The organism is Streptomyces sp. NPDC012474, assembly GCF_042955185.1.
GTDB classification, from domain to species: domain Bacteria; phylum Actinomycetota; class Actinomycetes; order Streptomycetales; family Streptomycetaceae; genus Streptomyces; species Streptomyces cahuitamycinicus.
In genome coordinates this window covers 1-454890 of the sequence record NZ_JBIBEP010000002.1, presented here as the reverse complement: position 1 = coordinate 454890, position 454890 = coordinate 1, and the positions used below count along the sequence as shown (strand labels likewise).

The window sequence follows — 454890 nt, the reverse complement described above, 5'->3', positions numbered from 1 at the left end:
CGTGTCGTGCATAGCGGCGGACTGTGGGCACAATTGGTTTCGGCTTCGGACGGCGCGCAATAGATGCCGGCCGGCGCGCAATGGATGGGGAGGCAGGAACGACGGTGGCGGAACGGAGTACGGCTGCCGTCGACGTGGCAGACAACAGCGACGACACGTCGCTGACCGCACAGGCGGACCAGTCCACGGCCGACGGGGTGGCCAAGAACCGGGAGCGGGACACGGACAGCGACGAGGCACAGGAGAGCACCCGGACCGACGGTGCCGGAACGACCTCGCCGCCCGAACTGCACAGTGGTCACAAACTCGCCAGACGCTACCGCCTCGAGGAGTGCGTCACCCGTCTGGACGGTTTCAGCAGTTGGCGTGCCGTGGACGAGAAGCTCCGCCGTGCCGTCGGCGTGCACATCCTGCCCGCCGACCACTCGCGCGCCCGCTCCGTCCTGGCGGCCGCCCGCTCCTCCGCCCTCCTGGGCGACCCCCGCTTCGTCCAGGTGCTGGACGCGGTGGAGGAGAACGACGTCGTTTACGTCGTCCACGAGTGGCTTCCCGACGCGACGGAACTGACCACGCTCCTCGCCTCCGGTCCCCTGGAGCCCTATGACGCCTACCAGATGGTCAGTCAGGTCTCCTCCGCGATGGCCGCAGCCCATCGTGAGGGCCTTGCCCACCTGCGGCTGAACCCCAACGCCGTACTGCGCGCCTCGACCGGCCAGTGGCGTATCCGCGGCCTCGCCGTGAACGCCGCCCTGCGCGGCGTCGTGTCCGACACCCCGCAGCGCACCGACACCGAGTCCATCGGCGCCCTGCTGTACGCGGCGCTCACCCAGCGCTGGCCGTACGAGAGCGACGCCTACGGTCTGTCGGGCCTGCCGAAGGACATCGGCCTGATCGCGCCCGACCAGGTGCGGGCCGGCGTGCACCGCGGTCTGTCCGAGCTCTCGATGCGCGCGCTCGCCAACGACGGTGCCACCGCCTCCCGGCACGAGTCGCCGTGCACCACGCCTGAGGAGTTGGTGAAGGCGATCGGCGAGATGCCCCGCATCCGTCCGCCGGAGCCGGCCTTCACCGCCCCGCCCGAGTACCAGCGCACGACGTACCAGCAGGGCACCTACGGCCGTCAGAGCCCGCGCCCCGGCGTCACCCAGCCGATCGCGACCCCGCCGCCCCCGCTCCAGAGCCGCACGGGCAAGGCCCTGAAATGGGCCGTCTCCGCACTGCTGATCGCTGCTCTGGGCCTCGGCAGCTGGCAGCTCGCGGACGCGCTGATGGACCAGGGCGGCAAGAACGAGGACCCGGGCCAGACGCAGACGAACGACGGGAACGACAAGAGCCCGAAGAAGCCGGCGGGCGGCAAGCCCATCACCATCAGCGGTGCCCGCGACTTCGATCCTCTCGGGGATCAGACGGAGAAGCCGTCGGCCGTAGGGAAGGTCTACGACAACAGCACGGCCACCTATTGGCAGACGGACTTCTACCTGAGCGCGGACTTCGGCCGTCTGAAGTCGGGCGTCGGCATCATCCTCGACCTCGGCAAGACCCAGCAGGTAGGGAAGGTGACCGTCACATTCGTGGGGGACACCTCGGTCGAGCTTCGGAGCGCGAGCCCCGACGCGGGCTCGGAGCCGACGTCCCTCGACTCCTACTCCGAGGTCGCCCAAGGTTCGGGAACGACCGTCCAGCTCAAGCCCGACAAGTCTCTCAAGAGCCGGTATCTCCTGGTGTGGCTGACGAAACTGCCCATACAGCCCGACGACGGCAAGTGGCGCGGCAGGGTGGCGGACATCAAGGTGACCAGCTGACGGCATCTGCCTCGAGGAAGGAGGCCGATGGCAGACGGCACCGGATGTGACGGAGTGAGCGATCAGGATTTGCTCGCCCGCCACGTCGAAGGCGACCCCGATGCCTTCGGTGAGATCGTGCGGCGGCATCGCGACCGGCTCTGGGCCGTCGCCCTGCGGACGCTCGGCGACCGCGAGGAAGCCGCTGACGCGGTACAGGACGCCCTCGTGTCCGCATACCGGGCCGCCCACACCTTCCGGGGCCAGTCGGCCGTCACAACGTGGCTGCACAGGATCACGGTGAACGCCTGTCTGGACCGCGCCCGCAAGGCGGCCTCCCGGAAGACCTCTCCCGTCGACGACACCGAGCGCCTGGAGCAGCTGCTGGAGCCGCACGAGTCGGCCTCGGCTCCTGCCGAGCGCAATGATGTCCACCGACAGCTCATCGAAGCCCTGGGAACCCTGCCGACCGACCAGCGTGCCGCGCTCGTCCTGGTGGACATGCAGGGCTACCCGGTCGCCGAGGCGGCCCGCATCCTCGACGTGCCCACCGGCACGGTGAAGAGCAGATGTGCGCGCGGAAGAGCCAGACTCCTGCCGCTGCTCACCCATCTACGGCAGGACGGCAGCGGTGAGGGCAAGAACCCGGGCGGGGAACGGAACCGGACGCAGAGCCCGGCCGTCCCACCCGCAGCGGGCCCGCCCCAAGCGGGATCCACGGACACAGGACCGAGCGACTCAGCTGCAGTGAAGGGCGGAGGTGGACGAGCGTGACGTCGACGACAGACATGGCCGGGCACCCGGACGTCGCGGAGATCTCCGACCTCGCCGAGGGACTCCTCCCGCCGGACCGGACCACCGACCTGCGCCGCCACCTTGACGAGTGCGAGCTCTGCGCGGATGTGTACGCCTCCGTGGAGGAGATCCGCGGCCTGCTCGGCACGCTGCCGGGCCCGCCCCGTATGCCCGCCGACGTCACGGGCCGCATCGACGCCGCTCTCGCCGCCGAGGCACTACTGAACGCCAGCGGTCCGGAGTCCTCGGAGAGCCCGGAGCCGGAAAGTGCTCCCGGTTCCGGCGCTGTCGGTGCCCCGTCCGATGACAACAGCGGTGTGCGTGTTTCACGTGAAACATCGACGCCTGCCGACCGACCCACCGGCCGTCCCCGCTCCTCCACCACCGGCCCAGGCCGCAAGGACCGAACGCGCATCGGGCGCCGCAGGATCGCCGTTCTGGGGACCGTCTTCACGGTGGCCGCCCTTGGACTGGGCTCCGTCCTGCTGTCATCACTCGGAGACAACAAGCCGCCCCATGACACGGCTGGCGAACGACAGACCACTGCCGCAGACACCTTCTCCGAAGGAAAGCTGCAGAAGCAGGTCACCGATCTCCTGTCCGAGAACAAGACCAAGGGTGGCGGCTCCCGCACCCCCTTCGGCGCAGCGACGGCCCCCGGCACCAACCAGCCCAGGGTCTTCAAGGAAGCCGTGGTTCCCGGCTGCGTCCGCGACGGCATCGGACGCGACGATGCGGCCCTGGCCACCGAGAACGGCACCTATCAAGGGAAGAAAGCCATGCTCGTGCTGCTTCCCGCCGCCTCTGACGCCACTCGTGTCACCGTCTACATCGTCGACGCGACCTGTGTGGACCAAGCGGCGTCCACTGCCGTCGGCAAGGTGCTCCTGGAGCGCACCTATCCATCCGCCTGAGCGAACGCTCCTTCTTCGCTCTTCGGATCGGCCGCAGCCTCACCACAGGGCCGCCACAGGGTGCCGGTTCTCCGTGTGCCCGGACACAGCGGGAATGCGCGCCCCTTAGGATCCGTTGGGTGGGGTGAGAGTTCCGAAAGAAGCTCCCACCGGTCGAACGACGCAGTCCAGAGACGAGGAATCAAGCCGTGAGCGACGTCCGAAACGTGATCATCATCGGCTCCGGGCCCGCCGGCTACACGGCGGCCCTCTACACCGCGCGCGCGTCGCTGAAGCCGCTGGTGTTCGAGGGTGCCGTCACCGCCGGTGGTGCGCTCATGAACACCACGGACGTCGAGAACTTCCCGGGCTTCCGGGACGGCATCATGGGCCCTGACCTCATGGACAACATGCGCGCCCAGGCGGAGCGCTTCGGAGCCGAACTCATCCCGGACGACATCGTGGCTGTTGATCTGAGCGGTGAGATCAAATCCGTCACGGACACGGCCGGCACCGTCCACCAGGCCAAGGCCGTCATCGTCACCACCGGCTCGCAGCACCGCAAGCTGGGTCTGCCGAACGAGGATGCCCTCTCAGGCCGTGGTGTGTCGTGGTGCGCCACCTGCGACGGGTTCTTCTTCAAGGACCAGGACATCGCCGTGATCGGCGGTGGTGACACCGCGATGGAGGAGGCCACCTTCCTCTCGCGGTTCGCCAAGTCCGTGACCGTCGTCCACCGTCGCGACACCCTGCGCGCCTCCAAGGCCATGCAGGAACGCGCCTTCGCCGACCCGAAGATCAACTTCGTGTGGGACAGCGAGGTCGCCGAGATCCAGGGCGACCCGAAGCTCTCGGGTCTGAAGCTGCGCAACCTCAAGACCGGTGAGATCTCGGACCTGCCGGTGACCGGGCTGTTCATTGCCATCGGCCACGACCCGCGCACCGAGCTCTTCAAGGGTCAGCTCGATCTGGACGAAGAGGGCTACCTGAAGGTGGAAGCGCCGTCGACGCGCACGAACCTGACCGGCGTCTTCGCCGCCGGTGATGTGGTCGACCACACCTACCGTCAGGCGATCACCGCGGCCGGGACCGGCTGCTCCGCAGCTCTCGACGCCGAGCGCTACCTCGCCGCCCTGGCGGACGAGGAGCAGCCCGAGCCCGAGAAGACCTCTGTCTGACCTCTCCCTACCCGCCCCACGCACAACCATTAAGGAGCCCTCCGTGGCCGGCACCCTGAAGAACGTGACCGACGACTCCTTCGAGCAGGACGTCCTGAAGAGCGACAAGCCTGTTCTGGTGGACTTCTGGGCCGCCTGGTGCGGTCCTTGCCGCCAGATCGCGCCGTCCCTCGAGGCGATCGCCTCCGAGTACGGTGACAAGATCGAGATCGTCAAGCTGAACATCGACGAGAACCCGGGTACGGCCGCCAAGTACGGCGTCATGTCCATCCCGACCCTGAACGTCTACCAGGGCGGCGAGGTCGCCAAGACCATCGTGGGCGCGAAGCCGAAGGCCGCGATCGTCCGCGACCTCGAAGAGTTCATCGCCGAGTGATTCAGCTGAACCGTCGCTCCGGCGGTGCATGTTTCACGTGAAACACGAATGGGCCGACCCGGAAGGGTTGGCCCATTCGTTTGGCTGCTCTACAGCGTCACAAAGAGAGGCTGCTTCTACAGAGGTCGCAAGGCCGGCTCCTTCTGCACGGCACCCAGAAGCCGGTCCAGTGCCATCTCGACGTCTTCCTTCCAGGAGAGCGTCGACCTCAGTTCCAGCCTCAGCCGGGGGTGGACGGGGTGCTGGCGGACCGTCTTGAACCCGACCGCCAGAAGGTGATCGGCGGGCAGCACACAGGCGGGTTCCTTCCAGCGCGCATCTCCGAAGGCCTCGATCGCCTTGAACCCGCGCCGCAGCAGATCCTTGGCTACCGTCTGCACCATCACCCGGCCCAGTCCCTGCCCTTGATAGCCCGGCACGATGAACGCGGTGATCAGCTGTACCGCATCAGGTGAGACAGGACTCGTGGGAAACGCCGTGGAGCGAGGCACATAGGCAGGCGGGGCGAAGAGGACGAAGCCCACCGGCACGTCGTCGACGTACACGACCCGTCCGCAGGATCCCCAGTCCAGCAGAACCGCCGAGATCCAGGCCTCCTTCTCCGGAGCCGCTGTGCCCGCCTTTACCGCGGCCTCACCGCTGACTGGGTCGAGTTCCCAGAAGACACACGAACGACAACGCTTGGGCAAGTCCTGGAGGTTGTCCAGCGTGAGCGGTACGAGCCGGCGGCCCATGAAGGCTGATCCTCGCTTCCTTCGCCCGCCGCCGCGTCGCGGGCGGCTGTCAGAGCGCTCCGTTCCCTGAGGAGACTGCCGATGAACCCACCGACCGCTCCCAGTCCCAAACCGGTGCTCACCAGTCCGGTGCGGCTCATGGTTCGCATGGCCCCTGCCTTCTCTCAGAGGTGTTGCCAAGTGGTTGCGCCGTGCTCGAACGCATCGTATCGACGTTGCGATTCCATCGATACCGCCAGAAAGGAAAGAGCGGGCCACGTTCCGGCACACACCGGACACGGCCCGCTCTCCCTCCTGCACAGCAGACGCTCCTAGCCGGAGGCTCAGGACTCACTCGCCTCGGAGTCGCCCTCCAGCAGACTCTTCTGAAGGACCGGCCCCTCGCCAGGAGCGAGTGAGCCAAGGATCCGCTCGAGATCCTCCATCGAGGCGAACTCGACGGTGATCTTGCCCTTCTTCTGCCCCAGGTCAACCTTCACGCGCGTCTCGAAGCGGTCGGACAGCCGCGTGGCGAGGTCGGACAGCGCAGGAGAGACCCGCGCACCGGCACGCGGGCCCTTGGGCTTCTGAGCCTTCTGAGGCCGCGACCCCATCAAGGTCACGATCTCCTCGACGGCTCGCACCGAAAGGCCTTCGGCCACGATGCGGTGGGCCAGCCGGTCCTGCTCCTCCGAATCCTCGACAGAGATCAGCGCCCGGGCGTGGCCTGCTGAGAGCACCCCGGCGGCCACCCGACGCTGCACGGCCGGCGAGAGCTTCAGCAGACGCAGGGTGTTGGAGACCTGCGGCCGGGACCGGCCGATACGGTCCGCCAGCTGATCATGCGTGCAGCTGAAATCCCTCAGCAACTGGTCGTAGGCGGCTGCCTCTTCCAGGGGATTCAACTGGGCGCGGTGCAGGTTCTCCAGCAGAGCGTCCAGGAGGAGCTTCTCGTCCTCCGTGGCCCGCACGATCGCCGGGATCGCCTCGAGACCCGCCTCGCGGCAGGCGCGCCAGCGACGCTCACCCATGATGAGCTCATAGCGGGCGGGACCCACCTGCCGCACGACGACCGGCTGAAGAAGCCCCACTTCCTTGATGGAGGTGATGAGCTCGTGCAGCGCGTCCTCGTCGAATACCTCACGGGGCTGACGAGGGTTCGGCGTGATGGAGTCGAGAGGGATCTCGGCAAAGTGCGCACCGACGGGCGCCGCAGGCGCGGCGGGAGCAGTCGGCTGCACCGACTCCTCTGTTTCACGTGAAACAGTCGGCAGAGTCGCCACCTTCGCCGCGGCCACCCCACGATCGTTCGGCAGGGCAGGTACTGCCGCAGGGGATGCGGAAACAGCGTTCCCCGCCGCAGCCTGAGCCACCGACTTCTCCGTCGGCGCAGCAGGGATCAGTGCGCCGAGACCACGGCCCAACCCCCTTCGTCGCTCGCTCACTGAATGCCCTCCACCATGCTCGGGTCGTTCTGCTGTACGCCGATATGAGCGTGCGTCGCGTCATAGCTGATGCCGACGCCCTTCAGCGCGATCTCTCGTGCCGCCTCAAGGTAGGAGAGGGCACCACTCGATCCAGGATCGTAAGTCAGTACCGTCTGCCCATAACTCGGCGCCTCCGAGATACGGACAGAGCGGGGGATGCTCGTGCGCAGTACCTCGTCACCGAAGTGGGTGCGCACCTCTTCCGCGACCTGGGACGCGAGCCGCGTCCGGCCGTCGTACATGGTGAGCAGGATGGTCGACACATGAAGGGCGGGGTTGAGGTGCCCCCGCACCAGGTCGACGTTGCGTAGCAGCTGCCCGAGGCCTTCCAACGCGTAGTACTCGCATTGGATGGGGATCAGTACTTCCTGTCCCGCCACCAACGCATTGACCGTCAGGAGACCGAGGGAGGGCGGGCAGTCGATGAGGATGTAGTCCAACGGCTGCTCGTACGCCTGGATCGCACGCTGCAACCTGCTCTCCCGTGCCACCAGAGACACCAGCTCGATCTCCGCACCGGCGAGATCGATCGTGGCGGGGGCACAGAAGAGGCCCTCGACGTCGGGGACCGGCTGGACCACCTCGGAGAGCGGCCTGCTGTCGACCAAGACGTCGTAGATGGACGGCACTTCGGCGTGGTGGTCGATGCCCAGCGCGGTGGACGCGTTGCCTTGAGGGTCAAGGTCGACCACCAGGACCCGGCCACCGTGCAGCGCCAGGGATGCGGCAAGGTTGACGGTTGTCGTTGTCTTGCCCACACCGCCCTTCTGATTGGCGACCACCATGATCCGGGTCTGCTCGGGCCGTGGCAGGCCCTCGCCGGCGCGGCCCAGAGCCTCCACCGCCAGTTGGGCAGCACGACCGATGGGAGTGTCGTCCATCGGAGGCGGCGTTTCACGTGAAACATCCGCCCCCATCGACTCGGTACGGGGACCGGGGACCGGATCGGTCATCGGTCCCGCGATGTTGGCGTCGGACCGCACGGATTCACTCTCCTCGACTTCAGGCTCGCAATGAACAGAGCCTCCCATGTCTTCGGGGTCGTGAACCAGTGAGGCCTGGCGTTCTGTGGAGAAATCCACCTCTGTGGATACCTCAGGTGCCTCATCGAGTGAACCTAGAGGCTTTCGGTCGCGGGGTTCGGCCGCGGCGCGGCCACGACTGATGATGCCGTGCAGCAGTGAGCGACGTTTCACGTGAAACACGATGCACAGCAGCCGAGGCCGTACAGTCGCGACACTCCGGCTTGCATAGGTTTGGCAGCTTGTGTGGAGTACGTCTCGTCGTCAGGACGGATCAGCGTCGAAGAGCGGAGAACTGCCGGAAAGGCCGGACCAGTGCCGGAAGAACGGAGAGCATCCGACAGCCCGGTCGGCTCAACGCCGTCGGCGCGTCCGCCCCGTGCGAGCCGCCTTGGCACGCTTCGCGGCGAAGCGCACACCACCGGGGCTCTCTCCAACCTCGACCCGTACGACGGTGGACATCGGATCCACCACACCCTCACCCACATGCAGGATGGATGTCTCCACCGCCCCCAGTTTGCTGAGCGCCGCCGACGCGCTCTTCAGCTCCTCTTCGGCGGCGTCGCCCTTGAGCGCGAGCATCTCCCCGTACGGCCTCAGCAGCGGGATGCCCCAGGTGGCGAGCCGGTCGAGCGGCGCGACGGCCCGAGCCGTCACCACATGGACCGGTTGGATCTTCCCCATGACCTCTTCGGCCCGGCCGCGCATGACGGTCACATGATCGAGGCCGAGCAGCTCCACGACCTCGGTGAGGAAGTTGGTGCGCCGCAGCAGCGGCTCCAAGAGCGTGATCTTCAGGTCGGTACGGACCAGCGCCAGCGGAATGCCGGGAAGACCAGCGCCGGAGCCCACATCGCACACCGTCACGCCGTCGGGCACGACCTCTGAGAGCACCGCGCAGTTCAGCAGGTGCCGCTCCCACAGGCGGGGCACCTCCCGCGGGCCGATGAGACCGCGCTTCACGCCCGCCTCGGCGAGCAGCTCGGCGTACCGCACAGCATCCGCGTAGCGATCACCGAACACCTCGCGCGCCTGCTCGGGCGCGGGGGGAAGCTCCGCTGCCTCCGTCACGGGGGACCGTCCTTCCGTACCGCGTCAGCGCACCCGGCGCCGACACCAGAACCACCAGAACTATCAGGCTGACAAAGTTCGGCCCCGCCTGCGCAACAGACGGGGCCGGAGAACGTAAGGGCCGATCAGGCAGGCAGCACGACGACGAAGCGCTCCGGCTCCTCGCCCTCGGACTCACTGCGCAGACCCGCAGCCTTGACCGCGTCGTGCACGACCTTGCGCTCGAAGGGCGTCATCGGCTTCAGCTTGACGGCCTCACCGCTGCTCTTGGCCTCCGCCGCGGCCTTGGCGCCCAGCTCGGACAGCTCCGAACGCTTCTGCGCCCGGTAGCCGGCGATGTCGAGCATCAGGCGGCTGCGGTCACCCGTCTCCCGGTGCACGGCCAGACGGGTGAGCTCCTGGATGGCCTCCAGCACCTCGCCGTCACGGCCGACCAGCTTCTGCAGCTCACGGCCGCCCGCGTCGCTGATGATCGAGACGGAGGCCCGGTCGGCCTCGACGTCCATGTCGATATCGCCGTCGAGGTCGGCGATGTCGAGCAGACCCTCCAGGTAGTCCGCCGCGATCTCGCCTTCCTGCTCCAGGCGAGTCAGGGTGTCTGCACCCTCGGCAGCAGCGGAGGTGGTGCCTTCCGTCACGGGATGGACTCCTTCTTACTTCTTGGACGGGGACTTGGGCCGCTGCGGGCCCTTGCGCTGTCCGGACTGGGCCTTGCTGCGGGTTCCACCGGCGGGCTTCGCGCCGCCCTTCTTGGCAGCGGCGGCGGGCTTGGCGTCCTCGGGCTCGTCGGACTTGGACAGCGACGTCTTCGGCTCGTCCTCACCCGCCGCCTTGGCACCGGTGGCTCCACCGTGCTGACGTTGCGACTTGCTCTGCCGCTTGGGCTGCTGGCGTTTCGCAGCACCGGCGGCGGTGGTCGGCGTACCGTCCTCGGCCTCAGCCGCCACCGCGGTGTCGCTCTTGATCACGGTGCCGTCGGCCTGGGCGGCGAGGTTGGCCTTGCTCAGGCCGTTGATGAACTTGCGCTCGAACTCGTTGCGGTCGCGGCCCTTGGCGACGATGGCCTTGACGATGGCCCGGTCGCGTCGCTTGCTGACCTTGTCGTGCTGCGTGACGTGCTTGGTCAGGCGCTCCAGGTACTCGGCCTGGGCCTTGGAACCCGGCGTCGGGTTGTTGCGGATGACGTACATCTGCTGACCCATGGTCCACACGTTGGTGGTCAGCCAGTAGACGAGGACACCGACGGGGAAGTTGATGCCGAAGACGGCGAACATGACGGGGAAGACGTACATCAGCATCTTCTGCTGCTGCATGAACGGAGTCTTCACCGTGGTGTCGACGTTCTTCGTCATCAGCTGGCGCTGGGTGAAGAACTGCGACGCCGACATCATGACGATCATGACGGCGGTGACCACGCGCACATCGGTGAGCGAGGCACCGAGCGCTTCCACCTTCGACGAGCTGTCGGTGAACTTCACCGCCAGGGGGGCGCCGACGATGTGCGCCTTCTGCGCGCTCTGCAGCAGGTTCTCGTTGATCACACCGATGGTGTCGTTCGACGCGATGCTGTTGAGCACGTGGTACAGGGCGAAGAAGAACGGGGACTGCGCCAGGATGGGAAGGCACGAGGAGAGCGGGTTGGTGCCCGTCTCCTTGTACAGCTTCATCATCTCTTCGGACTGACGCTGCTTGTCGTTCTTGTAGCGCTCCTGGATCTTCTTCATCTCGGGCTGGAGCGTCTGCATCGCCCGGGTGGCCTTGATCTGCTTCACGAAGAGCGGGATCAGGCAGATACGGATCAGGATCACCAGGGACACGATCGACAGGCCCCAGGCCCATCCGGTGTCAGGGCCGAAGAGGGCGCCGTACACCGTGTGGAACTGGACGATGACCCAGGAGACGGGTGTGGTGATGAAGCTGAAGAGGCTGGCAATCGTGTCCACTAATCATGCTCCTTGGGCATGGGACGGTGTCTCTGCGGCCGGGCTAGAGGGACTCGACGGACTTGTGGGAGAAGTCTGTCCCTCGGTGGCCGGTCGGACGGCGGAGGGCCCGCCCTTGCGTGCACGCCACGCGTTACGCAGCATTTCGTGCCACCGCGGACGCTTGCGCGGCGGGACATGGTCCACACCGCCCAGCGACCACGGATTGCACCGCAGGATGCGCCATGCCGTGAGTGCCGTTCCCTTGATGGCACCATGCCGGTCGATGGCCTTGTAGCCGTAGTGGGAGCACGACGGGTAGTACTTGCAGACCGGCCCGAGCAGCGGACTGATCGTCCACTGGTAGAGCTTGATCAGAGCCAGCAGCGGGTACTTCATCGCGCGCCCCCTCCCAGCAACCGCTGGAGAGCGGCATCCAGGTCTCGGGCCAGCTGTGCATGGTCGGCGTCGCCCGATCCGGGCAGCGCTCGTACGACTACCAGGCTACCGGGGGGCAGCTGGGCGACTCGCTCGCGCATCAGGTGGCGAAGCCTGCGCTTCACCTTGCTGCGCACGACCGCGCCACCCACTGCTTTGCTCACGACGAAACCCGCACGCGTCGGGGGAGCGCTCTCCCCAGGCGCATGCGGGTCCGTGGCACCGCTTCGAAGGTGGACGACGAGGTGCGGGCGTCCTGCCCGACGGCCTCGCCGCACCGCGGTCGCGAAGTCCTCGCGCCGCCTCAGCCGGTTCTCGGTGGGCAGCACGACGTCATGACCTGATCGGAATCAGGCGGACAGACGGGCGCGACCCTTGCTACGGCGGGTCGCGAGAATCGCGCGACCGGCGCGGGTCCGCATACGCAGCCGGAAGCCGTGGGTCTTCGCGCGACGACGGTTGTTCGGCTGGAAGGTGCGCTTGCTCACTCGGGGGCTCCAGAAAGAATCGGTGGTTGCGGGGTGCCGTCCTGGCTGTCACCGTGCGCCCACGAGTAGCTCGCAGTTACGCCCGAGTGCACCGCTGACCGATCACCCAAATGATCTGTGCCCATCGGAGGCAGGCGGCAGCAGCCATCGACAACTCGACCTGGTTACGGTACGCGCGGCTACGCCATCCGGTCAAACCAGGAGTCGCCGGGAGACACTTGTCCACAGGCTGGGGACAACAACTTGAACCCTACCGGCCGCCCTGACTACCGTGACGGAACTCCGATTCGTTCCCTTATCCCTGCCCCACCCGATTTACATCCCGAGCCGTCCCAGAACCACACGTTCGTGGGACCTGTGAGAGAGCGTGCCCTGTGGCTGACGTACCTGCCGATCTTGCCGCAGTGTGGCCACGCGTATTGGAGCAACTCCTCGGGGAGGGCCGCAGCCAAGGGGTCGAAGGGAAGGACGAGCACTGGATCCGGCGCTGCCAGCCTCTCGCGCTGGTCGCGGACACCGCCCTGCTCGCCGTACCGAACGAATTCGCCAAAGGCGTACTCGAGGGCCGGCTGGCGCCGATCGTCAGCGAGACACTGAGCCGCGAGTGCGGCCGCCCGATCCGGATCGCGATCACCGTCGACGACTCCGCGGGCGAGGCCCCTGCCACACCGGTGCCCTCTGCCCGCCCCCAGCCGCGCTACGAGGAGCCCGAACTCCCGTCGGCACGCCAGGACCGCGACGCATACGACCGTCCCGAGCGGGATGGATACGACCGCAAGGACCGCGACGGGTACGACCGTCCCGACCGTGACGGATACGACCGGCCGGAACGTGACGGATACGACCGCAAGGACCGCGACGCCTACGACCGTCCCGACCGGCCCGACCGTGACGCCTACGACCGCAAGGACCGCGACGGGTACGAGGGGTACGGCCGCCACCGCGCCGACCCACTGCCCGGGCAGGCCGGTGACCAGCTTCCGCCTACGCGCGCAGATCAACTTCCCACGGCCCGTCCCGCATACCCGTCCGAGTACCAGCGCCCCGAGCCCGGCGCCTGGCCCCGGCCGCAGCAGCAGGACGACTACGGCTGGCAGCAGCAGCGCCTCGGCTTCCCCGAACGTGACCCGTACGCGTCACCCGGGCAGGACTCCTACGGCTCCCAAAGCCCGTACAACCCGCAGGACGCCTATGGCACCTCCTCGCAGGACTACCGCCCACAGCCCATGGAGCGCCCCTCCTACGAGCAGTCGCGCTCCGACTACGACGCGCCACGCCCCGACTACGACCAGCGCGACCCGGTACGCCGTGAGCTGCCCGAGCCGCCGGCCGGTTCCGGGCACGTGCACCGGGGCGGCCCGGTCGGCCCGAACCTGCCGACGACCGGTGCGCCCGGCCCACTGGCCGCGCAGCCCGCGCCGGCGACCGGCCCCGGTGAGCCCACCGCACGCCTGAATCCGAAGTACCTCTTCGACACGTTCGTGATCGGCGCCTCCAACCGCTTCGCGCACGCGGCCGCGGTCGCTGTGGCCGAGGCGCCGGCGAAGGCGTACAACCCCTTGTTCATCTACGGGGAGTCCGGGCTCGGCAAGACGCACCTGCTGCACGCGATCGGGCACTACGCGCGCAGCCTCTACCCGGGCACGCGGGTGCGGTACGTGAGCTCGGAGGAGTTCACCAACGAGTTCATCAACTCCATCCGCGACGGCAAGGGCGACAGCTTCCGCAAGCGGTACCGCGAGATGGACATCCTGCTCGTCGACGACATCCAGTTCCTGGCGGACAAGGAGTCGACGCAGGAGGAGTTCTTCCACACCTTCAATACGCTCCACAACGCCAACAAGCAGATCGTGCTGTCCTCCGACCGGCCGCCGAAGCAGCTGGTCACGCTGGAGGACCGGCTGCGGAACCGTTTCGAGTGGGGGCTGATCACGGACGTCCAGCCGCCCGAGCTGGAGACCCGGATCGCGATCCTCCGCAAGAAGGCGGTCCAGGAGCAGCTGAACGCGCCGCCCGAGGTGCTGGAGTTCATCGCGTCCCGGATCTCGCGCAACATCCGCGAGCTGGAAGGCGCGCTGATCCGGGTCACGGCGTTCGCCTCGCTCAACCGGCAGCCGGTGGATCTGGGCCTGACGGAGATCGTCCTCAAGGACCTCATTCCCGGCGGCGACGACTCGGCGCCCGAGATCACCTCGACGGCCATCATGGGCGCGACGGCGGACTACTTCGGTCTGACAGTCGAGGACCTGTGCGGCACCTCGCGCGGCCGCGCTCTCGTCACAGCCCGGCAGATCGCCATGTACCTGTGCCGTGAGCTCACGGACCTGTCGCTGCCGAAGATCGGCGCGCTGTTCGGCGGCCGCGACCACACGACGGTGATGCACGCGGACCGCAAGATCCGCAACCTGATGGCCGAGCGCCGTTCCATCTACAACCAGGTCACCGAGCTGACCAACCGCATCAAGAACGGCTGACGGCGACGGCGGTACGCCGCTGAGGGCGCTCTTCGAGGCTTCGAAGAGCGCCCTTTTCCCTGCGCAGAAGCCGTCGGGCCGGTACGCGCCGGCGCAGCGGCACACCTCTCCAAGCCCTCTCCGAGCCCTCTCTGGCCCCTGTCCGAGCCCATCCGAGCCCGCTGAGGTGGATCTCCGGCCCTGCCCTCAGGAACTGGATCGCAACCCGCTGTTCGATTACCCGCCGGGTTACGGCCGCCCTCCACAGATTCGGGGACTTTCTGCCGTCCACATCCTGGGGACCGGGAAGTTGTCCAGATCGTTTCCACAGCAGCCCCTGGTGATAGACGATCAGACCAGCTCAGATGCTTGTGGATTCGTGGACGAAGGATCTCCACAGCCTGTGGACGACGGATTGGTCCACAGCCTGTGCACCGAGTTGTCCACCGGCCGCCCACAGGCTGGGTGGAGTTGTCCCCAGCGATCGATGGCTTCTCCACATCCCTGTCCACTGTTCGGCAACGCGACGCGCCTCCTCACTGGGTCGAGTGAAAGGCGTCACACAAAGGTGCCGGGTTGGGCTGTGGGAAACTTGGGTAAAGCTGGGGACGGCGCTGGGGAGAACTCGCCTCACCCTGTGCACGGCGTGTGCAGAACTTTCTGTTCTCCACAGATACGCCCGGTTGTCCACCGCCTCCACCCACAGGACCGGTGGACAAGATTCCTGCTCTGAGCTGGGCAAACGAGGTTATCCACGGTTTCCACAGCCCCTACTACTACTCCTAACTAGAGAGAGCTGGGAATCCGTTTCGAAGGGGGCCCTGTGCACAACTCGCTCTTCGGTGCCCGGCTGCCCCTCGTCACGACTTGACCCCGAGAGGCACCTACTGTCAGTGCGGTGCGTCAGACTGGTCCCCGGTGTCCTCCCCGTCACAGGGACCGTCGACACCGAGACAGACGACGAGGGCCAGGCAGAGCGAGAAGCGCCGGCAACAGCAGGAGGCGGCAACAGTGAAGATCCGGGTGGAACGCGACGTACTCGCGGAGGCAGTGGCCTGGGCGGCACGCAGCCTCCCGGCCCGTCCGCCGGCGCCTGTCCTCGCCGGCCTGCTGCTGAAGGCCGAGGAAGGCCAGCTGAGCCTGTCCAGCTTCGACTACGAGGTCTCCGCGCGGGTGTCGGTGGAGGCCGAGGTCGACGAGGAAGGCACGGTCCTGGTCTCCGGCCGCCTGCTCGCGGACATCTGCCGCGCGCTGCCCAACCGGCCGGTGGAGATTTCCACAGACGGTGTACGGGCGACCGTGGTCTGCGGCTCGTCCCGGTTCACACTCCACACCCTGCCTGTGGAGGAGTACCCGGCTCTGCCGCAGATGCCGAACGCGACGGGCACGGTCCCGGGTGAGGTCTTCGCCTCGGCCGCATCCCAGGTCGCCATCGCGGCCGGCCGTGACGACACGCTGCCGGTCCTCACGGGTGTCCGTATCGAGATCGAGGGCGACACCGTCACGCTGGCGTCCACCGACCGCTACCGCTTCGCGGTCCGCGAGTTCCTGTGGAAGCCGGAGAACCCGGAAGCCTCCGCGGTCGCCCTGGTGCCCGCCAAGACGCTCCTGGACACCGCCAAGGCCCTGACCAGCGGCGACCAGGTGATCCTGGCGCTGTCCGGCTCGGGCTCCGGCGAGGGCCTGATCGGCTTCGAGGGCGCCGGCCGCCGTACGACGACCCGCCTGCTGGAGGGTGACCTCCCGAAGTACCGCTCGCTGTTCCCGACGGAGTTCAACAGCGTCGCCGTCATCGAGACCGCCCCCTTCGTGGAGGCCGTCAAGCGTGTGGCCCTGGTCGCCGAGCGCAACACCCCGGTGCGGCTCAGCTTCGAGCAGGGCGTGCTGATCCTGGAGGCCGGTTCCAGCGACGACGCACAGGCTGTGGAGCGGGTCGACGCCCAGTTGGAGGGTGACGACGTCTCGATCGCCTTCAACCCGACGTTCCTGCTGGACGGCCTGAGCGCCATCGACTCCCCGGTCGCCCAGTTGTCCTTCACGACGTCCACGAAGCCCGCGCTGCTCAGCGGCAAGCCCGCGCTGGACGCCGAGGCGGACGACGCCTACAAGTACCTGATCATGCCGGTGCGCCTCAGCGGCTGAGTCTGCCCGGGCGTCGGGAATCGTCGGCGGCTGTCCACAGGCTGAGGATAAATCCGCAGGTGAGGGCGTACGACTGAGCGCGTATGCCCACAGATGTGCGCGAGCGTCCGGGTTTAGGCTCGGACGCGGGTACGAGAGTGCCTCGCGGTACGCACGTGCCGCCTCGCCACGTCGCAGAACCTAAGGAACGCAACTGATGGAGCTCGGTCTCGTCGGCCTCGGCAAGATGGGCGGCAACATGCGCGAGCGGATCCGCCGCGCAGGTCACACCGTCCTCGGATACGACCGCAACCCGGACCTCGCCGATGTCCACAGCCTGGAAGAGCTGGTGGGCAAGCTCAGCGGCCCGCGCGTGATCTGGGTGATGGTCCCGGCCGGTGAGGCCACGCAGTCCACCATCGACGAGCTCGCCGAGCTGCTGGAGCCCGGCGACGTCGTCGTGGACGGCGGCAACTCCCGCTGGACCGACGACGTGAAGCACGCCGAGGAGCTGGCGGCCAAGGGCATCGGCTTCGTCGACTGCGGTGTCTCCGGCGGCGTCTGGGGCCTGGAGAACGGCTACGCGCTGATGTACGGCGGCGACGCGGAGAACGTCGCGAAGGTGCAGCCGGTCTTCGACGCGCTCAAGCCGGAGGGCGACTACGGCTCGGTGCACGCGGGCAAGGTCGGCGCGGGTCACTTCGCGAAGATGGTCCACAACGGCATCGAGTACGCGATGATGCAGGCCTACGCCGAGGGCTGGGAGCTCCTGGAGAAGGTCGACTCGGTGACCGACGTCCGGGAGGTCTTCCGCTCGTGGCAGGAGGGCACGGTCATCCGCTCCTGGCTGCTGGACCTCGCGGTCAACGCGCTCGACGAGGACGAGCACCTGGACGAGCTCCGGGGTTATGCACAGGACTCCGGTGAGGGACGCTGGACGGTGGAAGCAGCCATCGACAATGCGGTGCCGCTGCCGGCGATCACGGCGTCGCTGTTCGCGCGGTTCGCTTCCCGCCAGGAGGACTCGCCCCAGATGAAGATGATCGCGGCGCTGCGGAACCAGTTCGGCGGCCACGCGGTCGAGACCAAGTAAGCAACACCCGAGGTTGGGGAGGTCGGCGAAACGACCATGCACGTCACGCATCTGTCGCTGGCCGACTTCCGCTCGTACTCCCGGGTCGAGGTCCCGCTCGACCCGGGGGTGACGGCCTTCGTCGGGCCGAACGGGCAGGGCAAGACCAACCTCGTGGAGGCCGTCGGCTATCTCGCCACCCTCGGCAGCCACCGGGTCTCTTCCGACGCCCCGCTGGTCCGCATGGGCGCCGAGCGCGCCATCATCAGGGCGCAGGTCCGGCAGGGCGAGCGGCAGCAGTTGGTCGAGCTGGAGCTGAACCCGGGGCGGGCCAACCGGGCCCGTATCAACAGGTCCTCGCAGGTCAGGCCGCGTGACGTGCTGGGGATCGTGCGGACCGTGCTGTTCGCGCCCGAGGATCTCGCGCTGGTGAAGGGCGACCCAGGTGAGCGGCGGCGTTTCCTCGACGAGCTGATCACCGCGCGCTCCCCGCGTATGGCCGGGGTCCGCTCCGACTACGACCGGGTCCTCAAGCAGCGCAACACCCTGCTGAAGTCGGCCGCGCTGGCCCGTCGGCACGGCGGTCGGACCATGGACATGTCCACCCTCGACGTGTGGGACCAGCATCTCGCACGCGCGGGCGCGGAGTTGCTCGCCCAGCGTCTGGATCTGATCGCCACGATCCAGCCGTTGGCCGACAAGGCATACGAGCAACTCGCCCCGGGTGGCGGTCCGGTCGCGCTGGAGTACAAGCCGTCCGCGCCGGGTGAGGCGCACACCCGTGAGGACCTCTTCGAGCAGTTGACGGACGCGCTCGCGGAGGCCCGCAAGCAGGAGATCGAGCGCGGTGTCACCCTGATCGGCCCGCACCGGGACGACTTGCAGCTCAAGCTCGGCCAGCTCCCCGCCAAGGGCTACGCCTCCCACGGCGAGTCCTGGTCCTATGCGCTGGCGCTGCGTCTGGCCTCGTACGACCTCCTGCGAGCGGAGGGCAACGAGCCGGTGCTGGTGCTCGACGACGTCTTCGCCGAGCTGGACACCCGCCGCCGTGAGCGCCTTGCCGAACTGGTCGCGCCCGGCGAGCAGGTCCTGGTGACGGCGGCGGTCGACGACGACGTACCGCATGTGCTGTCCGGGACGCGGTTCGCCGTGTCCGAGGGGGCGGTGGAGCGCGTATGACGGAGAACACATCCGGCGAGGCTCCCAAGGTCCCGAAGCCGCCCGAGCCCTCCGGCGTCGACCTCGCGCGCGTGGCGTTGCGCGCCGCGAGGGACGCCGCACGCGCGCGCGGGGACGCGGCGCAGCAGAGGAAGCAGGCGCGCCGCGGGGGGTTGCGCTCCGGAGCGCGCGCCGACGGGCGCGATCCGATGGCGCTCGGTTCCGCGATCAACCGGCTGATCACCGAACGCGGTTGGGAGGCGCCGGCCGCGGTGGGCGGTGTGATGGGCCGGTGGCCGCAGATCGTCGGCGAGGACGTGGCCAAGCACTGTGTGCCGGAGAAGTACGACGAGGGCGAGCATGTCCTGACCGTGCGCTGCGACTCGACGGCCTGGGCGACGAACCTGCGGTTGCTCGCGCCCACGCTGGTCGCGCGCCTCAACGAGGATCTGGGGCACGGCACGGTGCAGCTGATCAAGGTGCAGGGACCCGGCGGCCCGGCCCGCCGCTATGGGCCGCTGCGCGCCCCCGGCAGTACCGGTCCGGGCGATACCTACGGCTGATCGGCACCGGTTTCCCACCTGTCGACAGCACGTGACTGACTTCACATCCGGGGCTTCCGCCGGTGCTTTGGCGGGGTCGGCGGTGCTGTCGTCGTGTGCCCGCACACGGTTGCGAATCGCGACCTGACTCCGAAGTAGCCAAGGGTTGACGGCCGGAAGCGCTGAGTGGCTCCGTGAGCCTCTTGGAGCCCCCATCCGTATATCGGGAGTCGGGCGAGACCCGTCGAGGGCGGCACATGCGGACTCAGGTACCGGCAAACCCCCATCAGTGTCAGTGCTACCGGTAGACTGGAAGCAATCCCGCCCCCATCGTGGGGACCGTCCGGGAAAAGCTGAGCAACGCTGATCAAGGCTTACCAACGCAACATGCCGCAGCCGCTCCGGCAACCCGCCGACGAGCCTGGCTCGTGCTGTGCCAGAAAGGGCGCTTCGTGGCCGATTCCGGCAACCCCAACGAGAACATCCCGTCCACCGACGAAGGCGTGAGCAGCGAGGCGATCACCTCCACCAGCGAGGTCACCGCCTCGTACGATGCCAGTGCCATCACCGTCCTCGAGGGTCTGGACGCGGTCCGCAAGCGACCCGGCATGTACATCGGCTCGACCGGTGAGCGTGGTCTGCACCACCTCGTGTACGAGGTCGTCGACAACTCCGTCGACGAGGCGCTGGCCGGGCACGCGGACACGATCCAGGTGACGATCCTCGCCGACGGTGGCGTCCGCGTCGTCGACAACGGCCGTGGTATCCCGGTCGGCATCGTGCCGTCCGAGGGCAAGCCGGCCCTCGAGGTCGTGCTGACCGTGCTCCACGCGGGCGGCAAGTTCGGCGGCGGCGGCTACGCGGTCTCCGGTGGTCTGCACGGCGTCGGTGTCTCGGTCGTGAACGCCCTGTCCAGCAAGGTCTCCGTCGAGGTGAAGACCGACGGCCACCGCTGGACGCAGGACTACAAGATGGGTGTCCCGACGGCGCCGCTCGTCCAGCACGAGGCCACGGACGAGACCGGCACGTCGGTCACCTTCTGGGCCGACGGCGACATCTTCGAGACCACCGACTACTCCTTCGAGACGCTCTCGCGGCGCTTCCAGGAGATGGCGTTCCTCAACAAGGGTTTGACGATCAAACTCACTGACGAGCGCGAGTCGGCGAAGGCCGTGACCGGTGCCGACGAGGCCGGTGCGGACGAGAAGGCCGAGGTCAAGACCGTCGCGTACCACTACGAGGGCGGCATCGTCGACTTCGTGAAGTACCTCAACTCCCGCAAGGGCGAGGCGGTCCACCCGACCGTCATCGACCTGGAGGCCGAGGACAAGGACAGGCAGCTGTCCCTCGAGATCGCCATGCAGTGGAACGGCGGCTACACCGAGGGCGTGTACTCCTTCGCGAACATCATCCACACCCACGAGGGCGGTACGCACGAAGAGGGCTTCCGGGCCGCGCTGACCTCGCTGATCAACAAGTACGCGCGCGACAAGAGGCTGCTGCGCGAGAAGGACGACAACCTCACGGGTGACGACATCCGTGAGGGTCTGACGGCGATCATCTCGGTCAAGCTGAGCGAGCCGCAGTTCGAGGGCCAGACGAAGACCAAGCTGGGCAACACCGAGGCCAAGACCTTCGTCCAGAAGGTCGTCTACGAGCACCTGGCGGACTGGCTCGACCGCAACCCCAACGAGGCCGCGGACATCATCCGCAAGGGCATCCAGGCGGCCACCGCGCGCGTGGCGGCCCGCAAGGCCCGTGACCTGACCCGCCGCAAGGGCCTGCTGGAGACCGCGTCCCTGCCGGGCAAGCTCTCGGACTGCCAGTCGAACGATCCCACCAAGTGCGAGATCTTCATCGTCGAGGGTGACTCGGCAGGCGGCTCGGCCAAGTCCGGCCGCAACCCGCAGTACCAGGCGATCCTCCCGATCCGCGGCAAGATCCTGAACGTCGAGAAGGCGCGGATCGACAAGATCCTGCAGAACCAGGAGATCCAGGCGCTGATCTCGGCCTTCGGCACCGGAGTCCACGAGGACTTCGACATCGAGAAGCTCCGCTATCACAAGATCATTCTGATGGCGGACGCCGATGTCGACGGCCAGCACATCAACACCCTGCTCCTGACCTTCCTGTTCCGCTTCATGCGGCCCCTGGTCGAGGCCGGGCACGTGTACCTCTCCCGCCCGCCGCTCTACAAGATCAAGTGGGGCAAGGACGACTTCGAGTACGCGTACTCCGACCGTGAGCGCGACGCCCTGATCGAAATGGGCCGCAACGCCGGCAAGCGCATCAAGGACGACTCCGTGCAGCGCTTCAAGGGTCTCGGCGAGATGAACGCCGAGGAACTGCGCATCACGACCATGGACCAGGAGCACCGCGTCCTCGGCCAGGTCACCCTCGACGACGCCGCCCAGGCCGACGACCTGTTCTCGGTCCTCATGGGTGAGGACGTCGAGGCCCGCCGCGCGTTCATCCAGCGCAACGCCAAGGACGTCCGCTTCCTCGACATCTGAGTCGGTCTCAGCTGACCGCATCAGGAAGGATCTTCACCAGCAATGACCGACGAGAACACTCCCGTGACGACGCCCGAGGGTGACGCCCTGGCCATGCGCGTCGAGCCCGTCGGGCTCGAGACGGAGATGCAGCGCTCGTACCTCGACTACGCGATGTCCGTCATCGTGTCGCGTGCGCTGCCGGACGTCCGCGACGGCCTCAAGCCCGTTCACCGCCGTGTGCTGTACGCCATGTACGACGGCGGCTACCGGCCCGAGCGCGGCTTCTACAAGTGCGCCCGCGTCGTCGGCGACGTCATGGGCAACTACCACCCGCACGGCGACTCCTCCATCTACGACGCGCTGGTGCGCCTGGCCCAGTCGTGGTCGATGCGCATGCCGCTCGTCGACTCCAACGGCAACTTCGGTTCCCCGGGCAACGACCCGGCCGCGGCCATGCGGTACACCGAGTGCAAGATGGCGCCGCTGTCGATGGAGATGGTCCGTGACATCGACGAGGAGACCGTCGACTTCACGGACAACTACGACGGCCGCTCCCAGGAGCCGACCGTCCTGCCGGCCCGCTTCCCGAACCTGCTGATCAACGGCTCGGCCGGTATCGCGGTCGGCATGGCGACCAACATCCCGCCGCACAACCTGCGCGAGGTCGCCTCCGGTGCCCAGTGGTATCTGGAGAACCCCGAGGCCTCCCACGAGGAGCTGCTGGACGCGCTCATCGAGCGCATCAAGGGCCCGGACTTCCCGACCGGCGCGCTCGTCGTCGGCCGCCGGGGCATCGAGGAGGCGTACCGCACCGGCCGCGGCTCCATCACCATGCGTGCGGTCGTCGAGGTCGAGGAGATCCAGAACCGCCAGTGCCTGGTGGTCACGGAGCTGCCGTACCAGACCAACCCCGACAATCTCGCTCAGAAGATCGCCGACCTGGTGAAGGACGGCAAGATCGGCGGCATCGCGGACGTCCGGGACGAGAGCAGCTCCCGCACGGGCCAGCGTCTGGTCATCGTCCTGAAGCGGGACGCGGTCGCCAAGGTCGTGCTGAACAACCTCTACAAGCACACCGACCTGCAGACCAACTTCGGCGCCAACATGCTGGCGCTGGTGGACGGCGTGCCGCGCACGCTCTCGCTCGACGCCTTCATCCGCCACTGGGTGACGCACCAGATCGAGGTCATCGTCCGCCGTACGCGCTTCAGGCTGCGCAAGGCCGAGGAGCGGGCGCACATCCTGCGCGGCCTGCTGAAGGCCCTGGACGCCATCGACGAGGTCATCGCGCTGATCCGGCGCAGCGACACCGTGGAGATCGCCCGCGGCGGCCTGATGAGCCTGCTGGAGATCGACGAGATCCAGGCCAACGCCATCCTCGAGATGCAGCTGCGCCGACTGGCCGCCCTGGAGCGCCAGAAGATCGTCCAGGAGCACGACGAGCTCCAGGCGAAGATCACCGAGTACAACGAGATCCTCGCCTCACCGGTCCGTCAGCGGGGCATCGTCAGCGCCGAACTGGCAGCGATCGTCGAGAAGTTCGGCGACGACCGCAAGACGACGTTGATCCCTTACGAGGGCGACATGTCCATCGAGGACCTGATCGCCGAGGAGGACATCGTCGTCACGGTCACCCGGGGCGGCTACATCAAGCGCACCAAGACCGACGACTACCGCGCCCAGAAGCGCGGCGGCAAGGGCGTGCGCGGCACGAAGCTCAAGGAAGACGACATCGTCGACCACTTCTTCGTGTCCACGACGCACCACTGGCTGCTGTTCTTCACCAACAAGGGCCGCGTCTACCGCGTCAAGGGCTATGAACTGCCGGACGCCGGCCGGGACGCGCGCGGTCAGCACGTCGCGAACCTGCTCGCCTTCCAGCCGGACGAGGCGATCGCCGAGATCCTGGCGATCCGCGACTACGAGGCGGTCCCCTACCTCGTGCTCGCCACCAAGGCCGGACTTGTGAAGAAGACGCCTCTGAAGGATTACGATTCGCCCCGTTCCGGCGGTGTGATCGCGATCAACCTCCGGTCGATGGAGGACGGTTCGGACGACGAACTGATCGGAGCCGAACTGGTCTCGGCAGACGATGATCTGCTTCTGATCAGCAAAAAGGCGCAGTCGATCAGGTTCACCGCCTCGGACGACACCCTGCGGCCCATGGGCCGCGCCACCTCGGGTGTCAAGGGCATGAGCTTCCGCGAGGGCGACGAGCTGCTCTCGATGAATGTTGTTCGACCCGGTACGTTCGTGTTCACTGCCACAGACGGCGGGTACGCGAAGCGGACCAACGTCGACGAGTACCGCGTCCAGGGTCGCGGCGGCCTCGGCATCAAGGCCGCCAAGATCGTCGAGGACCGTGGATCCCTTGTCGGCGCGCTGGTGGTCGAGGACACCGACGAGATCCTCGCCATCACGCTGTCGGGCGGTGTGATTCGTACGCGAGTCAACGAGATCAGGGAAACCGGCCGTGACACCATGGGCGTCCAACTGATCAATCTGGGCAAGCGCGATGCCGTCGTGGGCATCGCTCGCAACGCCGAGGCGGGACGCGAGGCGGAGGAGGTCGACGGCGACGTGGTCGTCGACGAGACCGCCGAGGGTGCCGTGACCGGCATGGACGAGGGTGAGGCGCCCTCGGCCGAGTAGGCACGAGGAGTGAGTCAGCGTGAGCGGAGCCACGGGCGCCGGACCGGCCGGTACCTCAAGGGGTACGGAAGCGGACGACGGCGGCCGTGGCTCCGCCGCGCGTGCGGCGGACCCGCACACGACCAACCTGAAGGCGATCAAGTCCCCGACCAAGGACACGACCTCGCCTGACTCGCATGCATCACAGGGGGGAACTGTGACGGACACCCGAGGTCCGAAAACCAAGCAGCCCAAGGCGGGCACGGGCCCGTCCGCCTCCGGTGCGCAGCCGCAGCCGGCCGCGCAGGAGCAGGGCGCGGCCTCGCCCCTGCCCGGGGAGCGGCAGACGCAGCAGCAGGCCGGGCCGTACCACCCGCCGCAGGCCTACCCGGCGCAGCAGGCGGCGGCCGGAGCGGGCGCCGCTGCGAGCGCCGTACGGCGCCCTCGCACGGGGGCGAGCACCACGCCGCGCGTGCGCAAGGCGCGGCTGCGGGTGGCGAAGGCCGACCCGTGGTCGGTGATGAAGGTCAGCTTCCTGCTCTCCATCGCCCTGGGCATCTGCACGATCGTCGCGTCCGCCGTGCTGTGGATGGTCATGGACGCGATGGGCGTCTTCTCGTCGGTCGGCGGCACGATCTCCGAGGCCACCGGCTCGAACGAGTCCAACGGCTTCGACCTGCAGGCTTTCCTGTCGCTGCCCAACGTCCTGATGTTCGCGTCCGTCATCGCCGTCATCGACGTCGTCCTGGCGACGGCCCTCGCGACCCTCGGCGCGTTCATCTACAACCTGTCCGCCGGCTTCGTGGGCGGTGTCGAGCTGACCCTCGCCGAGGACGAGTGACGTCACCTTCACCGCTGTCCTGACGTAGCCCCGACAACCGATTTTGGGACTGCCCATGTCGTGCGCTAATCTTCAGGAGTCAGCGCGCGGGGCACACCCCCGCAGAGCGCGGCGGGGCTATAGCTCAGTTGGTTAGAGCGCATCCCTGATAAGGATGAGGCCACAGGTTCAAATCCTGTTAGCCCCACCAGCATGAAACCCCCAATCAGTCATGGTTGGGGGTTTTCGGCATCTGTGGCTGGCATCGGCTACGGCTCCGAGCTCGGCCCCCGGGAGGGCCGCATGGCCACGAGAACTGCCGCCCGGTCGAACCGGCGCGCAGCTGCGGCGGTGGCTGGGCCGGGGCAGGTGAGGATGGCTGGTGTTCATCGCCGGTCAGGCCCGGATGGAGCCGGACATGCGTAAGCCCGGCAGCTCTGCCGAGCTGCCGGGCTTTGTACGCAGGGTCGCCTGGATGTTGTTCCGCGGGTTCAGCTCTGGATGGGCGTGAGATGGTCCGCTTCCGCGTCGGGGTCCTCGTCCGTGCAGTCGGGGACGGGGGAGACCGCCGTGTCCGCGGGCGAGCGGTGTCGGCAGCGGGGGGTCTTGCCGTGCGCCTCGGCGCGGATGCGCTGCTTCATCGTGGGGGGCAGGGCCCTGGGTGAGGACCAGGGGAACGTCGCCGGTGCCGCCGTCCGCTGCTGCGGGATGCTCGCGCCGTTGCTGTTGCTCTTCTGCTCGGTCTGCGGTACGGCCGCGGCGGCGGTCGTGGTGACGAGTCCGAGCGCCGTGCACAGCGCGAGGAAGGCGGTGACGATGGCGGTCCACAGCTTCATGACCTTGTTCCGGGCCATGGCCCCTCACTTTCGGGTTGGGCGATTTGCGTACTTTCCTCATGATGTGTATGGGGGTCGGGAAGTGGTGGATCTCCGCCCGTGGCGCGTCGATGTTCTGATGAACACCACCCGGATGGGCGCAAGAGGGGCAAAATGGAGAGGAAAGTGGCGAAGGGAGGTCAAAGGAACCGTCCGTCGAGGTGTGATCACCTTCCGATCGGAGCGGTGAACTCCGCTTCTATCCCGGTTCCCCGGACGGCAGTTGAGGGCCGACTCAGGTCACCGATCGGTATCGGTCGGTGTGTATAGTCGGGCGCCAGAGGTCCCCTACGTCAACGAAAGACGAGGTCGCGCGGTGAAGAAGCTTCTCCTGGTCGCACTGGCCGCCATCGGCGGGCTCCTCGTGTACCGCCAGATCCAGGCGGATCGCGCCGAGCAGGACCTGTGGACGGAGGCGACTGACTCCGTGCCCACGGGTTCGTGAGTCACGACAACCCCTAGAACACACCCCGGCCGCCTCGCGGTCGGGGTTTTGTGTGCCGACAACCGGTCGTGAACCCGGCCGGCGCGGCAGGATGGGCCAGGGGGACACGGCTCTGGGGTCCGGCGACGGTGAGGGGTGGCGCGTGAGGAGACGGTGCCGTACGGCGTGGGGGCGGCGCGCGGGGGCGTGGCGCCACCGTCCGGCTGTGCCCGTGCGGCTGGGGGCCGTGGCCATGATCCTGGGGGCCGTGGCGGCCGCCGCGCCGGGACCGGCCGCCGCTGCCGGAAAGGCCTCCGGAACCCCGAGCCCGTACGCCTTCGCTGACGGCGCGCAGAGCGTCGAAGGAGCGAGCAGCACCGGCAACGCCGCCCCCCTGGAGCCCGGCGGAACCTACAAGAGCTCCCTGCCGGGCAGCGGCAAGGTCAGCTACCGCCTCGACCTCGACGCCGTGTCGAACGCGTACGTCTCCGTCACCGCCGTCCCCTCCCCCGACAGCACCGTCTCCGTCATCGACGGGGTCAAGGTGACCGTGCAGGACGCCGAAGGCAACACCTGCTCCGTCGACAACACGAGCTTCGGAGCCGCCCGCAGCCCCCACCCCATCGCCGCCTGGGGCATGCGCGAGATCTCTCCCGGCAAACCGCTGTGCCGGAAGGCCGGCGCGTACTACGTGTCCGTCGAACGGGTCGACCCCGACGGCGAGGGCTCCTCACCGGACGCCTGGGACCTGGAACTCCTCGCCATGACGGAACCGCACACGGCGAAGGCCGGGCCGACCAGCGCGCCCGAGGTATGGAACTCCGCCACCCCCCAGCCGCTCCCGGGACAGGCCGAGCGCCGCAAGGGTGGCGCGGGATTCACCGGGGCGACCCCCATCGGCCAAGGAGCCTGGCAGGACGACATCCGGCCCGGCCAGACACTCTTCTACGCGGTGCCGGTCGACTGGGGACAGCAGATCTCCGCCACCGCAGAACTCGGCAGCACCGACTCCGGCGGCACCGGCTACACGACCGACGCGCTGGACCTGGCCCTCTACAACCCCGCGCGCGGCGACATCGCCGACGTCGGCGTGGGCTACAACGGCGACCAGAAGGCCGGAAGCCTGCCTCCCCTGCCGCCCGTCGACCACGCCAACCGCCACGCCGCCACCGCACAGGTGAGCGCACTGCGCTTCGCCGGCTCCTACTACCTCGTCGCCCATCTCTCGAAGGGCGTCGCCGACACCTTCGGGGACGGACCCTTCCCGATGACGCTGCGCGTCCGCGTGAGCGGGCAGCCACAGGGCGGGCCCGAGTACGCGGGGGAGTCCGAGCCGAAGGGCGCCTTCGACGTCTCGGACCAGGACCTGGAGGCAGCCGCGGAGGGCGTCGCCGCGGGCGATGACACCGCCATGAGGGCGCTCGCCGTGGGCGGCATCGGCACCGGGAGCGCTCTGCTGGTGGGACTCGGCGTGTGGACCGTGGTCGCCCGGCGGGGAATCACCGCGTAGGGGCGGGCGCCAGACCCTGCGACGACCTCAGATCCGGGTCAGTGCCCAGAAGCCCACGGCGTAACAGGCGAGCGCGAGGAGCAGGACCGGAATCGCCACCTTGGCCGGCGGCCCGGGGCGGGAAGACCGTCTCGCCCGGTGCCGCGACGGCGTCTGGCCACTCGGCGGTGACTGCGGCGTCCGGGCGGTGTACGAGGCTGTCGAGGCGTCCGCGCGGTACTGCTCCGCAGGAGGCAGAGACGGGCCGGGGTACACCGGTGGGAGCGGCTGTGCGGGCGACAGCCGGTGCGTGAGGTCGTCGAGGGAGACGGGCGGCTGCCGGTGCGGTGCCGCCGCCTGCTGCCCGGAGGCGGAGGACGAGGTGACCGTGACCTGCGGAGGCGGCAGATGAAAGCTGCCGGTGTCCGACATGGAGGACGGCCGGGCGGAGCCGCCTGACGGGCCGGCGGTACGGCGCGGGTCGGTGGACGCCTCCCGTGGACGATGCCGGTAGGTCTCGGCGGACTGCCCGGAGGGCACCGACAGCGCGCCCTCACCCTCTTCCTGCCCGGACCGCTCCTCGCCCGCCCCCGAGGAGCCGGACCGTCCAGCTCCCGGGCCCAGCCCCTTCGCCCGCCCCAGCGGCCCCGCGGGGGCGAACCCCCGCGGAAGCGGGCCTAGTTGGTCGAAGATCTCGATCAGTTCATCGTCCGGCCCCGGCTCCGGGAGAAGCTCAGCGGCGGCCGCGAGCGCCTTGCGCGCCCCCGTGGCCGTACGGAACCGCGCTTCAGGATCGGGCTGCAGCAGCGTGGCCACCACCTGCCACAGCGGCTCCGGAATACCCTGAGGCGCGCCGGGCGTCCCGTGCTCGGCGAAGTACTGGATGAGCGCCTTGCTGTCCGGCTTGGCCCCCTCCAGCAAGTACAGCGCGACCAGCCCCACCGCGAACAGATCGGCGGTGAAATCCGGTTCGGCTCCCATCATCTGCTCGGGCGCGAGATAGCCGGGCGTCCCCACCACCAGGTTGGTCTCCGTCAGGCGGGGCTCACCCAGCCGCATCGCGATGCCGAAGTCGGACAACCGCAACCGCGGCCGGCCCGTGCCGGTCGCCTCCAGCAGCACATTGGCCGGTTTGACGTCACGGTGCACCACATCCTCCGCGTGCACCGCGGCCAGACCCGCCAGCAGCTGGTCGAGCAGAGTACACACGAAAGCCGGCGGCAGAGGGCCGTAGTCCCCGACGAGGTGGACGAGCGATCCGCCCGCGACCAGGTCCATGGTGAACAGGACCTGGTCGTCGTCGGCGGCCCAGCTGGTGGGGGCGAGCACATGAGGATGGTCGATTCGCAGCGCCTGTTCCCGCACGAAGCGCAACAACGAGTGCGCATCGCTCTGGAGCAGAACCTTGGCGGCCACGTAGCGACGGCGGCGATGGTCCCAGGCGCGCCACACGGCGCCGACCCCTCCGCGCCCGATCGGGTCGACCAGTTCGTACCGGCCGGCGAAGACCTCACCCATGGCTGTACGTCGCTCCTCCCCCTGCGGCTTCCCCCCTTGCTTCCCCCCGGCGAGCGCTACGACTCCCCGACGGACGAAACAGCTCCCCCGAGCCCCCGACGTCCCCCGGCTCCCCCGAGCCCCCGACGTCCCCCGATGAGTGACACGTCCCCCTCGCGTCGACCGGTCCCCCGTACGGAACACGCCCCCTCGTGCCCGCCCGAACCGTGACGCATCCCCCGTCACCTCACCTGCCGCCCGCTGCCGAACCCCCTTCGGCGACCGGGCGGCGGGATCAGTTCTGGTGGGACTGGTAGTGCGAGACCGCGTCCGAAGTGCGGCCGGCGCCGTAGACCCGGAGGAACTCTGCCAGCTCCGGATGGGTCGGGGCGAGGGTGTCGGCCGCGTCGATGATGTCGCCCGCCGCCGCCACCGACCGCAGCAGCGACTGGATCTCGCGCACGACGCGCTTGACCGTCGGCGCCCCCGAACTACTCGTCGTCTGCGTGGTGTTGCTGAGCACCGACCCTCCTTGTGACTTCTTGATCTCCTCCATGCGCTCGGTGGCCTCGGCCGCGCTCACACTGCCGTCCGCGACCTGCCCCGCCAGGTCCTGCAGCAGCTGCACCCGCTGCACCACAGCCGGGTTGCCGATCTTCGCCCGCTGACCGCTCATCAGCTGCGACAGCATCGGTGCGGACAGTCCCAGCACCCCCGCGAGACGAGCCTGGTTAAGACCAAGATCGTCGATAAGCCTACGGAAGAGCGCCCCCAACGGCTCCCCGTACCAGTTCCGCTGCAGTTCCCGCGCTCTCGCGGTCGCTTCCTGCTGTGCGGCGTCCATTGCGTCTCCCCATCGCTTCCCCATGTACGGCGGTTCGCGGTAGCGAACCACGCCGAGCATCTTACGGAGAGTGGTCGTCGACGGGGACCCCCAATCTTTTTGCGGAACCACCGGGGTGACCCGGTACTCTGGTCTCCGACGCCCGCCGGGACGCATTTCTCCGGCCGGACGTCCCCTCACGGGGCCTTAGCTCAGTTGGTAGAGCGCTGTCTTTGCATGGCAGATGTCAGGGGTTCGACTCCCCTAGGCTCCACTCAGAAAACGCCCTCCGAACTGCGAAAACGCGGTCTCGGAGGGCATTTTTACGCACCCGGGCGCACGTCGGCGGCGAGTGTTTCACGTGAAACAGCACGGCGGGGCGGGAGACCCTCAAGTCTCCCGCCCCGCCGCGCTGTTGAATCCGGTGCGCCCTCAGGAACGATCGTCGCGCCGAGCGGTCTCATCCTCAGCCTGCTTGGCCTCGACCTCCGGGTCCAGGACCGACGGGCCCGTGCCGTCCACGGACGACAGGTGCCCCGACTCGGGGACCTCCGTCGCGGCCGGCGGCTCCACCAGCCAGTCCGGGTTGGCCTGCTTGTCCCACCACTTCCACGCGGCGAAAGCCCCGCCCGCGAGGGCACCCAGAAGCACCACCGCCTTCACGGCCTTGCCGGCCTTGGCCCGCCGCTCATGCTTGCGGACCAGCCTCTGGATCTCCTTGGACGAAACCTGGCCGCGCAGCGCGGCCACGGCAGCCACACTCCGGGCCGCAGCCTCGGTCGTCACAGGCACAGCCGCGGCCATCGCCTGCTCGAACCTCGGCCTGGAGTACTCCGCCGCCTGGCGGGCAGCCTTACGCGTGCGCTCGGCGGCTTCCTGGGCGGCCTGGTCGACCTTCGGCGGCACATGCGTGCGGGCCTGCTCCAGATACGGCTGCACATGGGCGCCGTACTGGACACGCGCCTGCCCAGCGGCCTGCGTCACCTTGGGCGCTAGCCGTACGCGTGCCTCGTGTGCGTAGTGCGCGGCCCTGTCCTTGGCCGTGTCGGCGTAGGGCGCCACCACTTCCGCGGCGTGCAGCACGCTGTCCTTCGCCGAACCAGTCGCGGCGCGCACGCTGTCGATGCGGGTCACGGGTTCCTCCTCCTCGGTGGCGTACGGTATTTCGACTTTCCACCCTTTTACGGATCATGCCTCCCGGCGCACGACCAGGCATGCGCGGAGGGGCATCCGGGTCACGAGAACCGGCATCCAGCGCCGATCACGTGTGATAGCGGCTGAATAAGGGCAACAGGAGCTTGTCGTCGACAATGCCACGGATCGCCGCCGAGCGCTCCCGCCCCGGCCCTACCCGACTGGTTTTCCGCAGACACCCGCCGAGGGTTTACCCCCGCCGCACCGAGGTCGCACGACGCGAGGGCCTGTCCGTGCGAGGATCTGGGAATCACGGAAAGACAACGGAAGGCAGATCGTGGCTGAGCAGCTCTACGCCACCCTGAAGACCAATCACGGCGACATCGAAGTCCGGCTCCTGCCGAACCACGCGCCCAAGACGGTCAAGAACTTCGTCGAGCTCGCCCAGGGCGAGCGGGAGTGGACCCACCCCGAGACGGGCAAGAAGTCCACGGACAGGCTCTACGACGGCACGGTCTTCCACCGGGTGATCAGTGGCTTCATGATCCAGGGCGGCGACCCCCTGGGCAACGGCACCGGCGGCCCCGGCTACCAGTTCGAGGACGAGTTCCACCCGGACCTGCGCTTCGACAAGCCCTACCTGCTGGCGATGGCCAACGCCGGCCCGGGCACCAACGGCTCGCAGTTCTTCGTCACCGTCTCCCCGACGGCGTGGCTGAACCGCAAGCACACCATCTTCGGCGAGGTCACCGACGCGGCCAGCCAGAAGATCGTGGACACCATCGCCACGACCCAGACCAACCCGCGCACCGACCGCCCGCTGAACGACGTGATCATCGAGTCGGTCGTCATCGAGACCCGCTGAACGCGAAGGCTCCCGCAGGGAACCAATCGCCCCGCCCATCCGTAAGGATGAGCGGGGCGGGCTTTTCTCACACGACCTAGGGGAGACCATGGACGACCAGGCTGCGGGCAGCCCGCAGGACGCCCACAGCGTCCCCATGTGCTACCGCCACCCGGACCGCGAGACAGGCATCCGCTGCACACGCTGCGAGCGCCCGATCTGTCCCGAATGCATGGTCAACGCCTCCGTCGGCTTCCATTGCCCCGAATGCGTCCGAACCGGCTCCGGCACAGGCCACTCGCCCACGGCCGCCATGCCCCGGACGATCGCCGGCGGCTCCATCGCCGCCGACCCCCGGCTGCTGACCAAGATCCTCATCGGGATCAACCTGGCCGTCTTCATCGCCGTCCAAGTCCACGAGTCGCTACTGAACGACATCGTCCTGCTCGGCGCCTGGCCGCCCGCGCCCTTCACGCCCACACAGGGCGTGGCGGGAGGCGAGTGGTACCGCATGGTGACGTCGATGTTCACCCACCAGGAGATCTGGCACATCGCGTTCAACATGCTCAGCCTGTGGTGGCTCGGAGGCCCGCTCGAAGCGGCACTGGGCCGCGCCCGTTACCTCGCTCTCTACTTCATCTCCGGACTCGCGGGCAGCGCGCTGGCCTACCTGCTGGCGTCCCCCAACACGGCGACCCTCGGCGCCTCCGGCGCGATCTTCGGGCTCTTCGGCGCGACGGCCGTGCTGATGCGCCGGCTCAACTACGACATGCGGCCGATCATCGCGCTGCTGGCGATCAACCTGATCTTCACGTTCAGCCCGGGGTTCAACATCTCCTGGCAGGCGCACATCGGCGGCCTGGTCGCCGGAGTCGTCGTCGGATACGCCATGGTCCACGCCCCGCGCGAGCGCCGGACGCTGGTCCAGTACGGCGCCTGCGTCCTGGTCCTGGGAGTGGTCGTGCTCATGACCGTACTGAGGACGGCCCAGCTCACCTGAGCAGGCGTTGTCCACAGCGGGTGTCGGATCTTGTGCACACCGTGCGGGAACACATGTGCCCCCTGTTACCGACCTGCGTTTCCGCAGGTCAGGCAGGGGGCGAACAAGTTTTCGACTGCCGGTACTTCCGTCATACCGGCGTCAACACCCAACGGGTTATCCACAGATCGTCTTCATTATCCCCATGTGGAAAACTGCTGTGGATAACTCAGCGAACACCCCTGGGCAGAGCTGCGTTCACCGTGCGGTGACCGCTACTTCCATTGGGTCGAGACACCGAATCCGGCAGCGATGAAGCCGAAGCCCACCACGATGTTCCAGTTGCCCAGTGAGTCGATGGGCAGCGAGCCGTCGGTGACGTAGAAGACGACGATCCAGGCCAGGCCAATGAGGAACATGGCCAGCATGACCGGCGCGACCCAGGCACGGTTGCTCAGCTTGATGGCGGTCGTCTGCTTGGCAGGCGGCGGCGTGTAGTCGGCCTTCTTGCGGATACGTGACTTCGGCACGAGGGTCTCTCCTGTCGATGCGCTGCGTGGCCGCGCAGGTAACTGGGTCGGTCTCGGGGCAGCGTAGGGGACTCCGATTGCTCCCCCGGGCGTCCGTTAGCGTAGTGCTTCCGCCGCGCCGAAGGAGATAAGGGTACGTTGAGCAATTCTGCCGACTCCCCCGGGACGGGATCCACCCCTGAGCGCGCGCGGCGTTTCCGGCCTGTGCGCGTCCTCACGGCGGCGGTGTTCGCTCTGGCGGGTCTCATCTTCTTCACCAGCTTCGACACCGCCAAGGGCACCAACATCCGCACGGACTCCTCCCTGCTGAAGCTGTCCGACCTCATTCACGAGCGCAGCCAGGAGAACGGCGAGCTGGATGAGACCAACGGGGCCCTGCGCAAGGACATAGAGGCCCTGGCCGAGCGCGACGACGGCAGCACCAAGGCCGAGGACGACAAGCTCTCGGCTCTGGAGAAGCGGGCGGGCACGCAGAAGCTCAAGGGTGACTCGCTCACGGTCACGCTCAATGACGCCCCGCCGGACGCCACCGCCAAGCTCCCCGGCTATCCGGAGCCGCAGCCCGACTACCTGGTCATCCACCAGCAGGACCTCCAGGCCGTGGTGAACGCGCTGTGGCAGGGCGGGGCCAAGGGCATCAAGGTCATGGACCAGCGGCTGATCTCCACGAGCGCGGTGCGCTGTGTGGGCAACACCTTGATCCTGCAGGGGCGGGTCTACTCGCCGCCGTACAAGATCACGGCGGTCGGTGACCCGGGCAGGCTGCAGAAGGCGCTCGCGGCCTCGTCGGCGATCCAGAACTACATGGTCTACGTCAATGTCTACGGGCTCGGATGGAAAGTCGAGGAGAACGGCCCGGTGACTCTGCCCGGCTACTCGGGCACAGTGGATCTGCATTACGCGAAGCCTGTGGAGCAGTAGCCGGACCGGGGGAGCTGCCGGTGCGCGTGATCGTCAGGACCGCCAGCGAACTGTGCATCACCGTCGGCAGCGTGATCGTGCTGTTCGTGGTCTACGTGCTCTTCTGGACCGGTGTGCGGGCGGACGGCGTCATGGACGACCAGATCGACCTGCTCCGGAAGGAGTGGTCGAAGCCTCGTCCGCCGGCCGGCGGGCCCGCGAGTCCTGCGAAGCCGGCGCCCTATGCCAAGGGCAGGCCTTTCGCGATCATGTACATTCCGCGGCTTGGTTTCACGTGGAACAAGCCCGTGCTCGAAGGTACCGCCACCGACACGCTGAAGAAGGGCCTCGGCCACTACGCGGAGACCGCCCAGCTCGGGCAGAGGGGGAATTTCGCGGTCGCCGGTCACCGACGCACCCATGGTGACCCCTTCAAGGACTTTCCCGAGCTCAGGCGGGGTGACGCCGTGGTGCTGACCGACGGTACGACGTGGTTCACGTATCGGATCGACAAAGGCCCGCACAAAACAGTGCCGTCGGACATCGAGGTGATCGACCCTGTCCCACGTACATCCGGGTACACGCGTTCGGGCCGTTATCTGACGTTGACCACGTGCGAACCGGAGTGGGGGCACAGTCATCGGCTGATCGTCTGGGCGCACCTGGACTCCACCCAGCCTGTGGAGGCCGGGAAACCAGAGGCGCTGCGCCGTTAGTCTGGTGGCTGTACGGCGTGGGTCTGGTGCCGTGGTACGAGGGAAGGGACGGCATGTACGGCTGGATCTGGCGGCATCTGCCGGGGAACACGTGGGCGAAGGCAGTGCTCTCTCTCGTCCTGGTCGTGGCCGTGGTCTACGTCCTCTTCCAGTACGTCTTCCCGTGGGCGGAGCCGCTGCTGCCCTTCAACGATGTGACGGTGGACAACCAGTGAGCGTGCGCATTCTCGTCGTCGACAACTACGACAGCTTCGTCTTCAACCTGGTCCAGTACCTGTACCAGCTGGGTGCCGAGTGTGAGGTCCTGCGCAACGACGAGGTGTCGACGGCGCATGCCCAGGACGGTTTCGACGGGGTTCTGCTCTCCCCGGGGCCCGGTACGCCGGAGCAGGCCGGCGTCTGCGTGGACATGGTCCGGCACTGTGCCGACACGGGTGTTCCGGTTTTCGGCGTGTGCCTGGGCATGCAGTCGATGCAGGTGGCGTACGGCGGTGTGGTGGACCGTGCGCCGGAGTTGCTGCACGGCAAGACCTCTCTGGTCGAGCACGGTGGCGGCGGCGTCTTCGCCGGTCTGCCCTCCCCCTTCACGGCGACGCGTTACCACTCCCTGGCCGCGGAGCCGGCCACGGTGCCGGCGGAGCTGGAGGTGACGGCCCGTACGCACGACGGCATCGTGATGGGTCTCAGGCACCGGGAACTCCCGGTGGAGGGTGTGCAGTTCCACCCCGAGTCGGTGCTGACCGAGCACGGGCACCGGATGCTGGCCAACTGGCTGGTGGAGTGCGGCGATCAGGGTGCGGTGGCGAGGTCGGCGGGGCTCGCCCCGGTGGTGGGCAGGGCTTCGGCGTGACCGCGCTGCGCCCCGAGCGCGAGTCCGACACCTCGTACGGGCAGCAGTCGTACGGGGTGTCGGGGGCGTTCGAGGAGTGGTCGGGCGGAGAGGCGTACGGTGCGTCCCCGCAGCCGGAGCCGCACGCGTCGTACGAGCCCGTCCGGGACGAGTCCTTTCTGCCGCCCGTCGACGAGGAGACCGTGGCGCTGCGGCTACCGGATCCACCGCCGCAGACCGGCGGCTCCACAGCGGGCTCTCCGGCTTCTCACGCCGCACGGCAGGGCGGATCCGCCGAGGGTGGCCGTGCGGCCCGCAGAAAGGCCGCCAAGCGCCGTCACGGGCGTCATGGCGGCGCTTCGGACACCCCGTCGGCGGCGCACGCCGGCTCCGGCGCCGGGAGCCGGTCCGGGGCGCCGCTGTCACGGGTGGAGGCGCGGCGGCAGGCACGGGCCCGTAAGCCCGGCCCGGCGGTCGTCGCCAGCCGGGCCATAGGCGAGGTGTTCATCACCACCGGCGTGCTGATGCTGCTGTTCGTCACCTACCAGCTGTGGTGGACGAACGTCCGTGCGCATGCCCAGGCCGGCCAGGAGGCCAGCAGCCTGCAGAACGACTGGGCGAGCGGCAAGCGCAACCCGGGGGCCTTCGAGCCGGGGCAGGGCTTCGCCATCCTGCACATCCCGAAGCTGGATGTGGTGGTCCCGATCGCCGAGGGCACCAACAGCAACGGTGTGCTCGACCGCGGCATGGTCGGCCACTACTCCGAGGGTGCGCTGAAGACGGCGATGCCCGGTGACAAGACCGGGAACTTCGGGCTCGCGGGCCACCGCAACACCCACGGAGAACCGTTCCGGTACATCAACAAGCTCGCGCCGGGGGATCCGATCGTCGTGGAGACGCAGGACGAGTACTTCGTCTACAAGATGGCGTCGATCCTGCCGGTGACGCCGCCGAGCAACACGAGTGTTCTGAATCCCGTGCCCACGGGGTCCGGATTCACCGAGCCCGGCCGTTACATCACGCTGACGACGTGCACGCCGGAGTTCACCAGCAAGTACCGGATGATCGTCTGGGGCAAGATGGTCGAGGAACGGCCGCGCAGCAAGGGCAAGCCGGATGCGCTCGTCAGTTAAGGGCAGATGACCAGTGGCAGCGACCACCGACACGGATCACGAGAAGTACACCGGCGCGGCGTCGCGTCCGCCTGCGGCACGTCGCAGGCCTGGCCCGGTCGCCCTGGCGGTCAGCTTCTTCGGGGAACTCCTCATCACCGCGGGCCTGGTCCTCGGCTTGTTCGTCGTCTACTCGCTGTGGTGGACGAACGTGGTCGCCGACCGTGCGGCCGGCAAGCAGGCCGACAAGGTCCGTGAGGACTGGGCTCACGGTCGGGGCGGGCCCGGTGCGCTGGACACCAAGAACGGGATCGGTTTCCTCCACGTGCCCGCGATGAGCAGGGGCGAGGTCCTGATCGAGAAGGGCACGTCGAACAAGATCCTCAACGACGGTGTGGCCGGCTACTACACCGACCCCGTGAAGGCGACGCTGCCGATGTCGGGCAAGAAGGGCAACTTCTCCCTCGCGGCCCACCGGGACGGCCACGGCGCCAAGTTCCACAACATCGACAAGATCAAGAAGGGTGACCCGATCGTCTTCGAGACGAAGGACAAGTGGTTCGTCTACAAGGTCTACGGCATCCTTCCCGAGACCTCGAAGTTCAACGTCGAGGTCCTCTCCCGGGTCCCGAAGGAGTCCGGCAGGAAGAAGCCGGGCCACTACATCACGCTGACGACCTGCACGCCGTTGTACACGAGCACGTACCGGTACGTGGTGTGGGGGGAACTGGAGCGGGTGGAGAAGGTGGACGGCGAGCGGACGCCACCGAAGGAACTGCGCTGACGGCCTACTTGGTGGAAGGTGGGCCGCTAACATGACAGAGGCCCGAAGCCGCAACTTTCTCTTGCGGCTTCGGGCCTTTGTGGCGGTCGGCTCGCTAGTCCAGGACGCTCAACGCCGCCCCGGCGCTCCATTCCTCCACCAGCCCCCGCTGTACGGCGGTGATGCCGCTCTCGGCCGCGATGTTGAGGGCGTCGCGGGTGAAGGGGCATGTCGCCACGAACAGGGCCACCTCGGAGTCGTGCAGGACCTTGGCCGCTCCGAGGAACTTCTGGACTTCGGGGCTGGTGATGGAGAGGTGGGGCGCGAACCTCTTGCACTGGACGACGACGCGCCGCCCGTCGGCGGTGAGCGCGGTGATGTCGATGCCCCGGTCCCTTCCGCCGCCCTGCACGACGACGTTGGTGCAGCCGTCGCGGCGCAGCAGCTCGGCGACGTGTTCTTCGAACTCGCGCCCGTTCATGGCGTCCATGGCGGCCATGACTCCGGCGAGGGGGCGGTCCTCTCGGGGGGCTTCCAGCCGCTGCAGCCGGGTGTGGTGCTGCCGGAGCCGCTTCTCGATGCGCTGGACCCCCGCCCGGAGGGCGGTGAGCTCTCGCCGGTGCTCGCCCGAGGTTTCGATCAGGGCGTTGAACAGAGGGACGACGGTCCTCCCCAGGATGTGGGTGATGCGCTGGTCGATGCGGGCGTCGAGGGAGGCGGCGTCGGTCGGGGCAGGGTTTTCCACAGGCTGTGTGCGGGCGAGGTACTCCATGTCGAGGAGGTACACACGCACCTGACGTGCGACTTCGCTGTCCCGCAGCAGCATGGCGATGTTGAGGACGGCGCGTCGGGGGAAGAGGGCGAGGGACCGGGTTCGTGACTGGATTCCACTGAGTTGCTTGAAGTAACTCAGTTCCGTCCCGGTCAAGACTCGGTATCCGCTCGCTTCGAGTTCCGCACGATGGTCGTGCACGAGGGCACGGATGACTTCCACCGTCACGGAGAAGTACGACGCCACCATCGCGGTCGTCACATGCACCCCGTCCGGCAGCAGCGACAGTGCCTTGACCCTGTCGAGTACGTCCGTGCGGTCGAGCACGCTGCCGCGCAGGGTCTGTGATTCCAGCAAGACCGTTTCGTTGATCACGTTCTGCCCTTCGGCTCGTATGGCCGGGGCGGGGTTCCGATGCCCCACCCCACCCGGTGAACGAGTCGGGACATATGAAGACACGATCGATGGACGCACGCTCTTGCGGGAATGTCGTCGGCCGTGAACGCCAGAGTCCCCGGCTCTTGTGGGCCGGGGACTCTGTGGTGCGACGGTGTGGCGGGGGCGGGGGCGGGGTCAGTCGTCCTCGTTGCTGCCGTTGAGGCCGCCGAAGATGCCGCCGTTGCCGTTGCCGCCGTTGTTGTTGTTGCCGCCTCCGACGCCGACCGTCTGCAGAGTGATCGTCGTCCCTGCCGGGTCGTCGACCTCCTGGTTGGGACCAGGGTTCTGGCCGGCGACGAGGGCGTTGTCGCTCTGGTCGCTGCCGCCCGCGAACTGGATGTTGGTGAAGCCCTGCTGCGCGAGGATCTGCTTGGCCTGGCCGACCGTCTGGCCGACGACCTGCGGGACCCTGACCTTCTGCTGCTGCTTCTTCTTGCCGATCTGGATGTTGACCGATGAGTTCGGCTCGACGGACGTGCCGGCCTGCGGCGTGGTCTGGATGACCTTGCCGACCTGGTTGTCGTCGTCGGTCTCCACCTCGGTGCAGTTGCCGACCAGGTCGTTGCCCTGCATCTGCTGCTTGGCGGCGTCGCAGCTCTGGCCGAGCACGTCCGGGACGGTGGACTTCTCCGCTTCCTTGGCGACGGTCAGGGTGATGGTGGAGCCCTTCACCTGCTCCGTGTCGCCGTCGGGGTCCTGCTTGATGACCACGCCGGGGGTGCGGTCGGACTCCTCGGTCTTCTGTTCGACCTTGAAGCCCTTGCTGTCGAGTTGGGCCGCGGCCTTGTCGTAGGTCAGGCCCGTGACGTCCGGCACCGTCACCTTCGGCGCCCCCGTCGACACGACCAGGGAGATGGTGTCGCCCTTGTTGACCGGCGCCTTGGGCGCAGGGTCCTGGGAGCAGATCTTGCCCTTGGCCTGGCTGTCGCAGGGCTTGTCGGTGAAGCTCAGTTCGAGGTCGGAATTGGTGGCCAGCTGCTGGGCGCCCTTCTTCGTCTCCCCGATGAAGTTGGGTGCTTCGACCGCGTCGTTGCCCACGCCGCCGTCGCCGCTGACTGCCCACCGGCCGATCAGGATCGCCCCGACCAGGACGAGGATGCCCGCCACCACCAGCAGGATCGTGGAGGTGTTGGACTTGCGCTGCTGGCCGCGGCGCCGGTCGGGGCGGTCGTCGTAGCCGTAGCCGCCGTCGTCCGGGTTCATGGGGGGCAGCATGGACGTGGCACCCGCGCCGGAGTCGGCACGCAGGGCCGTCGTCGGCTGGTCGTCGGGGTAGCCGCCGTAACCGACCGCGCCCATCGCGGCCGTGGCGGCGACGGGCTGGCCGTCGAGGCAGGCCTCGATGTCGGCGCGCATCTCGTCGGCCGACTGGTAGCGGTAGTCCGGGTCCTTGACGAGCGCCTTCAGCACGATCGCGTCCATCTCGGGCGTGATCTCGGGATCGAAGACGCTCGGCGACTGCGGTTCCTCGCGGACGTGCTGGTAGGCCACGGCCACCGGGGAGTCGCCGACGAACGGCGGACGGACGGTCAGGAGCTCGTAGAGCAGGCAGCCGGTGGAGTACAGGTCGGACCGGGCGTCGACCTGTTCGCCCTTGGCCTGCTCCGGGGAGAGGTACTGGGCGGTGCCGATGACCGCGGAGGTCTGCGTCATCGTCATGCCGGAGTCGCCCATGGCGCGGGCGATGCCGAAGTCCATGACCTTGACCTGGCCGTTGCGCGTCAGCATGACGTTCGCCGGCTTGATGTCGCGGTGGACGATGCCGGCGCGGTGGGAGTACTCGAGGGCCTGGAGGATGCCGATGGTCATCTCCATGGACCGCTCCGGCAGCAGCTTGCGGCCGGAGTGCAGCAGTTCACGCAGGGTCGAGCCGTCCACGTACTCCATGACGATGTACGGGATCGACACGTTGTCGATGTAGTCCTCGCCCGTGTCGTAGACCGCGACGATCGCGGGATGGTTGAGCGAGGCGGCCGACTGGGCCTCCCGGCGGAACCGGGCCTGGAAGGAAGGGTCACGCGCGAGATCCGCGCGCAGCGTCTTCACCGCCACGGTGCGGCCGAGGCGGGTGTCATGCGCGAGGTAGACCTCCGCCATGCCACCACGCCCGAGCACCTGGCCCAGTTCGTACCGGCCGCCGAGGCGACGCGGCTCTTCCATAGCTACCTACCAGCCCTCTCCGTCGGTCCCGACCGGCATGCTTGTACGGTCGGAGGCTGCCGTCCGGGCCTACCGTACCCGGCTCGCTTTGTGTGACCTGGCCAAGCCCGTCAGCCGATACAGGACCGGTATCGCAACGTGCACCGATGTGAAGCAGGCGTGAGCGGGGTCACTTCTTGCTGTCGATGACCGCCTCCATCACGTTCCTCGCGATCGGGGCCGCGAGGCCGCCGCCGGAGATGTCGTCACGGACGGCGCTGTCGTCCTCGATGACGACCGCCACGGCGACCGGCGCGCTGCCGTCCTCGCCCTTGGCGTAGGAGATGAACCACGCGTAGGGGTTCTCGCTGTTGTCGACGCCGTGCTGGGCGGTACCGGTCTTGCCGCCGACCTTGACGCCGTCGATCTTGGCCTTCGAGCCGGTGCCCTTGTCGACGACCGTCTCCATCATGGACTGGAGCTTCTGGGCGTTCTCCGCCGACAGCGGCTGGCTCAGTTCTTCGGGGTCGGTCTTCTCGATCGGGTCGAGGCCGGGCGACTGGAGCTCGTCGACCATGTACGGCTTCATGAGCTTGCCGTCGTTGGCGACGGCGGAGGCGACCATGGCCATCTGCAGCGGCGTGGCGGCGGTGTTGAACTGGCCGATGGACGACAGCGCGGTCTGAGACGGGTTCATGTTGTCGGAGAAGACCGAGGCGTTGGCGCGGACCGGCGTGAACTGCTCCTCGTCGAAGCCGAACTTCTTGGCCATGTCCAGCATCTTGTCGTTGCCGAGGTCGGAGCCGATCTTGCCGAAGACGGTGTTGCAGGAGTACTGGAGGGCCACCCGCAGTGTCGCGTTCTTGCAGGGGATGTTGCCCTCGTTGGGCAGCTTGGTGGTGGTGCCCTTCATGATCCACGGGTCGGGCGAGTCGGTCTTGGCGTCCGGGTCCGTGTAGATCCCGTCCTCGAGGGCGGCGGCAGCGGTGACGACCTTGAAGGTGGAGCCGGGCGGGTAGGTCTCGCGCAGCGCCCGGTTGAGCATCGGGTCGTCCGGGTTGTTCTTCTTCTGCAGCTTCTGCCAGGCCTTGGTGTCCGTCGTCGTGGAGTTCCCGGCGAAGGACGACGGGTCGTACGACGGGAAGGAGGCGAGCGCCAGGATCTTGCCCGTGGAGGGTTCCAGGGCGACGACGGAACCCTTGCCGCCCTGCCTCTTCAGGCCGTTGTAGGCGGCCTTCTGGGCGGCGGTGTTCAGGGTGGTGACGACGTTGCCGCCCTGCTGCTTCTCGCCTGTGAGCATGTCGAGGGTGTTGCGGAAGAACAGCCGGTCGTCGTTGCCGGTGAGGATGCCGTCCTCGAGGTTCTCCAACTGCGTGGCGCCGAATGCCTGCGAGGCGTAGCCGGTGACCGGCGCCCACATGGCGCCGTCCTTGTAGGTGCGCTTGAACTTGAAGTCGCTGTCCGACGACTCGGCGGAGCCGGTGATCGGCTCCCCGTCGACGATGATGTTGCCGCGGGGCGAGGCGTAGCGCTCGATGGTGACGCGGCGGTTGTTCTTGTCGGTCCTGAGCTCGTCGGCCTGGACGTACTGGATCCAGTTGTCGCGGATCAGCAGGGTCAGGATCAGCAGGCCACAGAAGATCGCGATCCGGCGCAGGGGCTTGTTCATGACGGGCGGACCACCTGGGTCATCTCGGCGTCGGGGTTGGCGGCGGGAGCGGGGGCCGGACGGCGGGCCGTGTCGCTGATCCGCAACAGGATGCCGATCAGCGCCCAGTTGGCGATCACGGAGGAACCTCCGTACGCCAGGAACGGCATCGTCATACCCGTCAGCGGGATGAGGCCCATGACACCGCCGGCCACGACGAACACCTGAAGGGCGAAGGCGCCGGACAGGCCGATGGCGAGCAGTTTGCCGAACGGGTCGCGAGCGGCGAGGGCGGTGCGCACGCCGCGCTCCGCGATCAGCGCGTAGAGCAGCAGCAGAGCCATGACGCCGGCTAGGCCCAGTTCCTCACCGAATGTGGCGAGGACGAAGTCGGAGTTGGCGGCGAACCGGATCAGATCGGAGTGACCCTGACCCCAGCCGGTACCCAGGGTGCCGCCGGAGCCGAACGCCCACAGAGCCTGCATGGCCTGCTCGGAATGGCCAGCCTGATTGGCGCGGGAGAGCAGGTACTCGCGCATGGGGTTGAGCCATGCGTCCACACGCTGCTGGATGTGCGGCTCGAAGCTGGCCACGCCGACGGCGCCGACCGCGGACATCAGCAGACCGAAGACGATCCAGCTGGTCCGCTCGGTGGCGACGTACAGCATGATCACGAACATGCCGAAGAACAGCAGTGATGTGCCGAGGTCGGTCTCGAAGACCAGGATCAGGATCGAGATAGCCCAGACGACGAGGATCGGGCCGAGGTCACGTCCGCGCGGCAGGTACAGGCCCAGGAAGCGGCGGCTGGCGAGCGCGAGCGCGTCCCTCTTCACCATCAGATAGCCGGCGAAGAAGATCGCCAGGACGATCTTGGCGAACTCACCGGGCTGGATGGAAAAGGAGCCGATCTGGATCCAGATCTTGGCGCCGTAGATGTTCTTGCCGAGGCCGGGCACCAGTGGCAGCAGCAGGAGGATCAGCGCGCCGACCATGGAGATGTAGGTGTAGCGCTGAAGGACACGATGATCCTTGAGGAAGATCATCACAACGACGAACAGCGTCATGCCCATCGCGGTGTACAGCAGCTGACGGGGAGCGGCGGTCCCGGCCTGGCCGATGTCCTGAAGCAGCTCGGACTGGTCCAACCTCCAGATCGCAACGAGCCCCAGCCCGTTCAGCAGCGTCGCCAGCGGCAGCATCAGCGGGTCGGCGTACGGTGCGAACTTCCGCACGACGAGGTGGCCGACGCCCGCGAGCAGGCCGAGTCCGAGCCCGTAGCTCAGCAGACCCGGTGGCACCGAGTCGTCGAGGGCCAGGCCGACGTTGGCGTAGGCGAACACCGGGATGACGACGGCGAACACCAGCAGCGCGAGCTCGGTGTTGCGCCGGCTCGGCGCGCCGATGGCGCCGATCGTGGACGTGTGGTGCGTCGGCGAGTGCGACGTATTCGTACCGCTCATCGTGTGACAGGGCCTCTCACGGCTACTGCTTACCGCACAGCGAGACGACCTTCTGCTCTTCCTCCGAGAGGCTGGGGCCGGTGCTGGGAGTGGGTGCGGTCGTGGTCGGGGGCGTGGACTTCTCCGGTGCCGACGGTGAACCCGACGGGTTGGACGGGTTCGGCGTCGGTGTGGCCTTGGACGTGAAGGAGGCGGGAGTGGTTCCCGTGGTGCCCCCGGCCTCGCCTTCGCCGGTCTTGGAGTTGTTCTTGCTCTCGGCTTCGCGCCGCTGCGCTTCCTTCTTGCACGCGGAGGCCTGCACCGACAGTTCCTGGATCTTCGCCTGGGCGTCCTTCAGACCGCCCTCGGGGATGGTCGCCTCGACCAGCTTCTGCTGGTAGGGCGGCAGGTACTTGAGTTCGATCTCGGGGTGATCCTTCTCGACCTTCGAGAGCGAGACCCAGGCCAGGTCCTGGCTGATACCCCGGTACAGCGCGACGTGTTCGTCCTCGGCGCCGACGTAGTACTGGGTCTGTGTCCAGCGGTATCCGCCGTACAGGCCGCCGCCGACGAGGGCCAGCGCGAGGACGCCGTAGAAGGATCTCTTCAGCCACCGGCCCTTTTTGCGGGGCTTGGTGAAGTCGTCGTCGCCGTAGTCGAAGCCGGCTGCCGGGATGTAGCCGGTGGTGTCGCCGGAGCCGGGCGGGCCGAATTCGCCGCCGCCCTGGCCGTGTCCGTGGCGGCCGAGGCCGGAGGCGCGGCCGGCGGGGGTCTGCATGATGCCGTTGTCGTGCAGCTGGTGCTGGTTCTCGGCGACGGCGCCGACCACGACGGGGGTGTCGGACAGCTGGCCCGCGAGGGTGTCGCCGGTGTCGAGGTCGAGGACGTCGGCGATGATGACCGTGATGTTGTCCGGGCCGCCGCCGCGCAGCGCCAGCTCGATCAGGTTCTGGACGGTCTCCTGGGGGCCCTGGTAGCTGGCGAGGGTGTCTTCCATGGTCTGGTGGGACACCACGCCGGACAGGCCGTCGGAGCAGATGAGGTAGCGGTCGCCGGCGCGGACCTCGCGGATGGACAGGTCCGGCTCGACGTGGTCGCCGGATCCGAGGGCGCGCATCAGCAGCGAGCGCTGCGGGTGCGTGGTCGCCTCCTCCTCGGTGATGCGGCCCTCGTCGACCAGGCGCTGCACCCAGGTGTGGTCCTGTGTGATCTGTGTGAGGACGCCGTCGCGGAGCAGGTAGGCGCGTGAGTCGCCGACGTGGACCAGGCCGAGGCGCTGGCCCGTCCACAGCAGGGCGGTGAGGGTGGTCCCCATGCCCTCCAGCTGGGGGTCGTCCTCGACCATGGAGCGCAGTTGGTCGTTGGCGCGCTGTACGGCTGTGCCGAGAGAGGTGAGGATGTCGGAGCCGGGGACGTCGTCGTCGAGCGCGACGATGGTGGAGATGGCCTCGGAGGAGGCGACTTCACCGGCCGCCGCGCCGCCCATGCCGTCGGCGATGGCGAGCAGGCGCGGGCCTGCGTATCCGGAGTCCTCGTTGCCCTCCCGGATCATGCCCTTGTGCGATCCGGCCGCGAAGCGCAGTGACAGACTCATGCGCACCTCGCCTGTCGGCTCCGGGTACAGCCGGTCGTGTCGAGCCACACTGCCCACCCTCCGGTCGGGAGCGCGCGGGGGGCCGGGGTGGGGCCCGCCACTGCGTGCTCGCTCCGCTCGCGCCTATCCATGATGTAGCACTACTTCCGCAGCTCGATGACGGTCTTGCCGATGCGGATCGGCGCGCCCAGCGCAATCGGTGTGGGAGTCGTCAGCCGGGACCGGTCCAGGTACGTGCCGTTGGTGGAGCCGAGGTCCTCGACGATCCACTGGCCGTCGCGGTCCGGGTAGATCCTGGCATGGCGGCTGGAGGCGTAGTCGTCGTCCAGCACGATGGTCGAGTCGTGCGCGCGGCCCAGGGTGATGGTCTGGCCCTGGAGCGCGACCGTGGTGCCGGTGAGGGTGCCCTCGGTCACGACCAGCTTGGTGGGGGCGTTACGGCCGCGCCGGCCGCCGGCGGGCTGCTGGCGCTGCTGCGGTGGCGCCTGGCGGGCGGCGGCCTGCTGCTGGCGGCCCGCCTCGCGGCGCGAGCCGCGCTGGGTGACGCGCGTACCGAAGAGGTCGCTGCGGATGACCTGCACGGCCACGATCACGAACAGCCACAGTACGGCCAGGAAACCCAACCGCATGACCGTGAGGGTCAGCTCTGACATTGCCCCCGCTTCACCCTTCGGCTTGCCGGTAAATGATGGTGGTGCTGCCCACGACGATCCGCGAGCCGTCGCGGAGCGTAGCGCGGGTGGTGTGCTGCCCGTCCACCACGATGCCGTTGGTGGATCCGAGATCCTGGATCGTCGAGGGCGTTCCGGTCCGGATCTCGCAGTGCCGGCGGGAGACGCCGGGGTCGTCGATCCGCACGTCGGCGTCGGTGCTGCGGCCCAGTACGAGGGTTGCGCGGGAGATCTGATGGCGGGTGCCGTTGATCTCGATCCAATGGCGGGTGCGTCCGCCGGACGCCGGGGCGGCCGGGGCGGCCGGGGACCGCTGGCCGCTCGCGGCGGGCGGGTAGCCGTAGCCGCCGGGGCGTCCGCCGGGCGGCGGCGCGGCCGGCATGGGCGGGGCGCCGGAGGGTGCGGCGGCGGGCGGGTAGCCGTAGCCGCCGGGGCGTCCGCCCTGCGGGGCGGCGGGCGCGGCGGCGGCGCCGCCTCCCGGGCCGCCCTGCTGGCTGCTGGAGGAGGCGAGCGTACGGCTGCGCACCCGGTACAGGCCGGTGTCGAGGTCGTCCGCCTTCTCCAGGTGCACCTTGATGGGGCCCATGAAGGTGTAGCGCTGCTGCTTGGCGTAGTCGCGCACCATGCCGGCGAGCTCGTCGCCGAGCTGGCCGGAGTAGGGGCTGAGGCGCTCGAAGTCCGGTGTGCTCAGTTCGACGATGAAGTCGTTGGGCACGACCGTGCGGTCGCGGTTCCAGATGGTGGCGTTGTTGTCGCACTCACGCTGGAGCGCTCCGGCGATCTCCACGGGCTGGACCTCGGACTTGAACACCTTGGCGAAGGTGCCGTTGACCAGACCTTCGAGACGCTGCTCGAATTTCTTCAGGACTCCCATGGGGCACCTCCTCCGTCGCTGCCGTCCTGTGTACTGCCCTGCGGGCCGCTTGCCTGGTACTGCTTACTGATCGTATCCACGCGCCGCTCGATCGGCTGGTTCCCCCTGTCGGCACCGCCGACGGGTGTCGACGCAGGACGAAGTTCCCTGTGGAGCTCTCCTTCGAACTCTCCTCCGGTGCTACTGCTGCGCGTAACCGCCTCGTGTATGCCTGACAAGGATCGTAGAGGCGGTGGAAGACCAGTGTCCCGCACCTGACTGTGGACCCGGACCCCCTCCTGCGGAGACGGCCGCTACCGGTACGAGGTTGATACGTGAACCGGTACGCCTTGATACGTGGCAGGGACATCGATGGCTCGGTGAGGTCTCTGCCTGCGGGGATAAGGGATGTGAACCCACCCCTTCCAGCGTGCTAATGTTCTGGGTGTCGGAAGGCGCCGGCCCCCAAGGGAAAGACGCCCAGGACACACCCAATGCGCGGGTGGCGGAATAGGCAGACGCGCTGGATTCAGGTTCCAGTGCCCGCAAGGGCGTGGGGGTTCAACTCCCCCCTCGCGCACCATGAGGTACGGGTCTCTGTAGTGACGGAAGTCACGGCAGGGGCCCGTTTCTCGTTCCCGGACCGTTGTGAAACATCACACAGCCCGGCCAGGTCGTATGGCAGGCCCCGCCCGTGAGGTAACTCACGGGCGGGGCCTGTCGGCGTCTGCGAGGCCGTCGGCGGCGCCGTTCCTGGGGTTCAGAAGGCGTAGCGCACGCGGAGCCAGGGCGTGTGGTGGTCGATCAGGGCGCGCAGGGTGTGCACGGCCTCCGCTTTGACCTTGTTGCGGTAGCGGATGTTGAGGGCGCCGTTCTCGGAGCGCTTGGGCTGCTGGAGCTCGGGCCGCCACAGGGCTTCCTCGGCTCGGGGGTGCCAGCCGAGGTTGACCTCGTGCAGGTCCCGGTTGTGGGTGAGCATGATCACCTCTGCGGCGGCCTGCTGCTTGACCCGCGGGGGCAGGGTGTCGTCGAGGTGGGTGAGCAGCTCGGCCCAGGCGTCCTGCCAGCCGGGGCGGACGACCACGGGCGAGAGGTTGAAGTGCACTTCGTATCCCGCGTCCAGGAAGTCCGCCGCGGCACCGATGCGCTCGGCCACGGGCGAGGTGCGCACGTCGAGCAGCCGGGCGTCGTCCGGCGGCATCAGCGAGAACCGGATGCGGGTGCGGCCACGCGGGTCGAGGGCCAGCAGGCCGGGGTTGACGAACTTGGTGGCGAAGGACGCCTTGGCGGTGGGCCACTGCCGGAAGGCGTGCACCAGGTCCGCGGTGTTGTCGCTGATCAGGGCGTCCACCGAGCAGTCGCCGTTCTCACCGATGTCGTACACCCACGCCTCGGGGTCGCACTGGTTCGGCTCGGCCTTGGGCCCCTGCCGTGCGATGTGCCGCGCGAGGTGGGCGATGATCCGGTCGATGTTGGTGAAGACGGTGATGGGGTTGGCGTATCCCTTGCGCCGGGGCACGTAGCAGTAGGCGCAGGCCATGGCGCAGCCGTTGGAGGCGCCGGGAGCGATCCAGTCCGCCGACCGGCCGTTGGGGCGTGTGGTGAGGGTCTTCTTCTCGCCCAGGACCAGCGTCTCTCCCTTGACGCGCACCCAGCGCTCGACGTTGCCCTCGTTGCCGTGCAGCCCGGGGATGCGCCAGTGGGAGTCCACCGTGGTCATCCGCGCCTCGGGGAACCGGGCGCTGATCTGGCGCCCGCGCGGGGACGCGGCGGCTGCGGGCTCGGCGTAGATCTCCCGCACGCGCAGCAGCCTGCGCGCCGCGGCGGAGGTCCGGAAGGGCGAGTGCGTGCCGGGAGCGGCGGGGCCGGGGGTGAGGGCGTCGAGCCCGAACAGTGCGCCGGAGGCGTCGTCCGGGGTGCCGGACGGGTGGTGCATGAGTGCTCCCGTACGGATGCGTGCGAGGGGGGAGGGGCCGCCCGTCACCGGGAGGCCGGTGGATGAGTTGTGCCGACTGAGCCGGACACCCGTGGCGCGGGGCCGTCGGGTGGTGATGTGATCGCAGGCGCTCGCCGCGATCATCTCCGTGGCCGCCTCGGTTGCGCCTGGCGGCGATGCCCCATGGTGTGCGCGCCGCACCTGATCTCCAGTCTACCGGCGTGTCGCCTGCTGGAGCCGGGCCTGGGCCCGGGTCCCTCCCTAGGCCCTGGACCGTCGCCGCGTTGTATAAAAACCAGCGAGTTGGTTTCATTGCGTCGCCATCAGAGCCCTGCAGGGGAGCCACGGGTGACCAAACAGGACCGGGCCGTCCGGACCCGTCTCGCGCTGATCCGGTCGGCGGCCGCACAGTTCGAGGCCCATGGGTACGTCCGGGCCGGCCTGGCCCGGATCAGCGCGGGAGCCGGCGTCAGCTCCGGTGCGCTGCACTTCCACTTCGCCGACAAGGCCGCCGTCGCCGAGGCCGTCGAGGACGCTGCCGCCCGAGCTCTGCGCGAGGCCGCGGGCCGCGGTCACGGCGGCGACGGCTGCGCTCTGCAACGCCTCGTGGACGCCACGCACCACGTCGCCCGGCTGCTGTGCGCCGACATCGTGGTGCGGGCGGGTCTGCGGCTGAACGTGGAAGGGGCCGCCGGGCGGGTGCGGGACCTGCGCCGGGAATGGCGGGAGTGCGTGCAGGGGCTGCTGGCCGAGGCGGAGCGCAGGGGGGAACTCGCCGCCGGTGTGACGCCGCAGCGCACCAGCGTCGTCGTCGTCGCCGCCACGACCGGCCTCGAGGTGCTGGCGCGGGAGGACCACGACTGGCTCGCCCGGCCTTCGCTGACCGACCTGTGGCGGTTGCTGCTGCCGTGCCTGGCGGCGCCGCGGCTGGCGGGGGCGGTGGATCCGGCGGGGAGTGATCCGCCGCGGAGCGAATCGGCGGGGAGTGATCCGCCGCGGAGTGACCTGGCGGGGAGTGATCCGGCGGGGCGCGGGCCGGTCCGCCGGGGCGGGCAGGCGGAGGCGGGCAGGGCGGGGCTCGCGCTGCGGTAGCCACCCGCCCTTGGCCGACAGTGGGTGATGCTGTGGCCAAAACAAACCGGATGCCAAGTTTTTTCCCTCCGCGGATCGCACGATGGTCCCCCAGCCTCTGGACCAAGGAGCGATGAGTCATGGCACAGCAGGCCTGCCCCTTCCTGTCGATCGACCCGTCCGGTCAGGATCTCTACGGCGAGATATCCCGGATCCGTGCCCGGGGCCCGGCCGTGGAGGTCGAACTCCCCGGCGGCGTACGGGCGTGGTGGATCTCCGGCCTGGAGCTGAACAAGCGGCTCCTGGCCGGACCCGAGACGAGCAAGGACGCCTTCCAGCACTGGCCGGCCTGGATCAACGGGGACATCTCCCGCACCTGGCCGCTCGCCATCTGGGTCTCGGTACGCAACATGGTCACCGCCTACGGCTCCGACCACACCCGGTTGCGCAAGCCGATGGCCGCCGCCTTCACCAAGCGCCGCGTCGACGCTCTGCTGCCGCGTGTCCAGGAAATCGTCGACCGGGCGCTGGACGCCCTGGAGCGGATCCCGGAGGGCGAAGTCGTCGACCTGCGGGCCGCGTTCGCGGCGCCCGTTCCGCACGAGGTGGTGTGCGAGCTCTTCGGCGTACCGCCCGGCCAGGACGGCCCCCGCGCGGCCCTCTACCGCATCATCAGCCGCTTCTTCGACACGGCGATCTCCCTGGAGGACGCCCAGGCCAACGCCGTCGACCTCTACGGCACGCTGACCGCGTTCCTCCAGCACAAGCGCGAGCACCCGGCCGACGACCTGACGACGGCGCTCATCGCCGCGCGCGACGAAGGCAGCCTCAGCGAACAGGAGTTGATGGACAACCTGATCCTGCTGCTCACCGCGGGCTTCGAGACGACCGTCAACCTCATCGACAACACCGTGCACAGCCTCCTCGCCCACCCCGGCCAGCTCGACCTCGTCCGCTCCGGGCAGGCGACCTGGGAGGACGCCCTGGAGGAGTCGCTGCGCTTCGAGGCGCCGGGCGCCATGTCGGGCCTGCGCTACGCCGTCGAGGACATCGAGATCGAACCGGGCCTGACCATCCCCAAGGGCGACCCGCTCGTAGTCTCCTTCGCCGGTGCCGGGCGCGACCCCGAGCGGCACGGGCCGGACGCCGGACGCTTCGACGTCACGCGCGGCACCAGCCGGGACCACCTGTCCTTCGGCCACGGCGTGCACCACTGCCTGGGCCGGCCCCTGGCGATGGCCGAGGCGACCGCGGCCCTGACATCGCTGTTCACGCGCTTCCCCCGGCTGGAACTGGCCGATCCGGCGCATCCGCCGAAGCGGCTGCGGTCCATCATCTCCACCGGCCACGAGGAACTGCCGGTGCTGCTGCACGGCCGGGATCCGCACCGGAGCCCGGAGGAAGGTGAGGCGGAGGTCGAGGCGGAGGTCGAGGCGGAGGCGGAGGTCGAGGGGGAGGTCGAGGCGGAGGCGGAGGTCGAGGGGGAGGTCGAGGCGGAGGGGCAGGGGGAGGCGATCAGGAAACCCTCCGGCCGTCGAGGAACGCGCGGTACCAGGGCGCCGCGCGGGTGAACGCGGCCGCGAACCCCTCACCGGGCGAGCAGCCGAGGTCCTTCCAGAACGCGTCGTCCACGAACCAGTGGTCGACGGTGAGCATGCCGAGGTGGTGAAGGGCGAGCGGTGACCCGGCGGCCCGGTCGAGGGCGGTCACGACGTCCACGGCCGTACCGCCGCCGGGCTCCCCCAGCTCCCGGGAAACGGCGGCCAGCAGGTCCGCGACGGGCACCGGCTCGGGGTGGTTGACGTGGTGCGCACCACCGCCGGACGCAGGGGAGAGCGCGGCGGCCACCACCGCACGGCCCAGGGTGTCGACGTCGATCATCGACTGGAGCGCCTCGCAGCCGGTCAGGGGGGCCGACAGTTCCTTCATCAACCACACCAGCCCGGGGATCACCCAGCGGTCGCCCTCGCCGTAGACGAGGTGCGGGCGCAGCACCAGGCCGCCCGCGTCGAGGACGTACCGTTCGGCGGCGGCCCTGGTGCGGCTGGTGGGTGACGCGGGCGCGATCGGCACCTCCCCGGGGCGTACGCCCCGGAAGGGGCCCCGGCCGTGGACGGCGGCCGTACTGACGTACACGATCCGGCGCACTCCGGCGCGCACGGCCTCCTCGACCAGGGCACGGGTGCCGTGTTCGTTGACCGCCTGGACGGTTTCGGCGTCGCCGCCGACCTGTGTGGCGCAGTGCACCAGGACGTCGGTGTCCGCGCAGGCCCCGCGCAGGGAGGGCGGGGCGCAGAGGTCGCCGTGGACGTACTCGGGGCCCTGGGGCGCGTGCCGGGACAACAGGCGTACATGGACGTCCGGTTGCCGTTGTGCCGTGGCGGCGACCCGGCCGCCGACGAAGCCGCTCGCGCCCGTGACCAGAACCTTGACCGTCACGACAGGGACCGTGCCCGGGCCGGCCGGGCGGCGGTCAGGCCGGCGGTGAAGACGGACGCGCCGTCCTGCCGCCCCGAGACCCGTACGGTCACCTCCCCGGGGCGCTCGTCGAAGACCTCGGTCTCGATCCGGCACGGACTGTGCAGCTCCGCGTAGTGGGCGAACTCGGCCGTCAGCGTGCCCGGCAGGAAGGGGCGCAGGCCGGACGCGGCGGTCGCGGCCTGGCGGGCCGCCTCGAACAGGACCATGCCGGGGACGTGGTCGTTGGGCCGCGGGAAGAGGACCGGGTGTCCGGTGTCGACGCGCAGGTTCCAGACGCCGGGGCGGTCGGCGGGGGCGAGGACGACGTCCTCGGCGCGGGACCGTCCCGCGGCCTGCGGGGCTATGCCCGCCAGGACTGGAACCGGCGTGTCCAGGGCGTTCAGCCGCCCCGCCCGCAGGCGGCGATAAGCGCGCGGTGAGGTGCAGCCGGTGCTTCCCGTGCCGTGCGCGACGAACCGTCCGGCGCGGCGGAACTCCATCGTCGTCCGCATGCTGCGCAGTCCGCGGCCGCGGCGGCGGATCTCGGAGCACACGACGTCGAACTCGACCGGCTCGGCGGCCTCCGCCAGCAGCAGCGCGGTCGGGTCGACGCGGACCGTCAGGTCCCACATGACGAAGTGGGTGTCGGCCGGGGCGCCGAACTCGGCGTGCGCCAGCACCATCGAGGCCTGCCGCAACGTTTCGCCCACGATCATCGGGTCCTGGTGCCGGTCGTCGACGGGGCCGAAGAAGGGGTGGGCGGCCGGCCACTGCGCGGTGAAGCGGAAGCGGGTGTCGGAGATTCGGGTCCACCAGGCGGGGAAGACGTCCGTCTCGGTGGTGCGATGGGCCAGTTGCCGGGTGACGGTGGTGGTGTGCGAGTGGGGGGCGGGGCGGCCGGTGACGGGATACGGCGGTACGGGTTTCTCGGAGGCGGTTGCTGTGGGGGCGGGTTCCGCGGAGGCGGTTGCTGAGGGGGTGGGTTCGTCGGAGGCGGTTGCTGAGGGGGCGGGTTTCTCGGAGGCAGGCAGTGACGCGGCGGGTTCCTCGGAGGCAGGCAGTGACGCGGCGGGTTTCTCGGAGGCAGTCGGTGACGCGGCGGGTTCCTCGATGGCGGTACCCGAGGGTGCGGGGGCGTCGGTGGCGGAACTCGGTGGTGCCGTTTCTCGGGTGACGGGGTGGTGTGGCGGATTCTCGACGGTCGTAGCGGTTCCGTTTGCCGGACGGCCCCCGCGTCCGGTCTGATCCTCCGTGAGTGCGCTTAAAGGCCCTGTCTGCGGCATGAGAACCCCCAGGATCGGCTGCCTGGCCGCGATCGACGCTTGACTAAGATACGGACGAGCCGGTTTTTTTCAAAGGGTGAGCCAAGCCGCTGGGACAGGCTCTCGCGCCCTCGCCACACAGCGACTTCACAGGGATCGACCAAGCTCAGGAGGCACCGATGGCGCGACAGGAGCGCGCGATCCGCACCCGGCGGACCATCCTGGAGGCGGCCGCGGCCGTCTTCGACGAACGCGGCTACACCTCGGCGACCATCGGCGAGATCCTGGACCGGGCAGGCGTCACCAAGGGCGCGCTGTACTTCCACTTCGGCTCCAAGGAGGAGCTGGCGGTAGGAGTGTTCGAGGAGCAGCTCGCGATCGCGCTCCCGCCGCAGTCCAGCAAGCTCCAGGAACTCGTCGACTCCGGCCTGGTGATGGCACGTCGGCTGCGGTCCGAACCGCTGGTGCGGGCCAGCGTCGGGCTCGCCCTCGACCAAGGGGCCATGGACCTCGACCGCACCCCGGCCTTCCGGATGTGGATCGACCAGAACACGCAGTTGCTGACCGAGGCGAAGGCGCGGGGCGAGCTGCTGCAGCACGTCGACGTGGCGGAGACGGCGGAGCTGCTCGTCGGCAGCTTCTCCGGGGTTCAGCTGCTGTCCCAGCTGCGCTGCCAGCGGCAGGATCTGGAGCGCCGTGTCGTCGTACTGTTCGAGCACTTCCTGCCCAGCATCACCGTGCCAGCGGTGCTGGCCCGGCTCGACATCTCCGCGGACCGGGCCGATCGGTTGCTGGCGCAGGTGCGGATGGAGCAGGAAGCGGCCGTGGCCGTGGAGGCGGAGGCCTCGGTGCCTTCGGGGGCGTAGCGCGCAACCGCAGCGCGGGCCGGTGGCCGCAGCGCGGGCGGGCACGGGTTGTCCACAGCTGTGGAGTTGTCCACAGGGTCTGACGCGTTTCGGCCGCCGGTTGTACGGTCGGCACGAGTTGATGTTCGTGCGCGTGCGGGGGAGGCGGTCGGGATGACCAGGGCTGGAGCTCAGGACGAGGGCAGGGCCATGGCGAGGGACGGGGCGCAACGCCGGCTGCCCAAGGTGCGTGGCTTCGCCGAGTGGCCGGCCGAGGGCTCGCCCAAGGACGAGGGCAAGGCCCTGCGCAAGCGGATCCCGCGCAGCGCGCACGCTACGCTCGACCTGGACGCGTCCCGGCCCGACGCGGTGAGCGCCGTCGAGGAGTCCGGCCGCGGGCGGCTGCCCGACTTGGCCCCGATCCGGGTCGGCCGCATGACCGCCACCCCGTTCGCGTTCCTGCGCGGCTCGGCGGGCCTCATGGCGTACGACCTGGCGCGCACGCCCATGACCGGGATCCGGGCCCAGATCTGCGGCGACGCCCACGCGGCCAATTTCGGCCTGTACGGCGACGCGCGCGGCGGCCTGGTCATCGACCTGAACGACTTCGACGAAACGGTGCCCGGCCCCTGGGAGTGGGACCTCAAGCGTCTCGTGGCCTCCCTGGTGCTCGCGGGCCGGGTGGCGGGCGCCGACGAGGACCAGTGCCGCAAGGCGGCTTACGACGCGGCGGGCGCCTACCGCAGGACCATGCGGCTGTTGGCCAGACTCCCGGTGCTCGACGCGTGGAACGCCATCGCGGACGAGGAACTCGTCTCCCACACGGACGCCCATGATCTGCTCGGCACACTGGAGAGAGTCGCCGAGAAGGCCCGCCACAACACCAGCGGCCGCTTCGCGGCCAAATCGACCGAGACCACCGAAGACGGCGGACGCCGCTTCGTAGACGCCCCGCCGGTGCTGCGACGGGTTCCGGACGCCGAGGCCGCGGCCGTGGCGGCATCGCTGGAGGAGTACGTAGGCACCCTGCAGGAGGACCGCCTGCCGCTCCTCGCCCGGCACGCCGTGCAGGACGTGGCCTTCCGGGTCGTCGGCACGGGCAGTGTCGGTACCCGGTCCTACGTCGTGCTGCTCCTGGACCACCGGGGCGAGCCGCTGGTGCTCCAGGTGAAGGAGGCGCGGGCGTCGGCGCTGGTGCCGCATCTGGTGACCGCCGGTTTCGAGACGCCGGAGGCCGGTCATGAGGGGCGGCGGGTCGTGATGGGCCAGAAGCGGATGCAGGTCGTGAGCGACAACCTGCTGGGCTGGACGACAGTCGACGGCTTCCCCTTCCAGGTCCGCCAGTTCCGCAACCGCAAGGGCAGCGTCGATCCGGCCGCGCTGGCCGCCGACCAGATGGACGACTACGGCCGCATGACCGGTGCGCTCCTGGCCCGAGCGCACGCACACAGCGCCGATCCCCGGCTCATCGCCGGGTACTGCGGCAAGAACGAGGAGCTGGACGAGGCGATGGCGGACTTCGCCGTGACCTACGCGGACCGGACCGAGGCGGATCACGCGGAGCTGGTGGCCGGGGTGCGGGCGGGGAAGGTCGCGGCGGAGGTGGGGGTGTAGAGCCTGCGGGTTCCCTTGCGGGGTGCGGGGTGCGGGGTGCGGGGTGCGGCTGCGGGGTCCGCGTGCGGGCTGTGGGATGCCGGGTGTGGGCTGTGGGCGTGTGGCTGGGGTTGCTGTTGCGGGCGTGCGGCTGCGGGGTGCGGTGGTCGGGGGCTGTGACTGTGGGGATCACCGGCTGCCGCTGTGCGGATCGTCGGCTGTGAGTGTCTGGATCGTCGGCTGCGGCTGTGTGGGTCGCGGACCGTGGTTGTGGCTGCGGGGCGCCGGCTGTGGCGCTGCCGTCGGGTGCGACCGGTCGGGGCTGCCCTCCGCGGCGTAGGCGGGGCCGGGGCGTCACCTAGGCTGGTCGGGTGACGACCCCGGAAGCTGAGCAGGATGGCGGCGACGCCGCACGGCCCGAGGCGCGGCTGGAGCGGGCCGTGCGGGCCGCCGAGCAGGCGTTGATCGAGTACGAGATCGCGGTGGAGACCTTCCGCGTCGAGGTCGAGAACTTCTCGCGGCTTCACGAACAGAAACTCGGCCCGATCTACGCCCGGCTCGAGGAACTGGACGCCCGGATCCTGGAGGCCAGAGCCGCCCGCAGCGGCGACCCCGCGGACCGGCAGCGGGCGGAGGAGGCCAGGGCGCGGCTCGCCCCCATCCCCGGCGTCGAGGATCTCCTGCACGGCTGGATGGACGGCAGCGGTCTGTTCCCGGAGGCCTCCGCGATGCTCACGGACCAGCCGGTCCGGCCCCCGCAGCGGGTCCGCCCCAGCGAGGAGGCCCGCAAGCTCTACCGCGACCTCGCCCGCAAGGCCCACCCGGACCTGGCGCAGGAGGAGAAGGAACGCGTGCGGCGCGAGGAGTTCATCACGCGGGTCAATGCCGCCTACGCCAGGGGCGACGAGGCCGAGCTGCGTGAACTCGCCGAGGAGTGGGCCAAGGGACCCGAGCTGCAGCGGGGCCCGAGCCGCGCCGAGGAGCTCTACGCCCGGCTCGAATGGCTGGCCCAGCGCAAGGAGCTGCTCGGCCTGCTCGCCAGGGAACTGGAGGACAGCGCGATCGGCCACATGCTTCAGCTGGCCCCGGACGACCCGGACCGGCTCCTGGACGAGATCGGGCAGGGGCTGCTCGCCCAGGTCACCGAGCGCGAGACGGAGCTGGCCGCGCTGCTCGGCGAGGGAGAAGGCCAGGGCCAGGCCTGAGCCGTGCCCCGGCGTGGGCGCGGACCGGTTCGGGTAGCGTCGGAGGCATGAGTTTTGGAGCTGGTGTGCCCACGGTCGCGGTCGCGGACCTCAAGGACGGCGACTTCCTGCTGGACGTCCGGGAGGACGACGAGTGGAAGGCCGGCCACGCCGATGGGGCGCTGCACATCCCCATCAGCGAGTTCGTCGCCCGCTACGGCGAGCTGACCGAGGCCGCCCCGCAGGATGGCCGGGTCCATGTGATCTGCCGCTCCGGAGGCCGGTCCGCACAGGTCACGATGTACCTGGCCCAGCAGGGCATCGACGCCGTGAACGTCGACGGCGGCATGCAGGTGTGGGAGGCGGCGGGCCGTCCCGTCGTGACGGACGACGGGCAGCAGGGGTTCGTCCTCTAGCGCCGCGTGCCTAGGCCCGCCCGCTCGGGCTCGCCTGCCCGGATCCGCCCCGCTGGACTTGCCTGCCTGGGCTCGCCCGCTTGGGCCCGCTTGGGCCCGCCTGCCTGGATCCGTCCGCCTGGATGGGCCCCGCCCCAACCCGCCCGCGCTTGAACCCGCCCGTTCTCGTCAGGCCAGTGGGTGGGCCGCCAGAAGGTCGCCCAGGGCCTCTTCGTGTGCCGAGGCGGGGCCGAGCGACAGTTCCAGGTGCTTGGCCCAGGCGTGGTAGCGGTGCAGGGGGTAGTCGACGTCAGCGCCGAACCCGCCGTGCAGGTGCTGCGCGGTCTGCACGACCCGGCGTACGCCCTCCGCCGCCCAGATCTTCGCGACCGCCACGTCCCCGGCGGCGGGCAGCGGGCCCGGGGCCCCGGAGGCGATCCGCCACGCGGCCTGCCACAGCGTGGCCTCCATGGCGCGCAGGTCGATGTAGCGGTCGGCGGCCTGCACGGCGACGGCCTGGAAGGTCGCGATCGGGAACCCGAACTGCTCCCGCTTGCCCGTGTAGTCCGCGGTCATCCGCAGCACGCGCTCCCCGAGGCCGAGCGCCAGCGCACACGTGCCTGTGACCAGCAGATCCCGCAGCCACTCCCACGCCCCGTCGGCGTCGATCACGTCCCGGGCGGCGAGCCGTGCCGACTCCAGCCGCAGCTCGCCGAGCCGCTCGCCGCTGGTGGAGAACTGCTCGGCGAGGACGGTTCCCTCGTGACCGTGCGGCACGAGGGCCAGCACGGTCCGGCCGGTCCCGGTATGCGCGGGGACCAGCGTGATGTCCGCGTCGTGGGCCCACGGCACCGCCGTCTGGACCCCGTCCAGCACCCAGGTCCCGCCGTCCTGCCGGGCGGTCACGGCCTGCTCGGCCGGGTCGTGGCCGGTGCGGCCGTGCGCGGCGACGGTCAGCACGCTCTCGCCCCGGCCGGCCCGGGCGAGCAGGTCCGCCTTCGCCTCTTCGCCGCCGTAGGCCTGGACGGCCGCCGCTGCCGCACTGCTCTCCAGCAGGGGCACCCTGGCCAGGACCCGGGCCGACTCCCGCAGCACCAGACACAGCGCGATGGCGTCCAGGCCGGCCCCGCCGTACCGGGCGTCGAGCAGCAGGCTCAGCAGGTCCGCGTCGGCGAGTCTGGCCCACAGGGCCTGGTCGTAGGTCTCGGCGACGGCGCCGGGGGTGAGGGCCGGGCTGGGCACGGCGTCGGGCGCGACCCCGGCGAACACGCCCCTCGCCGCCTCCGCCGCCGCCTGCTGCTCCTCGGTAAAGGTGAAGTCCACGGTGCCTGTCCTTCCGGCGATCCCGTTGAGCTGACGGGGCGTCAAGATAGAACAGGTTCTAGAAGAAGGGAATGGGTGTACGGACGGGCGCCGTAGGGTGTCACTCTCGTGGACGACCGGCCCGGGCGCCCTGTGGATAACCTGCGGGGGTCCCCTGTGGACCAGGGGGACCGCGGTCCCGACCGGTCGCGCTCGCCGTACGGTCGGCCTCCGCGGTGTGGCGACGGCCACGGCGGGACCTGCGGGCAGGGGCTGTGCCCGGGTGGGCGTCCTGAGTACCGTGCCCGTGCCGACGCCGCGCAGTGCCGCGCGGGCGGTGCGACGCCCTCGCGGCCGGGCGGACGGAACGACGGACCGGGATCGTGGAACGGGGCGGAATGGACGCGTACGACGAGGGCTCGGACGCCCGGCACGGCCCGGACGTGCCGAGTCGGCCGGTCCCGCCCGGGGAGGGCGGGGAGGGTGGGGAGCGGCGCGCACCGGCGGAGTCGGCCGGTCCGGGCGCGCCTTCCGATGCCGCCGGTCCCGGTGCGCATCGCCCGGCCGCCGGTCCGGATGGGCCTTCCGAGGCATTCGGTCCCGGTGCGCCTTCCGGGGTCACAGATCCGGCCCTGCCGCCCGGGGCCCCCGATCCAACCGTGCGATCAGGGCCCGCAGAATCGGCGGGGCTCGCTGGGCTGCCTGGGCCCGCCGGACCTTCCGGGCTCGCTGGGCCGTCCGGTCCCGCCGCCGGACCGCCCGGCCCCGCCGTCCCGTACCCGTTCGGCGAGCCCGGTACCGGCGTCGCCGCGCTCTCCCTCCGCTACCGGATCGGGGTCGCCCTGGCGCTGGCGGTCGTCGCCGTCGGGGTGTGCGTGCATCTGGGGATGACGTTCCTGCACGTCGCGCCGGCGAACACGGTCACCAAGGCGCACGGCGAGGCCGTGGACGACTGGATCTACCCGGAGTTCGAGCAGAACTGGAAGCTCTTCGCGCCGAACCCGCTGCAGCAGAACATCTCGATCCAGGTCCGCGCCGGGGTCCGGGGGCCGGACGGCATGACGATGACCACCGGCTGGTACGACCTGTCCGCCGAGGACGGCAAGGCCATCGACGGCAATCTGCTGCCCAGCCACACCCAGCAGAACGAACTGCGCCGGGCCTGGGACTTCTACGTCGCGACGCATGACAGCGAGAACCGTCCGGTGGGCCTGCGCGGTTCGCTCTCGGAGTCGTATCTGCGCCGGATCATGGTGCTGCGTCTGGACCGTGACGACGCGGTACGGGCCGCGACCGGGGGCGACGGTGTCGTCGAGCGGGTGCAGGTGCGTTCCCGGACCAGCAACGTGCCGCCGCCCGGGTGGAGCCGGGAGAAGGTCTCCACGACGCCGTCCTACCGGGAGTTGCCGTGGTGGAAGGTCCCGCAGGACGAGGCCGCGGGAGGCGTGCGGTGAACCGCTTCTCGCTGGCCGTCTCGGGCGGTATCGCCCGTGTCACCGAGGCCGCCCTGGGCCCCTACCAGACGGCCGTCATCCGTATCGGCTTCAGTGCCACCTGGCTGCTGTTCCTGCTCCGCGAGCTCCCCCACCGCCACGAGCTGTACGGTCCCGACGGCCCCTGGAACTGGGATCTCGCCCAGCAGTTGATCGCGTCCAACGGCGCCTTCACCGCGCTGATGTGGTCGGACGGGCGGGTCTGGTTCGAGATCGTCTACGCGCTCGCGGTCCTCTCCGGCGTCCTGCTGATGCTGGGCTGGCGCACCCGCACCATGTCGGTGCTGTTCATGGTCGGTGTGCTGTCGCTGCAGAACCGCAGCGTCTTCATGGGCGACGGCGGCGACAATGTGCTGCACCTGATGTCGATCTACCTGGTCTTCACGAGGTGTGCCCAGGTGTGGTCGCTGGATGCCCGGCGGGCGGTGCGGGACCGGGCGGCCCGGGCGCGGGGCGAGCGGGTCACGGACCGGACCGGGCCGGTGCTGTGGGGCGTGCTCGGGTTCGTGCTGGTCGCCGTCACCCTGGCCGGCCGGATGGAGATCGACCGGCTGATACCCGCCCTGCTGTGGACGGTGTGGGTGGTGCAGGGCTTGTGGTGGCTGGTCGGGCGGCGGGCCGGGACCGGTGAGCCGCGGATCCTGCTGGACGTGATCGGCAACGTCGTGCACAACGGCGCCCTGCTGGTGATCATGGCCGAGGCGTGCCTGATCTATGCGACGGCCGGCTGGTACAAGGTCCAGGGCTCCCGCTGGCAGGACGGCACCGCGGTCTACTACCCGCTCCACCTGGAGTACTTCTCGCCCTGGCCGGGGCTCGCCGATCTGCTGTCGGCCAGCGGCACGATGGTGATGCTGGTGACCTACGGGACGGTCCTGGTACAGGTCGCCTTCCCGTTCACCCTGTTCAACCGGCGGGTGAAGAACGTCCTGCTGGCGGTGATGATGACCGAGCACGCCGTGATCGCCGTGGTCCTCGGTCTGCCGTTCTTCTCGCTGGCGATGATCGCGGCGGACGCGGTGTTCCTGCCGACGGGCTTCCTGCGCCGCCTGGGCGGCCGGGCGGCACACGCGCGTGCCCGGCTCGCGCGCCGGGGCCGGCGGGTGTCCCTGCCCGGGCAGCGGGCCCATGAGAAGCCCGACGCCGAGCACGTAGGCTCCGGGGCATGACCGACCCCGTGACCCTCTGGCACCGGCTCGCCGGCGACACCGTCCTGCTCGACGGGTTCCACGCCCTCAAGCACGCGCTGCGTTTCGGTGCCGAGGTGCCGGTGGCGGTCACCGCGGACCGGGTCGCCGCGCTGACCCTGGCCGACGAGCTGGCGCCGGACGTACGGGACGCGCTGGCCGGGCTGCTGACGGAGGTCCCGTACGCGACGTACACGTCGTTCGTGCCCCGCCCGCACCCGACGGCGGTGGCCGCCCTGGCGGTGCGGCCCTCCCGCGAGTCCAGCCTCGAGAAGCTGGCCCGGGCGCCCCGCACGGCCCCTGTCGTGGTCCTCGACAACCCGCGCAACCTGGGCAACGCGGGTGCGGTGATCCGTCTGGCCGCCGGTTTCGGGGCGACCGGTGTGGTGACGACCGGGACGGTCGACCCCTGGCATCCGACGGTCGTGCGCGGCGGGGCGGGTCTGCACTTCGCGACGGCGGTGGAGCGGCTGGCCGCCGACGAGCTGCCGCCGGGCCCGCTGTTCGCCCTGGACCCGGAGGGCGACGACATCCGGGGCGTCAAGCTCCCGGACGACGCCGTCCTCGCGTTCGGCTCCGAGCGCACCGGCCTGTCGGCCGAACTGCGCGCCCGGGCGGACCATCTGCTGTCCCTCCCGATGCGCCCCCAGGTCAGCAGCTACAACCTGGCGACGAGTGTGGCGATGACGCTCTACCACTGGAGCGCGGGCTTCGGGGCGTCCCTTCAGGGGCGCGGGGAACTGCGCGACCGACCCACCACGGTCGCTACTCGCGCGACGACGAGAACCCCCGAGCTCCTGGAGGACGACAGGCCCTCTGGGCGCCTCTAGGCGTCCCGCCGCACCTCGACCACCCGGAACCGGTTGGCGACGAACGCCCCGTCGCACAGTGCCGCACTGGCCGCCGGATTGCCGCCCGAGCCGTGGAAGTCGGAGAAGGCGGCTGTCTGGTTCACGTACACCCCGCCCGTGAGGTTCAGCGACAGCTGCGCCGCCTCCTCCAGGCAGACCTCCTGGACGGCCTGCTCGACCTCCGGGTCGGTCGTGTAGGCCCCGACGGTCATCGCGCCCTTCTCACGGACGGTCCGGCGCAGCAGCTCCGCGGCGTCCGTGGCCGAGTCGACCGCCACGGCGAAGGACACCGGTCCGAAGCACTCGCTCATGTAGGCGGCCTCGTCGTCCGGCTTGGCCCCGTCCAGCTTGACGATCACCGGCGTGCGGACGACCGCCCCCGGGAAGTCCGGGTTGGCGATCTCGCGGGAGGCCAGGGCGACCTCGCCCAGTCCCGAAGCGGCCTCAAGCCGGGCCTTCACGTCCGGGTTGACGATCGCGCCCAGCAGCGCGTTCGCCCGGGCGTCGTCGCCCAGCAGACCGTCCACGGACCTGGCGAGGTCCGCGACCACCTCGTCGTAGGACTTGGGGCCCTGGTCGGTGGCGATGCCCTCGCGGGGGACCAGCAGGTTCTGCGGGGTGGTGCACATCTGGCCGCTGTAGAGGGACAGCGAGAACGCCAGGTTGGAGAGCATGCCCTTGTAGTCGGAGGTGGAGTGGACGACGACGGTGTTGACGCCGGCCTTCTCCGTGTAGACCTGCGCCTGGCGGGCGTTGGCCTCCAGCCAGTCGCCGAACTCGGTCGAGCCCGTGTAGTCGATGATGCGGATCTCGGGGCGCAGGGCGAGGGTCTTGGCGATGCCCTCGCCGGGGCGCTCGGCGGCCAGCGCGATCAGGTTCGGGTCGAAGCCGGCCTCGGTGAGCACCTCGCGCGCGACCTGCACGGTGAGCGCGAGCGGCAGCACCGCGCGCGGGTGGGGCTTGACCAGGACGGCGTTGCCGGTGGCGAGGGAGGCGAACAGGCCCGGGTAGCCGTTCCACGTCGGGAAGGTGTTGCAGCCGATCATCAGGGCGATGCCCCGCGGGACCGGTGTGAACTGCTTGTTCATGGCCAGCGGGTCGCGCTTGCCCTGGGGCTTGGTCCACTCGGCGTTGTCGGGCGTGCGCACCTGCTCCACGTACGCGTACGCCACGGCCTCCAGGCCGCGGTCCTGGGCGTGCGGTCCGCCCGCCTGGAACGCCATCATGAACGCCTGGCCGGAGGTGTGCATGACCGCGTGGGCGAACTCGTGGGTCCGGTCGCTGATGCGCTTGAGGATCTCCAGGCAGACCACCGCGCGCTGCTCCGCGCCCGCGTCGCGCCAGGCCCGCTGTCCGGCCTTCATGGCGGGCAGCAGCACGTCGAGGTCCGCGTGCGGGTACGTCACGCCGAGGTCGACGCCGTAGGGGGACGTCTCGCCGCCCACCCAGTCGTCCGTGCCCGGCTGGCCGAGGTCGAGGCGGGAGCCGAGCAGGGCGTCGAAGGCGGCCTTGCCCGCCGCCGCGTCCAGGCTTCCGTTCTCCCCGTAGGCCTTCGGGTGCTCGGGGTGCGGGGACCAGTACGCGCGGGTGCGGATCGCTTCCAGCGCCTGGTCGAGGGTGGACCGGTGCCGGGCGATCAGCTCGTGCGCCGAGAGTGCGGCGGTCATGGGTGACCAACTCCTCGTCTCAAGAACTCCTCGTCGAGTTCATGACCTGGGCAGAAACCTGGGCAGGAACACTCGGACAGAGCTAGAGTAACCGAACGATCGGTCGGTTCAAGGGGGTCCGCCGCATCTGTGGAAAACCCCGTGCGGGAGGATCGCGCACATGACAGCACTCGACCTCAGCAGTCCCGTGGCCGTCGTCGGAACCGGCACCATGGGCCAGGGAATCGCCCAGGTCGCGCTGGTCGCGGGCCATCCCGTACGGCTGTACGACACCGTCCCCGGGCGGGCCCGGGAGGCGGCCGAGGCGATCGGCGCCCGGCTGGACCGGCTCGTCGAGAAGGACCGGCTCACCGGCCCCGACCGGGACGCCGCCCGAGCCCGGCTGCTGCCCGCCGAGGACCTGCCCGAGCTCGCCGACTGCGCCCTGGTCGTCGAGGCCGTCCTGGAACGGCTGGACGTCAAGCAGGACCTGTTCCGCGCGCTGGAGGGCATCGTCGACGACGACTGCCTGCTCGCCACCAACACCTCGTCGCTGTCCGTCACGGCCATCGGCGGAGCCCTGCGCATCCCGGGCCGGTTCGTCGGACTGCACTTCTTCAACCCCGCGCCGCTGCTGCCCCTGGTCGAGGTCGTGTCCGGGTTCGCCACCGACGTCTCGTCGGCCACGCGCGCGTACGAGACCGCCCGCGCCTGGGGCAAGACGCCGGTCGCCTGCGCGGACACCCCCGGCTTCATCGTCAACCGCATCGCCCGGCCCTTCTACGCCGAGGCCTTCGCCGTCTACGAGGCGCAGGGCGCCGACCCGGCCACCATCGACGCCGTGCTGCGCGAGTCGGGCGGCTTCCGGATGGGAGCGTTCGAGCTGACCGACCTGATCGGCCAGGACGTCAACGAGTCCGTCACGCAGTCGGTCTGGCAGTCCTTCTTCCACGATGTGCGCTTCACGCCGTCCCTCGCCCAGCGCCGCCTGGTCGAGTCGGGCCGGCTCGGCCGCAAGACCGGCCACGGCTGGTACGACCACCGCGAGGGCGCCGAGCGCCCCGAGCCGGACACCGCCGAGCGGCGGCAGCCGCCCGCGTACGTGGTCGCCGAGGGCGACCTGGGGCCGGCCGCCGAGCTGCTCGCGCTGATCCGCGAGGCGGGCATCCCGGTCCGTGACGAGAGCGACGACGACGATCAGGGAGCGTGTCTGCTGCTCCCGAGCGGCGGCCGGCTCGTCCTCGCCGACGGGCAGACCGCCGTGGAGTTCCGGGACATCGTCTACTTCGACCTCGCCCTGGACTACCGCCGGGCCACCCGGATCGCCCTGTCCGCCTCCCAGGACACCTCCCCGCAGGTCGTCTCGGAGGCCGCCGGCCTCTTCCAGGCGCTCGGCAAGCAGGTCAGCTTCATCGGCGACATGCCCGGCATGATCGTCGCCCGCACGGTCGCGCGGATCATCGACCTGGCGCACGACGCGGTCGCCAAGGGCGTCGCCACCGAGGAGGACATCGACACCGCGATGCGCCTCGGCGTCAACTACCCCCTGGGCCCCTTCGAGTGGAGCCGCCGCCTCGGCCGCACCTGGGCCTATGTGCTCCTGGACGACCTGCACCGGCGCGAACCCTCGGGCCGCTACGCGCCGTCCCTGGCGCTGTACCGCCACGCCCACGCCCCCGACCCGCGGGAAGGCACAGCCTCATGACCACCGCCAAGCGCGACACCTACACCCCGGACACGCTGCTGTCCGTCGCCGTCCGGGTGTTCAACGAGCGTGGCTACGACGGCACCTCCATGGAGCACCTCTCCAAGGCGGCCGGCATCTCCAAGTCGTCGATCTACCACCATGTGGCCGGCAAGGAGGAACTGCTGCGCCGGGCGGTGAGCCGGGCCCTGGACGGGCTCTTCGGGATCCTCGGCGAGGAGCACGCGCGCGTGGGTCGTGCCGCCGACCGCCTCGAGTACGTCGTCCGGCGCATGGTCGAGGTGCTCATCGCCGAACTGCCCTACGTGACCCTCCTGCTGCGCGTGCGGGGCAACACCGACACCGAGCGGTGGGCCCTCGACCGGCGCCGCGACTTCGACCACCGTGTCGCCGACCTGCTCAAGGCCGCCGCCGCGGACGGGGACGTGCGCGCCGACATAGAGGTCCGGCTGGTGACCCGGCTGGTCTTCGGCATGATCAACTCGATCGTCGAGTGGTACCGGCCGGATGTGCGCGGCATGAGCGAGCGCGAAGTGGCCGACGCGGTGGTGCAAGTGGCCTTCTCAGGGCTGCGCAAAGCCGCCTGAGCGGGGAGCGGACCTCACCCCTGCGGCTCCAGGTCCTCCTCCTCGAACACCAGCAGCGTGCGCGTGCTGAGCACCTGCGGGATCGCCTGGAGCCGGGTCAGCACCAGCTCGCGCAACGCCCGGTTGTCGGACACGTGCACCAGCAGCAGCACGTCGAAGTCGCCGCCCACCAGGGCGATGTGGGATGCCCCGGGCAGTTGTCTGAGCTCCTCGCGCACCGTGCGCCAGGAGTTCTGCACGATCTTCAGCGTGATGTAGGCGGACGTGCCCTGACCCGCCCGTTCGTGGTTGACGCGGGCGCCGAAGCCGCGGATCACGCCGTCCTCGACGAGCCGGTTGATGCGGGCGTAGGCGTTCGCGCGCGAGACGTGGACCCGCTCGGCGACCGAACGTATCGAGGCGCGGCCGTCCGCCTGGAGCATGCGCAGGATGTCCTGATCTATGGCGTCCAGAGGTCGCGCCGGCGGCAGCGCGCCGCCGTCGTCCTGCCGCTCGGCCATTTGTTCAGATGCCACCTGCGCCGACCTCCCTACCATGGACGTACTGCGTCCATCTCAGGCCGTGGAGAACCGTTTGTCCACAGCCTGAGGCCACCCATAGCCAAATTGTGCCGTCGACCGAACAATCGGTAGGTGAGGCGGGTCACAGCCGACGCGCCTCTTCGAGCCGCTCCCACGAGGAGGTGCCGTCATGACGGTCATGGAGCAGCGGGGCGCTTACCGGCCGACCCCGCCGCCCGCCTGGCAGCCGCGCACGGATCCCGCGCCGCTGCTGCCCGACGCGGAGCCGTACCGCGTCCTCGGCACCGAGGCGGCCGCGAAGGCCGATCCTGAGCTGCTGCGGACGCTGTACGCGCAACTGGTGAAGGGCCGCCGCTACAACGCGCAGGCCACCGCCCTCACCAAGCAGGGCCGTCTCGCGGTCTACCCCTCCACCACCGGCCAGGAGGCCTGCGAGGTCGCCGCCGCGCTCGTGCTGAAGGAGCAGGACTGGCTCTTCCCCAGCTACCGCGACACCCTCGCCGTGGTCGCCCGGGGTGTGGATCCGGTCGAGGCGCTCACCCTGCTGCGCGGCGACTGGCACACCGGCTACGACCCGTACGAGCACCGGGTGGCCCCCCTGTGCACCCCGCTCGCCACCCAGCTGCCGCACGCCGTGGGTCTCGCGCACGCCGCCCGCCTCAAGGGCGACGACGTGGTCGCGCTGGCCATGGTCGGCGACGGCGGCACCAGCGAGGGCGACTTTCACGAGGCGCTGAACTTCGCCGCCGTCTGGCAGGCCCCGGTGGTCTTCTTCGTGCAGAACAACGGCTTCGCGATCTCCGTCCCGCTCGCCAAGCAGACCGCGGCCCCGTCGCTGGCCCACAAGGCCGTCGGCTACGGCATGCCCGGCCGCCTGGTCGACGGCAACGACGCCGCCGCCGTGCACGAGGTGCTCTCCGACGCCGTACGCCACGCTCGCGCGGGCGGCGGCCCCACCCTCGTCGAGGCGATCACCTACCGCGTCGACGCCCACACCAACGCCGACGACGCGACCCGCTACCGCGTCGACGCCGAGGTCGAGACCTGGCGCGAGCACGACCCGGTCCAGTTGCTGGAGCGCGAGCTGACCGGGCGCGGCCTGCTCGACGAGGCCGGCATCGAGGCCGCCCGCCAGGACGCCGAGACCATGGCGGCGGCCCTGCGCGAGCACATGAACCAGGACCCGGTCCTCGACCCGATGGACCTGTTCACCCATGTCTACGCCGAACCCACCGGCCAACTGCGCGAGCAGCGGGACCAGCTGCGGGCCGAGCTGGAGGCCGAGGCCGACACCAAGGGGGGCACGCACCGATGACCACCGTCGCCGTCAAGCCGGCCACCATGGCGCAGGCCCTCACGCGCGCGCTGCGCGACGCCATGGCCGCCGACCCCGCCGTGCACGTGATGGGCGAGGACGTCGGCACCCTCGGCGGCGTCTTCCGCGTCACCGACGGACTCGCCGAGGAGTTCGGCGAGGACCGCTGCACGGACACCCCGCTCGCCGAGGCGGGCATCCTAGGCACCGCCGTCGGCATGGCGATGTACGGCCTGCGGCCGGTCGTGGAGATGCAGTTCGACGCGTTCGCCTACCCGGCGTTCGAGCAGCTCATCTCGCACGTGGCCCGGACCCGCAACCGCACCCGCGGCAAGATGCCCCTGCCGATCACCATCCGCGTCCCCTACGGCGGCGGCATCGGCGGCGTCGAGCACCACAGCGACTCCTCCGAGGCGTACTACATGGCGACTCCGGGGCTCCATGTCGTCACGCCCGCCACCGTCGCCGACGCCTACGGGCTGCTGCGCGCCGCCATCGCCTCCGACGACCCGGTCGTCGTCCTGGAGCCGAAGCGGCTGTACTGGTCGAAGGACGCCTGGAACCCCGAGGAGCCGGCGCCCGTCGAGCCGATAGGCCGCGCGGTGGTGCGGCGCCCGGGCCGGAGCGCCACGCTCATCACGTACGGGCCCTCCGTACCCGTCTGTATGGAGGCGGCCGAGGCGGCCCGGGCCGAGGGCTGGGACCTCGAAGTGGTCGATCTGCGCTCCCTGGTGCCGTTCGACGACGAGACGGTGTGCGCCTCGGTACGGCGGACGGGACGCGCGGTCGTGGTCCACGAGTCGGGTTCCTTCGGGGGCCCGGGCGGGGAGATCGCGGCCCGGGTCACGGAGCGCTGCTTCCACCACCTGGAGGCGCCGGTGCTGCGCGTGGCCGGGTTCGACATCCCGTACCCGCCGCCGATGCTGGAGCGTCACCACCTGCCCGGTGTGGACCGGATCCTGGACGCCGTGGGGCGTCTGCAGTGGGAGGCCGAGAGCTGATGGCACACGCTTCTGGTATGCACAGCCTGGAGTTCAAGCTGCCCGACCTCGGGGAGGGGCTCACCGAGGCGGAGATCGTGCGGTGGCTTGTCGAGGTCGGGGACCTTGTCACCATCGACCAGCCGGTCGTCGAGGTCGAGACGGCCAAGGCGATGGTCGAGGTGCCGTGCCCCTACGGCGGCGTGGTCACGGCCCGCTTCGGCGAGGAGGGCACGGAACTGCCCGTCGGGGCGCCGCTGATCACGGTGGCGGTGGGGGAGAAGCAGTCCACCGCCGACACCGGCACCGAGGGCTCGGGCAACGTCCTGGTCGGGTACGGCACCTCCGAGGCGCCCGCGCGCCGCCGGCGGGTCCGGCGGGAGCGGCCGGTGTCCGGCGCGTCCGCCACAGCCGGACAGACCGGTGCCGCCGGGGCGGCGAACGGACGGGCCGATGCCGCCGCTGCCCCGGCCGACGCGCAGGCCCCGGTCACCGCGCACGCCGCGCGTGCCGCGGCGGCGGTGGACGGGCAGGCGGGGGGCCCGGCGACCGAGGACGGACCCGTCCCCGTGATCTCGCCCCTGGTGCGCCGGCTGGCCCGGCAGAACGGCCTGGACCTGCGGGAGCTGACCGGATCCGGACCCGACGGGCTGATCCTGCGGGCGGACGTGGAGGACGCCCTGCGCACCGCGGGCCGGGGCGCCACGGCGGCGCCGGCGGGCGGGGCGCACCCGCGCGTGCCGCAGACACCGGGTCCGGCCCTCGCCGCCCAGGGGCCGACGACAGCGGCCCCCTCCGAGGTCCGCACCCCGCTCAAGGGCATCCGGGGCGCCGTCGCCGACAAGCTGGCGCGCAGTCGCCGCGAGATCCCGGACGCCACCTGCTGGGTGGACGCCGACGCCACGGAGCTGATGCGGGCGCGCACGGCCATGAACGCGGCCGGCGGACCGAAGATCTCCCTCCTGGCCCTGCTGGCCCGGATCTGCACCGCCGCCCTCGCCCGCTTCCCCGAGCTCAACTCCACGGTGGACGCGGAGGCCAGAGAGGTCGTCCGGTTCGGCCAGGTGCACCTGGGCTTCGCGGCGCAGACCGACCGGGGCCTGGTCGTCCCGGTCGTACGGGACGCGCACGCGCGCGACGCGGAGTCGCTGACCGCCGAGTTCGCCCGGCTGACCGAGGCGGGCCGGACCGGGACGCTCACACCGGGCGACCTCACCGGCGGGACGTTCACGCTGAACAACTACGGCGTCTTCGGCGTCGACGGCTCCACCCCGATCATCAACCACCCCGAGGCCGCCATGCTCGGCGTCGGCCGCATCGTCCCCAAGCCGTGGGTGCACGAGGGCGAGCTGGCGGTGCGGCAGGTCGTCCAGCTCTCGCTCACCTTCGACCACCGGGTGTGTGACGGCGGTGTCGCGGGCGGTTTCCTGCGGTACGTCGCGGACTGCGTGGAACAGCCGGCGGTGCTGCTGCGGACGCTGTGACGTCTGGTCCTCCGAGCCGGCGTTCGTGATCGCGTCGCTTCCCCCGCGTTCCGTGTGATCGCGGGGGCACGCATACTCGGAGGGTGACCGCCTACCAGCCCACCGGTGAACCCGGCGCCGCCACCGGCCCCGCACAAGGGGCCGGCCCCGCCCGGTACGACGCCGTCGTGCTCGCCGGCGGTGCCGCCCGGCGCCTCGGCGGCGCGGACAAACCCGGTGTACGGGTGGGCGGCCGGCCCCTGCTCGACCGGGTGCTCGCGGCCTGCGCCGGTGCTCGCACCACCGTCGTCGTCGCCGCGTCCCGCCCGACCGCACGGCCCGTGACCTGGGCCCGCGAGGACCCGCCCGGCGGCGGACCGCTCGCCGCGCTGGACGCCGGGCTGCGCCACACCACGGCCGAGCACGTCGTGGTGCTCTCCGCCGACCTGCCGTTCCTGCACGAGCCGACCGTGGACCGCATGCTGAGCGCGCTGTGGACGAGCGGCCGCGACGGCGTGCTGCTGACCGACCCCGGCGGCCGCGACCAGCCACTCGTGGCCGCCTACCGCGCGCCGCGGCTGCGCGAGGAACTCGCGCTCCTCGCCGGCCGGCACGGCGCCCTCGCCGGTCTGCCCCTGCGGCGTCTCACCGCCGAGCTGGATCTCACCCGCATCTCCGACCCCGTCGCGTCCTTCGACTGCGACACCTGGGGCGACATCGCCACCGCCAGGGCACGTATCAGGGAGCATGGGCACGTGTTGGATGAATGGATTTCCGCCGTCAAGGACGAACTCGGGATCGACCTCGATGTCGACACCCGCGGCCTGCTCGACCTCGCCCGCGACGCCGCCCACGGTGTGGCCCGGCCCGCGGCGCCGCTGACCACCTTCCTCGTCGGCTACGCGGCCGCGCAGGCCGGCGGCGGCCCCGAGGCTGTCGCCGAGGCCGCCCGCAAGGCCGTGGCCCTGGCCGCCCGCTGGGCGCAGGAGACCTCCGAGGACCGGCCCTCCGGCGAGCCGCAGGCCTCTGCGGGCGATGTCGCCCCCGACGCCACGCCCGACACCCGCCCGGACGCCGGATGACTCCGCACGGCGCCCGTGCCGGTGAGGACGCCGAGGACCTCGACGTCGAGGAGGTGCTCGCCCTCGTGAACAACAGCAACGGCAGCCACCTGCCCGACCCCGCAGCACCAGGCGGGGCGGACAGCGCCCCCGCCTCCCACCAGCCGGATCCCTCAGCCCGGCCCGACACCCGCCACCGCGCCACTGCCTGGCCCGAGGCCCGGGCCCTCGCGGAACGCGCCGGCCGCCACGCCGTCAGGGCCGCCCGCCGGGCCCCCGTGTCCGTGCCCCTCGACACCGCCCTCGGCCTGACCCTCGCCGACCCGCTCGACGCCCTCACCGACCTCCCCTCCTTCGACACCTCGGCGATGGACGGCTGGGCGGTCTGCGGGCCCGCCCCCTGGCACGTACGGGACGAGGGCGTCCTCGCCGGGCATGCCGCTCCCGTGTCCCTGACCGACGGCGAGGCCGTGCGGATCGCCACCGGCGCTCGCATCCCCCCGGACACCACGGCCGTCCTGCGCAGCGAGCACGGGCGCGCCGACGCCAAGGGCCGCCTGTACGCGACCAGGGACGTCGTCCCCGGCCAGGACATCCGTCCGCGTGGCCAGGAGTGCCGCACCGGCGACCAGCTCCTCGCCGTCGGCACCCTGGTCACCCCGGCCGTCCTCGGGCTTGCGGCGGCGGCCGGATACGACACCGTCACCGCCGTCCCCCGGGCCCGCGTCGAAGTCCTCGTCCTCGGCGACGAGTTGCTCACCCAGGGTCTGCCGCACGACGGTCTGATCCGGGACGCGCTCGGCCCCATGCTGCCGCCGTGGCTGCGGGCCCTCGGCGCCGAGGTCACCGCCGTCCGGCGCGTCCGCGACGACGCCGACGCCCTGCACGAGGCCGTCACCACCTGCGACGCCGATGTCATCCTCACCACCGGCGGCACCGCGGCGGGCCCCGTCGACCACGTCCACCCCACCCTGCGCAGGATCGGCGCCGAACTCCTCGTCGACGGCGTCACGGTGCGCCCGGGCCACCCCATGCTGCTGGCCCGCACCACGCAGACCCAGCACCTCGTCGGCCTGCCGGGCAATCCGCTCGCCGCCGTATCCGGCCTGCTGACGCTCGCCGAGCCGCTGCTGCGGATCCTCGCGGCCCGCCCGGCCCCGGAGCCGTACACACTGCCGCTCCGGGACGCCGTGCACGGACACCCGCACGACACCCGGCTCGTCCCCGTCGTCCTGCGCGGCGACGAGGCCGTTCCGCTGCACTACAACGGCCCCGCCATGCTGCGCGGCATCGCGGCGGCCGACGCGCTGGCCGTCGTACCGCCGGGCGGCGCACGTTCGGGACAGGAGGCGGAACTGCTCGACCTGCCCTGGGCGTCCGCAGGAATCGGGGTGTGTTTCACGTGAAACTTCCGGGCCAGGACGCGATCGCCCGCCAGGCGGACGAGCATTTGGTGACCCATCGGGTCTCACTCCCGAGGAAGGTGGTGGAGCACCCGTTCCGCCAGGTCGCCAAGCGGCTCTCCATCGCGGTGCTGGTGCTCATCGTGACCGCGCTGATCGTCTGGGCCGACCGGGACGGCTACAACGACAACGCGGGCGGTGGCGTCGACCTTCTCGACGCCTTCTACTACGCGACCGTCACGCTCTCCACCACCGGTTACGGTGACATCGCACCGGCCAGCGACGCCGCTCGGCTCACCAACATCCTCATCATCACGCCCCTGCGCGTGCTGTTCCTGATCATCCTGGTCGGCACCACCCTGGAAGCCCTCACCGAACGCACCCGGGAGGAGTGGCGGCTGACCCGCTGGAGGTCCACCTTGCGCGATCACACCGTCGTCATCGGCTTTGGCACGAAGGGCAGGTCGGCGATCCGGACCGTCTGTGCGACGGGCCTGAAGAAGGAGCAGGTCGTCGTGGTCGACCCGAGCTCCAAGGTGGTCGACGCCGCGACCGCCGAGGGCTACGCGGGCATCGTCGGGGACGCCACGCGCAGCGAGGTGCTCAAGCGCGCCGAAGTGCACAAGGCACACCAGATCATCATCGCGACCCAGCGCGACGACACGGCCGTCCTGGTGACGCTGACGGCCCGGCAGCTCAACCGCGGGGCGAAGATCGTGGCGGCGGTGCGCGAGGAGGAGAACGCGCCGCTGCTCAAGCAGTCCGGAGCCGACGCGGTGATCACCAGTGCCAGCGCCGCGGGCCGGCTGCTCGGCCTCTCCGTTCTCAGCCCCTCGGCAGGCATGGTGATGGAGGACCTCATCCAGCAGGGCACCGGCCTCGACCTCGTCGAACGGCCGGTCGTCAAGGCCGAGGTGGGCAAGAAGCCGCGCGAGGTCGCCGACCTGGTGGTGAGCGTCATACGTGGTCACCGGGTCCTCGGCTACGACGATCCGGCCGTCGGGAGACTGGAGCTGACCGACCGGCTCATCACGATCGTGCGGAAGACCCCGGCCACCCAGGTCGCGCCGGACATCCGCCCCATGCCCCCGATGCCCCGCAACAACTGAAAGCAGGGCAGAAGCACGCCGGCCGCCGCGCACCACCCGGTGCGCGGCGGCCGGCGAAACCCGGAGACCCGCTACTTCCGGTTGTACAGCCGCATCGTGACCGGCCCGAAGACCAGCACGAACAGCCCGGCCCAGCCCAGCGACCAGGCGACCTCGGCGGCCGGCCAGTCGCCGCCCATCAGACCGCGCACCGCCGACGCCAGATGGGTGATGGGGCTGTTGTTCACGAACGCCTGGAGCCAGCCCGGCATCGTCTTCGGGTCCACGAACACGTTGGACAGGAAGGTGAGCGGGAAGATCACCATCATGCTGACGCCCATCACCGACTTCTCGGTGCGCAGCATCAGCCCGAACATCGTCCAGATCCACGAGAAGGCGAACGAGAAGGCCACCAGCAGGGCGATCCCGGCGAGCACACCGGCGACCCCGCCATCCGGCCGGTAGCCGAGGATCATGCCGACGGTGAGCATCACGATCGACGCGATCGTGTACCGCAGGGCGTCACCGAGCAGATAGCCGACCATCGTCGACGGCCGCCAGATCGGCAGGCTGCGGAACCGGTCGAACACGCCCTTCTCGATGTCGGTGTTCACGGAGACACCCGTGTACATCGTGATCATCACCACCGACATCACGAGGATGCCCGGCAGCAGGAACTGGATGTACTCCTTCGGCGAGCCGGCCAGCGCCCCGCCGAACAGGTACGTGTACATCAGCACCATCATGATCGGGAACGCCGTGACGTCGAAGAGCTGCTCCGGCACGTGCTTGATCTTGAGGATCGCCCGCCAGCCGAAGGTCATCGAGGCCGACCACGCACTGGGCCGCGGCGGCCGCTCCTTGGAGACGAGCAGCGCGGCGAGGGAATCGGCGCTGACCGGGGCGAGCTCTGTGCTCTCGGTGGTCGTCGCGGTGCTCATGCCGCCACCTCGTCCTTCGGGTCGTCGGAGCGGTCGGAGGAGTCGTGCGTGTCGTGCCCGGTGAGGGCGAGGAACACCTCGTCGAGGCTGGGCTGGCCCAGCGAGAAGTTGTCCACGGTGATCCCGGCACGGGCCAGTTCGCCCAGGGCGCGGGAGGCCTGCTCGGCGGCGGAGTCGTCGCCGGCCGCCGTGGTGAGGCGGGCGGTGAGGGCCACCGGGTCGGGCTCCGGCTGCACCTGCGCGTCCAGGGCGCGTCGCAGCAGGCCGGCCGCGAGATCGCGCTGCCCGGGTTCTCGTAGGCGCAGATGGACGGATCCGGCGCCGACGGACGACTTCAGCTCGCCCTTGGTGCCCTCGGCGATCACCCGGCCGCGGTCGATGACGGCGATCCGGGAGGCCAGCTGGTCGGCCTCGTCCAGATACTGCGTGGTCAGCAGCACGGTGGTGCCCTGGGCGACCACGGCCCGCACGATGTCCCAGACCTGGTTGCGGCTGCGCGGGTCGAGACCGGTCGTCGGCTCGTCGAGGAAGAGCAGGTCGGGGGTGTTGAGGATGGACGCGGCGATGTCGATGCGGCGCCGCATGCCGCCGGAGTAGTGCTTGACCTGCTTTGCCGCCGCCTCCGAGAGCCCGAAGGCCTCCAGGAGCTGGCCGGCGCGTTCGCGGGCGGCCTTCTTGTGGTGTCCGAGGAGCCGGCCGAGCAGGACCAGGTTCTCGGTGCCGGTGAGGTCCTCGTCCACCGACGCGTACTGGCCGGTGAGGCTCACCCGGCCGCGTACCTCGTCCGCCTCGCGGACGACGTCGTGGCCGAAGACATGCGCCTCGCCGCCGTCCGGCCGCAGGAGTGTGGCGAGCATCTTCACGGTGGTGGTCTTGCCGGCGCCGTTCGGGCCGAGGACGCCGTAGACCGTGCCCGCGGGCACGGCCAGGTCGACTCCGTCGACGGCTCTCGTCTCGCCGAACGTTTTCACCAGGCCCGCTGTCTCGATCGCCAGGCCGGACGTCTGCGTGCTCATGCTTCGGGTCCTTCCGCGTGCTTGGGCTACGCATGGAAAGACCTTTACGGTCGCGCAAACTCATCGGTCCCGCACCCGGGTTTTGCGCGGACCGGACCAAAGGCGTAGCCGCGGCGGTCCCGGGGACGGAGCGGACTCGGTCCGAGGACCGACGGGTACGGTCCCTTGCATGCATGCGATCACGATTCCCGAACCTGGTGGGCCCGAGGCGCTGGTCTGGGACGAGGTCCCCGATCCCGTGCCCGGCGAGGGCGAGGTCCTGGTCGAGGTGGCGGCGGGCGCCGTCAACCGGGCCGACATCCTGCAGCGGCAGGGCTTCTACGAACCGCCGCCCGGCGCTTCCCCCTACCCGGGCCTGGAGTGTTCCGGGCGGATCGCCGGGATCGGCCCCGGCGTCTCCGGCTGGAACGTAGGCGACGAGGTGTGCGCGCTGCTCTCCGGCGGCGGCTACGCCGAGAAGGTGGCCGTCCCGGCCGGGCAGCTGCTGCCCGTGCCCGACGGGGTCGGTCTGACGCGGGCGGCGGCGCTGCCCGAGGTGGTCTGCACCGTCTGGTCGAACGTCTTCATGGTCGCCCACCTGCGGCCCGGCGAGACGCTCCTCGTGCACGGCGGGTCCAGCGGCATCGGCACGATGGCCATCCAGCTGGCCAAGGCCGTCGGTGCGCGGGTGGCCGTGACGGCCGGTACGAAGGAGAAGCTCCAGGCGTGTGCCGAGCTGGGCGCCGACATCCTGGTCAACTATCGCGAGCAGGACTTCGTCGAGGAGGTCAGGACGGCGACGGACGGCGCCGGTGCCGATGTCATCCTCGACAACATGGGCGCCAAGTACCTGGAGCGCAACGTCAAGGCCCTCGCCGTCAACGGCCGCCTCGCGATCATCGGCATGCAGGGCGGTGTCAAGGGCGAGCTGAACATCGGCGCCCTGCTGGCCAAGCGCGCCGCGATCAGCGCGACGTCCCTGCGTGCCCGGCCCCTGGAGGAGAAGACCGCCATCGTCGCGGCCGTACGCGAGCATGTCTGGCCGCTGTTCGCGGACGGCCACCTGCGCCCGGTCGTCGACCGTGAGCTCCCGATGCGGGACGCTGCCGCCGCACACCGGGTGGTCGAGGAGAGCAGCCATGTCGGCAAGGTCCTGCTGGTCACCTCGCGGGGCGCCTGACACCCGGCGCTGTGGTCATCCGTCGGACGCCCCTAGACCCTCCGCAGCCGCAGCGCGAAGAACGCCAGGCCCAGCCCCAGTCCGATCAGGACCAGGCCGCTGCCCAGGGGCAGGATCCGCAGGACCGGGCCGACGGGCCGTTCGGAGCTGGCGGCCTCCCGCACAGGCTGCTCCGCAGGGCCGGAGGCCACCGGGGCGGTCCGCCGCGGCTCCTCGGGCAGGGCCGTGGCGTCCGCGACGCCCGGCCCGTCCCCGGCCTCCTCCGGCCGTCCCGGCCGCACCCGGCCCTCTCCCGCCCGGCTTCCGGCCCGCGAGGGCTCGCCGGAGGCGGAAGGAACCGTCAGGGCTGACGGGGCCGACGAAGCCGCCCGGGGGGACGGGGCGGGTGGCGACGAGGCCGCCAGGGCCGACCGGGCCGCCAGGGGTGGGGCGGCCAGGGGTGACGGGGCGGTCCGGGTCCGGGGCCCTGCCTCCCACCCGGCCCGCCCCGCCACCGCTTCCTCGGCCTCCTCGTACGTGAGGGAAGCCCCGGAGAACGGGACGGCCGACGGGACAGCCCGGGGGTGGGGTGGGACAGCCCGGTGGGACGGGACGGCCCCGGAGGACGGAACACCCCTGGAGGACGGAACAGCCCCGTAGGACGAGGCAGCCCCGGGAACAGCCCCGTAGGACGGGACGGATCCGAAGGGTGAGACGACCGCGCCCGCCCCCAGGGCGAGCACCAGTCCCGTCGCCCGCAGTACGCGTAGCCATGGAGTCACGTGGGTGACCCCCTCCCGCCGTGCCCGGTAGGGCATAAACGGCAAGTTCGGTCATATCGAGGCACTCAGCCTCACATCGCCCCGGGCGCCCGGCACTCCGGGTTCGGCCGACGGGCGGAATCGCCACCCGCCGGAGGACGGGCGCCGAGCCCCGCCCACCCCGTTTCACCCGCGAGGAGGAACCGTGGAGGAACCGTGGAGGAACCGCCCCCGCAGGAGCAACCCGGAGCCCGGCCGGTTCGTCTCCTCAAGCACGGTGGATCAGCCTCGCGTGGGGGCACCACAGAGGTGAGGTGCAGGCGTGCGACAGAATGGCGACATGGAGATGCCGAGGAACGAAAGGTCGCCGGAGAACCCGCAGATCCTGGTCGTGGGCCAGGACGGCATGGCGCTCGGTGGCGGCAGCGCAGACGAGGACTCCCGCGAGACCCCGGTCACGGAACAGGTGGAGCAGCCCGCCAAGGTCATGCGGATCGGCAGCATGATCAAGCAGCTGCTCGAAGAAGTGCGCGTGGCGCCCCTGGACGAGGCCAGCCGGGTCCGGCTCAAGGAGATCCACGCCAGCTCGGTGAAGGAGCTGGAGGACGGTCTGGCGCCCGAGCTGGTCGAGGAGCTGGAGCGGCTCTCCCTGCCCTTCACGGACGAGGCGACCCCCAGCGACGCGGAGCTGCGCATCGCGCAGGCCCAGCTGGTCGGCTGGCTCGAGGGGCTCTTCCACGGGATCCAGACGACGCTGTTCGCCCAGCAGATGGCGGCCCGCGCCCAGCTGGAGCAGATGCGCCGCGCCCTCCCGCCGGGTGTCGGGGACGGCCTCGACGAGCAGCAGCACCCGGGCGGCCGGTCCGGCGGTCCCTACCTGTAAGACGGCGGAAGGCCGTACAGACCACAGGGCCCGGCAGCCGAAGCTGCCGGGCCCCTTCCGTGTCTGCGGTCCGGTCAGGAGGGCGGGTTGCCCGTGGAGACGCTGAGCTCGATCTCGGGCATGTCCTTGGGGTCGACGTCGGTGTCGGCGGACGGGAACTGGTTCATGACCGTGCCGTCGCCGTAGGTGTTCTCGTCGACCTTCTTCTCGTTCACTTCCCAGCCGGCCGCCTGGAGACAGGCCTTGACCGACTTGATGTTCTTGAACTTGAAGTCCGGGATCTGGATCTTGTCGGGGTCGTTGTACGACTCCCGCGGCTCCGTGCACTCCTCGGTGTCGATCGTCTTGGCGGTGTCCGGCCCGCGGTAGCCCGGCTTCTTCTCCGCCGAGGCCGACGCACTCGCGCTGCTGCCGCCGCCACCCTTGTCGTCCTCGCTGCCGCCGTTCAGCAGCAGCGCGGTGACGAGGCCGCCCACGGCGACGACGGACACGATGACCGAGCCGATGATCACCGGCTTGTTGTTCCTGCCGCCGCCGGAGGGCGTCACCGCGGTCTGCGGCGTCAGGTTGTACGGCGGCGGCGTGGACGGGCCGGGCTGGGGGGAGTACCCCGCCGGGGACGGCGTCTGGTAGCCGCCCTGCTGCGGATAGCCGTACGCCGGGGTCGGCCCCGTCGGTGCGGGCGTGCCGTAGGGGTTCGGGGGCGGGGTCGGCTGGTACGGCGTCTGCACCTGGCCCGAGGGCGCAGGGGTCGCCTGGTCGACCGGCGGGAACACGGCCGAGCCGACGCCGGCGCCGCTCGGGGCCTGCGTGCCCGGGACGATGCTCGGCGGTGCGGCCTGGAAGGACGCCGCCACGCGCAGGCACTCGTCGCGCATGGCCACGGCGCTGGGGAAGCGCTCGTTCGGGTTCTTCTTCAGCGCCCGGGCGATCAGAGCGTCCACGGCCGGGGGCAGCGCACGGTTGATCGAGGACGGAACCGGCGGCTCCTCCTGCACGTGCGCATAGGCGATGGCCAGCGGTGAGTCCGCCTCGAACGGCAGCCGCCCGGTCACCAGCTGGAACAGCATGATGCCGACCGAGTACAGGTCGGAGCGGGCGTCCACCCCGCGGCCGAGGGCCTGCTCCGGCGACAGGTACTGCGGGGTTCCGACGACCATGCCGGTCTGCGTCATCGACGTCACGCCGGACTGCATGGCGCGGGCGATGCCGAAGTCCATGACCTTGACCACGGCGCGCTTGGTCATCATCACGTTGCCCGGCTTGATGTCGCGGTGGACCAGGCCCATCTCGTGGCTGATCTCCAGGGCGGCCAGCACGTCCGCGGTGATCTTCAGCGCCTTGTCGGCGGGCATCGCGCCCTGCTGCCGCACGTCCTCGTCGAGGACCGAGCCGAGCGGGCGGCCCTCGACGTACTCCATGACGATGTACGGCGTCGTCATGTCGTCGAGGGTGTCCTCGCCGGTGTCGAAGACCGAGACGATGTTGGTGTGCGTGAGCTTGGCCACGGACTGGGCCTCGCGGCGGAACCGCTCGCGGAAGGCCTGTTCCCGACCGAGATCCGTGTGAAGTGTCTTGATCGCGACCTGCCGGTCGAGCACGCTGTCGTACGCGAGGTGCACCGAGGCCATGCCGCCCTGGCCGAGGAGGTCACGCAGCTGATAGCGGCCGTTGGCGAGCGCCCGCCCCGTGTGCTGGCCCTGTGCGCCGTCCTGGCTCATGTTCCCCGTCCCCCGTAGCCCCTGCGGACGCCGCCGACTGCCGCTGATCCGTGGTTGATCCGTGGTTGATCCGTCGTTGATCCAAACCGCCATTCCCGGCCAAGTCTGCCCCAGGGCACCGACACGTCAAGCTCGGTGCCCGTTCCGTGACCGTACGCGAAAGAAGAGTCGCGCAAGCGTTACAGGGGGCGTACGGGCGGGACACAGAATTTGCACGAGAGTACGGAGTGAAGGTTTCATGGCCGGTCCGTCTCGTGCCGGTCCCGGCATCCCTTCTCGGGCCGGAGGCTTGCGCGGAGGCTGTAGCGTGGCCGACGGAGACCGTAACAACACCGCGCGCACCGCGGGCAGAAACGACGGCGAGGACTGATGGCACAGCAGCAGGCCGCTCAGGGCCCGTCCGACCCCGAGGCGTCTGGCGGCGGCATGTCGGACGCGCCGGAGCTCTGGGGTAACGGCGGGTTGGTCGGGGACGGCCGGTACCGGCTGACCCGCAGACTCGGCCGGGGCGGCATGGCCGAGGTGTTCGCAGCCGAGGACGTCCGCCTCGGACGCACCGTCGCCGTCAAGCTGCTCCGCTCCGACCTCGCCGAGGACCCGGTGTCCAAGGCGCGCTTCACGCGCGAGGCCCAGTCGGTGGCCGGTCTCAACCACCACTCGATCGTCGCCGTGTACGACTCCGGCGAGGACTTCGTCGGCGGCCAGTCCGTGCCGTACATCGTCATGGAGATCGTCGAGGGCCGCACCATCCGCGATCTGCTGCTGAACGCGGAGGCACCCGGCCCCGAGCAGGCGCTGATCATCGTCTCGGGCGTCCTGGAGGCGCTCGCCTACTCGCACCAGCACGGCATCGTGCACCGCGACATCAAGCCCGCCAACGTCATCATCACGCACAACGGTGCCGTGAAGGTGATGGACTTCGGCATCGCCCGGGCCCTGCACGGCGCGTCCACGACGATGACGCAGACCGGCATGGTCATGGGCACCCCTCAGTACCTCTCCCCCGAGCAGGCGCTCGGCAAGGCCGTCGACCACCGTTCCGACCTGTACGCGACGGGCTGCCTGCTCTACGAACTCCTCTCGCTGCGCCCGCCGTTCACCGGCGAGACCCCGCTGTCGGTGGTCTATCAGCACGTCCAGGACATCCCGACGCCGCCGTCCGAGGCCTCCGACGTGTGCCCGCCGGAGCTGGACGGCCTGGTCATGCGCTCCCTCGCCAAGGACCCCGACGACCGTTTCCAGACGGCCGAGGAGATGCGCGGGCTGGTCCAGTACGCGCTCCAGATGCTCTACGACCAGGGCGGCCACACCGGCACCTGGAACACCGGCCCGGTCGACATGCACGAGGGCCGGCACACCCCGTCGGGCGGCTTCGCCGGCGCGACGGCCGTGATGGGCCACGCCGGGGACGCCTCCGGCACCACGCAGATCCCGGCGCCGATCCTGCCCGGCGGCTACGGCGGCGGGGACGACGGCGGCTTCGAGGGCCACGGCAACAAGGGCAACGGCCGCGGCAAGCTCTGGATCCTCGCCGTGCTCGCGGTGATCGCCATCGCCGCGGGCGTCGCCCTGGCGCTGCAGAACACCGGCGGCGACAAGGACGGCCCGAGCAAGGAACAGAAGCCGACCACCTCGCAGACGACCGAGGAGAAGACGCCCAGCGAGACGCCGAGCGACGAACCGAGCGACGAGCCGACCGACACGAACACGGACAACGGCACCGGCACCGGCTCGGGCAACGGCAACTGGACGCCGTCGTACTCGCCCTCCTACACGCCGTCGCAGAGCGCTCCCGAGTCGCCCACCGGCCAGCCGACGGACCAGCCGACCTCGCAGGAGCCGACCGACGAGCCCACGGACCCGGAGCCCTCGCCCCCGGCCACGCCGCCGGACGACACGGGCGGTGCCGACGGCGGCGGTACGACCGGTGTCGTCGGAGGTCCGGGCGGCGAGGACGGCTGACCCGGGGCAGGCTCCCTGACCGGACCGCCGCAACAAAACGGATGATCCACGCGCGCGTGGGGCCCGGAAACGGGGCCCACGCGCGCGTGCCGTTTTGGCGCGCCGACAAGAGAACTCTTCCCGTGACCTGGGTCACCGGGTTAACGTGCGGTTGCTCCGGCCTCCTGCAAGGCTGTGACCTGGGACCCTTCACCACCTTCCCGATTTACTTGGATATCCAAGCAAAATCGCAGGTCAGAAGGGGTTTCACAGAAATGTGGCGCACTGGGTAACGTGCTTTTTGCAGGGCGCTCGCCGGGGCACCTGTCACGCCTGTTCCCGGCCGAGTGGCACCCACCCCGTGCCCCGGTGGTCGAGAACAGGTGAGCCGCACTGACCTACCGGCAACCCCGGGGGTCGGACCGACGGAGGAGCACACGTGACCGTGGAGAGCACTGCCGCGCGCACACCGCGACGCAGCGCCGGAAGCAAGGCCGGCACCACCGGCACCAAGCGCACCCGCACGACCGCCAAGAAGGACGCCGGTGCCGAGCCCCAGCTCGTGCAGCTGCTGACGCCCGAGGGCAAGCGCGTCAAGAACGCCGAGTACGACAAGTACGTCGCCGGCATCACCCCGGAAGAGCTCCGCGGCCTCTACCGCGACATGGTGCTCACCCGCCGCTTCGACGCCGAGGCCACCTCGCTGCAGCGCCAGGGCGAGCTGGGCCTGTGGGCGTCGCTGCTCGGCCAGGAGGCCGCCCAGATCGGGTCCGGCCGGGCCACCCGGGAGGACGACTACGTCTTCCCGACCTACCGCGAGCACGGCGTGGCCTGGTGCCGCGGCGTCGACCCGGCCAATCTGCTCGGCATGTTCCGCGGCGTGAACAACGGCGGCTGGGACCCCAACAGCAACAACTTCCAGCTCTACACGATCGTCATCGGCTCCCAGACGCTGCACGCCACCGGCTACGCGATGGGCGTCGCCAAGGACGGCGCCGACAGCGCGGTGATCGCGTACTTCGGTGACGGCGCCTCCAGCCAGGGTGACGTGGCCGAGTCGTTCACCTTCTCCGCGGTCTACAACGCCCCGGTCGTGTTCTTCTGCCAGAACAACCAGTGGGCCATCTCCGAGCCCACCGAGAAGCAGTCCCGCGTGCCGATCTACCAGCGCGCCCAGGGCTTCGGCTTCCCGGGCGTCCGGGTGGACGGCAACGACGTGCTCGGCGTCCTCGCGGTCACCCGCTGGGCCCTGGAGCGGGCCCGCAGCGGCGAGGGCCCCACCCTCGTCGAGGCGTTCACCTACCGCATGGGCGCCCACACCACCTCCGACGACCCGACCCGCTACCGGGGCGACGAGGAGCGCCAGGCCTGGGAGGCCAAGGACCCGATCCTGCGCCTTCGCCGGTATCTGGAGGCCTCAAACCACGCGGACGAGGGATTCTTCGCGGAACTGGAGGCCGAGTCCGAGGCGTTGGGCAAACGAGTGCGCGAGGCGGTCCGTGCCATGCCTGACCCGGACCACTTCGCGATCTTCGAGAACGCCTACGCGGACGGACACGCGCTCGTCGACGAGGAGCGCGCCCAGTTCGCCGCGTACCAGGCGTCGTTCGCCGACGAGGGGGGTAACTGAGATGGCCGACAAGATGGCACTGGCCAAGGCGATCAACGAGTCGCTGCGCCGAGCCCTGGACTCCGACCCCAAGGTCCTGATCATGGGCGAGGACGTCGGCAAGCTAGGCGGCGTCTTCCGCGTGACGGACGGCCTGCAGAAGGACTTCGGCGAGAGCCGCGTCATCGACACCCCCCTCGCCGAGTCGGGCATCGTCGGCACGGCGATCGGCCTGGCCCTGCGCGGCTACCGCCCGGTGGTGGAGATCCAGTTCGACGGTTTCGTCTTCCCGGCGTACGACCAGATCGTCACGCAGCTCGCGAAGATGCACGCCCGGTCGCTGGGCAAGGTCAAGCTCCCGGTCGTCGTGCGCATCCCGTACGGCGGCGGCATCGGCGCGGTGGAGCACCACTCCGAGTCGCCCGAGGCGCTCTTCGCACATGTGGCGGGCCTGAAGATCGTCAGCCCGTCGAACGCGTCGGACGCGTACTGGATGATGCAGCAGGCCATCCAGAGCGACGACCCGGTGATCTTCTTCGAACCCAAGCGCCGCTACTGGGACAAGGGCGAGGTCAACGCGGAGGCGATCCCTGGTCCGCTGCACAAGGCCCAGGTGGTCCGCGAGGGCACCGACCTCACCCTGGCCGCCTACGGTCCGATGGTGAAGCTCTGCCAGGAGGTCGCGGACGCGGCCGCCGAGGAGGGCAAGAACCTGGAGATCGTGGACCTGCGCTCGGTCTCCCCGCTCGACTTCGACTCGATCCAGGCGTCGGTGGAGAAGACGCGCCGCCTGGTCGTCGTGCACGAGGCGCCGGTGTTCTTCGGATCGGGCGCGGAGATCGCCGCCCGGATCACGGAGCGCTGCTTCTACCACCTGGAGGCCCCGGTGCTCCGGGTCGGCGGCTACCACGCCCCGTACCCGCCGGCCCGCCTGGAGGAGGAGTACCTGCCGAACCTGGACCGGGTACTGGACGCCGTCGACCGCTCGCTGGCGTACTGAGGAGAGGGTCGTGACGACGATGACGGAAGCGTCCGTGCGCGAGTTCAAGATGCCCGACGTGGGCGAGGGGCTCACCGAGGCCGAGATCCTCAAGTGGTACGTCCAGCCCGGTGACACGGTCACCGACGGCCAGGTGGTCTGCGAGGTCGAGACGGCGAAGGCGGCCGTCGAGCTGCCCATCCCGTACGACGGCGTGGTCCGGGACCTGCACTTCCCCGAGGGCACGACGGTCGACGTGGGCACCGCGATCATCGCGGTGGACGTGGGCGGTGGCGGCGCCGCACCCGCGGCCGCCGCCGAGCGGCCCGCGGCGGCCGAGCCCGCCGAGGAGCCGAAGACGGCGGGTTTGGGACGCCAGCCGGTCCTGGTGGGTTACGGGGTCGCGACCTCGTCCACCCGCCGCCGCCCCCGCAAGGGCCCGGAGGTCCCGGTCCAGCAGGCCTCACCGGCGGTCCAGACGGAGCTGAACGGCCACGCGCCGGCGGCACCGGCACCGGCCCCCGCCGCGACCGCCCCGGCGGGCACGGACCGCCCGCTGGCCAAGCCCCCGGTCCGCAAGCTGGCCAAGGACCTGGGCGTCGACCTGACGACGGTCGTCCCGACCGGCCCGGACGGCATCATCACCCGCGAGGACGTGCACGCGGCGGTGGCCGCCGCCGTCCCGGCGGTCTCCGAGCCGTCGGCCGCGTCCGCCCCGGCAGCGGTCCAGGCTCAGGCCTCCTACGACACCACGCGCGAGACCCGCACCCCGGTCAAGGGTGTCCGCAAGGCGACGGCGGCGGCGATGGTCGGCTCGGCGTTCACGGCGCCGCATGTCACGGAGTTCGTGACGGTCGACGTGACGCGCACGATGAAGCTGGTCGAGGAGCTGAAGGCGGACAAGGAGTTCACGGGCCTGCGCGTGAACCCCCTGCTGCTGATCGCCAAGGCGCTGCTCGTCGCGATCAGGCGCAACCCGGACGTCAACGCGTCCTGGGACGAGGCCGCCCAGGAGATCGTGGTCAAGCACTACGTGAACCTGGGCATCGCGGCCGCGACCCCGCGCGGCCTGATCGTGCCGAACATCAAGGACGCCCACGCCAAGACCCTGCCGCAGCTGGCCGAGTCACTGGGCGAGCTGGTGGCCACGGCCCGGGACGGCAAGACGTCCCCGGCGGCCATGCAGGGCGGCACGGTGACGATCACCAACGTCGGGGTCTTCGGCGTCGACACGGGTACGCCGATCCTCAACCCGGGCGAGTCCGCGATCCTCGCGGTCGGCGCGATCAAGCCGCAGCCATGGGTCCACAAGGGCAAGGTGAAGCCCCGTCAGGTCACCACCCTGGCCCTGTCGTTCGACCACCGCCTGGTCGACGGCGAGCTGGGCTCGAAGGTCCTGGCCGACGTGGCGGCGATCCTGGAGCAGCCGAAGCGCCTCATCACCTGGGCGTGAGCCGACTGCGGCGGCCCTCCGACCCACCGGGCGGGGGGCCGCCGGCGTCTGCCCGGGGTGAACCTGCGGTACTCCGAGGATCACAAGAGCCTCCTCGAATCCTCCCAAGTACCACACAGTAAGCGGTTTATACGGACATACGATCAACCTCACCACGAGATCGACCATTCGCCCGGCGTCCCGGGGGGAGCCCTGTTCCGGGCTGCGGCGGGCGCGGTCACTCCCTCGAAAGTGAGTGAACCCCCCCATGCGCGACGCGATGGTGCTCAAGGCCCAGAGATTCGTGAACTCCGTCTACGGCGGCCGTACCGGCACGACCGTCGAGGAGAGCGGCGAGGCCGACTGGGCGACCATGTACGCACTGACCCGTGCCCTGCAGTACGAGCTGGGCATCGCAGCCCTCTCCGACAGCTTCGGCCCCACCACGCTCAGCACCCTGACGGCGAAGTACCCCGAGCTCGACGCGGACACCGTCCCCTCGCCGGACTTCTGCCGCATCATCCAGGCCGGCCTCTCCTGCAAGGGCTACGACGGCGGCGACCTCGACGGCACCTACGGAACCCGGGTGCAGGCGGCCGTCACCCGGCTCAAGACCGACATGGGCATCGAACAGGCCTTCCCCGGCGGCGCCGTGACGCCCAAGGTCTTCAAGGCCCTGCTGACGATGGACTCCTACGTCCCCGGCACCTCCGGCACCGGACAGGTCAGGGCCGTCCAGCAGTGGCTCAACGCCCGCTACCTGAAGCGGCAGGACTTCTTTGTCATCGCCTGCGACGGGCTCGTCAGCCGGGACACCCTCAAGGCGCTGCTCTTCGGCGTGCAGTACGAACTGGGCATGGCGGACGGCACCGCCAACGGCAACTTCGGGCCCGGTACCCAGTCGGGCCTGAAGTCACACCCCGTCAAGCAGGGCGACAAGGGCGTCTTCGTCCAGCTGTTCTCCGCCGGGATGGTCCTCAACCGGCGGCCCGCGGCTCTCACCGACACCTTCGACTCCTCCCTTGCCGCCGCCGTCCGGGCGTTCCAGACCTTCGCGGCGCTCCCGGCCACGGGCGAGGGCGACTTCGCCACCTTCGCCTCCCTGCTGGCGTCCTTCGGTGATCAGTCCCGGTCCGCCAAGGCCTGCGACACGATCGCGAAGATCACCCCGGCCCGGGCGGCGTCGCTCAAGGCGGCCGGGATCACCTACGTCGGCCGCTATCTCACCAACCCGAGCGCGACCTCCCTGCCGGAGAAGGCCATCCAGCCGGGCGAGCTCGCCACCATCGCCCAGCAGGGGCTGCGCTGCTTCCCGATCTACCAGACCGTCAACAACGACGCCTCCGACTTCGACTACGTCGCCGGGCGGACCGCCGGATACGCGGCGGTCAACGCGGCCCGCGACCACGGATTCCGGCGGGGGACGAGGATCTTCTTCGCCGTCGACTTCGACGCGATCGACGCCGAGATCACGGCGAGCGTCCTGCCCCACTTCAAGGGCATCAAGGAGGCGATGACCGACTCCGGCCACCCGTACGAGATCGGCGTCTACGGCTCCCGCAACGTGTGCGCGCAGGTCGGCGCGACCGGCTACTCGACCGCGAGCTTCGTCGCCGGCATGTCCCCCGGTTTCGAGGGCAACGCCGGGCATCCGCTGCCCGCGGACTGGGCCTACGACCAGTTCGTCATCCGCACCCTCGGCTCCGGTGACGGGCAGCTGGAGATCGACGCCGACATCGCCTCGGGGCGGGACACCGGGCAGGGCGCGTTCGACCGGCCGCGGCCTCCCGTGGCGGACGTCGCCCTCGACGCGCGCCAGGTGCCCGCGCTGCGGGCCGACCTCTCGCGCTACATGCGGTCGATCGGCCGCCCGGACACCGGCGGCATCGGCAGCGACGCACGGCTCTACACCAACGCGCAGGCCGTCGAGGCGATCCAGGACCAGGACGGGCTGATCACCGAGCTGTCGACGACGTACACGATGCGCAAGGCGCTGATCCAGACGGCCGTCTACTGGGCCATGCGCGACTACGGTCTCACCGGCCAGTCCGCCGACCAGCAGGTGGCCGACCACCACGGCGCGGGCTCCGGCTCCGTCCGGGACTCGCACACCGGCATCGGCGAGATCAGCGCGAGCGACGCCATCCAGGCCTGGAACCACTGCATCGGCTGGGGCTTCGCCACCGGCGACCGCCGCGACCCGGCCAAGGACGCCGACCTGTGGGAGGTGTGGCAGCAGCTGAGCAAGGACAACGCGTTCAGTGTGCGCACCGCGGCCCTCCTCCACCTGTGGGGCACCCGGGGCAGGCCCGGCGGCAAACTGCCCCCCGGCGACCGCGTCACGACCCCGCGGTCCATGCGCCTCGACCTCGCCGAGTTCGAGATCACCGAACTCCTGCGCCGCTACCGGGCCTGGGACCCCGACGTGGAGTCCCAGACGCACCAGAGCCTGGCCGTCTACCAGATCTTCGAGAAGTACAACAGCATCGTCCGCAACGCCTGAGTGCGTGTGCGCAGAGAACTTCAGGAAGAGACCACTCCGTTGAAGCTCAACATCCCCCGCATCCCCCGCAGATCGTCGGGTTCCGGAGCCACTCACCGCCGCGGCCTGTCTCGCCGGACGCTGCTCGTCCGTATCGCAGCCGTCGGCGGTGCCGTGGGCGTCGCCGCCCTGCCCGTCTCCCACTTCCTGTCCGAGGCGTACGCCGACGCGAACCACCCCATACCGTCGCGCGTGCGGGACGCCCTGCGCAGCGCGCAGGACCGCACCCGGCGTGTGCTGGCCGGTACGCGCTCCCACAACGGCTGGGAGATGGAGAACGTCAGTGACGACGGCGGCACCGTCTACACCCGTCCTGTCCCCGGCACTCCGCTCAAGGGCGTCGCCGTGCGCATGGGCGATGTCGAGACCGTTCTGGTCCACCTGGTGCGCCGGTTCCACTACGAGGTCGATCCCCTGCGCCGGGGCGACGTCATCGGCTGGCACGAGCCCTCCGGGCTCGGCAAGGGCCGGCCGGAGTCCAACCTGGCGTCCGGCACGGCCGTGCGGATCCGGCCGGGCTTCTACCCGCGCGGAGCCCGGGGCGGCTTCTTCCCGCAGCAGGAGGTCGTGCTCCGTGACATCCTCGCCGAGCTCGACGGCACCGTCCGCTGGGGTGGCGACGACCCCAAGCCCGACGAGTCCCTGTTCTCCATCGACGTACGGCCCGGCGACCAGCGGCTGGCACAGGTCGCGGCGCGCATCCGCGGCTGGCAACTGGAGCCGGGGGCCGGGGCGGGCTCCGCGGTGAACGTGCTGTCGGGCGGCCGGCGCAAGGCGGCCCGGGCGCTGCGGCGCCGGCAGCGCAGCATGGTGTGACGACGATCGGCTGACTAAGGGGGCCCTGCCGCGGTGTGCGGCGGGGCCCCCTCGGTCGTTCTGCGTGAGTCCTACCTGGTGAAGCCGTAGTTGAGCAGCTTGGTCGCGTCCGACTTGCGGGCGGACAGGCCGGTCGAGGCGAGGACCGTGCCGATGACCGTCTTGCCGCTGCGGGTGGCGGCGAAGACCAGGCAGTACTTGGCCTCCGGGCCGGAACCGGTCTTCACGCCGATCGCGCCGCTGTAGCTGCCGAGCAGCGGGTTGGTGTTCTCCCACGGCGCCATCGTCCGCGTGCCGCCGGTCTTGGTGGTCGTCTTCGCCGTGTACTTCTTCGTCTTGACGACCGTGCGGAACGTGGAGTTCTTCATCGCCGCGCTGGCGAGCTTGGTCAGGTCGCGCGGCGTGGAGTAGTTCTTGCCCTTGCCGATGCCGTCGAACGAGTCGAAGTTGGTGTTCTTCAGACCCAGGCTCTTGGCGGTGGTGTTCATCTTGCCGATGAACGACTTCACGCGCGCCGCGCGCGTCGAGCCCGAGCCGAACTTGTCGGCGAGCGCGTACGCGGCGTCACAGCCGGACGGCAGCATCAGCCCGTAGAGCAGCTGGCGGACGGTGACCTTGTCGCCGACGATCAGCTTCGCGTTGGACGCGTAGTTGTTGTCGACGATGTAGTCGCTGTACGCCTTCTGGATCGTGACCTTGCTGTTCATGTTGAGGTTCGACTGCTTCAGCACCACCAGCGCCGTCATGATCTTGGTGGTCGAGCCGGTCGAGCGGCGTGTGTCGGCCGCCTTGGTGTAGAGCGACTTGCCGGTCGCGTTGTTCATCGCGTAGCCGCCCTTGGCGGCGATGGAGGGCGCAGAGGCGGCCTGCGCCGGAGCGACGGTGAGGGCACCGGTCGCGAGCATGGCGCCGGTGGTGACGGCGACGGCCGCTGCTCTGCGGAGGCGGGTGCCCTGAATGCCGGTTATCAAGTGAAGTACCCCGATTGCGTCGAATGCCCCAACGATGCGGCCGAGTTGAGGACGAGGGGAAAGGGGCCGCACGTGTCTGACTTGTAACTAGCACACGTGGTTGTGCCGTTGCCGAGGGGGACCCCCGCTTTGCCACAGATGTGTGACATACAAGTCCGCATTCTGGACGTATCTCTTCATGCGTCCCTGTTGTATCTATGCTGTCGCCATGACCTTGGCCGTGAAGCAACCGCCCGCCGCCGACCGCGTCTACGCCCATGTCAAACAGGGCGTCCTGGAGCGCCGCTACGAGGGCGGCACCCTCCTCACCGAGGGCGAGCTCGCCGAGGCCGTGGGGGTCTCCCGCACACCGGTCCGCGAGGCGCTGCTCCGGCTGGAGGCCGAGGGGCTGATCCGGCTCTACCCGAAGAAGGGCGCCCTCGTCCTGCCCGTCTCCGCGCAGGAGATCGCCGACGTCGTCGAGACGCGGCTGCTCGTCGAGGAGCACGCGGCGCGCAAGGCCGTGCCCGCGCCCGCCGGACTCATCGAGCGCCTGGAGGAGCTGCTGGCCCGGCAGAAGAAGCAGGCCGCCGCCGGAGACCTCGCCGGGGCCGCCGTCACCGACCGCTGCTTCCACGCCGAGATCGTCCGCAGCGGCGGCAACGAGATCCTCTCCCGCCTCTACGACCAGCTGCGCGACCGCCAGCTGCGGATGGGCGTCGCCGTCATGCACTCCCACCCCGACCGCATCGCCAAGACCCTCGCCGAGCACGAGGAGATCCTCGAAGCCCTGCGCTCCGGTGACGCCGAGGCCGCCGTCGGCCTCGTCCACCGGCACGTCGGCTGGTTCTCGCACCTGGCCCGGGGTGAGGTCCGGTGAGCGCCACCGGGATACCGGGCGACCCTCCCCCAGAGGGGGCACCCCCAGGCGGGCGCAAAGCACTGGCCGTCTGGGGCACGGGCGTCTCGGTCTACTTCGTCGCGGTCATCTTCCGCACGTCCCTCGGCGTGGCCGGCCTCGACGCCGCCGACCGCTTCCATGTGAACGCCTCCGCCCTCTCCACCTTCTCCATCCTCCAACTGCTGGTCTACGCGGGGATGCAGATCCCCGTCGGCCTGCTGGTCGACCGGCTCGGCACCAAGAAGGTGCTGGCGCTCGGCGCGGTGCTGTTCACGGCCGGGCAGCTGGGCTTCGCCTTCTCCCCCACGTACGGCACGGCGCTCGCCTCCCGCGCGCTGCTCGGCTGCGGTGACGCGCTGACGTTCATCAGCGTGCTGCGCCTGGGCAGCCGCTGGTTCCCGGCCGGCCGCGGGCCGCTGGTCGCCCAGTTCGCGGGACTGGTCGGCATGGCCGGCAACCTGGTCTCCACGCTCGTCCTGGCCCGGCTGCTGCACGGCATCGGCTGGACGGCGGCCTTCGCGGGCAGCGCGGTCGCCGGGGCCGTGGTGCTCGTCCTGGTGCTGCTGTTCCTCAAGGACCACCCGGAGGGCCACGAGCCGGATCCGCTCCCGCACCAGGGCGCGGCCTACGTACGGCGGCAGATCGCCGCCTCCTGGCGCGAGCCGGGGACGCGGCTCGGCCTGTGGGTGCACTTCACCACCCAGTTCCCGGCGATGGTGTTCCTGCTGCTGTGGGGCCTGCCCTTCCTCGTCGAGGCGCAAGGGCTGTCCCGGGCGGTGGCCGGTGAACTGCTCACCCTCGTCGTCCTGTCGAACATGGTGGTGGGCCTGGTCTACGGCCAGATCGTCGCCCGGCACCACGGGGCGCGGCTGCCGCTCGCGCTCGGCACGGTCGGCACGACGGCGGCCCTGTGGGCGGCGACCCTCGCCTACCCGGGGCCCCACGCCCCGATGTGGCTGCTGGTCGTGCTGTGCACGGTGCTCGGGGCGTGCGGACCCGCGTCGATGATCGGCTTCGACTTCGCCCGCCCGGCCAACCCGCCCGAACGGCAGGGCACCGCCTCCGGCATCACCAACATGGGCGGCTTCGTGGCCTCCATGACCACGCTGTTCGCGATCGGTGTGCTCCTCGACGCCACCGGCGACGACTACTCCCTGGCCTTCTCAGTGGTGTTCGTGCTCCAGGCGGCCGGGGTCTCCCAGATCCTGCGGCTGCGCGGGCGGGCGGCCCGGCGGGAGCGGGAGCGGCTGGTGGCCAGCCGGGTGGAGACGGTGCACGTGCCCGTGTAGGCCCTGTCGTCCGGATCAGCGGGCCGCCACCGGTACGAGGGTGAGATACGCGAGGCCGAGGACGCCGCGGTAGGTGAGCCACCTGGCGCGGTGCCGGTCGACGCGCTCGCGGGTCTGTGCCGCCAGGCGGTCATCGGGGTGCTCGGCGAGCCACACCTCGGTGTCCGCGAGGTACCCCGACTCGAACTCCTCCCACTCGTCGAGGCTCGCGGTCTCGGTCCACTCCGGCCGGAACCCCGCGTCGATCGCCATGCTGATGAGCGTCGCGAGGTCGGGGTGGTCCGTCGCGGCGGCGTCCGGCCACATGCGGGACAGCTCGTCGGGGGTGGGGGTGCGCTGCCAGAAGCCCTCGCCGAGCAGGACACGGCCGTGGTCGTCGACCAGGCGGCGCAGTTCCCCGAGCGCGTCGGGGAGCCGGTCGCCGAGGGCCTGGCTCGACCCCACACACAGGACGAGACCGGCGGGGCCGTGGGTGGTGCCGGTGGCGGACTCCTCCAGGAACCGGGCCCGAGACGCCAGTCCGCGGTCTCCGGCGGCCTTCCGCCCCCGTGCCAGGTCGTCGGCGTCCAGGTCGAGGCCCGTGCCGGTCGCCCCCGGCGCGGCGGCCAGGACACGGAGCATCAGCTCGCCCGAGCCGCAGCCGATGTCCAGGACCGTGGTGGGGCGGTGGCGGGTGAGGCGCCGGACGAGGGCGTCCGCCCGGGTCTCGGACAGCGGGCCGTGGAAGGTGAGACGGGTGCGGTGGGGAGGGGTGCTCATGGCCCGGACGGTACGGGTGGGGGTGGGGCGGCGGCATGTGGTTTTCGGGCCCTGGGCGTTGGCGCCGGGCCGTGCCCGACCAGGGCCGTGCCCGCCGACCAGGGTCGTGCCCGACCTGGGCCGTGCCCGGCGACCAGGGGCGCATCCGCCGACCAGGGTCGCGCCCGACCTGGGCCGCGTCTCGCGATCAGGGTCGCGCCCGGCGACCAGGGCCGTGCCCGCCGATCAGAGCCGTGCCCACCGATCAGGGGCCGCTCCGGGCGGCCAGGGGCGCTGCCCGGTGGTCGGAGTCCGCTGCCCGGCGGTGCGGGGTGCCTCCCGCGCAGGGACCCCCATCGCCCACACCGGCACGCGGGCCCGCAGCCGAGTGGGACTCCTGGGCTCCTACTGCGTCACCGTGAAGTTCCGCAGGATCGCCGCCGTCAGCTCCGGGTCGCCCTCCGTCTTCAGGCGGTCGGACACCGACTCCGGGGTCACGCGGCCGCAGGCCAGGCGGACGTACGTCTCCCAGTCGAGGGTGAGGGTCGCGGCGGGGCCGAGGGCCGGGGCCGTCTCCAGCGTGCCGCGGCCCTGGATGTCGACGCGGATCGTGCGCAGGAACTCGACGGGCCCGTGCACGTCGAAGACGATCGCCGAGCTGCGCTGAGCCTGCGCGTCCTCGGCCACCACACGCGGGAGTTCGCCGAGCAGCACGTCCCGGGCGACCAGCGCGCCGGGGGAGTCGAGGTTGCCGGGCCGGCCGAGGGCCGTGCGCAGGTCCTGCTCGTGCACCCACACGTCGAACGCGTGCCGCCGCATCGACTCCTCCAGGGTCAGCTCGCTGCCGAGCGGGCCGCGCACCTTGGCGCCCGGGTCACGCGACTCGTTCCGCAGCTGCCGGTTGCGGCGGATGATCACGTACTCCAGCTCGGAGGTCATCTCCGGCGCCGTGTGGTGGCGGCGGACGTCGACCTGCATCTCCATGTAGCGCTGGTGCTCGTTGGTGACGTGGAAGAGGTCGCGCGGCAGGCTGTGGATGGGGCGCGGGTCGCCGAGCATCTCGCAGTCCAGACCGATGACATGGGAGACCACGTCCCGCACCGACCACCCGGGGCACGGCGTCCGCCGGTTCCATTCGGCCTCCGCGAGCGGCTGGAGCAGCTCGGATATCGCTTCGATGGAATGGGTCCAGGCGTCGGCGTAGGGCTGGAGGGTGGGATGCAGACTCACGGAACGGGACCCCTCGGCGGTTCGGTCACGGGCAGGTGGTGGCGGCGTTGCCAGTGGGAGGTGGCGGCTGTCGGCGGGCGTCTCGCGAGCTAAGTTACGCTGCTGTGAGGCACCCCGGCAGTGCTTTCGTGTGACGATCGTAGGCCCGTGTGAACGGCTCGAATGCCAGGACGGTGGTAGTGTGCGCGCCTCTGTGATCCAGATCGCCGTGAACGAGGACGAATCGGTCGAAGCGCGCCGCCGACGCGTGGCGGGGACGGTCCGGGAGCAGGCCGGGGCCGACCTCGTCGTCCTGCCGGAGCTGTGGACCACGGGTGCCTTCGCCTACGAGGAGTTCGGGCGCGAGGCCGAGCCGCTCGAAGGGCCGACGTACGAGGCGATGGCGAAGGCCGCGAGCGAAGCGGGTGTGTGGCTGCACGCGGGTTCCATCCCGGAGCGGGACCCCGACGGGCCGCTCTACAACACCTCCCTGGTCTTCTCGCCCTCCGGTGACCTGGCCGCCGCCTACCGCAAGATCCACCGCTTCGGCTTCGACAAGGGCGAGGCCGTGCTGATGGGCGCGGGCTCCGAGCTGGTGACGGTGCGTCTGCCCGGGACGACCCTCGGCCTGTCCACCTGCTACGACCTCCGTTTCCCCGAGCTCTACCGCGGTCTCGTCGACGCCGGTGCCGAGACGCTCGTGGTGTCGGCGGGCTGGCCGGAGCGCCGCCGCTCCCACTGGACGCTGCTGGCCCAGGCGCGGGCCGTGGAGAACCAGTCGTTCGTCCTCGCCTGCGCAACGGCCGGTACGCACGCCGGAGTTCCCCAGGCCGGTCACTCGATCGTGGTCGACCCCTGGGGCGAGGTGCTGGCGCAGGCCGGAGCCGGCGAGGAGGTCCTCACGGTGGAGTTCGACCCGGGGAAGGTCGCGGCGACCCGGGAGCAGTTCCCGGCGCTGAAGGACCGGATGCTGGGACTCCAGCCGCCGCGCAGGCCCTGACCGGCGCTCTCAGTCCTCCCGCTCCTTCTCCGCCAGGTGGATCACGCACACCGCCACCGCGATGAGCAGCGCCGGGTCCGCGTCCTCCCGCACGACGTCCACGCCGTAGGTGTCCCGTACGGTCAGCCACCGCCGGGAGATCACCGCCAGCAGCTCACCGTCGTACTCGACGGCGAACTCCCGGTCGAGGATCTTGCCGCTGACGTCGAGCTCGTTGCCGTCGGCGAGGGACACCCGGTAGTGGTTGCGCAGCAGGGACAGCCGTTTCCTGCGGATGGTCGCCAGCGGCTCCCCGCTCCGCTGGAGCACCATGGTGTCGCGCAGGGCGAGCATCTTCTGGTGGATGTCGACGAGGACGCGCCCCTGGGTGTCCTTCAGCTCCCAGGTGTCCCGCAGCCGCAGGGCCTTGCCGTCGACGAGGAAGACCTTGCTGCCGTGGTCGTCCTCGATCCAGTAGTCGTCACCGAAACCGAGGAGCCGGTCGTACACGAGGAATCTCATGACACCAGGGCTTCCCCGCCGCCGCTCCCGAAACGCCGTCTGTAGGCCGACGGGCTGAGCCCGGTCACCTGCCGCAGCCGCGCCCGCAGGTTGGTGGCCGTACCGAGCCCGCTCCTGGACGCCACCACGTCCAGCCGCTCCTCACCCCGCTCGATGAGCCGGCAGGCCAGCGCCACCCTTTCCCCCGTCAGCCAGGCGAGCGGGGTCGTCCCGAGCTGGGCGCGGAAGCGGCGGTGCAGCGTGGCGGGACTGACACGCGCGCGTGCGGCCAGATCCGCCACCGACAGGGTCTCGCCCAGCCGCTCCTGCGCCCACGCCAGCAGCGGGGCCAGAGACTCGTCCCGCACCTGAGGGACCGGCCGTTCCACGAACTGCCGCTGCCCGCCGTCGCGGTGCGCGGCGAACACCAGCCGGCGGGAGACGTGATTGGCGATCTCCACGCCGTGGTCATGCCGCCAGATGTACAGCCCGAGGTCGAGCGCGGCGGCGCTGCCGGCGGCGGTGAGGAGATCGCCCTCGTCGACGAACAGTACGTCCGGTTCCAGCAGCACCCTCGGGTGCAGCCGGCGGAAGGAGTCCGCCCAGCGCCAGTGGGTCGCCGCCCTCCGCCCGTCCAGCAGGCCGGCCTCGGCGAGGGCGAAGGTGCCGGTGCAGAAGCTCACGACCCGGGCGCCACGCGCGTGTGCCAGCCGGATGGCGTCGAGGACGTCGGGGCCGCGCGGTACGACGTTGTCAGGCCGACCCGGCACGATCAGAGTGTCCGCCTCCGCCACGGTGTCCAGGCCGCGGACGCCGGTGAGAGTGAAGAAGCCGTGGTTCATCCGGATCTCCGGCGCGGGCGCGCAGAGCGTCACCTCGTACAACGGCTCGGACAGCCCCAGTTCGGGCCGCGGCAGCCCGAACAGTTCGGTGGCCACACCGACCTCGAAGGGGTTGGTGCCCTCGTCGACGATCACGGCGACCCGGTGCGGGCGCTGCGAGGATTCTTGCGACATGTGCGATTCCTAGCACTCGCACGACGTGCACGGCACCCCGCAGGATTCCCCCATGACTCAGGAACCCGTCTCCCTCGCCCAGGCCCTGGCCTCCTTCACCGACCGCTGGAGCCCCCGCATCGTCACCGCCGTGAACGACTACGACGTCCGCGTCGCCAAGGTGGAGGGCGAACACGTCTGGCACGTCCACGACCACACCGATGAGTTCTTCCTCGTCCTCGACGGTGAACTGCGCATCGCCCTGCGCGAGCCGGCCGGCGAGCGCTCGGTGGTACTGCCCCGGGGCAGCGTCTTCACGGTGCCGCGCGGCACCGAACACAAGCCGTCCGCTTCCGTCCCCACGGCGATCCTCATGTTCGAACCCACGGGCACCCTCACGGTCGGTGACCGCCACGAGAAGGTCCCGGCCCACGTGGACGCCACGACGGGCCATGCCCTGAGCTGATTCGGGGCAGCGGATGCGACGCGGCCCGGGGCGGACCTCGCTGTCCTACACCCCGTATCCGTCGCTGTAGCCGTCGCGGCGGTGGTGGTGCACTGCCGGGTCGTCGACGACCTGTGTCGTGGGGGGCACCACCACGCGTCGGCGCCTGGCGATGCTGCTGAACGTGGTGACGCCGATCAGTCCGACGATCATCAGAATGATGCCGACGAGGTCGAGGTTGACCCCCTGCATGTCCCAGTCGGTCGCGAACGTGAGGATGGCTCCCACGGCGATGAGGATGATGCATCCGCCGAGGCCCATGTGTGTCGCCTCCCTGTACGGTCCGGTCGTTCCGGTCCCGGAACACCGGGTACCCCCGAGGGGAACACCCATGCGGTGACGGGCCGTTCTACCTCTCGAGGAACGCGGTCAGCGCGCCCGCGAGGAGGAACGGGTCGTCGGCGCCGCACAGTTCGCGCACGCTGTGCATCGACAGGATGGCCACGCCGATGTCGACCGTCCTGATGCCGTGCCGTGCGGCGGTGATCGGGCCGATCGTGGTGCCGCAGGGCATGGAGTTGTTGGAGACGAACGACTGGAAGGGCACGTCGGCCGCCTCGCAGGCCGCCGTGAACTCGGCGCGGCCCGAACCGTCCGTGGCGTAGCGGTTGTTGACGTTCACCTTGAGGATCGGGCCGCCGTTGACGCGCGGGTGGTGCGTCGGGTCGTGCCGCTCCGCGTAGTTGGGGTGCACGGCGTGGCCCGTGTCGGAGGAGAGGCAGACCGTGCCGGCGAAGGCGCGGGCCCGGTCCTCGTAGGAGCCGCCGCGGGCGAAGACCGAGCGCTCCAGCACGTTGCCGAGCAGCGGCCCGTCCGCGCCCGTGTCCGACTGGGAGCCGTTCTCCTCGTGGTCGAAGGCGGCCAGGACCGGGATGGAGGCCGGCTGCCAGGCCGACGAGGCGACGGCTGCGAGCGCTGCCGTGCCGGCGTGCACGGACAGCAGGTTGTCCATGCGCGGGCCGGCCAGCAGCTCCTGGTCGCGGCCCAGGTAGGCGGGCGGTTCCACGGAGTGTGTCATCAGGTCCCAGCCGGTGACCTCGCCCGCGGGGATGCCGGCCGTCTCCTCCAGGAAGGCGATCAGGTCGCCGTCGCGGACGTCGCGGCCGAGGCCCCAGACCGGCTGCATGTGCCGCTGCTTGTCGAGCTTGAGGCCGTCGGCCGTCACCGAGCGGTCCAGGTGGATGGCGAGCTGCGGGACGCGCAGCAGCGGGCGGTCGACGTTGACCAGGCGCGTCGAGCCGTCGCGCAGGGTGAGACGGCCCGCGAGGCCCAGGTCGCGGTCCAGCCACGAGTTGAGCAGCGGTCCGCCGTAGATCTCCACGGCCACCTGGCGCCAGCCGTGCGCCCCGCTGTCGGGCAGCGGCTTGACGCGCAGGTTGGGCGAGTCGGTGTGGGCCCCGACGATCCGGAACGGCGTGTGCGGCGCCGCGCCCTCCGGCACGTGCCAGGCAACGATCGCCCCGCCGCGCAGCACGTACTTGCCGCCGAACGTCCCGTCCCAGGCGTCCGTCTCGGCGACCTGCCTGAAGCCCGCCTTCTCCAGCCGTTCGGCGGCTGTGGCCACGGCGTGGTACGGCGTGGGGCTCGCCGCAAGGAAGGTCATGAGGTCGTCGGTGTGGCCGCGGTCGAAGCGGGCTGCTTGGGTCATGGCTTCACCTTAACGACGGACGAGGACCCGTTCCCGGCGTAGGGGAACAGGCCCTCGAACAGGGTACGTGCGGGACTAGAACGCGGCCTCGTCCAGCTCCATCAGGTCCAGCTCGACGCCCTCGGCGACCTTGCGGGCCAGGGTGACGCCCGGCAGGACGTTGGCGGCGAAGAACTTCGCGGCGGCGATCTTGCCGGTGTAGAAGGACCTGTCCTTGGCGGAGGCCGTTTCCAGCTTCTCGGCGGCGATGGCGGCGCCCTTGAGCAGCAGGTATCCGACGACGACGTCACCGGAGGCCATCAGCAGGCGGGTGGTGTTCAGGCCCACCTTGTAGATGTTCTTGACGTCCTGCTCGGTGGCGGCGAGGTCGGTGAGCATCAGGCCGACGATGGCCTCCAGCTCGACCGCGGCCTTGGCGAGGTGCTCGCGGGCCGCGCCGAGCTCCTCGCCGCCCTCACCGAGCGCCAGGAACTTCTTGATGTCCTCGGCGAGGGAGTTCAGCGCGGCGCCCTGGTTGCGGACGATCTTCCGGAAGAAGAAGTCCTGGCCCTGGATCGCCGTGGTGCCCTCGTAGAGGGTGTCGATCTTGGAGTCCCGGATGTACTGCTCGATCGGGTACTCCTGCAGGAAGCCGGAGCCGCCGAAGGTCTGGAGCGACTGGGCGAGCTGCTCGTAGCCCTTCTCGGAGCCGTAGCCCTTGACGATGGGCAGGAGCAGGTCGTTCAGGGCCTCCAGGGCGGAGACGTCCTCGCCGGCGGCCTCCTTGAACTGGATCTCGTCCTGGACGGAGGCCGTGTAGAGCACCAGGGCGCGCATGCCCTCCGCGTACGCCTTCTGCGTCATCAGCGAGCGGCGCACGTCGGGGTGGTGGGTGACGGTGACCTTGGGGGCCGTCTTGTCCATGAAGTTCGCCAGGTCGGGGCCCTGGACGCGCTCCTTGGCGTACTCCAGCGCGTTCAGGTAGCCCGTGGAGAGCGTGGAGATGGCCTTCGTGCCGACCATCATGCGGGCGAACTCGATGATGCGGAACATCTGGCGGATGCCGTCGTGCTTGTCGCCGATCAGCCAGCCCTTGGCGGGGTGCTGGTCGCCGAAGGTCATCTCGCAGGTGTTGGAGGCCTTCAGGCCCATCTTGTGCTCGACGTTCGTGGCGTAGGCGCCGTTGCGCTCGCCCAGCTCGCCGGTCTCGAAGTCGAAGAGGTACTTCGGGACGAGGAAGAGGGACAGACCCTTGGTGCCGGGGCCGGCGCCCTCGGGGCGGGCCAGCACGTAGTGGAGGATGTTCTCCGACATGTCGTGCTCACCGGACGTGATGAAGCGCTTCACGCCCTCGATGTGCCAGGAGCCGTCCTCCTGCTGCACGGCCTTGGTGCGGCCGGCGCCCACGTCGGAGCCCGCGTCGGGCTCGGTGAGCACCATCGTGGAGCCCCACTGCTTCTCCACGGCGACCTTGGCTATGTGCTTCTGGACGTCGTTGCCCTCCTCGAAGAGGATGCCGGCGAACGCCGGACCCGAGGAGTACATCCACACGGCCGGGTTGGCGCCCAGGATGAGCTCGGCGTACGCCCAGATCAGGGAGCGGGGCGAGGTGGTGCCGCCGATCTCCTCGGGCAGGCCGAGGCGCCAGTACTCGGAGTCCATGAAGGCCTGGTAGCTCTTCTTGAAGGACGCGGGGACCGGCGCGGTGTTGGTCTCCGGGTCGAAGACCGGCGGGTTGCGGTCGGCGTCGATGAAGGATTCCGCCAGCTCGTTCTCCGAGAGGCGGGTCATCTCCTCCAGGATGCTCTTCGCGGTCTCGACGTCCATCTCCTCGAACGGGCCGGTGCCGTACACCTTGTCGCGCCCGAGTACTTCGAAGAGGTTGAACTCGATGTCGCGGAGATTCGACTTGTAGTGCCCCATGGCGACGGCTCCCGGCTCCCTAGAGAGATCGGCGAGGCACTGGATCCTCGCGCTAGTTCACGTACCAACAAGTAGCTACGCATGATGCTACCCGTCAGTAATAAGACGCAACCCCATCCGGTCATCTGTGACAGGTCACACCGGAACGGTCAAGGCCGCGGTGTAACCGTCCCGCGCACTGCCGGTCGTCGTCGCCAGCTGCCGCTCGTGACCGTCGCCGAAGACGCCGTCGTCCTCCAGGGAGAGGCCGCTCAGGTTCCGTACGCTCCCGCTGTAGCCGTTCGAGGCGTACACCGCCTCGCACACGTCCTGGGGGAAGGCGAGCTGCGAGGTGCTGGTGATCGACGTGGCGGCGGTGGCGTCGGCCAGGGAGTCGTAGACCTCGAAGTGGGCGTGCGGCCAGCGGCCCGGGTAGCAGCCGGGGAAGACGCTCGTGAACGTGACCCGGCCCTTGTCGTCCGTCTCCTGGACTCCCCGCAGGTAGTTCTCCTCGGTGACGCCCTCGGAGTACAGGGAGTAGGCGCCCTCCCGGTCGCAGTGCCAGATGTAGACGGCGGCGCCCTTCTTCGGCGTCCCGCAGCCGGAGGCCGCGTCCACCACCGTGAGCGTGATCGTCAGGGGCACGCCCTCGGCCGTGCCGCCCGCGGAGTCGCCGAAGCTGCGCGTGATGTCGCTGCGGACGACCCCGCTCTCCTTCAGCACGTTTACGCCGTTGGAGCCGTCACCGGGGAAGGGGCCGGCCGTCTCCTCGGGAATCTCCGCGCACTCCGCGGACGAGGAACCCGCGGACGAGGAAGGGGACGCCGAGGGGTTCTCCTCCGACGTGCAGCCCACCAGCGGGACCAGGCTCACCCCCGCCATCAGCCGGATCATCCGGCGGCGGGCGAGGACGGGGAGGTCGTGGGAGAGGCCTCCGTCGTGCTCCGGCGGGCTCTGGTACTGGCGTCCGTTCATGACACGACGCTACGAGCGGTGGCCGCGGCGATCCACAGACCGGACGCTGTCGACTCGCTGTCGGTTTGCCGGAAGGGCCGTACCGGCCCGACGGCCGGTCCGCTCTCGGTACGCTTGCGCTCATGTACGGCTACGACCAGACAGCGGGCCCGCAAGGGCAGTACGCCCCTCCGCAGCAGCCGATGTCCGGCGGGTACGGGCAGCAGCAGCCGCTGTACCCCGAGCCGTCCCCGCCCTCCCTCACGGACGCGGTGCGCGCCTTCACCACCGGGCAGATGGCCGCCGAGGACTTCCAGCAGGTCTTCGCGACGTCGAAGGTCTACTGCCCGCGCGGCGACAACCCCGGCTTCCTCGCCCTGCACAACACCCAGCAGCCGGTGATCCCGATGTTCAGCACGCTCAAGGAGCTGCGCCGCTACGCGGGCAAGGAGTCCAAGTACTTCGTGATCACCGGCGCCGAGGTGCTGGACCTGCTGCCGACCGGCTACGGCTTCGTCCTCGACATGGAGGGCGAGCACCGCATGGTGTTCGACGCGAAGGCCGTCGAGCAGATGGTCGAGTTCGCGATGCGCCGGATGTATGGCTAGACGCCATGGCTTCGCAGGCGGCTGGACACCATGGCTTCGCAGGCGGCTGGACACCATCGCTTCGCAGACGGCTAGACGCCATCGCTGCGCGGGCGGCGGCTGAAACCCGCCCGCTCCGCTATCGCGGCAGGCGCAGCGCGAGGCCGTCCAGGACGACCTCCAAGCCGTAGGCAAACTTGTCGTCGCGGAGCTTCGCCGGGTCGCCGGCCCGGGCGGCGGTCTCGGCGTCGGCGGCCGCCAGGTGGTCGTAGCCGGCCGAGGCCTGCTGGGCCGCGGGGAGCAGGCGGGCGACGAACCCGGACTCCGTCTCGCCCGAGCGGGCGACCGTGGTGAGCCAGGCGGCCTCCGTGGTGGACATGCCGATGACGTAAGAGAAGACGGCGTCGATCGCCCGGCTCGGCTCGGGGAATCCCGCGGCCGTGAAGAGGGCCGCCAGTCGCTCCGAGAAGCTCATGTAGTTCGGCCCCAGGTAGGCGAGCCCGGCCTGGCCGAGGACGAGGGTCAGCCAGGGGTGCCGTAGCGCCGTCGTGCGGAAGGACCCGGCCGCCTCGGTAACCGCCGCGCGCCAGTCGGGACGGTCGGCCGGCGGGACGTGGATCTCGGCGGCGACCTCGTCCACCGCCAGCTCCATCAGCTCGTCCTTCGTGGCGACATGCCGGTACAGCGAGGTCGCGCCGGCGTTCAGCCGGGCACCGAGCTTGCGCATGCTGAGCGCCTCGATGCCCTCGGTGTCGAGCATCGCGATCGCCTCGCGCACGATCGCGTCCCTGCTGAGCGCGGGCTGGTCGCTCCGGCGCTGCTCACGGGTCCAGACGGACGGGATCGGGCCCTTGTCCGCCGTCCTGCTCCTGCTCATGGGCGCTCCTCCTGTATGACCCTCTGCGATGTGCCTGCGAACAGCGTGCGCAACCAGCGTACAGAACTCAAGGATTGCGCACACTGTTCTCCTGTGCGTACAGTGTGCGCATCGAAGGAACGGTGTTCGCAAGATGTTCGCAGGAGGGGAAGAGGAAATGGACGCTCGCAATCCACGGCGCTGGTGGATCCTGATCGTGCTGTGCCTCAGCACGCTGGTCCTGGTCGTCGACAACATGGCGCTCACGGTCGCGGTGCCCGCGCTGACCGAGGACCTCGGCGCGAGCGCCCAGGACATGCAGTGGATCCTCGACTCCTACACCCTGGTCTTCGCCGGGCTGCTGCTGACCTCGGGGAGCCTGGGAGACCGCTTCGGGCGCCGCAAGGTGATGCTGATCGGGCTGCTGCTGTTCGGGGCGGCCTCGCTGGGGGCGGTGTTCTGCTCCACTCCCGGCGAGCTGATCGCGCTGCGGATCACGATGGGCGTCGGAGGGGCGCTGATCATGCCCTCGACGCTGTCGATCCTGATCACGGTCTTCGACGAGGACGAACGGCCCAAGGCGATGGCCGCGTGGGGCTCGGTGTCGATGCTGGGGCTGGTCGGCAGCCCCGTGCTCGGCGGAGTGCTGATCGACCACTTCGCCTGGCAGGCCATCTTCCTGATCAACGTCCCGGTCGTCGGGCTCGCGCTGCTGGCCGGTGTCCTGCTGATGCCGGAGTCGAAGGCGCCGTGGCAGAAGCCGGACCCGCTGGGCGCGGTGCTGTCCGCGGTGGGCATGACGGCCCTGGTGTGGTGGATCATCGAGATTCCGCAGCACGGCGCGTTCGAAGGCCGCTCCCTCCTGGTCCTGACCGTCGCGGTCGCCGCCCTGGCCGGCTTCGTGACCTGGCAGAAGGTGAACCCCTCGCCGATGGTTCCGCTGGTTCTCTTCAAGCACCGCAACTTCAGCGGCGGCTCGCTCTCCCTGGCGCTCGTCCAGATCGGCAACGCCGGCCTGTTGCTGGTGCTGACCCAGTACCTCCAGTTCGTCCTCGGCTGGTCCGCGGTCGAGGCGGGCCTGGCCTTCCTGCCGCTGGCCGTGGCCGCGCTGGCCGGCAACGCGGCCGGGGCGCAGCTCGCCGTGCGGATGGGCAACCGGTTCGTCATCCTCGGCGGGATGCTGCTGATGGCCGTCTCCTTCGGGCTGCTGACCACCCTCGGCGTCGACAGCGGGTTCACGGTCCCGGCCGTGGCGCTGGGGATCCTGGGCCTGGGAGCGGGTCTGGCCATGCCGGCCGCGGTGGCCGCGCTGATGAGCACCATCCCGGAGGACAAGGCGGGCGTCGGCTCGGCCCTCAACGACACCATCCAGCAGTCCGGAACCGCCCTCGGCATCGCGATCCTCGGCTCGCTGCTCACCTCCGGCTATGCGGACGAGATGCCGGCCGGCGCCCCCGGGCAGGCCCGGGAGTCCATCGGCGGGGCGCTGGCCGTGGCCGGCGGTGACGCGGGACTGGTGCGGGCGGCCCGGGAGGCCTTCGCCGCGTCGATGTCCACGACCTTCACGATCAGCGCTGTCGGTGTTCTGGCGGCGGCGGTCGTGGCCGCGGTGGTGATGCGGGACCGCGAGCGTGAACCCGCCGGGGCGGTGAGCGAGGAGCCCGAGCTCGTCGCCTGACGCGGACGCGCGAGGGCCGGCCGTCATCCCGCAGTGGGGTGACGGCCTTTCGCCATGCCGGTCTCCCGTGGTTCGCTGCGCCGTCCCCCGGGGTGGGAATGTCCTCCCGGTTTTCTCTGTTCGGGGTGGCAGGAAGTTCAACGCTCAACTAAACTGGGCGTACACGAGGAGGAACCGACATGCCTGCAGTGACCGTCGAGAACCCGTTGACGCTGCCCCGCGTGACCACGCCGACCGACGCGGTGGCGCGTCCCGTGCTGACCGTCACGACCGCTCCGAGCGGTTTCGAGGGTGAGGGCTTCCCGGTGCGCCGGGCGTTCGCGGGGATCAACTACCGCCATCTCGACCCGTTCATCATGATGGACCAGATGGGCGAGGTGGAGTACGCGCCGGGCGAGCCCAAGGGCACGCCATGGCACCCGCACCGCGGCTTCGAGACCGTCACGTACATCATCGACGGGATCTTCGACCACCAGGACTCCAACGGCGGTGGCGGCACCATCACCAACGGCGACACCCAGTGGATGACGGCCGGCTCGGGCCTGCTGCACATCGAGGCCCCACCGGAGCATCTGGTGATGTCCGGCGGTCTCTTCCACGGTCTCCAGCTGTGGGTGAACCTGCCGGCCAAGGACAAGATGATGGCCCCGCGCTACCAGGACATCCGCGGCGGCTCGGTCCAGCTGCTCAGCACCCCCGACGGCGGCGCGCTGCTGCGCGTCATCGCCGGTGAGCTGGACGGGCACGCGGGCCCCGGCATCACGCACACCCCGATCACGATGGTCCACGCGACCGTCGCGCCGGGTGCGGAGCTCACGCTGCCGTGGCGCGAGGACTTCAACGGGCTGGCCTACGTCCTGGCCGGCCGCGGCAGCGTCGGCCCCGACCGCCGACCGGTCCACACGGGTCAGACGGCCGTCTTCGGCGCCGGCGGTTCGCTGACCGTCCGCGCGGACGAGAAGCAGGACTCCCGCACCCCGGATCTGGAGGTCGTCCTGCTCGGCGGACAGCCGATCCGCGAGCCCATGGCCCACTACGGCCCGTTCGTCATGAACACCAAGGACGAGCTCATGCAGGCCTTCGAGGACTTCCAGAAGGGCCGCCTGGGCACGGTGCCCGCGGTGCACGGCATGACCGCGAGCGGTCCGCAGGGCTGACGCGGCACGGGGCGGCTGACGCCCCGTCACCCTGGCGGGCCTTCCTGACGGGACGGCCCGCCGGGCGCGTGATCGGGTGGAGGGGTGCAGGACTCCCAGCAGGCCCCGCTCCTCCCCGGCCCCGCCCGTCGCCTCGCCGCCTGGTGTGCGCTGCTCCTGCTCGTCGCCGGCGTCGTCTACGTCGGGATCCTGCTGGTCGTGGAGATCCGCACCGCCGTGGTGCCCGTGCTGCTCGCGCTGCTGGGCACCGCCTTGCTCGGGCCGCTGCACCGGCGGCTCGTGAAGACCGGGGTGCATCGGTCGGTCGCGGCCGGGTTGACCTGTGTCGCGGTGGTCGCCGTGGTCGGCGGGGCCGTGTACATCGTGGTCGCCGCGCTCATCGACACCGGTGACGAGATCATCGCCTCGCTCAAGCAGGCCGCCCGCGGGATCTCCGACCATTTCGGCGCGGCCGGTACCTCGCTGGACGACCTCGCCTCCAACGCCCGGGAACTGTTGCGCAAGTTCGGCGGTACGGCCGCCTCCGGCGTGATCAGCGGCGTCAGCGTGGTCGGCGAGTCCATCGCCATGGCCGTCCTCGCCCTGCTGCTCGTCTTCTTCTTCCTGCGCGACTCCGACAAGGCCGCGGGAACACTGCGGGCCCTGTCGCCCCGCGGGTCGGCCGACACCCTGGAGGCCATGGCGCGGCGGGCGCTGAGGGCCGTCGAGGGGTTCATGCGCGGCACGACCCTCATCGCCCTCATCGACGCCCTCCTCATCACCGTGGGACTGCTCGTCCTTGACGTGCCCGGCGCGGCCGGACTGGGCGCGCTGGTCTTCGTCGGCGCGTACATCCCCTACCTCGGTGCCTTCATCTCGGGCGCCCTGGCCGTGCTGGTCGCGCTCGCCGACCGGGGGTTCGTCATCGCGCTGTGGGCGTTCGGCGTGGTCCTCGCGGTGCAGGTGCTCGAAGGGCACGTGCTCCAGCCGATGATCCAGAGCAGGACCGTGCAGATGCACCCGGCGGTGGTGATGGTGACGATCACGGCCGGGGCGTCCGTCGCCGGGGTGCTCGGCATGCTGCTCGCCGTGCCGCTCACCGCGGCGGCCTTCGGCATCGTGCAGGAGCTGCGCACCCGTTACGGCGACCAGGACCCGGCGCCGCCCGGGCCGTCGTCGTAGGAGGCGTGGCCGCCACGAGGGGTTGCCGCCGCGAGGGGTTGCCGCCGCGAGGGGTTGCCGCCGCGAGGGGTTGCCGCCACGAGGGGGGGTGCCGCCGCGAGGGGGGGTGCCGCCGCGAGGCTGCCGCTGCGAGAGCGGGAGTTGCCGCTGCGAGGGCCGGGGGCGCCAGAGGAGTGGCGGCCGGGAGAGCGGGGAGGCCGCGGTCGCCGGTGGCGTGGCGGTTGCGAGAGCCGGGAGCTGCCGCCGGGAGGGTGGGGAGCTGCCGCTGCGAGGGCCGGGGGTGCCGGAGGCGTGACGCTACGGTGACCAGGACCCGTCGCCCGAGCCGTTCACGGACTCGTAGAGCTCGAACCAGATGCTCTTGCCCTCGCCGCGCGGGTCCACCCCCCAGGCGTGCGCGAGCAGTTCGATCAGCACCAGGCCGCGGCCGGAGGACGCCAGCTCACCGGGCCTGCGTTTGTGCGGCAGGTCGTCGCCGCCGTCCGTGACCTCGATCCGCAGCCGTCGCCCGCCCGCCTCGCCCGTCATCTCGGCGACCAGCAGCGCGTCGGAGTCGGTGTGCACGAGGACGTTCGTCAGCAGCTCGGACAGCAGCAGCACCGCCGAGTCGATCTGGTCGGGCGAGGCCCAGTCGTGCAACAGCTCGCGCAGCTGCTGCCGGGCGACCGCGACCCGCTCGGGCTCGGCCTGCGCGACGGTCAGCACCGAGCGCCGCGTCGGCGGCCGTACGGTCATCGCGTCGCCGCAGCCGCAGCCCCCGCCCTCCCGGCTCAGCAGCAGCATCGCGATGTCGTCCTCGCGGCGGTCCGCCAGCGGGCCGGTGGTGTGGTGCGAGGACGGCCCGTGCACGGCCTGCACCAGGGTGTCGGCGAGTTCCTCCAGATCGCCCTTGTGGTCCTCCAGGATCACGCGCAGCCGCTGCCAGCCGCTGTCCAGGTCGTGACCGCCGGTCTCCAGCAGGCCGTCCGTGCAGATCAGCATGGTCTCGCCGGGTTCCAGCGTGAGCCGGGTCGTGGGGTAGTCGGCGTCCGGGTCGATGCCCAGGGGCAGACCGCCCGACGTCGGCCGCGTCAGGACCGTGCCGTCGGCCATCCGGATCGCCGGGTCCGGATGCCCGGCGCGGGCGATGTCCAGCACTCCCGTCGCCGGGTCGACCTCGACGTAGACGCAGGTCGCGAAACGCGGGTCGGCCGGGTCCTCGTCGCTGATGCCGTGCAGGAAGCGGGAGGCACGGGAAAGGACGGCGTCGGGGCGGTGGCCCTCGGAGGCGTAGGCACGCAGGGCGATGCGGAGCTGGCCCATCAGCCCCGCCGCCCGTACGTCATGGCCCTGGACGTCACCGATGACCAGCGCGAACCGCCCGCTGGGGAGCGGGATCACGTCGTACCAGTCACCGCCGACCTGGAGTCCGCCGCCGGTGGGGACGTAACGGGCGGCGACGCTCATGCCCGGGATGCGCTGCGGTCCGAGCCTCGGCAGCATCGTGCGCTGGAGCCCGTCGGTCAGGGCCCGCTCGCTCTCGGCCACGCCCGCCCGGGTCAGGGCCTGCGCCAGCATCCGCGCCACCGTCGCCAGCACGGACCGCTCGTCCGGGGTGAACGCGACCGGGTAGGTGAACGCCGCCATCCACGCGCCCATCGTGCGACCGGCCACGGTCAGCGGCAGGAACGCCCAGGAGCGGCGGCCGAAGCGCTCGGCGAGCGGCCAGGTCAGCGGGTAGCGGGCCTTGTAGTGCTCGGCGGAGGACAGGTACACGGCCCGGCCGGTCCGCACCACCTCGGCGGCCGGGTAGTCCGTGTCCAGGGGCATGTCCGAGAAGGGGCTCTCGGTGCCCCGCTGCTGTCCGTGGTGGCCGATGACCGTCAGGCGATCGCCCGAGACGCCGAACACCGCCAGACCGTCCGGCGAGAAGCCGGGCATCGACAGATTCGCCGTGACCCGCAGGACCTCCTGGGTGGAGCGCGCCTCGGCCAGCGCCCGGCCCGCGTCCAGCAGGAACGCCTCCCGCGAGCGCCGCCAGTCGCCGGTGACCGCGCTGCGCCCGGCCGGGGTGCCCGGCGTCGGCTCGGTGACCTCCTGGAGGGTGCCGATCATCCGGTACGCCTTACGGGCCCGGTCGAAGGACGGCTTGGAACGGCTGCGGACGACCCGGACGACCCGGCCCTGCTCGTCCATGATCCGGATCCGGACCTCGGCCAGGGTGCCCTCGGCCACGGCCAGCTGGATCACACCGGTGATCTCGTTCCAGTCGACCGGGTGCAGCCGGGCCCGGGCCTGGGCCTCCGTGAGGCTGACCTGCTCGGCGGGCAGCCCGAGCAACCGGGCTGCCTCGGCATCGACCGTGACCAGTCCGGTGGCGGTGTCCCAGTGCCACAGGCCGGTCGCGAGGGCGGCGAGAGCCTCCCCCACGGCGGGCAGAGGCTCGCCAGTGCGCATTGACCTACTTTAAGAAGACGCGCTCGAACACTGCCACCGATAGCGGACACCTGCCCGAACGGCGGCGCCCGCGTACGCGATCGACAACGGGGGAGAGCCGATCTTCGCCTGCCCGGTACGCTGGGGAGGCGTTTCACGTGAAACACAGACCCCGATCAGCGAAGACTGGATGAACGACGATGCATCGGTACAGGTCCCACACCTGCGGCGAGCTCCGCTCCTCTGACGTCGGCAGCGACGTCCGGCTGAGTGGCTGGCTGCACAATCGGCGCGACCTGGGCGGCATCCTCTTCATCGATCTGCGCGATCACTACGGCATCACGCAGCTCGTGGCCCGTCCCGGCACCCCCTCCTACGAGGCCCTCGACAAGCTCTCCAAGGAATCGACGGTCCGCGTCGACGGCAAGGTCGTCTCCCGGGGGACCGAGAACATCAACCCCGAGCTGCCGACCGGTGAGATCGAGGTCGAGGTCGGCGAGGTCGAACTGCTCGGCGCGGCGGCCCCGCTGCCGTTCACGATCAACACCGAGGACGGGGTCAACGAGGAGCGGCGCCTGGAGTACCGCTTCCTGGACCTGCGCCGCGAGCGTATGCACCGCAACATCCTGCTGCGCACGTCGGTCATCTCGGCGATCCGCCACAAGATGACGGCGCTGGGCTTCAACGAGATGGCGACGCCGATCCTGTCCGCGACCTCCCCCGAGGGCGCCCGCGACTTCGTCGTCCCCTCCCGCCTGAACCCGGGCAAGTTCTACGCCCTTCCCCAGGCGCCCCAGCAGTTCAAGCAGCTGCTGATGATCTCGGGCTTCGACCGCTACTTCCAGATCGCGCCCTGCTTCCGTGACGAGGACGCGCGCGCCGACCGGTCGCCGGGCGAGTTCTACCAGCTCGACGTCGAGATGAGCTTCGTCGAGCAGGAGGACGTCTTCCGTCCGATCGAGCAGCTCATGACCGAGCTGTTCGAGGAGTTCGGCGGCGGCCGCCACGTCACCTCGCCCTTCCCGCGGATCCCGTTCCGCGAGGCGATGCTGAAGTACGGCTCCGACAAGCCCGACCTGCGCGCCCAGCTCGAACTCGTCGACATCACCGACATCTTCGAGGGCTCGGAGTTCAAGGCGTTCGCCGGCAAGCACGTCCGCGCCCTGCCGGTGCCGGACGTCTCGGGCCAGCCCCGCAAGTTCTTCGACCAGCTCGGCGACTACGCCGTCTCGCAGGGCGCCAAGGGCCTGGCCTGGGTGCGGGTCGCCGAGGACGGTTCGCTGACGGGCCCGATCGCGAAGTTCCTCACCGAGGAGAACGTGGCCGAGCTGACCAAGCGTCTGTCGCTCGCGGCCGGCCACGCGGTCTTCTTCGGCGCGGGCGAGTTCGACGAGGTCTCGAAGATCATGGGCGCGGTGCGGGTCGAGGCCGCCAAGCGTGCCGGGCACTTCGAGGAGGGCGTCTTCCGGTTCTGCTGGATCGTCGACTTCCCGATGTACGAGAAGGACGAGGAGACCGGCGCGATCGACTTCTCGCACAACCCGTTCTCCATGCCGCAGGGCGGTCTTGAGGCCCTGGAGACCCAGGACCCGCTGGACATCCTCGGCTGGCAGTACGACATCGTCTGCAACGGCGTCGAGCTGTCCTCCGGCGCGATCCGGAACCACGAGCCGGAGATCATGCTCAAGGCCTTCGAGATCGCCGGGTACGACCGCGAGACCGTCGAGGAGAAGTTCGCCGGCATGCTGCGCGCGTTCCGCTTCGGCGCCCCGCCGCACGGCGGCATCGCCCCGGGCGTCGACCGCATCGTCATGCTGCTCGCCGACGAGCCCAACATCCGCGAGACCATCGCCTTCCCGCTCAACGGCAACGCCCAGGACCTGATGATGGGCGCGCCGACGGAGCTGGAGGAGACACGGCTGAAGGAGCTGCACCTGTCGGTGCGCAAGCCGCAGCCGAAGTAGGCGATCTGCGATCTCCCGTGAGTGGCTCGGAACCGGTGCCGGTTCCGGGCCGTTTGCGTACCCAGGGCTCCTGCCCGGCTCTTACGCATGCTCCGCACAGTCGCGGATGGGCGTCGATCCCGAGGCGGCTGAGGACGGCGCGACCGCGAGCTGACGCGGACGTGTGAGGCGGACGTGGGCGGGCAGGCCCTGACCGTCCGCCTCCTGTTCACATACATGGACTTCTGCTCAACCCGTTGACCCGGAACTTGTGCCTCCATAAGGTCCCTTCCAGAACGCGTACGTGATTGCTGTTCACGTATGTGCACAGCAAGGGAGACAACGATGTCAGAAGCCGCGATACCGGAGGCCGAGCAGCGTGCGGTGGGCAAGTTCCTGCGCCGCATGCTGCCGATTTTGGTCCTGATGCTGCTGGTCAACCAGATGGACCGGACGAACGTGGGATTCGTCCAGGACGAACTGCGGGCAGACGTCGGCGTCAGCGCCACGGCCTACGGGCTCGGCGCGGGCCTGTTCTTCATCGGCTACGCGCTGTTCGAGGTCCCGAGCAACATGTGGCTGGAGCGGTTCGGTGCCCGGGTCTGGCTGACCCGCATCATGATCACCTGGGGCCTGGTGATCGTGGCGATGTGTTTCATCCACAACGTGTGGATGTTCTACGGGCTGCGGTTCCTGCTCGGTGTCGCGGAGGCCGGCTTCTTCCCCGGTGTGCTGCTGTACTTCACCCAGTGGCTGCCGGACTCCAGCCGGGGCCGGGCGAGCGCGATCTTCCTGGGCGGCTCGGCGACGGCGTACATCGTGACGGGCCCGATCACGGGCGCGCTGCTGGAGCTGCACGGCGCGGGGGGCATCGCCGGCTGGCGGTGGATGTTCGCCCTGGAGGGCGCCTTCTCGATTCTGGTCGGGTTCATCGCCGGCTTCTTCCTCGTCTCGCGGATCCAGGACGCGAAGTGGCTCACGCCGGAGGAGAAGGCCGCGCTGAGCGAGGCGGTGGCGCGGGACAAGCAGGCACGGGACCGGGCGCCGTCGGTGTCCCGCATGAAGCTGATCTTCCACCCGCAGGTGGCGGTCCTGACCGCGGTCTTCTTCGCGATGGCGCTCACCGGCTACGCGATCACGTTCTGGCTGCCGAGCCTGGTGGAGGAGATCGGAGGCCTGTCGCCGTTCCAGATCGGCCTGCTGTCGGCGATCCCCTGGATCTGCGCGGTGATCGCGATGTACACGATGAGCCACTTCACGGACCGGGCCCCGGACCGGCGCCCCTACCTGGCGATCGCCCTCGTCCTGTCCGCCACCGGCACGTTCCTGGCCACACTCGGCTCCCCCTGGTTCGGCCTGGCCGCCCTGACCCTGGCCGCGGTCGGCGGCAAGTGCGCGGCCACCCTGTTCTGGCCGATGGCCCAGTCGGGCCTCGACCTGAAGATCGCGGCACCTGGTCTGGCCCTGGTCAACTCCCTGGGAAACCTGGGCGGGTTCGTCTCCCCCACGCTCTTCGGCTACCTGAAGGACACGACGGGCAGCACGAACGGGGGCCTGTACACGCTGTCGGCGGCGTCGATCCTGGCGGTGGTGGGGGTGGCGTTCGTACGGCACACGCAGCGTGGTGAGCGGACGGGTTCGGGGGGCGGGGAGATCGCGGCGGTGACGGGCAAGCCGGCAGTGGGCGAGGCCCGCTGAACCACTCCGACTCAGGCGTGAGGCCCGCTCCTTGTGAAGGGGCGGGCCCTTGCCGTTGCGGGAGATCGATAATGAGTCCCGTGACCTTGACCTCTACCGCAGTTGAGGTTGAAGGCTGTCACCATGGCCAATGATCTTGAGCTCGCCGCAGATGCTCTGCCCGATCCAACCCGTCCGGACGCGGGTCTCGTCCTCATCTCCGAATGGCACACCCAGAGCCGTGAAGAGCAGAAAAGAGTCATGAGCGGTGTCATGGACGCCTGGGAGAACACCCGGCTTCCCGCCGCCTATCTCTCGCGCTACTGCCTCGAAGGATCCGACGGCCGAACGATCCTCAACTACGCCCAGTGGACCAACAGCGACGCCCATCGGGCGTTCGCTGCCAACCCCCAGAACCAGCAGACCCTCGGCAACGCGATCCAGAGCCTGTTCACAGCCGGCCCGCCCGGCCGCTATTCGCTCCATCGCTCCATCGCGCTGCGCGAGGCCACCGTTGGATACTTCACCACGGCGTCCTACGACACCGAAGATCCCGCAACCGCCCGTGAACTCGCCGACGAGTTGGCCGCCCGGAGCACCGCCGCCGCACCATCCGAGCTGATCGCTGAGCACTTTCACATCAGCGAGGACGGGCAGCGTCTCTACGTCCTCAGCGCACACGAGGCCGAACCGGCCGAGATCACTGCGCGCTTCCGCCCTTTCCGCGGCCTGGCCCGGCGGTGGCCCGTCGCCACCTGAAAAACTCACCCCACAAAGGCTGCAGTCCCTCACGCCCGCCGGCCACCCCGGCGAACCTCGCCGGTTACAGCACTAGCCTCCGGTGGCGGGAATGATGCGTAGCCTCCTCCGCGGGAGTCGCTGGCCTTCGCCGAGCAACTGCTGGGAGAGACATGATCTGCAAGAGCACTGTCGGGGACACCTCCGAGCTGGTGTGGTTCAAGAGCAGCTACAGCAGCGGCAACGACGGCAACCTCTGCGGTGAGCTTGCCGTCACCCCCGGCACCGTGCACGTCCGCGACTCCAAGACCGTCCAAGGCCCCCGCTTGGCGATCACGCCCGGCGCGTGGGCGGACTTCGTGGCCCACGCTTCGGGGCGCTGACCGGGTGGGCCCTGGACTCCTGGGGCCCTTACTTCTCCGCGAACAGATCCTCCGCCGTGGTGGCCGTCAAGGATCGGTCGAACCAGAGGGTGAGGGTGTCGGGGTCCGGACACAGGTGGAGGGGGCGGGAGACCTCCTTGGGGACCGTGATGTCACGAGCCTCCAAGAGCCGTTGGACCGCGCCGGCCAACGCCGCCTTGTATCCGGCGGTGTACCCCTGGACCCATTCCTCGTCCTCGTGTTCGTCATCGGGCCGCTTGTCCACCCGGGCCCGGATGCGGGCCATGTACTGGAGGGAGAGGGAGCCTTGCTGTCGCAGTTCCTCCAGCCCGGAACGGAGATCGCCCATGACTCGCTCCGGCGGAATGCCCAAGCCCATGCAAGTCAGGGTGAACCGGAGCAAGTCGTGCAGTTCCGGTGTGGTGTCCAGATCGTCGAACATGATCGCCCCGTGGGTCAGGTCTCGGTCCGGTCCGCCGCGGGTGCAGCGTCCTCGGCGAAAAGTTCGTCGACGCTCTGCACGTGGGGCGTTCGGTCCAGCCAGCGGTTCAGGAGGTCAAGGTCGGTGCAGTCAGCGATGTGGTTTCGGGCCTCCTGGGGGACGGAAACGCCCCGTGCTTCGAGGAAGCGGAGGATGGCCTTGGCTTCGCCTCTGGCCTCGCCCTTGGCTTCGCCCTCGAGGTAGGCCTTCTCCATCACTGTGCCCCGGCCGGGGAAGTAGTTGACGAACGTCACGATGTCCCTCCATTTATCTCCGGCGAGGGTGTCCCCCAACGCCGAGTCGAGAAACTGAAAGAACTAGCTGGCGGCGTTCCAGTCCATCCCTGCGAGGGCTCGGCCCAGTGCGTCCAGTATGGCCTCGATGTGGGGGCTGTTGGCGTGAGCCAGAGCGGAGAACACGGCCATCGCCGGTTTCTCCGCCGTGGTTCTCGGATCGGTGATCACTGGGAGGTTGTCCGGTCCGACGACCAAGGGGTACGTCATCTGGGCGATCCAGCCACGCGTGCCCCAGGAGAAGGGGCTGGTCGCCCACTTGGTCGTTGCCCGGTCGCGACAGACGACGAGCAGGAGAACGGGCAGGCCGTACTTCGCCTGGAGGTAGGAGATGTAGTAGGGCCAGCTCGATTCCTTCTTGGTGTCCCTTCTCTCCTGCGCCTCGACCGCGAGCAGAAAGTCCTCCCCGTCGGACGGGCCGATGCGCAGCACTGTGTCGATGTGGCGCGCCAAGGGCCGGGCTTCCGTCACGTCGGTACCGATCGCGTAGACGGCCGCCTTCTCGGGGAACGCGATGCCCAGCACCCCGAAGACCGGGGAAAGGATCTCAGGCTGCTCCTGGAAGATCCGATGCATGCCTTAATGGGCTGATGTGACCATGTGGGCTATGTAAGTGGGCGGAAGACTGTATTTCCGGCGGACGGAAGGCGTTCACTCTTTCGAGCTTGGGAGAAACGTTCCCGGCTACCTCGCCACGAACTGGGTCAGGATCGCCTGGACCTCGTAGATGTCGACGCCCTTGGTGAAGGTCTTCTGGATCGGGAGCTGGGAGCCGGAGAGCCAGATCTTCAGCTCTGCGTCCAGGTCGAACGTGCCCGCCGTCTCCACCGCGAAGTGGGTGATGCTGCGGTACGGGACCGAGTGGTACTCGACCTTCTTGCCGGTGATGCCCTGCTTGTCGATCAGGATCAGGCGGCGGTCGGTGAAGAGGATCGTGTCGCGGATCAGCAGGTACGCGGCGTGGACCTGTTCGCCGTGGCCGAGGAGGCGGGCGTAGTCCTGCTGGGCCGACTGCGGGTTCACGGTGTGCGCGTTGCCGAACAGTGCCATGGAAACCCCCGTGATGCGTCGCGGCGGCCGGGTGGCCGTCCTGGTGCGATCTTCGCAAAGCTCAGGGCCCGGGAGAAGGTTCTCGTCCTCCCGGGCCCTGTGCTGTAGCCGGCGTGTTACGACCGTTACGCGGCCGACTCGCCGCCGAAGCGCTCCTTGTACGACTCCAGGTCCTCGTCCGTGAGCTTGGCGAACAGCACCGGCGGGATCGTGAAGGGGGTGCCGGCGGGGACGCCGGTGAGGGAGCGCGCCTCTTCCTGGGTGACCCAGGCCGCCGTGTCGTTCTCCAGGGAGAACGCCTCGCGCATCTTCTTCGCCGACGTCGGGATGAACGGCTCGGAGACCACGGCGTAGAGGTGGATCAGGTTCATCGCCGTCCGCAGGGTGAGCGCGGCGCCCTCCGGGTTGGTCTTGATCTCCAGCCAGGGGGCCTTCTCCTCCAGGTAGGAGTTGCCCGCCGACCACAGGGCGCGCAGCGCCGCCGCGGCCTTGCGGAACTGGATGGCCTCCATCTGGGACTCGTACTCCGCGAGCAGGCGGGTGATCTCCTCGCCCAGCTTCGTCTCCGCCTCGCCGGGCTCGGCGCCTGCCGGGACCTCCTCGCCGAAGCGCTTCTTGGAGAAGGACAGGACTCGGTTGACGAAGTTGCCGAGGGTGTCGGCCAGGTCCTTGTTCACCGTGGCGGTGAAGTGCTCCCAGGTGAAGGACGAGTCGTCCGACTCCGGGGCGTTCGCCATCATGAAGTAGCGCCAGTAGTCGGCCGGCAGGATGTCGAGGGCGTCGTGCGTGAAGACGCCTCGGCGCTGGGACGTGGAGAACTTGCCGCCGTAGTAGTTCAGCCAGTTGAAGGCCTTGATGACGTCGACCTTCTTCCACGGGGCGCGGGTGCCCAGCAGGGTCGCCGGGAACATCACGCTGTGGAAGGGGACGTTGTCCTTGCCCATGAACTGCGTGTACTGGACGTTCGCGTCCGACTTCCACCACCAGGAGCGCCAGTCGCGGTTCTCCGGGTCCTGGTCCGCCCACTCCTTCGTCGCGCCGATGTACTCGATCGGGGCGTCGAACCAGACGTAGAAGACCTTGCCCTCGGCGGCGAGGTCCGGCCAGGTGTCGGCGGGGACCGGGACGCCCCAGTCCAGGTCACGGGTGATCGCCCGGTCGTGCAGGCCCTCCGTGAGCCACTTGCGGGCGATGGAGGAGGCGAGGACGGGCCAGTTGTCGGCACGCTCGTCGACCCACGCCTCGACCTCGCCGGCCAGCGCCGACTGGAGGAGGAACAGGTGCTTGGTCTCGCGGACCTCCAGGTCGCTGCTGCCGCTGATCGCGGAGCGGGCGTCGATCAGGTCCGTCGGGTCCAGCACGCGCGTGCAGTTCTCGCACTGGTCGCCGCGGGCCTTGTCGTAGCCGCAGTGCGGGCAGGTGCCGATGATGTAGCGGTCGGGCAGGAAGCGGCCGTCGGCATTCGAGTACACCTGGCGGATCGCACGCTCCTCGATGAAGCCGTTCGCCTTCAGCTCGCGGGCGATCTCCTGCGTGATCTCGTGGTTCTGCGGGGAGGAGCTGCGGCCGAAGTAGTCGAAGGCCAGGTTGAAGCCGTCGTAGATCGCCTTCTGCTGGTGGTGCGCGTCCGTGCAGAACGCGTCCACGGGGACGCCCTGCTCCTTGGCGGCGAGCTCGGCCGGGGTGCCGTGCTCGTCCGTCGCGCAGATGTAGAGGACCTCGTGGCCCCGCTGGCGCAGGTAGCGGGAGTACACGTCCGCCGGGAGCATGGACCCCACCATGTTGCCCAGGTGCTTGATCCCGTTGATGTACGGAAGGGCGCTGGTGATGAGGTGTCGAGCCATCGCGGGCTGCTCCCAAGTCGCTACACGGGGTGACGATCTCGTGGTCCAAGTCGTCTACGAACCTTGAAATCGTAGCTGACACGGGTACGCCGCCCGCCTCCCCTTTTGCGCGGTGGGGAAGCGGGCGGCGTACGAGGGCCGGGGGCCGGAGGCCGGGCCTCGGAGGGTTATGGGCGCCAGTTCGCCAGTACGCCCTCGTAGAGCTCGCTGTCCGTGAGCTCGCGGGGGGTCTCGCCGGCGAGGAAGTGGGACGTGTTGGGGGTCTTGAGCTTGCGGAGGTAGTCGAAGGCCTTGTTCTCCGGGTCTCCGAAGGCGACGAAGGAGAAGAAGACGGCGGGGTGGGTCTTGGCGGCGTCGGTGAGGGCCTGGGTGGCGGGGGTCTTGGCGTCGGGGGCGCCGTCGGTCTGGAAGATCACCAGGGCGGGAGTGCCGGCGGTTTCTGCCTTGTCGTGCTGGGCGAGGACCGCTTCCACCGCCGCGTGGTAGCTGGTGCGGCCCATGCGGCCGAGGCTCGCGTGCAGGTCGTCGATCTTGTTCTCGTGGTCGGTGAGGGTGATCTCGCCGGTGCCGTCGAGTTCGGTGGAGAAGAAGACGACCGGGACGGTCGCCTCGGGGTCGACGTGGGCCGCGAGGGCGAGGGTCTGCTCGGCGAGGGCCTGGGCGGAGCCGTCCTTGTAGTACGGGCGCATGGAGGCGGAGCGGTCGAGGACGAGGTAGACCTTGGCGCGGGTGCCGGTGAGGTTGTTGGTGTCGAGGGTGGTGGTGGCGGCCTGGTAGGCGGTGGTGAGGCCGGGAGCGAGGGTCTTTACGCGGGTGAGGGGGACGGCGGGGGCGTCGGTCTCGGCCTCGGCTTCGCCTTCGGCCGTCTTGGTGTTCCCACCCGCACCACCCGTGCTGCTCTCGTCGCCGGGTGCGGGTGGCCCCTGAGGGGCCGGGTCGCCGTCGGCGGCCGCGGGTTCGGGCGCCGCCTCGGCTTCGGCCTTCGGCTTGGCCTGTGTGGCGGGTTCGGCCTCAGGGGCCGTCTCGGGCGTCGTCCCCGCCTTGGCCCCGGCCTTCGGCGTGGCCTTCCGCTTCGCCTTGGGCTCGGCCTGCGGCTTTGCCTCGGGCTCGAGCTCGGCTTCGGCCGTCGTCTCGGTCGCGAGCGGGGCCTCGGCCTCGGGCTTCGGCTTCCGCTTCGGCTTTGGCTTCGGTTCGGGCGTCGCCTCGGCCGCCGGCTTCCCCTCCGGCTTCGAGTCCGTCGCCGTCGTCGGAGCAAGGGCCTCTGCGGCGGCCGGTTCCGCTGCCTCCGGCTCCGGCGCGGGCTCGGGCTTCGGCTCGGGCTTCGGCGCTGTGGGCGTCTCGGCCTGCGCCTTGGGCGCGGCCTGCGGCTCGCGCTCGGCTTCCGGCTTCGCGTCCGTTTCCGCCGGTGCGTCGGCCTTGGGCGCAGCCTGCGCGTCCGCTTCGGTCTTGTCCGTTTCCGCCGGTGCGTCGGTCTCGGCTGCCGCCTTCGTGTCCGCCGTCGCCACGGGCTCCGGCTCAGCCTCGTCCGCCGGGCTGTCCTCAGGCTTCTCCGAGGTCGTCGACTCCGGGTCCTCCGTCGTCGGAGCGGCTGCGGAGGGCGTCTCCGCCTCCACCGTCTCCTCCACCGGCGCAGCCTTCTCCCCCGGCGCCGTCTCCTCCACCGGAGTCGCTTCCGAAGCCGCCTCGGTCTCCGCCACAGTCGCCTCGGCCTGCGGCTCCGCCTGCGGCTCCGCCTGCGGCTCCGCCTGCGCCTGCGGCTCCGCCTCCGGCGTCTTCTCCGCGACGGCCGGCTCCGCGGTCCGCGGTGTCTTCTCCGCAGCCTGCCGATCCCCGACGCTCGCCCGCTCCCCCTCAGCCGATCGCGTCGGCCTCGGGACCGCCACGTTGTCGAAGGCCGCCGACACCAGATCGTGATGGTCGGAGGACGACGTGCGGGGCTCGGGGACGCCGGCCGTAGGCGCGGGGTTCGGTTCCGGGGAGGGGGACGGGACCTTCGGGCCCGTGTCCGCAGACGGGGCCGCCGCCGGCGTCCGGCCGGCCGGTGCGGGCGTTTCGCCGCTGGTCTGCTCCCCGACCCCGCTGGTCTCACCGGCGGTCGTCGTCCGCGCCGCACCCTCCGCCTCGGCGGTCCGTGACTTGCGGGACCGACCGAACGCGTTCCGCAACCGAGTGAGAATGCCCATGTGCGCGCAACCCTTCGCGTGAGTTGAAGCCGTCAATCCCTGGCCAGGACGGACACGTAAGGTTAGCGGCCCTCCTGTGTGATCTTGGGCAGGGTCTGTTGTGCCAGGTCCACCCTGTCAAGAGGGCATCCGGCCGGTGCGGGTTTCGCCGGGCTGGATCGCCGCAACCCCCGTACGGAGGCCGGGGGTTCATCCGCTGTTCACCAGGGCGCCCGGCTCTCGCGCATGTGTGCCCCTACGGTCACGCTGACACCAAGGGCATCCAAGGAGAGACCAAAGTGCGCAAGCTGCTGCCGTTGATCGGAACGCCGTCCGGTTCGCACCCCGGCGGCCGGTCCGCCATGACCTGTCGTTTCCGGTGTGGTGACGCCTGCTTCCACGAGGTGCCCAACACCAGCTCCAACGAATACGTCGGTGACGTGATCGCCGGTGCGATCGGCCGCCGGTCGATGATGCGGGCCGCGGCCGTGGTGACCGTGGCCGCCGCCGGGGCGGGCGCTGCCGGCCTCGCACAGGCTCCGCGGGCCGCCGCCGCCCCGGCCGCCGGTGCCCCGTCCGCCGCTGCCGCCTCCGAGGCCGCACGGCGCAAACACAGGGGCGCGCGCGGGCTGCGCTTCGCGCCCGTCGCGCCCAACACCACCGACGCGGTGACCGTGCCGGAGGGGTACCGGCAGAACGTCGTCATCCGCTGGGGCGAGCCCATCCTGCGCGGTGCGCCCGCCTTCGACCCGGAGAAGCAGACCGCGAAGGCCCAGGCCGGTCAGTTCGGGTACAACTGCGACTTCCTCGCCCTGCTGCCGTTGCCCGGAGAGCGCAACCGGCAGCTGCTCGTCGCCAACCACGAGTACACCGACGAGATCCTGATGTTCCGCGGCTACGACGCCGACAACCCGACCCGCGAGCAGGCCGAGATCGCCTGGGCGGCGCACGGGCTGTCCGCCGTCGTGGTGGAGGGGGACCGCAAGAGCGGCAAGCTCACCGCCGTCTCCCGGCATCAGCTGAACCGGCGCGTCACCGCCACCACCGAGTTCCGGCTCACCGGGCCCGTCGCCGGGTCCGAGCTCGTGAAGACCTCCGCCGACCCGACCGGCACCAAGGTGCTCGGCACCCTCAACAACTGCTCCGGCGGCGTCACCCCCTGGGGCACGACCCTGCACGGCGAGGAGAACTTCAACCAGTACTTCGCCAACAGCGGCCGGGCGACCGACAAGCGGTACGGGATCGGGACCGGGGCCAGCGAGCGGAAGTGGGAGCGGTTCGACAAGCGGTTCGACGTCGCCCGGGAGCCGAACGAGGTGCACCGGTTCGGGTACGTGGTGGAGTTCGATCCGTACGACCCCGCCTCCACGCCTCGCAAGCACACCGCTCTCGGGCGGTTCAAGCACGAGGCCGCGACCGTGCGGCTCACGCACGACGGGCGTCCGGTCGTGTACTCCGGTGACGACGAGCGCTTCGACTACTTCTACAAGTTCGTCGGCAGCAAGCGGATGCGCCACGGTTCCTCGCGTGCCGTGCGCGAGCACAACCTCTCCCTCCTCGACGAGGGCACGCTGTACGTCGCCAAGATCACCGGTGACTCCCCCGCCATCGAGATCGACGGCACGGGCAAGCTGCCGGCGGACGGCGAGTTCGACGGGAGCGGCGAGTGGATTCCGCTGGCCACCGCCACCGCGGACGGCGCCGTCTCGCACGTGGACGGGATGAGCGCCGAGGAGGTGTTCGTCTTCACGCGGCTCGCCGGTGACAAGGTGGGCGCGACCAAGATGGACCGGCCCGAGGACATCGAGCCGAACCCGGTGACCGGCAAGGTGTACGTCGCCCTCACCAACAACACCAACCGGGGTGTCGGTTCCAACGCCAAGGCGGACGAGGCCAACCCGCGCAACGCCAACAAGCACGGGCACGTGCTGGAGCTCACCGAGCGCTGGAACCGGCCCGAGAGCACCCGGTTCGCCTGGTCGCTGTTCCTTGTCGCCGGTGACCCGGACGACCCGGCGACCTACTTCGCCGGGTTCCCGAAGGAGGGCGTCAGCCCGATCTCCTGCCCGGACAACGTCGCCTTCGACCCCTACGGCAACCTGTGGATCTCCACCGACGGCGCCCAGCTCGGCTCGCACGACGGCCTGTTCGGTGTGGCGACCCGGGGTGAGCGGCGCGGTGAGCTCAAGCAGTTCCTGACCGTGCCGAAGGGCGCCGAGACCTGCGGCCCGATCATCCAGGACCGGCGTGTCCTGGTGGCCGTGCAGCACCCGGGCGAGATCGACGGCGCGTCCGTGGAGAAGCCCGCCAGCACCTGGCCCGACGGGCCCGGGACCCACGTCCGTCCGGCCGTCGTGGCCGTGTGGCGTGCCGACGGGTGCGACATCGGCGTCTGAGCCGTCCCGCGGCAGCGGTTCGGTAGCAACGGTTCGGCGGCAGTGGTTCAGGGGAGGGCCGGCTCGGGGGTTGGAACTGCTCACCAAGGAGTGCACACAACGGCTGAGTTGGCTCGATCGTGTGATCGTCCGCTTGTGGGCTTGCGGTGTCCTGGGCTGATCGGGCTGATCGGGCTGATCGGGCTGACGTGATCGTGCGACCTGGGACACCGGGTACGGCGCCAGCGTGCGGGGCCCCTGCTCCACCAGAGGATGGTTCAGGGCCTCCCCGTCGCCTCCGGCCGTACCCAACCGGCCAGGTCGCAAGGGAACTGGCCTCCCGGGCCGGACCACGCACAGGATGCGTGTCGCCACCCGGGGTCGAGTACGCCGGGGACCGGCTCGCCCGAGACCGTTCGGGGCGCGCGGCTGAACGGACTCACTCCCTCTCCGTCCACAGGAACGGCCTGAGAGGGCCGCCGGGTGCCGGCCGTTCCCGCTCCTGCCACTCCCGGTACGCCGGTGCCTGCCGTGCCACCTCCCCGTACGCCTCCTCCAGTGCGGGGTAGACGCCGTCCAGGTCGGTCTCCGTCCGGGCGGCGGCGAACAGCCGTACGCCGAGCGGGTCGCCCTTGAGGCGGCGTACCGCCATGTCCGGGCGGGGGGAGCGGGTCGGCTGGCAGACGGTGACGACCTCGCCGGTCGCGACCAGGGCGTCCGCCGTGTGGTAGTCGCCGTGCAGGACGTGCGGGCGGACGCGGGCGGCGCGGAACATCCGCTGCACGGCGTCCCATTCGCCGTCGACCGTGGGGTCGATCATCCAGCGGTCGCCGGCCAGGTCCGCCAGTTCCACCTCCTGCTTCAGAGCCGCCGGATGGTCGACGGGCAGCGACACGCACTGCGGCTCGCGCTCGACCAGGACGCGCAGCCGGAGCTCCGCGGGGATGCGCAGCGGGCAGCCCTCCACCTCGTGCACGAAGGCGACGTCGAGCTGGCCGTCGGCGACCATGCGGAGCAGGGCGTTGGGAGAGACGTTCATATGGAGGCTGGGGTTTCGGCCGTGGGCGCGCAGCCGGCGCAGCCAGCCCGCCAGGGCCTTGCTCGCCGTCGAGCCGATGCGGAGCTCGGTGCCGCCGGACGCCGCCGCCCTCGCCTCGGTGACCAGCAGGTGCAGCTCGGCCATCAGCGGCCGGGCGCGGCTCAGCACGAGGCGGCCCAGCGGGGTGGGGCGGCAGCCGGTGTGGGAGCGCAGGAAGAGCACGCCGCCCAGCTCCTGCTCGATGCGGCGCAGTTGCGTGCTCAACGACGGCTGGGCAACGCCCAGTTGCCGGGCGGCGCGGTGCAGACTGCCGGTGTCGGCTATGGCGCACAGCGCGCGGAGGTGCCTCACCTCGAGCTCCATGTCCTGTGAGGCTAAGGCGGAATCGCGGCGTTAACCAGCCACATAATTCATCGCTAAACCAGGTTGATTGGGCAGCCGATAGGGCCGGCCTATCCCCGGTTGCCATCATCACAGGCACCGCACAGGCATCGAGACTCACCGGTGACGACTCGACCCCCACCCAAGGAGTCCTCGATGCGAAAGACCACTTCCGCCCTGGCGGTTCTCGGCCTCGGCCTCGTGACGGCCGGTCTCGGCACGGCGGTTCCCGCCACCGCGGCCCCGGTCGCGGAGCGCCACGCCGGATTCGTCGGCCAGTCCACGCAGTCCGCCCAGTCCGCCGACTCCGACGCGAGCAGAGCCTTCTTCCAGGCCGTCCTCGCGTCCGTCGCCGAGAAGCGTGCCGAGAACCCGAGCGCCGCCGCGGCCGTCACCGTCGTCTACGACGCCTCCCGCGCGCCCACGTTCAGGACGCAGATAGCGCGCAGCACCCAGATATGGAACAGCTCGGTGTCGAACGTTAAGCTCCAGTCGGGCTCCGCGTCGGCGGCCGACTTCAGCTACCGGGAGGGCAACGACTCCCGCGGCTCGTACGCCTCCACCGACGGCCGCGGCAACGGCTACATCTTCCTGGACTACCGGCAGAACCAGCAGTACGACTCCACGCGCGTCACCGCCCACGAGACGGGCCACGTCCTCGGTCTTCCCGACCACTACCAGGGCCCGTGCAGTGAGCTGATGTCCGGTGGCGGGCCCGGCCCGTCCTGCACCAACGCCGTCCCGAACGCGACCGAGCGGTCCCGTGTCAACCGCCTGTGGGCCAACGGCCTGGCGGCGGCGATGGACAAGGCACTGGAGAAGTCGGCCCGTTGACACCCCATGCGGATACGGCCGTCCCGCTGTGCGGGGCGGCCGTATCCGTGTGTGCGCAACCGGCCCGGGTCAGCGGCCCTCGTGGAGCGTGAGGTCCGTGACGACCGCGCGGTGGTCGGTGTCGGCCAGGTCCAGGATGCGGGTGCGGCTCGCGCCGAAGTCCTCCGAGACCAGGACATGGTCGATCTGCACGCCGAGCGTGGGTGCCGTCCGGGCCGGCCAGGTCGCCGTGCGGTCGGCTCCGTCCAGCCGGGAGGCGTCGCGCAGACCGGTGTCGAGGATGCGGCGGAAGGCCGCGTGGTCCTGGGAGGCGTTGAAGTCCCCGGCCAGGACGAGGGGGGTGCCCGGGTCGGCGGTGGCCGCCTCGCGCAGGGCGGCGAGCTCCCGGCGCCAGAGGTCCACCTGCCCGGGCAGCGGGGGCATCGGGTGGGCGAGCTGGAGCCGTACGGCGCGCCCGTCCACGTCGGCGACCGCCCCGGGCATGCCCATCGTGCCGGGCACGCCCTCGGTGGGCCGGAGCGGGAAGCGGCTGAGGATGACGGAGCCCTCGGAGCCGCCGCCCGCCTCGGCCCGGCGGTGCGGATAGTCCTTCGAGAGGTCCCGCTTCAGCAGCGCGTCGCACTCGTAGTCGCATTCCGCCACGAAGACGACGTCCGGTTTCTCGCGGCGGACGGCGGTGACGAAGGAGCCGGTGCCCTGGCCGAACTCGACGTTGGAGGTCAGCACGCGCAGTTCGGCGACCGGGCGGCCCACGGGGTCGCCGACCTTGCCGTACGGCTCGATGAACCAGGCCAGCAGGCCGAGCAGGACCACTCCCCAGAGCGTGCCGGGCCACCAGCGGGACAGCAGGGTGAGCAGCAGCGCCACGGCGGTGGGGACGAGCAGCCAGGGGAGGAAGGCGAGGAACTGCGGGACGGGCGTGATGCCGTCGCTGTCGGCGGCCCGGAAGCCGACGACCACGCTCACTCCGGCGAACAGCAGAACGGCACACCAGACGCCGAGCCGCCGTCCGGGCGGACGGTGCTCCCGCTCGTCGTCCCTGGCGGTCCACTCGGCTGCGGCGGTGTCCAAGGCCCGGCCTTCCGTTCGCGGGGTGGGATGCCCGAATCCTCCCTCAAGGGCGAATCCTCCCTCAAAGACGAGGTGGGGCGGGGGAAGGTTGCCGGGCGTCGACCCGGGCCAGCAACTCCTCCAGCGCCCGGTCGAACACCTCCGGGCGTTCCAGGTTGGGCAGGTGGGCCGCGCCCTCGATGATGTGCAGTTCCGCGTCCGGGAGGGCCGCGTGCAGGGCCAGGGCGTCGGAGACGGGCGTGAAGGTGTCGTCGGCTCCCACGACGACCAGGGCCGGGACGCGGACGCGGCGCAGCAGGGGGCCGTAGTCGGGGCGCCGGGCGCGGGCACGCAGGGCCGCGGCGGCGCCCTCGGGGGCGGTGGCGGTCATCATGCCGTGGACGTGTGCCTTGACCTCGGCGGACGCGTACGGGGCGACCATCCGCTCCAGGACTTCGTCGGCGTAGCCGCGCATGCCCTCGGCGAGGAGACGGTCCGCCATGGCGTCGCGGGAGCGCACGCCCTCGGGGGTCTCCGCGGACGGGAAGGTGTCGGCGAGGACCAGGCCGCGGACGCGCTCGGGGAACAGGCGGTAGCAGTCCATGACGATCTGCCCGCCCATCGACAGGCCCGCGAGGACGAACGACCGAACGTTCAGCTCGTCCAGCAGGGCCTCGATGTCCCGGGCGAACCCCGAGAAGTCCGTGACGGCCGGGGTCGTGGGGGAGGCGCCGTAGCCGCGCAGGTCGGGGGCGATGACGCGGCGGGTACCCGGGAACCCCGCGAGCTGCGGGGCCCACATCGTGCGGTCGAAGGGGTGGCCGTGGACGAGGACCAGGGGTACCCGATGCGTATCGGGCCCTTTGTCCTCGTATGCGAGGAAGGGTGCCATGGCGTCGACCCTAGGCCGCCCAACTACTCGGTGCAATAAGATCTTTGCTCTCGGTGCAATCCAAGGGGGAGACCGGCTGATGAGTGACTACCGGCGCATCGCCGACCGCATCGCCGACGACATCGCCACCGGCCGGCTGCGGCCGGGCCAACGGCTGCCGCCGCAGCGGGCGTTCGCACGGCGGCGGGGCATCGCCTCGTCCACGGCCGGGCGGGTCTACGGCGAACTCGTGCGGCGCGGGCTGGTCGTCGGGGAGGTGGGGCGCGGCACCTTCGTACGGGCCGCACCCGACGGCCCGGCGGGGCAGGCGCTCACCGAGCCCGGTCCGGCCGCCGCGCCCGTGAACCTGGAGCTCAACTACCCCGTCGCGCCCGGTCAGCCGGAGCTGCTCGCCCCCGTCCTCGCGCCGCTGCTGCGTCCCGACGTGCTGGCCGAGGCGCTGTTACCGGCCGCCGTCACCGGCACCGGGGCCGCCCGGGAGGCCGCGGCCACACTGCTCTCCACCCCGGGCTGGCGCCCGGCCCCGGAACGGCTGCTGTTCACCGGCAACGCCCGGCAGGCCATCGCCGCCGTCCTGGCCTCCCTGGTCCGGCCGGGCGGCCGGGTCGGTGTGGAGCAGCTGACGTATCCGCTGGTCAAGGAGATCGCGGCGCGGCTCGGCATCACCCTGGTGCCGCTGGCCGGGGACGCGGCCGGGCTGCTCCCGGAGGCCGTGGCCGCCGCGCACCGCACGGCACCGCTGTCCGCCCTCTACGTGCAGCCGACGCTGCACAACCCGACATCCCTGACGACGAGCCGGCCGCGGCTGCTGCAACTCGCCCAGCTGGTCCACGACCTGAACCTGCCGGTCGTGGAGGACCGCATCTGGTCCTTCCTCCTGGAGCCCGGTGATCCGCTCGCCGTGCACGCCCCGGCCCTCACCCACGTCGTCGACGGGCTCTCCAAGCGGGTCGCGCCGGGACTCACCGCCGGGTTCCTCGTCGTGCCGCCGCACCGGGTCCGTGCGGTGGGCGACGCCGTGCGGTCGGGCGGGTGGAGCGCTGGGCGGTTCGCGCTGGAGGCGGCCGTGCGGTGGACCGGGGAAGGCACGGTGGCGCGGCTGGTGGAGGCCAAGCGGGCGGACGCGGTGCGGCGGCAGCGGATCCTCGCCGAGGAACTCGCGGGCTTCGCCGTACGGTCCGACCCGGGTGCCTACTTCGCCTGGTGGGAGCTGCCCGCCCCGTGGCGCGCGGACACCTTCACGGCCGCCGCCGCCGCGCACGGCATCGCCGTCACGCCCGGCCCCGCCTTCGCCGTGGCCCCCGGGCACACGCCCGACGCCGTCAGGCTCGGGCTCGGGTCGGCGCCGGAACCGGATCTGCGACGGGCACTGCGGACCCTCGCGCACGTCGCCGCGCGGCGAGCCGGGGACCGTACCGGCCCGTGACCCAGGCGGCGCCCGCCACCGCCAGGCCCAGCGCGCACAGCAGCCAGGACACCGTGCGCAGGGTGGCCGTCAGGGCGTCGTAGACCGCGCCCGCGGCCGGGCGGTGGAGGGCGTCGGGCAGGTCGGCGAGGGTGAGACGGCGGCCGATCGCGATGGCCAGGACCAGCAGCGCGCCGCCCAGGGCCGTGCCCAGGCCGAGGGCGGTGACCGCGCGGCGGCGGCACGCGGCGACGGCGATCCCGGCGACCGCGAGGACGGCGGCGGCGAGCGGCAGCCAGAAGGCGGCGGTGTCCAGCACGTGGTACCCCTTGCGCAGTCGGTCCACGTCCTCGGCCGGGAGCACCGGGACCCGCGTGTGCGTGACCGGGATGCGGTGGGCGAACGGCACGTGGCCGTCGGAGAGTTGCTGTTTGACCCGGGCGATGACGGGGGCCGGGTCGACGGTGACCGGGGCTCCGTGCGCACTGTCGTCGCGCAGGGCGCGCAGCACCGCGTCGTGCACGGCCCGGTTCGCCGCGTCCCAGGCCGTGCGATACGCCTCGGTGCGGGTGAAGGAGCGCGTCGCGTCGTGCACGAACGGGCCGATCTCCCCGCGCAGCGGGCCGGTGGCGGCCGCGGGCCCGGCCTCCCGCAGGATGCCGTCCCCGACGGCGTCCGCGACCGAGCGCCGCACGTCCGGGTCGGCGGCGAGCGGTGCCATCGTCCGCACCCACCGGCCGGTGTCGGTGAGCCCGTGGGCCGCCCAGGACGCCAGCGCCCCGAACGGCAGGAGCAGACACGCGAGGGAGAGCAGAACGGCCGACAGGACGTTCCGTGATCGTGGGGGCGCCTTCGCGGCTACGGGCGCCCGGTCGCGCTCGGACACCCTTCCAGGCAAGTCGCCCCCGGCCCGGCCCGCGAGCGCAACGACGGCGTCCGGCCGCTCGGCGCTCGCCCCGCGGCCACTCCACCTGCGAGAAGCGGCCGTCACGGGCCCCTCGGCACACTCACCCGAACGGGTGTCCCGAGCCTCGTCAGCCGATCCGCCGGCCCGCGGCGTCCTCGTGCGTGTAGTAGCGGTAGAACACCATCGCGAGGACGCCCGCCCCCACCAGCAGCCCGAGACCGCCGGAGCTGAACACGGAGGCGCCGGTCTGGCTGTACAGGAAGCCGACCGCGCAGCCCGTGAAGACGAACCAGCACAGCGCGTGCAGTTCGCGGGGCAGCCGCGGCGCCAGCGCGCACACGGCGGCGAACAGCACGGCGAACACGAGCGCCGTGACGAAACCGAACAGCAGGTTCCAGCCGGTGATGGGCCCGCCGTGACGCTGGTTGGCCGCGGCCCAGAAGCCGTAGACCAGTCCGAGCACCACGGGCAGGCCGGCCTTCACGGCGGCGTGGATCCGCGGGCCGAACACATCGGGCCTACGGCGTTGCGTGATCATCTTGCGTGAGGCGGGTGCCGCATGAGCCATGACAGCTCTCCTCTCTGTCCCTGCCCCTGGATCCAGGGCACACCGGCGGGCACCCGGTGGCAAGTCGGCGGAGCGGCCGGAACGGGATGCGGCCGGTGCCGCCCCGTGTTTCGCTGGGGCCGTGAGCCGCCACCGCATGAGGGACGGCCCGCTCGTCCGGCGCGCGCGGGCAGGGCGCCGGGACGTCGCGCGGCGGCAGGAGCTGTTGCGGTGGCGGGGCCGCGGCGTGGCCTGGGTGCCGCCGCTGTTCCTGCTCGTCGCCATCGCGGTGGCCGACTACCACACCATCGGCGAGTTCCGAATGATCTCCTGGATCGTGCTGGTGCCGGGGATCGCGGCCGCGCTCTGCGGGGTGTGGGGCACGGCCCTGTTCGCGATCGTCTCCCTGGTGACGTACGTCGTCGCCGACAGCACCTGGCCGCACGAGTACCGGGCCGGCCGCGGCGACTTCGTCCTCGTCGCCCTGGGCGGCATCCTCGCCGTCCTGGCCTGCGCGATCCGGGTGCGCGACGAGCGCCGCGCGCTGCACATGGGCGACGTCACCGACACCATCCGCCGCACCGTCCTGCGTCCGCTGCCACCGGGCTGGGGCGGCCTCGACCACGCCGGTGTGTACCTCACCGCCGACGCCCACGCCCGCGTCGGCGGCGACTTCTACGACATCCAGCCCGGCCCGCACGGCACCCGCGTCCTGGTCGGCGACGTGCAGGGCAAGGGCCTGGGCGCGGTGGAGGCGGCGGCCGCGCTGCTCGGCACGTTCCGTGAGGCCGCGTACCACGAGCCGGACCTGGCGACCGTCGCCGAACGGCTGGAGACGCGGATGATCCGGCACCGTGGGCACACCGTCGCCCTGGGCCGCTCGGACGGCGACCGTTTCTCCACGGCCGTCCTGCTGGCCTTCCCCGACGACGAGCGGCAGGCGGTGGACGTCCTGCTGTTCGGGCACGAGCCGCCGCTCGCCGTCGGGCCGGGCGGGGTGCGCACCCTGCCGGCCGGGGCCGGACTCCCGCTGGGCTGCCGGGACCTCGCGCCCGGGCCGCTGGAGAGCCGTCGGTGGCGCGTCGCAGGCGACGAGACGCTGCTGCTGGTGACGGACGGCGTGACCGAGACCCGGGACGCCGCCGGGGCCTTCTACCCGCTCGCCGACGAGGTGTCCCGGGCCGTCGCCGAGGACCCGGGCATCGCCGAACCGGCCCGCCTGGTCGCCTTCGTACGGGACGGCACCCTGCGGCACGGCGACGGCCGCCTCGCCGACGACACGACCGTGTTCGCCGTCCGCAGGAGACCGGCCCGGCATGCCGCCGGAGGGCCGGGGGGCGAAGCCCCCGAAGGCGGACGTTTGCGGTCCTGAGACCCACGTTTGCAGCCGCAGCGGCTACGGTGCTGACGTACGTGATCGACACAGGGGGTGGGGCGATGCCCGGAACCGTGCTGCTGCTCGCGGCCTCGCCGGTGGGCAAGGGGCGCCTGGTGGACGCCGCCTCCGTGCTCCCCGTCCTCGCCGCCGTGGCGCCCGCGGTGCTGTCCGGAACCGACACCGCGAACGTCGTCGAACTGGCCGACCCGCTGGAACCGCAGGCCGTCCTCACCCGGCTGCGCGCCGCCGCCGCGGCCCCCGGGCCCCTCACCGTGTACGTGGCCGGCCAGCTCCAGCTGGACCGCCGGCAGCGCCTGCCCCACCTCGCGCTGGCCCGCACCACCGCCTCCACCGCCCGCTACACCGCTTTCCCCTGGCACTGGTTCCGGGAGGAGCTGCGGCTCAGACCCGCCGGCGCCACGACCCTCCTGCTCGACCTGCACGCCGACGCCGAGACCTGGGAGCTGTTGCGCGCCACCCCGCTGGACTCGGGTCGCGGCAACGCGGTGCACGGCCGCATCGCGCCACCGCCGTCCCGACGCACGGTCGCGCAACCGGCGTACATGAAGGCCGTCGCGACGATCCTGCGCAGCGGGTTCCGGCCGCCGGCCGAGCAGTTGCACCAGCAGGCGCTGACCCGGATCGCGCCGGAGAGCGCGGGCACGGACCTGGTGCTGAGCACGCCGGGCCCGGCGGCCGGGGATCCGCACGCCGCCATCACCGCCGCCGTCCAGTCCGGCCGGCACGCCGAAGCCGACGCGCTCGCCGCCCGGCACGAGCGGAGCGCCGTCACCGCGCACGGGCCCGCCTCCGAAGAGGCCCTGCACTGGGCCGAGGTGCGGGCCGACCTGGCGATGTTCGCCGGGGACGCCGCCCGCAGCTGCCGCGTCTGGCTGATGATCGCCACCGCCCGCCTGAACGCCGGGCAGGCCCCGGACGCCCCCGCCGTCGAGGCCGCCGTGGACCGGGCGCACCACCAGTGGGGCCAGGTCCGCGACGCCGCCCCCGCCCGCGAACTGGGCGCCGCGCTCGCCGCGTTGCGCGGACGGGTGCCCGGGCGGCGCGAAGGGGCGCTGGATCATGTGCAGCGGCAGCTGCGGCAGTTGCAGACGCCCGCCGGAGCCGGGACACGAATCTCGGACGGGGCGGCGTTCACCCGGCCTACGTGAATCGAGCTGCCCGGCGACGCCTCGCCGGCGCGAAGGCATCGATCGTTCCCGCGCCCCTGCCCGGTGCGCTGTTCCATCCCTGGATGCGGTCGGCAAGCTCCTTGAGCCGAAGATCTCCAGGCCCGACGGCGAGCTGGAAATGGGACTGCTTCACCGGCTGCAGATGCCCGCCCCAGGCAATGACGCCTGCGCAGTCCGCAAGGATGTCTGTGACGACGATCTGCTCGGCTTCGCTCATGCCGGTGTTCTTGACATCGGCTCCCAGCGGGTAGTGCGTTGGCCGGATCGCGATGGCCGTGCCCGACAGGTGGTTCGACTCGAATGCCGAGCCGATCTCACGCTGCGTCGTGTGCCCGTGGAGGTCACCGGGCAAAAGCATGTCGACTTCGTAGGCGAACCGGCGGGCAACGTAGAGAAGAACTGTGGCGACGTCTCCCCCCGCCAGGGAGACGTCGACGTTGGTGCCTTCGACCCGGAACTTCCCGGCGTGATCGAGGAGGGGCCAGCCGTTTGCCGATTCACGCTTGGTCCAGGCACGGTCGGCGGCAGGAGGGACGGCGGCCTGTGCCGGGCCGGTGGCCACGACGGCTATGGCTGCCCCGGCCCCGAGGCCGAGAACCCGTCTACGCGTCAAGCTCGTTGTCATGGGGGGCCCTTCTGCGCTGAGAGCGGTTGATGAGTATCAAGGTGAAACAGACGGTGGCGCAGGCCAGCCCCGCGAAAAGCAGAGGTGTGACCCAGAACGACACATCGTTGGTGCTGTATCCGCTGCTCCAATGGCAGGTGACGGATGGGGGGAAATGGTGGACGGTCGCTGACGTCAGGCCGTAGTCCCGCCCGGAGTCCACGTAGTCGCCACTGGCGGTCTTCGTCGCACAGAGGTCAAGTGGGTTTGTGTAGGCGAGACCGTAGAAGGTTCCGGCACCGTAGGCGGCGAGAGCCGCCGCGCTCCCGACCGCGGCCAGACGGGCCGTCCGCGAGGGCTTCTTCTTGGTCACCCACAGCGCGTACGGAAACACTCCGATGACGAAGAGGAGGAGCGTGATCGCGGGCGGGCCGAAGAGTGCGAAGAGCGTCATGCGTGCTGACGCTACTTCGCTCCAAGGAGACGCCGCTGGTTCGCCTGGTACTGCGCGCGCCGGAGCGTTTCGGTGGAGGCGTGCTGGGCGAGGTTGTTGCCGAACGCGTTGCACCACGCGTTGAGTTGGTCGGAAGGAAGGTGGTGCGGCATCAGGGTGGGTATGCCGCCGAACTTCTGGATCAGGCTTGCGCGGCCGCCCACCAGGATGACCCCGTCCCCGCTGGCGGGCTCGTCCGTGAGGATCTTCTTCGCCTGAGCGGCTGCCCCGCTGATGGTGCCGCCGAACCGTTGCTTCAGGTAGTCCCTGAATCGGGTGAGACCGCCGTTGCCCTGGTAGTGATCACGGACCGCGTCGACGATGGTCTTACCGCCACGCACGGCTTGCGCGATGAGGTATCCGTCGGCGTCTTCGACGAGGTCGGTGAAGCCGAAGCTGGACGCGACGCCGATCTTGCCCATCTTGTCGTTGATGTAGGTGGCGCCGGAGGCGTAGGAGTCGTGGTCCCGCCGCCATTCGCCGTACAGGGTCATCAGGTCGCCGCCCCAGCCGGCGACGTCACCGAGACTGATGTCCCCCGCCGGGTTGGGTTTGACGAACTGGCCGTTCGCCGTGGCCATCAAGTGCTCGATGCCCAAGTGCTGACCGGTGAACGGATCCTTGAACTCCGGCCAGATACTCAGGTTTCGGCTGTTCACATACGAGACGAAGCCGGCGTCCACTTTCCCGATCAGAGCCCGCCACTGGTTGTCGTCGTACGCGTCGCTGCGGAGGTATTCCATGACGAGCTGGTTCGGGTTGCCCTTGCCGTATGCCTTGGCCAGGTCATAGAGGGACTTGATGTAGTTGACGAACTCATCCGCGGGTGACGACGGTCTGTTGACGCTGCTCTGGCCGGGGTCGCTACCGATGCGGTGAGCGTCTCGGTCGAGCCAGAAGATGTCTGTTCCGTTGGTGACCTGGTATTCCTTGATCTGATTGAAGGACCAGTTCGCCGGCAGGGGATAGCCGAGGTTGCCTGAGAAGCCCCAGGACATGCCGGACACGAACGAGTAGCGGGCGTAGGTCTCTTTTGTGACCTCGGCGCATACGTGTCGAGAGCCGTATACGCCGTGCACGTACCGCTTCCCCTTGCTCCCGAGCCCGGACGCGACGCCTCGGAAGTACTCGAGGATGGCCGGCATATCGGCGTCGGTGGCGTCGTAGTCGACGGCGAAGTAGATGATCGTCCCTCGGTTGAAACCGAAGTGCACGGCTTGGTCGTGGGCCTTCTTCGCGTGGGCGTACCCGTTGCCCCAGTAGTACTCGGACAGCGACCTGCCGTTGTCCTGGAAGATTGGGAATATCCGAAGTCCGCCATTGAGGATGTTTGAGATTTCACCTTCCTCGATCATCTTCGAACCGCCGCCGGCAGATGCTTCATTGAGGTACCTTCCGACATATCGGTACCCGTCGCTGTACATTCTCTTGGCGCGTGACGCCGTGATCGTGTAGGCGGTATCGGAGGCGGTGACCGGCCGGTCCGGGTCTCCCATCGATACGAGGAGTTGAGCCCACGTCGCGTAGTCGCCACGGCCATTGGCGGATATCTCGGAGAACCGCTGGAAGGTGGTGACGAAGTCGGTCAGATTGCTGTCGAATGATGTCTTGAAAACCGTCTTCGTCTGAACGGTGTCGCCGTTTCCGTTCACGGTGACGATCGGCTGGTTGAAGACACACGCGGCGGAGAACAGCTGAACGAAGATTCCGGACGAGCCTTGCGAGACGCCGGCCTTGGATTTGATGCCGGCTTGCGTTCCGGCCCCGAAGTTGCCGGTAGCGTCCGCTTCGGCGATGCCGATTTCCAGCTGGAGGGCCTTCATCAGGTTCTGCTGAACATTGCGGGAGTAGTGGCCGTCGGCCGGGCCGATGTCGACCGTCTTCTTCGTCCAGTAGCGACCGTTCAGCCACTGCTGGATGGAGCGGACCTCCTCCGACCCGCCGGCGGTGAGTACGTAGGCATCCATATTGAGCAGCGCCTTGAACACCTTCGCCTGGAGGCTGCCGCTCTGCGAGAGGCCCATATTGCTCTGCATCTTCTTGACCGCAAGCTCGATGTCCGGGTCGTAAAAGCCGGTGTCGGAGTACCCGCCGGTGTAACCCTTGCAGAACAATCCGTATCGGATGATCTTCACGATGTTCTTGTTCTTTGCCCAGCCGCTTCCGAGTTCGCCGAGCGCTGCGAGTTTGGAAACGGTGCCGTCGCCGAAGTTCGCCACGACGGGGCTGATGCCCAGTTCCTTCTGCAGCCCCATGATGAAGGAATACATCGTGGGCCAGCCAACCTTGCCGTCTTCTGGGCACTTCTGGTAACCGGACACGCTCGCATAGGTCGAGTTGACCCACTTCTGCGCTTCGAGGACTTTCTCATCGGCCATGTCGGATCTCCTGGACTGCTTGACGGGTTGGGGCGCGGAGGCGGACGACGCCGGCTCATGGCACGAGACGTCCTGCCCGGCGAGCACTCGCACGCTGTGGGTGCGAGTGCCGTGAGGTGCTCAGGTGCCGAGCCGCGCGTGGCCGGCATGCGCGGTGCTGATGAAGCGCCGGCACGTCGCGCCGAGGGGCCGGTCAGGTGGCGTCCTGGGCTGTCGTTGTCATCGTCGAAGGACGTCGACGGGTGCGTGAGGGCCGCTCGCCGGCCCGGTTACACGCCGGGCGGCAACTCTCAAGGCGAGCGCCGATGCGAAGGTCGACGGGGCGAGCTCAGAGGCGCATGCGTGGTGCGCAGACCTCGTCCACGACCGCGGTGCCGAGCTACGTCCAGCTAGGGTGCGCCGCAGGGGCGCACCCGGCATCCGCTGTTACAGATGCAGCAGTCTCTGCCGGCCATGAGGTACCCGGGCACAGGCATGCGACGTTCCATGAACGCGTCTGCTGTTGCGTCGAACCCCTTGGGCCCCGTGACTCGATCGGTGAACACAGACGCCCGGAATGGTCAGTCGCAGGGGGCTACGTACCTGACTCGGTCGATGATCGCGACACCGCTCGACCACATGATCGCGGTCACCCGGGAGCAGTTGTTCCAGCCGGCGTCGTGGTTGCCCTCGCCTTTGACCGGGCCCGCGTACTGTGAGTAGGTTCCCTCGTCCACCTTGCAGGCCACGCCGGTTTTGTTCGGGCACAGTTTCAGCTTCATGTGCTTCGCCGTGCCGAGGTTGTTGTCGAACACCGCGCAGGCCCCCGACACGCTGGTCGTGGATCTCGTGTAGGTGAACAGGGTGCCGAAGCGGCGCGCGTCCGGGAGCTGCTCGGCGGCCTCGAGTTCGTACCCGGATCCGCACAGTGTCGCGGTGGCGTTGACGGCAGCAGGGTTCTCCGCCGCGATCGCACGCGTCTGGGCGTCACGGGCTCCGTTCTCGGAGAACGCGACACTGGTCCCAGGGACGCGCATGCTGCTGCCCGAGGGGGCGTGGTCAGCGGCACTGGCCTGCGGGGTGACGGCGAGAACGGAGACGAGGGCGGCCGCCGGGGCGATGAAACGTATCAATGTGCGCATAAAGTCAGGTGCTCCTGTTCGAGGAAGAGCTGGCTCAGGACCGCACGCGTCATCTTCAGACGCTCCGCCGGGAATTGGGCATGCGTGCACCGGCGAGGGACCACCACAGGTCACATCGGCGTGCACATAAGGCAGCGACAAGGCATGAGCGATGTTTCCCCCTGGTGAGGCTCCCGGCTGTCAGGCGGGCGCCTGATGGGGCAGATTGGTCGTACTGCCCCGTGTGCGTATCGCAATAGGCGTAGAACATAGCCGAAGAGCCGACATACGGGTCGGTCGGTGGAAGGATTGGCCTGAACGCTTCATGAGGGCAGAAGGCCGCTGAGGTGACGTACCCCCGGTGCGGCCCCGCAGCCGAACAGTGTGCCCCATGTGAAGCACGGGTGAAGAGTCAGGGAGTGTGTGATCACTCCGTTGGCTGATTCCCGCCCTGCGCGGCGGGCATCCAACGAGCGGGTAGGCCCTGTCCGTCGGGCACTTGCTCCAAGCAGTCCGCGACTCGAAGAACCCCGAGGCCGGCGTCCTCACCGTCTCATCGTCCGGCTACGTCGTCTTTGTCGCTCACGTCGCTGTGAAGTGCCGGCTCGGGCAGGCTCTCCCCCGCTCGTTCAGGTCGAACGGCAACCGAACGCCCCCGCCGTCGCGGCCGCCGTGGACCGGGCGCACCACCAGTGGGGCCAGGTCCGCGATGCCGTCCCCGCCCGCGAACTGGGCGCCGCGCTCGCCGCGTTGCGCGGACGGGTGCCCGGGCGGCGCGAAGGGGCGCTGGATCATGTGCGGCGGCAGCTGCGGCAGTTGCAGACCCAGGGCTGAGCCGCGTGCGCCGTGTGCGCGTGGCGTGAAGGGGGCGTGCAATCGCTTTCGCAGGTCATGTCACAGGTCTGCCGCCAAGGCCTGACCCGGTGTCATGATGTCGGTATGACAGAGGGGGACCAAGTGGCTGTCTTAGGCGTGCGCGTCCGGCTGGGCGCCGGCGCGACCGTGGATGATGTCAGAGCTCTGAGGACGTGGCTGGAGCGCGACGAGCCGTTGGAGGCGCTGCTCTCCGGGCGGCACCTGCGCATCGACGAGCAGTCCGGCACGGACGGGACCCCGGGGCGGCTCGGGCCCGATCTGGAACTCGTGCTGACCATCCTCGGCGATGTCGTCACGGTCGCGGCACTGACCGAGTACACCGCCCGCGCGGTGAAGACCTGGACGAACAACCGGAGCAGGCTGCAGGGCGGCGATCCCGAGCCGCAGATCCGCCCGCTGGACCCCCACGGGGAGTAGGCCGGTGAGCCGCTTCGACGCGCGCGGCAAGGTGAACCGGGCGCTGCTGGCCGGTGTGTCCGAGTACGACCACACGGCGTCGGACGACCCCCGGGGCGTGAGCGGCCAGCTCCCGGCCGTGCGGCACAACCGGACGGGACTCGAGGACGCGCTGCGCCGGGGCGGGGTGTTCGGCGCGGGCGAGGTGCGGGCCCTGGCCTCACCGGCCCCGGACGACTTCACGCTGGAGCTGCGCCGCGTCTGCCGAGAGGCCAGAGGGCTGCTGCTGCTCTACTTCGCCGGGCACGCCGTCACCTCCACCTCCGGCAGCGAACTGCACCTGCAGATGCGCACCGCGCGGGTGCTCCCGGGCAACGGGCTGCCCGGCTCGGTGAGTTTCACCGAGGTGCTCGGCGAGCTCACCGAGAGCAACGCCGAGCAGGTGGTGGTGATCCTCGACTGCTGCTACGCCGGCAACGCGGCGGGCATCTGGCACCGCTTCGACGATCCGAAGCGCAAGAAGCACAAGATCCTGCTGCTGATGAGCGTGCAGCCCAACCGCTGCATCCTGGGCGGGGACGCCGACGCGGCGACACCGTTCACCCGCGAACTGACGCACGTCCTCGACGAGGGCGGCGAGGTATGGCTCTCCGAGCTGTACACCAAGGTGAAGGAGCGGATGGAGGCGGCGAACTACCGGGCGGAGGACGACGACCCGCAGCGGCCGCAGGCGCTCGCTCCCCCCTGGAAGCAGGAGGCGGACGTATTGCTCGCCGCGGGGCCGGGGATCGTGGTGGAGCGGCCCGAGCCCGCGCCCGGCGGCTGGTTCCCGTGGCTCCGGCCCCTGGTCGCCCGGGCCCGGGAGACCTTCGCCCGCTCCGGCCGTACCGCGCTGGCGGCTCTGCTCGCCGTGCTCGCCACCGCCGCCGGCATCTACGGCATCCTGGTGCTGACCGGCGACTCCGGCCCCTGCGCACCGGCCCTGGAGCTGCGCGTCCTCCCCGACCCCGACCTCGAGCCGGCGGTGCGGGCGGCGGCGGACGACTACGTCACGTCGGACGCCAACACCACCGGCGAGGGCTGCCGGCGCAGCGGCGTCACCGTCTACAGCGCGGGCTCCGCGGCCGTGGTGAACGCCCTGGCCGAGCGGACCGACGCCTGGCAGCAGCCCCGGGAGGACGACAACCCGCAGCGGGACATCGGCCCGCAGCCGGACGTGTGGATCCCCGCCACCGGCGCCGACATCGACCGGGTCACCACGGCCGCGGCCGAGGAGGACCGGATCTTCGCCCGGCTGGAGCCGGAGGCCGAGCCGATCGCGTACTCGCCGGTCGTGCTGGCCGTACCGAAACAACTGCGCGCCGACCTCGAACCCACCGGGCAGTCGCTGTCCCGGCTGCTCACCGACCTCAAACGGGCCGACCGCAAAGCCGAAGTGCACCGCCCCGACCCGGAGTTCACCGACGCGGCGCTGCTGGCCACGACGAGCCTGTACGGCGACGCCGACGCGCGCGATGCCGAGCTGGACCTCGCCCGGACCGAGCGGCCCGAGCCCACGGCCGTGCGGCTGCTGTGCGCGCTGCCCGGCCGTGGCACCGCCGTGGACCACCGCGGCGCGGCGCTCGTCCCGGAGTTCCTGCTGAAGAGCGGCATCGGCTGCCACCCGGTCACCCGTGCCCCGCGCGTCGCCGCCTACCCCGACGACGTGCCCGGTCTGGAACCGGCGTTCGTACGGGTGCGCTGGGAGGACGGCGACCGGGACGCCACCGCGCGGGACGACGCGGTGGACCGCTTCCACACCTGGCTGACCGGGAAGGAGGGCCGGGCGGTGCTCGGCGAGTACGGCTTCAGGTCCGCGAAGGGTGAGCGCGGCCTGCTCGACGCGGCATCGGTACCCGAGGGCCTCACCGAGTCCCTCCGCCCGGCCAGAACCGCGGATCCCAAGACGATGAACCGGACCCTGGCGGACTACGGCAACGCCCACGGACCCGGCCGGGTGCTGTACCTCCTCGACAGCTCCGGCTCCATGGCCGGCCGGTGGGACGGCCCCAGCGGCGGTCCGGGCATCCTCAGGCAGACCCTGCCGGGGCTCGGCGGGAAGGACGAGTACGGGGTGTGGGCGGTGCACGGCATCGGCGACCGTACGCACACCGAACTGCTGCCCTTCGGCACGCACGCGCGCCGCGAGGCCGAACGCGCCCTGGGCGCCGCCGAGGTGCGGGACGCGGAGGCCGATCCGCCCGGCGCCCTGCTGGACGCCCTGGCGTTCATGCGGGAGCGGGGCGGCGGTGACGACCGGCCCCAGCTGATCGTGTACCTCACCGACGGCGAGGACGACGGCCGCCTGACCCGGAAGGCCCTCGATGAGGTCGTCGACCGGGCCGGCGGCGCGGGCGTCCCGGTGACCATGGTGTCCCTGAGCAGCTCGGGCTGCGACCAGGGCCGCCCCGCGACCCGCATCGCCGAGGCGAGCCGGGGCCGCTGTCTCGACGCGGGTGACGACCTCGTGCCCGCCCTGCACGACGAGGTCGCCCGCATCGGAACGGGGGAGGAATGATGGCCCGCCGCCTCACGGCCGCCGCACTGTCGCTGCTGTCCCTGATCGCGCTCGCCTCCTGCACCGGAAAGGACGCGCCGCAGCAGCCGCAGGGCGCCGCCGACCCGCCCCGGATCGTGGTGGCCAGTGGCCAGGACGTCACCGGCAAGAACGGCATCCGCCAGCAGCTCATCGACGCCTGGAACGCCAGGGAGGGCGAAGGCGGCTACCGCGCCCGCCTGGTGGAGCTCCCCGGCTCCGCTGACCAGCAGCGCAGCCAGCTGCTCGGCGCGCTCCAGTCGGGCGGCGCCGAGTACGACGTGGTGAACCTGGACGTGACCTGGATCCCGGAGTTCGCCGCCGCCGGCCTCATCCGCCCGCTGACCGGCGCGGCGGTGAAGTCGCCAGGCGACATCATCGAGGCCGTCGACCGGACGTCGTTCTGGGACGGCGAGCGGTACGCCGTCCCCTTCAACAGCGATGTGGGCCTGCTGTACTACCGCAAGGACCACCTGCGGGACGCCGGCGCCTCCCAGACCGACCTGGGCCGCGGAGTGACCTGGGCCGACCTGCGGAGACTGATCGACGCCGTCAACGACGACAGCACGAAGCCCGCGAACTACCAGGAGGGGTGGACCACGCAGCTCGCCGCCTACGAGGGCCGTACGGTCAACGCGATCGAGGCCTTCGCATCGGCCGTCCCGGGCTTCGCCCTCACCGACGAGGACGGCCGGTACGCCGCCGACGAGGCGCAGTTGACGGCCGGTGTGACCGAACTGCGGGAGCGTACGGCGTCGCCGTACATGCTCGAAGAGGCGACCGGGTCCCGTGAGGCCGAGTCGCTCAGCGCCTTCGCCGAGGGCCGTACGACGTTCCTGCGGCACTGGCCGTACGTCTACCCGGCCCTGTACGAGAGGTTCAAGGGGGAACTCGGTGTGACCCGGCTGCCCGGCAAGGCCGTGCTCGGCGGGCAGAACCTGGCCGTCACCTCGAACACCTCCGAGCAGCGGGCCGCCAAGGCCGCCGAGCTGATCGCGTTCCTGACCGACCCGGACAGCGAACGCTGCCTGCTGCGCGCCGGGTTCGCCGCGACCCGCACCTCCGCCTACGAGGCTCCCGGCGGCACCCCGGAGTGCCGGCACGCCTCCGCGTACTCCTCAGGCGCCTCGGCGTCCCCCACCGGCGAGAGCGCCGAGGTCAAGGCACCCGACCAGCTCGCCGACGGCGTCAGCTACTCCCGGGACATCCTGCTGCCCGCCCTGCGCGAGGCCGTGCAGCGCCCCCGCACGCCGCTGTACGGCGCCGTCACACAGACCCTCATCACCGAACTGGGCGCCCTGTACGGCCCTAGGCCGCCGGGGGACGCGCAGGTGGCGGAAAACCTCGACGAGGCCTTGAACAAGGTTCTGCCCGGCTGACTCGGATGACCCGGCTGACAGGGCCCGGGTCGACCCGGGCGACCCGGTTGAATTTCCTCCCGGTGATGTTCACGGTTTCTCCATTGCAAACGCCCGTCCCCCATCGGTAGCCTCAATTCCGCACTGACCATGCAATTCAGCAAAACCAACAGATAAACGGGGATGGACTTCGTGAGCGTACGAAGCAAGGGAATTTCTTCCGTAATCGCGTTCGCCATGACCGGCGCGCTGTGCGGTGCCGGAGCACAGGCCGCACAGGCGGCTCCGGCACAGTCGGAAGTGCGCGCCGGGGCGGACGAGATCTGCGCGGTCCTGGGGATCGGCAGCGGAGCGGCGGGCCTCACCAAGGCCCTGGCCAGGGGCGCCTCAGTGGTGGGAATCGGCGCCAGCGTCGGCTGCTACGCCTACACCAAGGCGAAGGAGGCCACGCCCGCGCAAAAGCGAGCGGCCATGATCGCCTCCTACAAGAAGTACCAGGCGATGAGTGACATCAAGAAGCTCGACGCACTCGGCTATTACTGCCGGAAGAAGGAAAGCGGCGGCGGCGGTGGAACCGATGTCGCCCCCGCCGATGTTTCGGTGATGGCCGGATGGCGTGACATCAAGATGAAGGGCGTGACATACAAGTGCACGGCCACCAGGGACTGACCGGCCGTCGCGGACCGGGCTATGGAGAACGCCTCCTGTTCTCCATAGCGCTGGTCGTGGTGAGCCTGCTGTGGATCACCGAGGACATGGCCACCTGGGCGACGGCGACCTGCGCGGTCGGCGCCGCCGGTGGAGCAGTCGGGGTGTGTTACTTCGGCTGGCGTTACATGCGCTCACGTGAGAATTCGCAGTAGCTGTGGATCGCTGATGAGGACGCGCTCCACCCCACTGACACACGCGAACCGGGATTCGAGACGCTGACCTGACCGTCTCATGAGGTGAAGGACTGGGCGACGAGAGCCGCCAAGTCGTAGTAGATCTCGCGGAGAGCGACGTCCAGTCGGCCGAGACGGGCTTCGCCCGTGTCGGCCAGGTATGAGCTGTAGGGGATCGCAACGATGCCTCGGCACAGATGGCGCAGGTCGGCGTCCCGCTCGATGATGCCGTGCGGTCCACGTGGCCCCCTTCCGGGGGGCTGTGGGGTCGAGACCACGATGACGCTGCGCGCCAGCAACTCCTTGTAGCCGAGCCCCAGCAAGCGGTTGAAGTACTCCAGGTGCGCCCCGGACAGCAGGTGCGAGAGGGAGTCCACGACGAGGACGAGTTGGTCGGACTGGCTCAGAACGACGCGCTTGCCCTCGTCGAACTCGGTGGTGTGGGAGTCGGTGATCAGGACCTTGAAGTGCCGCGCCAGGGTGTCGCAGACCCGCCTCACCTGCTGGGGTGCTGGTGGCGTGGGCAGACCGACCAGGTCGGTCAGGACGTCCGCCCCCGACTCCATGGTGGACAGGTAAGGGGCCAGGTCCCGGCGCCCGTTGACCCGGTCGAGGACTCGGACGAGTGCGGACATGCCCTTGCCCCGGTTCTGGTTCACCCTGAACCCCAGCGTGCCGCGCCCGGGGTCGGCGTCGACGACGACGGTCCGGCCCCGCCGCTCGGTGGCGAAGACCGTGGCGAGGAGCGCGGCGGTGGTGCTCTTGCCGATGGCACCCGGCATACCGAGGACGGCGATCTTGCGGCAGGAGCGGATCTGAGTACGGATCAGTTCGGCTCTCGCCGGCCCGTCCATCGCCTCCACGAGCTTTCCGTCGTCCCCCTGCATGCCCAGGCGGGCGGACAGAACCTCCCCCAGTTGCCCCGCGGTGGGCCCGCCCGGGAGTCTGGCGTCGCACTCCTCCAGCAGCACCCTGAGTTCGTCGAGGTCCGCTTCGGGGGCGAAGGCGATCAGAGCGGTGACGAGCTGCGCCAGAGCCACCATGTCCTGTGCGTGGAGGACGCGTTCCGACGCGTGTGACGACCAGAACCAATCGGTGAGGAGCACGCTTCGCCCCAGGCATCGGACAGTGCGGACGTCGATGCTCCCGTGCACCAGGTCCGCTCGGTGACTCGTCTCGACCGCCTCACAGAGGTGCCAGGCCAGCTCCAGGGCGGCGTCCGGTTCCAGGCCCTCGCGATCCAGGACCGCGGCCAGAGGCTCGGCCGGAATACCGTCCGGCGAGTGTGGCGGGACCTCGGCGACCCACGGCTGCGTCGCATCGAGGTCGCTTGCGATGAGCCGGGGCGCGTACCGGCCTGCCAGGCGTCGCAGGGCGCGCGCCTCCGTGCTCAGGAAGCCCTCGAAACGGCGCTCGGCCGTGACGACGACGACCTCGGTACCGCCCGGGTCCCGTCCGAGGAACTTCTGGCACGGCCCGTCGCCGAGGCCCCGGGCATGCACGGTGTAGGGCCCGATGCGCCACGGGTCGCCCGACCGCAGCGGCCTCCAGATGCTTCCCATGCGCCGCTCCAGGCTGCCGACGCCGAAACGGGCGGCCAGGCGGGGGCCGATGGCCGCGAAGGCCCGGGTCGAGGACGGGATGCGTTCCTTGCCCTCGGGGTGGGCGAGCCATGCAGGGAAGTCCGGGGAACGGCCCGCCAGTTGCTCCAGACGCGCGCTCACGGTCCTGCCTGTCTCCACCACGTCGGCCAGTGGTACGGCGTTGAGCAGGACGTCCCCGATGTCGCTGTCGAAGTCGAAGAGCTGGTGCTGCGGCGGCAGGCACTCGCCGGGCGGCACCGGAAGCGGGCGCAGCAGCCCGCCGAGGAACACCTCGGCCAGATGAGGGGTGTCCGCCCAGGGAATGGCCGCCTGCACCAGCCGCATCACCGGCAGGGACAGCGGAGCGACTCCGGCCAGATGGGCTGCGAGCCGGTACGCCTCCGGAGTGGCAGCGGAATGGAAGCGCCGCAGCCGGGGCAGTCCCGTGTCGACGGGCCGTGACGGTCCCGACCGGGGAGCGGCCAGCAGGGGCAGCGTCGTGGACGCGGCCGGAGCGGCCACCAGCCGCACCCAGGCGGAGAGCGCGGCCGGTGCGGGTTCCAGCACCGGCACGGGGACCCCGCGGAAGGCCATGACGTCCGGCGGCAGCACCGGATCGGTGACGGTCCACTCGGCGTTGGCCGAGCCGCGTCGTCCGCTGGTCACCTGCCAGCGCTGGGCGCGCAGCGCCGAGCCGCCCCACATGCGAGGCGGGAGCGCGTGCACGACCGCGGTCGGGCCGCACCGCGCCCAGCCGCTCAGCGTGCTGTGCATGCGGCCGTCGCGCCAGGCCCGGCCCACGCCGTCGCTCACGAGGAGGACCAATGTCCGGCCCGTCGGGTCGGCGACCAGGTGCGTGGGCATCCGGTTCGCCTCGTCGGAGAAGGGCCGTCCGCGCAGGTACACCTCGTCGCCCCGGGTGTGCAGTCCGTAGGTGCGGATCACCCGGAAGGCGCCCGCCCGGCGCAACAGGGCGTGCAGTTCGGTGGCGAGGCGCTGCCACAGCAGCATGGACATGCCGTCGTCGACGACCAGCGCCAGGTCGAGCCAGCGCTCCGGGGCCGGCCGCAACACCACGTCGGGCAGCCCGGTCTCCGCCAGGGCGTGCACGGTGGCCTCCTCGTCGAAGTGGTAGCGCGAGCTGCTGGGGCGGGACTGTTTCAACGGCCTGAGGACGCGGCCGATGGACAGTTCGTCTGTGAGGGCTTTGGCCTCGGGCACGCGCAGCGGCATCGCCCGCTTCTCCTCGGCCTGGGGCGTCACAGCCGGCTGTGCGGTTTCCGGTTCGGGGGCGGACGGGGCGGTTTCGGGTTCCGGGCGGGGTCGTGTCCTGGAGCCGCCGAAGAGACTGGCCTTGCTCCCTGGCGTCTCACGCGGCCTGCGCCTGTCAGGCACGGGCGGTGCGGGCCGGGCGCCGGCCCTGTGTGTGGCGTCCCGCTGGAGGGGCAGGGCATCGGGGGAGCCGGTCAGCCGTCGCGCCAGCCACAGGGCGTCGAGCAGTTCCTCCTGCGAGAGGCCGACCCCGCAGTCGGCGAGCACGTCCAGCGCGAACCGGAGCTCGGACCCTCCGGCGTCCCCGGGCATTTCAGATCGTCCCGCCGAGCCGGTGCAGCACGGCCTCCAACAGTCCGTCGACGTCCAGGTCGACGCCGCCGGCGCGCAGGAACACCGCGTTGAGCAGTTGGTCCGTGGCGAGTCCGCCGCGCTGCTGACGGCGCAGGAAGTCGTCGAGCAGATCCTCGACATCGGCTGCCGCCTCCTCGCCCAGGTGGGCCAGGACGATCTGCCGCAGGCGCCGGCTGTCGGGCGGCGGCAGTTCGAGCCGTACACACCTGCGCAGGAACGCGGGCGGGAAATCGCGCTCTCCATTGCTGGTGATCACCACGACGGGGAACTCGTCGCACCTGACCCGCCCCCGCGTCACTGTGACCCGTGTGTCGGGATCGGCGGACAGCACGTCGGCCACGGACTGGTCCTCGGGCAGCCGGGCCAGTTCGGGGATCTCGTACTCGCCCTCCTCGAAGACCGTGAGCAGGTCGTTGGGGAGGTCGACGTCGCCCTTGTCCAGTTCGTCGACGAGCAGGACGCGCGGCCGCGGCCGGGGCACCATCGCGGTGCCGAGCGGGCCGAGCCTGACGAAGGTGCCGATCGGCGGCTCTTCGCGTTCCTGGTCCCGGTTCAAGGCGGTCTCGCGCAGCCGGCCTACGGCGTCGTAGCGGTAGAGGGCCTCGCTGACGGTGGAGCGGCTGTTGACGGGCCAGTGCAGGACCTCTCCGAGTTGGAGTTCGTGGGCGATGGCACGGGCCAGCGAGGACTTGCCGGTGCCGGGCTGGCCGGTGACGAGCAGCGGGCGGCGCAGGTGCAGCGCGGCGTTGACGACATCGGCATGCCCGGGGGAGATGAGGTAGGGGGCCGCGCTCGTGCCCGACCGCGGGCCGTCGCCGAAGCGGCGCCAGGGCGGGGCGGGCGGCAGGTGGTCGACGCCCCGGGGGACGCCGTCCCCTCGGAAGAGCCGCCAGGGTGCGTCGGATGTCATGCGAGCTCCTCGGAGGGGTCGTCGAGGTAGAGGTCTTCGGGCAGCGGGCCGTTGTCGTCCGACCAGGCCAGTACGGGCTGTCCGACGTGCACGGCCGGTTCGTTCCAAATGCCTCTGCGGTACTGGCGCACCTCGTGGGGCAGCGCCGCGGGGGGAATGCCGGCGAGGCGGATCTCGGCGTGCGGCCAGCCGTTCTCACCCCGTCCGAACAGCACCACGGGCAGGCCCGCCGCGAGGCAGTACTGCACGACGACCTCACGGAAGGGGGGATCGACCTCTCCCACCACGGCGCCGACGGCGTCCATCTCGCCCGCAAGACGCCCGTAGACCTCGTCGAGACTGCCGACCGAGGCATCGATCCGCACCAGGTCGCCACGGTGCAGGCGCCTCTTCCGCTCCCGGAGGAATTCCGCGTCGCTGCCCTGCTCGACGAGCTCGGGGCAGGTGAACACGACGGGGAAGTCCACCCCCAGGGCCCGGCGGGTGTTCAGCGGGCCCGGGGCCTTCCACCAGTGGGGATCCAGGCCCAGATCCGTACGGTCCAGGAGCAGTTCGACGATGGGCAGGGTGCCGGTCCGCCACAGCTGGGAGGCGGCGGTGAAGATTTTCGCGGCCGTCGCCGTGAGGTCCCCGACGTGTCCCTCCTCGGTGCGGACGCGCTGCCATGTCGTCGTCTCGCGTCTCCACATGCGCACGGTGAAACGGCAGGTGTCTCCCTCACCATCGACCCGTCTCAGGCGCACCAGCAGCCGCGGAGCGTTCTGGTTCGGTGCCCGCAGCCGGCAGGTCAGCTCCCTGGCCAGCGCCAGCCGTTCCTCCAGCGCCGCCTGGTGCCCCTGGGTGCGCCGGACGACTTTGGCGCACCAGTCGACCAGCTCGGTCGCGCAGCCGTCGGGTGCCGCGGCGGCGACATGGAGGACGAAGCAGACCAGGGCGGGCAGCAGCGGGCTGCTCGGCCGTTCGGTCGCGGGAGCACGGCGGCTGCGTTCCAGCTGGTCGAGCAGCGCCTCCAGGGCGCCGGTGGCCGCGTCCGGATCCAGCCAGGCCTCATCGGTGAGCACGGCGGCGGGGAGGTCGATGTCGGGGAGTGCGTCGAGGACGAGCGCGGGAACGGAGGTGATGATCTGGTTCGGCAGCGACTCCAGCAGGGCTGTCAGACGTCTCCGCTCGTTGTGGGTGAGCAGCGTGCAGTGCGGGATGCGCGCGCCCACGTCGAGGAGTTCCGTCACGGCGCCGGGTTTGGTCGCGAACAGCACGCGGGTGAGCTCGGCCAGGGCCCGGGGATAGGTGAGCAGGACGCGTGCGAACTCCTCCACGGACGGTGCGGAACCGTCGCGGGGGTGGGTCAGGCCGCACTTCCTGGCCACCTCACGGCCGCACTTGGCGAGCGCCTTGGTGCTGTCCACCTTCCGGTTCAGGATGTCCGCGAGGTCGAAGGCCTCGCTGGAGGTTTCGGGCTCGTCCGCGTCGTGCGGGGCGTCGAGCAGGTGCGCGGCGCCCGCGGCGGCGAGTTCCTGACGGACGCGCTGGGTGGGCAGGCACCAGCTGCGGCGGCGGACCTGGTCGGGGTGGTGGGCCCGTTCCTCGTCTCCCTTGAGCTGTGCCACGACCATGCCGACGACAGCCCGGTCCTCGTCGAACCAGACCGGGCCACCGCTGTAGCCGTGCTGAATGGTCGCTCCGTTGTCGCTGCCGTCCACGACGGCGAACGCGAATTCGGGGTCGACCGCCACCACCTCGCTCCGGGCCAGGGAGAACTCGGCCCGCCCCGCCGGATGCCAGGCGCAGACAGGCAGTCCCACGGTGACCGGTCGCCACGGGGGCGGTACGAGGTTCGGTGGTAGACCGCGCGGGAGTTCGAGTACGGCCAGATCGCCCTTCCAGTACAGCTTCGTCCGCTCGCGCACCGGTATCCAGACCATGACCCGGGCCTCCTGCCAGTGGCCACCGACCCGCACGCTCAGGACGGTGTCCTTGCCGGGATGCGCCGCGTCGTACTTGTCGCTCCTGCCCAGGGCCAGGTTGACGACGTGTGCGGCAGTGAGGACGCGGCTGCCGGGCAGCAGAACGCCGGCACCGACGCTGCCCCTCTCCCCGGAACGGGGGAACACTGAAACGGTCGCCGGGCGGGACGGGCCCGGCGAGGAGAACCACAGCAAGGCGACGCCCTAGACGGCGGTGCCCTGGACGGGCCGCCAGGTCGCCGTGACCTTCAGACTGCTCGCGCTGTTGACGCCCACGATGCCGAGTTTCAGGTCCTGCCCGAGCTGCAGGCCGAACTCGACACTGAACTCCTGCGGCGGATCCTCGACCGAGGTGACGGTGGCGTGGACCTCCCGGAGCAGCGGCCCGAGGGGGCTCAGCACGCCGCGCACGGTCCCGCCGGCCAGGACCCGCCCGGCCTCACGCAGCCGGCCCACCGGCTCCGCGCCCCGTATGCCGTCCGGCACGTCCTCGAACTCCTCACGCTCTCCGTACTCCCTCGAGCCGTGCTCCTGGCCGTCGGCCTGCGGTCCCCCGACCGGCGACAGCTCGAGGCGTATCACCGTGCTGTCGTCCAGCAACAACTCCGCGTAGTGCGTCATGGCCACAGTGTGCCCACCGTGAACGTGCGAAGAAGACTGTTTCGACGATTCCGAGCCGTGCTCGACGCCCCCGGGCCCCAGGAGGAGGCGAGTGGCGGAGCCCTCAGCCGTGCCGCGAAGCCGCTGGACCGGGTGCCCCGAGTGCGGGCGTCGGCTCCGCCGCTCTCGCCGGGCCCGCGTTCGCCGCGAGCAGCAGGGTCGCCACCGCGACCAGGGCGGCGGTGAAGCCTCGGGCGTACCGCTCGGCGGTGCGTGTGCGTTCCAGCACGGCGACCTCGCAACTGGGGCGGTGACTACGGCGGCAACGGGTTAAGCGGGTTCGACACTCCGGCTTAACACTCCGTTTAACCTAGGGGCAGTTCAGGTCGAACGGCAAGAGGGCCAGGGGGAGTTGGCGTGGGGGAGCGTGACGATCCGGGGACCATCGGGCGCCGGGTGCAGCGGTTGCGTGCGGAACGCGGACTGACGCAGCGCCAGCTGGCGGAGCCCGTGTACACACCGGCCTACATCTCCACCCTGGAGTCGGGCCGGGTGCGCCCCTCCGACGACGCCCTGCGGCATCTCGCGGACCGGCTCGGTGTCGCCTTCGACGAGCTGGCCGGCGGGCATTCCGCCCGGCTCGCGACCGAGCTGCGGCTGCGGCTGACCGAGGCCCAGCGGACCCTCGCCGTCGGCGAGACGGAGGCGGCGGCCGGGCAGTACACCGGGCTGCTCGCCGAGGCCGAGACGCACGGCCTGGCCCCCGAGCGGTCCGCCGCCCTGCTCGGCCTCGGCGAGTGCGCCCTGGAGACGGGCGAGCTGGTGGCGGGCCGGCAGTACTTCGAACGGGCCGAGGAGTGTCTGGCCGGCGCGCCGCTGCCCGCCCGTGTCCCCGCCCTGCGCGGCCGGGCCGTGGCGCACTACCTCGCCGGTGAACTCCGGTACGCCGTCTACCTGCTGGAGACCGCCCTCGACGAACTGAACCGCGGCGGCCTGCACGACCCGGACGCCCTGCTGCTGCTCTACGCCAGCGCCATCGGCCCGTACATGGACATGGGCGCGCACGCCCGGGCCGCCCAGGCCGCCGAGTTCGCCCTGGCCCTCGCGCCGCAGTCCGGCGACCCCGCCCTGGTCGCCCGCATGCACCGGTCCGTCGCCCGCACCCTGGTCGCCGAGGGCCGTCTCGCCGAGGCCGACGCCTCCCTGGCCAAGGCCGCCGAGCTGTACCGGGGCCTGCAGATCCGCACCGAGCTCGCCAACTGCCACTGGATGCGCGGCTACGTCTACGCCCAGGACGGACAGCTGGAGCGGGCGGAGGCCGAGCTGCGGGAGGCCCTCGGCATGCTGTCGGCAAAGCGGGCCGCCCTCTACAGCAGCCAGGTCGCCGTCGAGCTGGCCGACGTACTGCACCGGCGCGGCAGGTCCGACGAGGCCGCGGCCCTGCTGCACGACGTCCTCGGGCACCTGTCCCCCGAGCGCGGCGCCGTCCACTCCGCCGCCGCGCACCGGCTGCTCGGCATCATCGCCGAGGACGCCCGCCGCACGGAGGAGGCCGAGGAGCACTACGTCCGCGCGCTGAGCCTGCTGGAGCGGGCCGGCGCCGCCGGTGACCTGGCCGACCTGTGCCGGCTGCTCGGGGACCTGCTGCGGCGGACCGGGCGGGTGGAGGCGGCCCTGGACGCCTACCGGACGGGCCTCGGGCACCGTACGGCGCCGGGCACCACCACCCTCGGGCCCGCGCCCGCGCAGCCTCCCCTGTGAGAGCCACGGGCGCCAAGGCCGGAGTACGCGGTGCGCAGGCTCCGACGGCCGGCACGTGGGTGACGGTCACCGGTGGGTGGCACCCCGACGGCGGGCTCGGCCCGGCCACCGGTCATCGACGCCGGCTCCGTCCGGCAGGTGCCGCAGCCGGACAGTCCCCACGAGAACCGCTGAGGCCGAGCGCCACGCCGACGGCCCCGCACAGGTGTTTTGCCCCTCTGGCTACGGGTAGTCGGGGCACCATTCCGGGAGGGCCCGGAGGCGCCATTCGGGCGGCGCGGGCACCGGGGCCGCCCGACGGTTCGGCCGTTGGACCGGCGGGACGCCCCCGGAAACGGCGGTGGCGCAAGCCGCGGTGCGAAGGAGGCGGTGGCCGTGCGGCCCAGGGACGATCCCCGAGGAGCCCCCGACGGCGACCCGGGTCCCGGCCGTACCGGAGGCGGTGACCCGGACGGAGTCCGGGCCGCCGACGTGATCGCCAGAGGCGTGCGGGGCGCCGAGCCCGGAGAGGTTCCGGGGCGGCTGTGCGAGGCGGCGGTGGAACTGCTGCCGGTGACCGGCGCGAGCGTGTCCCTGCGCAGCGACGGCATGCCCGTGCAGCTGAGCGCGAGCAGCGCACAGGCCGCGCACCTGGCGCAGATCCAGGCGACCCTGGGCGACGGTCCCTGCCAGAGCGCGCTGGAGGACGGCGCGCCGGTGCTCGCCAGCGATCTGACCTCGGGCCGGGACGCGGGACGCTGGCCGGTCTTCGCCCAGCAGGCGACGGAGGCCGGCGTGCGGGCGGTGTACGCGATGCCGCTGGGCAGCGGCGCGGTGTGCGTCGGCACGCTCGACCTGTACCGCGACCGCCCGGGCGGGCTCACCGACCGCCAGCTGCACGTGGCCCGGATCGTGGCCGGGGTGATGACCGTGGCCCTGATGGCGCTGCCGCACGATGACGAGTCCGGGACGCCGGACGGGGAGGACTGGCTGAGCGGCCTGGCCGCCGACCACGACGAGGTCTACCAGGCCGTCGGCATGATCATGGCGCAGCTCGGCGTGGTCGCGGACGACGCGCTAGCGCGGCTGCGGGCGGACGCCTTCGCGCACGGGCGTACGGCCCTGGACGTGGCGCGGGACGTGATCGCCCACCGCACCCGCTTCGACCGGTCGTGACTCCCGCGGCCCGGGGTGTCAGATCTGCGCCCTGCCCTGCTTCCTGATCTCGGCCAGGCGCTGCGCCCCGAGCCGCACGGCCTGCTGGGTGACCTCCGCGTACACCTCGTCGAGGCCGGCGTTGGTGAGGGTAATCGCCTCCTCGCCGACGCGGACGGCGGCGAGGTCCATGGTGAGGTACGTCAGCTCCCCCTCCTCCGTCTCGCCGGCCAGCGTGACCCGCAGGGCCTGCCGGGCGTCCCCCACCGGCGGCAGCGGCAGGTCGCGGACCTCCGCGCCCTGGACGACGCCACGGGTCGTCGTGACGGTGAACTGGCCGCAGCGGTCCGGCAGCGACTTCATCCAGTCCAGCGCGCGGTCCACGTCCGCCGGAGGGTGGGCGGCGACCCGGTAGCGCAGCTGGGCGTCGGTGTCGCCGTCGTCGAGCGCGGACGTCGCCTGAGGCCCCTTCGGAGAGCCGAAGGGCTCCTCCGTGTAGAGGGCGTCCAGGAGCCGCTGGCAGTCCCGGTCCTCCGTGGTCCCCTTGAGCAGCCCGTCCCGCCAGGTCCGCGCGCCCCGGGTCGGCCCCCACGGCTCACCCAGGTCGGCCTCGGTGACCAGCGCCGCCTGGGCCTGCGCCTCGGTGAGGGCGGCGCCCGAACCGGCCGGCTGCTCGACGGCGGGCGACGCGCCGGAGGCGGACGCCGAGGCCGAGAACCACCGGGGCCGCGGCTCGTCGTCGACGGCACAGCCGGCGCCGGCCAGCAGGGCGGTCACGGACAGCGCGGAGGCGAGGAGGGCGCGGGCGGCCGGAGGGTGGGTCATCGGGGTGCCTCCTGCGAGGAGCTCATGGAGGCGCCTCCGGGCGGAGCGGTCCCTCCAGGATCGGGCGGATGCTCTTACGGCACCACCGCGACCGCCCGCCCACCAGCGATACGGGCCGTCCGGGTGAGCGGACCGGGACACCCGCGGCCACCGTCCGAAAACCCGTCGCCCCGCCCCCGGCCCCCTTGTTACGGTCACGCCCATGCAGCGCGCCCAGTCGTACCCGTCCGCCACGACGACGCCGGAGAGTGTCCCGGCGCGCTGACAGCTGATGTCCGAAGCCCCGGGGCGAGTGCCCCGGGGCTTCGTCGCGTGGTGCTCGCCTTCCCCCGATCGCGAGGAGTCACCATGCACGACCACCGCCGGCTCGGCCGTGAACTGGACCTGTTCGACACCGATCCGCTGATGGGCGCCGGGCTGCCGTACTGGCTGCCCGACGGCGCGATCGTGCGGCACACCCTGGAGGAGTACATCCGCGACGCGGAACGGCGGGCCGGCTACCGGCACGTGTACTCGCCGGTCCTCGGCAAACGCGAGCTGTACGAGATCTCCGGGCACTGGGACCACTACGGCGACGACATGTTCCCGCCGATGGACGTGGGCGCCGAGCAGGTCCTGCTGCGCCCCAGCCTCTGCCCCCACCACGCCCTGATCTACCGCTCCCGCACCCACAGCTACCGCGAACTACCCCTGCGCATGGCCGAGTTGGGCGGCATGTACCGCTCGGAGCTGTCCGGTGTCCTCGGCGGCCTGACCCGGGTGCGGGCCATCACCCTCAACGACGCGCACATCTTCTGCACCCTGGAGCAGGCCGTCCGGGAGGCCCGGGCCGCGCTGGAGCTGATCGGCCGCGCCTACGCGGACCTGGGCATCCGCGCGTCCCGGTACCGGCTGTCCCTGCCCGGCGAGGGCGGCAAGTACGTGGCCGACCCGGAGCTGTGGCGGCGCGCCACCGCCCTGCTGCGAGAGGCCCTGGACGGCTCCGGCGTCCCCTACGAGGCGGCCGAGGGCGAGGCGGCCTTCTACGGCCCCAAGATCGATGTGCAGATCACCGACCCGGCGGGCCGGGAGGCCACCCTGTCCACCGTGCAGATCGACTTCCACCAGCCCGAACGCTTCGACCTGCACTACATCGGCCCCGACGGGGCGAAACACCGCCCGGTCATGGTCCACCGCAGCATCATCGGCAGCGTGGAGCGCGCGGTCGCCCACCTCGTCGAGGAGCACGGCGGCGCCTTCCCGCCATGGCTTGCCCCGCTTCAGCTGGCGGTCCTGCCGGTCGGGGAGGAGCAGGCCGAGGCCGCCGACGCGCTGGCCGGACGCGCCCGCGAACTCGGCCTGCGCGCCGAGGCCGCGGGCCCGGGGCAGGGCACCCTCGCCGCCCGGATCCGCGCGGCCCGGCTGGTGCCCTACCAGGCGGTGATCGGCGGACGGGAGGCCGCCGCCGGCCTCGTGGCACCGCGCCTGCGCGACGGCCGTCGGCCGGACGCCCTGCCCGGCGCCGAGCTGTTGCGCCGTATCGGCGACCGGGTGGCGGCCCGCGGGCCCGGCCTGTGGGATCCGTCGTAGCGCGGGATCACCCCGATCGAGCGGCATCGCCACGGGGGCGGGACGGGTTCAGAGCGGCATCGCCACGCGGCGGGACGGGTTCAGAACGTCCAGCGCGTGTGGCTGTAGACCCCGTTGTCCCGGCCGAAGCCGTACGCCGTGTCCGGGGCCACCGCGAACACCACCGCGTCGCCGCTGCGGAACTCGTCCCCGATGCCGTGGAAAGTGCCCTCGGGGGAGGTGATGTGCGGCCCGTACTGCGTCTCGAACGCCGTGATCACCTCCTCCAGCAGCGCATGGTCGGCGACCGCCTCGGCCGTGCCCTCGACCACCAGGTCGAACCCGTCGGTGAGGGAGTTCGCCCCGGTGGTCAGGGCGCAGTGCGCGTCGTGCGCGAGGTTCTTCGCCTTCTGCTCCCCGCGGCCGGTGGAGAAGTACAGCGCCCCGTCGTGCCAGGCGGCGATGCAGGGCGTGACGTGCAGCCGGCCGCCGGGCCGCACCGTGGACACCCAGAAGATCTCGGCGGCCTCCAGCCGCCGCTGGGCCTCGGCCCATTCGGTGGCCGTCACCTCCGATGCGCCGGGGCGGGGATTGAGCGCGGAGCTGTAGCGGGCGTCGAGCTCGGTCGTCGGTCGCGGTGCGGGCATGGCGGGACTCCTTCGTCGTCTCCTACCCGTAACGACCGTCCGCCGGGGCCGAAATCATCGCCGCGTCCGTTCGTGTCGCCGTTCGCGCGGGCCGGTCCGCCGTACGGCGCCGGTCGGTCCGCCGTCCAGGGCCGGACCCGCCGCCGTCGCCGGTCGCGCTCGCGCCGGGAGCCGGGGTGCGGCCGGTGACCTCGGACCTCGGGCGGGGCGCGGGCCGCCGGGCAGGCCGTAGGGTCGCCGGCAGGCAGCTTCCCGCGGAACCACTGGAAGGAGTCCGCCGTGACGGACGAACGGCGCATCCCGGTGATCATCGACTGTGACACCGGCGTCGACGACGCCCTCGCCCTGCTGTTCGCCGTACGGCACCCGGCGCTCGACGTGCGGGCGATCACCTGCGTGGCCGGGAACACGGACGTGGACGGCGTCGTCCGCAACACCCTGACCGTGCTCGAGATGGCCGGTGCCGGTGACATTCCTGTCGCCCGGGGCGCCGAGCGGCCGCTGATCGAACCCGTGCGGACGGCCCGGCATGTGCACGGGGAGGACGGGATGGCGGATCTGGGGCTGCCCGCGCCGACCCGGGTGCCGGTCGACGTCGACGCGGTGACGCTGCTGCGCCGCGAGATCCTCGCCTCGCCGCGGCCGGTCACCCTCATCCCGATCGCACCCCTGACGAACATCGCGCTGCTGCTGCGGACGCATCCCGAGGTGACCCGCAACATCGAGCGGATCGTGTTCATGGGCGGCGCGGTGGCGGCCGGGAACGCCACGCCGGTCGCGGAGTTCAACGTGTGGCACGACCCGGAGGCCGCCGCGGTCCTGCTCAGCGCGGGCGTGCCGATCACGATGTACGGCCTGGACGTGTTCAAGAGGGTCCTGGTGCCCGCCGGGGAGGTGCAGCGGCTGCGGACGAGCGCGGAACCGAGCCTGAGGATGGCCGGGGAACTGCTGGCCCACCGGGACCCGGCCACCTCCGGTGACCCCACCCCCATGGGTGGCCTCGGTGACGCGGGCGCGGTCTGCGCGGTCGTCGACCCGAAGGGCATCACCACCGAGCGCCTGCCGGTCGAGGTCGTCCTCGCCCCCGGACCCGCCCGCGGCCAGACCATCGTCGACCGCCGGCCACGTCCCGGCGAGTCCGAGATACACGAGGGCACGCGCGAACAGCCGCTGGTGGACGTGGCGTTGGACGTGAACGTGGAGCGGTACGTGAACCTGTACCTGGAGACGGTGTGATCCGCGCAGGTCGTCCGACGGACTGCCGGCCCGGAACCGCTGCGTACCTCTAGGCGCCCGGCCCTGGTGTTGCTGTCCCGGACCGGAGAGGCCCGTCGCGGGAATCTTCGCGGACCGCCCTGCCGTGGTCCCGGTGGGGTGTCGGCAGGGCGGGGCTCACGAAGGGGCGGGCTCAGGCGCCGGTGGTGCCGCGCTTGGCCGCGCGGCGGCGGGTCATCACGACGAGGGCCGCTCCGCCCGCCAGCAGGGCAGCCGCGCCGAGGGCGATCGGGCCGGTGCTGCTGTTGGCGCCGGTCTCGGCGAGGTCGCCGCCACCGCCGTTGGGCTTGGGGGCGGTGGGCGTCGACTCGGAGGCGCTCGGGGTGGGCGTGTCCGTCTCGGAGGACGGCGGCGTCGTCTCCTCGGCGGGCTCCGACGGGGACGCCGGGGGCGTCGTCTCCTCGGCCGGCTCGGACGGGCTCGCGGGCGGCGTGGAGGCGGGCGGCTCCTCCTCCGCCGGCGGCGGGGTCGTGCACTCCTTCGTGCCGCCGTTCCAGGCCGCGATCAGCTTGTCCTTGATGACCGGGCGGTCCGGGCCCTTGGGCAGCTCGCCGTGCTCGAAGCCGTCCTTCGCGTCGAGTTCGCCGTCGAACTTCACCGCGCCCCGGTAGAGGTCGATCTGCCCGAAGCAGCCCTTGTCCGGGATGGCGATGTCGAGCGATTCGGTGGCGCCCGGCTTGACCGTCACCGTGTCGAAGTCGACGAACACCTGCTCACCCGAGGTCGCGAAGGTCGCGCCGTGCGCGAGGTAGGACGCCAGGGAAGCCGTGCAGGTGGCCGCGTCACCCGCGGTGCGGACCTTGACGTGTACCTTGCCGTCTTCGCTCGGCTTCAGGTTCTGGTCGTCGACCTTGACCGAGTCGTAGAAGTTCGTGCCGTCGAGCGAGAACTGGCAGCGGTCGGTCCCGGTCTCCGTGCCCGCGCCCGTGCCCGGCTTGTAGCTGCCGCCGGACGACCAGCCGTCGCCGCCGGGCGTTCCGGTGGCGAAGGCGGTCGTGGCGGAGGCGGCGCAGAGGGCGAGGGCCGCGGCACCCGTCCCCAGCAGGCGTCGCGCGGTGACACGGCTCGCTATGGACATGCGTATCCCATTTCTTGGCGTGTGCCGACCCGGATGACGGCAGGCGGGCAGCGTGACGCACGCGGTTGCCGGGGCCGCACCGGGGGTGAGTGGTCTGAGAGAACACTGGGCTCATTGGTCACATGTGCCTCAGTGGCCCCATCGTGGCTGGGCCGCAGCACACTGTCAACCTGCGGCGATACAAAGGAAGTTGCGTCGCCATCACACTTTCATCACAGCGGGAATGGATCACTCCGATCAACGCGATGGTTCCTTTTTCCGGCATTCTGGACAGATTCAATGCTGTCGCCCGTATGCCCTGCGAAGGAGACCGCGTGACCGAGCGCTCGACCCTCGACCTGTCGTCCCGGGACCCCGACTGGTGGCGCCAGGCCGTCGTCTACCAGATCTATCCCCGCAGCTTCGCCGACGCCGACGGCGACGGACTCGGTGATCTGCGCGGCATCACCCGCCGCCTCACCCACCTCGCCGCCCTGGGCGTGGACGCCCTGTGGCTGAGCCCCTTCTACCCGTCCGAGCTCGCCGACGGCGGCTACGACGTCGCCGACCCCCGCGGCGTCGACCCCCGCCTGGGCACCCTCGACGACTTCGACGCGCTGGTCGCCGAGGCCCACCGCCTCGGCCTGAAGGTCATCGTCGACATCGTGCCCAACCACTCCTCGCACCGGCACGCGTGGTTCCAGGAAGCCCTGTACGCGGGGCCCGGCTCGGCGGCCCGCGACCGCTACGTCTTCCGCGACGGCCGCGGCGAGCACGGCGAACTCCCGCCCAGCGACTGGCAGTCCGTCTTCGGCGGCAGCGCCTGGAAGCGGGTGCCCGACGGTCAGTGGTACCTGCACCTGTTCGCCCCCGAGCAGCCCGACCTCAACTGGGAGAACCAGGAGGTCCGCGCCGACTACCGCACCACCCTGCGCTTCTGGTCGGACCGCGGGGTCGACGGCTTCCGCATCGACGTCGCCCACGCCCTCGTCAAGGACCTGAGCGAACCCCTGCGCGACCTCGGCCGGCCCGAGCTGAGCCGCGAGGAGGCGCTCACCGCGCTGCCGCCCGGCACCCACCCCTTCTACGACCGTGACGACGTGCACGAGATTTACCGCGACTGGCGCAAGATCCTCGACGCCTACCGCCCGCCCCGGATGGCCGTCGCCGAGGCGTGGGTGCCCGGCGCACGGCGTGCGCTGTACGCCCGTCCGGACGAACTCGGGCAGGCCTTCAACTTCGAGTACCTCCAGGCCGGCTGGGACGCCGGGGAGCTGCGGCAGGTCATCACCGACTCGCTCGCCACGGCCCGGGCGGCGGGCGCCTCGGCCACCTGGGTGCTGTCCAACCACGACGTCGTACGGCACGCCTCCCGGCTGACGCTGCCGCCCGGCACCGACCTCAACGCCTGGCTGCTCTCCGGCGGCCACGCCCCGGCCGTCGACGAGGCGGCCGGGCTGCGCCGGGCCCGGGCGGCCACGCTGCTGATGCTGGCGCTGCCCGGCTCGGCGTACGTCTACCAGGGTGAGGAACTCGGCCTGCCCGAGGTCGCCGACCTGCCCACCGAGGTGCTCCAGGACCCGATCTGGGAGCAGACCGGTCACGTTCGCAAGGGCCGCGACGGCTGCCGGGTGCCGCTGCCGTGGACGACGTCCGGACCGTCGTACGGCTTCGGGCCCGGCGGGGCCTGGCTCCCGCAGCCGCCCGGCTTCGCCGCCTACGCCGTCGAGGCCCAGGACGGAGTGGAGGGCTCCACCCTGGAGCTGTACCGCACGGCCCTGCGGCTGCGCCGCAAGCTCCTCGACGGTGAGGAGCTGACCTGGGCGGCGGACACCCCCGACGGCGTGCTCCGGTTCGACCGCTGCGCGGGCTGGCGCTGCGTCACCAACCTGTCCGGCGCGGCGGTCGACCTGCCGACCGGTGAGGTCCTGCTGAGCAGTGCGCCGCTGGAGGACGGCCGGGTCGGGCCGGACACGACGGTGTGGCTCGGCCGCTGAGCGCTCCGCGGGTGGTGCCGCGACAGGTTGTGGTGTGTCTGCGGGGGCGTGGTGGCTGATCGCGCAGTTCCTCGCGTCCCTAGGGGGTGTGGTCGGGGGTGGTTGTGGTGTGTCTGCGGGGGTGTGGTGGCTGGTCGCGCAGATCCCCGCGCCCCTTCGGGGGCGTGGGCCCACTCGCGTGGCGTAGTAGGGCGGGCCGGGGGTGGGGGTGGGTGGGACGGTTGGGGTACCGACCGTGTCCGGACAGGGAGTCCCGCCCGCGATGAACAGGTACAGCAGGACAGCAGCCGTGGCGGGGGCCCTGGTCGTGGGGGCGCTCGCGTTTCCCGGAACGCCCGCGGCGGCCCGGGACGGCGGCCTGTGGGGAGCCGTGACCATCGCGCCGGGCCGGGAGGGCATCGTCGAGGTCGCGGGCGTCCCGGAGACGGCCGCGGGTGCGACGCTGACCCTGACCGCGCCCCGGGGCACGCGCGTGACCGGCACGCCCCTCGACGCGTCCGGCCACCGCGGCTCGGTCGCCGCCGACGGGCGCAGCGCCACGTACACCGTCACCGGCGGCGCGGCCGGGCAGGACCGGGTGTTCCCCTTCGTGCTGGCCGTGCCCGCGCACGCCGTTCCGGGCACCCGGCTGCGGGACTGCTTCCTGCGGCTCACCGACGGGCGGGGCGTGCCGCGGGCCGTCGGCCGGTGTGCCGTGACCGTGGGCCTGGCCGGGCCGACCCTGACCCGCCCGCTGTCCGGCGTGGCGCTGGCCGCCCGGCCGGAGATCTCCGGCACCGCCCATCCGGGAGCACAGGTCACCGTGAGGGACAAGGACGATCAGGAGGCCTGCGCGACCACCGCCGCCCCCGACGGAACCTGGGCCTGCACCCCGGGGGCCGGTCTCCCGGCGGGTGCCAACCGGCTGCAGGCGGTCGCCACCCTGAACGGGGTGAGCGCGATGAGCGAGCAGGTCGACATCTCGGTCGCCCGGGACGACGAGGCTCAGTAGCGGACCGCCCGGGCCACCTCGGTGCGGACCTCACCGGACAGGTCGTGGGTGCTGCGGGCGGTGGCCGTGGCGGAGTGGCCGGCCTGCACGTGGTCCACCGTGACGATGACCGTGTCGACCAGCTGCCCCCCGGCGTCGCGGAAGTCGACCTGGACGGCGAAGGACCGGGCCGAGTCGTCGGTGTTGCGGACGGTGACGTCCGTGCGGACCCGGCCGTCGGAGCCGGTGACGGGCGTCCCGGCCGTCACGTCGCCCTTGACGTCGGCGCCGTCCTGGATGTCGTCGAGCCGCTGCTGCGCCTCGGCCGAGGCCGACTCCACCGCCTCGCCGGCCTCCGAGGCGATCGACTCCACCGCGGACTCCGCCTTGCTCGCGGCGTCCGCGGGGCTGCCGTCACCGCCGCAGCCCGCGAGCGCCGCGGACAGGGCCAGCGCCGTGGCGGCCCCTGCCGTCGCCCAGCGCGTCCGGTGGCGGGCCGTCATGTCGCCTCCCTACGGTCCACAGGCCCCGGCCTACTGCCTACGGCCTACGGCCTCATGTGCGGCCGAGCCCGCCGCCGCCGAAGGATCCACTGGATCCGGGCGACCAGCGGCGCGGTTTCTGGTCCTTTCCGGTCTTGGTGCTCGCACGGTGGAGCTCATGCGGCATGATCCGCTGACCGTCGCGCGTCACGACCGGCACGTCGTCGGGCTCGCGCATCTCACGCATCTCGCGGACCGGACCGGTGTCCGGCATGTGCGGCTGCTCCTCCGGAGAGGGGTGATGGGTGTCCTTGTCCATGACCCGCATCCCGACCAGCACGGCCCAGATCAGCGCGCAGGCCACGATCAGCCCGCCGACGAAGGCGATGGTCACGGCGACCGCGTGATCTGACGACGCCGCCAGTTCTGCATACGTTGCCGTACTCATGCCCCAAGTATCACCGACGGAATGGGATAAAGCGCCCGGAATGCCCTCCGGGTCATGGGCAGGCAACCCCGGCCGCGCCGGCGACGACCTCAGGGTGACACCTCCCCCCCCCCACGAGGAGATCACCATGCGCAGACACCTGGCGCGGCTGCTCACCGTGCTCGCCGTGCTGGCCGCGGCGTTCGCCACTCCCGGCATGGCTTCGGGCAAGGCGCAGGCCGCCGACGACTGGAAACCGCCCGCCCACCTCGCCCAGCCCCTGAACGAGGTGTGGAACCACGTCGAGTCGACCTACGGGAACCTGTACGGCTTCCGGAACTACGGCTGGGACCAGGTCATGGCCAACCGGGGCAGCGTCAACTACTGCGTGCGCTGGGAGTCCGACGCCCCGGTCAGCGCCGCCCTGCGCGACCGGATCCACGCGGCGCTGAAGAAGCAGTTCGGCAAGTGGATGTCCGCGATGGTGGTGAACGGCAAGGGCCACAACGCCTGGCCGTACACCACAGTGCCCGTCAATATCGTCGGCTGGGCCGTGAAGAACCGCTCCACCCTCCAGTGGAGCGACAACTCCGTCGACATCTACGCGGGCGTCCTCGACGACGGCGGCTCACCGCAGTGCGCCCCGGACTGCGGACGCTTCTTCCACCAGGACGGCAACTACTCCAAGTGCCCGGGCGGCGCCGCCCGCCACTACGACCAGTCGCTGTGGCTGACCAAGGGCTTCCAGGGCGGCGCGGGCGGTGACTGGGGCCAGCGCATGGGCCAGGAGTACTTCACCGGCGCGCTGAACCAGGAGAACATCCACATCTACCTGCACGAGGTCGGCCACACCTTCGGCCTCGACGACTTCTACGACTGGTCGCCGACCGGCCAGTGCTGCTTCCTGATGAAGGCGGGCAGCGCCACGCAGATCACCGAGTTCGACACGTGGATGCTGCGCGACTTCTGGCGCCATCTGAAGAGCCGCTACGGTCTGTGACCGGCAGGGGCGGTGCGGGCGGCCCCGGCTCCCGTACCGCCCCGCGGCGTACGGCGTACCGTGGATATGCCGAGGGTATGTCGCACCCGGTGGCCGAACCGGTCTCGCCGCCCCCCGCAGCAGGAGCCCCTCGATGACGTCCGCCTCTTCGCCCCAGCCGTCCGTCCCCGCCCCGTCCGAGGTCCGGCTACGGATCGCGGACCAGGCACGCCCGGCCCGCCGGATCGACGGGGCATGGTGGCCCCGCTCGTACGACCTGGCCGCCGAACTGCCCGTGCTGCTCGGCGGACTGCCGGATGCCTGGGGCCGGATCAGCAGCGTCCTGGTCAACGGGGACACTTGGCCGGACTGCCCGGAGCGGATGGTCGTCGCTGGTCAGGCGGTGCACGTGGGGCGCACCGACTCACCGACCGCCCCGCACACCGTGTGCCTGCTCGCCCCCGGCATGGGCCGCTGGGACCTGCTGGTGGTGCCGCCCGCCACCGACGAGGCGGAGGCCGGTCGGGTCATGGAACGGGCCGTCACGCGGGGCGTCTGACTCAGCGCGCGAGCAGCACCAGGGCCAGGGCGGCCAGGGCCGGGACGGTCTGGACGAAGAGGATCTTCCTGCTCGCGGTCGCGGCGCCGTAGAGCCCCGCGACCGCCACGCACACCAGGAAGAACACCGTGACCTGGAAGCCCACCGGGTCGGACGCCACCGCTCCCCACGCCAGACCGGCCGCGAGGAAGCCGTTGTAGAGGCCCTGGTTGGCCGCGAGGGCCTTCGTCGAGGCGGCGAACTCGGCGGTCGTGCCGAAGGCGGCCCGGGCCCGCGGCGTGGTCCACAGGAACATCTCCAGCACCAGGATGTAGGCGTGGAGTGCGGCGAGGGCCAGTACCGCGATGGTGGCAAGGGTCGACATGCGCACATCATCACAGACCCGCCGGCCCCTGGCCCGCCCGCCCGGTCCCGCCCGGCCGTCCCACCCCTGCCCGTCGCAACCGCCTGTCCGGACCGGTTCCGCCCGCCTGTCCGGACCGGTCGCACTCCCCTGCCCGGACCGGTCGCACCCGCCTGGCCGGACCGGTCCCGTTCCCGCCCGGCCGTCCCACCCCGTCCGTCGCCACCCCGCCCGTCCGCCGCCCCGCCCGTCCCCGTTCGGGCCCGCCCCGGAGGCGGGCGGGGCCCGCGGGTGGCAGATTGCGCCCAGAGGAAGACCGGGTCCGGCCGTCGCGTCCCCGCGTGTGCCGCTCGGGAGCCGGGCCCGGTCTTCCCGCTCCCGGTCGCCGTCGGCGGCTGCGCCCACAGCGCCAGGCGGCGCGGCCATGACACAGCACACCTAGGGCGCGATGGCCTTGCGCAGGGTGTGCAGGCACAGGGTCAGAGCCGAGTGCTTGGGGGTGCCGGTGGTGCGGGTGTGCTCCCAGGCCGTGTACAGCAGGGCCCACACCAGGTTGCGGACCCACTCCTCGTGGAGTTCGGCATCGATGCTGCCCTCCGCGTGACCGCGCCGGACCGTGTGCAGGAAGTGCCGGTCGGCGGGGGTCTCCTCGTCCCAGTCGGACCAGTTCGCCAACTGCGGCGTGTCGAACATCAGAGTGAGGCCGTCGCCGAGTTCGAAGTACTCCTGGCAGAGCCGCTCCAGCGCCTCGGCGGCCGGGCCGTCGTCGAGCCGGGCGCGCTCGGTCGCCGCCTCGACCTTGTCCAGGACGTCCGAGCTGATCGCGGCGAGCAGGTCGGACCGCTCGGGGAAGTAGCGGTGGACCGTCGTCCGCCCCACACCCGCCGCCGTCGCGACATCGCCGAGCGACGCGGTCGGGTCGCCGGCCAGCAGGGTGACGGCGGCATCCACGATGGCGCGACGCGTGCGTGCCCGGGTCCCGCTCTCGGCCGCCACGGCCCGCTCCTCACCCATGCCGCATACGGTAGCGCGCCTTCCGGGATGAAAATCGATTGACCGTTATGGAACATCAATGCTCCACTCGGCATCATGACTGTTCCGGAAAGTACGGCCCCCAAGCTGTCCGTCCCGCGGCTGCGGATCCTCTTGTCGTTCGCCCGGCCGCACCGGGGCGCGCTGGTCCTGGCCCTCGTCCTCGCCCTGGTGGGCTCCGGGATGGGACTGGCCACGCCGATGGTCACCAAGGGTGTGCTGGACGCGCTCGGCGGGTCGGACTCGCTGCGCGGGCCGATCCTGGCCCTGCTCGTCCTGCTGGTCGTCGGCAGTGCCGTCATGTACTGGCAGTGGACGCTGCTCGGCGCGCTGGGGGAGCGCGTGGTGCTCGGGGCCCGTGAGTCGATGGTGCGGCGCTTCCTGCGGGCCACGGTCCCGGCCGTCACCCGGCGCCCGCCCGGCGAGCTGGTCACCCGCGTCACCTCCGACACGGTCCTGCTGCACCAGGCCGCCACCGGCGCCCCGGTCGGCCTGATCAACGCCGTGGTCATGCTCGTCGGGACCCTGATCCTCATGGGCGTCCTCGACCTGGTGCTGCTGGGAACGGTCGCGGCGGCCGTGGCGGTGGTCGGCGTCCTGTTCGCCGTCCTGATGCCCGGGATCGCGACCGCGCAGCAGCGCGCCCAGGACCACCTCGGCCGGCTCGGCGGGAACCTGGAGGGAGCGCTGCGCGCGATCCGGACGGTGAAGGCCGGCCGGGCCGAGGACCGCACGGCCGAGCACATCGTGGCCGACGCCCGCACCTCCGCCGAGCACGGTGTCCGCGCCGTCCGCCGCGAGGCCCTGGCCTGGACGATCGCGGTCGCCGGCATCCAGCTCGCGATCATCCTCGTCCTGGGCGTGGGCGCCTGGCGGGTCTCCGAGGGTGCCCTGGAGGTCTCCAGCCTCATCGCGTTCCTGCTTTACGCGTTCGGGCTGATGGACCCGATCAGCGAACTCAGCCAGAACATCACGTCGCTCCAGTCGGGGATCGCCGCAGCGGAGCGGATCCGGGAGATCGACGCCCTGGAGTCGGAGGACACCGAGGCCGACGTACGCGGACCCGCGCCGCGGCGTGCGGCGGTTGCCGAGGACGACACCCCCGTACTGGAACTGCGGGACGTGACCGCGGCCTACGGCCCGGGCGCCGACCCGGCTGTGCGCGGTGTCTCCCTGGTGATCCCCCGGCACGGGCACACGGCGATCGTCGGGCCGTCGGGCGCGGGCAAGACGACCCTGTTCTCCCTGGTCCTGCGCTTCCTGGAGCCGACCGGCGGCGAGCTGCTCCTGGACGGCCGCCCGTATCGGGACCACTCCCACGACGAGATCCGCTCGCGCCTGGCGTACGTCGAGCAGGACACCCCGGTCGTGCCCGGGACGATCCGCGACAACCTGCTGCTGGCCCGCCCCGGTGCGACGGACGCGGAACTGCGGCGCGTTCTGCACGAGGTGCGGCTGACCGAGAAGGTCGACGCCCTGGACGAGGGACTCGACACCCCCCTGTCCGGCGCGGCGGTCTCCGGCGGTGAGCGGCAGCGCATCGCCCTGGCCCGGGCCCTGTTGCGCACTCCGGACGTACTGCTCCTGGACGAGGCGACGGCCCAGCTCGACGGGCTGACCGAGGCCGCCGTGCAGACCTGCGTGCGCGCCCGCGCGGCGACCGGCGCGGTCGTCACCATCGCCCACCGGCTGTCGACCGTGATCGACGCGGACACCATCGTGGTGATGGAAGCGGGCCGGGTCCGCGCCCGGGGCGGTCATGCGGAGCTGCTCGCGACGGACGCGCTGTACCGGGAGCTGGTGGAGGCGCTGCGCATCACGGCGGGCACACAAGCGGCCTGACGGTAACTCAGGGATTGGCGGCGGCCGGTTTTCGATCATCCCTCGGAAGGATGTAAGGACCGTCCGCCGCCCAAGACGATGATCCCGACCTGTTCGAACACGACCGAGTCGAAAACCGACACGGTCGTACATCGACGTACGCGGATATCGAAGTCACTCGGGCAACGGCGTACTTGGATATCGACGTACTCGAACACCAGGGAAGGGACAAGCAGTTGCGCATCGCACGGCTCCTCGGAACCGTCCTGGGCACCACCTTGCTGACCACCACCGCCGTACTGACCGCGCCCGCGCAGGCCGGTCCCGCCGCACCACGGGACGCCGCGTCCCTGGACGGGCCGGCCCTGCGCGACTCGCTGGACGCCGTCCACGAGGCGGGCATGTACGGCGTCTTCTCGTCCGTCCGGGACGGCGGCGAGCGGTGGACCGGCGCCTCGGGTGTGGCCGACGTGGCCACCGGACGGCCCGTCACGCCGGGCATGCGCCAGCGGGTGGGCAGCATCAGCAAGACCTTCACCGCCGTGGGTGTGATGCAGCAGGTGGAGCGCGGCCGGATCCGGCTCGACGCGCCCGTCGGCGACTACCTCCCGGAACTGATACCCGGGGAGCGCGGCCGGGAGATCACCGTCCGCATGCTCCTCAACCACACCAGCGGCATCGGCGACTTCGTCGCGGGTGCCTTCCCCTCCCTCACCCGGAACTCCCCGGCCAGCCTGGAGGAGGAGCGTTTCCGCTCCATACGCCCCGCGGAACTGGTCAGGATGGGCCTCGAGGCCCCCGCGACCGGAGGCCCCGGTTCGGTGCCCGGCTCGTACTCCAACACCAACTACGTCATCGCCGGGCTGCTCCTGGAGAAGGTCACCGGCCAGAAGGCGGACGCCTACCTCACCCGGCACGTCATCGACCGGGCCGGGCTGCGCCACACGTACCTGCCGCGCACCCCGTACATCAAGGGCCCGCACCCGCGGATGTACGAGTCGTGGTTCGGCCTGCTCGACCCGCCCCGCGACTTCAGCGTCTACGACATGTCCTGGGCGTCCACCGCGGGTTCGGTCGTCTCCACCACCGACGACCTGAACCGCTTCTACCGCGCCCTGCTCGGCGGGAAGCTGGTCGGCAGGACGTCCCTCGACCAGATGACGCGCACCGTCCCCGTCTCCGGCATGGACTACGGACTCGGCATCTACGCCCTCGACCTGCGCGGCTGCGGCCGTTTCTGGGGCCACGACGGGGCGGTGTTCGGCGCCGGCACGATCGCGCTGTCCAGCCGTGACGGCAAGCGCCAGCTCGCCCTCGCCCAGAACCTGATGAAGTACCAGGAGCTGGACGAGAACGGCCGTCCGAAGTCGCACCCGATCGACGACGCCATCGCCGCGCATGTGGTCCGTGCCCTCTGCCCCGAGGCTCCCGCGTCCGGAATCAACCATTCTCGGTTGACCAAGAGTCTCAGGTTTGATCAGCTGTCCCACTAGTCGTGTTCGATTCTGATCGAGCAATTCATGGCTCCCTGGGGGGGGAGCTTGTGACGAGTTGGGGAGTTTCCTTGATGCATCACGGTTCCGCCGTGCCACGCCGCGCCAGACTCCGGCGCGGCGCCGCGGCCCTGACCTTCGTGGCGCTGACCGCCGGCACCGCCCTGACGGGTGCGCCGGCCGCGACGGCCGCCGGCGGCGCGGCGCTCGCCGGGAAGGCGTGCACACCGACAGAGGGCTTCTCCGGCTGCCGGCTGTTCGATCCGACGACGGCGAAGCAGGAGTTCGAGGTGCCGTCCGGCGTGACGGGCCTGGACGTACGGGCCTGGGGAGAGGGCGGCGCCGGCAACTCCATGGCGAGCGGCGGTGCGGGCGGCTTCGTCGCCGGCACCGTGAAGGTCAGCCCCGGTGAGGCGCTGAGCATCGCCGTCGCGGGGCTGAACGCCGGTGACGCCCTCGGCGGCAAGGGCGGCAGCAGCGGCGCAGACCGCGGCGGCAACAGCAGCGCCATCCGCACCAGCGGCGGCTCGGCGCTGGTCGTCGCCGGCGGCGGGGGCGGCGCGGGCGGCGACATGGCCCACGGTCAGGCCGGCGCCGCCGGTGGCGAGTCCGGCCAGGACGCCTCGGAGAAGGGGCGTGGCGGCAAGGGCGCGACCGGCGCGAAGGGCGGTGCGGGCACCGGCAACGGCGCGGCGGGCGCCGACCACGCCAAGGGCGGTGCCGGCGGGGCAGGCGGCACGGGCCGCTACGGCGGTGGCGGCGGCGGTGCCGGCTACGCGGGCGGTGGCGGCGGCACGGGTGCCGAGACCGGCTCGTCCGCCGGCAACGACCCCACCACCGGCAGCGGTGGCGGCGGCTCCAGCTACGCCGAACCGGCCCGGGTGGACGACGCCCGGCTCGTCGTCGGCAGCGGCACCGAGGCACCGGAGAAGAACGACCCGTTCTGGGCCTCCTCCGACAACCCGATCGACTCGGGTGTGGCCGAGGGCGGTGCCAACGCGCCCGGCGGCCCCGGCCGGATCGTCCTGCAGTGGAAGGGTCTGCCCGTCGACCGGCTGGCCCGGGTGTCCGGCACCGACGTGACGACCCAGCCGGGTAACGACGTCAGGCCGCTGGCCGTGGTGGCCCAGGGCAAGGACGGCAAGCCGGTCGCGGACGCGTCCGTGACGTACACGATCGAGGACCCGGACGGCCTGAAGCCGCTCTTCTACCTCACCGGCGGCCCCGACGACGACGAGACCGTCGTGGCGACCGACGCGCAGGGCCGTGCGCAGACCCCGTGGATCAACGTGGGCAGCGGCAAGGAGGGCTCGTTCACCGTCCGGGCGACGACCCTGGGCGCGTCGACGGCCTTCACCGTGCGGGTCAAGGAGTCCCCGTACGTCGTGAGCGCCTCGGACGGCGACAAGCAGAAGGCCGAGCAGGGGCAGGACTTCGCCGACGCGCTGGTCGCCCGGGTGGTCAAGTCGGGCAAGACGGCACCGGCCGGCACCGAGGTGGAGTTCCGCGTCGAGGACACGGCGAAGGACGCTCCCCTCTTCGAGGGCGAGGACCGGGTGGTCCGCGTGAAGACCGACGACTCGGGCAAGGCGACGGCCCCGGCCCTGACCGCCGGTGAGGGCACGGGCACGTACACCGTGGCCGCCTCGGTCGGTGACGCCATGACCCAGTTCGCGGTCGAGGTCGTCCCCGGCGACGGCTCGCAGGAGCCCGGCCCGGGTGACGAGTCCGGCTCTCCGTCCCCGTCCCCGAGCCCCACGGCCGACTCGAGCCCCTCCGCCGAGCCGAGCCCGTCGACCAGTTCCACCAGCTCCGGCACGACCGGCGGCGACGGCACCTCGACCACGGGCGGCACGTCGACGAACCTCGACGGCAGCCTCGCCTCCACCGGCGCGGGCGGCATCGGCCTGCTCCTCGCTGCGGCCGCGGGTCTGGCGGCGGTGGGCTTCGCCGCGTTCCGCTTCGCCCCGCGCCTGAAGCTCCCCTCGCGCGACGACGCCTGACGCCCGGCCACGGGGACTGCCCGCCACCGGCTTCCGGGGGCGGGCGGTCCCCGTCTCTTTTTGCGAGGCGGTCTCCGTCTCGTTTTGCGGAACCTTTGCCCGGGGGTCGGGCGTTGGAGGGGTGTGCGCGCGTGAGCGGGTGCGCCAGGTGATGCCGACTAGTACCGAGGTGGACGCAATGGCAGTGTGGGACCGGCTCAAGGACCAGGCCAAGGCCCTCCAGCAGAATCAGGGCGGCCGGGGTGCGACGACCGGTGGGCACAGCGGCGGGGCGAGGTCCGGCGGCGGCAGCAAGGCCCAGCTGGTCGGTGTGCTGAAGACGCAGCTCGGGTCGCTGAAGAACGAGCTGAAGAGCGGTGCCTACCGGGACGCGAGCATGGCGATGTGCGCCCTGGTCGCGGCGGCCGACGGGCAGGTGGATCCGGCCGAGCGCCAGCAGGTCGAGTCGATGATCCTCAGCAACGACGTGCTGCAGAACTTCCCGCCGGAGCAGCTGCGCACGCGTTTCAACAAGCATGTGGACCAGCTGACCGCCAACTTCCAGCTCGGCAAGACCCAGGCGATGCAGGAGATCGCCAAGGCCACCAAGAAGCCCACCGAGGCCCGGGCCGTGATCCAGACGGGCATGGTCATCGCCGGTGCGGACGGCCACTTCTCCCAGGCCGAGGCGACGGTCCTGCGCGAGGCCTGTGCGGCGCTGGGGGTGTCGCCCGCCGAGTTCCAGCTCTGACCGGCGGGCCGGACCACGGGCCGCTCAGGGAGTGCGCGCGGCGCCCACGCCGGGCGGGCCGCTCAGGGAGTGCGCGGGGTGCCCACGGCCGGGCGGGCCGCCGTGCCGATGACGGCGTCGCCGCGGAGCCGGCACCGGCGGCGGCTCCGCCGGGCCGGCCGTCCGCGCTCTGCTCGCCGCCGTCCCGGGCGACCGGTATGCCGCGGCACTCCGCAGGCCCGCCGGACGCCGCACCCGGAGCTGCGCCGAGGTCCGCCCTGAAGGAGCCCGCCGTATGGCCGCCGACCGCCCCGCCCCGCCCCGCCGCGCCCTGCTGGCCGCCGCGGGACTGCTCCCCCTCGCCGCATGCGGCACGGACGACCGCCCCGCCGGCCGCCCGGACCGCACTCCCACCACCTCCGGCGCGCCGTCGCGAAGAGCCCCGGTCCACCGCCCCCGGCTGACGGACCTGGAGCGTGAGTACGGTGCCCGCGTCGGGGTCTACGCCCTCGCGACCGGCACCGGCGCCACGGTCGTCCACCGGGCCGGCGAACGCTTCGCGTTCTGCTCTACGTTCAAGGCCCTGGCCGCGGCGGCGGTCCTGCACCAGCGCACCCTGAGCGGCCTGGACCGGCGCGTCACCTACACCGAGGCCGACCTGCGCTCCACCGCGCCGGTCACCGGCAAGCACGTCGCGGCCGGGATGACCCTCCGTGAGCTCTGCGACGCCGCCGTCCGCTTCAGCGACGGCACGGCAGGCAACCTGCTGATGCGCGACATCGGCGGCCCGCCGAAGCTCACCGCCTACCTGCGCCGGCTCGGCGACGAGGTCAGCCGCATGGACCACTACGAACCCGAACTGCACGACGTACCGCCGGACGACCCCGCCGACACCACCACCCCGCAGGCGATCGCCACCGACTTCCGCAGGCTCCTCCTCGGGACCGCCCTGCCCGCCCGGGAACGCAGGCTCCTCATGCACTGGCTCTCCCGCAACGCCACCGCCGTCGGGGCCCGCCGCATCCGGGCCGGACTCCCCGGGGACTGGAAGGTGGCCGACAAGACCGGCACGGGCGACTACGGCAGAGCCAACGACATCGCCGTCGTCCACCCGCCCCGCATGGAGCCGCTCGTCCTGGCCGTCATGACCGACCGGCCCGGCCGCGACGCCGAACCCTCGGACGCCCTGGTCGCCGAGGCGACCCGGCGGACCATCGCCGCCCTGCGGCTCCCGGGGCCGCCGTCGCCGTCTATAACGGGGCCATGATCTATCACGTCGTACCGAGCACCGTCTGGGCCGGCGCCACCGGCCGGACCTACGCGCCCGACTCCCTCGCCGAGGAGGGCTTCGTGCACTGCTCCCCGGACGAGGTGACCACAGTGGCCGTCGTCAACGCCTTCTACCGGGACGCGCCCCGGCCCCTGCTGGTGCTCGCCCTCGACGAGACGCGGCTCGCCGCCAGGGTGGAGTGGGAGGCGGCGGCCCCCGCCCCGCCCCCCGGGGTCGCCGGGGACGTCCTTTTCCCGCACGTGTTCGGCCCCCTCGACCGGGACGCCGTCGACCACGTCCTGGAGGTACGGTTCGACGAGGAGGGCCGGGCCTCGGAACTGCGTACGGCAGGATGACCGGGTGATCGAACAGAACTCCACCCCGGCCGCCCCCGACCCCGCCACCGACCCCGCTCTGCGCCCCGTCCGGGGAGCGGCCCGCTGCGCCATCGCCGCCCTCGCCCTCGCCGGGACCGCCTGGGTGGCCCGGGCGGTCTGGCACATCCGGCTCGCCGTGGCCGGGCAGCCGGCGTCCGGCCCGCTCGACCAGGGCGACGGCGTGCACCGGCCCCCGAACGCCCTGGAGGACTCCTACCACCTGGTCGCCTCCGTGGGCAGCGCCGTCACGGCCGTCTGCGTGATCGTGTTCCTGCTCTGGCTGGACCGGATGCGGGACAACGCCAAGGCCCTCTCGGGCACGGACCCGCGCTACGGCTACCCCTGGCTCTGGCTGGGCTGGATCCTGCCCGTCGTGAACCTGTGGATACCCCGGGGTGTCGTCGCGGACGTCCACCGCTCGGTCTTCCCCGAGCGGCGGCTGCCGGCCGTCGTGAACTGGTGGTGGGGTCTGTGGCTGGCCGGTCTGGCCGGCGGCGTGGGGATCATCTACTCGGACGACACGGACGAGGTCATCGCCCGCGCCTACAGCGGCGTTCTGCCCCTGCTCGCCGCCGACCTGGTGATCGTCGTCGCGGCCGGGGCCGCCGCCCTCATGATCCACACGCTCACGACGGCGCAGCGGGAGCACGTCGCCGGCCGGGCCTACTGACCTGGCCGCAGCGGCCGGTGCACCGACACGGCGAACGATGCCGTCACCGGCACCGGCACCGGCGCACTCAACCGCTCGGTCCGGCCGCGCAGTTGTGCGGCGGTGAGGTGACGCGCGGTCGGGCTCATGCTCACCAGGCGGGAGATGTCCTCGGCCGTGAGCCGCATCGTGTACTCCAGCGGCTCGGTGCGATCGAGCCGGAAGTGGGCGTCCAGGGTCCGGCGCAGGCGCTCCTCCTTCCGCGGGTCGACCGCCAGCAGCCCGACCGGATCGCGCAGTTCGCGCAGGTGCCGGGCCGTGGGGGTGACGACGACCAGTACGCCGTCCGGGCCGAGGACGCGGGCGAACTCGGGCCCGTTGCGGGGCGCGAAGACGTTGAGCACGAGGCCGGCGCAGCCGGTGCGCACGGGCCACGGCCGCCACACGTCCCAGCAGGCGGCCTCCGCACGGGCATGCGCGCGGGCCGCCGCGCGCAGGGCGGGCACGGAGCTGTCCAGTCCCAGTCCCAAGGCCTCGGGGAGGGCGTCCAGGACGGCCGCGAGGTAGTGGCCGGTGCCCGCGCCGGCGTCCAGCACGGTGGCGTCGGGCGCGGCCAGCTCCCCGGCGAGGCGTGCGAGGGTGCGGGCGAGCGGGTCGTAGTGCCCGGCGCCGAGGAACGAGGCACGGCAGCGGACCATGTCGGGGGAGTCGGCGCTCGGGGCGCGCCGGTGGCCGGTCAGCAGACCGACGTAGCCGTGGCGGGCGATGTCGAAGGTGTGCCGGTTGGCGCAGCGCAGGGCACCGCGGACGGGTTCGAGACCGGCCGGGCACTGGGGGCAGGTCAGGACGGACAGGAGTCGGTCGGACGGCATGGGTGCTCCTCGGAGCGCGGCGCACCGCCGGGCAGCCGGGTGCGCCGCGGACGGCGGACGGTGGGCGTCGGCGCCCGCCGGACGGCTGCCGCGAACCGGCAGCGGAGGCGGGAACGCCGGGGAGGGCGACGTGGACAACCCACGTCGCCGTCCTCACCGCGGCGTCAGAGGAAGCAGTGGGGCAGGGCGTTGCATGCCAGAGCCATACGGCCAGGCTACCGGGCGCCGCCGCAGGTCACGACGAGCCGCCCGCCGGAGGCCGGCCACCGGCCCACCCTGCCTCCACCCCCCTCAACTTCGGCGGTTATCGTCCGCTGGTGAGCGAACTGTCGGCTGTGTACCTGCCGGAACCGACCGTCGGACGGCTGCTGGGGTCGTGGCAGCCGGACGTCCCCGCCCTCCTGCTCGTCGCCGTGCTGGGCGGGCTCTACGGCTGGGGTGTGGTCCGGGTGCGCCGGCGGGGCGGGTCCTGGCCGCCGGCGCGGCTCGCCGCCTTCGTGCTCCTGGGGCTCGGGACGATCGTCCTGGCCACGATGTCCGGCCTGGCCGTCTACGACCGTGAACTGTTCTGGCCCGCCGCCGTGCAGAACGTCGGGCTCGATCTGCTCGCTCCGCTGGGCCTCGCCCTGGGCGATCCGCTGCGGCTCGCGGTGGAGGCGCTGCCGGGCGGCGGGGCGGGCCGGGTGCGGCGGGTGCTGTCCGGCCGTACGGTCCGGCTGCTGACGTTCCCCCTCGTCAGCACGGCCCTGGTGCTGGCCACCGAACTGACCGTCTACTTCACGCCGTACTTCGCCACCGCGCTGCGGGTGGGCTGGCTGCACGAGCTGATGTACCTGCACCTGCTGGCGGCCGGCTGCCTGTTCGTGCTGCCGGTGCTCACCCGCGAGCAGGCCCTGCCCGCCTGGTGCACCCACCCGGTCCGGGCGGCCCTGGTCTTCCTGGACGGGATCGTCGACGCGCTCCCCGGGCTGGTGGTGATGACGCACGGCACCCTGATCGCGGGCGCCTGGTACCTGCACCACGCGCCGCCCTGGTCCCCCGACGTCCACCACGACCAGCAGCTCGGCGGCGGCGCCATGCTGGGCATCTCCGAACTGGTCGCGCTCCCCTTCCTGCTGGTGGTCCTCGCGCAGTGGGCGCGGGCCGAGCGGGCCCAGACGGCCGTACTGGACCGGCGTCTCGACGGCGAACTCGCTCCCGCCGCCCCCGCGCAGGGGCCCGCCGTACTGGTCCGGCCCTGGTGGGAGACGGAGGAGGGCGAGGTGGCGGAGCGGGTGCGGCGGCGGGGGCGGGGCGACTGACGCGGGCCGGTCAGCGGCTGCCGGTGGCCGACCGGTCCGTGCTCGGGCGGGCCGCCGAGGGGGCGGGGCGTATCGAGGTGGGGGTGGCCGACGGGGCGCGGGACGCCTCCGCCGGGCCGGTCGCCCGCCTCTCGGGGGTGCCGGGCTCCGTCGTACGGGGGGCGTCGGTGGCCGGGCGGCGCGGGCCCGGGGACGCGCGCGACTCGGACGGGGACGGTACCGGGGTGGGTGACACCGGGGAGGTGGGCGGCGCCGTCCGCGTGGTGGGCGGGGCCATCGGGATCGTCGGGGTCGTGGGGTGTTCGGGTGCCGTGTGGCGCAGGGGGATGCCGATGAGGACGGCCGCGACGCAGCACAGGCCCGCCCCGGTCGCGGTGCGCAGCAGACGGCGGCGGGTCGCCCGGCGGCGGATCGCCCGGTACTGGCCGGGGGGCGCGCCCAGGTGGTCGGGGGAGGAGGGGCGCAGGATCACGGCGAGCGGGTCGTCGGGGCCCGGCTCCGGGCCGTCGTCGTCAAGGCGTGTGGTCAAGGCTTCTCCTCAGGTGGACGCGGAGCAGTTCCCGGGCCGCGTGCAGGTCGGCCTTGACGGTTCCTTCCTTGCGCCCGGTCAGTGCGGACACCTCCCGGATCGGCATGTCAGCGTAGTAGTGGAGCAGGATCGGGACGCGCAGTCGCTCCGGCAGCGACTGCACGAGCATCCGCACCGACGGGTCGGCCTGTTCGGAGTGCGGGCGTACGGCGGCCTCCGAGGTGACGCGGTGCAGGGCCCGGCGCTCGCGCTCCAGCTTGCGCCAGTGGTCCCGGACCAGGTTGGCCGCGGTGACGTAGAGGAACCCGCGCGGCTCCTCCACGGTCGTCCAGCGGGCCCAGAGCCGGGTGAACGCCTCCGAGGCGATCTCGTGGGCCGTCCCGTCGTCGTCGACGAGCCGACGGCACCAGCCGGCGAGGCGCGGATAGAGGGCGGCGAACAGCTCGGACGCTGCCTTCTCGCGGGACCGTTTCAACGCTCTCCCGGGGTGGATGACGTCGCACCGCTCAGCGCCGCGAACACGATGACGTTGTCCGCGTAGCCGTCGCCGGTCCGCGCTCCGCCGCACGTGATCAGCCGTAGCTCCGGCCGGTCCACGTCGCCGTAGACGTCGTCCGTCGGGAAGTCGGTTCTGGGGACGGTCCGCACCGCCGTGACGGCGAACTCCGCCGCCGTGCCGTTCTCCAGGCGCGCCGTGATCCGCTCACCCCGGTGCAGCCGGGCTAGGTGCCGGAAGACGCCGTCGCCGTACGGGCCGACCGTGACGTGGCCGAGGAGCACCGACGGGCCCGACTCACCGGGTGTCGGCGAGTGCCGGTACCAGCCCGCCCGGTCGTGGGCCGTGACCGGCGGCACCTGCACCGTGCCGTCGGCCGCCAGCCCGAGCCGGATCACCGGGGTGTCGACGCCGATCGCCGGGATCAGCAGCCGCACCGGGGCCGAACGGGCCAGGGGGCGTGCCCTGTCGGCCGGGACCGGTGAAGCCGTGGTCCTCGGCCGCGGCGGGGTGGTCCCGTGGCCCGCGCACGCCGTCAGCAGGGACGCCAGTGCCCCGGCGGTGACGGCGCGCCTGGAGAACGAGCTCATGCCCCGGTCGCCCGGCGGCGGCGTACGACGAAGACCGTGCCGCCGCCCAGGGCGAGCACCGCGGCGGCGCCCGCGCCGATCGCCGCGCCGTCGTTCCCGGAGGCCGGGGACGACGCCACACCGGTGTCGGGCGCGCCGCTCGGCACGACGGAGACCTGCCCCTCGGCGGGCGCCCGGGTCGGTTCGGCACTGGCCGGCGCCGGTTCGGCCACCCGGGTCGGTTCGGCGCTCTCCTCCGGCTGGGTGGTGGGCGCGGCGGACGCCGGGACCGGGCTCGGGGCAGCAGCCCCGTCCGCGAACGCGGGCCCCGTGCCCATCAGTACGGCGGTGCCCGCGAGGGCCAGGGCACTGAGGACGGTTCGGCGCATGGAATCGCTCTCCTTCGTCGGTCCGCCCGACGGTCGGGCGGGGTGACACATCGTGCGGAGAGACGAGGCGGCGCCGAGACGGGTTGTAAAGAGATGGCAAAGCCGTCGCGGGGGGCCGGAACAACCTGGCCCCACATAACCTGATGCGCGCGGGAGTCGGGGCGGCTAGCATCCCTCGCGATGACGACTCACTCTGTGAACAGATTGGGGGACCCGTCCGCGCAAGGTGAGTGCTGATGCTCACCGACCTCGCGAACGGGGACTTCTCGCTTTCCTTCTGGCCGCGCGTGCGCGAGTTCGCCGTGCCGCCTTCCATGATCGAGACCGCGACCGCGCGCCGCCGTGCCGGTGACTGGGCGGGAGCCTGCGCCGCCGCGAACGTCGACGTCGACGTCCGGCCCCGTCTCGTGGCGCGGCGTTACGGCCGGGAGGCCGCCGCCCGGCTCCGCGCCGACCTCCGGCACCTCGCCCCGGACCTGCTGCGCTGGCACATGCCGAGGATCGCCCCCGACGGGCTGCTGCGGCCGGGCCTGACCATCACCCTGTCCCGCTACGGCACCACCGGCCCGGGAGCACTGCACCTCGTGGCGCGAACGCCGCCCGCCTGGGCGGACGCCGGTCAGCGGATCAGCCTCGCCCTGTGGGACGCCTCCCGCGCTCGGGAGGCCCACCGGCATCATCCGCACCCGCGCCCCAGCCGGCGCTTCCGGCTCGACCTGCACCGTCACCTGTGGGACGCGCGCCGGGCCGGTGAGCTGCGGGCGCGGTCCGGCGAGGGCGGTGCGGGCCCCGATCCCGCCGGGCCGGCGCCGTACGGACAGCGGTGCGCCGTCGACCGATGGGCGGCCGAGGCGGAGATCCTGCTGCGCGCCGGGGGACGGTCCGGCGGCAGGGTCTCCGTGCGGCTCGGGGCACGGCACCGGGTCGTCCTGGAGGTGTCCGACGGCGGTGAGCAGGCGGCGATGTCGTACGCACGCGCCCCCGACGCCTCGCTCCCCGTGCTGCCCGACGCGGCGACCTGGGTGCTGCCCGACCTGGAGCTGCTGCGGGCCGGGGCGATCGACGCCGGGCGGCTGCATCCGCTGGTCGCCTCGGCCCTGGGGGCCGAGCGGACGGGCACCCCCGGGGTGCCGGAGCGGGCGGGCGACCCCCGGGTGGTGGAGTGCCGGGGCGCCCGGCACCGGATCGGCCTGGTCGACGGCGCGCAGGCCGCCCTCGACCACGACCCGGCCGAGATCCGGCGGGAGGAACTGCTCGCCGCCTTCGGCGGGCCGCCGCTGCCCTGTCTGCGCGCCGTCGACGATGCCCACCGCCGGCCCGAATGCTTCCCCGGCGTCCGCGAACGCCTCCACCACGGCGACACCGCCGGCGCGCTCGCCGCGGTCGAGAGCCTGCTCGGCCCCGAGGCGGTGCTGCGCGACGGCCCGCTGCGGGACGCGCTGGAGACGGCCGCACGACGGCGCATCGCCCACGGGCTCTACCGCGCGGGCCTGGACGGCCCCCCGCCCGGCAGCCTGCGCCCCTGGGACCGCCGCCGCTCCCGCGACGACGGCCCGCACCCACGCCACATGTGACCCGGCACGACCCGACCGGGCGAACGCCCTGCCCCGCCCCGCCCTTCATCCCACCGAGACGGCCCACCACCGGCACACAGGTGATCACACATGCGCTCTCACACCTCGTTCCCGCCCGGCCCCGCTTCCCAGCTCGACGTGGCCGGCGACCTGCTGGCCCTGCTGCGGGACACCACCACCGAACCCCGCCCCGACACCCAGCTGGAGGCCCTCACCCTGGCCGTGGCCGCCGACCTGCCCGTGCTGCTGTGGGGCGAACCGGGCATCGGCAAGACCGCGGCCCTGACCCAGCTCGCCACGGCCCTGGACCTGCCGCTGACCACGGTGATCGCGAGCGTGCACGAGCCGTCCGACTTCTCGGGGCTGCCGATCGTCGGCGACGACCCCGCCGAGCAGGGCGTGCCGATGGCCCCGCCGGACTGGGCCGTGCGCCTGGTGCGGGCCGGGCGCGGGCTGCTGTTCCTCGACGAACTCTCCACCGCGCCGCCCGCCGTGCAGGCCGCCCTGCTCCGGCTCGTGCTGGAACGGCGGATCGGCGCGTTGCAACTGCCGCCGGGCGTGCGGATCGTGGCCGCCGCCAACCCGCGCTCCTCGGCCGCCGACGGCTGGGAACTGAGCCCGCCCCTCGCCAACCGCTTCGTCCACCTGCAGTGGACGCACGACACCGACGTCGTCGTCCGCGGCCTCGGCGGGACCTGGCCCCGGGCGACCCTGCCCCGGCTCGCCCCGGACAGGCTCCCGGAGGCCGTGGACTTCGCCCGCCGGGCCGTGTGCGGGCTGCTCGCCGCACGCCCCGGGCTCGCGCACCGGCTGCCCAGCGGCGAGACGCGCCGGGGCGGGCCGTGGCCGTCTCCGCGCAGCTGGGAGATGACGCTGCACCTGATCGCCTTCGCGACCGCGGCCGGCTCCTCCCGTGACGTCCTCTCCCTGCTGGTGAGGGGCACCGTCGGGGACGGGCCCGGTCTCGAACTGCTGGCGAGCCTGGACCGGATGGACCTCCCGGACCCCGAGACGCTGCTGGCCGACCCGGCCGGTGCGGTGCTGCCGGAGCGGGGTGATCTGCGGCAGGCCGCGCTGGACGCGGTCGTGGCCGCGGTGCGCAACCGCCCGGAGCGGCTCCGTTGGGACGCTGCCTGGGCGCTCCTGGTGAAGGCGCTGGAGACCGGCCCCCCGGACGTGGTGGTCGTCCCCGCGACCACGCTCGCCGCCCTGCGGCGCGACGACTGGGACGTCCCGGCGTCCGTCGAGCGCCTGGCCCCAGTGGTGTCCCTGTCCCGGCGGGCGGACCGGACCACGGCCGCGGTCGCGGCCGCCGCCGCGGCGAAGGCGGGCCGGTGACGGCGGACAGCCGAGGCTGCGGCCGGGGGAGGGGCCGGGGCGGGCCGACGACGACCGATGCGCCCAATGCGCCCAATGCGCCCGGGACCGCCCCCGGGGCCCTCGACCGGGACAAGCTCTTCACGGCCCGCCTGCACGCCGCCCGCGTCCGCCCCTACCTCGCCACGGCCCTCTTCGCCCTGCACGTCGTCGAGTCGCGGCGGGTGCCGACGATGGGTGTCGACCGCTACTGGCGGTGCTACGTGTCGCCGGCGTTCGTGGACCGCACGCCGGTCGAGGAACTGGCCGGTGTGTGGGTGCACGAGGTGTCGCACCTGCTGCGCGACCACCACGCCCGCAGCGACCGGGTCGCCCGCGAGCGCGGCCTGAACGGCCCGGGGGAGCGGCTGCGGATGAACATCGCAGCGGACTTCGAGATCAACGACGACGTCTACGGCGACGGCCTGGCCCGCCCGGAGGGAGTCGTGGAACCGGGCGATCTCGGCCTGGCCGAAGGCGAGTTGATGGAGGAGTACCTGCGGCAGTTCACCCTCGGCCCCCGGTCGCAGGACTTGGCCTGGCTGGACTGCGGCAGCGGCGCCGACGGCCTGGACCGGGAGTGGGAACTGGGCCCGGACGGCGCGCACGGCCTGAGCGGGCAGGAGCGGGACGCGGTCCGCTTCCGGGTCGCGCAGGGCATCTCGGGCCGCCCCGGACATGCCCCACAGGGGTGGCGGCGCTGGGCCGAGGAGGCCTTCCACCCGCCCCAGCCGTGGCGGCAGCTGCTGGGCGCGGCGGTCCGCTCGGCGGCGTCCGCCCCCGGCGCGGGCGAGGACTACACCTACGGCCGCCCCGCCCGCCGTTCGACCGCCCTGCCCGGCACGGTCCTGCCGAGCCTGCGCCGCCGCCCGCCCCGGGTTTCCGTCGTCATCGACACCTCCGGCTCGGTCAGCGACGCCGAACTGGGCAGCGCCCTCCTGGAAGTGGCCGCGATCGCCCGGGCCGTGGGCGGCCGCCGTGACCTGGTCACCGTCGTGCCCTGCGACGCCTCCGCCGGTCTCGCCCGTCGCCTGTGCCGTGCCGAGGGCATCCCCCTCACGGGCGGCGGCGGCACGGACCTGCGGGCCGGCTTCACCCGCGCCCTGCGCACCCGCCCGGCCCCCGACGTCATCGTCGCCCTCACCGACGGCCAGACCCCCTGGCCGGGCACCCGGCCCCCGTGCCGCACGGTGATCGGCCTCTTCCCGCGCCAGTACCGGAGTCACGCCTACGACGAGTCCGACCCCGAGTACGTCCCGGACACACCTCCGGCGTGGGCCCGGGTGGTGGACATCGGCTCCTGAACGCCCTACGGCCCGTGCAGCAGCCCACCCCGGGATACGCGAACACCCCGGGACGCGCAGGCACCCCGGGTGCCGGGCCGTGGAGGGCCCGGAACCCGGGGTGCCGTGGAGGCGGACGGTCAGCGCAGGACGCCGAGGCGGTCGAGCCGCTCGTTGACGCCGCTGCGGAGCTCGCCGAGCGTCGTGCCGGGCGGGGCCGTCCTGGGGGTGGAGGACGGCGGCTGGGTCTCGTCCGCGCAGGTGGTGCCGCGTGCCGGGACCTTCAGGTCCACCAGGTAGTTCGTGACGGCGTCGGTCGCGCAGGCGCTGCGCCCGAAAGCGGTGTGCCCCTCGGCCTCGAAGGTGAGCAGGCGTCCGTTGTCGAGCTCCCGGGACAGGGCCACCGCGTCCTGGTACGGGGTGTCCGGGTCGCCGGTGTTGCCGATGACGAGGATCGGCGCGGAGCCCTCCGCACGGAAGGAACCGCCGTAACGGCTGACCCGTTCGCCCTTCCACTGCGCACAGGTCGTGGCGTGCTGGTGGTCGTAGAGCGGCGGGCCGTAGGCGAGGGCCGGGCCGAGCAGCGGCGCGTCCTCCGCGAAGGAGGTCACCTTCCGCTTCAGCAGGGCCGGGTCACGCGGGTAGGCCTTGTCCGTGCACTCGACGGCGATGTTCGGGTTGAGGAAGTCGTAGCTGGCCGCGGACGGGGGCCGGAGCAGGAACGAGGTGGTGTCGCGTTGCTGGGCCTTGTGCAGGGCGTCGCCGAGCGAGGGCCAGATCACCTTGCCCTCGTTGATGTTGAACAGGATGCGGTAGACGAGGGTGTAGCCGTTCGCCTGCCCGCCGTTCGCGGTCGGTACGGGGTCGGCGTCGAGGTCGGCCTTGAGCTTCTCGAAGGCGGCCCGGGGGTCGCCGTCGCCGAACCCGCACGTGGCCTGGTCCGCCTCGCACCAGTCCAGGAAGCGGCCCATCGCGCCGTCCAGGGCCAGGTACTGGGGCCGGTCGTAGGCGTACGGCCGGTTCGCGTAGTGCTCCGGGTCGTAGGCGCCGTCGAGCGCGAGGGCACGCACCCGGCCGGGGAACATGGCGGCGTAGACCGTGCCGATGTAACTGCCGAACGAGCGGCCGTAGTAGGTCAGCCGGTCCTCACCGAGGGCCTGGCGCAGCAGGTCGATGTCACGGGCGACGTACCCGGTGCCGACGTACGGCAGCAGCTCGCCCGCGTTGTCCAGGCAGGCCTGGCCGAACTCGGCGGCCTGGCGCACGGCGGGCTCGTAGGCGTCCGGGCCCGGGGCGCCCTTGGCCGCGGTGACGGCCCGGGTGTACGTCGGGTCGTCCCAGCACTGGACCTGCGAGCTGCGCCCGACGCCGCGCACGTCGTACCCGAAGACGTCGAAGGAGTCACGCAGGGCGGCCGGCAGCTCGGCGTGGTTGCCGCGCACGAAGTCCACGCCCGAGTTGCCGGGCCCGCCGGGCTGGAGGAAGAGGGTGCCCTTCCTCGTGGCCGGGTCCGCCGCCTTCTTGCGGATGACCGCCAGGGTGATGGTTCTGCCCTGCGGGTCCCGGTAGTCCAGGGGCACGTCGGCGTCCGCGCACTCGAAGCCGTCCTGACAGTCGGACCAGGCGAGGGACGGCACGGCCGGCCGCTTGTCCGTCTCGTCCGGCTGAGCCGCCATCACCTGCGCGGCGGTCCCCGCGACGGCGAAGGAGACGGCGGCGGCGACGGCGATCCTCAGACGCGGCAGGCGTCTGCGCGCCCGGGTACCGGACCGGCTGGATCCGTGGTCTCGTGTGGTCACAGTGGCTTCCCCTCGGGTGCGTGTGCCGCGGCGCACGCCTGGGTGCGGTCAAGGCTTGTTGAAATTTCTAGCTCACGCGGGAGAGCGAAGAGGGGCGAGAACGAGCTCTCGGTCCTCCTTGTGGGTGTCTTGTCACGCGATCTCCCCACTACCCGGCGGTAGTTGCGGCGGTCGTTCACCGACGGGTCGGGCCGGGGCGGGTGCGCGGCGGTGGTGGTCGTCTTCCTTCCGGGGCGTGGCCCGGCCGGGCGCGGTCAAAGGCCGAACAGCTCCACCGCGTTGTCGTGGCACACCGCCCTCAGCCACTCGTCCCCGAGTCCCAGCCGCTCCAGGGCGTGGAGCTGGTGCAGGTACGGGTAGGGGATGTTGGGGAAGTCGGAGCCGAGCAGAATGCGGTCGCCGACGTCCGCCAGCCGGGGCAGGGCCCGGTGGGGGAACGGCGCGAGCCGCTCGGTGAAGTCGGTGAACGCCATCGTCGTGTCCAGCCGCACCTCCGCGTACCGCTCGGCCAGGTCGAGGAACTCCTCGTACTCGGGCATCCCCATGTGGGCGACGATCAGCCGGAGCCGGGGGTGCTCCGCCAGCACCCGCGCGATCGGTTCGGGGCCGGTGTGCTTGCCGGGCGCGGGACCGGAACCGCAGTGGATCACCACGGGCACGCCGGCCTCCGCCAGCACGCCCCACGCCGGCCGGAGCAGGTCGTCGGCCGGGTCGTAGGCCCCCACCTGCACATGCGCCTTGAAGACCCGCGCGCCCGCCGCGACGGCTTCCCGGACGTACGTCTCGACGTCCGGCTCGGGGAACAGGGTCGCCGTGTGCAGACAGTCGGGGGTGCGGCGCGCGAAGTCGGCCGCCCAGCCGTTCAGCCAGCGGGCCATGCCGGGCTTGTGCGGATAGAGCATCGCGGTGAAGGCGCGTACGCCGAACCCCCGGAGGATCCCGGCCCGTTCGGCCTCCGCCTCCCGGTAGGTGATGGGCCACTCCAGCCCGCCGGTGAGCGGCCCGAGCGCGTCGAAGTACTCCCAGACCTTGTCCAGGACCCGCTCGGGCATGAAGTGCGTGTGCACGTCGACGAGGCCGGGGAGCCCGAGCCGCCCCCAGAAGCGGCGGATGTCGTCGGGCTCGTCACCGTGATCGTTCATGGTGCCCACGATCGGGTGGGACGGGGCGGCGGGGCCAGTGCCGTGCGCGAGAGACCGGTGAGGGATCGGTCACGCCCGCTGCCGCCGGCGCCCTCCCGTCCCTGCCCACCGGCCTCCTCGACGCGCCGTCCGTCGATCACCCCGGCCGCAGGAGCATCGCCTGCGTACCGCCTCGTGGGTGACGCGTCAGCCGATGCGGGCGCACAGGTCGTCCGTGCTCCCGTGGACGAGGTGCACGGACTTGTATCCGGTGGCGCTGATGTCCATCGTGTAGACGCCGTCGACGATGTACAGGCCGCGCGGCAGGGTGCCACCGCCCTCCCCGACGCCGACGAAGACCGGCCCGTGCACGGCCCAGCGCTGTGAGCCGTCGCGCCGGTACTCGACGACGGCCGAGCCGCTCGCGTCGGCGTCGTGGGCGGCCCCGGTCCCGGTGTTCGTCACGCGGATGACCAGATCGCCCTGGTAGGCGACCCGCCGCGCGGAACCGTCGGGGTAGGTGCTCAGCACCCGCCGCACCACCTCGTCGACGACGGGCTCGCCGTGGACGGGGAAGTCGCACCGCACACCGGCGGCGACGTCCCACGGTGCGGAAGGCGCGGGCTCCCATCCGGGCCCGGCCGCGGCGGACGCGGGCTGCGAGCCGAGGAGCACGGCCACAAGTGCCAGTGGGACGAGGGCGGTTCGGCGCATGGTTCTCCCTGTGCGAAGGGGCGAAAGGACGGTGCGCCGAAGTCTCACCCCTGCTTCTGACCAAAGCCTCACCACTGCCCGCCCCCGGCCCGGCCGCCCGGCTACGCTGCCGGTCAGTCATGGATTTCCAGCTGCTCGGTCCGTTCGCCGCCCGTCACCAGGGGCGGTCGGTGCTGCTCGGCAGCCGCCGTCAGGAGCGGTGCCTGCTGGCGGTCCTGTTGCTGCACGCCGGCCACTCCGTCCCGACCGGCCGCCTCATCGACCTCCTCTGGGACGACGCCCCGCCCGCCTCGGCCCGCGCCACCGTCCACACCTACGTCGGCCGGCTGCGCGCCGCACTCCGGCCGTACGAGGTGTCGGTCGAGACCCGGCACGACGGCTACGCCGTGGAGCGGGGCCCGCACCGGATCGACGTACAGGAGTTCACCGGGCTCGTCGGGCAGGCGGCCGACGCCCGTGACCCGGCGGAGCGGATCGGCCACTACGAGCGTGCCCTCGCGCTCTGGCGCGGCCCGCTGCTCGCGGATGTCGCCGGCGACCGGCTGCGTTCACGGCTCGACGGCCGGCTGGGCGAACTGCGGCTGTCGGCGGTGGAACGACGGGCAGAGGCCCAGCTCGGCATGGGTCTGCCAGAGCGGGTCGTCGCGGACCTGACGCCGCTGCTCCAGGAGCATCCGACCCGCGAGCGCCTGGTCGCCGCGCAGATGACCGCCCTGCACCGCACAGGCCGCCGGGCCGAAGCGCTCCGGCTCTACGGCCGTACCCGCGCCCTCCTCGCGACCGACCTCGGCATCGAACCGGACCGCCAACTGCGCACCCTGCACGAGCGGATGCTGAGCGGCGACCCACGGCTGGACCGGCCGCCCGGGCCGGTCTACGCGGTACGGGTCGACGACCAGTGGCTCCCCTGGAGCACCAGCGGACACCCCGCGCTGGAGTTCTGCAACACCTACGCCGGGTGGGGCGGGGACCGGCTGCCCGGGTCGGAGTGGCTGCCCGGCTACGCCACGCTCGCCGTGTGGGCCGGGCACCTGGACCTGATCGAGGACCGGCAGACCGCCCTGCTGAGGCAGCAGGCCCGGCGCCGGCCGGACGAGGCCGCCGCCGCCCTAGACGAGGCCCGGCGGTTCCGAACGGACCTGTACGCCTGCCTGACCGACCCGCAGGACGGCCGGGCCTTCAAGACGGTCGCCGGGGTGGTGGAGCAGGCCGCGGGGCTCTCGGTCTTCACCCGGGGCGAGGACGGCCTGGGACGCTGGCAGCCGTCCCCTTCCGCCGGGCTGCGCCTGCCCCTGTACGCGGTGGCCCGCGCGGCGGGCGAACTGCTCGCCGAGCCCCGCCGCTTCACCGTCCGCGGCTGCCCCGGCCGGGACTGCGGCTGGCTGTTCCTCGACGAGAGCGGGCGGCGCAGGTGGTGCAGCCTGGGGACGTGCGGGGCGAAGCGGGACGCCGGTGCGCACTGAGGGCGGCTGGGGGCGGTCGGTCACCGGGCGGGGTCGTGGGCGGTCCACGTCACCGGGTCGGGCGGGGCCGGGCGGGGCTGTGGGCGGTCCCCGTCGCCGGGCGGGGCTTCGGCGGCCCGCTGACGGCGGGCGGCGGAGCTCTCACGGGCCCCGGAACCGGGGGCTGTGGGCGGTCCCCGTCGCCGGGCGGGGCTTCGGCGGCCCGCTGACGGCGGGCGGCGGAGCTCTCACCGGCCCCGGAACCGGTCCGTCGCCGCCACCACGGCCGCCGTCATGGAGGTGCCCGACAGCCCGTGGCCCTCGCCGCCGATCAGCACGAGCTCCGCGTCCGGCCACACCTGTGCCAGGTGCCACGCGATGTCCGCGGGCCCGCTGATGTCCATCCGGCCGTGGATCATCACGCCCGGGATGCCGGCCAGCCTCCCGGCGTCGCGCAGCAGCACCCCGTCCTCCAGGAAGGCGGCGTGCCGCCAGTAGTGCGTGACGAGCCGGGCGAAGCGCATCCGGAAGCGCGGGTCCTCGTAGCGCGGGTCGGGCCGGTGCCCCGGCAGGGTGGAGACGTGCACGTCCTCCCACCGGCACCACTCCCGCGCGGCCCGCTCCCGTACGGCCGGATCCGGGTCGGCGAGCATCCGGGCGTAGGCGTCCGCCAGGCTCCCCTCGCGCTCGGCCTCCGGCACGGCGTCGCGGAATCGGGCCCACTCCTCGGGGAAGATCCGCCCCATGTCCCGGGTGACCCACTCCACCTCGCGGCGCGTGGTGTTGGTGACACTGAAGAGGACCAGCTCGGACACCTGCCCGGGGTGCCGTTCGGCGTAGGCCAGGGCGAGGGTCACGCCCCAGGAGCCGCCGAGCACCAGCCACTCCTCGATGCCGAGGTGCTGCCGCAACCGCTCGATGTCGGCGATGAGATGGTGCGTGGTGTTGGCGGCGAGCGAGGTCCCCGGATCGGCCGCGTCGGGCGTGCTCCGCCCGCACCCGCGCTGGTCGAGGAGCACGATGCGGTACACCGCCGGGTCGAACAGCCGACGCCAGAAGGGCCCCGCCCCGGACCCGGGCCCGCCGTGCAGCACGAGGGCGGGCTTGCCCGCGGGGTTTCCGCAGGCCTCCCAGTACACGCGGTTGCCGTCGCCGACGTCGAGCATGCCGTGCGCGTACGGCTCGATACCGGGCGGATACAGCTCGGGCATGCGCGATGTCCTCTCCTGACACGCCACGGACGACTCGTGATGTAACAGCGCTGTTAGATTATCAAGGTGAGGAATCAACCGGATCCGGTCGCCGTGGGGACGCTGCTGCGTCACGTCCTGGAGCTGCTCGACGGCGATGTGGCCGCGGTCTACGAGGAGCAGGGCATGGCCGAGTACCGGCCCCGCTTCTCCCCGGTCGTCCGCGCGCTCGTGGCCGAAGGTCCGCTCTCCGTGCGCGACCTGGCCGGGGCCATCGGTGTCACGCACTCGGCAGCGAGCCAGACGGCGGCCCAGATGGCCCGCGCGGGCCTGGTCACCCACACCCCCGACCCGCTGGACGCCCGCCGCCGGCTGGTCGGCCTCACACCCGAGGCCCGGGCGCTGCTGCCGCGGATCGAGGCGGAGTGGGAGGCGACGGCCGCGGCGATGGCGGAGCTGGACACGGAACTGACCATGCCACTGGGGGAGGTGCTGGCCGAGGTGGCTCAGGCGGTGGGACGGCGTCCGTTCCGGGAACGGGTGGCGGCGGCTCGCCGGACCATCTGACCGGTGCCCGGCCCGCCGGGGCCGGCCGGCAAGGGCCAGAAGGTGCCCGACGCACGGGAGTACCCACCTTTTTGTGGGGACTTGGCAGTGCGCCGGTGTCGCGCGAACCTGGTGGTGGGCGGCCCGTGAGGCACAGGATCCGGAAGGGACGGAGGTGGCAGCCGCGTCAGGAGGCCGACCGGGCGGCCTGGGCCAGATTCTCCAGGTGCCGGTGGCCCCAGTCGGCCAACGGCGCCAGCGCCTCGGAGAGTTCACGGCCGAAAGCGGTCAGGGAGTAGACCGTCTTCGGCGGCAGCACGTCGTACACCTCCCGGTGCACCAGCCCGTCCGCGGCCATCTCCCGCAAGGCCTCGGTCAGCACCTTCTCGGAGAGGCCCGGCAGCTGCCGGCGCAGCTCCGCCGGGCGGTGCGGGCCCGACTCCAGCAGCCAGAGCAGGGCCGTCTTCCACTTGCCGTCGACCACCGCGATCGCGGCGGTCACTCCGCAGACGTCCGGATCCTGCCGCCGACGCGCCATGTCCGCCCCCTTTTCCCGTGCATTGCCGTGCAGATCACTCCCGTGCAGCTCAATTGTCGTGCCTACCAGAGGAGTTCACGATGCCTTCGTACAGCGCTTCCGCGGCCCCGGCGTATTCCGCCCGGGGGCCCGCCGAGCACCCGGCCACTACGGTCACCGTCCTCGGTCTCGGCCCGATGGGCCGTGCCCTGGCCGGTGCGTTCGTCGACGCGGGCCTGCGCACCACCGTCTGGAACCGCACTCCGGGCCGGGACCGGGAGCTCCTCGACCGCGGTGCGGCGGGGGCGGCGTCTGCGGCCGAAGCGGTGGCGGCGAGCGAGGTGACCGTCGTCTGCGTGGTGAACTACGACGCCGCCGACGCCGTGCTGCGCCAGGACGAGGTCGCGGCAGCCCTCAAGGGCCGTACGGTCGTGAACCTGACCGCCGACACCCCTGCCCGGGCCCGCGACACCGCCGAGTGGGCCGCCGGGCACGGCGTCCGCTACCTCGACGGCGCGATCATGACCCCGACGACCACCATCGGCACGCCCGACGCGGTGTTCCTGTACAGCGGTCCGCGGGACCTCTACGAGGAAGCCGGCGCCGTACGGCAGGCGTTGGGCGGCACCCACACCCACCTCGGTGCGGATCCGGGCCGGGCCGCGGCCTACGACATCGCCCTGCTCGACATCTTCTGGACGGCGATGGCGGGTTACGCGCATGCCTTGGCGGTGGCCCGGGCCGAGGGCGTCACCGCGACCGAGCTGGCGCCCTTCGCCCAGGGCATCGGCGCCATCCTCCCGCCGGTGTTCGCGGAGACCGCCGCGGACGCCGACGCCGGGACCTACTCCGGCGACGGCAACCCCCTCACCTCGGCCGTGTCGTCCATGTCCCACATCGTCCACGTCTCCGAGTCGCACGGCATCGACGCCGGTGTCATGCGCGCGGCCGAGGGCATGGCCCGCCGCGCCGTCGGGCTGGGCCACGGGCAGGACGGCTTCATCCGCGTCGCGGAGGTCATCGGCCGACGCTGACCGCTACGCGGCACTGCCGGGCTCGCCGAACGCCCGCCGGCTGCGGGGGCTGGACCAGCCGGAGTGCGTCCCGCCGGCCCGCTGAGAGTGACGGCAGGAGCAAAAGGGACGGCGCCCCCGCCCGCCATCGACATCCGATGGCGGGCGGGGGCGCCGGGGAAAGACCGGGCCGGACGCGAAAGCGCTAGTCGGCCGCCACCTCCGTGACCTTCCAACGCTGGTTGGACCCGGAGTTCGGCTGCCACACACCCACGGAGGCGCCGTCGTTCGTGGACTGGCCCCCGACGTCCGGGAGCTGGCCCGTCGCCGCGTTCACGAGCGTCCACGTGCCGTCGCCCGTCGTGGACGCGATCCACTGCGCGGCGGCGTCGCGGCGGCCCTCGTCGGGTTCGGCGACCAGGGCGCCGTCGCGGATGGCCAGACGCTTGTCCGCGCCGGTCTCGGTGAGGACGTAGCGCTTGCGGTTGTCCTCACCGCGGATCTGCTCCACCCGCCACTGCCGGCCGCTGGGGTCGGAGGCGTTCGGGGTCTTGATGACCAGGCCCGTGCCGTTGCCGGCGATGGTGAGGTCCTTGCCGCTCTGGACGCCGGTCAGGCGGTAGGTGTGGCCCTTGCGCAGCTCGGCCGCGTCCTTGGCGACTCCCGAGACGCCCTTGACGAGGAACGACGTCACGGACTGGGCGGGCACCGTGAGCGTGGCCTGCTTGCCGTTCACGCGGACGGGCTTCAGCTTCTCCAGCTTGCCGTCGGCGCTGGTCACCACCGGGGTGACCGAGGCCCGGGAGGAGACCCGGCCGAACTTCGACAGGTCGAGCGTGATCTCGCGCGCCTCGGTGGCGCTGTTGACGTGGACGACCGTCGCCGCGTCGCCCTTGCGGGAGACCGCCGCCGTGCTGGACGTGTCGTTCGTCTTGATCAGCCGGTCGCCGGGCTTGATGAAGTGCGTGAAGTTGCGGGCCGTGTCGAACTTGGTGTTGGTGTAGATCGGGCAGGACTTCAGGGTGTCCTTCGAGGTGCAGCTGAACGGGAGCTGGATCTCTCCCCAGTTGCCGCCCTTGGCGGACTCGCCGCCCGGCTTCATGTTGTCGTAGTCCTCGACGGGCTGCCAGAACACCCAGGCCTTGGGCTCCAGTTCACGCAGGTCGTCCACCATGCGCTGGGCGAGGCCCAGGCCGGGCCGCATGTCCGTGAAGCTCTGGCCGTCGCCCCAGTCGCCCTCGACCTCGCTCATCCACAGCGGCTTGTCGGCGGCCTTGGCCAGGTCGCGGACCGTGGTGCGCTGGCCGGTGCCGTAGGTGTGGACGTTCATCTGGTCGACGAGGTCGCGGACCTCCTGGGGGTAGGAGTTCCAGTTCGTCGCGAAGGTGCCGGGGTTGGTCTCGTCCATGGCGGATATGTCCGCGTCCGACCGGGACTTCTTCAGGACCGGGGCCAGCGCGCGGAGCACCTTCTGCTGGAGCTCGGGGCCGATGTGGGCGCCCTCCTGGCGGCCGCCGGTCGGCTCGCCGTCCGGGCCGAGCTTGGTGCCCCAGTAGTCGGTGTTCGGCTCGTTGAACGGGTCGAGCGTGTCGACCTTGATGCCGTGCGCCTTCTCCAGCCGCTCGGTCGCGCCCACCAGGTACTTGGCGAAGTCGTCGACCGACTCGGGCTTCAGCTGGTCCTTGCCCGCGTCGAAGTTGCCGGAGACGTAGCCGCTCTCGGTCATGAACCAGGGCGGGGAGTTGCTGAAGGTCTCCCAGTGGGTGATGTCCTTCTTGATGCGGTCGACCCACCAGCGCTGCGTCTTGTCGGCCTTGTTGTTCCAGTCGGCGGGGTCGTCGGCGTTCCACCAGTCGACGTCCTCGCGGGTGGTGCCCGCCGGGGCCTTCCACCAGCCCTCGACGGCGCCGCCGGCCCGCAGGTAGTCCTTGACGTCGGGGGCGTTGCCGCCGCCGATGTTGTAGCGGGCGATGTTCAGGGCGAGACCGTCGTCGCCGAAGAGGAGCTTGTAGAGCTTCTCGCGGACCGCGGGCGGGTAGTCGCCGGTGGCGTTGGCGAACCAGACCAGGCTCGTCCCCCAGCCTTCGAACCTGTCCCCGGCGTACGAGGGGTCGGGCCGGACGGTGACCCCGGCCGCGGCGGCCTCGGCGCCGGCGTTCTCGGCGTGCGCGGCGGGCAGGGCGGCGGTGGCCAGGACGGTTCCGGTCGCCAAGGTGACGCCGATGGCCCCGAGGAGCCTTCTCTTACGGGTGCGTTGTGCCATCTCGGTACTCCAGCTCTTCTGCGTGCCGCGCGTCCCGGCGGACACAGAGATCGGGGCCTACGTGGTGCGACTTGTGCGGATTCGGCGCCTTCTCGTACGATTTCGACTAGGCAATGTTTACGTAAACATCCACTGGCGGGATGTCTACACTGTCCGAATCTCAGGGGTCAAGGACTCGTTCCGGACCGAAATTTGCGCCGGGTGCGCGGCGAGGGGAACGAGGGGCAGGTGGGCACCGTGGACGGGGAGAGGGAGCCGGGGGGCGCGAGCCGTACGAGAAGGCGTGCGGTCCGGCCCCGCCAGGGTGCCTCGATGGCGGACGTCGCCCAGCTCGCCGGGGTCTCCTCCCAGACAGTCTCCCGCGTCTCGAACGGCTTCCCGGGCGTCACCGAGGACACCCGCGCGCAGGTCCTGGCCGCCATGCGGGAGCTGGGCTACCGCCCCAACAGCGCGGCCCGGGCGCTGCGCCGGGGAGAGTTCCGCACCCTCGGCGTGATCACCTTCTCCCTCTCCACCATGGGCAACATCCGCACCCTGGAGGCCATCGCCACCTCCGCCGCCGAGCACGGGTACGCCGTCACCCTGCTGCCGGTGGCCGTCCCGACCCAGGACGAGGTGAACGGTGCCTTCTCCCGGCTGGGCGAGCTCGCCGTGGACGCCGTCATCGTCATCATGGAGATCCACCTGCTGGACGCGGCGACGGTCTCCCTCCCGCCCGGCGTGCAGGTCGTGGTGGCCGATTCCGACGCCGGCGACCGCTACACCGTCGTCGACACCGACCAGGCGGGCGGCGCCCGGGACGCCGTACGGCACCTGCTGGACCTCGGCCACGAGACGGTGTGGCACCTGGCCGGCCCGGAGGGTTCCTTCGCCGCCCAGCGCCGCGCCAACGCCTGGCGCACCACCCTCACCGAGGCGGGCCGCACTCCTCCGGCCCCGGTCCGCGGCGACTGGTCGGCCGAATCCGGCTACCGGGCGGGCCTGCTCCTTGCAGACGAGCCGGAGTGCACGGCGGTCTTCGCGGCCAACGACCAGATGGCCCTGGGCCTGCTCCGGGCCCTGCACGAACGGGGCCGCCGCGTCCCCGGCGACATCAGCGTCATCGGCTTCGACGACATCCCCGAGTCCGCGTCCTTCCTCCCGCCGCTCACCACCATCCACCAGGACTTCGCCGAGGTGGGGCGGCTCTGTGTGGAGGGGGTGCTCAGCAAGATGAGGCAGGACGGGGCGGAGCACGGGACGACGCTGGTGCCCACGCGGCTGGTGCGGCGGGCGAGTACGGCGGCGCCGCGGCCCGGGCGGTGAGGCGACGCCCCGTCCTCGGCGGCTGCGGGGCCGGGGCGCCGCTCCCGCGTCTGACCTCGTCAACGGGGGTGGTCCCGGGCGTTGCTCGGTCCGGCGTCCCGGGCGGGGGTGGCACCGGGCGCTGCCCAGCATCACCGAACGAGCCGTCGTGGTCGGCGGGGTGGAGTACGACGTCGACTGCGGGGTCTTCGGCACCGGCTTCGAGGTCGGCGTCTCCGGGCTGCTGCCCGGGCGGCTCCCCGCGTACGGCAGGGACGGTGTCGCCCTGCTCGACGCCTGGCGGGCGACCGGCCCTCGGACCCTGCACGGTTTCTACAGCCGGGGCTTCCCCAACCTGTTCATGCTCGGCTCGGTACAGAGCGCGAGCTCAGTGAACTACGTGCACGTCCTGGACGAACAGGCCGGTCATGTCGCCGAGGTGATCGCGGAGGCGCACCGGCGCGGGGCCCGCTGCGTGGAACCGTCGGCCGCGGCGGAGGACGCCAGGGTGGCCACGATCGCGAGAAGTCGGCCGACCTGTACGCGTTCCAGTCCGAGTGCACCGTTCCTCATCAGTGAGCAGGAGTGAGTCTTGGACCCATGCCTGGTCACTGCGGACATCCCGAACGGCTGTGGATGTCCTGGTTGCCCGCGTACTCGCCGCGTCCGGCGGCACGGATCGTGTCCGTGGTCCGGGGATGCGGGGGCGGGGCCCCTCACGCGCCGGGGCACTCCGGTCGGCCTGGACGGTCCGATGCCCGTGCACATCGCTCTGGTGTGCACGGGACGGTGTCGTCCGTCGCCGGATCGGGTGTCCCTGGGCGCGTCGTCCGATCGCGATGCTCGCCGCATCGTGCCGGGTGGTCTTACGGGTGGGGCCGGTCATCGGCTTCTGCCAGTGCTGGGCGCCCCACTCGCTGGTGTAGGCCGGGTCCACGGCGATGATCGCGATGCCTGTGGCGTCGGCCATGGGCTCGTGGTCGCCGAGACGGGCGCCGGCCGGGTCGTCGGCGTCGACGCGGCCGACACGGTCACCGTTCTCGCCGAGGGCCTGGACCACCCCGTGGACGTGGCCTTCGACGCCGGCGGGCGCTGCTACGTCAGCGACGACCGGCTCGGCGCGGTGCTCCGTCTCGACGACGGGGAGCCGGTGGTCCTGGCGGACGGTCTGGGCGCCCCGCAGGGCCTTGCCGTACACGGCGACGACCTGTTCACCGTGGACGTGGAGCACCGCAGACTGTGGTCGGTCTCCCTGACCACGGGTGAGCGCCGCGTCGCGGCCGAGGACCTGGCGGTCGGGCTTCCCCCGGGCGTCGAGCGCCGCCCCGACCCGGCCCTCTTCGCCCACGGCGGCCCCGGCCTGGCCCCTCGCTTCGCCGGTCTGGCCGCAGCCCCGGACGGCTCCCTGCTCCTGTCGTCGAACGGGGAGGGCACGGTGCTGCGGCTGGCGCCCACGGCGTAGGGCTTCAGGCCCGGTTCAGCGGCGGCGGCCCCGGGACGGCCTGCCCCGCCGCCCGTTCGGGGCCGAACCCGTGCGCGCGGGGGGCTTCTGGGCGGCCGGCGGGGCGAGCACGACGGGCACACCCGAGGGCTCCTGCGCCCCGGTGATGCGGTTCAGTTCGGCCTCGCCCGAGCGGACCCGGGTGACCTGCGGAGTGATGCCGGCGTCGGCCATCAGCCGCGTCATCTCGCGCCGCTGGTGGGGCAGGACCAGCGTGACCACGGTGCCGGACTCGCCGGCCCGCGCGGTACGGCCGCCGCGGTGCAGGTAGTCCTTGTGGTCGCCGGGCGGGTCCACGTTGACGACGAGGTCGAGGTTGTCGACGTGGATGCCGCGGGCGGCGACGTTGGTGGCCACCAGGACCGTGACCTCGCCGTCCTTGAACCGGGCCAGGGTCCGGGTGCGCTGCGACTGGGACTTCCCGCCGTGCAGGGCGGAGGCGCGCACCCCGGAGGCCAGCAGCTTCTTGGCGAGGCGGTCGGCGGCGTGCTTGGTGTCCAGGAACATGATCACGCGCCCGTCGCGGGCGGCGATGCGGGTCGTGGTCGCGTGCTTGTCGTCGTCCTCCACGTGCAGCAGGTGGTGCTCCATCGTGGTGACCGCGCCCGCGGAGGGGTCGACGGAGTGGACCACCGGGTCGTGCAGGTAGGTGCGGACCAGCCGGTCGACGTTGCGGTCCAGGGTGGCCGAGAACAGCATCCGCTGGCCGCCGGGGCGCACCTGGTCGAGCAGGGCGGTGACCTGCGGCATGAAGCCCATGTCGGTCATCTGGTCGGCCTCGTCGAGGACGGTGATCCCGACGTGGTCCAGGCGGCAGTCACCTCGGTCTATGAGGTCCTTGAGGCGGCCGGGCGTCGCGACGACGACGTCGGCGCCGGTGCGCAGCGCGTTCGCCTGCCGGCCGATCGGCATGCCGCCGACCACCGTGGTGAGCCGCAGCCGCAGCGCGCGGGCGAAGGGGGTGAGGGCATCGGTGACCTGCTGGGCCAGCTCTCGGGTGGGCACGAGGACGAGGGCCAGGGGCTGCCGCGGCTCGGCCCGCTGCCCGTCGACGCGGGCCAGCAGGGCGAGGCCGAAGGCGAGGGTCTTGCCCGAGCCGGTGCGGCCACGGCCGAGTACGTCACGGCCGGCCAGCGAATTGGGGAGCGTCGCCGCCTGGATCGGGAACGGCGCGGTCAGGCCCTCGGCGCGCAGCGCGGCCTGCAGCCGCTCGGGCAGGTCGAGGTCGTCGAACGCCTCGACGGCGGGCAGCGCCGGGGTGATGGTGGCGGGCGGTGCGAAGTCCCGGCTGGGGGCGGTGCGGTGTCCTCCGCGTCCGCCGCCCGAGGGGCGGGCGGCGCTACCCGCGCCGCCGGACTTGCGGGGCCGGTGCCCGTTGCCGCGAGAGTGCGGGGAGCCGTTGTTCTTGCGAGCTGTGCGGTCCATGAGGAACCTTCCTCGATGCGGCACGCGTCGAGGAATGCGCGGCGGCGCCGGAGGGCCGCAGGATTCGCAAGAGTTGAGCCGGAGAAGAGCAAAACGAGCCGGGGCCCGCACCGCGAGGGTGCGGGCCCCGGTTCAGGGCGTTCGCGTACGCGTCAGGCGGGAACGATGTTCTCGGCCTGCGGGCCCTTCTGGCCCTGCGTGACGTCGAAGGTGACCTTCTGGCCTTCCTGGAGCTCACGGAAGCCGGAGGTGGCGATGTTCGAGTAGTGGGCGAACACGTCCGGACCGCCACCCTCCTGCTCGATGAAGCCGAAGCCCTTTTCCGAGTTGAACCACTTCACGGTACCGGTAGCCATATGAATCTCCCTTGAGGGCAGTACTCAGGGCCCGCACCTTGCGGACCCGTAGTCGCCGATCTGATCACCCTAAGGAGATCCGAGAATCCTCGGAAACAAAAAAGAGTGCTCGTCGACAAAAGGTCGATAGAGCACTCGAAGTCTCTGGGAACCAAAACTGCAACGCGAGCCAAGGTAGCACAGGCCGGGCCGGATGGCCCGGCAATCTCGTCGGAGGCGGAGCGGCCCGCCCGGTCGTGCGGCGTCTTGATCGACTGCGTGGCGTGGTGCTTCACGGCCTGCCGTAGGCTGCCACCCAGATGCTCTCGGCGGTCCTGTTCATGCCCCGGCCCTTGGCGTCGGTGGCGTTGACGCTGTAGACGAGGGTGCGGGCGCCGTCGCGGGTGGAGGCGATGGCGGCGTTGTACCCCCAGCGTCCGCCCGTCTTGCCCCAGACCTCGCGCCCGCCCAGCACCATCATGGACAGGCCGGCGGAGTAGGCGGCCGGTTTCCCGGTCCCGAAGTCGGTCACCTCCGGCAGGGTGAACATCTCCTCCAGCAGCGGCCCGCGCACGATCCGCCCCCGGAACAGGGCGCCCGTGAAGCGCTCCAGGTCCGCGGTGGTCGAGATGATGTCCCCGGCCGCCCAGCCGTCCGTCGCCCTCCACACGGAGACGTCCCGGAGCCCGGTCGTGCCGTCGTCGAGGCGCATGGTCTGGTAGCCGTGGTTGTGCGGCCCGACGATGCGAGGGCCGGGCCCCGGGAGGTAGGTGTCGCGCAACCCGAGCGGCCCGAGCACCCGCCGGGCGACCTGACGCTCGTACGAGTTGTGCGTGACGCGCTCGATGAGCAGGCCGGTGACGGTGTAGCCGATGTTGAGGTAGTGCTGGTGTTCGCCCGGCGCGAACTCGGGCTTCTTGGCCGTCGCCGAGCGGACCATGTCCTCGGGGTCGTGGACGTGGAAACGGTTCGCGTACCACTCCTCGACGGTGGTGCCGGGGAAGTCCGGGGCCGGGATGCCGTGCGTGTGGTTGAGGAGCTGCCGGACGGTGACGTCCTCGTACGACGCCGGGATCAGCTCCGGCAGGTACGACCGGGCGCTGCGGTCCAGGTCCAGCCGTCCCTCTTCGGCCAGTTGCAGGGCGACCGCGGCGGTGAAGACCTTGGTCACGGACCCGGCCCGGAAGCGGGCGGCCGGATCGGCGGGCCGGCCGGTCACCAGATCGTGCACGCCCGAGCTGCCCCGCCAGGTGCCCTCCTTGCCGCCCACCCGCACGAGCGCGGCGGTGGCGTCGGCACGGGGAAGGCCCGCTACGGCGGCTTCGAGGGCCGGGTCCGGGGACTGCGCGGCCGTCGGCGCGGCGGGGGCGGAGGCGGCGGCAGGGAGCGCGGACGGCCCCACGGCGATCCCCGCGACGAGCACGGCGGCGGTCAGCAGGCTGGTACGGAACTTCATGCGGACTCCGTTGAGGCGAGGCGGCGTTGGGCGATGTCCTCATCCTCCGCAGCCGCGCCGTCCCGCGGATCGCCCCCGCCGGTGGTTCCGCGGTGTCACTTCCTCGCCGGGGCGGGGGAGGACCCGGGCCCGGCCGCTCCCCCGGGCGGGGGATCCCCGGCCGCGACGAGGCCGGTCTCGTAGGCGCAGATCACGGCCTGGATGCGGTCCCTGAGGCCCAGCTTCGCGAGCACGTTGCCGACGTGGGTCTTGACGGTGTGGTCGCTGACCACCAGCTCGGCGGCGATCTCGGCGTTCGACAGACCTCGCGCGAGCAGCAGCAGCGTCTCGCGCTCCCGGGCGGTCAAGGCGTCGAGCCGGGGGTCGGGCCGGCGGGCCCGGGCGGTGGCGGGCCGCGTGTACTGCTCGACCAGACGCCGGGCCACGGACGGGGCGAGCAGCGAGTCGCCCCGGGCGACGACCCGTACGGCGTGCACGAGGTCGTCCCGGCGGACGTCCTTGAGCAGGAAGCCGCTCGCACCCGCGTGCAGCGCGTCGTACACGTACTCGTCGGAGTCGAAGGTCGTCAGCATCACCGTCCGGCAGCCGCTCGCCGCGCTGATCGCCCGGCAGGCCTCGATGCCGTCCATGTGGGGCATCCGGATGTCGAGCAGCGCGATGTCGGGCGCGTGCCTGCGCACCGCGTCGACGGCAGCGCCGCCGTCACCCGCCTCGGCGACGACCTCGATGTCCGGCTGCGCGTCCAGGATCATCGCGAAGCCGCTGCGCACGAGCTCCTGGTCGTCGGCGACCACGACACGGATCGTCACGTCTGCACCTCCGCCGCGGCCAGGGGGATCCGCACCCGCACCTCGAAGCCGCGCCCGTCCGCTCCCGGCCCGGCGACCGCACCGCCCCCGTGGGCCGCGGCCCGTTCCCGGATCCCGACGAGCCCGTGCCCGCCCCGGCGCGACACGGCCTGCGCCCCTCGCCCGTCATCGGTCACAGTGACCTCCACCTCGGTCTCCCCAACGATCAGTTCCACTGTCACGGTCTGCGCATCCGCGTGCCTGACGACATTGGTCAGGGCCTCCTGGACCACCCGGTGGACGGTCACCCCGATCCCGTCGGCCACCGGCCCGGCGTCTCCGGCGGTCCGGTACACCACGTCGAGCCCGCTCCCGCGCACCCGGTCGAGGAGACCGGGCAGTGCGGCGAGCCCGGGCTGCGGCTCGCGCGGGGCGGTGCCGTCGGCCTCGTCGGCGCCGTCCCGCAGCAACCCCAGCATGTGACGCAACTGCACCATGGCGTCCCGCCCGGTCGCGGAGATGGCGTCGAAGGCGGCCTCGGCCCGCTCGGGCGCGGCCCGTACCGCCACCGGCCCGGCCTCGGCCTGCACGATCATCAGGCTCACGGCGTGGGAGAGGATGTCGTGCATCTCCCGTGCGATCCGGGCCCGTTCGCGCGCGGCGGCCTGCTCGGCCTCGACGCGGTGGGCCCGTTGCCGGGCGTCGGTCAGCCGCCCGAAGACGTAGGCGGCGGCGAACACGAAGACGGAGAAGGTCAGTTCACGTGCCGACCGGGTGTTGAGCCACACGCCCACCGGCACGGCCACCACCAGCACCAGCCCGGCGATCAGCCGCCGCGGCGGGGCCGCCAGCGCGGCGATGCTGTAGGTGACCACCAGCCCGGTGTACGGCAGCGGCTGCCCGGGCCCGTCGACGGTCAGCCGGTACAGCAGGCTTGCGGCCAGCACCGCGAACAGCACCGCGAGCGGAGCGCGCCTGCGCCAGACCAGGGGCACGACGGTGAGCGTGCTCAGCCCGTACGCGGCCCAGCTCGCCGGGGGCAGCCCGGGCGCGCGCGGCAGGAGGAACGGCATGGTCATCGCACCCTGGACCAGCAGCGCGACGCCGATGTCGACCAGAAGCGGATGGGCCGCCGTGAGCACCCGGCCGCGCCCCCAGCCCCCGCGTAGTTTCCCGCGTATGCCCATGGCGACGTACGCCCCCCAGTCTCGTGCGACCCGACTGGCGAACCGTAACGGGGCGTCGGCACGTCCGGCGCCGGGCCGGACCCGCGCGCCCGCACGGATCAACCCCGGGGCTCCGGCCGGGTTTTCGTCCTGCCGGCGGGCATATTGCGTGGCCGCCCGGCCCCAGGCCCCGTACGGTCGGGACGGTGAGCAGGAGACGCTACGTGGCCAGGGGGGTGCCCGGCGGCTACCGCATCTGGGACAACCGGGGGCGCCGCTGGTGGGGCGACCTCTATGAGTTGTGCCCCGACGACCTCCTGGCCGAGCTCAACGGTCAGGCGGACCAGACGCGGACCACCGCGCTGATGAAGCGCTACCGGGCGCAGAAGCGATAGGCGCCCGAACCGCATCCCCGTGACATGCGGCGGGCGCGGCGTCGAGTCCGCGCGCCGTCGGCCGTCCTCACCGAGGCACGAGCTTCTCGAAGAAGAACTCGTGCTTGAGGAACGACGTCGCGTGCTCCGCGCCCGGATACGGCGGCACGAGCGGGGACGCCTGAAACAGCCGCCAGCCGTCCTCCAGGGCGCCGACCCCCGTGTCGTACGGCGGTTCGTCACTGTCGCCGGTCGTCGGGCGGGCCGAGCCCGTGCCGTCGTAGCGGGCCCACCCGACGACCCTGGAGTCGAGGGCGGAGGTGTCGAGGTACAGGACGAGGACCTGCTGCCGGGTGGCGGTCATGCCGTTCTCCTCGGTGCGGCGTGCGCGGCGGGCCGGTTGGTGATGCGGGTGGCCCAGTGGTCGATGTCGAAGCCGGGGTCGGCGGTCAGGGAGCGCCACAGCAGGATCCGGTTGTGGATCTCCAGCCGGGCGGTGGCCTGCTCGTACCAGGGGAAGGTGCGCCGCAACTCCTCGCGGACGGCGGGGGAGTCCAGGTCCCGCGTGTCCCACAGCCGCACCTGCGGCACGGTCGGATTGAAGCGGATCTTGTACATGTGGCGGACGGTGTCGCTGTCGTTGCGCCGCCCACCGTGCCAGATGCCGTGGTGCAGCAGAAGCACGGTCCCGGCCGGGCAGGTCAGCCGGGTCTGGCCGCGCAGGTTCTGGTAGCGGCCGGTGTCGGACTCGTTGGTCCGGCGCAGATGGCTGCCCGGGACGACGAGCGTGCCGCCCATGGAGGCGGTGACCTCCTGCGGGTAGTACATGAGCTGCACGTCGAACGCGTCGGCCCGCACATCGATGAGGGCGTCGGCGTGCAACGGCTGCGCGCTGCCCTCGTGAGGCAGGCGGGTGTGGACGAAATGGTGGTCGACGGTCGGGTCCGGACCCACCAGGCTCTCCAACGCACCTTCCACGGAAGGCAGTCCGAGAAGGCGGCGGGTGAGGGAGCCCTCGGGGAAGGCCGCGGGTACGGGAGTTCCGTACGGCACGGCGGGCAGCGCCCCGGCGGCGAACGCGCCGAGCGCCTCCTCGTTCACTTCCCGGGGCACGACGCCGTCGAGGCGCAGGAATCCGTGGGCCGTGAACCGCGCCACCTCGGCGGAGCCCAGCAGCTGTTTCGTGGTTGGCATGACGCAACCGTAGAAGCGCAGAAGTGGGCTGTCGTGGGGTGTAATCGGCAACCACTGGTAATTTTCCACCATGCCGACCTTCGTGGAGCTGCCCCTCGAACTGCCGCCCGAGCTGGTCCACGCGGGCGTGGGTGTGCACGGCTCCGCCGGTCCGCACGAGGTCTTCCGCCTCCCGCGCCTGTGGCAGCTCCACCTCTACGGGTACTCCGGCACCCTCGAGTTCGGCGGCGCGCGGCACCCGATCCGCCCCGGGCACCTCAGTCTCGTACCGCCCGGCACGGAGGTGCACTTCCACTACGACGCCCCGCGCTGCGAGCACCTGTACGCCCACTTCCGGCTGCCGGGTGACGGGGAGCGGCACCGGGTCCCGGCGATGCAGGACGCCGGTGCCGAGGCGGGATCGCTGAGCGCACTGCTGCGCCAGACGATCGCGGCGTGCGCGCAGTCCCCGGCCCGGGCCTCCGCGGAACTGTGGACGGCACTGTGGCGCACGACCGGTCTGGCCGAGGCCGCCGAGACACCCTCCGGGTCCCGGCACCCGGCGCTGCGGGCGGCCATGGCCCATATCGAGGAGCACCTGGCGGATGCGCTGAGCGTTCCCGGGATCGCCCGGGCCGCCGGGGTGTCGCACACGCACCTGACCCGGCTGTTCCGCGAGGAGACCGGGCGCACGGTTGTGGGCTACCTCCGGCGCCGCCGCATGGAGCGCGCCCGTCACCTGCTCATCGCCTCGACGCTGGCGATCCCGGCCGTCGCGGCGACGGTCGGGATCCCCGACCTCCAGGCGTTCAACAAGACCTGCCGCAGGGAACTCGGCGCGTCCCCGCGCGCCGTGCGGCAGGCCGCGGGCGCTTAGGGGTCTTCGGACGCTCATGTGAAAGGACCCCTAAGGGGCTTCTGTACCTTTGTGCGATCACCGAGCGTCAGCGTGCGCTAGGATTCTTTACCGAGCTCTTATGCTCGGTTGAGCGGAGCCGCGCACAGTCGCGCCGGCCGCTCGGTTCGTCGACAGTGGCCGCCCGGCTCTCCGGGCCGGTGTGTGAGGGGGCGTGACATGGGGCGAGTGGTGCCTGTCCGCGTCCACAACGCCGCCCGTGACGGCGTCCCTGATACCGACCGCTCCGCGTGAGCGGTCTCCTCTCTGAGGTGTACGCCTGACGCCCGACGCGTGACGGTCGACGCCTGACGCCTGATGTCCAGGGGCGTGGCGTATCACGCGTACGAGCGCCGCTGACGTCCGGGGCGGAGCACGCCGCCGACGCCGCAGCACCGCGTGTCCGGCCCCGCCGCCTCGACACGAGGTCGCACGCCCCGTCCCACCGCTCACCGAGCCGTACCCACGGGCAATCCGCCCACTGGCACAGACGCCGCAGACCCGATCAACGGAGGTCAGACGCCCGTGCACGACACCACCGCCATGCTCATCGAACTCGGGGCGATCATCCTCGCCCTGGGACTCCTGGGACGCTTCGCCGGACGGGTGGGCTTCTCGCCCATCCCCCTGTACCTGCTGGCCGGACTCGCCTTCGGCCAGGGCGGCATCCTGCCGCTCCAGGCCAGCGAGGAGTTCGTCGCCACCGGCGCCGAGATAGGCGTCATACTCCTGCTGCTCCTGCTCGGCCTGGAGTACAGCGCCTCCGAACTCGTCACCACACTGAAGACCCAATACCCCTCCGGGGCCGTGGACTTCGTCCTCAACGCCGTGCCGGGAGCGGCCATGGCGTTCCTGCTGGGCTGGGGGCCCGTCGCCGCCGTCGCCCTGGCCGGGGTCACCTGGATCTCGTCGTCCGGGGTCATCGCGAAGGTGCTCGGTGATCTGCGCCGGCTCGGCAACCGCGAGACGCCGGTCGTCCTCGGTGTGCTGGTCCTGGAGGACCTGGCCATGGCGGTCTACCTGCCCATCCTCACCGCCCTGCTGGCCGGGGCGGGTCTCGCGGGCGGCGCGGTCACCCTGCTGATCTCGCTGGGCACCGTGGGCGCCGTCCTGTACGTGGCGCTGCGGCACGGCCGCCTGGTCAGCCGCGCCGTGTCCTCGGACAACGCCGAGATGCTCCTGCTCGCCGTCCTCGGCCTGACCCTGCTCGTCGCCGGGCTCGCGCAGCAGCTGCACGTCTCCGCGGCCGTCGGCGCGTTCCTGGTCGGCATCGCCCTGTCCGGCGAGGTCGCCGAGGGCGCCAGCAGCCTCCTCACCCCGCTGCGGGACCTGTTCGCCGCGGTGTTCTTCGTCTTCTTCGGACTGAACACCGACCCGGCCGCCATCCCGCCCGTGCTGCTGCCCGCGCTCGCCCTGGCCGCCGTCACCACCCTGACGAAGATCGCCACCGGCTACTGGGCCTCCCGCCGGGCCGGGATCTCACCGAAGGGCCGCTGGCGCGCGGGTGGCACGCTGGTCGCACGCGGTGAGTTCTCCATCGTCATCGCCGGGCTCGCGGTCGGCGCCGAACCCCGCATCGGCCCGCTGGCCACCGCCTACGTCCTGATCCTGGTCATCCTCGGCCCTCTCGCGGCCCGTTGGACCGAACCCCTGGCCCGCCGCGCCACCCACCGCCGCCCTCGCCCCCCGGCCCCACCGACCGCCGAGGCCGCCAAGGAGACGGCTGCCGCACACGGTTGACCCCTCGGGTAACGGGTCCCGGGTGAGGGCGGTGTCCGCGACCGGTCGCGCACGGTCATCGGCTCGCCAACCGGCCCCGATCCGCGCACCGTTGAGCCTTCTCACCGCCCGGCCGACGGCCCTGACGCGCTGTGGGTTCGCTGCTCGTGCTGTCCGGATCGGCTGTTTCCCGGAAGGCGGCTCGGTGGGACCCTGGCGAGCACCCCGCGGGCCGGCAGGGAGACCGGGGGACAATCCAGGTGGACCGGAGGGAAGCGCCAGCATGATCGAGTGGAAGCCCTTGGGCACCGGAGCCAGGCCCGTTCCCCAGCCCGTGGCCACGCCGGTGGTCTGGGCGGGGGCCTGCGTCGGGGCACTGGTGCTGGTGGCGCTCGTCAACACCGTGGTGGGGCCGTACCGGCCCGAACTGGCCCTGTCCGCCCTGTCGTTGCTGGCCGCACTGCTGGGCCTGTGCGCCCGTTTCACAGCCGCCCCCGGCACGGCACTCCTGTGCTGGCTGTTCCTCAACGGCTTCGCCATACCGCCCGCGGGCGCCCTCACCTGGGCAGGCCACCGCGACACCACCTGGCTGGCCTGCCTGTTCACCGCCGCCCTCATCGGCACGGCCCTGGCCCGCCTCGTCCACGCCCGCGCCGCCTACCGCCGCCTGGCTTCCGGCCATCCCGGGTCCGAATCAGCGGCAGGCGACGGACGGTACGACTCCTGACGCGCAGCCGCCGCCCTCTCCTCGACGTCACTTGCACGAGCACCGCACCCTGCCGGGCATCGGCCACAACGTGCCCCAGGAGGCCCCGGTGCCTGCGCCCAGGCCGTCCTCGACGCCGATCACCTCTCAGGCTTGCCGAGAGTGTGGTCACCGGTCAAGATGGTGACGTGAATCCGGACCACGTCTTCGTCTGCGGAAACCCGGCGCTCGACTTCGCCGCCACGCTCCGGGCACGCCGGTCGGCGCCTTTCGAGATGTTCGTGACACCGGACCGGCTCACCGCCTGGTACGTGGAGTCCGGCCTGGTCGACGCGGTCTCGACGGGTCAGGAGGCCGACGTCGAGCGGGCGAGGGCCGTACGGGAAGCGGTCTACCGGCTGGTCACCGCCCGCCGGCTCGGGGAGGAGTACGACGGGGCCGCGCTGACCGTCGTGAACAACGCGGCCCGCACACCGCCCGCCGTGCCGCAGCTCACCCCGGCGGGGCGATGGACACAGGCGACGCCCGGCGAGGCCCTCTCCATGGTGGCGCGTCACGCCGTGGAGCTCCTGAGCGGTCCGGACGTGCCCCTGCTGAAGGAGTGCGGGAACCCGGACTGCACCCGCGTCTACATCGACCGCTCGCGGGGCCTGCGGCGGCAGTGGTGCGGGATGGACTCCTGCGGCAACAAGATCAAGGCAGCCGCGTACCGCGCACGCAGGAAGACCCCGGCGGCTCACTGACCCCGCGCCCCGCCGACCGGTCCACCCCGCACACCCCGCGTCTGCGGCCTGATCCAAACGACAGGCCCTAACCGCCCACGTACCAGCTGAATCCGCCGTTGCTCGTGGCCACGGCCAGAAGCACGAGCCACAGGACCACGTCGACGACGCCGAGGATGATGCCGGCCTTCGCCATCCCCGCGCCGTTCTTCACCGACGCCTGCCGACGGGCGACTGCGCCGAAGACGATGGCCAGCGGACCGAGCACGATGTTGAGGAAGAACAGGCCGACGATGCCGCAGCACAGGCTCGCGATCGCCAGACCATTGGTGCGCGAACCGGAGGACGCGGCAGAGGAACCGCCGTAACTCGCCATGGAAAACTCCCAGTTGTCGATGGCACGGACCGAAGGGGCCGCACTCTCCTCACTTTCGACTTGTTTTGTTCGAATGCCCCTCTGCGGCGTTCCCATGACACCCGATTCGCGAGCGGGCCCTGTCAGTTCTCCTGCACGAGCCCGGCGACGTGCGCGGTGACCGTGTCGAGGATGGCCGTCCAGACCGCGTCGTCGCCGAGCACGAGGTAGTTGAGCGTGAGACCGTCGGTCATGGCGGCCAGGTAGCGGGCCAGCACGGGAACGGGCACGCGCAGGCGCAGCCCCATGCTCTGCCGCAGCTGGTCGATGAGCTCGGTGTAGGCCTCGGCGTACAACTCGTACTGACGGCGTGCCAGGTGTTCGAAACCGGGCCGGCGCAACGCGTACTGCGTGAGCTCGTAGGTGAGCATGTGCTCGTCGGGGTGGGCGCGGACGTGGTCCCAGTAGGCCTGGAAGCCGGCCCGGACGGTCTCCTCCAGGGTGGCTCGGGGCCGTATGGCGTCCTTCACCACCGTCACGTAGTGCCCGGTGATGGTGGTGATGACGGACTCGACCAGCTGCTGCTTGGAGTCGAAGCAGTAGTGGAAGACGCTCAGCGAGACGCCCGCTTCAGCGGCGATGGACCGGGTCGTCGTCCTGGGGACGCCGTCCCGGGCCATCGCCCTGATCGCCGCTTCGGTGAGCTGTCGCCGCCGCTCGGCGGACGGCAGCCGTGCCATGGAACCCCTCTCGTGGTGTCAGCGGCTGTGGACGCCGACCTCGTGGAGGGAGTAGCCCCAGCCGGTGCCGCGTTCCAGGCCGTGGACGCGGACGTAGCGGGCGGGGGTTCCGGCGAAGCGCGCGGTGTCCAGACCGCCGTCACCGGCGGTCGTGGACCAGGCGGTCCGCCAGCTCGCGCCGTCGGCGGACAGCTCGATCCGGTACGACTTCGCGTATGCGCGTTCCCAGTCGAGGGTGACCCGCCCCACGGTCCGCGTGGAGCCGAGGTCGACCTGGTACCACTGCTCGTCGCTCCAGTCGCTGGCCCAGCGGGTACGCCGGTCGCCGTCGACGGCCCGGTGCGGCCCGTAGTCCGTGAACAGGCTCCCCTCCGAGGAACTGGCCGACGCGGCGGAGCCGGCCGCGAGGTCGACGCCGGACTCGTGGTTCTCGGAGGCCGCCCAGGTGCCGAGGTAGGACTCGGCGCCCCGGAACAGGTCGTCGACCGTGTCCTGGCCGCCGACGCGGCGGATGTCCTCGATCCAGTCCGGGACGAGGCCGTAGTGGGCGGCGCCGTCGGTGTTCAGGTCCCAGGTGCGCTCGCCGGTGGTCTGCCGGTCGATGACCGAGCCGCCGTCGACGCTCTTGAACGGGTACGTGACCTTGTTCGGCGCGTCCGCCCCGCGCGGTCCCGGCCAGCCGCCGACGCCGTTCATGTCGGTGCCGTAGCCGTACCCCACGCCGTACTTGTCGCGCAGGGCCTCCGTCCGCTTCGCCTCCGCGACGAAGCCCTCGGAGCCGTGCATGTACTGGGCGATGAAGCCGCCGAGGCCGTAGACCCGCTCGGTCCAGTCCAGGTCCATCCAGCTGTGCGAGGACAGCACGCCGGGGTAGGACTCGGCCTCGAAGATGTCGAGCACCCGGCCGGTGGCCTTGACGCTCATGTGGTCGATCTCCAGCATCATGCCGCGCTTCATCATGCCGCGCACGGCGTGTTCGCCGAGGTCGGTGAGCCCGCGCACGTTGCACTGCGCATCGGCGCTGTAGGAAGGCACCTCCTCACCCGCCGGGAGCTTCTCCTCGGCCGCGGGCGCCGCCGCGTTGCCGATCGGGTTGTCGGCCTGCGGGCCCGTGCACTTCTCCGTCTTCCAGTAGGTGCCGGTCGACAGGAACTGCCCGACGTTGATGGCCGTCCCGAGCGAGCCCGAGTCGAACCGCACCCCGCACAGGGCGTTGTCGAACTTGTGGCACAGGAACATGCTGCGCACGCCGAGCGCGTGGAGTTCGTCGAGCCCCTTGTCGATGTCGGCCTTGCTGCACTGCGCGATGTCCAGGACCTGCTTGCAGCCGAACGGTTCGGAGGTCTCGACCCCCATGACCACCGCCAGCTTGCCCTGCTCGATGACCTTGCGGGCCTGCGCGCTGTCGGTGACGACCCGGAACCAGCCCTTGCCGGGCCCGCCGTACATCTTGTCGACGAAGGCCTGCATGTCGTACGTCAGCTTGGCCTGGAGCCGGATGGACGTCATCTCGTCGCAGGAGCGGTCCTTGAAGAAGTACACCGAGCAGATGACGCCGTTGGTGACGAGGTCGTTGACGAGCACCCGCTGGCCGCCGCGCCAGGCCCGCTCGATCCAGGCGTAGTAGTTCTGCTGGTGGGTCAGCGAGTCGTGCGCGGGCCAGTCCTTGAAGGTGGGCCAGCCGTTCGGGTCGTGCTTGCCGTCGCCGCCGTTGGTGATGAAGTCGAAGACCGCGAGCGAGCCGTCCGGATAGTGCTCGGGGCAGTCCTTGAGTGCGTCGGCCACGCCCTGCTCGGAGAACGGCTTTCCGCAGATCAGACGGCCGCCGAAGGCCTCGTTGGAGAAGATGTGGTCGTGTGCGTCGACGAACCCGCGCACCTCGCCCGCGGCGTCGGTGCCGGTGAAGGGCTCACCCGTGACGTTGATCCGGGAGTCCGGCGCGGGCCGTGCGGTCGGGTCCCACCAGTCGTTCCCGGCCGCCGAACTCGGGGCGGCGCCGAGCGCGAGCGTCAGCACGAGCAGGAGGAGCGACACAACGGTGAGGTTCTTGCGTCGGCGGTACGGGCGTCCGGAACTGGTCACAGCCCACGTCCCTCGGTCGTCGGATCGCTCGGTCGCGTTGTCATGACCTCGCAAAGTGTGCGACGAGAATCGCCACTACCGCGTGATGAGTCAAGAGTCCGGGACGTTTGACCTGTTGACCGGGGCAGGACGGTTCACCCCGGCCGGGCTCCGGACCGACCCGGGGCAGCAGCAAACCCCAGGTCGCCGACCTGGGGTCACATGGCGCGGGTGACAGGGCCCGCCGGTGTTCGGCCCGATCAGCTCGGACCGTGATCGGGTACTCCGGCCGCGCCCCGCGCGGCGCGGCGGTACTCCGCGTTGATGCGCTGGGCTTCCTCCAGCTGGTCCTCGAGGATGACGATGCGGCAGGCGGCCTCGATCGGGGTTCCCCGGTCGACGAGCTCGCGGGCGCGCGCGGCGATCCGCAGCTGGTAGCGGGAGTACCTGCGGTGTCCGCCCTCCGAGCGCAGCGGAGTGATCAGACGGGCCTCCCCGATGGCACGCAGGAAGCCAGGGGTGGTGCCGAGCATCTCGGCGGCCCGGCCCATCGTGTAGGCGGGGTAGTCGTCGTCGTCCAGACGATTGCTGAGCGGGATATCAGCTGCCATGTCACCTCGTAGTGCAACGCGTCGAGGGGCCCTGGTGCCGTACGGCACCAGGGCCCCGAAGGAAATTCAACACCATCTGTCGGCCCTTGTGCTGCGCCGACCTTCTGTGTCCGCTACCCGGCCCGACTGCGGGAGGGGTGCGGGGATCGCGGCTGCGTGACCGGGGACCACCATCCAATCCGGGGTCTTGCGGTACCCGGACCGAGAACTCCCCGGCCGGGCGATCCTGATGGCGTCTGCTCCTCCGTCCTTCCTCGGTTCTGCTCTGACCATGTCTACGAGAAGAAGGCTAACCACGGTGAGGAGCAATGTCTACTCTGGCAAAGACAGATTTTGCGATCCGCCGGACAGCGACGTCCTACGGCCCCCGATGATCGACGGCAGGACTCCGGCACAGCGGTGAGGGCCCTGCCGACGCGCGTCGGCAGGGCCCTCACTGGTCTCTGGTGGCGGTCACCCGCCCGTGCTTCAGCCCTCCGGGATGTCCCGGAGGCGGACCCGGTCCGTGTAGGTGGCGGCGTCCCGGAGAACGGAGAGCCGGGCGAGGGTGACCACGCCCGTGCCCTGGTCGTCCCCGTCGCACAGGACCAGGTGATCGACCCGCGCACCGGCCATGAGGGACAGCGCCACCTCGACCGTCATGTCGTCACGGATGTGGGGCGCGTGAGCCGTGGCTCGGTGCTGCGTCAGGACCGGCGTCATGGGTGTCTCCTGCCGAGAGGGGCGGGCGGGTGGGCGCGGGACGCTACGCGGCGGAGCCGAAGCCCGTCCGCCGTTGCGCCCTCGGGCGTGCCGCCTCGCCGGCGGGACGGCCCTGGCCGGTGGGACGGCGGCCCCGCCTGCCCCGGGACGGGGCGGACGCACCGCGAGGGCGCTCCGCGCGGGGGGCGGTGACGACGACCGGGACACCGGACGGGGCCTGGGCACCCGTGATGCGGGTCAGCTCCGCCTCGCCGGACCGCACCTGGGCGATCCGGGGGGTGATGCCCGCCGACGTCATCAGCCGGCTCATGCCGCGACGCTGGCCCGGGGTCACCAGCGTGACCACGCTGCCGGACTCGCCGGCGCGGGCCGTACGGCCGCCGCGGTGCAGGTAGTCCTTGTGGTCGCTGGGCGGGTCCACGTTGACGACGAGGTCGAGGTTGTCGACGTGGATGCCGCGGGCGGCGACGTTGGTCGCCACCAGGACCGTCACGTGGCCGCTCTTGAACTGCGCCAGGGTCCGGGTCCGCTGGGGCTGGGACTTGCCGCCGTGCAGGGCCGCGGCGCGGACACCGCTCTTCAGCAGGTGCTCGGTCAGCGAGTCCACCGCGTGCTTGGTGTCGAGGAACATGATCACCCGGCCGTCCCGCGCCGCGATCTCGGTGGTCGTCCGGTGCTTGTCCGCGTCGTGCACATGGAGGACGTGGTGTTCCATCGTGGTGACCGCGCCCGCGGAGGGGTCGACGGAGTGGACCACCGGGTCGTGCAGGTAGGTGCGGACCAGCCGGTCGACGTTGCGGTCCAGGGTGGCCGAGAACAGCATCCGCTGGCCGCCGGGGCGCACCTGGTCGAGCAGGGCGGTGACCTGCGGCATGAAGCCCATGTCGGCCATCTGGTCGGCCTCGTCGAGGACCGTGATGTCGACGCCGTCCAGGCGGCAGTCGCCCCGGTCGATGAGGTCCTTGAGCCGCCCGGGCGTCGCGACGACCACCTCGGCCCCGCCGCGCAGCGCACTGGCCTGCCTGCCGATGGACATCCCGCCGACGACGGTGGCGAGCCGCAGGCTCACGGAACGGGCGTACGGCGTGAGCGCGTCGGTGACCTGCTGGGCCAGCTCACGGGTGGGCACGAGGACGAGGGCGAGCGGCTGCCGCGGCTCGGCACGCCGCCCGGCGGTCCGGGCCAGCAGGGCGAGGCCGAAGGCGAGGGTCTTGCCCGAGCCGGTGCGACCACGGCCGAGTACGTCACGGCCGGCCAGGGAGTTCGGCAGGGTGGCCGCCTGGATCGGGAACGGCGTGGTCACGCCCTCGTGGCCGAGGGTGGCCAGCAGCCGCGCGGGCATGTCGAGATCGGCGAACGACTCGACGGCCGGCAGCGGGGGCGTGATCGTCTTCGGCGGTGCGAACTCGCCCTGGGGAGCACGGCGTGTGCCGTAGCTCGTGGAGCGGCGCGGACCACCGGAGCGGCGGCCGGTGGCGTCGCCTCCTGAGAAGCGGTCGTATGCGCGGGATGTGTGGGCACGCTTCATGCGGGACCTTCCTTGAGGGCGCGTAGCAAGGAAATCCCGCAGCAGAGGAGCAGCGCAGAGAATCTCGAGACGAGCCGAAGTCGTGGGGCCGGGCCAGGCCGGCGGGAAAAAACAGCGAGCTGGGGCCCGCACCCCAGAGGTGCGGGCCCCAGCTGCGAAATCTGCGCGAGCGCGGATGTCAGGCGGGCACGATGTTCTCGGCCGTCGGGCCCTTCTGGCCCTGCGCGATGTCGAACGACACCTTCTGGCCTTCGAGCAGCTCGCGGAAGCCCTGGGTGGCGATGTTCGAGTAGTGGGCGAAGACGTCAGCGCCGCCGCCGTCCTGCTCGATGAAGCCGAAGCCCTTTTCCGCGTTGAACCACTTCACGGTGCCAGTAGCCATTTTATTTCTCCTTCGGAGGCGGTTTCGGGAATTCACTTTCTGCGAATTCCGTGTCGCCGTGATGATTACCCCGTAGGAAATGAACCTTCTGGCAACCACACCTGCAACTGAGATCGACAGTAGCACGGTGCGTTCGGCGCTGCGTGGCTCTGAAAATCCGTTTGGGCGTGCGATCGGGGAATATTCGGCGGGCCCCGCTTCTATTTCTCATTTTGCGGGCACAGATATTGCTCCCCGCAGGCGCGGCTCTTCCTGTCGCCCACCCGCGCACCGGCCCTGTGACCTCCGCCGATGCCCGGCAGGGCGGAGGTGACGCCGGAACGTCCCTGCCGCGACGAAGGTCACACCAGCCGTTCCGACCGCCCCTGGGCAGTGGTTACGTGCACATGTCACCGACCGGTTGCGGCGGTCCGGAAGTGAAGGCGGCGGGACTCCTCCGCCGATCCTGTCCGCGCCCGGTGGTGGCGGGCCGGCGCCGATCGGACGGGCGGCGATACCGCACCGGTATCGGCCTAGTTCTGAGCAGTACCATCACGGCGTGGAGACAAGGGAGTTGTGGTATTTCGTCGCCGTCGCCGAGAAGCTTCACTTCGGCGGGGGCGCCCAGCGGGGATCGCGCAGCCCTAGCTGTCGCGGGCGACTCGAAGCGGTCGAGGCCGACGAACGCCGCACCCGCCGCGCGGCGCTCGCTCCGGCCGGCTTGGACCGGCGTCCCGACCGGCGTGTCGGCCGACACGGCAGCCGAACCACAACACGCCGATAACATGTTCGAACTCGCGATGGTCCCTCCATCGCTCTCCATCTGCCCAGCCATTCGGATGAATCGGCCAAAAGATTGATAGCCAGAGCATCGCGGGTGTTTTCGCGAATAGGCGACATGAGTGCGTGGGGTGAGCGGCGCCGTTGGCGCGTGCTGCTGTGGGTCACGGCGGGCGTGGTCACGCTCGGGTTCCTCATCGCGCTGGAGGTCGCCGCACGCCGCTACGGCGAACCGGGGCCGATCACCAACCAGGTGAAGGCACTGGTCCTCGCCCCCAAGCCGGGGCCGCTGTACGGCGGTCTGGGGCTCATGATGGTCGTGCTCACCTGGCGGCAGCGGTTCATCGCGGCCGGCGCCGCGCTCGGTATCGACGGCGTCCTCCTGCTGGTGCGGTGGGCGGCGGACGCCGACATGACGGGCGGCCACGTCTTCGGCACGGGCGCGTTGTGGGTGATGCTGGGCACCGCGGCCATCGCCGTCACCCGCCGCACCGGTCCCGAACGCGTCCTGCTGCTGAAGGGCGTCGGGCTGGGCCTGCTGCTGGTCGCCGCCCGCAAGATCGGCGACACCTGGCTGCTCATCACGGCGAAGACCCGCCCGACGGTGCTCGACCAGTACGTGGCGACCGCCGACCACGCACTGGGCAACCCCTCCTGGCCGGCCGGCCGGATCGTCGAGGCCACCGACCCCTTCAGCACCCATCTCCTCCAACTGGTCTACGGCCAGCTCGCGGTGGCCGCGGTCGTCGTCGCCTTCCACCAGCTGCGCAACGTCACGGTCGAGCGCCGCTTCCCGAGCCATCACCTGGTGCGCACCTTCCTGGTGATCGGCCTTCTCGGACCGGCCATCTACATGATCTTCCCGGTGGTCGGCCCGGTCTTCGCCTACGGCCCGGGCGCCTCCGGCACCGGCGGAGTGCAGTGGGCGGCGGCCGACCTGTGGCCGCACACCCCGCTGCCGGTCACCACCCCGCAGCCGATGACGTACGACGGGATCACCCCCCGCAACTGCATGCCCAGCCTGCACACGGCATGGGCTGTCGCGATCTTCGTCCACACCCGCAGGGCGCCGCGGGCGCTGCGGCTCGCAGGTACGTTCTGGCTGGTCGTCACCCTCGCCGCGACCCTGGGGTTCGGCTACCACTACGGCGTGGACCTCATCGCCGGTGTGGTGTTCGCCCTCACCATCGAGGCGGCCCTGCGCTCACTCGACCGCGGCTGGGACCGGCCGGGAATCCTGCTGGTCACCTACGGCACCGCCGTCTTCACCGCGCTGCTGGTGTCCTACCGCTGTCTGCCGACGCAGATGGCCGCGTACCCGGAGGTGTCCGGGCCCCTGCTCATCCTGGCCATGACCTCGGTGATCTACGGCTTCGTACGCACCACCCCGAGGCCCTCCCCGCGGCTGCCGAGCCCCCGGCCCCCGGTCGAGGACGCCGCGCCAAAGGCCACGACCGGAGAGCAGGAAGGCCCCGCTGCCACGCCCAGGCGCGCCCCGGAGCCCCGCTGATCCCGCACTGAAGGAGAGCGGCTCGCCGGCGGGACCGGACTCCTCCGGCCAGGACGAACCGCACCGACGCGCGAGAACCACGGCTGCCGTGTCTGTTCTGCCCGGCGTGTCCGGGCTGTAGTTTGGTTAAGAAAGCCCCAAAAGAAGGGCGAATCGATGCCGTGGTTCCTGTGGCTGCTCGCTGCCGCGGCGCTGGGTGCCGCGGAGTTCTTCACCCTGACCCTGGTCTTCGGGCTGCTGGCGGGTGCCGCGCTGGTCGCCGCCGTGGTCGCCGGTGTCGGGGTCGGCCTGCTCGGCCAGCTCCTGGCCCTGGGGGCAGCGGCGGCGGCCGGCCTCGTCCTCGTCCGTCCGGTCGCGCTGCGGCACATGGCACAGCAGCCCCTCACCCGCGACGGCAGTGACGCGCTGATCGGGAAGCGGGCCGAGGTCGTGCAGGAGGTCACCGCGACCCACGGCCTGATCAAACTCTCCGGTGAGGAATGGTCCGCCCGAGCCCTCGACGAGAGCCATGTGATCCCGGTGGGGGCGCTGGTGGACGTCATGGAGATCGAAGGCGCCACCGCCATCGTCTACCCCCGCGAGCTCCTTCCCTGAACGGCTGAACACACAGCAACGGAGGCACTGTGGATCCAGTTGTCATCCCCATCCTCGTGGCGGCCCTCGTCATCGTCTTCCTCGTGGCCTCCACGGTGCGGATCGTCCCGCAGGCCCGCCGCTACAACATCGAGCGGTTCGGCCGGTACCGCCGGACGCTGCAGCCCGGCCTGAACCTGGTCCTGCCGGTGGCCGACCGCATCAACACCAAACTCGACGTGCGCGAGCAGGTCTATTCGTCCGACCCCCGGCCGGTGATCACCGAGGACAACCTCGTGGTGAACATCGACACCGTTCTCTACTACCAGATCACGGACCCGCGGGCGGCGGCGTACGAGGTCGCCGACTACCTCCAGGCGATCGACCAGCTCACCGTGACCACGCTGCGCAACGTCATCGGCAGCATGGACCTGGAGGAGACGCTCACCTCGCGCGAGGAGATCAACTCCCGGTTGCGCGCCGTCCTCGACGACGCCACCGGCAAGTGGGGCATCCGCGTCAACCGCGTCGAGATCAAGGCCATCGACCCACCGCACACCATCAAGGAGGCGATGGAGAAGCAGATGCGGGCCGAGCGTGACAAGCGGGCGGCCATCCTGCACGCCGAAGGAGAGCGGCAGGCCAAGATCCTCACCGCGGAAGGCACGAAGCAGAAGGACATTCTGGAGGCACAGGGCACGCAACAGGCCATGATCCTGCGGGCGGACGGCGAGGCCAAGGCGGTGGAGCTCGTCTTCCAGGCCGTCCACCGCAACAACGCCGACCCCAAGATCCTGGCCTACAAGTACCTGGAGACGCTCCCGCACCTGGCGAAGAGCGACAACAACACCTTCTGGGTGATCCCGGGCGAGCTGACCGAGGCGGTCCGGACCGTCACCCGGGCGTTCGGCGACGAGTCGACGGCAGGCCCTTCCCACCCCGCGCAACCCGAGGGAGCAGCCACCGCCGACGATGCCGCGCAAGGGGCCGGGATCCCGCAGCTCGACACGGGCTCGACGGTCGCCCTCGACGCAGCAGCGGCCGCCGACGAGGCCGGGAAGCAGGCCGCCGCAGCGGTGAGCGACGCCAAGGCGGAGGCAGAGGCCGCGAAGTCAGCGCAGGTGCCGCGCAGAGGGCGGGCGTCCGACGACTGAACCCCTGCGGGCTTGTGACGGGGAGGACCGAGTCCTGCCCCGCGCGATCCGCCACGCTTCCGGCACGCGTCATGCGTCGTCGCACCGCTCCGACACCAGCCCCGAGGGCCCGACGTCGAGAGGGTTGCGTGCGGCGGCCCGACCGCACCCCGGCCGGCGCCCCGCACCACCGGCGGCTCGCTGTGCGTGAGTCGTCAGCCGCAGCTGCACGCCGTCGCGGCGGAATCGGCTTTCGTTTCGGCGTCCTGACTGGTGCAACAGCCGTCCCGGGAGGCACTGGCGTCGGCGCTCTTGCCGAGGGAGTCGGCGTCAGCCTTCACGACGTAGACCTCCCAGGGCTCCCGGCCGGGACCGTGGACCCACACCTTGTCCTGGAGGGCGTAGCAGCATGACGTGTCGTTCTCCTCGAAGGTGGCCAGACCGGCGTCCTTGAGGCGAGAGGTGGCGGCGTTGACCTGCTCGGTGGACTCGACCTCGACGCCGAGGTGGTCCAGGCGCGTTTCCTCGCCGGGCTGCCCCTCGATCAGGACGAGCTTGAGCGGGGGCTCTGTGACGGCGAAGTTGGCGTAGCCCTCGCGCCGCTTGGCCGGTTCGGTGCCGAACAGCTTGGAGTAGAAGTTGATCGACGCTTCGAGGTCGCTGACGCGAAGGGCGAGCTGAAGGCGAGACATGGCACGACTCCCAACGGGTTGCATTGATGTCTGTCGATGCAACATTGCGCCCTGAATTGAAGGATGTCAACATAGAGAGATGTCGAATCAAGAGTTCGTCGTGCTCGGTCAGGACGCTGCGGCCGGCGGTTGTTGCCCCGCACTGCTCACGACTCCCTTGGACGAGGGGCAGGCGGTGGAGCCGGCCAAGGTGTTCAAGGCGCTGGGTGATCCGGTGCGGCTGCGTCTGCTGTCGGTGATCGCCTCACGTGCGGGTGGCGAGGTCTGCGTGTGCGACCTGACCCCGGCCTTCGACCTGTCTCAGCCGACGATCTCCCATCACCTCAAGCTGCTCCGGCGGGCGGGATTGATCGACTGCGAGCGGCGTGGCACCTGGGTCTACTACTGGCTGGTCCCGGAGATGACCGACCGGCTCGCCGCGATCCTGACCCGTCCGGCGGGAGAGGCGGTGCCTGGCCGCCCGTCGTCGGCCGTGGCCGCCTCGTGAACACTGCGGCTGCTGAGGGCCTGCCGGCCATGTCCCCGCTCCCGCCGGCCGGAGAGACCGGGGAGCCCGCCCGAGCGCCGTTGCCGCCCAAGCCTGGGCCGACTGTGGCGTCCGCTCAGCGTTTCGCGGGGTGCACCCTCCCTCTTCCGTTTCCGGCGTTCCTCGCAGCGTGAGGCCGGCTACGGTCCGTCGGGCCTGGTCGAGGAGTACGCTGGATTTACCGAGGATATGTCGGACACCGGCTTTCAGGCTCGTGTCGTTTTCGGCGATTCAATATTCCGGGCCGGCCTCGGTCGGTCCGGGGCAGGGTTCGCGTGATGATGGCGACCATTTCCCACCCGCCGACGACCGCAGCCGATGACCGGCCCTCCTCGCTCTCTCCGCGTCTGTCGCTGGCTCCCGCCGACTCCGAGCCGGCTCTGCTGGACGGCGCGTGGTGGCCCCGCTCCCGTGATCTCGGGGCGGAACTCCCGTCCTTGACCGCCGTACTGGATCCGTTGTGGGGGCGGATAACCAGGGTCACGGTGAATCCCATCCAGTGGCCGGCCATCCCGCGCAGGGTTCCCGTCGCCGGGCACGTGGTGAACGTGGGCTGGTTCCGGGACGAGCAGGATCCGCATGAACTGCTGTTGCTCTCCTACCACGTTGGCCGCTGGAACCTCTTGGTCGTCCCGCCGCAGACGGCTCCCGACTCGGCCGCATGGCTGATGGCCGCCGCGAGTGACCCGCGCGGTACGTCGACCGCGAGCCGGTTGATGGAGGAGGCGGCGCGCCTGCGGACGCTGCGCGACGCCGACCGCGTCGAGGAAGCGGTCTGGGACTCCGAAGGAGGGCACGGGTCACGCGACTCGGCCGCACCTCCACGGGTGCCGGCCATGACCGGCACGGTGCCGCAGCAGCCGATGGGAAGGTGAGGATGGTGGAAACCTTCGTTACCGTGGCCGTGATCACGGGACTGATCGTGGTCGGGGCGCTCCTCATCCGCCTGCTGAACTCGCAGCACGGCGACCGCATGGCCGCCATCCACTACGGCCGCACCGGGACGCCTGTCGCGGGACCGGCTCCGTCGGCTCGGCGCAGGGCCCGCGGCAGGGCGGCGACGAGCGGCACCGGCCGCCCCGACCGACCTCGGCCCGGCGTGAGCGGGCGACTTCGCCCGCGCGCCCGTGAAGCAGTGGGCCCCACCCTTCCGGCAGGTTCGCCCGGCCCGCCATCCGGCGGGCGGAACTGACCGCACTACCTGTCCGGTCCGTGGTGCATCCCCGGACGGCCGGTCCACCACGATGCTCGCCGACCGGGGCTCGTGGAACGGCCCTCCATCGACCACCCCGCACACCCTCGTACCCGGCACGCCGCGGGGCAGGACCCGGTTCGGCCACGACGGCTCGTCCACCACGATCCTCCGGCTGCGCCGTCCGCCGCCGATCACGGCCCGCATCATCGAGATCACCGGCTCGGCTCTCCTGGTCCACGAGTCCTCCACCGGCCGGAGGCCAACACGTCGGTCTCCCGAGGAGGCTCAGTCGAGGGCCGTGAGGTGATCGGCGTCGCCGCCTCGCCACTCGACGAGGAGGATGGTGGCGTCGTCGGTCGTGGTGCCGCCCCGTTCGTGTTTCAGGGCGTGCGAGAGCGACCGCACCACCGCCCGTACCTCGGCGCGGTCGCGCAGGATCCGGTCGGTCCACTCGATGAGCTGCTCCTCGCCGAACTGCTGCCCGCCGACCTGGTGCTCCTCGATCAGACCGTCGGTGAAGCACAGCAGCCGGTCGCCCGGTTGCAGCATCCGCTCGCTGACCACCGGCTCCTCGCCGCCGAAGCCGACGGGCAGCGTGGTGGGGCTCTCCAGCCGGTCCAACACGGCGCGGTCACGGATCAGGAACGGAGCCGGGTGGCCGGCGTTGACCCACTGCAGCCGGCCCGTGGTGACGTCCAGGATCATCATCTGCGCGGTGACGAAGTGGTCAGGGCCGAACTGGTCGTTGATGGCCCGGTCCATGAACGCGTACACCTGAGACAGATCGGTGTGGGCCCGTCGCGTGTGGCGGTAGGCGCCGACGGCCACCGTCGCCATGGTCGCCGCGTCCAGCCCGTGGCCCATCGCGTCGAGCATGGCCACGTGAAGGATGTCGCCGTTGAGGGCGTAGTCGAAGCTGTCGCCGGCCACGTCGTAGGCGGGCTCCAGGATTCCGGCCACCTCGACCTGCGGAACGGTCATCGACAGCGGGGGCAGCAACGACCACTGGATCTCCGCGGCCACGCTCATCGGGGCGCTGCGGCGGGCCTGGAAGAACAGGTCGGTGTAGGCGTCCTTGGTGACGATCATGTCCGCGACCAGACCGGCGAGTCTCCGCAGCAGCCGCCGGTCGTCGTCATCGATGCTGTCCAGGGTGACGGCCATGACCCCGATCTGGTCGCTGCCGTCCAGCAGTGGCAGATACATCCGCACGCTGCCGCGCTGCGGCACCTCCACCGTTCTGCGGCTCAGGAACGCCTGGCCCGCGGGGGAGCCCTCGACCGACTCGGGGCCGCCGACCTTCAGCCTCCGACCCGGCAGCGGCACCAACAGCACCTGTTCGTAGTCCTGCAGAAGGATGGAGACCTCCCGCCCCCCGACCCTGGCCACCTCCTCCGCGACGAGTGGGGCGATCAAGTCCGGCGGCATCTCGTGGGCACGGTCCAGCAGCACGCCCAGCAGTCGTTCGCCGAAGCCCTCCGACCGGTCCACCCCGACCTTGTCCGGCCGCCGCCCACCGTCCGTCATCGCTGCTGCTTCCCCTCGTTCCTGGGTGATGGCGAGCCGATCGCGCCATGGGTGGCATGTCGTCCCGAGCGCCCCTTGCCGAGCAGAGCTTGGGCAGAAAGGTGACCCTTCACCATCGTAGGCACCACTGCTGCATTTCATCCGTAATGCCTGCAAAGCAGACGAGTGGGAGTCAGTCCTGGTCGCCGTTGCGGGGGTGATCGGAGCCGTGTGCGGGTCAGTCATGCGGTGTGGCGTCACTTGCTCCGGGCATCAATGGAGTGTGAGTCCTTGGGTACGTCGTATCGGCTTGGCGGTCGGCTTGGTGGCAGCCGTCGTCGCCGTGCTGATCGCCGCCTTCTGGGGCATTCAAAGGCTTTGAGCTGGAGCCCGGCGGCGCAAGCCTGTCGGGCGTCGCCCGTAATCGAGTCGGCGCCGACCCCTCTCACCGGTGAAGCCCGTCGGCCAGTGGGTGATGGCTGTGCCGCCACGCGCCCCGTCGCTATCGAGCGCAGGCGTCGATCAACATGGTGATCACCGGGATTCCGTGGTGTCACTCTGTGGGTGGGGGCAGTCACACGGACACCCGGAAGTGCCGGTAGGAAAAATACTGCATTCGGCTCCGCTCGCTCGAATTCAAGCTATTTTCGTAGTGCTGTGCGCCGTTTGAATGAGTGGAGATTCTTCTGTCTTGTTCAAGTCGGTTACAACGATAGTTCTGCGTAATATGCCGTTGCGTAATAGCGGTAAGGCTTCCCGGGTGATGGGTACGGCCCGGTACGCCACGGTCCTCACAGGATTGGCATTTCGATGAAGCTGAAAATCCCTCAAGTGGCTGGCCGGCGTTCCGTGTCCGGCGTCCTGGTCTCGGCCCTCGCTGCGACGGTCGCCGCCGTGTTGGTCGCTGTGACGCCGACGACGGCGGTGGCGATCGCCACGGCTCCGGGGCTGGGCACAGCGGCCACCTATTCCGTCCTGGCGGGCCAGGGTGTGACCAACACCGGCCCGACCGTGCTCTACAACGACCTCGGGACCTCCCCGAACCCGGCTGTGACCGGATTCCCGCCCGGTGAGGTGCGCGGTGCGGTGCACCGCGGGGACGCCCAGGCCCTTCAGGCCAAGGCGGACCTCGTCACGGCGTACAACAACGCGGCCGGCCAGGCACAGGACTTCGCGCTCGATTCGGTGATCGGTGCGGGCCAGACGCTGGACCCAGGTGTCTACACCCGTGAATCCGGCGGTGTCCAGATCAACGGCACCCTGACCCTGGACGCCCACGGAGACCCCAACGCCGTCTGGGTCTTCCAGATCCCGTCGACTCTGATCACGGCAACGTCCAGCCAGATCCTCCTCACGAACGGCGCTTCGGCCTGCAACGTGTTCTGGCAGGTCGGCAGTTCGGCCACCCTCGGCACCAACTCCGTCTTCGTCGGCACGATCATGGCGCTGACCTCGATCAGCGTGACGACGGGAACGAACATCGAGGGCCGGGCGCTGGCCCGTAACGGCTCTGTGACGCTCGACAACAACCGGATCTTCCTCGGCGGATGCGCCGGCGCCACCACGGGTGGAACGACGACGGGAACCACCACCGGCACGACGACCGGAACCACCACGGGCACGACCACCGGCGGAGGGCTCCTCGGCGGCGGTCTCGTCAGCGGCGGCCTCGTCACCGGCGGTCTCCTGGGCGGACCCATCGCCTCGCCCGGCAGCACCTCGGGCAACGTCGCCGGCAGCACGTCGGGGAACACCGCCGGCAACACATCGGGGAACACCGCCGGCAACACGGCCGGCAACACCACCGGCGGGAACGGCGGAGACAACGGCGGCGGTCACGACCAGGGACCGGGCGGGCCGGGCCATGACGACAAGCCCGGAAGGCCGGGTCATGACGACAAGCCCGGAAGGCCGGGTCATGACGACAAGCCCGGAAGGCCGGGCCACGACGGCGGGCACGGACACGGCAAGCCCGGCCATGGTGACGACTCCGGCCACGGCAAGCGGCCCCACGAGGAGTACGGCTACGGCGAGCAGCCCCACGAGAAGTACGGCTTCGGCAAGCAGCCCCACGAGAGCTACGGCCACGACGGCACGCCCGAGGGTCATAAGGGCGACGACCACTCCAAGCGCCACGACGGCTAGGCAACGTACTGCGGTCAGCACGCTCACCCGGTGACGGCGCGGGGGGGGGGGGGGGCGGCCCCCCCCCCCCCCCCCCCCCCCCCCGCCGCAAGGCATGGGCAGCTGATGTGAGAAAGGCGGTAGGCGATGTCGAGCGGAATCGATGCGGCGGACGTGAAAGAAATCCAGCATTCCGGACCCGGTCCGGACGTCCAGGAATTCCATGACGCCACGGCCGCTCCGCCCAAGTTGCCGACAGGTGCGCGCTTCCTCAGGACGGGCTTGTGTACCGTGGTGGTCCTGTGCCTGGTGGCGAGTGTCGTCCACGTGCTTCTGGTGTTTCTTCATGTGGCACCGGCCAACACCGTCTCGAAGCGGTTCAGCTCGCAAATCAATGCATGGGTGTTCCCCTTTTTCGAACAGAATTGGCGGCTTTTCGCCCCGGATCCGGAATCCGTGAACCGGCAGATCCTGGCGAGAACTGCCCGCACCGATTCCGATGGTTCGTTCGAGGTGAGCCCCTGGTTCGATCTCACCGCCGTGGACGGCTCCGCGGTCGAACATCATGTGTTTCCGAGCCACACGGCTCAGAACATGTTGCGTCGTGCATGGTCCGGCTATGTCGACTCGCACGGAGGGGACGACAGTGCGCGCACGGAACGCGCCGTGATGATGCGGAAGTACCTGACCAACATCGCGGCGGACCGTCTCGCCGCCCAGCAGGGCGGCACTTTCGACTTCGTTCAGCTCCGTGCCGTCACACTGCCCGTCGCCGCGCCCGGATCATCATCAGCCGGCGACCGCCCGAAGAAGCCGGCCGAGAGCCGGCTTCTGCCCTGGTGGAAGGTGCCCCGCCATGCTGAATGAGGCGAATGAGGCGAATGTGGCCAAGGACGGGAAAGCGGAGCGGAGGACAGCGCTCCACGCCGCGGACCGGTGGCTCGCCGACCGGGTCACCGCGGGGTGGGACCTCCTGACCGGGCGTCCGGTGTCCCTGTATGCCGCGTCGGTGCTGCGCATCGGCTACGGGTTGCTCTACCTGATCTTTCTGCTGCGTGAGTTCCCGCACCGGGACGAGATCTGGGGCCCCGGATCTCCCTGGACGCCCGCCCTGGCCGGCCGGCTCTTCGAGCAGACGGGTTGGGTCAGCGTTCTGGCCCTGTCCGACAGCCGGGCCTATTTCGAGCTCTGCTACGTGCTGGCCCTCGTCACGTCCACGCTGTTCACGTTGGGTTGGCGGACCCGCATCATGTCCGTCCTCTTCGCCGGCATGGTGACCTCGTTCCATGCGCGCGCGATCTTCATGACCGACGGGGGCGACAACCTGATCCTGCTCATGGCCCTCTACCTCGTCCTCACCGCTTGCGGCCGACGCCTGTCTCTGGACGCGCGCAGGAACAGGAAGTCGGCTTCTGCCGACAGCGGGCCGCGCGCGCCGGGAAGCCCCCTCGCACGGCAACTCCGCGACAGCCGGACGACCTTGGTCACGGCGGTGCACAACTGCGGCATGTTCCTCATCGCGGCGCAGGTCTGTCTTCTGTACGGATCAGCCGGTCTGTACAAGGTACAGGGCAGTACCTGGGGCAACGGCACTGCTCTCCACTACGCCCTGAACCTCGAACTCTTCCGGCCCTGGCCCGCGCTCTCGAACTTCGTGGACGAGCACACGCTCGTGATTGCCATCGCCGGCTACCTGACCGTGCTCCTTCAGGTGGCCTTCCCGTTCGTACTCTTCGGCAGGCTCAAGTACCCGGTTCTCACCATGCTGCTGGGCATGCACCTCGGCATCGCCGTACTCATGGGGCTGCCCCTCTTCTCCGGGGCGATGATCGTCGCGGACGCGGTGTTCCTCCCCGACCGCTTCTACATCCGTCTGGCGGACCTCTACCGACGCCTGGTGCGGCGGACGAGCGGCCCGGGGCCGGTACGGGCGGCGGGTGCCGGCGCCGTCCCCGCACAAGCCGGGGCCGGCGGCGCACTCGGCTCGAAGCACCGAGCCGTACTTCCCGTCGAACGGTAAAGCCGAACCCGGTGCCGCCTGCCCTCAGATGGGCGTCGTGCCGCCGGCCGGGCCCTACTCCGACAACGAGGACTGCCTCTTCGTCAACGTCACGACCCCGCGTACAGCCTCCGCCGGGCCCCGGCCGTCATGGTGTACCTGCACGGCGGCGACCACACGGACGGCGAGGGCGCCGTGCACGGCGCACAGTGGCTCGCCGCCCAGGGCGATGTGGTCGTGGTGACGGTCTCGTGGAGCGGGTGACGAGAATCGAATTCGCGCTCACAGCTTAAGAAGCCTGGTTTTCTGGGGGCAGTTGCTGCGCTCACGTGCAGTGATGACGTTGCAGCCCTGGCCGCACCAATGGCCAGTGCCCGCTGTTCCCCGTGGCTCCCGAGCACGGTCCCCCACGCGACTGGCACGGTTCCTTCGTCCGAGCTACCTGCAGGCGAGTAGGCCCCGGCCGATATTTCCTGCGGGGACATGCGCCATGTCCCTAGCATCCTGCCTCGATGAAGAGACGCGTGCAGTTCACCGAGCAGGTTGTGCGGTTCCGTGACTACATGCCGAGTGCAGATCGGGACAAGTTCCTGCGCCTCGTCGACCGGATCGCAGCTGAGCCTGAAGGCGCCGACAGCCACCTCGCCTACACGACCGACACTGTGACGCGCGCGGCCTGGGAAGACTGCGTCATGGTCCACTACGTCGTGACGAGCTTCTTCGTGATCGTCATCGAAGCTGACATCTACGACGCATCGCGTGGCTTCAACGAGGTGTAGTCGGCTATGGGGCAGCCCCGGTCGCAGACGCACACGAATGTGAGCCTGGTGGGACGGGCCGGGGTCAGCGTGTCACGCGGCGCTGACGCCACCTCGGGCATTCTGTGGGCACTTGTGATCGCGGGGGCAGCCGACGGCAGCAAACGGTGCGACGTCCCAATCGGAGCACGTGGCCCTCGAAGGGACTCCCGCGAGCTGGGCCGAGACACGGACGGCTGCTCCCGCCCGCGCTCAGCCGGTTCGCCAGGCCGACGCGAGGGCCGTCCGGTTGGCGCGTAGGAGATCGTCCAGATCCGTCTCGTAGAGCGAGTCCGGCACGTTGTCGGAGAAGATCTCCAGGACGCAGGGGCCGCGGTAGCCGACGCTGTGGGCGGCGTGCAGCAGTTGGCCGACCGGGATGTCGCCGGTGCCGACGCCGCGCCGGTCCATCCGCGAGCGGGGTGTGCGCCAGTCGCTGACCTGGAGCAGGAAAAGGCGGTCGGGAGCGTCGGCGAGGCGGGGGACGAGATCCGGGTCCTGCCACAGGTTCCACAGGTCGAGGCAGACGCCCACGTTCTCACGGTCGACCTCCTGGACGATGTCGAGCGCCTGCCGGTAGGTCCAGATGGCGGTCTCCGCGTTGAGCAGGACGGGGTTGAGGGGTTCCAGCGCGATCCGTACGCCGTGGTCGGCGGCGATGTCCGCCAGTTCGCGGTGATGAGCGACGACCTGGCGGATCGCCTCGTGCAGGTTCCCGTCGGGCGCCGGCCCGGTGTTCGTGACGAAGGCCGCGCCCGGGGCGAACGGTGCGATCAGTTCCACGCTGCTGCGGAAGCGGTCCAGCCGGTCGTGCCGGGAGGCGGGGCCCGGCTGGGTCTCGCTGGGGAACACGGTCCGTACGACGGGCTGGACCGAGCTGATCGGCAGTCCCGCCTCGGCGACCGAGGCGAGCTGCGCCTTGGCGCGGTCCTGGTCGTTGTGGAGCTTGGTCTCACACAGTTCGATCGCTTCGACACCGAGGTCGGAGTAGTGCGTCACATCCTCCTCGAAGGACCAGGGCATGGTGGTGAACTGGTTGACGCCGTAGGGGAAGGGGAACGGAGGTGTGGGGCTGCTCATACGAGTACTTCCGTGTCGTTCCTGCTGTCGGTCAGGAAGCCGGTGACCGTGCGGTGGAACTTCTCCGGCTCGTCGAAGAACAGCGCGTGGCCGCTGTGCTCGAAGAAGACGGTCCGGGCTCCCGGGAGCGCCTCGCCGACCCAGGCGGGGCCCTGCCAGGGGAACACCTGGTCCTGACGTGCCACCAGGACCAGACTGGGCATCCGGGTCGTGGGCAGCAGGTCGCGCCAGTCGTGGCGGGTGTGGTCGGCCATCAGGGCGTTGCGTGCGTACGTGGGTGACTTGGCCATCTCGGCCAGGAGCAACTCCCTCTCCTCAGGAGTGGGTTCGGTGGCGAGGATGGTGCGGATCTGTTCCTCGTCGAAGGCCGGGGGATCGCACGTGAGCTGGGTCTGCAGAGCGGCCAGGGAGGGCTCGTCGTAGCAGGTGGCGTGTGCGTGCGGCCAGTCCGGCGCGTAGTACTGGCGGGGTGCCTGCTGGACGTACACCGCGCGGGCCAGGCGGTGGCCGCCGAACAGTTCCAGATAGCTCCAGATGACCGGGCAGCCGAGAGACCAGCCCAGGACGGTGACCTCGCGCAGGTCGAGTTCGTCGAGAAGGTCGAACAGGTCCTTGGCCAGCCTCGACACCCGGTAGCCGTGGCGGGGTTTGCCGGAGTCGCCGTGACCGCGCAGATCGACGGTGATGACGCGTGCGTGTTCGGCGAGGGCGTCCACGTTGCGGGTGAAGAAGCGGCCGCTGAAGCCCCAGCCGTGGAGCAGGACGAGGGGAGGGCCGGTGCCCTGTTCCTCGTAGTGCATCTCGACGCCGTCGCTGGTGGTGATGGTGCCCATGGATCTCCTTCTACGTGCCTTCTACGTGAGTGGGGCGGCCGAGGCCCTCACCGAGCGCGGCCACGGCGGCGGCCCCGTGCCCCGCCGCGAGCAGGGGCGTGCGGATGTCCTGCTCCGGGTCGGGCAGGTAGCCGAGGAGGACGTCGGCGGGCCCCTTGATCCGTACGCGGCCCAGCGCGGCCGGCAGCAGCAGGCTCCGGGCGCGCTTGAGCCGCTCGGACCGGCCACCGGACTCCACGGTGACCGGGGCACCGGCGTTGCTGACGACCAGCGCGGTGGAGAAGTCATGCACCAGTGGGGCCGTGGTGCCCGCCCGCCACCGCTCCAGCGCGAAGTACGGGCCGGCGCACAGCACGGTGCGCTCCACCCCGTCGTCGACCTGGACGCTCAGGCCGGAGTGGAACTCGGGGCGTGGACCGGGACGCCACTCGTCGAGCAGCCGCCCGAGGTTGGCGTGCCACTGCTCGTCGTCCAGTTCCGAATCGTCCTCCATGTGCCGGCGCATGGCGTGCTGCTGGATGTCGGAGGTCTGCTCGATCTCGTAGACGAGGATGCCGGGGCCGAAACTGTGCAGGGTGCCGCCAGGCACGTAGACGGTCTGCCCGGCCCGTACCGGAAGCCGGCGCATGACCGCGTCGAAGTCCTGTGCGAGCAGGGCCCGGTGCAGCGTGTCCCGGTCCACACCGGTCTTCACCCCCACCAGGGCGGTGGCTCCCGGAGCCGCGTCGAGGACGTGCCACGCCTCGGTCTTGCCGTTTGGCTCGCCCTCCAGCCGGCGCGCGGTGTCGTCGTCGGCGTGCAGATGGACCGGGAGGGCACCGGTGCCGTCGATGAACTTGGTCAGCACCGGGAAGCGCGGACCGCGCCACCCGCGCCCCACGAGTTCGTCGGGGTGGTCCTCGACGAGCCGGCGCAGCGGGCGGCCGGCCAGCGAGCCGTCCGCGACCCGTGCTCCCTCGCCGTCCACATCGCTGACCTCCCAGGTCTCGGCGACCGGGCCGCCGGGCAGGCCGGTACGGCCCAGCCGTTCGGTGAGGGCCCGGCCGCCGAAGACGTGCTGCTTGACCGGGGTGGTCAGCCGCAAGGGGTACCAGTCCACGGCCGCTCCTGACTCCTGACGGGAAGGCATTTCTGACTGAGCGTCAGAGAATGGGCTGGCCGCCGGTGACGGCGATGCGCGCACCCGAGACGTACGCGGCCTCGTCCGAGGCGAGCATGACGTACACGGGGGCGAGTTCGGCCGGCTGCCCGGCACGCCCCAGCGGTGTCTGGCCGCCGAAGTCCTCGACCTGCTCGGGCGGCATGGTGGCGGGGATCAGCGGAGTCCAGATGGGCCCCGGGGCGACGCTGTTGACCCGGATGCCCCGCTCGGCGAGCGACTGGGACAGGGAGCCGACCATGTTGGCGATGCCCGCCTTCGTCGCGTTGTACGCCAGCAGGCCCGGCGGCGGCGAGTCGGAGTTCACCGAGGTGGACGCGATGATCGACGCACCCGACTTCATGTGCGGCACCGCCGCCTTGCTGAGGTGGAACATGGCGCTGAGATTGGTCGCCAGCGTGTGGTCCCACTCCTCGTCGGGGATCTCCTCGATCGAGTCGCGGAACATCTGGAACGCCGCGTTGCTGACCAGGACGTCGATGCGGCCGAACGTCTCGACGGCCCGGGCCACGACCTCCCGGCAGTGGGCGGGATCGCTCAGATCACCGGGCACCAGAACCGCCTCGCGGCCGGCCTCCTCCACCCAGCGCGCCGTGTCGCGGGCGTCGTCCTCCTCCTCGTTCAGGTGCGAGAGGAGCACATCGGCGCCCTCGCGGGCGTAGGCGATCGCGACGGCCTTGCCGATACCGCTGTCACCGCCGGTGATCAGGGCTTTCTTGCCGGCCAGCCGACCTGATCCGCGGTAGCTGTGCTCACCGTGGTCGGCCTGAGGCCGCAGGTCCGCTTCGGTGCCCGGAGGCTGCTGCTGTTGGGCGGGCTTGGACATGGGGAAATCCCCCTCTTCTCTCATCGCGGGGATCGCTGCACCGGCTGGAGGCGGTAGCGCCGCCGTACCCGAACGGGCCGCGTCAAAGTACGGCAAGGGGATGGGCGCCGGTGCGCCTGTCACGCCGACCGGGGTACCCGGGGCGCCTGGCCGGAAACCAGCCCCTACGGCAGGCGTACGAAGCAAGGAGAGCCGATGGTCCCGCCCCGCAACCGTGCACGGGACGACCACCAGAGGAGGGGGCAGGGACACTCCGGGAAAGTGGGAAGAGCCGCGTCGGCAGCCGCAAACGGCGCTGGGACGCCAGCCGTGAGCCCGGCGGTGATCCGCCGGACGCCGCTGAGAACGGACGTCAGGCCATCGCGAACCTGGCAACGTACTCGTCGAAGGGCTCGATGCCGACTTCCGCGCGGAGTTCGTCCATGCGTTCGGGCTCTTCGCAGGGCCACGGAACCGGTGCCCCGTGCACTACGCCGGTGCCACCTGGTGGGACGAGCGACAGGTCCGAACCGGCCCCGACCTGGACCGCCTCCCTCCGCGCCCGGCGCGCCGGAGGGCTGCCAGGTTCCTCTGTAGCCTGGCGGCGCTGTACGTCGGGGGGAGCTGACCGTGGAGAACATCCTGTCCGTGGCCATCGGGGCCGCTATCGGCCTCATAGGGGCAGTGTTCGGTTCGTGGTTCACCGCGCGCCGACAGGACCGCATGTGGCTCCGCGAGCAGAAGCTCAAAGCCGGGATCGGCTTCAACACGGCCGTAGTTCAGCTGCTGGACCACCTGAAGGAAACACAGCTGAGTGACGACGGTCCCGGAGCCAACGAGTTGGCGAACCAGATGCAGGAAGCACGCTCAGCCCTCTACCTGCTCTGTGCCGGCGGCACCGTCGATCTCGCCGATGCTCTCGCGCGTCGGGTCTGGAGCACCCGGCCCACCGACGGCAGAGACGACCGCCGGGCCGAGTTCCGGGAGACGTTGGACCTCCTGCGTCGCTTCACCCACCAACTCCGGCAAGAAATCGCCGGATCGTAGTCCCCATCGGATCAGCGGGCGGACCAGAGGAAGATGCCTTGAGACGCTGCCACGCCTCCATCGGCTCCTCCACGGATGCACAGCGACGGCTCCTTCCCGCTGCGGGCGCAGTGGGAAGGAGCCGTCGGTCGGCCGCCGGGACCGCTCGCGTCAGCGGGTGCCGAGCAGGGCGCGCCAGGTCTCCGGGCCGATGACGCCGTCGACCTGCAAGTCGTGGTTCTGCTGGAAGGCGACCGCCGCCGACTTCGTCTTCGTCCCGAACTCGCCATCGGCCGTGAGGCCGTAGCCGTAGACGTTCAGCTGCGTCTGCGCTGCCTTCACCGCCTGGCCGGACGAGCCGTACTGCACCGTCTTGATCAGCTTTGACCAGGTGTTCGGGCCGATGACGCCGTCAGCGGCCAGGGACTGGGACTTCTGGAACTGGATCACCGCCGAGCGGGTGTTCGGGCCGAAGATGCCGTCGGCCTCGAGCGTGTAGCCCCGTGCGGTCAGCAGCTGCTGGGCGGACCGCACGTCCGCGCCCTCGGAACCGCTCTGGAGGATCGGCCAGGAGACACCCGGGGACGGGAGCTCCCCGTCGCCACCGCCATCACCCAGTTTGGCCGGGCGGAAGGGGGCGTAGTTGTCACTGCCGATCCCGTAACTGAGCTGCCGGTGGGTCGTGCCGTACGTACCGCGCTGTTCGTACGCCCAGTAGGCGCTGTGCGACGTGTTGGCCCACTTCTCGAAGATCACTACGTGACGGAAATCGCCGTCAGTGGTGCTGTAGTCGATCAGCAGGTCTCCCTTCTTGAGCTGACTCATGCTGCTGAGCCGCGTGGTGACGCCGTTTCGCGAGTCGGCCAGCCCGACGGTGTTCAGGCCCGGCTTCCCCAGTCCAAGTGCCATGGAGACATAACCGGAGCAGTCCTGGCGGTAGCCGTCCTTCCAGGTGCGCTCCATGCTGTAGGGGACCGGGGCCCCGTTGTTGGCCGTGAGCCAGGTACGGGCCCGGTCGATCATCGTGTCGGGCGAGAGCGTGGCTGTGGCTGAGGCCATGGTCGACGGCGAGCCGACCTGGGTGACGAGCTTGCTGTCGGCCTCGGGCTCGAGTCCGTAGCCGGTCTCCATCTGGGCGGCGACCGTCGCCAGCTTCGAGGAGTCGGTGTCGGCGAGCGACGGTGTGACGGCGATTGCGGCCGCGACACCTCCGGCGGCGACGCCTATGAGAGTGACCTGCACGCGGCGCGCGAGTCGACTGCGAAGAGACATGATTCCCCGTATCCCGTTTCTTTGTTGTGGCACGCCGAGCCGGGCGGGCCGACCAGGGCTCGGAATGCTTGTCGTTCACCGAATGCCGCCTGCGGCCCTTGACGGGTCATCACGACGGCAAGGATTGCTGCCCGGGCCCCTGCGTCGTCGAGAAGGACGGGACCAGCCAGGCGGTTACGTCCGGATCACCGGGTGGACCGGAGGGGACGCACGCGGCCCGTCCTCTCCCCCAGAGGAGGACGGGCCGCGGCATGTCCGTGCTGTCGGTCAGGTCAGCAAGCAGCCACCGGGGCAGACATCGGCCGCCCGCTTGAACGCGGCCTTGGTACCGGATCCGGCGACTCCGTCGATCGGACCGGTGTAGCCGTAGAACCTCTTGAGGTAGCGCTGCAACGCCTTCACCGTGTTGGGTCCGACGATTCCGTCGATGGTGTCCGTGTAGCCGTAGTGCTCCTCGAGGAAGCGCTGCATCGCCTTCCAGCTGTTGGTGCCGAGCTGCCCGTCGATCACGCCGGTGTACCTCCAGCGAGCCTTCAGCGCACGCTGGACGTCCTTGGCCTGCGCTTCGCTCAGGCCGAGATTGACCACCGCGAGCGGCGCGACGGCCTTGGCACTCACCGCCTGCTCCTTGACCTGCGCGGGAGCGGCCATGGCCGTTCCCGCGGTCGCCAGGCCGCCGGCGGCGATCCCGACCGCGGTGGTGACACTGACGAGTGCCTTGGTGAGAGCTCGCATGCTGTTTCCCTCCGTTGACGTGCGTTGGCCGGAGCCGACCGCACCGGCCGGCTCCGGCAACGAGACTGCGGGTTCGGCGCGTTGTCCGGCCACAGCCGACGCAGAAGTGACCTCATCCCGGGACGTCCCGCGCGCTGACCTGCTGAGACGCTGCCCGCTGAGTCCCTGCGGCGGGACTGCGGCGGGACTGCGGCGAGAGGGAACGGCTGATTCCGCGCCAGGACGGGGTCGCACCAGGGCGGCGTGCCCGCCCTGTGATCCCCGTGACCGCTGATGCAGAATGAGGCCGGGACACGGGGGGACCGGGTCTGCGGTCCCGAACGCGAGTGGGGGAAGCGTGTCGCGCTGGAAGGAACTGCCCGCAGAACTGCATCCACACGTCCGCCAGTTGATCGTGCGACTGCGCAGGCTGAAGGACGGCAGCGAACTGAGCACGCGGCAACTGGCCGCGAGGACCGGGTACAGCGCGAAGTCGTGGCAGCGATACCTGAACGGCAGGTCCCTGCCGCCGCGGGACGCCGTCGAGGCGATGGCCCGTATCGGCGGTGACGATCCGACCCGGCTGCTGGCACTGCACGAGATCGCCGTCCAACGCTGGGCAGAGGGGCGGGCGGTCACCACCGGCGCCCCCGAGAACCCCGCCGCGACACCGGCGGACACCCCCGCGAAGCCGCAGCCCCACGGGCGCCATCTGCGCCTCGCGGTCACGGCGGGAGCCGTGGTCACGGTGCTGTCCGTCTCCGTGGCGCTCGTGCTGGCGGTGCGGCTCACCGAGGCCCGTGCCCAGCTCGCGCGCGACCGCGACGATGCTGTCGCGACGGCCCCGGCCACCTGGTCGGAGTCCATGGTGCCGGTCATCTACACCTGTCGGCTGGAGCAGCGTGACGGCCGCTGGTACGCGGGCCTGAGCAGGACCACGGACCTCCTCCTGTCCAACACCCACGTGGGGCTCGAAGTGGCCGAGGCGCAGTGCCTGCTGCGCCGGGCGGGCGCTGCGCCAGGGGACATCGACGGCGTCTTCGGCCCGATGACGCGGCGAGCGGTCGAGCGCACGCAGAAGCGGAACGGACTGGTCGTGAACGGAGTCATCGACCCGCCCACCTGGCAGGCCCTGCGGGAGGCGGATCCGAAGTGACCGCGGAACACACCCGGCTGATCGCGGCGCTGCGGGAGCTGCGGGCCGGTGCGGGGCTGAGCCTGGCGGCGCTGGCGGAGCGGACGGCCTACAGCAAGTCCTCGTGGGAGCGCTACCTCAACGGCAAGTCCCTGCCTCCTCGCCAGGCCGTACGGGAACTGTGCCGGCTCGCGAACGAACCGGACGGGCGGCTGCTGGCCCTGTGGGAGATCGCCGAGTCGCACTGGAGCGGACGCGCAGTGGCCGCCGCACCCGCCCCTCCCACGGACGAGTCGCCACGGCCGCACCCTCAGGAGTCGCCACCACCCGCCGGGACCTGGCGGCGCAGACTTGGCGGGAGCAGGCTCCTGGTGGTGCTGGCGTCGGCGTACACAGTGATCGTCGGTGGTGTCGCGGCGCTGCTGTTCCTCCTGCTGCCGGACTCGAAGGCTCAGAAGGACGAACCGCTGCCGGCCTCCGTCCCGTTCTCCCTCGCTCCTCAGTGCCACGGAGCCGCCTGCGAAGGCCGGGACCCGATGCGCCTGATCTGCGGCATCGGCCCCGACACCCTCGCCTCGTACCGCACGGCCACCGGCGCCCACGTCGAGCTGCGCCACAGCAAGAAGTGCGGTGCGAGCTGGGCCCGGACCTGGGGAACCGAGATCGGCGACCGGCTGGACGTCACGGCGGGCGGACCGGTCCACGGCGTGCGCATCAGGACCAAGGGCGATGCGGCGACCTTCGTCTATACCGGGATGGCCGAAGTCCGTCCCGGCAGCACCGTCCGGGCCTGCTTCCGGCCCGCGTCCACCGACGGCGAACGGGAGTGCTTCGAGGCCCGCGTGGGCGGGGCCGCCACCACGACCCGGCCACCCCCATCTCCGGTGGCGTCGGACTCTCGCGAGTAGCGTCCGGCCCTCGGACGTGTCGATGCCGAAGTCGGGATTTCTCAAGGCACGCCAGGAAGCTGCGGCCGTGCCAGATGAAGACACCGGTGATCCAGACGATCAGCGTTCTGGCACGAATCTGGCACGCGACCACTGATCACGACGGACAGCGAAAGGGCCCAGGTCTCTGACCTGGGCCTTCTTCATGGAGTGGGTGACGAGAATCGAACTCGCGCTCTCAGCCTGGGAAGTGACGGCGCTTGTTCGGCCTGTATGGCTGCTGACCTGGGCGTATGTGGCGCGCCGGGATCGCCGCGCGGGTGACGGCGGCATCCGTGCGTTCCGCCACGCACCCGCGCCGACGACCCCCTACACGGAAACGCGGGTCAGCTGGACGCTCTTCACGCCCGTGATGCCGTTCACGCCGTACCGGCCCGCGGAGGGGTCGTAGTCGAACGTCGCCTCGCCAGCTGGTGCGGCTGCGCCAGGACCCGCTGGAGCGGCTGAGCGCCCGCGAGCGCGAGGTGCTCGCGCTGATCGCGGAGGGCCGCACCAACGCCAGTCTCGCCAAGCACCTGTTCATCAGCGAGGCGGCCGTGAACAAGCACATCGGCAACATCTTCAACAAGCTGGACCTGCCGGTGGACACCGAGGGGCACCGCCGGGTCCTCGCGGTCCTCGCCTTCCTGCGGGCCTGACGCCGCGGCCCCGTCCACCCCGGTGGCTGGGGAGGACGGGGCCGCGGTCGCCGCGTCGGACGGGTCAGTCGGACATGGCGACCTTCGGCCTCGGAGGCCGTCATGCGCGGCGGTCGCCGGTTCCTTTGGCGGGGCCTGTGGAACAAGGGGAAGCGTGCGGATACACCAAACCGGTACATGGACTACGCTTGGTACATGTCCATGAAGCGCACCAACGTCTACGCCGACCCCGAGGACCTGGCGATCATCAAAGAGGCCGCCAAGCGCCGGGGCATAAGCGAGGCTGAGATCATCCGTCAGGGCATCCACCTTGCAGCCATGGCGAACCGGGTCTGGGACGAGCCGCTGTTCTCACGCACCTTCGAGGGGCCGGGGCGCACACTGTCCAAGCCGGAGGTCCGCGACACGGTCGCGGAGGCCGTCCGGCGGGAGACCAGCTCGGGTTCCGGGTCCGTCGCGTGATCATTGTCATCGCCGATACGTCCGGCCTTCTGGCAGCCCTGGACTCGGCTCATCCGGAACACCGGGCGGCGAACGAGGCGATCATGGCGGCGGGCCTGCTGGTCATGTCCCCGCTCCTGCTGGCCGAACTGGATCACGTGGCGACGTGTGAGCTCGGCAGGGAGGCTGCCCTCAGCGCGGTCGACGACCTGCGGCGCTGGATGGGCCGGGGTCGTGTCGTCATGCCGGAGATCACGGAGGACCACCTGGGCGCCGCCCAGTCCGTCCGTGTCCGCTACCGCGCGCTGGACCTCGACCTCGCCGACGCGGTGAACGTGGCGCTTGCCGCCGACTACGACACGGACGCGATTCTCACCCTCGACCGACGAGACTTCCGGGCCGTACGCCCGTTGGGCCGCTACAAGGCGTTCCGGGTACTCCCCGACGACCTCCCGCTCTGACACAGGACCCTCGGCCGTCAAGTGCCGGCTTCGGCAAGGGGTTTGTGCCTCGCTGCGACGTGACACGCAGCTACAGCTCCCTAATGAAAAAGCCCCAGGCCGCTGACCTGGGGTTTCGCATGGAGCGGGTGACGAGAATCGAACTCGCGCTCTCAGCTTGGGAAGCGACGGCGCTTGGGCCGGCTCTACGGCCGTGACCTGCGTGGACTTCTACTTCTTGGACTGCTCGTGGGGGTCGGATCGCACCGCTGTTGACCGTGGTTGTCCGCTCTTACGGGCACGCTGTGGGCACGGGCGCCACCAGCGGCCGGGTCACCCGCGCGCGCGATGCCTGCGCCGAACGGAACGCGTCGTCTCTCGGCCTGATCCGGAGTGTCCGTCGCGACTGCGCATGCCGGATCCGACGCTCACACGTGGACCCCCGCGAATGTTGGTGAGGCGACCCGCCTCGGGCGTCCTCCTGGTCAGGTTTGATCGTCGGGGGTGGCCAACTGGCAACTGGCGAGAGCCATGTGCCCCCGCAGCACCTCCAGCGCGCCGGCTTCGTCGTCGCGTTCGATGGCTTCGACGATCGGCTCGTGCCGGGCGGCGGACATGGGAAGGCGGCTTTGCTCTTTGCCGGCACTTATCACGGTCACCCGGATGGGACCTTCCAGGTGGCGCCACGTCCTGACCAGCATGGAGTTGCCGGACAGCTCGCACAGCAGGAGGTGGAAGCCGAGATCGGCTTCGACCTTCGCCGCCAGGTCGGCGCCCGATTCGAAGGCGTCGTGGAGCTTTTCCAAGGCCTGGCGCAGGGCTTTGGCCGCTTCCTGCCTGCGCGGTGACGCGATGATCTGCGCCACCGCGAGCCCCTCCAGGGCCTCCCGGACCTGGAAGAGTTCCCGCACCTCGGTCGGCGTCAGCTGGGACACGCGCAGCATGCCGCGGGCTCCCGCGGTGACGAGCCCCTCCTGCTGGAGGTGGCGCAGGGCTTCCCGTACCGTGCCGCGGCTCACCGACAGGTGCTCGGCGATCTCGACTTCTCCGAGGTGGTCACCGGGGCGGTACTGGCCGGTGGTGATGGCCGTCCGCAGGGCCACGAGCGCGCGCTCCCGGAGCGTCTTCGAGCGGGTGAGACTGGACAGCGCCTGACCGGACACGGTCGAACCCTCCTTTGACTCCACGAGCGATCATATTAGCCCGAACAGGGGTCATCTGTTGACAGTCGGCAGATTCTGTACCGATCCCTCCAGTGGGGGTTGACACGTCTTGCCGGCGGGCTCAGCATCGTCTCTCGACTGTTAACAGTCAACAGCCAGGGCAGCCCGGGACGGCTGCCCCGCCTACGATCAAGGAGGATCGGCATGGCTGAGTCCAAGGCATCGCAGCAGGCGGCGCACGGGTCGCCGGAACGTCTGAGAGTCGCCGTCGGGTGCGGCGTGGGCGCGACCATCGAGACGTATGACTTCATCGGCTTCGGAACTGCCGCCGCCCTCTATTTCGGGGACGTGTTCTTCCCGGACTCCGACCCGCTGTCAGCCACCCTGCTGTCCTTCGCGACCCTGGGGATCGGCTTCGCCGCACGGCCGCTGGGCGGCATCGTCGCCGGTCACCTCGGAGACCGCGTCGGCCGCAAACCCGTACTGGTCGGATCCCTGCTGCTGATGGGCATCGCAACCGTGCTGATCGGCTGCCTGCCCACCTACCAGATGGTCGGGGTCTGGGCGCCCATCCTGCTGGTGGTCGTCCGCGTCATCCAGGGGCTCGCCTTCGGCGCCGAGTGGGGCGGCGCCATCCTGATGACCTTCGAGCACGCCCCGTGGCGACGGCGCGGCCTGTACACCGGCATCACGCAGGCCGGTTTCCCGGTGGGTCTGCTGCTCGCCAACCTCGCCTTCCTGCTCAGCGGGCACACCCTGGACGACAACTGGGCCTGGCGCGTGCCGTTCCTGCTCAGTGCGGTCCTGATCGCCGTCGGCATCTTCATCCGGTTGAAGATCGACGAGTCGCCCCAGTTCGAGGCGCTCAAGGAGTCCGGAGAGGTGGTCAAGAACCCGCTGCTGGTGGTGATCCGGGAGGACTGGCGCAACGTGTTGCGGGCCTTCTGCCTGCGGATCACGGAGACCGCGGGGTACGCCGTCTCGGTCACCTTCGTCCTGTCGTACCTGGACGACGACGAAGCGCCCGACGTCTCGGGCACCACCAGCCTCACCGCCCTGGTCACCGCCGCCGCCATCGGCATCGCCGCCACGACGCTCTGGGGCCGTCTGTCGGACCAGGTCGGCCGCCGCCCGGTCTACCTGCTGGGCTGTGCGGTGAGCGCCGCATGGGGCATCCCGCTCTTCCTGCTCGTCAACACCGAAGCCGCGGCCCTCATCCTGATCGCCTTCGTGATCAGTTATGCCGTCTGCCAGAACTCGCTGGCCGGTGTCCAGGGGGCCTGGTTCTGCGAGTTGTTCGCCACCAGGACCCGAACCGCCGGAACCTCCCTGGCCTACCAACTCTCCGCGGTGGTCTCCGGGTTCACCCCCCTGATCGCCACCGCGCTCTATTCCGCCACCGGGTGGACCGGGCCCGCGGTTCTCTTCAGTCTCTACGGGCTGCTGGGCCTCGTGGCGGCGTTGCTGACGCGTGAGACGTGGGGTGTGAAGGAGCGCCGCGAAGCCGACCTGGCCGCGACCACATCCGCCGAACCCGCCCTGCCCGCCGCCCACTGATCAAGAGATGAGGATCAACGTGATGTCCACTCAGGCGCCCGAAACAGGGATGTCGTTCACCCGGCGCGTTGCCGCCCTGAAGGACTCCGCCTACCGCATCCGTATGCACGCGCTGGACATGGGGGAGACCCAGGGCCAGGGCTACATCGGACAGGCGCTGGGCGTGGCCGACATCCTGGCCGTCGTCTACAAGGACGTCCTCAACCACCGTCCCGGCGAACCCGACTGGCCGCAGCGCGACAGGTTCCTGCTGTCGATCGGCCACTACGCCATCGCCCTCTACGCGGCGCTCGCCGAGGCCGGTGTGCTGGACGTCGCCGAACTCGCCACCTACGGAAGCGACGACTCGCGCCTGCCCATGTCGGGCATGGCTTCCTACACACCCGGCATGGAGATCTCCGGAGGTTCCCTGGGACACGGCCTGGGCGTGGCCACCGGTATGGCACTCGGCCTGCGCCACCAGGGCAGCGACGCGCACGTGTACAACCTGCTCTCCGACGGTGAACTGGACGAGGGCTCCACCTGGGAGGCGGCGCTCGCCTGCGCTCACCACGGGCTGGACAACGTCACCGCCGTCGTCGACGTCAACGCCCTCCAGGCGGACGGCCCGACCCAGGGCGTGCTGCGCACCGAGCCGGTGATGGCCAAGTGGGAGGCGTTCGGCTGGCACGCGATCCGCGTGGACGGCAACGACATCGACGCGCTCCTCGCAGCCTTCGACAGCCTGCGCGGGCACCGCGGATCACCGACCGTGCTCATCTGCGACACCCGGATCGGGTGCGGCGTACCGATGCTGGAGACGCGGGAGAAGGCGCACTTCATGCGCGTCGAAGAACACGAATGGCAACTGGCTCGCAATGAGTTGACACAGCGTCATCTAGAGGGATCCGGCTCGGACCGTGCAATCACCCAGGGAGAGGGACCCGTTCGATGAACACCTCAGCGTCGACTCAGGCCGCAGCCACGCCGCCCGAGGCCAAGCAGCGCAAGCTCACCACCTCCGCCATGATCGCCTCGATCGCGGAAGAGGGCCAGCGCACCACCAAGGCCCCCTTCGGACACGCGCTGGCCCGGCTCGCCGACGAACGCCCCGACGTGGTCGGACTCTCCGCGGACCTGGCCAAGTACACCGACATGCACATCTTCCGCGAGGCCCACCCCGACCGCTTCTTCCAGATGGGCATGGCGGAACAGGTGATGCTGGGCGCGGCCGCGGGACTGGCGGAGGTGGGCCTGACCCCGTTCGCCTCCACCTACTCCGTCTTCGCCACCCGCCGCGCCTATGACTTCCTGTGTCTCGACATCGCCGAGCCGCAGCTGGGCGTCAACGTCGTCGGCGCCCTTCCCGGCCTGACCACCGGTTACGGCCCCAGCCACCAGGCGACCGAGGACCTGGCCATCCTGCGCGGCATGCCCGGCCTGACGATCGTGGACCCCGCGGACTCGGTGGACATCGAACAGGCCGTCCCGGCACTGGCCGCCCACCCCGGCCCGACCTACATGCGGCTGCTGCGCGGAGCCGTACCCACCGTCCTGGACGAGTACGACTACCGGTTCGAGGTCGGAAAGGCGGCTCTGCTGCGCGGTGGACGTGACGTGCTGTTCATCTCCACCGGCCTGATGACGGTACGAGCCCTGACCGCGGCCCAGGAACTCGAAGGCGACCACGTGGACGTCGCCGTGCTCCACGTGCCGACGATCAAGCCGTTCGACCGCGAGACGGTGCTACGGGAGGCCGCCAGGGGACGCCTCGTGGTGACCCTTGAGAACCACAGCGTTGCCGGAGGTCTCGCCGAGTCCGTGGCTTCCTGCCTGGCCTTCGCGCAGCAGACGGCACGCATCGTCCCGATCGGACTGCCCGACGAGTTCCTCGCCGCGGGCGCGTTGCCCACCCTCCACGACCGTTACGGCCTCTCCGTCGCGGCGATCAAGGAGCGCGTCCGCCGAGAACTCTGAGCCCCAGCGCACGGCACCGGGCTCGCCCCACTTCCCACTCATCAGGAGAACTCCATGGTCACCGACCACACCCCTCGCACCGCCGTCGTCACCGGCGCAGGCTCCCTGCGAGGCATCGGACGCGCCACCGCGCACGCCCTGGCCGCCGCCGGCTATCACATAGCCGTCCTCGACCTGGACAAGGAGGCGGCCGAGGACACCGCCCGGGAGGTCACCGCCCGGCACGGGGTACAAGCCCTCGGCCTCGCGGCGGACGTCACTGACGCCGACGCGGTCGACGCCGCGATCGGGGAGACCGAAGCGGCACTCCCGCCGATCGGCGCTCTCGTCAACAACGCGGGGATCACCTCCCCGACCCGCTTCCTCGACGTCACGCCCACGGAATGGGACCGGATCTTCGAGGTCAACGTCCGCGGGAGCTTCCTGGTCACCCACCGCGTGGCTCCCGGGATGGCCGAGCGCGGCTTCGGCCGCATCGTCTTCCTGTCGTCCGTCTCGGCCGAGCGCGGGGGCGGAGTGTTCGGGGGAGTGGCCTACTCGGCGGCCAAGGCGGCCCTCCTGGGCTTCGTCCGGGCCCTCGCCCGCGAAGTCGGCCCGTCCGGGGTCACGGTCAACTCCGTCGCCCCTGGCCTGATCGACACCGACATCACGCAGGGAAAGCTGGACGAGGAGCGCAAGGCAGCCATGATCGCGGAGGTTCCGGTACGCCGCATCGGCGGTGTCGAGGACGTGGCCGACGTCATCGCCTTCCTGGCCCGTCCCGAGTCGGGCTACCTCACCGGTGCGACATACGACGTCAACGGCGGATCCCACATCCACTGAGGAAACCTCGGCGCCCTGCCGGCGTCACCCTCCATCTGCACGAACCGGTTCCGGAGGGCGCCGGCCGCCCGGCGTTTGGGCGGCTGCAGCGCTGCTGGCCTGTACGGATTCGATGTGCTGGCCCTGCTGCCCGGGCATGATCGCACCGCGATTGACCGTGGCTGTCCGCTCTCGCGGTCACGCTGTGGGCACGGCTTCGAAGAAGGGGCGGGCAGGAGGCGCGGGCGTCATCGACCCCACAGCCACGTCATAGAAGCCCACCTGGGCGCGGCCCAGTCCGTCCGCGTCCGCTACCGCGCCCTGGACCTGGACCTTGCTGACGCGGTGAAACGTGGCGCTGGCCGCGCACTATGAGATCCTCACCCTCGACCGACGCGGCTTCCGTGCCGTGCCGCCCTTGGGCCGGCACAAGGCATTCCGGGTCCTGCTCGATGACCTGCCGCTGTGACGAGGGCTGCCGGTTCGAAGTCCCCACTGCCGAAAGGGACTTCGGCAGCCGTCGCCTCCCCTGGCTACGCGACACCCCTTCGGACTTGCTGAGGGAACGACAGACTGAGATCTCTGATGCGGGGAGATCGCGAAGCGAACGATGAATCCGCAGGTCAACGCTTTGTTCTGACGCCGGAAGCGTTGTATGTGCGGCTGCCGTCCGACGTTCGTGCCTTCCGCGTGCCCAATCTTCGTGCGTTTGACGGGCTGCACTCATCATGTTCGAGGTCGACGACCAGCGGTATTCGAGGTCGAAGCCGGAGGGGGTGCGGACGTAGAAGGACAGCATCTCGTACGATCACCGACATCGCCCGCGACCTGCTCGGCGGCAGCCGAGCCTGAGGCACCTCGGCCGGCACTCGCCGCGCGCCAGGCAACGCCTCCCGGACGCCCTCTCGACGTCGCCGATTGCGTGCGCCACGACGAAGTGGCGGTGCGGACCGTGTCCGGTCGGCGGGGCGGCGCCGTCCAAGGTGGCGGTGATGCGGCCGCAACCGATGATGTTGCGGCCAAGCGTGAAGGCTGTCAGGGCCGGCCTGCCGGTGGTCGTCAGGTCTCGCGCCCACATCAGCAGGGACACGAGACGCTGTCCGGTAGGACTCCGCGGTCGGGTTAGTCCCTCAACGCGCCCATTGCCCGGTCGAGCAGCATGGCCAGCGGGACAGTACCCTCACAGGCCACCCAAGCCGTGGCGGCCACGTCGAGGCAGGCGAGTGCGGCGGCGGCCAGTGCACTCGGCCTGGTGTCCTCGGGCCGGTCCGGCTCGACCCCCAGCCGCCGGGCGATCTCGGGCACCAGCAGCTCCTGCCAGCTCAGTTGCTTCTCGTAGTGCCCGGCGCGCAGGGACGGCGTCTCCTGCAGCATGCGCAGATAGGCAAGTGTCTGCTGAGGCGCCTGCTCGTTCGCCTGCGTGAGGACGTCGAACGCCCTGCGCAGCGCCTCCCAGGGCCGCTCGTTGTCGGGACGGGCGGCCAGCGCCTCCGCGATCTGACGGCCGGAGTCCACCAGGCGTCCCAGGACGATCTCTTCTTTGGTGCCGAAATACCGGAACAGACTGGCGCGCGACAGGCCCACCTCGGCGGCGATCTGGTCGACGGTCGTCCGATCGAACCCCTGCTCGATGAAGAGGCGGTGCGCCACCTCGACCACCTCTGCCTGAACCGTCGCCCGCATGCGCTCACGCAGGCCGGGCGGCTTGCGGGCGGGGTGGTCGGTGGTACGGGCATTCTCATTCATGCCAGAATGATACAGCAATGGCTCAACTTGATACTGAGTATCAGAAATGATGCGCGGTCTCCCTGGTAGGCCTTGATCCGCCCTCGTGCTTGCGTGTGGGGCTGTACGAACGGTGCTCGGCTCGGGCTCCTGTACGCGCCGCGTCCGGGACTGAACCCACCGGGGCTGAGGGTGACTGGGGTGCCGTGCGGTGGTGAACAGCAGGCACGACAGAGCCGCTTCGTCCGCCGCTCGGCTCGACGACCCGGTCGGCCTCGGAGCGCGTTGCGCAGACCGTCGCGCGCAGCCGCCGGTCGGCCCGGCCTCCGCCGCGCGGAGTGGTCTCCCGTGACCACTGACGAGCAGTGATTCAGGACGGCCCGCTGCTTCAGAGCAGCGCTGACCGTGACGCGGCGGCGCCCATGGGAGGCCGGGCGATCGGCGCGCCACCGCACGGGCCGGGATCGTGGACGCCGCCGTGGACTCGCTGGTCGAGGTGGGCGTCACGGCGCCGGCGACCCGTCACCGGCCGCCTCAAGGACATGACCATCCGAGGACAGGTGGCTACTTCACAACCTCGGCCGGCGCGTGTGCGGTTGTTCGCTGTGGACGTGCGCACGCCCGCCGGCCGCTCCCGTGGTCGTGGGGGCCTGCGCCGGCCTTGGCCGGCGCTGCCGACACACGGGTTATGCGGCGTTGCCCTGGGCCTGGATGGATATGTCGGCCCATTCCTCCCAAGTCTTCAGGCGCTCGGCGTAGACCTGCGGGACGAGGTGGAGGGGGGCGGCGCCGAAGAAGACCCGCAGCGGCGGGTTGTCGGCATCCACGATCTTCAGCAGGGCCGGACCGGCAGCGGCCGGGTCGCCGGATTCGACATCGCCCCAGGCGGCAGCCACGGCTGCGCGCAGGCCGTCGTAGGCGGGCAGCTGCGTGGCAAAGGTGGCGGAGGAGCCGGCCCAGTCGGTTTCGAAGCCGCCGGGCTCGACGAGGGTGACCTTGATGCCGAATCCGGCGACCTCTTGAGCGAGGGCCTCGGTCAGGCCCTCCAGGGCCCACTTGGAGGCGTTGTAACCACCCAGGTTGGGGAAGGAAACGACGCCGCCGACCGTGGAGATCTGCACGATGTGGCCGCTGGCCTGGGCCCGCAGGAAGGGCAGGGCGGCCTGGGTGACCCACAGGGCGCCGTAGAAGTTGGTCTCCATCTGGCCGCGGACCTGCTGTTCCGTCAGCTCCTCGACCGCGCCGAACAGACCGTGTCCGGCGTTGTTGACGACGACGTCCAGGCGGCCGAAGTGCTCGTGCGCCCGCTTGACGGCCTCGAATGCGGCGGCTTTGTCGGTCACGTCCAGTTTCAGCGGCAGGATTGCCGCGCCGTGGGCGGTCACCAGGTCCGCCAGGGAGTCGGTGTTGCGGGCGGTGGCCGCGACCCGGTCGCCGCGCTCCAGGGCCGCTTGGACGAACTGGCGGCCGAAGCCGCGCGACGAGCCGGTGATGAACCAGATCTTGCTCATGGGAAGCACTTCCGTTCGAGGTGAAGTCTTATGAGGAGACTGTACACCTAGCTGATACTAAGTATCAAGCAGAGTCGTGGTGTCGATCGCACCGCCGACGACGGTGCTGGTCGCGATGAACGTGCGCCGCGACGACACGGACGCAGCAGCTGGGGAAGTGACGGCGCTTGTGCGGACCGCACGATTGCTGACCTGCGTGGATTCCCGGTGTCGGCGCGGCTTCGAAGCGCGAAGGGCAGCAACGAGTGCGCACGGACTCCGCGGCTTGCTCGCCCGCGCCCGATAGGCTCTCGACGCCGGCTGACCGCCAGTGCCAAGGTGAGGCGAACAGGCCGATGTGAAGCGCCCGCCGCTCTCGCTGCCGAGGTCCTGGTGGCGGTCTTCACTCTGAAACCGGCGAACGCTTCACCAACCGCCCCCTTCGCCGAGTACCTGGTCATGGATCCGGCCCGACAACTGGTTCGACCCTTCCGAACACCGATCGCCGCGAACAGGACGGCCCGACAGGCAGAGGGGTGGCAAGACCGGTTGGCTCAGCCCGACGCGTGGCGGTCTCGATGCTGACCTGCCGTTCTGCGCACGTCGGTCGGTGCCGTCAGGCCCGCGCACCGTAGAGGGCGGCGAGCTCGGTGGCCACGGCGGTGAGTTCGGCGTGGGTTTCGGACGGGTCGAGGACCTCGACAGCGGCGCCGAGGGAGAGCAGGCCGTGTGCGTCGGGGAGTTCGCGGATGGCGAGGGCGGCGCGGGCCAAGCCGTCATTCGTGGGGTGGGGGGGGGCGACCAGGTGGGAGGCGAAAAGGCCCTGAAAGATAGCCAGTTGCTTGTCATCCGCCACCTCGGCTCGCACAACTGAGCGATGGCGGCATCGTGCTCCGCCTTCTGCTGAGCCCACTCCGCCTGACGCCGCGCCCGGTCCGGTTGCGCGACAGGCGGAGCGACCGTACGAGATCGCGTCGTACGCCGCGTACTGGTGCGCCGTCGATTGCCGCCGAGGGAACTCGGCGCGTAAAAGGGGGCCGAGTCCGCTCGGCATCCTGGCGTCGCCACTGCCCCCGCTGAGCCTCGCCGCACGTGGCCCGATCGAGGTGCGCACTCCGCGAGTGGAGACCCGCACCCTCATCCCAGGCGCGCCGGCACGGAAACCGACCCCATGACGTCCCCTCTCCCCGGGGAAGGTCCGGCACCCGGACGGGGTCTTCGGGGTCGGCGTCGACGGGACATGGGGTACGCGGATACATCAATCCGGTACATGGACTACCCTTGGTACATATCCATGAAGCGCACCAACGTCTACGCCGACCCCGAAGACCTGGCCATCATCAAGGAGGCCGCCAAGCGCCGGGGTATAAGCGAGGCCGAGATCATCCGCCAGGGCATCCACCTTGCAGCCATGGCGAACCGGGTCTGGGACGAGCCGCTGTTCTCCCGCACCTTCGAAGGGCCGGGGCGCACGCTGCCCAAGCCGGAGGTCCGGGAAACGGTCGCTGAGGCAGTCCGGCGTGAAGACGGCCCGGGACCCGGATCCGCCGCGTGATCATTGTCATCGCCGATACGTCCGGCCTTCTGGCGGCCCTGGACTCGGCCCATCCGGAACACCGGGCGGCGAACGAGGCGATCATGGCGGCGGGCCTGCTGGTCATGTCCCCGCTCCTGCTGGCCGAACTGGATCACGTGGCGACGCGTGAGCTCGGCAGGGAGGCTGCCCTCAGCGCGGTCGACGACCTGCGGCGCTGGATGGGCCGGGGTCGTGTCGTCATGCCGGAGATCACGGAGGACCACCTGGGCGCCGCCCAGTCCGTCCGTGTCCGCTACCGCGCGCTGGACCTCGACCTCGCCGACGCGGTGAACGTGGCGCTTGCCGCCGACTACGACACGGACGCGATTCTCACCCTCGACCGACGAGACTTCCGGGCCGTACGCCCGTTGGGCCGCTACAAGGCGTTCCGGGTACTCCCCGAGGACCTCCCGCTCTGACACAGGACCCTCGGCCGTCAAGCGCCCGCTCCCACAAGGGGCGTGTGTGCCGCCCACGACGAATTACGTGCAGGACGGGCATCCGCCATCGCCCAAGAACAGCGGGCTGAGGGCTCGCCTCCGGCTCCTCTGCGTGAAAGTGCAGGTCAGCGCCGCGCTGCGAGGTGATTGGGGCGCCCCTCAAGGCGCGCGTGCCCTCTACGTGCCCAATCTCGGGTACAGGAGTACTCGCAAAACGCAGCGACGACTCCCAATGAAACAAGCCCCAGGCCGCTGACCTGGGGCTTCAAGAAGAGCGGGTGACGAGAATCGAACTCGCGCTCTCAGCTTGGGAAGCTGATGTTCTACCATTAAACTACACCCGCGTAAGACGCCGATCGGGGTCGGTGTCGAATGCTCGCTCACTCTACCTCATGTCAGACCTCCGGCGTTCGTGCCGCGAGGTCTGAGCGCGTTTCAGGGATGGGATGCGGCTGCGGGGGAACGGAGTTGGGGCGTACGGTGGTGGGGCGTAAGAGGGCCCGGGCGGGACCGGAGTGCCGCCTGGAGGGCCGTCCCTTTGATCCCGTACTGTGGCTTTTGTCGTCAGGCAAGCAACAGCCAGACGCGGCTCTTGGGGAAGGGACTCTTGGACTTGATGGAGCGCACCGTCGTCCGTTGTGCCGATGGGCACGTGTTCACCACCGCTTCGTTCCCGATGCAGCAGGCCGAGCGGCTCGGCCCCGGGCGGCTGCTTCGGTGCCCGCGATGTGCGCGGCTCCGGAGCGTGGTGCCCGTCAGCTATCAGAAGCGGTAGCGACAGCGGTAACGGACAAGGCACAAGGCACAAGGCAATAAGCACAAGGCAATAGGCACAAGGCGCGCGGAGACGTCCGGTTGTGGTCGCTCCGCGCGTCTTGCGTATCCTCGGGGCGTGCTTCTCTCAGACAAGGACATCCGGGCCGAGATCGATGCCGGGCGGGTACGGATCGATCCCTATGACGACACGATGGTGCAGCCGTCGAGCATCGACGTGCGCCTCGACCGCTACTTCCGGGTTTTCGAGAATCACCGGTACCCCCACATCGACCCCGCCATCGAGCAGTCCGACCTGACCCGGCTCGTGGAGCCGGAGGGGGACGAGCCGTTCATCCTGCACCCCGGGGAGTTCGTCCTCGCCAGCACGTACGAGGTCATCTCCCTGCCCGACGATCTCGCCTCCCGGCTGGAGGGCAAGAGCTCGCTGGGGCGCCTGGGACTGGTGACGCACTCCACCGCAGGGTTCATCGACCCCGGCTTCAGCGGGCACGTGACCCTGGAGCTGTCCAACCTCGCCACTCTGCCCATCAAGCTCTGGCCGGGCATGAAGATCGGGCAGCTGTGCATGTTCAAGCTGAGCTCGCCCGCCGAGTACCCGTACGGCAGCGAGCGGTACGGGTCCCGGTACCAGGGGCAGCGCGGGCCGACCGCCTCCCGGTCCTTCCTCAACTTCCACCGGACCCAGGTGTGAGCGACCCGATCGTCAGCGACCCGAAGGTCAGCGAGCCGAAGGTCAGCGAGCCGAAGGGAGCGACGCAGGTATGAGTGACGTGCGCGAGAACCTGACCTATGAGAGGTTCGGCGTCGCCGTGCGTGAGCTCGCGCAGGCCATCGTCGACGACGGCTATGAGCCTGACATAGTCCTCAGCATCGCCCGCGGCGGCGTCTTCGTGGCCGGCGGCCTCGCCTACGCCCTCGACTGCAAGAACATCCACCTGGTGAACGTCGAGTTCTACACCGGTGTGGGGACGACCCTCGAAATGCCCGTCATGCTCGCCCCCGTCCCCAACGTGATCGACTTCTCGCAGAAGAAGGTGCTGATCACCGACGACGTCGCCGACACCGGCAAGACGCTCAAGCTGGTGCGCGACTTCTGCCTCGACACCGTCGCCGAGGTGCGCAGCGCCGTGGTCTATGAGAAGTCCCACTCGCTGGTGAAGTGCGAGTACGTGTGGAAGCGCACCGACGACTGGATCAACTTCCCGTGGAGTGTCTTGCCTCCGGTACACGCCTCTGGGGAAGCGGCGAAGCCGAATACGGAAGCGGATTGATCAGGTGTAGTCGGTAGTCGACCGGTAGGTAGCCGACCTGTGGCCACCGCCAGTGGCGTGATGAGACCCGCCACCACAGCCTGGGCGATGACGTCGTCGGGTGCCCGCTCCGGCAGGGCCGGACAGAAAAAGAGGGGCTCCCGTCGGGAGCCCCTCTTTCGTGCCGTACGGCCTCAGACCGTGCCCAGCTTCACGATCGACAGCAGGGCGATCAGCTGGATCGCCGACGCGCCCAGGGCCTTCGGCCAGGGCAGGTCGTGGGAGCGGCCGACCATGAGGGTCAGCAGGACGCCGCCCGCGATCCAGGTGGCCCAGCCGAGCAGCTGGACGAACATCGCGTCGCCGCCCGCGAACATCGCGAAGACCAGGCGCGGCGCGTCCGTGAGGGACATGATCAGCATGGACAGGCCGACCGTGGGCTGCCAGGCGCCGTCGCCGCCGAGCTGGCGGGCCAGTGTGTGGGTGACCACGCCCAGGACGAAGGCGCTGAGCACCATCGCGACGGCCGTCGTCAGGACGATCGGGACGGCGTTCGACAGTGTGGCGTTTATCGCGTCCTTGCGGGCGCCGTCGAAGCCGAAGACGGCGAGCAGGCCGTAGAGGAACGTGACGATGAGGGCCGGGCCCCACATCGCGTAGTCCCGCATCTGCAGGAACGTCTGGTTGGGGGCGAGGACGATCCCCCGGAGCAGGGCCTTCCAGTGCAGGCGCGGGCCGACCGGGCCGGGCGGCGGGGCGGCCGAGCCGGCGCGGTAGGTGTCGCCCTGGGTGTAGGGGTCCTGGCCGACCGAGAAGGCCTGGGTGTGGCCCGGGTTGTTCGCCGCGTACGGGTCGGGCGGACCCTGCGGGCCTTGCGGGCCGGGCGGGTACGCGCCGTCGCCGAAGTACTCCGGCTCGCCCTGGCCGCCGTAGCCACCGCCGTGCGCGGCGTTCGGCTGCGGCCATGCCGGGCCGCCGCCGTTGCCGTACGGCGGCGGCTGCCGCGGGTACGGCTGCGGCGGCGCCGGCGGGGAGCCGTACGACGGCCCCTGCGGCGTCTGCTGCCCGTACGGGGGGTTTTGCGGTCGCGTCTGAGGAGCGCCGTTGTTCCGGCCGCGTCCGATCCTGAATCCAGCCACGTCTTCGAACGTACCTGGTCCCGCGCGGTGGCGTGCCGGGCCCGGGCTTCCGGGCCCGGCTTTGCGGCCGAGCTGTGACATCCCTTAAGGGGCAGGGGCCTTGGGCGTCCGTGGGCGGTCAGGGTTCCGCCGTACGGGCGGCGCCACGGCCCCTCGGGGCGGCGTCAGCCGAGCATGTCCTGGCCGAGCCTCAGGTAGCCGGTCGTCGACATGCCGAGCGAGCCGGGGCCGAAGCTGATCGCGTTCTTCGTCGTCACGCCCGAGGCCGAGCCGCGCAGGCCGAAGACGGCGCCGGAGGGGTGGTTCTCGCCGTCGGCACCGACGGACAGGTCCGCCTTGCCGTCGCCGGTGAGGTCGGACAGGCGTACGGACGCGCCGAAGCGGTCGGCGGACTCGGCGGTGCCGGGGACGCCGACCGTGTTCTGGGTGAACGACTGGGCGCCGGTGGCGGTCAGGCCGGCGGCCGAGCCGCGCAGGACCGTGACCATGCCGGCGATCTTCGTGGTGCCGATGGTCTCGTGGAGGGCGCCGACGGCCAGGTCGCCGTAGCCGTCGCCGTTGACGTCGGCGATGGAGAGGGCGTTGCCGAACCAGTCGCCTTCCTCGTCGGCGCCGGGGACTCCGGGGGTGTCCTGGTCGATCGTGGTCTGGGGCTGGGTGCGGACGCCGTTCGCGCTGCCGAGGTAGGCGCTGACGGAACCGCCGAGGCTCTTGCCGTCGCCGCCGTACGCCGCCGAGACGACGTCGTCGTAGCCGTCGCCGTTCAGGTCGCCGACGGTCGCCAGCTCCCAGCCGCCGCTCCTGAGGAACGTCTGGTACGTGAAGCCGGAGGCGGAGCCGAGGTAGATCATGTTGCCGTCGTCGTACGTCGACGCCTCGCTGCCCGTGACGACCAGGTCGTCGGTGCCGTCGCCGTCGAGGTCGCCGGCGGAGAGGTCCTGGGCGCCGTAGATGCTGTTGCCGGTCTGGAGGCCGGTGGCGAGTTCGTGGCGGGCCGCGGGGCCGGAGGTCTTGGTGAAGCTCTCGTGGATCCAGATGTCGCTGCCGGTGCCGCCGACGGCGAGGTCGGGGCGGCGGTCCCCGTCGAAGTCGCCGACGGTGACGGACATGCCGTACTCGTCGTGGGCCGACACGGCCGGGTCGGGGACGCCCTTGCCGCCGGACAGGCCGCTCTTGCCGCCCCAGACGACCGTGACGGAGCCGCCGTCGACGTCGGATCCGATGTCCTCGCCGACGCTGCCGATCACGAGGTCGGCGTACCCGTCGGCGTTGAGGTCGCCGGAGGTGAGGGACTTGCCGAAGCGGTCGCCCTGCTCGGCGGTGCCGGGGATGCCGGCGGTGTCCTGGGTGAGGATCGTGCGGTGGGTGGCGCTGATGCCGTTCGCGGAGCCGTAGGTGACGACGACGGCGCCCGCGTCGGTCTTGCCGCCGACGGGAGTGTAGGGCGCGGCGGTGGCGAGGTCGCGGTAGCCGTCGCCGTTGAAGTCGTCGGCGTACTCGGCGGGGGCGGCGGAGACCGGTGCCGCCAGGGCGAGCGGGGTGAGACCTGCGGTCAGCAGGGCGGCGGTGAGGGTGGCCGCAGTCTTCCTGCGCATGAGGTGTTCCTCCTGGTAGGTGGTGGGGTCATGGTCCGCGGGATCAGCCCGCGAGTACGTCTCCGAAGGCGGCGTCGGCCGCCGGGCCGCCGACCGTCGCGGCGCCGAAGGACTTGGACCCGGTGGCCGTGACGCCGGACGAGGCGGACTTCAGCAGCCAGACCGCACCGTCGCCGGTGTTCTCGCCGGAGGCGCTCGCCACCAGCCCCGCCCGGCCGTCACCGCTCGCGTCGGTGAGCCGCACGGCGTAGCCGAAGTGGTCGTACGCCTCGGCGGTGCCCGGGACGCCCGCGGTGTTCTGCGAGAAGGACTTGGCGCCGTTGCCGGTCAGACCGGACGCCGAGCCGCGCAGGACCGTGACCATGCCGGCCTGCTTCACCGAGCCGAGTGCCTCGTAGGGGGTGCCGACCGCGATGTCGGTGTAGCCGTCGCCGTTGGTGTCGCCGGCCGACAGGCTCCAGCCGAAGCGGTCGTTCCGCTCGGCGGCGCCGGGCACGCCGGCGGTGTCCTGGGTGATGCGCACGGGGGTGCGGGTGCTCAGGCCGCCGGCCGCGCCGTAGGTCACCGTGACCGCGCCCCCGGGGCCGCCGTTCGGCTCCTCCGCGGACTTCTCCATGAAGTTGCCGGTGACGATGTCGCCGTAGCCGTCCTTGTTCACGTCCGCGATGACGGCGTCGTACCCCCCGGCGGCCTTGCCGCCCGGCGTGAGGCCGGTGGCGGAGCCCTTGTACAGCACGCTGCGGGTGCGGTAGCCGTCGCCGGCCGCCTCCTGGCCCATGACCAGCAGGTCCGACCGGCCGTCGCCGGTGACGTCGCCCGCGACGACCCGGTCGGTGTTGATGCCGGTCTGGGCGGAGGTGTCGACGCCGGTGAGCTCGGCGGCCTTGCCGGTGCGGGTGATCGGGCCCTCGAAGACGTTCAGTTCGGGGTAGGCGATGTTGGCGGCGGCCAGGTCGGTGTCGCCGTCGCCGTCGAAGTCGCCGGTGGCGACGGACCAGCCCAGCTCCTTGCGGTTCTCGGGGAGCGGGGCGGACAGGTCCGTCGCGGTCTTCAGGCCGCTCGCGCCGCCCCAGACGACGGTGAGGACGCCCGAGTCGTCGGTGGAGCCGATCCGCTCGGCGTGCACGCCCACGATCAGGTCGGTGTAGCCGTCGTCGTCAAGGTCGCCGGTGGTCAGGCGGTCGCCGAAGTAGTCCTGCGACTCCGGGACGCCCGGGATGCCGTCGGTGGCCTGGCTGATGATCTGGCGCTTGGAGCTGTCGAGGCCGTTCGCGGTGCCGTAGACGACGGCGACGTAGCCCGCTGCGGTCTTGCCGGCGATCTTGCCGAGCGGCGCGGCGATCGCGAGGTCGCGGTGGCCGTCGCCGTTGAAGTCGCCGGACAGGCCGGAGGGCGCGGCGGCGGCCTGCGTGGCGGGCAGGGCGGTGAGCAGGCCGGTGGTGAGGGCCGCGGCCAGGAGGAGGGTGCGTCTGCGCATCTTCGATTCCCCGTTGTCGGTGATCAGGAGTTGAGTGCGGTGCCGTAGCCGGGCGCGCCGGCTGTCGAGACGCCCGTCGTGCCCGGGCCGAAGCTCGTCGAGCCGGTGGCCGTCGGGCCGGTCGCCGTGGCTCGCAGGGACCAGATCGCGCCGTCGCCGGCGTTCTCGCCCGGCGCGGAGACGGACAGGTCGGCGCGGCGGTCGCCGGTGTGGTCGGTGAGCGTGACGCGTTCGCCGAAGCGGTCGCCCTGCTCCGAGGCGCCGGGCACCCCGGTGGTGTTCTGGGTGTACGACGTGGCGCCCCTGGTGGTCAGGCCGGACGCCGAGCCGTACAGCACGGTGACGGCACCGGCGGAGCCGTTCTCGCCCGCGGTACCGATCGCCAGGTCGGCGTATCCGTCGCCGTTGACGTCGCCGAGACCGACGCCGCTGCCGAAGCGGTCGCCCTTCTCGGCGGCGCCGGGTACGCCGGCCGTGTCCTGGGTGAGGACGAGCGGGGCGCGGCCGTTGTCGCGGCCGTCGGGTCCGCCGTAGACGACGGTGACCTTGCCGCCGAGGGCGCCCTCGGGGTCGGCGGAGGCCTCCCGGTCGTTCCCCACCGCGATGTCGTCGTGGCCGTCGCCGTCGATGTCGCCCACGGCGGAGACGAACCCCGCGGGCAGCTTCTCCAGCCAGTCGGTGTAGTTGCCGATCTTCATGTCGGCGAGGGAGGTGGTGGCGGCGCCGTTGTGCGCGGCGCGGCCGTGCAGGACCACGCGGGGGCGGCCGTCGCCGGTGACGTCGCCGGCGGAGAGGTGGGTGATGCCGTGCGAGGACGACCACCAGTCGTTGCGCGAGCCCGAACCGCCGTTGGAGGCGCTGGTCCTGGTGATCGGGCCGTTCACGAGGGAGAGGGTGACCGGGCCGGTGGAGCCGACGGCGACGTCCACGTCGCCGTCGCCGTCGAAGTCGCCCGCGGCCAGCGTCCGGCCGTAGCGGTCGTAGTCGGTGCTGAAGAAGCTGAACAGCGAGCGGGCCCCGGACAGGCCGGACGTCGATCCCCAGACGATGGTGACCGTGCCGTCGTTGGTGTCGCTGCCGTCCTCGCCGGGTGTGCCGATCAGCAGGTCGGCATAGCCGTCGGTGTTCAGGTCGGCGGAGGCGAGGGCGGAGCCGAACGCGTCGTCGGCCTCGGCGGCACCGGGCATGCCCGCGGTGTTCTGGGTCAGCAGGGTGCGCGTGGAGCTCTTCGGCCCGCTGGTGCTGCCGTAGACCACCGACACGGCACCGGCTTTCGCCTGTCCGGCGACGGTGGCGCCCGGCGCGCCGATCGCGAGGTCGGTGCGGCCGTCGCCGTTGAAGTCGTAGGGGGCGGCGGGCGTCACGGCGTGCGCGGCGGGGGCGGAGAGGGTGAGGGCGAGCGGGGTCAGGGCCGCGGCGAGGACGGCGGCGGTGATACGGGTGCGCATGGGAGTGCGGGCCTCACAGGGGAGAAGTCGACGGGGCGTCACTGGGCGACGACGGAGCCGAAGCCGGTGCCGGGCTTCAGGGCGACGGCGGTGGCCGTGATGCCCTGGGCGCCGCTCGTGGTCAGGCCGGAGGCGGAACCGCGCAGGGTCCACAGGCCGCCGGTGGAGTTCTCGCCGTCGACGCCGACCACCAGGTCCGCCCTGCCGTCCTTCGTCACGTCGGTCAGGCCGACCGCGGAACCGAAACGGTCCCAGGACTCGGCGGAGCCGGGCACCCCGGCGGTGTTCTGGGTGTACGACTTCACGCCGCTGCTGGTCTTCAGGCCGGTGGCGGAGCCGAACAGCACGGTCACCGAGCCCGCGTCCCTCGCCGAGCCGACGTCCTCGCCCGGGGCGGAGACCACGACGTCGGCGTACCCGTCGCCGTTGATGTCGCCGGTGCTCACCGCGCTGCCGAAGCCGTCCCCGGTCTCGCCCGCGCCGGGCACGCCCGCGGTGTCCTGGTGGACGACGGACGGCTGCTGCGCCGGGTCGGGGCCGTTCGGGCCGCCGTACCAGACGGTGATCTGCCCGCCCTTGTGGCCGCCGGGCTTGAGGTCGTACGGGTCCGTGTGGTCGCCGAGGACGAGGTCGCCGTAGCCGTCGCGGTTGATGTCGCCGATGGAACCGGGGTAGCCGTCGGCGTTCGGCAGATCGGCCATCTTGTACGTCGTGCCGGTCCAGCGGAAGTAGTCGATCTGGCCGCCGGTGTCGCCGTCCACGTTGAACGGGTAGACGCGTTCGGCCGCGCCGTCGCCGGTCATGTCACCGGCGATGACCTCGAACGTCGTGCCGACCTCACCGACGACGGAGTGGGACGAGGGGCCCGCGGCCCGGGTGAAGGGGCCGCGGTAGATACGGGTGTGGCTCTGGCCGGTGAGCGTGACGTCCGTGTCGCCGTCGCCGTCGAAGTCGCCGGTCGCGATGCCCCGGGAGAAGTTGCCGTACTCGGACAGCGTCGACGGCTGCGGCAGGCCCTTGCCGCTGGTCAGACCCGACTTGCCGCCCCACAGAACCGTGCCGGAGCCGATGCCGTCCCGGTCGCCGATGCTCTCGTTGGAGGCGCCGACGACGAGGTCGGAGTAGCCGTCCCGGTCCAGGTCTCCGGTGGCCAGGGCGGAGCCGAACAGGTCGCCCGACTCGGCGGTGCCGGGCACCCCGGCGGTGTTCTGGGTGATGACGGCCTTGCGGGCGGCCGAGACCCCGGACGCCGAGCCGTACAGCACGACGACCGCGCCGGCGCAGGAGGCCGAGCCGACGTCGGTGCAGGCGGCGCCGGCCGCCAGGTCGCGGTATCCGTCGCCGTTGAAGTCCCCGGCGAGGCCGGAGGGGGCGGCGGTGGCCGGGGCGGCCAGGGTGGCGGAGAGGAGGCCGGTGGCGAGGGCGGCGGCCGGCAGGAGGGTGCGCTTGCGCAAGGTGGGGCTCCGGGTGGGAGAGGGCCGGACCTGGAAGGCCCGGCCCGGGAGATGCGGGGGCGTCTCAGTCGGCGAAGTTGGCGCCGAAGTTCGGGTAGCCCGTCGTCGAGACGCCCGAGGCGCTCGGGGAGACGGTGCGCGAACCGGTCGCGGTGATCCTCGTGCCGTCGGACGGCAGGTAGAGGACCGCGCCGGTGATGACACCGGCCTTCAGCTGCCGGGCGCCGGTGGCGGACACGTGCCGGCGCCCGCAGGGGCGCTCGTGCTGCTGCATGCGGGTCTCCTGCTGCATGCGGGGGATGCCTGGCGGACATCCACAGTCGATGGAGGGCCGGGTCGTCCGTGTTCGCCGGGAGTTGTCCGGGCGTTCACGGCTGGTCGGCGATCAAGAGACCTGCGGAGGGGCGTAAGGGTTGTACGTGAGTTCGGTTGATTTCCGGTGCTGCTCGGGGTGTGCGGTGAGGGGCCGGCGGTCGTCGGGGTGAGGGTCCGGCGGTCGTCGGCCGGTACCGCATGTCGACCGAGGTCATGCGGTCCTGCCCGGTGAGCGGCTCCAGCCGCACGGGTGCGCTCCTGGGCTCCAAGGGCCGGGGCACTGGGACTGCCTTGCGTTTGCATGACCGCTCCCGCGCCGGAAACTCATCGGACTGCGCTCATCCTCTCCGCCGACGCCGAGCGAGCCCCGAATCCGCGAGTGACCCCGAATCCGCGAGTGACCGGCTGCCGCGGACGTTCTTCCTATACTTGCGACATGGACCACGAGCTGGAGCGAGCCGCCCTCGTCGCATTGCTGCGGCGTGGCGACCGGCCCTGGCCCGAGCTGACCGACCAGATCGAGTCGGTCGGAAGCGCCCGCGACGTTCTCGAGCATGCCGTTGACGCCTCGGGGCAGAGCGCCCTGTTCGACACCGGTCCTGCCGTGGATCTGGACTCCGTCGCCGCGGAGATCTCGGCCTGGGAGCACGAGGGCATGCGGCTGGTGACGATCCTGGACGACGATTACCCGCTGTACCTGAGGCTGGTCCACCAGCGTCCGCCGTTCCTGTTCCTTCGGGGAACGCCCGTCGAGGACGACCTTCGGGTCGCGGTCGTCGGTACGCGTGCCCCCAGCCCGGAGGGCATCGCACATGCCCGTGCCATCGCGGGCGGGCTGGCCGAGCGTGGCGTCACCGTTGTCAGCGGCCTGGCCGCCGGAATCGACACCGCCGCACACGGCACGGCCCTCGCTGTCGGCGGACGCACGGTCGCCGTCATCGGCACCGGCCTCCGGCGAACCTACCCGGCGCAGAACGCCGACCTGCAGAGAGAAATCGTCGAGCGGGGGCTTGTGGTCTCCCAGTTCTGGCCTGACGCACCGCCCTCGAAAGTGTCATTCCCCATGCGTAACGCTGTGATGAGTGGATACAGCCTCGCCACCGTGGTGGTGGAGGCGGCGTACCGCAGCGGCGCTCGTATGCAGGCACGCCTGGCGCTTGAACATGGACGCCGCGTATTCCTCATGCGCTCTCTCATGACGCACGAATGGGCGCGGGAGTACGCGAGCCGGCCCAACACCACCGTCATCGACGGTCCTGATGACGTCTTCAGCCAACTCGACTCGCTCGTCCCCACCACGGGCGAGCTCACCTGGGCATAGACAGGCGTACCGCGTGGCAACCGTTTCCGAGCTGTCCGCCCGCTACGCGAACTTTCTCGTACACCCGCTGCTGCCGGGACCAGGCGTCTGTCAGGTCTGCCGCGGCACGGCAAAGCCCGGCTACCCCACCTGCTGGCAGTGCCAGGAGGCCAGGAGGATCTTAGGCTCGAGGGTCGCGGATGCCGTGGTTCCGGTGAGCCTGGCGCTGAAGAACGAGCAGTACGCCAACGAGTTGTGGCGCTACAAGAACACCAGTGGTGCGCAGCAGCACCACTTCCGCACGGGTCTGGCAGCCGTCCTGTGGCGCTTTCTCGCCCTCCATGAATCCTGCATCGCGGCCCACTGCGCCGTACCCGGCTTCAGTGTCGTGACTACGGTGCCCAGCACCTGCGGCCGGGAGTCGCACCCTCTGCGCACCATGGTCGCGGACATGGTCGGCGCGACACGCGGGCGCTATCGCGACATGCTCACTCCGACGTCAGAGGCGGCAGCCCTCGGCCGTAGGGGTTCCTCGTCGCGCTACACCTCTTCGGCGCTCTGGGGCGAGAATGTGCTGCTCGTCGACGACACCTGGACCACAGGCCACCACGCCCAGTCCGCGGCTGCGGCCCTGAAAGCGGCAGGCGCAGGCACCGTGGTCATCGTCGTTCTCGGCCGTCACCTCAACCTCAGCTACGGCGACACAGCCACCCTCGTCGAACAGGCTCGACTGCGCAGCTTCTCCTGGGCCGCCTGCGCACTACGGCCATGGGGGCACGACTGAGCCGGTGACCGGGCTCGGCGTACCGACAGGGACAATCGACGTCCCGCGCCAGTGGGCGCCTGTGGCGTGCGGCTAGGTCGACTCGGCTCTCCACCGTGGCTACTCGGGTCGAACGTGGAGGGCCGGGTCCTGGCGCAGGGCGGCGGTGACCAGGCCCTCCAAGGGCTCGCGCGGCACTTCACCGCCGCTCACCAGCCGGTCGAAGACCAGCCCGTCGATGCAGGTCAGCAGGGTGTGTGTACGGCTTTCGACATCCGTCACGCCCTGACCGGCGAGGAACAGCCGGACGGCCTCCCGGCCGGCGTTCTCGCGGGGGACGAGGATCTCGCGCAGCTCAGGGTCGCGGACGCTCTCCACGGCGCAGGCGTACCGGGCGAGTGAGCGGCGGCGGCCTGCGCCGGTAAGGCGCCGCCGAGTGAGCAACACCATGCCGTCCACCAGTTCCTCGGCCGTGCGGACGGGAGGGAGGTGCTCGGCGATTGTCTGCAGTTCATCCTGGTCGAGTTGGACCAGGTGCGTGACGAGTGCGGTGAGCAGCGCGGCCCGGGTGCGGAAGTACGCAGATGTGGTACCTGGCGGCAGGGCCGCTCTACGGTCGACTGCCCGGTGGGTCAGGCCGCGGATCCCTTCGTCGGCGAGTGCGTCGAGAGCCGCGTCCGCGAGGCGGTTGGCTGGCCCGGATGGACGGCGCGGTGCTGGAACAGGCGGTGGGCACGCCGATCATGGGCATCCCTCGCTCCACCTTGCACCGGCTGCTTCGCGAGGCCCTGCCCACCGAGGCACTGCTGATCGGCTCCGAGGCCGACTCGGTCCGGCAGATCGGCTCTGAGACGGTTCGAGTCGGCTGTGACGGCACGGTCCTTGACGCCGATCTGGTGGTGGCCGCCGACGGCATCGGCAGCAAGGTGCGCAGCCTTGTCTTCCCAGCCCACCCCGGACCGGTCTACAGCGGCTCGACGGTGCTGCGAGCCATCACCGAGCAGACGGTCGAACTGCGTAACGACTTCGAGTTGACCTGGGGGCACGGGTCGGAGTTCGGGCACATTGCCCTTCGTGACGGGAGGGCCGAATGGCACGCCGTCCTCAACATGCCCGCCGGGGTGCGGTTCGCCGACCCGCTGGCCGAGCTGCGCCGACGGTTCCGTGGCTGGCACGACCCGGTCCCGGCGTTGTTCGACGCGACCCGGCCTGCCGCCGTGTTGCACCATGACGTCAACGAAATCCGCACGCCGCTCCTCTCGTACACGGTCGGCCGGATCGCGCTGCTCGGTGACGCGGCACACGCGATGACCCCTCACCTCGGCCAGGGTGCCTGCCAGGCATTGGAGGACGCGGTCACCCTGGCCGCCGCACTCGCCGCCGAGTCCACCGTCGAATCCGCGCTCGCCCGCTACGACGCCGAGCGCCGGCCGCGCAGCCAGGCGGTCGCGCGTGCTGCTCGGCAGGCCGGGCGGATGGGCCAGCAGCTCTCCCACCCACTGGCCGTGACTCTGCGCAACACGGCGATGCGGCTGACACCCTCCCGCGTAGCAGCGCACATGATCCTTCGGCACCACGCCTGGGTCCCCCCGCGGCTGACCCGGTCCGACTCGGGCCCCGCCAACTCACCACCAGAGACGCCCAGCGGCGAAATAGACGCCTCTGAGCATGGATGATCGACCCGGCGACCCGGCGACCCGGCGACCCGGCGACCCGGCGACCCGGCGACCCGGCGACCCGGCGACCCGGCGGCCCGGCGGCCCGGCCCCCTCGCCCTGGCGCGGACACCTGCGAGCATCCAGATGAACCCAGCGACCCGTGCCGTGGGCCGGACGGGACGTGGGCGCTCATGCCCCGATCGGCTTGTCCGCAGGCGCTCGGTGCCGTCCCGCGGGCAGCGCCGTCTTCGCCGTCAGCCCCCGCGACTGCCATGCGTTGTCGCGCAGCTTGAACAGGGCCCAGTACCGCGTCGGGCACAGCAGCACGATGTTCATGAACACGGCCGCCGGGGTGCCGACGAGCCAGGAGCGCCAGCGCTGCCGGGCGGTCATGTCCGGGCGCATCAGGACGTAGAGCCCGGACTGGCCGAAGCGCACCACCAGGTACACGGCGAGATACACCAGGGCGATCCCGGGGTTGTGGTATCGCCCGCCCAGCGTCAGGAGCGTCATGACGACGATCCAGGCCAGCATCACCGGCGTGATGACAAGCTGGAGCAGCCCGAACGTCGGCGATATGAGCTGCTTCGGCGACAGCCGCGCGTACACGAACGGCAGCATCCACCACCACGAGCGGGCCCACCGCAGCCGCTGCCGGTAGGTCTTCTGCAGCGTAGTCGGCATGTCGGTGACGACCCCGGCCTCGTTCACGGCCACGACCTCACCGCGCATGAGCGCCCTGAGCGCCAGCCAGCGGTCGTCGCCCGTGCCGCACTCCACCTCATAGGCGTCGAGGTGGTCGTAGAGCAGCTCGGCCCGGTAGAGAGCCAGGGCGCCCGAGGTTGTCTCCAGGGCACCGAGCATGGAGCGCGAGGAGCGCATCATCACGCACGAGGTGCCGATGTCGATGTCCGCGGCCCGGGAGACCCAGGTCTCCTCGAAGTTGCGGACGTAGATCATGCCGGTGGTGGCCTGGATGCGCGGGTTGCTCATGGCGCGCAGCTGCTGCTCCAGCGCGTCCGGGAAGGGCTCGCCGTCGGAGTCGATGGTGAGCACGTACTCGAAGTGCTTGTGCTGCTCCTGGAGGTGCCGCAGCACGGTGACCTGGGCCCCGCGCTTGCCCTTGTTCTCCTGCCGGTGCCAGAAGACCCGGGGGTGGTCGAAGGGCTCGACGGGATGCTGCCGCGAGCCGTCGTCGATGACGTGGATCTCGTCGATCGGGTGGGTCTGAGCCAGCAGCGACCGCACCGTGCGGTGCAGGTTCTCCGTGGGTTCCTCGAAGGCCGGGATGATCGCCACGGTCCGGCCCGGGGCCACCGGGAGGTGCGTGAAGGACCGGCCCTTCAGGAACGACACGAGGCACAGCACGATCACGGCCACGCCCAGCCACCAGTAGAACGTCAGGATCGGGCTCTTCGACTGGGCGTGCACCACCACGGTGGCAGCGGCCAGAGCCGCCACCACCACAGCGGTCACCACGGTGAGCCTCACCCGCGGCGCACGGTCGTGGAACGCGCTCAAGCGGTCACTCGCTTGCCGCGGGTCGCCGTGCGGAACACCGCGACACCACCGATCACGAGGAGCATCGCCGCGAGCACGATCCATCCGAGCGCCGTTCCGCCGGTCGCCGCCAGGGCCGCTCCGCCCGTGGCGGTTCCGATCGCCGCGCCCACACCGTTCTGTCCGTACATGTTGTCCCTGCTTTCCTTCCGGGGCTCTCTAGAGCCGTTCGATGTGTGGTGCGTCGGCCATGACGCCGCGGGTGTCGAGCACGTAAGGGGCCTCGGCGGCGAGCCGGACGAGGTCGAATTCGGGGTGCGGGGTGAGCAGGACGACGGCCTCGAAGTCGGAGAGGGTCGCTGCCGTCCCTGTCGCCGACTCGAACGGAATCTCCCGGCAAGCCCCCTCCGCCTCCGGCAGATACGGATCCGCGACGGTGACCTCCGCCCCCATCTGCCGCAGCCGGTCGATGACTTCGACGGCCGGTGACTGACGGGCGTCCGAGGTGCCCGGCTTGTACGTGGCGCCGAGTGCGAGGATCCGCGCCCCGTGCACACTCCGCCGGAACCGCCGGCTGAGGGCGTCCTGCAGCCGCCGCACCACGTAGTCCGGCTGGCTCTCGTTGATGTCCTGGGCCAGCTCGATGAGCCGGAAGGTCTGCCCGTGCCGTGCCTTGACGTGGTGGCTGAGGTAGACCGGGTCGATGGGCAGGCAGTGACCGCCGACCCCGGGCCCGGGCAGGAACTTCGTGAACCCGAAGGGCTTGGTCGCGGCCAGCTCCAGGGTGTGCCAGACGTCCACGCCGAGCGTGTGGGCCATCCGCGAAAGTTCGTTGACCAGCGCGATGTTGACGTGCCGGTAAGTGTTCTCGAACACCTTGGCCAGCTCGGCCTCTTCGAGTCCGGAGGCGGGGACGGTGACGTCGGTGACGGTGTCGTAGAAGGCCTTCACGCGCTCCAGACAGCCCTCGGTCAGCCCGGCGACGATCTTCGGCGTGTTCTCCAGGCCCCAGTCGGCGTTGCCGGGGTCGATGCGCTCGGGCTGAACCCGACGTGGAAGTCCCGCCCGGCGACGAGGCCGGAGCCCTCCTCGAGCAGCGGTACGAGCACGTCACGGGTGGTGCCGGGGTGGGTCGTCGATTCGAGCACGACGGTGGCGCCCGGCTCGATCCACTCGGCGAGCACGCGGCCGGCGTCCCGTACACAACTCAGGTCCGGGGCCCGGTCGGTGAGCGGCGTGGGCACGGTGATGACCGCGACGTCGAACCCCTTGAGGTCCTGTGGATCGGAGCTCGCGTAGTACGTGTCCGAGCCGAGCACCGCCTGAAGCCGGTCGTCGCCGATGTCCTCGACGTACGACGACCCGGCGGCCAGTGCCTCGCAGCGCGCCCGGTCTGGCTCGTAGCCGGTGACGGTGTGCCCGACCTCGGCGGCCCTCACGGCCAGGGGCAGGCCGACATAGCCCTGCCCCAGCACACATATGTGCATGGTGGATTCCTCACCCCTGAAGTACGGCCGAACCTGTTCCTGAGGCAGGCGGCCGTGGCGTGGTACTGCGTGAGAAGCGGCGTGGGAACGGCACCATCACCGCGTCACCGGACGGTCGGGCCCCCTTGCCCGACCGTGCGCAAAGCGCAACCGGTGATCTTCACAAACCCCCCTCATTTGTGGACCTTCATGGTTCAACAAAAATTCGCTGAACGGAACCCTCTTTACTGTTTCGATACGTGAAGTGTGGCGAGAGCAACGCTGGTTGGCGGCTGACGCGGCCTCAACTGCGATGCCTGGCAACGTGTAGGACTTGATGATCTTCACAAACTGAGAAGGGGAGGTGGCGCTTGAATCGTCGGACCGGGTGCATTCGCGAATATCGAGCGCCCCCATCTGCGCCCCCTGTATCACCACTTCGCACCGCGACCGGTTACCCGTGGTTCGCCCAGGTCACCGTCGCTGATCCACTCGGAAACCCACACGACTGCCGCCAACGCCGTGCGATAGAAAAGGCGTTCAGCCGTGGAAGCGGCTTCGACGCATCCCTGTGGGGGGGACCTTGTTCAGAACTCGGGCGGCCTCGGCCGCCATTGGTGTCGTCGCGCTTCTGGTGACCACCGCGCCGGCGGCGAACGCCGCGGACACGCAGGCTCCTGATGTGCGGTACGCGCACAGCGCCTCGGGCGATCTCGGCACCTTGGAGGTCGGCATCAGCTCCGACAGCGCCATCACGGGCATCCGGGCCCATCTCGTCTCCGCGGCCACGGAGCAGGAGGTCGCCGTGGTGGAGACCGACGCCTTCGGTCTCGTCTCCGGCACGGCGGACAACGGAGTGTGGCGCACGGAGAAGCCCCTGGACCTTCCCGGCCTGGGCAGCTACACCGTCCGCATCGAGGCCACGGACGCCGACGGCGACCGCGGTGTCGACAACTCCGCGGGCACGCTCGCCTATTACGTCGCGGCGGTGTTCGAGGATGTGCACCCCGACCGCACGGAGATCGACACCGACCACCGCGAGGTGCGCGTCGACGGCACCCTGAAGGGACGCTGGCCGGCGACCCGCGAGCTGAAGCCCCTCGCGGACCACCGGGTGGACCTCGACGTCGACAACTGGACGGAGAACACCGTCCGCACCGACGCGCAGGGCCGCTTCTCCGGCACGGTCACCGTCAACGACGCGGTGCCGGTCCAGGCCGTCTACCGCCACGACAACGCCAACCCGTACGTCGTGTACGGCGAGTCCGCCTCGACCTCGATCGACATCCGTCAGGTGGCCACGCGCTGGACGTTCGAGACCCCGGTGGAAGCACGGACGATCGACTTCGGAGAGCAGGTCACCGTCACGGGGACGCTGGAGCGCGAGACCGCGCAGGGCTGGGTCCCCTTCGAGGGCCAGAGCGGTGGCGTCCTCTACGAGGCCTCCTCCGGCACGCACTGGGCGAGTGTCGGCTACTTCACCACCGGAGCGGACGGCAAGTCCGCCACCTTCGCCCACACCCCGGGGGAGACCGGTACCTTCCGCGTGGCCTCGCACAGCGACGACCCGTTCATCGCCCCAGCCTCCGCCAACAGCGCCGAGATCACCGTCCTGCGCGCCTCGGTGTTCACCTCGTTCTCGGCCACCCGCAGCGAGGACGGTGGCGTGCACGTCGAGGGTGCGATGGACTTCCCCGACGGCTGGACGCCCGCGGAGATCCCGGTGCGCATCCAGCACTCGCGGGACGGCAAGCGGTGGACGGACCTGGCGACGGTGCAGGCCAGCTGGTCCGGTGAGGGGCACGCCTTCTCAGCGGACGTCACCGACGGGCGGCGGGGCCACTACCGTGCGCAGTTCGACAAGACGGAGTCGTTCCGCGGCGCGACGTCGGAGGTCGTGAGGGTGGGTCGCTGACCCCGAGGCGGGCCGGCGCCCAGTGCCCCGGCCCGCCGAGCAGGGCATGATCTCCGACCGGAGCTGCACCGGGTCATAACCGTCACGCTCGACGCCATTGACGCCTTCGTCGATGAGCTTCAATCAGGGCATGGACGTCCCCAAGCTGCTGGAAGCCGCTTCCCTGCTGGCCCCTGAGAAGATCGCCACCGAGAACGACATCACGGTGAACGACATCTCGGTGAACGACGTCTGGGAGTACCTCACCCCAGACGAGTGGGAAACACCGTCGACCCCCTCACGCGATTCGACGCCCCAGGCGCCCGACCGCCACAACGCCTCCGCCTACACCCCCTCCTCGTCCGCGGGCTTCTCGGAGCGCTCCGCGACGAACGACCCCAGTCCGACCTCGGCCCGGACGAGTCCCTCCGTCTTGAGGTGAGTCAACGCCTTCTGCGCGGTCGAGGCGGCGATGCCGAACTCGGTGGACAGTTCGACGACGGACGGCACCCGACTGCCCACGGGGTACGACCCGTCAGCGATGCGATCGGCGATGACTGCGGCTACCTGCCGCCAGACCGGACGGGTGCGATCAAGCTCGGGACTCATGCAGTGGACGCTAAAACTCTGCGGTAGACCGCGCGACCGCAGTAGACTGCGGTAGACCGCGACTGCAAAACGCAGAACCCCCGCGACGGGTGGAGCCGTCCGGGGGCGTGGCCACCAGCGAAGCCGATCGGAGCTGATGACGTGCTCGACTTTATCCGCAGTCTCCTGGTGTGGGTGGGGCTCTTGGCCCCTCCTTCCCGTAGACGACGCGCCACCGCTCATCCACCGGGGACCACGCCCGCCGCACCTTTCCCCGAGTGGGCGCCGCTTCCCGCACACCGCAGTCCGTACGGGCTGAACACTCTTCTCGACGGCGCTTCCACCGTCACCGTGCGCCCCTACCTTGCCGCTCACGAGCAACGCCGAAGGCGTCATGAGCTGACCGCTGTGTCGTTGAGACCGGACCTGCCGGGATCCTGCTGGATCGAGCGGACGGAGGTCGCTTGATGAGCGCGGGTTTGGAATCGCCACAGCCCGGAGGAGGGCCGCGATTGCGCGCAGCGCGTCTCCTGCCCTGGTCCGGCCCTGAGGGCAAGGCGAGCTACCTGATCACCGACGAGCGTGGAGGACGGCTGTCCCGGCTGGCCGACGTCACCGAAACGACCCAGCTCGACATGGGCGTCCAACTCCTCGCCCACGCCGAGGACCTGCTCCCCGATGCCACCGAGGTGCAACTCCGCTTCCTGGCCGAGCGCCTCACGGAGGCCCTGCGGGACATCCTCCGCGTTGCAGAGAGCCGGGGATCCGGGATCCGGGAGCCGGGAGCCGAAGGGCGGGAGCCGGGAGCCGACGGGCAGGGTCCCGGAGCCGAAGGGCGGGATCCCGGAGCCGAGAGCCGGGAGCCCGGGCCGTAAGCCGTAGGGGGAACGCCGACGCCCCCCGCCCGATGACTCGGAACAGGGGGCGTCGCAGCAGTCGGACGAACCGCGGGGACCGCCTACTTCACCGGCTCCGGCTCCGGTGCGTTCTCCGAGTCCGACGTGCCCGCCGGCGGCTCGTCGTCGTCGTCCGAGTCGTCGTCGGCGGACTCCGCCGGGACCGGCGTCTTCACCGAGTCCAGCAGGAGCTGGGCGACGTCCACGACCGTGATGGAATCCTTCGCCTTGCCCTCGTTCTTCTTGCCGTTGACCGAGTCCGTGAGCATGACCAGGCAGAACGGGCAGGCCGTCGAGACGATGTCCGGGTTGACGGAGAGGGCCTCGTCGACGCGCTCGTTGTTGATGCGCTTGCCGATCCGCTCCTCCATCCACATCCGCGCACCACCGGCACCGCAGCAGAAGCCGCGCTCCTTGTGACGGTGCATCTCCTCGTTGCGGATGCCGGGGACGCTCGCGATGATGTCGCGCGGCGGCGTGTAGATCTTGTTGTGGCGGCCCAGGTAGCAGGGGTCGTGGTACGTGATGATGCCCTCGACCGGCGTGACCGGGATCAGCTTGCCCTCGTCGACGAGGTGCTGGAGCAGCTGCGTGTGGTGGATGACCTCGTAGTCGCCGCCGAGCTGCGGGTACTCGTTGCCGATGGTGTTGAGGCAGTGCGGGCAGGTGGCGACGATCTTCTTGGCCGACTTGGGCTTCGCCGACTCCGGCGTGACCTTGCCGTCGTCGTCCGTCTCCTCGCCGAACGCCATGTTCAGCGCCATGACGTTCTCCATGCCGAGCTCCTGGAACAGGGGCTCGTTGCCCAGACGCCGGGCGGAGTCACCGGTGCACTTCTCGTCGCCGCCCATGATCGCGAACTTGACGCCCGCGATGTGGAGGAGCTCCGCGAAGGCCTTGGTGGTCTTCTTGGCGCGGTCCTCCAGGGCGCCGGCGCAGCCGACCCAGTACAGGTACTCGACCTCGGACAGGTCCTCGATGTCCTTGCCGACGACCGGGACCTCGAAGTCGACCTCCTTGAGCCACTCCAGGCGCTGCTTCTTCGCCAGGCCCCAGGGGTTGCCCTTCTTCTCCAGGTTCTTGAGCATCGTGCCCGCCTCGGACGGGAACGACGACTCGATCATCACCTGGTAGCGGCGCATGTCGACGATGTGGTCGACGTGCTCGATGTCCACCGGGCACTGCTCGACGCAGGCGCCGCAGGTGGTGCAGGACCACAGGACGTCCGGGTCGATGACGCCGTTCTCCTCCAGCGTGCCGACCAGCGGGCGCTCGGCCTCCGCCAGCGCGGACGCCGGGACGTCCTTGAGGGCCTCGGCCGACGCCTTCTCCTCGCCCTCCATCGTCTTGCCGCCACCGGCCAGCAGGTACGGCGCCTTGGCGTGCGCGTGGTCCCGCAGGGACATGATGAGCAGCTTGGGGGAGAGGGGCTTGCCCGTGTTCCAGGCGGGGCACTGCGACTGGCAGCGGCCGCACTCGGTGCAGGTGGAGAAGTCCAGCAGGCCCTTCCAGGAGTACTGCTCGACCTGGGAGACACCGAAGACGTCGTCGTCGCCCGGGTCGGTGAAGTCGATCGGCTTGCCGCCCGAGGTCATCGGCTGGAGCGCGCCGAGGGCCGTGCCGCCGCTCGCCTCGCGCTTGAACCAGATGTTCGGGAACGCCAGGAAGCGGTGCCAGGCGACACCCATGTTGGTGTTGAGCGACACGACGATCATCCAGACGAACGAGGTGCCGATCTTGATCATCGCGACCAGGTAGACCAGGTTCTGCAGCGCCGTGACCGACAGGCCCTTGAAGGCGAGGACCAGCGGGTACGACGCGAAGTACGACGCCTCGTAGTGGTCGACGTGGTGGAGCGCGCCCTCCAGGCCCCGCAGGACGTAGATCGCCAGGCCGATGGTGAGGATGACGTACTCGACGAAGTACGCCTGGCCTGCCTTGGAGCCGGCGAAGCGGGACTTGCGGCCCGGACGGCTGGGCAGGTTCAGCAGGCGGATCGCGATGAGCACCGCGATGCCCAGGACCGTCATCACGCCGATGAACTCGATGTACATCTCGAACGGCAGGAACTCACCGATGACCGGCAGCACCCAGTCGGCCTGGAACAGCTGGCCGAAGGCCTGGGCGAGGGTCGGCGGGAGGGTCAGGAAGCCCACGGCGACGAACCAGTGGGCGACACCGACGATGCCCCAGCGGTTCATACGCGTGTGGCCGAGGAACTCCTTCACCAGCGTCACGCTGCGCTGGTAGGGGTTGTCGGTCCGGGTACCGGCCGGGACCGGCTGGCCCAGCTTGAAGTACCGGACGAACTGGCCGGTCGCGCGTGCGAGCAGCGCGACGCCGACCACGGTCAGAACCAGCGACACGATGATCGCGGCGAGTTGCATGAGGGCTCCTCGGGCCTGCGAGGGGTTTCGGCGGGGTGACCTGTCATTCTCCAGGTTCCCCGACATTACTAAGCGGTAACTTATGCAGTCCGTCTGAGACTACCCTCATCCTCCGCCGCACTGTAGCCGGGTGGGCAGTGATCTGAATCGCTGAGGGTTGCCTCAGAAACCGACCGGATCCGGCCTGGATGAGATCGCGATCCGGCCAGGGTGAGGTCGTCGATCCGGCCGGGGTGAGATCGCGATCCGGCCGGGATGAGGTCGTGCTTCTGCCGTGTTATTCATCCGTGTTATTCATACCGAAATGTCATAGTCCCGCCTAACTTATAACCGTGCTCTACGGGATCAGTGCCGCCGCCACCGCCCTTCTCCTCACCGTCCTGCTCGCGGCCGCCCTGCGGGCCCCGGCCCTGCGGCTGCGGCTGGTCGAGCGGCGGCGGCAGCGTGACGTGCCGTTGTCCGGGGGTGTCGCCGTCGTGCTCGTCACCGGGCTGGTCGTGGGGGCGGGGGAGTGGCTGGGTGTCGCACCACCGGCCGACGGCACGCGGGGGATGCTCGTCGCCGCGGGTGCCGTCGCTCTGCTCGGGCTCGTCGACGACGTGTGGCGGCTGCGGCGGCGGGTCCTGGTCGCCGGTACCGGCGTGGCGGCCGCGTGTGTCGTGCCGTACGGGGAGACGGGGGTGGGGGCCGGGCTGCTGGCCGTCGCGTGGGTCGTGGCGGTGGTGTTCGGGCTGCGGGGGCTCGATCACGCCGACGGGCTCGCCGGTACGGCCGGGGTCGTCGCCGCCTTCGGGGTGGCGGCCTGTGCGGCCGTCGAGGTGATGGACGGGGTCGCGGGGCTGATGAGCGTCCTGGCCGCCGCCCTGACCGGGTTCCTGCTGCACAACTGGCATCCCGCGCGCGTGGCGCTGGGCAGTTGCGGGTCCATGTCCGCGGGCTTCGTGATCGCCGTGGGAGCCGTGTACGCCCGGGCCGGGTTCGGGGTCGCGGAGAGTGCGGGGGTGCTGTTCGCGCTGACCGCCCTGGTGGGTGCCGACGCCGTGCTCGTGCTCGGGGCGCGGCGGCTGGGCGGGCGGGGGGTGCTCCGCAGTGGGCCCGATCATCTCGCGCACCGGCTGCGGCGGCTCGGGCTGACCGCGCCGGGGGCGTGTGTGCTGCTGGGAACCGGGGCGTTGTCGGGGATGCTCGTCGGGGTACTCGCGCATGCCGGCCGGATCGGGGCCGGTGCCCTGTGGTGGGTGGTGGGAGGGGCGCTCGTGATGGTGCTCGCCCTCTCCCGTGTCTCTGTACACGGACGTCGACGCACCGTATCTTCGCAGGTCGTCGCCCCATTGCGTGTAAGGAACGGATAAGAGTTGAGCCTGCTCGACTCAGCTCTGTTGACCGGTTGGGGGCCGTCGTGCACACTTGAGTCCGTTCCACTCAAGTCAGCTGGAGGAATCAACCATGGCACGTGCGGTCGGCATCGACCTGGGCACGACTAATTCCGTCGTCAGCGTTCTGGAGGGCGGCGAGCCCACCGTCATCACCAACGCCGAGGGCGCCAGGACCACGCCGTCCGTCGTCGCCTTCGCCAAGAACGGTGAGGTGCTCGTCGGAGAGGTGGCCAAGCGCCAGGCGGTCACGAACGTGGACCGGACCATCCGCTCCGTGAAGCGCCACATGGGCACGGACTGGAAGATCGAGCTCGACGGGAAGCCCTTCAACCCGCAGCAGATCAGCGCCTTCGTGCTCCAGAAGCTCAAGCGGGACGCCGAGTCCTACCTGGGTGAGAAGGTGACCGACGCGGTCATCACCGTCCCGGCGTACTTCAACGACTCCGAGCGCCAGGCCACGAAGGAGGCCGGTGAGATCGCCGGTCTGAACGTGCTGCGCATCGTCAACGAGCCCACCGCGGCCGCCCTGGCGTACGGCCTCGACAAGGACGACCAGACCATCCTGGTCTTCGACCTCGGTGGCGGCACCTTCGACGTCTCGCTGCTGGAGATCGGCGACGGCGTCGTCGAGGTGAAGGCCACCAACGGTGACAACCACCTCGGTGGTGACGACTGGGACCAGCGCGTCGTCGACTACCTGGTCCAGCAGTTCCAGTCCGGCCACGGCGTGGACCTGGGCAAGGACAAGATGGCCCTGCAGCGTCTGCGCGAGGCCGCCGAGAAGGCGAAGATCGAGCTGTCCTCGTCCACCGAGACGTCGATCAACCTGCCCTACATCACCGCCTCCGCCGAGGGCCCCCTGCACCTCGACGAGAAGCTCACCCGCGCCCAGTTCCAGCAGCTGACCGCGGACCTGCTGGAGCGCTGCAAGACGCCGTTCCACAACGTCATCAAGGACGCCGGCATCTCCATCAGCGAGATCGACCACGTCGTCCTGGTCGGCGGCTCGACCCGGATGCCCGCCGTCGCCGAGCTCGTCAAGGAGCTGACCGGCGGCAAGGACGCCAACAAGGGCGTCAACCCGGACGAGGTCGTCGCCATCGGCGCCGCCCTGCAGGCCGGTGTCCTCAAGGGTGAGGTCAAGGACGTCCTGCTCCTCGACGTCACCCCGCTGTCCCTCGGTATCGAGACCAAGGGCGGCATCATGACCAAGCTCATCGAGCGGAACACGACGATCCCGACCAAGCGGTCCGAGATCTTCACCACCGCCGAGGACAACCAGCCGTCCGTGCAGATCCAGGTCTACCAGGGCGAGCGCGAGATCGCGGCGTACAACAAGAAGCTCGGGATGTTCGAGCTGACCGGTCTGCCGCCGGCGCCCCGCGGCGTCCCGCAGATCGAGGTGTCCTTCGACATCGACGCCAACGGCATCATGCACGTCACGGCGAAGGACCTCGGCACCGGCAAGGAGCAGAAGATGACCGTCACCGGCGGCTCCTCGCTGCCGAAGGACGAGGTCGACCGCATGCGCCAGGAGGCCGAGCAGTACGCGGAGGAGGACCACAAGCGCCGCGAGGCCGCCGAGTCCCGCAACCAGGGCGAGCAGCTCGTCTACCAGACCGAGAAGTTCCTCAAGGACAACGAGGACAAGGTCCCGGGCGACATCAAGACCGAGGTCGAGGAGGCCGTCGCCGAGCTGAAGGAGAAGCTCAAGGGCGAGGACAGCGCCGAGATCCGCACCGCCACGGAGAAGGTCGCGGCCGTCTCCCAGAAGCTCGGCCAGGCCATGTACGCGGACGCGGGCGCGGCCCAGGCCGCCGGTGGCCCCGCCGGTGACGCGGGCGACGCCGGTGGTGCCAAGGCCGCCGACGACGACGTCGTCGACGCCGAGATCGTGGACGACGAGCGGAAGGATGGTGCCGCGTGACGGAGGAGACCCCGGGCTTCGACGAGCAGCAGCCCGACGTCCCTTCCGGCGCCACCTCCGACGACGCCGAGCCGAAGGCCGCCTCCCCCTCCGCGGAGGAGGGGGCGGCCCCGGCCGGGGACACGGGCCAGGACGCGGCCCTGGTGGCCCAGCTGGACCAGGCCCGCACGGCGCTCAGCGAGCGCACGGCGGACCTCCAGCGCCTCCAGGCCGAGTTCCAGAACTACCGCCGCCGCGTCGAGCGCGACCGGATCGCGGTCAAGGAGATCGCCATCGCGAACCTCCTGACCGAGCTTCTGCCCGTGCTCGACGACATCGGCCGCGCGCGTGAACACGGCGAACTGGTCGGCGGCTTCAAGTCCGTCGCCGAGTCGCTGGAGGGCACCGCGGCGAAGATGGGCCTGCAGCAGTTCGGCAAGGAGGGCGAGCCCTTCGACCCGACGATCCACGAAGCCCTGATGCACAGCTACGCACCGGATGTCACCGAGACGACGTGCGTCGCGATCCTGCAGCCCGGGTACCGGATCGGCGAGCGCACCATCCGCCCCGCGCGGGTGGCCGTGGCCGAACCCCAGCCGGGGGCGCAGACGGTCAAGGCGGACGAGTCCGCCGAAGCCGACGACAAGGAGAGCGGTGGCCCGGACGAGGGCTGACGTCATCAACGAAGGGAAGGAGGGGCGTCGGGGATGAGCACCAAGGACTTCATCGAGAAGGACTACTACAAGGTCCTCGGCGTCCCCAAGGACGCCACCGAGGCCGAGATCAAGAAGGCCTACCGGAAGCTCGCCCGCGAGTTCCACCCGGACGCCAACACGGGCAACGTCAAGGCGGAGGAGCGCTTCAAGGAGATCTCCGAGGCCAACGACATCCTCGGCGACCCCAAGAAGCGCAAGGAGTACGACGACGCGCGCGCCCTCTTCGGCAACGGCGGCTTCCGCCCGGGGCCGGGCGGCGCGGGCGGCTCCTTCAACTTCGACCTGGGCGACCTCTTCGGAGGCGGTGCCCCTCAGGGCGGCGGCCAGGGAGCCGGCGGCTTCGGCGGCGGACTCGGTGACGTCTTCGGGGGCCTGTTCAACCGCGGCGGCGCTGGCGGCCCGGGGACGCGTACGCACCCCCGGCGCGGCCAGGACATCGAGTCCGAGGTCACGCTCAGCTTCACGGAGGCGATCGAGGGCGCGACGGTCCCGCTGCGGATGTCGTCGCAGTCGCCCTGCAAGGCCTGTTCGGGCACCGGCGACAAGAACGGCACACCGCGCGTGTGCCCGACCTGCGTCGGCACCGGACAGGTCGCCCGGGGCAGCGGCGGCGGCTTCTCCCTCACCGACCCCTGCCCGGACTGCAAGGGCCGCGGCCTGATCGCGGAGCACGCCTGCGAGGTCTGCAAGGGCAGCGGCCGGGCCAAGTCCTCCCGGACCATGCAGGTGCGCATCCCCGCGGGCGTCAGCGACGGCCAGCGGATCCGGTTGCGCGGCAAGGGCGCGCCGGGCGAGCGCGGCGGCCCGGCGGGCGATCTGTACGTCGTCGTGCACGTCGACTCCCACGCGGTGTTCGGCCGCAAGGACGACAACCTCACCGTCACCGTCCCGGTCACCTTCACCGAGGCGGCCCTCGGCGGCGAGGTGCGGGTGCCGACGCTCGGCGGCCCGCCCGTCACGCTGAAGCTGCCCCCGGGCACGCCCAACGGGCGCACCATGCGCGCCCGGGGCAAGGGCGCGGTCCGCAAGGACGGCACCCGCGGCGACCTCCTGGTCACCGTCGAGGTGAGTGTTCCGAAGGACCTGACGGGGAAGGCTCGTGACGCGCTCGAGGCGTATCGCGAGGCCACCGCGGATGAGGACCCGCGGGCGGATCTGTTCCAGGCCGCGAAGGGAGCATGAGTCAGATGGACGGTCGTCGACGCAACCCGTATGAACTGACCGAGGAAACCCCGGTCTACGTCATCTCGGTGGCGGCCCAGCTGTCCGGCCTGCACCCGCAGACCCTGCGCCAGTACGACCGTCTGGGGCTGGTGTCTCCGGACCGCACCGCGGGCCGGGGCCGGCGCTACTCGGCCCGCGACATCGAACTGCTGCGCACCGTCCAGCAGTTGTCGCAGGACGAGGGCATCAACCTGGCCGGCATCAAGCGCATCATCGAACTGGAGAACCAGGTCGCCGCGCTCCAGGCCCGGGTGGCCGAGATGCAGGACGCGCTCGACGGCGCGGCGGCGGCGATGCGCCAGCGCGAGGCGGCGGTGCACGCGTCGTACCGCCGCGACCTGGTGCCGTACCAGGAGGTGCAGCAGACCAGCGCGCTGGTGGTGTGGCGGCCGAAGCGGCAGCAGCAGTCCGACTGACGCAGCACACACGTGAAAGGGCCGGGAGGTGACTCCCGGCCCTTTTCGTCCTTTGTGCAGGCCTTGCCCCGGTTTCGCGGGGCCTCCCGTGGATGACCAGGTGGTGCACGCCACTTGAAGCCGGTTCCGCAGAGTCTTCACAACTGCTGCGGAGCGTGGTGTTGTCATCTCGTTAAGTGGTTCCGCTTGACGCTGAGGTCCCGCCCGCGTTGGCTTTTCAGTCACATGGGCACCAAAACTGCGCCCACGTCCGAATCACACGCGAAGTGAGCCCCCGCATGCGTCGTATGGCCATATCCATGGCAGCCGCCACGATCTCCGTCACGCTCGCCGGCTGCGGCGTGCTCAACGCGACGGGAAGCAGTGACGACGCGAGCCCGGCGAAGGGCAACGACATCACCGTCGGGCTGCTGCTGCCGGAGAAGGCCAACACGCGGTACGAGAACTTCGACTACCCGATCATCAAGACGAAGGTCGAGTCGCTCACCAACGACAAGGGCCGCGTCGAGTACGCCAACGCCGAGGCGAGCGCCGAAAAGCAGGCGAGCCAGATGCAGCAGATGATCGACGACCGGGTCGACGTGATCCTGCTGGACGCCGTCGACTCGAAGGCCATCGCGAGCGGCGTGAAGAAGGCGAAGGAGGCCGGCATTCCGGTCATCGCCTACGACCGGCTGGCCGAGGGCCCGATCGACGCGTACATCTCCTTCGACAACGAACTGGTCGGCGAGGTCCAGGGCCGCACCCTGCTGGAGGCCATCGGCGAGGACGCGAGCCTCTCCGACAAGATCGTCATGATGAACGGCTCGTCGACGGACCCGAACGCCAAGCAGTTCAAGGCGGGCGCGATGTCCGAGCTGAACGGCAAGGTGACGATCGCCGAGTCCTTCGACACCAAGGACTGGAAGCCGGAGAACGCCCAGGCCAACATGGCCGACGCGATCGAGAAGATCGGCAAGGGCGACATCGCGGCGGTGTACTCCGCCAACGACGGCATGGCGGGTGGCATCGTCAAGGCGCTGGAGGCCGCCGGCGTGACCGACCTGCCGCCGATCACCGGGCAGGACGCGGAGCTGCCGGCCGTGCAGCGGATCATCAGCGGCGAGCAGTACATGAGCGTGTACAAGTCCTACCCGCAGGAGGCGGAGAACGCCGCGGAGATGGCCGTCGCCAAGGTCCAGGGCCGGGACATCCAGTTCGCCGCCCTCACCCGCGACAAGGTCGACAGCCCCACCCACAAGGGCATCCCGGCGCAGCTCGTGCCGGTGGTCGCGCTCACCAAGGAGAACATCAAGGACACGGTGGTCGCGGACGACGTCTACAAGCTGTCGGACATCTGCACGGCCGAGTACAAGGCGGCGTGCCGGGCCATCGGCCTGAAGTAGCCACGCCACCGGCCCGAGGTAGCGGTAGTCGGGCCATCGGCCTGAGGTAGCGGTAGCCGCGCCATCGGCCCGAAGTAGCCACGCCCCCGGCGCGCATCGAGCCGGTTCACCCACGTCCTGTCCGGCTGCCGCGACAGGACGGTCCGAGGCCCGGAGATACCGGTGCGCACCGGTGGTTTCCGGTGGCCGTCGCGCGGGGAGCCGTGTTGCGGAGCACGTCCCGTCCGCGCATAGTTGCGCTGCGGAAAGACGGCGAAACCGGGGGTGGGATGGGCGATGGCCGGGCACGGGGCGGATGAGCATCCCCATGGTGCCGACCGGCTGTGCGAGACCGGGGACCGCGTGTACTCCCGGGCCGTACGGCGTGGCCGGGTGCCGCGCCGGGACGCGGATCCGGTGCCCTGCCTGCTGGAACTCGCCCTGCTGCATCCGGACCCCGACGACATGGACTGGCTGGTGCCGACCTCCCCGCAGGAGGTCATGACCCGGCTGCTGCGCGGGATGTATGACGAGGTCAGCGCGAGCCAGCGGCGGCTGGGCTCGGCCGTCACGGCCGTCGAGTGGTACGCCGGGCTGGGCCACCAGGTGCGGTCGGCCGCACCGGCGGCGGAGGGCCCGGCCATTCGCGTCCTGGACGGACTCGCCCGGATCCAGGCCGCGATGGACGAGGCGACCCGGGCGTGCACGGCCGAGGTGCTCACGGTCCAGCCCGGCGGCATCCGCCGCGAGGCGGAGCTCTCCGAGGGCCTGCACCGGGCGCTGGCGTTGCGCGGCCGGGGCGTGCGGATGCGGGACCTGTACACGCATGTCGCCCGGCACGGGCAGGGGCTGCTGACCTACCTGGAGCTGATGGGCGACGCGGTGGAGGCGCGCACGCTGGACGAGGTGATCGACCGGCTGATCCTCTTCGACCGGACGGTGGCGTTCATCCCCGCCAACACCGACCGCACGATGGCCCTTGAGCTACGGCATCCGGCGATCGTCGAGTACCTCGTCACGGTCTTCGACCGGCTGTGGCGCCTGGCCATCCCCCTCAAGGCCCCGCTCCCCGACACCGGCATCGAGGGCATCTCCCACCGGGAGCAGTCGATCGCCGCGCTGCTCGCGGAAGGGCATCAGGACGCCGTCATCGCGGAACGGCTGGGCATAAGCGTCCGGACCTGCCGGGCGCACATCGCGCGCCTCTCCGAGACGCTGGGGGCGGCGAGCCGTACGCAGCTGGGGGTGCGCATCGCCCAGGCAGGCCTGGACGGCCCGCAGCACTCCACCACGCCCCTCAACGTTCCTGGTCAAGAATCCCCGAGCGTCCGATGAGAACCCCGAGCCGGGCCCGTGCGGTCAACCGGCGGTTCCTTCCTCGTCCTGCTTCAGGATGCCGGACTGGGCGATGAGGTACCCCAGTTGGGCGCGGCTGCCGCTGCCGAGGGCGGACGCGAGTTTGGCTATGTGGGCCCGGCAGGTGCGCACGTTCATGCCGAGGCGCCGGGCGATGGCCTCGTCGACGTGTCCTTCGACCAGGAGCTTCGCTATGGAGTACTGGATCTCCGAGATGCCGTCACGGGCGGTCTCGTACGGTGTGCCGGTGCTGAGGGGAACCGACCGGTCCCACAAGTACTCGAAGAGCTTGATGAGGTAGCGGACCAGACCGGGGTGGCGCAGTTCCAGGGCGACTTGCTGATCGTCGCGGGCGGGGATGAAGGCGACGGACTCGTCGCAGATGATCAGGCGCTCGACGAGTTCGTCGATGGTGCGGTACTCCGCCTTGCCGTTGGAGAGCTGGGCGGCGTAGGCCAGCTGCTCGGGGTTGTAGCGGGCGGTGTGCTGGTACAGGGTGCGGATGCGCACGCCGCGTTCGATCAGCGGCCGGTCGCGCTCCAGGCCGAGCAGGAGGCTGCGCTCGGACATCCGGTCCGTGGGCTGGACGGTGAGCATCTCCGTCTGGCATTGGAAAGTGGCCATGTTGAGCGCGGCGTTGATTCGTTCGCCGCCTTCCAGCACAGTGATGGCGTCACTGGTGGCGGCCAGCTGGGTGCCCAGGGCCATGAACGGCTCGAAGGTCTCGGCGAGGCCGGTCGCCAGGCGCCGGCGGTCGGCTATCTCCTGTTCCAGCGGGTTGAGCCGCCGGGACAGGGCGACCGCGGGGGGCACCGGCCGCAGCCAGCTCGGGTCGTCCGGGTCGGGGTGGAGCAGGGCGAACTCCATCAGGCACGGAGCGGGCGCCACGTCCTCGCGTGCGATGCGTCCGGCGCGCAGTGCGGCGGCATACAGACGGCCGCCCTCGTCGCACCACTGGGTCATCGCATGGGGATGTGTCTCCTTAGTCCGATTCGATGTCAAATCTCCACCCCCCAGGGTCCTGAACATGCAGGAACATGATGCATCGATTGTGTGGCCATGACGTGCCCGAATGAGCCATCGTCGTACTCGACGGGGGAAAAGGGGACCTTCAAGTGAGGACGAAGCCGACTATGCGTAACAGAATGCTTCGCTCGGTGCTTGTCGCCGCCTTCTCCGCCGTTGTGGCCCTCGGTGTGCTGAGTGGCTTCTCCGATGTGAAGGATGATGTTCAAGCGAACAGCAGCTGGCCGTCCGTCGCCGTGAACAGCGCTCACGGAGCGGAGAACAGCAGCTGGCCGAGCTCCGGGGCAGCCGGATCCGGGAGCTGACCGTGACCACTCCACCCGACGACCGCTCCTTCCGCCGCGAGATGGCCACCGCCTACCGCTCCGGCTGGCACTTCATCGACCTGGTCACCGCCATCCCCCACAGTGGTGACTCGTTGATGGTGACCGTGTTCGGCGAGCCGGTGGTCGTCACACGGGACGAGGACGAGGACGTACGGGCTTACCGGTGTCTGCGGCGGCCTCGGGGGGCGCCGCAGCCAGTGCGATGTGCCGTACGGTACGGAATGATCTTTGTGAACCTGGACCAAAGGGACCACCAGCAGGTGGAGGCCGACTCCCCTGCCCCGAGGACCATCTCTGCCACCCCCCGCAGTGCCTGACGCGATTCCCCCGTCGTAACAGATCGCTCAGGTGCTTCCCCCCGCAGCGGCGTCACCGTGACCTGAACACGGTGACGCCGCTGCAGTTTCCGGGGACATTTCCGGGTATCGACCTCATTCGGCGGTGGCCGGATCCAGTCGATCACCGGTGTGGATTTTCACTTCGCTCAACCTCGCCCCATCGCCCGCGTCAGGTGGACCTCGATCACCACGCGTGCCGGGTTGGGTGACGGGATCCTGCCGTAGCGCTCCGCGTAGCGCCGCTCGGCCTCGGCCACCCGGTCCGGCTCGTCGTGGACGAAGGCCCGGCCCTCCAGTGTCGCCCAGCGGCGGCCCTCCAGCTGGCAGACGGCGACGGCCGCCCCCTGGTCCCCGGCCGCCCGCACGTACCGCACCTTCGCGCTCGCCCTGTTGGTGATCACCCGAGCCAGACGCGCCTCGGGATCGTATGTGACCCCGACGGGTACCAGATGCGGAGTGCCGTCCGGGCGGGGAGTCGTCAGGGTGCACAGGTGCCGCTCCCGCCAGAAGCTGAGAAACGACGGGTCCGGAGCGCCGGGGTCGACGGAGTACTTGGTCGCCATGCCCCGGAACTTAGACCCCCGAGCCTCCCGGAACCGTCCTTGAGTGCACTAGACTCAACTTTGTGCAAGCCGTTCGGGTCAGTGCAAGGAGGAGAACGCGAACGTGGACGCCGAGCTGACCAACCGGAGCCGGGATGCGATCAACGCTGCCAGCAACCGGGCCGTGACCGAGGGGCACCCCGACCTCACCCCGGCCCATCTGCTGCTCGCGCTGCTCCAGGGACAGGACAACGAGAACATCACCGACCTGCTCGCCGCGGTCGACGCCGACCAGGCCGCAGTACGCGCCGGAGCCGAGCGCGTGCTCGCCGGGCTGCCGAGCGTCACCGGGTCGACCGTCGCACCGCCCCAGCCCAACCGAGAGATGCTGGCCGTCGTCGCCGACGCGCAGTCCCGCGCCAAGGACCTGGGGGACGAGTACCTCTCCACCGAGCACCTCCTGATCGCCCTCGCCGCGAAGGGCGGCGCGGCCGGCGAGGTGCTGTCCCAGCAGGGGGCCGACGCCAAGAAGCTCCAGGCCGCCTTCCAGAGGACGCGAGGACAGCGCCGCGTGACCACCGCCGACCCCGAGGGCCAGTACAAGGCCCTGGAGAAGTTCGGGACCGACTTCACCGCCGCCGCGCGGGAGGGCAAGCTCGACCCCGTCATCGGGCGGGACCAGGAGATCCGGCGCGTGGTGCAGGTGCTGTCGCGCCGCACCAAGAACAACCCCGTGCTGATCGGCGAGCCGGGCGTCGGCAAGACCGCCGTCGTCGAGGGGCTCGCCCAGCGGATCGTCAAGGGAGACGTGCCCGAGTCGCTGAAGGACAAGCGGCTCGTCGCGCTCGACCTCGGCGCCATGGTCGCCGGCGCCAAGTACCGGGGCGAGTTCGAGGAGCGGCTGAAGACCGTCCTCGCCGAGATCAAGGACTCCGACGGGCAGATCATCACCTTCATCGACGAGCTGCACACCGTCGTCGGGGCCGGCGCCGGCGGTGACTCCGCCATGGACGCCGGGAACATGCTGAAGCCGATGCTCGCCCGCGGTGAGCTGCGCATGGTCGGTGCCACGACCCTCGACGAGTACCGGGAGCGCATCGAGAAGGACCCGGCGCTGGAACGGCGCTTCCAGCAGGTGCTGGTCGCCGAGCCGACCGTCGAGGACTCCATCGCGATCCTGCGCGGGCTCAAGGGCCGTTACGAGGCTCACCACAAGGTGCAGATCGCCGACAGCGCGCTGGTCGCCGCCGCGTCGCTCTCCGACCGGTACATCACCTCCCGCTTCCTGCCCGACAAGGCCATCGACCTCGTCGACGAGGCGGCCTCCCGCCTTCGCATGGAGATCGACTCCTCGCCCGTCGAGATCGACGAACTCCAGCGCGCCGTCGACCGGCTGAAGATGGAGGAGCTGGCGATCGGCAAGGAGACCGACGCGGCCTCCCGCGAGCGCCTGGAGAAGCTGCGCCGCGACCTTGCCGACAAGGAGGAGGAGCTGCGGGGCCTGACCGCCCGCTGGGAGAAGGAGAAGCAGTCCCTCAACCGCGTCGGCGAGCTGAAGGAACGCCTCGACGAGATCCGCGGCCAGGCCGAACGCGCCCAGCGCGACGGCGACTTCGCCACCGCCTCCAAGCTGCTCTACGGCGAGATCCCCGCCCTGGAGAAGGAGCTGGAGGCCGCCTCCGAGGCCGAGGAGGCGGTCACCAAGGACACCATGGTCAAGGAGGAGGTCGGCGCCGACGACATCGCCGACGTCGTCGCCGCCTGGACCGGCATCCCCGCCGGGCGGCTGCTGGAGGGTGAGACCCAGAAGCTGCTGCGCATGGAGGACGAGATCGGCAGGCGGCTCATCGGCCAGACCGAGGCCGTGCGCGCGGTGTCGGACGCCGTGCGCCGCAGCCGTGCCGGGATCGCCGACCCCGACCGGCCCACCGGGTCGTTCCTCTTCCTCGGCCCGACCGGCGTCGGCAAGACCGAACTGGCCAAGGCCCTCGCCGACTTCCTCTTCGACGACGAGCGGGCGATGGTCCGCATCGACATGTCGGAGTACAGCGAGAAGCACAGCGTGGCCCGGCTGGTCGGCGCCCCGCCCGGATACGTCGGCTACGAGGAGGGCGGCCAGCTCACGGAAGCCGTCCGCCGCCGCCCCTACTCCGTCGTCCTGCTGGACGAGGTGGAGAAGGCCCACCCCGAGGTCTTCGACATCCTGCTCCAGGTGCTGGACGACGGCCGTCTGACGGACGGCCAGGGCCGTACGGTCGACTTCCGCAACACGATCCTCGTCCTGACGTCGAACCTGGGCAGCCAGTACCTGGTCGACCCGGTGACCAGCGAGCAGGAGAAGAAGGAGCAGGTCCTGGAGGTGGTGCGGAGCTCCTTCAAGCCGGAGTTCCTCAACCGCCTGGACGACCTGGTCGTCTTCGCCGCGCTGACCAAGCCCGAGCTGGAGCGCATCGCGAAGCTCCAGCTGGAGCGCCTGGCCAAGCGGCTCGCCGAGCGGCGCCTCACCCTGGACATCACGCCCGAGGCCCTGGCCTGGCTCGCGGAGGAGGGCATGGACCCGGCGTACGGTGCCCGGCCGCTGCGGCGGCTCGTCCAGTCCGCGATCGGCGACCGGCTCGCCAAGGAGATCCTGTCCGGCGAGATCAAGGACGGGGACACCGTCAGGGTGGACCGCGCCGAGGACGGCCTCCTGGTGGGCCCGGCCCCGGGCAAGACGCTGTAGAGCCTCCCCGGTCACATCGCGCCCGGCCCCGGGCAAGACGCCTGTAGAGCCGTCCCTGGGCGCAGCGCGCCCGGCCCCGGGGCCAGATGCCTGTAGGACCGTCCCCGGTCACATCGTGAACGCCGAGAAGCGCACCAGCGCGGTCTCGGCGTTCTCGTACTCGACCCTCTGACTCCACGCCCTCGATGTCGGCGGCTCCGTCACGGAATCTCTCGTCACTGCCGACCCGACTCATGGTCATGACCACGGCGAAGAAGTAAAGCTTCCGTAAAGGGTGCTCTTCGAAGGGTCGGACAGATGGGGCTAGATCGAACACTCTGTCGCTTCTTCTCCTTTACTCGGTGGTAACTTTCACCGCTGCTCTGTCCTGACCAGCAGAGCCACACAACAGAACACAAACGGGAGAAGACATGCGTAAGTTGGCAGTAGGCGCCCTCGCGGCCGGCCTCTTCGCCATGGGGGCGGGCACGGCATTCGCCGCTTCGTGGCACGACATTCCGACGCTCTCGACCGGCGGTGCGAAGTTCCACCACGGCCAGTACAAGTGGCACCCCGCGGGCCAGAATCACGGCGCCTTCGAGTGGAAGGGCAAGCTTCAGGACACCGACCACGGTGACGGCCACAACGTGTACATGCAGGTGAAGGTCGAGGGCTACGACTGGAGCCGCTACAACGGCAAGCAGAAGAAGACCGTCCCGGTGGGGGCCTCCAACTGGGCGGGCTCGCAGCGCTACACCGACGACGCGTACATCCGCGTCTGCCGTGACAAGGGTTCGTTCAACCCCGACAACTGCTCGGCCACCAAGCACTACCAGCGGTAAGCGAAAGCACACCGCCACACACCGGGCCCAGGTCGACCCCCTGGGCCCGGTCGCTTCTTTGGGGGAAGCCATCAGTACGTCAGAAGTCCTCTCGGCCCAGGGTGTCGACCTTCGTTACGGCAAGCAACTGGCTGTCAGTGACGCCCACCTCTCGATCTCCCGAGGGGAGGTCGCGGCCATCACCGGACAGAGCGGTTCGGGGAAGTCCTCGCTGCTGTACTGCCTTGCGGGAGTGCTGCCTCCTGCGCGCGGGCAGGTGCGGTTCGAAGGGACGGCCCTCGGCGATCTCAGCGACGACGAGATCAGTACGCTGCGCCGTGAACGCTTCGGTTTCGTCTTCCAGTACGGCGAACTGCTCCCCGAGTTGACCATCGAGGAGAACACCGCCCTGCCACTGCGCCTGGCCGGGCAACGCAAGCGGCCCGCGCTCGCGGCCGCCGGCGAGGTTCTCGCCCGACTGGGACTCGGCGAACTGCGGGAGCGCCGCCCGTCGCAGGTGTCGGGCGGTCAGAGCCAGCGCGTCGCCGTCGCACGGGCCCTGGTCCACAGCCCGGCCGTCGTGTTCGCAGACGAGCCGACCGGGTCCCTGGACAGTGCCAACGCATCCGCCGTACTGAAGGAGTTCCTCGGCCTGGCGCGCTCACAGGGCACCGCCGTCCTCCTGGTCACCCATGACCCCGCCGTCGCCGCGCAGGCCGACAGCCTCTACACGATGTCCGACGGAGTCCTCACGCCCCGGGAGGCGGTGTGAGGGAGTTCCTGCTCGGTCTGCGCCTGCTCCTCGGTGCCGGCCGCGGCAACCGCGTCCGCTTCTTCCTCATGGCGGCCGGCGGTTCCCTCGGGGTGTGCTGCCTCGCCCTCGTCCTCACCATCCCGCAGATTCTCGATGCTCACGACGGCCGGGCCGCCGCACGACAGCCGCAGACCACTTCAGCCCGGCCCGCGGATTCCACACTCCTCCTCCAGCGCACCGACCCGTACGGCTCCAAGGCCTTCACCCGGGTGTTCATCGCCAAGGGGACCGGGGGCGCCGACGAAGCCCCGCCTGGGCTGAGGGAACTCCCGGGCCCTGGTGAGGTGTTCGTCTCCCCCCGCGTCCGGGACCTGCTGCGTGACCAGCCCGCGGTCAAGGGGCTCCTGCCAGGTCACGAGAGGGGTCTGATCGGCGCGACGGGGCTCGCCCACCCCGACGAGTTGCTCGCCTACATCGGCACGACAGGCGACAAGATCGCCGATGAGGGACGCGTCCTGAAGGGCTGGGGGTACAGCTACGCACCCTTTCCCGCCGTCGAACCCTCGACTCTGACCTACATCCGCTTCGCCCTGGGATCTCTGGTCCTGCTCCCCCTCGGCATCTTCCTCTCCGTCTGCGCCCGGCTCTCCGCCGCCAGCCGGAACCGCCGCCTCGCCTCCCTGCGTCTGCTGGGCCTGAGCACCAAGGGCACGCAGCGGGTCAACGCCGCCGAAACCGTGGTGGCGGCCCTGTTCGGCGCGATTCTCGGTCTCGGCGAATACTGGGTCCTCAATCAGGTGATGACCCGGACCGGACTGCCCAGCCTGAGGTGGTACCCGGCCGATGGCGCGCTGTCCGCGACGACCATCGCCGTCTGCCTGATCGGCTGCCCGCTCCTCGCCTGGTTCGTCGGCCGGGCCAGCGCACGCGATGCCGCCGCCAATCCACTGGCGGTACGCCGCACCGCCGCCCCCAAGCACCCCCCCAAGTGGGGCGGCCTGCTCCTGGTGACCGGCCTCGGCATCGTGGCCGGCTACTGCGCCACCGGCTTCACCGACCACCCCGCCGACAGCCTCGGCCTCAACGCGTTGCTGATGCCGGCAGGCATTCTCCTGACGGGCCTGGGGCTGGTGCTGACGCTGCCCCTGATCTCCTACGTCCTCGCCCGCCGACTCGCGCGAACCACTCAGTCCCTCACCCTCAACCTGGCGATGCGCCGCAACGAGGTCGAGCCGGGCAGCACCATGCGGGTCGTCACCGGCCTCGTGCTGCTCGTCTTCTCCGCCTCCCTCGCCCAGGGCGTCCTCATTCAGCTGGAGCAGGTCACCCGGCCGTCCGCTCCCGTGCAGGACTACTCGATCCCCTTGTCCTCGCTCACCCTGCGACAGCAGCAGGAAGTCGCCGATGTACCGGGGGTACGGGCGCACGCCGTGACGATGGAGTCCTGGACCGACCCCGATGGTTCCGCTGACCAGCCCTGGGCCAGCGCCGTCGTCGCCACCTGCGACCAGCTGACCAGGCTGGTACGGCAGGTCGAGGGCTGCGTGGACGGCAAGGTCATGCGCCTCAGCGACCCGAACGCGGGCACGGGTCAGGGCGCGCGCCCTGGCGACACCCTCCCTTTCCGCATGCCGGAAGGCGGTCGTGGCAAGACCCTGGAGATCACACTCCCGCGTGACCAGATCGCCTACCGTGCGTACGACCCGTCGGCGGTCCACGGAGTGGATGTGCTCATCCCGCCGTCGGCACTGCCCGCCACGGCTCGGCCGGAGGGGGCGCGGTACGTCCTCACCAGCAGCTCCGACCACGACGAGGTCCGCAGGGTCCTTGACGGTATCGCCGCCGTCACCCCGACCACCGCCGTCGAACCCGTCGGTGTGAACGTCGAGGGCCTCCAGCAGATCGCCGTCCTCGAGACCCTGCTCGCCGTCGGCATGATCATGGGTCTGGTGATCGGGACCGCGGCGTTCGTCGTCTCGGCGACCGACCGGGCGGTGGAGCGGCGCCCGCAGGTCACCGCCATCACGCTGGTCGGAGCGCGGGCGCGGACGATGCGAGCCGTGCAGTGCCTACAGGTCGTGCTCCCTCTGAGTGTCGGGCTGACACTGGCGCTCCTCGCGGGCAAGCTCGCCGAGTCCTGCTATCTGATCACCGGGGGCAGCGAGATCTACTGGGACTCCGCCGGCGTCCCGGTGCTCGCGCTCGCGGCGGTGGGCGTGGCGGCCGTGTCCGCCCTCGCCGCCCTCCCGCTCGTAGGGCGGCGTATCGACCCGGAACTGATCCGCCGCGACTGATCACCCGCGCTCGACCGCCCCGGGTTCACCCGCTCGGCTCGCTCGGCAGCGGGCAAGCCGGCCGGCCCTTCTCCGCGCCGCGCGCGAGGATCCGCTGCGGTGCGGGGATGCCGAGGCCGGCAACCCGGGTCGTCTTCGGCGGTCGGGCCCGGGTGGGAGAACCCTGCGGGTTGCGGTTGACCGGATCGTGTCAGCCATGGGCTTAGCGGGGTAGTCGGGGCTTGCCACCCCCCTCCCCGCATGGGGGAGGATGGCGGAATCCGTACGAAGGGAAATTCACGGTGACCATCGACCCGTCCTCGATTCCGAACTTCGGGGGCCAGCCCGAGCCGCAGCCCGGCGGCGGCCCGGCCGGCCCCGTCGTCCCGGATCAGGACCTCGTTAAGCAGCTCCTCGACCAGATGGAGCTCAAGTACGTCGTCGACGACGAGGGAGACCTCGCGGCGCCGTGGGAGCAGTTCCGCACCTACTTCATGTTCCGGGGTGAGGGAGACCAGCAGGTCTTCTCCGTGCGGACGTTCTACGACCGGCCCCACGAGATCGAGGCCAAGCCGCAGATCCTCGAGTCGATCGACGACTGGAACCGCCGCACTCTGTGGCCCAAGGTCTACAGCCACACCCACGACGACGGCACGGTCCGCCTGATCGGCGAGGCCCAGATGCTGATCGGCATGGGTGTCAGCCTGGAGCACTTCGTCTCCTCGACGGTCAGCTGGGTGCGCGCCGCGATCGAGTTCGACAAGTGGCTCATCGAGCAGCTGGGTATCGAAGAGGAGATCAACGAGGCGGAGAAGCCCGGGGACGACGAGGAGTAGTCCCCCGCGCGGGACCCTCACGGCGCGTCGGCGCGTACGAGTAGGTACGTGCTGTACGCGCCGTTTGCCTTTTCGGGCACCGCTGCCTTCCTCCCCGGGGCGGATCAGACCTCGAGACGCAGCTCGGCCCATACCGTCTTGCCCACCGGGCTGCGGGGCGCCGACCCCCAGCGCACGGCCAGGACGTCCACCAGGAGCAGCCCTCGGCCCGACTCGTCGTCGGGGCAGGAAGAGGGCGCGGCCGTGGGCAGCCGCTTCGCGGAGGCGGCGTCCGCGACCTCCACACGCAGTACGCCCGCGGCCCGGTCCAGGGCGAGCCGCAGACCGAACTCCCGGCCGGGAACCCGACCGTGCTGTACGGCGTTCGCCGCGAGCTCCCCGACGACGAGGGCGACCGCGCACGAGACGTCCGACGCCGGCGGGTGGCCCCGTTCCTCCATCCACCGGACGGCGTGCCGCCGGGCGAGCTGCGCACCGCGCGGGGTGGAGGGGCACTGCACCGTGAGCGACCGCAGTTCACGCTGCGGCAGGTCTCCCGGGGTGGCGGTTTCTGTCAGCACGGCTGTCCGTCCCTTTCCGTCGGCTCGAGGCGCTCCGTTGCGCACACGAGTCATCACGTTCCGTGCTCAAGAGTCGGCCGATCGCCCTACGCTCGACAGGGGGCGCAGCCTTATTTGTGAGGCCGTAAGGAACGGAAGTGATGCCTTGGCCAACGGAATTGACCCCAGTACGTCGATGGCCGCGCTGTTCGGCGCGCGGGTGCGCAGGCTCCGGACGGCGGCGGGACTGACCCAGGCCGAGCTGGGCGACCGGACGCATGTGGTGAGCACGCGGATCACGCAGATCGAGCGGGCGTCCGGAGCGAAACCGACGCTGGAGCTGGCGCGTGCGCTGGATGTGGTGCTCGGGGCGGACGACATCCTGGTCGAGCTGTGGCCGTACGTGTACCGGGAGGCGTTTCCGGACTGGTCGCGGAAGTTCATGGAGTACGCGGAGCGGGCGGTGGTCGTCCGGCAGTATGCGGCTCATGTGGTGCCGGGGCTGCTGCAGACCGAGGACTACGCCCGGGCGGTACTCAGCCTGGACGCCCTGCTGGACAGTGAAGAGCAGCTGGAGGAGCGCGTCGCAGCCCGTATGGGACGGCAGGATCGGCTGAGTTCGCCCGAACGGCCAGAGCTGTGGGTGGTTCTGGATGAGGCAGTACTGAGGCGTCCGATCGGTGGCCAGGCCGTGATGCGGAAGCAGTTGGCGCGTCTGCTCGAGGCTTCGGTGGAGCGGCATATCACCGTGCAGGTACTGCCGTTCGACCAGGGCGGACACGAGGCAATGGGCGGTTCGCTGACGATCCTGACCCTGCCGGACGGCTCAGAGATGGCCTACACCGAGGGCGCGGACTATGGTCAACTCATTGAGGAACCGGTCAACGTCAGTCGCTACAAGGTGATTTACGATCGGCTGCGGGCGGCAGCCCTGCCCCCGGTCATGTCGCTCGACATGGTCCGGTCCGCGATGGAGGGCAACTACCGTGGCTCGAATGTCCCGTCCCGATCTGAACGACGCCGCCTGGCGCAAGAGCAGTTACAGCAATCAGGCGGGCGGCGACTGCGTGGAGGTGGCCGACGGGTTCCGGGCCGTCGTCCCGGTCCGTGACAGCAAGGCCCCGGCCGGTCCGATGCTGTGCTTCGAAGCCGCTGCCTGGGCCGCCTTCATAGGCGAGCTGAAGGCCGGGCCGGTGAACCGGTGAGCTGTCGCCCCTGGCGCGCAGGACGAATCCCCCTGCGTGCGGCCTGCGCAGGGGTGGTAGCTGTCCTCGTCGCGGCAGCGGGGTGCACGGAGCGTGAAGGGCGGAATCCCGGCCCGACCATGTCTGCCGAAGCCCGGGCCTATTTGTCCACGGCACTGGACCTCATGGAGAAGCGCTCACTCATGCGTGCCGAGGTCGACTGGACGCAGGTGCGCGGTGAGGTGTTCTCGCACGCGGACGGTGCGCGGAAGCCGGCGGACACGTACGGGGCGCTCCAGTCGGCGGTGAGCGCGCTGCACGACGGGCACAGTCGCTTCTTCGAGCCGGAGCAGGTCGCGGAGCTCGAGGCTCCGGTGAAGACCTTTGACGGTCTGAGGGGCCGCTCGTTGGAAGGGCGCTTCGGGTATGTGTCCCTGCCGCGCGCCCAGGCATCGAAGCAGTCGTACGACCGGTACGTGCAGCGAGGCCGAAAGGCGGTCGCGGAGGCGGACCGATCGCGGGCGTGCGGCTGGGTGGTGGATCTGCGCCGCAACCAGGGCGGGAACATGTGGCCCATGCTCGCCGTCGTCGCCCGGATCCTGGGCGACGGCAAGGTCGGCGGGTTCGTGGACGCCGAGGGCAGGACTTCGGTGTGGACGATCGAGGACGGCAGCCCTCGCATCGACGGAAGGCCCGCAGGCTGGCGGGGCGGCGAGCCGGTGAGCAACGGCGACGCACCCGTGGCCGTGCTGACGGACAGGGCGACCGCCAGTTCCGGGGAAGCGGTGGCGGTGGCCTTCCGCGGTCGGCCGCACACCCGGTCCTTCGGCGAGAGCACCTATGGCGTCCCCACCTCGAACACGTCCTACCGACTCTCCGACGGAGCGATGCTGCTTCTCACCGAGGCCAGGTTCGTGGACCGCACCGGCCGCGCGTACGACGCGCCCATTCCTCCGGACGTGGACGTCTTCACCGAACTACGCACCGTGGGAACCAGCCGGGACCGGGTCCTGGAGGCGGCGAAAGAGTGGCTGGCCGAGCAGCCCGGGTGCGAGTGACCCCGGACCGGGCGCCCGAGCTTTGTGGGGCGGGCCGACCGAGCCCTTGTCCGCGAGGGTCCGGTAGGCCACTGACCTCCTGAAAGAACCGGGGGAAAGAACTACCCGCCCACCCGCCCTCCCGCCGCCGGGAGGCGGGCGTCACCCGTCCGGGTGACCGGCTTGCAGGGGCGGGTAACGGACCGTTACGTTCGCCGCGACAACCGCAAACAGATACGGCCCCCGGCCGGGACGGCAATCCCGATCGAGGGCCTGACCGATCAGGAAGAACCCGCTTCCCGATGGATGACTCGCAGTCTAACGCGCGCCTGCGCGCCGACGCCGGAGTTCCGACCTCCGGCGTGATCCACGTACGCACCCGGCTGACGGCCGACTTCACGGTGATCTCCAACGCCCTCGCCCAGCGGCGCGGCAGCGCGGTCACGATCGGCGTCGCGGCGTACATCGCCTCCCTGCCCGACGGCTCCCCCGTGACCATCACCGCCCTGTGCGATCACTTCAGCGAGGGCGAGATCCTCATCTCGCGAGCGCTCAGGGAACTCGAATCGGCCGGATACCTGGAACGCCGCCGCGAACGGACGCCCACCGGGCAGGTGCGCACCCGGACGTACTTCTACGACGCACCGCGCGGCGAAGGCCCTGAGGACCCGCCCGAGCCGCCGAAGCCCCGGTCGCGGAAGCGGCCCACCGTCCCGGAAACCCGACGGGAGACGGCGCCCGCTCCCGATCTTGAGGAGCCCGGCAGCCCGGCGCCCGCTCCCGCTCCTGAGAAGCCCGGCAGCCCTGTACTCGTCCTCGCCGACGCCGACCCCGAGGCGATCGCCGTACTGACCGCCCTGCGCCGGGTCGACCCCCGCCTCGTCCTCTCAGTGCAGGAGGCCGCCCGCCTGGCACCGGCCGTCACCGAGTGGCTGGCGGCCGGTGTCGGGCCGCGGGAGATCACCGAGCTGCTGACCGTACGGCTCCCCGACCGCTTCCGGGCCCGCCCGGCAAGCGTCCTGGCCTTCCGCCTCCGGGAAACCCCGCTGCCGTTGCCACCCCCGGCGCCGCTCCCGCCCGACGTCGCGCGCCCGGTCGTGCTGCCCTTCCAGACCTGCGACGGCTGCGAGCGTGCCTTCCGCGCCGAGGAGCCCGGACACTGCCGGAGCTGCCGGGGCCGACGCGCCGGGGAAGGCCTGCGTGCGGCGGGCTGAGCTGGTCTGCAGGGGGGTGCCTCTATGTCTTTCGTCAAGGCGCCCAGGTTCGGTTTGGGGTGGTTTGACTTGCTGGGTCATGCGGCGAGTTCGACGTCCTTGGGGACGCGGGGTTCGTAGAAGGTGCCGTCTCGGAGCATGGCGAACAGGACGCTGATGCGTTGGCGGGCGAGGCGGAGGAGGGCCTGGGTGTGGGTTTTGCCGCGGGCGCGTTGCTTGTCGTAGTAGGTGCGGGAGGCGGGATCGGCGTTCATGCAGGCGAAGGCGGAGAGGAACATGGCGCGTTTGAGCTGGCGGTTGCCGCCTCGGGGTGCGTGTTCGCCGTGGATCGAGGTCCCCGACGACCTGGTGGTGGGGGCGAGGCCGGCGTAGGAGGCCAGGTGGGCGGCGCTGGGGAAGCTGGTGCCGTCGCCGACGGTGACCAGCAGGACGGCGGCGGTCCTGACGCCGACGCCGGGCATCGACGTCAGGACCGGGGAAAGAGGGTGGGCCTCCAGCAGGGCGTTGATCTGGGTTTCCATCGCCCGGCGTTGTTCGTGGACAGCGGCGAGCGAGCGGGCCAGGGAGGGCACGACGATGTCGAGGGTGCCGGTCCCCGGGACCACGACGGTCTGCTCGTCCAACGCCTCGAAGACATCGTCGATCAGCCGCTGGGCCATGCGCGGGGCCTTGGGCCGGATGAGTTCGACGAGCCTGCGGCGGCCGGCTTTGCGCAGGGCGGCCGGGGAGCCGTAGCGCTCCAGCAGCCAGGTGACGGCCTGGTGGTCGAGGCGCGGGCCCAGGACGCGCTCCAGCGAGGGGTGGAACTGTGTGAGCAGGCCGCGTATCCGGTCGGAGGTGCGGGTGGCCTCGGCCGCGAGGTCCTGGTCGAAGCCCACCAGCACCGTGAGTTCGGCGGTGATCTCGTCGGTGAGCTCCAGGGAGCGCAGAGTGTGCGGCATGGTCCGGGCCGCGTCCGCGATCACCGCGGCGTCCTTCGCGTCGGTCTTGGCCTCGCCGGGGTAGAGGTCGGCGATCCGGCGCATGGCCAGGCCGGGCAGGTAGGCGACACGGCAGCCCGCATCGCGGGCGACAGTCAGCGGCAGGGCGCCAATCGAGGCGGGCTGGTCCACGATCACCAGGACGGTGCCGAACTTGGCCGTAAGTTTGTCGAAGACGGCCCGCAGCTTCGGCTCGCTGTTGGGCAGCTGCTTGTCGAAGACCCTCTTCCCGGCCGGGGTGAGCCCGTGGCCGTGGTGAGCGGACTTGCCGACGTCCAGGCCGAGGAACACGCCCACGTCTTCGATCTCGAACATCGCTCCCCTTCAAAGGTGTTGACGGTGCCGGCCTCGGCTCGGGTGTCGTGCTCGCGCATCCACGTTATGCAGACCTGCCGTCCGCGAACTGTCCGGCATTGCGCCGGACCGGACGGTGGCCGGACCTCTGATCAGCGTCTCCGACGAACACCCCCGGACCCGGTGACACCACCCCCCAGGTCATCCGATCGACAGGGGGACCCAGTCATGCCGGGCCCGGAGGCCAGCGGCCCTCTTGCAGGACCGCGGAAAACATAACGGGGACAAGGTCGCTCGGTGTGACCAGAACGCCCCGGTGACGCGGCACCGTCCGTCGTATCCTGACCGCACACGGGAAGGAGCCGTTCATGAGCGTCGACGCCATCGTGCACACCGAGTTCCCCGAGGGGTACACGGTCCTGTTCGGGGCCGACGGAAAGGTGATCATGACCCCGCAGAGCGAAGAGCACTCCAGCACCATCAGGTCGATGCAGATCGACTCCGCTCTCGCCCTGGGACGCCACGCGAAGGTCACCTCCGACGTCTACATCGACTTCCCCGCCGACGAGAATTCCGCCCCCGATCTGGCGATCCTCCGCGAGGACGCCCGCCGCGAGGGCAAGCGCTACAGCTTCGAGGACGTCCTGCTGATCTCCGAGGTCGTCTCGACCTCTTCCGCACGCAAGGACTACGACGACTGCACGGCGAAGTACGGCCGCTACGGCATCCCGATCTACCTGGTCGTGGACCCCTACGCCCAGGAAGTCGTCCTTCACACCCAGCCGACCGGCACCGGCTACATCGCGGCACACACCCACATGTACGGCACGGGCAAGCTCCCCATCCCCCTGGCCGACGGCCGCACCTTCACTCTCGACCTCGACGAGCTTCCGCGCCCGGACCCCGAGGCGGACGCCCGCTGACGGACGGGGACGAGCTCACGGGAGAACCCCGGTGCACCGCCCGGAGATGGTCAGAAAGCCTCCCCGAGCCGCTTCACCGCCTCAACGAGATCACGGAAACGCTGACGTCAGCGGAGCCGGGCAAGCCGCTTCGCCGCCTCCTCCAGCACCCCCGTCCGCTTGCAGAAGGCGAACCGTACGAAGGGCGCGCCCTGTTCGCGGTGGTCGTAGAAGACCGCGTTGGGGATGGCGACGACCCCGGTGCGTTCCGGCAGGCCGCGGCAGAAGGCGAAGCCGTCCGTTTCGCCGAGGGGGCGGATGTCGGTGGTGATGAAGTACGTGCCCGAGGGGCGGAAGACGCGGAAGCCCGCCTCCGCCAGGCCCGCCGCCAGCAGGTCCCGCTTGGCCAGCATGTCGGCTCGGAAGTCGATGAAGTACGACTCGGGGAGCGAGAGCGCCTCGGCGACGGCGTACTGGAACGGGCCCGCCGAGACGTACGTCAGGTACTGCTTCGCCGAGCGCACCGCCGTGACCAGCTCCGGGGTACCCGTCAGCCAGCCGACCTTCCAACCCGTGAACGAAAATGTCTTTCCGCTGCTTGAGATGGTGACCGTGCGCTCGCGCATCCCCGGGAACGTCGCCAGCGGCACGTGCTCGGCGTCGTCGAAGACCAGGTGCTCGTACACCTCGTCCGTCACCACCAGCAGGTCGCGCTCCACGGCCAGCTCGGCGATCGCGGCCAGCTCCTCACGGGCGAGGACCGTCCCGGTCGGGTTGTGCGGGGTGTTGATCAGCAGCAGCCGGGTGCGGTCCGTGACGGCGTCGCGCAGCTCGTCGAGGTCGAGCCGGAACCGGCCCTCGTCCTCGTGCGCCCGCAGGGTGACCGGCACCCGGCGCCCGCCTGCCATCGCGATGCACGCCGCGTAGGAGTCGTAGTAGGGCTCGAAGGCGATCACCTCGTCCCCCGGTTCCAGCAGGGCCAGCAGGGCCGCGGCGATGGCCTCCGTGGCGCCGGCGGTCACCAGGACCTCCGTGTCGGGGTCGTAGGACAGCCCGTAGCAACGCTGCTGGTGGGCGGTGATCGCGGTGCGCAGCTCGGGGACGCCGGGGCCCGGCGGATACTGGTTGCCGCGGCCGTCCCGCAGGGCCCGTACGGCGGCCTCCCTGATCTCCTCGGGGCCGTCGGTGTCGGGGAAGCCCTGCCCGAGGTTGATGGCGCCGGTGCTCAGGGCCAGGGCGGACATCTCGGCGAAGATCGTCGTCCCGAACTCGGCGAGCCGGCGGTTCAGGAGGGGGCGCGCGCTGGAGGTCATGCCGGTCATCCTGCGCCGAAGCTCTGGAGTTCCTCAACTTTGTGTTGGGCTGTTCCGGGCCCGGGCATCACCGCTTCACGCAAGAGCGAGGCGCCCACGGGGGGCCGCTTCGGGGGAATGAAAGGAGGGTGACGTCATGATCGTCGGCATCATCCTGGCGGTGGTCGGAGTCGTCCTGATCGGGGCGCTGTTCTCGCAGGCACGCAGGGGAGGTACCCGGCGGACGACGCGTCGCGGGGAGTGGGCGTCCACCGGTTCGAGCAACAGTGGCAGCAGCGGCAGCGACAGCGGCAGCAGCTGGTGGGTCGGCGGGGGAGACTCCGGTTCCTCCGGGCACTCCTGCGGAGGCGGGTCGTCCTGCGGGGGTGGCGGTGGCGGTGGCGGTGGCGGTGGCTGCGGCGGCGGAGGCAGCTGACTGACGTCGGCCGTCCTCACGACGGGGGGCCGCATCCACCGAACGCGGGGTCCGCACCTGGGCGGGCCCCGCGTCGTCCTGTCCGTCGTAGCCGGAATGCCCGGAGTGCCCGGAGTGCTCGGACGGGCGATCGCTCGAACGGCTGTCGGTCGGCTTCGGGTGCCTCCGGGCGCCATTCCATGCCTGTAGGACAACCTGCGCCGTCCGACTGGGGTTCGGGCGCAGCCTCCGCAACGGCGCGGGACGGAGGGCGATTTCGGGCGGTCGCCGAAATCCCGGGCTCCCGTCCGCCCCGGCTCCGAGGCGTGAGGCAGGGCGCACCGGCGCACGCCTCCCCGGTACCGGCGCACGCCGTAGTTGAACAGTTGAGCTGGGGAGCCCTCTGAGGGATGGAAACCCTACGAACTTGGGTAAAAACACTGTGGCGACGCCGCTGTTCATGATTCCCTCTAAGTCACCGACGCAGCCCCTCGGACGTCCTGGGGACACCTTCCTGAAACCGGCCGACCGGGCTGACCGGGCCGACATGCCCCGGCGCGACCGGGGCTCAGCGGACCCCTCTCCCTCTCCTTGTGTGCTTGCGGAGCCGATCCATGCTCACGACCCTGACCACCTCCTACACCGACACGCGCGCGGCCGATCTCGCGTGGGCCCTGGGGCGCGAGCCGCTTCCCGCACTGGCCGCGCTCGATCTCGAACTGGCGGACACCAAAGTGCAGTTGCGGCTCCTCGGCGCGTCCCACCAGGTCCTGCTGGAGGAGGAGCGCGGCGTCTGCTCGGAGACGGTGGCGTGCATCGCGGGCAGCAGCACTCCGCTTCCGCTCGGCGTCGCCAAGCGCGTGGACGACTGGGAGTACGAGTTCGCGGCCCGGGTCGAGGTCCTCTCGCCCGGCTCCTTCGCGGGCCGTGCACAGGAGTTGCTGGCCCTCGTCTCCGACCATCCGCACGGCCTCGCCGGCGTCTTCCCCGGCAGCCCGTACGCCTTCACGGCCCTGCTCGCCCAGCACCACGAAGGGCAGGTGCAGTGGCGTACCTGGCACGCCTACCCACAGGACGGGCAGTTGGTGGCGACCCGCACGAAGGTGGGAGTCCGCGTTCCGGCCGCGGTTTTCGCCACATGACCCGGCCGACCGTTGCGCGGTCGACCGTTGCCCAGCCGACCGTTGCCCGGCCCGCCGAACCGCACCGCGCCGAACCGCACGCCGCGAACCGCACCCGCCGAACCGGATCGCATACCGGGATCCGGCCTCTGTAAACCAGCACCACACGTGTGGGTGACAATCCACAGTCGAGGCGTGACGTAACGTCGCAGCGTGATCGAGCCGCAAGCGCCCGCCCCGCCCGGTTGCCCGCCACCCTGGAGCGGCCCGGACGGCCCCGCCGACCCGGCGCTTCTGCCCGTCCGGCCCGGCACCGGACGGTTCCTGGTTCTCGCGGGCGTGTTCGTCTGCGCGGCCTGCGGACTGGTGTACGAGCTCGAACTCGTCGCGCTCGCCTCGTACTTGATGGGCGACTCCGTCACCCAGGCGTCCGTCGTGCTGTCCGTGATGGTCTTCGCGATGGGCATCGGCTCCCTCGCCGCGAAGCGGCTGCGCCCGCTCGCCGCGGCCGGCTTCGGCGCCGTCGAGGCCACCCTCGCGCTCGTCGGCGGGTGCAGCGCGATGGCCCTGTACGCGGTGTTCGCCTGGACCGGCGACTGGGGCGGGATGTGGGCCAACGGGCCGCGCTGCCTGCTGGTCGCCTTCTCCCTCGCCACCGGGCTGCTCATCGGCGCCGAAGTCCCGCTGCTGATGGAGCTGATCCAGCGCATCCGCCGCCAGGACGCGGGCGGCGCGGTGGCCGACCTGTCCGCCGCCGACTACGTGGGTGCTCTCGTCGGCGGCCTCGCCTTCCCCTTCCTCCTGCTGCCGTTCCTCGGGCAGTTGACCGGGGCCCTGCTCACCGGCGCGGTCAACGCGGTCGTCGGCGGCGCGCTGGTGCTCGGCCTGTTCCGCCGGGACCTGACCCGGCGCGCCAGGTGGCTGCTGCTGCTCGGCAACGTCCTCGTCCTCACGATCCTCGCCACGGCCGCCGTCCTCGTCGACGACTTCGAACGGGCCGCGCGCCAGGCGGTGTACGGCGGGGACGTCCGCGTGGCGCTCCGGACCGGAGTCCAGGAGGTCGTCCTCACCGGCGGCACGCACGGGCGGCCCCTCGCCCTGTTCCTCGACGGCCGGCTGCGGGTCAGCGAACGTGACGAACTGCGCTACCACGAGGCCCTCGTCCACCCCGCGATGAGCGGACCGCACGCACGCGTGCTGATCCTCGGCGGCGGGGACGGCCTCGCCGCACGCGAGGTGCTGCGCCACCCGGGAGTCGACCGGGTCGACGTCGTCGAACTCGACGCCGAGGTGGTCCGGCTGGCCCGCACCGACCCGGCCCTGTCCGCGCTCAACCAGCACGTGTTCGGCGACCCGCGCGTACACGTGACGACCGAGGACGCCTTCGGCCGGCTGCGCGGCGCGACCCCGGCGGCCTACGACGTGGTCGTCTCGGACCTGCCGGATCCGCGCATCACGGCCAGTACGAAGCTGTACTCGCAGGAGTTCTACGGCCTGGCCCGGCGCGTGCTCGCCCCCGGCGGCCGGCTCGTCGTGCACGCCGGCCCGGTCGCGGCCGGCCCGCGCGCCTACTGGACCGTCGAGGCGACCCTGCGCGCGGCCGGTCTCCGCACCGCCCCGTACGGCACGGGCGGCCGCGACACCGCCTCCGCCGCCGGTCCCGACCGCACCCCCGTCGGGCGCTCCCGGGCGCCCCGGGACTGGGGTTTCGTCCTGGCCGCCCGCATGGACCCACGGCTGCGGCTCGACCCGGCCGGGCCGCGGCCGAGTGTCCTGACGGAGGCGTCCCTCGCCGCGGGGGAGCGGGCGGCGCGCGGGACGCGGATCGCGGGACTCCCGGCGTCGACGCTGGTGCATCCGCGGTACTGACCGGTGCATCCGCGGTACCGACCGGTGCATCCGCGGTACTGAGGGGCCGGGACCACCGGGCGGGCCGGGAGGATACGCCTGGCGGGGGTGGGATCGGGGCTGAATCCCTCAGGCGGGGGTGCGTTTCGGGCTGTGCTGGGTAGAGTCCGTCGACATGGAGCACGAGGTGTTCGTTCCGGTTCCGGCGGAGCGTCTCAGGGAGGTGCTGGACGACCCCGCGCGGGTCGCCCGGGCTGTTCCCGGGCTCCAGCAGGACGCCGGCGCCGAGCCCGTCGCCGGGCGGCTGAAGATCCGGGTCGGCAGCCACTCCGTCACCTACCGGGGTGCCGTACGGGTCTCACGGCGGGACGACGGCACCTACGCCGTCGAGGGCGACGCGGAGGAGTCGCGCGGCAGCGGCTCGGTCGAGCTCACCCTGCGGATCGCCCTGCGCGAGGCGGAGGACGGCTGCACCGTCTCGTACGACGGCACGGCGTCCGCCGACGGACGGATCAAGGATCTCCCCGCAGAGGCGGTGGAAGGTGCCGTCACCCGGCTGCTGAACCGTTTCGCGGAACACCTGGCCACGGCGGCCACGGCCACCGCGGCCACGGTTGACCCGGCGGCCACGGATGGCACTGCGGCCACGGATGACACCGATGACACGACCGCCACCGATGACACGGCGGCCACCGATGACGCGGACCACGAGGGTGCGAGGGCCAAGGGCGAGGAGCAGACCCCTGCCGACCCCGGGCTCACCGAGGAAGCCCCGGCCCCCGAACGCCCCTCCGTCTTCGGCTCCGGCCGCCCGCCCTCCTCCTACGGACGCGCGGACGATGAGGCCGATGAGGACGAGGACGAGGAGGGCATCGCCGAGGCGGCGCACGCACGGCGGACCATGATCGGACGCAGCGCCGAGGAGGTCGACCACGCCCCTCCGCGCGGCCGCTACGCCCCGGTCCCCGCGCCGCAGACCGTGACGTCCCCGGCCCCCCTGCGCTGGGCGGCCCCCGCGGCGGCACTGGCACTGGCGTCCGCCATCGTGGCGGTACGGGCCCTGCGCAGACGCCGCTGAACCACTCGTCCGCCGCACGCCCGGGCCCGGGACCGGTCGGGCCCTCTTGATCACCCCAGTAGGGTCGTCCCGTGAGTGACGAAGACATCACGCTGACCGCGGGTGACGCGGAGGTGACCGTGCAGCCGGGCAACGGCGGCCGGGTCGGAGGGCTGCGGATCGGCGGCGTCGAACTGCTGCGCCAGGGCGAGCGCTTCGGCTGCTTCCCGATGGTGCCGTGGTGCGGCCGGATCCGCGACGGACGGTTCCTGGACGGCGCCGAGGTGCGGCAGATGCCCCTCAACGCCCCGCCGCACGCCATCCACGGCACCGTCCGTGACAGCGCCTGGCGCGTCGCCCGCACGAGTACGGACGAGGCGGTCCTCACATACGAGCTCGTCGACCCCTGGCCCCACCCGGGCCGCGTCACCCAGATCGTCGCGCTCACCGAGGACGCGCTGACGCTGAGCATGTCCGTCGAGACGTACGAGTCGTCCTTCCCGGCGCAGATCGGCTGGCACCCCTGGTTCAACCGGAACCTCGGCGGCGAGGACGTACGCCTCGACTTCGACCCCGCCTGGCAGGAGGAGCGCGGCGAGGACCACCTGCCCACCGGCAACCGCCACGACCTGGAGCCGGGCCCCTGGGACGACTGCTTCGGCATGCCCGGCGGCGTCGAGGCCACGCTCACCTGGCCCGGTCAGCTGGAGCTGAAGGTGAGCAGCCGCGAGGAGTGGGTCGTCGTCTACGACGAGCAGGAGGCGGCCGTGTGCGTGGAGCCGCAGACCGGGCCGCCCAACGGCCTCAACACCCTGCCGCGCCTGGTCACGCCCCTGGAGCCGCTGGAGGCCACCACCACCTGGAGCTGGCGCCGCCTCTAAGCTGGGCGCCATGACGGACACTCGCGGCGCGCTGCTGCAGCAGATCAAGGACAAGGCCGTGGTGCACGGCAAGGTGACCCTGTCGTCGGGTCTGGAAGCGGACTACTACGTCGACCTCCGGCGCGTCACGCTCGACGGCGAGGCCGCGCCGCTGGTCGGGCAGGTGCTGCTGGACCTGACCGCGGACTTCGACTTCGATGCCGTGGGCGGGCTCACCATGGGCGCCGACCCCGTGGCCGCCGCCATGCTGCACGCGGCCGCCGCCCGCGGGAAGCGCCTGGACGCGTTCGTCGTACGCAAGGCCGCCAAGGCGCACGGCCTGCAGCGGCGCGTCGAGGGCCCGGACATCGCGGGCCGCCGGGTGCTGGTCGTCGAGGACACGTCCACCACCGGCGGCTCCCCGCTCACCGCCGTCGAGGCCGTGCGTGAGGCCGGGGCCGAGGTCGTCGCCGTCGCGACCATCGTCGACCGGGCGACCGGTGCCGCGGAGAAGATCCAGGAGGGGGCCGGGGTGCCGTACCTCTTCGCCTACTCCAAGGACGAACTGGGCCTCGACTGACCGAGGACCGACCGAGGACTGACCAGGGCGTGGACGGTGGCCTGGACCTTCCGGCCAAGTCTGGAAAGATGGGGCCGACGATGACGTCGCACCCCAAGGTCTAGGTCAGGGCCGTTAGACACAGCAGCACGTCAACCCGCAGATACAAGGAGCGGACGCATGCCCATCGCAACTCCCGAGGTCTACAACGAGATGCTGGACCGGGCGAAGGCAGGAAAGTTCGCCTACCCGGCCATCAACGTGACCTCCACCCAGACCCTGCACGCGGCCCTGCGCGGTTTCGCTGAGGCGGAGAGCGACGGCATCGTCCAGATCTCCACGGGTGGTGCCGAGTTCCTGGGCGGTCAGTACAGCAAGGACATGGTCACCGGCTCGGTCGCGCTGGCCGAGTTCGCGCACATCGTCGCCGAGAAGTACCCGGTGAACATCGCGCTGCACACCGACCACTGCCCCAAGGACAAGCTCGACGGGTACGTACGTCCGCTGCTGGCGCTGTCCCAGAAGCGCGTCGAGGCCGGTCTCAACCCGCTGTTCCAGTCGCACATGTGGGACGGCTCGGCCGAGACCCTCGCCGACAACCTCTCCATCGCGCAGGAGCTGCTGGCGCAGGCCCGCGCCGCGAAGATCATCCTCGAGGTGGAGATCACGCCGACCGGTGGCGAGGAGGACGGCGTCACCCACGAGATCAACGACTCTCTCTACACCACGGTCGACGACGCGATCCGCACCGCCGAGGCCCTCGGCCTGGGTGAGAAGGGCCGCTACCTGCTCGCCGCGTCGTTCGGCAACGTGCACGGCGTGTACAAGCCCGGCAACGTCGTCCTGCGTCCCGAGCTGCTGAAGGAGCTGAACGAGGGCGTCGCCGCCAAGTTCGGCAAGGGCTCCCCGTTCGACTTCGTCTTCCACGGCGGCTCCGGCTCCACGGAGGCGGAGATCCGCACCGCGCTGGAGAACGGCGTCGTGAAGATGAACATCGACACGGACACCCAGTACGCCTTCACGCGCCCGGTCGCGGACCACATGTTCCGCAACTACGACGGTGTCCTGAAGGTCGACGGCGAGGTCGGCAACAAGAAGACCTACGACCCGCGTACCTGGGGCAAGCTCGCCGAGGCCTCCATGTCCGCGCGCGTCGTCGAGGCCTGCGGCAACCTGCGCTCGACCGGCACGAAGATCAAGTAACGCTTCCGGTCCGCTCGCGTACGGAAGAGCCCGGCACCTCCTGTGGTGCCGGGCTCTTCCGTATGCTCCCTGCATGCCCGATGTCCGGCTGGCCTCCCCGCAGGGCAAGTGGATCCTGCTCACCACCGTCCTCGGCTCCAGCATGGCGTTGCTGGACTCCACGGTCGTCAATGTGGCCCTGCCGCGCATCGGTCGCGACCTCGACGCGGACCTGTCCGTCCTGCAGTGGACCGCCAACGCCTACATGGTCACGCTGGCCGGGCTGATCCTGCTGGGCGGGGCGCTCGGGGACCGGTTCGGGCGGCGGAAGGTGTTCGTCGTCGGCGTGGTGTGGTTCGCGGTGGCGTCGCTGCTGTGCGGGATCGCGCCGAACGCGGGCGTGCTGATCGCCGCCCGGGCCCTGCAGGGGGTGGGCGGCGCTCTCCTGACCCCCGGGTCCCTGGCGTTGATCCAGGCGTCCTTCCACGCCGACGACCGGGGCCGGGCGGTGGGCCTGTGGTCCGGCTTCGGCGGGATCGGGGCGGCGGTCGGGCCGTTCGTCGGCGGCTGGCTGGTGGACGGGCCGGGCTGGCGATGGGTGTTCCTGCTGAACGTGCCACTGGCCCTGCTGTGCGTGCCGGTCGCCCTGCGGCACGTTCCGGAGTCGGGTGGGGAAGAGCGGGCGCACGGGCGGTTCGACGTGCTCGGGGCCGTGCTGGGGGCGCTGGCGCTCGCGCTGGTGACGTACTCGCTGATCGAGGCCGGCGGGGGCGGTGTGGTGGTCGTCGTCCCGGCGGTGGCCGGACTGGCCGCGGCCGTGGCGTTCGTGGTGGTCGAGCGGCGCCGGCCCGATCCGATGATGCCGCCGGACATCTTCGCGTCCCGGCAGTTCACAGCCGTCAACCTGGTCACGCTGTGCGTGTACGCGGCGCTCGGCGGGTTCTTCTTCCTCGCCGTGCTCCAGCTCCAGGTGGTCGTGGGCTACTCGGCCCTCGCCGCCGGTACGGCGCTGCTGCCGACGACCGTGCTGATGCTGCTGCTGTCCGCACGGTCCGGGGAACTGGCCGACCGGATCGGGCCGCGGATCCCGCTGACGGCGGGGCCGCTGCTGTGCGCGGCCGGGATGCTGCTGATGCTGCGGGTCGGGCCGGGGGCGTCCTACCTCGCCGACGTGCTGCCGGCGCTGATGGTGCTCGGGCTGGGCATGGTCACGCTGGTGGCGCCGCTGACGGCGACGGTCCTGGGCTCGGTGAGCGTGGTGCGGGCCGGTCTGGCCAGCGGCATCAACAACGCGGCGGCCCGGGCGGCGGGGCTGATCGCGGTGGCGGCGCTGCCGCTGCTGGCCGGGATGGGGGAGGAGGCGTACCGGGAGCCGGCCGCCTTCGACACGGCTTTCGGGAAGGCGATGGGGTGGTGTGCGGGGGTGCTGGTGGCGGGCGCCGTGATCGCGGCGGCGGCCGTGCGCAGACCGCCGCCGGACTGCAAGCGGCCGGAGTGCCTGCGGCAGGGCGGCGTCACGGCGCCACCGCTGGAGGGGGAGCCGGTGCGCAAGAGGCTGATGTAGCCGCCGCGCGACCGGGCCGGGGGGCGCTGCCGGGCCTGGCGTGGCGGGCGTGGCCGGCCTGGCCAGGTAATGGTCGTGGTCGGGCCTGACGTGGTGGTGGTCGTGGTCGGGCCTGACGTGGTGGTGGTCGTGGTCGGGCCTGACGTGGTGGTCGTGGTCCGGCCTGACGTGGTGGTGGGCGCCGTCCGGTCCTGCCCTGCGGTGGTCGCCGGCCCGGGCAGGTAGGTCATGGGCTGGTCGTCGTCCGGCACGGCCTGGAGTGGCCGCCGTGTGGTCCGGCTTGTGCAGGCCGTCGTCGCGTCCGCCCGGGCTCTGATGGGTGGCGCGGTCCGGCCCGGCCCTGGCGGTCTCGGACGGGCCTGCCTCGGCGGACTCGGCCGGGGCCGGCTCCGTGTGGCGGTCGCACCGGCGTGGCCGGCATGCGGCCCCACGGGGCAGTCGTCCGGTCGATGCCCCCGCCCGCTGCGCCGCAGCGGACGGCATGGCGCAGACTTGACCTCATGTCCATTCACGAGAACCTTCTCGGGGGCCCGCCCCCGACCCACCTCCCCGACGACCCCGGGCCGCGGGAAATGCTCGCGTCGGGCAAGTCGCCGGTCGACGCCGCTGCCACGCACCCCACCTCCTCGCTCGTCTGGGCGCAGCTCGCCGACGAGGCGTTCGAGCGGGGCGCGGCCGTGGAGTCCTACGCGTACGCCCGCACGGGTTACCACCGCGGCCTGGACGCGCTGCGCCGCAGCGGCTGGAAGGGCCACGGCCCCGTGCCGTGGGAGCACGAGCCCAACCGCGGCTTCCTGCGCGCCCTGCACGCCCTCGCCCGCGCCGCCCAGGCGATCGGCGAGCAGGAGGAGTACGAGCGCTGCTCCCAGTTCCTGAAGGACTCCTCGCCGACGGCGGCGCAGGTCCTGGGCTGAGACACGGTCCGTGTCCGCGAGGCCCGTCCGTGAAAGGCGGGCCTTGCGGTTTCGGGGGACGATTGCGGAAGATGCCCCTGGGGACCGGGGCCCCCGTGTCGGATTCGGCAGGGGCGGACCGCTACCCGGAGTTACACGCAGGAGACAGCGATGTCCCACGAGGCTCACGAGCCCGAGACCCCGCATCTCGACTTCCACGGCACGACGCCGTACGAGGACTACGTCAAGGCGGACGTACTCACCCACCTCCAGCACACCCTCTCCGACGACCCCGGCGAGATGGTCTTCCTGGTGACGACCCAGGTGATGGAGCTGTGGTTCACCGTCATCGTCCACGAGTGGGAGACCGCGGCAGGCGCGCTCAGGGGTGACGACATCCCCACCGCCACCGCCGCGCTCAAGAGGTCCGTCCGCGAACTGGAGGCGCTCAACCACTCCTGGAAGCCGCTCGCCCAGCTCACGCCGGCCCAGTTCAACTCGTACCGCAGCGCCCTCGGCGAGGGCTCCGGCTTCCAGTCGGCGATGTACCGACGCATGGAGTTCCTGCTCGGTGACAAGTCAGCGTCGATGCTCGTCCCGCACCGGGGCGCACCGCGCGTGCACGCCGAGCTGGAGAAGGCGCTGCACGAGCCGAGCCTGTACGACGAGGTCGTGCGGCTGCTGGCGCGGCGCGGGCACGACATCCCGGACGCCGTGCTGCGGCGCGACGTCTCCCGGCGCTATGAGCCGTCGCCGGAGGTGGAGGCGGCCTGGACCGCCGTCTACTCGGGTGACGAGAGCGACGAGGTGGCCCGGCTGGGTGAGGCGCTGAGCGATGTCGCCGAGCTGGTGTGGCGCTGGCGCAACGACCACCTGGTCGCCACCCGCCGTGCGATGGGCGCCAAGACCGGCACGGGCGGCTCCGCCGGGGTGGCCTGGCTGGAGAAGCGCGCGCAGAAGCACGTGTTCCCCGAGCTGTGGACGGCGCGGTCCTATGTCTGAGCTGGCGGAACGCGCGCAGAAGCTGGACGCCGTCGACGAACTGGGCGGCAAGCGTGCCGAGTTCGTCCTCGACGACGTGGTCTACCTCGACGGCAACTCGCTCGGTGCCCTGCCGGCCGTCGTCCCCGGGCGGGTCGAGGACGTCGTACGCCGGCAGTGGGGCGAGCTGCGCATCCGGTCCTGGGAGGAGAGCGGCTGGTGGACGGCGCCCGAGCGGATCGGTGACCGGATCGCCCCGCTGGTCGGGGCGGCGCCCGGGCAGATCGTCGTGGGCGACTCCACAAGTGTCAATGTCCTCAAGGCACTCGTGGGTGCGGTGCGGATGGCAGGGGAGGGCCGTGACGAGATCCTCGTCGACGCGACGACCTTCCCCACCGACGGGTACATCGCCGAGTCCGCCGCCCGCATGACCGGCTCCACCCTGCGGCCCGTGGCACCGGCGGACGTCCCGGGCGCACTGGGCGACCGTACCGCCGCCGTCCTCCTCAACCACGTCGACTACCGCACCGGCCGGCTGCACGACCTGCCCGGTCTGACGGCCGCCGTGCGCGAGGCGGGCGCGGTCGCCGTCTGGGACCTGTGCCACAGCGCGGGCGCGCTGCCGGTCGGGCTGGACGAGCACGGCGTGGACCTCGCGGTCGGCTGCACCTACAAGTACCTGAACGGCGGGCCGGGTTCACCGGCGTACCTGTATGTGCGGCGGGAGCTGCAGGACCGCTTCGACTCGCCGCTGCCCGGCTGGAACTCGCACGCCGAGCCGTTCGGCATGCGCAGCGGCTACGAGCCGGCCCCCGGTGCCCTGCGCGGCCGGGTCGGCACACCCGACATCCTCTCCATGCTCGCCCTGGAGGCGGCCCTGGAGGTCTGGGACGGGGTGTCGGTCGAGGCGGTGCGGGCCAAGTCCCTCGCGCTGACGGACTTCTTCCTGGAGTGCGTGGCGGAGTACGTGCCCGAGGGCCGGGTCGAGTGCGTGACGCCGGTGGCGCACGGGGAGCGGGGCAGCCAGATCGCCCTGCGCTGTTCCCCCGAGCTCTCGACTTCGTTCGAGCAGGGAGGTGCCCCCATCGCCGGTGACGTCATGAAGCGGCTGATCGAGCGGGGTGTGGTCGGCGACTTCCGGGCCCCGGACGTGCTGCGCTTCGGCTTCACACCGCTGTACGTAGGTTTCGCCGACGTGGAGCGGGCGGCGCGGGTGCTGGCACAGACGCTGGCCTGAGCGGCGGCGGGCCGGTCTGGGCGGTGGCGGGGCTGGCCCGAGCGGCGGAGGGCCGGTCTGAGCGGCGGAGGGCCGGTCCGAGCGGCGGAGCGCCTGTCCGAGCGGCGGAGGGATCGGCCTGAGCGGTGGCGGGGCAGGGATGCCCTTGCGGTGTCCCGGCCCTGAGGGCGCCCGTCCGGTCTTCACCGAGCGTGACATCCGCATGTCCGCGCATGTCACGCGCCTGGTACCGTCCCGGCCAACGGCTGACCCCTCAACTGGGCTGCCGCGTACGGTTCATCGTACGGTTCATCGCTGGAAGGTTGGAGCATGACGGACGACGTCGCAGCAGCACGGGCCGCTGCCGAGGAGAAGTCGGCCTTCTCCCACGCGCCCGTCGACCCCGACGCCACCGCGGCCTACGGTGACCACCCGGACCAGGTGATCGGCTTCTTCGCGCCGCGCCGGGCGGGTGGCCCCGGACCGGCCCCGGTCGTCGTCGTGCTGCACGGCGGCGCCTGGCGGGCGCCGTACGACCGGCGTCACATCAGCCCCTTCGCTGACTTCCTCGCCCGCCGCGGGTTCGCCGTGGCCAGTATCGAGTACCGGCGCGGCGGCGGTGACGACTCCCTCGCGGGCCGCTGGCCCGACACCTTCGACGACGTCGCCGCGGCGCTGGACGCCCTGCCGGCGCTGGTACGGGAGTTGCTGCCGCAGGCCGACCCGCGCCGTACGGTCCTCACCGGCCACTCGGCGGGCGGGCATCTCGCGCTGTGGGGTGCCGCCCGGCACGTCCTGCCGGCCGACTCGCCCTGGCGCGGCGGCAGTCCGGTGACGCTGCGCGGCGTCGTCGCCCTCGCCCCGATCGCCGATCTGGCGATCGCCGACAAGCTGGATGTGTGCGGGGGCGCAGCGCGTCAACTCCTGGGAGGGGACGAGCACTTCGCGGAGCGGCAGCCGTACGCGGACCCGGCGCTGCTGCTGCCCACGGGCATCGCCACCACCCTCGTGCAGGGCCGCACGGACCTCGATGTCCCGCAGGCGGTCGCCGAGTCGTACGCGGAGGCGGCGTCGAAGGCCGGGGAGATGGTGGGGGTGACGCTGCTGGAGGACGTCGGGCACTTCCCGCTCATCGACCCGGCAGCCGACGCCTGCGCCGTGGTCGTGGAGGAGATCGCGCAGCTGGCCTGGTGAGCGGCAGCTGATCCTTGAGAGTTGCCGCTTGGTTGCCGCTTGAGAGCTGCCGCCTGGGAGCGACGCTCTGGGAGCTGCCTCCCGAGAGCTGCCCCCATAGGTGGGGCCCCGGGGCATACCCGTAGTACCTGAGAGCTACGCCGCAGGTGAGTTCCCTGGTGGGACGCGAACGAGGCGTCCCCTTCCGTAACTTCCCTTCCATGCAGACCCGATGGCCGGGTGCGCTGGAGGGGGACGACCATGGGGTCCGCACCGCAGTACCGCCATGGCGACGGCAGGCGCCGCGCCGGCCGATGGCGCCGAGCCGCGCTCGCCGTCCTCATCACCGGTGCGGTGGTCGTCCCTCTGTCCGGAGCCGTACGACCGCAGACCCCCGCACCGGCCCCCGCGTCGCTCGCACCCCTCAACGCGTCGACGCTCGACGAGGCGTACGCGGCCAACCGGGCCAACGCCGCCGAAGCGGCCCGCACGGCCGCCGCCCACCACGACCGGGACCGTGCCGCGACGGACCGTCGTCTGGCCGCCCCGGCCCGGCACCTCCTGCGGTTCGACGGCCGCGGCCCCGGCCGGGTGACGGAGGTCCTCGGCGACCTCTCCCGGGCCGACCGCATCGCCGTCCTGGTCCCGGGGTCCGACACGAGCCTCGACACCTACGGCCGGTTCCACGCGGCGGCCGCCGCCCTGCACCGGCAGCTCGCCCGGCAGGCCCCCGCGGGCACGCGCACCGCGGTCGTGGCCTGGCTGGGCTACGAGACGCCGGGCACCGTCAGCACGACGGTCACGACGACCGGCAGGGCGGAGCAGGCGGCCCCGCACCTGCGCGCGCTCGTCGCCGACCTGCGTGCCACCGCGGGCACCGGCGCGCGCATATCGCTGCTGTGCCACTCGTACGGCTCGGTGGTCTGCGGCCGTGCCGCCGCCGGGCTCGCCGTCGACGACATCGCGCTCGTCGGCAGCCCGGGCACGGGTGCCGGCACCGTCGCCGACCTGCACACCCGCGCCCGCGTCTGGGCGGCCCGGGGCGGTGACGACTGGGTGGAGAACGTCCCGCACCTTCGCCTGGACCTGTTCGGCACCACCGTCGGCTTCGGCACCGACCCCGTCTCCCCGGCCTTCGGCGCCCGGGTCTTCACGGCGGGCGAGGGCGGCCACAGCGACTACTTCAGGCCCGGCTCGACCTCCCTGACCAACCTGGCCCGGATCGTCCTGGGCGAGACCAAGGCGGTGGCCCATGACTGACATCGGCGTACGCGCCCTGCGGCAGGGGGTGCGGCGGGGCGCCGGCCGCGTCGGCGCGGCCACCCCACCCGGCCGCGACCGGGCCGTGGACGCCCTGCGGGCCGCCGCCGTCCTCGGCGTCGTCCTCGGGCACTGGCTGGTCACCGCCCTGGTCTCCGACGGCCGCGCCCTGCGCACGGCGAGCCCGCTGCAGCACATGCCCTGGCTGACGCCCGTCTCCTGGATGTTCCAGACGCTCGCGGTGTTCTTCCTGGTCGGTGGCCATGTCGCCACCCGCGGTCATGCCTCCGCCCGGGCCCGGGGAATCCCGTACCACCGGTGGCTGACGGCCCGGCTGTCCCGGCTGTTCAAGCCGGTCGCGGCCGTCCTCACCCTGTGGACGGCCGCCGCCGTCGCGCTGCTGCTGTCGGGCACCGAGTACGGCACGGTCCGCACGATGGTGAAGCTGGCCCTGTCCCCCCTGTGGTTCCTCGTGGTGTTCGCGGGCCTGACGGCGGCGACCCCGCTGCTCGCCCGGCTCAACCCGCTCTGGCCGCTGGCCGTCGTCCTGCACGTGGACCTGCTGCGCTTCGGCCTCGGCGGCCCCGCCTGGCTGGGCTGGGTGAACGTGGCGGCCGCCTGGATGGTGCCCTACACGCTGGGCGCGGCCTGGACCCGCGGCGAACTGGAACGCCGCCGTGCGGGCTGGGTCCTGCTGGGCGCGGGGGCGGCGGCGACCGCGGCGCTCGTGGCGTTGGCGGGCTATCCGGCGTCCATGGTCGGCGTCCCGGGCGACGGCATGTCCAACCTTGACCCGCCGACGCTGGCCGTCGTCACGTTCGGCCTGGCCCAGTGCGGTCTCGCCCTGCTGCTGCGCGAGCGGCTGCGGCGGGCGATGCGCCGTCCCGTGGCGTGGGCGGCCGTGGCGCTCGTCAACCTCTCCGTGATGACCGTCTTCCTCTGGCACCAGACGGCCCTGATGGCCACGACCGCCACCGGCCTGCTCGCCGGCCGGCTCCCCGGGCTGCACACCCGGCCCGACGACCTCGGCTGGGTCGGGGCCCGGCTTCTCTGGCTGCCGGTGTTCGCGCTGGCCCTCGCGGTCTGCTGGGCCGCCTTCCGCTCCTTCGAGCGAGGCGGCGGTGGCCGGGGCCGCACGTCGCGAGTGGTGCGGGCGCACCGTCCGTCCGACCGGGGCACAGCGGCGAGGGCGCGTCATGTCTAGGCTGAGCCTGTGACGGACACGGGGGTGGGCCGCGCGCTGCGGGCGCGGGTCAGAGGCTGGCTGCGGGTCCTGCGCGAGGACCTGTGGACCGTCCGGTCGGATCCGATGCCGCCCTCCACCTGGCTGCGCTGGCTGCCGCACGGGCTGGTGTGCCTGGCCGCGTTCGGTGTCACCCTCGGCGCGGTGGGGCAGCTCGTCGACAACGGCGGCGTGGGTCCGCAGATCGCCTTCCCGCTCGGGCTGGCGCAGGGCGGTGCCATGGTGCTCGCCCTGTGGCGGCCCATCCCGGCGTGGTGGCTCTCGACGGCGGCCATGCTGCTGGGCGCCCTCGAAGTGCGCCGCCAGTTGTTGGCCGGTGGAGCCCCCGACTTCACCTGGCCCTGGACGTCGGCGGGGATCATCGGACACATGGCGGTGCTGCTGCTGCTCGCCCTGCGGGTGCGGACCCGGGTGTCCGTCGAGGCGCTCGCGCTGACCGTGCTCCTCACCTACGTCGTCCAAGGGCTGCTGGGCGCGGCCGGCTATGCGCCCACCGGGGTGCTCGCGGTCTCCCTGTTCACCGTCGTCGTGGTCCTCGGCACCGCCCTGCGCGGCCGCCGCGAGGCCCGCGCGCAACTCGTCGAGCAGACCACGCTCACCGCCGAGGAGCGCACCCGGCGCACCCTGCTGGAGGAGCGCAGCCGCATCGCGCGGGAGCTGCACGACGTGGTGGCCCACCACATGTCGGTCATCTCCATCCAGGCGCAGGTCGCCCCGCACCTCGTGGCGAACCCGCCCGACGAGCTCAGGGAGAACCTCGCGGGCATACGGCAGAACGCGCTGGAGGCACTGACCGAACTGCGCCGCGTGCTGGGCGTGCTGCGCTCGGAGCACCCCGGCCCGGGGGAGCCGTTCGGCGACGCGGGTGACGAGAGCACTCCGCACGCCCCGCAGCCCACGCTCGACCGGCTCGACGCGCTGGTGGAGAACACCCGGGCGGTCGGACGCGAGGTCGTCACCGACATCCGGGGCGAGCGGCGTCCGCTGCCGCCCGGTGTGGAGCTGTCGGCGTACCGGATCGTGCAGGAGGCGCTGAGCAACGCCCTGCGGCACGCGCCCGGCGCGCGGATCACGGTCCGTCTCACCTACGAGCCGGACGGCCTGGAGGTGGAGATCGTCAACGGCCGCCCGACCGGGCCGCCACCGCCGTCGACGGGGGCGGGCCACGGGCTGCTCGGCATGCGGGAGCGGGTCGCGATGCTCGGGGGCACCATGACGGCGCACCTGTGGCACTGGGACGGTTTCAAGGTCACCGCCTTCCTCCCGGAGACCCCGCCCGCCGACGCCCCGGGCACCGACCATCCGACGGCCCGCAGGAAAGGGACCTCATGACGAGCGGCACCGGCAGACCCATCCGGGTTCTCATCGTCGACGACCAGGCGATGGTCCGGCAGGGCTTCACCGTGCTGCTCGGCATACAGCCCGACATGGAGGTCGTCGGCGACGCGAAGAACGGTGAGGGCGGCATCGCCCTGGCCTCGGAGCTCGCCCCGGACGTCGTCCTGATGGACATCCGCATGCCCGGGATCGGCGGCATCGAGGCCACCCGGCACATCGCCGCGGCCCACCCGGACATGCGGGTGCTGGTGCTCACCACCTTCGACCTCGACGAGTACGTGTACGACGCGCTGCGCGCCGGAGCCTCCGGGTTCCTGCTGAAGGACGCGTCGTCGGAGCAGCTCGCCGAGGCGGTCCGGGTGGTCGCGGCCGGGGAAGCGCTGCTCGCCCCGGTCATCACCCGCAAGCTGATCGCCGAGTTCTCCCGGCTCGACGGCAAGCCCCGCACCCCGCTCAAGGAACGCGTCGGCGATCTGACCGAGCGGGAGACGGAGGTGCTCGCGCTGATCGCGCAGGGCCTGTCGAACGCGGAGATCGCCCGGCACCTGTTCGTGGCCGAGCAGACGGTGAAGACCCACGTCGGCAGGATCCTGGTGAAGCTGGGCCTGAGGGACCGGACGCAGGCGGCGGTGTTCGCCTACGAGTCGGGGGTCGTGCGGCCGTCGGGGTACTGAGGCCCCCGGCAATCCCCGTAGTACCTGAGAGGGACCCTCGGTGACCCCTCTCACTGGGGACGACCGGGAGGCCGGGCCCCGCTTACCGTTCTGTACGTGACCGAGACGACTCACCTTCAGACCACGCCACCGGGGGACGGGGCCAAGCAGCACAGCCCCGAATACCGGGTGGCGGTGGACTCCCTGCGCGGTCTGCGGCAGGACCTGATCCACGACGCGTTCGCCTACCGGCCGCTGCCGCCCCGGCGCACGGACGGGTGGCTCGTCCGGCGGCTGCCGGGAAGGCTGCGGGAGTACGCGGCATGGCTACCGCACGCGGTGATCACCGCCGGGGCCCTGCTCACCTTGGCCATCGCCACGGCCGACTTCGGCGGTCCGGCTCTGCTGCTCGGTCTGTTCTGCGCGGTTCCCGTGCTGCTGACCATGGTGCGGCCGGTCGGCGCGTTCTGGGCGTCCATGGTCTCGACCCCGCTCCTCGCCATGTTCGGCAGCCAGTGGGGCGAGTGGCCCTGGACGCCCGGCAGCTTCGCCTGCCATCTGATCGTGCTGACGGTCGTGGCCGTGCGCACCCGGCCGCGCACGGCCGGATGGATGTGGGTACTGACGGCGCTGTACGCCCTGGTCGCGGATGCCGGCATCGGCCCGACCAACACGTACGGCACCAACTCCGCCCCCATGCTGATCCTCTCGGCCCTGATCCTGCTCTGTGTCACCGTCCGGCACATCCGCCGCGACGCCGAGCAGGAGGTCACCGCCCAGCAGACGGTCACCGCGCACGAGCGTTCCCGCCGCACCCTGCTGGAGGAGCGCACCACGATCGCCCGCGAGCTGCACGACGTGGTCGCCCACCACATGTCGGTGGTCGCCATCCAGGCGGAGGCCGCGCCCTACCGGGTGGAGAACCCGCCGCCGGAGCTGGAGAAGGCGTTCGCCACGATCCGGGAGAACGCGGTGGCGGCGCTGACCGAACTGCGCCGGGTGCTCGGCGTCGTCCGCGCCGAGGACTACGAGGTCCCGGACGCCCCGCAGCCCACCCTCGCCGACCTGGACGGGCTGCTGGCCAACGTCCGGGAGGCCGGGCTGACCGCGGAGAAGGTGGTGACGGGCGCGGTGCGCGAGCTGCCACAGGGCGTGGAGCTGTCGGCGTACCGCATCGTGCAGGAGGCTCTGAGCAACACCTTGCGGCACGCACCGGGCGCGACCGCCCGGGTCGAGATCGGCTACGTGCTCGGCGGCCTGGGGCTGCGCATAGTCAACGGCCCGCCGCCCAACACCAGCCTCATCAAGCCCTCGCCCGGCGCCGGGCACGGCATCACGGGCATGCGGGAGCGGGTGTCGATGCTGAACGGCGAGATGACGGCCGGCGGCACGGACGACGGAGGTTACGAGGTGGCGGTGTACCTGCCGGTCGCCCTGCCGGACGAGGGTGACGCATGACCATTCGTGTCCTGATCGCGGACGACCAGATGATGGTGCGCGAGGGGTTCTCGGTCCTGCTGAACGCGATGCCCGACATCGAGGTCGTCGGCGAGGCGGTGAACGGCCGGGAGGCCGTCACCAAGGTGCGCGAGCTCGCACCGGACGTGGTGCTGATGGACATCCGCATGCCCGAGCTGAACGGCATAGAGGCGACCCGCGAGATCGTGGCCGCCGACGGCGCGGCGAAGGTGCTGGTGCTCACCACCTTCGACCTCGACGAGTACGTGTACCAGGCGCTGCGCGCGGGTGCCTCCGGCTTCCTCCTCAAGGACGCCTCGGCCCGCCAGCTGGCCGACGGTGTGCGGGTCGTGGCCTCCGGGGAGGCGCTCCTGGCCCCCTCGGTGACCAGGCGCCTGATCACCGAGTTCTCCAAGCTCTCCGAGAAGCCGCACCTCATGCCCTCCGCCCAGGCGGCCTACGGTGACCTCACCGATCGGGAGACGGAGGTGCTGGTCCTCATCGCGCAGGGCCTGTCGAACTCGGAGATCGCGCAGCGGCTGGTCGTCGCCGAGTCGACGATCAAGACGCATGTCAGCCGGATCCTGGTGAAGCTGGGCCTCAGGGACCGGACACAGGCGGCGGTCTTCGCGTACGAGGCGCGGCTGGTGACCCCGGGGTGACAGCCGGACGCCGCCCCTGGTCAGAGTGGGGGTTGCCGGGCTAGCGTCCGTTCATGGCAGCTGTTCACGACCTCGGGTTCGACCCGTGGGACCCGGCGTTCCTCACCGACCCGTACCCCGTCTACGCCGAGCTGCGTGCCCGGGGCCGCGTGCACTGGTTCGAGCCCACGAACCAGTGGCTCGTCCCGCACCACGCGGACGTCTCGGCACTGCTGCGCGACCGGCGCCTCGGCCGCACGTACCAGCACCGGTTCTCGCACCAGGAGTTCGGCCGTACGTCGCCCCCGCCGGAGCACGAGCCGTTCCACACCCTCAACGACCACGGGATGCTCGACCTGGAGCCCCCGGATCACACCCGGATCCGCCGTCTGGTGTCGAAGGCGTTCACGCCGCGCACGGTGGAGCGGCTGAAGCCGTACGTGGAGGGCCTGGCCGGCGAGCTGGTGTCCACGCTGGTCGAGGCGGGCGGCGGCGACCTGCTGAAGGACGTCGCCGAGCCCCTCCCCGTCGCGGTGATCGCCGAGATGCTCGGCATCCCGGAGTCCGACCGGGCCCCGCTGCGCCCCTGGTCGGCGGACATCTGCGGGATGTACGAGCTCAAGCCGTCCGAGGACACGGCGGCGAAGGCGGTCCGGGCGTCGGTCGAGTTCTCCGACTACCTGCGCGAGCTGATCGCGGCCCGCCGCGAGGAGCCCGGCGAGGACCTCATCTCGGGGCTCATCGCAGCCCACGACGAGGGCGACCGGCTCACCGAGCAGGAGATGATCTCCACCTGCGTCCTGCTGCTCAACGCCGGCCACGAGGCCACGGTGAACGCCACGGTCAACGGCTGGTACGCCCTGTTCCGCAACCCGTCCCAGCTGGAGGCGCTGCGCGCGGACCACACGCTCATCCCCTCCGCGATCGAGGAGCTGATGCGCTACGACACCCCGCTGCAGCTGTTCGAGCGCTGGGTCCTGGACGAGATCGAGATCGACGGCACGACGATCCCGCGCGGCGCGGAGATCGCCATGCTGTTCGGCTCCGCCAACCACGACCCGGCGGTGTTCCGGAACCCGTCCGCCCTGGACCTCACCCGCGTGGACAACCCCCACATCTCCTTCAGCGCCGGCATCCACTACTGCATCGGCGCACCCCTGGCCCGGATCGAACTGGCGGCCTCGATGGGGGCGCTGCTGGAGAGGGCCCCGAAGCTGCGACTCGCCACCGAGCCGGAGAGGAAGCCGAACTTCGTGATCAGAGGGCTGGAGGCACTGGCGGTCGAGGTCGGCTGATCGGTACTGGAGGCGCTGGCGGTCGAGGCGGGCTGATCAGCCGGCGTCCGGCTGGTCAGGTCGTCATGTCCCGCCGCCGCAACCCTGCCAGCCCCCCGGCCACCAGCACCACCGCCACCCCGGTCAGCACGGACACCGGCCCCCACTCCATGGAGCCGCCCGGCAGCTTCGGCAGATGCCCGAACGGCGAGACGTCCAGCACCGCCCGCGGCACATCCAGCGCAGGCCCGACCCACCCGATCAGCAGCACCGCCCCGGCGACACCCCAGGCCGCAACGGCCGCCCGGGGCAGGACGCCGTGCAGCAGCACCGCCACCCCGCCGATCACCCACACCGCCGGGAGCTGGACGAGGCACGCGGCCAGGAGCGGCCCGGTCTGCCTGCCGTAGCCGACGGCGAAGCCCAGTCCGGCCAGGAGCATGATCAAGGCGGCACCGCCGAAGGCGATCACCAGATGCCCGGCGGCCCAGCGCAGGCGCCCCACCGCGTTCGCCAGCACCGGTTCCGCCCGGCCCGAGGTCTCCTCGCCGTGCAGACGCAGCACCGACGCCACGATCCAGAGCGCCGCGACCAGGCCCAGCATGCCGATCATGGACGCCAGGAACGCGTCCGTGAGGCCGGACTGCCCGCCCATCCGCTCGATGATGCGCCGGGCGTCGGCGTTGTCGCCGACCAGGTCGGCCGCGCCCTCGGTCATGCCGCCGTAGACGACCCCGGCGAGGAAGAAGCCGATGCTCCAGCCCAGTACGCCGCCGCGCTGCAACCGCCAGGCCAGGGCGCCCGCGGTGCCCAGGCGGCCGGAGGCCGGGCCCGGCCGGGTCGGCAGGAAGCTCATGCCGAGGTCCCGGCGGCCGGCCAGGGCATAGGCCACCGCCCCCTGGAGAGCCACCGCCCCGGCGAACAGGGCCAGCACCCACCAGCGCTCGGAGGCGTACGGCCGCAGGTGCTCCAGCCAGCCCAGTGGCGACAGCCAGGTCAGGACCGACGAGCCGTCAGCGGTGGCCGAGTCGCCCGCCGCGCGCAGGACGAAAGCCGCCCCGAGCACCGCCGCCGTCAGGCCGCGTGCCAGCCGTGCGCTCTCCGTCAGCTGTGCGACGATCGCCGCCGCCGTGGCGAAGACCATGCCGGCCCCGGCGATTCCCAGCCCCAGGGCCAGGGCCCCGGCGGTGCCCCGTCCGGTCAGGCCCGCCGCCACCAGCAGCGCCAGCACCGTGTTGGCGACCGCCGCGGCCAGCAGGGCCGCCGTCAGAGAGGCCCGGCGGCCCACCGTCCCGGACGCGACCAGTTCCTGACGGCCGCTCTCCTCCTCGTCCCGGGTGTGCCGTACGACGACCAGCAGGCTCATCACGGCGGCCAGGGAACCGGCGTAGATGCCGACGCGCCAGGCCGTCAGGGCGCCCAGCGAGTCGCCGAAGACCGGGCCGACCATCGCGCGCAGGGAGGAGTTGCTCTCCATCTGCCGGACGAGGTCGGCGCGTTCGGCCGGGGTGCCGTAGAGGCCCTCCAGGGTGTTCGGCATGGAGAGGACCATCAGCGCGTTCACCGCGATCCAGACGGGGATCATCAGCCGGTCGCGGCGCAGGGCGAAGCGCAGCAGTGTGCTCGTACCGGCGAGTTGGCGTGAGCTGCCACGCCGTACCGCGAAGGCCGTCATCGGCCCGCCGCCTCGTCCTGGTAGTGCCGCAGGAACAGTTCCTCCAGCGTGGGCGGTGTGGACGTCAGCGACCGTACGCCCGACTCGCTCAGCGACCGCAGAACGCCGTCCAGCCGGTCGGTGTCGACCTGGAGCCGGACGCGGCGCCCCCGCACGTCGAGGTCGTGCACACCGGGCAGCGCCGACAGCCCGTCGGGCGGCCCTGCGAGTTCGGCGACGACGCTGGTGCGGGTCAGATGGCGCAGGTCGGCGAGCGAACCGCTCTCGACCGTACGGCCGTTGCGGATGATGCTCACCCGGTCGCACAGCTCCTCGACCTCGCTGAGGATGTGGGAGGAGAGCAGGACCGTGCGGCCCCGGTCGCGCTCCTCCTCGACGCAGCGCCGGAAGACCTCCTCCATCAGCGGGTCCAGCCCCGAGGTCGGCTCGTCCAGGATCAGCAGGTCGACGTCCGAGGCGAACGCGGCGACCAAGGCGACCTTCTGCCGGTTGCCCTTGGAGTACGTGCGGCCCTTTTTGGTGGGGTCGAGTTCGAAGCGCTCGACCAGTTCCGCTCGGCGCCTCGCGTCGAGCCCTCCGCGCAGCCGGCCGTAGAGGTCGATGACCTCGCCGCCGGAGAGGTTGCGCCACAGCGTCACGTCCCCGGGGACGTAGGCGATCCGGCGGTGCACCTCCACCGCGTCCGCCCAGGGGTCGCGGCCGAGCACCTGCGCGGCGCCCGAGTCGGCGCGCAGCAGACCGAGCAGGACCCGGATGGTGGTGGACTTCCCGGCGCCGTTGGGGCCGAGGAAGCCATGGACCTCACCGGCGGCGACCTCCAGGTCGAGCCCATCGAGAGCGTGCGTCCGCCCGAAGGACTTGTGCAGCCCGGAGACGGTGATGGCCTTCGTCATGCTTCAGAACGTACGCTTCCTTCAGAAATTTGTGAAGTTAAAGAAGCATGTGAACCACGGATAGGATGGGCCTCATGACCGAATCAGCCGGGACCGGCCGGGACGCGGAGGCCGTGTCGAGGTTCGTGGAGTCCTTCGCCGCGCAGCTGGTCGAGGCGGGGATGGCGCGGATGCCCGCCCGGGTCTTCGCCGCGCTGCTCTCCTGCGACGCGGGCTCGATGACCTCCGCCGAGCTGGGGGAGCAACTGCGGGTCAGCCCCGCGGCGGTGTCCGGGGCGGTGCGCTACCTGGCCCAGACGCACATGGTCTCGCGCGAGCGGGATCCGGGCTCGCGCCGGGAGCGCTACCGGGTGCACGGCGACCAGTGGTACGAAGCCCTCACCAACCGCGACGCCGTCCTCAAGCGCTGGGAGACCGCCCTGCGCGAGGGTGTCACCAGCCTCGGCCCCGACACCCCGGCCGGCCGCCGGATGTCGGAGACCCTCGCCTTCTTCGAGTTCATGGAGGGCGAACTCGCAGCCCTGATGGAGCGGTGGCGGGTGCACCGGGACAAGACGTTCGGGCCGGGGTGACCCCGTCCTGGAGAAGATCGTCGAACGGGCCGGCTCACGGCCCCGTCGGCACCATCAGCCCCCACGCCCCCTCGCGCACCACCCACGTCCGGGTCCGCACCGGCCCCGACACCACCGTGTCCGCGCGGTAGCGGAAGTGCGCCCCGGACACCGTCACCGTCCGGCCCTCCGCCAGCAGCGGCAAGGCCTCCGCGCCCACCGACACGGGTCTGACCTCCACCGACGCGACACCCGGCGCGGCCGGTGACACCGACACCGCCTCCACCGGCTGGTTCAGGTCGACGAGGGTCCGCCCGTCCACCTCGACCCGCAGCCGGGAGGGCCCCGGCTCGGGCGCCGCGGCCGGCCGGGTCGGGCGGCCCGCCGGAACCAGCGTCCGGACCAGGGACTGGCAGGTCCGCAGCCACGGGCGGCCCGGCACGTCGTCCGGATCCGGCGCGGCCTGCGGACCGGCCCCGGCGGCCGGCGAGGGCCGCAGCGGCGGTATCCGCAACGCGCCGAGCACCACCCCGTCGCTGTCGTCGACCATCAGGTCCATGCGCCGCTCGACCCCGTCGAGCACCGCCCGCGCCGCCGCCACCGGCCCCGTCGGCACCCCCAGCGACCGGGCCAGGGACAGCGCGCCCCCGACCGGCACCAGCGACAGCACACATCCGGCCAGCTCCCGGTGCCGGTGCAGCAGCGCCACCGCCCGGATCAGCGCCCGGTCGTCGCCCACCACCACCGGTCGCCGCGAGCCCCGCCGGGCCAGCGCCCGGGCGAACTCCTCCGGCCCGTCCGGCAGGCACAGCTTCAGTCCGGCACCCGCCCCGAGCACGTCTTTCGCGATCCGGACGGACTCGCCGTCCGACCTACGGGCGACCGGGTCGACCACCACCAGCAGCTGCTCGGACGTCGCGGAAGTCGCCACCTCGGCCATGCCTCGCTTCCTCGGGTAGCATCTTTGTGCAAGAGCCCCTTGCGCTATTGCGCCAGGGGCTTCGTCTATTCCGGGGCATCCGGTCCGACGGTTGGCGGCCAACGGCGGTCGCGGTGCACGCGGCTGCCTGTTCTCGCGTTCGCCCTCGACCATGGACATGCCCCGCCCGGAAGGGGTGTACGCGCGTGCCCGCACTTGTGCTGCTCGGTGCTCAGTGGGGTGACGAAGGCAAGGGAAAGGCCACCGACCTTCTCGGTGGCTCCGTGGATTATGTAGTGCGCTACCAGGGCGGCAACAACGCCGGCCACACGGTGGTCGTAGGTGACCAGAAGTACGCACTGCACCTCCTCCCTTCCGGAATCCTGTCTCCCGGCTGTACGCCGGTCATCGGTAACGGTGTCGTCGTCGACCCGTCGGTCCTGCTCTCCGAGCTGAGCGGTCTGAACGAGCGTGGCGTCGATACGTCCAAGCTCCTCCTCAGCGGAAACGCGCACATCATCACCCCGTACAACGTGACGGTGGACAAGGTGACCGAGCGCTTCCTCGGCAAGCGGAAGATCGGCACGACCGGGCGCGGTATCGGCCCGACGTACGCCGACAAGATCAACCGCGTCGGGATCCGTGTGCAGGACCTGTACGACGAGTCGATCCTCACGCAGAAGGTCGAGGCGGCCCTCGACGTCAAGAACCAGATCCTCACCAAGCTCTACAACCGGCGCGCGATCGCCGTGGACCAGGTGGTCGAGGAGCTGCTGGCCTACGCCGACAAGCTCGCGCCGTACGTCGCCGACACCGTCCTGGTCCTCAACCAGGCGCTGGAGGAGGACAAGGTCGTCCTGTTCGAGGGCGGCCAGGGCACGCTCCTCGACATCGACCACGGCACGTACCCCTTCGTCACCTCGTCGAACCCGACCGCGGGCGGCGCCTGCACCGGTGCCGGTGTCGGTCCGACGAAGATCAGCCGGGTCATCGGCATCCTCAAGGCGTACACGACCCGGGTCGGCGCCGGTCCGTTCCCGACGGAGCTGTTCGACGAGGACGGCGAGGCGCTGCGCCGCATCGGCGGGGAGCGCGGTGTCACCACCGGCCGTGACCGCCGCTGCGGCTGGTTCGACGCGGTCATCGCCCGCTACGCGACCCGCGTGAACGGCCTGACCGACTTCTTCCTCACCAAGCTCGACGTCCTCACCGGCTGGGAGCAGATCCCGGTCTGCGTGGCGTACGAGATCGACGGAAAGCGTGTCGAGGAGCTCCCGTACTCCCAGACCGACTTCCACCACGCCAAGCCGGTCTACGAGATGCTCCCCGGCTGGAACGAGGACATCTCCAAGGCCAAGTCCTTCGGTGACCTGCCGAAGAACGCCCAGGCGTACGTGAAGGCGCTGGAGGAGATGTCCGGCGCCCCGATCTCCGCGATCGGCGTGGGCCCGGGCCGGGACGAGACGATCGAGATCAACTCGTTCATCTGAGCAGTCCACCGTTCGCAGGCCGCTCCCCGTTCCCCACGGGGGGCGGCCCGCTTTCTCCCGAAGGGAGACTTGCCCGGATCGGGCATACGCTGAAGCCATACCCCCACGTGCGTCGACCAGAAGAAGGTGAGTGCGATGCGCGTACTGCTCAAGGCGTCCATGGACACGGAGAAGGCCAACGAGGCCATCCGGAACGGCACCCTGGGGAAGCTCATCCAGGAGTCGCTGGAACAGATCAAGCCCGAAGCGGCCTACTTCACCTCCGAGCACGGCAAGCGCACCGCTTTCCTGTTCTTCGACATGCAGGACAGCTCGCAGATGCCGGTGCTCAGCGAGCCCTTCTTCCTCCAGCTCAACGCGGAGGTCACCTACACGCCGGTGATGAACGTCGACGACGTGCAGAAGGGCCTGTCCCAGCTGGGGCGCTGAGCGCGCGGCTCAGCTGAAGACGATCATCGACCCCTGGGCGAGACTGCGGGTGACGGCCGCGTGCAGCCCGAGCCAGACGTGCCGCTCACGGGCGAACGGACTCGGGTCGTACGGGGCGGGAACGGCCGGTTCCTCCAACTCCGTGGGAGCGAGCGGCGGCTGGGGAGCCGCCGGCGGGTTGGCCGGGTCGATACCGATGCCCTGGGCGACCGTCTCCAGTTCCCGCAGCAGTGCGTGCGAGGAGCCCAGGGGGCCGCCGCCGGCGAGGAGATCGTCGTCGGCGAGCGGACTGGGGAAGTCGACGGGGACGTAGGCGCCCGCGTGGTCGTAGTGCCACACCAGATGGGACTGCTGGGCCGTCGACTCGAACATCTCCAGCAACTGCTCGTAGTCACCGCCGAGTTCGTCCACGGGCGTCACCGGCAGGCCGCACACCTGGAGCAGATAGGCGCGGCGCAGGAAGTGCAGCGCGTCGTAGTCGAAGCCCGCGACCGGGGCGACGTCGCCGGACAGGCCCGGCATGTACTGGTACACCGGCACCGGCGGCAGACCGGCTTCGGCGAGCACCTTGTTGTATTGCGCGAGTTCCTCGGCGAAGGGGTTGTCCGGCGTGTGGCACAACACGTCCACGAGCGGTACCAGCCACAGGTCACAGGCCAAAGAAGGCTCCTCGCTCAGCGCGGTCGGGTAGCACGGTGGTCAAGAAGGGTAGCGGTGCGGCACGGTCACGGCTTGCGCCGTGCATGTCCCATACCCATACGCGCAGCGGCGACGCGGGTCATCCGGAGGCGAGCCGCTCGATCAGGGTGAGCGAGTGCGCGTTGTACGCGGCGATGATCGCCCGGGCGGAGTCGTTGTCGCGGGCGATCAGGGCCTCCACCAGCTGCGTGTGACCGGCCCACAGCTCGCCGCGCAGATCGGTGAGCCGGCGCAGGTGCTGCACCGCGCAGACCCAGGTCTGGACGCGCAGCCGGTGCAGGAAGTCGGCGAGGTAGGGGTTGCCGAAGCAGGCGCCGAGCTCGCGCCAGAAGCGCAGGTCGTAGCCGATGAGAACGGTGAGGTCACCGGCCGCCGCGGCCCGCTGCGCCTCCTCGCCCCGCCTGCGGACCCCGGCGACGACGGCGGCGGCCCGGGGATCGTCGGGCCGCACCGCGTTCGGGCGTCCCGCGGTGAGCGCCAGGAACATCCCCTCGATGACCAGCCCGCGGGCCTCGATCATGCCGCGGAAGTCGTCGACCGAGTACTCGCGGACCCGGAAGCCGCGGTGCTGGTCGGCTTCGAGGAGCCCCTGCGCGGAGAGATCGACGAGCGCCTCGCGCACCGGTGTCGCGGACACCCCGTACTGCTCGGCGATCTCCTTGACCGTGAACTCCTGCCCCGGCTGGAGCCGCCCGGCCAGCACCTCGTCACGGAGCGCGTCGGCGATCTGCTGCCGCAGGGTGCTGCGCGTCACGGCGCCGTTGCCGGTGCTGGCGGGCATGGTCAGGGCGTCTCCCTCGTCGCGTCGGGTGGCGTGCGCATCCATGTCTACGAGCACGCCACCTTACGCGTTCGAATGAGGCCCGAGAATGTCGGTTACTGACGGGTGTACAAGTCTTTACTCGGTGTACTCGTCGGCGACCGAGAGTGCCGCGTCCAGCGCGGCGAGCCCTTCCTTGAGCTCCGCCTCGCTGACGTTGCAGGGCGGAACGACGTGCGTCCGGTTCATGTTCACGAAGGGCCACAGGCCGCCCTTCTTCGCGGCGGCGGCGAAGGCGGCCATGGGAGCGTTGGCCTCACCGGCCGCGTTGTACGGCACCAGCGGCTCCCGCGTCCCGCGGTCGCGGACCAGCTCCAGCGCCCAGAACATGCCGGTGCCGCGCACCTCGCCGACGCTCGGGTGCCGCTCGGCGAGCGCGCGCAGTTCCGGCCCGACGACGTCGGCGCCCAGCCGGGCCGCGTTCTCGACGACGCCCTCCTCGGCCATGACGTTGATCGTCGCCACCGCGGCCGCGCAGGCCAGGGGGTGCCCGGAGTACGTCAGGCCGCCGGGGTAGGGCCGCTTCCCGAACGTCTCCGCTATGGCGCCCGAGATCGCGACACCGCCCAGCGGCACGTATCCGCTGTTCACACCCTTCGCGAAGGTCAGCAGGTCGGGCGTGACGCCGAACAGGTCCGCGGCGAACCACTCACCGGTGCGCCCGAACCCGGCCATGACCTCGTCCAGGACGAAGACGATCCCGTGCTTGTCGCAGATCTCCCGCACCCCGGCGAGATAGCCGGGCGGCGGCACCATGATCCCGGCCGTGCCCGGGATCGTCTCCAGGATGATCGCCGCGACGGTCGAGGGCCCCTCGAAGGCGATCGTCGTCTCCAGGTGCTCCAGCGCCCGCGCGCACTCCTGCTCCTCGGTCTCGGCGTAGAAGCGGGAGCGGTAGAGGTAGGGCGCCCAGAAGCGCACCACCCCGGCCGTGCCGCTGTCGGACGCCCAGCGGCGCGGGTCGCCGGTGATGTTCACGGCCTGCTGGGTGCCGCCGTGGTACGAGCGGTACGCCGAGAGCACCTTCGGGCGGCCCGTGTGCAGACGGGCCATCCGGACGGCGTGCTCGACGGCGTCGGCGCCCCCGTTGGTGAAGAAGATCTTGTCCAGGTCGCCCGGGGTGCGCTCGGCGATCAGCCGGGCCGCCTCCGACCGGGCCTCGACGGCGAAGGCGGGCGCGAAGGTCGTCATCGTCGCGGCCTGCTCCTGGATCGCGGCGACGACCTTCGGGTGCTGGTAGCCGATGTTCGTGTAGACGAGCCCGCTGGAGAAGTCGAGGTAGCGCCGGCCGTCGTAGTCCCAGAAGTACGACCCCTCGGCACCGGCGACGGCGAGCGGGTCGATGAGCTCCTGGGCGGACCAGGAGTGGAACACGTGGTCACGGTCGGCGGCCTTGACGGCGGCACCGGCTTCGGGGTTCGGCTGAGGGGTCATGCGGGCGAGCGTAGGCGCGGGGGAGAGGGCGGTGAAAGCGGCGGCCTGTCGGGCGTCGGCGGCGGCCCCCCGACAGGTTGTCCAGGCGGAACCGGCGGGGGGAGGGTATTGACAGCATACTGCCTTCTCGACAGAATGCTGTCATAAACGCACGGGATCGAGGAGGAGTCATGAACACCACCACCGGCAAGCCCGTCCATCTCGCCGTCTACGACACCCTGGCCGACTGGGAGACCGGTCACGCCACGGCCCAGCTCGCCCGCACCGGCCACGAGATCCGTACCGTCGGCCCGGACACGGCCCCGGTGCGGAGCATCGGCGGACTGCGCATCCAGCCCGACCTGGCCCTGGAGGACCTGCGTCCCGAGGACAGCGCACTGCTGATCCTGCCGGGCGCCGACCTCTGGGACACCAGCGACGACCTCGCCCCCTTCGCCCGCACGGCCCGGGCCTTCCTGGACGCGGGCGTCCCGGTCGCCGCGATCTGCGGAGCCACCGCCGGACTCGCCCGGGAGGGCCTGCTCGACGACCGCGACCACACCAGCGCGGTCTCCTTCTACCTGGCCGCGACCGGCTACGCGGGCGGCGGGCGCTACATCGAGGCCGACGCCGTCACCGACGGAGCCCTGGTCACCGCGGGCCCGACCGAGCCCGTCGCCTTCGCCCGCGAGATCCTCCGGCTCCTCGGGGTCTACGAGGGTGAGGTGCTGGACGCCTGGTACCGGCTGTTCCACGACTCCGACGAGGCGGCGTACGCGGTGCTGGAGAAGGCCGGCGCGCTGTGAGCCGCGAGCACCAGGACCTCCTCAGCCGCAGCGCCCTCGGGGTGTTCGGGCTCAACGGCCGGTTCCTCGCCGTCGCGGAGGAACTGGCCCGGCCCGCCGGGCTCACCGCCGCCTGGTGGCAGGTGCTCGGCGCGGTCCTCGGGGAGCCGCTGCCCGTCTCCGGCATCGCGCGCGCCATGGGCATCACACGGCAGAGCGTGCAGCGCATCGCCGATCTGCTGGTGGAGCGGGGGCTCGCGGAGTACCGGCCGAACCCGGCGCACCGCCGCGCCAAGCTCCTCGCGCCGACCGCGCAGGGGCGCGCGGCCATCGCCCGGATCGACCCCGGGCACGCGGCGTTCGCGGACCGGCTGGCGGAGGCGTTCGGCGAAGCGGAGCTGGCCGAGGCGGTACGGCTGCTCGAACGTCTTTCGACGGTGCTGGACCAGGTGGGGCCGCCCGGAACGCAGCCTCCGCCTGTTACGGAACCGTAGACATCGCCCAGGCCACCCCGCCCCGGCCCGGCACTATTCTCGATCTGTTGCTCGCGTGTGGGGGGAAGGCGGCTGAGCGATGGAGAAGCTGGGGTCCGGGGATCCACTGGGGGTGCCCCCAGGCGTTGAGCGCTGGGGGAGCATCGGGGCCTACCGGTTGCTGGCGCGGCTCGGTGCGGGGGGCATGGGGCAGGTGTATCTGGCCCGTTCCGAGCGGGGCCGTACGGTCGCCGTGAAACTCGTGCGCGAGGAGCTGGCCGCGCAGGAGGAGTTCCGGGAGCGGTTCCGGCAGGAGGTGCAGGCCGCGCGGCGGGTCGGCGGGTACTGGACGGCGCCGGTGCTCGACGCGGACACCGAGGCCGCCGTGCCGTGGGTCGCCACCGGGTACGTCGCCGGGCCGAGCCTGCAGCAGGTGGTCGGGCACGACCACGGGGCCCTGCCCGAGCGGACGGTCCGCATCCTCGCGGCCGGGCTCGCGCACGCGCTCAAGGACATCCACGCCGCCGGCATCGTCCACCGCGACCTCAAGCCGTCCAACGTGCTGGTCACCATCGACGGCCCGCGCGTCATCGACTTCGGTATCGCACGCGCCCTGGAGACCGTCACGGACGGCGGGCTCACGCGTACCGGCGCGCTCGTCGGATCGCCCGGCTTCATGGCGCCCGAGCAGGTGCGGGGCGACCGCATCACCCCGGCGTGCGACGTCTTCTGCCTCGGCTCGGTCCTCGCCTACGCCGCGACCGGCGCCCTGCCCTTCGGCACCGCCAACAGCGGCGTGCACGCCCTGATGTTCCGCATCGCCCAGGAGGAACCGGACCTGGACGGCGTCCCCGAGGGCATCGCCGACCTGGTCCGTGACTGCCTGCGCAAGGACCCCGCCGCCCGGCCCTCCCTCGACCGCGTCCTGGAACGCACGGGCGCGGACGACACCGTCGCGGACGGCCGAGCCCTCGATCCGTGGCTGCCGAGCGCGCTGGTGGCGCAACTGGGGCGGCACGCGGTGCGGTTGCTGGAGACGGAGGATCCGGAGGGAGCCGGCCACGCCGAGGGAGCGGGTTCTTCGCAGCCGCCTGCCCCGCGGACTTCCGGCCCCGACGAAGGTGCCGGCCCCGGCCCGACCCCCGAACACGCCCCCGCCGCCGACGAGTCGTCGCCCCGTCCCGCGCTGCCCCCGGCCCCCGCGACGGCGCCCGCCGCGACAGCAGGCCCGCCCCCGCCGGGTCTGCCGGGCGAGGGTCCGCCGGTGAACCATCTGCCCACGATGGTCGCGGGGCAGAGCGCGCCCCCGGCGCCACAGCAACTCCCGGCCGCGGGTGCCCCGCCCCACCCGCAGACACCCCAGCCCCCGTACCCGGCATACGGCTACCCCCAGCAGCACCCGCAGCAGCACCCCCAGCCCGGAGCCCCGGGCGTCGCCCCGCCCCACCCCGCCTACGGCGGCCTCGGCACCACCCCGCCCTACGGCCCGCCGCCCTACGGCGCGACCCCGCCGTACGGCCCTCCGCAGCCGCAGCGCGGAAGGGACGGCCGTTCCACCGCCCTGCTCGTCGTGATCGCCCTGGTCGTAGCGCTCGCCGCGGGCGGGTCGGTGTACGCGCTGATGCAGGGCGGCGACGACCGGGGCGACGACCGCCCCGGCGGCACGCAGAGCACGGGCCCGACCCCGGACCCGTCCCCGACGACCTCGCAGCAGGACACCTCCACCTCCCCTTCCCCGGCGGACGGCACGATCCCGGCCGGCTACCTCGGCACCTGGACCACGACCATCGACAACGCCGACGGCGAGCACAGCCGTTCGCTCACCCTCCAGCAGGGCGAACCGGGCGACACGGTCCTGTCCCTCGTGGCCGACGGCCCGACCAAGGGCGGCGGCACCTACCACTGCGTGTTCGAGGGGCGGTTGACCGCGAAGCCCGGCACCGACGGCGCGCTGAGCATCGGCCCGACCACCGTGAAGGTCGGACAGCCCCGCTCCGCCTGCACCCCGGGCGCGGCCACCCAGGTGACCCTCCTCCCCGACGGCACGCTGCAGCGCGTGAACACGAGCAGCGGGGAGCGGCTGACGTACCGGAGGTGAACACTGCCGTCGGCCGTCAGGTCGTCGAACGTCGGGCGCGTTCCGGCCGGCGAGACCGGATCGGCACGCGCGCGGCTTCGAGGTCCCTCACCGCGGCTCCGGCGGGCGCTGCCGCGGCATGTTCGGCCGGGCCCCGCCGTGCGGCGGCACCGTGAACCGCCCGTTCACCCCCGCGTCGGGTCCGCGGCCGGGCCCCGGGAACACCACCGTCTGCAAGGCCACCGGCGCGGCACACCCCGACCGGAATTCGCCCATCCAGTCGGCGGTCTCCACCCGCACCAGTTCCGTCATGTCCTCGGAGAACCTGCGCAGCACCCCGAGGCACCGTTCGGCGGCCTCGCCGGCCGTGCCCTCCGCCGGCCCGAGCACCTCCCGCACGCTCTCCGCCGCCCAGTCGAACTGCAGCGCCTGCAGTCGCCGCTGCACGGCCTGCGCGGTGGCCACGTCCCGCATCCACCCGGACGTCACCCCGAAGTACCGGTCGACGGCCACGCACGCCGCCCCCGCCAGCAACGCCAGACACCCCCAGGGCGCGGTTCCGCCCGCGACCCCGGTCAGATCCAGCAGGGGCAGCGCGACCCCGGTGACCGCCCCGGCCGCGGTCCCGCAGCGCAGCACCCGCGCGCACCGCCGCTTCCACACCCGGTCCGCGAGGTACCAGGCCGCCGTCCGCAACGCCCCGCGCTCCACCCACCGGTACAGCTCGTCCAGCCGGACCGCCGGCTCGCCCCAGTCCCCGAGCGGGAAGACCCGCCCCGTCAGATCGCCCGGCCGCAGCCCGGCCGCCGCCTGCTCGCCCCGCCCGTCCTGAGGCGGCCCCTCGGGCTGCATCTCCGGCTGACCCACCCGGCACTCCTCACTGACCACGAATGACCACGTACGGTTCACTCACCGATCACGCTGCGCGATGGACGAAAGCCCGCTTCCGGAACGCGCCCGACCCTTCCTACCTCCCAATGGGTGGCGAAGACGTCGCTTTCGCCTCTTTTCCGCCCGGAAGTATTCCTTGATCAGGTATAGGGCGCGAGGGGGACTCACTCGAAAGAGTGCTGGGGCGACGGCAGCCCCGACCACGTAGGCTCGTGCCGAACGGGAAAACCCGTACCGAGCAAGGAGCTGATCGTGATCCCCGGTGGTGGCCAGCCCAATATGCAGCAGCTGCTCCAGCAGGCCCAGAAGATGCAACAGGACCTGGCACAGGCGCAGGAGGAACTGGCGCAGACGGAGGTCGACGGGCAGGCGGGCGGCGGTCTGGTGACGGCCACCGTCACCGGCGCCGGCGAGCTGCGCGCCCTGAAGATCGATCCGAAGGCGGTGGACCCGGAGGACACCGAGACCCTCGCCGACCTGGTCGTGGCGGCGGTCCAGGCGGCCAACGAGAACGCTCAGACGCTCCAGCAGCAGAAGCTGGGCCCGCTCGCGCAGGGTCTGGGCGGCGGCGGCATCCCCGGTCTGCCGTTCTGATCCGGCTCACCGCCTTCCTCGGACAGGCGGCAGACAACTACGGTACGTACGGGACGGTGCGTACCGACCCCGAAGACCCCGGAAAGGCAGTCCGTTGTACGAAGGCGTGGTCCAGGACCTGATCGACGAGCTGGGGCGGCTGCCCGGCGTCGGTCCGAAGAGCGCCCAGCGGATCGCCTTCCACATCCTGCAGGCCGAGCCGACGGACGTACGGCGCCTCGCGCAGGCCCTGATGGAGGTCAAGGCGAAGGTCCGCTTCTGCGCGACCTGCGGCAACATCGCGCAGGAGGAGCTGTGCAACATCTGCCGCGACACCCGCCGCGACCCGGCCGTCGTCTGCGTGGTCGAGGAGCCGAAGGACGTCGTGGCGATCGAGCGCACGCGTGAGTTCCGGGGCCGCTACCACGTCCTGGGGGGCGCGATCAGCCCGATCGACGGCGTCGGCCCGGACGACCTGCGCATCAGAGAGCTCCTGGCCCGACTGGCGGACGGGACGGTCACCGAACTGATCCTGGCCACGGACCCGAATCTCGAAGGCGAGGCGACGGCGACGTACCTCGCCCGCATGATCAAGCCCATGGGCCTGAAGGTCACCCGCCTGGCCAGCGGCCTCCCGGTGGGTGGGGACCTGGAATACGCGGACGAGGTCACCCTCGGACGCGCCTTCGAGGGGAGACGACTCCTAGATGTCTGACGCCACGCTGCACGCGACCGACCGGAACCCGGACGATTTCTCGGTCCAGATCGCGGACCAGATCGAGAGCTTCCTGGTCGCCGTCACGGAGGTCGCCAAGGGCGACGAGCCGGAATCGGCCGTGCCCTTCCTCCTCCTGGAGGTCTCGCAACTCCTCCTGGCCGGCGGCCGCCTCGGCGCGCACGAGGACATCGTGCCCGACGAGCGCTACGAACCCGACTCGGGCCCCGAGCCGGACGTCGACGAGCTCCGCGAGAACCTGGCCCGCCTGCTGGACCCGGTCGACGTCTACTCCGAGGTCTTCGACCCCTACGAGCCCCGCAAGGCCCCGGTCCCGGCCCGCATCTCCGACGACCTCACGGACGTCATCACCGACCTCCGCCACGGCATGGCCCACTACCGCGCCGGCCGCACCACGGAGGCCCTGTGGTGGTGGCAGTTCTCCTACTTCTCCAACTGGGGCTCCACCGCCTCGGCGAGCCTGCGGGCCCTCCAGTCGGTCCTCGCCCACGTCCGCCTCGACCAGCCCCTGGCCGAACTCGACGGCCTGGACACCGACCAGGGCATGGGTGACGACACGCTGGAGATCGAGGCGGGCCGGGTGATGGTCGAGGAGATCGCGGAGCCGCTGGGGCTGCGTCCGGCGAAGTAGCCGGTCGGATCCGAGTAGCCGGTCAGATCCGAACGGCCGTACCGGTGACGCCGATTCCGCTGTGCGGGTCCGCCGGTACCGTCACCGTGATGGTGCTCGGGCGGCCCATGTCCGCGCCCTGATGGATCGTCAGGGTCGCGGGTGTGGGCGCGAGTCCGAGTTCCCTGAGGTAGCCGCCGAAGGCGGCCGCCGCCGCTCCTGTCGCCGGGTCCTCCCTCACGCCGCCGGGCGGGAACGGGTTGCGGGCGTGGAAGACGGTGGGGGACTCGCGCCAGACCAGGTCGATCGTGGTCCAGTCCCTGGCGGCCATGAGGGCGGTGAGCGCGGCCATGTCGTAGTCCAGGTCCGCCAGCCGGTCCCGGGTCGCGGCGGCGACGACCGGGTGCCAGGCTCCGGCGAAGGCCACCCGGGGCGGCAGGGCCGGGTCCAGGTCCCCGGCGGACCAGCCGAGGATCGCCAGCAGCTCCGTGAGGTCGGCCTCATCGAGGGGGGCCGTGCGCGGGGCGACGCTCACCAGGGTCGCCACGAGAGTGCTGTCCGCCGCCCGGTCCGTGGTGACGGTGACCAGGCCCGCCGCGGTGCGCAGCAGCAGCCGCCCGGTGCCGTGCCGCTGCGCGTGGGCGACAGCGGTGGCGATCGTGGCGTGACCGCAGAACGGCACCTCGGCGAGCGGGCTGAAGTACCGGACGTTCAGGGAGCCGTCGCAGGCCTCCACCGCGAACGCCGTCTCGGAATAGCCCACTTCGGCCGCCGTCGCCAGCATCGCCGCGTCGTCGGCGCCGCTCGCGTCGAGCACCACTCCGGCGGGGTTGCCGCCCTCGGGATCCGTGCTGAACGCCACGTAGCGCGATATCTCCATGCCCCGACCGTAGCGCCCGGCCCACGGTCACGCAGCGTGTTTTGGCGGCTTCCTGTACGTGCCCTGCACGCGCGCTGTACGGCCCCTAAACGGTGAGACGCGAGGCTGGAGTCACTTCCACCGCAGAGAACGCGGAGGCAGGCCGACTCCCTCGATCACACCGGAGGTGTCATGAACCGTCGCCCCGCCCGCCGGCGCGCAGCCGTCGCCGTCACCGCCACCGCGGTCCTCGCCGCCGGCACCTTCGCCCTCGGTGCGGGGGTCGCCGGAGCCGATCCCGGGAGCAAGGGCGGCAAGCACGCCCAGCCGGTGACCAAGACGCAGGTGCTCGGGCTGTTCGACCAGTGGAACGCGGCGCTGCGGACCGGTGACCCGGAGAAGGTCGCCGACCTGTACGCGAAGGACGCGGTCCTGCTGCCGACGGTCTCCGACCAGGTCCGTACGGACAGAGCCGGGATCGTCGACTACTTCGAGCACTTCCTGCGGAACGAGCCGGTCGGCACGAAGGTCGAGTCCGTCGTCAACGTCCTCGACCGCGACACCGTCATCGACACCGGTGTGTACGAGTTCGAGCTCACCGACCACGACACGGGCGAGAAGGAGCGCCGTCAAGGCCCGCTACACCTACGCCTACGAGAAGCAGCCGAACGGCAGGTGGCTGATCGTGAACCACCACTCCTCGAAGATGCCGCAGGGCTGAGCCGGGTCAGCCGCCCCGGTGGGACGCCCGTAGCGTGATCGTCACGCACAGGCCGCGACCGGGAGCGTCCGTCAGCGCCACGGTGCCGCCGTCGTCCGTGGCCAGCTGCTTGACGACGGCGAGACCGAGGCCGGAGCCGGACTTCCCGGTCAGGCCCTGGCCGCGCCAGAAGCGGTCGAAGGCACGGGACTTCTCGGCGTCCGACATGCCCGGTCCCTCGTCCATGACGGACACTCCCACCACATCGCCCCGGGGCTCCACCCGCACGGTGATCGTCCCGCGGTCGGGCGAGACCTCCAGGGCGTTGGAGAGCACGTTGTCCAGCATCTGGTCCAGATGACCGGTACTGGCCAGCACAGACGGCCGGCCGTCGGTACTCCCCCTGAGCGCGATGGTGACTCCGCGCTCGTCGGCGGCCGGCCTCCACACGGCGAGCCGCTCCCGCACGATGTCCATCAGCGGGAGCGGCTCGGCCGCCGTCACCTTCGCCTCGGCCCGGGCCAGCACCAGCAGCCCGCTGACCAGCCGGCTCATCCGGACGACCTCCGCCGTCGCCTGCTCCACGTCCTCCCGGACGAACTCGTCGTCGACGCCGTCCGCGATGTTGTCCAGGGACAGCCGCAACGCCGTGAGCGGGGTGCGCAGCTGGTGGGAGGCGTCCGCGACGAAGATGCGCTGGGCCGCGATGAGGGTGTCCAGGCGCTCGGCGCCCTGGTTGAGGGTGCGCGCCAGGGTCTGGGTCTCGGGCGGGCCCGTCACGGGGGAGCGGGCCGTCAGATCACCGTCGCTGAACTTGCTGGCCATGTCGTTGAGCTGGCGCAGCGGCCGGGTGAGGCGACGGGCCACCACGACGCCGAGCAGGGCGGCCACCCCGAGGACGAGCACGGCGAGAACCGCCCGGAAGCCCCAGATCTGCCAGAGCCGGCTGGTCATCTCGTCGGTCGAGTACAGGATGCGCACGGCGCCGACGACCCGGTCCGTGCCGGCCGCGCGGGCCGGCACCGTGATCTCCAGTTCGGGGCCCCAGATGAAGGAGGAGCCCCAGTCGGTCGTGGATCCACCCTCCTCCAGGGCCCTGGTCAGGGCCGCGTCCGCCGTCGGCCGCGGCAGGTCCGCCGGGCACTTCGCGGTGCGGGTCACCTGGATCTCGTCGTCGTAGGCCTTGGCCATCTCCTCCAGCGCCTGGCAGGAGGCGGCGCGGCCGTCGCCCAGGAGCAGGGCCATGGCGTCGGCCTCGCGCAGGACGGCCGACCTGGTGTCGCCCCGCAGCTGGTCCGTGAGCGTGAACGCCACCGGCACGGTGAACAGTGCGATGGCGACCGCGACGAGCAGGACGTAGCTGCGGACGAGCTGGCGGATCATGAGCTGGTGCCGTCCCCGCCGGTGGCCTTCGCGATCTCCAGCCGGAAGCCGACCCCGCGCACCGCCTCGATGGTGATCACCCCCGCCAGCTTGCGCCGCAGCGCCGCCACGTGCACGTCCAGCGTCTTCGTCGGGCCGAACCAGTTCGCGTCCCAGACCGCTTCCATGATCTGCTCGCGCGACATCAGCGCCCCCGGCTCCTCGGTGAGGAAGGCCAGCAGGTCGTACTCCTTGGGCGCGAGGGCGACCTCCTCGCCGTCCAGGCGCACCCGGGCCGCCTTGCGGTCGATCGTCAGGCGGGTGCCGTAGCGGTCGGGCCCGGCCTCGGGCGTGCCCGCTGTGCGGGGCCGCGTGCGGCGCATCACCGCCCTTATCCGCGCGATGACCTCCCGCACGCCGAACGGCTTGGAGACGTAGTCGTCCGCGCCGAGCTCCAGGCCGACCACCCGGTCGGTCTCGTCGCTGCGGGCGCTGATCACGATGATCGGGACGTCGCCGCGCTCGCGCAGCGCCTTGCAGACGTCGAGGCCGTCGGTGTCGGGCAGGCCGAGATCGAGCAGGACGACGTCGTAGGGGCCCTCGTGGCTGAGGGCCGCCTCGCCCGTGGTGACCCACTCGACCTCGAAGCCGTAGCGCGTGAGGCCACGGCGCAGGGACTCGGCGACCGGTTCATCGTCTTCCACCAGGAGTACGCGCACAGCCGAACCCTAGTGCTTGAAAGTTGTCTGACCTGTACCGGACCAGGTGCGATTGTGACGCCGGGCACTTTTCCGCGTGGCGTGTGCCCAGATGGGCATGAGCGACTCTGGACGGGTCCCGAGATCTCACCATGCGATATCGCGGAGGGGTTTTTCGGACGCTCGTTAGACTGAGCCGACCGCGGTACGAATGCGTATGAGCGGACAGAGACGGATTGAGCGAGGAGCGCACGTGGGCCTTGTCGTGCAGAAGTACGGAGGCTCCTCCGTAGCCGATGCCGAGGGCATCAAGCGCGTCGCCAAGCGGATCGTGGAAGCGAAGCAGAACGGCAACCAGGTGGTTGCCGTGGTTTCCGCGATGGGCGACACGACGGACGAGCTGATCGATCTCGCCGAGCAGGTATCCCCGATGCCTGCCGGGCGCGAGCTCGACATGCTGCTGACCGCCGGAGAGCGGATCTCCATGGCCCTGCTGGCCATGGCGATCAAAAAGCTGGGCCACGAGGCCCAGTCGTTCACCGGCAGCCAGGCGGGTGTCATCACCGACTCGGTCCACAACAAGGCCCGGATCATCGACGTCACGCCGGGCCGGATCAAGACCTCGGTGGACGAGGGCAACATCGCGATCGTGGCCGGTTTCCAGGGCGTCAGCCAGGACACCAAGGACATCACCACGCTCGGCCGCGGTGGTTCCGACACCACGGCGGTGGCTCTCGCCGCCGCCCTGGACGCCGACGTCTGCGAGATCTACACCGACGTCGACGGCGTGTTCACCGCCGACCCGCGGGTGGTGAAGAAGGCCCGGAAGATCGACTGGATCTCCTTCGAGGACATGCTCGAACTGGCGGCGTCCGGGTCGAAGGTGCTGCTCCACCGCTGCGTGGAGTACGCCCGCCGGTACAACATCCCGATCCACGTCCGGTCCAGCTTCAGCGGACTGCAGGGCACGTGGGTCAGCAGCGAGCCAGTCGTTCGCACGACACAGCAAGGGGACAAGCAGGTGGAGCAGGCTCTCATCTCCGGTGTCGCGCACGACACCTCCGAGGCCAAGGTCACGGTCGTCGGCGTGCCGGACAAGCCGGGCGAGGCGGCCTCGATCTTCCGCACGATCGCCGACGCCGAGATCAACATCGACATGGTCGTGCAGAACGTGTCCGCGGCCTCCACGGGCCTGACGGACATCTCCTTCACGCTGCCGAAGACCGAGGGCCGCAAGGCCATCGACGCGCTGGAGAAGAACAAGGCCGGCATCGGCTTCGACTCGCTGCGCTACGACGACCAGATCGGCAAGATCTCCCTGGTCGGCGCCGGCATGAAGACCAACCCGGGTGTCACGGCCGACTTCTTCACGGCCCTGTCCGACGCGGGCGTGAACATCGAGCTGATCTCGACCTCCGAGATCCGCATCTCGGTCGTCACGCGTGCCGACGACGTCCCCGAGGCCGTCCGTGCCGTGCACTCCGCGTTCGGGCTCGACTCCGACAGCGACGAGGCCGTCGTCTACGGGGGCACCGGCCGCTGATGGCCGATCTCCGACAGGACGCCCGGACCGTACGGTCCGGGCGTCCGACGCTTGCCGTGGTGGGGGCGACCGGAGCCGTCGGCACGGTCATGCTCCGGATCCTGTCCCAGCGGGCGGACGTCTGGGGCGAGATCCGGCTGATCGCCTCCCAGCGCTCGGCCGGCCGCAAGCTGACCGTGCGCGGCGAGGAGACCGAGGTCCTCGCGCTCACCGAGGAGGCCTTCGACGGGGTCGACGTCGCCATGTTCGACGTCCCCGACGAGGTGGCCGGGCGGTGGGCGCCCGTCGCCGCCGCCAAGGGTGTGGTGGTGGTCGACAACTCCGGCGTGTTCCGGATGGACCCGGACGTGCCGCTCGTCGTGCCCGAGGTCAACCCGCACGCCGTGCGGATGCGCCCGCGCGGGATCATCGCCAACCCCGGCTGCACGACGCTCTCCATGATCGTGGCCCTGGGCGCGCTGCACGCCGAGTTCGGGCTGCGCGAGCTGGTCGCCTCCTCGTACCAGGCCGTCAGCGGCGCCGGGCGTGAAGGCGTGGCGACCCTGCGCCGGCAGTTGTCCCTGGTCGCCGGCACGGAGCTGGGGACCAACCCCGGCGATGTACGCCGGGCCGTCGGGGACCACACCGGGCCGTTCGCGGAGCCCGTCGCGCTGAACGTCGTGCCGTGGGCCGGTACGGCGCATGAGGACGGCTGGTCGTCGGAGGAGCTGAAGGTGCGGGACGAGTCCCGCAAGATCCTCGGGCTGCCCCGTCTTCCCGTGGCCGTCACCTGTGTCCGGGTGCCGGTGATCACCACGCACTCCCTGACCGTGCACGCCCGCTTCGAGGGCGAGGTCACCGTCGACAAGGCCCGCGAGATCCTCGCCACGGCGCCCGGTGTCGTGCTGTTCGACAACCCGGCCGCGGGGGAGTTCCCCACCCCCGCCGACGTGGTCGGCACCGACCCGACCTGGGTCGGGCGGGTCCGGCGGGCGCTGGACGACCCGACGGCTCTCGAGCTGTTCGTGTGCGGGGACAATCTGCGCAAGGGCTCCGCGCTCAACACCGCGCAGATCGCCGAGCTGGTCGCGGCCGAGCTCCCCTGACGGGGTCCGCGACCGGTTTTCGTGAAGTTTCGCTGCGTCAGAACACCCCGGCCGATGTCACAGGCGGTTTGTAGGATCTGTGCACGACATGTGAGCCGGTCGATGGTCCGGACCACTTGTCCATGGCGCTTCGGCATCAGAGGATTTACCTCCCCGTCCTCCGCAACCGCGCGGAGGGCGGGGAGCGTCTTTGCGGTCGCACTTCGGCCGTGGGAGCGCTTCATCAGGCGTGGGGACGCCTGGAACCGGGCGTGGGGACGTCCGTTCACATTTGGACATAGGGGAAGAGCGGGACGCATGAGGGCATTTGATGCACCATCGGTTGTGCTGCCTGACGCGGGTAGACCGTCGACGGCGACGGTCGGCGTGAAAGTGTTGCCCGGCACGTACAACCCTCACAGGGGTCAGCGTGTCCAACAGGCGTGGCAGAGGTACTCGACTTCAGCGCGGCACGCGGCACGGTCCTTCGACCGCCCCGTCCGGCGGCTCTACGACCCCGCATGGCCGGTACGCCCGGTGGCATGCCGGTGATCGCGCCCGTGCCCGCAGCGCGGCCGGCCCGCATACCCGACCAGCGTGACGGCGCGGAGGACGGCCTGGTGGCCGGCACCACGGTCGACCACCTCACCGAGACCTACCGCGCGCACTACCGCTCGCTGCTGGGTCTCGCCGCCCTCCTCCTCGACGACACCGCCTCCTGCGAGGACGTCGTCCAGGAGGCGTTCATCCGTGTCCACTCCGCCCGCAAGCGGGTCCGCGAACCCGAGAAGACCCTGGCCTACCTGCGCCAGACCGTCGTCAACCTCTCGCGTTCCGCGCTGCGCCGCCGCATACTCGGCCTGAAGCTGCTGTCGAAGCCGATGCCCGACATGGCCAGCGCCGAGGAAGGCGCCTACGACCAGCTGGAGCGCGACTCCCTCATCAAGGCGATGAAGGGGCTGCAGCGCCGCCAGCGCGAGGTGCTGGTGCTGCGCTACTTCGCGGACATGACCGAGGCGCAGGTCGCCGAGACCCTCGGCATATCGCTGGGCTCGGTCAAGGCGTACGGCTCGCGCGGTATCGCGGCACTCCGGCTGGCCATGGAGGCGTCGGCATGAGTGAGCGCAACGGCGCGGGCGGCAACGGGCGAGAAGGCCCCGAACCCGCCGAGCGCCTCGACGAGTGGCAGGCGCCGACAACGCTGCACGGGCAAGATCCGAAGCAATCGCACACTGGGAACGGAACTGTGAACGACGGCCCCGACGACCAGAGCCCGGACGGGCTCGGCTCGGACGAGCTGGACCTGCGCACGATGCTGCACCAGGTGGTGCAGGAGGTGGAGCCGCGCGACGGCACCCTGGAGTACCTGCGCAAGGCGGTGCCCCAGCGGCGGACCCGCAAGCGGCAGGCCGTCGTCGGCATGGCCGCCGCCGCGCTCTTCATCGGCACAGCCATCCCCGCCCTGGTGCACGTCTCCAACGCCACCGGCTCCGACGCCAACCCGTCCGCCATCGGCCACGCCTCCGAGACGCAGGGCGGCTCGGGCGAGGGGAAGGGCCCGGACGGCGGCGAGAGCACCGCGGGCGGCTCCTCCGGCAAGGCCGAGGGCAAGGAGAAGAGCGACAAGAAGGAGAAGGACGAGGACAAGGGACCCGGCGCCTCCACCGGCGCGTCCCAGGGCGGCACCGACCCTTCCTCCACCGCCGCGGCCGGCATTCAGGCGTGCACCGCGGCCCAGCTCGGACCCGCCTCCGCGAGCGCGGGCGCCCCCGACTCCACGGGCGCGGTCTCCGGCTCCTTCCGCGTCGTCAACGTCTCCGCCGCGGCCTGTACGGTCACCGGCCCCGGCTCGGTGAGCGCGCTGCCGCAGGGCGCCGCCGACATGAGCAAGGTCGGCTCGGCCCGGCACACCGCCGGTGACGCGGCGGCCGGTCTGCTGCCCGACCCGTCCCTGGAGGCCGCCCAGCTGGTGCTCCAGCCGGGCATCGGCTACGACGTGAAGTTCGCCTGGGTCCCCTCGGAGACCTGCCCCACCCCCGGCGGCAGCGTCGGCGGTCCCGACCCCAGCCCCGACCCCACCCCGTCGGAGGACCCGGCGGCCACGGCGGGCACCTCCACCGGCGGCGACACGGGCGCGGCCCCCCAGCTGGTCACCGAGGACGGCACGGTCGACGGCAGCGTGGCGGTGACGTACACCCCGGGCACGGGCTCGGGTGCCACCTCGGTGACGGTGTCCAACGCGTGCGCGGGCACGGTGTATTGGACGGGCGTGCTGGCGGGGGCGTAGGCGCGGAGCGCGGGTTGCCGATCCGGCTCAGCTACGGGCAACCGTGCCGCCAAGGACGATGGCGGTCTTCCCCGCTCGAGCGAAGCCGAGAGCTCGGGGGAGGGTGGGCGTTGGGGCCCCTGCCCGGAGAGCTCGGGGGAGGGTGGGCGCTGGGGGGCCCTGCCCGGAGAGCTCGGGGGAGGCACCCCGCTTCGCCGGGCTGCGGACCCACCCGGCCCCGGCGCAGACGCCCTTCACTGCACGGCGGCGTCCACGGCGACCGGCTCCTCATCCGGCACCAGTCCCAGCTCGGCATCCCGCGCGGACTCCACCTCACGCCGCAGCAGCCGGAACCACATGAAGATCACGAACCCCACGAAGGCGAACCACTCGGCGGTGTAGCCCAGGTTCTGGAACGCCTTCAGGTCCAGCCCCGAGTCCGGCGGCGCGGCAGCCGGCACCGCCTTCATCCCCGCGTCACCCTTCGACAGTGTGACCCACGCGTCGTACACGTCGTAGGGCACCAGGTTCACCAGGGACGCCGCGCTGATCGCCGCCGTCTGCCCGGCCGGCAGCCCGCCCTGCGCACTGACCCCGTTGTCTCCCGGCGTCTCCGACGCCTGCAGCGCCCCGGTGACCGTGACCTCACCGGCCGGCGGGGCGGGAACCCGTGCCGTGCCCGAGGCCCCGGGCAGCCAGCCGCGCACCACCGGCAGCGCCTCACCCGAGTCGGTCCGCAGCAGTGCCAGCACGTAGAAGCCCTGCCTGCCGTCGAGCTCCCGCCCGGGCACCAGCAGCTGCTTGCCGTACCGCCCGCTCGCGGTGACCAGCTTCCCGGAGGTGGCCTTGGTCACCGGCAGCATGTCCTTGAGGGGACGGGGTGCCTCGCGTCCGGCCTCGGCGACCTGCTCGGTCGCGGTGCGATGGTCCTGCACACGGTCCTCGAACCGGCTCAGCTGCCAGGACCCCATGAAGATGCAGAAGGGGATGGACAACAGCACGAAGACGTTGATCCCCCACCATCGGGGCGTCAGCAGAAACCGGTACACACCCCCACGGTACGGGGCTGTCGGGCAGGCCCTGCCCGCGGGGGTCGGCAACGGGGAGGGCACGGCGGGGGTTCCGGCCGAGGTCGGGGGTGCGGCCGAGGTGGCACCGCAGGTGCGGCAGAGAGCGGTTGCCGGGCCTCTCCGGCCCCGGCGAGATCGACGTCGCGCGAGGGTCCGGGCCGGCGCGGCAGGGGGAACCGGTGGAGGTTATCCACAGGCTGGGGACCTCGCCAGCGCATTGTCGGCCGGGGCGTGCAGTATGGGGCCATGACTGAGAGCAACGGGTCCGACGCGCGGGACCAGCGGGACCAGCACGAGCAGGCGGTACAGGCGGGACAGCAGGAGCGGATGCCGGACTGGGAAAAGCGTTTTCGGGCGCCCCGGGTCTCCCTGCCCGACTGGGCGGAGGACGCGCCGGACCGCTCCCTGTTCGTCTCGAACGCGACCGGGACGTACGAGCTGTACGCCTGGGACCGGTCGACGGGCGGGCAGCGCCAGGTGACGGACCGGCCGAACGGCACGACGGACGGTGTGCTGTCCCCGGACGGCGCGTGGATCTGGTGGTTCGACGACAAGGACGGCGACGAGTTCGGCGTGTGGCGCCGCCAGCCCTTCGCGGGCGGCGCGGACGAACCGGCCGCCGCAGGCCTGGAGGCCTCCTACCCGGCGGGTCTCGCCCTCGGACGCGACGGGCGCACGGCGGTCGTGGGCCGCTCCACGGACGAGGACGGCACGACCATCCACCTGGTGCGCACCGGCGAGGAACCGGTGGAGATCTACCGTCACCGCGAGTCGGCCGGTGTCGGCGACCTCTCCCACGACGGCTCGCTCATCGCCGTCGAGCACACCGAGCACGGCGACGCGATGCACTCCGCGCTGCGCGTCCTGCGCCCCGACGGCACGGCGGTCGCCGACCTCGACGACACCGAGGGCGGCACCCGCGAGCTGGGCCTGGAGGTCCTCGGCTTCGCCCCCGTCGACGGTGACACGCGCCTGCTCATCGGCCACCAGCGCCGCGGCCGCTGGGAGCCCCTGGTGTGGGACGTGGCCACCGGCGAGGAGGCGGACCTGGCGCTTGAACTGCCCGGCGACGTCAGCGCCGAGTGGTACCCGGACGGCAGCGGCCTGCTCATCGCGCACAGCTTCGAGGCACGCAGCGAACTGTTCCGCTACGACCTGGCCGGCCGCGCCCTCACGGAGATCCCGACCCCGCCGGGCACCGTGTCCGGTGCGACGGCCCGGCCCGACGGCAGCGTGGAGTTCCTGTGGTCCTCGGCGGCCGAGCCGTCCGCGGTCCGCTCCACGGCGGGCGGCGTCGTGCTCGACCCGCCCGGCATGAAGTCGCCCGGCTCGGTGCCGGTGGAGGACGTGTGGGTGGAGGGCCCGGGCGGCCGCATCCACGCCCTCATCCAGAAGCCCGCGGGCACCACCGGCCCGCTCCCCACGGTCTTCGACATCCACGGCGGCCCCACCTGGCACGACAGCGACTCCTTCGCGGCGGGCCCGGCGGCCTGGGTCGACCACGGCTACGCGGTGATCCGTGTCAACTACCGCGGCTCCACGGGCTACGGCCGTGCCTGGACGGACGCCCTGAAGCACCGCGTCGGCCTCATCGAACTGGAGGACATCGCCGCGGTCCGCGCATGGGCCGTCGGCTCCGGGCTCGCCGACCCCGACCGCCTCGTCCTCACCGGCGGCTCCTGGGGCGGCTACCTCACCCTCCTCGGCCTCGGCGTCCAGCCCGACGCGTGGACCCTCGGCATCGCGGCGGTGCCCGTCGCCGACTACGTCACGGCGTACCACGACGAGATGGAAGCGCTGAAGGCGATGGACCGCACGCTCCTGGGCGGCACCCCCGAGGAGGTCCCCGACCGCTTCGAGGCCTCGTCCCCCCTCACCTACGTCGACCGGGTCGAGGCCCCGGTCTACATCTCGGCCGGCGTCAACGACCCCCGCTGCCCGATCCGCCAGATCGAGAACTACGTCAAGCGCCTGGAGGCGCGAGGCGCGGTGCACGAGGTGTACCGCTACGACGCCGGTCACGGGTCGCTGGTGGTGGACGAGCGGATCAAGCAGGTGCGGCTGGAGCTGGAGTTCGCGGAGAGGCACCTCAAGGGGAAGCCGGGCGCCCAGTAGCTCGGGGGATGGAGGTGGTTTCGGCGGCTGCGGGTCGGGCTGGCCGGTCGCGCAGTGGCCGATCGCGCAGTTCCCCGCGCCCCTTGGGGCGCGACGGCGCGGCCAGCCTGCGCACCCTGGCCGCCGGGACGGCCGCCGCGCCCGCCGACCGGGGCGTGCTTCGCGCCCTTGGGGCGTTCGGGCGTCCCGTTACGCGCCCGACCGCTCCCGCCGCCTCCGCCCCAGCAGCTCCGCGAGCCCCCGTCGAGTCGCCGCCAGCACCACCCGGTCCCCGGGCCCCAGCACATACGTCGGAGGCAGATCCCACACCAGTCCCGAAGCCGGTACCCGCTCCTCGCCCGCGGGCTCGGCCTCTCCCCGCCGTCCCCCGGGAGGTGACGTGTTGAGCGCCAGTACCCGCCAGGCCCCGGCCCGGAACGCCTCCCCGACCGTCCGCCCATCCAACTGCGGATGCCCGGCCACCTCCACCTCCGCGAACAGCAGCACCCGCCGCTCCACGGGGATCGCGCCCAGGATCTGGCGCCCCATCATCGCCCCGGCGAACGCGGGCGCGGCCAGATGCGACACACTCCGGCTCCGCGTGACGGCGAACGGATGCGCGGCCCGCAGCGTGCGGTACACGGCCGTCGCGAAGTCGTCGTCGTACAGCCGCAGCACGACCCGCAGATCGGGCCGCACGGACCGGGCGTACAGCGACGCCTCCAGGTTCGTCGTGTCCGCACTGGTCAGCGCCAGCAGCGCGTGCGCGCGGTGGATCTTCGCGGCCTCCAGCACCCCCTCCTGCGTGACGTCCCCGAGCACCACCGGCACCCGCAGCCGTCGCGCCGTGGCCATCCCGCGGGCGTCCGGATCGGACTCCACGCACACCACGGGGGTCTGCAGCTCCCGCAGCCGGGTCAGCACCCGCGTCCCGATCTTGCCGAGCCCGAGCAGCACCACATGCCCGCCGAGCCCCCGCGGCGGTTTGCGCAGCGCGGACGCGCTGCGGAACGTGCCGAGTGCTTCCAGCACCGCGGCCAGCAGCACCGGCAGCAGCAGCAAACCGACCAGCCCGGACAGCAGTTGCAGCACCTGTTCCCCGGTCGACTCGTGGAACGCGGGATCGTTGATGCCGAACAGGTCGAGCAGCGTCACGTACGTCGCGTACAGCGGATGCTCATCGGTCACGACCGTCAACGCGACGGCGAGCGCCAGCACACAGCCCACCAGCCCGGCCAGCGACCACCGCAGCCGCCGCGAGAACAGCGAGGCGAACGGCGGCACGCCACCCCGCCCGGCGGGCAGGGGCGGCCCGGAGTACGACACCTGCTCCAGGACGACGGTGGCGCGCCCGGTCGCCGCCGCCACCGCCGCCTCGTCCGGCAGCAGTTGCGGCCCGAGTTCCCCGCTGCCCTCGGAACCGTCCGCGCCGGCCGGGTCGTTGCTCGTCGCCGACAGCAGCGCCAGGGTGCACAGCCCCGGGTCGGCCACCTCGCCCGGCCGCGGCGGCTGCCGTTCCACCGCACGCAGCACGAGCCCCTCCGTCTGGAGGACCTTGCTGGTGCCGACGAGGGCCGTGGCGGCCAGCGCGGGCGCGGCCGTGTCGGCGTCCGACAGCACCGTCGTCGAGGTGTCGAGGCCCGCCCCGTGCCCGTCCCCGGAGGTGACGGCGGCGGTCTGGTCCAGCAGTTCCTCGATGTGCTGCCCCAACCGCCGGTTGTACAGACGGAGGACGAGGCGGAGGCGGGGGTTGAACCGGCGGGCGGTGAGCGCGGCGCGGATGTTGGTCTCGTCGTCGTCATAGACGAGCGCCAGCGCCGCCGCCCGGTCGGCGCCCACCTCGGTGAGCACGGCCTCGGTGACCTCGGCGGCCTCGACGACCTGCTCGATCGGGGCCGGTTCGCCGCCGCCCGCCCCCGCTCGGCCGGCGGCCGCGCTCACCACCCGGTCGAGCAGCGCCGCCGACGCGGCCCGGGCCCGCCCGGCCACGGGTCGGCGCACCTGCCTTCCGGAGGGCGGTACGACGAGCGTGACCTGCTCGGCGTAGACACCGCGGAGTTCGGCGGCCAGCCGGTGCGCGAGCCCGTCGTCACCGCACACGATCATGTGCGTGGCCGGATCACTCGGCTGACCTTGGTTCGGAACGCTCCCCACGGGGAGAAGACTGCCTCACCGGGACGGCCGGTTCCAGAAGGGGGCGGTGTCGTGTGAACGCCCGGCCGTCGTCGTCCGTACGCAAGGGGAGGGAATGGGCAATGCCCTCGCGCACCACCGGAGGTACCGGGCCCGTGGCCATCACGAAGACCGCCCCGCAGGACGGCGCCGAGCCCGGTGACGCCGAGGCGGACGACGGCGGGCAGGCGGGCCACGGGGGAGAGGTCCGCGGGGAGGCGGGTCACGGAGGAGCGGTCCGTGGGAGGGCTGGCCACGGGGAAGAGGTCCGTGGAGAAGAAGGCCGCAGAGAAGAGGGCCGGCACCTCAACTCCCCCCTCCTGCTTACCCTTCTGCTGCTCACGGCGGTGATGTTCCAGGACCCGATCCGCGGGGCCCTGTCCGCTCCGGTGATGCAGAGCTGGATGACGGTGTTCGTCGCGGTCATGGTCCAGGCGCTGCCGTTCCTGGTGCTCGGTGTCCTGCTGTCGGCGGCGATCGCGGTGTTCGTGCCGCCGTCGTTCTTCGCCCGGGCCCTGCCGAAGCGCCCGGCCCTCGCGGTCCCGGTCGCGGGCGTCGCCGGCGCCGTGCTGCCCGGCTGCGAGTGCGCGTCCGTACCGGTGGCCGGAGCCCTGGTCCGCCGGGGGGTCACGCCCGCCGCGGCCCTGGCCTTCCTCCTCTCGGCACCCGCCATCAACCCGATCGTGCTGACGGCGACGGCCGTGGCGTTCCCCGGCAACCCGGAGATGGTCCTGGCCCGTTTCGTCGCGAGCCTGCTGGTGGCCTGCTCGATGGGCTGGCTCTGGCACCGCCTCGGCCGCACGGACTGGCTCCGGCCGTCCGCCCGCGCGTCGTACGAGGGCCAGGGCAGGGGAGCGGCCTTCTGGGGCTCGGTCCGCCACGACGTGACTCACGCGGGCGGCTTCCTGGTGATCGGCGCGATGGCCGCTGCGACCCTGAAGGCCGTGGTCCCGGCGCAGTGGCTGAGCCTCGCGGCGGGGAACCCCGTGCTGTCGGTCCTGGTCCTCGCGGCCCTGGCCGTCCTGCTCTCCATCTGCTCGGAGGCGGACGCGTTCGTGGCTGCGTCCCTGACCCAGTTCTCCCTGACGGCCCGTCTGACGTTCCTGGTCGTCGGCCCGATGATCGACCTGAAGCTCTTCGCCATGCAGGCGGGCACCTTCGGCCGCGCCTTCGCCCTGCGCTTCGCCCCCGCGACCTTCGCCCTGGCCGTCGTCGTATCGGCCCTGACCGGAACGGTCCTGCTGTGAACCGCCTGGCCCAGACGGCCCTCCTCTTCCTGCTCGGCGCGACCCTGCTGCACGCCGGCACGACCGATCTCTACCTGCGCTACGTCAAGGAGGGACTGCGGCCCCTGGTCCTCCTGGCGGGCGCGGTCCTCATCGCCACGGCGGCCGCGACCCTCTGGTACGACCGCCGCACCCCCGCCGACGACCACCACCGTCACCGCGAGCCCCGCGTCTCCTGGCTCCTCACCCTCCCGGTCCTCGCCCTGATCCTGGTCGCCCCGCCGGCCCTGGGCTCCTACAGCGCGGCGCACACCGGCACGGCCCTGACCAAACCCTTCGGCTTCCCGGCCCTCCCCGCCGGCGACGCACCCCTGCGCCTCGCCGTGGCCGACTACGCGGGCCGCGCGATCTACGACGACGGCCGCTCCCTCCGCGACCGCCGGCTGAAGATCACCGGCTTCGTCACCCTGGACCGGAAGGGCACGCCCTATCTGGTCCGCATGGGCCTCAACTGCTGCGCGGCCGACGCCCAGCCGGTCAAGATCGCACTGACGGGTTCCATCCCGCCGGTCCTGCGACCGGACACCTGGCTGGAGATCACGGGCACCTACACCCCCCGCCGCATGAAGGACCCGGTCAACGGCGGCCCGATCCCGTACCTGGAGGTGACGACCGCCAGACCGGTCCCCACCCCGCACGACCCGTACGACGAGACGTGGAACACCTGAACTCCGGTGTACCGCCCACCCTTTGGGGTACTCGGGGGAAACCGCTGATCAGCGAGGAGTACGCATGACCACACTCCAAGGCGAGCACACGGCGGAACTCGGCCCGCCGCGCCTGCCCGAGTCGGTCCGCGCGGAGCTGGCCAAGGCCGACCACCGAGCCGGCCTGACCCTGGCCACCCTCGGAGCGGCCCTGACCGCCCTCCTGACCGCGATCACCGCCGGCGTCATCACCCCCACCCAGTACGCCACGATCCCCCAACTCCTTCTCTGGACCGGCTGCGCGGCCTGCGCCCCGTCCCTGGTCCTGCTGAGCCTGGCGAGCCACCCCCGCCCGGCCCCGACCGCCGACCTCCCACCTCAGCTCCTGACGCGCACGACGTCCACCAGGCACCGTCGCATACGGCAGGCGATGGGATGGGGAGCGGCCTTCCTGACGCTGACGACGGCGGGAACGCTGACGGGAATGCTCTTCTGAGGGCTGTCGTTCGGATCACGCCGCATCGCCTCAGCCGCCCGAACAGCACCCGGTACCGGGCTTTCACGCCGCCAGGTCGTCGGCCGGCCGGCCGAGGAGGGTCTCACCCTGCTCGACGCCGTCCGGGACATGGATATGCGCAAGGAGACCCGGGAAGGGGACCACGACGTCAACGGATCCATGGATACTCACCTCCCGACTCCGGCTCATTCCTTGCGGCGCTTGCTCGCCCTCTTCTTCAGTGCAGCCTGGCCGAGCTTCGTTCAGCCACCTTGGTGGAAGCAGTAACGCGACCTGTCCTTCAACGCCTATCCGGTGCAGTTGACTCGGTTCGTCGGCCGACCACACCTCACTGTCGTCACCCTGCATGGACTGGACGCTGATGCCCAGGTTCCTTGGTGCTGTGCTTCCTCGTCGCGGGCAACCCCTGGTGCTCGAATCTGTAAGCCCTCACGGAGCCTGTGGATGCCACATGGTCAGGTGATAGACGACAGAACACCCGGCAGTCCTACGGCGAGTTCAATCTCAAGTAGAAAGCTGAACAAATTAAGCACTTGTTGAATAGCGTAATACGGATAGGGTGTCGGCTCGTTCATTCAACTGATCTTCTGTCCTGGCGGGCGCCATCGTAAAGGTTGCATCCCCTGGACGGGTGTGCTCTCCTGGAATTAATGGGAGGAATTGGTAGGCGCTTGGCGGTGGCAATAATATCGCTCGAAAAGTTGCACTGTGACAGGTTCAGTGAAGCCTGCTCCCGGGGGTAGAACTGCCGAATTCCTGAGTGGTGAGACTCATCAACGACTTGCAGGGTGGCTAGGCGTATTTCAGGCGTCAATCTGTCTGAGGAGCAGTACCTAGCGGAATGTGCAAGAAATGGAGAGTCGCAAAATGGATCTAATCAACCCAAGGGTCAATGTCTCACAGAACGGGGACAGTTGGACCCTGACTGTGAACGTCACCGAAGCGTTTACGCCACAAGAGATTGGTGCTGGCTTCGAGTTCGAAGACTGGGTGTCGTGGTGGGAGTGGGATGACGTGGACCACGACCACCTCGCAAACCACGGAGTTACCCGCTGGAAGCCTGCTTCTGTCCGGGAAGCGTATTCGTGGACGTGGCCCAATATCCCGGGCGACGTGCTGGACACGGAGCTTGGTGGCGAGGAAATTCGCGCACAGGTATTCCTGCGGAATTTCACAACCAGTTCGGCAACCATTCACCGGTTCTCGCCCATCGTCCAGATTTCACCAGGCTAGGGTGTTCCAGGCGTGCCGCGGGCGTCTCCCGCGGCACCGCCATCTGTTATACAAGTTTCGCTGTGCTGCTCAGTGCGGCTATCTTCGGCCAGACTCTCTGCGAGGATGCTATGTCGGTGTCCTTCTTCTTGGCAGGTCTCTTGCCCGGAATCCGGGAGTTACCGTCGTTCTCCGCTCGATCGGACACGGCTGAGGCACGGCCACCTTCTGATTCCGTAGCTCTGAGAGATCGATCATCGGAGGTCATACAGGCTGCGGGCAGGTCGTGAGGGCAGGTGGCGCGCGTCGCTGTACCGCCGCCTGAGGGCCTCCTCCTTCGGAACGCAGTGCACGAGGTGGACGCCCTGGCCCCCGCCCCTCTTCGTTGGGGGTGGTGTCAGCCGCTGATGTCGGCTCGTTGAGCCTGGTGGCGCACGCTCGCCCTGCCGACGCGCTGCGGTGGAAGTGCTCTGGCAGCAGTTCGAAGGTCAGGGCTGGGAGCGGCTTGCGCTGGAGACGCGTAGGAGGACGCGGGCTCGTCTCCCTCTCGGCCGGCGGCAAGCCGCTCGACGCTGTCAACGTCCGCCGTGCCTTCCGTCAAGCGCTCAAGGACGTCGACGGGGGAGATGCCGGCGAGTGAACACCCTGGGAACTCCGGCACAGCTTCGTGTCGCTGCTCCCCCATCGTGGCGTCCGCTGGAGGAGATCTCCCGGCTCGTCGGCCACTACGGCACGGCCGTGACCGAAGCGGTCTACCTACCGGAAGCAGATCCGTCCCGTGATCCAAATCGGGACGGTGGTCATCGACGCTCATCTTCAAGCGGGAGACAGAGCGTTGGTCACGCAGACAGACACGACGCAGACAGACACGCAGCAACGTCAGAGGGTCCTTACCGACTCGGTAAGGACCCTCTGACGTTGCTACTTAGCTGTCGGGGTGGCGGGATTTGAACCCACGACCTCTTCGTCCCGAATGAGGGTCGGGCAAGATCGACACCGGAAGGTTTGATGTTTCGCCTGGCCAGGGCGTTGGGGTGGGATGCTCTCGGGTGGTGTGGGAGGGGCTCGGGGAGCGGGTCGGCTCCCGGATGGCTCCCAGCAGGGCATCAGTCGACGGCTGCCGAGCCGAGTCCGTCTGACCGCCGTTCTGACCGGCCTACGGAGCTGCCCGAATCGTTCGGCCGCGCCGATCAGCCACAAGGCATCCAGGCCGGTGGGATCTGGAAGACCACACCGCTCGGCGGAACCATGCTGTCGTGATGAGCTGCGGTAAAGAGGACCTGTTCTCCGGTACGCCGCCTAGCACACTAGCGCAGCCAACCGGTAGTGAATCACAGGATTCTGAGGGAGTGTCACCCCTGCTGCTAGCGTTTTTCGGGCAGTCACATCAGCGGACTCAAGCTCCTCACCTTCGCCATGTTGGCGGTGGGCGGCAACGCCGGCAGCCGAAGCCGGTACGTCTCGGAAGTGCGGTCGAGCGTGCTGATGCCGTCTCGGACACATCGGGTCTTGGCCCGGGCGAGCCGAGAGGGAGAACGGGAATCAGCGTGACCGATCTCCTTGGACGACCACGGCGTCCAGGTGCGTGCCTGGATGGACACCGGGACGAAGATCGGAGGATCCGTCATCCGGCGCGGGCGAGACCGTGCTGCCCCGCCCTGTCGAGGCGCTGCCCCTGCCTGCATTGGCGGCCGCAGGACGGAAGCTTGCCGACAAACTCATCGAACACTTCGCCATGGGCGAGCCTGCTGCATTGGCCCTCGCGCAGGCTGTCGTCGACCCAAGGGGCCGCTTGGAGTGCCTAGCCCTGGCGCTGCGAGCGGAGGACCCCGAAGCTCGTCACGGTTGGTACGGCGGCTTCGGCCCCGCAGAGCGCGACCGCATCGCGGCAATGCTCTGGCTTGCCAAGAGTGCAACGCCCCTGCCGGACCGAGCTCTCACGGCCATCCGTCTGGGCAAAGACGGATGGCGGATCAACGACATCGCACAAGTGCTTGGTTGCTCCAGACGAACCGTGCAGCGCTACCTCCGTTCCGTGCGCTGATACCAAGTCCTACGTCTGGCGGGACAGGTCGTCCACCAGGAGTTCGAGGGTCGCCTCCTCGTGGAGCGCGACGCCGAGGGCGGTCATTGCGGGGGCGAGATCCGGGTCCCAGTCCGCGTTGACTGGCTGGCCGTCGAGCGCCAGTTGAGGGATGCCCTCCGCCTGGCTGCGAGCGGCCAGATGCTCGTAATCCGCAGCGCCCATCCGCCACGGTCGGGCTTCATAGCGGCGGATGACCCGGTTGGCCAGAGCGATCCCCGGCCAGTCGAAGTCGCCGTGGTAGGCGAAGCAGCAGCCCGTGGCGGCGAGGGCGTCGAGAAGCGTGAAGACTACGGTGGCGGCGCTGCCGGAGGTGCACACGAGGGGCTGGACGCAGGCCGCGTCCGCCGCAGCTTCCACCACCCGCGGATTCTCACAGATGTGGATGAGCGTTCCGGTGGGGAGCCGCAGCCGGAGATCATGCAGGTCGCGTGGGGTGACGTGAACCTCGGCGTGATGGTCGGCTCGCTCCCGCAGGGCGCGCTCGCGCCAGCTCTCGCCGTCGGGTCGCAGCCCGTAGGTGAGCACCGTGCTGGAGACCTCGTCCGGCGTGACGGACACCAGCCGCCACAGAGCGCGTCGGCCGGCCGCGTCGTCGGGGAACTCGGTGCCATGGGCGAGGGCGACCCCGCGTTGGACGAGGCGTGCGAGCCAGGTTCCGTCGTCCAGGCCGTGCGCGGAGCCGGTCGTCATGGCGGCGAGTTCTCCTCGGCCGCGTGTGCCGTTGCGTTCATGTCCTTCGGGTCCGAGAAGAGCGGTGAGGACCTGGATCGCCTGCTGGAGTGTCCATATCGCCGCTTCGGGCGTCACTCCTCTCGGAACACCGGCACGGCGCAGCAGGTCGTACCACTGCCGGGGCCATTCCTGGTCGGCGAGTGGGGAGGCGTCCAGTGACGAAGCAAGGGACGACCACACTTGTTCCCGCCGTGTGGCCACGTCCGCACGGGCGGCACGGCGGTCGGTGAGTGGCGGGCCGAGTTCCTCCAGGGTCTGTCTGAGGCCGAGTCCGGCGGCCGAAGCGCGCAGCCGTGCGTCGAGCACGTCGAGCCGTATGGTCACGGCGGCACTTGTGAGGGGTTTGCCGAGCAGGAGAGACAGGTCGTTGCGTTCCTGGGCGTTCATCGCGGTCAGCCGGAGTGAACCCGTGGCCTGTACGCCGTTGCTTTCCAGGCGTTTACGTACCCCCTGCCAGAGCCGGGTGAGTCCAGGTCCCGTCAGCCAGTCGCGCGTTGCGGCGGGCAGCCCGCTCAAACGGACACCAGACGCCGGTGCCGACCGTTCCAGGTGTAGTGCAGGGTGGCCACCCCGCGTACGTGGGGATCACGGAGGCACTCGTAGATGTGCAGGGACGGAACCTCGGGCCAGTTGCCCATGAGCCGCTCGCTGGTGAGGACGAAGTCGAGATCGAGGTCGACGAGGATACGGCCCAGCCGGCCATGGGTGGGTTCGTCGACCTTGGCGAAGGCGTCGTCCAGGAGGATCAGCCGCGGCGCGTGCGGTGCCGACTCGGCGAGGCTGGTGAAGTGGGCGGCAGCCGCGGCGAAGAGTACGAGGTAGGAGAGCACGCGTTGTTCGCCCTGGCTGAGACCGGTCCGGCCGGTCAGTTTCCTACGGCGGCCCGGGGCCGCGTCTTCGACCACGAAGGTGTGGAAGCGGAACCAGTCGCGGTAGTCCAGCGCGGTCCGCAGATGGGCGGCGTAACCGGCTGACGGGTCGGCACGGCGGGCGTCCTCGATCCGGCGTTGCAGCACCTCGCGCAGCTGCTCTGTCTGGTCGCGAGTCCTGAGGCTCGACGGACTGCGCAGCAGCTCGACGGCCGCGCGCACATCCGCGTCCACGTCCTCGTCCAGCTTCCACAGCAGCTCGACACCGAGGCCGTGGGAGGTGCGCACAGTCCGCAGGGTGTCGTTGAGAGCCGCGACCAGGTTCGCCGCGGTGATGACCTGTGCCGAGAGGTGGTCGCCGAGCTCGCCGGTCAGGAACCGCTGGAAGACCTCGCGTTCGCGCTCGGTGAGCCGTCCCCGGGCCTCCGCGGCCTGAACCGCGATCCGCTCGCCCACGGCCGCGACGTCATGGGACCCGTGGTCGTCGACCAAGCGGCACACCTTGATCCCGTCACGCTCCTCCAGCTGCGCGTCGAATCCGCCGGCCAGTTGGTCGCGCAGATCGGTGTGGCGGTTGAGCAGGGTGCTGTCCGAGACCTCGCCCTTCGGGCGGCCGAGGGCCTGCTCCACGGCTTCGGCGAGGGCCCGCAGCGCGCGCAGACGGCTGCGGACGTCCGCGCCGGGATCGTCCGACACGTACTCGGGCAGCGTGGACCGGTCGAGGCCGGCTCCGAGCACCACCTCGGGTCGGCTGAGAGCACCGCGCAGAGCGCTGCCGGTGTCGATGACCGCCGTCTCCTGGTCCGCCAGGGTCCCGCGCAGGCGTTTCTCGTCCTCTTCCGCGCGCACGCGCAGGTCGTGGAAATCGTCGCGAGCTCGTTGTGCCGCGGGGAGCGCTTGGACGGCGTTCGCGATGCGCTGCTTGGTCTCCTGCTCGCGGGTGAGGGTCTCCTCCTCGGACGACCCGATGGCCTCCTCGCGGGTGCGCAGGTCCTGCTCGGCGGTACGCAGACCGGTGAGGTGGACCCGGTAGCCCTCTTCCGCAGCCAGGCGATCCTCGCGGGCGCGTCCGTACCGGTCGGCATCGGCCTGGTTGGGACCGAGTCGCTCTCCCGTGCCGCTGACGGCCCTGCGCAAATGTCCGATACCGCTGAGCAGGCCGGCCAGTGCGGTGCGCACACGGTCCAGGGCGGCGGGGTCGCCGGGCAGATCGTGGGCAGTCGCGGTGGCATCCGCCTCGGTCCGCGCCGATACCGCCAGAGCGCGGGCCTCCTCGGCCAGCCGCGCCGCCCGGGTCGCCTTGGCGGTCAGGTCGCGCAGAGTCCGCTCGGCTGATTCAGTCCTGCTCCATGCGTCCGCGAGATTCCGTGCCCTGGGGAAATCCCGTTCCGCGATCGTGAGAGCCCGACGCATGGCATCGGCTACGGCGAGTTCCTCGCGGACATCGGCCAGCCGCTGTTTCGTATGCGCGATCCGCTCCTCCAACTCGGCGAGAATGCGTCGCCGAGTCTCGGCGCGTACGGCGGCCCCCACGTACTCGGTGTCGCCCTTGTCATGACGACCGCTGAGTACGCCCAGACGCCAACTGCCGTCGTAGAAAACCACGTTGTGCGCGGAGGTCTCCTGTGCCGATGCGAGTGCGATGGTGGCCAGGAGACTCTCCACCTGCTCGGAGGTGACGCCGCAACCCGGTTCAGGGGCCGGGCGCAGGGCCGAGGCGAGAGTCCGCCCGCCGGACAGCACGGGACCCGGCTGGAGAAGGGTGTCCCGGGTGCGCGGATCGAGAAGGACGCCGCCCGCACTCACCCACGCGTCCAGGATTCCACTCGCCTCCAGCGCCCCTTCCAGACCGGCTCGGTCGGCCGGAGCCAGGTCGTCCACGAAGTCCACGAGCCGATAGAAAGGGGCTCCACTGCCCGGCGTCCTTGCGGCGGCACGATGGTGCGGGGCCGGCGGCTCGGGGTCGGTACGTTGCTCCCAGTCCCGCTTCTGCTCCGCCAGGTGGTCGACTTCCTCGCCGAGCCGGTTGACGTCGAGTGCCAGGGCGTCCCGGCGCCCGGTGAGTTCCTCGCCGTACGGCTCCAACGTGGCCTGAGCTGTCCGCCACGCCTGGCTGTCGATGTCGGGCGGCAGTGTGCGGTCCGCGAACGGCGCGTCGGTAGAGGTCTCGTGGCCGACGGTGGCGTGGACGGCGTCGAGTGACGGGCAGTCGATACCCAGCGCAGTCCGCGTGCGTGCCGCCCAGTCGGCGACTTGGCGGGCGTAGGCGCCGCTCTCCTCGGCGACCTTCTGACGGCTGCCCTCCAGATGGCCGGCGGCCTCTTCCGCCTCGCCCTCCAGCCGTTCCCGCTCGCCATCGGCCTGAGCCGCCGCGGTCCGGACCTCGTCCGCCCGTGAGATGAGGCGGGTCACCTCCTGAACCATCCGGGCCCGGTTTCTCGCGACCGCCTCGGCGTCCTCCAACTGGTACTGCCAGGACCGCAGCCCCTCCTGCGCCGTGACCGTGTCCACGCGGGCCACCGACCGGTGCCGTACGGTACGCGACTCCCCGTCCGGAGTCGTCAGATCGGTCTCGGTGGCCTGGGCGAGAACCGTGCGCGGCAGAGCCACCGCCTCGCCGAGATGACCGGTGGGAAGCCCGGCCTTCTCCGCCTGCGTCAGCAGCTCCCGGTGTTCGGTTCCCAGCTCGGCCAGCCGGCTCCCAAGGTGTTCGACCCCTTCGGTGAGCCGCTCCGCCGTGCTCTCCTCCGCGTCGTGTGCGTTGCGCAGGGTGGTGAAGGCGGCCTCGGCGGCGGTGTGCAGCGCCTCCACCGTGCCGCGGCGCTCCGACAGTTCGCGCAGGCTGCGGTAGGCGTGACTGGCGTGCAGGGCGGCCAGGTCGGTCCGGGCGTTCTGTTCCTCGTCGCGCAGGGTCTCCAGTCGGCCCTCCGACTCCTCCTCCTGCGTCCGCAGGTCGCTCGTCCGCTGTGCGGCGTCTCCGGCCGCCCGGCGCCGGTGCGCGAGGACGCCCAGTTCGTGGCTCACTCTCTGCGCGGAGGTGCGCAGGACTCCGGCCAGGTAGCCGCGGTAACTGGTGAGGAAGGTGCGCAGTGCCGTGTCGGTGCGTTCCAGGCGGCCGAGTTCGTCCCGTACGGCGTCGAGGTCGTGCAGGTTGCGCGCCACCTTCTCGACCACGTCCTCGTCGAGCCCCGGCAGGGTCTCGCTCAGCAGGGAGACCAGGCCCCCGTGTTCGATCCGGTCGCCGACCGTCGGGCGCCGCAGCCGGTGGAGGAGCTGGGTGAGATTGCGGTAGCGCGTCGCGTCGGTGATGCCGAACAGGTCCCGGGCCACGCGCGAGCGGTGCTGGACTGCACGGTCGGTCGTGTTGTCGGAGCCGACGACCTCCTTGAGCCGGTCGACCGGCAGCGGCTTACCGGCCTCGACCAGGTGCAGGTCCTCACCGATCCGCAGCGGGGTGACGAAGAACGTCGGCAGCGCCTTCTGCGTCGACTTCGAGGCGCGGATGGCGGCACCGAGCGTCAGGTGGCGGTGACCGCCGTCGTCGGCCGTGCCCTGGAACTCCACCCACAGGTACCCGAGACGGTTGGTCTGCTCGAACCCGTCCAGCATCAGCCAGGCGAGCGTGGTGCGGCCGGTGCCTGTCGCGTCCAGTGCCCGGGAGTCGCCGTCCAGAAGATACGGGAGCAGCATCTCCAGGGCCTTGGACTTGCCCGCGCCGTTCTTGCCGCGCAGCAGCAGGCGTCCGTCGCCGAAGGAGAACTCCTGCTCGTCGTACTGCCAGACGTTCTGGATGCCCGCCCGGTGCAGCCGGAAGCGGGTGCCGGCGGTCGTCGCTGGGCCGGTGGGTGTCGCAGCGCCGGAACGCGGCAGCGGAACGAGGCCACGCCCGTCGGTGGTCATAGCGGCAACTCCTCTTGTACGTCCGTGCCTTTGCCGGCTGCGGTGGCCGGGCGCACCGTGACTTGGGTGGCGTAGCGGGCCGCTGCGGCCAGCAGCACCCAGCCGTCGCCGCCGGGCCGTGCGCCATGGACATCGGTCACCATGCGTCCTTCCGACGCCTCTTCGACGTACCCCTCCGGCAGTCCTTCGCCCTCGGCGCGCAGCCGGCCCGCGCGGGCCATCAGCCGCATGCGGACCAGCAGGTCCAGTACGGCCTCTCGCAGGGAGGGAGGGTCCTCCAGGTAGCCGCGTTGCCAGTTGCTGCGCTGCCCGTACTCGGTGATGAGCTCGGCGAGCACCTCGTCCACCAGGCCGTCTGGGACGGCCACCCCGATGACGAGCGTCCCGCCGGTCGCCGGATGCCCCGGCTCATGCGGCCGAAGGCGTTCCACCAGCCGTTCCGCCAGCAGCAGCGCGGCCTGTGCGACGGTCCCGGTGCCCGGCAGGTGCAGATCCGTCAGCTCCTCCTCGGGGTCCACCAGCGCCACGCCCTCGGCACGGATCTCCATCTCCAGACCGAGGAGTTCGGAAAATGCCTGGGCCTCCCGGCGCTGCCGGGTGCGCAGCCAGTCACGCTCGGCGTCCGTCAGCTCGTCGAGGTGGACGACGGGTGTCTCGACGAGCATCCGGCGCACGTAGGTGCGTGGTCCGCCGAAACCCGGGTCCGCTGCCCGCCGGACCAGGTCGGCGCCGTCCCGTGCCTGGGAGAGCGGGCCGGCGACGACCACGCGTGCCAGCTCCCGGTCTATCGTGATCAGCGCTTCTCCGCCCGCCTCCTGCGCAAACGCGGCCACATGACCCTCGGTCTCGATGAGCACACCCCAGTCGACGAGCTGGCGCAGAGCCGCGACCAGGGTCCGCTTCCCGGCCGCCCGGCCCGTTTCCTCCAGCTCGATCCCGGCGTCGGCTGCGGCAGCCCTGATATCGGCGACCAGGTGTGACAACAGCATCTGCCCGGGCGCGGTCACCAGCACGGACAGGGCCAGCGCGAGGCAGGCGTACGTGTGTGGGGTGAACGGGGTGCCGGTGGAGCGCTCCAGCCGATGACCCGAACCCGCCCCCAGCCCCGCCTTGAACAGCCGGGCGTAAGAGCTGTCGACCAGCAGGCGGTAGCCGAGCACCTGCTGGAACCGTTTGCCCAGCCAGTCGGCGTGCCTGCGGATCAGCGGGAAGAGGTCGGCGTGGGGGCCGTCCGACGCGATCAGCGGGTGAGCGAGCAGCAACCGGGCGGCTGTGCGGCGCTCGGCTGCCAGGGCCACGTCGTGAGTCGAGGGGAGGGTCATGACACGCTCGCCTCCGCTTCGCCGTCGACCGCGGCGGAGGTGCGACCGATGTCCAGCTCCAGGTCGTCCAGCAGCAGGTCGCCGTCGGCCGAGTACAGCACCGTTCGCGTGCCCGCCGTCCGGCGCACGGTGAGGCGGATACGCAGTTCGGCGTCTTCACTGCTGGCCGAGTCGAGGTCGAACCCCGCCGTCCTCTCCCCGTCCGTGCTGACGGGCCGGCTGAGTTGTGCGTTTCCGAGCGCTGTGGCCAGCAGCTCCAGGAGCAGGCTGAGTGCCGCTGACGTGAGGCGTACCTCGGCGAACCGGCCCGACGCGCTGCGCAGTTCGTCTGCCGCTGCTGTTCTGGCCGCTGCCCGCTGACGGGCTGCCTCCCTCAGCAGCTGCTTCTGCGCAGAGTGGTCCTCCACCGTTGAGGCCCGGCCTCGCTGGGCTCGGCTGCCTCTTTCGCGCAGGGCCACCGGCACCTCGACCACCGGGCCGGTCCACCAGCTCGTGTAGGCGGGCACCACTTCGTCGGTGGCCGGAGGTATACCCAGATGGCGGGCGCCGTACAGCCCGAAGGCGGCGACGGCGATGTCGTGTGCGTCTCGCGGCGCCGCTTCGTCGAACCAGCGGGCCAGCCGCAGCAGATCCTTGCGCCGGGACATCTCCCCGGTGGCCGACCGCAGCATCCGCTTGGCGTTGGCGAGCAGCGACTGCAACGCGCGCAGGGTGGCGTCGCGTAGCTGGTCGACCTGGCTGCCCTGGCCGTCGCTGTTGCTGAACCAGCCGCGCAGGCCCTCCCAGTCCGCGAACTCACGGCCCCGGCTGCGCTGGATCCGGACCTCCGGGCGGCTTTCGCCCTGCGCCTGCGCCGAGAGCCCGGTGAGCCCCTGGGCGTGGGAGTCCAGCCGGTCCAGCAGAGCCGGGAGGTGCGGCCACAGAATGTCCAACGCCGCCGAGATCCGGGGCGCGCGGAACGCCACGTCCTCCGTGATCGCCTCGACGTAGTCCAGGAGCAGTTCCTTGAAGCCCTGGTACTCGGCGCTGTCCAGGTCGTAGCGGGACAGCACCTGGCCGAGGTAGGCGTAGAAGTCGCGTATGGAGTCCGCGAACTCAGTGAACTGCACGAACAGCGTGCTGATCCGCTCCAGTCCGTCCTGCGGCTCGACGCCGCCCGGCGCGGTCGCGAGGTCGGCCAGCTCCCGTAGTCCGCGCTCGACCAGTGCCAGCAGTTCGTTGCTCACCTCGCGGGCGGCGTCGGCCTCGGCCAGGACCCCGTCGGCGTCCCGCTGGATACGTTCGCCCAGTTTCGACAGCTGGTAGCGCGAGCGGGAACGCTGGTACTCGCTGATGCTGGACGCGTTCACCGTGTGGCTGCTGCGGAGCAGGTTTCCCCACTGGACCAGCTGTTCCAGTCGGACCGTGAGGGTGTCGGCGTCGAGTCCTGCGGCGGAAGCACCGGCCTGGCGCAATTTCGCCATGATGTCCGGGACGGCGAGATCCGCCAGCAGCGTTCCGCAGAAGACCCGCATGATCGCGACGTGCTCCAGCCGCTCGGGCGCGCTGAGGTACGTGTACGCGTTCAGCCGCCGCCGCGCCTCCTCGTCGGCGTCCTGACCTGCACCGGATGCTGATGCGCCCATGCCCGTGAGGTTACGCGGCGCATACGGGCGCCGTCGGTGGGTGGCCGAAAATGCCACGGACGTGTGGCGGGCTGTGGCGATTCCCGTGGCAGCGGCCTGTGCGGCAAGGGGGCGTCCCCGGCTCACCCTGAAAGGGTCCTTCGGTTTCTGCGCTGAGTGGCCTCCAGGAGAATGGGGTACGTTCAGGCCGATATCGATGGGGGCGGAAGACGGAAGGAGGCACGCGGTGTCGTACGAACCCAAACTCGCCGCGGCTCTTTCCGGTGCGACGCTGCGCCAGCTGTCCCACTGGCGCCGAGCCTCCGGGCCCAAGGGCGCCGTGCTCGTGCCCGAGATCTCCAGCGAGAGGCCGATCCTCTACTCGTTCCGCGACGTTGTCGCACTCCGCATCTGTGTGCAGCTGCGCGAAGAGGCTTCGTTGCAGAAGATCCGCCGTGCGCTGAACACGCTCCGGGAGGATCTCGGCGAGTCGAAGCACCTCTCCTCGTACAAACTTGTCGCGGGTCCGGACACGATCTATCTGGCTGAACCCGACCACGCCGTAGACCTGATCAAGGGGGGCAACGTGGTCATCCACCAGATGGTGGATGTTCTCGCGCCCTTCTATAAGGACGGCCGTAGCATTCCCGCTCTGCTCACCCCCCGTGAGCACGTCGCGGTCGACGCGTCGGTCCGCGGCGGAGAACCGGTCATCCAAGGCACCAGGATCCCGGCGTCAGATGTCGCTGCCCTCGTAAGAGACGGCATCCCGCCGGACCAGATCGGTGAGTTCTACCCAGGAGTGACGGCAGAGGCCGCCCGGGACGCCGCCGACTTCAGCGAGTACGTCGACAGCTATGGCAGCAGCGAGCCCCGGCAGGTCGTCGCTTGAAACTGCTGCTCGACGAGAACGTGCCGCGCCCCATGGCCGAGATCGTGCGCATCCTGCTGAAGGCCCATGAAGTCGTCCACGTCCACGACCTCAAGGGCTGGACGGGCACGAAGGACATCGAGCTGTACGCCAAGGCCAAAGCCGACGGCTTCGAGGTCGTCATCACCAACGACACCAAGCAGCTCAGCCGGCCACTCGAAGTGGCGGCCATTGCACAGTCGGGCCTGCATCGCATCGAGTACCGCCAGAACAACAAGCACGGTGGCTTGGTGGGTCTGGGCACGGCGATCGCCACTGTCTGCGCGGCCCTTCCTCACGCCTTGTCCGAACTCGAAGCAGCTGACGGCCAGCGTCTCGTAGCCCTGACATCGATCGACCCGACCAGGCAGAACCGCCTCCAGATCACGGACCCGGCCGTCGCCCCGCCGAAGCACTGGCCGGGGCGTGATTCGGCCTCTGGGTCCTGACGCCTCGATACACGAGGGTTCCCGGCCGGTACCCCATTGGGAAGCGATGCCGGGAAATGACCTGGCATCGCCGCCTGCGCTTCGTCTCAGCAAGACTCACTGCCGAGCTCTTCCTGGAGCTCGGCGATGCGCCGTTGGGTGGCTGCCGTGTTCTTCTGCTGGCGGGTCAACTTGGCCTTGGCGGCAGCCAGTTCCCGGGCGAGCCGCTCTCGATCAGCTGCCGCCCGCTCACGGATGGTCCCGTCATCGCGGTACGCCGGCCCTACCCGCTCACTGTTCACTACGCCGCGACGCTCTCCGCACTCTGGGCAGTCGACGACGCGGGTGGAGACGTAGGTGTTCTCGCGATGCTGAATATAAGGCACCACGTGGTCGCAACGGAGAGTGAGATCCCAACTATCGAGGTCCTTCTTGCGTTCCTCCCGTGAGGGCCAGGAAGCGAACAGCCTGGCGAGCTTCTCCATCTGCTTCGGCCCCATCGGCGGTGGCGGGCAGCAGAAACAGCAGTGCGTTACCCGAGAACCGCTGACGGTCCACCGGGCGTCCCGGCAGTCGACGTGCCGCTCCCGGAACTTCTGGTTGGCTTCCTCGTATTCGAGCTTCTCCGCCTCGGACAACTTCAGTAGGGGTGGCCAGCTCCCCAGCCCATCCGTCATGGGCAGTCCGCAACCGCGGCAGGGCTCACCAGCCACGTATTCCGCCCAGCTGAGGCGTGTACCGTCTCGCTCCCACTGCTCATCCCGCTCACGGCGCCGTCGGTCATCCGCTTCGGCTTCGAGGGCCGAGTGCAGAGCACGTTTGGCAGCTCGTTGCCGCTTCTGCTCCTCCGTGAGCTTGGCCATGGGCTTCACCCTCCGCTCGCCGGGTTCCTGTGCCCGACCGCGGAATCCATGCTGGCGTGGCCGCCCCGTATGCCGACTGCCCGTGTGGTGGATGACAACTTGCGACCGGAATCGGATCGCTAGCGGCCTTCAGGCGACTGATGTCATCTGGTGCGGGCGGTCGGAGGTTGCTGATTTGATCGCCGTCAGCGAGCCCTCTACAGAGGGCATGAACAGCAGGGCATATGACGCAAGGGGCAATCTTGCCAGCCCGGCACCTGCCCTGAACGGGGATTTGCGTGATGTCTGTGACTCAGCGCTACGGCTGGTCACGCTTCTAGGTGTAGGTGTCACGGGAAGTGATGCCCCCGGCTGTTTCAGCACCTGGCTGGTCCGTGAGGCCCTGGCCGAGTCCCGCCCTACCTGGGGATCGTCCGGTCTGATGCCATGGACGAAGTGCAGGTTGGAGCACCATCGTTGGGGGCGATGTGGGGACATCCACGCGATGGAAGGGGCCGAACGGCGATCCGTGGAGCTCGGCCGGGAGGCGGCTGGCGCGCTGGCGGGATGACTCGCGCAACGCGGATCAGCGGCTGGAGGAGATTGCGGCGGACCACCTGAGCGCCCTGCACGAGACACTCCGTGCCGATCGATCGGCCTTCGGGTTGTACGACACGGCCTGTGCGGCTGGCGAACGGCTCGCTGGGGCTCTGGGATCGCTGGCTACAGAGGGTGCGGAGTCGGAGGACGCGCTTGTTGCACGTCTCGTATCGGAGGTCGGAGGGGACGGCGGCACACTCGCCGACGCCGCGGTGCGCAGGGGGATGGCCGCGGCGGTCCGCGATGTCCGGAACAGACATCCCGAGCTGGGCGACGCCATGGGCGGATGCGCCGGCGGCGGTGGTTTCACCTGGGACATCCTGTGCGACCTCTATCAGGTGTTCTTCGCCGACATGGTGGGGGAGTTCCTCAGGTCTGTTGTCGCCGAGCACGTCAAGCTGGCGGTCCCGGTGCTCATCGCGACCGATCCGGAAAGCAGGATCGCTGACTGGGTCGCGGAGAAAGTGGTGGACCTGGTGCCGAATCCCTGTGAGGAGTCCGCCGAGGCGACGGATCTTGCGCAGGCTGTGGATACCGCGGAGTCGGTGGTGGGCGCTGTGCAGGATCCGGCGGCTGCACTGCCCAAGATCGCCGAGTTGTTGGTGCCGCGGGCGGTCGGAAAGGTGCTTGGCCTGATCACTGAGGAGATCACCGGAGAGGAGGGAGCTGCGGCGTGACCGATTCCGACGACTTCTTGTGGTGGCGCGGCCCCCAGGGCGACCGACCTCGTGGCGACCGCTGGACGGAGATCGGCGAGGAAACCTTCCAGGAAAAGAAGCGCCGCATCACTGGCCGGCACTATCTGCCCGGTCCCGTCCCCGACTGGGCCGAGGATCTGTTCCGCGTCGCCAGGGCTGCGTTCATCGCCGACAAGTACGTACGTCGGACCCGGGTACGGGACCGGTGGACCCGGCGTATCAGCCTCGCCGTACCCGTAACGGATCACGAGCGATGGGGAAGCGCAGCAGTCCGTACCCACCTCACTGCGCTCCTCCAAGTCCTCACCGGGGACCTATGGAATGTGGACTTCCGGCCTCTTACCAGTTATTACGTCGAAGAGGTGCTGGTCTCTCCGGACGACTCGCGCGCCTCGGAAGTCGCCTTGTTCTCCGGTGGACTGGATTCGCTCAGCTGGGCCGCCACCCGCTCGCGCGCTGACGACTCCCGACCGCTGCTGCTCGTGATGTTCCGCGAGATCGGCCTGCTGCGTCTCCAGCAGCGGGTGTACAAGGCCGTCGAACGACTGGGCGGAACACGACCGGTGCTGTTGTTGCCGATGAGCCAGACCCCGGCGGGCGACGGCTCGGGGTTACGGCTGGAGACCTCCTCTCGCACGCGTGGCCTGCTGTACGCGGCGGGCGCGATCCGTGCCGCTACTGCGCACGGGGTGGGCACCGTCCACATCCCCGAGAACGGCCAGCTTGCCCTCAATCCGCCTCTGACACCCGCGCGTTCGGCTGCTTGCTCCACACGTTCCGTGCACCCGCGGACGCTGGCCAGTCTGAACGCCTTGGTAACTGCCGTGAGCGACACGGAGAGCACGGTGCAGGTGGTCAACCCCTTGGCACAGCTCACGAAAGGCGAGGTGTGCAAGGCCGGACGTACTGCGGGCCTCACCCCGTCCGACCTGGAGTCCACCCTGAGCTGCGGCAAGCCGCCAACCCGCCGACGCGGCGGCCCTCCCATCGCCAACTGCGGCGTCTGCTTCCCTTGCCTCGTGCGTCGCTCCGGGCTACTCCACGCCAACGGCACCGACGGCACCCAGTACGAGGCACTGCCGTGGGCGAACGGCCTACCGCTTGACCGGGGTGCCGACTGGCGCGCGCTACAGCGGTGGCTGCTCGGCCGGTACACCCTTACGGATGTCCTCACCGATACCCCGCTGCCGCCGGACACGGACCCGGCGCTGGCGTTCGATTTGATCAGGTGCGGGCGGGAAGAGTTGGCCCAGCTGCTTCAGATCGCGGATGCGACGGAGGCTGACGCGGCGTAGGCGGCAGGCGAGATCCGGTTCGCAGCAGGCCGCCTCGGTGGTCATGGGACGGCATCGTCGAGGTGCCCTGGGCGCAATCCTTGCGCAGAGCGTCCACTGATCCGGGTCAAGGCTTTTCGCCTACCCGTTCGGGCGTGAGTTGAGGGCCCAGACGCACCCTGTTGTCGACTTGCTGTCTCAAATCCCAAACGACGTGCACTCGACTGAAGTGCTTGAACTCTAGGCGCGCGCATAGAGAAATCCCAAACGGCGTGCACCCAGCGGCGCATGACCTACGTCTTCTACTGTCCTTCCTGAAGCCAGGGATCACCGGCTCACTCGTCCGCCGGGAGATCCCCCGACCTCAGGAAGGAACCACGTCGTGCAGCTGAGGCTGATGTACGTGATCATCGCGGTCCTCGTGGCGCTTGTCGCCGCTCTGGTCGGCAGCGGTGTGACCGTCGTCGAGGGAGGGCGTCCCACGGCGGCCTTCAAGACTGGAGCATTGACCTTCGCCGGCTCCCTGACGCTCCTTATGGTGGTCATGGGGGCCCTGGGGGTGGTGGGCTCGTGAGCGACATGAGTGCCCTTGGAGGACACATGCAGGCCGAGAGTGCCTCCTCGCTCGACGAGGTGCTCGCGAAGATGCGCCGACACCGCATGCATCTCTCGCGGCTGATGAACGCTCACGACGCGACCCGCCTCGTCCTCGGGCTGCTGTACCTGAGCCGGAAAGCGCACGCCGAGCCCGGCACCGGCGTACCGACATGGTCGTGGTTGATGGGGCAGCCGGCAGAGCGCGGCTCGGGAATCCGCGCTGCCGTGAGCAAGTGTCTGAGCCACTGGCTTCCCCCAACCGACGAACAGGGCGCTGACGCGGGCACGAGGAGCCTGATGCCCGTTCCGCCCTCTGGTTCCGAAGGACACCTGCACGCTCTCGTCCAGGCCATCGGTTCCATCCAGCGGGTCGGGCCCCTGCTCGACCAGTGCCTCCGTGACCTCTCGGCGGACCAGGCTGAGGGCAGCCACTACTTCACGCCGGATGACATGGCGCGTCTCATGGTCGGTGCGGCCGTTCCCCGTGACAGGCACAGAGTGCTGGACCCGGTCTGCGGTTCAGGAGGACTGCTCGTCGAGAGTCACCGCTACGTCCGCAAAAGCGTCGGGCTGGACCCGACCATGTCCTTGCAGGGAAAGGAGCAGCACGCCCACACCTCACAGGTGGCCCGCATGAACTTCGCGGTACGTGGGATCACGGCTCACGTCTTCCCGCCCGGGGACAGCCTCGCGGAGCCCGAACCCGAACCCCACGACATCATCCTGGCCAACCTTCCCTTCAACCAGCGCGACTGGGCACCGGAGGACAAGTCGGAGGAGGGCGCCCGCCGGTCGCCTCCTCCGGTCCCGGTCGATCCCCGGTGGCCGGAGGAGCCTCCGTCCCGAGGGTCCGCCAACTCCGCGTGGATTCAGCACATCGCGCACGCGCTGGCTCCCGCCGGACGTGCCGTCTTCCTGATGGCCGACAGCGTGGCCAACAGCAGACAGCCTGTCACCCGAAGGCTCCGCGAACGCCTCCTGCGTGACGATCTCGTCGAGTGCGTAATCGCTCTGCCACCTCGCGTGTTCGGTCACTCCAAAGCCCCCGCCTGTCTGTGGGTGCTCAACAAGGACAAGAGCGCGCGCCCCGGCTGGGGTGTCCAGAACCGCCGCCGGCAGGTGCTTTTCATCAACGCACGGCGAGCCTTCGAACCGGTACCGAATTCGAGAGCGCGGAGGCTGGGAGAGAAGAACACGGCATCGGTCCTGACCACCCTGGCGGCCTGGCGTGGCCTCTCCGAGAACGGTGCTGCGGCCTCGCCGTACAACGACGCAGTCGGCTGGTCCCGAAGCTGCTCCACCAAGGAGATCGCCGACCGGGAGTCCAGCCTGATGCCGACCTCGTACGCCGTGGAGCCTCTCGGCCCAGAGCGGGACACACGGAGCCGGGTCGAGCAGCTCAAGCTCGAACTGACCGATCAGTTCGAGCAGATGCGCGCCCTGGAGCTCCGACTGCTGGACGCCTTGGAGGAGATCTGATGGAAGCCAATGCCGACCAGGTCGCCTCGGGTAAAGCGGATTGGCAGACGACCTCCATCAAACACGAGCGGATCCACGGGCGCATCTACACCACTTCCGGTTTCCTCGACGACGCGGCTGCCGATCAGACTGCAGGAGTCGTCAGCTCGACGTTCGTCCAGAACGGCAGGATCCTCTCGCCCAGGGCCAATGAGTGTCGGCCCGGTGAATCCCCGCCCAGCCGGGCAACCCTCAAGGAGGGCGACCTGGCCGTCGTACTCGTCCGACGGGTGGGCGATTCCGCCCTGGTCACCGCCGAGCACGCGGGATGCACAGCGACCAGGTCAATCGGCATCATTCGCGCTGAGCCGCACATAGTGCGGTGGCTGCGTATCTGGCTACAGACACCGACGGCGAAGGCTCGCATCGACGAGGACGTGACGGCACATGTCGAGCCCACCATCAGCCTCGACACGCTCCACCGCATGCTGTTTCCGCTGCCTCCGACAGACGTCATCAACGCGTACCACCGGGCCTTCGGCCTCATCGAGGAGATGACCGCCCTCTACCAGGAGACCGCCAGCAAGGCGGTGGAACTGGCCGACGCCCTCCATGACGACTGGGCGGCGACGATTCCGCCGTGGGAGACACGACCGCTCGCGAAGGTCGCAAAGTCGAAGACGGGCAAAGGTTCCGAACGCTCGCTTCCCCCGTTGCCCTCAAAATCCACCACCGACGTCATCGATGTAGCCGCTCCTAAAGATCTCTACGACCTACCCGTGCCCCATGTCCAGAGGTTCCGTCTGAGCAGTCCAGCGAACGACGGCGAGGCACATCCTCCCGGCACCTTGCTGCTGAGCACCCGTTCCGACGGTGCACACATCGTTGTGCTGAGCCAACCAGCAACACCGCTCAGAGGCGTAGTCGCCATACGACCTGGTGAGGACGAGGACCGTTGGTGGCTGCTCCATGAACTCAGGAGCAGGAGCAGCGACATCGCGCGGCTGGCGCAGGGCCAGAACGGGCGAGAAATCTCGGCCGGCGCCCTCAAGCGCCTGGAGGTCACCTGGCCTGACCGGTTCACGCGCATCGATTTCCACGCGATGGCCGATCCCCTTCACGCCGCGGCGCGACTCCTGGTCGCCAAGATCGCGACGCTGCACACCCTGCGGGACGCGCTCCTGCACGACATCTCAGCGAAGGCCGGTGTCCTCCGGGAACCGACAGCCGAGCCGGAAGAGCAGAGCACTCCTGCTCCCGCCCATCGCGGGCCCGCACCACGGAGGCATGACCGGCGATGAGTCAGGATGGTCCCCGGAGAGTCGACAAGAACCCGCGAGAGAACGCTGAGACATGACGCCAGGCCGCTGCTGAACCGAAGGCTGGACGGACTCGGGACGACGATCTTCGCGGAAATGTCGGCGCTGGCGACCGCGACGGGCGCGATCAACCTGGGCCAGGGCTTCCCGGACACCGACGGCCCCGAGGAGATCCGCGAGGCCGCAGTCCGCGCTCTGCGGGAGGGCTAGGGCAACCAGTATCCGCCCGGCCCCGGCATCCCGGAACTGCGTGCCGCGATCTCTGACCACCAGCAGCGCTTTTACGACGTCTCCTTCGACCCCGACACCGAGGTCCTGGTCACCGCCGGCGCCACCGAGGCCATCGCCGCCACCATGCTGGCGCTGCTGGAGCCGGACGACGAGGTCATCGCCTTCGAGCCCTTCTACGACTCCTACGCGGCCTGCATCGCGATGGCCGGCGCGAAGCGCGTACCGCTCACCCTGCGTGCCCCGTCCTTCCGCCCGGACCTCGACGAGCTGCGCGCCAAGATCACCCCGCAGACCCGCCTCCTGCTCCTCAACACCCCTCACAACCCGACCGGGATGGTCCTCACCGCCGACGAACAGAGCGCCATCGCCGCACTCGCCATCGAGCACGATCTGCTCGTCGTCACCGACGAGGTGTACGAGCACCTGGTCTTCGAGGGCACGCACCGACCCATCGCGGCCCTGCCCGGCATGCGCGAACGCACGGTCACCATCGGCTCCGTCGGCAAGACCTTCTCCTTCACCGGATGGAAGGTTGGCTGGGTCACGGCGAACGGCCCGCTCGTCTCCGCCGTCCGGACTGCAAAGCAGTACCTGACGTACATCAGCGCGGGCCCGTTCCAGTACGCGATCGCCGAGGCATTGCGCCTGCCGGACTCGTACTTTGAAGACTTCCGCGCCGACCTCCGCCGCAAGCGCGACCTGCTCGGCGACGGCCTGCGCGCGGCCGGGTTCGAGGTCTACCAGCCCCAGGGCACGTACTTCATCACCACCGACATCACGCCCTTCGGGGAGAAGGACGCCTATGCCTTCTGCCGCGTGCTTCCCGAAAGGTGCGGAGTCGTCGCCATCCCCACTCCGTGTTCTACGACGACCCGGACGCCGGCCGCAGCCAGGTTCGGTTCACCTTCTGCAAGAGGGACGACGTTCTCCGCGAGGCCATCGGCCGCCTGCAACAACTGGCGTCCTGAACTCCCGGCCCCTTCGTCCCGAATCAGGTTCAATCAAGATCGGCACCAGGTGGTTTGCTGTTTTGCCTGGTCAGGGCGCGGGGTGCCGTGGTCTGGCGGGTTGGCTCCCAGGCGGCCCCCAGTATGGGACGTCGCCGGGGGCATGCCTCAGCCAACGGTTTGCCCCCTTGATCGCGACGTTCTGGCCAGAGGACATGAACTTGTCGCGGCTCTGCTGCCCCTGCACGGCACAGACGAAAAAGCCGTTACTGGTAGTCGTTTCCTCCAACGCCCAGCCCAAAGAACCGCTCGAAGAACTGTGTCAATGTTTCGATCACACGCTTCTTCTTGTCGCTGTGGCCGCCATCGCGACTGAAACGAGAGACGGGGGGCAGGATCTTCGTAATCTCCGTACCAGTCGTACGGACCTGCCCGTCACGGAACGCGGCCGTGATGAACGCCCGCGTCTGCTCGGGCTTGAGTTTTTGCTCCTCGATGATCGCCGCGAGTTCAGTATCTCGCTTCGCCTCCACGTACGCCTGCCACTGTTCATCGACAGCGCCGTTCACAGACAGCGAGTTCACGAAGTCTTCAACAAGGTCGCGACCTGATCCCCGCCCAAGGCCGAGGCGAAGGCGGATGGTGCGTCCAGCCAGCTTGCCGCAAGGCCCGTCAGGGCGGCGCCGGTGATGGTGAGAAAGCCCCGGCGATCCATGCGGCCACTCCCGACGAGTTCGGACAACGCCTCAACGGTACCGGCCTCGGTCCACGGGGCGGTGAGTCCCGTGACCTCCCAAACCGGAAGCCATCGGGGCCAACCTTCCCTCCGCGCCTGCTCGTACGGGACGCGCAGGAGGTCGGCGAGTACGTGCTGGGCGTCGGCGTCCGGCTCCTGTCCCTGTTCCCACTTCCATACGGTGGTTCGGTTGGTTGCGAGCGGGATTCCGAGTGACCTCCCGTGCGCCTGCATGAGTCGGGCGAACTCGGCCTTCCCCCACCCGCGCGTCTGGGGGAGGAAGCTCAGCGGGTGGACTGCCAACGGCTCACCAGGCATGTCATCGCTCCCGTCATCCCCTCGCGGCGTAGTGGGGAGGCTACTTCGCGTGGCCGCGTACGGGGAGGGCGTCCCCATGAGGAACCCCCTAGAAACGTTCCGCCTTGCTGGCTACGGCCGTTGACTGAGTATCAGCCGTCCACGGAGCCCGAGCAGGGCGACCACTACCGCAACGGTTCTCAGATCGGCGGCTCCGCCCCTGCTTCCCCGTCGGGGACGGAGCCGCTCTCCAACTCCTTGGAGGCGTCCGCCATGCCCACGCTCGTCCATCGGTTCGTCCTCGCGGGTGAGGAAAGGGAAGTGTCCCTCGCCCGGCGCACGGTCGTCGACAAGGTGCGTGCGTGGGGTGTGCCGTTGGACGACGAGACGGCTGACGCTATCCGTCTTGTCGCCTCTGAGCTCATCACCAACGCCGTGGTCCACGGGGGAGGGCCCGTCACCGTAGCGCTGTACCACCGCTCTGGTCGCCTGGTGATCGAGGTCCTTGACGCCAATCCCTCTGCCCCACAGGCGAGTTGTGCCCATGCCGACGCCGAGAGCGGGCGTGGCCTGGCGCTGGTCGAGGTTCTCGCTTCGCGGTGTGCCTGGGAGCCTGTCGGCCGGGGGAAGCGCGTATGGGCGGAGATCGCGCTGCCCAAGGCGGCGCCCGCCATCCGAGCAGCCGTTCTGCGCAGGTTATTCGTGCTACGGCCGAAGCAGGGCGTGGAAGCCGAGCCTGAGTCGCTCTCCCTGGCGGTCGCGTAATGGGGCGGCACGCTTTACGAGCGAATCCGCTTCCTGATCCCGATGTGGTCTTCCGGCCCACCCGCCGCGACATCGACCCCGTCACCAGAGAGCCCACTGACCACGCGCTATGGGATCGCCACGAATGGCAGGCGCGCGGCGAGTGCTGGCTGTGGTGCGGACGTGACGACGTCGAGGTGACGTGGATCGGACCCGTCCGGTCGAGCGGCATGCACGCAGCCCTCTACGCCTGTCGCGCGTGTCTGTACGAACTGGACCAGCGCGTTCTGGAGATCAATATGCGCGAGGACGCCGACGGTCTGCCGATTCACCGCTGACCTGCCCTGTCCGTGGCGCCGGACTGCAGCTCATCGCGCGCCCAATGACCGCCGCCCCACGGCACCCCCTCCTCCCACGGCCGTGGGGCGGCCATCGACCTCCCGTCGGAATCCCAGCGGGAGAACCGAAAAGGAAGGAGTACGAGGTGACAGAGCCCACGACACCGCCTCCGGCCCGGAGGAGCCTCCTGGTGGCGGTGAAGGAGCTGACCGCCGTCCACGACCGCTACGACAGCCTCCGGTCGGACAACCAGGGCAGTTCCGGCGACTCGCCGTGGCCGGGCGGCGACGGCAACCTGCACGACAGCGAGTAGGCACCAAGCGGTGAGGGCCGGCGTGGTCGGCCGCGCTGGCCCTCACTGTGTCCCGCATCAGTGCTCGAACCCATGGAGGACGCACGATGGAACACCGGTTGATCAGCGCCATCGAGGCAGCGCTCGGATGGAGTGGAGCCGAGGAACTCGGCAAGGACTTCGTACGCGGGAGCATGGACGACCCCGCACTCGTCTCCCGCATCATGACCCCGAACCGCCTGCTTGACGTAGCGATGCGCAGGAGCCTGAACCGCCCGCAGTTCCGGTGCTTCCAGAAGGGCGAGGAGGTCCATCCGGCCATCTACTACACCGACAGCGTCAGCCCCCGCGGCCAGAGCATCTCCATGGTCAACATGCGCAGCCTGGGCAGGCTCCTGGGCGAAGGCGCGACGGTGATCATGGATCAGGCCAACGTCTTCGATCCGACGATGGAGGTCGCCTGCCGGGCCCTGCAGTGGTGGTCCCGCGAGCGAGTTCAGGTCAACGCGTACCTGACGACGAACGACGCCTCCGGCTTCCCCCTGCACTGGGACGACCACGATGTCGTCATCGTCCAGCTGGCCGGTGAGAGAAGGAGTGGGAGGTCCGCGCGACCTCCCGCGCGGTACCGATGTACCGGGACGCCGACCCCAACATCACTCCGAGCGACGAGATCATCTGGTCCGGCCTGACGCGGACCGGCGACGTCATGCACATTCCGCGGGGCCACTGGCACCAGGCGACACGGACCGGTAGCGGCTCCGGCAAGAGCCTTCACGTCACGTTCGGCATCACCAAGCGCACAGGGGCGAGCTGGCTCGCGTGGCTGGCCGACTGGTGCCGTGAGCGCGAGATCTTCCGCCACGACCTCGACCGGCGGCACGGAACCGGCAGCGAAGCCCTGACCGAGGCCGCCGCCCAGCTGATCAGCGAGCGCCCGCCGGCCGACTTCTTCGACGCATACGAGCAGGCGACGAGCCTGCCCCGGCACGTGCCGTTCCTCGACATACTCGGGCCGCTCGACGCCGTGGTGTGCACCACCCATTTCCCGCCCCAGATTCAGGAGCACGGAGAGACCGTCGACATCGTGGCCTCAGGGAAGAAGTTCACCCTCGCGGCCAAGGCACTGCCCGCTCTGCGTCTGCTGCTGAGCGGCAGGCCGGTAGAGCTGGAACAGGCCGCGGCCGTCGCCGGGGCCGAAGTGACGGAGGTTGCTGAGATCCTGGTGAAGGAGGAGCTGTGCGCGGTGCTGACCCCCGAGTTGTTCTCGGGCTACACCGGTCTCGTCACGAACGCCGTCTCCTGACCGGGGCGTTGGACCTCGGCGTCACGGCGCTCGACACCAGCAGCAACTACCTCGGCTTCCGTTCGCATGAGGTCCTGGCGCGGACGGCCGGTGACCTGCTGCCGAAGTTTACGGTCTCCACCAAGATCGGCTATTTCCCGGAGCCGGACGGGGCGGAGCATTCCCTGGACCCTGTACGTCTGCACGCGGCCGTGGAACAGGCCGCCGAGGACCTCGGGCGGGAGCCGGGCCTGGTGTTCCTGCACAACCCGGAGCACTCGCTCTGCGCAGCCGCCCCTCACAACCAGGACGCGCTGGTACAGGCGTGCGCCACTCTCGACGCGGCCGTGGCCAAGGGACTCTGCGCCGCCTGGGGCGTCGCGTCCTGGGACCCGTCACCGCTGCTGAGCCTGATCGACACGACCGTACCGAGGCCGGCGGTTCTCATGGTCCGCGTCGGTTTGTTGGTCGGAGCCAGAACGCTGGACGCTGCAGATGCCCTCACCGAGGCGTGGGGCTTGGACGGCGGCAGGGTGTGGGGGATGAGCCCTTTCGGAGGCAGTACCGGAACTCCGGTGTGGGACAGGTTCGACCCACGCGTCTTCCTCCAGGACGGCAGCCGACTCTCCCGCGTACAGGCAGCGTTCAGAGCTGCCTACCACCTCCCGCGGGTCGGCACCGTCGCCGTGGGCACCGATGAGCCGGCCCATCTCGGCGAACTCGTCGGCGCCCTGGCGGGTGGGGTCGACGAGCGGACCGTCCAGGAATACCGGAGTCTCCTCCGAGACCTCTCACGCGCTCAGCCCGGCCTGAAGCTCCTCGATGACCTGCTCAGCCATGCGCCGGGCGGGTTCCAGCCGAGGGTCCTCCGGGTGCGCGTACGGCCCGAGGATCTTCGAACAGGCGAACAACGTCATCAACTTGCCGTCCCGGCTCTCGAAGTCTGACCGGCGCTCGCGCCTCACACGATCGGCCAGAGCCGGGACCGCAAGAGAACTCGCCCACAGGGAAGACGAATCCAGCCCCAGCGGCGCGCTTCCCCAGTCCTCCCAGTCGAAGAGGCTGAACGTTGGAGCCGTCATGTTGGCCCAGTTCAGGTCAGCGTGGGCCGGCACCCACCGCTCCAAGGATGTATCGAAGTCGCCGGAGAAGACCCCGCGGATGGACTCGGTGACGAGGGCCTGTGTGATGGTGTCCGGTGTGGCGATCCGCCTGGTGGCCTGTGCCGACAGAGCGTCCAACGAGGCGTTCAACGCCTCCCACCAGTCGTCCGTCAGCTCCGGGGCCTCACTCAAGATGGCGCTTCCGACGGGAGCCCCCGGCAGGAGGCCGGTTTCGTCGGCCCGCCACATCGCCGGCTCGTCCGTGTCCCGCCAGACCACACATCCGTGCCACTCAGGCTGGGCGATGCCCTCTAGACGTGCGGCACTTTCGGTGCCGTTCCATCCCTGATCGGGGATCTTCTCGAGCGAGCGCCGCTCGATCCGCACCCAGGTGTCGCGGACCGTCCTGGCTCCCACGGATCGGCGTTTGCGCACCACCGTGTCCGGGAGCAAGTGCACCTGCAGAGATCGCTCGACGCGACTAAGAACCTCGTCCACCTGCTGCACTCGTAGATCAACAGCCTGACCCGTGGAGACCGAGAGCGTCATGGGGGCGACCGTAGCAGTGGAGCGGTCGGAAGTGCCCGTCGCCGAGGCACGAGCGGTAGGGCCAGCTACTTCAGAACCGGCTGTATCTGCCCTCCGCCAAGGCCGCGGCCCCTCTCACTCTCCGTGAGAGCAGACCGCCGCGCATTAGGCTGCGGGATGTGCAGCGCCTCTTCGTTCTCTTCGACCTCGATAACACCCTCGTGGATCGACGGGGAACGCTCGTTGACTGGGCCGCCCAGTTCACCAGGCGGCTCGGTCTGGAGGATGAGGAACAGGCGCGCGTCCTGGACATGGTGGCCGATCGGGCCCATCCATCAACCTTTGACGCGATCCGTACCCGGTACCGGCTGCCCATGTCGGCTCCGGAGCTGTGGCGCGCGTACTGCACCGACATGGCGGCCATGGTGACGTGCCCGGCCGAGGTCCTCGACGGCTTGGACGAGCTGCGTGCAGCCGGCTGGCGAGTGGGGGTGGCGACCAACGGCGCGGTGGACATCCAGCGCGCCAAGCTGCGGGCTGCCGGTATCGCCGAGCGTGTGGACGGTGTCTTCGTCTCTGGGGAGGTCGATGCACGCAAGCCGCAGACCCGGCACTTCGCCCTGGCCGCGGCCCGCTGCGGCACCGAGCTGGGCGACGGCGGCTGGATGGTCGGCGACAACCCCGTCAACGACATCGGCGGCGGACGCACCGCAGGGCTGAGCACTATCTGGATCGGCAACGACCGCTCCTGGCCGCTCGCCGATGCCAGGCCGGACCACGTGGTGCCGCATGCCCGCGCCGCCATCGACCTGCTGCTTCTGCACTCCGCCGGTCACACGAGGACCACGACATGACGTACACCATCGGGCTGCTGCACCCCGGCAGCATGGGCTCCGCTTTCGGCGCCCAGCTGCGCGCCCGGGGACACATCGTGCTGTGGTGCCCCGACGGACGAAGTGACACAACCTGCCGCCGGGCTGAGCGCGCGGGCCTCGCAGCCGAGGCGCTGCCCGAGCTTGTCTCCCGCTCTGACGTGCTGCTTTCCCTGTGTCCGCCTGCCGCAGCGGAGGAAACTGCCGCTCAGGTGGCTGAGCTCGGCATCGCCGGCGCGGGCACGATCTACGTCGAAGCGAACGCCGTCGCGCCGATGCGCGTGCAGTGTATCGCTGACCGCTTGGCCCCGATGCCGGTCATCGACGCTGCTGTCGTCGGATCCCCTCCGGCGGGCGGTAAGTATCCGACGCTCTACCTGTCCGGCCCCGGCAAGCAAGCCGACCGGATCGCCGAACTCTTCGCCGGTACCGATGTGCGGCCTCACGTCCTGGGCGACAGCATCGGGAAAGCCTCCGCACTCAAGCTCGCATACTCCAGCTACCAAAAGGTCTCCCGCGTGCTGGCCGCCGTCGCGTACGGGGCGGCGGACTCGTACGGTGTCGCGGACGAGCTACTGGAGATCGCGGCCAAGCGCACCCGCAGTTACCTTGTGGAGACCGACTACATCTCCAAGACCGCTGCCCGAGCCTGGCGTTGGGGTCCAGAGCTTGAGGACGCGGCGGCACTGTTCGCTGATGCCGGGTTGCCCGACGAACTCATGCGTGCCGCTGCCGCGACCCTCGCCCGGTGGGACGGCAACAGAGACGAGCAGCTGGATATCGCCGAGGCTTTGGAAGCCCTGCGCGTCGAGGGGGGCCTGAACAACCCGAGTTGAGCGGGTGGCGTCCGGCTGGGTCGCTGACGTCTTGGCCGTCAGGAGCGAGGTGACGTGGTGCGGACTATGGCGTCGACCCCCTGTGCGGCTTCACCTGGTGCCATCGCATCCGTGTCCACGCGCAGTTCCCACTGAGCCCGCGGGTGATCCGCAAGATCGGCCCGAGTGGCATCCCAAGCGGCCAGCCGAGCCGCCGTGTCGGTGTCCCCACGCTGCGGTGAGCGTCGGGCGGTGGTCTCCTTGGAGCACCACAACAGAACGCGCACCCAATGCGCCGGGAAAAGGGCGGTCACCTGCTCCATCCCCGCCATCTGACCGAGGTGAACGACGGGCGTCCTGCCGCCCTCCATGGCCTCGTCGAGGCCGGGGCGGTCGACGACGTAGACGTTGCCGTACCGGCCGTTGCGGTAGATGACGTCGCCGCGTGCTTCCAGGTCAGCCAGCTGCTCCGGTGTGCCCATTCGGTAGCCCTGGGTCTTCCCGGTCCCGATCTTCAGACGGGTGAACGGTACGTACCGCTCGTCGAGTTTGGTCAGTGCTGCCGTGATCGTGTCCTTGCCTGCCGCCGGCGGCCCGTACAGCAGGATGCCCTGCCTCACTGGAACACCGTGCCGAAGACCTGGCGCACCTGGTCCGTGAGCGATATCGCGGCGCCGAGCCGGTTGTCGACGACCAAGTGCGGTACGACGGGCCGCAGTTCGGGGTCGACTCCGGCGGCGTACGTGTCCCAGTTCTGGAGTTTCCAGCTGTCCCGGGCGGCGGACCGGAAGGTGATGTACTCGTGCATCGTGTCCAGGTCGCACTGAATCCAGACGACGGCCACGGTGACGCCGCGCGCTTCGCAGCGGTTGATCAGGCGGCCCATCCACCGAGGGTCGGTGCTCTCGGAGATGAACGGCGCACTCAGGACCGTGCTGATTGCGCAGTCGACGTTCGCGTACGCGGTCTCCAGCAGGCACTGGTACTCCAGCGGGCGAACCTTCTCCCGGTAGAGGTCGGTGTGCCGGTCATTGGGGTCACTCCCCATCTCTATGAGGAGGCGCTCGACGAGGGGACGCGTGATCGGATCCTTGTCGAGGACGGGCCAACCGGTGAGCTGGGATATGAAGCGGGCGAACTCCGATTTCCCGCTGCCGGCGTGCCCGCCGACCATCAGCAGTGTCGGCTTGTTCGGGTCGCCGCCGGTGTGACGGCGTTTCCAGGCGTCGAGGATCCGCTGCTGTACGCCCTGCCCGTCGGCTTCCTCCGTACCCGGCGAGAGCTGGAGCAACGCGCGCTCCACGGCCAGCACGTGGGCCCCGTTGTGCGGCTCGTTCGGCGCGGTGAACTTGAGCTTTCTGGCCTCGTCGGGCAGCGCATTGCGGAAGCCGAGTTCGGGCTCGGTCGCGCGATACAAAAGGCAGTACGCGCGACGGTAGTGCGGCCCGGGATAGATCTCACCCTGCTCGTGCTGCCACAGCGTCTGGAAGTTGGCGGCTGGCACCGCGAGACCGGCGGCCCGCGCCACCTCACGCAGCTGCTCGCCCGCGCCCTCCAGCGTCAAGCCGTGGGCTTCGCGTTGCTGCCTCAACCTGTCCGGGCGCCAGCCCGGCCGACTCTTCCCCACCGTGCCTACCGCCTGCCCATCTCTGGTCATGATCCGGAGCCTAGGTCAGCCTCTCATGAGCGCGTGTGTAAGCGGATGTTGAAAAGTCAGACCAACAAACCATGAGCCGATGATGAGCAGCTCCGGCAACGGCTCGTGATACTCCGAGCGCGTCCGGACCGCTGTCATGGTCACACCGACGCGGTCGTCGAATACCCGCCTCGGTCTCCAGTATCCGTACGAGATCGAAGAGGGCTCCGCGATGGCTGTCGAAGTTGCTGTCCTGCTGATCCTCGGCATCGTGATCGTCTTCTCATGCCGTGGCGGCGGGCTCAAAGCGGGTCACGCCGTGGTGTGTACGGTCTTCGGCCTCTACCTCGCCGGCACCCACAGCGTCGGACCGTTCGTGCAGGACGTCACGGCGTCCCTCGCAAAGTTCCTGTCGGGGCTGAGGCTGTGAGCACGCTGCCTGTGTCCCTGAGGGCAGTGGCACAGGACAGGATCCTCGGGCTCGTGGCGGCCAAGCCGCCCTACGTCGTCGATCCGGACATGGAGTCATCGCCAACTCGGCAGTCGGTGCAGCCACAGGAACCCCAAGTCGTCATCCCCTGAGGAGCAGCTCCGGAGCAGCCGGGGCAGCAGGCAGAGAATTTCCAGCCGTTGAGCTCGGGCCAGTTACGCATCACGCAATTCAGCCCCTACTGGTGTGCGCCCAAAAGCGGCCACAGCATCCATCCAATTCGACCAGCAGGAAGGTGTTCCCGTGATACCCATGCATCATCTCATCGTGGTCGGTTTCGATGAGATCGTCGCCAATAAATACCTGCCGTGCATTCGCGATGCCATCAAGTCCGGCTACATCGACTCCTATTCCATCATCGACCTGGAGTCGCAGCGGACGGAAATCGACAGGCGCATACAGGCGGCGAGTGTGAAGCCGCGCGGAGTCGTCTACCTGCCGGATTCCGGCGACCGCGTACGGGAGACACCGCAAGAGCTCATTGCGGCCGCCGTTCAACGCCTGCGAGTACCCGGCGTACCGACGAAGGTGTACATCGCCACGGAGGTACGGGCTCACGAGGCATACCTCCGGTTCTGCGTGGAGAACCACATCAGTTCGCTGGTCGAGAAGCCCGTACTGGCTCCGGTCGTCGACGGCCGGTTCAAGCCGTCGTACATCACGAAGACCATGGAGGAGCTCATCGGTGTTGCTGCCGACTCCCCCGCGGAGCACTCGGTGATGACGCTGAGCCGGTACCACCAGATCTACAACGAGAAGGTCGTTGCGTCGCTTAGGGAGCGGATGGAGCGGTGGGAAGCGCCCCTGACTTCCTTTCATCTCCGGGCCGCCGGCGGTGTGTGGAACCTCCAGCGGGAGTTCGAGAGCCGCGGTGATCACCCGTACAAGTACGGCTACGGGATGATGATGCACGGCGCGTACCACTACGTGGATCTCGCGACCCAGATCCTGTCGCTCAACGCGGAAGTGTTCCCCGAACGCCAACTCAAGCTGGAAGTCAGCTCCTTCGGTGCCTTTCCGATCGACCAATACCAGCGCATCTCGCAGCCGATCGCCAGCGGGTTCCAGGACGGTGTTGCGCGGTGGTCGGCGGACTCGGATGAGGGCTTCCGATTCGGCGAGACCGATGTGACCTCCGCGTTCCGCCTCGTGGATGCGGCGACGGGGAGGACCATCTCGCTCGGGACCTTGTCCTTCGAGCAGACCACCCCCTCCATCCGGAGCTGGGGCGAACTCCCGGACAGCCTCTACAACGTCAACGGCCGCACGTCGAGCGTCGATCTGGAGGCCCAGCTCTCGACGCTGTTCTCCACTCACGTCCACTGCTACGACATCCCCCGCGGCGTCAGCGCGGACGGGATCGACGCCTTCGCCCGCGTCACCACACGCGCCAACGCCGCGCTTCTCCCCGACGAGCAGTACGTGTCGGAGGAGTCGTTCGATGGGCTGTTCCACAGCGACAGCAACCGCCAGCTGATGGAGCACTGGCTGCGCGGCTCCGAGCGGCGCAGCTCCCTTGCGAGCCATCTGCGGCCCATGCAGGTCACCGAGGCCTTCGCCTCGTCGGTGCTCACCCCGGGACGCCTGGTGGCGGTGCCCTTCTAGGCACCGGCTGCTCCAAACCAACCAGGTCACAGAGGAGTTACCCATGAATCAGCCAGTTTCGAGGGCATCCGTGCATGCCTTCTACGCGGACGCGATCCTGCGCGGCCGGAACACCGCGGAGAACCTCCAGGCCGCCACCTCGGAGCGGTTCAACACGCTCCTGGAATCCATCGGAGACGGGACCCCACGTACCGCGCTGGATCTGGGGTACGGGGCTGGCACCTACACGATCGCCTTAGCGCGCGCAGGATTCCGAGTCGTAGCCGTCGATCAGATCCCCAGCAACTCGCTTCTTCAGCGGATCGACGACGGAAGTGATTGGGCCCACCGGATCGAAGCACGGGAATGCCTCGCCGAACACTTCGCCTTCGATGAGAACTTCGGAGTCGTCGTCGCCAAGGACGTCCTGCATTACCTCGCGAGACGTGACGTCGAGTCCCTCCTCACCAGCGCGATCGCTCACGCGCGCGGGGCGAACTACCACTACCTCGAAGTCTTCACGGGGATCACCCGCAGGTCCGCGGACGGCCGACTGCTGCGTATCGAAGGGGAGGCCGACTACTCACCGGACGCCTTCCGACAGGTCATCGAGCGGATCTACGATGGCTGGGACCTCACGGTGCTGTTGTCCGAGCACGCCGAACAGGACAGCCGAACCGGACGCAACTGCTTCGAGGCGACCCGGGCCACCGTCATCGCCACCAACCGGACAGCCTGATCATGGACAGGGAGAATGCCGTGAAGTCGAGCATGCCCGAGGGGATCAGCTTCGTCATCCCCTGCTTCAACTCGGGGGGCTACCTCCTGGAGGCCGTCGAGTCCTTGATCCAGCAGCCCCACACGTTCCCGTACGAAGTCGTGATCGTTGATGACGGCTCCGACGACCAGCCCACGCTTCGTGCCGGCGCGCAGTGCGCTGAGCGCGCCGGGGTCCGTATCGTTCGCCAGGGGCACAGCGGGCACCATGCCGCCAGGAACGCCGGCATCAATGCCGCGTCCTTCGCGTACGTGATGCAGCTCGACGCCGACGACCGGCTCGCCACTGAACCCGAGCTGCTGAAGGCCGGCAGCTACCCGGACCGAGCCGTCAAGCTCCTCAAGACCCACCAACACGTGGCCTTCGTCCACACCATGTCCCGGATGATCGGCGACTTCGACGGGCTCACCATTTCCTCCTACCCGTGCCGCGAAGAACTGGTCCTGCGCAAGCACCACGTCCCCACGTCGATCCTCTACCGCCGCGACGACGCCATTCACGGCGGTCTCTACGACCCGCACGTACGGAAGTGGGGAGACTGGGCGTTCGCCGTGAACCTCCTCGCCGGACGATTCCGCAGAGGCGAGGCCAACCACATCGTGTGCATCGCCGGCCCGCTGCACGAATACCGGGTCCACTCGCGCACACGACGGGTCTCCAACGCCGAGATCTCCGAGTTCGACATGACCCTGCTGGTGGTAGAGAAGAACCTCGACCTGTTCCAGCACCACTTCAACCGCGATGACCCGGCCGAGGACCTCACGCGCCTCGTCCTCGCCTCGAAGCCGTCCCGGCTCGTCGACCTGATCCGGATGGCCGAGTTCGACCTCGAACAGGCCCTAAAGGTCGCCTGCCAGCGGCAGTTCTCGCTGTCGAGCCCCTTCGAGGGCTTGGGAATTCCGTAGCAGTGCCCAACGTATGAAGGAAGCCCCGGACGATCGTCCGGGGCTTCCTTCACTGCTCTGGCTACTACGCCGGCGGCAGGTTGCTGATCTGGTTCTGCAGCCGGACGATGTCCCCTTCGGCCTTCGCGAGACGGGTCCGAATCTTCTCGACCACGTTGTCCGGCGCCTTCGCCAAGAACGCCTCGTTGCCGAGCTTGGCCTCCGCCTGGGCCTTCTCCTTCTCCGCCGAAGCCAAGTCCTTGGCCAGCCGCTTACGCTCGGCCGCGACGTCGATCGTGCCGGACAGGTCAAGCGCGACCGTGGCGCCGGCGACCGGCAAGGTCGCCGTGGCGCTGAAACCGTCACCCTCCGGCTGGAGGCGGAGCAGCTGACGGATGGCGGCCTCGTGGGCGGCAAGCTGCGTACCCGACAGGTCCAGGCGCGCCGGGACCTTCTGGCCGGGCTGCAGCCCCTGGTCCGAGCGGAAGCGCCGCACCTCGGTGATCACCTGCTGGAGGCTCTCGATCTCAGCCTCGGCCGCGGCATCCCGGAACCCGCTGTCCGTCGGCCAGTCAGCGATCACGACAGACTCACGGCCGGTGAGCGTGGTCCACAGCGTCTCCGTCACGAACGGAACGATCGGGTGCAGCAGGCGCAGCGTCACGTCCAGGACCTCGCCCAGGACGCGTGCCGAGACCTTGGCCGCGTCGCCTCCGGCCATGAACGTCGTCTTGGACAGCTCGACATACCAGTCGAAGACCTCGTCCCACGCGAAGTGGTACAGGGCATCGGCGAGCTTCGCGAACTGGTAGTCGTCGTAGTACGCGTCCGCCTCGGCCACGACGGTGTTCAGTCGGGACAGGATCCAGCGGTCCGTGGCCGACAGCTGCTCGGCCGGGGGCAGCTCGCCCTCGACTGTGGCGCCGTTCATCAGCGCGAACCGCGTCGCGTTCCAGATCTTGTTGGCGAAGTTCCGGGACGCCTGGACCCAGTCCTCGCCGATCGGCACGTCGGTACCGGGGTTGGCGCCCCGCGCGAGCGTGAACCGCAGGGCGTCGGAGCCGTACTTGTCCATCCAGTCCAGCGGATTGACGGTGTTGCCGAACGACTTCGACATCTTCTTGCCGTGCTCGTCACGGACCATGCCGTGGAACGCGATGGTGTGGAAGGGGATCTCGCCGTCCATCGCGTACAGGCCGAACATCATCATCCGGGCGACCCAGAAGAACATCAGGTCGTAGCCGGTGACCATGGCCGAGTTCGGATAGAACTTGGCCAGGTCCGCGGTCTTCTCGGGCCAGCCCAGCGTGGAGAAGGGCCACAGGCCGGACGAGAACCAGGTGTCGAGGACGTCGGTGTCCTGCTCCCAGCCCTCGCCGCTCGGCGGCTGCTCGTCGGGGCCGACGCACACGGTCTCGCCGTTCGGACCGTGCCAGACGGGGATCCGATGGCCCCACCACAACTGCCGTGAGATGCACCAGTCGTTGAGGTTGTCGACCCAGTCGAAGTAACGCTGCGACAGGTCGGCGGGGTGGATGTCCACCCGGCCGTCGCGGACCGCGTCACCGGCGGCCTTGGCGAGCGTCTCGACCTTCACCCACCACTGCAGGGACAGGCGCGGTTCAAGGGTCGTCTTGCAGCGCGAGCAGTGGCCCACCGAGTGGACGTACGGCCGCTTCTCCGCGACGATCCGGCCGTCGGCGCGCAGCGCGGCGACGATCGCGGAACGCGCCTCGAAGCGGTCAAGCCCCTCGAAGGGCCCGTGGGCGGTGATGACACCGCGCTCGTCCATGACGGTCAGCGACTCCAGGCCGTGCCTCTGGCCGATGGCAAAGTCGTTGGGGTCATGGGCGGGCGTGACCTTGACGGCACCGGTGCCGAACTCCGGGTCGACGTGAGTGTCGGCGACGACCGGAATCGTGCGGCCTGTCAGCGGCAGCGCGATGCGCCGGCCGACAAGGTGCTTGTAGCGCTCGTCGTCCGGGTGAACGGCGACGGCGGTGTCACCGAGCATGGTCTCCGCACGCGTGGTGGCGACGACGACCGTGTCGTCCCCCTCGCCGTACTTGATGGAGACGAGCTCGCCGTCGTCGTCCTGGTAGTCGACCTCGATGTCCGAGATCGCCGTCAAGCAGCGCGGGCACCAGTTGATGATGCGCTCGGCGCGGTAGATCAGGCCGTCGTCGAACATCTTCTTGAAGACGGTCTGGACGGCACGGGACAGGCCCTCGTCCATGGTGAAGCGGTCGCGGCTCCAGGCGACGCCGTTGCCCAGGCGTCGCATCTGCCCGGCGATCTGACCGCCGGACTCGGCCTTCCACTGCCAGACCCGCTCGACGAACGCCTCACGTCCCAGGTCGTGGCGGGACTTGCCTTCCTTGGCGAGCTCCCGCTCGACGACGTTCTGCGTCGCGATTCCGGCGTGGTCCATGCCGGGCTGCCACAGCGTCTCGTAGCCCTGCATCCGCTTACGGCGGGTGAGGGCGTCGATCAGCGTGTGCTCGAAGGCGTGGCCCAGGTGGAGGGAGCCGGTGACGTTGGGCGGCGGGATGACGATGGTGTACGCGGGCTTGTCGCTCTTCGCGTCAGCCTCGAAGTAACCGCGCTCTACCCAGCGCTCGTACAGCGTCCCCTCTACCTCGGCCGGCGTGTACTGGGTCGGCAGTTCGGGGGCGCTGTTCGGCCCGCTTGCGGGGCGCTGAGTGTTGTCGGTCACGATGGCCATTCTATGGGCCCGGCGTCCCTACACTTGCCTGGCTTTTCGCCTCAAGATCGACGAAGGGCAGGGCATGTAAAAGGCCGCACGGATGCGATTCAAGTGTGACCAAGAACACTCCCGTACGGCCACTCTCAGCTTACCGCCTTCGGAGCCAGCCTTCTGCAGGGTGGTGGCGAATTGCCTAGTTGGAGGGGCTCGTCGTTGGCTCGGCTGCGGCTGCGGCTGCGGCTGCGGCTGCGTACTGGGATCCGGAGCACCGCCCGGGATGGTCGTATAGGTCGCGGCTGTCGTGCGCCCCGCCTATACAGCTTGCCGGACCAGCTCGGTGCCCAGGAACCCGGACCCACCCAAGATTCAGCAGCGTCATGAGGCGACACCCCAGACCGGTCAGGGCCCGGTGATGGCGAGAAAGTGGGCGGAGGCGTCGGTGAGGGCCGCGTGCGGTTCCGCGATGCGCGCCGCGGCGAGGGCCGCTTCGTATATGTCCGTGCCCATGAGGTTGGCGCTGGTGTACTTCTCGATGGCCTTGACCGCCACCCAGCCGGGTCCTTCGATTCCGTAGAGGATGAGATCGGTAAGACCGGCCTCCGCGACCTCCGCGCGCAGCTCGGAGGAGGTCTGGAAGTAGGTGACAGTGAAGCCGCGCTGTCCGGCGTAGCGGCCCTCGGCCAGGGTGGCACGGACCCCGTCCTGGATCGCGGACTCGGTGATACCGGTGGTCGCGAGATAGTCGAGAAGGGGTGAATAGCGGGAGATCGCCGCTGCGGCGATGAGTCCGCCAGGCCGGGCCACGCGGGCCGCCTCCGTCAGCGCGGAGATCCGGTCGGTCTTGTCGTGGAGGTGGTAGAGCGGGCCGAGAAGCAGAACGACGTCGTACGTCCGGTCCGCGGCGGTGAGGCGGCGGGCGTCGCCCACCTCGGCCGTCACGCCGTCGAGGGCGATTGCCTGGGTGACGTGCTTGGGGACGGGGGCCACGACATGCACCGTGTGGCCGTCGCCGGCCAACCACCGGGCGTGCGTTCCGGGACCACCGCCGACACCGAGCACGCGGGCCGGTGCCGGCGCGGGATCACCCCAGCCGCCCGGGGAGCGGGAGGAATCACCCGGCGGGTCATCGGCACCATCGACCGAAACGCCGCACGCCTTGGCGTCGGGGCCATGGTCCGGGACGCGTACGGCTACTGGTCGCTCTTCGGCGTCCTGCGTCCACCGTGGCCAGAGATCGCTCGTGCCATCGAAGAAGAGATGCGTCTGTAGGGCGCTCCCTGTATCAGCTCTGTCCCTGACAAGTGATCTTGACCAGTTGTCAGAGGAATCTACTCATGGCACAGCACGGTGCGTCGCGGTTCCGGTCGTCAGGGACGCGGCCCGAACAGAATCTGCGCGAGACGCTGCCGTACCTCTGGTCGAGCCAGTGCGTCGCCGGTACTGAAGAAATCGCCGAAGCCCTCGGCTGCTCCGCCTGGTGGGTCAAGGACCGGGCCCGACGCGGACTCATCCCGCACACCCGCGTCGGCCGCGCCTACCGCTTCACCGCCGCGCACCTCGCCGAGATCGTCCGCCTCCACGAAGAGCGCCCGAAGCGATCCGTCAGCAGCGCGCCGGCGAGTCGGGCAGCGACAAGTCCTCCCGCGGTACGAACTCGTGCCGCGCCGTCTCCTGAGCCGACTACGGCCTCGACGCCAGGGCGTCTGCGGGCTCGACCGCCGCGCCGCACCCTGTACGAGACGGTCGCGTAGCGCGCCCGCACCCAGTCACAAGCCGAGAGCAGGGGAGGAAGACGGAAGTTGGGTTTCGCGGAGAAGCGCGGAAGCTACTGGCGCGGCCGGTACAAGACGGCGCCCGGCATGCACCTCACGGTCGTCGATGAGAACGGCAAGGCGATCCGGTTCGCCACCAAGGGTGAGGCCCAGCGCGCCGCGAGCGAGGCCGAGAACAAGTACCGGCGCGGTGACTGGCGCGATCCGTCACTGGGCCAGGAGACCTTCGGCGAGTACGCGAACCGCTGGTACGCGGCCCAGGATCTGGCCGCCTCGACCATGCAGAACTACAAGCGTCACATCGAAGAGCACCTGCTCCCCGACTTCGAGGACAAAGCGCTCGCCGGCGTACTGCGCACGGACGTCGACCTGTGGGAGAAGAAGGAGAAGGCCGTGTACGCGGCCTCCAGCGTCAAGACCTGGCGCTCGACGCTCCACCTGATCTTCGAGGACGCGATCGACGAGGGGTTGATCACGTCCAACCCGGCGGCCAGAAGGCGCGGACGCGGCAAGCGCGCCGGCCGCTCCCGCGACCGCGGCCCGGAGAAGGTCATCACTGACCCGCTCGGCATCCTGCTGACCGCGGAGCGCGCTGCCTTGCTCTCCGGCCGTGACGACGAGTTCGTCGCCGTCGTCCTCAAGGGCTACACCGGCATGCGCTGGGGCGAAATCGTCGGCCTAGAAACGGAGTTCGTCCGCCCCGGTGCCTTCCGCGTCGAGTGGCAGCTCTATGAGCTGGACACCGGCGAACTGGTGCGCTGCCCGCCCAAGGACGACAGCTACCGCACCATCGACTCGATGGACTGGCTGTCCGCCCTGGTCTTCAACCACATCGCCCGCACGAAGCCGGCGCCCTGCTCATGCCACGGCAGGACCTACGTCTTCCGGGGGCTGGGAGCCGCTCGCACCGGTGGCCACCAGGGCGCGAAGCTCGTTGACGTCGCACGCTTCGCAGGGGTGTCCTTCTCCGAACTACCGGGGCGTCCCGTGATCCGGCGACGGGACGATCAGTCCCGAGAGGAAGGGCCGGAGAACGGCTGCGAACGGCACGGGTGTTAGTTTCCTGCCCGTGTTAAAACACCAGGATGAGACCAGGGCGGCCTACGACGGGGTCGTCGAGCTCTATGCGTCGATGTTCACTAGTCGGTTGGAGACGCAGCCGTTCGCGCGGAACATGATCGGCACCTTCGCCGAGCTCGTGCGCGATTCGGGGAACCTGCGGGTAGCCGACGTCGGGTGCGGACCCGGTCATCTGACAGCCATGCTGCACGACTTGGGGCTGGACGCCTTCGGGCTCGACCTCTCCCCGGCCATGGTCGACCACGCTCGGCGGGCCGAGCCGGCGCTGCGGTTCGACGAAGCGCGCATGGAGGCCTTGCCGGTCGAGGACGGCGCGCTCGGCGGGGTGCTGGCCCACTACTCGATGATCCATACCCCACCTGGAGAATTGCCCGCACTGCTCGCTGAGCAGGTGCGTGTCCTGGCACCAGGGGGTCTGCTCCTGGTGTCCTTCTTCGGGACGGAGGGGCCGGAACCGGTCCGCTTCGACCACAAGGTGGCGCCCGCTTATAGCTGGCCGGCGGAGCAGTTTGCCGAGTTGCTGGCCGGTGCCGGCCTTGTCACGGTGGCTCGGTTGCTCCACGACCCAGCGTCCGAGCGTGGCTTCCTCGACACCCACTTTCTGGCCCGCCGCCCGTAGAGCGTGCCCGTGGCCTGGGTCGGGGTGGTGTAGATCATCCGCGTGGATGAAGCTCGTCCGCGCCGCCGCGTTCTGTGCCGACGTCCACTGAGCATCGCCAGAGGTGACGACCGTCCTGGTCACGAAGGCTCCGGCGGTGTGGCCACGGTAGTGGTGTGAGCAACGATCTCCCGGAAGGTGGGAATTCCCAGGTCAACGGACTCCTGCTGCTGGGAGATCTGTACGTCGAGCTGGCTGAGTTTCTCCTCGGCGCCAGCCAGGCTGATCTGGAGACCTTCGACCTCGCCGAGCCAGCCTTCCGTCTCTGCTTCGGTGACTCGGGCGATCAAGTTGTCGCGGATCTCGGCAAGCCGTGCCCGTTGGGCCGGGTCAGGCCGGAGGAGTGAGCATCTGACACAAGCGTGTTCATGAATGCATGGGGTCCCGAAGGCGCGTGCGCAGGTACCGATGGACACCTTCCGTTTCTCGAAGTGGGCGAGGAAGGCGTCCCACTCCTCGTTCGTCGGGGTCCGGTATTCCTCGCTGGGACGAAGTGATCGACGGCGGGCGATGAACGCGCGGTGGGCTTCGATGGCGTCCGCCGGGTAGATGGCGTTGTAGCCCATCGTGGTGTTGATGTCGGAGTGACCTGCGAGGACCTGCGCGATGTGGGGCGGCAGGCCGCTGCGGATTGCGTCGGTGATGAAGATTCTTCGGAAGTCGTGCGGAGCGAAGTCGAGGGGCTGGCCCACGGAGTCGGTGAGCCCGGTCCGTTTCAGGACCTCGTTGAGACCGTCGCGGATCATTTGTCGGGACACTGGCGTGCGCTGGCCTCCGTATGTCCACTGGAACAGCAGCGGCATCGGCGGGTTCCAGATCTTCTCCGCGACGTCGTAGTTGGGCAGCATCGGGATCGCGCCTGTTCGAGGGTCACGGACGCGGGCGATGATCGTGCTGAGGACGTCGGCCAATTCCGGGCTGACGAGGAGAAGCCGTTCTTCGTCTGTTTTCGAGGGAGCGACCTGGAGCAGAGGCACTATGTCACCGCTGGTGGGCAGCTTGTACTGGATCAAGGCGTGATGGCTGGCCTCCAGCATCTCCTCGATCCGGACGCCGGTGTGCTGCAGGAATTCGATCGTGGCCCAGGCCCAGAAGGCCCGTTCCTCGAGCAGTCCCAGATGGATGCGTCGGCCGGACTCGTCGTAGGCCCGGAACGGAGTCGACGAGTCCTTCTTCTGGCGCGTGTAGGTTCTGCCTCTGAACGTGAACTGGCCGCCGAGTGGGGCGGCCTGCAGGGCGTCCATCCCCTCACGGGCCTCTGTCCAGTTCGTCTTAGCGGCGCGGACGACGGTGGACAGCGCGGGCAGTCGTTCGCGGGTGCGCTGGTCCATCTTGGCCTTGCGGCGTTTCTCGTGCTTGGAGGTACTGGCGTCGGCGGCGCTGACCGGGCAGGGAGCAACCCACGGGCCCCAGCGTTCTGGTTCCTCGACGGCCCAGTGGGCCAGGTCGAGGTAGAGGGCTCGAACTCCGATCATGAGGTTGCCGTAGTTGGCCCGCTCCGTCACCGCCTCATGGACTGTGCCATCCGGCAGCCGACGGCGTGTGACCTTCGTCCGGCTGACCTGCTTCCATGCGCTCACGACTTCAGGCGGCAGCCGGAGTGTGTCGATGCCGGGCTGGATGCGCTCAATCTGCAGCCAGAAGTTCCTCACAAGCGTCCGGGACGCGTCCTCCAAGGACGTGTAGTCCATGGTGGGCTGGCGTTCCTTGAGGTACTCGACCAGCAGATCCCGGATGGGCTTGGACTGCGGGCGGTAGCGGTCGACGAGTTGCTCGACCGAGACCTGGCCGGACGTTCGGTGCAGAAGCCTCAATGACACGGGCGCGTCGGGTGGGAGGTGACCCAGGTCCTTCAGCCAGGAGTAGAACAGGCTTTGCCCGCCCGATGTGGCCCGCTGAGCTCGATGCGCTTCCATGTACTCAATGGCGTCCCCGACATTGATGTCGGCCAGCCCCCCCGCCCTTGGCGATGACCAGCTTGACCAGAACGTTCTTGGCGAGGATGCCGAGGTGGGAGGACCACGATTCTGGGCCCACCAGCTCCTGAAGGCGGGCAAATCCCTCAGGGTCACGGTACTGGCAGATGATGGCACGGAGGTTGGTCGAGGTCCGGGTGAGCTGCCAGTGGAGCGACGGCCGGAGCACATCGGCGCAGACCAGGGCGAACAGGCCCGTGTTCCGAATGCCGTTCGCATTCGCCGCGTCGTAGCCGACCCAGCTGGCGTTGAGCTTGTTCCACTGTGCCCCGGTCGCGTCTGCGGCGGGGCTCGCGTTCCACCGTTGTTGCCAGGTGGAGCCCGGCTGGTCCAGGAGCCAGCGGAGAATGAGCGTTGCGCCTCGCCGCCGGTAGAAATGGGTGGACTCGCTCGCGGCCCGAAGCGGAGGCCGGTTCAGCTGAGCCACGACCTCCTCGTAGGACTGGCCGGTGGCAGGCCAAGCGTCCTCGTAGGGCCGCGGCGGGAAACGCTTCTTGGCTGCCCGGAGAGCCTCGCCGGCGAGTGGCTGTGCATCTCGGATGACGGCCGGAGCGCGCAAGGTCTCTGTGCTCGTCACCATGAGTTCCCGAAGAGAGTCTTCAGCGAGTCGGGGTTGTAGCCGGGGGCCGGTGGCGCGTGCGGCCGGTCACGCTGCTCTGCCCGGCGTGCATGATGGGCGCGGACACGTTCGATCACTTCGTCTTGGCTGGCCGGAAGGTAGAGCTGGGTGGTTGTCAGATGTGCGTGACCGAGGACCCATTGGACGTCGGTCAGGGGCATGTTGTTGGGGTCGCGGGCGAGCCGGTAGGACGCAGTGTGGCGTAGATCGTGGAGCGTCCAGTTCGCACCGAGGAGATCGTGGGCGCGGTTGAACATCGCCCGCGCCGCGTCGTAGTTCAGCGGGCGCCAGGGACGCCTCAGGGTCCACCACAACGGCAGGTTCTTGCCCCGCGGGATGCCATCTCGCCGTGTTTCCTCCTGGTAGAGGCGCAGCCAGACGAAGGCGTCGGTTGAGCAAGGAAGCTGCTGGTAGGCGCGGGTTCCCTTTCGGATCACGCCGACCAACTGCTGACCGGGTAGCGCATCGCGCTGCCGGCTGGTGAGCAGTTCTTCTGCGCGGGCCCCGTTGGAAACCCAGAAAGCCAGTAGAGCGCGATCTCGATTGTGCCGGAGGGCGGCGAACAGCGCGTTGAACATCCCGTCCGGAATACGCCGGGGCGCACGTTTCGGGATGGTCGGCCGGTAGCGGCCTGTCCGCTCTTGGGCAAAGGGCCGGTCAGGCGTGTGGTGGGCGTTCGCGCGGCTGTTGCGACGCGAGCGGTCGAGCGGAAACGGGTTGATGATTGGCCCGGTGCCCTCGTCCTGGTGGAAGTCGTAGAACGTGCGGAGCACGGTTTCGCAGTGTGCGCGTGTCCTCGCGGCGTACTGCGGGCCGGGTGAGACCTTGCCCGTGATGGCGTTCGGCGTACCGGGGATCTTCTTGCGCGTCGTCCGCGGCTTCGGCACCGTCTCCTCGGAGTAGCCTGCCTTCCGGTGTCGCCAGTGCAGGCGTTGGGGCTTGTTCGCGATCTGCATCCACCGGATGAAGTCCCGTGCATCAGTACGCGTTGCCCGGTTCCACTCGATGTTGAGAGCCCACAGAAACCGCCACCAGCGCAGCAGGTCCATGCCGTATGAGCGGACCGTGGAGGCAGGGTTTGTCCTCTGCCTGCAGCTCGGCGAAGAAGACCCGGACGGGGTCGACAACAACGCCATCCTGGTCGAGCAACTGGTACGGCGCCCACTGATCACCGGTCTCCTGCAGTCTGCCCAACTCGGGCAGGACGAACGCTGCCAAGTCCCGCTCGGGGACATCGCCTTGAAGCATCCTGAGAAGCTAGTGGAGAAGCCGTCTGACCTGCAAGAACTCACGAGTTAGTTCGGTTAACGGGCCACGGGGACGGTGTCCAACGTCCTCAACCACCCCGACCGCGTGCGGGAGGACACCCGCGTCCGCGTCGAGCAGGCGATCGCCGACCTCGGTTTCGTGCGGGGCGGCACGACCACTGAGCACGCGGCCCACTGGCGCAGGAACGGCTTCGGCACCTGGCTGTTCACCCCGGCGGTCTCCGGCTGGTACCCGAAGAAGGCACCGCAGGAGGCCCGACCGGTGCCGATCCTCGGTGAGCCGTGGCCCGGTATCCCGGCACGCGGGCGCGGCGCGAGTCAGCGGGCAGACGCCTGCTGGCTCCCGATCGCCAAGGGCCTCACACCCCACGGCCTACGCCACACTCACCGCACGATGATGGAGGACCTCGGCACTGAGAAGGTCCTCATGGACGAGCGCATGGGCCACATCGACGGCTCGGTTTCGGCGCGCTATGCCCACGTCACACTGGGCATGCGCAAGCGCCTCATGCTCGGTCTCACCGAGCAGTGGGAGATGGCACTCGACGCTCGCCTCGCGAGGCGCCCGACGTCACCGGTGCGTGTGCTGGATGATCTACTGCGCGCACGCTAGTAGGAAACGAGGGCTCGTCGCTCGGGACTCTCAATTGCCCCGAGCGACGAGAACCCGGTCAGGGAGTGCTCCGTAAGCGAAGCACTCCCTGACCGGCTTTCAGCGCAACCAGTTCGCTGCTCCCATGGCAACGGCCGTCATCGTGCTCCCTAGTGCCAGCAACTTGAGCGGTGCGCGATCAAGTGTCACGTGCAAGGGGCCGCAACGAAGCTCGAAGGCCGGCGTGCGTGAGGGCGGCTCTGACTGGTAGACCGCTTGAGCGTCAGGAACCACGTGAGAGTTGAGGTGCTTGGCCATGGCCTCTCCGATTCTTCGGGCCTACGGCGCATATCGACCGTAAGCAAGTGGGTTGCCCGGTGATTCGAGCGCGCCCACCTTCGAGCAGCTGCTACTTAGCACCGCAAGTCAATCCGCCCGCTTTCCGGCCTTGCTGTCATGGCTGGTCACTTTCTCTAGGCCAGGTCATGCGGGCGTACCTGCAGTTTTGTTCTCCTCTCTGTGGCTTCGAGTCGAGTAGCCGAGCACATCAAACTTTCGAAGTCCGCTCTGCGACGGGCCCGTTGCGACAATCACGGTTGTCCTCACCGGGCATGCTGTGACAACTACGGTTGTCCCCATGCGTTCAGTGAGCGATGACGAGTTCTGGTTCGATTCGGACGCCATGGCGGATCCGTGGCGTCCGCCTCATGTTGCCGAAGCAGCCTGGATGCAGGACCAGTTGAGGGAGCTTGCCTGCAAGATCGCGGGTCGGATCTCGGCGCGTGGTCAGGAATGCCTGGTCAACGGACACGAACCCTCTGCTATGGCGGAGTTGTTCGCAGACTGGCAGCTCGCCTACCTGCATGCCCTGCGGTGGGTGCATGAAGCCGCTGAGGCGCTTGCCGCAGAGGCTGCGCTGATGGGCGGGGGAATGGGCGCTACCTATGGCCATCTGGGATCTGCCTGGGGGATCTCCAAGCAGGCAGCGCGTAAGAAGTGGCCCGGCGCGGTCGACGACGGCTCGGGGCAACCAGAGAAGATCACGGTGGAAAGGTACGGCGGGGTTGCCGAGATCACATACCTTCCAGACCGGTGTGCTTGGGGCTGGACTGCTCACGGCGACGATGGAACACACCGGGAGGCGGAGGAGGTGTATACCGTCCGGTGGATAGCCATGAGTGCGGCCGAGGACTTCCTTCGTGATCACGCCGTGCCTTGGGGGGGCGTCGATGTTCCGCATGCGCTTGGCGATCCGAAGGATTGCTGGTGCTGGGATGACGACGCCTAGGCGCAGGAGCCGAGCAGCGACACGTGACGGCGGTTCCCTCGGTGGAGCTGTGCAGGGGGACTGATCCCTCTTTTGGGTCCGGCTCCCAAATGGCTCCCAAGAGTGCCCCAGAAACCCAGAAGGGGCCCGACCCGCAAAGCGGATCAGGCCCCTGACCTGATGTTTCAGCTGTCGGGGTGGCGGGATTTGAACCCACGACCTCTTCGTCCCGAACGAAGATCACGCACGGTTCTTAAGCTGCGCAATCGACGTTTGCGCAGGTCAGGACGTTGGTTTCCCTTGGTCCGGGATGGCTTCCGTGGGTCTCTGGGAGAAGATCTTCTCCCAGATTTCTCCCAGGGACGTCGGGGTGCCTGACGTTGTTGCCTGGCACTCGCATTGCATCGGCGAATTTGCTCCTGTCGCCGTTCTTCTATCCGGCTGCTGTTTGCCTCGTTGGGCGCAGGCGCAGGCGCGGCACAGCAACTCAGCGCCGCAGCTTCACCTTGCTGACCGCCGCGACGCCGAGGGCGGCGAGGGCGATCTGGAACAGCCACTCGACCCAGTCGACACCGTCGGTGTCGGCGACGCCGAAGCCGGAGGCTATGGCCGTGCCGATGAACGCGGCGACGATGCCGATCAGGATCGTCCAGAGGATGCCGATGCGCTGGCGTCCGGGGACGATCAGTCGGCCGAGGGCCCCGATCACGATGCCGATGACGATCGCGCTGATGATGCCTGAGATCTCCATGACCGGTTTGCCACCCCTCAGTCGTTGGTGACATGCGAGTGCCCGTTCGAAAGTAACTAAGTCCGGGGTGCGCAGGCCCTACGGCCTGCTGTCCCGCGGGGGCGTACCGCTCGCGCGCTCGGTCCGCTCGGGTGTGGGGGCTGACGGCCGCTCCGTGCCGGGGGCGGTCGCGCCGGTGCCCGGTACGGCGGTCTCACCCTGGATGACCCGGGGCGGCGTATCTGCCGCAGCCTCGTTCTCCTCCCCCTCCTCCTTCTTCATGGCGCGGGCCTCGGCCTTGAGGATGCGGGCCGACTTGCCCGCGGAGCGGGCCAGCTCGGGGCCCTTCTTGGCGAGGATGACGGCTATGACCACGATGAGGATGACGGCGAGTTCGCTCAGTCCGAACATGGTGTCCTGCTCTCTCTTCTCCGGGACCGGGGCCTGGACGGCGCGAGCGTAGCGGCGGCGGCGTTCACAGGTGAGGCGTGATAGCCGGAAGCAGGTCCTGGAAGGTGCGGCCGGTGGCGGGTGCGCCTATGGCCTTCATCTGCCAGCCACCGCCGGAGCGGTGGACCTTCGCCATGATTTGGGCGGTGTGATCACCGCCCCCGGTGAGCGTGTAGCGGGCCAGTTCGGCTCCAGTCGTCTCGTCGACCAGGCGGCAGAAGGCGTTCTGCACCTCGGCGAAGGTCTGGCCGGTGAAGGAGTTGACGGTGAAGACGATCTGGTCGATGTGGGAGGGCACGCGGGCCAGGTCGACCAGGACCGCCTCGTCGTCGCCTCCCGTACCCGCGCCACCGGTGAGGTTGTCGCCGGTGTGCCGGACCGAGCCGTCGTCGCTGACCAGGTGCTGGAAGAAGACGACGTCGGCGATCTGCCCGGCGGCGAAGAGGACGGCGGAGGCGTCCAGATCGATCTCCCGCGCCCTGGTGAGCTTGGCGAGGAAGCCCTTGCGGGGTGCGGCCTGCCAGCCGAGGCCCATGCGCACGGACGTCAGGGTGGTGCCGTCGGACTTACTGAGGCTGATCTGCTGGCCCTTGTTCAGACTGACCGACATGGGAGGGGGGCTCCTTCGAGGTGGCGGCGGTAAGAGAGTCGTAGGAGTGGGCGGTGCGGACGCCCAGGGGTGGGGTGGGGCGGAGGGCCGGACCCTCGCGGAGGCACCGCCGCAGGTGGGGCAGTAGGCCCCGGTCCAGCAGGGCCCGCTGCCAGTTCTGCCGTGACTGCTGCAGGCGCGCCGAGTGTGCGGCTCCGTCACCGCCGCGTATCGCCGTCCTCAGCATCGCGGCGAAGGCGATGAGGGCGCTGGTGCCCGCGATCAACGTCAGGACCCATCCGGCGGTGACCAGGGAGCCGGGGAGCGAACCTTTCGCGTCGGTCAGTCGGAGCAGGTAGCCGAGGACGAGCAGGACGGCGGCGGATGTGGCGGCGATGAGCGGGGTGAGTACCGCCAGGGCGGGCAGCACACTACCGGTGGCGGGACGTGGCGGCGGGTCGGGCTCCGCCGACGTACGCAAGGTGAGGTACGTGCCGTATTCCGCACGTGCCGCGGCGGCTATCTCGTCGGCGTCCCCGAGCGCGCGGAGGCGCAGGCGCGCGGTGGCCTGACCGGTGGGATCGGCGCTCAGTACCGCCTGGATGTCCGTGGTGGCGAGTGCCAGGTGCAGTACCGCTTCGAAGTCCGGCCTGTCCTCCGGGCGAAGGCGCAGTGGGTCGGCCACATGGTCTCCTGAGGGGGAAGGCTTCGGCGTCGGTCTCGGAGCAGTACGGAGGCGGCGCCGGACTGCCTCAGGGGAGTCAGCCCGGCGTCGCCTCCGCCGGGTGTCAGACGCCCACGCCGAAGTCGGAGGCAATCCCGGCCAGTCCGGAGGCGTAGCCCTGGCCGACCGCGCGGAACTTCCACTCGGCGCCGTTGCGGTACAGCTCTCCGAAGACCATCGCGGTCTCGGTGGAGGCGTCCTCGGACAGGTCGTAGCGGGCGATCTCGGCGCCGCCGGCCTGGTTCACGATACGGATGAAGGCGTTGCGGACCTGGCCGAAGCTCTGGCCCCGGTTCTCGGCGTCGTGGATGGACACCGGGAACACGATCCTGTCCACCTCGGCGGGTACGGCCGCGAGGTTCACCTTGACGACCTCGTCGTCCCCCTCGCCTTCGCCGGTGAGGTTGTCGCCGGTGTGCTCCACCGAACCGTCGGGGCTCTTGAGGTTGTTGTAGAAGACGAAGTGCTGATCGGACAGGACCTTGCCGGACGTGTCGAGGAGCAGCGCGGAGGCGTCGAGGTCGTAGTCGGTGCCGGTGGTCGTACGGACGTCCCAGCCCAGACCGACCAGGACGGCGGTCAGGCCCGGTGCCTCCTTGCTGAGCGAGACGTTGCCGCCCTTGGACAGGGAAACTCCCACTGCGTACTCCTTCTCGGCAGGTGCGGTCGAGGCCCGCGGCACGGGCCCAGGCTCAAGAATCTACATCACTGTAGAGAAAGTGGAAGGGTGGCGCGATCGCTCCTTGGGGTCGGCGCGGTCGGGCATGCCCCTTGTCAGTCTTGTGAGTTGCCGAACAGCGGGCGATAGGCGATGAGCGGCACGAGTGCACCCCCGATGGTCGAGCCCCAGGTCGCAGCGTCGAAGAACGCGCGCTGGACCGGTCGGCCGAGGAACTCGGCCGACAACCAGCCGCCCAGGAAGGCGCCGGCGATGTCGATGAACGTCGTGCCGATGCAGCCGCCTGGATCGCGACCGGGCAGGATGGCTTTGGCGATCGCTCCGGCGAGGAGTTCCAGTGCCAGCCATGCGATGACACTCATTTCCCCGACGTTCCTTTCGGTGGTCCTGCTTGCGTGCATGGGCATGCCCTGGGGGCAGCGTAGATTCTACAATTCTGTAGAGGGTATGGCGGGAAGTGCAGCGGCGCGATGGTCTTGGGGGCGTCTATACGATGTCCGCGCGGGAAACGGACGGCGGCGGAAGGGAGACGGGCGTGGCTGAGCAGCGGCAGCGTCCCCGGCGGCGGGGGCAGGGTGAGCTGGAGGCGCTGGTCCTGTCGGCGCTCAGGGAGGCGGACGGACCGGCGACGGCCGGCTGGGTGCAGGAGCGCCTGGGCGGAGACCTCGCTTATACAACCGTCATCACCATCCTGACCCGGCTGCTGGCCAAAGGGGCAGTCACGCGGGAGCGCGCGGGTCGGTCGTTCGCCTGGACGTCCGCGTCGGACCAGGCGGGGCTGGCCGCCCACAGGATGCGCAAGGTGCTGGACTCCGAAAGCGACCGGGAGGCGGTGCTGGCCAGCTTCGTGACCGGTCTGGGCCCGGACGACGAGCGGATGTTGCGGGAGCTGCTGGGTCAGTCGAGGAACGAAGGGGAAGACTGAAGCCTCATGGGGGTGTTCGTCTTTCTGCCGCTGGTGCTGCCGTTGACCGCGTGGCCGATCGCGCGTCTGGCCGAGCAGCATCTGCACCCACGGACCGCGACCCGGCTGCTGACCGGGGTGGCCGCGGTGATGGCGGCCTGCAGCACGCTGTGCCTCGGCCTGGTGATGGTGGTCGGCACCGCCCAACTCCCCGGAAACCCGCTCCCCGACGGCTGGTCGGACCCCGAGGTGCGCGCGGCGGTCCCGTACGACGAGGTCGTCGGCAAGGCGGCGATCCCCGCGCTCATCGTGGTGCTGGTGGCTTGCGGTCGGACAATGTGGCGGCACGGCCGGGTGCGCCGTCGGGCCCACCGGGCGCTGGCCGGGCTGCGGGAGACGGAGGTGGCCGTCCTTCCGGACGGCGTCCCCTACGCCTACGCGCTGCCGGGCGGTCGGCGGGATCGTGTGGTCGTGACCACGGCCATGCTGGACTGCCTCGAACCCGCCGAGCGCCGGGCGCTGTTCGCTCATGAGCGGGCCCACCTGGCCGCCCGCCATCACCGCTTTCTTCTCGCGGTCCAGTTGGCCGCGCGGGCTAATCCCTTCCTGCGTCCGCTGCGGACGGCGGTGTCGTACACGGCGGAGCGGTGGGCTGACGAGGAGGCGGCCCAGGTGGTCGGCAGCCGCCGGGCCGTGGCGTGCGCGATCGGCAAGGCGGCCCTGGTGTCCAGGGGCACTCCGGTGGCGACCCTGGCCGGCTTGGCTGCGGCTGGACCGGTGCCACGCCGGGTGGCAGCCCTGCTCGGACCCGCTCCGACAGTGCGTAACTGGCCTTCGCTGTTCACGTCGGTGGGTGTCGCGACGTGGGGCGCGGCGGTGGGAGCTGCCCTGTCGGCGATGTCGTCGGCGAATTCCGCCGTGACGATGGTCCTCATCCTGCATGCGGCCACGCCCCTTTGACCCGGGCGGGGCGGGGTGTCAGGCGTGCTCGGTGAGCACGGCGAGTCCGGTGACGAGTCCCGCGAAGGCCGGCAGCGCGCTGCCGGCCGAGCGTCGTCGCTCCTGCTTAAGGCCCGATCCTCCACAACGGCCGTGTCCTGCATGCGTGCCGGTCAAGGGGTGTCACCGCTACGCGGGCGCCCCCACAGGGTGAGACTCCTGCCCCTTCGGCCCGTATCTCTACATGAATGTAGAGTTCAGTCGTTCGGCAGACACGAGGCTGGAAGCCCGAGCATCGGACGACGGACCCAGGCGGAGGAGTGGACGTCAGTGAGCAGTACGGGAAGGCGGCGCGCTCCTGCCGGATCAGGGAGGACCCGGCTGACGGGGCGGGGGCGGTTGCTGATGTGGAGCGCGGGCGTGTGCTCGGCCCTCGTCCTCGGCGTCGCGGGCGTCGGTGCCTGGCTCTACCAGGACCTGAACGGCAACATCCAGGGCACCGACCTCGACAACAAGCTCGGCGGCAACCGGCCGGTCAACCTCAGTCCTGGCTCCAAGAACATCCTGGTCGTCGGCTCCGACAGTCGCGACGGCGACAACGCGGAGTACGGCAAGGGCCTGTCCACCATGCAGTCGGACACGCTGATGATGCTGCACATCCCGGCGAACCGGGAGTGGGCCACCGTCGTGTCCTTCCCCCGCGACTCGTGGGTGGAGATACCGGCCTGCGACAAGGGCGACGGTACCAAGTCCGTACCTCACCACTTCAAGATCAACGAGGCGTTCGCGATCGGCGGCACCAGCGGCAAAGTCGCTGAGGCCGCCGCCTGCACCATCAGGACCGTCGAGGCCGCCACTGGCCTGCGTATCGACCACTTCACGTCCGTCGACTTCCAGGGCTTCAAGGGCATGGTCAACGCCCTTGGCGGCATAGAGGTTTGCCCAGAGCAAGCAATCCACGACGAGAAGGCCCACCTGGACCTGGAGGCGGGCTGCCAGACCGTCAGGGACGAGGAGGCCCTCGGCTACGTCCGGGCCCGCTACAGCATCGGCGACGGCTCCGATACCGGCCGCATCGGCCGCCAGCAGGAGTTCATGCAGGCTCTGGCCGAAAAGGCACAGTCCAAGCTGGCCAGCCCGAACGCGCTGTACGGCTTTCTGCAGTCCGCCACCGAGTCCCTCACCACGGATGAGGACCTGGCGGGCGTCAAGCCGCTGTACGGCCTCGCCTCTGAACTCAAGGGCATCCCGGGTGACCGCCTGACGTTCCTCACCGTGCCCAACTATCCGCGCGAGGCCGACGTGCCCACCGACAAGGCCAACGTCGTGTGGCAGTACCCCCAGGCCGCCGACCTGTTCGCGGCCCTGGCCCAGGACGAGGAGGTCGACAAAAAGCAGCTCCAAGCGGATTCCGAGGACCTCGTCCACGCCTCCTCCGTACGCGTGCAGGTCCTCAACGCCACTGGCATCTCCGGCCGTGCCGCCGCCGTCGCCGAGAAACTACGCCAGGCCGGCTTCACCGTCGTCGGCACGGGCAACGCCCCGGAGGCCACACGCACCACCACGGTCGGCCATCCGCAGGGCCTGGACGCACAAGCGGAGGTGCTCGCCTCCCGGTTGCCCGATGTGCGGGCCGGGCAGGATACGGCTGCTGTCGCCGACACGGTGACCCTGAGGGTCGGAACCGACCTCGAACCCGAGGACATCCGGTGAACGAGGGTCCATCAGGCCGCCGCCGTGTTCCTTTCGGGGGCCGGTCGGACGACTTCCGCGGCGTCGAGGGGAGCGGCATAGGCGTCGGCCGCGCTCTCGGTCAGGTACGGGGACAGGCGTAGCAGGATCCGCCCCTTGAGGTAGGCGCGCTCGGCGTGGGCCGGTGATCGGGCCGCGGAGGTCTGCAGGTGCTCGGCGCGCGTGCGGGCGGCATCGGCGCCGGGGAACACCTCGATCGCACCGCCGAGCTGGACGCTACCGGGATCGGGTGCGGTGACCGCGCCGGCGTCGATCCGTCGGTCCTCGAAGGTCAGCTTGCTGCGGTAGCTGTCCGGGGCCCCCAAGAGTCCGTCGGGGTCCTCGTCCGGGTGGGTGTAGAGGACCGAGTTCTCGGCGGGGAGTCCCGCCCTCTCCACGAGGCGGAAGACAGTTTCGGCCTCGTCTGTCACGGTCGCGGTGACCGTGCGCCGGTCCTGGTGATGTCCGGCGCTGAACGGCAGCGGGATCCTTTCCTGGGGCAGGGCCGAGAGCACGATGCTGACCAGCATCCCGGCGCTGGCCAGGACCGCAGCCGTGCGCAGATGCCGCAGGGAGCCCCGCCTCGCGGGTCGGCCGACGTCCGGCATCACTACTCCAGCTCTCACCGTGTTCGCGGTGGGCCGGCGCCGAAGAGGCGTGGGCCCACCGCATGGTCCGGATCGGTCAGAGGTCGAACTCGTGGGGCGGCAGGTCGAGGGTGTAGCACGCCTCGCGGACCACGGCCTGCTCGTCCTTGTCGAAGTCGCCGTCGGCACCGCCGATGACGATGCCGATCTGGATGACGGCCCGTGCTTCGGCAGGCTTCTTCTTCGCCTTGGCGATCTCCTGCATGACGCTCACCTTGCCGAAGTCGAAGTCGGCGGTGAGCTTGTTGAGGTTCTCCTCGAAGCGGCGGCGCAGGTCGTCGGCGTCGAAGTTCTGCAACACCTCGTTGGTGGCGATGAGCTGGGCCACGCGCTGCCGCTCGGACGGGTCGACGGTGCCGTCGGCGGCAGCGACGAGCGCGCACATCGCCATGCTCGCGTCGCGGAAGGCGCCGCTCTTCAGGTCGTTCTTCTTCGCCATGAGCTGGGTCTGCATCGTGGATGCGGACTCCTTGAGGCGGTCCCACAGGGCCATGAGAACTCCGTACGTGTCGGGAGGATGCCCGGACCGGGATGCCGGACAGCGCTTCTTCTACAACTTAGTAGAAGTTATCAGCAGAGTGCGGAGAGGTGCGCGTACCCGCCCCGTGCCGGTGCATCCTTCACCGTCTGCCAGAGGGCCGTTGTCAGCCCTCGTCCTCCTCGTCGCCTTCGAAGAAGTCCCCGACCTCGTCCACGACTTCGGCCGCGACCATGCCGCCGACGACACCGACCGCGAGCCCGGCGGCACCCGCGGCGACGGCGGTGCCCATGCCGGGACCGGAACGGTGGTGGTCGTCGTGCCCATGGTGCCCGCCGTGTCCGTGCCCTGGGTACGGGTCACCGTGACCGTAGGCACCGTGGGAGCCGTGCGATGCCCGGTGCTCGACCAACTGGCGGATCCAGCCGTCGACTTCCGCGTTCCAGTCGCGGGAGTCGTGATGGCCGACGGTGAAGCGGGTCAGCGCGTCATGGCCGCCGGAGAAGAAGCCACCGCGCTTGTCGGCCTCCAGAACGACCTCGATGCCGCCCGGGTTGGCCAGGAAGGTCACCTCGATCTCGTTGACCTGGTGCGCGTACTGCGGCGCCGGGGTCAGTTCGATCTCCTGGTAGAAGGGCAGCTGCTGGCCGGTGCCGCCGATGCGTCCGTACTCCAGGTCGGCGGACTTGAAGCCGAAGCCGAGCCGGCCGAGGGCTTCCAGGATCGCCTCCTGCGCGGGCAGCGGGGCGATGTTCAGCTGGTCCAGGTCGCCCTTGTCCTTCGCGCCGGCCACCGCCAGCTCGGTGCGCACGCCGAGGACGATGCCCAGGCCCTGCCCGTACAGCTCGGTGATCGGCGTCTCCCACGGCAATGTCACCGTGAACGGGACGCTGTGCTGCTGACCCGCGCCCAGCCGGAAGCCGCCGCCGACGGTGAACCGCTCGAAGGCGACGACGCCCTCGCTCTCTCCCTCACCGTGCTCGGCCTCGACCCGGGCCACGAGCTCCAGGGTGATGTGCTCGATGTCGAAGTCGGCGTCCCCGCCCTTGAGATGGACCTGGCCGGTCAGTGTGCCGCCGGGTCGGGCGGCTCCCGGGTCGAGGACCGTGTCGACGGTGGGCCCGCCCACGCCGAGTGATCCGAGCAGTCGTTTGAACACCATGGTGGCGTCCACTCCTTATGCGTGCGTGTGTCTCGTTCAGGTGCGGTGCCGCGCGCCGGGGCGGGCGCACGACACCACGGTTGTGCGCGGGGGCGGGCTACTTGGCCGCGTCCAGCGCGGCGAGAGCCTGCGCCCAGCGGACGTACTTCAACTCCGCCAGGTCGGCTACGGTCTTGACCCCGAACGCCTCCTGAAGCAGCTCGCCGTCACGGTCGGAGACCCCCTTGAGGGCCCCGACCGGGGCGGCCAGGATCTCGGGCAGGCTCTTGCCCGCCCACGCCTTGTCGAGCACCTTGTCCAGGTCGATCGAAGCCATGCGTGTCCTCTTCCGGGTGTGTGAGGCCCGGCCCTGCCGCGGGCCTTCTACAAACGAGTAGAAGCATAGGGCTGTGACAGGCCGGGTGAAGCGCGGTCGGCCCGGGCACGGAGGGAAAAGGCCGAAAACGTGCCCCCGAGGCCGAGCGCGGCGACCAGCTCGCTGCAGCGGGGCCGTGTCCGGAACGTGTGGGCGGGGCGCACGGAGAGGGGCCGGATGGCCCTGGCCATGGGGCCGGGGTTCTCTGGCGGTGAGGAGCGGACGGCGTGAAGGTGGGGGAAAGGTCTGGCGTCCGGGATCCGGGAGGCATGGTGGCCGGTCGGGTGGTTGTGGGTGTGGACGGGTCGGCGTCGGGCCTGGCGGCGGTGGAGGTGGCGGCGTACGAGGCGCGGCTGCGAGGCGCGGAGCTGCGGGTGGTGCACGCCTTCCTGTGGCCCGCGATGCATCCGCCGCCGGGCTCGTCGCCGCTGGGCCCGCCGGCGGGCGGTGTGCGGAGCACGGTCGAGCGTCTGGTGCACGAGGCGGTGGAGCGCGCCAGGACCACCGAGCCGGAGGTGACGGTCTCGCGTGCCGTGGTGCCCGGTGAGCCGCTGACGGTGCTGGAGGTCCAGTCGCGTGCCGCCGAGCTGGTGGTGGTCGGATCCCGGGGGATGGGCGGGTTCACCGGGCTCCTGGCGGGCTCGACGGCGGTGCATCTGGCGGCGCACGGCCGGTGTCCCGTGCTCGTGGTGCGGGAGGAGCCGCGTGCGGACGGCCCGGTCGTGGTGGGCGTCGACGGCTCCCCGGCGGGAGACAGGGCGGTGGACTTCGCCTTCGCCGAGGCCGTGCTGCACGGGACCGGTCTGGTGGCCGTACACGCCTGGACCGTGCGGAGCACGCCGATGCCCGCCGCGCGGGACGCGTCGGTGCGGTACACGGACGGACCGGCCGGTCGCGCGCAGGGCGAGGAGCGCCTGCTGGCCGAGGCCCTTGCCGGCCATCGGGAGCGCCACCCGGATGTGACCGTGCGGCAGGAGGTGGTGCACGGCGGGGCGCGCGAGGCGTTGATCGAGGCGAGCCGATCCGCCCGGCTGACAGTGGTCGGCGCCAGGGGACGGGGCGGTGTCGCCGGGCTGCTGCTGGGGTCGGTCAGCCAGGCCCTGCTGCATCACGCGCACGGTCCGGTAGCGGTGGTACGGGGCACGGACGGGCATCGCTGACACGCGGCGGACACCGGGAGGCGGCGGGCCTTGCAGCGCCCAGGAGCCTGTGGCGCAAACGGGTACGCGTCGGGTGGGGAGGGGACCGCGAACGGCCTGGGGGCATCGCGCAGGTGGTGACGCCCGGCGTTGCCGGCGGCCTCGGGAACGCGTCAGCGGGTCCTGCACGCGCCTGTCGTGCGGTCGCACCAGCCTCCTGAGTGACACGGTGGACGCATGGACGGCTACGGGTTCGACATCGCCCTCATCGCAGCGCTGATCGTGCTCAACGCACTGTTCGCCGGCACCGAGATCGCGCTGGTCTCCTTGCGGGAGAGCCAACTGCGCCGGCTGCGCAAGGGCGGCGGAGCGCGGGGGAGGCGGCTGGTGCGCCTCACCGAGGACCCCAACCGGTTCCTGGCCACTATCCAGATCGGCATCACCCTGGCCGGTTTCCTGGCCTCGGCGACGGCCGCGGTGTCCCTGGCCGAGCCGCTGACGCCCCTTTTCGGGTTCGCCGGCGGGGCCGCGGAGCCGCTGGCCATCGCCCTGGTGACCTTGGCTCTGACCTTCGTGACCCTGGTGGCGGGCGAGCTGGCTCCCAAGCGCCTGGCGATGCAGTACGCGCAGCGGTGGTCCCTGCTGGCGGCGACTCCCCTCGACGTCCTGGCCACAGCGGCACGTCCTGCCGTCTGGGCGCTGAGCCGCGCCACCGACCTGCTCGTCCGGATGCTCGGAGGCGATCCGCGCGAGACCCGCAGACCTCCGAGCACCGAGGAACTGCGTGACATGGTCGTCAGCCAGCGCGGCCTCACCGCGGAACAACGCACCATCATGTCCAGCGCCCTGGAGATCCACGAACGCACCCTGCGCGCCGTGGTCGTCCCACGCCGCGCCGTGTTCAGCCTGCCCGACGACCTGCCGGCCGCTCAGGCCCGCCTCGACCTGGCCCGCTCCGGCCACTCCCGTGCCCCGGTCCTGCGCTCCGGCCGCATCGACGACGTCGTCGGCATCGTCCACCTGCGCGATCTGACCACCGCTGACGACACCGCACCCGTGACCGACCTCGCCCGGCCCGCGCCCTACTTCTCGGACTTCACCAAGGTCTCCGAAGCCCTCCGCCGCTTGATGGCCGCCCGCCAGCAGTTCGCCCTCGTCGTCGACGAGCACGGCTCCGTCGACGGCATCGTCACGATCGAGGACCTGCTGGAGGAGATCGTCGGCGAGATCTACGACGAGACCGACACCGACCTGACGACCGTCAGTACCCAGCCCGACGGGTCCCTGCTCGTGCCCGGCAGCTTCCCCGTCCATGACCTTCCCGACCTGGGCGTCGACATCGGGGGCCTCGCGCACGGCCCCTACACGACCGTCGCCGGTCTCGTCCTGGCCCAGCTGGGGCACCTGCCGCGGCAGCCCGGAGACAGCGTCCGGCTCACGGACTGGACCCTTCAGGTCGCCGAAGTCCACCGGCACACCATCACGGCCGTCCGGCTACGACCCCACCGGCCGCGGTGATCCGTACTCCGCCGGGCCTCTCCGGGTACCGAGCCGGGGCCGGGGGACGTGCTTTGCGACTCCTTTACAGTTGCTGTAGAGGCAGGCAATCCTGTTTCCACCCACTGTCCACGTGAGTTTCGAGAAGGAGCGACGTACCCCCGATGGGTGAGCCTCCCAGTACCAGCCGTGCCGTTCCCCGCCGGCCTCTCGTGATCGAGGGAGCGGGGGTGGCACGGTGACCGAGATCCTGCTGCTCCTGCTGGCCCTCCTCCTCACACTGGCCTGCGCGGTGTTCGTCGCGGCCGAGTTCTCCTTGACCACCGTCGAGCGCGCTGACCTGGAGCGCGCCGCCGAGGCCGGCGAGCGTGGCGCCGAGGGTGCGCTGAAGGCCGTACGCCGTCTGACCCTCCAGCTCTCCGGCGCTCAGCTCGGCATCACCGTCACCTCTCTGGTGATCGGCATGCTCGCCGAGCCGTCCCTCGCGGCACTGCTGCGCGGCCCGCTGCGGGCGATCGGCCTGGGCGGCGCCGCCTCATCGGTGGCGACCGTGCTCGGCGTGGTCATCTCCACCGTCGTGCTGATGGTGGTCGGCGAGCTGGTGCCGAAGAACTGGGCGATTTCGCGACCACTGGCGGTTGCCAAGGTGGTCGCTGGTCCGCAGCGCGCGTTCACGGCCGCGTTCGGCCCGTTCATCGGGCACCTGAACGGCACCGCGAACCGTTTTGTACGTCGCTTCGGGCTGGAGCCGACGGAAGAGCTGGTCTCCGCCCGAACCGCCGAGGAGCTGGGCGCGCTGGCCCGGCACTCGGCCGCCGAGGGGGCCCTGGAAGCGGACTCCGCGGAACTGTTCGTACGGACCCTGCACCTGAGCGAGCTGACGGCGGAGAACGTGATGACGCCGAGGGTCGACGTCAAGGCCCTGGAGGTCCACGCGACGGCCGCCGACGCGGCCAACCTCTGCCACGCGACCGGGCTGTCCCGCTTTCCCGTCTACCGCGACAGCCTTGACGAGGTGGTGGGCACCGTCCACATCCGGGACGTACTCGCCCTGGAGCCGGAGAAGCGGGCCGTCACGCAGGTCACGGAGCTGACCACGGAGCCCTTGCTGGTGCCCGACAGCCTCACCGCGGACCGGCTGCTGGAGCGGCTGCGCGAGCACCGCACCATGGCCGTGATCATTGACGAGTACGGCGGCACGGCGGGTGTGGCGACCGTGGAGGACATCGTCGAGGAGGTCGTCGGCGAGGTGCGTGACGAGCACGATCCCTTCGAGGCCCCCGACCTGGTCCCCGTCCCGGCGACGCGGGACGGGCGCGCGGCGTGGGAGGCGGACGGCAGCGTCCGCATCGACCAGCTCACGGACATCGGGCTCACCGCGCCGGAAGGCCCGTACGAGACGGTCGCCGGGCTCGTCGCCACCCGTCTGTCCCGCATCCCGGGCAAGGGAGATGTCGTGCACCTCGACGGCTGGCAGCTCGAGGTGCTGGAGGTCGAGCACCACCGCGCCGACCGGATACGCATCACCGAGTCGGCCGCCGCCTTGCCCGCCCAGCTCATGGAGGAGGCCCGATGACCGCGCTGCAACTGGCCATCGGTGCCCTGACGCTGCTGACCAACGCGTTCTTCGTCGGAGCCGAGTTCGCCCTGGTTTCCGTGCGCCGCAGCCAGATCGAACCGCGCGCCCAGGCAGGCAACAAGCGGGCCCGGATGACGCTGTGGGCGCTGGAGCACCTCTCGGCGATGATGGCCACGGCCCAGCTCGGCATCACCGTCTCCTCGCTGGTGCTGGGCGCGGTCGCCGAGCCCGCGATCGCGCACCTGATGGAGCCCGGCTTTGAGGCGGTGCACCTCCCGCACGGCCTGGTGCACCCGGTGGCGTTCGTCATCGCGCTCACCCTCGCCACCTATCTGCACATGCTGATCGGCGAGATGGTGCCGAAGAACATCGCGCTGGCCGCCCCGGTGTCCAGCGCGCTGATGCTGGGCCCGCCCCTGGTGGCTCTGACGCGGGCGCTGCGGCCGTTCGTGTTCGGGATCAACGCCTTCGCCAACGCCCTGCTCAAACTGCTGCGTGTGGAGCCGAAGGACGGGGTCGAGTCGGTCTTCACCGACGACCAGCTCGCCCGCATGGTCGTGGACTCGAGCGAGGCCGGGCTGCTCAGCCCGGCCGACGGCGAGCGGCTGCGGGACGCGTTGGAGCTGGGCACCCGGCCGGTGGGCGAGATCCTGGTCCCGGCGCAGCGGATGCGAACCGTCGACGACACGATCACCCCTGCCCGGCTGGAACGGCTGGCGGCCGAGGCGGGCTTCTCCCGCTTCCCGGTCACCGGCCCCCGCGGCGTCGTCCTGGGCTACCTGCACATCAAGGACACCCTCGGCCTGACCGACCGCGACCGGCCCTTCCCCCGCACCGCGCTGCACAAGGTCACCCGTGTGCGCATCGACACCCCGCTGGACGACACCCTCACCGCCCTGCGCGCCGAGGGCAGTCATCTGGCCGCCGTCGTAGGGGAGGGCGGCAAGGTCATCGGCTTCGTGACCATGGAGGACGTGCTGTCCGAGCTGGTCGGACCGGCGGCTGAGGCCACCGCGTGACCGCCGGGCCGCCCCATGCGCGCCCCCGCACAGGGCGGCCCGGTCTGCCTGCGTGACCTACGTCGTGAGGTTGAAGGGCGGCACATTGATGTGGTTGAGGTGCTGGTGATGTTCTGCGCTGACGCCCCACCCGTATCCGATGAAGAACGTGGAACCGGGGGCCCGGGTTGCTTCGGGAGGGCCGATGACTGACACGGTTCGCTCGGCTCCCGCGGCCGCTGAAGAACAGTGGGGGCAGTTACCCTCCCCCCAAGCGGGACAGGCCGCGGCTACGACGCCGACAGCGGAGCCGAACCCGGTCAGGCAGCGGGACGCGTTCTTCGACAACGCCAAGTACCTGGCGATCGTCATGGTGGCGGCAGGGCACGCGTGGGAGCCGCTGCGGGAGGGCAGCCGGGCCGTCACCGCGCTGTACACGCTTGTCTACGCCCTCCACATGCCGGCGTTCATCGTCATCGCCGGCTACTTCTCGCGCACCTTCGACGCCGGCCCCGGGCGGATCAAACGGCTGGTGACCGGGATCGCCGTGCCCTACGTCGTCTTCGAGGTCGCGTACACCCTCTACACCCGGTGGACGGACCAGGAACCCGACCGTCCGATCAGCCTGCTGGACCCCTTGTACCTGACCTGGTTCCTGGCCGCGCTGTTCATCTGGCGGCTGACCACCCCCGTCTGGAAGAGCGTGCGGTGGCCGCTGCCGCTTGCGCTCGCCCTCGCGATGCTGGCGACGCTCTCGCCGTCCATCGGCAACGACCTCGATCTGCAGCGCACGCTGCAGTTCCTGCCGTACTTCGTGCTGGGACTGCTCCTGACGCCGGAGCACTTCCGGCTGGTACGCCGCCGCGAGGCGCGCATCCTTGCCGTGCCGGTGTTCGCCGGTGCGCTCGCGCTGGCCTACTGGGCCGTGCCGCGGATGAACTACGCCTGGTTCTTCCACAGTGACAGCGCCGAGGAACTCGCCGCGCCCGACTGGTACGGACCGGTCATGACGCTGGCCACCTTCGGTTGCTCGATGGTTCTCGTCGCCTGTTTCCTCGCCTGGGTACCCGGGCGCCGGATGTGGTTCACCGTGCTGGGGGCGGGCACGCTGTACGGCTATCTGCTGCACGGCTTCGTCGCGCAGGGGGCGAAGTTCTGGGGCTGGTACGGCCCCGCCTGGGTCCACCGGCCCGTCGGCGCGGTCACCGCGACCCTGGTTGCCGCTGCGGTCGTGACCGTGCTGTGCACTCCTCCCGTCCGGCGGGCCTTGCGCTGGGTGATGGAGCCGAGGATGGAGTGGGCCTTCCGGCGGTTCAGGTGAGAGCAGTCCGCCGGTGCAGTGTGCGGGCAGGCTCCGGGAACATGATTTCGGCCAGAATCGTTGTCTGGATGCACACCTAGATAAGGAGCCACCACTTGTCCGCCAGATCGACGGACCCCTCGGGGCACAGTCCCCGACCATCCCGCCAGGCATTTCCTGAGCACGGCACGCGGCGGGATGCCCCCTCGCAGTCGATGCACCGATGAGTGCCGCGAACGCCCTCCTGGGACTGCTGGCCGTGTTCGTCCTGACCGCCGGCACCGGCTACTTCGTCGCCCAGGAGTTCGCCTACGTCTCCGCCGACCGCCTTGCCCTCGCTCGTGAAGCCGAGTCCGGGGACCGCAAGGCTGCCCGCGCCCTGAAGGTGCTTGAGCGGCTGTCGTTCATGCTGTCGGGCGCGCAGCTCGGCATCACCGTCACCGGTCTGGTCGTCGGCTTCATCGCCGAGCCTTCAGTGTCCGCGCTGCTCAGGCCCGTGCTGTCGGGTGTGGGCATCCCCGATGTGGCCGTGAGCGGTATCTCGGTCGTACTGGCCTTCGTGCTGGCCACGGTTGTGCAGATGGTGCTGGGCGAGCTGGCGCCGAAGAACCTCGCCATCGCCGTGCCGGAGCGGCTGGCGAAGTCGCTGGCCGCATCCACGCTGGCGTACCTGAAGGTCGTCGGCCCGCTGGTGCACGTCTTCGACGGGGCGGCGAACAAGCTGCTGCGCAAGGTCGGTATCGAACCGGTGGAGGAGCTGCACCACGGCGCCACCCTGGAGGAGCTGGGCCACCTGATCGGCGAGTCCCACGAGCAGGGTGCCCTGCCCAAGGACACCGCCGCCCTGCTCGACCACGCCCTGGAGTTCTCCGAACGGACGCTGGACGAGGTGATGGTGCCGCGCGTGGACGCCGTCTTTGTCCGCAAGGACGCCACCGCCGCCGAAGCGGTCGATCTGATCGCCAAGCACGGCCACTCCAACTACCCGGTACTCGGTGACCACCCCGACGACGTCAGCGGCGTCCTCGGCGTGGCCGAGCTGATGGGTCTGCCCGCCGGCCGCCTCGCGGGCACCACGGCCGGCACGCTCGCCCGGCGCCCCCTGCTGCTGCCGGACACCCTCCCACTGCCCGATGCCGTGACGCAGATGCGGGAGCGGGACGACGAGTTCGCGGTCGTCCTGGACGAGCACGGCGGCGTTGCCGGCATCGTCACCTACGAGGACATCGCCGAGGAACTGGTCGGCGACATCGCGGACGAGACCGACACCGTCACCGCGGTCGCTGTCCCGGACGGCGACGGCTGGCTGGTGGACGCCGGACGCCGCCTGGACGAGGTGGCCGAGGCCACCGGCGTCGAGCTGCCAGAGGAGGAGGACTACGACACAGTGGCCGGCCTGATCGTCGACCGGCTCGGCCGCTTCCCGACCATCGGGGACCGGCTCACCGTCGAGCTGCCGGAGGGTGGCACCGCAGTGATCGCGGTACGCACTCTCGACCGGCACGTGCCTGAGCGCGTGCGGATCGAGCGACCGGCCCAGGAGACGGAGGAGCAGGCATGAGTTTCCCGATGGCGCTCTTCGTCACCGTGCTGCTGCTGATCGGCAGCGGCTTCTTCGTGGCCGCCGAGTTCGCGCTGGTCGCCGCCAAGCGCCACCGCATGGAGAAGGCCGCCGCCGAGGGCCGGGGCGGGGCCAAGGCAGCCCTGGCCGGCATGCGCGAGCTGTCCCTGATGCTCGCCGGCGCCCAGCTCGGCATCACCGTGTGCACGCTGGGCCTGGGCTCGGTGTCCAAGCCGGCGATCTCCCACGAACTCGATCCGCTGCTGCACAAGCTGGGCCTGCCCAGCGCGCTCAGCTACGGGATCGCGTTCGCCGTGGCCATGATCGTGGTCGTGTTCCTGCACATGGTGGTCGGCGAGATGGCCCCCAAGTCCTGGGCCATCGCCCACCCCGAGCGCTCGGCGATGCTGCTCTCCCCGCCCTTCCGGGCCGTGGTGAAGGCCGTACGCCCGCTGATCCGGGTACTCAACGCGATCAGCAACGCACTGGTACGGCTGTGCAGGGTCAGCCCGCGCGACGAACTGGCCTCCGTCCACAACCGGGAGCAGCTCACCCACCTGGTGGCCGAGTCCGAGCGGCTCGGCCTGATCAGCGAGACGGACTCGGAACTGCTGACCCGTTCACTGACCGAGCCGGAAACCCTGGTGCGCGAGCTGCAGGTGCCGGCCGCCGAGATCACCTCGGTCGACGGTGACGCCGATGTCGACGAGATCCTGCGCCTCGCCGCAGCCCGCGACCGCACCCGGCTCCTGGTCCTCGAGCACGACACCGTCCTGGGTTCCGTGCACGCCCGTGACGCCGTGGTGGCCCGCGCCCAGGGACGGACCACCAGCGCCCGAGCACTGGCCCGCCCGGTTCCCGAGCTGACCGAGGACGCCACCGTCGCCGACGCGATCGACCTCCTGCGTCGCCGCCGCGCCTCGCTCGCCGTCGTCCGCGACGGCTCCGGCCGGCTGGTCGGCATGGTGACCCTGGACGACCTGCTGGCGCGTTTCCTGCAGCCACAGGCGGCATAACGGCACACTCTGAGCCCCGAGCGCCCCGGCTTCTCCGGGGCGCTCGCACCTCGATAACTACAGTGTTGTAGAAGTCTCTTCTGGAGCTTGATCGCTCGACGAGCAGCCGCGCCCGGCGGGATCGGCCGGGACGAGCTGTCGCAGGCACGGAGGAGAAAAAGGCAGCAGGATGCCGCAGCACCAAGACGAAGTGGTCCAGGACACGGCCCCGTCCGGGCGTCAGAGAGTCGCGCTGTACTGCCGCGGCGTCACCGAGGCCCCCTGGTTCGCCCTCGCCGTCTTCGCAGTGATCCTCGTCAACGCCGCGCTGCTGGGCCTGGAGACGTACTCCGGTTTCGTCGCGGAGTGGCACCGTTGGTTACGGCTCGCCGAGCACGCCTGCCTGGCCGCGTTCAGCGTCGAGATCCTGCTGCGCATGGCCGCACACGCCGACCGTCCCCGGGACTTCTGGAAAGACCCGTGGAACGTCTTCGACCTCGCCGTTGTCCTGTGCACCTTCCTGCCCGCCGTCCGCGAGAACACGACCGTGCTCCGGCTGCTCAGGCTGGCCAGAGTCCTGCGGACCGCGCGCTTCCTGCCCCAGTTGCGCATCGTGCTCGTCGCGGTCGCACGCAGCCTGCCCGGCACCCTGAGCTTCCTGCTGGTCGGCGCCCTGCTGCTGTACGTGTACGCCATGGTTGGCTGGGTCTTCTTCGCCCGTCACGACCCCGAGCACTACGGTTCCATCGGGCGCGCCGTCCTCACCCTCTTCCTGCTGATGACCCTGGACGGCATCGGCGACGCCGTCCGCGCCGGCCTGGAGATCTCCCGCTGGAGCCTCCTCTACTACGCCTCCTATGTCCTGCTCGCCTCCTTCGTCCTCGTCAACGTCCTCATCGGCGTCGTCCTCACCTCCCTCGACGAGGCCAGGGACATCGACGAGGAGCGGGAGACGCCGCGAGCACACCGCCTCGCACCCCCACCGCAGGACCAACAGCTCCTCCTCCGACGTATCGAGGCGGCCCGCCACGCCTTGGACGATCTGGAGCGGGACCTCGTCCGGCCTGTTGAGGCCGCGCCGCTTCGAGCTGGGGGAAGGGAACGAACCGTGCCGAGCGCGGAGGGGCGGACGTAATGCCTGCGCGATACCCGGCGGCCTCCCGAGGCTGTGCATGTACCGGATTCATCGTTGTCTCAGGGGATTTTCACCTCCAACCCATGGCTATCCCTGGGGTTGGTCACGGTATGGTCAAGTATTCAACAGGAGGGTCGAATTCCGCGCGCCGATTACAGGAAGGCATGGCGATGATTCTGAGCGGTCCGGAGGTGCGCCGCGTGGCACGCGGCATACGGCGACGGGTGCGGAGACTCGCCGAGCCGCCCGTGCCACCGTCGGCCAGACGGCTCGTACCCGACCCGGTGTTCGTAATCTCCTCTGTGCGCTCCGGCTCCACGCTGCTGCGAGTCCTGCTCAACAGCCACCCGCAGATCCGTGCCCCGCACGAGATGCACCTGCGCACCCTGGCCGTCGACCTCACGAAGCCGTACACCAAGAAGGCCATGTCTCAACTCGATCTCGACCAGCGGGAATTGGAGTACCTGCTGTGGGACCGCATCCTCCACCGCGAGCTCGTGCGCAGTGGCAAGCGGATCATCGTGGACAAGACGCCCGGCAACGCAGGCATCTGGGAACGGCTTCACGAGGGCTGGCCCAAGGCCCGTTACATCTTCCTCCTGCGCCATCCCGCCTCGATGGTGAGCTCGCTGATCAACAACCGCCCAGACCGCAAGCTGGAGCCGACGGTGCGGGAGGTGCGCGGCTACGTCGAAGCCGTCGAGGCAGCCCGCAACGCGCTGCCCGGCCTCACTGTCCGCTACGAGGAACTGACCGAACGGCCTCACGAAGTCACCCAGGAAATCTGCGCATTTCTCGGCGTCGAATGGACGCCGAAAATGCTCAACTACCAGAAAGTCGATCAAGGCCCCTTCGTGCCGTTCATCGGTGACTGGAGCGACAACATCAAGTCCGGGAAGATCCAGAAGGCCCGGCCTCTGCCGGAGCCGGAGGACGTGCCCGCGGCACTGCGCGACATCACCCGCGCCTGGGGATATCCGTGCTGAGCGACCCGAAGCGCGGATGTACCTGCAAAGGCCACGGTTTGGGGGACGGGCAGTACCCTGGCCGATCGGCAGGCGGCGGCCTATGCGCTGGCCGAGCGACTGACCGCTGAGCAGCGGCGGGTCGAGGTGCTCGACCGGTTCGACGCCCCCTGTACCGACGCCCAGCGGGTGGGCGTGATGGCCGAGCTACTGCGCGCAACAGCGTCGTGGCGATTGTCCCGCTTGCCGCGCAAAGCGCAGGCACGGTGCGTGCGCGCCACGAGGCGGGGGGCACCCCCGACAGGGCAGCAGTTTTGGGGCGGCGCAGCGTAAGGGATGCAGCTGCACCACCCGGCTCGCTGCCTCACGTGAGGGCGAGTTCACGGAAGGCGTTGCGTACGTCGGTTAGTGGTCCGCGGTCGCGGGTGTAGTAGAGCTTGTTGGTGAGAAGCACCGCCCATCGGTCCTTGGTGGGCGAAATCCACATGCCCGTGCCGGTGAAGCCGTAGTGCACCCAGATGTCGTCAGCAGGGTCGCTGCCAGGAGCGGGGTGCCAGAACAGGCCGCGCGCAGGTTGAAGGGCGCCGGTTTGGATCGTGAGTGACTCTGAGGTCCAAGAGAGGCCGAAGCCGGCCCGTCCTGGTGCGGTGGCGGTGTCGAGCATGTAGCGCAGGAAGGCGTTGAGATCGTCGAGGATCGTGAAGACTCCGGCGATGCCGCAGACGCCGCCCAGTAGGCGTGCGGAGAAGTCGTGGGCGATTCCCTTGATGTGGGTGTCGGTGTCCTGGTCGAGTTCGGTCGGTGCGCAGCGGGCGGCGATTTCGGCGGGCAGTGGGCCGAAACGGGTGGAGTTCATGCCCAGTGGGTGCCAGGTGCGGGTGGTGGCCAGCTGGTCCAATGGCTGGCTGGATAGGTGTTCGGCGAGGTAGCCGAGGATGAGGGCGGCCCGGTCGGTGTACTCGACCGCTTCGCCGGGGAGCCGGTGGAGCTGCTCGTGCAGTACGCCGCTGCGGATGTCCTCCGCATTGGTGCCGTAGAGGTTCTTCAGCTGGGCCCGCAGTGGGACGCCGGCTGTGTGCGTCAGCAGCTGCCGGGTGGTTACGGCGCCGAGCGGGTGGCCGGTGACCTCGGGCCAGATGGTTCGGAGTGGCTGGTCGAGGTCGAGGGTGCCGTCTTCCCACAGGGCGCCGATGGACGACCACACGGCGAGGATCTTGGTGAGGCTGGCGGCGTCGAAGACGGTGTCGGTGCGCATCGGCACGTCCGGCTGGTCGGGGTCGAGGACGCCGGTGGTGCCCTGTGCGCCGATACCAGTGCGGTCGCCGACGGCCCACACGGCGCCGGGGTACACCTTGTCGCGGACGCCCTCTTCCAGCAGGGCTTCGATGCGGTCGCTGTCGTACGTCATGGTCTCCCTGTTCGCCGGGGCATCCCGCCGGTCAGCGTAGTGATGTTCGTGCAGTGGGTCGGGTAGTGACGTGTCGGGCCGTCGGAATGAGGTTCAGGCGAGCTGGCGGCCGAGGTCGGTCAGGGAGCGTGCGGTTGCCGAGAGCGGATAGCGTGCTGCATTTGCGTAGCCCGCTTGCCGTAGAGCGGACAGCAGGCCGGGGGAGGTCCGTAGCCGGTCGAGATCGCGGGCCAGGGCCGCGGATTGCCTGAAGTCGGTGGCCACGCCGGAGGCGGCGAGGGTTTCGCTGAGGCCGGGTACGGGCTGGTACAGGACGGGGAGTCCGCAGGCTTGGGCCTCCAGCGCGACCAGGCCCATGGCCTCCAGGGTGGTGGACGGCATGACCAGCGCGTCGTGTTCGGTGAACGCTCTCCACAGCTGTGGACGGCGGAGCCAGCCGAGGTAGCGGGCCTTCACGCCGGCCCGTTGCAAGAGCGGGGCCAGGGCATGGAATTGGGCTCGGGGCGCGGCGATGCTGAGCTCGATGCCCGGCACTGGGGCCAGGCTCTTGACCAGGGCCTCGACGCCCTTCTCGGCGGTCAGCCGTCCCGCGTAGAGCAGTCGCAAGTGGCTGGAGGGTGCTCGGGGTGGCCGGGTGGGCGGATCGGTGAGCAGGTGGTCGGGGATGCCCCAGGGGATGTGGGCGATCTTTCTGCGGTCGATCTGTGGAGCGAGCTTGAGGAGGTGGTCGGCCATCGCACCGGTGGGCACCACGATGGCGTCAGCTGCTCGGGCGGACTCGCGCAGGACTTGTAGTTGGTCGCGGTGTGCCTCGGCGAAGATCAGGTCTGTGCCGTGGACCAGGGCGATGCGGGGATGCGAGGGCAGGGTCCGGATCAGGGCGGGAGTGGCGCCGAAGGCGAGGTGCTGTAGGTGCAGGACGCCGATCTGGGCTGGGTCGATCGCGACCGCGAGAGCCTTGCGCAGGGCTGCGACGTAGCGGCCGAAGGCGGGGCCCTCCAGGCACTTCCCGGCCACGGTCAGTAGGTCGAGTCCGGTGGGGAGGCGGTGTCTTGGAGCGGACGGACCGAGCATGAACGCGCGGGCTGGGACGAGAGGGTGGTCGCCGGTGTAGAGGTCGAGGAAGAGTTCGACGCTTCCGCCGGGGCTTCCTGCCGGCAGGTCCAGGCAGGTGGCGGCCAGCGGCCCAGCGGTGTGCTGCGCGACAGGGTTCACGAGGCGCCTCCCTGCATCTCCTCGTAGAGCCGGGAGATGTCGATGCCGTTGCTGGCTGCGTACTTGGAGCACTGCTGCTGGTAGCTGACCGGGGTGCCGAATGCTGTGAGGAAGACGAGCTTGCCGAAGGTCATGCCCGGGTAGATGCGGACGGGCTTGGCCGCACGGATTTCCAGGGTCCAGCGGATGGCATGGCCTTGGTGGCCGAGCGGGGCGGAGACGTGGACCCAGATGCCGAGCGCGCCGATGGTGCGGTCGCCGTTGAGGAGCTGTGCGTATGTCTCCGAGCTTGTCTGCTCCAGCGTGACGCCGAGGTAGAGCACTCCGGGCTTCAGCGCCAGGCCCGTGGCGGGAATGGTCTGTTCGGTGAACTCGGTGGGAGCGGCGGCGTCCAGGTCACCGGTGCAGACGCGGATCGTGTCGCCGAGTCGCCAGTCGTAGGCGTTCGGGGAGAGGCGGGCTGGGTCGTACGGGTGGATCGTGATCTCGCCGGTCTGGATGGCAGCGTTGATTGCGGGGCCGGTGAGGATCACGAGGCCACCGCCTTGATGCGAGCCGTGTCCCGCCAGTACCTCGACGGCTGCGGGCCGGCGGCGGCCTGGTACTTGCCGCGGTAGGGGTCGATGTCGCCGGTGGAGACGAAGAACATGATCTGACCGATTCTCATGCCCGCGTACACCCGCAACGGGCGGGTCGGGGTGAGCATCAGCGTCCACTGGCCGTGGAAGCCGATGTCTCCGATCGGAGCGGTGATCTCGACGAATAGGCCGAGCCGCCCGATGGACGAGCGACCGAAGAGTAACGGGACGAAAGTGTCGGAGCCGACCTCTTCGAGGGTGTGGCCGAGGTACAGCTCGCCGGGCTGGAGGACCTCGCCCTCCGGGGCGATGGTGATGTCGCGGGTGGGGTTGGGGCGGTGGGCGTCCAGTACCTCGGAGGTGTAGACGATCAGGGTTGATCCGAGGCGCACGTTGTAGCTGTTGGGGTTGACCTGCTCGGCGGAGAAGGGGGTGATGCGGAGGCGGCCGTCGTGTGCGGCTGCGGTGATCTCGGGACCGGTGAGGATCATCGCTTGTCTCCAGGGGCGGTGTCGGGACGCGGCGTTGTGAGCACGTGCTGGACTGCCTGGTCGAGCCGCAGGCCCGCCTCGTGGGTGCGCCGGCCGAGGTAGTTCTCGGCGACGTAGTCGGTCGTCAGGACTGTGGTGATGCCGTCGGGCAGGGGATCCGGCATGGTGACGAGAGGACCGGTCTGTTCCACGAGCTGGGCGAGGAGGTCCTGTGGAGCGTTGCGGTACCTGTCTGGGATCTGGGCGTGGACCAGCTGGTTGCCGAAGGGCTCGATGGCGAGCAGGTCGCCCCGTGTGAGCGTGCTGCCGAGAGGCACGGGGCGGAGCGCGGTCTCGTTGAGGATGACCGCGTCGGCGCCGAGTCCGGTGTGCAGCCGCGAGGCAACATCGGTGAGTAAACGGTTCCGGTCTGGTACTTGATCGCAGTACGCCTCGCTGACGGGACCGATGGCATCGGCCAGCGCTCTGCGCATGCGGCCGAGCTGCCGTGTGACCTTGACGAGTCTTTTCGGAGTGGTGCTCGAGCTGTGCTCCGGGAAGTCGGCGATGCGCGCGGCCCAGCCGGTGCCGACCGGCTCGGCTAGGGCGTATCCGGCGGCGAGTTCTCGGCCTTTGAGGACGAGGGTGTCTCCGACATGGACAGGGCCGTACTGGTCGCTGTGGCAGTGGCCCGCGAAGATCAGGCCGAGGAAGGGGCAGGCGGTGGCCAGCTTGAGGTCCTCGTCGAAGCCGGAGTGGCTGAGCAGGATCCAGTCGTCCACTTCGTGGTGGTGGGCGAGCATGATCGCGCGCAGGGCCTGGACGGGGTCGGTGACGCTGTGACCGGTTCGCTGCCCGGCGGGGATGCCGTTGAACGCCTGCTGCCCGATGACCGCGGTGATGCCGACGCGCCGGCCACCGACGCGCGCGGTGCGTACACGGCGGAAGAGTGCGTCACCGGTGTCGGCGTCGACCGCATTGGCGCAGACGGTGAGCTGGTGGAGTCCGGGTTCGAAGTGGTGGTGCCAGCCATGGTTCCCGGGTGCCAGAACGTCGTAGAGCTTGAGCAGGACCTCGCGCTCGATGGCACCGTGGGCGAGGCGGTAGTAGCCGCTGCCTTCGAAGAAGTCACCGCAGTCCACGATGAGCGAGGTCTCGCGGAGGGTGTTGAGGTGGGTCAGGAAGGGCACGGCGTTGTCGAAGGTGGAGTGGACATCCGTGGTGGCCACGACCTGGCGCAGAGCGCGGAGAGTGGTCATGGGGTGACCTCGCAGATGTCCGCGCCCAGCGCGCGGAGCTTGCCGGGCAGGTCGGCGTGACCGCGGCGGAGCTGGTCGAGGCCACCGAGGGTGGTGACACCGCGGGCGGTGAGGCCGGCGACCATGAGTGCGGAACCGGTGCGGATGTCGGCGGCCTCCACGCCGGTCCCGGTCAGCCGCTGGGGTCCGGTGAGACGGCACTCAGTGCGGGAGATCTCCTCGATATCGGCTCCGAGACGGGCCAGTTGAGGCAGCAGATTGCCGTGGCGGCCAGGGTTGATCGCGTCGGCGAACAGGTGGTTGCCGGGCAGGCCGAGGGCGAGTGCCATGAGCGGAGGTTCGAAGTCGGCGTCCAGGCCGCCGGGGCTGAGGGAGGCGATGGCCCGCAGAGGACGACCGGTCATCCTCGCATCCTGGGCGCGGATGGCGAGGGCTTCGGTCTCGCTGCTGACGGGGATCCCCAGCCGTCGCAGGGCCCCGACCAGCGGCCCCATGTCCTTGCTTCGGACTCCCTCGATACGTGCGTCACCCCCAGTGGCGGCAACCGCGCAGGCCAGTGTCCCCGCTTCGACCTTGTCTCCAGGCACCGCCCAGACGGCGTCGGCCGACTCTGAGGACGGTGGTGACAAAGTCAGGAGGTGCTCGCTCGTCCGGGCTTCCCAGCCCACTGCGCTCAGGGCGTCGAGTACGCACAGAACTTCCGGCGAGAGGTTGGGTTCGCCCAGCCGTAGCGTTCGTCCGGCCGTGACGGCCCGGAGCACGGCCGCCACGGTCGCCCCTCGGGAGCGGAACGGCAGTATCAGGGAGACGGTGGCTGTATCGGCAGCGACGGCCTCGACGCGGTACCCGGAATCGTTCACCGTGGTCCGGTCCCCGAATGCCTGGTACACCTTGAAGTGCAGTTCCATCCCGCGCGCACCGATCCGGCAGCCTCCCGGCCACGGCAGCCGCGCTTCCCCGTGCCGTGCGAGCAGGGCCGGCACCAGGTAGTAGGAGGCGCGGATCTGGGCGGCCTGGGCCAGTACGGGAACCGTGCACCGGCTTTCCGTCGGAAGGATCACCGCAGTGCTCGGCTCTCCGACGGGCTGCGCGACGTGCCAGCCGGCCTGCTGCAGCAGCGCGAGCATAATCTGGACGTCCGTGTTGGCCGGTACATTGCCCAGCCGCACCGGGCGGCCAAGGGCCGCGGCGGCGGCCAGCAGCGGGAAGGCGGCGTTCTTGGACCCATCGACGGTGACGATGCCGGTGAGTGGTGGTCCCGGTCGTACGGCGATCACCTCGGCGGCCCTGAGCGGGGTGGAGACGGTGTCTGCCACGATCAACTCCTCTGGAGGGGAAGGGAGACTGCGGTTTCCCGATCTGAGCGGATGGTCAGGTCGATCTCGGCCCAGCACCGTTTGCCCGTGGGTGTCGGCTTGGCGCCGTATCGGTCGGTCAGAGCGGTGACAAGGAACAGGCCGCGGCCGTCCTCGCTGTGGTCGTCCGGGAGGCGGGGTCGCGGCAGCACCGGGCTGGAGTCCCAGACCTCGATGCGCAGAGCGGCATCGATGAGTCGCACAGCCATCGAAACGTGGTCGGTGTCCGCGTGCTGGACGGCGTTGGCCAGCAGCTCGCTGATCACCAGTCCGGCGGTGTGCAGCACATCGCTGTTCAGCTCCTCCGCCTTCCAGCCCGCCATCGCGTCTGCGGCCTCGTGCCGGGCGGCGGAGACCGCAGCAGGTGTGGCGGACAGCGAGAGAGTGAGCTGGTGCGCTTCCATGAGCGGCCTCCTGGATCGGTGCGGCTACTCCACGCAACCGCTCCAGGGGCAAGCGGGGCCACGCCGTGTGCTGGGGCTGCATCACTTATGCAGGAGCTGCATCGCGGCCAATCACTGCTCGGTTACGCTCGGTTGAGCAGGCAGGATCGGCGACGGCAGGAGGGGCCGTGGCACAGATGGCCGATGCACTGAGTGAAGCGAGACGGATCGGCGAAGTGGTCCGTCAGGCACGCGTGTTACAGCGGCGCTCGCAGAAGGACGTTGCCGCCGCACTGGGTTATCACCAGTCGAAGGTGAGCCGCCTGGAGAGCGGCAGGGGCACGGAGGACGTTCGCGTGCTGCGCGAGATCGCGGAGGTGCTGGAGATTCCGCCGCAACGTCTCGGCCTCGCCGCCCCTTCTGATGCCAGTCCAGCCGAGCCCGGAACAGAGGACATGCACCGCCGTACTTTTCTCGCCGTGAGCGCTGCCGCGCTCACGGGCCCGCCGTCGTCCACCGCAGCACATCACGAGCTGGCCCGGGTCCTGCTGCCAGGCACGAGTCCTGGGGCCACCGGACCAGCCTTGGGCGTCGACGAGCTACGGGACCGGACACGGGCTGTACGCCGGATGTTCTACATGTGCGACTACGCGGAACTGGAGCAGACTCTGCCAGGTCTGATCGCAGACTTGCGCCAGGCCGCTGGCGGCCCATCCGGCTCGGCGGAGGCGTCCGGGCTGCTCGCAACCGCGTACCAGACGTCAGTGAGCCTGTTGCTGAAGCGAGCCGATCAGGGCAATGCCTGGCTCGCGGCCGGCCGGGCCATGGCCGAGGCGGAGAGGTCCGGGGATCCCGTCGTCCTCGCCGCCAGTGTCCGCGTGCACGCCCACGTTCTCGTGCGGGAGAAGCACACCGCCCAGGCCGTGAACATGGTCCGCCACACGGCCGACCAGCTCACCGGCTCCTACGACCAGCGCTCACCCCGGTACCTGGCAGCGGTCGGCCTGCTGTTGCTCCGCGGGGCGACCGCCGCAAGCAGGAACGGCGACCGCGACACCACTCAGGACTTCCTCACCGAGGCCAAGGAGGTAGCCCGCTACGTCGCCTTCGACCGGCCGGACGCATGGGCGAACTTCAGCCCCACCAACGTCGCCCTCCACGAGGTCAGCGCGGCCGTCTCCTTCGGCGATGCCGGCATCGCCCTGCACACCGCACGGCCCCTCATGCGGCGACACATCCCCGTCCCCGAGCGCCGAGCCGCGCTCTGGGTGGATACCGCCCGCGCCTACAGTCAGCAGGGCAGGCTCGCCGACGGCTACCAGGCCCTGCGCATCGCCGAGAGCTGCGCGGCACAGGACATTCGCCGCCCGGCCGTACGCGAACTGGTCGCCGACATGGCAGCCCGCGACCGCCGCCGGGCACTGCCCGAGCTGCACCACTTCAGCCGACAACTGGGAGTCCCCGCGTGAGTGATCAGCCCGACAAGCCATTCCTCCAGATCGTGGTCTGCGCGGCCGGGGTCGCCGCCGACGTCGGCCGGCTGATCACCGCCGCGCAGGAACGGCACTGGGACGTCGGCGTCATCGCCACTCCACAGGGCCTCGGCTTCATTGACGTGGAGACGGTCGAGGCCCAGACCGGCCGCCCCATCCGCTCAGCCTGGCGATCACCGGGTGAACCGCGCCCGACCCGTCCTGCGGATGCGATCGCGGTCGCCCCGGCCAGCTTCAACACGGTCAACAAGTGGGCCGCCGGGATTTCGGACAATCTCGCGCTGGGCATCCTGTGCGAAGCGCCCGCCATGGGAGTCCCGGTCGCCGTGCTGCCGTACCTGAACTCCGCCCAGGCCGCCCACCCCGCATACCGCCAGAGCCTGGAACGGCTGCGCGACATGGGCGTCCTGATCGGCTCGTACGAACCTCACCGGCCGAAGGCCGGCGGCGGCGCCGACCGCTACCGCTGGGAAGAAGCGCTGGAACTGCTTGCCCCCAGGCTCGCTGCGCGGCCGTGATCAGCGCCGCCGTGCTTGCGGCGGTTGCGGGTCTGCTGGGGCAGCCGTTGCCGCAGGCACCAGTGCGCTGGGGCGTTGTGCCGCGCTCCGGGCTTGCGCTGTGCGGGCGCCTGCGCTGACCGTCGCCCTTGCGCTCAGGCGCTGGATGCGCCAGGTCAGTACCCGTGCGGGGCGGCGGGCGTCGTCCAGGGGGCGCTGGTGGGCGGCCTGTTCGAGGAGGCGCTCGGGGTCGTGGCCGGCGGCTTCGGCGTCGGTGAGCACGGTGGCGAGTGCGTCGAAGGACGGGTCGTCCAGGACCTGCTGCGCATGGTCGGGTACTACCTGACGTATGCGGCGGATGTGCCGGTCCACCGTCTGCTGGGGCGGTCGGCGCTGGGTCAGGGCGGCCAGCGGTGCGGCTGCTGCCTGCTCGTACGCGGCTTGAAGGTGTACCAGGGTTTGGTGGGCGGCGGCGACCTGCTGGTCGTGGTGGCGGAGCTGGTGCCAGCGGGCAGCGGCCATGACGACGAAGATCGCGGCGTCGAGAAACATCGCCAGGACGGCGCCGTCCTTGGGGGCGGGCTCGCGGACCATGGCCCGCACGGCGCTGCGCAGGGCGCGGGCGTGGTGGTGTTCGGCCTGGATGCGGGAACGGGTGGCGCGCTCGAACGCGGTCGCTGCCTCGCGGAGCTGGGAGTGGAGGGGGACGGGCGCGAGGAGGGGCAGGGCGTCGAGGGCTTCGCCGAAGGCGGCGAGGTGGGCCTGGGAGGCTTCGTCGTCGCCCTGGTCGAGGCGGTGGGGGATGCGATCGGTGGCGGCGGTGGCCTGGTGCCAGGGGTTGGGCCGGCGCAGGCCCGGTTTGCCGGTGGGCTGCGGGTCGACGGCCTTCAGGCGTTCCTGGATCTTGTGGAAGGACAGGTCCGGAGCGAGCTTCGAGCCCGAGTACCAGATAGGGCCGTTCACCTCGTCTTCGAGAGCGACCTTGTAGCCACGGACGTCGCCGGAGGGGAAGTACACGACCTCGACGAGCACGCCGTCGATGTGGTTGAGCAGGTGGACGAACCCCTCGATGCTGGAGGCTGCGGCCACGGCGGTGCGCATAGTGCTGCGCAGACGTTCGCGAGGGGTTTTGTCCTGGCCGGCGCGGCGGGCCTTCTCCTGCTCGGCGCGGGTGGGCCGCTTGGCGGCGGTGCGGTCCCCGCGTACGACTTGGAGCAGGCCGTATTCCTTCTCGATGGCGGCGAGTACGCGGTCGGCGGTGAGGTAGTCGTTCCAGTGGCGGGCGGTGCGCAGGTCCGCGCGGACCTTGGTGGCGGCGATGTGGATGTGGTCGGGGGCGTGGCGGACGGCGACCCAGCGGCAGCCGTCCGGGTCGCCGTCGGGCGCGATGCCGGTGGCGGCGACGACGCGGCGGGCTATGCCAGCCCACTCCTCGTCGCTGAGGATGCGGTCTTCGGGAGCGGCGCGGATCGAGCAGTGCCACACATGCTTCTCGGGGGCGCGGCCGAGCCGCCGGGCCTGCTTGACGTGCAGGTCGAGGTCGGCGACGAGGAGCTTCCTGGTGGCGTGGAAGTCGTCGGTGCGGCCGGGGTCGGGGGCGAAGCCGTCCCAGGAGGCGACCAGGTGCGGGTCGGTGTGGTCCTTGGCCTTCTTCGTGTCGAAGAGGTAGCGGATCAGGCCGGCGGTGTCCTTGCCGCTGCTGATCTTCGCGATCACCTGGCCACCGTCTTGGTAACGGCCTCGTTCGCGGCTGTGGCGATGTGGCGGACGGTGGCGCCGACCGCGGTCAGCGTCTGCTCGGCCTGGGCCAGGACTGCGGTATCCCCAGGCTGTGGATGACCGCCGGAGTTGAGCTTCTTGGCGATCTGGTTGATGTTGTGGCCGATCTTGGCGACCTGCTGGCGCAGGGCGGTCAGCTCGTCGATGTAGTCGTCGAGCGGCGTGCGCTGGCCGGGTAGGGCGAGGTCGCCGTGGACGTGAGCCATGACGACGGCGCCGACGTAGTGGGCGCGGGCGATGTTCAACGACCGGGCCATGCGCAGGATGTCGGCCTTCTCGTCGACGCTGTAGCGGGCGTCGACACGCTCCTTGCGCTGGCCGTTCGCATCGGGCTTACGGCGGCGGGCGACACGGTGCAGCGCGGCGGCTTCGGCGGCACGCGGCAGCGGCGGGTGCGCGGCGGTGTCGGCGGGCTGTTCCCCTTCGGGTACCCCCTGGTGCCCGATAGCCTCCGCCACCCCCGGGGCGGAGGCTTCCGCATTGGAGCCGTCCTTGGACGGTCCAGCGGCATACCTTGCTGCGCTGTCTGGGGCTGGGGTGGTCAGCATCGCTTGCTGAACAGTGGGGAGTTCGTGGTGCGGGTTGTGCATGGATCGGTTCTCCGTGGGGTGCTGGTGCCGGGTGCGTCGCTGTGCGTGCCCCCGGGCCCCTGCGCTCGTCGGCACGGAGGCTCGGGGGTGAGCCGGAAACGTGGGGTGATCGGTGCGTTTGCGCGGGTCAGGCGGTGCCGACGGGGGCTGAGCCGAGTTCCCTTTGCCGCTGGGAGGCGGCTTCGTCGAGGTCGTCGAGAGGCTCGACCTCGAAGCCGTCGTGCGTGACGGGCTCGGCCTGGCCGGTGCGCTCTGCCTGCAGCTGGTCGCGCAGGGCGCGGGCGCGTTTCTGGCCGATCCGTAGTGCGCTGCGCAGACGCTCGGCACTCAGCCGCTCGTCGCTCCAGTCGGCGGTCAGGCGTCGGGCTTCGTCGAGGACTTCGGCGTCGGTGCGGGTGCGGTTGGCGGTGGACTTGGCGGTGGCGTGGACCCGACCGGTCGCCCGACGCGGGGTGGCTCTGGTCGACTCCACCGCGGCGGCCGGCCGGGGCGGTCGGGTAGCGGGGGCCGACTCGGCGGCCTCGGTCGGCCGCGTCACGGGCGTCTCGGTGACCTTCACGGTGGTCGACTCGGTCGGCTGCTCGGGGGCCGATTCGGCCTGGTCAGACCTCGACCGTGCGGCCTGCTCGTCAGCTTGCTGACACCCCGACTGGGCTGATGCTGCTTCGGCAGAGCCAGCCGACTCGGTGTTGTGGTGCAGCACCTTCGCTACGAGGTCCGACCCGAAGTAGATCGACCCGACCGGGAGCGAGGTCGCTAGCAGTACGAGGGCCCAGTTCGCAGGTTCCCAGTCTGCCAGTCGGCCCCACTGCGATGTGGTGTGCAGGGCCGGAATGAGGCCGTGGACGTAGTTCAGCAGGAGGCTGGCGATCGTGTAGGTGGCCAGGACTCGCAACGCGAACTTCCGGTCGTTACCGGTCAGCGCGAGCGTGGCGACCAGCGCGAGGGCCATCAGCCCGTCGACAACGATCGGGTAGAGCAGGGCGGCGGTGGGATCGGCACCAATGGCGCGTGCCACGTCGGACAGCGCGTTCCACGAGACCCGGAAGGCCATGACGACCACTGCCACCAGGCCGATGACGAGGGTGATGCGTCCCGTGCGGTCCATGCGACGACCCCCAGCAGGTGTGAATGCTCGGCGGCCAGGGCGAGCGGGAGCAGGGCGATACCGGCGCGGACGCTGCGCCTGCCGTGTACGTCGGCCGGGGTTATCGGGGGTGGGCGAGTGCAAGGCGAAGGACTCCAGGGCGGTGCGGTGGGGCCTGTGGTGCAGGGGTGAAGGGCGTTCACGGAGGGGGCGTTCACGCGGGCCCCCTTCTAAAGGGGGCCCCGCGCGTGATCGCTTGGGCGCGTGTACGGCGTGGACGCTCGCGTGATCGCTCTACCTGCGGTTTTGCGGTGAGCGTGGACGCTGTGAGCGGTTCACGGCGGGGTGTTCGCGTGAGGGCCGCGTGTACGGTCGCGTGATCGCTTCCGGGCGCTGTCGCTGGGCGTCAGCCGACGGCGGTGAGGTGGCGTGCGGAGGCGTAGTAGCGGGTCTGCTGTCCGCCTCCGGCTCCTCCGGCGATGCCGTCGGCCTTGGTGGCCAGGCCGCTGTCGACGAGGCGGGCGAGGTGGCGTCGTGCCTTCTCCACGTCGGCGCGTTCGGGGGCGCCGCCGCCGATCAGGATGGCCGCCAGGTCGCGGGCGGTCAGCCCGTTGGGGGCGTTGCGCAGCAGGACGGCGGGGTCCTTGCTGGGGTCGACCGTGGTGGTGCCGCGCACGTGGTCGTGGGTGACGTCCAGCGGGCCGATCTCCCCGGTGGGGGTCTTGAGGTGGTGCAGGGTGACGGCGGGGTCGCCTGCCCGTCCGGTGATGAACAGGACGCTGCCCGCGCCGGCGGTGATCCAGGTGGAGCCGTAGACCTGGTCCAGGGCGGGGCGTTGGCCGCGCGGGGCGTCGGCGGTGGCCTTGCGCTGGTGGTGCAGCTCCATGATCTCCACGCCGCCTCGCAGGGCGCGCATGCGGGCGTTGTGGAAGGCGACTGCGAGGCTGTCGTCGACCATCGTGCTCACCGCGTCCTTCAGGCTGTCGATCACGATGGTGTCGGCCCGGTGGGCGGCGGCAAGATCGGCGAGGAGGTCGGGCTCCTTGTCGAGAGTGGCGGGCAGCGGCCCCTCCCAGACCACGAGCCGCTCGCGCAGGATCTTCTCGTCGGTGGGGAAGACACGGCGGTCCATGGCCCTGGCGATCTGCCGGGGCCGGTCCATGGCCAGATAGAGCACCCGCCTGCTGGGAGCGACCGGCATCTCCAGGACCGTCTCCGACAGGCCGAGGCGAGCGAAGACCACCTGGTGGGCCAGGGTGGTCTTGCCGACCCCGGGAGCGCCGACGATCATCAGGCTCTCGCCCGGCGCCCAGACGGTCTTCTCGCGGGTGCCCCACAAAGGCTCGGCCTCCGCGCCGGTCTCCTTGACGAAGGACCACCCGTCGGTGGCGAAGCGGTTCAGCCGGCCCTGGCCCGAGGCGAGTGCGCGCTCGCGCTCGGCCCGCATCTCCGCTTCGACCTCGCTGCGTATCGCCTCGGGGTCGGCGCCCGGCTCCTGGGCGCGCTGGACGGTGCGTATCGCGGAGGCAAGGAGGCGGCGGAGGTTGGCCTTCTCGCGGATGATCTCCGCGTGGTGCTCCGCGCCGCCGGTGCCGTAGTGCACGTCGGCGAGCTGGTGCAGGTAGGGGCGGCCACCGACGCGCTGCAGGTCCCCTTGCTGCTGGAGCAGTTCGGTGAGGACGATCGGGTCGGTCGGCTTGTCCTCGCGGTGCTGGGCAAGCAGCGCGCGCCAGATGGTCTCGTGGGCGGGACGGTAGAAGGCGCCCTCGCCCAGAATCGGCCGGACCGCGTCAACGACGTCGCTGTTGTGCATGCAGGCGCCGAGCACCGCGCGCTCGGCGTCCACGTTGTACGGAGGCTCCGCGACGCCCAGCGTCGGTTCGGGGCCTTCAGCGAAGCGGGATGGCGTATTCGGTTGGGGATCGGTCATACTAGGCATCAGCTCCTCTGCTCGCGGGCCATATGGGACGGCAATCCCGGACTCCGCGGGTTGATCGCTAGGGATGGCGGTTGAGAGGTTTGCGCTTGAGCCCCCGGCATCGCCGGGGGCTTCTTTCATGTGACGTGCGGTTGCGCGGGCTCCTGGGGTTGGCGGGTGTGGGGACCACCAGTATGCCACATGAATTGCAGATCGCAGAAGTGTCCTGCATCTCGCAGAATGCATGCTACAGTTGTGAGGTCACTGCGATTGGCAGGAGACTGCTACGAATGGAAGGAGGATTATGGCTGATGACGGCCCCCAGCAGGGCGTCCTGCTCAGCGGCGAGGGCAACGTCGCGGTGCGCATCAAGCTGGAGCGCGAGGCGCGCGGCTGGAGCACCAACGCTCTGTCCGACCGCCTGAACGAGGCCGGCTTCGAGATGAACCCGTCCGCGGTCTGGCGCATCGAGAACGGCAAACGCCGCATCAACCTCGACGAGGCCATCGGCTTCGCCGAGGTCTTCGGCATCGACCTACGCAACCTAGTAGGCCCCCCACAGCTCGCCGCCCAGGCCCGTGCCATGGAACTCATCGACGCCGTCGTGGACTCGTTCCGCCAGACCCAGCGGGCCAATGCCGCCTACACCAAGGCGCGCGATGCCCTGGACGCGTACCTCGCCGAGCACCCCGACATCCGCGAGGAGGCAGACGTGATGGTCTCCAACGCCATGGCCGAGGCGTCCACCAAGCACCTGCTGGAGACGTACGGACCGCCGCCCGGCGGGCATCGCGATGCCGATGTCCCCGAAGACGAGGTGTAGGCGCCGGCTCTTAGAGGTCCTAACAAAAGCCGTTGATCATGTGACTGTTGGCTTGGTTGCTCGTTGGTCTGGTCGTGGGAAAGAGGGAGTCGCGTCCATGGATCGTCTCGGACGAACTGTGGTCGCTGATCGAGCCGTTGCTGCCCAAGCCGGGTCCGAAGCTGGTCGAGGGCAGGCCGCGGGTCCCGGACCGGCAGGCGTTGTGCGGGATCCTGTTCGTGCTGCACACCGGCATCCAGTGGGAGTACCTGCCGCAGGAGCTGGGCTTTGGCTCTGGGATGACGTGCTGGCGGCGCCTGGCCGCCTGGAACGAGGCCGGTGTCTGGGACGAACTGCACCTGGTGCTGCTGAAGAAGCTGCGGGCGGCGAAGAAGCTCGACTGGTCGCGGGCGGTGATCGACTCCTCTCACGTCCGGGCGGCCCGCAGAGGCCCAAAAGCGGTCCCAGCCCGGTCGACCGCGCACGGCCGGGCAGCAAGCATCACGTCCTCACCGACGGCCAGGGCATCCCGCTCGCGGTGTCGCTGACCGGCGGCAACCGTAACGACGTCACCCAACTGCTGCCCTTGCTGGACAAGGTCCCGGCAGTCGCCGGTGTCGTCGGCCACCCGCGCCGGCGCCCTGATGCCCTGCTCGCCGACCGGGGCTACGACCACGACAAGTACCGGCGCCTGGTCCGGGCGAGAGGCATCACCCCGGTGATCGCCGAACGAGGCCAGGAACACGGCTCTGGCCTGGGCGTCTTCCGTTGGGTGGTCGAGCGGACGATCGCCAGCGATCGACCGGCAGGCCGGTGTTGCCGCACCCACGCCTGCCAGAAGAGGACTCACCCCTTGCACCAACCCGCAATACCCCCTGCCTCCGCACCGACTCCGCACACCGAGGCCGCCCTTCCGCGCCTCTACCTCCCCGAGGAAGTCGCTGCCGTCCTCGGCTGCTCCGCCTGGTGGGTGAAGGATCGCGCCCGCCGACGACTCATCCCGTTCACCCGCGTCGGCCGCGCCTACCGCTTCTCGGATGATCACCTGGCTGAGATCATCCGCATGCACGAAGAGCGCCCGGCCCAGAGTCCGCAGCGCCCCAGCGGCATGGCTGCCACCGCTCCACAGCCGCCGGCGCGCCGGCAGACCAAGGGGCCTGTGCCCGCGCCCCGCCTCAAGGCCCGGCCACCGAGCCGCATGCTCAAGTCCCAGTACGGCACCGCCGCTTAACGCCCCACACGACAGAAGGGAGGGAACTCCGTGGGGTACGCGGAGAAGCGCGGCGGCTACTGGCGCGGCCGATACAAGATCGAGGACGGCAAGTACGGCACGGTGGCCGATGCCACAGGTGCCGTGGTCAAGTTCGCCACCAAGCGCGAGGCCAAGCAGGCCGCGGACGCCGAAGAGGTGGCTGTCCGGCGTGGCCAGTGGCGCGACCCGGGCCTTGGCCAAGAGACCTTCGGCGAATACGCGAACCGCTGGTACGAGGCCCAGGACCTGGCCGCCTCGACCATGCAGAACTACCGGCGCCACATCGAGGAGCACCTGCTCCCCGAGTTCGAGGACAAGGCGCTCGCCGGCATCCTGCGAACGGACGTCGACGCCTGGGAGAAGAAGGAGAAAGCCGTCTACGCGGCCTCCAGCGTCAAGACATGGCGCTCGACCCTCCACCTGATCTTCGAGGACGCGATCGACGAGGGCCTGATCACCTCCAACCCGGCCGCCCGGCGCCGGGGGCGTGGCAAGCGCGCCGGCCGCTCGCGGGACCGTGGTCCGGAGAAGGTGGTCACCGACGCGCTCGGCATCCTGCTGACCGCCGAGCGAGCGGCCCTGCTGTCCGGCCGTGACGACGAGTTCGTCGCCGTTGTCCTCAAGGGCTACACCGGCAAGCGCTGGGGCGAAATCGTCGGCCTGGAAACGGAGTTCGTCCGGCCCGGTGCGTTCCGTGTCGAGTGGCAGTTGTACGAGCTGGACACCGGTGAGCTGGTGCGCTGTCCGCCGAAGGACGACAGTTACCGGACCATCGACGCGATGGGCTGGCTGTCGTCCCTGGTCTTCGACCACATCGCCCGTACGAAGCCGACGCCCTGCCCCTGCCACGGGAGGACGTACGTCTTCCGGGGCCAGGGGGCAGTGCGTACCGGTGGGCACCAGGGCGCGAAGCTCGTCGATGTCGCGCGGCTGGCGGGCGTCTCCACGGGGACGGTCTCCAACGTCCTCAACCGACCCGACCGTGTTGCCGAGGCCACCCGAGTGCGGGTCGAGAAGGCCATAGCCGACCTCGGGTTCGTGAGGGGCGGCACGGTGTCGGAGCACGCAGCCCACTGGCGCAGGAACGGCTTCGCCACCTGGCTGTTCACTCCGGCGGCCTCCGGCTGGTACCCGAAGAAGGCACCACAAGAGGCCCGCCCCGTGCCCATCCTCGGCGAGCCGTGGCCCGGCGTTCCTGCACGAGGGCGGGGCGCCACCGATCGCGCCGATGCCTGCTGGCTCCCGATCGCCAAGGGCCTCACCCCGCACGGCCTCCGTCACACCCACCGGACGATGATGGAGGACCTGGGCACCGAGAAGGTCCTCATGGACCAACGCATGGGCCACCTCGACGGTTCGGTCTCCGCGCGCTACGCCCACGTCACCCCCGGCATGCGAGAACGCCTCATGCTCGGCCTGACCCAGCAGTGGGAGGCAGCACTTGACGCCCGTCTGGCCCTGTGCCCGACGTCACCGGTGCGCGTGCTCAACGACCTCCTGCGTGCGCGCGCGCCTGGCCTCTCGTAGCCCCACCCGGTGCCCCGCAACACTGTTGTGGGGCACCGCCGCTTTTCCCGTACGAGGCGGCGATCCTATGACGAAGAGTGCGAGGGGCGGGGACGCACGCGGGCGGGGGCACCGACTGGTGCAACGGCGGCAGCTGTCGCCCAGCCAGCACCGCGCCCGTGGCGTAAGACCTGTTAGTTCTCTGCACCGAGCTGATCTCCCCCGAGCATTCGGATGTGGCGCCACACATGCGCGTAGCTGCGGTGCACTTCGCGAATCCAGGAAGGAACAGAGCGCCAGTCGGCGGCCACCTCGCGCTCGCCCCAGGCCACCTGCATGATCCGGCGATCACCGGCGAAGTCCTCGACAAGATCGCGGCGCAGGAAGAGAAGGTGGCCGCGCCAGGGCTTGTTCGCGCGGAAGACTGCGGAGGCGCGCTGGCCATCCAGGCCCACGAGGTCGACCGTGCCGGGCAGTTGCCGCAGACCGAACTTGGCAGCGAACTCGAACGACGGCACGTCGTAGCTCCCGCCGAGACCGATCTCCGAAGTGCTGTCGTGGGCGAACTCCACGGCGACCTGGTCGAGCCCGATGCCGTCGTCCTGCCAGTCGCGACGCAGCGCGCGGTGCGGGAAGGCGCCTGATGCGTCGTCGTCGAGGGTCAGCTCGAACCGGGGGCTCCACGGCATCTCAGCGGCCAGCACGTCGCGGACCATCGGCAGCGGAGGGAGGAAGTGGTTTCCCAGATACTGGCGCTCGCTGGCGAGCTGTCGGGCGGGTTCCGCGTCCTCCGGCTCCAGCAGGAGGGTGCGGAAGAACCCGAACACAGTCCGCCCGTCGTGGCGGTGGTTCAGATACCCCTCGACCAGAAGCCAGCCGCCCTTCACACCGTGGATCTCCTCGGGTGACCACAGATGGTCCGGAACGACCACCGCCCCCGAGGTGAGCCAGGTCTGGTCGTCGGTCGGTTCCACGGGCGTCCACAGTGGAAGGGGCATGGGCGCCACCGGGGGCCTGTCGGGGAAGGTCGGGTCGATGTCGGGCATCAAGCGTTCTGCGTTCCCGAGGGGGGCCGGTGCGCGGCCGACATCCACGAGGCGGCCAACCATTTCGTGGTAGGCGATCCAGCCGTACTTCTTGCCGTAGCGCTCCACCCTCCTTTTGGAGCTGTAAGGCCGCTCGGCGTACGCGGCAATGGTCTGGTCAACGCCGCCGAATTCCTTCTCGCGCCAGCCCAGTTCCCAGACACGGGCCATGACCTCGGCGCGGGCCCTGCGGTAGTCGGGGTGGGCGAAGTCGTAGTTGTCCCTGCCGTTGATGGCGGCCCCGATGATGTAGTTCTCGAAGTCCATGCCGAAGGTGCGGGCGCACTCCTCGGCGTTGAGGTCGTCGTCCTCCATCACCTCGGCGGGCGCCACGGCAGCGAACCTTGGCGCGAAGGCGTCGACACCCTCCGGGACGGCGGCAGGGTGGAGGGAGCCGGCGAATTCATAGGTGGCCCGTACGTGGCCGCGCAGTTGCTCGTGTGAGGTGGGTGTGGTCCCGCCGTCGAGGAAGCGGTCGCGTAGTTGCACCAGCCAGTCCCGCAGCGCGCCTTCGAGCGGTCCGCCGGGATCGGGCATCTGGTGGGCGCTGACGGCGCCGAACGCTGCGGCGACGACCCGTTCGATGACGTAGGGGTCATCGATGTCGAGCATTCGGGCGGCGAGGTCGAACAGCCGCTTGGGTTCGGGCCGGCCGTAGCGCTGCAGGGCTTTCGTCGCCAGGTCCCGCATGCTCGTGTCCGTGGAAGTCAGCAGCCAGGCGATGGCCAGCGCGTCCAGGTCGTCGCTCTCAGCGCGATTGCTGTTGCCGGACCACCTGTCGATCGCTCGTTCCAGGTCTGCCGTCAGCCGGCCTGGAGCCTGGCCTCGAGCCCATTCGGTCCAGCGCAGGTCACGTTCGGGAAGGGGCAGCTCGCGCAGGACGCGGTCGAGGAATACGGCATTTAGGCGGTGCGGGGCGGACCTGCGGATCTCCCACAGACGGCCGAACGCTGGTCGTCCCTTCCTCTTGCTGGAATGCGCGGTAACGAGCGCGGTTGCGAGCGCGTCGACGGTCTCGTCGTCGAGGAATTCCGACTCGGTGGTGAGTTCCTGGGCGAGAACCAACGAACGGTGCTCATCCGGGGCGACGCGCCACAGGTGGTGCCGGGTGAAGCGGCGTGGCAGCAGTGAGATGAGACCGATGAGTATGTCCTCGCCGAGGGGGTGCGCTTGGTCGCCCAGGAGGGACTGCCAGAGAGCCGCCTCCGCGAGCTGCTCGTTGACGTCCGCGGGGGGAATGCGCACCAGAATCGCGTCGGCGATCAAGTATCCAGCGAGGCGATCAAAAACGAAGCCGCACTCAGTGTCGTCGGAACCTCTGATCTCTTCGCGGAAGATCACTCCCTCGTCTACGAGGCGCCGGAACAGGCTTTCGTCCCAGTTCGTTTGGTCAGCGTCGAGGATTCTTCGCGCTTCATCGAACGAAAGCCGACGGACGCTGTGCGTCCACAGGTGTCTCGCCAGAGCCGTGAGGCGGCGCTGGATCTGGTCGGCCGGCACCGGGATGCGGGCCGGATCCTGGGCCAGCCGCTCGACCACGCCCTTGCGGTATAGCTCGAAGACGCCGATGAGGGACTGAGGCAGTGCCTCTACTCCCACCGGCACTCGGCGGGCGTGGTTCGCGGCCTCGCAGTACATGCGGACGAACAGCGGGTTGTGGAACTCTCCCATCGGTAGCCAGGCATCGGCCGGGTTGATCAGGTAGTGGCGGAAGTAGACGCGGAGGATGTCGTCGATTTCCGCGCGCTGCCACTCCAGTTCCAGGAGCACCGTGTCCTGCGGGAGGACCTGGTCGGCGAGCGACTCGCGGAGGGTGACGATCACCGCCACGTGAGGATAGGCGCCCAGGGCCGGTGCCAATTCGGCGAGCAATGTCACCCACTGCGAGGGCCGCTCGGCCTCGTTCAGGCCGTCGATGATCAACGGAATCCGGCAGCCGGCGCGGCTACCAGCTGAGTTGAGCGCTTCCAGGAGGTCCTCGAAGTAGTCGACCTTCAGTCCGGGGATCCGTCGCGCGAGGTCGTCGAGCGTCCCGCGGGCCGGCAGGTTCCCTCCCTGGATGAAGACTCCTGCCGTGGGCTGGTCGTTTGGTGAGGTCAGCTGCGCGGCGAGGTGCGTCTTGCCCTGTCCCGCGGCAGCGATGACGGCGAGCAGGGGGGCTTCGGTGTCCGCCTGTGTGTCGTGCAGCCACTGGACGATGTCGCGGATCTCCGCACCGAGACCGGTGACCAGCAGCGCCTCGGGCAGGCCACGCTTCCTCAGTCTGAGCACCAGGCGTCGCAGTGTTCGGGGAGAGGTTGCGGGCGGCCGCTGGTCAGCGATGCGCTCACGGACTTCCCAGGGCCGGAGACGCCTCCCGGCGTCAAGGACCTCCCGGAGGTCGTCGACGAACCGGTCCAGGTCGTCGGCAGTCTCTAAGGCGTCTTGGTGGTAGGTGTTGTCGAGACCGTCGATGGCTGCGCGCAGTGCCTGGATCCGGGCTGCAATGTCGTCGGTGCGCTGCTGCAACCACTCGAACGACGCCGGGCGCAGCAAGGCTCGGTCGATGCGATGCTCCACGTGGTGGGAGGTGTGCAGCCGTGGCGTCCACCGTGCCTCGATGGGTGCAACAGATCGCTTGTGGGCTTGTGCCAGCACATCTGCAGTGAGGGCGAGTTCACCGAAGAAGGTGGAGCGGATCTCGTCGTGTCCCGCGAGCTGGGCGTCGTAGTTCTCGGTGGACCAGAGTTTGACGCTGACCCCCCGCTGACCGAGTCCGTTGATCCATTCTTCGTCACCCTTGGCGGGCCGCTCTGGGAGACAGAGCACAAAGTCAGTCAGCCCTACGACGTGCTTGATCGCCTTGGAGAGCGAGTCCTCGATCTGCAGGCGCTGGCCTGCACTGAGCTCATTCTTGCTGTTGAGGATGAACCACTTGCACGACCACCCCCAGACCCGGCCGGGGTTGCCCAGAGCACCGGCATGGTCGACGCGCAGGTAGAACTCGACGCCGGGCTGGTTGCGACGCTCCCGCATCGTGCCCAGCGCGCCGTAGCGGCGGGACACGATGGCCCGCGTGAGCGCTTCGAAGTTCTGGTCGGCGGCCCCGGGTAGGTGTGCCAGATCAGTCAGATCCACCTTCGCTCCGATTGCTCGCATCCGGCCGAGTAATCGCGTCCTCGTCCCATTCGTGGCGGGAGAAGATCTCGACTTTCGCGCCGTAGTGGAGAAGCACCTTCAGGAAGCCCTGGACGTCCGACTCGTCGGTCCAGATCCGGACTGTGTCCGCTGTGCGGGTGACGGTGTGGTCGAGCGCGAAGACGTCGACGTCGTACCTTCCCATGTCGTACAGCTTCATCTCAGCCAGTGCTTGGCCGAGTTCACGAGGCATGCGCTCGTCGGGGCTCCGCCAGTCGTCGTCGGACCACGCGTCCTCGGCGAGGGTCTGCAGAGCCTCCATGCGCTCCTCTACGGCCTTCGCGCCGGTGACCGTCTGGAATCGGCCGATCAGAACTAGGTCCATCGAGTGCTCCGAGCCGTAGCCGTTCCAGATCCTCATCGTGCCTCCCTCAACGCCTGCACGGCTTCCATGATGGAGCTTCCGACTGACAATCCCGTGGGCGCGTAGGCGTGAGGGCGCAGGACGCCGGTCGCGTCGACGTGCATGTGCGCGTCGAGGGGGCGCTCGCCTGGGACGACTTCCGCCGTGGGCAGCGCAGCTTCGAGGCCGATACGGGAGATCGCCAGCCGAACCCCGTTCCTGGCGGTCGCAGCCCATTCGACGAGGCGCTGAGCGTCGGCGTCGCTGATACCGGGAGTTGCCGCGGTCGGCTGCTCCGGCAGAAGCAGGAGTTCGGACGCGCCGACCTTGTCGGCGAACTCGGCGAGGTCATCTAGTTCGCCGACCGTGTCGGCATTGATGACGGCGTTGATGCCGAACGGGGCGAGGGAGCCGAGCAACCCGGCCGCCTGGACCACGGCCGCGAACGGTCGGCCGCGGAGCCGCTCGTAGGTGGCTTCGACTCCGTCGACTGACAGGCGGACGAAGTGCACGGCTCCGCGCAGGGATTCGACGAGTTCGGGTGTGAGCCGGTGCCCATGGGTCGTGAAGGTCACCGCCATAGATGTGGACTGGGCTATGTCCGAACACAGCTGGGCGAACCTTCGGTACGCCGTCGGTTCCCCTCCTCCGAAGCCGACACCGAGGCACCCGGCAGCATCGAGTTCGACCGCCCACGCGACTACACGCCCCCTGTCGAGCGCTGCGGCGTGCTTGGGCGCGTAGCAGTAGGCGCAGTGGAGTTCGCAGGCGTTGGTCAGCGCGACGGACAGGTATCGCGGAGCACGGGAGAACTGCTCAGCGGGAACAGGCACCTCGTCGAGCAGCACGTTCATCCCGGAGACACGGTCGAACAGGTGAACACCAGCTGCGGACAGGCGTATCTTGCACGTCACCGACAGCATGATGCCACCGCTGCCGGTGATGCCGGGCAGGACCGTGCAAGGTCGTCGGTGCAGTGCCCGCAGTGAGGCGTCGGGAGCGTTGTAACTGAGCGCGGCACGATGAGGGCGCCACGGCGACGACCAGCGTCAAAGGTGGAGCGGCTGTAGGGACGACGGCTGGGGTTCCCGATGCGGCTGGCCCGAGGGCCACGCCCTGCGTACTCACCCTCACAGGTCGAACAGACTCTCCTGGAAGCTCTCGACGACATCCCGTCTCGGGTAGAACAGGCCCAACAGCAGAAATGTCTTGGGACGGGCCGCGACGTTTCCGACGAAGCAGTGCACGGCCTTCTCCGGAGTGACCATCCGGTCGAACCAGCGCTCACGGAGCTTCTCCTCCACGCCGTCCTTCCCATAGTGGCGAAGGAACTTGCGGTAGGACTCGCCCGCCTCCCAGTCCCTCAGCCCCATATCGTGACCGCCGCACTCCTTATCCGCACATCGGAATCTGTACCGGAACTCAAGTGGCACCCACTCCAGTTGGCGAAGGTCCTGTGCGAGTAGATCCAACTGATCGGCCAGGGCAGCTTTCGAAGCGGGCCAGGGCTCGGCAGGAGCGAAGCGGAAGCCAGTGAACTCCGCTGGACGGAAGATGCCGAGCGATGTGCCCCGCACCTCTTGGTCCCGTTTTATGGAACACAGGGACGGCGCTACGAGGGGTCGAGCATGCGAGAAGCGTTCGCGCCAGCCGTCTGCTGTCCCGAGGCGCTCGATGACCTTGAGGGTCTGCAGATTGGGGCGCAAGCTCTCGGGACGGCGGTCCCCATGGTGTCGCTGCACGTCGACCTCGACGATCGAGTACTTGGCGAACTGGCTTTCTTCAGTCAGCAGCCGGAACGGAACCGGGAAGAGCCGCACATGCTGGGGCGGCCCCTGGTCGAGCCGTATGCCAGCCACGCAGCTCGTCTCGTGGTACTTCGCGGACAGCTCCGGATACGTCTTGACCGTGATCATGATCCGTGCGCGCTGCCAATTCCCCGATCCCATGGTTGCCCCCTCCACTGATCTCCCGATCCGATTGGAGGAGAGGCATGCGCCACCGGCAAGGGCGCGTACAGGAGCGAGGGACGAAGTCAGGCCAGGGGAATGACGGGCACCGCGGCCCGTTTGCGGACCGTATCGAGAACGACCTGCCGGTGGCAGCGGCTCTCGTCCTTCTCGAAGCACAGGACCGCGACCCGGGACTGTCGGGCATGCTCCGCGAGGCGCTCAAGATCGGTCTGCGCCTCCTCGGACCGCAGCACCCCACGGAACCGGGCCCGGCCCACGTCGAGCCGGCCGTCCCAGAACGGCGCCCGATTGTCCTTGGGATTGCCCAGGCCACGCAGGTGTGTGTACTCGATGCCGGCCTCGGCGAGTGCCTCCCCGAGGCGGGTCTTGCTGAAGCCCTTCTTACGGCTGATCGGCGTGAGCCGTACGTCCGCCACGACATCGATACGGCTGTCGAGGAGCGAGGCGACAAACGAGTCGATGTCCCGGCCTTCATACCCGGCGGACCAGAGGCCGGGAGCGACCTTGGTCTCCCGGAAGAGCTCATCGAGGGAGATGTCAAGTGCCTCGGCGACCGCTCCGACGGTGAAGAAACCTGGCTGGATCGCTCCCTCGCTCTCCAGCCGGGCCAGCGTTCCTACGGCGATGCCGGCTTCCTTGGCGAGCCGCTCCCGCGACCACCCGCGGCCCTCCCGCAAGGCCCGCACGCGCTGGGCGAGCGCTCGGGCGTGGTTGTGGGGACGCGCTGAGTGATGGCTTGCCATGTGTCGTGATCCTAAGGGCGCTTGAGGTGGGCGGGCATGGTGTTCCCGGCCGACTACGGGCTGGATTCGCGAACGCGCAGGTCCGAGTGCCCTCAGCCGCCGCACTTCGGGCGGCCTCACCAATCACCCCTGGGAGAACCCGACCAAGATCTTCTCCCAGATTTCTCCCAAGCGATCTCCAGGAACCACTCAGGGGCCCGACCCGCACTGCGGATCAGGCCCCTGACCTGGTACTTCACTGTCGGGGTGGCGGGATTTGAACCCACGACCTCTTCGTCCCGAACGAAGCGCGCTGCCAAGCTGCGCTACACCCCGATGTCGCTGCTGTCGCGGCGACGACGTTTACTTTAGCCCACCGGTGGCTAGAGACGAAATCCGGTTTTCCCTCGGTGGCGGATGGGGTTCGGGCGGGCGTGGTCGAGGGCCACGAGGAGCACGGCCAGGGCGTAGAAGGCGAGGCCCAGGAGGAGGGCGTTGCCGAGAACGCGCTTGAAGCCGTCCTGGCCGACGTCCAGGAACGGGTAGAGGTAGCGGTCGGGTGTGCCCGGGAGGAGCAGCTCGCCTCGGATGAGGCAGAAGGCCAGGTAGGTCATGGGGTAGAGGAGCCAGGTGCTGGCCTGGCGGAGGCGCATTCGGCCGGGGGACGAGAGCAGGAGCCAGTCCAGTACCGCGGCGATCGGGGTCACCGTGTGCAGCACCGCGTGGGAGAGGGCGTGGACACCCGTCGGGGCGGCGGCCTCGCCCGTGAGGGAGAAGGGGCTCGCCTCGTTCGCCAGGAGCAGGTGGTGCACGAGGGCCGCGATGACGACGTAGAGCAGCGTCGCTCCCATCACGGCACCCGGCAGGGGCCGGCCCGCCGTCCACGCGCGGCGGGCCGAGAGGGCCATGACCAGCGCCAGCAGCGTGTTGCTCTGGATCGTGAAGTGGCTCAGGACCCGGGACGGGTCGCCGAGGAGCACTTCGAGTGTCACGCCCCCGGCCGCCGCGAGGGCGACCAGCAGGCGGAGGGCCGCGGCCGCGGGGCGGCGGACCGGGGTGACGACGGCCGTGGCGGGCACGGGCGAGGGCTTCAGCGTCGGCGGGGACGGGATCGCTGGGAGGTCCGGGATGTCCCGGGGTATCGGGGCGGTCATGCCGTCACACTGACAGAAACGGACATAGGGGGCGATGTGGGCGGGGCTGTGCGGGTTACCCGCCCGGCCGCCTACGACCCCCTCGTGTTACCTGCCCGGGTCCTCGCGACCCACCAGCGTCAGCAACGTGGCCTCCGGCGGGCACGCGAACCGTACCGGTGTGTAGCGGTTCGTGCCGCAGCCCGCCGACACGTGCAGGTACGACGTATTGCCCTCGGCCGTGTGCCTGGACAGGCCTTTCACCCGGTCCGTGTCCAGGTCGCAGTTGGTGACCAGGGCGCCGTAGAAGGGGATGCACAGCTGGCCGCCGTGGGTGTGGCCGGCCAGGATCAGGGGGTAGGCGTCGGCCGTGAAGGCGTCCAGGGTGCGCAGGTACGGGGCGTGTACGACGCCCATGGAGAAGTCCGCCGCCTCGGACGGGCCGCCGGCCACCTGCGCGTAGCGGTCCCGCTTGATGTGCGGGTCGTCCAGCCCCGTGAGCTCCACCGAGACGCCCTCGAGCTTGAGCTCGCCGCGCGAGTTGGTCAGGTTGAGCCAGCCCGCCGCGTCGAAGCCGTCCCGCAGGTCCTCCCACGGGTTGTGCACCACACCCTCGGCCGGCGCGTTGCCGTTGAGCCCGTGGCGGCCCTGGGCCTTCTCGAACAGGTAGCGGGCGGGGTTGCGCAGCTTGGGGCCGTAGTAGTCGTTGGAGCCGAAGACGTATGCGCCCGGGAACTCCATCAGGGGGCCGAGGGCGTCCAGGACCTCGGGGACGCCCTCCGGGTCGGACAGGTTGTCGCCCGTGTTGATCACGAAGTCGGGGCGCAGGCCCGCCAGCGACCGCAGCCAGCGCTGCTTCTTGCGCTGGCCTCCGACCATGTGGATGTCGGAGACCTGCAGCACACGCAGGGGGCGCATTCCCGGGGGCAGGACCGGGACGGTGACCCGGCGCAGGCGGAAGGAGCGGGCCTCGAAGCCCGCCGCGTACAACAGACCGGCGGCGCCAGCCGCCGCGATTCCCAGGGGGACTCCGTATCGCGCGCGCATACGACCCATCGTGTCAGACCCTGGCCGTCGCCCGTGCCCGGGCGGCGCCCGAAATCCCCTGACCGCACCGGCCCTTCGGCCGCAGCTCCCTGCACGGCCCACTATGCGGCCCCTTAAATGAAGGGGCGCTCTCCCTCCCGCACCTGCGACAATCGACCCCATGACCACGCTCAAGTCGAAGCTGCAGGATGACCTCAACGTTGCGATCAAGGAGCGCGACGAGCTGCGCTCCTCGACGCTCCGGCTGACGCTCGCCGCGATCACCAAGGAGGAGGTCGCGGGCAAGGAGAAGCGCGTGCTCTCCGACGACGAGGTGCAGAAGGTGATCACCCGGGAGGCGAAGAAGCGGCGTGAGGCGGCCGACGCCTTCGCGCAGGGTGGCCGTGCCGAGCAGGCCGAGCGGGAGAAGGCGGAGGGCGAGGTTCTCGCCGCGTACCTGCCGCAGCAGCTGTCGGACGAGCAGCTCCAGGAGATCGTCGCCCAGGCCGTCGAGGAGGCGAAGGCGGCCGGTGCCGAGGGGCCGCGGGCCATGGGCGCGGTCATGAAGATCGTGAACCCGAAGGTGGCCGGGCAGGCCGAGGGCGGCCGCGTCGCCACCGCGGTGAAGAAGCTGCTGGCCGGCTGACCTGGCGATCGTCCCAGAGGCCCGCTGGCCCGGTGACTGCCCCAGAGCCTCGCTGACCTGGCGCTCGCCCCAGAGCCCCGCTGACCTGGCGCCCGGAGGCGCTGCCGGCCGGCTGGCCCTTCAGGCGGACGGGAACGGCCCTCTCTCACCCGCGCGGGTGAGAGAGGGCCGTTCCCTTCGGCGCGTTCGGGCACTCCAGGCCGTCCCTTTGGGCCGCGTTCCGGCACGCCCCCTCTCACTCACGCGGGCAATGAGGGGGCCCGTCCCTGTCGGGCGCGTTCCGGTACGCCCGCGGCTCAGCCGAACCGGCCGCCGTTGCCATTGCCGCCGCCGTTGCTCTGGCCCCGGATGAAGCCCTCCGGGATGGAGAACGAGGGCGTCGGGACGGGCTCGCCGCCGCCTCCGCCGTTGTTGTTGCCGCCGACCAGGCCACCGATGAAGCCGTCGTCGTCGCCGTTGCCGCCGTCGTCGCGGCCGCCACCGTCGTCGTCCCCGTCACCGCGGTCCCGCGGCTTGCTGTCGGGGATGTGGACGGTGTTGAAGTCCTCGACGGGCTTGCCCTCCAGCGCGCCGGTCATCATGTCGCCCCAGATCGGGCCGGGAACCTCACCACCGAAGACCTTGCTGTGCGACCGGCCACCGATGGTGATGTTGACCATCTTCCGCTTGTGCGCGGGGTCGCCGACCCACACGGCACCGGCCATGTTCGGCGTGTAGCCCACGAACCAGGCCGCGTAGCGCTCGTCCGTCGTACCGGTCTTACCGGCGCTGGGGCGGCTGCCGAGCCCGGCCTTCTTGCCCGTGCCGTCCTCGACGACGCCCTTCAGCAGCGTGTTGATCGTGTCCGCGGTGTTCTCCGACATGGCGCGCGAGCAGGTCGACTTCGGAACCGGGAGCGACGAGGTCTTGTCCCCGACCCGCCGGCTGACCGACTCGATGGCGACCGGCGTGCAGTACATGCCGCGCGAGGCGAAGGTGGCGTACGCGTTCGCCATGGTCAGCGGGGACATCTCCTGGGTGCCGAGGGCGATGGAGGGCACCTGGGGCATCTTGTCGCCGTCGGCCCGCACGACGCCCATCTTCTTCGCCATCGTCGTCACCGGGCAGATGCCGATGTCGCTGATCATCTGCACGTAGTAGGTGTTGACCGACTTGGCGGTCGCCTCCCGCATGTCGTACGGGCCGACCTCGGAGGAGTTCTCGTTCTCCAGCTTGGCCGGGCTGCTGGGGTCGTTCATCCACCGCTTGCCGTCACAGGCCGAGACCGGGCTCGGGTACGCCATCTGGTACGGCGACGAGTACACCTTGTTCGCCGGCATGCCGTCCTGCAGGGCCGCGGCGGCCACGATCGGCTTGAACGTCGAACCGGGCTGGTAGCCCATGCCGCCGCCCATCGACTGGTCGACGGACAGGTTGATCTGCGTCTCGTTCTTCTTGAAGCCGTACGGACGCGACTGGCCCATGGCGAGGATCTTGCCGGTGCCGGGCTGGACGAGGGAGGCGGCGGTGGCCACCTCGTCGCTCTTGTAGACGTGCTCCTTGATGGACCGCTGCGCCGCGTTCTGGGCCTGCGGGTCCATGGTCGTGCGGATGGTGAGGCCGCCCTGGTTCCAGATCTTGGCGCGCTGCTCCCTGGTCTTGCCGAAGACCGGGTCGGTCAGGAAGACCTCGCGCACGTAGTCGCAGAAGAAGCCCGCGCCCTTGACCGCCGTGATGCAGCCGTTCTTGGGCTTGCTGACCTTCAGGCCGAGCGGTGCCTTCATCGCGTCGGCGGCCTGCGCCCTGGAGATGTCGCCGACGGCCGCCATGCGCTGCAGCACGGTGTTGCGGCGCTTGGTGGCCTCCGTCTCGTCGTTGACCGGGTCGTACCGGCTGGGCGACTGGACGATGCCGGCGAGCAGGGCGGACTGCTCCAGGCTGAGGTCCTTGGCGGACTTGGAGAAGTAGCGCTGGGCCGCGGCCTCGACGCCGTACGCCTGCTGGCCGAAGAACGTGATGTTCAGGTAGTTCTCGAGGATCTTCTTCTTGCCCAGCTCCTCCTCGACCTGGATCGCGTACTTGAGCTCGCGGATCTTGCGGCCGATGGTCTGCTGGGTGGCCTGCGCGACCTTGGTCGGGTCGTTGCCCGCCTCCTCGACGAAGACGTTCTTCACGTACTGCTGCGTCAGGGTGGAGGCGCCCTCGGAGACTCCGCCGGTCTGCGCGTTCTTGTTGAGGGCGCGCAGGACGCCCTTCAGGTCGACCGCGCCGTGCTGGTAGAAGCGCGAGTCCTCGATCGCGACGATCGCCTTCTGTATGTACGGCGAGATGTCCTTGAGGGGGACCACCGTACGGTCGCGCGAGTAGACCGTGGCGATCTGGCCGCCGTCGGTGTCGAGGATCGTGGTGCGCTGGCTGAGCGGCGGGGCCTTCATGGTGGCCGGGAGGTCGTCGAAGCTCTCGACCGATCCCTTGGCCGCAAGTCCCAGCGCGCCCACCGCCGGCAGCGCGATGCCGGCCAGTACGGCTCCCGCGAGGACACTGACACCGAGGAACTTGGCGGCCTGCTGCGTGGGAGACAGACCACCGCCCGAGCGCTTGTTTGGCATGAGGGCAGCCTACGTTCTCATTCGCCGGACAGGCGTATAGGCCTTGGCCTAAGCTGCTCTCAACTGTCACAGCAGTGAGGTCACGTATCAATACGTCCGGCGACCCCGAATCGTTCTGGGTGTTCCCCAACTTTTTTGGTGGGGCCGTGTCCGAATCCGCCTTGTGTGTCATACGGCGTCCGTTGTGACGCAGGTGAACTGTCCTGCTTTGCCGGGAAAGTTACGTATGCCGCCAGCTCACTCCCCCGGGTGATCTGCCGCTTACCCATAGTCCGTTCGGGCCATTCAAGATTGGGCCCGAAGGGGGTGTTGCGCTGTGCCCACCTTCCGTAACGTCCTCAACTGGCGGCGGTGAATATGCCGCTGCCGCCGTGGGGGAGCCTCGATTCGGGAGAGGACGGCGCCGGTATGGGCTGGGTAGTCGACTGGAGTGCGCAGGCGGCCTGCCGCACTACCGATCCGGATGAACTGTTCGTTCAAGGAGCAGCGCAGAACAGGGCCAAGGCGGTGTGCACTGGTTGCCCGGTGCGCACGGAGTGCCTGGCCGACGCGCTCGACAACCGCGTCGAGTTCGGTGTGTGGGGAGGCATGACGGAGCGGGAGCGCCGCGCACTGCTGCGCAGGCGCCCCACGGTGACCTCCTGGCGCCGGCTGCTGGAGACGGCGCGCACGGAGTACGAGCGGGGGTGCGGTGTTCTGCCCCTCGACGACGACGAGATCTACGAGAACTACGCGGCGGTGAGCTGAGGAGTCCCTCCCGGGAGCTCCCCAGGCCCTGGTGGGCCCTGGTCTGAGGGCCCTGTCCGGGCCCTTCGCCATCACCTGCGCGTTCCTGGCAGTGGCTCAGGCGCCCCGCGTGCTCGCCGGGTTGCCCTCAGCAGTCGCCACGGGTGGTCCCGGCTGGTCGGCGGGGTCGGGCAGCTCGCGCTCGTCGGCCGCGAGCCGGTCGCCGATGGTGCGCAGTCCCGTGAGGTCGTGCACGTCGCCGGGCAGTGCGGCCACTTCCGTCACGGCCACCTCGGGGTGCAGCGCGGTGAAGCGGTCACGCGTGCGCTGCTCACGGGAGAGCAGCTGCATGCGATCGGCGTGCAACCTCAGCAGGCCTGCCGTGAGCTGGTCGACGGACCGCTCGGTGTCCTCGGTGTCCTCGGTGGGGGAGCCACCATCGGGAGCCGATACCGGAGCCCCATCTGGTGTTCCGGGCGTGGGAGAGTCTGAACTGTCCTGTGCTTCGGGGGAGTTACGAAGTACTGCTTTCCCGCCCTCCTGATCCACAATGCGGGGCTCTTCAAGATTTTCCGCGGCGGCGAGTGCCCGCTCGGCCGACAGCCGGTCGGCGCCGCTGCCGTGCACCCGGTTGAGCACCAGACCGGCGAGCGGCATGTCCTCCGCGGCCAGGCGTTCCACGAAGTACGCGGCCTCGCGCAGCGCGTCCCGCTCCGGCGCCGCGACCACGAGGAACGCCGTGCCGGGCGCCTGGAGCAGCTTGTACGTCGCGTCCGCGCGGGTGCGGAAGCCGCCGAAGGTCGTGTCCATCGCGGACACGAACGTCTGGACGTCCTTGAGGAGCTGACCGCCGAGCAGCTTCCCGAGGGTCCCGGTCATCATCGACATCCCGACGTTCAGGAACTTCATCCCGGCCCGGCCGCCCAGCTTCGCCGGTGCCGTCAGCAGCCGGATCAGCCGGCCGTCCAGGAACGAGCCGAGCCGCTTGGGCGCGTCCAGGAAGTCCAGCGCCGAGCGGGACGGCGGGGTGTCGACGATGATCAGGTCCCACTCGTCCCGGGAGCGCAGCTGCCCGAGCTTCTCCATCGCCATGTACTCCTGCGTGCCCGCGAAGCCCGCCGAGAGCGACTGGTAGAAGGGGTTGCCCAGGATGGCGGCGGCCCGCTCGGGGTCCGCGTGCGCCTCGACGATCTCGTCGAAGGTGCGCTTCATGTCGAGCATCATCGCGTGCAGCTCGCCGCCCGCGGAGTCGTCGATGCCCTTCACCCGGCGGGGGGTGTTGTCCAGCGAGTCGATGCCCATCGACTGGGCGAGCCGGCGTGCCGGGTCAATGGTCAGGACGACCACCTTGCGGCCCCGCTCGGCGGCGCGCAGGCCCAGGGCCGCCGCGGTCGTGGTCTTGCCGACCCCGCCCGAGCCGCAGCAGACCACGATCCTGGTCTTCGGGTCCTCCAGCAGCGGATCGACGTCGAGCAGACGCGGCGGCGACAGACGGTGGTGGGCCGGGTCCGGACGACTCATGACATCCCCTGCTTCCGACTCATGGCGGGCCTTGTCTGCCGTGCGGGCTTCGCCGGCCGTGCGGACCGTAGGGGCCTCGCCGGCTGTGCGGGCCTCGCAGACCCTGCTGGCCGCGCGGGCCTCGCGGACCGTTCGGGCGTTGCCTGTCTGTGCTGGTTCATGACACGCCCTGCTCGCGCAGTTCACGGGCCAGCTCGTACAGCCCCGCCAGGTCCATGCCCTCGGCGAACAGCGGCAGTTCGTGCGACGGCAGGCCCAGTTCGGCCAGGACCGCGCGCTGCTCGTGCTCCAGCGTGTACCGCTCGGCGTACTCGTCGGCCTGCGTGAGCAGCGGATCCACCAGCCGCTCGGCGCGCCCGCCGCGCCGCGCCCCGCCGAGCCCCGCGGACGACAGGGACCGCGCGACAGTGGAACGCGGGACCGTCCGTACGAGTTCCAGATCGGTCTCGTCCAACACCTCCGGCCGGACCATGTTCACGATGATCCGCCCCACCGGCAGCCGGGCCGAACGCAGCTCGGCGATGCCGTCCACGGTCTCCTGGACGGGCATCTCCTCCAACAGCGTCACCAGGTGCACGGCCGTCTCGGACGACTTCAGCACCCGCATCACGGCCTGCGCCTGATTGTGTATCGGGCCGATCTTGGCGAGTCCCGCGACCTCGTCGTTCACGTTCAAAAAGCGCGTGATCCGCCCGGTCGGCGGGGCGTCCATGACGACGTAGTCGTAGGTGAACCGCCCGCTGCGCTCCTTGCGCCGCACCGCCTCGCACGCCTTGCCGGTCAGGAGGACGTCCCTGAGGCCGGGCGCGATGGTGGTGGCGAAGTCGATCGCGCCGAGCTTCTTCAGGGCCCGTCCGGCGCCGCCCAGCTTGTAGAACATCTGGAGGTAGTCCAGAAGGGCCAGTTCGGGGTCGATGGCGAGTGCGTACACCTCCCCGCCCCCGGGTGCTACCGCGATTTTCCGTTCCTCATAAGGCAGCGCTTCCGTTTCGAAGAGCTGCGCGATGCCCTGACGGCCCTCGACCTCGACGAGAAGCGTCCGCTTCCCCTCCGTGGCCAGGGCCAACGCTAGGGCCGCGGCCACCGTGGTCTTGCCGGTACCGCCCTTGCCGCTGACGACCTGGAGCCTGCTCACGTATTCGAGCCTAACCAGTTCGCGCCCGGGCTACGCGGGAGGCTGTGGATAACCGGTGCCGTGGTCGGCCGCGTGGCCCCCGCCCGCCAGCGGCTAGAGTCGGCCGCATGACCAAGTGGGAATACTCAACCGTGCCGCTGCTCGTCCACGCCACGAAGCAGATTCTGGACACCTGGGGCGAGGACGGCTGGGAGCTCGTCCAGGTCGTGCCCGGGCCGAACAACCCCGAGCAGCTCGTCGCCTACCTGAAGCGGGAGAAGCAGTAGTGGGGGCCGTCGAGGCGAAGCTGGCCGAGCTCGGCCTGAGCCTGCCCGACGTGGTCCCGCCGCTCGCCGCCTACCAGCCGGCCGTGCAGTCCGGGCCGTACGTCTACACCGCCGGGCAGCTCCCGATGGTGGACGGCAAGCTTCCGGTCACCGGCAAGGTCGGTGCCGAGGTCACCCCGGAGGAGGCCAAGGAGCTGGCACGCACGTGTGCGCTGAACGCCCTGGCCGCCGTGAAATCCGTCGCCGGTGACCTGGACCGCATCGCGCGCGTGGTGAAGGTCGTCGGCTTCGTGGCCTCGGCCTCGGACTTCACGGGCCAGCCCGCGGTGCTGAACGGCGCGAGCGAGCTGCTCGGCGAGGTCCTCGGCGACAAGGGCGTGCACGCGCGCAGCGCGGTGGGCGTGGCGGTGCTGCCGCTGGACGCACCGGTCGAGGTCGAGATCCAGGTCGAGCTCGCGTAGCACCCTCTTCGGGGGCCTCAGCTGCGGGATCCGGCTCCGGTGGCCACTCGAACATCCGCCCGTCACGGGATAGCCTCGCGCCCATGGCGAACGGTCAGTGGTACCCCCCGGAGTGGCCGGACCGCATCCGCGCACTCGCGGCCGGCACCCTCACCCCGGTGACCCCGAAGCGCGCGGCCACCGTCATGCTCCTGAAGGACACCGGCAGCGGCACGGCCGTCCACATGCTGCGCAGACGCGCCTCCATGGCCTTCGCCGGAGGCGCGTACGCGTATCCGGGCGGCGGTGTCGACCCGCGCGACGACGACCACCACGTCCGCTGGGCGGGCCCCACGCGCGCGTGGTGGGCGGACCGTCTCGGCGTCGACGAGACGGCGGCCCAGGCGATCGTCTGCGCGGCCGTACGCGAGACGTACGAGGAGGCGGGCGTGCTGCTGGCCGGGCCGGGCGCCGACTCGGTCGTCGGTGACACCACGGGCGCCGACTGGGAGGCGGACCGGGCCGCCCTGGTCGCCCGGGACCTGTCCTTCGCGGAGTTCCTGGACCGCCGCGGCCTCGTCCTGCGCTCCGACCTGCTCGGCGCCTGGACCCGCTGGATCACCCCGGAGTTCGAGGCCCGCCGCTACGACACCTGGTTCTTCGTGGCCGCGCTTCCCGAGGGGCAGCGCACCCGGAACGCCTCCACGGAGGCCGACCGCACGGTGTGGATCGCCCCGCACGAGGCGGCGGCCGGGTACGACAAGGGCGAGCTGCTGATGATGCCGCCGACGATCGCGACCCTGCGTCAGCTGACGGCGTACGGGACGGCCGCCCGGGCGCTCGACGCCGCCCCGGAGCGTGACCTCACGCCCGTCCTGGCCACCGCCCGCCTGGTGGACGGGGAGATCGTGCTCTCCTGGCCGGGCCACGACGAGTTCACCAAGCACGTCGCGACCGGTGGAGCAACCGCATGACGGACGCAAGCGCCCTTCCCGGCCAGCCCCGCGGTGGGGTCCTCTCGGGGCCCGCCACCGCGCGGGCCGTGAACGTCCTGGCCCCCAACGCGTCGGCGATGACCCTGGACGGCACGAACACCTGGATCGTCTCCGAGCCCGGCTCGGACCTGGCCGTGGTGGTCGACCCGGGTCCGCTGGACGACGGACACCTGCGCCAGGTCGTCGCCACGGCCGAGCAGGCCGGCAAGCGCGTCGCCCTGACCCTGTTGACCCACGGCCACCCCGACCACGCGGAGGGCGCCGCCCGGTTCGCCGAACTGACCGGCACGCCCGTGCGTGCCCTCGACCCGGCACTGCGGCTGGGCGAGGAGGGCCTGGCTTCCGGAGACGTCATCACCACCGGCGGACTGGAACTGCGCGTCGTACCGACCCCGGGTCACACCTCAGACTCCCTCTGCTTCCACCTCCCGGCCGACCGGGCGGTCCTCACCGGCGACACGGTCCTCGGCCGCGGCACGACGGTCGTGGCCCACCCCGACGGACGCCTCGGCGACTACCTGGACTCCCTGCGCCGCCTGCGCTCCCTCACGGTCGACGACGGCGTCCACACCGTCCTGCCCGGCCACGGCCCCGTCCTCGACGACGCCCAGGGCGCCGTCGAGTACTACCTCGCCCACCGCGCCACTCGCCTCGCCCAGGTGGAAACGGCCGTGGAGGACGGCTACCGCACCCCGTCCGCGGTCGTGGCCCACGTCTACGCGGACGTGGACCGCTCCCTGTGGCCGGCGGCGGAACTCTCGGTGCGGGCGCAGATGGACTATCTGGAGGGACACGGGCTCATCTAGGGCCCTCAGGGACGCGGCCGGCGCCCTCAGGGAGGCGGCCCTTTGACCCCGTGCACGTACTCTTCGGCGATCCAGTGGCCGAGAAGCCCGCCCGGGTGAGGAAGCCACATGCCGAGGGCAGGGCTGTCGTAGGGCGCGCTTTGCGCTTCCTCGACGACGTCGGGCCCCGTCTCGTGAGGAGACGGGGCCCGATGACGTACGGCCAGGTGTGCGGTCAGCGTGAGCGCTTGGCGAGGCGTTCCACGTCCAGGAGGATCACGGCGCGGGCCTCCAGGCGCAGCCAGCCGCGCTGGGCGAAGTCCGCGAGGGCCTTGTTGACCGTTTCGCGGGACGCGCCGACCAACTGGGCCAGCTCTTCCTGCGTGAGGTCGTGCACGACGTGGATGCCCTCCTCGGACTGCACGCCGAACCGGCGCGACAGGTCGAGCAGGGCGCGGGCGACGCGGCCCGGGACGTCCGAGAAGACGAGGTCCGACATCGCGTCGTTGGTCTTGCGGAGCCGGCGTGCGACGGCGCGCAGGAGCGCCGTGGCCACCTCCGGGCGGGCGTTCAGCCAGGGCTGGAGGTCGCCGTGGCCGAGGCCGAGCAGCTTGACCTCGGTCAGTGCGGTGGCGGTCGCCGTGCGCGGGCCCGGGTCGAACAGCGACAGCTCGCCGATGAGCTCGCTGGGGCCGACCACGGCCAGCATGTTCTCGCGGCCGTCGGGGGACGTGCGGTGGAGCTTCACCTTGCCCTCTGTGACCACGTACAGGCGGTCTCCGGGGTCGCCCTCATGGAACAGCGAGTCACCGCGGGCGAGGGTCACCTCACTCATGGAGGCGCGGAGCTCCGCGGCCTGCTCGTCATCGAGCGCCGCGAAGAGCGGATTGCGCCGCAGAACGTCGTCCACGAGTTCTCTCCTTGTCGACCTGCTCAGGGGGTCTTGCTCCCCCGTGTACCGAGGGACCGTGGTGCCCATTTTGTCGGGCGGTCCAAACAGTGTGATCTGTCACAAGGATGCCGCACACGTGTCCCGGGGTACGCGGCAGGGGTCCAATTGGGCGCCGGTCCCCGGGGGCCGGGGCGGATGTCGGTGCCGGGCCTTAGGCTGGCCGGGTGTCCAAATCGCCGGTGAGAGCACAGGCCGAGGGGGCTGCGCGGGTGGTTGTACGTCGAGATTCCGCTGTGGGCGAACAGAGCCCCGATGGCGGTAGGAAAACGGCGAAACAGAACAAGGCGGAGCCGGTGAAGAAGGCCGCGTCCGCGAGGAAAGCCGCGCCAGCGAAGAAGGCCGCTTCCGGGAAGGAGGCCGCGTCCGCGAAGAAGGCCACGAAGGGCGCTGCCGTGAAGAAGGCGCCCGCCGCCAAGAAGGTCGCGGTCGCACCCAAGAAGGCCACGGCCCGCATCAAGGGCACCGCCCCCGCCAGGACCGTCGTCCACCCGCCGGGTGACGAGTCGCGTACCGCCCTGGTCCGCCGGGCCCGCCGCATCAACCGCGAGCTCGCCGAGGTCTTTCCGTACGCACACCCCGAGCTGGACTTCGAGAACCCGTTCCAACTGGTCGTCGCCACGGTCCTGTCCGCCCAGACGACCGACCTGCGCGTCAACCAGACGACACCCTCCCTCTTCGCCAAGTACCCGACCCCGGAGGACCTGTCCGCCGCCAACCCCGAGGAGGTGGAGGAGATCCTCCGCCCGTGCGGTTTCTTCCGGGCCAAGACGAAGTCGGTGATAGGGCTGTCCAAGGCACTGGTGGAGGACTTCGGCGGTGAGGTTCCCGGCCGGCTGGAAGACCTGGTCAAGCTGCCCGGCGTGGGCCGCAAGACCGCGTTCGTCGTGCTGGGCAACGCCTTCGGCCGCCCCGGCATCACCGTGGACACGCACTTCCAGCGCCTGGTGCGCCGCTGGCGGTGGACCGGTGAGAGCGACCCGGACAAGATCGAGGCCGCCATCGGCGCGCTCTTCCCCAAGAGTGACTGGACGGACCTCTCGCACCACGTGATCTGGCACGGCCGCCGCATCTGCCACGCCCGCAAGCCTGCCTGCGGTGCCTGCCCGATCGCCCCGCTCTGCCCGGCGTACGGCGAGGGCGAGACCGACCCGGAGAAGGCGAAGAAGCTCCTCAAGTACGAGAAGGGCGGCTTCCCGGGCCAGCGTCTGAAGCCGCCGCAGGCCTACCTGGGCGCGGGCGGCACACCGGCGCCGCCGCTGGGGGCCGGATGAGCCGCCCGAAACATCCGATCCGCCGCCCGAGCGGCCCGGTGCGCCCCCCTGAGGGTCTGACGCGCCGCCCGTTCAGGGGATCCCGGCCGCTCGCGGAACGATCTCGGGGCCGTCGCGCGTTGGATGCGGCAGGACGACGGGGGTGGCGATGACGCGCGCGAGCGACACACAGGACGGCCCGGTGGCGTTGAGCAAGGACGGGCTGCCCGGCTGGCTGGACCCGGTGGTGCACGCCGTGGAGACCGTCCGGCCGGGGCAGCTGAGCCGGTTCCTTCCGCCGGAGGACGGCGCCGGGCGGCAGTCCGCCGTGCTGGTCCTGTTCGGTGAGGGCACGCACGGGCCGGAGCTGCTGCTCATGGAGCGCGCGAGCTCCCTGCGCTCGCACGCCGGCCAGCCCTCCTTCCCGGGCGGTGCCCTCGACCCGGAGGACGGCGACCCGTCCGGTGACGGCCCGCTGCGTGCCGCCCTGCGCGAGGCGGAGGAGGAGACCGGCCTCGATCCCTCCGGCGTGCAGCTCTTCGGCGCCCTGCCCCGGCTCTACATTCCGGTCAGCGGCTTCGTCGTCACTCCGGTACTGGGCTGGTGGCGGGAGCCTAGCCCGGTCGGGGTCGTCGATCCGAACGAGACCGCCAGGGTCTTCACCGTCCCCGTGGTGGATCTCACGGATCCCGCCAACCGGGCCACCACCGTCCACCCCAGCGGCCACCGAGGTCCGGCATTTCTGGTCGAATCCGCCCTTGTCTGGGGTTTCACGGCCGGAATCATCGACCGGCTGCTGCACTTCGCGGGCTGGGAGCGGCCCTGGGACCGCGAGAAGCAGGTCCCCCTCGACTGGCGCGCATGACAGGGTGGCCTCCGTGAACGTGCTGGACATCTTGTTGCTGGTCGCCGCTGTGTGGTTCGCGGTCGTGGGGTACCGCCAGGGGTTCGTCGTCGGCATCCTGTCGGTGATCGGCTTCCTGGGCGGCGGCCTCGTCGCGGTCTACGTGCTGCCCGTCATCTGGGACGCGCTGACGGACAACGCGGAGGTGAACACGACCGCCGCCGTCATCGCGGTCGTCGTCGTCATCGTCTGCGCCTCCGTCGGTCAGGCCCTCACCACCCACCTCGGCAACAAGCTGCGCCGGCACATCACCTGGTCCCCGGCCCGGGCACTCGACGCCACCGGCGGCGCCCTGGTCAACGTCATGGCGATGCTCCTGGTCGCCTGGCTGATCGGCTCGGCCCTCGCGGGCACGACGCTGCCCACGCTCGGCAAGGAGGTCCGCAACTCCAAGGTGCTGCTGGGCGTTTCGCAGGCCCTGCCGGACCAAGCGGCCACCTGGTTCGCGGACTTCTCCTCCGTCCTCGCGCAGAACGGCTTCCCGCAGGTCTTCAGCCCGTTCTCGAACGAGCCGATCACCGACGTCCGGCCCCCGGACCCGGCGCTGGCCGACAGCCCGGTGGCCGGCCGCGCCCAGCGTTCCATCGTCAAGGTCATGGGCACGGCCCCGAGTTGCGGCAAGGTCCTGGAGGGCACCGGCTTCGTCTTCTCCGACCGTCGCGTGATGACCAACGCGCACGTGGTGGGCGGAGTCGACGAGCCGACGGTGCAGATAGGCGGCGAGGGCAGGAAGTACGACGCCAAGGTCGTGCTCTACGACTGGCGGCGCGACATCGCCGTCCTCGACGTGCCGAATCTCAAGGCACCCGCACTGCGGTTCACCGAGAAGGACGCGAGCAGCGGCGACGGCGCGATCGTCGCGGGCTTCCCGGAGAACGGGGCGTACGACGTGCGGGCCGCACGCGTGCGTGGCCGCATCTCGGCCAACGGCCCGGACATCTACCACCGCGGCACGGTCCGCCGCGACGTCTACTCCCTGTTCGCGACCGTCCGCCAGGGCAACTCCGGCGGCCCGCTGCTCACCCCCGACGGCAAGGTCTACGGCGTGGTGTTCGCCAAGTCCCTCGACGACGCCGAGACCGGGTACGCGCTGACCGCGGATGAGATCCAGGAGGACATCACCAAGGGGCGCACCGCCAACCAGCAGGTGGGAAGCGACAGCTGCGCGCTCTAGTAGTGCTTGGTCAGGTCGGTGTGTGGGTGGGTATGTCGCGGTTGCAGGTGGGGCAGGCGCCGGTCCAGGTTGCGAGGAGTGTCTGCAGCTCGCGGACGACTTGGTAGAGGCTCAGGCCGACGCCGGGTCTTTTGGGGCCCGGGCCAGTCGCTGCAGGGTGCAGAAGGCATGTGCGACGGAGACGAGGGTGACGTGGTGGTGCCAGCCGCCCCAGGTCCGGCCCTCGAAGTGGGCCAGGCCCAGGGCCTGCTTCATTTCCCGGTAGTCGTGCTCGATCCTCCAGCGGAGCTTGGCGAGGCGGACCAGGGTGGTCAGCGGGGTGTCCTCGGGCAGGTCGGAGAGCCAGAACTGGACCGGCTCGCTCTCGCCTGCGGGCCATTCGGCCAGCAGCCAGCACTCGGGGAGTTCCGGGCCGTGGGTGGCCTGCCGGATCTCGCGTCCGGCGGGCCGGATCCGCAAGGCCACGAAGCGGGAGTGCATCCGTTTCAAGCCGGAGCGGCCGGTGCCCGGCCTGGAGCCCTCCCGCCACTGCACCGGCCGTGCGGCCTTCCGGCCGGCCTCGATGACCAGCTCTTTCACCGACCGGGCAGGGTCGGGGTACTTCGGCACCGGCGGACGTCCGTTGCCCGAGTACGGCTCGCGCACCGGGACCGCGTCGGCGGGCTGCGCCGACATGGTGGTGGAGATCCCCACCACGTACTTCAGGCCGCGCACCTGCAGTCCGTGCCGGAAAGCCGTGGCGTCGCCGTATCCGGCGTCCGCGATGGCCAGCGGCACGTCGATCCCCCAGGAGCGGGTCTCGTCGAGCATGTCCAGGGCCAGCTGCCACTTCTCCACGTGCCCGATGTCGTCGGGAATGCCGCAGGAGTTGCGACGGGCGACCTTGCAGGGGTCGGCCTTCGGTGAGGCCGCATCCCAGGTCGCCGGCAGGAACAGCCGCCAGTTGACCGCTGTCGAGGCGTGGTCGGAGGCGAGGTGGAGCGAGACGCCCACCTGGCAGTTGGTGACCTTGCCGGCGGTGCCGGTGTACTGCCGCGACACGCACGCCGAGGCGGTCCCGTCCTTCAGGAAGCCGGTGTCGTCGAAGACCACGGCTTTCGGCCGGATCACCGTCTCCATCCGCCAGGCCAGCTGGGCCCGGACATGAGCCGGATCCCAGGGGCTGGTGGTGATGAAGTTGGCCAGAGCCTGACGGTTGCCGTCAGCCCCGAGCCGGGCGGCCATCGGCTCGATGGACTTGCGCCGCCCATCGGTCAGCAGCCCCCGCAGGTAGACCTGCCCCCACCAGCGCTGATCCTTACGCGCGAACGGCTCGAACACCTCCGCCGCGAACGCCTCCAACTCACCGCGCACCAAACCGATCTCGTCCGGAGTCACACACTCCTAACGCCACACCAAGCCAGGAGACACGCACCACCACAACCGACCTGACCAAGCACTACTAGTGTGATGCGCCAGAAATCCTGAGGGTTAGTTTTCCTCTGTTTTCTGGTTGTCGGTTCCGACCTTGGTGAGGTAGTCGGCGAGGGAGTTGA

The 454890-nt window shown here is 70.5% G+C and carries 413 protein-coding genes, 5 tRNA genes and 16 pseudogenes; 246 read left to right on the top strand and 188 right to left on the bottom strand.

Annotation, left to right across the window (positions count from 1 at the left end; genetic code table 11):
* Positions 1-104 precede the first annotated feature (104 nt).
* The 5 genes from ACFY9S_RS06900 to trxA all read left to right on the top strand — a co-directional run bounded on the left by ACFY9S_RS06900 (position 105) and on the right by trxA (position 5023).
* Positions 105-1802, top strand: coding sequence for a protein kinase family protein (locus tag ACFY9S_RS06900; protein ID WP_391123829.1), 1698 nt, complete (start codon positions 105-107; stop codon positions 1800-1802).
* Between the two features lie 27 nt (positions 1803-1829).
* Positions 1830-2555 (top strand): RNA polymerase sigma factor SigM, encoded by a 726-nt coding sequence (gene sigM / locus ACFY9S_RS06895; protein ID WP_391123827.1) that lies wholly within the window; start codon positions 1830-1832, stop codon positions 2553-2555.
* Positions 2552-3490 carry an anti-sigma factor family protein gene (locus tag ACFY9S_RS06890; RefSeq protein WP_391123825.1) on the top strand — a complete coding sequence of 313 codons (939 nt, stop codon included), beginning with the start codon at positions 2552-2554 and terminating at the stop codon, positions 3488-3490. The genes sigM and ACFY9S_RS06890 overlap by 4 nt, the downstream gene beginning before the upstream one ends.
* A 188-nt stretch (positions 3491-3678) precedes the next feature.
* Entirely contained in the window at positions 3679-4647 is a 969-nt protein-coding gene (gene trxB / locus ACFY9S_RS06885) for a thioredoxin-disulfide reductase (protein WP_391123823.1), read from the top strand.
* 43 nt (positions 4648-4690) lie between these two features.
* A complete protein-coding gene (gene trxA, locus ACFY9S_RS06880; RefSeq protein ID WP_030847066.1) occupies positions 4691-5023 on the top strand; it encodes a thioredoxin in 333 nt (110 codons plus the stop codon).
* Positions 5024-5139: 116 nt separating this feature from the next.
* On the opposite strand, the gene ACFY9S_RS06875 is transcribed toward trxA, so the two are convergent.
* The 9 genes from ACFY9S_RS06875 to rpmH all read right to left on the bottom strand — a co-directional run bounded on the left by ACFY9S_RS06875 (position 5140) and on the right by rpmH (position 12164).
* The gene (locus tag ACFY9S_RS06875) at positions 5140-5757 is read right to left on the bottom strand and encodes a GNAT family N-acetyltransferase (RefSeq protein WP_391123822.1); all 618 of its coding nucleotides are present in this window, start codon (positions 5755-5757) and stop codon (positions 5140-5142) included.
* A 323-nt stretch (positions 5758-6080) separates the two neighbouring features.
* Positions 6081-7181 carry a ParB/RepB/Spo0J family partition protein gene (locus ACFY9S_RS06870; protein ID WP_391123820.1) on the bottom strand — a complete coding sequence of 367 codons (1101 nt, stop codon included), beginning with the start codon at positions 7179-7181 and terminating at the stop codon, positions 6081-6083.
* The gene (locus tag ACFY9S_RS06865) at positions 7178-8254 is read right to left on the bottom strand and encodes an AAA family ATPase (protein ID WP_391124250.1); all 1077 of its coding nucleotides are present in this window, start codon (positions 8252-8254) and stop codon (positions 7178-7180) included. Before ACFY9S_RS06865 ends, ACFY9S_RS06870 begins: the two co-directional genes overlap by 4 nt.
* A gap of 345 nt (positions 8255-8599) precedes the next feature.
* Positions 8600-9316: a 16S rRNA (guanine(527)-N(7))-methyltransferase RsmG gene (rsmG, locus tag ACFY9S_RS06860; RefSeq protein ID WP_102907210.1), complete on the bottom strand. Its 717-nt coding sequence runs from the start codon at positions 9314-9316 to the stop codon at positions 8600-8602.
* A gap of 125 nt (positions 9317-9441) precedes the next feature.
* A complete protein-coding gene (locus ACFY9S_RS06855; RefSeq protein ID WP_391123818.1) occupies positions 9442-9954 on the bottom strand; it encodes a R3H domain-containing nucleic acid-binding protein in 513 nt (170 codons plus the stop codon).
* Positions 9955-9969: 15 nt separating this feature from the next.
* Positions 9970-11259: a membrane protein insertase YidC gene (gene yidC / locus ACFY9S_RS06850; RefSeq protein ID WP_391123816.1), complete on the bottom strand. Its 1290-nt coding sequence runs from the start codon at positions 11257-11259 to the stop codon at positions 9970-9972.
* 3 nt (positions 11260-11262) lie between these two features.
* Positions 11263-11637, bottom strand: a complete 375-nt coding sequence (gene yidD, locus ACFY9S_RS06845; RefSeq protein ID WP_391123815.1) for a membrane protein insertion efficiency factor YidD — start codon at positions 11635-11637, stop codon at positions 11263-11265.
* On the bottom strand, positions 11634-12005 hold the full coding sequence (gene rnpA / locus ACFY9S_RS06840) for a ribonuclease P protein component (protein WP_391123813.1): 372 nt from the start codon (positions 12003-12005) through the stop codon (positions 11634-11636). The genes yidD and rnpA overlap by 4 nt, the downstream gene beginning before the upstream one ends.
* 21 nt (positions 12006-12026) lie before the next feature.
* A complete protein-coding gene (rpmH, locus tag ACFY9S_RS06835; RefSeq protein WP_003975051.1) occupies positions 12027-12164 on the bottom strand; it encodes a 50S ribosomal protein L34 in 138 nt (45 codons plus the stop codon).
* A gap of 374 nt (positions 12165-12538) precedes the next feature.
* Between rpmH and dnaA the strand changes: the two genes are divergently transcribed.
* From dnaA to ACFY9S_RS06790, 9 genes are all read left to right on the top strand, one after another.
* Entirely contained in the window at positions 12539-14638 is a 2100-nt protein-coding gene (dnaA, locus tag ACFY9S_RS06830) for a chromosomal replication initiator protein DnaA (protein WP_391123811.1), read from the top strand.
* 990 nt (positions 14639-15628) lie between these two features.
* Positions 15629-16759: a DNA polymerase III subunit beta gene (gene dnaN / locus ACFY9S_RS06825; RefSeq protein WP_102907216.1), complete on the top strand. Its 1131-nt coding sequence runs from the start codon at positions 15629-15631 to the stop codon at positions 16757-16759.
* Between the two features lie 196 nt (positions 16760-16955).
* Positions 16956-17831, top strand: a complete 876-nt coding sequence (gene gnd / locus ACFY9S_RS06820) for a phosphogluconate dehydrogenase (NAD(+)-dependent, decarboxylating) (RefSeq protein WP_391123809.1) — start codon at positions 16956-16958, stop codon at positions 17829-17831.
* Positions 17832-17867: 36 nt separating this feature from the next.
* Positions 17868-18989, top strand: coding sequence for a DNA replication/repair protein RecF (gene recF / locus ACFY9S_RS06815; RefSeq protein ID WP_391123807.1), 1122 nt, complete (start codon positions 17868-17870; stop codon positions 18987-18989).
* Positions 18986-19531 carry a DUF721 domain-containing protein gene (locus tag ACFY9S_RS06810; protein ID WP_102907219.1) on the top strand — a complete coding sequence of 182 codons (546 nt, stop codon included), beginning with the start codon at positions 18986-18988 and terminating at the stop codon, positions 19529-19531. Before recF ends, ACFY9S_RS06810 begins: the two co-directional genes overlap by 4 nt.
* A gap of 431 nt (positions 19532-19962) precedes the next feature.
* On the top strand, positions 19963-22023 hold the full coding sequence (gyrB, locus tag ACFY9S_RS06805) for a DNA topoisomerase (ATP-hydrolyzing) subunit B (protein ID WP_102907227.1): 2061 nt from the start codon (positions 19963-19965) through the stop codon (positions 22021-22023).
* 42 nt (positions 22024-22065) lie between these two features.
* Positions 22066-24657, top strand: a complete 2592-nt coding sequence (gyrA, locus tag ACFY9S_RS06800) for a DNA gyrase subunit A (protein WP_391123804.1) — start codon at positions 22066-22068, stop codon at positions 24655-24657.
* A gap of 19 nt (positions 24658-24676) precedes the next feature.
* Positions 24677-25477: a DUF3566 domain-containing protein gene (locus tag ACFY9S_RS06795; RefSeq protein WP_391123803.1), complete on the top strand. Its 801-nt coding sequence runs from the start codon at positions 24677-24679 to the stop codon at positions 25475-25477.
* A gap of 113 nt (positions 25478-25590) precedes the next feature.
* Positions 25591-25667 (top strand) — tRNA-Ile (locus ACFY9S_RS06790).
* Positions 25668-25947: 280 nt separating this feature from the next.
* On the opposite strand, the gene ACFY9S_RS06785 is transcribed toward ACFY9S_RS06790, so the two are convergent.
* Positions 25948-26310, bottom strand: coding sequence for a DUF6344 domain-containing protein (locus ACFY9S_RS06785; protein WP_391123801.1), 363 nt, complete (start codon positions 26308-26310; stop codon positions 25948-25950).
* 337 nt (positions 26311-26647) lie between these two features.
* Here ACFY9S_RS06785 and ACFY9S_RS06780 point away from each other — a divergent pair, with 337 nt between their 5' ends.
* Together ACFY9S_RS06780 and ACFY9S_RS06775 are read left to right on the top strand one after the other, a co-directional pair.
* On the top strand, positions 26648-26776 hold the full coding sequence (locus ACFY9S_RS06780) for a DLW-39 family protein (protein WP_003999697.1): 129 nt from the start codon (positions 26648-26650) through the stop codon (positions 26774-26776).
* A 205-nt stretch (positions 26777-26981) separates the two neighbouring features.
* The gene (locus tag ACFY9S_RS06775) at positions 26982-28265 is read left to right on the top strand and encodes a hypothetical protein (RefSeq protein WP_391123799.1); all 1284 of its coding nucleotides are present in this window, start codon (positions 26982-26984) and stop codon (positions 28263-28265) included.
* Between the two features lie 27 nt (positions 28266-28292).
* Here ACFY9S_RS06775 and ACFY9S_RS06770 read toward each other — a convergent pair whose 3' ends face one another.
* Both ACFY9S_RS06770 and ACFY9S_RS06765 read right to left on the bottom strand, forming a co-directional pair.
* Positions 28293-29762 (bottom strand): protein kinase, encoded by a 1470-nt coding sequence (locus ACFY9S_RS06770; RefSeq protein ID WP_391123797.1) that lies wholly within the window; start codon positions 29760-29762, stop codon positions 28293-28295.
* 274 nt (positions 29763-30036) lie between these two features.
* Complete coding sequence (locus tag ACFY9S_RS06765; RefSeq protein ID WP_033309914.1) at positions 30037-30585, bottom strand: DNA-binding protein; 549 nt, start codon at positions 30583-30585, stop codon at positions 30037-30039.
* 180 nt (positions 30586-30765) lie between these two features.
* Between ACFY9S_RS06765 and ACFY9S_RS06760 the strand changes: the two genes are divergently transcribed.
* Positions 30766-30838: transfer RNA gene (locus tag ACFY9S_RS06760), tRNA-Ala, on the top strand.
* A gap of 158 nt (positions 30839-30996) precedes the next feature.
* On the opposite strand, the gene ACFY9S_RS06755 is transcribed toward ACFY9S_RS06760, so the two are convergent.
* On the bottom strand, positions 30997-31698 hold the full coding sequence (locus ACFY9S_RS06755; RefSeq protein ID WP_391123795.1) for a DUF5324 family protein: 702 nt from the start codon (positions 31696-31698) through the stop codon (positions 30997-30999).
* 337 nt (positions 31699-32035) lie between these two features.
* Between ACFY9S_RS06755 and ACFY9S_RS06750 the strand changes: the two genes are divergently transcribed.
* Both ACFY9S_RS06750 and ACFY9S_RS06745 read left to right on the top strand, forming a co-directional pair.
* On the top strand, positions 32036-32563 hold the full coding sequence (locus ACFY9S_RS06750) for a peptidylprolyl isomerase (protein ID WP_102913100.1): 528 nt from the start codon (positions 32036-32038) through the stop codon (positions 32561-32563).
* Positions 32564-32651: 88 nt separating this feature from the next.
* Positions 32652-33542: a rhomboid family intramembrane serine protease gene (locus ACFY9S_RS06745; RefSeq protein WP_391123793.1), complete on the top strand. Its 891-nt coding sequence runs from the start codon at positions 32652-32654 to the stop codon at positions 33540-33542.
* A 254-nt stretch (positions 33543-33796) separates the two neighbouring features.
* Here ACFY9S_RS06745 and crgA read toward each other — a convergent pair whose 3' ends face one another.
* A complete protein-coding gene (crgA, locus tag ACFY9S_RS06740) occupies positions 33797-34051 on the bottom strand; it encodes a cell division protein CrgA (RefSeq protein ID WP_030846986.1) in 255 nt (84 codons plus the stop codon).
* 138 nt (positions 34052-34189) lie between these two features.
* Between crgA and ACFY9S_RS06735 the strand changes: the two genes are divergently transcribed.
* Genes ACFY9S_RS06735 through ACFY9S_RS06710 form a run of 6 tightly spaced genes read left to right on the top strand, consistent with a single transcriptional unit; the run spans position 34190 to position 38392 of the window.
* On the top strand, positions 34190-34972 hold the full coding sequence (locus ACFY9S_RS06735; RefSeq protein ID WP_102913102.1) for a DUF881 domain-containing protein: 783 nt from the start codon (positions 34190-34192) through the stop codon (positions 34970-34972).
* A gap of 20 nt (positions 34973-34992) precedes the next feature.
* Positions 34993-35667 (top strand): class E sortase, encoded by a 675-nt coding sequence (locus ACFY9S_RS06730; RefSeq protein WP_391123791.1) that lies wholly within the window; start codon positions 34993-34995, stop codon positions 35665-35667.
* Between the two features lie 17 nt (positions 35668-35684).
* The gene (locus tag ACFY9S_RS06725) at positions 35685-35882 is read left to right on the top strand and encodes a hypothetical protein (protein WP_180989817.1); all 198 of its coding nucleotides are present in this window, start codon (positions 35685-35687) and stop codon (positions 35880-35882) included.
* Complete coding sequence (locus ACFY9S_RS06720) at positions 35879-36517, top strand: aminodeoxychorismate/anthranilate synthase component II (protein ID WP_391123789.1); 639 nt, start codon at positions 35879-35881, stop codon at positions 36515-36517. Before ACFY9S_RS06725 ends, ACFY9S_RS06720 begins: the two co-directional genes overlap by 4 nt.
* Entirely contained in the window at positions 36514-37629 is a 1116-nt protein-coding gene (locus ACFY9S_RS06715; RefSeq protein ID WP_391123787.1) for a class E sortase, read from the top strand. Before ACFY9S_RS06720 ends, ACFY9S_RS06715 begins: the two co-directional genes overlap by 4 nt.
* Before the next feature lie 13 nt (positions 37630-37642).
* Positions 37643-38392, top strand: a complete 750-nt coding sequence (locus tag ACFY9S_RS06710; protein WP_391123785.1) for a class E sortase — start codon at positions 37643-37645, stop codon at positions 38390-38392.
* A 94-nt stretch (positions 38393-38486) separates the two neighbouring features.
* Here ACFY9S_RS06710 and ACFY9S_RS06705 read toward each other — a convergent pair whose 3' ends face one another.
* The 7 genes from ACFY9S_RS06705 to ACFY9S_RS06675 form a co-directional block, all read right to left on the bottom strand.
* A complete protein-coding gene (locus ACFY9S_RS06705) occupies positions 38487-39500 on the bottom strand; it encodes a restriction endonuclease (RefSeq protein ID WP_391123783.1) in 1014 nt (337 codons plus the stop codon).
* A gap of 216 nt (positions 39501-39716) precedes the next feature.
* On the bottom strand, positions 39717-41741 hold the full coding sequence (gene pknB, locus ACFY9S_RS06700) for a Stk1 family PASTA domain-containing Ser/Thr kinase (protein ID WP_391123781.1): 2025 nt from the start codon (positions 41739-41741) through the stop codon (positions 39717-39719).
* 169 nt (positions 41742-41910) lie between these two features.
* Positions 41911-43389, bottom strand: a complete 1479-nt coding sequence (locus tag ACFY9S_RS06695; RefSeq protein WP_391123779.1) for a penicillin-binding transpeptidase domain-containing protein — start codon at positions 43387-43389, stop codon at positions 41911-41913.
* Entirely contained in the window at positions 43386-44831 is a 1446-nt protein-coding gene (locus tag ACFY9S_RS06690) for an FtsW/RodA/SpoVE family cell cycle protein (protein ID WP_391123777.1), read from the bottom strand. The genes ACFY9S_RS06695 and ACFY9S_RS06690 overlap by 4 nt, the downstream gene beginning before the upstream one ends.
* A gap of 22 nt (positions 44832-44853) precedes the next feature.
* Positions 44854-46404, bottom strand: a complete 1551-nt coding sequence (locus ACFY9S_RS06685) for a Stp1/IreP family PP2C-type Ser/Thr phosphatase (protein ID WP_391123775.1) — start codon at positions 46402-46404, stop codon at positions 44854-44856.
* A 140-nt stretch (positions 46405-46544) separates the two neighbouring features.
* Positions 46545-47057, bottom strand: a complete 513-nt coding sequence (locus tag ACFY9S_RS06680; RefSeq protein ID WP_033309926.1) for an FHA domain-containing protein — start codon at positions 47055-47057, stop codon at positions 46545-46547.
* 10 nt (positions 47058-47067) lie between these two features.
* Entirely contained in the window at positions 47068-47949 is an 882-nt protein-coding gene (locus ACFY9S_RS06675) for an FhaA domain-containing protein (protein ID WP_391123773.1), read from the bottom strand.
* A gap of 475 nt (positions 47950-48424) precedes the next feature.
* On the opposite strand from ACFY9S_RS06675, the gene ACFY9S_RS06670 reads away from it, so the two are divergent.
* Positions 48425-48511 (top strand) — tRNA-Leu (locus tag ACFY9S_RS06670).
* Positions 48512-48688: 177 nt separating this feature from the next.
* Here the strand turns inward: ACFY9S_RS06670 and ACFY9S_RS06665 are convergent.
* Positions 48689-49864 (bottom strand): spore photoproduct lyase family protein, encoded by a 1176-nt coding sequence (locus tag ACFY9S_RS06665; protein ID WP_391123771.1) that lies wholly within the window; start codon positions 49862-49864, stop codon positions 48689-48691.
* A 348-nt stretch (positions 49865-50212) separates the two neighbouring features.
* Here ACFY9S_RS06665 and ACFY9S_RS06660 point away from each other — a divergent pair, with 348 nt between their 5' ends.
* Both ACFY9S_RS06660 and ACFY9S_RS06655 read left to right on the top strand, forming a co-directional pair.
* Complete coding sequence (locus ACFY9S_RS06660) at positions 50213-50956, top strand: ScbR family autoregulator-binding transcription factor (protein ID WP_391123769.1); 744 nt, start codon at positions 50213-50215, stop codon at positions 50954-50956.
* A 119-nt stretch (positions 50957-51075) separates the two neighbouring features.
* Positions 51076-52506 carry a cytochrome P450 gene (locus ACFY9S_RS06655; RefSeq protein ID WP_391123767.1) on the top strand — a complete coding sequence of 477 codons (1431 nt, stop codon included), beginning with the start codon at positions 51076-51078 and terminating at the stop codon, positions 52504-52506.
* Here the strand turns inward: ACFY9S_RS06655 and ACFY9S_RS06650 are convergent.
* Both ACFY9S_RS06650 and ACFY9S_RS06645 read right to left on the bottom strand, forming a co-directional pair.
* Complete coding sequence (locus ACFY9S_RS06650) at positions 52451-53374, bottom strand: NAD-dependent epimerase/dehydratase family protein (protein ID WP_391123765.1); 924 nt, start codon at positions 53372-53374, stop codon at positions 52451-52453. The genes ACFY9S_RS06655 and ACFY9S_RS06650 overlap by 56 nt on opposite strands.
* Positions 53371-54678 (bottom strand): ScbA/BarX family gamma-butyrolactone biosynthesis protein, encoded by a 1308-nt coding sequence (locus ACFY9S_RS06645; protein ID WP_391123763.1) that lies wholly within the window; start codon positions 54676-54678, stop codon positions 53371-53373. Before ACFY9S_RS06645 ends, ACFY9S_RS06650 begins: the two co-directional genes overlap by 4 nt.
* A gap of 158 nt (positions 54679-54836) precedes the next feature.
* On the opposite strand from ACFY9S_RS06645, the gene ACFY9S_RS06640 reads away from it, so the two are divergent.
* The 4 genes from ACFY9S_RS06640 (at position 54837) to ACFY9S_RS06625 (ending at position 58695) form a co-directional block, all read left to right on the top strand.
* On the top strand, positions 54837-55523 hold the full coding sequence (locus ACFY9S_RS06640; protein WP_391123761.1) for a ScbR family autoregulator-binding transcription factor: 687 nt from the start codon (positions 54837-54839) through the stop codon (positions 55521-55523).
* A 153-nt stretch (positions 55524-55676) separates the two neighbouring features.
* Positions 55677-57116: a DUF2252 family protein gene (locus tag ACFY9S_RS06635; RefSeq protein ID WP_391123759.1), complete on the top strand. Its 1440-nt coding sequence runs from the start codon at positions 55677-55679 to the stop codon at positions 57114-57116.
* A gap of 350 nt (positions 57117-57466) precedes the next feature.
* Positions 57467-58300 carry a hypothetical protein gene (locus ACFY9S_RS06630; RefSeq protein ID WP_391123757.1) on the top strand — a complete coding sequence of 278 codons (834 nt, stop codon included), beginning with the start codon at positions 57467-57469 and terminating at the stop codon, positions 58298-58300.
* Between the two features lie 65 nt (positions 58301-58365).
* Positions 58366-58695: a rhodanese-like domain-containing protein gene (locus ACFY9S_RS06625; RefSeq protein ID WP_102914166.1), complete on the top strand. Its 330-nt coding sequence runs from the start codon at positions 58366-58368 to the stop codon at positions 58693-58695.
* A 168-nt stretch (positions 58696-58863) separates the two neighbouring features.
* On the opposite strand, the gene ACFY9S_RS06620 is transcribed toward ACFY9S_RS06625, so the two are convergent.
* A complete protein-coding gene (locus tag ACFY9S_RS06620; RefSeq protein ID WP_391123755.1) occupies positions 58864-59997 on the bottom strand; it encodes an acyl-CoA dehydrogenase family protein in 1134 nt (377 codons plus the stop codon).
* 377 nt (positions 59998-60374) lie between these two features.
* On the opposite strand from ACFY9S_RS06620, the gene ACFY9S_RS06615 reads away from it, so the two are divergent.
* The 3 genes from ACFY9S_RS06615 to ACFY9S_RS06605 are packed head-to-tail and all read left to right on the top strand — an operon-like array spanning position 60375 to position 63486.
* Positions 60375-61430, top strand: coding sequence for a DUF5819 family protein (locus ACFY9S_RS06615; protein WP_391124247.1), 1056 nt, complete (start codon positions 60375-60377; stop codon positions 61428-61430).
* Positions 61427-62638, top strand: a complete 1212-nt coding sequence (locus tag ACFY9S_RS06610; RefSeq protein WP_391123753.1) for an HTTM domain-containing protein — start codon at positions 61427-61429, stop codon at positions 62636-62638. The genes ACFY9S_RS06615 and ACFY9S_RS06610 overlap by 4 nt, the downstream gene beginning before the upstream one ends.
* Positions 62635-63486: a TrmH family RNA methyltransferase gene (locus ACFY9S_RS06605; protein ID WP_391123751.1), complete on the top strand. Its 852-nt coding sequence runs from the start codon at positions 62635-62637 to the stop codon at positions 63484-63486. The genes ACFY9S_RS06610 and ACFY9S_RS06605 overlap by 4 nt, the downstream gene beginning before the upstream one ends.
* Here ACFY9S_RS06605 and paaN read toward each other — a convergent pair.
* Complete coding sequence (gene paaN, locus ACFY9S_RS06600; protein ID WP_391123749.1) at positions 63483-65174, bottom strand: phenylacetic acid degradation protein PaaN; 1692 nt, start codon at positions 65172-65174, stop codon at positions 63483-63485. The genes ACFY9S_RS06605 and paaN overlap by 4 nt on opposite strands.
* Positions 65175-65334: 160 nt before the next feature.
* Here paaN and ACFY9S_RS06595 point away from each other — a divergent pair, with 160 nt between their 5' ends.
* On the top strand, positions 65335-66858 hold the full coding sequence (locus tag ACFY9S_RS06595) for a 3-hydroxyacyl-CoA dehydrogenase (protein ID WP_391123747.1): 1524 nt from the start codon (positions 65335-65337) through the stop codon (positions 66856-66858).
* The gene (locus ACFY9S_RS06590; protein WP_391123745.1) at positions 66855-67445 is read left to right on the top strand and encodes a TetR family transcriptional regulator; all 591 of its coding nucleotides are present in this window, start codon (positions 66855-66857) and stop codon (positions 67443-67445) included. Before ACFY9S_RS06595 ends, ACFY9S_RS06590 begins: the two co-directional genes overlap by 4 nt.
* 14 nt (positions 67446-67459) lie before the next feature.
* On the opposite strand, the gene ACFY9S_RS06585 is transcribed toward ACFY9S_RS06590, so the two are convergent.
* Positions 67460-67981: a winged helix-turn-helix transcriptional regulator gene (locus ACFY9S_RS06585; protein WP_391123743.1), complete on the bottom strand. Its 522-nt coding sequence runs from the start codon at positions 67979-67981 to the stop codon at positions 67460-67462.
* A gap of 154 nt (positions 67982-68135) precedes the next feature.
* Between ACFY9S_RS06585 and pdhA (ACFY9S_RS06580) the strand changes: the two genes are divergently transcribed.
* The 6 genes from pdhA (ACFY9S_RS06580) (at position 68136) to ACFY9S_RS06555 (ending at position 75297) form a co-directional block, all read left to right on the top strand.
* The gene (pdhA, locus tag ACFY9S_RS06580; protein WP_391123741.1) at positions 68136-69281 is read left to right on the top strand and encodes a pyruvate dehydrogenase (acetyl-transferring) E1 component subunit alpha; all 1146 of its coding nucleotides are present in this window, start codon (positions 68136-68138) and stop codon (positions 69279-69281) included.
* Positions 69278-70282, top strand: coding sequence for a transketolase C-terminal domain-containing protein (locus ACFY9S_RS06575; protein ID WP_391123739.1), 1005 nt, complete (start codon positions 69278-69280; stop codon positions 70280-70282). The genes pdhA (ACFY9S_RS06580) and ACFY9S_RS06575 overlap by 4 nt, the downstream gene beginning before the upstream one ends.
* Entirely contained in the window at positions 70282-71745 is a 1464-nt protein-coding gene (locus ACFY9S_RS06570) for a 2-oxo acid dehydrogenase subunit E2 (protein WP_391123737.1), read from the top strand. Before ACFY9S_RS06575 ends, ACFY9S_RS06570 begins: the two co-directional genes overlap by 1 nt.
* 83 nt (positions 71746-71828) lie before the next feature.
* The gene (locus tag ACFY9S_RS06565; RefSeq protein ID WP_391123735.1) at positions 71829-72806 is read left to right on the top strand and encodes an NTP transferase domain-containing protein; all 978 of its coding nucleotides are present in this window, start codon (positions 71829-71831) and stop codon (positions 72804-72806) included.
* Positions 72803-74191, top strand: coding sequence for a molybdopterin-binding protein (locus tag ACFY9S_RS06560; RefSeq protein ID WP_391123733.1), 1389 nt, complete (start codon positions 72803-72805; stop codon positions 74189-74191). The genes ACFY9S_RS06565 and ACFY9S_RS06560 overlap by 4 nt, the downstream gene beginning before the upstream one ends.
* The gene (locus ACFY9S_RS06555) at positions 74188-75297 is read left to right on the top strand and encodes an NAD-binding protein (protein ID WP_391123731.1); all 1110 of its coding nucleotides are present in this window, start codon (positions 74188-74190) and stop codon (positions 75295-75297) included. Before ACFY9S_RS06560 ends, ACFY9S_RS06555 begins: the two co-directional genes overlap by 4 nt.
* A 71-nt stretch (positions 75298-75368) precedes the next feature.
* Here ACFY9S_RS06555 and ACFY9S_RS06550 read toward each other — a convergent pair whose 3' ends face one another.
* Positions 75369-76217, bottom strand: coding sequence for an ABC transporter permease (locus ACFY9S_RS06550; protein WP_391123729.1), 849 nt, complete (start codon positions 76215-76217; stop codon positions 75369-75371).
* Positions 76214-77233, bottom strand: coding sequence for an ATP-binding cassette domain-containing protein (locus ACFY9S_RS06545; RefSeq protein ID WP_391123727.1), 1020 nt, complete (start codon positions 77231-77233; stop codon positions 76214-76216). The genes ACFY9S_RS06550 and ACFY9S_RS06545 overlap by 4 nt, the downstream gene beginning before the upstream one ends.
* A 169-nt stretch (positions 77234-77402) precedes the next feature.
* On the opposite strand from ACFY9S_RS06545, the gene ACFY9S_RS06540 reads away from it, so the two are divergent.
* The gene (locus tag ACFY9S_RS06540; RefSeq protein ID WP_391123725.1) at positions 77403-78392 is read left to right on the top strand and encodes a zinc-binding dehydrogenase; all 990 of its coding nucleotides are present in this window, start codon (positions 77403-77405) and stop codon (positions 78390-78392) included.
* A gap of 32 nt (positions 78393-78424) precedes the next feature.
* Here ACFY9S_RS06540 and ACFY9S_RS06535 read toward each other — a convergent pair whose 3' ends face one another.
* Entirely contained in the window at positions 78425-78673 is a 249-nt protein-coding gene (locus tag ACFY9S_RS06535; RefSeq protein ID WP_391123723.1) for a hypothetical protein, read from the bottom strand.
* A gap of 799 nt (positions 78674-79472) precedes the next feature.
* Here ACFY9S_RS06535 and ACFY9S_RS06530 point away from each other — a divergent pair.
* Positions 79473-80015 carry a proteasome activator gene (locus ACFY9S_RS06530; protein ID WP_391123722.1) on the top strand — a complete coding sequence of 181 codons (543 nt, stop codon included), beginning with the start codon at positions 79473-79475 and terminating at the stop codon, positions 80013-80015.
* Between the two features lie 74 nt (positions 80016-80089).
* Here ACFY9S_RS06530 and ACFY9S_RS06525 read toward each other — a convergent pair whose 3' ends face one another.
* The gene (locus ACFY9S_RS06525; protein ID WP_391123720.1) at positions 80090-81736 is read right to left on the bottom strand and encodes a protein kinase; all 1647 of its coding nucleotides are present in this window, start codon (positions 81734-81736) and stop codon (positions 80090-80092) included.
* Between the two features lie 369 nt (positions 81737-82105).
* Between ACFY9S_RS06525 and ACFY9S_RS06520 the strand changes: the two genes are divergently transcribed.
* From ACFY9S_RS06520 to ACFY9S_RS06495, 6 genes are all read left to right on the top strand, one after another.
* Positions 82106-83698 (top strand): protein kinase, encoded by a 1593-nt coding sequence (locus tag ACFY9S_RS06520; RefSeq protein ID WP_391123718.1) that lies wholly within the window; start codon positions 82106-82108, stop codon positions 83696-83698.
* 418 nt (positions 83699-84116) lie between these two features.
* Positions 84117-85307 carry a pyruvate dehydrogenase (acetyl-transferring) E1 component subunit alpha gene (gene pdhA, locus ACFY9S_RS06515; RefSeq protein ID WP_386498292.1) on the top strand — a complete coding sequence of 397 codons (1191 nt, stop codon included), beginning with the start codon at positions 84117-84119 and terminating at the stop codon, positions 85305-85307.
* Position 85308: 1 nt separating this feature from the next.
* A complete protein-coding gene (locus ACFY9S_RS06510) occupies positions 85309-86286 on the top strand; it encodes a transketolase C-terminal domain-containing protein (protein WP_391123715.1) in 978 nt (325 codons plus the stop codon).
* Positions 86287-86296: 10 nt separating this feature from the next.
* Complete coding sequence (locus ACFY9S_RS06505; RefSeq protein ID WP_391123713.1) at positions 86297-87718, top strand: 2-oxo acid dehydrogenase subunit E2; 1422 nt, start codon at positions 86297-86299, stop codon at positions 87716-87718.
* A gap of 247 nt (positions 87719-87965) precedes the next feature.
* Positions 87966-90200, top strand: a complete 2235-nt coding sequence (locus ACFY9S_RS06500; RefSeq protein ID WP_391123711.1) for a glycoside hydrolase domain-containing protein — start codon at positions 87966-87968, stop codon at positions 90198-90200.
* Between the two features lie 39 nt (positions 90201-90239).
* The gene (locus tag ACFY9S_RS06495) at positions 90240-91055 is read left to right on the top strand and encodes a hypothetical protein (protein ID WP_391123709.1); all 816 of its coding nucleotides are present in this window, start codon (positions 90240-90242) and stop codon (positions 91053-91055) included.
* A gap of 71 nt (positions 91056-91126) precedes the next feature.
* Here ACFY9S_RS06495 and ACFY9S_RS06490 read toward each other — a convergent pair whose 3' ends face one another.
* A complete protein-coding gene (locus tag ACFY9S_RS06490) occupies positions 91127-92026 on the bottom strand; it encodes a serine hydrolase (RefSeq protein ID WP_391123707.1) in 900 nt (299 codons plus the stop codon).
* Positions 92027-92234: 208 nt separating this feature from the next.
* Between ACFY9S_RS06490 and ACFY9S_RS06485 the strand changes: the two genes are divergently transcribed.
* The gene (locus ACFY9S_RS06485; protein WP_391123705.1) at positions 92235-92885 is read left to right on the top strand and encodes an FCD domain-containing protein; all 651 of its coding nucleotides are present in this window, start codon (positions 92235-92237) and stop codon (positions 92883-92885) included.
* Positions 92882-94195 (top strand): MFS transporter, encoded by a 1314-nt coding sequence (locus ACFY9S_RS06480; protein ID WP_391123703.1) that lies wholly within the window; start codon positions 92882-92884, stop codon positions 94193-94195. The genes ACFY9S_RS06485 and ACFY9S_RS06480 overlap by 4 nt, the downstream gene beginning before the upstream one ends.
* Positions 94196-94210: 15 nt before the next feature.
* Here the strand turns inward: ACFY9S_RS06480 and ACFY9S_RS06475 are convergent, their stop codons facing one another.
* Positions 94211-94954, bottom strand: coding sequence for a methyltransferase domain-containing protein (locus tag ACFY9S_RS06475; RefSeq protein WP_391123701.1), 744 nt, complete (start codon positions 94952-94954; stop codon positions 94211-94213).
* A gap of 384 nt (positions 94955-95338) precedes the next feature.
* Complete coding sequence (locus tag ACFY9S_RS06470) at positions 95339-96163, bottom strand: maleylpyruvate isomerase family mycothiol-dependent enzyme (RefSeq protein WP_102908439.1); 825 nt, start codon at positions 96161-96163, stop codon at positions 95339-95341.
* Between the two features lie 181 nt (positions 96164-96344).
* Here ACFY9S_RS06470 and ACFY9S_RS06465 point away from each other — a divergent pair, with 181 nt between their 5' ends.
* Positions 96345-97142, top strand: coding sequence for a carbon-nitrogen family hydrolase (locus ACFY9S_RS06465; RefSeq protein WP_102908440.1), 798 nt, complete (start codon positions 96345-96347; stop codon positions 97140-97142).
* Between the two features lie 9 nt (positions 97143-97151).
* Here ACFY9S_RS06465 and ACFY9S_RS06460 read toward each other — a convergent pair whose 3' ends face one another.
* Both ACFY9S_RS06460 and ACFY9S_RS06455 read right to left on the bottom strand, forming a co-directional pair.
* The gene (locus ACFY9S_RS06460; protein WP_365250263.1) at positions 97152-97643 is read right to left on the bottom strand and encodes an LURP-one-related family protein; all 492 of its coding nucleotides are present in this window, start codon (positions 97641-97643) and stop codon (positions 97152-97154) included.
* Positions 97640-98638 (bottom strand): helix-turn-helix domain-containing protein, encoded by a 999-nt coding sequence (locus tag ACFY9S_RS06455; protein ID WP_391123699.1) that lies wholly within the window; start codon positions 98636-98638, stop codon positions 97640-97642. The genes ACFY9S_RS06460 and ACFY9S_RS06455 overlap by 4 nt, the downstream gene beginning before the upstream one ends.
* 52 nt (positions 98639-98690) lie before the next feature.
* On the opposite strand from ACFY9S_RS06455, the gene ACFY9S_RS06450 reads away from it, so the two are divergent.
* Positions 98691-99083 carry a cupin domain-containing protein gene (locus tag ACFY9S_RS06450; RefSeq protein ID WP_391123697.1) on the top strand — a complete coding sequence of 131 codons (393 nt, stop codon included), beginning with the start codon at positions 98691-98693 and terminating at the stop codon, positions 99081-99083.
* A gap of 45 nt (positions 99084-99128) precedes the next feature.
* On the opposite strand, the gene ACFY9S_RS06445 is transcribed toward ACFY9S_RS06450, so the two are convergent.
* From ACFY9S_RS06445 to ACFY9S_RS06430, 4 genes are all read right to left on the bottom strand, one after another.
* Entirely contained in the window at positions 99129-99383 is a 255-nt protein-coding gene (locus tag ACFY9S_RS06445; protein WP_102908444.1) for a DUF6458 family protein, read from the bottom strand.
* 88 nt (positions 99384-99471) lie between these two features.
* The gene (locus ACFY9S_RS06440) at positions 99472-100770 is read right to left on the bottom strand and encodes a M18 family aminopeptidase (RefSeq protein ID WP_391123695.1); all 1299 of its coding nucleotides are present in this window, start codon (positions 100768-100770) and stop codon (positions 99472-99474) included.
* A 75-nt stretch (positions 100771-100845) separates the two neighbouring features.
* The gene (locus ACFY9S_RS06435) at positions 100846-102672 is read right to left on the bottom strand and encodes an acyl-CoA dehydrogenase C-terminal domain-containing protein (protein ID WP_391123693.1); all 1827 of its coding nucleotides are present in this window, start codon (positions 102670-102672) and stop codon (positions 100846-100848) included.
* Between the two features lie 135 nt (positions 102673-102807).
* The gene (locus ACFY9S_RS06430; protein WP_391123691.1) at positions 102808-103626 is read right to left on the bottom strand and encodes an intradiol ring-cleavage dioxygenase; all 819 of its coding nucleotides are present in this window, start codon (positions 103624-103626) and stop codon (positions 102808-102810) included.
* A 122-nt stretch (positions 103627-103748) separates the two neighbouring features.
* On the opposite strand from ACFY9S_RS06430, the gene ACFY9S_RS06425 reads away from it, so the two are divergent.
* Positions 103749-104213, top strand: coding sequence for an SseB family protein (locus ACFY9S_RS06425; protein WP_031137485.1), 465 nt, complete (start codon positions 103749-103751; stop codon positions 104211-104213).
* A gap of 118 nt (positions 104214-104331) precedes the next feature.
* Here the strand turns inward: ACFY9S_RS06425 and ACFY9S_RS06420 are convergent, their stop codons facing one another.
* The gene (locus ACFY9S_RS06420) at positions 104332-105069 is read right to left on the bottom strand and encodes a TetR/AcrR family transcriptional regulator C-terminal domain-containing protein (protein WP_391123689.1); all 738 of its coding nucleotides are present in this window, start codon (positions 105067-105069) and stop codon (positions 104332-104334) included.
* A gap of 157 nt (positions 105070-105226) precedes the next feature.
* On the opposite strand from ACFY9S_RS06420, the gene ACFY9S_RS06415 reads away from it, so the two are divergent.
* The 3 genes from ACFY9S_RS06415 to ACFY9S_RS06405 all read left to right on the top strand — a co-directional run bounded on the left by ACFY9S_RS06415 (position 105227) and on the right by ACFY9S_RS06405 (position 109044).
* Positions 105227-106726 (top strand): MFS transporter, encoded by a 1500-nt coding sequence (locus tag ACFY9S_RS06415; protein ID WP_391123687.1) that lies wholly within the window; start codon positions 105227-105229, stop codon positions 106724-106726.
* Positions 106727-106905: 179 nt separating this feature from the next.
* Entirely contained in the window at positions 106906-107883 is a 978-nt protein-coding gene (locus tag ACFY9S_RS06410; protein ID WP_391123685.1) for a pirin family protein, read from the top strand.
* An 84-nt stretch (positions 107884-107967) separates the two neighbouring features.
* Entirely contained in the window at positions 107968-109044 is a 1077-nt protein-coding gene (locus tag ACFY9S_RS06405; RefSeq protein ID WP_391123683.1) for an AI-2E family transporter, read from the top strand.
* A 297-nt stretch (positions 109045-109341) separates the two neighbouring features.
* Here ACFY9S_RS06405 and ACFY9S_RS06400 read toward each other — a convergent pair whose 3' ends face one another.
* Positions 109342-111480, bottom strand: coding sequence for a SpoIIE family protein phosphatase (locus ACFY9S_RS06400; RefSeq protein WP_391123681.1), 2139 nt, complete (start codon positions 111478-111480; stop codon positions 109342-109344).
* Positions 111481-111659: 179 nt separating this feature from the next.
* On the opposite strand from ACFY9S_RS06400, the gene aspS reads away from it, so the two are divergent.
* The 4 genes from aspS (at position 111660) to ACFY9S_RS06380 (ending at position 116200) form a co-directional block, all read left to right on the top strand.
* The gene (gene aspS / locus ACFY9S_RS06395) at positions 111660-113423 is read left to right on the top strand and encodes an aspartate--tRNA ligase (protein ID WP_391123680.1); all 1764 of its coding nucleotides are present in this window, start codon (positions 111660-111662) and stop codon (positions 113421-113423) included.
* Positions 113424-113747: 324 nt separating this feature from the next.
* Entirely contained in the window at positions 113748-115100 is a 1353-nt protein-coding gene (locus tag ACFY9S_RS06390; RefSeq protein WP_391123678.1) for an MFS transporter, read from the top strand.
* 108 nt (positions 115101-115208) lie between these two features.
* Positions 115209-115838, top strand: coding sequence for a hypothetical protein (locus tag ACFY9S_RS06385; protein WP_391123676.1), 630 nt, complete (start codon positions 115209-115211; stop codon positions 115836-115838).
* A 152-nt stretch (positions 115839-115990) separates the two neighbouring features.
* Positions 115991-116200, top strand: a complete 210-nt coding sequence (locus ACFY9S_RS06380) for a DUF397 domain-containing protein (RefSeq protein ID WP_391123674.1) — start codon at positions 115991-115993, stop codon at positions 116198-116200.
* A 28-nt stretch (positions 116201-116228) separates the two neighbouring features.
* On the opposite strand, the gene ACFY9S_RS06375 is transcribed toward ACFY9S_RS06380, so the two are convergent.
* The 6 genes from ACFY9S_RS06375 to ACFY9S_RS06350 all read right to left on the bottom strand — a co-directional run bounded on the left by ACFY9S_RS06375 (position 116229) and on the right by ACFY9S_RS06350 (position 122051).
* A complete protein-coding gene (locus ACFY9S_RS06375) occupies positions 116229-116549 on the bottom strand; it encodes a hypothetical protein (protein ID WP_391123672.1) in 321 nt (106 codons plus the stop codon).
* 107 nt (positions 116550-116656) lie between these two features.
* Positions 116657-116935, bottom strand: coding sequence for a hypothetical protein (locus ACFY9S_RS06370; RefSeq protein WP_391123670.1), 279 nt, complete (start codon positions 116933-116935; stop codon positions 116657-116659).
* 63 nt (positions 116936-116998) lie between these two features.
* Positions 116999-117550 (bottom strand): hypothetical protein, encoded by a 552-nt coding sequence (locus tag ACFY9S_RS06365; protein WP_391123668.1) that lies wholly within the window; start codon positions 117548-117550, stop codon positions 116999-117001.
* 108 nt (positions 117551-117658) lie between these two features.
* The gene (locus ACFY9S_RS06360; protein ID WP_102912345.1) at positions 117659-118024 is read right to left on the bottom strand and encodes a PH domain-containing protein; all 366 of its coding nucleotides are present in this window, start codon (positions 118022-118024) and stop codon (positions 117659-117661) included.
* 125 nt (positions 118025-118149) lie between these two features.
* Entirely contained in the window at positions 118150-119868 is a 1719-nt protein-coding gene (gene metG / locus ACFY9S_RS06355) for a methionine--tRNA ligase (protein WP_391123666.1), read from the bottom strand.
* A 167-nt stretch (positions 119869-120035) separates the two neighbouring features.
* Positions 120036-122051, bottom strand: a complete 2016-nt coding sequence (locus ACFY9S_RS06350; protein ID WP_391123664.1) for a VWA domain-containing protein — start codon at positions 122049-122051, stop codon at positions 120036-120038.
* A gap of 278 nt (positions 122052-122329) precedes the next feature.
* On the opposite strand from ACFY9S_RS06350, the gene ACFY9S_RS06345 reads away from it, so the two are divergent.
* Entirely contained in the window at positions 122330-124426 is a 2097-nt protein-coding gene (locus tag ACFY9S_RS06345) for an alkaline phosphatase PhoX (protein ID WP_391123662.1), read from the top strand.
* A 418-nt stretch (positions 124427-124844) separates the two neighbouring features.
* Here ACFY9S_RS06345 and ACFY9S_RS06340 read toward each other — a convergent pair whose 3' ends face one another.
* Positions 124845-125807, bottom strand: a complete 963-nt coding sequence (locus ACFY9S_RS06340; RefSeq protein WP_391123660.1) for a LysR substrate-binding domain-containing protein — start codon at positions 125805-125807, stop codon at positions 124845-124847.
* A 174-nt stretch (positions 125808-125981) separates the two neighbouring features.
* On the opposite strand from ACFY9S_RS06340, the gene snpA reads away from it, so the two are divergent.
* Positions 125982-126659: a snapalysin gene (gene snpA / locus ACFY9S_RS06335; protein ID WP_391123658.1), complete on the top strand. Its 678-nt coding sequence runs from the start codon at positions 125982-125984 to the stop codon at positions 126657-126659.
* A gap of 69 nt (positions 126660-126728) precedes the next feature.
* Here the strand turns inward: snpA and ACFY9S_RS06330 are convergent, their stop codons facing one another.
* Together ACFY9S_RS06330 and ACFY9S_RS06325 are read right to left on the bottom strand one after the other, a co-directional pair.
* Positions 126729-127730: an endonuclease/exonuclease/phosphatase family protein gene (locus tag ACFY9S_RS06330; RefSeq protein WP_391123657.1), complete on the bottom strand. Its 1002-nt coding sequence runs from the start codon at positions 127728-127730 to the stop codon at positions 126729-126731.
* A gap of 61 nt (positions 127731-127791) precedes the next feature.
* A complete protein-coding gene (locus ACFY9S_RS06325) occupies positions 127792-128601 on the bottom strand; it encodes an alpha/beta fold hydrolase (RefSeq protein WP_391123655.1) in 810 nt (269 codons plus the stop codon).
* A gap of 79 nt (positions 128602-128680) precedes the next feature.
* Between ACFY9S_RS06325 and ACFY9S_RS06320 the strand changes: the two genes are divergently transcribed.
* Positions 128681-130027, top strand: a complete 1347-nt coding sequence (locus ACFY9S_RS06320) for an aminotransferase class I/II-fold pyridoxal phosphate-dependent enzyme (RefSeq protein WP_391123653.1) — start codon at positions 128681-128683, stop codon at positions 130025-130027.
* Here the strand turns inward: ACFY9S_RS06320 and ACFY9S_RS06315 are convergent.
* Together ACFY9S_RS06315 and ACFY9S_RS06310 are read right to left on the bottom strand one after the other, a co-directional pair.
* The gene (locus ACFY9S_RS06315) at positions 129924-130892 is read right to left on the bottom strand and encodes a hypothetical protein (RefSeq protein ID WP_391123651.1); all 969 of its coding nucleotides are present in this window, start codon (positions 130890-130892) and stop codon (positions 129924-129926) included. The genes ACFY9S_RS06320 and ACFY9S_RS06315 overlap by 104 nt on opposite strands.
* A gap of 148 nt (positions 130893-131040) precedes the next feature.
* Positions 131041-131481, bottom strand: a complete 441-nt coding sequence (locus tag ACFY9S_RS06310; RefSeq protein ID WP_391123649.1) for a hypothetical protein — start codon at positions 131479-131481, stop codon at positions 131041-131043.
* 136 nt (positions 131482-131617) lie between these two features.
* Between ACFY9S_RS06310 and ACFY9S_RS06305 the strand changes: the two genes are divergently transcribed.
* Entirely contained in the window at positions 131618-132832 is a 1215-nt protein-coding gene (locus tag ACFY9S_RS06305) for a SpoIIE family protein phosphatase (RefSeq protein ID WP_391124244.1), read from the top strand.
* 65 nt (positions 132833-132897) lie between these two features.
* The gene (locus ACFY9S_RS06300; RefSeq protein WP_391123647.1) at positions 132898-134007 is read left to right on the top strand and encodes a hypothetical protein; all 1110 of its coding nucleotides are present in this window, start codon (positions 132898-132900) and stop codon (positions 134005-134007) included.
* Here the strand turns inward: ACFY9S_RS06300 and ACFY9S_RS06295 are convergent.
* The 4 genes from ACFY9S_RS06295 to ACFY9S_RS06280 all read right to left on the bottom strand — a co-directional run bounded on the left by ACFY9S_RS06295 (position 134000) and on the right by ACFY9S_RS06280 (position 138624).
* Positions 134000-134590 carry a hypothetical protein gene (locus ACFY9S_RS06295; protein ID WP_391123644.1) on the bottom strand — a complete coding sequence of 197 codons (591 nt, stop codon included), beginning with the start codon at positions 134588-134590 and terminating at the stop codon, positions 134000-134002. The genes ACFY9S_RS06300 and ACFY9S_RS06295 overlap by 8 nt on opposite strands.
* Positions 134591-134630: 40 nt before the next feature.
* Positions 134631-135086, bottom strand: a complete 456-nt coding sequence (locus tag ACFY9S_RS06290; protein WP_391123642.1) for a hypothetical protein — start codon at positions 135084-135086, stop codon at positions 134631-134633.
* Positions 135087-135097: 11 nt separating this feature from the next.
* Positions 135098-137503: a glycoside hydrolase domain-containing protein gene (locus ACFY9S_RS06285; RefSeq protein WP_391123640.1), complete on the bottom strand. Its 2406-nt coding sequence runs from the start codon at positions 137501-137503 to the stop codon at positions 135098-135100.
* Positions 137504-138063: 560 nt separating this feature from the next.
* A complete protein-coding gene (locus ACFY9S_RS06280) occupies positions 138064-138624 on the bottom strand; it encodes a hypothetical protein (RefSeq protein ID WP_391123638.1) in 561 nt (186 codons plus the stop codon).
* Between the two features lie 624 nt (positions 138625-139248).
* On the opposite strand from ACFY9S_RS06280, the pseudogene ACFY9S_RS06275 reads away from it, so the two are divergent.
* The 6 genes and pseudogenes from ACFY9S_RS06275 to ACFY9S_RS06250 all read left to right on the top strand — a co-directional run.
* Positions 139249-139437 (top strand): annotated as a pseudogene (locus ACFY9S_RS06275) (hypothetical protein); the annotation flags it as partial.
* 123 nt (positions 139438-139560) lie between these two features.
* Positions 139561-139896 (top strand): hypothetical protein, encoded by a 336-nt coding sequence (locus ACFY9S_RS06270; RefSeq protein WP_391123637.1) that lies wholly within the window; start codon positions 139561-139563, stop codon positions 139894-139896.
* Positions 139897-139900: 4 nt separating this feature from the next.
* Positions 139901-142432: a substrate-binding domain-containing protein gene (locus ACFY9S_RS06265; protein ID WP_391123635.1), complete on the top strand. Its 2532-nt coding sequence runs from the start codon at positions 139901-139903 to the stop codon at positions 142430-142432.
* On the top strand, positions 142432-143829 hold the full coding sequence (locus ACFY9S_RS06260) for an extracellular solute-binding protein (RefSeq protein WP_391123633.1): 1398 nt from the start codon (positions 142432-142434) through the stop codon (positions 143827-143829). The genes ACFY9S_RS06265 and ACFY9S_RS06260 overlap by 1 nt, the downstream gene beginning before the upstream one ends.
* A 162-nt stretch (positions 143830-143991) precedes the next feature.
* On the top strand, positions 143992-144477 hold the full coding sequence (locus tag ACFY9S_RS06255; protein WP_391123631.1) for a hypothetical protein: 486 nt from the start codon (positions 143992-143994) through the stop codon (positions 144475-144477).
* On the top strand, positions 144456-144671 hold the full coding sequence (locus tag ACFY9S_RS06250; protein WP_391123629.1) for a hypothetical protein: 216 nt from the start codon (positions 144456-144458) through the stop codon (positions 144669-144671). Before ACFY9S_RS06255 ends, ACFY9S_RS06250 begins: the two co-directional genes overlap by 22 nt.
* Positions 144672-144748: 77 nt before the next feature.
* Here ACFY9S_RS06250 and ACFY9S_RS06245 read toward each other — a convergent pair whose 3' ends face one another.
* The 5 genes from ACFY9S_RS06245 to ACFY9S_RS06225 form a co-directional block, all read right to left on the bottom strand.
* On the bottom strand, positions 144749-147859 hold the full coding sequence (locus tag ACFY9S_RS06245) for an SAV_2336 N-terminal domain-related protein (protein ID WP_391123628.1): 3111 nt from the start codon (positions 147857-147859) through the stop codon (positions 144749-144751).
* Position 147860: 1 nt separating this feature from the next.
* On the bottom strand, positions 147861-148811 hold the full coding sequence (locus ACFY9S_RS06240; protein ID WP_391123626.1) for an AAA family ATPase: 951 nt from the start codon (positions 148809-148811) through the stop codon (positions 147861-147863).
* On the bottom strand, positions 148808-150922 hold the full coding sequence (locus ACFY9S_RS06235; protein ID WP_391123624.1) for a trypsin-like peptidase domain-containing protein: 2115 nt from the start codon (positions 150920-150922) through the stop codon (positions 148808-148810). Before ACFY9S_RS06235 ends, ACFY9S_RS06240 begins: the two co-directional genes overlap by 4 nt.
* Positions 150923-150979: 57 nt before the next feature.
* Positions 150980-151396, bottom strand: coding sequence for a CU044_2847 family protein (locus tag ACFY9S_RS06230; protein WP_391123622.1), 417 nt, complete (start codon positions 151394-151396; stop codon positions 150980-150982).
* 103 nt (positions 151397-151499) lie between these two features.
* Entirely contained in the window at positions 151500-151664 is a 165-nt protein-coding gene (locus tag ACFY9S_RS06225) for a hypothetical protein (protein WP_391123621.1), read from the bottom strand.
* 128 nt (positions 151665-151792) lie between these two features.
* On the opposite strand from ACFY9S_RS06225, the gene ACFY9S_RS06220 reads away from it, so the two are divergent.
* Both ACFY9S_RS06220 and ACFY9S_RS06215 read left to right on the top strand, forming a co-directional pair.
* Entirely contained in the window at positions 151793-153136 is a 1344-nt protein-coding gene (locus ACFY9S_RS06220) for a tetratricopeptide repeat protein (RefSeq protein ID WP_391123619.1), read from the top strand.
* A 369-nt stretch (positions 153137-153505) separates the two neighbouring features.
* Positions 153506-154291 carry a GAF domain-containing protein gene (locus tag ACFY9S_RS06215; protein ID WP_391123617.1) on the top strand — a complete coding sequence of 262 codons (786 nt, stop codon included), beginning with the start codon at positions 153506-153508 and terminating at the stop codon, positions 154289-154291.
* A gap of 18 nt (positions 154292-154309) precedes the next feature.
* Here ACFY9S_RS06215 and ACFY9S_RS06210 read toward each other — a convergent pair whose 3' ends face one another.
* A complete protein-coding gene (locus tag ACFY9S_RS06210) occupies positions 154310-155095 on the bottom strand; it encodes a hypothetical protein (RefSeq protein ID WP_391123615.1) in 786 nt (261 codons plus the stop codon).
* A gap of 348 nt (positions 155096-155443) precedes the next feature.
* Between ACFY9S_RS06210 and thrS the strand changes: the two genes are divergently transcribed.
* Positions 155444-156664, top strand: coding sequence for a threonine--tRNA ligase (gene thrS / locus ACFY9S_RS06205; RefSeq protein WP_391123613.1), 1221 nt, complete (start codon positions 155444-155446; stop codon positions 156662-156664).
* 80 nt (positions 156665-156744) lie between these two features.
* Here thrS and ACFY9S_RS06200 read toward each other — a convergent pair whose 3' ends face one another.
* Positions 156745-157290 (bottom strand): pyridoxamine 5'-phosphate oxidase family protein, encoded by a 546-nt coding sequence (locus ACFY9S_RS06200; RefSeq protein WP_391123611.1) that lies wholly within the window; start codon positions 157288-157290, stop codon positions 156745-156747.
* 279 nt (positions 157291-157569) lie between these two features.
* Between ACFY9S_RS06200 and ACFY9S_RS06195 the strand changes: the two genes are divergently transcribed.
* Positions 157570-158526: a nucleoside hydrolase gene (locus ACFY9S_RS06195; RefSeq protein ID WP_391123610.1), complete on the top strand. Its 957-nt coding sequence runs from the start codon at positions 157570-157572 to the stop codon at positions 158524-158526.
* Positions 158527-158698: 172 nt separating this feature from the next.
* Here ACFY9S_RS06195 and ACFY9S_RS06190 read toward each other — a convergent pair whose 3' ends face one another.
* Positions 158699-159643 (bottom strand): LAETG motif-containing sortase-dependent surface protein, encoded by a 945-nt coding sequence (locus ACFY9S_RS06190; protein WP_391123608.1) that lies wholly within the window; start codon positions 159641-159643, stop codon positions 158699-158701.
* Positions 159644-159957: 314 nt separating this feature from the next.
* Between ACFY9S_RS06190 and ACFY9S_RS06185 the strand changes: the two genes are divergently transcribed.
* Complete coding sequence (locus tag ACFY9S_RS06185) at positions 159958-161619, top strand: alpha-amylase family glycosyl hydrolase (protein ID WP_391123606.1); 1662 nt, start codon at positions 159958-159960, stop codon at positions 161617-161619.
* A 262-nt stretch (positions 161620-161881) separates the two neighbouring features.
* Positions 161882-162610: a carboxypeptidase regulatory-like domain-containing protein gene (locus tag ACFY9S_RS06180; protein ID WP_391123604.1), complete on the top strand. Its 729-nt coding sequence runs from the start codon at positions 161882-161884 to the stop codon at positions 162608-162610.
* On the opposite strand, the gene ACFY9S_RS06175 is transcribed toward ACFY9S_RS06180, so the two are convergent.
* On the bottom strand, positions 162604-163092 hold the full coding sequence (locus ACFY9S_RS06175) for a hypothetical protein (RefSeq protein ID WP_391123602.1): 489 nt from the start codon (positions 163090-163092) through the stop codon (positions 162604-162606). The genes ACFY9S_RS06180 and ACFY9S_RS06175 overlap by 7 nt on opposite strands.
* A 52-nt stretch (positions 163093-163144) precedes the next feature.
* A complete protein-coding gene (locus ACFY9S_RS06170) occupies positions 163145-163519 on the bottom strand; it encodes a DUF6479 family protein (protein WP_391123600.1) in 375 nt (124 codons plus the stop codon).
* Positions 163520-163646: 127 nt separating this feature from the next.
* On the opposite strand from ACFY9S_RS06170, the gene ACFY9S_RS06165 reads away from it, so the two are divergent.
* Together ACFY9S_RS06165 and ACFY9S_RS06160 are read left to right on the top strand one after the other, a co-directional pair.
* Positions 163647-164498 (top strand): hypothetical protein, encoded by an 852-nt coding sequence (locus tag ACFY9S_RS06165; RefSeq protein ID WP_391123598.1) that lies wholly within the window; start codon positions 163647-163649, stop codon positions 164496-164498.
* 133 nt (positions 164499-164631) lie between these two features.
* Positions 164632-165036, top strand: a complete 405-nt coding sequence (locus tag ACFY9S_RS06160; protein ID WP_391123596.1) for a DUF5994 family protein — start codon at positions 164632-164634, stop codon at positions 165034-165036.
* 1 nt (position 165037) lies between these two features.
* Here ACFY9S_RS06160 and ACFY9S_RS06155 read toward each other — a convergent pair whose 3' ends face one another.
* Positions 165038-165400: a DUF1304 domain-containing protein gene (locus ACFY9S_RS06155; RefSeq protein WP_102913789.1), complete on the bottom strand. Its 363-nt coding sequence runs from the start codon at positions 165398-165400 to the stop codon at positions 165038-165040.
* Between the two features lie 417 nt (positions 165401-165817).
* The gene (locus ACFY9S_RS06150) at positions 165818-166393 is read right to left on the bottom strand and encodes a TetR family transcriptional regulator (protein WP_391123594.1); all 576 of its coding nucleotides are present in this window, start codon (positions 166391-166393) and stop codon (positions 165818-165820) included.
* A gap of 75 nt (positions 166394-166468) precedes the next feature.
* Here ACFY9S_RS06150 and ACFY9S_RS06145 point away from each other — a divergent pair, with 75 nt between their 5' ends.
* The 7 genes from ACFY9S_RS06145 (at position 166469) to ACFY9S_RS06115 (ending at position 174754) form a co-directional block, all read left to right on the top strand.
* On the top strand, positions 166469-168253 hold the full coding sequence (locus tag ACFY9S_RS06145; protein ID WP_391123592.1) for an ABC transporter transmembrane domain-containing protein: 1785 nt from the start codon (positions 166469-166471) through the stop codon (positions 168251-168253).
* 215 nt (positions 168254-168468) lie between these two features.
* A complete protein-coding gene (locus tag ACFY9S_RS06140) occupies positions 168469-169725 on the top strand; it encodes a serine hydrolase (RefSeq protein ID WP_391124241.1) in 1257 nt (418 codons plus the stop codon).
* Positions 169726-169817: 92 nt separating this feature from the next.
* Entirely contained in the window at positions 169818-171728 is a 1911-nt protein-coding gene (locus ACFY9S_RS06135; RefSeq protein ID WP_391123590.1) for a hypothetical protein, read from the top strand.
* A 178-nt stretch (positions 171729-171906) separates the two neighbouring features.
* Entirely contained in the window at positions 171907-172458 is a 552-nt protein-coding gene (locus tag ACFY9S_RS06130; RefSeq protein WP_391123588.1) for a TerB family tellurite resistance protein, read from the top strand.
* 274 nt (positions 172459-172732) lie between these two features.
* Positions 172733-173704 carry a class A beta-lactamase gene (gene bla / locus ACFY9S_RS06125; protein WP_391123586.1) on the top strand — a complete coding sequence of 324 codons (972 nt, stop codon included), beginning with the start codon at positions 172733-172735 and terminating at the stop codon, positions 173702-173704.
* Positions 173701-174063, top strand: a complete 363-nt coding sequence (locus tag ACFY9S_RS06120; protein ID WP_391123585.1) for a DUF952 domain-containing protein — start codon at positions 173701-173703, stop codon at positions 174061-174063. Before bla ends, ACFY9S_RS06120 begins: the two co-directional genes overlap by 4 nt.
* Before the next feature lie 7 nt (positions 174064-174070).
* The gene (locus tag ACFY9S_RS06115) at positions 174071-174754 is read left to right on the top strand and encodes a DUF4328 domain-containing protein (protein WP_391124238.1); all 684 of its coding nucleotides are present in this window, start codon (positions 174071-174073) and stop codon (positions 174752-174754) included.
* On the opposite strand, the gene ACFY9S_RS06110 is transcribed toward ACFY9S_RS06115, so the two are convergent.
* Complete coding sequence (locus ACFY9S_RS06110) at positions 174748-175605, bottom strand: putative RNA methyltransferase (RefSeq protein WP_391123583.1); 858 nt, start codon at positions 175603-175605, stop codon at positions 174748-174750. The genes ACFY9S_RS06115 and ACFY9S_RS06110 overlap by 7 nt on opposite strands.
* 326 nt (positions 175606-175931) lie before the next feature.
* Here ACFY9S_RS06110 and ACFY9S_RS06105 point away from each other — a divergent pair, with 326 nt between their 5' ends.
* Positions 175932-176906, top strand: a complete 975-nt coding sequence (locus tag ACFY9S_RS06105) for a cytochrome c oxidase assembly protein (protein ID WP_391124235.1) — start codon at positions 175932-175934, stop codon at positions 176904-176906.
* Positions 176907-176916: 10 nt separating this feature from the next.
* Here ACFY9S_RS06105 and ACFY9S_RS06100 read toward each other — a convergent pair whose 3' ends face one another.
* From ACFY9S_RS06100 to ACFY9S_RS06085, 4 genes are read right to left on the bottom strand one after another with little or no spacing between them, the layout of a single operon-like run.
* A complete protein-coding gene (locus ACFY9S_RS06100) occupies positions 176917-177435 on the bottom strand; it encodes a hypothetical protein (protein WP_391123581.1) in 519 nt (172 codons plus the stop codon).
* Positions 177419-177910 (bottom strand): sigma-70 family RNA polymerase sigma factor, encoded by a 492-nt coding sequence (locus ACFY9S_RS06095; RefSeq protein ID WP_391123579.1) that lies wholly within the window; start codon positions 177908-177910, stop codon positions 177419-177421. The genes ACFY9S_RS06100 and ACFY9S_RS06095 overlap by 17 nt, the downstream gene beginning before the upstream one ends.
* Complete coding sequence (locus ACFY9S_RS06090; RefSeq protein WP_391123577.1) at positions 177907-178521, bottom strand: class F sortase; 615 nt, start codon at positions 178519-178521, stop codon at positions 177907-177909. Before ACFY9S_RS06090 ends, ACFY9S_RS06095 begins: the two co-directional genes overlap by 4 nt.
* Positions 178518-178889, bottom strand: a complete 372-nt coding sequence (locus ACFY9S_RS06085; RefSeq protein ID WP_391123576.1) for a sortase-dependent protein — start codon at positions 178887-178889, stop codon at positions 178518-178520. Before ACFY9S_RS06085 ends, ACFY9S_RS06090 begins: the two co-directional genes overlap by 4 nt.
* Before the next feature lie 236 nt (positions 178890-179125).
* Between ACFY9S_RS06085 and ACFY9S_RS06080 the strand changes: the two genes are divergently transcribed.
* From ACFY9S_RS06080 to ACFY9S_RS06070, 3 genes are all read left to right on the top strand, one after another.
* Positions 179126-180463 carry a hypothetical protein gene (locus ACFY9S_RS06080; protein WP_391123574.1) on the top strand — a complete coding sequence of 446 codons (1338 nt, stop codon included), beginning with the start codon at positions 179126-179128 and terminating at the stop codon, positions 180461-180463.
* 90 nt (positions 180464-180553) lie between these two features.
* Positions 180554-181801, top strand: coding sequence for an AAA family ATPase (locus ACFY9S_RS06075; RefSeq protein ID WP_391123572.1), 1248 nt, complete (start codon positions 180554-180556; stop codon positions 181799-181801).
* Positions 181802-181932: 131 nt separating this feature from the next.
* Positions 181933-183123, top strand: coding sequence for a VWA-like domain-containing protein (locus ACFY9S_RS06070; RefSeq protein ID WP_391124232.1), 1191 nt, complete (start codon positions 181933-181935; stop codon positions 183121-183123).
* A gap of 119 nt (positions 183124-183242) precedes the next feature.
* Here ACFY9S_RS06070 and ACFY9S_RS06065 read toward each other — a convergent pair whose 3' ends face one another.
* From ACFY9S_RS06065 to ACFY9S_RS06055, 3 genes are all read right to left on the bottom strand, one after another.
* Positions 183243-184901, bottom strand: a complete 1659-nt coding sequence (locus tag ACFY9S_RS06065) for an alpha/beta fold hydrolase (protein WP_391123570.1) — start codon at positions 184899-184901, stop codon at positions 183243-183245.
* Positions 184902-185155: 254 nt separating this feature from the next.
* Entirely contained in the window at positions 185156-186043 is an 888-nt protein-coding gene (locus tag ACFY9S_RS06060) for an amidohydrolase family protein (RefSeq protein ID WP_391123568.1), read from the bottom strand.
* Between the two features lie 186 nt (positions 186044-186229).
* Positions 186230-186736: a hypothetical protein gene (locus ACFY9S_RS06055; RefSeq protein WP_391123566.1), complete on the bottom strand. Its 507-nt coding sequence runs from the start codon at positions 186734-186736 to the stop codon at positions 186230-186232.
* A gap of 119 nt (positions 186737-186855) precedes the next feature.
* Here ACFY9S_RS06055 and ACFY9S_RS06050 point away from each other — a divergent pair, with 119 nt between their 5' ends.
* Positions 186856-188199 carry a BTAD domain-containing putative transcriptional regulator gene (locus ACFY9S_RS06050; protein ID WP_391123564.1) on the top strand — a complete coding sequence of 448 codons (1344 nt, stop codon included), beginning with the start codon at positions 186856-186858 and terminating at the stop codon, positions 188197-188199.
* 227 nt (positions 188200-188426) lie between these two features.
* Here ACFY9S_RS06050 and pip read toward each other — a convergent pair whose 3' ends face one another.
* Positions 188427-189389, bottom strand: a complete 963-nt coding sequence (gene pip / locus ACFY9S_RS06045) for a prolyl aminopeptidase (RefSeq protein WP_391123562.1) — start codon at positions 189387-189389, stop codon at positions 188427-188429.
* Positions 189390-189455: 66 nt separating this feature from the next.
* Here pip and ACFY9S_RS06040 point away from each other — a divergent pair, with 66 nt between their 5' ends.
* Positions 189456-189935 (top strand): MarR family transcriptional regulator, encoded by a 480-nt coding sequence (locus ACFY9S_RS06040; RefSeq protein ID WP_391123560.1) that lies wholly within the window; start codon positions 189456-189458, stop codon positions 189933-189935.
* A 166-nt stretch (positions 189936-190101) separates the two neighbouring features.
* Here the strand turns inward: ACFY9S_RS06040 and ACFY9S_RS06035 are convergent, their stop codons facing one another.
* Positions 190102-190452: a winged helix-turn-helix transcriptional regulator gene (locus ACFY9S_RS06035; protein WP_391123558.1), complete on the bottom strand. Its 351-nt coding sequence runs from the start codon at positions 190450-190452 to the stop codon at positions 190102-190104.
* A gap of 80 nt (positions 190453-190532) precedes the next feature.
* On the opposite strand from ACFY9S_RS06035, the gene ACFY9S_RS06030 reads away from it, so the two are divergent.
* Positions 190533-191465 (top strand): NAD(P)-binding domain-containing protein, encoded by a 933-nt coding sequence (locus tag ACFY9S_RS06030; RefSeq protein ID WP_391123556.1) that lies wholly within the window; start codon positions 190533-190535, stop codon positions 191463-191465.
* A gap of 184 nt (positions 191466-191649) precedes the next feature.
* On the opposite strand, the gene ACFY9S_RS06025 is transcribed toward ACFY9S_RS06030, so the two are convergent.
* A complete protein-coding gene (locus tag ACFY9S_RS06025) occupies positions 191650-193707 on the bottom strand; it encodes a glycoside hydrolase (RefSeq protein ID WP_391123554.1) in 2058 nt (685 codons plus the stop codon).
* Positions 193708-194019: 312 nt separating this feature from the next.
* On the opposite strand from ACFY9S_RS06025, the gene ACFY9S_RS06020 reads away from it, so the two are divergent.
* A complete protein-coding gene (locus ACFY9S_RS06020; protein ID WP_391123552.1) occupies positions 194020-195012 on the top strand; it encodes a substrate-binding domain-containing protein in 993 nt (330 codons plus the stop codon).
* A 130-nt stretch (positions 195013-195142) separates the two neighbouring features.
* Positions 195143-195555, top strand: a pseudogene (locus tag ACFY9S_RS06015) (monooxygenase); the annotation flags it as partial.
* Between the two features lie 7 nt (positions 195556-195562).
* Here the strand turns inward: ACFY9S_RS06015 and ACFY9S_RS06010 are convergent.
* Positions 195563-195961 (bottom strand): annotated as a pseudogene (locus tag ACFY9S_RS06010) (IS200/IS605 family accessory protein TnpB-related protein); the annotation flags it as partial.
* Positions 195962-195967: 6 nt separating this feature from the next.
* On the opposite strand from ACFY9S_RS06010, the gene ACFY9S_RS06005 reads away from it, so the two are divergent.
* Positions 195968-196453, top strand: coding sequence for an SMP-30/gluconolactonase/LRE family protein (locus ACFY9S_RS06005; protein WP_391123550.1), 486 nt, complete (start codon positions 195968-195970; stop codon positions 196451-196453).
* A gap of 15 nt (positions 196454-196468) precedes the next feature.
* Here the strand turns inward: ACFY9S_RS06005 and ACFY9S_RS06000 are convergent, their stop codons facing one another.
* The 5 genes from ACFY9S_RS06000 to ACFY9S_RS05980 all read right to left on the bottom strand — a co-directional run bounded on the left by ACFY9S_RS06000 (position 196469) and on the right by ACFY9S_RS05980 (position 201683).
* Positions 196469-197917 carry a DEAD/DEAH box helicase gene (locus ACFY9S_RS06000; RefSeq protein ID WP_102910747.1) on the bottom strand — a complete coding sequence of 483 codons (1449 nt, stop codon included), beginning with the start codon at positions 197915-197917 and terminating at the stop codon, positions 196469-196471.
* 152 nt (positions 197918-198069) lie between these two features.
* Positions 198070-198273 carry a cold-shock protein gene (locus ACFY9S_RS05995; protein ID WP_003991681.1) on the bottom strand — a complete coding sequence of 68 codons (204 nt, stop codon included), beginning with the start codon at positions 198271-198273 and terminating at the stop codon, positions 198070-198072.
* Positions 198274-198544: 271 nt separating this feature from the next.
* Complete coding sequence (locus ACFY9S_RS05990; RefSeq protein WP_391123548.1) at positions 198545-199708, bottom strand: serine hydrolase; 1164 nt, start codon at positions 199706-199708, stop codon at positions 198545-198547.
* Between the two features lie 95 nt (positions 199709-199803).
* Positions 199804-200517: a response regulator gene (locus tag ACFY9S_RS05985; protein ID WP_391123546.1), complete on the bottom strand. Its 714-nt coding sequence runs from the start codon at positions 200515-200517 to the stop codon at positions 199804-199806.
* Complete coding sequence (locus tag ACFY9S_RS05980) at positions 200514-201683, bottom strand: histidine kinase (protein WP_391123543.1); 1170 nt, start codon at positions 201681-201683, stop codon at positions 200514-200516. The genes ACFY9S_RS05985 and ACFY9S_RS05980 overlap by 4 nt, the downstream gene beginning before the upstream one ends.
* Before the next feature lie 185 nt (positions 201684-201868).
* Between ACFY9S_RS05980 and ACFY9S_RS05975 the strand changes: the two genes are divergently transcribed.
* The gene (locus ACFY9S_RS05975) at positions 201869-202057 is read left to right on the top strand and encodes a hypothetical protein (RefSeq protein WP_391123540.1); all 189 of its coding nucleotides are present in this window, start codon (positions 201869-201871) and stop codon (positions 202055-202057) included.
* Between the two features lie 67 nt (positions 202058-202124).
* On the opposite strand, the gene ACFY9S_RS05970 is transcribed toward ACFY9S_RS05975, so the two are convergent.
* A complete protein-coding gene (locus ACFY9S_RS05970; RefSeq protein WP_391123537.1) occupies positions 202125-202400 on the bottom strand; it encodes a hypothetical protein in 276 nt (91 codons plus the stop codon).
* Entirely contained in the window at positions 202397-203230 is an 834-nt protein-coding gene (locus ACFY9S_RS05965) for a phytanoyl-CoA dioxygenase family protein (protein WP_391123534.1), read from the bottom strand. Before ACFY9S_RS05965 ends, ACFY9S_RS05970 begins: the two co-directional genes overlap by 4 nt.
* A 70-nt stretch (positions 203231-203300) precedes the next feature.
* On the opposite strand from ACFY9S_RS05965, the gene ACFY9S_RS05960 reads away from it, so the two are divergent.
* From ACFY9S_RS05960 to ACFY9S_RS05945, 4 genes are all read left to right on the top strand, one after another.
* On the top strand, positions 203301-204086 hold the full coding sequence (locus tag ACFY9S_RS05960; protein ID WP_391123531.1) for a helix-turn-helix domain-containing protein: 786 nt from the start codon (positions 203301-203303) through the stop codon (positions 204084-204086).
* A gap of 543 nt (positions 204087-204629) precedes the next feature.
* Positions 204630-205844, top strand: coding sequence for a cation:proton antiporter (locus ACFY9S_RS05955; RefSeq protein ID WP_391123528.1), 1215 nt, complete (start codon positions 204630-204632; stop codon positions 205842-205844).
* 262 nt (positions 205845-206106) lie between these two features.
* A complete protein-coding gene (locus ACFY9S_RS05950) occupies positions 206107-206550 on the top strand; it encodes a hypothetical protein (RefSeq protein ID WP_391123525.1) in 444 nt (147 codons plus the stop codon).
* 167 nt (positions 206551-206717) lie between these two features.
* Complete coding sequence (locus ACFY9S_RS05945) at positions 206718-207272, top strand: ABATE domain-containing protein (protein ID WP_391123522.1); 555 nt, start codon at positions 206718-206720, stop codon at positions 207270-207272.
* Positions 207273-207339: 67 nt separating this feature from the next.
* Here the strand turns inward: ACFY9S_RS05945 and ACFY9S_RS05940 are convergent, their stop codons facing one another.
* From ACFY9S_RS05940 to ACFY9S_RS05910, 7 genes are all read right to left on the bottom strand, one after another.
* Entirely contained in the window at positions 207340-207627 is a 288-nt protein-coding gene (locus ACFY9S_RS05940; protein WP_391123519.1) for a DUF4190 domain-containing protein, read from the bottom strand.
* 122 nt (positions 207628-207749) lie between these two features.
* Entirely contained in the window at positions 207750-208346 is a 597-nt protein-coding gene (locus ACFY9S_RS05935) for a TetR family transcriptional regulator (protein ID WP_391123516.1), read from the bottom strand.
* Positions 208347-208364: 18 nt separating this feature from the next.
* On the bottom strand, positions 208365-210428 hold the full coding sequence (locus ACFY9S_RS05930) for a discoidin domain-containing protein (RefSeq protein ID WP_391123513.1): 2064 nt from the start codon (positions 210426-210428) through the stop codon (positions 208365-208367).
* A 239-nt stretch (positions 210429-210667) separates the two neighbouring features.
* Entirely contained in the window at positions 210668-211018 is a 351-nt protein-coding gene (locus tag ACFY9S_RS05925) for a MerR family transcriptional regulator (RefSeq protein ID WP_391123510.1), read from the bottom strand.
* A 468-nt stretch (positions 211019-211486) separates the two neighbouring features.
* Entirely contained in the window at positions 211487-211720 is a 234-nt protein-coding gene (locus ACFY9S_RS05920) for a CBS domain-containing protein (RefSeq protein WP_391123507.1), read from the bottom strand.
* A 43-nt stretch (positions 211721-211763) separates the two neighbouring features.
* Positions 211764-213248, bottom strand: coding sequence for a DEAD/DEAH box helicase (locus ACFY9S_RS05915; RefSeq protein WP_391123504.1), 1485 nt, complete (start codon positions 213246-213248; stop codon positions 211764-211766).
* A gap of 178 nt (positions 213249-213426) precedes the next feature.
* On the bottom strand, positions 213427-213630 hold the full coding sequence (locus ACFY9S_RS05910) for a cold-shock protein (RefSeq protein WP_028799214.1): 204 nt from the start codon (positions 213628-213630) through the stop codon (positions 213427-213429).
* 877 nt (positions 213631-214507) lie between these two features.
* Between ACFY9S_RS05910 and ACFY9S_RS05905 the strand changes: the two genes are divergently transcribed.
* The 3 genes from ACFY9S_RS05905 (at position 214508) to ACFY9S_RS05895 (ending at position 217626) form a co-directional block, all read left to right on the top strand.
* Complete coding sequence (locus tag ACFY9S_RS05905; protein WP_391123501.1) at positions 214508-215899, top strand: DUF5933 domain-containing protein; 1392 nt, start codon at positions 214508-214510, stop codon at positions 215897-215899.
* Positions 215900-216055: 156 nt separating this feature from the next.
* Complete coding sequence (locus tag ACFY9S_RS05900; RefSeq protein ID WP_391123498.1) at positions 216056-216493, top strand: NfeD family protein; 438 nt, start codon at positions 216056-216058, stop codon at positions 216491-216493.
* Positions 216494-216522: 29 nt separating this feature from the next.
* Positions 216523-217626, top strand: a complete 1104-nt coding sequence (locus ACFY9S_RS05895; protein WP_391123495.1) for an SPFH domain-containing protein — start codon at positions 216523-216525, stop codon at positions 217624-217626.
* A gap of 194 nt (positions 217627-217820) precedes the next feature.
* Here ACFY9S_RS05895 and ACFY9S_RS05890 read toward each other — a convergent pair whose 3' ends face one another.
* Positions 217821-218297, bottom strand: a complete 477-nt coding sequence (locus tag ACFY9S_RS05890; protein WP_391123492.1) for an ArsI/CadI family heavy metal resistance metalloenzyme — start codon at positions 218295-218297, stop codon at positions 217821-217823.
* A gap of 79 nt (positions 218298-218376) precedes the next feature.
* Between ACFY9S_RS05890 and ACFY9S_RS05885 the strand changes: the two genes are divergently transcribed.
* Entirely contained in the window at positions 218377-218784 is a 408-nt protein-coding gene (locus ACFY9S_RS05885; RefSeq protein ID WP_391123489.1) for a metalloregulator ArsR/SmtB family transcription factor, read from the top strand.
* Between the two features lie 317 nt (positions 218785-219101).
* Entirely contained in the window at positions 219102-219698 is a 597-nt protein-coding gene (locus tag ACFY9S_RS05880; RefSeq protein WP_391123486.1) for a DUF5994 family protein, read from the top strand.
* 605 nt (positions 219699-220303) lie between these two features.
* Here the strand turns inward: ACFY9S_RS05880 and ACFY9S_RS05875 are convergent.
* Entirely contained in the window at positions 220304-221545 is a 1242-nt protein-coding gene (locus tag ACFY9S_RS05875) for a SpoIIE family protein phosphatase (protein WP_391123483.1), read from the bottom strand.
* Between the two features lie 789 nt (positions 221546-222334).
* Here ACFY9S_RS05875 and ACFY9S_RS05870 point away from each other — a divergent pair.
* The 5 genes from ACFY9S_RS05870 (at position 222335) to ACFY9S_RS05850 (ending at position 226426) form a co-directional block, all read left to right on the top strand.
* On the top strand, positions 222335-223669 hold the full coding sequence (locus tag ACFY9S_RS05870; RefSeq protein ID WP_391123480.1) for an ice-binding family protein: 1335 nt from the start codon (positions 222335-222337) through the stop codon (positions 223667-223669).
* Between the two features lie 126 nt (positions 223670-223795).
* A complete protein-coding gene (locus tag ACFY9S_RS05865) occupies positions 223796-224515 on the top strand; it encodes a DUF5819 family protein (RefSeq protein ID WP_391123477.1) in 720 nt (239 codons plus the stop codon).
* Positions 224505-225668 carry an HTTM domain-containing protein gene (locus ACFY9S_RS05860; protein WP_391123474.1) on the top strand — a complete coding sequence of 388 codons (1164 nt, stop codon included), beginning with the start codon at positions 224505-224507 and terminating at the stop codon, positions 225666-225668. The genes ACFY9S_RS05865 and ACFY9S_RS05860 overlap by 11 nt, the downstream gene beginning before the upstream one ends.
* 129 nt (positions 225669-225797) lie before the next feature.
* The gene (locus tag ACFY9S_RS05855) at positions 225798-225911 is read left to right on the top strand and encodes a hypothetical protein (protein ID WP_391123471.1); all 114 of its coding nucleotides are present in this window, start codon (positions 225798-225800) and stop codon (positions 225909-225911) included.
* Positions 225912-226171: 260 nt separating this feature from the next.
* Entirely contained in the window at positions 226172-226426 is a 255-nt protein-coding gene (locus ACFY9S_RS05850; protein WP_391123468.1) for a hypothetical protein, read from the top strand.
* 231 nt (positions 226427-226657) lie between these two features.
* Here ACFY9S_RS05850 and ACFY9S_RS05845 read toward each other — a convergent pair whose 3' ends face one another.
* The 5 genes and pseudogenes from ACFY9S_RS05845 to ACFY9S_RS05825 all read right to left on the bottom strand — a co-directional run.
* Positions 226658-227524: a TIM barrel protein gene (locus ACFY9S_RS05845; RefSeq protein ID WP_391123465.1), complete on the bottom strand. Its 867-nt coding sequence runs from the start codon at positions 227522-227524 to the stop codon at positions 226658-226660.
* A complete protein-coding gene (locus tag ACFY9S_RS05840) occupies positions 227521-228357 on the bottom strand; it encodes an alpha/beta fold hydrolase (RefSeq protein ID WP_391123462.1) in 837 nt (278 codons plus the stop codon). The genes ACFY9S_RS05845 and ACFY9S_RS05840 overlap by 4 nt, the downstream gene beginning before the upstream one ends.
* A gap of 10 nt (positions 228358-228367) precedes the next feature.
* A complete protein-coding gene (locus tag ACFY9S_RS05835) occupies positions 228368-229456 on the bottom strand; it encodes a class I mannose-6-phosphate isomerase (RefSeq protein WP_391123459.1) in 1089 nt (362 codons plus the stop codon).
* 43 nt (positions 229457-229499) lie between these two features.
* Positions 229500-230342, bottom strand: coding sequence for an SDR family oxidoreductase (locus ACFY9S_RS05830; protein WP_391123456.1), 843 nt, complete (start codon positions 230340-230342; stop codon positions 229500-229502).
* Between the two features lie 352 nt (positions 230343-230694).
* Positions 230695-230937: pseudogene (locus ACFY9S_RS05825) on the bottom strand (hypothetical protein); the annotation flags it as partial.
* Positions 230938-230951: 14 nt separating this feature from the next.
* On the opposite strand from ACFY9S_RS05825, the gene ACFY9S_RS05820 reads away from it, so the two are divergent.
* Positions 230952-231368 carry a hypothetical protein gene (locus ACFY9S_RS05820; RefSeq protein WP_391123453.1) on the top strand — a complete coding sequence of 139 codons (417 nt, stop codon included), beginning with the start codon at positions 230952-230954 and terminating at the stop codon, positions 231366-231368.
* A 150-nt stretch (positions 231369-231518) separates the two neighbouring features.
* On the opposite strand, the gene ACFY9S_RS05815 is transcribed toward ACFY9S_RS05820, so the two are convergent.
* Complete coding sequence (locus tag ACFY9S_RS05815) at positions 231519-232619, bottom strand: peptidoglycan-binding protein (protein ID WP_391123451.1); 1101 nt, start codon at positions 232617-232619, stop codon at positions 231519-231521.
* Between the two features lie 267 nt (positions 232620-232886).
* Entirely contained in the window at positions 232887-233354 is a 468-nt protein-coding gene (locus ACFY9S_RS05810) for a peptidoglycan-binding protein (protein ID WP_391123449.1), read from the bottom strand.
* 337 nt (positions 233355-233691) lie between these two features.
* On the opposite strand from ACFY9S_RS05810, the gene ACFY9S_RS05805 reads away from it, so the two are divergent.
* The 5 genes and pseudogenes from ACFY9S_RS05805 (at position 233692) to ACFY9S_RS05785 (ending at position 236955) form a co-directional block, all read left to right on the top strand.
* Positions 233692-234489 carry a peptidoglycan-binding protein gene (locus tag ACFY9S_RS05805; protein WP_391123447.1) on the top strand — a complete coding sequence of 266 codons (798 nt, stop codon included), beginning with the start codon at positions 233692-233694 and terminating at the stop codon, positions 234487-234489.
* A complete protein-coding gene (locus ACFY9S_RS05800) occupies positions 234486-235376 on the top strand; it encodes a helix-turn-helix domain-containing protein (RefSeq protein ID WP_391123445.1) in 891 nt (296 codons plus the stop codon). Before ACFY9S_RS05805 ends, ACFY9S_RS05800 begins: the two co-directional genes overlap by 4 nt.
* Positions 235377-235819: 443 nt before the next feature.
* Positions 235820-236053 (top strand): annotated as a pseudogene (locus ACFY9S_RS05795) (response regulator transcription factor); the annotation flags it as partial.
* A gap of 195 nt (positions 236054-236248) precedes the next feature.
* Positions 236249-236515 (top strand): ribbon-helix-helix protein, CopG family, encoded by a 267-nt coding sequence (locus ACFY9S_RS05790; protein ID WP_391123443.1) that lies wholly within the window; start codon positions 236249-236251, stop codon positions 236513-236515.
* On the top strand, positions 236512-236955 hold the full coding sequence (locus ACFY9S_RS05785) for a PIN domain-containing protein (RefSeq protein ID WP_391123441.1): 444 nt from the start codon (positions 236512-236514) through the stop codon (positions 236953-236955). The genes ACFY9S_RS05790 and ACFY9S_RS05785 overlap by 4 nt, the downstream gene beginning before the upstream one ends.
* A 464-nt stretch (positions 236956-237419) precedes the next feature.
* Here the strand turns inward: ACFY9S_RS05785 and ACFY9S_RS05780 are convergent, their stop codons facing one another.
* Complete coding sequence (locus tag ACFY9S_RS05780; protein ID WP_391123439.1) at positions 237420-238097, bottom strand: FCD domain-containing protein; 678 nt, start codon at positions 238095-238097, stop codon at positions 237420-237422.
* A gap of 204 nt (positions 238098-238301) precedes the next feature.
* Between ACFY9S_RS05780 and ACFY9S_RS05775 the strand changes: the two genes are divergently transcribed.
* From ACFY9S_RS05775 to ACFY9S_RS05755, 5 genes and pseudogenes are all read left to right on the top strand, one after another.
* On the top strand, positions 238302-239654 hold the full coding sequence (locus tag ACFY9S_RS05775; protein WP_391123438.1) for an MFS transporter: 1353 nt from the start codon (positions 238302-238304) through the stop codon (positions 239652-239654).
* A gap of 22 nt (positions 239655-239676) precedes the next feature.
* Entirely contained in the window at positions 239677-240588 is a 912-nt protein-coding gene (locus ACFY9S_RS05770; protein ID WP_391123436.1) for a transketolase, read from the top strand.
* Positions 240585-241610, top strand: a complete 1026-nt coding sequence (locus tag ACFY9S_RS05765; RefSeq protein WP_391123434.1) for a transketolase C-terminal domain-containing protein — start codon at positions 240585-240587, stop codon at positions 241608-241610. The genes ACFY9S_RS05770 and ACFY9S_RS05765 overlap by 4 nt, the downstream gene beginning before the upstream one ends.
* Before the next feature lie 54 nt (positions 241611-241664).
* On the top strand, positions 241665-242432 hold the full coding sequence (locus tag ACFY9S_RS05760) for an SDR family oxidoreductase (RefSeq protein WP_391123432.1): 768 nt from the start codon (positions 241665-241667) through the stop codon (positions 242430-242432).
* 246 nt (positions 242433-242678) lie between these two features.
* Positions 242679-242880, top strand: a pseudogene (locus ACFY9S_RS05755) (VapC toxin family PIN domain ribonuclease); the annotation flags it as partial.
* A 653-nt stretch (positions 242881-243533) separates the two neighbouring features.
* Here ACFY9S_RS05755 and ACFY9S_RS05750 read toward each other — a convergent pair.
* The 3 genes from ACFY9S_RS05750 to ACFY9S_RS05740 form a co-directional block, all read right to left on the bottom strand.
* Positions 243534-244157, bottom strand: a complete 624-nt coding sequence (locus ACFY9S_RS05750) for a TetR family transcriptional regulator (RefSeq protein ID WP_391123430.1) — start codon at positions 244155-244157, stop codon at positions 243534-243536.
* 665 nt (positions 244158-244822) lie between these two features.
* Positions 244823-245647 (bottom strand): SDR family NAD(P)-dependent oxidoreductase, encoded by an 825-nt coding sequence (locus ACFY9S_RS05745; protein WP_391123428.1) that lies wholly within the window; start codon positions 245645-245647, stop codon positions 244823-244825.
* A gap of 595 nt (positions 245648-246242) precedes the next feature.
* Entirely contained in the window at positions 246243-246398 is a 156-nt protein-coding gene (locus ACFY9S_RS05740; protein ID WP_391123426.1) for a hypothetical protein, read from the bottom strand.
* 516 nt (positions 246399-246914) lie between these two features.
* Between ACFY9S_RS05740 and ACFY9S_RS05735 the strand changes: the two genes are divergently transcribed.
* Positions 246915-247181, top strand: coding sequence for a ribbon-helix-helix protein, CopG family (locus tag ACFY9S_RS05735; protein ID WP_391124229.1), 267 nt, complete (start codon positions 246915-246917; stop codon positions 247179-247181).
* Positions 247178-247621: a PIN domain-containing protein gene (locus ACFY9S_RS05730; protein WP_391123424.1), complete on the top strand. Its 444-nt coding sequence runs from the start codon at positions 247178-247180 to the stop codon at positions 247619-247621. The genes ACFY9S_RS05735 and ACFY9S_RS05730 overlap by 4 nt, the downstream gene beginning before the upstream one ends.
* Before the next feature lie 294 nt (positions 247622-247915).
* On the opposite strand, the gene ACFY9S_RS05725 is transcribed toward ACFY9S_RS05730, so the two are convergent.
* A tRNA-Gly gene (locus ACFY9S_RS05725) sits at positions 247916-247986 on the bottom strand.
* A gap of 548 nt (positions 247987-248534) precedes the next feature.
* On the opposite strand from ACFY9S_RS05725, the gene dcd (ACFY9S_RS05720) reads away from it, so the two are divergent.
* Together dcd (ACFY9S_RS05720) and ACFY9S_RS05715 are read left to right on the top strand one after the other, a co-directional pair.
* Positions 248535-249110: a dCTP deaminase gene (gene dcd, locus ACFY9S_RS05720; RefSeq protein WP_102910874.1), complete on the top strand. Its 576-nt coding sequence runs from the start codon at positions 248535-248537 to the stop codon at positions 249108-249110.
* 70 nt (positions 249111-249180) lie between these two features.
* The gene (locus tag ACFY9S_RS05715) at positions 249181-249690 is read left to right on the top strand and encodes a phosphoribosyltransferase family protein (protein ID WP_391123422.1); all 510 of its coding nucleotides are present in this window, start codon (positions 249181-249183) and stop codon (positions 249688-249690) included.
* 173 nt (positions 249691-249863) lie between these two features.
* Here the strand turns inward: ACFY9S_RS05715 and ACFY9S_RS05710 are convergent, their stop codons facing one another.
* The 6 genes from ACFY9S_RS05710 to ACFY9S_RS05685 all read right to left on the bottom strand — a co-directional run bounded on the left by ACFY9S_RS05710 (position 249864) and on the right by ACFY9S_RS05685 (position 257056).
* Positions 249864-250889, bottom strand: a complete 1026-nt coding sequence (locus ACFY9S_RS05710) for a YIP1 family protein (protein WP_391123420.1) — start codon at positions 250887-250889, stop codon at positions 249864-249866.
* An 83-nt stretch (positions 250890-250972) separates the two neighbouring features.
* Positions 250973-252403, bottom strand: coding sequence for an FG-GAP-like repeat-containing protein (locus tag ACFY9S_RS05705; protein WP_391123418.1), 1431 nt, complete (start codon positions 252401-252403; stop codon positions 250973-250975).
* 43 nt (positions 252404-252446) lie between these two features.
* Positions 252447-253880: an FG-GAP-like repeat-containing protein gene (locus ACFY9S_RS05700; RefSeq protein ID WP_391123415.1), complete on the bottom strand. Its 1434-nt coding sequence runs from the start codon at positions 253878-253880 to the stop codon at positions 252447-252449.
* Between the two features lie 23 nt (positions 253881-253903).
* Entirely contained in the window at positions 253904-255328 is a 1425-nt protein-coding gene (locus tag ACFY9S_RS05695) for an FG-GAP-like repeat-containing protein (protein WP_391123412.1), read from the bottom strand.
* A gap of 38 nt (positions 255329-255366) precedes the next feature.
* Positions 255367-256782, bottom strand: coding sequence for an FG-GAP-like repeat-containing protein (locus ACFY9S_RS05690; protein ID WP_391123409.1), 1416 nt, complete (start codon positions 256780-256782; stop codon positions 255367-255369).
* Positions 256783-256846: 64 nt separating this feature from the next.
* The gene (locus tag ACFY9S_RS05685) at positions 256847-257056 is read right to left on the bottom strand and encodes a hypothetical protein (protein ID WP_391124288.1); all 210 of its coding nucleotides are present in this window, start codon (positions 257054-257056) and stop codon (positions 256847-256849) included.
* Between the two features lie 477 nt (positions 257057-257533).
* Here ACFY9S_RS05685 and ACFY9S_RS05680 point away from each other — a divergent pair, with 477 nt between their 5' ends.
* Positions 257534-258418, top strand: coding sequence for a DNA-processing protein DprA (locus ACFY9S_RS05680; protein WP_102912452.1), 885 nt, complete (start codon positions 257534-257536; stop codon positions 258416-258418).
* 193 nt (positions 258419-258611) lie between these two features.
* On the top strand, positions 258612-259181 hold the full coding sequence (locus tag ACFY9S_RS05675; protein WP_391123406.1) for a hypothetical protein: 570 nt from the start codon (positions 258612-258614) through the stop codon (positions 259179-259181).
* A gap of 99 nt (positions 259182-259280) precedes the next feature.
* Here ACFY9S_RS05675 and ACFY9S_RS05670 read toward each other — a convergent pair whose 3' ends face one another.
* Positions 259281-259805, bottom strand: a complete 525-nt coding sequence (locus ACFY9S_RS05670) for a TetR family transcriptional regulator C-terminal domain-containing protein (protein WP_391124227.1) — start codon at positions 259803-259805, stop codon at positions 259281-259283.
* Between the two features lie 32 nt (positions 259806-259837).
* Between ACFY9S_RS05670 and ACFY9S_RS05665 the strand changes: the two are divergent.
* Positions 259838-260758: pseudogene (locus tag ACFY9S_RS05665) on the top strand (FAD-dependent monooxygenase); the annotation flags it as partial.
* A 249-nt stretch (positions 260759-261007) separates the two neighbouring features.
* On the opposite strand, the gene ACFY9S_RS05660 reads toward ACFY9S_RS05665, so the two are convergent.
* The 3 genes and pseudogenes from ACFY9S_RS05660 to ACFY9S_RS05650 form a co-directional block, all read right to left on the bottom strand.
* A complete protein-coding gene (locus ACFY9S_RS05660; RefSeq protein ID WP_391123403.1) occupies positions 261008-262294 on the bottom strand; it encodes a glycosyltransferase in 1287 nt (428 codons plus the stop codon).
* Positions 262295-262335: 41 nt separating this feature from the next.
* On the bottom strand, positions 262336-262509 hold the full coding sequence (locus ACFY9S_RS05655; RefSeq protein WP_391123400.1) for a hypothetical protein: 174 nt from the start codon (positions 262507-262509) through the stop codon (positions 262336-262338).
* A gap of 28 nt (positions 262510-262537) precedes the next feature.
* A pseudogene (locus ACFY9S_RS05650) lies at positions 262538-263805 on the bottom strand (nucleotide sugar dehydrogenase).
* A gap of 613 nt (positions 263806-264418) precedes the next feature.
* On the opposite strand from ACFY9S_RS05650, the gene ACFY9S_RS05645 reads away from it, so the two are divergent.
* Positions 264419-265699: a hypothetical protein gene (locus ACFY9S_RS05645; protein WP_391123397.1), complete on the top strand. Its 1281-nt coding sequence runs from the start codon at positions 264419-264421 to the stop codon at positions 265697-265699.
* 130 nt (positions 265700-265829) lie between these two features.
* The gene (locus ACFY9S_RS05640; RefSeq protein WP_391124285.1) at positions 265830-266120 is read left to right on the top strand and encodes a hypothetical protein; all 291 of its coding nucleotides are present in this window, start codon (positions 265830-265832) and stop codon (positions 266118-266120) included.
* On the opposite strand, the gene ACFY9S_RS05635 is transcribed toward ACFY9S_RS05640, so the two are convergent.
* Positions 266024-266287: a GntR family transcriptional regulator gene (locus ACFY9S_RS05635; RefSeq protein ID WP_391123394.1), complete on the bottom strand. Its 264-nt coding sequence runs from the start codon at positions 266285-266287 to the stop codon at positions 266024-266026. The genes ACFY9S_RS05640 and ACFY9S_RS05635 overlap by 97 nt on opposite strands.
* Positions 266288-266778: 491 nt before the next feature.
* Between ACFY9S_RS05635 and ACFY9S_RS05630 the strand changes: the two genes are divergently transcribed.
* Positions 266779-267141 carry a hypothetical protein gene (locus ACFY9S_RS05630; RefSeq protein WP_391123391.1) on the top strand — a complete coding sequence of 121 codons (363 nt, stop codon included), beginning with the start codon at positions 266779-266781 and terminating at the stop codon, positions 267139-267141.
* Positions 267142-267224: 83 nt separating this feature from the next.
* Here the strand turns inward: ACFY9S_RS05630 and ACFY9S_RS05625 are convergent, their stop codons facing one another.
* A complete protein-coding gene (locus ACFY9S_RS05625; RefSeq protein ID WP_391123388.1) occupies positions 267225-269549 on the bottom strand; it encodes a heterodisulfide reductase-related iron-sulfur binding cluster in 2325 nt (774 codons plus the stop codon).
* A 332-nt stretch (positions 269550-269881) separates the two neighbouring features.
* Here ACFY9S_RS05625 and ACFY9S_RS05620 point away from each other — a divergent pair, with 332 nt between their 5' ends.
* The 7 genes from ACFY9S_RS05620 to ACFY9S_RS05590 all read left to right on the top strand — a co-directional run bounded on the left by ACFY9S_RS05620 (position 269882) and on the right by ACFY9S_RS05590 (position 277886).
* Positions 269882-270901, top strand: a complete 1020-nt coding sequence (locus ACFY9S_RS05620) for an MraY family glycosyltransferase (RefSeq protein ID WP_391123385.1) — start codon at positions 269882-269884, stop codon at positions 270899-270901.
* Positions 270902-270995: 94 nt separating this feature from the next.
* Positions 270996-272852: a molecular chaperone DnaK gene (gene dnaK, locus ACFY9S_RS05615; protein WP_391123382.1), complete on the top strand. Its 1857-nt coding sequence runs from the start codon at positions 270996-270998 to the stop codon at positions 272850-272852.
* Complete coding sequence (gene grpE / locus ACFY9S_RS05610; RefSeq protein WP_391123379.1) at positions 272849-273505, top strand: nucleotide exchange factor GrpE; 657 nt, start codon at positions 272849-272851, stop codon at positions 273503-273505. Before dnaK ends, grpE begins: the two co-directional genes overlap by 4 nt.
* Before the next feature lie 33 nt (positions 273506-273538).
* Entirely contained in the window at positions 273539-274729 is a 1191-nt protein-coding gene (gene dnaJ, locus ACFY9S_RS05605; RefSeq protein ID WP_391123377.1) for a molecular chaperone DnaJ, read from the top strand.
* Between the two features lie 5 nt (positions 274730-274734).
* On the top strand, positions 274735-275187 hold the full coding sequence (locus ACFY9S_RS05600) for a heat shock protein transcriptional repressor HspR (RefSeq protein WP_033310108.1): 453 nt from the start codon (positions 274735-274737) through the stop codon (positions 275185-275187).
* A 299-nt stretch (positions 275188-275486) separates the two neighbouring features.
* A complete protein-coding gene (locus ACFY9S_RS05595; RefSeq protein ID WP_391123373.1) occupies positions 275487-276572 on the top strand; it encodes a substrate-binding domain-containing protein in 1086 nt (361 codons plus the stop codon).
* Between the two features lie 276 nt (positions 276573-276848).
* Positions 276849-277886, top strand: coding sequence for a LuxR C-terminal-related transcriptional regulator (locus ACFY9S_RS05590; protein WP_391123370.1), 1038 nt, complete (start codon positions 276849-276851; stop codon positions 277884-277886).
* Between the two features lie 24 nt (positions 277887-277910).
* Here the strand turns inward: ACFY9S_RS05590 and ACFY9S_RS05585 are convergent, their stop codons facing one another.
* Positions 277911-278870 (bottom strand): helix-turn-helix transcriptional regulator, encoded by a 960-nt coding sequence (locus ACFY9S_RS05585; RefSeq protein WP_391123367.1) that lies wholly within the window; start codon positions 278868-278870, stop codon positions 277911-277913.
* Between the two features lie 370 nt (positions 278871-279240).
* Here ACFY9S_RS05585 and ACFY9S_RS05580 point away from each other — a divergent pair, with 370 nt between their 5' ends.
* Positions 279241-279576, top strand: a complete 336-nt coding sequence (locus tag ACFY9S_RS05580; protein WP_031142435.1) for a hypothetical protein — start codon at positions 279241-279243, stop codon at positions 279574-279576.
* 167 nt (positions 279577-279743) lie between these two features.
* Here ACFY9S_RS05580 and ACFY9S_RS05575 read toward each other — a convergent pair whose 3' ends face one another.
* Positions 279744-280160, bottom strand: coding sequence for a TIGR03618 family F420-dependent PPOX class oxidoreductase (locus ACFY9S_RS05575; RefSeq protein WP_391123363.1), 417 nt, complete (start codon positions 280158-280160; stop codon positions 279744-279746).
* A gap of 103 nt (positions 280161-280263) precedes the next feature.
* Here ACFY9S_RS05575 and clpB point away from each other — a divergent pair, with 103 nt between their 5' ends.
* The 5 genes from clpB (at position 280264) to ACFY9S_RS05550 (ending at position 287524) form a co-directional block, all read left to right on the top strand.
* Complete coding sequence (gene clpB, locus ACFY9S_RS05570) at positions 280264-282861, top strand: ATP-dependent chaperone ClpB (protein ID WP_391123360.1); 2598 nt, start codon at positions 280264-280266, stop codon at positions 282859-282861.
* A gap of 410 nt (positions 282862-283271) precedes the next feature.
* Positions 283272-283682 carry a hypothetical protein gene (locus tag ACFY9S_RS05565; protein ID WP_391123357.1) on the top strand — a complete coding sequence of 137 codons (411 nt, stop codon included), beginning with the start codon at positions 283272-283274 and terminating at the stop codon, positions 283680-283682.
* 58 nt (positions 283683-283740) lie between these two features.
* A complete protein-coding gene (locus ACFY9S_RS05560) occupies positions 283741-284433 on the top strand; it encodes an ATP-binding cassette domain-containing protein (protein ID WP_391123354.1) in 693 nt (230 codons plus the stop codon).
* Positions 284430-286709 (top strand): ABC transporter permease, encoded by a 2280-nt coding sequence (locus tag ACFY9S_RS05555; protein ID WP_391123351.1) that lies wholly within the window; start codon positions 284430-284432, stop codon positions 286707-286709. Before ACFY9S_RS05560 ends, ACFY9S_RS05555 begins: the two co-directional genes overlap by 4 nt.
* A gap of 281 nt (positions 286710-286990) precedes the next feature.
* Complete coding sequence (locus tag ACFY9S_RS05550; protein ID WP_102910996.1) at positions 286991-287524, top strand: YbjN domain-containing protein; 534 nt, start codon at positions 286991-286993, stop codon at positions 287522-287524.
* A gap of 104 nt (positions 287525-287628) precedes the next feature.
* Here ACFY9S_RS05550 and ACFY9S_RS05545 read toward each other — a convergent pair whose 3' ends face one another.
* Complete coding sequence (locus tag ACFY9S_RS05545; protein WP_391123347.1) at positions 287629-288084, bottom strand: ATP-binding protein; 456 nt, start codon at positions 288082-288084, stop codon at positions 287629-287631.
* Positions 288085-288259: 175 nt separating this feature from the next.
* Between ACFY9S_RS05545 and ACFY9S_RS05540 the strand changes: the two genes are divergently transcribed.
* The 4 genes from ACFY9S_RS05540 to ACFY9S_RS05525 all read left to right on the top strand — a co-directional run bounded on the left by ACFY9S_RS05540 (position 288260) and on the right by ACFY9S_RS05525 (position 291498).
* Complete coding sequence (locus ACFY9S_RS05540) at positions 288260-289174, top strand: Scr1 family TA system antitoxin-like transcriptional regulator (RefSeq protein ID WP_391123344.1); 915 nt, start codon at positions 288260-288262, stop codon at positions 289172-289174.
* Complete coding sequence (locus ACFY9S_RS05535; protein ID WP_391123341.1) at positions 289131-289268, top strand: DUF397 domain-containing protein; 138 nt, start codon at positions 289131-289133, stop codon at positions 289266-289268. The genes ACFY9S_RS05540 and ACFY9S_RS05535 overlap by 44 nt, the downstream gene beginning before the upstream one ends.
* A gap of 119 nt (positions 289269-289387) precedes the next feature.
* A complete protein-coding gene (locus ACFY9S_RS05530; RefSeq protein ID WP_391123338.1) occupies positions 289388-290305 on the top strand; it encodes a S41 family peptidase in 918 nt (305 codons plus the stop codon).
* A 281-nt stretch (positions 290306-290586) separates the two neighbouring features.
* On the top strand, positions 290587-291498 hold the full coding sequence (locus ACFY9S_RS05525) for a hypothetical protein (protein ID WP_391123335.1): 912 nt from the start codon (positions 290587-290589) through the stop codon (positions 291496-291498).
* 77 nt (positions 291499-291575) lie between these two features.
* Here ACFY9S_RS05525 and ACFY9S_RS05520 read toward each other — a convergent pair whose 3' ends face one another.
* Entirely contained in the window at positions 291576-292793 is a 1218-nt protein-coding gene (locus tag ACFY9S_RS05520; RefSeq protein ID WP_391123332.1) for an IS110 family transposase, read from the bottom strand.
* Positions 292794-293140: 347 nt separating this feature from the next.
* Between ACFY9S_RS05520 and ACFY9S_RS05515 the strand changes: the two genes are divergently transcribed.
* Positions 293141-293695: a Uma2 family endonuclease gene (locus ACFY9S_RS05515; protein ID WP_391123329.1), complete on the top strand. Its 555-nt coding sequence runs from the start codon at positions 293141-293143 to the stop codon at positions 293693-293695.
* 107 nt (positions 293696-293802) lie between these two features.
* Here ACFY9S_RS05515 and ACFY9S_RS05510 read toward each other — a convergent pair whose 3' ends face one another.
* Positions 293803-294996 (bottom strand): pyridoxal phosphate-dependent aminotransferase, encoded by a 1194-nt coding sequence (locus tag ACFY9S_RS05510; protein WP_391123326.1) that lies wholly within the window; start codon positions 294994-294996, stop codon positions 293803-293805.
* Between the two features lie 127 nt (positions 294997-295123).
* Here ACFY9S_RS05510 and ACFY9S_RS05505 point away from each other — a divergent pair, with 127 nt between their 5' ends.
* From ACFY9S_RS05505 to ACFY9S_RS05410, 20 genes are all read left to right on the top strand, one after another.
* Entirely contained in the window at positions 295124-295402 is a 279-nt protein-coding gene (locus ACFY9S_RS05505) for a hypothetical protein (RefSeq protein ID WP_391123323.1), read from the top strand.
* Positions 295403-295995: 593 nt separating this feature from the next.
* Positions 295996-296523: a DUF2617 family protein gene (locus tag ACFY9S_RS05500; RefSeq protein WP_391123320.1), complete on the top strand. Its 528-nt coding sequence runs from the start codon at positions 295996-295998 to the stop codon at positions 296521-296523.
* A 192-nt stretch (positions 296524-296715) separates the two neighbouring features.
* Positions 296716-298371 (top strand): polyamine aminopropyltransferase, encoded by a 1656-nt coding sequence (locus tag ACFY9S_RS05495; RefSeq protein WP_391123317.1) that lies wholly within the window; start codon positions 296716-296718, stop codon positions 298369-298371.
* 154 nt (positions 298372-298525) lie between these two features.
* Positions 298526-299428, top strand: coding sequence for an SRPBCC domain-containing protein (locus ACFY9S_RS05490; protein ID WP_391123314.1), 903 nt, complete (start codon positions 298526-298528; stop codon positions 299426-299428).
* A gap of 71 nt (positions 299429-299499) precedes the next feature.
* Positions 299500-300288 carry an aldose 1-epimerase gene (locus ACFY9S_RS05485; protein ID WP_391123311.1) on the top strand — a complete coding sequence of 263 codons (789 nt, stop codon included), beginning with the start codon at positions 299500-299502 and terminating at the stop codon, positions 300286-300288.
* 10 nt (positions 300289-300298) lie between these two features.
* Entirely contained in the window at positions 300299-300847 is a 549-nt protein-coding gene (gene pyrE / locus ACFY9S_RS05480; protein WP_102913895.1) for an orotate phosphoribosyltransferase, read from the top strand.
* A 159-nt stretch (positions 300848-301006) separates the two neighbouring features.
* Positions 301007-302029: a class II fructose-bisphosphate aldolase gene (fbaA, locus tag ACFY9S_RS05475; RefSeq protein ID WP_391123308.1), complete on the top strand. Its 1023-nt coding sequence runs from the start codon at positions 301007-301009 to the stop codon at positions 302027-302029.
* Positions 302030-302102: 73 nt separating this feature from the next.
* On the top strand, positions 302103-303572 hold the full coding sequence (locus ACFY9S_RS05470; protein WP_391123305.1) for a DHA2 family efflux MFS transporter permease subunit: 1470 nt from the start codon (positions 302103-302105) through the stop codon (positions 303570-303572).
* A 75-nt stretch (positions 303573-303647) separates the two neighbouring features.
* The gene (locus ACFY9S_RS05465) at positions 303648-303797 is read left to right on the top strand and encodes a hypothetical protein (protein ID WP_391123302.1); all 150 of its coding nucleotides are present in this window, start codon (positions 303648-303650) and stop codon (positions 303795-303797) included.
* A gap of 275 nt (positions 303798-304072) precedes the next feature.
* Entirely contained in the window at positions 304073-304486 is a 414-nt protein-coding gene (locus tag ACFY9S_RS05460) for a DUF3151 family protein (RefSeq protein ID WP_391123299.1), read from the top strand.
* A gap of 150 nt (positions 304487-304636) precedes the next feature.
* Positions 304637-305467 (top strand): tryptophan 2,3-dioxygenase family protein, encoded by an 831-nt coding sequence (locus ACFY9S_RS05455; RefSeq protein WP_102912919.1) that lies wholly within the window; start codon positions 304637-304639, stop codon positions 305465-305467.
* Entirely contained in the window at positions 305460-306683 is a 1224-nt protein-coding gene (gene kynU / locus ACFY9S_RS05450; protein WP_391123295.1) for a kynureninase, read from the top strand. The genes ACFY9S_RS05455 and kynU overlap by 8 nt, the downstream gene beginning before the upstream one ends.
* A 309-nt stretch (positions 306684-306992) precedes the next feature.
* Positions 306993-307856, top strand: coding sequence for an alpha/beta fold hydrolase (locus ACFY9S_RS05445; protein ID WP_391123292.1), 864 nt, complete (start codon positions 306993-306995; stop codon positions 307854-307856).
* 240 nt (positions 307857-308096) lie between these two features.
* The gene (locus tag ACFY9S_RS05440; RefSeq protein WP_391123289.1) at positions 308097-309095 is read left to right on the top strand and encodes an alpha/beta hydrolase; all 999 of its coding nucleotides are present in this window, start codon (positions 308097-308099) and stop codon (positions 309093-309095) included.
* Entirely contained in the window at positions 309088-310299 is a 1212-nt protein-coding gene (locus ACFY9S_RS05435; RefSeq protein WP_391123286.1) for an acyltransferase family protein, read from the top strand. Before ACFY9S_RS05440 ends, ACFY9S_RS05435 begins: the two co-directional genes overlap by 8 nt.
* 9 nt (positions 310300-310308) lie before the next feature.
* Complete coding sequence (locus ACFY9S_RS05430) at positions 310309-311670, top strand: histidine kinase (protein WP_391123283.1); 1362 nt, start codon at positions 310309-310311, stop codon at positions 311668-311670.
* Positions 311667-312350, top strand: a complete 684-nt coding sequence (locus ACFY9S_RS05425; RefSeq protein WP_391123280.1) for a response regulator — start codon at positions 311667-311669, stop codon at positions 312348-312350. Before ACFY9S_RS05430 ends, ACFY9S_RS05425 begins: the two co-directional genes overlap by 4 nt.
* A 96-nt stretch (positions 312351-312446) precedes the next feature.
* On the top strand, positions 312447-313787 hold the full coding sequence (locus tag ACFY9S_RS05420; RefSeq protein WP_391123277.1) for a histidine kinase: 1341 nt from the start codon (positions 312447-312449) through the stop codon (positions 313785-313787).
* Entirely contained in the window at positions 313784-314449 is a 666-nt protein-coding gene (locus ACFY9S_RS05415; protein WP_102913621.1) for a response regulator transcription factor, read from the top strand. Before ACFY9S_RS05420 ends, ACFY9S_RS05415 begins: the two co-directional genes overlap by 4 nt.
* Positions 314450-314502: 53 nt before the next feature.
* On the top strand, positions 314503-315723 hold the full coding sequence (locus ACFY9S_RS05410; protein WP_391123274.1) for a cytochrome P450: 1221 nt from the start codon (positions 314503-314505) through the stop codon (positions 315721-315723).
* A 55-nt stretch (positions 315724-315778) separates the two neighbouring features.
* Here the strand turns inward: ACFY9S_RS05410 and ACFY9S_RS05405 are convergent, their stop codons facing one another.
* The gene (locus tag ACFY9S_RS05405; RefSeq protein ID WP_391123271.1) at positions 315779-317377 is read right to left on the bottom strand and encodes an ABC transporter permease; all 1599 of its coding nucleotides are present in this window, start codon (positions 317375-317377) and stop codon (positions 315779-315781) included.
* On the bottom strand, positions 317374-318270 hold the full coding sequence (locus ACFY9S_RS05400; protein ID WP_102911898.1) for an ABC transporter ATP-binding protein: 897 nt from the start codon (positions 318268-318270) through the stop codon (positions 317374-317376). Before ACFY9S_RS05400 ends, ACFY9S_RS05405 begins: the two co-directional genes overlap by 4 nt.
* A 74-nt stretch (positions 318271-318344) precedes the next feature.
* On the opposite strand from ACFY9S_RS05400, the gene ACFY9S_RS05395 reads away from it, so the two are divergent.
* Positions 318345-318842 (top strand): MarR family transcriptional regulator, encoded by a 498-nt coding sequence (locus ACFY9S_RS05395; protein WP_391123268.1) that lies wholly within the window; start codon positions 318345-318347, stop codon positions 318840-318842.
* 34 nt (positions 318843-318876) lie between these two features.
* Here the strand turns inward: ACFY9S_RS05395 and ACFY9S_RS05390 are convergent, their stop codons facing one another.
* Complete coding sequence (locus ACFY9S_RS05390) at positions 318877-319761, bottom strand: diacylglycerol kinase (protein WP_391123265.1); 885 nt, start codon at positions 319759-319761, stop codon at positions 318877-318879.
* Positions 319762-319946: 185 nt separating this feature from the next.
* Between ACFY9S_RS05390 and ACFY9S_RS05385 the strand changes: the two genes are divergently transcribed.
* Complete coding sequence (locus tag ACFY9S_RS05385; protein ID WP_102911896.1) at positions 319947-321230, top strand: adenylosuccinate synthase; 1284 nt, start codon at positions 319947-319949, stop codon at positions 321228-321230.
* A 135-nt stretch (positions 321231-321365) separates the two neighbouring features.
* Complete coding sequence (locus ACFY9S_RS05380; protein WP_102911895.1) at positions 321366-321659, top strand: hypothetical protein; 294 nt, start codon at positions 321366-321368, stop codon at positions 321657-321659.
* A 9-nt stretch (positions 321660-321668) separates the two neighbouring features.
* On the opposite strand, the gene ACFY9S_RS05375 is transcribed toward ACFY9S_RS05380, so the two are convergent.
* From ACFY9S_RS05375 to ACFY9S_RS05365, 3 genes are all read right to left on the bottom strand, one after another.
* The gene (locus ACFY9S_RS05375; protein ID WP_391123261.1) at positions 321669-322319 is read right to left on the bottom strand and encodes a hypothetical protein; all 651 of its coding nucleotides are present in this window, start codon (positions 322317-322319) and stop codon (positions 321669-321671) included.
* 118 nt (positions 322320-322437) lie between these two features.
* A complete protein-coding gene (locus ACFY9S_RS05370; protein WP_102911900.1) occupies positions 322438-323139 on the bottom strand; it encodes a GntR family transcriptional regulator in 702 nt (233 codons plus the stop codon).
* Positions 323140-323256: 117 nt separating this feature from the next.
* Entirely contained in the window at positions 323257-324612 is a 1356-nt protein-coding gene (locus ACFY9S_RS05365; protein ID WP_391123258.1) for an aminotransferase class III-fold pyridoxal phosphate-dependent enzyme, read from the bottom strand.
* 170 nt (positions 324613-324782) lie between these two features.
* Between ACFY9S_RS05365 and ACFY9S_RS05360 the strand changes: the two genes are divergently transcribed.
* The 3 genes from ACFY9S_RS05360 (at position 324783) to ACFY9S_RS05350 (ending at position 327947) form a co-directional block, all read left to right on the top strand.
* Positions 324783-325397: a DJ-1/PfpI family protein gene (locus ACFY9S_RS05360; RefSeq protein ID WP_391123255.1), complete on the top strand. Its 615-nt coding sequence runs from the start codon at positions 324783-324785 to the stop codon at positions 325395-325397.
* On the top strand, positions 325394-325870 hold the full coding sequence (locus ACFY9S_RS05355; RefSeq protein ID WP_391123252.1) for a MarR family transcriptional regulator: 477 nt from the start codon (positions 325394-325396) through the stop codon (positions 325868-325870). Before ACFY9S_RS05360 ends, ACFY9S_RS05355 begins: the two co-directional genes overlap by 4 nt.
* Positions 325871-325949: 79 nt before the next feature.
* Positions 325950-327947 (top strand): protein kinase, encoded by a 1998-nt coding sequence (locus tag ACFY9S_RS05350; RefSeq protein ID WP_391123250.1) that lies wholly within the window; start codon positions 325950-325952, stop codon positions 327945-327947.
* Positions 327948-328034: 87 nt separating this feature from the next.
* Here ACFY9S_RS05350 and ACFY9S_RS05345 read toward each other — a convergent pair whose 3' ends face one another.
* On the bottom strand, positions 328035-328793 hold the full coding sequence (locus ACFY9S_RS05345; RefSeq protein ID WP_391123248.1) for an SLATT domain-containing protein: 759 nt from the start codon (positions 328791-328793) through the stop codon (positions 328035-328037).
* 276 nt (positions 328794-329069) lie between these two features.
* Between ACFY9S_RS05345 and ACFY9S_RS05340 the strand changes: the two genes are divergently transcribed.
* The 3 genes from ACFY9S_RS05340 (at position 329070) to ACFY9S_RS05330 (ending at position 330757) form a co-directional block, all read left to right on the top strand.
* On the top strand, positions 329070-329411 hold the full coding sequence (locus ACFY9S_RS05340) for a YbaB/EbfC family nucleoid-associated protein (protein WP_078615225.1): 342 nt from the start codon (positions 329070-329072) through the stop codon (positions 329409-329411).
* 94 nt (positions 329412-329505) lie between these two features.
* Positions 329506-330105 carry a recombination mediator RecR gene (gene recR / locus ACFY9S_RS05335; protein ID WP_391123245.1) on the top strand — a complete coding sequence of 200 codons (600 nt, stop codon included), beginning with the start codon at positions 329506-329508 and terminating at the stop codon, positions 330103-330105.
* Positions 330098-330757, top strand: coding sequence for a DUF5063 domain-containing protein (locus tag ACFY9S_RS05330; protein ID WP_391123243.1), 660 nt, complete (start codon positions 330098-330100; stop codon positions 330755-330757). The genes recR and ACFY9S_RS05330 overlap by 8 nt, the downstream gene beginning before the upstream one ends.
* 22 nt (positions 330758-330779) lie before the next feature.
* Here the strand turns inward: ACFY9S_RS05330 and ACFY9S_RS05325 are convergent, their stop codons facing one another.
* Positions 330780-331616: a PhzF family phenazine biosynthesis isomerase gene (locus tag ACFY9S_RS05325; RefSeq protein ID WP_391123241.1), complete on the bottom strand. Its 837-nt coding sequence runs from the start codon at positions 331614-331616 to the stop codon at positions 330780-330782.
* A gap of 171 nt (positions 331617-331787) precedes the next feature.
* Here ACFY9S_RS05325 and ACFY9S_RS05320 point away from each other — a divergent pair.
* Positions 331788-332316: pseudogene (locus ACFY9S_RS05320) on the top strand (SgcJ/EcaC family oxidoreductase).
* A gap of 6 nt (positions 332317-332322) precedes the next feature.
* Here the strand turns inward: ACFY9S_RS05320 and ACFY9S_RS05315 are convergent.
* Entirely contained in the window at positions 332323-333678 is a 1356-nt protein-coding gene (locus ACFY9S_RS05315) for an ATP-binding protein (RefSeq protein WP_391123238.1), read from the bottom strand.
* Positions 333675-334376 carry a response regulator gene (locus tag ACFY9S_RS05310; RefSeq protein WP_391123235.1) on the bottom strand — a complete coding sequence of 234 codons (702 nt, stop codon included), beginning with the start codon at positions 334374-334376 and terminating at the stop codon, positions 333675-333677. The genes ACFY9S_RS05315 and ACFY9S_RS05310 overlap by 4 nt, the downstream gene beginning before the upstream one ends.
* A 232-nt stretch (positions 334377-334608) precedes the next feature.
* On the opposite strand from ACFY9S_RS05310, the gene ACFY9S_RS05305 reads away from it, so the two are divergent.
* The 4 genes from ACFY9S_RS05305 to ACFY9S_RS05290 all read left to right on the top strand — a co-directional run bounded on the left by ACFY9S_RS05305 (position 334609) and on the right by ACFY9S_RS05290 (position 339249).
* A complete protein-coding gene (locus tag ACFY9S_RS05305) occupies positions 334609-335898 on the top strand; it encodes an aspartate kinase (protein WP_391123232.1) in 1290 nt (429 codons plus the stop codon).
* Positions 335898-336983 (top strand): aspartate-semialdehyde dehydrogenase, encoded by a 1086-nt coding sequence (locus ACFY9S_RS05300; protein WP_391123229.1) that lies wholly within the window; start codon positions 335898-335900, stop codon positions 336981-336983. The genes ACFY9S_RS05305 and ACFY9S_RS05300 overlap by 1 nt, the downstream gene beginning before the upstream one ends.
* Before the next feature lie 521 nt (positions 336984-337504).
* Positions 337505-338080: a SigE family RNA polymerase sigma factor gene (locus tag ACFY9S_RS05295; RefSeq protein ID WP_102911793.1), complete on the top strand. Its 576-nt coding sequence runs from the start codon at positions 337505-337507 to the stop codon at positions 338078-338080.
* Positions 338077-339249: a hypothetical protein gene (locus ACFY9S_RS05290; protein ID WP_391123225.1), complete on the top strand. Its 1173-nt coding sequence runs from the start codon at positions 338077-338079 to the stop codon at positions 339247-339249. Before ACFY9S_RS05295 ends, ACFY9S_RS05290 begins: the two co-directional genes overlap by 4 nt.
* A 233-nt stretch (positions 339250-339482) precedes the next feature.
* Here the strand turns inward: ACFY9S_RS05290 and ACFY9S_RS05285 are convergent, their stop codons facing one another.
* A complete protein-coding gene (locus tag ACFY9S_RS05285) occupies positions 339483-340277 on the bottom strand; it encodes an SURF1 family cytochrome oxidase biogenesis protein (RefSeq protein WP_391123222.1) in 795 nt (264 codons plus the stop codon).
* A gap of 267 nt (positions 340278-340544) precedes the next feature.
* Between ACFY9S_RS05285 and ACFY9S_RS05280 the strand changes: the two genes are divergently transcribed.
* Positions 340545-342413 (top strand): prolyl oligopeptidase family serine peptidase, encoded by a 1869-nt coding sequence (locus ACFY9S_RS05280; protein ID WP_391123219.1) that lies wholly within the window; start codon positions 340545-340547, stop codon positions 342411-342413.
* 189 nt (positions 342414-342602) lie between these two features.
* Here the strand turns inward: ACFY9S_RS05280 and ACFY9S_RS05275 are convergent, their stop codons facing one another.
* Positions 342603-344498 carry an NAD-binding protein gene (locus ACFY9S_RS05275; RefSeq protein ID WP_391124224.1) on the bottom strand — a complete coding sequence of 632 codons (1896 nt, stop codon included), beginning with the start codon at positions 344496-344498 and terminating at the stop codon, positions 342603-342605.
* 386 nt (positions 344499-344884) lie between these two features.
* Here ACFY9S_RS05275 and ACFY9S_RS05270 point away from each other — a divergent pair, with 386 nt between their 5' ends.
* The 3 genes from ACFY9S_RS05270 (at position 344885) to ACFY9S_RS05260 (ending at position 346993) form a co-directional block, all read left to right on the top strand.
* Positions 344885-345811: a permease gene (locus ACFY9S_RS05270; protein WP_391124221.1), complete on the top strand. Its 927-nt coding sequence runs from the start codon at positions 344885-344887 to the stop codon at positions 345809-345811.
* Positions 345808-346518 (top strand): TIGR03943 family putative permease subunit, encoded by a 711-nt coding sequence (locus tag ACFY9S_RS05265; RefSeq protein ID WP_391123216.1) that lies wholly within the window; start codon positions 345808-345810, stop codon positions 346516-346518. The genes ACFY9S_RS05270 and ACFY9S_RS05265 overlap by 4 nt, the downstream gene beginning before the upstream one ends.
* A gap of 64 nt (positions 346519-346582) precedes the next feature.
* Positions 346583-346993, top strand: a complete 411-nt coding sequence (locus ACFY9S_RS05260) for a hypothetical protein (RefSeq protein WP_391123213.1) — start codon at positions 346583-346585, stop codon at positions 346991-346993.
* 63 nt (positions 346994-347056) lie between these two features.
* Here the strand turns inward: ACFY9S_RS05260 and ACFY9S_RS05255 are convergent, their stop codons facing one another.
* The gene (locus tag ACFY9S_RS05255) at positions 347057-347185 is read right to left on the bottom strand and encodes a hypothetical protein (protein WP_391123210.1); all 129 of its coding nucleotides are present in this window, start codon (positions 347183-347185) and stop codon (positions 347057-347059) included.
* Between the two features lie 756 nt (positions 347186-347941).
* Here ACFY9S_RS05255 and ACFY9S_RS05250 point away from each other — a divergent pair.
* Positions 347942-348247 carry a hypothetical protein gene (locus tag ACFY9S_RS05250; RefSeq protein ID WP_391123207.1) on the top strand — a complete coding sequence of 102 codons (306 nt, stop codon included), beginning with the start codon at positions 347942-347944 and terminating at the stop codon, positions 348245-348247.
* A gap of 1714 nt (positions 348248-349961) precedes the next feature.
* Entirely contained in the window at positions 349962-350270 is a 309-nt protein-coding gene (locus tag ACFY9S_RS05245; RefSeq protein WP_391124219.1) for a helix-turn-helix domain-containing protein, read from the top strand.
* A 9-nt stretch (positions 350271-350279) separates the two neighbouring features.
* Here ACFY9S_RS05245 and ACFY9S_RS05240 read toward each other — a convergent pair whose 3' ends face one another.
* Genes ACFY9S_RS05240 through ACFY9S_RS05225 form a run of 4 tightly spaced genes read right to left on the bottom strand, consistent with a single transcriptional unit; the run spans position 350280 to position 358760 of the window.
* Positions 350280-351560 carry a TIGR02679 family protein gene (locus tag ACFY9S_RS05240; protein ID WP_391123204.1) on the bottom strand — a complete coding sequence of 427 codons (1281 nt, stop codon included), beginning with the start codon at positions 351558-351560 and terminating at the stop codon, positions 350280-350282.
* Positions 351557-355813: a TIGR02680 family protein gene (locus tag ACFY9S_RS05235; protein ID WP_391123201.1), complete on the bottom strand. Its 4257-nt coding sequence runs from the start codon at positions 355811-355813 to the stop codon at positions 351557-351559. Before ACFY9S_RS05235 ends, ACFY9S_RS05240 begins: the two co-directional genes overlap by 4 nt.
* On the bottom strand, positions 355810-357135 hold the full coding sequence (locus tag ACFY9S_RS05230) for a TIGR02678 family protein (RefSeq protein ID WP_391123199.1): 1326 nt from the start codon (positions 357133-357135) through the stop codon (positions 355810-355812). Before ACFY9S_RS05230 ends, ACFY9S_RS05235 begins: the two co-directional genes overlap by 4 nt.
* Positions 357132-358760, bottom strand: coding sequence for a TIGR02677 family protein (locus tag ACFY9S_RS05225; RefSeq protein ID WP_391123196.1), 1629 nt, complete (start codon positions 358758-358760; stop codon positions 357132-357134). Before ACFY9S_RS05225 ends, ACFY9S_RS05230 begins: the two co-directional genes overlap by 4 nt.
* A gap of 226 nt (positions 358761-358986) precedes the next feature.
* Here ACFY9S_RS05225 and ACFY9S_RS05220 point away from each other — a divergent pair, with 226 nt between their 5' ends.
* Together ACFY9S_RS05220 and ACFY9S_RS05215 are read left to right on the top strand one after the other, a co-directional pair.
* Positions 358987-359631, top strand: a complete 645-nt coding sequence (locus tag ACFY9S_RS05220) for a DUF433 domain-containing protein (protein ID WP_145487086.1) — start codon at positions 358987-358989, stop codon at positions 359629-359631.
* Positions 359628-360098 carry a DUF5615 family PIN-like protein gene (locus tag ACFY9S_RS05215; RefSeq protein WP_391123192.1) on the top strand — a complete coding sequence of 157 codons (471 nt, stop codon included), beginning with the start codon at positions 359628-359630 and terminating at the stop codon, positions 360096-360098. Before ACFY9S_RS05220 ends, ACFY9S_RS05215 begins: the two co-directional genes overlap by 4 nt.
* A gap of 86 nt (positions 360099-360184) precedes the next feature.
* Here ACFY9S_RS05215 and ACFY9S_RS05210 read toward each other — a convergent pair whose 3' ends face one another.
* Positions 360185-360940: a hypothetical protein gene (locus tag ACFY9S_RS05210; protein WP_391123189.1), complete on the bottom strand. Its 756-nt coding sequence runs from the start codon at positions 360938-360940 to the stop codon at positions 360185-360187.
* Between the two features lie 467 nt (positions 360941-361407).
* On the opposite strand from ACFY9S_RS05210, the gene ACFY9S_RS05205 reads away from it, so the two are divergent.
* The 6 genes and pseudogenes from ACFY9S_RS05205 to ACFY9S_RS05180 all read left to right on the top strand — a co-directional run bounded on the left by ACFY9S_RS05205 (position 361408) and on the right by ACFY9S_RS05180 (position 368064).
* The gene (locus tag ACFY9S_RS05205; RefSeq protein ID WP_391123186.1) at positions 361408-362196 is read left to right on the top strand and encodes a hypothetical protein; all 789 of its coding nucleotides are present in this window, start codon (positions 361408-361410) and stop codon (positions 362194-362196) included.
* Entirely contained in the window at positions 362193-363512 is a 1320-nt protein-coding gene (locus tag ACFY9S_RS05200; protein ID WP_391123183.1) for a 7-cyano-7-deazaguanine synthase, read from the top strand. Before ACFY9S_RS05205 ends, ACFY9S_RS05200 begins: the two co-directional genes overlap by 4 nt.
* A 361-nt stretch (positions 363513-363873) precedes the next feature.
* A complete protein-coding gene (locus ACFY9S_RS05195; RefSeq protein WP_391123180.1) occupies positions 363874-364065 on the top strand; it encodes a hypothetical protein in 192 nt (63 codons plus the stop codon).
* A 26-nt stretch (positions 364066-364091) separates the two neighbouring features.
* Positions 364092-365567, top strand: a complete 1476-nt coding sequence (locus tag ACFY9S_RS05190; RefSeq protein WP_391123177.1) for an N-6 DNA methylase — start codon at positions 364092-364094, stop codon at positions 365565-365567.
* Complete coding sequence (locus ACFY9S_RS05185; RefSeq protein ID WP_391123174.1) at positions 365567-366847, top strand: hypothetical protein; 1281 nt, start codon at positions 365567-365569, stop codon at positions 366845-366847. Before ACFY9S_RS05190 ends, ACFY9S_RS05185 begins: the two co-directional genes overlap by 1 nt.
* Before the next feature lie 6 nt (positions 366848-366853).
* Positions 366854-368064: pseudogene (locus ACFY9S_RS05180) on the top strand (pyridoxal phosphate-dependent aminotransferase).
* A gap of 245 nt (positions 368065-368309) precedes the next feature.
* Here ACFY9S_RS05180 and ACFY9S_RS05175 read toward each other — a convergent pair.
* Together ACFY9S_RS05175 and ACFY9S_RS05170 are read right to left on the bottom strand one after the other, a co-directional pair.
* On the bottom strand, positions 368310-368612 hold the full coding sequence (locus tag ACFY9S_RS05175) for a hypothetical protein (RefSeq protein WP_391124216.1): 303 nt from the start codon (positions 368610-368612) through the stop codon (positions 368310-368312).
* Positions 368613-368635: 23 nt separating this feature from the next.
* Positions 368636-369097, bottom strand: a pseudogene (locus tag ACFY9S_RS05170) (transcriptional regulator); the annotation flags it as partial.
* A gap of 120 nt (positions 369098-369217) precedes the next feature.
* On the opposite strand from ACFY9S_RS05170, the gene ACFY9S_RS05165 reads away from it, so the two are divergent.
* From ACFY9S_RS05165 to ACFY9S_RS05145, 5 genes and pseudogenes are all read left to right on the top strand, one after another.
* Positions 369218-369841, top strand: coding sequence for an ATP-binding protein (locus ACFY9S_RS05165; RefSeq protein WP_391123171.1), 624 nt, complete (start codon positions 369218-369220; stop codon positions 369839-369841).
* A 44-nt stretch (positions 369842-369885) separates the two neighbouring features.
* Positions 369886-370158, top strand: a complete 273-nt coding sequence (locus ACFY9S_RS05160; RefSeq protein ID WP_364802959.1) for a hypothetical protein — start codon at positions 369886-369888, stop codon at positions 370156-370158.
* Between the two features lie 146 nt (positions 370159-370304).
* Positions 370305-370472 carry a hypothetical protein gene (locus ACFY9S_RS05155; protein WP_364802956.1) on the top strand — a complete coding sequence of 56 codons (168 nt, stop codon included), beginning with the start codon at positions 370305-370307 and terminating at the stop codon, positions 370470-370472.
* Between the two features lie 86 nt (positions 370473-370558).
* Positions 370559-371757 (top strand): annotated as a pseudogene (locus tag ACFY9S_RS05150) (JmjC domain-containing protein).
* A pseudogene (locus ACFY9S_RS05145) lies at positions 371691-372539 on the top strand (aldo/keto reductase); the annotation flags it as partial. The pseudogenes ACFY9S_RS05150 and ACFY9S_RS05145, both read left to right, overlap by 67 nt.
* On the opposite strand, the gene ACFY9S_RS05140 reads toward ACFY9S_RS05145, so the two are convergent.
* Entirely contained in the window at positions 372528-373388 is an 861-nt protein-coding gene (locus ACFY9S_RS05140; RefSeq protein ID WP_391123168.1) for a hypothetical protein, read from the bottom strand. The pseudogene ACFY9S_RS05145 and the gene ACFY9S_RS05140 sit on opposite strands and share 12 nt — an antisense overlap.
* A 158-nt stretch (positions 373389-373546) precedes the next feature.
* Between ACFY9S_RS05140 and ACFY9S_RS05135 the strand changes: the two genes are divergently transcribed.
* Positions 373547-374221: an HAD-IA family hydrolase gene (locus ACFY9S_RS05135; RefSeq protein ID WP_391123165.1), complete on the top strand. Its 675-nt coding sequence runs from the start codon at positions 373547-373549 to the stop codon at positions 374219-374221.
* Positions 374218-375075, top strand: coding sequence for a DUF1932 domain-containing protein (locus tag ACFY9S_RS05130; protein WP_391123162.1), 858 nt, complete (start codon positions 374218-374220; stop codon positions 375073-375075). Before ACFY9S_RS05135 ends, ACFY9S_RS05130 begins: the two co-directional genes overlap by 4 nt.
* 38 nt (positions 375076-375113) lie before the next feature.
* Here ACFY9S_RS05130 and ACFY9S_RS05125 read toward each other — a convergent pair whose 3' ends face one another.
* A complete protein-coding gene (locus ACFY9S_RS05125; RefSeq protein ID WP_391123159.1) occupies positions 375114-375674 on the bottom strand; it encodes a guanylate kinase in 561 nt (186 codons plus the stop codon).
* Positions 375671-376711 carry an AAA family ATPase gene (locus ACFY9S_RS05120; protein WP_391123156.1) on the bottom strand — a complete coding sequence of 347 codons (1041 nt, stop codon included), beginning with the start codon at positions 376709-376711 and terminating at the stop codon, positions 375671-375673. Before ACFY9S_RS05120 ends, ACFY9S_RS05125 begins: the two co-directional genes overlap by 4 nt.
* Before the next feature lie 136 nt (positions 376712-376847).
* Between ACFY9S_RS05120 and ACFY9S_RS05115 the strand changes: the two genes are divergently transcribed.
* The 4 genes from ACFY9S_RS05115 to ACFY9S_RS05100 all read left to right on the top strand — a co-directional run bounded on the left by ACFY9S_RS05115 (position 376848) and on the right by ACFY9S_RS05100 (position 380447).
* Positions 376848-377120, top strand: coding sequence for a hypothetical protein (locus tag ACFY9S_RS05115; protein WP_051735578.1), 273 nt, complete (start codon positions 376848-376850; stop codon positions 377118-377120).
* 246 nt (positions 377121-377366) lie between these two features.
* Positions 377367-378785, top strand: a complete 1419-nt coding sequence (locus tag ACFY9S_RS05110; RefSeq protein WP_391123153.1) for a hypothetical protein — start codon at positions 377367-377369, stop codon at positions 378783-378785.
* A 43-nt stretch (positions 378786-378828) separates the two neighbouring features.
* The gene (locus tag ACFY9S_RS05105) at positions 378829-379503 is read left to right on the top strand and encodes a methyltransferase domain-containing protein (RefSeq protein WP_391123150.1); all 675 of its coding nucleotides are present in this window, start codon (positions 378829-378831) and stop codon (positions 379501-379503) included.
* 20 nt (positions 379504-379523) lie between these two features.
* Entirely contained in the window at positions 379524-380447 is a 924-nt protein-coding gene (locus ACFY9S_RS05100; protein WP_391123147.1) for a glycosyltransferase, read from the top strand.
* 64 nt (positions 380448-380511) lie between these two features.
* Here ACFY9S_RS05100 and ACFY9S_RS05095 read toward each other — a convergent pair whose 3' ends face one another.
* Together ACFY9S_RS05095 and ACFY9S_RS05090 are read right to left on the bottom strand one after the other, a co-directional pair.
* On the bottom strand, positions 380512-383142 hold the full coding sequence (locus ACFY9S_RS05095) for a valine--tRNA ligase (RefSeq protein WP_391123144.1): 2631 nt from the start codon (positions 383140-383142) through the stop codon (positions 380512-380514).
* Positions 383143-383532: 390 nt separating this feature from the next.
* Entirely contained in the window at positions 383533-384192 is a 660-nt protein-coding gene (locus ACFY9S_RS05090; RefSeq protein ID WP_391123141.1) for a methyltransferase domain-containing protein, read from the bottom strand.
* On the opposite strand from ACFY9S_RS05090, the gene ACFY9S_RS05085 reads away from it, so the two are divergent.
* The 4 genes and pseudogenes from ACFY9S_RS05085 to ACFY9S_RS05070 all read left to right on the top strand — a co-directional run bounded on the left by ACFY9S_RS05085 (position 384124) and on the right by ACFY9S_RS05070 (position 386604).
* Positions 384124-384402, top strand: a complete 279-nt coding sequence (locus ACFY9S_RS05085) for a hypothetical protein (RefSeq protein ID WP_391124282.1) — start codon at positions 384124-384126, stop codon at positions 384400-384402. The two genes, ACFY9S_RS05090 and ACFY9S_RS05085, sit on opposite strands and share 69 nt — an antisense overlap.
* Before the next feature lie 122 nt (positions 384403-384524).
* Complete coding sequence (locus ACFY9S_RS05080) at positions 384525-384884, top strand: helix-turn-helix domain-containing protein (RefSeq protein ID WP_391124213.1); 360 nt, start codon at positions 384525-384527, stop codon at positions 384882-384884.
* Positions 384885-384932: 48 nt separating this feature from the next.
* Positions 384933-385868, top strand: a pseudogene (locus ACFY9S_RS05075) (LacI family transcriptional regulator); the annotation flags it as partial.
* A gap of 106 nt (positions 385869-385974) precedes the next feature.
* Positions 385975-386604 carry a class I SAM-dependent methyltransferase gene (locus ACFY9S_RS05070; RefSeq protein WP_150478924.1) on the top strand — a complete coding sequence of 210 codons (630 nt, stop codon included), beginning with the start codon at positions 385975-385977 and terminating at the stop codon, positions 386602-386604.
* 119 nt (positions 386605-386723) lie between these two features.
* On the opposite strand, the gene ACFY9S_RS05065 is transcribed toward ACFY9S_RS05070, so the two are convergent.
* The 3 genes from ACFY9S_RS05065 to ACFY9S_RS05055 form a co-directional block, all read right to left on the bottom strand.
* Positions 386724-388559 carry a tyrosine-type recombinase/integrase gene (locus tag ACFY9S_RS05065; protein ID WP_391123138.1) on the bottom strand — a complete coding sequence of 612 codons (1836 nt, stop codon included), beginning with the start codon at positions 388557-388559 and terminating at the stop codon, positions 386724-386726.
* A gap of 4 nt (positions 388560-388563) precedes the next feature.
* On the bottom strand, positions 388564-389046 hold the full coding sequence (locus ACFY9S_RS05060) for a hypothetical protein (RefSeq protein WP_391123135.1): 483 nt from the start codon (positions 389044-389046) through the stop codon (positions 388564-388566).
* Positions 389047-389192: 146 nt separating this feature from the next.
* Positions 389193-390287 (bottom strand): tyrosine-type recombinase/integrase, encoded by a 1095-nt coding sequence (locus tag ACFY9S_RS05055; protein WP_391123132.1) that lies wholly within the window; start codon positions 390285-390287, stop codon positions 389193-389195.
* Between the two features lie 16 nt (positions 390288-390303).
* Between ACFY9S_RS05055 and ACFY9S_RS05050 the strand changes: the two genes are divergently transcribed.
* From ACFY9S_RS05050 to ACFY9S_RS05040, 3 genes and pseudogenes are all read left to right on the top strand, one after another.
* A complete protein-coding gene (locus ACFY9S_RS05050) occupies positions 390304-390537 on the top strand; it encodes a hypothetical protein (protein ID WP_391123129.1) in 234 nt (77 codons plus the stop codon).
* Positions 390538-390549: 12 nt separating this feature from the next.
* Positions 390550-391119 (top strand): annotated as a pseudogene (locus ACFY9S_RS05045) (LacI family DNA-binding transcriptional regulator); the annotation flags it as partial.
* A 616-nt stretch (positions 391120-391735) separates the two neighbouring features.
* Entirely contained in the window at positions 391736-392386 is a 651-nt protein-coding gene (locus tag ACFY9S_RS05040; protein ID WP_391123126.1) for a hypothetical protein, read from the top strand.
* 466 nt (positions 392387-392852) lie between these two features.
* Here ACFY9S_RS05040 and ACFY9S_RS05035 read toward each other — a convergent pair whose 3' ends face one another.
* From ACFY9S_RS05035 to ACFY9S_RS05010, 6 genes are all read right to left on the bottom strand, one after another.
* Positions 392853-393116, bottom strand: a complete 264-nt coding sequence (locus ACFY9S_RS05035; RefSeq protein WP_391123123.1) for a GlsB/YeaQ/YmgE family stress response membrane protein — start codon at positions 393114-393116, stop codon at positions 392853-392855.
* Positions 393117-393194: 78 nt separating this feature from the next.
* Positions 393195-393506 (bottom strand): twin-arginine translocase TatA/TatE family subunit, encoded by a 312-nt coding sequence (locus ACFY9S_RS05030; protein WP_391123121.1) that lies wholly within the window; start codon positions 393504-393506, stop codon positions 393195-393197.
* A gap of 64 nt (positions 393507-393570) precedes the next feature.
* Positions 393571-394155 (bottom strand): TerD family protein, encoded by a 585-nt coding sequence (locus ACFY9S_RS05025; protein ID WP_391123118.1) that lies wholly within the window; start codon positions 394153-394155, stop codon positions 393571-393573.
* The gene (locus ACFY9S_RS05020; protein WP_391123115.1) at positions 394112-394819 is read right to left on the bottom strand and encodes a hypothetical protein; all 708 of its coding nucleotides are present in this window, start codon (positions 394817-394819) and stop codon (positions 394112-394114) included. The genes ACFY9S_RS05025 and ACFY9S_RS05020 overlap by 44 nt, the downstream gene beginning before the upstream one ends.
* A 103-nt stretch (positions 394820-394922) precedes the next feature.
* Positions 394923-395498, bottom strand: coding sequence for a TerD family protein (locus tag ACFY9S_RS05015; RefSeq protein WP_391123112.1), 576 nt, complete (start codon positions 395496-395498; stop codon positions 394923-394925).
* A gap of 134 nt (positions 395499-395632) precedes the next feature.
* On the bottom strand, positions 395633-395899 hold the full coding sequence (locus ACFY9S_RS05010; protein WP_391123109.1) for a GlsB/YeaQ/YmgE family stress response membrane protein: 267 nt from the start codon (positions 395897-395899) through the stop codon (positions 395633-395635).
* Positions 395900-396072: 173 nt separating this feature from the next.
* Between ACFY9S_RS05010 and ACFY9S_RS05005 the strand changes: the two genes are divergently transcribed.
* The 3 genes from ACFY9S_RS05005 (at position 396073) to ACFY9S_RS04995 (ending at position 399093) form a co-directional block, all read left to right on the top strand.
* On the top strand, positions 396073-396462 hold the full coding sequence (locus ACFY9S_RS05005) for a BlaI/MecI/CopY family transcriptional regulator (RefSeq protein WP_391123107.1): 390 nt from the start codon (positions 396073-396075) through the stop codon (positions 396460-396462).
* A gap of 6 nt (positions 396463-396468) precedes the next feature.
* Entirely contained in the window at positions 396469-397401 is a 933-nt protein-coding gene (locus ACFY9S_RS05000) for a M48 family metalloprotease (protein ID WP_391123104.1), read from the top strand.
* Between the two features lie 384 nt (positions 397402-397785).
* Positions 397786-399093, top strand: coding sequence for an LCP family protein (locus ACFY9S_RS04995; RefSeq protein ID WP_391124210.1), 1308 nt, complete (start codon positions 397786-397788; stop codon positions 399091-399093).
* An 11-nt stretch (positions 399094-399104) separates the two neighbouring features.
* On the opposite strand, the gene ACFY9S_RS04990 is transcribed toward ACFY9S_RS04995, so the two are convergent.
* From ACFY9S_RS04990 to ACFY9S_RS04975, 4 genes are all read right to left on the bottom strand, one after another.
* Entirely contained in the window at positions 399105-399719 is a 615-nt protein-coding gene (locus ACFY9S_RS04990; protein ID WP_391123101.1) for a hypothetical protein, read from the bottom strand.
* A gap of 76 nt (positions 399720-399795) precedes the next feature.
* Positions 399796-400251 (bottom strand): TerB family tellurite resistance protein, encoded by a 456-nt coding sequence (locus ACFY9S_RS04985; RefSeq protein ID WP_391123098.1) that lies wholly within the window; start codon positions 400249-400251, stop codon positions 399796-399798.
* A gap of 151 nt (positions 400252-400402) precedes the next feature.
* Positions 400403-401398 carry a sporulation protein gene (locus ACFY9S_RS04980; RefSeq protein ID WP_391123095.1) on the bottom strand — a complete coding sequence of 332 codons (996 nt, stop codon included), beginning with the start codon at positions 401396-401398 and terminating at the stop codon, positions 400403-400405.
* Positions 401399-401495: 97 nt separating this feature from the next.
* Positions 401496-401714: a hypothetical protein gene (locus tag ACFY9S_RS04975; protein WP_391123092.1), complete on the bottom strand. Its 219-nt coding sequence runs from the start codon at positions 401712-401714 to the stop codon at positions 401496-401498.
* A 308-nt stretch (positions 401715-402022) separates the two neighbouring features.
* On the opposite strand from ACFY9S_RS04975, the gene ACFY9S_RS04970 reads away from it, so the two are divergent.
* The 9 genes from ACFY9S_RS04970 (at position 402023) to ACFY9S_RS04930 (ending at position 412943) form a co-directional block, all read left to right on the top strand.
* Positions 402023-402913: a universal stress protein gene (locus ACFY9S_RS04970; RefSeq protein ID WP_391123089.1), complete on the top strand. Its 891-nt coding sequence runs from the start codon at positions 402023-402025 to the stop codon at positions 402911-402913.
* Positions 402914-403129: 216 nt separating this feature from the next.
* Entirely contained in the window at positions 403130-404410 is a 1281-nt protein-coding gene (locus ACFY9S_RS04965) for a CNNM domain-containing protein (protein ID WP_391123086.1), read from the top strand.
* A 217-nt stretch (positions 404411-404627) separates the two neighbouring features.
* A complete protein-coding gene (locus ACFY9S_RS04960) occupies positions 404628-405965 on the top strand; it encodes a CNNM domain-containing protein (RefSeq protein WP_391123083.1) in 1338 nt (445 codons plus the stop codon).
* Positions 405962-406987: a CNNM domain-containing protein gene (locus ACFY9S_RS04955; RefSeq protein ID WP_391123080.1), complete on the top strand. Its 1026-nt coding sequence runs from the start codon at positions 405962-405964 to the stop codon at positions 406985-406987. The genes ACFY9S_RS04960 and ACFY9S_RS04955 overlap by 4 nt, the downstream gene beginning before the upstream one ends.
* A 184-nt stretch (positions 406988-407171) precedes the next feature.
* Entirely contained in the window at positions 407172-408287 is a 1116-nt protein-coding gene (locus ACFY9S_RS04950) for an acyltransferase family protein (RefSeq protein WP_391123077.1), read from the top strand.
* A 202-nt stretch (positions 408288-408489) separates the two neighbouring features.
* A complete protein-coding gene (locus tag ACFY9S_RS04945) occupies positions 408490-409827 on the top strand; it encodes a CNNM domain-containing protein (RefSeq protein WP_391123074.1) in 1338 nt (445 codons plus the stop codon).
* Positions 409824-410843: a CNNM domain-containing protein gene (locus ACFY9S_RS04940; protein WP_391123072.1), complete on the top strand. Its 1020-nt coding sequence runs from the start codon at positions 409824-409826 to the stop codon at positions 410841-410843. The genes ACFY9S_RS04945 and ACFY9S_RS04940 overlap by 4 nt, the downstream gene beginning before the upstream one ends.
* Positions 410844-411012: 169 nt before the next feature.
* Entirely contained in the window at positions 411013-411957 is a 945-nt protein-coding gene (locus ACFY9S_RS04935) for an ion transporter (RefSeq protein WP_391123070.1), read from the top strand.
* 164 nt (positions 411958-412121) lie between these two features.
* Entirely contained in the window at positions 412122-412943 is an 822-nt protein-coding gene (locus tag ACFY9S_RS04930) for a sulfotransferase (RefSeq protein WP_391123067.1), read from the top strand.
* A gap of 343 nt (positions 412944-413286) precedes the next feature.
* On the opposite strand, the gene ACFY9S_RS04925 is transcribed toward ACFY9S_RS04930, so the two are convergent.
* The 7 genes from ACFY9S_RS04925 to ACFY9S_RS04895 form a co-directional block, all read right to left on the bottom strand.
* The gene (locus ACFY9S_RS04925) at positions 413287-414330 is read right to left on the bottom strand and encodes a serine hydrolase (protein ID WP_391123064.1); all 1044 of its coding nucleotides are present in this window, start codon (positions 414328-414330) and stop codon (positions 413287-413289) included.
* 93 nt (positions 414331-414423) lie between these two features.
* Positions 414424-415545, bottom strand: a complete 1122-nt coding sequence (locus tag ACFY9S_RS04920) for a glycosyltransferase (protein WP_391123061.1) — start codon at positions 415543-415545, stop codon at positions 414424-414426.
* Positions 415542-416078 (bottom strand): deoxycytidine triphosphate deaminase, encoded by a 537-nt coding sequence (locus ACFY9S_RS04915; RefSeq protein WP_391123058.1) that lies wholly within the window; start codon positions 416076-416078, stop codon positions 415542-415544. Before ACFY9S_RS04915 ends, ACFY9S_RS04920 begins: the two co-directional genes overlap by 4 nt.
* A complete protein-coding gene (gene dcd / locus ACFY9S_RS04910; protein ID WP_356922374.1) occupies positions 416075-416614 on the bottom strand; it encodes a dCTP deaminase in 540 nt (179 codons plus the stop codon). The genes ACFY9S_RS04915 and dcd (ACFY9S_RS04910) overlap by 4 nt, the downstream gene beginning before the upstream one ends.
* Positions 416611-417852 carry a metallophosphoesterase gene (locus ACFY9S_RS04905; RefSeq protein WP_391123055.1) on the bottom strand — a complete coding sequence of 414 codons (1242 nt, stop codon included), beginning with the start codon at positions 417850-417852 and terminating at the stop codon, positions 416611-416613. The genes dcd (ACFY9S_RS04910) and ACFY9S_RS04905 overlap by 4 nt, the downstream gene beginning before the upstream one ends.
* Complete coding sequence (locus ACFY9S_RS04900) at positions 417849-419129, bottom strand: UDP-N-acetylglucosamine 1-carboxyvinyltransferase (RefSeq protein ID WP_391124207.1); 1281 nt, start codon at positions 419127-419129, stop codon at positions 417849-417851. Before ACFY9S_RS04900 ends, ACFY9S_RS04905 begins: the two co-directional genes overlap by 4 nt.
* A gap of 41 nt (positions 419130-419170) precedes the next feature.
* A complete protein-coding gene (locus ACFY9S_RS04895; RefSeq protein WP_391123052.1) occupies positions 419171-419611 on the bottom strand; it encodes an ATP-binding protein in 441 nt (146 codons plus the stop codon).
* Positions 419612-419787: 176 nt separating this feature from the next.
* On the opposite strand from ACFY9S_RS04895, the gene ACFY9S_RS04890 reads away from it, so the two are divergent.
* On the top strand, positions 419788-421059 hold the full coding sequence (locus ACFY9S_RS04890) for a helix-turn-helix domain-containing protein (protein WP_391123049.1): 1272 nt from the start codon (positions 419788-419790) through the stop codon (positions 421057-421059).
* Complete coding sequence (locus ACFY9S_RS04885) at positions 421056-421601, top strand: flavoprotein (RefSeq protein WP_391123046.1); 546 nt, start codon at positions 421056-421058, stop codon at positions 421599-421601. The genes ACFY9S_RS04890 and ACFY9S_RS04885 overlap by 4 nt, the downstream gene beginning before the upstream one ends.
* Here ACFY9S_RS04885 and ACFY9S_RS04880 read toward each other — a convergent pair whose 3' ends face one another.
* The 4 genes from ACFY9S_RS04880 to ACFY9S_RS04865 all read right to left on the bottom strand — a co-directional run bounded on the left by ACFY9S_RS04880 (position 421602) and on the right by ACFY9S_RS04865 (position 426966).
* Positions 421602-423296 (bottom strand): relaxase/mobilization nuclease domain-containing protein, encoded by a 1695-nt coding sequence (locus ACFY9S_RS04880; RefSeq protein WP_391123043.1) that lies wholly within the window; start codon positions 423294-423296, stop codon positions 421602-421604.
* Positions 423293-423949, bottom strand: a complete 657-nt coding sequence (locus tag ACFY9S_RS04875; RefSeq protein WP_391123040.1) for a plasmid mobilization relaxosome protein MobC — start codon at positions 423947-423949, stop codon at positions 423293-423295. Before ACFY9S_RS04875 ends, ACFY9S_RS04880 begins: the two co-directional genes overlap by 4 nt.
* A gap of 127 nt (positions 423950-424076) precedes the next feature.
* Positions 424077-425057 carry a DUF2637 domain-containing protein gene (locus tag ACFY9S_RS04870; RefSeq protein ID WP_391123037.1) on the bottom strand — a complete coding sequence of 327 codons (981 nt, stop codon included), beginning with the start codon at positions 425055-425057 and terminating at the stop codon, positions 424077-424079.
* Positions 425058-425442: 385 nt separating this feature from the next.
* Entirely contained in the window at positions 425443-426966 is a 1524-nt protein-coding gene (locus tag ACFY9S_RS04865) for a DnaB-like helicase N-terminal domain-containing protein (RefSeq protein ID WP_391123034.1), read from the bottom strand.
* Between the two features lie 292 nt (positions 426967-427258).
* On the opposite strand from ACFY9S_RS04865, the gene ACFY9S_RS04860 reads away from it, so the two are divergent.
* From ACFY9S_RS04860 to ACFY9S_RS04845, 4 genes and pseudogenes are all read left to right on the top strand, one after another.
* On the top strand, positions 427259-427777 hold the full coding sequence (locus ACFY9S_RS04860) for a helix-turn-helix domain-containing protein (RefSeq protein WP_391123031.1): 519 nt from the start codon (positions 427259-427261) through the stop codon (positions 427775-427777).
* A gap of 101 nt (positions 427778-427878) precedes the next feature.
* Positions 427879-428549: pseudogene (locus ACFY9S_RS04855) on the top strand (IS5 family transposase); the annotation flags it as partial.
* Between the two features lie 60 nt (positions 428550-428609).
* A complete protein-coding gene (locus tag ACFY9S_RS04850) occupies positions 428610-428987 on the top strand; it encodes a helix-turn-helix domain-containing protein (protein ID WP_391124204.1) in 378 nt (125 codons plus the stop codon).
* A 30-nt stretch (positions 428988-429017) separates the two neighbouring features.
* The gene (locus tag ACFY9S_RS04845; protein WP_391123028.1) at positions 429018-430535 is read left to right on the top strand and encodes a LacI family DNA-binding transcriptional regulator; all 1518 of its coding nucleotides are present in this window, start codon (positions 429018-429020) and stop codon (positions 430533-430535) included.
* 173 nt (positions 430536-430708) lie between these two features.
* On the opposite strand, the gene ACFY9S_RS04840 is transcribed toward ACFY9S_RS04845, so the two are convergent.
* The 8 genes from ACFY9S_RS04840 to ACFY9S_RS04805 form a co-directional block, all read right to left on the bottom strand.
* Positions 430709-434716, bottom strand: coding sequence for an NACHT domain-containing protein (locus ACFY9S_RS04840; protein ID WP_391123025.1), 4008 nt, complete (start codon positions 434714-434716; stop codon positions 430709-430711).
* Positions 434703-435137, bottom strand: a complete 435-nt coding sequence (locus ACFY9S_RS04835) for a DUF6375 family protein (RefSeq protein WP_391123022.1) — start codon at positions 435135-435137, stop codon at positions 434703-434705. Before ACFY9S_RS04835 ends, ACFY9S_RS04840 begins: the two co-directional genes overlap by 14 nt.
* Complete coding sequence (locus ACFY9S_RS04830; protein ID WP_391123019.1) at positions 435134-435967, bottom strand: radical SAM protein; 834 nt, start codon at positions 435965-435967, stop codon at positions 435134-435136. The genes ACFY9S_RS04835 and ACFY9S_RS04830 overlap by 4 nt, the downstream gene beginning before the upstream one ends.
* A 282-nt stretch (positions 435968-436249) precedes the next feature.
* Positions 436250-437035 (bottom strand): hypothetical protein, encoded by a 786-nt coding sequence (locus tag ACFY9S_RS04825; protein ID WP_391123017.1) that lies wholly within the window; start codon positions 437033-437035, stop codon positions 436250-436252.
* Positions 437036-437154: 119 nt separating this feature from the next.
* Entirely contained in the window at positions 437155-437835 is a 681-nt protein-coding gene (locus tag ACFY9S_RS04820) for a DUF488 family protein (protein ID WP_391123014.1), read from the bottom strand.
* Positions 437836-438076: 241 nt separating this feature from the next.
* Positions 438077-438150: transfer RNA gene (locus ACFY9S_RS04815), tRNA-Pro, on the bottom strand.
* Between the two features lie 47 nt (positions 438151-438197).
* Positions 438198-438968, bottom strand: coding sequence for a Pr6Pr family membrane protein (locus tag ACFY9S_RS04810; RefSeq protein ID WP_391123011.1), 771 nt, complete (start codon positions 438966-438968; stop codon positions 438198-438200).
* Positions 438969-439055: 87 nt separating this feature from the next.
* Positions 439056-439994 carry a metallophosphoesterase gene (locus ACFY9S_RS04805; RefSeq protein WP_391123008.1) on the bottom strand — a complete coding sequence of 313 codons (939 nt, stop codon included), beginning with the start codon at positions 439992-439994 and terminating at the stop codon, positions 439056-439058.
* Between the two features lie 160 nt (positions 439995-440154).
* Here ACFY9S_RS04805 and ACFY9S_RS04800 point away from each other — a divergent pair, with 160 nt between their 5' ends.
* Complete coding sequence (locus ACFY9S_RS04800) at positions 440155-440619, top strand: GatB/YqeY domain-containing protein (protein ID WP_102908034.1); 465 nt, start codon at positions 440155-440157, stop codon at positions 440617-440619.
* A 296-nt stretch (positions 440620-440915) separates the two neighbouring features.
* Here ACFY9S_RS04800 and ACFY9S_RS04795 read toward each other — a convergent pair whose 3' ends face one another.
* Positions 440916-443207, bottom strand: coding sequence for a transglycosylase domain-containing protein (locus tag ACFY9S_RS04795; RefSeq protein WP_391123005.1), 2292 nt, complete (start codon positions 443205-443207; stop codon positions 440916-440918).
* A gap of 408 nt (positions 443208-443615) precedes the next feature.
* Between ACFY9S_RS04795 and wblA the strand changes: the two genes are divergently transcribed.
* On the top strand, positions 443616-443954 hold the full coding sequence (wblA, locus tag ACFY9S_RS04790; RefSeq protein WP_030846174.1) for a transcriptional regulator WblA: 339 nt from the start codon (positions 443616-443618) through the stop codon (positions 443952-443954).
* Positions 443955-444050: 96 nt separating this feature from the next.
* Here the strand turns inward: wblA and ACFY9S_RS04785 are convergent, their stop codons facing one another.
* On the bottom strand, positions 444051-445454 hold the full coding sequence (locus ACFY9S_RS04785) for an ArsA-related P-loop ATPase (protein ID WP_391123002.1): 1404 nt from the start codon (positions 445452-445454) through the stop codon (positions 444051-444053).
* 157 nt (positions 445455-445611) lie between these two features.
* Positions 445612-446589: an ArsA-related P-loop ATPase gene (locus ACFY9S_RS04780; protein WP_391122999.1), complete on the bottom strand. Its 978-nt coding sequence runs from the start codon at positions 446587-446589 to the stop codon at positions 445612-445614.
* Positions 446590-446696: 107 nt separating this feature from the next.
* Between ACFY9S_RS04780 and ACFY9S_RS04775 the strand changes: the two genes are divergently transcribed.
* From ACFY9S_RS04775 to ACFY9S_RS04760, 4 genes are all read left to right on the top strand, one after another.
* Complete coding sequence (locus ACFY9S_RS04775; RefSeq protein ID WP_097218487.1) at positions 446697-446855, top strand: DUF4177 domain-containing protein; 159 nt, start codon at positions 446697-446699, stop codon at positions 446853-446855.
* Complete coding sequence (locus ACFY9S_RS04770) at positions 446855-447316, top strand: RidA family protein (protein ID WP_031115991.1); 462 nt, start codon at positions 446855-446857, stop codon at positions 447314-447316. Before ACFY9S_RS04775 ends, ACFY9S_RS04770 begins: the two co-directional genes overlap by 1 nt.
* A gap of 83 nt (positions 447317-447399) precedes the next feature.
* Positions 447400-448269, top strand: coding sequence for an NUDIX hydrolase (locus tag ACFY9S_RS04765; RefSeq protein ID WP_391122994.1), 870 nt, complete (start codon positions 447400-447402; stop codon positions 448267-448269).
* Complete coding sequence (locus tag ACFY9S_RS04760; RefSeq protein ID WP_391122992.1) at positions 448266-449096, top strand: MBL fold metallo-hydrolase; 831 nt, start codon at positions 448266-448268, stop codon at positions 449094-449096. The genes ACFY9S_RS04765 and ACFY9S_RS04760 overlap by 4 nt, the downstream gene beginning before the upstream one ends.
* Positions 449097-449310: 214 nt before the next feature.
* Here ACFY9S_RS04760 and ACFY9S_RS04755 read toward each other — a convergent pair whose 3' ends face one another.
* A complete protein-coding gene (locus ACFY9S_RS04755; RefSeq protein ID WP_020129286.1) occupies positions 449311-449985 on the bottom strand; it encodes a Crp/Fnr family transcriptional regulator in 675 nt (224 codons plus the stop codon).
* Between the two features lie 335 nt (positions 449986-450320).
* On the opposite strand from ACFY9S_RS04755, the gene nth reads away from it, so the two are divergent.
* The 3 genes from nth to ACFY9S_RS04740 all read left to right on the top strand — a co-directional run bounded on the left by nth (position 450321) and on the right by ACFY9S_RS04740 (position 453355).
* Positions 450321-451298 (top strand): endonuclease III, encoded by a 978-nt coding sequence (gene nth / locus ACFY9S_RS04750; RefSeq protein WP_391122989.1) that lies wholly within the window; start codon positions 450321-450323, stop codon positions 451296-451298.
* A gap of 148 nt (positions 451299-451446) precedes the next feature.
* The gene (locus ACFY9S_RS04745; RefSeq protein ID WP_391122986.1) at positions 451447-452142 is read left to right on the top strand and encodes an NUDIX domain-containing protein; all 696 of its coding nucleotides are present in this window, start codon (positions 451447-451449) and stop codon (positions 452140-452142) included.
* Between the two features lie 13 nt (positions 452143-452155).
* Complete coding sequence (locus ACFY9S_RS04740; RefSeq protein ID WP_391122983.1) at positions 452156-453355, top strand: MarP family serine protease; 1200 nt, start codon at positions 452156-452158, stop codon at positions 453353-453355.
* Positions 453356-453466: 111 nt separating this feature from the next.
* Here the strand turns inward: ACFY9S_RS04740 and ACFY9S_RS04735 are convergent, their stop codons facing one another.
* Positions 453467-454732 (bottom strand): IS701 family transposase, encoded by a 1266-nt coding sequence (locus ACFY9S_RS04735; RefSeq protein ID WP_391122980.1) that lies wholly within the window; start codon positions 454730-454732, stop codon positions 453467-453469.
* Positions 454733-454890: the final 158 nt, after the last annotated feature.

Excerpts from the sequence above, each read along its gene's own strand:
- ACFY9S_RS04800 (WP_102908034.1), top strand. The coding sequence starts at position 440,155 with ATGACCACGCTCAAGTCGAAGCTGCAGGATGACCTCAACGTTGCGATC.
- ACFY9S_RS06190 (WP_391123608.1), bottom strand. The coding sequence starts at position 159,643 with ATGTCCATAGCGAGCCGTGTCACCGCGCGACGCCTGCTGGGGACGGGT.
- ACFY9S_RS05365 (WP_391123258.1), bottom strand. The coding sequence starts at position 324,612 with ATGACCCCTCAGCCGAACCCCGAAGCCGGTGCCGCCGTCAAGGCCGCC.
- ACFY9S_RS05715 (WP_391123422.1), top strand. The coding sequence starts at position 249,181 with ATGAGTGACGTGCGCGAGAACCTGACCTATGAGAGGTTCGGCGTCGCC.
- ACFY9S_RS05370 (WP_102911900.1), bottom strand. The coding sequence starts at position 323,139 with ATGCCCGCCAGCACCGGCAACGGCGCCGTGACGCGCAGCACCCTGCGG.
- ACFY9S_RS05425 (WP_391123280.1), top strand. The coding sequence starts at position 311,667 with ATGACGAGCGGCACCGGCAGACCCATCCGGGTTCTCATCGTCGACGAC.
- ACFY9S_RS05360 (WP_391123255.1), top strand. The coding sequence starts at position 324,783 with ATGAACACCACCACCGGCAAGCCCGTCCATCTCGCCGTCTACGACACC.
- ACFY9S_RS06770 (WP_391123797.1), bottom strand. The coding sequence starts at position 29,762 with ATGGGTGAGGTCTTCGCCGGCCGGTACGAACTGGTCGACCCGATCGGG.
- snpA (WP_391123658.1), top strand. The coding sequence starts at position 125,982 with ATGCGAAAGACCACTTCCGCCCTGGCGGTTCTCGGCCTCGGCCTCGTG.
- ACFY9S_RS06170 (WP_391123600.1), bottom strand. The coding sequence starts at position 163,519 with ATGAGTACGGCAACGTATGCAGAACTGGCGGCGTCGTCAGATCACGCG.
- ACFY9S_RS06550 (WP_391123729.1), bottom strand. The coding sequence starts at position 76,217 with ATGAGCACCGCGACGACCACCGAGAGCACAGAGCTCGCCCCGGTCAGC.
- ACFY9S_RS05280 (WP_391123219.1), top strand. The coding sequence starts at position 340,545 with ATGACTGAGAGCAACGGGTCCGACGCGCGGGACCAGCGGGACCAGCAC.
- ACFY9S_RS04990 (WP_391123101.1), bottom strand. The coding sequence starts at position 399,719 with ATGCCGGACGTCGGCCGACCCGCGAGGCGGGGCTCCCTGCGGCATCTG.
- ACFY9S_RS05440 (WP_391123289.1), top strand. The coding sequence starts at position 308,097 with ATGGGGTCCGCACCGCAGTACCGCCATGGCGACGGCAGGCGCCGCGCC.
- ACFY9S_RS06085 (WP_391123576.1), bottom strand. The coding sequence starts at position 178,889 with ATGCGCCGAACCGTCCTCAGTGCCCTGGCCCTCGCGGGCACCGCCGTA.
- ACFY9S_RS06075 (WP_391123572.1), top strand. The coding sequence starts at position 180,554 with ATGCGCTCTCACACCTCGTTCCCGCCCGGCCCCGCTTCCCAGCTCGAC.
- ACFY9S_RS04785 (WP_391123002.1), bottom strand. The coding sequence starts at position 445,454 with ATGAGTCGTCCGGACCCGGCCCACCACCGTCTGTCGCCGCCGCGTCTG.
- recF (WP_391123807.1), top strand. The coding sequence starts at position 17,868 with ATGCACGTCACGCATCTGTCGCTGGCCGACTTCCGCTCGTACTCCCGG.
- ACFY9S_RS05445 (WP_391123292.1), top strand. The coding sequence starts at position 306,993 with ATGACGGACGACGTCGCAGCAGCACGGGCCGCTGCCGAGGAGAAGTCG.
- ACFY9S_RS04980 (WP_391123095.1), bottom strand. The coding sequence starts at position 401,398 with ATGGTGTTCAAACGACTGCTCGGATCACTCGGCGTGGGCGGGCCCACC.
- ACFY9S_RS05855 (WP_391123471.1), top strand. The coding sequence starts at position 225,798 with ATGGTGTACCTGCACGGCGGCGACCACACGGACGGCGAGGGCGCCGTG.
- ACFY9S_RS06000 (WP_102910747.1), bottom strand. The coding sequence starts at position 197,917 with ATGGACCGCACAGCTCGCAAGAACAACGGCTCCCCGCACTCTCGCGGC.
- ACFY9S_RS04930 (WP_391123067.1), top strand. The coding sequence starts at position 412,122 with ATGGCGATGATTCTGAGCGGTCCGGAGGTGCGCCGCGTGGCACGCGGC.
- ACFY9S_RS06605 (WP_391123751.1), top strand. The coding sequence starts at position 62,635 with ATGACCGACCCCGTGACCCTCTGGCACCGGCTCGCCGGCGACACCGTC.
- ACFY9S_RS05330 (WP_391123243.1), top strand. The coding sequence starts at position 330,098 with ATGTCTGACGCCACGCTGCACGCGACCGACCGGAACCCGGACGATTTC.
- ACFY9S_RS06080 (WP_391123574.1), top strand. The coding sequence starts at position 179,126 with ATGCTCACCGACCTCGCGAACGGGGACTTCTCGCTTTCCTTCTGGCCG.
- ACFY9S_RS05390 (WP_391123265.1), bottom strand. The coding sequence starts at position 319,761 with ATGGCCGAGGTGGCGACTTCCGCGACGTCCGAGCAGCTGCTGGTGGTG.
- ACFY9S_RS04955 (WP_391123080.1), top strand. The coding sequence starts at position 405,962 with ATGACCGCGCTGCAACTGGCCATCGGTGCCCTGACGCTGCTGACCAAC.
- ACFY9S_RS06415 (WP_391123687.1), top strand. The coding sequence starts at position 105,227 with ATGGACGCTCGCAATCCACGGCGCTGGTGGATCCTGATCGTGCTGTGC.
- ACFY9S_RS06165 (WP_391123598.1), top strand. The coding sequence starts at position 163,647 with ATGCGCAGACACCTGGCGCGGCTGCTCACCGTGCTCGCCGTGCTGGCC.
- ACFY9S_RS06690 (WP_391123777.1), bottom strand. The coding sequence starts at position 44,831 with ATGAGCGGTACGAATACGTCGCACTCGCCGACGCACCACACGTCCACG.
- ACFY9S_RS06320 (WP_391123653.1), top strand. The coding sequence starts at position 128,681 with ATGAGTGACTACCGGCGCATCGCCGACCGCATCGCCGACGACATCGCC.
- ACFY9S_RS04970 (WP_391123089.1), top strand. The coding sequence starts at position 402,023 with ATGGTGGCCGGTCGGGTGGTTGTGGGTGTGGACGGGTCGGCGTCGGGC.
- ACFY9S_RS05625 (WP_391123388.1), bottom strand. The coding sequence starts at position 269,549 with ATGCAACTCGCCGCGATCATCGTGTCGCTGGTTCTGACCGTGGTCGGC.
- ACFY9S_RS05230 (WP_391123199.1), bottom strand. The coding sequence starts at position 357,135 with ATGACCCTCCCCTCGACTCACGACGTGGCCCTGGCAGCCGAGCGCCGC.
- ACFY9S_RS04820 (WP_391123014.1), bottom strand. The coding sequence starts at position 437,835 with ATGGCAAGCCATCACTCAGCGCGTCCCCACAACCACGCCCGAGCGCTC.
- ACFY9S_RS06785 (WP_391123801.1), bottom strand. The coding sequence starts at position 26,310 with ATGGCCCGGAACAAGGTCATGAAGCTGTGGACCGCCATCGTCACCGCC.
- ACFY9S_RS05710 (WP_391123420.1), bottom strand. The coding sequence starts at position 250,889 with ATGTCACAGCTCGGCCGCAAAGCCGGGCCCGGAAGCCCGGGCCCGGCA.
- ACFY9S_RS05295 (WP_102911793.1), top strand. The coding sequence starts at position 337,505 with ATGCCGGTGATCGCGCCCGTGCCCGCAGCGCGGCCGGCCCGCATACCC.
- ACFY9S_RS06230 (WP_391123622.1), bottom strand. The coding sequence starts at position 151,396 with ATGACGCACTACGCGGAGTTGTTGCTGGACGACAGCACGGTGATACGC.
- ACFY9S_RS06525 (WP_391123720.1), bottom strand. The coding sequence starts at position 81,736 with ATGAGCCAGGACGGCGCACAGGGCCAGCACACGGGGCGGGCGCTCGCC.
- ACFY9S_RS06390 (WP_391123678.1), top strand. The coding sequence starts at position 113,748 with ATGTCAGAAGCCGCGATACCGGAGGCCGAGCAGCGTGCGGTGGGCAAG.
- ACFY9S_RS06260 (WP_391123633.1), top strand. The coding sequence starts at position 142,432 with ATGGCCCGCCGCCTCACGGCCGCCGCACTGTCGCTGCTGTCCCTGATC.
- ACFY9S_RS06575 (WP_391123739.1), top strand. The coding sequence starts at position 69,278 with ATGACCACCGTCGCCGTCAAGCCGGCCACCATGGCGCAGGCCCTCACG.
- ACFY9S_RS04940 (WP_391123072.1), top strand. The coding sequence starts at position 409,824 with ATGAGTTTCCCGATGGCGCTCTTCGTCACCGTGCTGCTGCTGATCGGC.
- pdhA (WP_391123741.1), top strand. The coding sequence starts at position 68,136 with ATGACGGTCATGGAGCAGCGGGGCGCTTACCGGCCGACCCCGCCGCCC.
- ACFY9S_RS05590 (WP_391123370.1), top strand. The coding sequence starts at position 276,849 with ATGGCCGGGCACGGGGCGGATGAGCATCCCCATGGTGCCGACCGGCTG.
- ACFY9S_RS05490 (WP_391123314.1), top strand. The coding sequence starts at position 298,526 with ATGGAGCACGAGGTGTTCGTTCCGGTTCCGGCGGAGCGTCTCAGGGAG.
- ACFY9S_RS05530 (WP_391123338.1), top strand. The coding sequence starts at position 289,388 with ATGTCTGCCGAAGCCCGGGCCTATTTGTCCACGGCACTGGACCTCATG.
- ACFY9S_RS06445 (WP_102908444.1), bottom strand. The coding sequence starts at position 99,383 with ATGGGCCTCGGCGGATGCATCATCCTCATCGCCGTGGGAGCCATCCTC.
- ACFY9S_RS05525 (WP_391123335.1), top strand. The coding sequence starts at position 290,587 with ATGGATGACTCGCAGTCTAACGCGCGCCTGCGCGCCGACGCCGGAGTT.
- ACFY9S_RS06865 (WP_391124250.1), bottom strand. The coding sequence starts at position 8,254 with ATGGGAGGCTCTGTTCATTGCGAGCCTGAAGTCGAGGAGAGTGAATCC.
- ACFY9S_RS04865 (WP_391123034.1), bottom strand. The coding sequence starts at position 426,966 with ATGACCGATCCCCAACCGAATACGCCATCCCGCTTCGCTGAAGGCCCC.
- ACFY9S_RS05925 (WP_391123510.1), bottom strand. The coding sequence starts at position 211,018 with ATGGCAGCTGATATCCCGCTCAGCAATCGTCTGGACGACGACGACTAC.
- bla (WP_391123586.1), top strand. The coding sequence starts at position 172,733 with ATGGCCGCCGACCGCCCCGCCCCGCCCCGCCGCGCCCTGCTGGCCGCC.
- ACFY9S_RS05960 (WP_391123531.1), top strand. The coding sequence starts at position 203,301 with ATGCCGACCTTCGTGGAGCTGCCCCTCGAACTGCCGCCCGAGCTGGTC.
- ACFY9S_RS05680 (WP_102912452.1), top strand. The coding sequence starts at position 257,534 with ATGGACCACGAGCTGGAGCGAGCCGCCCTCGTCGCATTGCTGCGGCGT.
- ACFY9S_RS06365 (WP_391123668.1), bottom strand. The coding sequence starts at position 117,550 with ATGCATCGGATCTTCCAGGAGCAGCCTGAGATCCTTTCCCCGGTCTTC.
- ACFY9S_RS06400 (WP_391123681.1), bottom strand. The coding sequence starts at position 111,480 with ATGCGCACTGGCGAGCCTCTGCCCGCCGTGGGGGAGGCTCTCGCCGCC.
- ACFY9S_RS05575 (WP_391123363.1), bottom strand. The coding sequence starts at position 280,160 with ATGGCGACCAAGTACTCCGTCGACCCCGGCGCTCCGGACCCGTCGTTT.
- ACFY9S_RS05455 (WP_102912919.1), top strand. The coding sequence starts at position 304,637 with ATGTCCCACGAGGCTCACGAGCCCGAGACCCCGCATCTCGACTTCCAC.
- ACFY9S_RS06485 (WP_391123705.1), top strand. The coding sequence starts at position 92,235 with ATGACCTTGGCCGTGAAGCAACCGCCCGCCGCCGACCGCGTCTACGCC.
- ACFY9S_RS05040 (WP_391123126.1), top strand. The coding sequence starts at position 391,736 with ATGCGTTCAGTGAGCGATGACGAGTTCTGGTTCGATTCGGACGCCATG.
- ACFY9S_RS04950 (WP_391123077.1), top strand. The coding sequence starts at position 407,172 with ATGACTGACACGGTTCGCTCGGCTCCCGCGGCCGCTGAAGAACAGTGG.
- ACFY9S_RS05210 (WP_391123189.1), bottom strand. The coding sequence starts at position 360,940 with ATGGCCAAGCTCACGGAGGAGCAGAAGCGGCAACGAGCTGCCAAACGT.
- ACFY9S_RS06640 (WP_391123761.1), top strand. The coding sequence starts at position 54,837 with ATGGCGCGACAGGAGCGCGCGATCCGCACCCGGCGGACCATCCTGGAG.
- ACFY9S_RS04745 (WP_391122986.1), top strand. The coding sequence starts at position 451,447 with ATGACGCGCGCGAGCGACACACAGGACGGCCCGGTGGCGTTGAGCAAG.
- ACFY9S_RS04925 (WP_391123064.1), bottom strand. The coding sequence starts at position 414,330 with ATGACGTACGACAGCGACCGCATCGAAGCCCTGCTGGAAGAGGGCGTC.
- ACFY9S_RS06175 (WP_391123602.1), bottom strand. The coding sequence starts at position 163,092 with ATGACGGCCCGCCACCGGACGCGCTGGGCGACGGCAGGGGCCGCCACG.
- ACFY9S_RS06595 (WP_391123747.1), top strand. The coding sequence starts at position 65,335 with ATGACAGCACTCGACCTCAGCAGTCCCGTGGCCGTCGTCGGAACCGGC.
- ACFY9S_RS04895 (WP_391123052.1), bottom strand. The coding sequence starts at position 419,611 with ATGGAAGCGCACCAGCTCACTCTCTCGCTGTCCGCCACACCTGCTGCG.
- ACFY9S_RS06570 (WP_391123737.1), top strand. The coding sequence starts at position 70,282 with ATGGCACACGCTTCTGGTATGCACAGCCTGGAGTTCAAGCTGCCCGAC.
- ACFY9S_RS05505 (WP_391123323.1), top strand. The coding sequence starts at position 295,124 with ATGATCGTCGGCATCATCCTGGCGGTGGTCGGAGTCGTCCTGATCGGG.
- ACFY9S_RS06240 (WP_391123626.1), bottom strand. The coding sequence starts at position 148,811 with ATGACATCCGACGCACCCTGGCGGCTCTTCCGAGGGGACGGCGTCCCC.
- ACFY9S_RS05810 (WP_391123449.1), bottom strand. The coding sequence starts at position 233,354 with ATGCGAGCTCTCACCAAGGCACTCGTCAGTGTCACCACCGCGGTCGGG.
- ACFY9S_RS06685 (WP_391123775.1), bottom strand. The coding sequence starts at position 46,404 with ATGAGTCTGTCACTGCGCTTCGCGGCCGGATCGCACAAGGGCATGATC.
- thrS (WP_391123613.1), top strand. The coding sequence starts at position 155,444 with ATGCACGACCACCGCCGGCTCGGCCGTGAACTGGACCTGTTCGACACC.
- ACFY9S_RS06130 (WP_391123588.1), top strand. The coding sequence starts at position 171,907 with ATGGCAGTGTGGGACCGGCTCAAGGACCAGGCCAAGGCCCTCCAGCAG.
- paaN (WP_391123749.1), bottom strand. The coding sequence starts at position 65,174 with ATGACCGCCGCACTCTCGGCGCACGAGCTGATCGCCCGGCACCGGTCC.
- ACFY9S_RS06025 (WP_391123554.1), bottom strand. The coding sequence starts at position 193,707 with ATGGCACAACGCACCCGTAAGAGAAGGCTCCTCGGGGCCATCGGCGTC.
- ACFY9S_RS06160 (WP_391123596.1), top strand. The coding sequence starts at position 164,632 with ATGACGTCCGCCTCTTCGCCCCAGCCGTCCGTCCCCGCCCCGTCCGAG.
- ACFY9S_RS06455 (WP_391123699.1), bottom strand. The coding sequence starts at position 98,638 with ATGTCGCAAGAATCCTCGCAGCGCCCGCACCGGGTCGCCGTGATCGTC.
- ACFY9S_RS04795 (WP_391123005.1), bottom strand. The coding sequence starts at position 443,207 with ATGCCAAACAAGCGCTCGGGCGGTGGTCTGTCTCCCACGCAGCAGGCC.
- pknB (WP_391123781.1), bottom strand. The coding sequence starts at position 41,741 with ATGGAAGAGCCGCGTCGCCTCGGCGGCCGGTACGAACTGGGCCAGGTG.
- ACFY9S_RS05685 (WP_391124288.1), bottom strand. The coding sequence starts at position 257,056 with ATGCAGCAGCACGAGCGCCCCTGCGGGCGCCGGCACGTGTCCGCCACC.
- ACFY9S_RS05510 (WP_391123326.1), bottom strand. The coding sequence starts at position 294,996 with ATGACCGGCATGACCTCCAGCGCGCGCCCCCTCCTGAACCGCCGGCTC.
- ACFY9S_RS05705 (WP_391123418.1), bottom strand. The coding sequence starts at position 252,403 with ATGCGCAGGAAGACTGCGGCCACCCTCACCGCCGCCCTGCTGACCGCA.
- ACFY9S_RS05185 (WP_391123174.1), top strand. The coding sequence starts at position 365,567 with ATGGAAGCCAATGCCGACCAGGTCGCCTCGGGTAAAGCGGATTGGCAG.
- ACFY9S_RS05290 (WP_391123225.1), top strand. The coding sequence starts at position 338,077 with ATGAGTGAGCGCAACGGCGCGGGCGGCAACGGGCGAGAAGGCCCCGAA.
- ACFY9S_RS05400 (WP_102911898.1), bottom strand. The coding sequence starts at position 318,270 with ATGACGAAGGCCATCACCGTCTCCGGGCTGCACAAGTCCTTCGGGCGG.
- ACFY9S_RS05350 (WP_391123250.1), top strand. The coding sequence starts at position 325,950 with ATGGAGAAGCTGGGGTCCGGGGATCCACTGGGGGTGCCCCCAGGCGTT.
- ACFY9S_RS05900 (WP_391123498.1), top strand. The coding sequence starts at position 216,056 with ATGCCGTGGTTCCTGTGGCTGCTCGCTGCCGCGGCGCTGGGTGCCGCG.
- ACFY9S_RS06255 (WP_391123631.1), top strand. The coding sequence starts at position 143,992 with ATGGACTTCGTGAGCGTACGAAGCAAGGGAATTTCTTCCGTAATCGCG.
- ACFY9S_RS05115 (WP_051735578.1), top strand. The coding sequence starts at position 376,848 with ATGGTCACACCGACGCGGTCGTCGAATACCCGCCTCGGTCTCCAGTAT.
- ACFY9S_RS05410 (WP_391123274.1), top strand. The coding sequence starts at position 314,503 with ATGGCAGCTGTTCACGACCTCGGGTTCGACCCGTGGGACCCGGCGTTC.
- ACFY9S_RS05435 (WP_391123286.1), top strand. The coding sequence starts at position 309,088 with ATGACTGACATCGGCGTACGCGCCCTGCGGCAGGGGGTGCGGCGGGGC.
- ACFY9S_RS06305 (WP_391124244.1), top strand. The coding sequence starts at position 131,618 with ATGAGGGACGGCCCGCTCGTCCGGCGCGCGCGGGCAGGGCGCCGGGAC.
- ACFY9S_RS05745 (WP_391123428.1), bottom strand. The coding sequence starts at position 245,647 with ATGAGCAAGATCTGGTTCATCACCGGCTCGTCGCGCGGCTTCGGCCGC.
- ACFY9S_RS05600 (WP_033310108.1), top strand. The coding sequence starts at position 274,735 with ATGGACGGTCGTCGACGCAACCCGTATGAACTGACCGAGGAAACCCCG.
- ACFY9S_RS06590 (WP_391123745.1), top strand. The coding sequence starts at position 66,855 with ATGACCACCGCCAAGCGCGACACCTACACCCCGGACACGCTGCTGTCC.
- ACFY9S_RS05000 (WP_391123104.1), top strand. The coding sequence starts at position 396,469 with ATGGGGGTGTTCGTCTTTCTGCCGCTGGTGCTGCCGTTGACCGCGTGG.
- ACFY9S_RS05905 (WP_391123501.1), top strand. The coding sequence starts at position 214,508 with ATGAGTGCGTGGGGTGAGCGGCGCCGTTGGCGCGTGCTGCTGTGGGTC.
- ACFY9S_RS05935 (WP_391123516.1), bottom strand. The coding sequence starts at position 208,346 with ATGGCACGGCTGCCGTCCGCCGAGCGGCGGCGACAGCTCACCGAAGCG.
- ACFY9S_RS05970 (WP_391123537.1), bottom strand. The coding sequence starts at position 202,400 with ATGACCGCCACCCGGCAGCAGGTCCTCGTCCTGTACCTCGACACCTCC.
- yidD (WP_391123815.1), bottom strand. The coding sequence starts at position 11,637 with ATGAAGTACCCGCTGCTGGCTCTGATCAAGCTCTACCAGTGGACGATC.
- ACFY9S_RS05065 (WP_391123138.1), bottom strand. The coding sequence starts at position 388,559 with ATGGAAGCGCATCGAGCTCAGCGGGCCACATCGGGCGGGCAAAGCCTG.
- ACFY9S_RS05395 (WP_391123268.1), top strand. The coding sequence starts at position 318,345 with ATGACCGAATCAGCCGGGACCGGCCGGGACGCGGAGGCCGTGTCGAGG.
- ACFY9S_RS06310 (WP_391123649.1), bottom strand. The coding sequence starts at position 131,481 with ATGGCTCATGCGGCACCCGCCTCACGCAAGATGATCACGCAACGCCGT.
- ACFY9S_RS04835 (WP_391123022.1), bottom strand. The coding sequence starts at position 435,137 with ATGAGGATCTGGAACGGCTACGGCTCGGAGCACTCGATGGACCTAGTT.
- ACFY9S_RS06050 (WP_391123564.1), top strand. The coding sequence starts at position 186,856 with ATGGATTTCCAGCTGCTCGGTCCGTTCGCCGCCCGTCACCAGGGGCGG.
- ACFY9S_RS05025 (WP_391123118.1), bottom strand. The coding sequence starts at position 394,155 with ATGTCGGTCAGTCTGAACAAGGGCCAGCAGATCAGCCTCAGTAAGTCC.
- ACFY9S_RS06420 (WP_391123689.1), bottom strand. The coding sequence starts at position 105,069 with ATGAGCAGGAGCAGGACGGCGGACAAGGGCCCGATCCCGTCCGTCTGG.
- ACFY9S_RS05880 (WP_391123486.1), top strand. The coding sequence starts at position 219,102 with ATGATGGCGACCATTTCCCACCCGCCGACGACCGCAGCCGATGACCGG.
- ACFY9S_RS05500 (WP_391123320.1), top strand. The coding sequence starts at position 295,996 with ATGCTCACGACCCTGACCACCTCCTACACCGACACGCGCGCGGCCGAT.
- pyrE (WP_102913895.1), top strand. The coding sequence starts at position 300,299 with ATGACGGACACTCGCGGCGCGCTGCTGCAGCAGATCAAGGACAAGGCC.
- ACFY9S_RS06410 (WP_391123685.1), top strand. The coding sequence starts at position 106,906 with ATGCCTGCAGTGACCGTCGAGAACCCGTTGACGCTGCCCCGCGTGACC.
- ACFY9S_RS05890 (WP_391123492.1), bottom strand. The coding sequence starts at position 218,297 with ATGTCTCGCCTTCAGCTCGCCCTTCGCGTCAGCGACCTCGAAGCGTCG.
- ACFY9S_RS06545 (WP_391123727.1), bottom strand. The coding sequence starts at position 77,233 with ATGAGCACGCAGACGTCCGGCCTGGCGATCGAGACAGCGGGCCTGGTG.
- ACFY9S_RS06110 (WP_391123583.1), bottom strand. The coding sequence starts at position 175,605 with ATGCCGTCCGACCGACTCCTGTCCGTCCTGACCTGCCCCCAGTGCCCG.
- ACFY9S_RS05190 (WP_391123177.1), top strand. The coding sequence starts at position 364,092 with ATGCAGGCCGAGAGTGCCTCCTCGCTCGACGAGGTGCTCGCGAAGATG.
- ACFY9S_RS05595 (WP_391123373.1), top strand. The coding sequence starts at position 275,487 with ATGGCAGCCGCCACGATCTCCGTCACGCTCGCCGGCTGCGGCGTGCTC.
- ACFY9S_RS05840 (WP_391123462.1), bottom strand. The coding sequence starts at position 228,357 with ATGGGCACCATCACCACCAGCGACGGCGTCGAGATGCACTACGAGGAA.
- ACFY9S_RS06440 (WP_391123695.1), bottom strand. The coding sequence starts at position 100,770 with ATGACCCAAGCAGCCCGCTTCGACCGCGGCCACACCGACGACCTCATG.
- ACFY9S_RS06680 (WP_033309926.1), bottom strand. The coding sequence starts at position 47,057 with ATGTCAGAGCTGACCCTCACGGTCATGCGGTTGGGTTTCCTGGCCGTA.
- ACFY9S_RS04995 (WP_391124210.1), top strand. The coding sequence starts at position 397,786 with ATGTGGAGCGCGGGCGTGTGCTCGGCCCTCGTCCTCGGCGTCGCGGGC.
- ACFY9S_RS05315 (WP_391123238.1), bottom strand. The coding sequence starts at position 333,678 with ATGATCCGCCAGCTCGTCCGCAGCTACGTCCTGCTCGTCGCGGTCGCC.
- ACFY9S_RS05990 (WP_391123548.1), bottom strand. The coding sequence starts at position 199,708 with ATGAAGTTCCGTACCAGCCTGCTGACCGCCGCCGTGCTCGTCGCGGGG.
- ACFY9S_RS06035 (WP_391123558.1), bottom strand. The coding sequence starts at position 190,452 with ATGGCGCGTCGGCGGCAGGATCCGGACGTCTGCGGAGTGACCGCCGCG.
- ACFY9S_RS04935 (WP_391123070.1), top strand. The coding sequence starts at position 411,013 with ATGCCGCAGCACCAAGACGAAGTGGTCCAGGACACGGCCCCGTCCGGG.
- ACFY9S_RS06560 (WP_391123733.1), top strand. The coding sequence starts at position 72,803 with ATGACTCCGCACGGCGCCCGTGCCGGTGAGGACGCCGAGGACCTCGAC.
- ACFY9S_RS06475 (WP_391123701.1), bottom strand. The coding sequence starts at position 94,954 with ATGAGCACCCCTCCCCACCGCACCCGTCTCACCTTCCACGGCCCGCTG.
- ACFY9S_RS06375 (WP_391123672.1), bottom strand. The coding sequence starts at position 116,549 with ATGGGCGATCTCCGTTCCGGGCTGGAGGAACTGCGACAGCAAGGCTCC.
- ACFY9S_RS04875 (WP_391123040.1), bottom strand. The coding sequence starts at position 423,949 with ATGCACAACCCGCACCACGAACTCCCCACTGTTCAGCAAGCGATGCTG.
- ACFY9S_RS04890 (WP_391123049.1), top strand. The coding sequence starts at position 419,788 with ATGGCCGATGCACTGAGTGAAGCGAGACGGATCGGCGAAGTGGTCCGT.
- ACFY9S_RS05585 (WP_391123367.1), bottom strand. The coding sequence starts at position 278,870 with ATGACCCAGTGGTGCGACGAGGGCGGCCGTCTGTATGCCGCCGCACTG.
- ACFY9S_RS05470 (WP_391123305.1), top strand. The coding sequence starts at position 302,103 with ATGCCCGATGTCCGGCTGGCCTCCCCGCAGGGCAAGTGGATCCTGCTC.
- ACFY9S_RS05085 (WP_391124282.1), top strand. The coding sequence starts at position 384,124 with ATGCACCGTGTGGCCGTCGCCGGCCAACCACCGGGCGTGCGTTCCGGG.
- ACFY9S_RS05325 (WP_391123241.1), bottom strand. The coding sequence starts at position 331,616 with ATGGAGATATCGCGCTACGTGGCGTTCAGCACGGATCCCGAGGGCGGC.
- ACFY9S_RS04965 (WP_391123086.1), top strand. The coding sequence starts at position 403,130 with ATGGACGGCTACGGGTTCGACATCGCCCTCATCGCAGCGCTGATCGTG.
- ACFY9S_RS06810 (WP_102907219.1), top strand. The coding sequence starts at position 18,986 with ATGACGGAGAACACATCCGGCGAGGCTCCCAAGGTCCCGAAGCCGCCC.
- ACFY9S_RS06055 (WP_391123566.1), bottom strand. The coding sequence starts at position 186,736 with ATGCGCCGAACCGCCCTCGTCCCACTGGCACTTGTGGCCGTGCTCCTC.
- ACFY9S_RS06380 (WP_391123674.1), top strand. The coding sequence starts at position 115,991 with ATGATCTGCAAGAGCACTGTCGGGGACACCTCCGAGCTGGTGTGGTTC.
- ACFY9S_RS04805 (WP_391123008.1), bottom strand. The coding sequence starts at position 439,994 with ATGCGCGCGCGATACGGAGTCCCCCTGGGAATCGCGGCGGCTGGCGCC.
- ACFY9S_RS04775 (WP_097218487.1), top strand. The coding sequence starts at position 446,697 with ATGACCAAGTGGGAATACTCAACCGTGCCGCTGCTCGTCCACGCCACG.
- ACFY9S_RS05885 (WP_391123489.1), top strand. The coding sequence starts at position 218,377 with ATGTCGAATCAAGAGTTCGTCGTGCTCGGTCAGGACGCTGCGGCCGGC.
- ACFY9S_RS05870 (WP_391123480.1), top strand. The coding sequence starts at position 222,335 with ATGAAGCTGAAAATCCCTCAAGTGGCTGGCCGGCGTTCCGTGTCCGGC.
- ACFY9S_RS06615 (WP_391124247.1), top strand. The coding sequence starts at position 60,375 with ATGGACGCGTACGACGAGGGCTCGGACGCCCGGCACGGCCCGGACGTG.
- ACFY9S_RS05275 (WP_391124224.1), bottom strand. The coding sequence starts at position 344,498 with ATGATCGTGTGCGGTGACGACGGGCTCGCGCACCGGCTGGCCGCCGAA.
- ACFY9S_RS06120 (WP_391123585.1), top strand. The coding sequence starts at position 173,701 with ATGATCTATCACGTCGTACCGAGCACCGTCTGGGCCGGCGCCACCGGC.
- ACFY9S_RS06510 (WP_391123715.1), top strand. The coding sequence starts at position 85,309 with ATGGCCGACAAGATGGCACTGGCCAAGGCGATCAACGAGTCGCTGCGC.
- ACFY9S_RS06180 (WP_391123604.1), top strand. The coding sequence starts at position 161,882 with ATGAACAGGTACAGCAGGACAGCAGCCGTGGCGGGGGCCCTGGTCGTG.
- dnaJ (WP_391123377.1), top strand. The coding sequence starts at position 273,539 with ATGAGCACCAAGGACTTCATCGAGAAGGACTACTACAAGGTCCTCGGC.
- ACFY9S_RS05775 (WP_391123438.1), top strand. The coding sequence starts at position 238,302 with ATGGCTGAGTCCAAGGCATCGCAGCAGGCGGCGCACGGGTCGCCGGAA.
- ACFY9S_RS06300 (WP_391123647.1), top strand. The coding sequence starts at position 132,898 with ATGCCCGGAACCGTGCTGCTGCTCGCGGCCTCGCCGGTGGGCAAGGGG.
- ACFY9S_RS06280 (WP_391123638.1), bottom strand. The coding sequence starts at position 138,624 with ATGCGCACATTGATACGTTTCATCGCCCCGGCGGCCGCCCTCGTCTCC.
- ACFY9S_RS06060 (WP_391123568.1), bottom strand. The coding sequence starts at position 186,043 with ATGAACGATCACGGTGACGAGCCCGACGACATCCGCCGCTTCTGGGGG.
- ACFY9S_RS06530 (WP_391123722.1), top strand. The coding sequence starts at position 79,473 with ATGGAGATGCCGAGGAACGAAAGGTCGCCGGAGAACCCGCAGATCCTG.
- ACFY9S_RS06875 (WP_391123822.1), bottom strand. The coding sequence starts at position 5,757 with ATGGGCCGCCGGCTCGTACCGCTCACGCTGGACAACCTCCAGGACTTG.
- aspS (WP_391123680.1), top strand. The coding sequence starts at position 111,660 with ATGCATCGGTACAGGTCCCACACCTGCGGCGAGCTCCGCTCCTCTGAC.
- ACFY9S_RS05260 (WP_391123213.1), top strand. The coding sequence starts at position 346,583 with ATGACCACACTCCAAGGCGAGCACACGGCGGAACTCGGCCCGCCGCGC.
- ACFY9S_RS06745 (WP_391123793.1), top strand. The coding sequence starts at position 32,652 with ATGGACGACCAGGCTGCGGGCAGCCCGCAGGACGCCCACAGCGTCCCC.
- ACFY9S_RS06435 (WP_391123693.1), bottom strand. The coding sequence starts at position 102,672 with ATGGGGCACTACAAGTCGAATCTCCGCGACATCGAGTTCAACCTCTTC.
- ACFY9S_RS05815 (WP_391123451.1), bottom strand. The coding sequence starts at position 232,619 with ATGTCTCTTCGCAGTCGACTCGCGCGCCGCGTGCAGGTCACTCTCATA.
- ACFY9S_RS05565 (WP_391123357.1), top strand. The coding sequence starts at position 283,272 with ATGCGTAAGTTGGCAGTAGGCGCCCTCGCGGCCGGCCTCTTCGCCATG.
- ACFY9S_RS06520 (WP_391123718.1), top strand. The coding sequence starts at position 82,106 with ATGGCACAGCAGCAGGCCGCTCAGGGCCCGTCCGACCCCGAGGCGTCT.
- ACFY9S_RS05695 (WP_391123412.1), bottom strand. The coding sequence starts at position 255,328 with ATGCGCACCCGTATCACCGCCGCCGTCCTCGCCGCGGCCCTGACCCCG.
- ACFY9S_RS06245 (WP_391123628.1), bottom strand. The coding sequence starts at position 147,859 with ATGCCCGGGGACGCCGGAGGGTCCGAGCTCCGGTTCGCGCTGGACGTG.
- ACFY9S_RS04945 (WP_391123074.1), top strand. The coding sequence starts at position 408,490 with ATGAGTGCCGCGAACGCCCTCCTGGGACTGCTGGCCGTGTTCGTCCTG.
- ACFY9S_RS06635 (WP_391123759.1), top strand. The coding sequence starts at position 55,677 with ATGACCAGGGCTGGAGCTCAGGACGAGGGCAGGGCCATGGCGAGGGAC.
- ACFY9S_RS05120 (WP_391123156.1), bottom strand. The coding sequence starts at position 376,711 with ATGACCAGAGATGGGCAGGCGGTAGGCACGGTGGGGAAGAGTCGGCCG.
- ACFY9S_RS05380 (WP_102911895.1), top strand. The coding sequence starts at position 321,366 with ATGCGCGTACTGCTCAAGGCGTCCATGGACACGGAGAAGGCCAACGAG.
- ACFY9S_RS05865 (WP_391123477.1), top strand. The coding sequence starts at position 223,796 with ATGTCGAGCGGAATCGATGCGGCGGACGTGAAAGAAATCCAGCATTCC.
- ACFY9S_RS05980 (WP_391123543.1), bottom strand. The coding sequence starts at position 201,683 with ATGGGCATACGCGGGAAACTACGCGGGGGCTGGGGGCGCGGCCGGGTG.
- ACFY9S_RS05140 (WP_391123168.1), bottom strand. The coding sequence starts at position 373,388 with ATGACGCTCTCGGTCTCCACGGGTCAGGCTGTTGATCTACGAGTGCAG.
- ACFY9S_RS06210 (WP_391123615.1), bottom strand. The coding sequence starts at position 155,095 with ATGACCCACCCTCCGGCCGCCCGCGCCCTCCTCGCCTCCGCGCTGTCC.
- fbaA (WP_391123308.1), top strand. The coding sequence starts at position 301,007 with ATGCCCATCGCAACTCCCGAGGTCTACAACGAGATGCTGGACCGGGCG.
- ACFY9S_RS06155 (WP_102913789.1), bottom strand. The coding sequence starts at position 165,400 with ATGTCGACCCTTGCCACCATCGCGGTACTGGCCCTCGCCGCACTCCAC.
- ACFY9S_RS05030 (WP_391123121.1), bottom strand. The coding sequence starts at position 393,506 with ATGTTCGGACTGAGCGAACTCGCCGTCATCCTCATCGTGGTCATAGCC.
- ACFY9S_RS05300 (WP_391123229.1), top strand. The coding sequence starts at position 335,898 with ATGGCCGATCTCCGACAGGACGCCCGGACCGTACGGTCCGGGCGTCCG.
- ACFY9S_RS04975 (WP_391123092.1), bottom strand. The coding sequence starts at position 401,714 with ATGGCTTCGATCGACCTGGACAAGGTGCTCGACAAGGCGTGGGCGGGC.
- dcd (WP_356922374.1), bottom strand. The coding sequence starts at position 416,614 with ATGATCCTCACCGGTCCCGAGATCACCGCAGCCGCACACGACGGCCGC.
- ACFY9S_RS05235 (WP_391123201.1), bottom strand. The coding sequence starts at position 355,813 with ATGACCACCGACGGGCGTGGCCTCGTTCCGCTGCCGCGTTCCGGCGCT.
- ACFY9S_RS05920 (WP_391123507.1), bottom strand. The coding sequence starts at position 211,720 with ATGACGCCGGTCCTGACGCAGCACCGAGCCACGGCTCACGCGCCCCAC.
- ACFY9S_RS04760 (WP_391122992.1), top strand. The coding sequence starts at position 448,266 with ATGACGGACGCAAGCGCCCTTCCCGGCCAGCCCCGCGGTGGGGTCCTC.
- ACFY9S_RS04870 (WP_391123037.1), bottom strand. The coding sequence starts at position 425,057 with ATGGACCGCACGGGACGCATCACCCTCGTCATCGGCCTGGTGGCAGTG.
- ACFY9S_RS05940 (WP_391123519.1), bottom strand. The coding sequence starts at position 207,627 with ATGGCGAGTTACGGCGGTTCCTCTGCCGCGTCCTCCGGTTCGCGCACC.
- ACFY9S_RS04825 (WP_391123017.1), bottom strand. The coding sequence starts at position 437,035 with ATGATCACGGTCAAGACGTATCCGGAGCTGTCCGCGAAGTACCACGAG.
- ACFY9S_RS05010 (WP_391123109.1), bottom strand. The coding sequence starts at position 395,899 with ATGAGTGTCATCGCATGGCTGGCACTGGAACTCCTCGCCGGAGCGATC.
- ACFY9S_RS05130 (WP_391123162.1), top strand. The coding sequence starts at position 374,218 with ATGACGTACACCATCGGGCTGCTGCACCCCGGCAGCATGGGCTCCGCT.
- gnd (WP_391123809.1), top strand. The coding sequence starts at position 16,956 with ATGGAGCTCGGTCTCGTCGGCCTCGGCAAGATGGGCGGCAACATGCGC.
- ACFY9S_RS06020 (WP_391123552.1), top strand. The coding sequence starts at position 194,020 with ATGGCGGACGTCGCCCAGCTCGCCGGGGTCTCCTCCCAGACAGTCTCC.
- ACFY9S_RS06145 (WP_391123592.1), top strand. The coding sequence starts at position 166,469 with ATGACTGTTCCGGAAAGTACGGCCCCCAAGCTGTCCGTCCCGCGGCTG.
- ACFY9S_RS04905 (WP_391123055.1), bottom strand. The coding sequence starts at position 417,852 with ATGACCACTCTCCGCGCTCTGCGCCAGGTCGTGGCCACCACGGATGTC.
- ACFY9S_RS05540 (WP_391123344.1), top strand. The coding sequence starts at position 288,260 with ATGGCCGCGCTGTTCGGCGCGCGGGTGCGCAGGCTCCGGACGGCGGCG.
- ACFY9S_RS05750 (WP_391123430.1), bottom strand. The coding sequence starts at position 244,157 with ATGAATGAGAATGCCCGTACCACCGACCACCCCGCCCGCAAGCCGCCC.
- ACFY9S_RS06340 (WP_391123660.1), bottom strand. The coding sequence starts at position 125,807 with ATGGAGCTCGAGGTGAGGCACCTCCGCGCGCTGTGCGCCATAGCCGAC.
- ACFY9S_RS05105 (WP_391123150.1), top strand. The coding sequence starts at position 378,829 with ATGAATCAGCCAGTTTCGAGGGCATCCGTGCATGCCTTCTACGCGGAC.
- gyrA (WP_391123804.1), top strand. The coding sequence starts at position 22,066 with ATGACCGACGAGAACACTCCCGTGACGACGCCCGAGGGTGACGCCCTG.
- ACFY9S_RS06500 (WP_391123711.1), top strand. The coding sequence starts at position 87,966 with ATGCGCGACGCGATGGTGCTCAAGGCCCAGAGATTCGTGAACTCCGTC.
- ACFY9S_RS06430 (WP_391123691.1), bottom strand. The coding sequence starts at position 103,626 with ATGAACGGACGCCAGTACCAGAGCCCGCCGGAGCACGACGGAGGCCTC.
- ACFY9S_RS04765 (WP_391122994.1), top strand. The coding sequence starts at position 447,400 with ATGGCGAACGGTCAGTGGTACCCCCCGGAGTGGCCGGACCGCATCCGC.
- ACFY9S_RS06675 (WP_391123773.1), bottom strand. The coding sequence starts at position 47,949 with ATGGGAGTCCTGAAGAAATTCGAGCAGCGTCTCGAAGGTCTGGTCAAC.
- ACFY9S_RS05245 (WP_391124219.1), top strand. The coding sequence starts at position 349,962 with ATGGGCGAGCCTGCTGCATTGGCCCTCGCGCAGGCTGTCGTCGACCCA.
- ACFY9S_RS06285 (WP_391123640.1), bottom strand. The coding sequence starts at position 137,503 with ATGGCCGATGAGAAAGTCCTCGAAGCGCAGAAGTGGGTCAACTCGACC.
- ACFY9S_RS04860 (WP_391123031.1), top strand. The coding sequence starts at position 427,259 with ATGGCTGATGACGGCCCCCAGCAGGGCGTCCTGCTCAGCGGCGAGGGC.
- ACFY9S_RS05915 (WP_391123504.1), bottom strand. The coding sequence starts at position 213,248 with ATGAAGCGTGCCCACACATCCCGCGCATACGACCGCTTCTCAGGAGGC.
- pip (WP_391123562.1), bottom strand. The coding sequence starts at position 189,389 with ATGCCCGAGCTGTATCCGCCCGGTATCGAGCCGTACGCGCACGGCATG.
- ACFY9S_RS05860 (WP_391123474.1), top strand. The coding sequence starts at position 224,505 with ATGCTGAATGAGGCGAATGAGGCGAATGTGGCCAAGGACGGGAAAGCG.
- ACFY9S_RS06030 (WP_391123556.1), top strand. The coding sequence starts at position 190,533 with ATGCCTTCGTACAGCGCTTCCGCGGCCCCGGCGTATTCCGCCCGGGGG.
- ACFY9S_RS05770 (WP_391123436.1), top strand. The coding sequence starts at position 239,677 with ATGTCCACTCAGGCGCCCGAAACAGGGATGTCGTTCACCCGGCGCGTT.
- ACFY9S_RS05460 (WP_391123299.1), top strand. The coding sequence starts at position 304,073 with ATGTCCATTCACGAGAACCTTCTCGGGGGCCCGCCCCCGACCCACCTC.
- wblA (WP_030846174.1), top strand. The coding sequence starts at position 443,616 with ATGGGCTGGGTAGTCGACTGGAGTGCGCAGGCGGCCTGCCGCACTACC.
- ACFY9S_RS05415 (WP_102913621.1), top strand. The coding sequence starts at position 313,784 with ATGACCATTCGTGTCCTGATCGCGGACGACCAGATGATGGTGCGCGAG.
- ACFY9S_RS05845 (WP_391123465.1), bottom strand. The coding sequence starts at position 227,524 with ATGAGCAGCCCCACACCTCCGTTCCCCTTCCCCTACGGCGTCAACCAG.
- ACFY9S_RS05515 (WP_391123329.1), top strand. The coding sequence starts at position 293,141 with ATGAGCGTCGACGCCATCGTGCACACCGAGTTCCCCGAGGGGTACACG.
- ACFY9S_RS05225 (WP_391123196.1), bottom strand. The coding sequence starts at position 358,760 with ATGGGCGCATCAGCATCCGGTGCAGGTCAGGACGCCGACGAGGAGGCG.
- ACFY9S_RS05910 (WP_028799214.1), bottom strand. The coding sequence starts at position 213,630 with ATGGCTACTGGCACCGTGAAGTGGTTCAACGCGGAAAAGGGCTTCGGC.
- ACFY9S_RS05875 (WP_391123483.1), bottom strand. The coding sequence starts at position 221,545 with ATGACGGACGGTGGGCGGCGGCCGGACAAGGTCGGGGTGGACCGGTCG.
- ACFY9S_RS06450 (WP_391123697.1), top strand. The coding sequence starts at position 98,691 with ATGACTCAGGAACCCGTCTCCCTCGCCCAGGCCCTGGCCTCCTTCACC.
- ACFY9S_RS06290 (WP_391123642.1), bottom strand. The coding sequence starts at position 135,086 with ATGACGCTCTTCGCACTCTTCGGCCCGCCCGCGATCACGCTCCTCCTC.
- ACFY9S_RS06655 (WP_391123767.1), top strand. The coding sequence starts at position 51,076 with ATGGCACAGCAGGCCTGCCCCTTCCTGTCGATCGACCCGTCCGGTCAG.
- metG (WP_391123666.1), bottom strand. The coding sequence starts at position 119,868 with ATGGCTCGACACCTCATCACCAGCGCCCTTCCGTACATCAACGGGATC.
- ACFY9S_RS05700 (WP_391123415.1), bottom strand. The coding sequence starts at position 253,880 with ATGCGCAGACGCACCCTCCTCCTGGCCGCGGCCCTCACCACCGGCCTG.
- ACFY9S_RS06350 (WP_391123664.1), bottom strand. The coding sequence starts at position 122,051 with ATGGGCATTCTCACTCGGTTGCGGAACGCGTTCGGTCGGTCCCGCAAG.
- ACFY9S_RS04810 (WP_391123011.1), bottom strand. The coding sequence starts at position 438,968 with ATGACCGCCCCGATACCCCGGGACATCCCGGACCTCCCAGCGATCCCG.
- ACFY9S_RS05830 (WP_391123456.1), bottom strand. The coding sequence starts at position 230,342 with ATGTCCAAGCCCGCCCAACAGCAGCAGCCTCCGGGCACCGAAGCGGAC.
- ACFY9S_RS05640 (WP_391124285.1), top strand. The coding sequence starts at position 265,830 with ATGGACGTCCCCAAGCTGCTGGAAGCCGCTTCCCTGCTGGCCCCTGAG.
- ACFY9S_RS06090 (WP_391123577.1), bottom strand. The coding sequence starts at position 178,521 with ATGAGCTCGTTCTCCAGGCGCGCCGTCACCGCCGGGGCACTGGCGTCC.
- dnaK (WP_391123382.1), top strand. The coding sequence starts at position 270,996 with ATGGCACGTGCGGTCGGCATCGACCTGGGCACGACTAATTCCGTCGTC.
- ACFY9S_RS05405 (WP_391123271.1), bottom strand. The coding sequence starts at position 317,377 with ATGACGGCCTTCGCGGTACGGCGTGGCAGCTCACGCCAACTCGCCGGT.
- kynU (WP_391123295.1), top strand. The coding sequence starts at position 305,460 with ATGTCTGAGCTGGCGGAACGCGCGCAGAAGCTGGACGCCGTCGACGAA.
- ACFY9S_RS06325 (WP_391123655.1), bottom strand. The coding sequence starts at position 128,601 with ATGGCACCCTTCCTCGCATACGAGGACAAAGGGCCCGATACGCATCGG.
- ACFY9S_RS05965 (WP_391123534.1), bottom strand. The coding sequence starts at position 203,230 with ATGCCAACCACGAAACAGCTGCTGGGCTCCGCCGAGGTGGCGCGGTTC.
- ACFY9S_RS05995 (WP_003991681.1), bottom strand. The coding sequence starts at position 198,273 with ATGGCTACCGGTACCGTGAAGTGGTTCAACTCGGAAAAGGGCTTCGGC.
- ACFY9S_RS05790 (WP_391123443.1), top strand. The coding sequence starts at position 236,249 with ATGTCCATGAAGCGCACCAACGTCTACGCCGACCCCGAGGACCTGGCG.
- ACFY9S_RS06460 (WP_365250263.1), bottom strand. The coding sequence starts at position 97,643 with ATGAGATTCCTCGTGTACGACCGGCTCCTCGGTTTCGGTGACGACTAC.
- ACFY9S_RS06645 (WP_391123763.1), bottom strand. The coding sequence starts at position 54,678 with ATGCCGCAGACAGGGCCTTTAAGCGCACTCACGGAGGATCAGACCGGA.
- ACFY9S_RS05950 (WP_391123525.1), top strand. The coding sequence starts at position 206,107 with ATGATCGAGTGGAAGCCCTTGGGCACCGGAGCCAGGCCCGTTCCCCAG.
- ACFY9S_RS05635 (WP_391123394.1), bottom strand. The coding sequence starts at position 266,287 with ATGAGTCCCGAGCTTGATCGCACCCGTCCGGTCTGGCGGCAGGTAGCC.
- ACFY9S_RS06585 (WP_391123743.1), bottom strand. The coding sequence starts at position 67,981 with ATGGTAGGGAGGTCGGCGCAGGTGGCATCTGAACAAATGGCCGAGCGG.
- ACFY9S_RS06765 (WP_033309914.1), bottom strand. The coding sequence starts at position 30,585 with ATGGACGCCGCACAGCAGGAAGCGACCGCGAGAGCGCGGGAACTGCAG.
- ACFY9S_RS06360 (WP_102912345.1), bottom strand. The coding sequence starts at position 118,024 with ATGGCACTGTTCGGCAACGCGCACACCGTGAACCCGCAGTCGGCCCAG.
- ACFY9S_RS05655 (WP_391123400.1), bottom strand. The coding sequence starts at position 262,509 with ATGTACGGACAGAACGGTGTGGGCGCGGCGATCGGAACCGCCACGGGC.
- ACFY9S_RS05760 (WP_391123432.1), top strand. The coding sequence starts at position 241,665 with ATGGTCACCGACCACACCCCTCGCACCGCCGTCGTCACCGGCGCAGGC.
- ACFY9S_RS06200 (WP_391123611.1), bottom strand. The coding sequence starts at position 157,290 with ATGCCCGCACCGCGACCGACGACCGAGCTCGACGCCCGCTACAGCTCC.
- sigM (WP_391123827.1), top strand. The coding sequence starts at position 1,830 with ATGGCAGACGGCACCGGATGTGACGGAGTGAGCGATCAGGATTTGCTC.
- ACFY9S_RS06540 (WP_391123725.1), top strand. The coding sequence starts at position 77,403 with ATGCATGCGATCACGATTCCCGAACCTGGTGGGCCCGAGGCGCTGGTC.
- ACFY9S_RS06425 (WP_031137485.1), top strand. The coding sequence starts at position 103,749 with ATGTACGGCTACGACCAGACAGCGGGCCCGCAAGGGCAGTACGCCCCT.
- ACFY9S_RS05035 (WP_391123123.1), bottom strand. The coding sequence starts at position 393,116 with ATGGAGATCTCAGGCATCATCAGCGCGATCGTCATCGGCATCGTGATC.
- ACFY9S_RS06665 (WP_391123771.1), bottom strand. The coding sequence starts at position 49,864 with ATGCACCACCCGTCCGGCACCCCGGACGACGCCTCCGGCGCACTGTTC.
- ACFY9S_RS06695 (WP_391123779.1), bottom strand. The coding sequence starts at position 43,389 with ATGAACAAGCCCCTGCGCCGGATCGCGATCTTCTGTGGCCTGCTGATC.
- ACFY9S_RS04985 (WP_391123098.1), bottom strand. The coding sequence starts at position 400,251 with ATGGCCCTGTGGGACCGCCTCAAGGAGTCCGCATCCACGATGCAGACC.
- ACFY9S_RS06150 (WP_391123594.1), bottom strand. The coding sequence starts at position 166,393 with ATGGGTGAGGAGCGGGCCGTGGCGGCCGAGAGCGGGACCCGGGCACGC.
- ACFY9S_RS05055 (WP_391123132.1), bottom strand. The coding sequence starts at position 390,287 with ATGGACCTGCTGCGCTGGTGGCGGTTTCTGTGGGCTCTCAACATCGAG.
- ACFY9S_RS05765 (WP_391123434.1), top strand. The coding sequence starts at position 240,585 with ATGAACACCTCAGCGTCGACTCAGGCCGCAGCCACGCCGCCCGAGGCC.
- ACFY9S_RS05520 (WP_391123332.1), bottom strand. The coding sequence starts at position 292,793 with ATGTTCGAGATCGAAGACGTGGGCGTGTTCCTCGGCCTGGACGTCGGC.